This window comes from Streptomyces sp. RLA012 (genome assembly GCF_056270325.1).
Genome location: NZ_JBWDPA010000002.1, coordinates 7838091 through 8297962, shown reverse-complemented (window position 1 = coordinate 8297962; position 459872 = coordinate 7838091). Strand labels below are relative to the sequence as shown.

The window sequence follows — 459872 nt, the reverse complement described above, 5'->3', positions numbered from 1 at the left end:
GGGTACGGATACTCAGTCGTACGCGCTCATGCCCAGGACGCACCGTCGTCGACTGGTTACGATCGCGTCCGTGTCCGTACTCCCCCTGGTCTTCACCAGCGGCTGGGCCAGTGGCATCAACGCGTACGCGGTGGTGCTGCTCCTCGGCGTCTTCGGCGCGACCGGTCTGAGCGACGACGTCCCGGAGTCCCTGCAACGCCCTGAGATCCTGGTCACAGCGGGCGTTCTCTTCCTGTGCGAGGCGGTCGCCGACAAGATCCCGTACGTGGACTCGGTGTGGGACTCGGTGCACACCGTGATCCGCCCCGCGGCGGGGGCGTGGGTCGGGGCCCTGCTCGCCGGACAGAGCGGTTCGCTCTCCGATCTGGCGGCGGGCGCGATCGGCGGTTCGACGGCGCTGGCGAGCCATACGGTCAAGGCCGGGACACGGATGGCGATCAACACCTCGCCGGAGCCGTTCAGCAACTTCGTCATGAGCACCGCCGAGGATCTCGGAGTCGCCGGGATCCTGACCTTCGCGATGTTCCACCCCGAGGCCGCGGCGATCATCGCGGGTGTGCTGCTGCTCGCGGGGCTGCTCGCGCTCTTCTTCCTGATCTCGCGGATCCGCCGGTTCCTGCGCCGCAGGGCCCAGCGCCGGGAGGAGAAACGCCTGGCCACACGGGTGGGACGGCCGCCCGGCTGAGGACCGCGGGCCTGTTTGTCAGTGGTGGCCGATAAAGTCGCGGGCATGGGACGGATTGCGGTGATCGGCGCCGGGATGGGCGCGATGGCGGCCGCCGCCCGGCTGGCCGTCGCGGGCCACCGGGTGGTGGTGTACGAGCGCGCGGCGACGTACGGCGGGGCGGTGGGCCGCTTCGAGCGCGACGGCTTCGTGTTCGACACGGGCCCGGGGCTGCTCCCGCTGCCCGCGGTCTACCGCGATCTGTTCGTCAAGACGGGCAAGGAGCCCCTGGAGTCGTGTGTCGAGCTGGTCCAGGTGGACCCGTCCTCGCGCCATGTCTTCGCCGACGGCACGGAGGTCGGTCTGCCGAACGCCTCGCGCGCGGGGGTCGTCGCCGCCCTCGACAAGGCCCTCGGAGCGGGCGCGGGCGCACGGTGGGGCGATTTCCTGGTGCGGGCGCGCGAGGCCTGGGACCGCACCCGCCGCCCGCTCCTGGAGGAGCCGCTGTGGCCCAACTGGTCGGTGCTCGCCGAGCGCGAGCCCTACCCCTCGGTGCCGCACAGGAAGCTGTTGCGCACCCGCCGCGCCGGCACCCTCGCCGAGGTGGGCGCCTGGGAGCTGCGCGACGCGCGCCTCACGGCCCTGCTGGAGAGCCACGCCCTCGCGTACGGCCTCGATCCACGGGTCGCCCCGGCGAGCGCGGCCGTGCTGCCGTACATGGAGCATGCCTTCGGCACCTGGTATGTGCGCGGCGGCATAAGGGAGTTGGCGCGTGCGGTGTACGAGCGGTGTGTCGCCCGCAGGGTGGAGTTCCGCTTCGGGGCCCCGGTCGAGCGGATCGTCGAGAAGGACGGCCGGGCGGCAGGCGTGGAGCTGGCCGACGGCGAGATCACGGACGCCGACTTCGTGGTCGCCGGTGTCTCCCCCGGAGTACTGGACGCTCTGGTCCCCGGGACGGCGCTCCGGCGCGGTGACGAGGTCGCGGCGCGGCGCGCGGCGCCGAGTCGGCTGACCGTGCTGCTGGCGCTGCGCGGAGGGCGCCCCGAGGGCGTGGCGCACCGCACGGTGGTGCACGCGACGGACCGCGAGGAGGAGTTGGACCGGGTCTTCGGTGAGCGCCCGGGATTCCCGGCCGCGCCGACCGTGACGGTGTCGCGCCCGGACGACCCCGCGCTCGCACCGGACACGGAGCACGAGGCGGTCACCCTGACCGTCACGGTGCCGTCGGATCCACAGGTGTCGGAGGCGGACGTGGAGCGGGTGCTCGGTGTGGCCGGGCGCGCGATACCGGGCCTGCGCGACCGGCTCCTGTGGCACGAGGTCCGTACTCCGGCCGACATCGCGGAGGAGACGGGGGCGCCGGGCGGCGCCGTCCCCGCACCGGCGCTCGCCGCCGCGGACGGACGGCTGCTGCACGCGTCGAACACCACCCGTGTGCCGGGGCTGTTCGCGGTCGGTGGCTGGGCCCACCCGGGCGGCGGCCTGCCGCACGCGGGCATGTCGGGGGCGCTGGTGTCCGGGCTGATCGTGGAGGGACCGGAGTTCCGGGGCTCGCAGTGAGCACGCCGGTGGTCAGCACACCGGTCCGCTGAAGGCCGCCGGGGGGCGGCTCTCAGTAGCGGTACTGCTCGTCGTACCCCGCGCCGCCACCGTTGCCATTGCCGTTGCCCTGGTACGGATACGGCTGCTCCGGCGGGAGCTCGCCGCCGTACGGGTCGTCGGTGCTGCGCTGCTGCGGGACCCAGACACCGCCCGCCGGGGTCTCGCCGCCGTAGCCGCCGGTGGCGTACTGGTCCTGGGCGTAGCCCTGCTGCTGGTACTGCTGCTGGTCGCCGCCGTAGGTGGTGTCGTACGAGGCGCCGTTGTTGTAGGTCTGCGTGCCGATGTAGGGGTCGGAGTAGGCGGCGTACTGCTGCTGGCCGTTGTCGTAGCCGTACTGCTGCTGGTCGTAGCCGGAGTAGCCGTCGTACGCGTAGGCCTGCTGGTCCTGGGAGTGGGCCGCGGCGGCGTAGGACTGGTCGGTTCCGGCCGCCGTGTGGGAGGCGCCGTTGTAGACACCGTACGAACCGGTGTCGTCGGGCAGGGGCTGGGGCTCGTACACGGCGGTGGTCTCGGCGGCCGTGAAGTCGCCGGAGCCGGGCGGCATGAAGCGGTCGGACTGCGCGGGCGAGAACACGTCGTCCTCGCGGCCGTAGTCGTCGCCCTGCCGATACGTTGCGCCTCGGGCCGCGCCTTCGGCCATTCCCGCGGCTGTCTCGGCCGCTTCGAGGCCGGAGACCTCCAGCGACGGGTCCTGGAGGTCCGGCTCACCGCGACGGCGCTTGTTCCTGCCGAAGCCCCTGCCCTTGCCCTTGCCCTCGGCCTCGGCCGCTTCCTGGTCGGCGCCCTGGCGGTTGCCCACGGCCCAGCCGGCCGCGAACCCACGGCGGAACGAGAGCGTGACATACGTCTGGCCGACCGCGAAGGCGGCCGCGCCCAGCCCGATGACGATGACGGAGGGCATCAGCACACCGAGGACCACACCAAGGAAACCGACGAAGGCGAGCAGGCGCCAGCGCAGCCGCGCCTTGTACTGCAGCAGGACCTCGCCGAGCAGCCACAGCGCGACGATGCCGAAAGCGATATAGAGGACCGTCCAGCCCATGTACGCCCCTCTCCCAGTGGCCGCTACGCAGTGTGTCGTACATGGGTGCGACCGGTCTAGGCCTGCTGCGGGTGGTGCAGGCCCAGATTCTCGTAGATTTCCAGCGTCGCCGTGGAGTTGTTGAGCGTAATGAAGTGCAGTCCGGGGACTCCCTCGTCCAGCAGCTGCGCGCAGAACTCCGTTGCGAACTCGATGCCAATGGAGCGTACAGCCGCCGGATCGTCTTTGGCTGTGAGGATCCGCTCTTTCAGGACGTCCGGGAACGAAGCGTTGCTGAGCTTGGGAAGTCGTTCCAGCATCTTCACACTTGTCACCGGCATGACCTCCGGGATGACGGGTGTCGTACAGCCTGCCGCCACCACCCGGTCACGCAGACGCAGATACGACTCGGGCTGGAAGAACATCTGGGTGATCGCGTAGTCCGCGCCCGCCCGGCACTTGTCGACGAAGTGCGCGACGTCCACGTCCCAGTCCGCGGAACGGGGGTGCATCTCGGGGAAGGCGGCGACGCCGACACAGAAGTCGCCGGACTCCTTGATGAGACGGACGAGTTCGGCGGCGTAGGTCAGGCCCTGGGGATGCGGGACCCACTCGCTCATCGGGTCGCCGGGCGGGTCGCCGCGGACCGCGAGCATGTTCCTGATGCCGGCGTCGGCGTACTGGCCGATGATGTTGCGCAGTTCGGCGATGGAGTGGTTGACCGCGGTGAGATGGGCCACCGGGGTGAGCGTGGTGTCCGCGACGATCTGCTCGGTCTCCTTGACCGTGCCCGCGCGGGTGGAGCCGCCGGCTCCATAGGTCACGGAGACGAAGTCGGGGGCGACGGCCTCGACGCGGCGCAGCGCGTTCCACAGGTTCCGCTCGCCCTTGGGGGTTTTCGGCGCGGAGAACTCGAACGAGTAGGTCGCCTTGCCGGTGGCGAGCATGTCGCGCACGATCCGCGCGCGATCAGTCCTGGTGGAAGCAGATCCGAGGGCCATACCCGCAGGTTAGCCAGAGGGCGGCGGCCCCCCAACCAGACCGACCAGAATTGTCTGATTTGTCGATTTCTTGTCCACCCCTCGGACAGCTATGCGACGGCACGCACCCGCTTGGCGAACTCCCCCGCCGCCGCGCCGGGATCCGCCGCCGCGGTGATCGCCCGTACGACGACCACGCGGCGGGCGCCCGCCTCCAGCACCTCGTCGAGGTTGCCGAGGTCGATGCCGCCGATGGCGAACCACGGGCGGTCGGTGGAAAGGGCAGCCGTGGAGCGGACCAGGCCGAGGCCGGGGGCGTGGCGGCCGGCCTTGGTGGGGGTGGGCCAGCAGGGGCCGGTGCAGAAGTAGTCCACACCGTCCTGGACGGCGGCGGCCGCGGCCTCGGACTCTGCGTGTGTGGAGCGGCCGATCAGGATCTCGTCGCCGAGGATCGCGCGGGCGGCGGGGACCGGGAGGTCGCCCTGGCCCAGGTGGAGTACGTCGGCGCCGACGGCGTGGGCCACGTCCGCGCGGTCGTTGACCGCCAGGAGCTTGCCGTGGCGGGCGCAGGCGTCCGCGAAGACCTGGAGGTGCTCCAGCTCCTCGGCCGCCTCCATGCCCTTGTCACGCAGCTGCACGATGTCGACACCGCCCGCCAGGACCGCGTCCAGGAACTCGGCGAGGTCGCCCTGGCGCTTGCGGGCGTCCGTGCAGAGGTAGACGCGGGCGTCGGCGAGGCGGGCGCGGGTGGTGACGGCGTTCTCGGGCATGCGTGTGTCCCCCGTGGTGCGGCGCGTACGGAACGTGCACGCGGCGCACGGACGTGGTGCGGTGCGTACGGACCGCGGCGGCCGGGATGCCCCGGGGCCGGCCGTGGTCCGTACGCCGGACGGTGTATCGGATCAGACGGCGAGCGCCTGGGCGCGGCGCTTCACCTCCGTGCCGCGATTCTCGCTCAGAGCCTGCGCGGGGGTGCCGGGCAGGGTCGGGTCGGGGGTGAAGAGCCACTCGAGCATCTCTTCGTCGGTGAAGCCGTCGTCCCGCAGGAGCGTCAGGGTGCCGGTCAGGCCCTTGACGACCTTCTGTTCGTTCCCGTCGATGAAGGCGGCGGGGACGTGCAGTGCGCGGTTCTCACCACGGCGTACGGCGATCAGCTGGCCCTCCTTGACCAGCTGCCGGACGCGGGTCACCTCGACGCCGAGTTGTTCGGCGATGTCGGGGAGGGTGAGCCAGGCGGGGACGAGAGCATCGATCTTTGCGTCAATCTCGGTCACGGGACAAGCCTGCCATCCCGGACTGACACTCGGTACCCGGGCGCCCTGCGGACCGCCGTCCGAGTGGTCATGCCGTGGCGTCCTTCAGGGGGCGGGACGGGTCCGACAGGATCTCCGGGTTCATCGGCATGCCCGCTTCGATCAGGCGACGGCCCTGCGCCAGATCCCTGGGGCGGCCCACAGCCAGAAGGGCGACGAGACGGGTCTCGCGGAGCCAGCACACGGTCCAGGCGGCGCCCGAGGGATCGCCGCGCCAGACGGTCGTGTCGGCGGGGGCGTGGTGGCCGACGTACTGGACGAAGCGGCCGAACTGCTCGGACCAGAAGTACGGGACCGGGTCGTACGCCGCCGGGGTCTCGCCGATGATGTTCGCCGCCACCGTGCGCGGGCCCTGGAGGGCGTTGTCCCAGTGGTGCACGAGGAGACGCTCCTCGTAGCGGCCGGAGGGGAAGGAGGCGCAGTCGCCGACCGCGTAGACGTCCGGCAGGGAGGTGCGCAGGTGGCTGTCGGCGACCACCTCCCGGTGCGCGCCGAGCTCGACGCCGGAGCCGGCGAGCCATGCGGTGGCCGGGCGCGCGCCGATGCCGACGACCACGGCGTCCGCGGGCACCCGGGAGCCGTCGTCCAGCACCACCGCGCCGGGCTCGACGCGCTCCACGCGCGCGTGGGTGCGCAACGAGGCTCCGCAGTCCGCGTACCAGGCGGTCATCGGCGCGGCCACCTCGGCGGGCAGCACCCCGGCGAGCGGCCGGTCGGCGGCCTCGACGACCGTCACCGCGCACCCGGCCTCGCGGGCCGCCGTGGCGAACTCCGCGCCGATCCAGCCCGCCCCGACGACCACGATGTCGTGCTGCTGGGCGAGCACGGGGCGCAGCCGCTCGGCGTCGTCCAGGGTGCGCAGCAGATGGACACCCGGAACGCCCTGCGCGCCGGGCAGCTGGATCGGTTCCGCGCCGGTCGCGAGGACCAGGACGTCGTAGGGCACCGGTCCGGCCTCGGTGTCCAGCTCGTGGTCCACGGGGCGCAGGCCCAGCGCCTCGCAGCCGAGTCGCAGTTCGACGTCCAGCGACTCGAAGTCGATGTCGAAGGCGGAGCCCTCGGATGTACCGAGCAGCACCGCCTTGGACAGGGGCGGCCGGTCGTACGGCTGGTGCGGCTCGGCGCCGATCAGCGTGACGTTCCCGGCGAAGCCCTGTTCGCGCAGGGCGACCGCGGTCTGCACGCCGGCCATGCCCGCGCCCGCGATGACGACCCGCCGTGCCGGATGCCCCTGCGCCTGCGAATGCGACTGTGCCTGCGTCTGCTCGCTCACCTGATCACCATAGACAACTGACCATTCGTCAGTCAGCGGACGTGCTCGGTGAGCTGTTCCACAATGCTCGTCCCGCTGCCGTCCTGCGACTCCCACTCCCAGGTCTCCTCCAGGCGCACCCGCCCGTCGGGCAGCTCCACCACCACGGATGCGCAGTGCCCCGACGAGGTGCCGCCGTCGTGCTTGAGCTGCACGTACCGGAAGTCGAGCCGGTCGCCGTCCCGGGTCCCCACGAGGTGGCCGCGCACGACGTCCCCGCCCGTGTACTCGGCCCAGATCTCGCCGTCCTTCTCGTGGTACGTGAACCGGGTGCCGGTCCCCACCTGCCCCGGTGCCTGGTCGGCGACCGGCGCGAGGACGAGGCCGTCGAGCGAGCGGGCCATGGACGGAGGCTCCCTTACTGAGACATACGGCAGCGGGCTAGGCTGGCCACCGTAAAGCACTCGCGGGAGCCCGGACGCACCGGGCTGAGAGGGAGGCTGGCGGCCTCCGACCGTACGAACCTGATCCGGGTCATGCCGGCGAAGGGAGGGGCTGGACGCCCATGTCGCTCATCCGTACATCCGCGCGTACCTCGGACCCCCGTACCTCGGACCCCCGTACCTCGGACGTCCTTGTCGTCGGGGGCGGGATCATCGGGCTCGTGACCGCCTGGCGGGCCGCTCAGCGCGGGTTCACCGTCGCGGTCGTGGACCCCGAGCCGGGCGGCGGCGCGGCGCAGGTGGCCGCCGGAATGCTCGCCGCCGTCACCGAGCTGCACTACGGCGAGCAGACCCTGCTGGGCCTCAACCTCGCCTCCGCGCGTCGCTATCCCGACTTCGCCGCCGAGCTCACCGAGGCGACGGGCCAGGACCTCGGCTACCGCCGGTGCGGCACGCTGGCCGTCGCGCTGGACGCCGACGACCGCGCCCATCTGCGTGAACTGCACGCCCTGCAGCACCGGTCGGGGCTCGACTCGGAGTGGCTGAGCGGCCGTGAGTGCCGCCGTCTGGAGCCGATGCTCGCACCGGGTGTGCGGGGCGGGCTGCGGGTCGACGGCGACCACCAGATCGACCCGCGCCGGCTGGCGAAGGCCCTGGTCACGGCGTGCGAGCGGGCCGGAGTGGAGTTCCACCGGACCTGGGCGGAGCGGCTGACCGTCGTACGGGACCGGGCCGCCGGGGCCGTCACGACGGGCGGCGAACAGCTGACGGCCGGGCAGGTGGTGCTCGCCGCCGGGAGCCTCAGCGGGAAGCTCGCGGGCGTACCCGATGACGTACTGCCGCCCGTGCGCCCGGTGAAGGGACAGGTGCTGCGGCTGACCGTGCCGAAGCGGTACGCGCCGTTCCTGAGCCGGACCGTGCGGGCCGTGGTGCGCGGCAGCCAGGTCTACCTGGTGCCGCGGGAGAACGGCGAGCTCGTCGTGGGCGCCACCAGCGAGGAGCTGGGCTGGGACACGACGGTGACCGCGGGCGGGGTGTACGAGCTGCTGCGCGACGCCCACGAGCTGGTTCCCGGGATCACCGAGCTCCCGCTCACGGAGACGCGCGCCGGACTGCGGCCCGGGTCACCCGACAACGCGCCGCTGCTCGGGCCGACCCGGCTCGACGGGCTGCTGCTGGCCACCGGCCACTACCGCAACGGCGTCCTGCTCACCCCCGTCACCGGGGACGTGATGGCGCATGTCCTGACCACCGGGGACCTGCCGGACGAGGCTCGCCCCTTCACCCCCCAGCGCTTCAGCACGGCCCTCACGGAGCAGCCCGTATGAACATCTTCGTGACCGTCTTCGTCAACGGAGAGCGGCGGCTGGTCGCTTCCGGCACCGTCCTCGACGCGCTCGTCGCCACCCTCACGGTCGCGCCGTCCGGAGTCGCCGCCGCGCTCAACGAAACCGTCGTCCCGCGCGGGCAGTGGTCGTCCACGGCCCTCGCCGAGGGCGACCGCGTCGAGGTGCTCACCGCCGTCCAAGGAGGCTGAACCATGGCCGACGATCCCTTTGTCCTCGGGGGTACGTCCTTCTCGTCCCGTCTGATCATGGGTACGGGGGGTGCGCCCAGCCTGGACGTCCTGGAGCGGTCGCTCGTGGCGTCCGGCACGGAGCTGACGACGGTCGCGATGCGGCGGGTGGATCCCACGGCGCACGGCTCGGTGCTCTCCGTGCTGCACCGGCTCGGCATCCGGGTGCTGCCGAACACGGCGGGGTGTTTCACCGCGGGCGAGGCCGTGCTGACCGCGCGGCTCGCACGGGAGGCCCTCGGTACCGAGATGGTCAAGCTGGAGGTCATCGCCGACGAGCGCACCCTGCTGCCCGATCCGATCGAGTTGCTCGACGCCGCCGAGGTGCTGGTCGACGACGGGTTCACCGTGCTGCCGTACACCAACGACGATCCCGTGCTCGCACGGAAGCTGGAGGATGTCGGCTGCGCGGCGATCATGCCGCTCGGGTCGCCCATCGGGTCCGGTCTGGGCATTCGCAACCCGCACAACTTCCAGCTGATCGTGGAGCACGCGCGCGTGCCGGTGATTCTGGACGCGGGCGCCGGTACGGCGTCGGACGCCGCGTTGGCGATGGAGCTGGGGTGTGCGGGGGTGATGCTCGCGTCGGCCGTCACCCGGGCGCAGGAGCCGGTGCTGATGGCCGAGGGCATGAAGCACGCGGTGGAGGCCGGCCGGCTCGCCCGGCGTGCGGGGCGGATTCCCCGGCGGCACTTCGCCTCGGCGTCCTCTCCCGTGGAGGGGCTGGCACGGCTGGATCCGGAGCGGCCTGCTTTCTAGGCACCCGATCCAGGTACCCGATCCGGGTACCCGGCCCAGGTACCCGGCACCGATGTGTTTTTTCTCCCGCCCGCGCCTCACCCGTTTCCGGGCGGCTGGAAAGCGCGGGTCTCCCGTGAGCGGTTCTCGCCGTTGACAGGTGCGGGAAGCGGCCACCGGGACGGACACCTCGACGGCTGCGAGATGCGTCACAGGTCCGCTGCAGTCCCGCTCCGGTATGGGCCGAACGGGTGGGGGTGACAGTGGCGGCTCGTAGACTCACCTGCGTGGATACGACCCTTCAGGACCCGCTTGTCGGGCAGGTGCTCGACGGCCGCTATCGCGTCGACGCGCGGATCGCGGTCGGCGGGATGGCCACGGTCTACAGGGCCCTGGACACCCGCCTCGACCGGGTGCTCGCGCTCAAGGTGATGCACCCTGCGCTGGCCGCCGACGGCTCGTTCGTCGAGCGGTTCATCCGCGAGGCCAAGTCGGTGGCCCGGCTCGCGCACCCCAATGTGGTGCAGGTCTTCGACCAGGGCACGGACGGGTCGTACGTCTATCTGGCCATGGAGTACGTCGCCGGGTGCACCCTGCGCGACGTGCTGCGTGAACGCGGAGCGCTGCAGCCGCGGGCCGCGCTGGACGTCCTGGAGCCGGTGCTCGCCGCGCTCGGCGCCGCGCACCGCGCCGGGTTCGTGCACCGCGACATGAAGCCGGAGAACGTCCTGATAGGGGACGACGGCCGGGTCAAGGTGGCCGACTTCGGTCTCGTACGGGCCGTGGACACCGTCACGAACACGACGGGTGCGGTGCTCGGCACCGTGTCGTACCTCGCTCCCGAACAGATCGAGCACGGCACCGCCGACACCCGCGTCGACGTCTACGCCTGTGGAGTGGTCCTCTACGAAATGCTCACCGGCGGCAAGCCGTACTCCGGGGATTCCCCCGCCCAGGTGCTCTACCAGCACCTGCACGCGGATGTGCCGCCGCCGTCCGCCGCCGTGCCGGGGCTGCCCTTCGCCCTCGACGAGCTGGTCGCCGCGGCGACCGCCCGCAACCCCGAGGTGCGCCCGCACGACGCGGTGGCGCTGCTCGGCCAGGTCCTCCAGGCGCGGGCCGGGCTCAGCGTCGAACAGCTCGACGCCGTACCGCCGCAGGCCCTCGCCGTGGGACACGACAACGCGGGCGACCGTACGAGCGTGATCCCGCGCTCGCTGTCCGTGCCGCGCCTGCTGCCCGTGAACGACCCCTACGAGGACTACGAGGACGGCGACGGTGGCGGCGACCCGCTGAACCGGACCAGCCGGTTCGAGATGACCAGTCGGTTCGAGTCCGGTCCGACCGCTCCCTCACGGCGCGGATCGCGGCCCCGGCGCGGGATGTTCGCCCTCGTCGGGGCGATCGTGCTGGTGCTCGGGCTCGGCGCGGGCGTCTGGTACATCAACTCCGGCCAGTTCACCAAGGTCCCGCTGCTGCTGGCGAAGAGCGAGGCGCAGGCCAGGGCGCGGATCGAGAACGCCGGCCTCGACGTGGGGCAGGTCAAGCACGCCTACAGCGACACCGTGAAGCGCGGCACCGTCATCAGCAGCGACCCGGCGCCCGGCGCCCGCATCCGGGACAACGACTCCGTGACGCTGACCGTCTCGGACGGCCCGGAGACGGTGAAGGTGCCCGATCTGACGGGCCTCGCGCTGTTCAAGGCGCGGGATGTCCTGAAGGGCGAAGGGCTCGCCGCGGGCATGGTCACCCGGGAGTTCAGCCAGGACGTCACCAAGGGCTTCGTGATCCGTTCGGATCCGGGCGCGGGCACGGAGCGGCACGCCGGTTCGGCGATCGCCCTCACCGTCAGCAAGGGCAGTCCGGTCGAGGTCGCCGATGTCTCGGGCGCGTCCGTGGCGGATGCCACCGCGGAGCTGGAGGAGGCGGGCCTGAAGGTGAAGATCGCCTCCGGGCGGGTCAACTCGGAGTTCGATCAGGGCCAGGTCGCCGAGCAGTCGCCGGGCGCGGGCAGCCAGGCCACCGCGGGCGACACCATCACGCTGACGGTCTCCAAGGGCCCCGAGATGGTCCCGGTCCCGGACGTGGTGGGCGACAACGTGGACGACGCGAGGGCCACGCTGGAGGCCGCCGGGTTCAAGGTCGACGAGGACCGCGGTCTGCTCGGGCTCTTCGGGGACACGGTGAAGAAGCAGTCGGTGAGCGGCGGGGACCAGGCGCCCAAGGGGTCCACGATCACCATCGAGATCCGCTGACGGGGCGCCGCGGGGCCCGTGGCACCCTGAAGGACGTGACCAGCAAGCAGCTCCGCAACCCCGTCGGCGGCCATGTCCCCGTGGCCGGCGGCCTCAACTCCGTCGGCCTGGCCTATGCGCGCGAGATGGGCGCCGAGACCGTCCAGGTCTTCGTCGCCAACCCGCGAGGCTGGGCGACGCCCGCCGGGAACCCGAAGCGGGCCGAAGAGGACGCAGCGTTCCGCGCGGCCTGCGCCGCCGAGTCGATCCCCGCGTACGTCCATGCCCCGTATCTGATCAACTTCGGCTCGCACACCGGGGCGACGGTCGAGAGGTCGGTGGAGTCGCTGCGGCACTCGTTGCGCCGGGGCCGGGAGATCGGCGCGCTCGGCGTGGTCGTGCACACGGGGAGCGCCACCGGGGGCCGGGAGCGGGCTGTCGCCCTCAGGCAGGTGCATGAGCACCTGCTGCCCCTGCTGGACGAGCTGACCCACGACGACGACCCGTATCTGCTCCTGGAGTCGACCGCGGGCCAGGGCTCCTCCCTCTGCTCGCGCACCTGGGACTTCGGTCCGTACTTCGAGGCGCTGGACGCCCACCCGAAGCTGGGTGTCTGCCTGGACACCTGTCACATCTACGCGGCGGGCCACGACCTGACCGGTCCGAGCGGGATGCACCAGACCCTCGACCTGCTGGTGGACACGGTCGGCGAGGGCCGGCTCAAGCTGATCCACGCCAATGACTCCAAGGACGTGGTCGGTGCCCACAAGGACCGTCACGAGAACATCGGCTCCGGCCACATCGGCGAGGACCCGTTCCGCGCGCTGATGACCCACCCCGCCACCGAGGGCGTACCCCTGATCATCGAGACGCCGGGCGGCAAGGAGGGACACGCGGGGGATGTGGAGCGCCTGAAGAAGTTGCGTGACGGCTGAGCGAGCAGCCGTACAGGTGCTCTCGGGGACTCAGAGCTCGGGGCCGTCCCCGGGCTCCTCCTGGTAGGAGTAGCGCTGTTCGCGCCAGGGGTCGCCGACGTTGTGGTAGCCGCGCTCCTCCCAGAAGCCGCGGCGGTCGGCCGTCATGTACTCGACGCCCCGGACCCACTTGGGGCCCTTCCAGGCGTAGAGGTGGGGGACGACGAGGCGGAGCGGGAAGCCGTGTTCCGCCGTGAGGAGCTCGCCGTCCTTGTGGGTGGCGAAGATCGCGCGGTCGGAGGCGAAGTCGTCGAGGCGCAGATTCGAGCTGAAGCCGTACTCCGCCCAGACCATCACATGGGTGACGGTGGGCGCGGGCGGGGCGATCTCCAGGATCGTGCGCGCGGGGATGCCGCCCCATTCGGCGCCGATCATGCTGAACTTCGTGACACAGTGCAGATCGGCCACGACCGAGGTGTACGGCAGGGCCGTGAACTCCTCATGGGTCCAGCAGTGCTTCTCACCGTCGGCGGTGGCGCCGAAAACCCTGAACTCCCAGCGTTCGGGGCGGAACTTGGGCACCGGGCCGTAGTGTGTGACCGGCCAGCCACGCTGCAGTCGCTGCCCCGGCGGAAGCTCCGGCTGTGCCGCTTCTCCCGTTCCACGTTCCACCGGCGGCTGACCCATGACTCCATCCTGACAGACCCCGGGCGGTGCACATGACCAGCCCTGTCCCGATTCCGGCAACTCCTACTAAGCGTGTACTTACTGGACGCCCCGAGACGCCGATGCGAGGATGCGGCGCAATCTGCCCCGTCCCCCCGCTTGGAAGGAGCCTCTGCGATGCAGGGCGACCCCGAGGTCATCGAATTCCTCAACGAGCAGCTGACCGGTGAGCTGACCGCGATCAACCAGTACTTCCTGCACGCGAAGATGCAGGAGAACTTCGGCTGGACAAAGCTCGCGAAGTACACACGGCACGAGTCCTTCGACGAGATGAAGCACGCGGAAGTGCTCACCGACCGGATTCTCTTCCTGGAGGGACTGCCCAACTACCAGCGGCTCTTCCATGTCCGGGTGGGGCAGACCGTCACCGAGATGTTCCAGGCGGACCGGCAGGTGGAGGTCGAGGCGATCGACCGTCTCAAGCGCGGGATCGAGGTGATGCGCAACAAGGGCGACATCACGTCCGCGAACATCTTCGAGTCGATCCTTGAGGACGAGGAGCACCACATCGACTACCTCGACACCCAGCTGGAGCTGGTGGACAAACTCGGCGAGGCGCTCTACATCGCGCAGCTGATCGAGCAGCCGGAGAGCTGAACCGACGGCTCGCGCGTCAGGCGGCCTCGGCCGTCACCGCGGGGAGCGGCGCGTCCCCGATCTCGGAGAGGACCGGCCTGCCCTCGTCGGCGAGTTCCCGGCGCGGGCACGCGCCCCGGCCCAGCAGGGCCTGAATCCGGCGGACGCACGAACCACAGTCCGTGCCCGCCTTGCACGCCGACGCTATCTGGCGGGGGGTGCAGGCACCGTCCTCCGCGTGCTTCTTCACCTGCGCCTCGGTGACACCGAAGCAGTTGCAGACGTACACGCGGTCCACCTCCCGACGGGGTTCAAGGTCGTGCCGTACCGACTGGCTGAACGCCCTCTTGGCCGGTGAGGCTAACCTAACCTTACCCGTCACCCGGGAACCGTAAAAGTGCGGTGGGGCGCGGATCGTATGTGATCCGCGCCCCACTTCACGCTCCCGTAACAGGTGAACCGTTACTGGTCCCTGTACATCTCGGCGACCAGGAAGGCCAGGTCGAGGGACTGGCTGCGGTTCAGGCGCGGGTCGCAGGCCGTCTCGTAGCGCTGGTGCAGATCGTCGACGAAGATCTCGTCGCCGCCGCCCACGCACTCGGTGACATCGTCACCGGTGAGCTCGACATGGATGCCGCCGGGGTGCGTGCCCAGGCCCTTGTGGACCTCGAAGAAGCCCTTGACCTCGTCGAGCACGTCGTCGAAGCGGCGGGTCTTGTGACCCGAGGCCGCCTCGAAGGTGTTGCCGTGCATCGGGTCGGTCACCCAGGCCACGGTCGCACCGGAGGCGGTGACCTTCTCGACCAGCTCGGGCAGCTTGTCGCGGACCTTGTCCGCGCCCATCCGCACGATGAAGGTGAGCCGGCCCGGCTCGCGGTCCGGGTCGAGGCGGTCGATGTACTGCAGCGCGTCCTCGGCCGTCGTCGTCGGGCCCAGCTTGATCCCGATCGGGTTGCGGATCTTCGAGGCGAACTCGATGTGCGCACCGTCCAGCTGACGGGTGCGCTCGCCGATCCACACCATGTGGCCCGAGACGTCGTACAGGTGGCCCGTACGCGAGTCGACGCGGGTCAGCGCCGACTCGTAGTCGAGGAGCAGCGCCTCGTGGGAGGCGTAGAACTCGACGGTCTTGAACTCCTCCGGGTCGGTCCCGCAGGCCCGCATGAAGTTCATCGCGTTGTCGATCTCCCGCGCGAGCTGCTCGTAGCGCTGCCCGGACGGGGAGGACTTCACGAAGTCCTGGTTCCAGGCGTGCACCTGGCGCAGGTCGGCGTAGCCGCCGGTGGTGAAGGCGCGCACCAGGTTGAGCGTGGAGGCGGAGGCGTGGTACATCCGCTTCAGGCGCTCGGGGTCCGGGATACGGGCCTTTTCGGTGAAGTCGAAGCCGTTGACGGAGTCGCCCCGGTAGGTCGGCAGCGTCACCCCGTCACGGGTCTCGGTGGGCTTGGAACGCGGCTTGGAGTACTGGCCGGCGATACGGCCGACCTTCACGACCGGCACCGAGGCGGCGTACGTGAGCACGGCGCCCATCTGGAGGAGGGTCTTCAGCTTGTTGCGGATGTGCTCGGCCGACACCGCGTCGAAGGCCTCGGCACAGTCGCCGCCCTGGAGAAGGAACGCCTCTCCCTTGGCGACGGACGCCAACCGGGCGCGCAGCTGGTCGCACTCGCCGGCGAAGACGAGTGGCGGATACGACTCGAGGTCCGCGATCACATCGCGCAGAGCCTCGGCATCTGGGTACTCGGGCTGCTGCGCCGCGGGCAGGTCTCGCCAGGTGTTGCCAGCGCTCGCGCTGGGCTTAGCGTTCACGGTCACTCTCACCACATTACGGGGTCATGTACTGGGGCAATCCCCAAGCCCATCAGTTGAGACGAACCGCGCTCGATCGAAAAACGCTCGGAATGGCCGCGCGGGCGGGTCCGCGCGGCCACCCTGAGCAGGCGGGACGGTGCGGACAGTGCCTAGTCCACGTCGAGCCGGTCGCGGTCGATGGAGATCGTCACTCCGCCGTGCGTCTCGGTCGTGTTGCCGACGTACTGGTGGATACGCCGGTGGTCGGTCCACAGGGTGGCGGGGATCGTCGAGTCGGTGGTGGTCGACTTGCCGTTCCAGCGGGCGAAGTGGAGCACGTCGGGCAGGGTGACCCGGCTCTTGTTGGCCACCAGGTCGGTGACCAGCGACGAGGTGTTGCCGTACGCACCCGATCGGTAGCCCAGCGCGTGCACGCGCTCGGTGTAGGCGTCGAGGTAGGACAGCACCTGGTCGGTCACGGAGCCGCCGCGGGTGTAGTGCTCCAGGTCGTTGTAGATCACCGTGCCCTTGGGGAAGCCCAGCGCGGTCGCCTGCTTGACGGCGTCGTCGGCGGCCTCGGTGCCCTGCGGCACGGGGTTGGTGATCGCCGCGCAGCCGCCTCCGCAGCTGCCCCCGTCGGAGGTGGGCTGGCGGCCGACGTACAGCGGGAAGAACCGCCAGCCGTTGGCGTACTGCGTGCGCAGCCAGGTGGCGGTGAGCCTGCTCTGGGCGCAGGCGCGGTTGATCCCGCCGATGTAGACGCCGATGGCTCCGTAGTCGGAGTCGTCCCGCCAGGCGTCCATCGCCGACTGGCCCGGTGCGGTGCAGGCGTCGAAGCCCTCGCCACGGAAGGACGTGGCGTCGACGGGCAGGGGCGCCGCGGCGGGCGCCCCCGCGGTCGGCTCGGTCTGCGCGCCGGTGACGGGCAGACCGGCGCCGCGCAGGATGTCCTGGATCCTCGTACGGTCCTCCCCGTACGCGGCGGTCACCGCGATCCGGTCGGCGGTGACCCGGAACGTACGGGCCGTCGGGTTCTCGGTGGCGGTGCTCCCGACGGCGGCGGTGGGCTGGATCAGCAGCGCCTCGGCGCGTCCGGTGGCTCCCGCCGGGCACTTCTGCGGGTCGCCCGGCGTGCCGAGGTACAGGGCGTGCCGGTCGAAGCGGACGCATGCGTCGGGTTGTTTCTCCAGGTCCACGATCTGCCAGGAGGCGGGGACGGTGAACACGCGACCGCGGTAGGTGACGCTGACGGTGTCGTCGGACTCGGCGGCGCGCGCGGTGCCGAACGGGCCGGCGGCGAGGACCGCGGCCGCGGCGCACGCCGTGAGCGTACGGACGCCGTTGCGGCGGAGCTGGGGTGGGCGGGCTGTGTGGATGGCTCTCTCCTCGGTCGGGCTTCCTGGGCCATGCCATCCATGGCCGGTGACCGGGCGGTAGGAACGCCGCACGCGAACGGTTCACGCTGTTGCCCGCCCCCCGACGTCGGGTAGGGTGCGGCGCATGTTCGCGCATTCGACCCAGAACTGGTGGTGGACCGCTCATCCGGCGGCCCACTGACTGCGCGTACGCAAGACTTCGCGAAGGCCGCCCGAGGGGCGGCCTTCGGTGTTTGCGGACACAGGTCGTTCCTCTCCGAGCTTTGAGAGCATCCGAGAGAAGGATCAGGACCGATGAACCTGCTCGACCTGTTGGACGATCCCCGTCCGTTCGCCCTGCTGCGCCGCCGCACCCCCGGTCACGATCACGGGACGGTGGAGCTGCTGCTCGGCCCGGTCAGCACCTGCGACCGGCTCGCCGACCTCCCCGACGAGGGCCTCGCGCTCGTCCCGTACCGCCAGATCCGCGAGCGCGGCTTCGACGTCCGTGACGACGGCACGCCACTCGCGGTGCTGATCCCCGAGGAGACGTACACACTGCCGCTGGAGCAGGCCCTGGCGGAGCTCCCGACGCACGACGTGCGGGTCACGGACGGGCGCTTCGACGTCGACGACGAGGAGTACGCCGGGATCGTCGGGCGCGTGCTGGACGAGGAGATCGGGCGCGGCGAGGGCGCTAACTTCGTCATCCGGCGTACGTACGAGGGGCGGATCCAGGGGTTCGGGAAGGCCGACGCCCTGGCCCTGTTCCGGCGGCTGCTGGTCGGCGAGCGGGGCGCGTACTGGACGTTTGTGGTGCACACCGGGGTTCAAAAGGGGCCCGAAGGGCCTTCCTTGGAAGGGCGGGGGCGGGAGACGGGTGGGCGGACGCTGGTCGGGGCGAGCCCCGAGGTGCATGTACGGATGTCCGGCGGGACCGTCGTGATGAACCCGATCAGCGGGACGTACCGCTACCCCGCCGACGGGCCGTCCGCGGACGGCCTGCTCGATTTCCTCGCCGACGGCAAGGAGACCGAGGAGCTGTCGATGGTCGTCGACGAGGAGCTCAAGATGATGTGCACGGTCGGTGACATGGGCGGGGTGGTGATCGGGCCCCGGCTGAAGGAGATGGCCCATCTCGCGCACACCGAGTACGAGCTGCGGGGCCGGTCCTCGCTGGATGTGCGCGAGGTCCTGAAGGAGACCATGTTCGCGGCGACCGTCACCGGGTCGCCGGTGCAGAACGCCTGCCGGGTGATCGAGCGGCACGAGGTCGGCGGGCGGGGCTACTACGCCGGGGCACTCGCGCTGATCGGCCGGCACCCGGGTGGCGGACGGGAAGGAGCAGTCGGCGGGCGGGAAGAAGCCGTGGGCTCCCAGACCCTCGACTCCCCCATCCTCATCCGGACCGCCGACATCGACGCGGACGGGCGGCTGCGGGTGCCGGTCGGCGCCACCCTCGTACGGGGATCGGATCCGGCGGGCGAGGTCGCCGAGACGCATGCGAAGGCGGCCGGGGTGCTGGCGGCGCTGGGAGTCCTCGAAGCGAGGCCGCGCGCGGAGGGCGTACGGCCGAGGCTGGCCGACGATCCGCGGGTGCGGGCGGCGCTGGACGGCAGGCGGGCCGCGCTCGCGCCGTTCTGGCTGCGGATGCAGGAGCGGGCGCACGCTCTGGAGGGGCATGCGCTGGTGGTGGACGGCGAGGACACCTTCACGGCGATGCTCGCGCATGTGCTGCGGTCGTCGGGCCTTGAGGTGACCGTGCGGCGGTACGACGAGCCGGGGCTGCGGGAGGCGGTGCGCGCGCACGTGGGCCCGGTCGTCCTGGGGCCCGGTCCGGGTGACCCCTCGGACATGGGCGATCCCAAGATGCGGTTCCTGCGGGGACTCACCGCCGAGGTGATCCGGGGACACCGGCACGGCGTGCTGGGCGTCTGCCTCGGGCACGAGCTGATCGCGGCCGAACTGGGCCTGGAGATCGTACGGAAGGAGGTCCCGTACCAGGGCGCGCAGACGGAGATCGATCTCTTCGGGCGGCGCGAGACGGTCGGCTTCTACAACAGCTTCGTGGCGCGGTGCGACGAGGAGGCCTTCGGGGAGCTGTCCGCCCATGGCGTCGAGGTCGGCCGGAGTGGGTCGGGCGAGGTGCACGCGCTGCGCGGGCCCGGGTTCGCGGGCGTCCAGTTCCACCCGGAGTCGGTGCTGACGCTGAACGGGACGGATGTCGTACGGGAGCTGGTCGGCCGGCTGCGGGACACCGGCGCGTTGTCGGAGCGGCGGCCCTCCGCGTAGTCGAGGAGGGAGCGGCGTACGCCGGCCGCACGGGTGTCGGGAGGCCCGTGCGGCCGGCGGATCCCGGGGAGGGGAACCCCCTCGGAACGTCGGTACGTCGCCACGTCAGTACATCGACGCGTCGGTACGTCGATGCATCGGTACGTCAGCCGAAGAAGACCCCGACCTCCTCGTACAGCTTCGGGTCGACCGTCTTCAGCTTGGCCGTGGCCTCCGCGATCGGGACGCGGACGATGTCCGTGCCGCGCAGGGCGACCATCTTGCCGAAGTCGCCGTCGCGGACGGCCTCGATGGCGTGCAGCCCGAAGCGGGTGGCGAGCCAGCGGTCGAAGGCGCTGGGGGTGCCGCCACGCTGGATGTGGCCCAGGACCGTGGTGCGGGCCTCCTTGCCGGTGCGCTTCTCGATCTCCTTGGCCAGCCACTCGCCGACCCCGGAGAGGCGTACGTGGCCGAAGGAGTCGAGGGACCCGTCCTTGAGGACCATCTGGCCGTCCTTGGGCATCGCGCCCTCGGCGACGACCACGATCGGCGCGTACGAGGCCTTGAACCGCGAGGTCACATAGGCGCACACCTGGTCGACGTCGAAGCGCTGCTCGGGGATGAGGATGACGTTGGCGCCACCGGCCAGGCCCGAGTGGATGGCGATCCAGCCCGCGTGCCGGCCCATCACCTCGCAGACGAGGACGCGCATGTGCGACTCGGCGGTGGTGTGCAGGCGGTCGATCGCCTCGGTGGCGATACCGACGGCGGTGTCGAAGCCGAAGGTGTAGTCGGTGGCGGACAGGTCGTTGTCGATGGTCTTCGGTACGCCGACGACGGGCACTCCGTAGTCGTCGGTGAGGCGCGCGGCGACGCCGAGCGTGTCCTCGCCGCCGATCGCGATGAGTGCCTCGACCTCCTGCTTGGCGAGATTCTCCTTGATACGGCGGATGCCGTTCTCCTGCTTCAGCGGGTTCGTCCGCGAGGAGCCGAGGATGGTGCCACCGCGGGGCAGGATGCCGCGCACGGCGGGGATGTCCAGCCGGACGGTGTCGTTCTCTAGCGGTCCCCGCCAGCCGTCCCGGAAGCCGACGAAGTCGTAGCCGTACTCCTGCACGCCCTTACGGACGACGCCCCGGATGACGGCGTTGAGTCCGGGGCAGTCGCCGCCTCCGGTCAGTACTCCGACCCGCATGGAAAAGTCCCTTCGCCGCGGTTGCCTGATGGGACTCACGCTAATAGTGATCCAGGTCACTGCGGCATGGGCGGTAAGGGCAATTCCGGTGAATTGTGCGGCTGTTGATCACCCGCCTTCACCCGATGGTGGGTCAACCAGGGTTTACGCCGACCACGCGTCGGGGTCTACGCCCCGTCGAGGCCGCGCTCTATGGCGTAGCGCACGAGCTCCACCCGGTTGTGGAGTTGGAGCTTGCCCAGGGTGTTCTGCACATGGTTCTGGACCGTGCGGTGGGAGATGACCAGGCGCTCGGCGATCTGCTTGTAGCTCAGGCCCTTGGCGACCAGGCGCAGCACCTCGGTCTCGCGGTCGGTGAGTTGCGGGGCCTTGGGCTCGTCGGCGCCCGCGGCCGGGGCGGGCTCGGAGGCCAGCCGGCGGTACTCGCCGAGGACCAGGCCCGCGAGGCCCGGTGTGAACACCGGGTCGCCGACCGCCGTACGGCGCACCGCGTCGATCAGCTCCTCCGTGGACGCCGACTTGAGGAGATAGCCGGTCGCGCCGGACTTCACCGCCTCCAGGACGTCCGCGTGCTCCCCGCTGGCCGACAGGACGAGGACGCGCAGCGCCGGGTTGGCGCCGACCAGTTCCTTGCAGACCTGGACGCCGGGCTTGGCGGGCAGGTTCAGGTCGAGCACGAGGACGTCGGGCGCGGCGGCCCGGGCGCGGCGCACCGCCTGCTCGCCGTCGCCCGCGGTGGCGACCACGTCGAAGCCGGCCGCGTCCAGGTCACGGGCGACGGCATCACGCCACATGGGGTGGTCGTCCACCACCATGACCTTGATCGTGCTCTTGCCCACCTGCTGCTCCCCCGCCGTCCGGTCACTCATCGCTTCTCCGCCTTCCCCCGTGAAACCCCGGAAACCTTCGGTACCTTCAGCTCGACCTCCGTGCCCTGGCCCGGCACCGAGATCAGTTCGGCCGCGCCACCGAGGTCGCGCAGCCGGCCGCGGATCGACAGGGCCACTCCGAGCCGCCCCTCCCCCTCGGCCTGGGCGAGCCGCCCCTCCGGGATGCCCGGGCCGTCGTCGCGCACGGTCACGATCACCTCGTCCGGCTCGTCCTCGACCAGGATCCAGGCCCGCGCGTCCTCGCCGACGTGCTTGCGGACATTGTCCAGGGCGGCACCGACGGCGGCGGCCAACTCCCGGGCGGCGGCCGGGGCTAGCGGCACCGGGGCGCCGGGCTCGGAGAGGGTCACGCGCGCGGTGGCGTACGGGGCGAGCAGCGCGCGCAGGTCGACGGGCCCCTCGGGGTCCTCGTCGTCGTCCGGTTCCTCGACGGCTCGTACGACCGCGCCCAGGGTGGCGTCCTCGGACACCCGGGAGACCGGCACCAGGCCGCGCGAGACCAGCGTGCGCAGCGCCACCTCCTGCTCGCCGGCCATCCGGCCCAGCTCCGCGGCCTCGCCGCCGAGGGCGCTGCCGCGGCGCTGCACCATGGCGAGGATCTGCAGGACGCCGTCGTGGATGTCGCGGGCCAGGCGCTCGCGCTCCCGGGTCGCGGCCTCGATCTCCAGGGCGCGGGCGAGGGTGCGCTCGGAGGCGCGGGCGACCTCGACGACGTATCCGATGGCGATGGAGGCGACCCAGACGAGGATCACGTTGTGGACGGTGTCACGGGTGGGGGCGCCGCGCTCGACGAGGTTGGCGGCCGCGACGAGCGTCGAGGCGAAGGCCGCCCAGCGCCAGCCGCCCTTGACGGCGAACGCCAGGACGGAGCCCGCGGTCCATATCGACGGGAGTGTCGGGCCGCCGGTCACTATGCGGTGGTGGGTGTCCGCGACGGGCGTGAGCATGATGCCGGTGAGCGCGACGGTCAGGTCGGCGGCGAGGAAACGCTTGGTGCAGTTCGCCGCGTTCGCGACCCTGGGCAGGGTGGCCAGCGTCCAGACGAACAGGACCGCGTAGTACCCGACGGCCACCCAGGGGTGGGCGAACCTGCCGGACGCGGTGGCGAAGAGCCCGATCGCGTACAGCATCGTCAGCACGCGGTAGGCGGAGAGCGCACGCCACAGCGGCTGCTCGACCGACATCCTCATGACTCTCTCGCGCTTGGCCATGTCCCCCCACCCCCACCGTCCCCCGACGCAAGCGTCTAGGTGCCGGCCCGTCCCTCTTCGGTTTCGGCTTCGGCCGCCTTCGCGGCCTCCTTCTGCGCCTGTTCGGCTTCCTTGAGCGCCTGCTTCTCGGCCTTCGCCGCGTCCGCGATCTGCCGCTTGGCGGCCGTCGCGTAGATGTCGACGTACTCCTGGCCGGAGAGCTTCATGATTTCGTACATGACCTCGTCGGTCACCGCGCGCAGCACGAAGCGGTCGTGCTCCATGCCGTTGTAGCGGCTGAAGTCGAGCGGCTTGCCGATGCGGATGCCCGGGCGCATCAGCTTGGGCATCACCTTGCCCGGCGGCTGGATCTTCTCGGTGTCGATCATGGCGACCGGGATGACCGGGGCACCGGTGGCGAGCGCCACGCGCGCGAGGCCGCCCGGCTTGCCGCGGTACAGCCGTCCGTCGGGCGAGCGCGTGCCCTCCGGGTAGATGCCGAACAGCTCACCGCGCTCGATGACGTCGATGCCGCTCTTGACGGCCGCCTCGCCCGCGCCGCGCGCGCCGGAGCGGTCCACCGGGAGCTGGCCGACGCCCTTGAAGAAGGCGGCGGTCATCCGGCCCTTGATACCGGGGGTCGTGAAGTACTCGGCCTTCGCGATGAAGGTCACCTTGCGGTCGAGGACCGCGGGCAGGAAGAACGAGTCCGAGAACGACAGATGATTGCTTGCCAGGATGGCGGGGCCCTCGGCGGGAATGTGCTCGAGGCCTTCCACCCAGGGCCTGAAGGCGAGCTTCAGCGGCCCTCCGATGGAAAACTTCATGGCGCCGTAGATCAACCGAATGCCTCCTGTGTCGTCGGTCAGACCTTATCCCGGGGCACTGTCAAAGGCCCCGACGGCCCTGGTCGGTGTCAGTGGGGTCGCGTACGGTGAAGTACGCCTCGAACGCTCGGGGTCGTGACCCGCTTCCGTTCCGCCCACCTGATGAACAGGAGACCGAAGGTGCCGGTCCTCCCCGGAGCCGAGCCGTTCCGCCACGAGGGCGGAGAGGTCGGCGTCCTCCTCTGCCACGGCTTCACCGGATCCCCGCAGTCGCTGCGCCCCTGGGCGGAGTATCTCGCCGAGCGCGGTCTGACCGTTGCGCTGCCCCTGCTGCCCGGGCACGGCACGCGGTGGGAGGACATGCAGATCACGGGTTGGCAGGACTGGTACGCGGAGGTGGACCGCGAGCTGCGCGCCCTGCGGGAGCGCTGCACCCAGGTGTTCGTCCTCGGCCTCTCCATGGGCGGCACGCTGGCCCTGCGGCTCGCCGCGAAGCACGGGGACGAGGTGAGCGGCATCGTCGTCGTCAACCCGGCGAACAAGGTGCACGGAGCGGCCGCGTACGCCCTCCCGGTGCTGCGCCACCTGGTCAGGACGGTGGACGGCATCGCGAGCGACATCGCCAAGGAGGGCGTCGCGGAGCTGGGCTACGACCGGGTGCCGCTGCAGGCGGCGCACTCCATGCGGAACTTCTACCGGATGGTGGACGGCGAGCTGCCCCAGGTCACCCAGCCGTTGCTGCTGCTGCACAGCCCCCAGGACCATGTGGTGCCGCCCGCCGACTCGACCCGCATCCTCAGCCGGGTGTCATCCACGGACGTGACGGAGATCCTGCTGGAACAGAGCTACCACGTAGCGACGTTGGACCATGACGCGGACCGGATCTTCGAGGAGAGCTACGCGTTCATCGCCCGGCTCGCGCCCAGTGTCGGCAAGGGGTCCGGCGTGGGTCAGGTGGGTCAGGCGAGTCAGCAGGAAGGGACGGCCACTGGTGGCTGAGTACGACGCGGAGCGCGGCGAGCCCGACGAGAAGGGCGTACCCGTCGGAGAGCCTCACGGTGACGAGCAGGGTGTGCCGTTCGACGAGGACGCCGCGTGGCAGGCGATCGTCGCGGGGTACGGCGAGGAGCCGCCGGACCCGCCCGGCGCGAAACCGTTCAAGTCGGTCGAGGACCTCGCGCTCCTCGATCCGGTGACGAACGACGCCCCCGACCGCGACGACAGGCCCGAGAAGCGTCAGACGTCCGAAAAGGCGGAACGGCCGGAGAGTCCGGAGCAAGCACAGACGGCACAGACGGCCGAGGAATCCGAAAGGTCGGAGAAATCCGAAAGGTCGGAAAGATCGGCGAGGACTGAGGGGGCTGGGCAGCCGGACGGGGTCGCGAAGCCGAAGGAGGGTGACGAGGCCGGCGAACCGCCCGCCGCGTCGAAGCCCCTCGGCAGCTCCGTCGCCTTCGCACCCGGCGTCGGCGGCCCGCGCGACTACACGACGCCCGAACCCACCGAGGACGACTTCGACGCGGACGACGAGGGCCATTTCGTGCCGCCCGAGCCGCCCCCGCTGCCCGTCGCCGACACCACGGCCAAGTTCGCCTGGCTCGCCGTCGTCGGTGGCCCGATCGTGCTCCTGCTGGCCATCCTTCTCGGCTGGGACATGACGTGGTGGCTCGCCACCGTCGGTATCGGCGGTTTCCTCGGCGGCTTCGCGACACTCGTGGCACGCATGAAGACGGACGACGAGGACGGGGACGATCCAGGGCGCGGCGCGGTGGTCTGACCCCGCGGCGGTTACGCGGCGGGCACTCGGAGGGCGGCCAGAACGGGCAGGTGGTCCGTGGCCGCCCTCAGGTCTGTCTCCCTGACCCCCGGGTGACCGTGGGGGACCCCGCAGCCGAGCACCTCGATGCCGCGGGTGGCGAAGATCGCGTCGATGCGCTGGTGGGGGTCGGCGGCCGTCGAGGTGTACTCCGTACCCCAGGGGGCGGTGGCCCAGCCGTCCTGGAGGTCGGTGGCAAGGCGTCGGAAGGTCCGGCCGTCGGGGCGTTCGTTCAGGTCCCCGCCGGCGAGGGCGTGCGGGGTGCCGAGGCCGGCGAGCCGGTCGAGCAGCATGCCGCCCTGCTGGTGGCGCTCGTCGTTCCGCAGCGAGAGGTGGCAGCTCAGGACGCCGAGCCGGGCGCCGCCGAAGCGGACGACGGCGGTGGCGAAGCCGCGGCGGTGCAGGCCGGGGGTGAGCGGGAGCAGGACGTCCTCGGTGCGTTCGACGGTGGCCCGGAGCGAGCAGAGGAGCGCGGGGCCCGCCGCCGTCGCACCGCCGGACAGGATCATCTGCCCGGACGCGGCCGCGAGCCGGGCCAGTTTCTTGCGCCAGCGGAAGAAGCGGGGGGCTTCCTGGACCAGGACCAGGTCCGGGGCGCAGGCGCTGATGACCCGGGCGAGAGCGCCGGTGTCGTCGCGCAGGGAGCGGATGTTGTAGCTGAGCACTCGGATGACGGCGGAGCCGTCGGGCTCGGTGTGGGAGCTTGGCAGCGGGGTGGTCGCCATGTGGATCAAGATACGTGGACGCGGGGGCGGGGGAACCGGAACAACGGTTGTTTTGCCGACTGCGGGACAGTGGGGGCTGGTCGCGTCCGCGCGGCGGAGCCGCAGGGTGTCACGGCCCCGCGCTCCCAAGGGGGCGCCCGCCGTGCCCCGTGAGGGCGCGGCGGGCGCTGTCGTACGACAGAACGCAAAGCGTCACATGATCGGGTCGGGTTCCCTGGCCAGGTCCGCCGCGCCCACGAGTCCGGCCTTGTTGCCGAGCTGGGCGGCGATCACGTCGGCCACCGGGCGCCAGTTGCCTCCGACGAGCCAGCGCTTGTACGACTTGCGGATGGGGTCGAGGACCAGTTCGCCCTCGTCCGAGAGGCCGCCGCCGACGATGAACGCGGAGGGGTCGAAGAGCGAGGCCAGGTCGGCGAGGCCGGCGCCGGCCCAGCGGGCCAGTTCGCGGTAGGAGTCCACCGCGACCGGGTCGCCCTGCCGCGCGGCCATCGAGATGTGCTTGCCCTCGATGCCGTCGGGAGAGCCGTCGCCCAGCGCCAGCAGGATCTCCGCGTGCTCGGGGGTGGCGTTGGCCCGCTGCTTCGCGTACCGCACGAGGGCGCGCCCGGAGGCGTACTGCTCCCAGCAGCCCTGCGAACCGCAGCCGCACAGCAGGCCGTCCGGCACCATCCGGATGTGGCCGAACTCGGCGGCCACGCCGAAGTGCCCGCGGCGCAGCTTGTTGCCGATGATGATGCCGCCGCCGAGGCCCGTGCCCAGCGTGATGCAGATGACGTTCCGGTGGCCCTTGCCCGCGCCGAACTTGTATTCGCCCCACGCTGCCGCGTTCGCGTCGTTCTCGACGACGACGGGCAGCCCCACGCGCGCCTCGACCTCGGCCTTGAGCGGCTCCTGCCGCCAGTCGATGTTGGGCGCGAAGTACACGGTCGAACGCTGGCGGTTCACATATCCGGCGGCACCGATGCCCACGCCGACGATCTCGTGACCGGCGCGTGCGCCCTCCACCGCAGCGGCGATGGCATCCACGATGGCCTGCGGCGTGGAGGGGGTCGGCACCTTGTGGGTCGAGAGGATGTTTCCTTCCTCGTCGACCACACCGGCCGCGATCTTCGTGCCGCCGATATCGACGCCGATGGTGAGTCCCATGAATCCCTCAGTTTCGGTCGAGCCCCGCTACGGCCAACCGTACCCGAGGGGCCTTTAGTCCAAGTCAATCCGCTCCCCCGGACCGGTTCCCTCGTCGCGAGGGCCCCCTTCCCGGGTGGTCCAGCGCCGCTCCTGGGCCTCGACGGCCGAGCGGTAGGCGGCGAGCAGCTCGGAGCCCGCGGCCGCGAGATGGTCGAAAACATCGGGATTGCGCTCTATGACCGGCTCGACGGCCGCCTTGGCCTGCTGCACGACCTGGTTGACCATCTGCTGGGCGGTGCCCGAGGCGACCGCGCCGAACAGCGGCGAGTTCAGTCCGGACAGCTTGTCGGCGACGGTGTCGACGAGCTTGCGCAGTTCCTCGGCGGCCGAGCCCGGCGGCGAGCCGTACTGGGCGCGGCGGCGGGCCTTCTCCGCCGCGAGGTCCTCGGCGCAGGCCTTCGCCCAGGCGTCGGCGTCGCCGGCGCGCACTTCGTCGGCCCTCTCCTGAGCGGCGTCGGATGTGGGGCGCTCTTCGCTCATGGCGGACTCCTGCCTACGGTTCTTCCTTTCGACGGTACCCGAACGGGGGTACGCGGTTCACCGTGTACGCGGCCACAGATCCGGGTCCGGCTCGAAACGCACCCTCAGTTCGCCCTCGCGCAGGGCGGCGCCGGCCACGGTGCAGCGGCGCAGCGCGGACGGCAGCGGCACGATCCGGCGGAACTGCCCCACGGTGACGACGAGTTCGTCGCCCCGGCGGATCAGATCCAGTTCGTCCCGTATCGCGCCGGGCAGCGGAATGTGCCACACGAGGACGCCGTCCTCGGCGAGGTGGTCGACGACGGGCCACTCGACCGGGGCGGGCGCCCGGTTGACGCCGGGCACCGGGAGCGCTGCGAGGTCGTCGGTGCCGCGCGGGTCGCGGCCGAGGTGCGGGACCTCGTGGACGGCGTACGTCTCCTGCCACTCGTCCAGTGCCTTGCGCTGCTGGGCGGCGAGGGCGCCCAGCCAGGTGTCCGTGGTGGCGGCGGGCAGCACGCGGTTCGCGAGCAACGCCTCGACGCGCAGACCGCGCAGGGCGAGGGCGGTGGTGGCGTCCCGTACGGCGTCGGTGCCGGCGGGTCCGGGCTCGGCGACCAGCCGTACGGTCGTGGCGCGGTCCCCGACGACCGCCTCGGCCGCGGCCAGCTCCAGGTCCCAGCGCGCCGCCGTCTCGTACAGCCACTCGGCGGGCATCGGGACACCCGCGAGGCGGCCGAGGACGGGGCGCAGCGCGCGGGCCGCCTGGCGCTCGGGCGGGAGCAGACGGCGCAGGTAGCGGCGGAGTTCCTCGGGGAGGGCGAGGAGGGCGAGCGCCTGCGGGGGCGGCAGGTCGGCGGGAGGTCCACGACCAGCAGGTCGTACGTGTCCGAGGTCGCCGCGTCGCGCAGGGCGCGCAGCAGGGCGAGTTCCTCGGCGCCGGGGAGGGGGGTGAGTTCCTCGGCGTCCAGGCGGGCGGCGCCGAGCAGGTCCAGGGCGGTGGTCGCGCGGTCCTGGAAGGCGGTGAGGTCCTCGCGGAAGCGCTGCGTCGCGTCGGGGCGCCAGGTGGTGAGCCGCGGCTCGGCTTCGACCGGCCTGGGCTCCGTGCGGACGCCGAGTGCGGCGCCGAGGGTGTCCGTGCGGTCCGCGGTGAGCAGGAGGGTGCGGGTGCCCTGGCGGGCGGCCTTCAGCGCGGTGGCCGCCGCGAGCGTCGTACGGCCGGTGCCGCCCTGGCCTGTGATCAGGATGGTGCGCATTGGATGAACGCTACCCGCGTCAAGCACCCCCGCCGCCCCGCCAGGGGCGCGGGGACCTGCGCGACCAGCCCCCACCGCCCCGCACCCGACACACTCCAGCCGGACGGGAATCCGGGGCAAGCCCCGGCCCAGGGGCGCGAGGAACTGCGCGACCAGCCCCCACCGGCCCGCGGACGACGCATGTCAGCCGGACGGGGATCCGGAGGCAAAGCCCCGACCCAGGGGCGCGAGGAACTGCGCGACCAGCCCCCACCGGCCCGCGGACGACGCATGTCAGCCGGACGGGGATCCGGAGGCAAAGCCCCGACCCAGGGGCGCGAGGAACTGCGCGACCAGCCCCCACCGGCCCGCGGACGACGCATGTCAGCCGGACGGGGATCCGGGGGCGAAGCCCCGGTCCGGGGGCGCGGGGAACTGCGCGAACGGCCCCCACCGGCCCGCGGACGACGCACTTCGAGGGCGGGCCGCGGAGCGGACTCAGCCCGCCTCGCCCGACTCCACCCGCTTCTTCAGACCCGCCAACGCCCGGTCGATGATGACCTTCTCGGCCTTGCGCTTGATCATGCCCAGCATGGGGATCTTGACGTCGACCGTGAGCCGGTAGGTGACCTCGGTCGCGCCGGCGCCGGCGGGCTTGAGGATGTACGAGCCGTCCAGGGAGCGCAGCATCTGCGACTTGACCAGGGTCCAGGAGACCTCGTGGTCACCGGTCCAGGTGTAGCCCAGGGTCTGGTCGTCCTTGATCGCACCGGCGTCCATGACGAGGCGTACCTGCTCGGCGCGGCCCTGCTCGTCCGCGGCGAGTACCTCGGCCTCCTTCACCTCGCCGGTCCAGTCCGGGTAGCGGGCGAAGTCGGCGATGACCGCCATGACCTCAGTCGGTGCCGCCTCGATCGTGATGCTCGAGCTGGTGTGTTCCGCCATCGCCGTGGCTCCTCCAGGTGCGGTCCGGTGAGGGAGGGTGGTGCGCACGTGTGTGCAGCGTGAAGGCTACCGCGCGCCCGCCGAACCATTGCCACCCCACCTGGCGTTCACCACATCCACGGTTCGCCGTACCCGGCGTTCACCACTCCAGGACCCATGGACGGCCCGTCGCCGCGAAGTGGCCGACGTTCACGCACTCGGTCGATCCGATCCGCATCCGGCGGGCGAGCGGCTGGTGGACATGGCCGAAGAGGGAGTAGCGGGGGCGGGTGCGGCGGATCGCGTCCAGCAGGGCGCGCGAGCCGCGTTCGAAGCGGCGCGCCACCGTGTCGTACACCAGCTCGGGCACGTCCGGCGGGATGTGTGTGCACAGCACGTCGACCTCGCCGACCGCCTCGATCTTCGCCGCGTACTCCTCGTCGCTGATCTCGTAGGGCGTGCGCATGGCGGTGCGCAGCCCCCCGCCGACGAAGCCGAAGACCCGGCCGCCGATCTCCACCCGTTCGCCGTCGAGGACGGTGGTGCCGGGTCCTGCGTACTCCGCCCACAGCGGCGGCATGTCGACATTGCCGTAGGTCGCGTACGTCGGTGTCGGGAACGCGGCGAACAGCTCGGCGTACTGCTTGCGCACCGCCTTCTCTATGACCGCGGCATGGTCCGTCCCGATCTCGTCCCACAGCCGCCGCCCGAACTCCCGCGCCTCCGCGAAGCGGCGGGCGGTGCGCAGCTCGACCAGCCGGTCGGCGTTCTCGGCGCCGAAGAGATCGGGGAAGATGCCGCGCGCGTGATCGGCGTAGTCGAGGAAGAGCACGAGGTCACCGAGACAGACCAGCGCGTCCGCGCCGTCGCCGGCCAGGGCCAGGTCACGCGCGTTGCCGTGCACGTCACTGACCACATGAATGCGCTTCCCGCGGTTACCGCCTGGTGTGGGTGCCATGACGATCAAGCGTAGGCGTGTGGGGCAAACGTGAATAGAGGCGGTCGGACCTGCGGTTACTGGCAAGTCGAGAAGAGCGTGGACTACTGTGCGTGAAGGAACGCGATCCGATGCGACGCGCCCACCTGTGTGACGCAGGGAACATCTCGCCGGGACCCTCTATCGAAACAGCCGTACCGGTGGGTAACGTCCGGGCAGTCCAGTCGTACTCAGGATTTCAACAATGATGTTCCTGGGTACCTGCCCGAGCCTTGGACCGCTCCGTCGCATCACACACCGTCGTGGCGTCGGCGCCCTATGAGGAGCAGCAGTCTTGCGCGAGTTCAGCCTTCCGGCTTTGTACGAGGTCCCTGCGGACGGAAATCTGACCGACATCGTCCGCAGAAACGCCGCGCAGCATCCCGATGTCGCCGTCATCGCCCGCAAGGTGGGCGGCACCTGGACGGACGTCACCGCCACCACCTTCCTCGCCGAGGTGCGGTCCGCGGCCAAGGGTCTGATCGCCTCGGGCGTGCAGCCCGGCGACCGGGTCGCTCTGATGTCCCGTACCCGCTACGAGTGGACACTGCTCGACTTCGCGATCTGGAGCGCGGGCGCGATCACCGTGCCGGTGTACGAGACCAGCTCGGCCGAACAGGTGCAGTGGATACTCGGTGACTCGGGCGCGAGTGCCTGCATCGTCGAGCTGGACACGCACGCGGCCTCCGTGGAGTCGGTGCGCGACCGGCTGCCCGCCCTCAAGCACCTCTGGCAGATCGAGGCCGGCGGGGTGGAGGAGCTGGGCCGCCTCGGCAAGGACGTCAGCGACGCCACCGTCGAGGAGCGCAGCTCGCTCGCCAAGGCCGACGACCCGGCGACCATCGTCTACACGAGCGGTACGACCGGCCGCCCCAAGGGCTGTGTCCTCACCCACCGTGCCTTCTTCGCGGAGTGCGGCAACATCGTGGAGCGGCTGCGCCCGCTGTTCCGTACGGGCGAGTGTTCCGTCCTCCTCTTCCTCCCGCTCGCGCATGTCTTCGGGCGGCTCGTGCAGGTCGCGCCGATGATGGCGCCGATCAAGCTGGGCTGTGTCCCGGACATCAAGCACCTCACCGACGAGCTCGCCGCGTTCCGGCCGACCCTGATCCTCGGTGTGCCGCGCGTCTTCGAGAAGGTCTACAACTCGGCGCGCGCCAAGGCGCAGGCGGACGGCAAGGGCAAGATCTTCGACAAGGCGGCGGACACGGCGATCGCCTACAGCCGCGCCCTGGACACCCCCTCCGGCCCGTCCCTCGGCCTGAAGATCAAGTACAAGACGTTCGACAAGCTCGTCTACAGCAAGCTGCGCGCGGTGCTGGGCGGTCGCGGCGAGTACGCGATCTCCGGCGGCGCCCCGCTCGGCGAGCGCCTGGGCCACTTCTTCCGCGGCATCGGCTTCACGGTCCTGGAGGGCTACGGCCTCACCGAGTCCTGCGCGGCCACCGCCTTCAACCCCTGGGACCGTACGAAGATCGGTACGGTCGGCCAGCCGCTGCCCGGCTCCGTGATCCGGATCGCGGACGACGGCGAGGTGCTGCTGCACGGCGAGCACCTGTTCAAGGAGTACTGGAACAACGAGGCCGCGACCGCCGAGGCGCTCGCGGACGGCTGGTTCCACACGGGTGACATCGGCACCCTCGACGAGGACGGCTACCTCCGTATCACCGGCCGCAAGAAGGAGATCATCGTCACCGCGGGCGGCAAGAACGTCGCCCCGGCCGTGATCGAGGACCGCATCCGCGCGCACGCGCTGGTCGCGGAGTGCATGGTGGTCGGCGACGGGCGCCCGTTCATCGGCGCGCTGGTCACCGTCGACGAGGAGTTCCTGGGCCGCTGGGCCGAGGAGCACGGCAAGCCGGCGGGCTCCACCGCGGCGTCGCTGCGCGAGGACCCGGATCTGATCGCTGCGATCCAGGACGCGGTCGACGACGGCAACGCCGCGGTGTCGAAGGCGGAATCGGTGCGGAAGTTCCGCATTCTGTCCTCCCAGTTCTCGGAGGAGTCGGGCCACCTCACGCCGTCCCTGAAGCTCAAGCGCAATGTGGTGGCGAAGGACTACGCGGACGAGATCGAGGCCATCTACCGGGGCTGAACCCCCCTCCTTCGCGTGCCCCCGCGCGAAACCCTCATGGCGCGGTGTCCTCGGCGAGGATCCGCGCCATGCCGCGTTCCGCGAGCGCGGTGATCGTCAGGAACGGGTTCACCCCGATCGAACCCGGCACGAGCGAGCCGTCGGTGATGTACAGGTGCGGGTAGCCCTTCACGCGGCCGTAGCTGTCCGTGGCCCTGCCCAGCACGCAGCCGCCCAGCGGGTGGTAGCAGAAGTCGTCGGCGAAGGTCTTGTTGTTGCCGAAGAGGTCGTAGCGGTAGATCGTCGCGTTGGCCGAGTTGATCCGGTCGAAGAGCTTCTTGGCCATGCTCACGGAGACCGCGCTCTGCGCCGCGGTCCAGCCGAGCTTGGCGGAGTCCGTCGCCGCGTCGTACGTGAAGGACGCGCGCTCCGGGTTCTTGGTGATCGCGAGGTAGAGGCTGATCCAGGTCTCCAACCCGGTGGGTATCGGGGCGATTTCGGCGAAGACGGGGTTGGCGGTGTTGGCCCAGTCGTCGATGCCCATGACGGGCATGGTCGCCTGGTTGGCCCCGACGGTGTCCCAGATGTGGTTGGCGCGGCCGGTCATCACATTGCCGTTGGTGCCCCAGCCGGTGCCGACGCTCGCGTCCAGGGCGGGCAGCGTGCCCGTCTCCCGGGCCCGGACGAGGAGTTCGGTGGTGCCGAGGCTGCCGCCGCCCAGGAAGAGGTACGTACAGCTGTACTGCTTGGTCTCCACGACCGCGCCGGTGGTGTCGATCCGGTCGGCCGTCAGGGTGTACGAGCCGTCCGCGGCCCGGCTGATCCTCCGGACCTTCTCCAGGGTGTGGATGGTGACGTTGCCGGTGCCGAGCGCGGCGGCGAGATAGGTCTTGTCGAGGCTCTTCTTGCCGTAGTTGTTGCCATAGATGACCTCGCCCGCGAGCGCCGACTTGGTGGCGGTGCCGGCGGCCTCGCGCTGCATGTAGGCGAAGTCGTAGACGTTCGGGACGAAGGTGGTCTTCAGGCCGGCGGTGGTGGCGCTCTTACGGGCGGTACGGGTGAACTGGTACCACTCCGTGGACTCGAACCAGGTGGGGTCGACCGTGTTGACGCCGAGCATGGTGCGGGCGCGCGGGAAGTAGGTGTTGTACATCTCGGTGGCGTCCACGGTGGGGAACTGCTCCGAGAAGTACGACTGGAGGGGTGTGACGGCCATTCCGCCGTTGACCAGCGAGCCGCCGCCGACGCCCCGGCCGACGTACACCGACATGTTGTCGTAGTGGACCCGGTCCAGGACTCCGGGGTAGCGGCTGATGTCCTTGTTGACGACGTCCAGCCAGAGGAAGGTGGCGAGCGGGGCCTCGGTGCGGGTGCGGAACCACATCGAGCGCTCGTCGGGGTTGATGGTGGAGCAGAAGACCTTGCCGTCGGAGCCGGCGGTGTTCCAGAGCTTGCCCATCTCGATGACGAGCGTGCGGATGCCGGCCTGGCCGAGGCGGAGGGCGGCCACGGCGGCGCCGTAGCCCGATCCGATGACGATCGCGGGTGCCGTGTCGACCGCGGCGGGTTCGGCGGCGTGGGCGGACTGGAGACCGACGCGGGTGAGGCCGGCCGCGGCGGCCGTCTGGAGGGCGACCATGCCGAGGATTTGGCGTCTCGTCAGGTGACGGTTTGTCAGCTGACGGTTACTCATCTGATGATGAGTCAGTTTTTCTGTCATGAGCGCAGCATCGGCGGATTATTGGCTTCCGCCTAGGGGTTCTGCCGGAATTTCAGGGGGCGTCGCGGTGGGTGCGACGGGCGCGGGGCGGTTGTGGCTGATTGCGCAGTTCCCCGCGCCCCTTGTCGGGGTGGTGCGTCGGGTGCGGGTGCTTCGTGGCTGGGCGCGCGGTTCCCCGCGCCCCTTGAAGGGGCGCTGCAGTCCCCCCCCAGGCACATTCCCCCCTGCAACCCCTAGAGCAGCTCCTTCAGGCGGTCCGCCAGGAGGTCCCAGCGCCATTTCTCCTCCACCCACTCCCGTCCCCGTTCGCCCATGCGACGGCGGAGTTCGGAGTCGCCGAGGAGGGTGATGACGCGGTCGGCCGAGTCGTCGGGGGAGTCGCCGCGGACGACCCAGCCCGTTTCGCCGTCCAGGACCGCGTCGGGGGCGCCCCCCGAGTCGCCGGCGACGACCGGAAGGCCGGTCGCGGACGCCTCCAGGTACACGATGCCGAGGCCCTCCACGTCCAGGCCCCCGCGGCGCGTGCGGCAGGGCATCGCGAAGACGTCCCCCGCGCCGTAGTGGGCCGGCAGCTCCGACCAGGGGACCGCGCCGGTGAAGCGGACCGCGTCGGCGACCCCGGTGTCGTACGCGAGCTTGCGCAGCTCCCTCTCGTACGGCCCGCCGCCGACGATCAGCAGCACCGCCTCCGGCTCCTTGGCGAGGATGCGGGGCATGGCGAGGATCAGCGTGTCCTGGCCCTTGCGCGGGACCAGACGGGAGACACAGACCACCACCGGGCGGTCGGTGAGGCCGAGGCGGGCGCGGACCTCGCCGCCGCCCGAGCCGGGGTGGAAGGTCTTCTCGTCGACCCCCGGAGGCAGCTGGACCATGCGGGAGGCGGCCTCGGGCGTCAGCGCGGACGCGATCCGCGAGCGGGTGTACTCGCCGAGGTAGGTGATCGTGTCCGTGGACTCGCCGATACGACGCAGCAGCCGGCGTGCGGCGGGCAGCTGGGCCCAGCCGGCCTCGTGACCGTGCGTGGTGGCCACCAGCCGCTCGGCGCCCGCCCTGCGCAGCGCGGGCGCCATCAGGCCGAGCGGGGCCGCCGCCCCGAACCACACCGACGTACAGCCGTGTTCGCGCAGCAGCCCGACGGCGCGCCGGGTGGCGCCCGGTGTCGGCAGCAGCATCGTCGTGCTGTCCCGGACGACCGTGAAGGGCTGCTCGGCGTCGAAGGCGGCCGTCGCCAGGGCGCCCTCGCGGCCGCGCTTCCAGGTGGAGGCGTGGACGACGAACCGCTCGGGGTCCAGACGCAGCGCCATGTTGTGCAGGAACGCCTGGATGCCGCCGGGCCGGGGCGGGAAGTCGTTGGTCACGATCAGAGTCTTGTGCATCGCGCCCGACACTACCGAAACCGGCGCGTCCCCACGCGGGCGGTACGGACGGGATGCGGCGGTACGGACAGGAGGCGGGCGGTACGGACGGGCGAAGCCGGGTCCGGCCGGTACGCACCCTGCCGTACGGCCGTGCTTCATGGCCCTCCCACAGTCCGGCGCGTCATCATGTTTCCGCACAACCGGACAAGCACCGGACAAAGGCACCGGACGAAGCGTCCGACGAAGCACCCGACGAACGAGGGCAGGGCCAGGTGGGCATGACGGGCACACGGGGGGAGAGGTTCCCGTACGCGCTGCTGGGGATCTGGGGCCTGACCAGGCTGGTGCTGCTGCTCTTCGTCTTCAAGGTGCTGGTCTTCCCGGGCCCGGACGTCACGAGCGACGTCTCCGTGATCTACCAGGGCTGGTACGAGATCCTGCGCACCGGCACCTTCCCGCTCGACGACGTCACCTGGCAGTACCCGCCGGCCGCGTCGCTCGCGATCCTCTCCCCCGCGCTGCTGCCCTTCCTCGACTACGCGCAGGCCTTCTTCGTGCTGGCCTTCCTCGCCGACCTGGCGGTCTTCGCGCTGCTCCGGTACGCCGGCACACGCCCGGGCAAGACCCCGCGCGGCACCTGGGTGTGGGTGATCGGTGTCCCGCTGCTCGGACCGACCGTCTACGCCCGTTACGACGTGATGGTGACGGCCGTGGCGGTCGCGGCGCTCCTCGCCGGGGCCCGCCATCCGCGCGTGATGGGGGCGCTCGCGGGCTTCGGGGCGCTGGTGAAGGTCTGGCCCGTGCTGCTGCTCGTCGGGGCCGTGAAGCGCCGTGCGTGGGCCGCGGCGGCGGTCACCGCCGGCTCGATCGCGCTGCTCTTCGGGCTGGCGATGCCCGGCGCCTTCTCCTTCCTGACCTTCCAGCGCGACCGCGGTACCGAGGTGGAGTCGCTGGGCTCCCTCGTCTTCCACGTGGCCCGGCACTTCGGCTGGGACGGTCAGGTGCTGCTCAACTACGGCTCGGTGGAGTTCCTGGGCCCCCATGTCGACGTGGTGAGCGCGGCGGCTCTGACCCTCACCGGGCTCGCGTTCGCCTGGCTGCTGCTGTGGCGGCTGAGCGCCAAGCGGTTCCGGGCGCACACACTCGCCGACGCCGCGTTCGTGGCGGTGCTCATGTTCACGGCCACCAGCCGGGTCATCAGCCCGCAGTACATGGTGTGGCTGGTCGGGATCGGCGCGGTCTGTCTGTGCTTCCGGGGCAGCCGGATGACGGTGCCGGTCTGCCTGGTGCTGGCCGCGTGCGGCGCCACCGTCCTGGAGTTCCCGGTCTGGTTCTCGCACGTCGTCGCCGGCGACTGGCTGGGCGTCACCCTGCTCTTCCTGCGCAACGGCCTGCTGGTGGTCGCCGCGCTGCTCGCCGCCCTCGAACTGTGGTGGGGCACCGTGTCCCACCCGGCCCCGGCCCTGCCCGCTCAGGCCGCCCGCAGCAAGGAGACCCTGAGGTCCTCCTGACACCGGGCCCACCACCCCGGAGACGAGCACGGCTGCCGGGCGGCGGCGGCCGAGGAATCAGCCGAGCTGCGCCTTCAGGTAGGCCCGCCACTGCTCGGTGAACGTGTCCGGTGTCGTGTGCAGTACGTCCCGCAGCGCGCCCTCGACGGCCCCGGCCCGCTTCCCGTGGTCGCCGACGGCCCGGTAGAAGTCGTTCAGCCGGACCTCGCCCCAGCGGTCGGCGATCAGCCGGCAGGCCATCCAGCCGCCCTCGTACGCCCGCGCCAGCTGCGCCGCGTCCCCGGTGAACCCGAAGTCCTCGTCGTCCGGCAGGGCGGCCGGCACCCGCCCGTCCAGCACGGCCCGGTCCAGCTCCGGCGCCACCTGGGGCGCCGCCCGACCGCTGCCGCGGTAGCCGACCCAGTCCGCGTACCCCTCGGACAGCCACAGGGGCGTGGCCGCGGTGGTGTGGGCGCGGGAGGCGACGTGCGTCGCCTCGTGGGTGAGCACGACCTGCTTGCCGAAGTCGCCGAGGACGCCGTACGCCTCGGGGTTGACGATGATCCGGTCCGCGGGCGCCTTCGCGGAGCCGCCCGCCTCCCCGGTGGTGACCGCCGCGATCCCCCGGTAGCCGGACGCGGGCGCGCCGAGCAGCCCCGCCATGCCCTCCAGCGACTTCGGTACGAGCACGACGACGTGCCCCGACCAGTCCGTGCCCCAGGCCGACGACACGGCGGGCACGGCGTGGTCCGCGAGGGCGGCGTACGCGCGCAGGCTCTCGCCGGACTGCCCGACCCCCAGGACCAGGCTGTGCGTGCCCCGTACGACCGTCACCGCCCCCTGCTCCCACAACTGCTGGCCGGCCTTCTCGGCGGGCTTGTCGGAGGCGACGCGCCAGGTGCCGCCGCCGCGTACCAGGCGCAGGGTGCGGGCGGCGGTGACGGGCGCCCTGTCGTAGCCCTGGATGCGGTAGCGCAGCTCGGCCCGGGCGGTGGCCCGGTCACCGGAGCGGTGCAGGTCCGTCAGACGGTAGGACCAGGCGGCCAGCGGGACGGCACGCAGCCGCGTGAACTCCACGACCGGGCCGGACGGCTCCTCGGTGGCCCGGTACGCGGACTCGTCCCGGTCCAGGACCGCGGCGGCCCGCCGGTCGAGGACCCGCTGCACCTCGGCGGACGCGGTGCCCGACACCGGCTGCCCGCCACAGCCGGACAGCACCGCGACCAGCAGCACCAGGGAACACAGCAGCGCACTCCCCGCCCGCGACGCACGCCCTCGACCAGCCACGTTCCCGATCGTACGGGCCCCGGACCGGGCGGTCAGACCCTCGTCACGGAGGAGACCGGCATCATGCCCACCGGGTCGTAGCGCACCGGCGCGCCCGGATACGGCGCGTGGATCACCTGCCCGTTGCCCACGTACATCGCGACATGGCTGGCGTCGGACCGGTAGGTGACCAGGTCACCGGGCTGCGCCTGGGAGAGCGGCACCTGCCGCCCGGCGTACCGCTGTTCCTGCGAGGTGCGCGGCAGACCGACCCCGGCCTGCCCGTACGACCACTGCATGAGGCCCGAACAGTCGAAGCCGCCGGGCCCGTTGGCGCCCCACACATACGGGCGGCCGAGCGCGGAGCGGGCCGCGGCGAGGGCGGCGGCCGCGCGGCCCGAGGCGGGAGCGGCGCTGCCGAGCTCGGGGATCCCGGAGCGTCCCGAGCGGGAGGTCCGGTCGTAGGCGGCGCGCTCGGCGGACGGCAGCGAGTTGAGCAGATGCCGGGCCTTGGCCAGTTTTCGCTCCACGGTCCGCTTGTGCTGGGCGACGGCCCTCGTGCTCTTCTCCAGCTCGGCGAGTTTGACGGTCGCCTCCTCGCGCTCCTGGGCGAGGTCGCGCATGGCGAGCTGGAGGTCCTTGAGTTCGCCTGCCTGGTGGACGTTGATCCGGTCGAGCGCGGCGGCCTTGTCGAGGTACTCGGCGGGGTCGTCGGAGAAGAGCAGCGCCAGGGAGGGGTCGAGGCCGCCCGCCCGGTACTGCGCCCCGGCGAGCGAACCGAGCGCGTCCCGCATGGTGTTGATGCGCTCCTGCTGCCGGGCGATCCGGTCCTGCGCCGTGCTCACCTCCTTGCGCAGCACGTCGGCGTGTTCGTCGGCCTTGTTGAACGCCTCGGTGGCCTTCTCCGCCTGGGTGTACAGGCGGTCGACCTCGGCCCGGGTGTCGTCCTGCGGTGCTGCGGCGGCCGGTACGGCCCCGAGGGCGGCGGCCGCGACGGACACCAGCCCTACGACCCCGACGACCCCTACGACTCTGACGGCGATGCCCGCGATGCCGGCGGCGCTGGCGCCCCGGTCGAACCCGGACGGTGGACGGCGGCGATGGGACCCCACGAGTAGCCGCTCTCCCTTCCGCTGGCGGTCCCCCGGAGTTGGGGGAAACGCCGCAGACAGTAGCCGTGCGACTACGCACCGGCCAAAGACCCGCGCGGGTGCACAACACTGCGCCCCGCCGGAGACGCAGGTCACCGACGGGGCGTGGGGTCAGCGGGAGTTATCGCGATTCGCCCGTTCGGGCGGCGTGGCGAGGCGGACTTCGGAGGGTTCGGGGAGCCGGATCAGACCCGGACGCCGAACTGGAACGCTCCGCCGATGGTGCTCATCGACTCGTAGCGCACGACCGTCCCGGTGCGCGGGGCGTGCAGCACCTGGCCGTTGCCCGCGTAGAGACCGACGTGGTGCAGGTCGCCGAAGAAGAACACCAGGTCGCCGACCTGCAGATCGCTCTGCGAGTAGATGCGGGTGCCGGTGTTGGCCTGCGACTCCGAGGTGCGGGGGATGGAGACACCGGCCTGGGCGTACGCCCAGGAGGTGAAGCCGGAGCAGTCGAAGGAGCTGGGGCCGGAGGCGCCGTAGACGTAGGGCGTGCCGATCTTGCTCTGGCCGGCCGCGAACGCGGCGCCGGCCCGACCTGAGGCCGGCGTGCCGGAACCGTTGAGGACGGTGCGCTCGCTGGCGCGGGTGGCGCGGGACTGCGCCGCGTCGAGGTCCGCCTTCTCCTTGGCCGTCAGGGAGTTGAGGAGTTCCCGCGCCGCGGCGAGCTTGCCCTGGACTTCCTGCTTCTTCTTCTTGAGTTCCGCACGGGTGGAGGAGAGGTCCTTCAGCTTCGCCGAGGCTTCCTGGCGCTGCTGGGCGATCTCGCGCTGCTTCGCCTGGACCTTCTTCAGCGCCTCGACCTGCTGACCGCTCAGCTGGTCCATCGTGGACGCCTTGTCGAGGTAGTCGTCCGGGTCCGAGGAGAGGAAGAGCGCCACGGAGGGGTCGATGCCGCCGGTGCGGTACTGGGCGCTGGCCATCGAACCGAGGCCGTCGCGCAGGGCGTTGAGCTCGTCCTGACCGCGGGCCACGTTGTCCTGCAGGGCGCTGATCTGCTTCTCCAGCTTGTCCTGCTTCTCCTGGGCGCCGTCCAGCGCCTCGGTGGCCTGCTCGGTCTCCTCGTAGAGCTTGTCGACCTTGGACTTGACCTCGTCCTTGCTCGGCTTCTCGCTGGGTGCGGCGTTGGCGGCGTTGGCGCTGAGGACAACGGCAGCGGCTGCGGCGGTGGTGAGCACGGTCACACGGGTGCGGCTCGGCTGCTTGGGTCGACGGTGGGACGCCACGAAGGCGAGCTCCTTCTTCCTCCAGCCGCCTGCCGAAACGCCGACGGGCGGTGTCCCCCCGCCGTCACTCCCAATGAGCGATCACCCGAGCGGAGGTTCGAGCCCAGACCCTAGTGACCCTCCTGTGATCAGTTCAAATCCAAACCTGAAAATTCTTTGTCACCGAGCGCATTCTTTACACTCAACTCACATGCAGTGATGTGAAGCTGACGCTACGTTGCGTGAAGGTTTCGCCAATTAGGGCATCACGCCCGCACGTTACGCATGGGATGTGTGGGACTTTTGGGACAAATGGTGCGAGCTGCCGCGCCCTCGGCATTCGCCGGTTCAACCGCGATTTTCAGCCGCGCGAAAAGCGCTTGAGAAGCACCGCGGAGGCGACCGGGCGGGCGCCCGCCCTGGCGATCCCGTCGGCCACCTCACGGTCCGTGGAGACCACGATGACCGGCCGCCCGGGCGGCTCGGCGCGCACCAGCTGGCGGATCAACTCGTCCGCGGTGACACCCGGTTTGGAGAACAGCACCCGCACTCCGCGCGGCGGCGCGAGCAATACGGGCGCGGCCAGTTCGGCCCCGTCGAAGACACAGGTCACCTCGGCCCCGGTCTGCGCCGCGAGCTGCGACAGCTGCCCGAGCAGCCTGAGCCGCTGCTTCTCCAGCGGCATCTGCGGATAGCCGGTCTTGGTGACGTTGTAGCCGTCGACGACCAGATGCGCCTGCGGCAGCGCGAGCAGTTGGTCCAGGATCGCTGGATCATTTTCGGACAGTGCACGGGCGGCAATGTCCTTGGGTGTCATCTGTCCCGGTTCGACCGCGTCCACGGTCTCCGCCGGCCGTACGGACACCGGCGGCAGGGCGAGTTCACGCCGCAGCCCCTGTGCCGCGTCCAGCACGGTGTCGAGCAGCAGCCGTACGCGCATGTCCTCGACGCTGCGCCCCTCGCGCGCCGCCTTGCGGGTGGCCTCCAGGGCCGACTCGGCCTCCGAGAGCCGCGCCTTGAGCCGCCGGGTCTCGCTCTCGGCCGCGGACACCTGGGCCTGCCCCTCCGCCCGTACGGTGTCCATCTCGCCCTGCAGCTTGCGCAGCGCGGCCTCGCCCCGCTTGACGTCGCTGAGGGCGCCACGCAGCTTGCGATGAAGCGATTCCGCTTCCTTCTTCGCGGTCTCCAACTCCGTGCGCAACCGCTCGGTTTCGGCCTTGGTGTGCCCCCGCGCCCGGGCGAGCTCCTCGCGCAGCCGCTCCAGCTCGGCCCGGCTCTCCTCGCCGGCCCGCTCGGCGTCCGCCCGCAGGGCCTCCTCGCCCGCGGCGGTCACCAGCTTCACCCAGCCCGTGGGGCGCAGCACATAGGCCGCGGCCGCCACGTCCAGCGGGTCCGCGGCCGGGGGCGGCGCACCCGAGTCGAGGGCGCCGACCAGCTCCGGCTGCGCCTCTCTGAGCTTCTCGGCGATACGCTGCCTGAACAGCGGGTCGGTCTCCAGCGCGGCGGCCATGGCGTTACCGGCGAACTTCGCCCGCCGATTGGGTGCGAATCGGGCGTACTGCCGCAACTGTGCGGGGAGTTCGGCTACGGTCAGCCCACCGAACCCGTCGGACACGATCTGCACCACACGGCGGCGCACGGCGTCGGGCAGCGGCCGGTCGAGCACCTCAGCGGTGCCGTCGTCCGGCTCCCCGCCTGCGGTCTCCGCCATCCGTCACCCCAATGTCTGTGCGGGGCCCGCTCCCTCAGGAGCCGGCACCCGGCCTGTCCACCAGTTCCACCTGATCCACCGCATTGCACCAGCGACAGCGCACCGACTCGATGGTCTCACTGACCACCTCGCGCTCCTCCACGTTCGGCTCCCCGGCCAGGTCGAGGTGCACATACTCGACGACCTTGGACGAGCGGGTCACGTCGAATCGCGTGAGGTTGCCGCAGAGCGTGCAGCGCCAGCGGGTCTCGGCGGTCGGCAGGGGAACCGTCATATGGCAGTCGCTTTCCTTCTAGTGTCCGCCCAGCGCCCGTCTCTGGAACGTGTGGCTCGTTACCCTACGGCCTGGCGGGTACTCGACGCTCGGCCGTCCATGACGGCGAGGCACTCTGTGCGTATCGGTCCGGTTACGTCATGCTCTGTTCCATGATCAGCACGTGCGGCAGGGCGACGGGCAGGGCGGTGCGGGGGCAGTCCGCGCCGGTGACGTACGGGCTGATCGTGCTGTGCTGCCTGATTTTTCTGATCGGGCCGGCTTCTGGTCTCAATCCGACGTACGGCACCGGGGACGCGCTGCTGGTCGCCCAGCGGGCCTACTTCCGGCGCTGGGGCGTGATCCCCGCCGAGCTCTTCGACGGGAACCCGAGCGCCTGGCTCACCCCGGCGACAGGCCTGTTCATCCACGGCAGCTGGCTCCACCTCCTGGGCAACATGCTCTTCTTCTACGTCTTCGGAGCGATGACCGAGGAACGCATGGGCCACCTCGGGTTCGCCGTCTTCTACGTGGCCTGCGGATATCTGGCCCTGTTGGGCTACGCGATCGCGAACTCCGCCTCCGAGCAGAGTCTGGTCGGCGCGTCGGGGGCGATCTCCGCGGTCCTCGGAGCGTTCTTGTACCTGTTCCCCAGGGCCCGGGTGACCAGTCTCTTCCCGTTCCTCTTCTTCCTGCCGCTGCGCTTTCCCGCCTGGATCGTGCTGCCGTTCTGGGCGACCCTGCAGTGGGTGGCGGCGGGCCGCAGTCCCTCGGGGCCCGGTGTCGCCTATCTGGCCCACCTGGTGGGCTTCTCGCTGGGCTTCGTCTCCGCGTGGGTGCGGTTCGGGCGGGCGACTAGAGTGAAAACCCCAGCAGCGGCCCCCGAGGGAGAAAACCAGCCGTGATCACCGCGATCGTGCTCATCAAGACCAGCGTGGACCGGATCCCCGAGATCGCCGAGTCGATCGCCGCGCTGGACAGTGTCAGCGAGGTCTTCTCCGTCACCGGTACGTACGACCTGATCGCCATGGTCCGGGTGAAGGCCCACGACGACCTCGCGGACGTCATCCCCGGCAAGATCAGCAAGATCCCCGGCGTCGAGGCCACCGACACCCACGTCGCCTTCCGCACCTACTCCCAGCACGACCTCGAAGCCGCTTTCGCCATCGGCCTCGACAACTGACTCCCTGGTCCTCAACCGCGGGACCCGAGGCTTTCAGGGGCGCGGGGAACTGCGCGACAAGCCCCCACCGGCCGACAGCCGAAAGACTGCGGGCGGCCGGGGGAATCCGGGGCGCAGCCCCGGCCTCAGGGGCGCGGGGAACTGCGCAACCAGCCCCCACTCACCCGCAGACGAACAACCCGGGGCCGAGGGCGGAGCCCAGACCGCCTCAGGCCGTCGGCACGCAGCGGCCGTCCTGCGTGCGGTAGTTCCACTTCGCCCCGTCCCGCACCAGTTCCTTCACGGCCCGCACAAAGCGCTCCACGTGCTCGTCGGGCGTACCGGCCCCGAAGCTGACACGGATCGCGTTCAGCGACTTCTCCCCGGGCGCCGCCTCGGGCGCACCGCACTCGCCCTGCGTCTGCGGATCGCTCCCGAGCAGCGTGCGCACCAGCGGATGGGCGCAGAAGAGCCCGTCGCGCACCCCGATGCCGTACTCGGCGGAGAGCGCGGCGGCGAAGTGGGAGCTGTTCCAGCCCTCGACGACGAAGGAGATGACGCCCACGCGCGGAGCGTCGTCCCCGAAGAGGGACAGCACGCGCACCTCGGGCACCTCGGCCAGCCCCTCCCGCACCGCGCGGATCAGCTGCCGCTCACGTGCGACAAGCGTGTCGAAGCCCGCCTCCGTGAGGGCCTTGCAGGCGGAGGCGATGGAGTAGACGCCGATCACGTTCGGCGAACCGGCCTCGTGCCGGGCGGCACTCTCGTACCACTCCACGTCCACTCCCCCGTCCGTACGCCGCGTGACCTTGCGGCTGGCGCCGCCGCCCGCGAGGTACGGCTCGGCCTCGCGCAGCCAGTCGGCGCGCCCCGCGAGGACACCGGAGCCGAAGGGCGCGTACAGCTTGTGTCCGGAGAAGGCCACCCAGTCGACGTCCAGGTCGCGGACGGACACCGGGTGGTGCGGGGCGAGCTGCGCGGCGTCGAGGACGATACGGGCGCCGTGCGCGTGCGCGACGGCGGCCAGCTCGCGCACCGGCCACACCTCGCCGGTGACGTTCGAGGCGCCGGTCACACAGACGAGGGCCGGGCCGTGCGGGTCGCGCTCGGCGAGGGCGCGTTCCAGGGTGGTGACGGCCTGGTGCGGGGTGCGGGGCGCGTCGAGATAGGTGACCCGTGCGTCCTTCCACGGCAGCAGCGAGGCGTGGTGCTCGGTCTCGAAGACGAACACCTCGCAGTCGGCCGGAAGGGCGGCGGCGAGCAGGTTGAGCGAGTCGGTGGTGGAGCGGGTGAAGACGACCTGGTCGTCCTCCCGGCAGTCGAGGAACTCGGCGACGGTCCCGCGGGCGTTCTCGAAGAGGTCGGTGGACAGCTGCGAGAGGTACCCGGCGCCGCGGTGCACGCTGCCGTAGTACGGGGCGTACGCGGCGACGTCGTCCCAGACCCGCTGCAGGGCCGGGGCGCTGGCGGCGTAGTCGAGCGCGGCGTACGTGACGTCGCCGCCGGTGACGAGCGGGACGGTCACATCACGTCCCAGAACGGGCAGTGGGGCACAAACGGACTGGTCGGCGGCAGCGAGGGAGACAGACATGGCGAGCTCCTGTGAGAGGCAGGCGGAAGCACCGCGCGAGCCGGGTGCACGGGGGTACGGCGGTGGTACGGCTCAGCGCGGGAAAGAAAGGAAAAGGGTGTGCGGAAGCGGGGCTCTACGCCCTACCGCATTCGCTTGCTCACAGAAGGCTCCCTCGAACGACCAGGACCCCTGGGCTGTGTCCACTCGAAAGAGGGCGAGGGGTCCGCGCTTGCCGTAGACCTCGCTGCCTACGACCTGGTCTTCACCCGGGGCACCCCGCCACGGACGGAGGGTTGCCGGACAGCCGGCCGGGGCCTGATGGCTGTCGCTCATGACCTGATATCGCATCCTGCCACACGATCTTCCGACCGCAACCCCGCTGTCCGTATACCGGGACGACGGAGTTGCGGTCGGAGATCAGGGGCCTCGCCGGAGGCCTACGCCTGGCTGGCCGCCACCCAGCGCTCCAGCGTCCGTTCCGCCGCCCCGGAGTCGACGGCCTCCGCCGCCTTCGCCATCCCGGCCCGCAGCTGGTCCGTGAGCGGCGCGTCGGTCGGGGACAGCGCGACCAGGGCCGCCGCCGAGTTCAGGAGCACGGCGTCCCGTACGGGCCCCGTCCCGCCGCTGAGCAGCCGCCGGGCGACGTCCGCGTTGTACGAGGCGTCGGCCCCGCGCAGGGCCTGAACGGGGACGAGGTCGAGGCCGACGTCACGCGGGTCGAAGCGCTCCTCGGTGACCTTCCCGTCGCGGACGATCCAGACCTTCGACGTCGACGTGGTGGTCAGCTCGTCCAGCCCGTCGTCACCGCGGAACACGAGTGACGAATGGCCGCGCTCGGCGAAGACACCCGCCACGATCGGCGCCATCCGGGCGTCCGCGACCCCGACCGCCTGGGCCCGCACCCGCGCCGGATTCGTCAGCGGACCGAGAAAGTTGAACACCGTCCGGATCCCCAGCTGCCCCCGCGCCGCCGCCACATGGCGCAGCGCCGGATGGAACTTCACCGCGAAGCAGAAGGTGATCCCGGCCTCCTCGGCCACCTCGGCCACCCGCTTCGGCGTCAGCTGCAGATTGACGCCGAGCTGCTCCAGGACGTCCGAGGCACCGGACGCCGAGGACGCGGCCCGGTTGCCGTGCTTGACGACCTTGGCGCCGGTGCCGGCCACGACGATGGACGACATGGTGGAGATGTTCACCGTCTTCGCGCCGTCACCGCCCGTCCCGACGATGTCGACGGTCTCTCCGGGCACCTCGATCACATTGGCGTGCTCGTACATCGTGCGGACGAGGCCGGAGATCTCCTCGACGGTCTCGCCCTTGGCCCGCAGCGCCACCACAAAGCCGGCGATCTGTGCGTCCGTCGCCTCGCCGCTCATGATGCGGTCCATCGCCCAGGCCGTGTCGTCCGCGCTCTGGTCGCGGCCGTCGAGCAGGCCGTTCAGCACCTCGGGCCAGGAGCGGTCCGCCGTGGTGTCGCCTCCAGCGGGGTTCACAGCGCTCATGGTCGCTCCTGGGTTCGTAGAGGTACGCGGATGGACGTACGCAGACGGGCTCGCCCCCGCGTGCGGGGGTGGGTCCACCCTATCCAGCCGGGGGCACGGCAAAGAGCCCCCGTCCGGGCAATGGACGGAGGCTCTTGCCGTGGCGATCAGTGGCGACCGGTCAACCGGTCAAAGGATCAGTGGTGGCCGTGGCCGCTCGTGATCTCCTTGTACTCCTCGACCGTGGGCTTGGGGATCTGGTTGTCCTCCCCGTAGTAGCCCTCGCTGAGCTTGGCGCGGAGCTTCTCGGTGCCCTTGACCTTGCGCTCGACACCGTTCTCGTCGACCGTCGGGCCGATCTCGGCGGGCTGGTACTGCTCGTGCGCGGTGAGCGTGTGCAGGGCCTCGGGGCCGAGCGGCTCGTGCACCTCGATGAACTCACCGTGCGGCAGGCGCTTGATGATGCCCGACTCGCGGCCGTGCAGCACCTTGTCCCGGTCGCGGCGCTGGAGGCCAAGACAGACCCGCTTGGTGATCACGAACACGATGACCGGCAGAACGAAGAAGCCGATGCGCACGAACCAGGTGATCGAGTTGATCGACAGGTGGAAGTGCGTGGCCCAGATGTCGTTGCCGCCACCGATGAGCAGGACGAAGTACCAGCTGATCCAGGCGGCGCCGAACGCGGTCCGGGTCGGGACGTTGCGCGGGCGGTCCAGGATGTGGTGCTCGCGCTTGTCGCCGGTGACCCAGGACTCGATGAACGGGTAGACCGCGATCGCGACCAGGACCAGCGGGAAGATCACCAGCGGGATGAACACACCCAGGACGAGCGTGTGACCCCAGACGTTGATCTCCCAGCCCGGCATCACACGGATCAGGCCCTCGGAGAAGCCCATGTACCAGTCGGGCTGGGCGCCCGTGGACACCATGTCCGGGCGGTAGGGGCCCATGGTCCAGATCGGGTTGATCGAGGCGATCGCCGAGACGGCCGCGATGACACCGAAGACCAGGAAGAAGAAGCCTCCGGCCTTGGCCATGTAGACCGGCAGCAGCGGCATGCCGACGACGTTGTTGTTCGTCTTTCCGGGGCCCGCGAACTGCGTGTGCTTGTGGTAGAAGACCAGGATCAGGTGGCCGACCACCAGGCCGAGCATGATGCCCGGCAGCAGCAGGATGTGCACCGAGTAGAAGCGGGCCACGAAGTCGCCGCCCGGGAACTGCCCGCCGAAGAGGAAGAACGACAGGTACGTGCCCACGATCGGCACGGACAGGACCGCGCCCTCCATGAAGCGGACACCGGTGCCGGAGAGCAGGTCGTCCGGGAGCGAGTAACCGGTGAAGCCGGTGAACATGCCCAGGACGAACAGCAGGAAGCCGAACAGCCAGTTGACCTCACGCGGCTTGCGGAACGCACCCGTGAAGAACACGCGCATCATGTGCACGAACATGCCGGCGAGGAAGATCAGCGCCGCCCAGTGGTGGATCTGCCGGATCAGCAGACCACCGCGCACATCGAAGGAGATGTGCATGGTCGAGTTGAACGCCTCGGACATCAGCTGGCCCTGCAGCGGGACGTAGCTGCCGTGGTACTCCACCTCGTTCATCGACGGGTGGAAGAACAGGGTCAGATACACACCCGTGAGGATGATGATGATGAAGCTGTAGAGGCAGACCTCACCCAACATGAACGACCAGTGGTCGGGGAAGATCTTGCGCATGTTGGCCTTGGCCAGGGAGTAGATCCCCAGGCGGCCGTCGGCCCAGTCGGCCACCCGCTCACCGGCGGGCGCCTTCTCGCGCGAGCGCGAGTCGGAGGTGGTGGTAGTGCTCATCCGCGCTCCCAGAAGGCAGGACCGACGGGCTCTTCGAAGTCGCCGAGCGCTTCGAGGTAGCCCTGTTCGTTCACACCGATGCGCAGCTGCGGCAGGGCGTGACCGGCCGGGCCGAAGATCACTCGGGCACCGTCGGAGAGGTCGAAGGTGGACTGGTGACAGGGGCAGAGCACGTGGTGCGTCTGCTGCTCGTACAGGGAGATCGGGCAACCGACGTGGGTGCAGATCTTCGAGTACGCCACGATGCCCTCGTGCGACCAGGCGAGCTCACGCTTGTCCTTGATGTTCGCCGGCTGGAGCCGGACGATCATCAGGGCGGCCTTGGCGATCTCCATCTGGAAGTCCTCGTCGTGCTCCTCCAGGCCCTCGGGCTTGACGAAGGTGAGCGAGCCGACGGCCACGTCGGAGGCGCGCAGCGGCTCGTTCGTGTTCATGTTGACGAGGAGCTTACCCTTGGACCAGAGCGTGTGGCGCAGCTTGGTGCCGGGCAGCGGGCCGAGGTCGCGCAGCAGCATGACGCCGGAGAGCGGGAACAGGGCCAGCGCACCGAACATCGTGGTGCGGATCAGCTTGCGACGGCCGAGCGCGGACTCCTTGGCACCCTGCTTGAAGTCGGCCAGGACCTGGGCCTTGACCTCGGGCTCCGCCTCGATCGGGTGACGCTCGGCGGGAATCTCCACGTCGGACATCAGGGTGCGGGCCCAGTGGACCGCGCCCGCGCCGATCGCGAAGAGCGCCACACCGAGGGTCATGCCCAGCGCGAAGTTCAGCGCGCTGATGTGCCCGATCGGAAAGACGAAGATCGACTTGTCCTTCGGGATCGCCACGTACGAGGCGATGAAGCCGACGGTGGCCAGCATCGACAGCGTGAACAGCATGGCGACGACACGCTCGGACCGCTTGGCGGCCCGCTCGTCGATGTCCTGGATGCGGTGCTCGTGGGGCGGCAGGCCCGGGTCCGCGAACGGGTCGGTGCCGTCCTCGACGGCTACCGCACCGTGACCGTGTTCGTCGACCTGCGCAGCGGGCAGGTTCTCTTCTGGAATCTCTTGGCTACTCATGACTTCTTGGCCTTTGCGGTCCGAGCGGCGACCCAGACGGCGACGGCGACCAGGGCGCCGAGACCGAAGACCCAGCCGAACAGGCCTTCGCTGACCGGCCCGAGGCCACCCAGATCGAGACCGCCGGGGCTCTCGGTGTCGTCACCGTTGACCGCGTCGAGGTACGCGATGATGTCCTTCTTGTTCTTCTCCGACAGCGTGGTGTCGGGGAAGGACGGCATGTTCTGCGGGCCGGTCTGCATGGCCTCGTAGATGTGCTTCGGGTCGACACCCTCAAGGTCCGGCGCGAACTTGCCGTGCGTCAGCGCGCCGCCCTTGCCGGTGAAGTTGTGGCACTGCGCGCAGTTGGTGCGGAACAGCTCGCCACCCTTGGCGATGTCCGCGCCCTCCGGGCTGACCTGGCTCTTCGTCGGGATCGTGGGACCGGCTCCCAACGAGGCGATGTACGTCGCGAGCTGGTCGATCTCGGCCTGCGAGTAGATGACCTTCTTGGCCGGGATCTGAGCGCCCGGCTGCTGGGCCGGCATACGGCCGGTGCCGACCTGGAAGTCGACCGCCGCGGCGCCCACACCCACCAGGCTCGGCCCGTCGGAGGACCCCTGCCCGCCGGTTCCGTGGCAGCTGGCGCAGCCCACGGAGTAGAGCTTCTTGCCCTCGTCGATGGCAAGGGACTGGGCGGTCGTATCGGCCTGCGCCTTGCTCGCGGGTGCGAACGCGGTGTACAGCCCCCCGGTGGCCGCCAGCGCGAGGAGTAGGACGACGACCGCCGCCAGCGGATGGCGTCGTCGTGCGGAGAGCTTTTTCACGGATTACCCCGGTGTCAGGATCTTCTGCGTCGATGCTTCTGGATATGGATCGGTTCGTCGCGTGCGATCGGTTCGCAGCGGACGCCGCCCGCTTACTTGATCATGTAGATCGTGGCGAAGAGGCCGATCCAGACGACATCGACGAAGTGCCAGTAGTAGGACACGACGATGGCGGCGGTTGCCTGCTCGTGAGTGAACCTCTTGGCCGCGTAGGTGCGGCCGAGAACAAACAGGAACGCGATGAGTCCACCCGTCACGTGCATCCCGTGGAAGCCGGTGGTCAGGTAGAACACCGAGCCGTACGGGTCGGAGGAGAGCGAGAGCCCGTCCTTCTTGACCAGCTCGGTGTACTCGAAGATCTGACCGCCGATGAAGATCGCACCCATCACGAAGGTGACGATGAACCACATCCGGAGCTTCTTCACGTCCCCGCGCTCGGCGGCGAACACGCCGAGCTGGCAGGTCAGGGAGGAGAGCACCAGGATGGTGGTGTTCGTGGCCGAGAACGGGAAGTTGAGATGGCCCGCCATCTCCTTCCAGTGATCCGGTCCGGTCACCGATCGCAGGGTGAAGTACATCGCGAAGAGGGCCGCGAAGAACATCAGCTCGGAACTCAGCCAGATGATGGTTCCGACGCTGGTGAGGTTCGGTCGATTGACCGACGGGTGCGCGTGCCCGGTTTCTACTGTCGTTGCTGTCGCCACGACCGACATTATGTCGGTCGCTTATCCCGCCCTCACGCCCGGGGGTGCCGTTCGGGGTGTTGATGGGGTGTGTCCAGCCCGTATGGCCCATCGAAGCCCTGTCCGAACCGGTGTTGACGAGGTGTTCGAGGGGGTAGCATCCGCGCCATCGGTACCAGGAGTTCCCTAGCAATGCCGTGCTTCTTAGATGCGTGGAGGAACAATGCAGCCGACCGCCACGGTGCTGGTCTACAGCGACGACTCCAACACCCGGGGGCAGGTGCGGCTGGCGACCGGCCGCAGACCGGCCGCCGACGTCCCCCAGGTCGAGTTCATCGAGTGCGCCACGCCCGCCGCCGTCCTGAAGGAACTGGACAAGGGCGGGATCGACGTCTGTGTGCTGGACGGCGAGGCGGTTCCGATGGGCGGCATGGGTGTCTGCCGGCAGATCAAGGACGAGATCTTCAACTGCCCGCCCGTGCTGGTGCTCATCGGGCGCCCCCAGGACGCCTGGCTGGCCACCTGGAGCCGTGCGGACGCGGCGGTGACCCTGCCGGTGGATCCGGTCGAGTTCGCCTCCGCGTTGGCCTCGCTGCTCCGCCGCAAGGCCCTCCTGGGCGCCTGAGGACGCGGTCCGCCACGCGGTCCGGTGTCCGCGGGCGGTTCGTGGTCGCTCGCGCCCCGCGGCGCAGCCGCGGAACGTCACAGCCCCGCGCCCCCGACGGGGCGCGGGGGCGCGGAGCCGGGTCACACGGACTCGGGGCGCAGCCGGGCCTGGTCCGTCGTCCTGGGGCCCTCCGGGGTGCCGGCGATCAGGGAGCTGCCCTTGCGCCACTTCGCCCAGTCGAGGTTCCAGTCGCCGAAGCCGTTGTCGAACGGGGTCATCTCGTCGCCGTTGGAGTTCTGGACCTTCACGATGTCGCCCTGGCGCACGTTGTCGTAGAACCACTCGGCGTTACCGGTGCTCATCCCTGTGCAGCCGTGGCTGACGTTGGCGGACCCCTGCTCCCCCACCGACCAGGGCGCCGCGTGCACGTACTCGCCGCTCCAGGTGACGCGGGTCGCGTAGTACACCGGCAGGTCGTAGGAGTCCGAGGTGCCCTCGGCGATACCGACGGTGGTGCCGCGCATCCGTACGAAGTACTCCTTGCCCAGCACGACCTTGACACCGTTGCGGGTCTCGAAGCCGGGTTTGCCGGTGGTGATGGGGATCTGGTTGATCACCTGGTCGTTCCGGTAGACCGTCATGGAGTGCGTGGCGGCGTCGGTGACAGCCACGAAGCGGTCCCCGGTGGTGAGCTTCAGGGGCTTCACCTCGCCGCCCCAGAGCCGGTCGGCGACCTTGATGCCCTTGAGGTTGCTGTGCGCCTGGATGGTGGCGTGAATGGGCCAGTACTCCTTCGGACGGTAGTGCAGCGTCTTGTCGTCCACCCAGTGCCAGGCGCCCTCCGCGGCGGGCACCGAGTCGACCTTCAGGGCGCCCTCGACGACCGCGCGGGCCGCCTTGTCCTTGACGGGGGCGCTGAGTTGGGCGGTGATGGGCTGGCCGACGCCGTACTCGCCCCCCTGGGGCCCGAAGGTCACACCGAGCGCCTTCTTCGTCGTGGGCGCGGTGGTGTCGAAGTCGACCACCTGGCGGCCGGGGGCGCCGTCCTCGTCCTCCGTGCTCACGCGCACCGTGTAGTGGACGCCCGCGGCGAGCGGTGAGGTGCTGTGCCAGCGGCTGCCGTCGGCGGCGAGTTCGCCCGACACGTACCGCCCCGACGCGTCGGTGGCCGTCACATCGGTGATGCGCCCGTCGTCGCCCGTGGCGGTGATTTCCAGGGGCTTGTCCGGGTCGACCTTCCGGCTGTCGCCGACCGGGTTGCTGAAGGAGAGCTCTCCCGCTGCGTTGTACGGCTTGGCCGAGAGCGGATGGCCGTCCGAACCGCAGGCGGTGGCGGCCGCGCCGAGGGCGACCACCAGCGTGGTGCAGCTGACGACCGTGCGGATTCGCGGTGCGTGGTTCATGGCCTCACGCTATGAACCCCCGTCGGCCACGGCGCGGTGAGTGGTCCGTGCGGGGGACGCGGAGCGCTGCACACCCGGGGAGCCCGGACACTCCTGACGGAGTGTCCGGGCTCCCCGGGTGTGCAGCGCCCTGCCACGGGGCCTCGGGTGTGCTACTGGGTGCGGCTCTCACCGTGGTAGTACTCGAAGACCCAGCCCCACAGTCCGATCACGATGATCGGGGCGGAGAAGTACAGCAGCCACCAGCCGAAGATGACGCCCATGAAGGCGAGGGCGCCACCGACGCCGAGCGCGAGCGGCTGCCAGCTGTGCGGGCTGAAGAAGCCCACTTCGCCGGCCTCGTCCGCGACATCGGCCTCGTCGTTGTCCTGCGCCAGCTGGTCGACCCGCCGGGCCGTGAAGGCCAGGTAGTAGCCGATCATCACGCTCAGGCCGAACGCCAGGAAGAGCGCCGTGGTACCGGCCGGCTCCTTCGACCACACGCCATAGACGATCGCGATGACGAGGATGAAGGCAGCCAGCCAGAGGAACATCTTGCCTTGGACCTTCACTTGCCGGCCTCCTTGCCACCAGTGAGGGCTGCGCCGGCCGATCCACCGTGACCGGCGTTCTCCAGCTGGTCGAGAGCGGCGATCTCCGGGTGGTGCAGGTCGAAGGCCGGGGATTCACTGCGGATGCGCGGCAGCGTGAGGAAGTTGTGCCGCGGCGGCGGGCAGGACGTGGCCCACTCCAGCGAACGGCCGTAACCCCACGGGTCGTCGACCTCGACCTTCTTGCCGTACTTGGCGGTCTTCCACACGTTGTAGAAGAACGGCAGGATCGACAGGCCGAGCAGGAACGAGCTGATCGTCGAGATCGTGTTCAGCGCGGTGAAGCCGTCGGCGGCGAGGTAGTCCGCGTAACGACGCGGCATGCCCTCGACACCCAGCCAGTGCTGGACCAGGAACGTGCCGTGGAAGCCCACGAACAGCGTCCAGAAGGTGATCTTGCCGAGGCGCTCGTCGAGCATCTTGCCGGTGAATTTCGGCCACCAGAAGTGGAAGCCGGAGAACATCGCGAACACGACCGTACCGAAGATCACGTAGTGGAAGTGCGCCACCACGAAGTACGAGTCCGAGACGTGGAAGTCCATCGGCGGCGAGGCCAGGATGACACCGGTCAGACCACCGAAGGTGAAGGTGATCAGGAAGCCGACCGCCCAGAGCATCGGGGTCTCGAAACTCAAGGACCCCTTCCACATCGTTCCGATCCAGTTGAAGAACTTCACGCCCGTCGGCACGGCGATGAGGAACGTCATGAAGGAGAAGAACGGGAGCAGTACGCCGCCGGTGACGTACATGTGGTGCGCCCACACGGTCACGGAGAGACCGGCGATGGAGATCGTCGCGGCGATGAGGCCCATGTAGCCGAACATCGGCTTGCGGGAGAACACCGGAATGACTTCGGAAATGATGCCGAAGAATGGTAGGGCGATGATGTACACCTCTGGATGGCCGAAGAACCAGAAGAGGTGTTGCCATAGCAAGGCTCCGCCATTTGCGGCGTCAAACACATGCGCACCGAATTTTCGGTCCGCCTCCAGCGCGAACAGCGCCGCCGCCAGCACGGGGAAGGCCAGCAGCACGAGCACCGCGGTGAGCAGCACATTCCATACGAAGATCGGCATACGGAACATCGTCATACCGGGCGCGCGCATGCAGATGATGGTCGTGATGAAGTTGACCGCACCGAGGATCGTGCCGAAGCCGGAGAGGGCCAGACCCATGATCCACATGTCGGCGCCGACGCCCGGCGAGCGGACCGCGTCCGACAGCGGGCTGTACGCGAACCAGCCGAAGTCGGCCGCACCCTGCGGGGTGAGGAAGCCGCCGACCGCGATGAGCGAGCCGAACAGGTAGAGCCAGTAGGCGAACATGTTCAGCCGCGGGAACGCCACGTCGGGCGCGCCGATCTGCAGCGGCATGATCCAGTTCGTGAAACCGGCGAACAGCGGCGTCGCGAACATCAGCAGCATGATCGTGCCGTGCATCGTGAACGCCTGGTTGAACTGCTCGTTCGACATGATCTGCGTGCCGGGGCGCGCCAGTTCGGCGCGCATCAGCAGCGCCATGACGCCGCCGATGCAGAAGAACGCGAACGACGTGACCAGATACAGCGTGCCGATCGTCTTGTGGTCAGTGGTGGTGAGCCACTTGATCACGACATTGCCCGGCTGCTTGCGCCGCACCGGCAGCTCGTTGTCGTACGAGTCGTCGGCTTCCGCGGCACCCTGAGGTTCGTTGAGGATGCTCACAGGTTGTTCGTCTCCCGGTTCTTCTCGTGGCCCGTCTGCTCAATGCCGGCCGGGACGTAACCGGTCTGTCCCTCTGTCGCGAGCTGCTTGAGGTGGGCCTCGTAGCGCTCGGGGGAGACGACCTTCACGTTGAAGAGCATCCGGGAGTGGTCGACGCCGCACAGCTCGGCGCACTTGCCCAGGAAGGTGCCCTCCTTGTTGGGGGTCACCTGGAAGGAGTTGGTGTGGCCCGGGATGACGTCCATCTTCATCAGGAACGGCACCACCCAGAAGGAGTGGATGACGTCGCGCGAAGTGAGGACGAAGCGGACCGTCTTGCCCTTGGGCAGCCAGAGGGTCGGACCGGGGTTGCCCGTCTGCGGGTTCCGCTCACCCGGCGTACCGACCTCGTAGACGCCGCCGGCGTCCGCCGGGAAGTCCTTCTTGAACCGGTCCGGAATGGCGTCCAGGTTCGGGTCGATCTTGGCGTTGCCGGTGACACCGGGAACGTTCTCGATGTAGTTGAAGCCCCAGCTCCACTGATAGCCGACCACGTTGACCGTGACGTCGGGCTTCTTGTCGAGGCTGAGGAGCTTCGACTCGTCGCGGGCGGTGAAGTAGAACAGCACCGAGACGATGATGAGCGGGACCACCGTGTACAGCGCCTCGATGGGCATGTTGTACCGGGTCTGTGGGGGAACTTCGACCTTGGTGCGGCTGCGCCGGTGGAAGAACACGCTCCACAGGATCAGGCCCCACACCAGCACGCCGACGGCGAGCGCGGCCGCCCACGACCCCTGCCACAGGGAGAGGATCCGCGGACCCTCTTCCGTGGTCGGGGTGGGCATACCAAGGCGGGGGAAGTCCTTGTATGTGCAACCGGTGGCGGTCGCCAGGACCAGGCCCGCAGTCAGTGCCTGCAGCAGCTTCCGCCGCATCGGGCGCCGCGGCGTGGGGGTACCGCCCGCGCCCTTCAGGATGCGGGGGAGGTCGGAGCCGTTGGGACTCACGTAGCGCCTTCCCGAGAGTCTCGCCCGCGCGGTTGAGCTGCGGCCTTCTCGCTGGTCGGTCGCCGCCCTGCGTCGGGCAGGGGTTTGGATGTTTATGCGGACCAAACCCTACTGGACGCTATTTGGGGTCGCGCGGGGAGGGTGCCCAACGCGCCGCGGGTCACCCCGAAGGGGTGGGATGCCCCGCCCTGGGGGCTTTCTGACGGGGGGTTCGGGCGCCTCATGGCTCGGTCGGCCTGGTCCGTCGGCGGCTGCGGCTTCGTTGTGGCTTGTCGCGCCGTTCCCCGCGCCCCTTGGGGGCGCTGCCCCGACCGGGGCTTTAGCGTTGCTGTGTGGCCTACTTCGATGCTGCTTCCGCCGTTCCTCTCCATCCTGTCGCCCGGCAGGCCCTGCAGGCCTCGCTCGACGAGGGGTGGGCCGATCCCGCACGGCTCTACCGGGAGGGGCGGCGGGCCCGGCTGCTGCTCGACGCGGCGCGCGAGGCGGCGGCCGAGGCGGTGGGCTGCCGCCCGGACGAGCTGACCTTCACCTCGTCCGGCACCCGGGCGGTGCACTCCGGGATCGAGGGCGCGCTGGCGGGCCGCCGACGCGTCGGACGCCACCTGATCGTGTCAGCCGTCGAACACTCGTCGGTACTCCATTCGGCGGAGGTCCACGAGTCGGCGGGCGGCTCGGTGACCTCGGTCCCGGTCGACCGTACGGGCAGGGTCTCCCCTTCCTCCTACGTCGAGGTCCTCCGCGCCGACACCGCGCTCGCGTGCCTGCAGTCCGCCAACCACGAGGTGGGCACGGAACAGCCGGTGGCGGAGGTGGCGGAGGCGTGCCGGGCGGCCGGGGTGCCTCTGCTGGTGGACGCGGCACAGTCGCTCGGCTGGGCCCGGGTCGAGGGCGGCTGGTCCCTGCTGACGGCAAGTGCCCACAAATGGGGCGGCCCTTCGGGCGTCGGACTTCTCGTCGTGCGCAAGGGGGTGCGGTTCGCTCCCCAAGGGCCCGTGGACGAGCGGGAGTCGGGCCGGGCAACCGGCTTCGAGAACCTTCCGGCCGTCGTGGCCGCGGCGGCGTCGCTGCGCGCGGTCCGCGCGGAGGCGGCCGTGGAGGCCGCGCGCCTGAGGGAACTGACGGAGCGGATCCGGGTACGGGTGCCCGGGCTGGTCCCGGACGTGGAGGTGGTCGGCGACCCCGTTCACCGACTCCCGGGGATCGTCACCTTCTCCTGCCTGTACGTCGACGGGGAGACCCTCCTGCACGAACTGGACCGCGCGGGCTTCTCGGTCTCCTCGGGCTCCTCCTGCACGAGCAGCACGCTGATCCCCAGCCATGTCCTGAAGGCGATGGGCGTGCTGAGCGAGGGCAACGTCCGGGTGTCGCTGCCGGCGGGTACGCCGTCCGAGGACGTGGAGCGTTTCCTGTCGGTGCTGCCGGGCGCGGTCTCGGACGTACGCGAGAAGCTCGGCGCCCCGACGGCACCGGCGTCCCCGTCCCCCGTCCTCTCCGACGTCCTCGTCGTGGACGCCCTGGGCAGGCGCTGCCCCATCCCGGTCATCGAACTGGCCAAGGTCATCGCGGACGTGCCCGTGGGCGGCACGATCCGCGTCCTCTCGGACGACGAGGCGGCCCGGCTGGACATCCCGGCGTGGTGCGAGATGCGGGGGCAGGAGTTCGTCGGGGAGGAGCCGGCGGACCACGGTTCGGCCTATGTGGTCCGCCGGGTGTCCTAGCTGGGCGGTGCGTCCCGGTCAGGCCAGGTGGGTCCGGACCTCCGCGGCGGCGTCCTCGCCGTACGCCTTGGTGAAGCGGTCCATGAAGTGGGCGCGGCGCAGCTGGTACTCCTGGGTGCCGACCGTCTCGATGACCAGTGTGGCGAGCATGCAGCCGACCTGGGCGGCGCGCTCGTGCGAGACACCCCAGGCGAGGCCGGAGAGGAAGCCCGCGCGGAACGCGTCGCCGACGCCCGTCGGGTCGGCCTTGCGGTCCTCGTCCGGGCAGCCGACCTCGATCGGGTCCTCGCCGGCGCGCTCGACGCGCACGCCCCGCGAGCCGAGGGTCGTCACCCGGTGGCCGACCTTGGAGAGGATCTCCTCGTCGCTCCAGCCGGTCTTGGACTCGATGAGCCCCTTCTCGTACTCGTTCGAGAAGAGGTAGGTCGCCCCGTCCAGCAGTATCCGGATCTCGTCGCCGTTCATCCGGGCGATCTGCTGCGAGAAGTCGGCGGCGAAGGGGATCGTGCGGGAGCGGCACTCCTCCGTGTGGCGGAGCATCGCCTCCGGGTCGTCCGCGCCGATCAGAACGAGGTCCAGGCCGCCGACCCGGTCCGCGACCGCCTTGAGCTCGATCAGCCGGGCCTCGCTCATGGCGCCCGTGTAGAAGGAGCCGATCTGGTTGTGGTCGGAGTCCGTGGTGCACACGAAGCGCGCGGTGTGCAGCACCTCGGAGATGCGTACGGAGTCGGTGTCGACGCCGTGGCGGTCCAGCCACGCCCGGTACTCGTCGAAGTCGGAGCCCGCGGCCCCGACCAGGATCGGCAGGGTGCCCAGCTGCCCCATACCGAAGGCGATGTTCGCGCCGACGCCACCCCGGCGCACGTCGAGATTGTCGACCAGGAAGGACAGGGAGACCGTGTGCAACTGGTCCGCGACCAGCTGGTCGGCGAAACGGCCGGGAAACGTCATGAGGTGGTCGGTGGCGATGGAGCCGGTGACTGCGATACGCACGGCGAGAACACGCTCCTGCGAAGGGAGAGGATTGACAGTTCACGCTACCCGGTCGGCGTGTGACCTCTGAAGCGGTCAAAACTACCCGATAGTAGATCTTTCTTCGTGACACCCGGCATGCATACGGTTCCGTTATGACGAACCTCAAGGTCCACGGCTCCGCTCCGCACGACCTCGAAGGCGATCTGGCGTCGCTGCGCGGCGACGGCGCCCGGACGGCCCGGCGCTGGACGGCGCCCGCCCCGATCTCCTCCGGCACCGACCTCCCCGTGTCCCCGTCGCGCATCCACGGCGTGACCGTGCCGCCCGCCTCCGCCCGCCTGCTCGACGCGATGTCCGACTACGGCGACTGAGCGGACGCGCACAGGCCGGGTCGCCCGGCGCCCACAGGGAACCGCGCGCTCCCCCGCTGCGTCCCACCGCTGTCCCCCGTAGAGGGGATGCGGTGTACGACCTGAAGGAGCGATGCGGTGAGCACCGAGCGACCGGACGAAGAAGCGACCGAACCCCCCGAGGACGGTGCCGAGCCGGCGAAGCCGCGCCGTCGGCATTCCCCGGTGGCCGTCGCCTCGGTCGCGGCCGCGGTCCTGCTCGTCGGGGGCGGCGGCGCGTACTTCGCCACGACCGCTTCCGGCGGCTCGGGCGGCGGCTCCGCGGCCCCCGGCGGCGACGGCACTCCCCCGCCGCTCGCCCTCGACGGCTACACCGAGGGCAGCACGGGCGGTACGGGCGGCATCGCGCCCGGTGAGCCCAATCCCTACGGCGCGACCTACCACGCGGACGGCACGCTGCCCGACGGCCCGGACTCCGCGCCCGTCTACGCGGCCGAGGGCAGGGTCACCGCGGCCGAGGTGGCCCGGCTGGCGAAGGCCCTCGACATCGCGGGCACCCCGAAGCTCACCGGCGAGACCTGGAAGGTGGGCCAGGACAAGGACGGTTCCGGGCCGAGCCTGCAGGTGAACCAGCGGGCCCCCGGAACCTGGACGTTCAGCCGGTACGCGCCCGGCACCGACAACTGCAAGGGCGCCGTGTGCACGAGCGACCCCGGCTCCCCGAGCAGCCACGCGGTGAGCGAGGCGGCCGCGGAGAAGGCCGCCGCTCCCGTGCTGAAGGCGCTGGGCCAGGACGACGCGAAGCTGGACGCGAGCCAGCTCATGGGTGCCGTACGGGTGGTCAACGCGGACCCGGAGGTCGGCGGCCTGCCCACGTACGGCTGGACCACCGGCGTCCAGGTCGGCACGGACGGTCGAGTGGTGGGCGGCAGCGGCCGGCTGAAGACGCCGGTGAAGGGGGACACGTACCCCGTGATCAGCGCCCGGAGGGCCCTGGATCTGATGAACGGCCCGGCCTCCCTCACGACCTCGGGCGGCGGCCGCAAGGGACCCGGTGGCTGCGCCAGCGCCGTACCGCTGAAGGACCGTGACGAGACGCCGTGCGCGGCGTCGACCGCGCTGCCGAAGCGGGAGTCGGTGGCCGTCGAGAAGGCCGTCTTCGGGCTGGCCTCGCACTTCGTGTCCGGACACCAGACGCTGGTGCCGTCCTGGCTGTTCGAGGTACGGCCGACGGGCGCGGACTCCGCCTTCACCGTGACGCGTCCGGCGGTCGACCCGGAGTATCTGACCTCTTCGGAGCCCACACGGGCACCGGCTCCGACCGTCACCCCCAGCCCGCGGCCGACCGCGGCGCCGGCCTCCCGTGACGTCACGGTGCAGGGCTACACCGCGAGCGGCAAGGACCTGACCGTGAGCTTCACGGGCGGGGTGTGCGCGGACTACTCCGCCTCGGCGAGCGAGAGCGCGGACAAGGTGACGGTCACGGTGACCGAGACCCCGTGGCAGGGCAAGATCTGCATCATGATCGCCAAGGTCTACGAGAAGACCGTGCACCTCGACAAGCCGCTCGGCGACCGCGAGGTCGTGGGGTCGGACGGCAAGCCGATCGCGGAGGGGAAGGTGCCGGGCGCCTCCCCGAAGACACCGAGGCCCGCGGAGACACCGAAGACCGCGCACACGGTCACGTCACCCCTGGTGCGGTAGCGACAGGGGGCCGCGGACAAGCGAAGGCGGCGTCCCTGTCGGAGGGGGACGCCGCCTTCGTACGTGTTCCGGCGCGTTCAGGCGTGAGCCATGAGCCGTGAGAGCCACGGACTCGGCGCGGCTCAGCTGAAGGAGTCGCCGCAGGCGCAGGAGCCCGTCGCGTTCGGGTTGTCGATCGTGAAGCCCTGCTTCTCGATGGTGTCCACGAAGTCGATGGACGCGCCGCCCAGGTACGGGGCGCTCATGCGGTCGGTGACGACCTTGACGCCGCCGAAGTCCTTGACGACATCGCCGTCGAGGGAGCGCTCGTCGAAGAAGAGCTGGTAGCGCAGGCCGGAGCAGCCACCGGGCTGAACGGCGACGCGCAGCGCCAGATCCTCGCGGCCTTCCTGGTCGAGCAGGGCCTTGACCTTGCCCGCGGCGGCGTCGGACAGGATGATGCCGTCGCTCACGGTGGTGGTCTCGTCCGATACGGACATCTGCTTCTCTCCCGGGTTGTTCGGAGACTGCTTGCCGACGACTGCAACCGCCGGGGCCGCGGATTCATTCCGGGCCGAGAGTCTGTCTTTCCGTTGTCCTTGCGTTCTCTTCTCTCATGCTCGCACATGCGCCAGAACGCGAACAGCGGCCTGTGGACAACCTCAGGGAATCACGTCACATCGACACTATGGGCATCGTCAAAGTGACATGAAGCGGTTATGATAGATAGCGTCAATTCGACGAAAAGGTATGTCCCGCTGGATCGCCCACCTGATCCAAGCGAGCCGCAGAACAGAAAGGGTGCGTGTCGTGACCACCGCCCAGACCCAGGAGCTCGACGTACAGCCGACGCCCCTCGCCCTGCTGCTGCTCGGCCGTGAGGCCGACCCGAGGAGCGAACGAGGCGTCGAGTGTCCCGGCGACCTGCCCTCGCCGTCCGACCCGGACCTCGTGGAGCGCGCCCGCGCGGCCAAGGAGAAGCTCGGGGACAAGGTCTTCGTGCTCGGCCACCACTACCAGCGCGACGAGGTCATCCAGTTCGCGGACGTCACGGGCGACTCCTTCAAGCTGGCCCGGGACGCCGCCGCGCGCCCCGAGGCCGAGTACATCGTCTTCTGCGGTGTGCACTTCATGGCGGAGTCCGCGGACATCCTGACGTCCGACGACCAGAAGGTGGTCCTCCCCGACCTCGCCGCCGGCTGCTCGATGGCCGACATGGCGACGGCCGAGCAGGTCGCCGAGTGCTGGGACGTGCTGACCGAGGCCGGGATAGCCGAGCAGGTCGTGCCCGTCTCGTACATGAACTCGTCCGCCGACATCAAGGCGTTCACGGGCAAGCACGGCGGCACGATCTGCACCTCCTCCAACGCCCAGCGGGCCCTGGAGTGGGCGTTCGAGCAGGGGGAGAAGGTCCTCTTCCTCCCCGACCAGCACCTCGGCCGCAACACCGCCGTCCGTGACATGGGGATGAGCCTGGAGGACTGCGTCCTCTACAACCCCCACAAGCCGAACGGCGGCCTCACCACGGAGCAGCTGCGCGACGCCAAGATGATCCTGTGGCGCGGTCACTGCTCGGTCCACGGCCGCTTCAGCCTGGACTCGGTGAACGACGTCCGCGAGCGCATCCCCGGCGTGAACGTCCTCGTCCACCCCGAGTGCAAGAACGAGGTCGTGGCCGCGGCGGACTACGTCGGCTCCACGGAGTACATCATCAAGGCCCTGGAGGCCGCCCCCGCCGGCTCCAAGTGGGCCATCGGCACGGAGCTGAACCTCGTCCGCCGGCTGGCGAACCGTTTCGCTGCCGAGGACAAGGAGGTCGTCTTCCTCGACAAGACGGTCTGCTTCTGCTCCACCATGAACCGCATCGACCTCCCCCACCTGGTCTGGACCCTGGAGTCGCTCGCCGAGGGCAACCTGGTCAACCGCATCGAGGTGGACAAGGAGACGGAGGCGTTCGCGAAGCTGGCGCTGGAGCGGATGCTGGCGCTGCCGTAGGGACCTTCCGGCGCCGCCGTGGTGTGCAGGTCACTCCACCCTGGGGCGTACCAGGCCCGACTCGTACGCGATGACGACGAGTTGGGCCCGGTCCCGGGCGCCGAGCTTGGCCATGGCGCGGTTGACATGGGTCTTCACGGTGAGCGGACTGACCTCCAGCCGCTCGGCGATCTCGTCGTTGGAGTGGCCGCCCGCGACCTGGACGAGCACCTCGCGCTCGCGCCCGGTGAGCGCGTCGAGCCGCTCGGCACGGCCCGGGTCCCGTTCCTCGTCCGCACCGATGCCCTGCGCGAGGAACTTGGCGATCAGACCCTTGGTGGCCGCCGGGGAGAGCAGTGCCTCGCCGCCCGCCGCGATCCGGATGGCGTTCAGCAGTTCCTCCGGCTCCGCGCCCTTCCCGAGGAAGCCGGACGCGCCGGCCCGCAGCGACTGCACCACGTACTCGTCGACCTCGAAGGTCGTCAGCATGACCACCCGTACGTGTGCGAGCCCGGGGTCGGCGCTGATCAGCCGAGTGGCGGCGAGCCCGTCGGTCCCCGGCATCCGGATGTCCATCAGCACCACGTCGGCGCGGGCCTCCCGGGTGAGCCGCAGCGCCTCCGCGCCGTCGGACGCCTCGCCGACGACCTCCATGTCGGGCTCGGAGTCGACGAGGACGCGGAACGCGCTGCGCAGCAGCGCCTGGTCGTCGGCGAGCAGGACACGGATGGTCATGCGGAGTCTCCCAGGGCAGGCGTGCGGTTCTTGACCGGAAGGATCGCATGGACCCGGAAGCCGCCTCCGTAGCGGGGACCGGTGGTGCAGATGCCGCCGAGCGCGGTGACCCGCTCCCGCATCCCCAGCAGGCCGTGCCCGCCGCCCTCTTCCGGTCCGTCGTCCTGTCCGGGGCCGTTGTCGACGACGGTCACTTCCACGTTCGGCCCTACGCGTATGACGCTGACCTCGGCCTTCGCCTCGGAGCCCGCGTGTTTCTGCACATTGGTGAGGGCTTCCTGGATGACCCGGTACGCGGCGAGGTCCACCGCGGCGGGGAGGGTGGTGCCGTGGTCGGCGCGGGCGACTTCGACGGGGAGTCCGGCGTTGCGGAAGGTGTCGGCGAGTTCGTCGAGGCGGGCGAGGCACGGGGCGGGTTCGGTGGGGGCCTCCGGGTCGCCGGACTGGCGCAGCAGGCCGACGGTGGCGCGCAGTTCGTTCAGTGCCGAGCGGCTGGCCTCGCGGACGTGTGCGAGGGCTTCTTTCGCCTGGTCCGGGCGCTTGTCCATGACGTGGGCGGCGACCCCGGCCTGGACGTTGACCAGGGCGATGTGGTGGGCGACGACGTCGTGCAGATCGCGGGCGATGCGCAGGCGTTCCTCGGCGACACGGCGGCGGGCCTCCTCCTCGCGGGTGCGTTCGGCGCGGTCGGCGCGTTCGCGGATGGCGTGCACGAAGGCGCGGCGGCTGCGTACGGCGTCGCCGGCCGCGGCGGCCATGCCCGTCCAGGCGAAGATGGCGAGGTTCTCCTGCGCGTACCAGGGGAGGGGGCCGACGAGCATCGCGCAGGCCGTCAGGACGGTCATCGTGAGCAGGCCGACGCGCCAGGTGGTGGGGCGGTCCGTGGCCGAGGCGACGGTGTAGAGGGCGACGACGGCGGACATCACCACCGGGGCCCTGGGGTCGCTCGCCACCAGTTCCAGGGCGGAGAAGGCTCCCGTGACGGCGAGGATCGTCCTGGGGGCGCGGCGGCGGAGGACGAGGGCGGCGGCGCTGAGCACCATGAGAGTGAGGCTGAGGGCGTTCGGGGTGTGGGCGCCCCAGCTCGCTGCGTTGTCCCCGTGGGGGTCGACGAAGGAGCTGGCCATCATCGTCACGAGTACGCCGGTCGCCAGGGTGGCGTCCAGGGCCATCGGGTGCGCGCGGAGTCTGTACCTCGTGCGCTCTAGGGTGCTCACCCGGTTCACGGTACGGGGCCCTTGCAGGGGGCGGAACGGTCGCCACCGGCCCCCTGTGTTTTCGCCCCCGCCGCCCCTACCCTCCCCCAAGCTCTCGACTTCGCTCGAGCAGGGGGGACCCCCATCATCCCCAAGCTGGGGGCTCCGCCCCCAGACCCCCGTTCGGCCCGAACGGCCTCGTCCTCAATCGCCGGACGGGCTGAAGATGCCGGCCCGGGCTTTCAGGGGCGCGGGGAACTGCGCGACCAACCCCCGCCGGCCGACAGCCGAACGAGTCGAGCGGGCGGGCGATTCGGGGCGCAGCCCCGACCCTGGGGGCGCGGGGAACTGCGCGGCCAGCCCCCACCGGCCCGCGGCCAAAGCACTTCCGACAGGCCCGGGATTCGGGGCGCAGCCCCGGTCAGGTCCCCTGCTCAACCCCCGGGGGGAACCGTCAGCCGGGGATCAGGCCCTCGTCGGTCAGCATGGCGCGGACCTCTTCGAGGGTCGCGTCGGGGGACGGGAGGATGAGGTCCGAGGGTTCGAGGGCCTCGTCGGGAAGCGGAGCGCCCAGGCGGCGGACCGAGTCGAGAAGAGTGGTCAGCGTACGGCGGAACCCCGCCTCGTCACCGCTCTCCATCTCGGCGAGCAGCTCGTCGTCCAGCTTGTTCAGTTCGGTGAGGTGGCCGTCGTCCAGCCTCACCTGTCCCTCCCCCATGATCCGTACGATCATGTCGCCCTCCTCAGGCGCGCCAGGCATGGGTCACTGCTTGTCGAAACGCGGGGTGTCCTGCGGCTGGGACTGCGACTGCGACTGCCCCGTGCCGCCCTCGATCGCCTGCTGCTGCGACGAGGGGCCACCGGCCAGCTCGGCCTTCATGCGCTGCAGCTCCAGCTCTACATCCGTACCACCGGAGAGCCGGTCCAGCTCGCTCTGGATGTCGTCCTTGGCCAGACCGGACTGGTCGTCGAGGGCACCCGAGGCGAGCAGTTCGTCGATGGCGCCGGCGCGGGCCTGCAGCTGCGCGGTCTTGTCCTCGGCGCGCTGGATCGCCATGCCGACGTCGCCCATCTCCTCGGAGATGCCGGCGACGGCCTCGCCGATGCGGGTCTGCGCCTGGGCCGCCGTGTAGGTCGCCTTGATCGTTTCCTTCTTGGTGCGGAAGGCGTCGACCTTGGCCTGGAGGCGCTGCGCCGCGAGGGTGAGCTTCTCCTCCTCGCCCTGGAGGGTCTGGTGCTGCGTCTCCAGGTCCGTCACCTGCTGCTGGAGCGCGGCACGGCGGGAGAGCGCCTCGCGGGCGAGGTCCTCCCGGCCCAGCGCGAGCGCCTTGCGGCCCTGGTCCTCCAGCTTGGTGGACTGGTTCTGGAGCTGGTTCAGCTGCAGTTCGAGGCGCTTGCGGCTGGTCGCCACGTCCGCGACGCCGCGGCGCACCTTCTGCAGCAGCTCCAGCTGCTTCTGGTACGAGTAATCGAGGGTTTCGCGCGGGTCCTCGGCCCGGTCAAGGGCCTTGTTCGCCTTCGCGCGGAAGATCATCCCCATACGCTTCATGACACCGCTCATGGGCTTCGCGCGCCCCCTTCTGACGGACTCCAGCTCCAGGTACTGCAACAGAACCCACAGTACGGGCCCTGCATCCATTACCGCACTGTTCGGGGACGGATGCGCTCATCCCCAAGGACGACTGCGTACGGCAACGCTCCGGCGCAGGGAGTAGGTGGGACTCGGGGTCCGCCCGTACTCGACGTCCGCTCTGTCCCACTACAGACGCACGGTGTTGCCGGATCGTTCCCCACCCGCACGACGTCCATGCCGCCGCACCCCGTACCCTTGGGTTTTGTGTTCCGTAGCCGTGCCAAGGAAGAGAAGGCCCCCGCCGACAAGGCGCCGGTGACCGACTCCAAGCAGACCCGTGACCCGCAGGCCCCCAAGGGCCGCCCCACGCCCAAGCGCAGCGAGGCCCAGACCCAGCGTCGCAGCGTCGCCCAGACGCCGTCGACGCGCAAGGAGGCGGCCAAGCGGCAGCGCGACGATCGCCGTGCCCAGATGGAGCGACAGCGCCAGGCGCTGGCCAACGGTGACGAGCGCTATCTGCCCGCCCGTGACAAGGGGCCGGTGCGGAAGTTCGCGCGCGACTTCGTGGACTCGCGCTTCTGCGTCGCGGAGTTCTTCCTGCCCATGGCCGTGGTCATCCTGGTGCTGAGCATGGTGCGGGTGGGCTCGCTGCAGAGCATCGCGCTGCTGCTGTGGCTCGTGGTGATCGTGATGATCGTGGCCGACTCGATCGCCATCGCGATCCGGCTGAGGAAGCAGCTTGCCGCCCGCTTCCCCGACGTGCCCACGAAGGGCGCGGTCAGGTACGCGCTGATGCGCACTCTCCAGATGCGTCGCCTCAGGCTGCCGAAGCCTCAGGTCAAGCGCGGAGAGCGGCCCTGAGCGCGACGCCTTTCTCCGGGGGCGCGGCGGACGCCTGGCTGAGCAAGCTGGGCGGGCTGCGTGATGTCGTACGACAGGAGCTGGTGGCCCGGCAGCTCGACGAGCAGATAGCCGGGCGGTTCCCGGTCGGGCAGCGGCTGCGGGTGCTCGACGTGGGGATCGGCCAGGGCACCCAGGCGCTGCGGCTGGCCCGGGCCGGGCATCAGGTGACCGGTCTGGAGCAGGACGCGAGGATGCTCGCCGTGGCCCGGGAGGCGTTGGCCGCCGAGCCCGAGGGCATCCGGAGCCGGGTGCGGCTCATCGAGGGCGACGGGCGCGAGACGGGCGTCCACTTCCTGCCCGGCAGTTTCGACGTCGTGCTGTGTCACGGCGTGCTCATGTACGTGGAGGAGCCGGATCCGCTGCTCGCGGGGCTGGCGCGGATGCTGGCCCCGGGCGGGCTGCTCTCGCTGCTGGTGCGGAACGCCGACGCGCTGGCCATGCGGCCCGGGCTGTCCGGGGACTGGACCTCGACGCCGGCCGCGTTCGACACGGACGCCTATGTCAATCGGCTCGGTCTCACCGTGCGCGCCGACCGGCTCGCCACGCTGACGTCGACGCTCGCGGGGATCGGGGCGCCGCTGCACGCCTGGTACGGCGTGCGGGTCTTCACGGACACCGCGCCCGACGGGGCGGCGGTACCGGAGGACGTGGACATGCTCCTGGCGGCCGAGGACCGGGCCGGGCGGACCGATCCCTATCGTCAGGTGGCGGCACTGCTGCATCTCTGCGGAGTGCGCGGCTGAGCCGAGTGCACGACTGAGCGGAGTGCGCGGCTGAGCCGAGTGCACGACTGAGCGGAGTGCGCGGCTGAGCCGAGTGCACGACTGAGCGGAGTGCGCGGCTGAGCCGAGTGCACGACTGAGCGGAGTGCGCGGCTGAGCCGAGTGCACGACTGAGCGGAGTGCGCGGCTGAGCCGAGTGCACGACTGAGCGGAGTGCGCGGCTGAGCGGAGTGCGCGGCTGAGCCGAGTGCACGACTGAGGGCCGCGGTCCGTGGCCTCGTTCCCGGCGGTGGCTCGCACACGCCCCCTGTTCGGCCCCGCACCGCGGGCCGGGCAATGGGGTGAAAGAGACACTCGGGGCATGGATGCCTGTCGTACCCCTGCGCTCCGCCCGCTCCTTCCCCCAGCCGCCCTCGTCTGGGCCGCCGTCCTGCTCTGCGGCTGTTCCGCCTCCGGGGCGTCGGCCGGGCGGGACGGCGTGCGAGGCCGGGGGACGACACAGGCCGTCGCCCCCGCGACGGGCCACGATCTGCAGGACGACTACCTGAAGGTGATCAAGAACGTCCTGCCGTCGGTGGTGCAGATCCGGGCGAGCGACGAGCAGGGCTCGGGGGTCGTGTACGACAACAGCGGACACATCGTCACCAACGCCCATGTGGTCGGCAACGACAAGACCTTCCAGGTGACGACGGCCAACAGCGAGGACGTGCTGACGGCCCGGCTCGTGTACTCCTACCCCGAGCAGGACCTCGCCGTCATCAAGCTGGACAAGGTGCCCGGCGGGCTGAAGGCGGCCACCCTCGGGGACTCGGCGAAGGTCGAGGTCGGCCATATCGTGCTGGCGATGGGCTCGCCGCTCGGGCTGTCGTCGAGCGTGACCCAGGGCATCGTGTCGGCGACCGGCCGCACCGTCAGCGAGGACCGTACCGGCGACGGCACCGGGGCCACCATCGCCAACATGGTGCAGACCTCGGCGGCGATCAACCCGGGCAACAGCGGCGGCGCGCTGGTGAACCTGGACGGACAGGTCATCGGCATTCCCACGCTGGCCGCGACGGATCCGGAACTCGGCGGCGGCACGGCGCCCGGTATCGGATTCGCGATCCCCGCCTCGATGGTGCGCACGATCGCCGACCAGATCATCAGGACCGGCAAGGTCACCGACTCGGGGCGGGCGGCGCTCGGCATCATCGCCCGTACGGTGCTCGACGACACCTACAGACCCGTGGGTACCGCCGTGGTCGAGGTCAGGCCCGGCGGGGCCGCCGCCAAGGCGGGTATCCGGCCCGGCGACATCATCACCAAGGTCGGCGGCGCCGACATCACCACGGTCACCTCCCTCGCCGAGGCACTCGCGGCCGAGAAGCCGGGCGGCAGGACGCGGGTGACCTTCGCACGGGGCCGGATCGAGCGGACGGTCGACGTGACGCTGGGCGAACAGTAGGCACGGGTGACCGATAGGCACAGGCGAAAGTGGGCACAAGCGAAAGTGGGCACGGGCGAACAGTGGGCGCGGGTGAAGACGGTGGAAAAGGGTGAAGACGGTGGAGCGGGGTTGCCGGGAGCGGTCCCGGCAACCCCGACCGGCCTACTCCGGCTCGGCGTGCAGGCTCATCGGCCCGTAGATCCGCGTGCTGTCCTCGAAGAGGAACACCTGGTCCGCGCCGCCTGCCAGGAGGTCCTTCCACACCTCGCCGATCCAGGACTCCGCGTCCCCCTGCGTGGTGAACTCCTCGGGCTGCACCGCGGGTTGGACCTCTGTCCCGTCGGACTTCTCGAACCGCCACGTCCATGCCGCCATGTACGCCTCCCAGGTATGAGCACACTGCACAGCGAAAGCCGGACAAGATCCGGCTCCTGTCCGAAGCCTAGCCGGACGCGCAAGACCTGCGGGGACACGGAAAAATCAACCCCGTGGAACTGACTCTGCTCGGCACCGGCGCCCCCGAGGGCCTGCCCCGACCCGACTGTCCCTGCGCGGCCTGCGCGAGCGCGCTGGGTGAGAACGCGCGGGCGGCCACCGCGCTGCTCGTGGACGGCACGCTGCTGCTCGACCTCACGCCCGGCGCCGCGTTCGCGGCCGCCCGCGCCGGGCACTCGCTGGGCGGCGTACGACAGGTGCTGCTCTCGCATCCGCACGACGGGCCCGCGGTCGAGGTGCCGGCGGGGCTGCCGCAGCCCGGGCGGGTTCCGGACGGCAGTGAGCTCGCGCTGCTGACCGGGCACCGGGTGCGTGCGGTGCCGATGGACTCGCCCGGCACGGGGTACGCGGTGACCGGACCGGACGGGCGGCGGTTGCTGTATCTGCCGCCGGGCGCCGCGCCCGCCGGACTGGACGAGCACGGCGACTCGTACGACATGGTGGTCGCCGATCTGGTGGGCCGGCCGGACGCCCTGGCGAAGCTGCGCGCGGTCGGGGCGGTCGGGCCGACGACGGACGTGATCGCGGTCCACCTCGACCACGACGTGCCGCCGGGCCCCGAACTGCGGCGGCGGCTCGCGGCGGCGGGCGCCCGGGCGGTGCCGGACGGGACGACGCTGGACGTGGGCGTGTACGAGGACGTGCCCGATGTACCGCGTCGCACTCTGGTACTCGGCGGGGCGCGTTCGGGCAAGTCGGTGGAGGCGGAGAGGCGTCTGGAGTCCTTTCCCGACGTGCTGTACGTGGCGACGGGCGGATCCCGCAACGGGGACAACGAGTGGGCGTCGCGCGTGCACGCCCACCGGGAGCGGCGGCCCGGCTCCTGGCGCACGGTGGAGACCTGCGACCTGGTGCCGCTGCTGGCGGAGACCGGTCCTCCCCTCCTCATCGACTGTCTCTCCCTCTGGCTCACGGACGCGATGGACTCCGTGAACGCCTGGGACGACGCGGAGTGGGCCGGCGGCGGCGAACGCGCGCTGCGGGCCCGCGTCGAGGAGCTCACCTCCGCCGTCCGCCGCACCCGCCGCACCCTCGTCGCCGTCTCGAACGAGGTCGGCTCCGGCATCGTCCCCGCCACCGCCTCCGGCCGCCGCTACCGCGACGAACTCGGGCGGCTGAACGCGGGGTTCGCGGCGGAGTGCGAGCACGTCCTGCTGGTGGTGGCGGGACAGGCGCTGGTGCTGCGGGGCTGACCACGGCTCGACGGTGACGGGTGTCCGGCCACGGCTCACCGGTGCCGGCGCGCGATGATCCGGTAGGCGTTCGAGAAGCGGGTGCGGCGGAAGACCGGGGCCAGGGCGTGGTCCAGCGCGGAGGCCGAGGCCAGCAGCGGGACGGACGCCCGGGTCAGGGCCGTGCACAGGGTGCGCTGGACCGAGGTCGGCGGATTCGGCCGCCAGGGGGCGTCGACGTCGGGCAGGACGCGGCCGAGGGCCAGCGCGAGGGCGCCCGCGAGGTCGTACGGGATGTGGGGCTCGCGGCGGTCCGTCGCCACGACCTCGCAGCCGTGGGACTCCAGCTCGGCCAGCAGGTTGCGCAACGGCATGAGGTGCAGGTGGCGCGGCTGGCCGTACGACACCCACCACCTGCCCAGCAGCGCACCGAACACGCAGTCGGGGTCCGGGACTTCGACGAGAAGATGCCCGCCGGGCCGCAGAACGGTCAGGGCGGCGCGCAACTCCTCGCGCGGGTCGGGGGTGTGCTCCAGATGGTGGAACATGCTCACGACGTCGTAGCGGGAGCGCAGCCGCCCGGCGATCCGGGCGTCGGTCAGCCGGCCGCGGTGCGCCTCCTCGACGCGCCCGGCCGCCCGCGCCCGCTCCACCCGCCGGCTGAGGTCGAGCCCGTCGAAGGCCGTGTACGGGTGGACCTCCTTGGCGACGGCCGGGAAGTGCCCGTGTCCGGTGCCGACGTCGAGCCAGCTCTCCGGCTCGGCGTACGGCAGCAGCGCGCGGGCCGCGGCCCGGTGGCGTCCCCTGCTGCCGCGGGCGCCGAGCAGCCGGTCGGTGGCGCCGTCGAGCTCTTCGTGGAAGTCCGGGTGGTAGAAGGCCAGCCCCTCCGCCGTGAGCCGGGGGTTCTGGAAGGCGTGCGCGCAGTCCCCGCACTCGTCGACGACGAACGTACCGGGCTTGCGCTGCACCTGGTCGGGCGTCCGCAGCCGGGTGCGCAGCCGCTTCGAGCCGCACCAGGGGCAGTCCTCGCGGCGCGGCTCGTGGAACCGGTCGGTGCCCTGGGCGAGTTCGGCCGCGTAGGCGGCGCGGTGTGCGGTCGTCGGGGGTGGTGTGCGGGGTGTGAGGGGCATGGGCGCTCCAGGGAGGCGGGGCGGAGACGGCGGGGCGGGCGACCAGCCGTACGACAATCCGACGCAAACGGTACGTAGCGGATCGCGTTCCGGGGCGCAACGACGTGGCGCGGACGTGTTCGATCGCTGCCGGTACTGTTCGGCGAATGAGCTCGCTTAATCTCGATGACTTCACCGATCTGATCGAGCGCCCCGACGGAGGCGTGCGCCGCGACGCCGAGGCGCGCCGGGAGCGCCAGAGCGTGCCGCCCGGGGCACTGGGCCGCCTCGACGACCTGGGTGAGTGGCTGGCGGCGGCGCAGTCGGCGGTGCCGGTACGGCCGATCGAGCACCCGCGCGTGGTGGTGTTCGCGGGCGACCACGGCATCGCCGGACTCGGTGTGTCGGCGCGGCCCGCGGGCAGCGCCGACCAGTTGGTGCGGGGGATCCTGGAGGGCGCGAGCCCCGCGGCGGTGCTGGCGCGCAGGCTCGGCGTGCCGGTGCGGGTCGTCGACATGGCCCTGGACTGCGATCCGCAGGAGCTGCCCGCGGAGGTCGTACGGCATCGGGTGCGGCGCGGGTCGGGGCGGATCGACGTCGAGGACGCGCTGACCCTGGAGGAGGCGGAGGCCGCGTTCCGGGCGGGGGTCGCCGTCGCGGACGAGGAGGCCGACTCCGGTACGGATCTGGTGGTGCTCGGCGATGTGAGCGTCGGCGGGACCACCGCGGCGGCCGTGCTGGTCGCGGCGCTCTGCGGAACCGACGCGTCCGTCGTCACCGGGCGGGGCGGGCGGGCCATCGACGACCTCGCGTGGATGCGCAAGTGCGCGGCCGTACGGGACGCCCTGCGGCGGGCCCGGCCGGTGCTCGGGGATCAGCTGCAGCTGCTCGCGGTGGTGGGCGGCGCCGACCTCGCGGCGATGACGGGGTTCTTGTTGCAGAGTGCGGTACGGAAGATGCCGGTGATCCTCGACGGGGTCGTCTCGGCCGCGTGCGCCCTCGTCGGGCAGCGGGTCGCCTTCCGGGCGCCGGACTGGTGGCTGGCCGGCCAGAACAGCGGCGAGCCGGCCCAGGCGAAGGCCCTGGACCGGATGGCCCTCGAACCCCTCCTCGACCAAGGCGTCACGGTCGGCGAGGGCGCGGGCGCCCTCCTCGCCCTCCCCCTCGTCCAGGCCGCCGCCGCACTGTCCGCCGAACTCCCGGAGATCCCGGCCCCCGAGCCCGAGGCCGAGGCCTCCGACCAGGACGAGAGCTAACCGCCCCCGCCCCAGGCTGAGTGGTGCGGACCGGGGCCCGCCTGCCAGGGGCGCGGGGAACTGCGCACCCAGCCCCCACCGGCCGGCAGCCGAACAAGTCGGTCCGGGTGGGGATTTCGGGGCGCAGCCCCGCTCCGTGAGGGGCGCGGGGAACTGCGCGACCAGCCCCCACCCACCCGCACCCGACAGATCACCCCCGCCCGCCAAAACCCACCCCGCACAACCCCCCGCCCCACACCACCCGCACCGCCCTTCCCCCGCCCGCCCCACCCCGCCCCATATCATCGCCCTTTATGGGAGATGCCCGAATTGCCGCCGATCAGGAGCGGATCCCCGCCCGTCAGGGGGAAGGGGAGCGCCGGTCCACGGGAGCTTCACGGAGAGCCGCCGCCTTCGCGGTCTGGTACCTGCGGGCCGTGACGTTCATCAACTTCCTGAGTGCCGTGTGGGTCTCGCTCGGGCAGGACGTACGCCGGCACAACACCGAGAACTTCTTCACCCCGTACCTGCTGACGGCAGGATTCGCCTCGGGTGTGTTCACGATGTTCCTGGCCATCACCATGCGGCGCCGCAAACGCGCCGCGTGGATCCTCAACTTCGTGCTCAGCGGCCTGTTCCTGCTGCTGTTCGCCGTCGCGATGGCGTTCCCGGAGATCCGCGGGTACGCGCAGAACTGGATCTCGCTCGCACTGACCGGGGCGTTCGTCGTATCGCTCGTGATCGGCCGCCGGGAGTTCTACGCGAAGGGCGACCGGTCGAACCCGAGGCTGGCCGCGGCCGTCGGCGTCGGCGGACTGCTCGTCTGCTCACTGCTCGCCGCACTGCTGGTGACGGTCACCAACAACGCGCACGACGCCTACCGTTCGGCCTTCCTGGACCGCTGGCGCTACGGCGCCCTGCGGCTGGTCTCCGTCGCCGCCGACGACTCCCGCTTCCACGGCCTGGAGATCCCCAACTGGGTCAACGTCGCCATCAACGTGCTCAGCACCCTGCTGGTCCTCGCCGTGTTCTACGCGGCCTTCCGCTCCCGCCGCGCCGTCGACCCGATCACCGAGGACGACGAGAAACGGCTGCGCGCGCTGCTCGACAAGAACGGCGACCGCGACTCGCTGGGCTACTTCGCGCTGCGCAGGGAGAAGAGCGTGCTCTGGTCGCCGACCGGCAAGGCCGCGGTCGCGTACCGCGTCGTCGGCGGGGTCTCGCTGGCCTCCGGCGATCCGATCGGCGATCCCGAGGCGTGGCCCGGCGCCATCGAGCCCTGGCTCGCCGAGGCCCGCGCGCACGGCTGGATCCCGGCGGTGATGGGCGCGAGCGAGGAGGCGGGGACCGTCTACTCCCGGCATGGTCTGGACGCCCTCGAACTCGGTGACGAAGCCATCGTCGAGACCGCCGAGTTCACCCTTGAGGGACGCGCCATGCGCACCGTCCGGCAGGCCTACAACCGGGTGAGGCGGGCCGGGTACGAGGTGCGCATCCGGCGCCACGAGGACATCCCGGCCGACGAGATGGCGTACCTCCTGTGCCGGGCCGACGACTGGCGGGACGGGGCCACCGAGCGCGGCTTCAGCATGGCGCTCGGACGGCTCGGCGACCCGAACGACGGACGCTGCGTGATGCTGGAGTGCACGGACGCGAACGGGGAGTTGCGGGCGCTGCTGTCCTTCGTGCCCTGGGGGCCGCACGGGCTCTCCCTCGACCTCATGCGGCGTGACCGCGGCTGTGAGAACGGGCTGATGGAGTTCATGGTGATCGAGCTCCTCCGCCGCGCCCCGGACCTCGGGACCACTCAGGTCTCGCTCAACTTCGCCATGTTCCGCTCCGTCTTCGAACGTGGTGCGCGCCTCGGCGCCGGACCGGTGCTGCGGCTGTGGCGTTCCCTGCTCAGCTTCTTCTCGCGCTGGTGGCAGATCGAGTCGCTGTACCGCGCCAACGCCAAGTACCGGCCGATCTGGGAACCCCGGTTTCTGCTCTTCGAGAAGAGCGCGGACCTGCTGCGCATCGGCATCGCGTCCGGGCGCGCCGAGGGGTTCCTGGAGGCGCCGGGCCTGCCGAAGTGGCTGCACCGCAAGCACCTGGAGTCGCACAGATGAGGACGAGGACGAACGGAGAAGAGGGGGCGGGGGAGACGGGAGCGCCCGCATGAACACGCTCGCCCGCCTCGCCCGCGCCGAATGGGGACCGGTGTACGTCACCGTGCGCGAGGCACTCGTCGAACGGCGTTGGCGGGCGATGCCGGTGACGCTCGGGGCCGTCCTTCTGACGGCCCTCCTGCAGTTCGTGCAGAACCAGTCCTGGGGCTTCCGGTTCGTCCAGGACATCGGCTCGGTGCGGGCCGACGAGCCGCTGGGGCTCGCTCTGCTGCGCACTCCGCTCTCCCTCTTAGTGCCGGCTCTGGACCTGCCGGTGTGGGGCGCTCTGATCCAGGTCCTCGTCGTGTTCGGGATCGCCGAGATCTGTCTCGGCTGGTGGCGGATGCTCGTCATCGCGTACGCCGCGACGCTGGCCGGCACGCTGTACGCGCGGCTGGCGATCGCGCTGGGCCCGCACAACCCGCTGGGGCTGCCCGCGACGGACGCGCGGGTGGTGGACACCGGGCCGTCGGCGGCCGTGGTCGGGCTCGCCGTCTTCGTCGCCTGGCGCTATCGCGCGTACTGGACGGCCTGGGGGGTGATCGCGGCGATGGTGGTCGAGGTGGCGCTCAAGGAGAACCTCGCGGGCAAGGAGCACATCGCCGCCCTCGCCGCGGTCTTCGTGCTCTACGGGATCTCCGTCCTGCGCCACCGCCGCACTCACCGGCGGCCGGGCAGCGGCCGGACGGGTTCCGGGTCGGGTTTCCCGCCGATCCAGTCCTGAAGCCTGCGGCGCGGGCCCGACCAGCGGAGGTCGTGGTGGTAGGCGCGCAGGGTCGACCTGGCTCGGGCGCACGGCCGGCGGCGGTAGAAGCGCTTGGCCCACGGCGAGGCGGGGCGGGCCAGCCGGAGCGCGCCGATGAGGGCGACGAACGGGACGATCACGCCGAAGATCGCCATGCGGGCCTTGCCCTTGCTCAGGGCGAGGAGGGCGAAGAGGAAGTTCACGGCCACGCTCAGGACGACCCCGCCGCGGTCCTGAAGTTCCTGCTGGGTCATGTCGTTGACCCCGAACGGCAGGAAACCGCCGAGCACCAGACCGACGAGGGCCGCGGTGACCAGCACGACCTCGACGCTCTTGCGGCCCTCCTCGGTCCAGTACACGTCGTCGAGGTGCAGGATCAGCGCGAACTCGTCGAGCACCAGCCCCGCGCCCGTCCCGAACACCACGGCGAACAGACAGGCGCCGAAGCCGTGCCGGGAGCTGGCCACCGCGCCGAAGCCGCCGAGCACGGTCAGTACGACGCCGGGGACCACATGGTGGATGTGCAGACCGCCCGCCTTGACGTTGCCGAACGGACCCTTGCCGGCGCGGATGAGCCGCACGATGACACGGGTGATCACAAAGGTCAGCACGAAGGAGGCGAGCGCCAGCAGGAGCGGCAGCTTTCCCGGCTCGACGATGTTCCGATGCAACCAATGACCCATATCGGGCACTTTATCCGTGGCCCTCCGCTGATCCACGGCTCTCCGCCACGGCCGCCGTACCCGTCCTCCGTCGGCCCGCCGCCGCCCCGGGTACCCTGCGCCGGTGTCCAGGACCCCTCTCCCCCACGGCCTCCGCTTCGCCTTCGGCACCCTGACCGTGCTCCCCGTCACGGTCACCCGATGGGATCGCGAGGCGGCACGCGGCGGCATGCTGTGCGCCCCCGTGGCCGGGCTGGTCGTCGGGGCGGGCGCGGCCCTGGTGGGCGTGGCGCTCCTCGCGACGGGCGCGGGCCCGCTGCTCGCCGCCGTCGCCACCGCCGCCGTACCGGCCGCGCTCACCCGCGGTCTGCACCTCGACGGGCTCGCCGACACCGCGGACGGCCTCGGCAGCGGCAAGCCCGCCGAGGACGCGCTGCGCATCATGAAGCAGTCGGACATCGGCCCGTTCGGCGTGATCACGCTGCTCTTCGTGCTGCTGGCCCAGGTCGCCGCGCTCTTCCAGGCGTACGAGGCCTCGTGGGCCCGGGGTGTGCTCGCGGCCGTCGTCTCGGCGACCGCGGCCCGCCTCGCCCTCACCCTGGCCGCCCGCACCGGAGTGCCCCCCGCCCGCCCCGAGGGCCTGGGCGCGGCGGTCGCGGGCACGGTACCCGTGCGTGGCGCCCTCACGGTGGCGCTCGCCGTCGTCGCCGCGGCGGCGGGCGCGGGCGCGCTCCTCGGACCGTACGACCTGCTGCGCGCCCCACTGGCCGTCCTCGCCGCCTGCGCGAGTGCCGAACTGCTCCTGCGCCACTGCACGCGGCGCTTCGGCGGCATCACGGGCGATGTCTTCGGCGGCCTCGCCGAGACGGCCGCGACCACCGCCCTCGTGGCGCTCTCCCTCGGCTGACCCTTCAACAGGCCTCCGTTCCACAGGCCTCCGTGTGCGCACCATCGGGCAGCACGACGCCCGGGAACTCTGCCCCCGAGGCGCCGTCGACGGTGTCCCCGAGGAACGCCGCGCCCGTCGTGGGGGCGACCCGATTCGTTCGGATTTACAGTCGTGCAAGGACCAGTGGCGGGCCGCGCGTTCGGCGGACCCGATGCGTGCGGCTCACGTCACCGGGAGTGAGGGGTGGAAAGTGACCACGACGCCACCGAGTGGTGAACACCCGCAGGAATGAGCGAAACCCGGCCACGCGCGTAGGCTCGTCATCTGCACTCCTCCGGCCCGGTCCCGGCTGGGTTTCCGCCCCGATCTAGGGTCTGTCCGACGGCAGATCCCATGGGTCTGCCGCGGGCCCGGCCGACCCACCCTCTTCGGCCGCAGCAACTCAATGGAAGCGAGATTTCACCACCGTGACTGCTCTGACTCTCAGCACCGCCGCAGCGTCCGGCCTGCGGGCCGACGCGATCGTCGTCGGTGTCGCGAAGGGCGCCGGCTCCAAGTCCGGGAACCTGGTCGTCGCACCGGGCGCCGAGGCCGTGGACCAGGCGTACGACGGCGCGCTCGCCGGAATCCTGGAGACCCTCGGCGCATCCGGCGCCGAGGGCGAGGTGACGAAGCTGCCCGCGCCGTCCGGCTTCAAGGCACCCGTCGTCGTGGCCGTCGGCCTGGGAGCGGTCCCGGAGAAGGACGACACGTTCGCCGCCGAGGCGCTGCGCCGCGCGGCCGGTGCCGCGGCCCGTGCGCTCGCCGGCGCGAAGAAGGCCGTCCTCGCCCTGCCGATCTCCGACGCCGCCGACGTGGGCGCCCTCGCGGAGGGCGCGGCGCTCGGCGCGTACGCCTTCGACGCCTACAAGGAGAGCGCCAAGGACCCCAAGAACGGCAAGCCGCCGCTCGCCGAGGTCGTGCTCCTGGGTGGCAAGCCCCGTGACGCGGCGCACAAGGCGGCCCTCGCGCGCGCCACCGCCGTGACCGAGGAGCTCAACCGCGCCCGCGACCTCGTCAACACCCCGCCGAACGACCTCTATCCCGAGGCCTTCGCCGCCGTCGCCACCGCCGCCGGCAAGGAGCACGGCATCAAGGTGCAGGTGCTCGACGAGAAGGCCCTCGAAAAGGGCGGCTACGGCGGCATCCTCGGCGTCGGCGCGGGCTCGGCCGCCGCTCCCCGTCTGGTGAAGCTGTCCTACACCTCCCCGAAGGCGACCAAGCACCTCGCTTTCGTCGGCAAGGGCATCACCTACGACTCGGGCGGCATCTCCCTCAAGCCGGCCGGGCACAACGAGACGATGAAGTGCGACATGAGCGGCGCGGCCGCGGTGTTCGCCGCCGTGGTCGCGACCGCGCGCCTCGGCCTGGAGGTCAACGTCACCGGCTGGCTCGCGCTCGCCGAGAACATGCCCTCCGGTTCCGCCACCCGCCCCGGTGACGTGCTGCGCATGTACAGCGGCAAGACCGTCGAGGTGCTCAACACGGACGCCGAGGGCCGCCTCGTCCTCGCCGACGCGCTGTGGAAGGCGTCCGAGGAGAAGCCGGACGCGATCATCGACGTGGCGACGCTGACCGGTGCGATGGTGCTGGCGCTCGGCAACCGTACGTTCGGTGTGATGGCGAACGACGACACGTTCCGCACGGCGATCGTCGAGGCCGCGGAGGAGGTCGGCGAGGAGTCGTGGCCGATGCCGCTGCCGGAGCACCTGCGCAAGGGGATGGACTCCCCGACCGCCGACATCGCCAACATGGGTGAGCGGATGGGCGGCGGCCTGGTCGCCGGTCTGTTCCTGAAGGAGTTCGTGGGCGAGGGCATCACGTGGGCCCACCTGGACATCGCCGGGCCCGCGTTCAACGAGTCCGGGCCGTTCGGCTACACGCCGAAGGGCGGCACGGGCTCGGCGGTCCGTACGCTGGTCCGTCTCGCCGAACTGACCGCGGTCGGGGATCTCGGCTAGCGAAGATCGGCGACCGCGCGTCCGTCGTGGTTGCTCGCGCCCACGCGGCGGAGCCGTACATGTGGCAGCCCCGCGCCCTTTCCCGGGCGCGGGGTGCCCGCGGTATTCGGACAGTGCGACGTCTCACACACGGGCCCGGCGTCTCGAACGCTCCCGACAAGTGCGAAGATGGGTTCTCGGCAGGACAGGGCCCCCACCACAGGGCCGATGAAGAGCGGCCGGACACCAGCCGCCGACCGGTCACTGGAGACCGGCGTGGCGCACATGCATGGAGGACGTGACGTGGCGAACGACGCCAGCACCGTTTTCGACCTAGTGATCCTCGGTGGCGGTAGCGGCGGTTACGCCGCGGCGCTGCGCGGAGCGCAGCTGGGCCTGGACGTCGCCCTGATCGAGAAGGACAAGGTCGGCGGTACCTGCCTGCACCGCGGGTGCATCCCCACCAAGGCTCTGCTGCACGCGGGCGAGATCGCCGACCAGGCCCGCGAGAGCGAGCAGTTCGGTGTCAAGGCCACCTTCGAGGGCATCGACGTACCGGCCGTCCACAAGTACAAGGACGGTGTCATCTCGGGCCTGTACAAGGGCCTGCAGGGTCTTATCGCGTCCCGCAAGGTGACGTACATCGAGGGTGAGGGCCGACTGTCCTCCCCGACCTCGGTCGACGTGAACGGCCAGCGCATCCAGGGTCGCCACGTGCTGCTCGCGACCGGCTCCGTGCCGAAGTCGCTGCCGGGCCTGGAGATCGACGGCAACCGGATCATCTCCTCCGACCACGCGCTGGTCCTGGACCGCGTCCCGCAGTCCGCGATCGTGCTCGGCGGCGGCGTCATCGGCGTCGAGTTCGCCTCCGCGTGGAAGTCCTTCGGCACCGACGTGACGGTGATCGAGGGCCTCAAGCACCTCGTCCCGGTCGAGGACGAGAACTCCTCCAAGCTCCTTGAGCGCGCGTTCCGCAAGCGCGGCATCAAGTTCAACCTGGGCACCTTCTTCTCGAAGGCCGAGTACACCCGGAGCGGTGTCAAGGTCACCCTCGCCGACGGCAAGGAGTTCGAGGCCGAGGTCCTGCTCGTCGCCGTCGGCCGCGGCCCGGTCTCGGCCGGTCTCGGCTACGAGGAGCAGGGCGTCGCGATGGACCGCGGCTATGTCCTGGTCGACGAGTACATGCGGACGAACGTCCCGACCATCTCCGCCGTCGGCGACCTGGTCCCGACGCTCCAGCTCGCGCACGTCGGCTTCGCCGAGGGCATCCTGGTGGCCGAGCGTCTGGCCGGTCTGAAGGCCGTGCCGATCGACTACGACGGCGTGCCCCGGGTGACGTACTGCCACCCCGAGGTCGCCTCCGTGGGCATCTCCGAGGCCAAGGCCAAGGAGATCTACGGCGCGGACAAGGTCGTCGCGCTGAAGTACAACCTCGCGGGCAACGGCAAGAGCAAGATCCTGGGCACCGCGGGCGAGATCAAGCTCGTCCAGGTGAAGGACGGTGCCGTGGTCGGCGTCCACATGGTCGGCGACCGCATGGGCGAGCAGGTCGGCGAGGCCCAGCTGATCTACAACTGGGAGGCGCTGCCCGCCGAGGTCGCCCAGCTCATCCACGCCCACCCGACGCAGAACGAGGCGCTCGGCGAGGCCCACCTGGCCCTCGCGGGCAAGCCGCTGCACTCGCACGACTGATCGGCCGCCGGCCGAGCCTTCGGCCACCGGCCGTACCCAGTCACCGCGTCGCCCCTGGGCGCGACGACGACCACAGACTTCCGCACCATTCGTAAGGAGCAACAGAAACCATGGCGGTTTCCGTAACCCTTCCGGCGCTCGGTGAGAGCGTCACCGAGGGCACTGTCACTCGCTGGCTGAAGGCCGAGGGCGAGCGCGTCGAGGCCGACGAGCCGCTGCTGGAGGTGTCGACGGACAAGGTCGACACCGAGATCCCCTCCCCCGTCGCCGGTGTCCTGTCCTCCATCAAGGTCGCCGAGGACGAGACGGTCGAGGTCGGCGCCGAGCTGGCCGTCATCGACGACGGCACGGGCGCGCCCGCCGCCGCCCCGGCTCCGGCCGCCGAGCCCGTGGCGGCCCCGGTCGCTCCGGCCCCGGCCGCTCCGGCTCCGGTCGCCCCTGCCCCGGTCGCCCCTGCCCCGGTCGCCGCCGCCCCCGCGGCTCCGGCCGCCCCGGCCGCTCCGGCCGGCGGCGCCTCCGGTACCGACGTCGTGCTGCCCGCCCTGGGCGAGTCGGTCACCGAGGGCACCGTCACCCGCTGGCTGAAGGAGGTCGGCGAGGAGGTCGCGGAGGACGAGCCGCTGCTGGAGGTCTCCACGGACAAGGTCGACACCGAGATCCCCTCCCCGGTCGCCGGTGTCCTGCTGCAGATCCTGGTCGCCGAGGACGAGACCGCCGAGGTCGGCGCGAAGCTCGCCGTCGTCGGCGCCCCGGGCGCGGCTCCGGCCGCCGCTCCGGCTCCCGCGGCCCCGGCCCCCGCCGCTGCCGCCCCGGCCCCGGCACCCGCTCCGGCCGCCCCGGCTCCGGCCCCCGTCGCTGCCGCCCCGGTCGCGCCCCCGGCTCCGGTCCAGGCCGCCGCCCCGGTCGCGCCCGCCGTGCCCGCTCCGGCTCCGGCCCCCGCGCCGGTCGCCGCGCCCGCCCCCGTCACCCCGGCCCCGGCGCCCGCCGCCACCGCCGGTGACGACGGCGCGTACGTCACCCCGCTGGTGCGCAAGCTGGCCGCCGAGAACGGCGTCGACCTGGCCGCCGTCAAGGGCACCGGCGTCGGCGGTCGTATCCGCAAGCAGGACGTCATCGCCGTCGCCGAGGCCGCGAAGGCCGCCGCCGCCCCGGCTCCGGCCGCCGCGGCAGCAGCCCCGGCCGCCAAGAAGGCGCCGGCCCTGGAGGTCTCCCCGCTCCGCGGCCAGACCGTCAAGATGCCCCGCATCCGCAAGGTCATCGGCGACAACATGGTGAAGGCCCTGCACGAGCAGGCCCAGCTGTCCTCGGTCGTCGAGGTCGACATCACCCGTCTGATGAAGCTCCGTGCGCAGGCGAAGGACTCCTTCGCGGCCCGCGAGGGCGTCAAGCTCTCCCCGATGCCGTTCTTCGTGAAGGCGGCGGCCCAGGCGCTGAAGGCCCACCCGGTCGTCAACGCCCGGATCAACGTCGACGAGGGCACGATCACCTACTTCGACTCCGAGAACATCGGTATCGCGGTGGACTCCGAGAAGGGCCTGATGACCCCGGTCATCAAGCACGCGGGCGACCTCAACATCGCCGGCATCGCCAAGTCCACCGCCGAGCTGGCGGGCAAGGTCCGGGCCAACAAGATCACTCCGGACGAGCTGTCCGGCGCGACCTTCACGATCTCCAACACCGGCTCGCGCGGCGCGCTCTTCGACACGATCATCGTGCCGCCGAACCAGGTCGCGATCCTGGGCATCGGTGCCACGGTCAAGCGTCCGGCCGTCATCGAGACGGAGGAGGGTACGGTCATCGGCGTCCGCGACATGACCTACCTGACGCTCTCCTACGACCACCGTCTGGTGGACGGCGCCGACGCCGCCCGTTACCTGACCGCGGTCAAGGCGATCCTGGAGGCGGGCGAGTTCGAGGTCGAGCTCGGCCTGTAGCACCCCCTTCTCGCGCTTCGCACGTGAAGCCCCCGTCCGGAACCTTCCGGGCGGGGGCTTCGCGTTTTCATCGCCGCACCTGCCTACCGCGGACTGAGGGTGTGGTCCGACCACAGCACGAGCGTCTCCACCCACAGGTTCGGGATCTCCGTCTGGTACGCGGGCGTCAGATGCCGCGTCCGGTACGCCCTCAGGACGTCGTACGTGGCGTCCAGGCAGTCGCGCGAGCCGAGGTCGCCCGTCCGCGGGTCGACGCCGACGAGGAAGCCGCGCTTCTCGACCGTACGGATCATGGCGCGGGCGGCGGTCACGTCGCTCGTCGACGAGCCCGTGCAGCGGTAGCGGCTGTACGGGTGGGTGGACTTCCCCGGATAGAAGGCGTCGCGGGACATGTCACCGAGCATCCGGGCGTACGTGCCCTCGGCGTGCCAGGCACCGATGTCGCCGCCGGGCGGGGTGTAGAGGGCGTTCGACGGGTTCTCCACCGCCCCGTACACCCAGCGGTCACTGCCGGTGATCCGGAAGCCCCAGCCGACGTGCCCGAACTTCTGCGCGCCGTCCGGCTTGACGAACACACAGGCGCCGCCGGGGCCGGGACCGGGTCCGGGAAGCCGTCCGGCCGGGCCCGCGGTGGCCGAGGTGCTCGTGGTCCGCTCCTCGCCCGGCCCCGCCGCCGCTCCCGTGTCCATCGGACGGCAGCCGGCCATCGTGCCCACGACCACGACCGTTGCCGCCGCGGCTGCCGCCGCCGTGGTCGCCCGGCGGATCCCCCGTGCGCGTACCCGACCCTTCATGACTTTCCCCCGAGGTGACCGGGGGGCCGAGACGCCGGCGCCCCCTCTGCCCATCGCCACACCGTGCGGAGCCCGCGGGTTCTCGGGGTGACACGGACGTGACGCCTCCGGGTCCCAGCCGGTACGGGTCTTTACGGCCGAGGCCGCTCTGACAGCGTGTAAGTCTCGTCTCACCTGCATGAAAGCGCCCCCGTGCGCCTCTCTCCGACAGGGAAGCGGCCTTATTGTCTAAACGTCAAACGCCCTTGGGTCCCGCCCGTAGCCCGACCGCCACCCCTCGACGAGGCCCTACGGGCCGCAGCATTTGACATCGCGCCCCCAGTGAAGGAGCCCCTCATGACCGCGCCCGTCGTCCACTCGCTGCGCGAACAGATCCGCGAGCACATCGTGGAGGGGATCGTCAGCGGGCGCTGGAAGCCGGGCGAGCGGATCGTCGAGCGGCGGATCGCGACCGAGCTGGAGGTCAGCCAGACGCCGGTGCGGGAGGCGCTGCGCGAGCTGGAGTCGCTGCGGCTGATCGAGTCGGCACCCAACAAGGGTGTACGCGTACGGAACCTGACCGCCGCCGACCTGGAGGAGAGCTACCCCGTACGGGCCGGTCTGGAGGCCATCGCGGCCGAGCTGGCGGCCGAGCGGCTCGCCCTGGACTGCTCGGCCCTGGAGCCGCACGTCACGGCGCTGTACGAGGCCGACCGGCTGTCGGACGGCACCGGCCAGGTCCGGCACACCGTCGCCTTCCACCGCGAACTCGTGCGCGCCGCGGGCAACTCCGTCCTGCTGCACACCTGGGAGGGCCTGGGCATCGAGGTCTTCACGGCGCTGTCCATCCGCTGGCTGGGAACCGTCCAGCAGTCGTACGCCGAGGAGCACGAGGCACTCGTGGACGCCTTCCGGCGCCGGGATCCGCTGATCGCCGAGCTGGTGAAGGCGCACGTCCTCGGCTGCGCGCCGCGCCCGTGACACAGCCGAGCAAACCCGCGCTCACCTGGGAAAACCCTAGATTTTCAAGGCACCCGGTGCCTGCCATGAAGGCACCCCGTGCCGACTTTCTCGATCCGAAGAGGTTTTGACCTTCAACCCTTTGATCGATCATCGATCAGGGAGTTACAGTCTCCGATGGGCTTTCACCAGAGCCCGCCGCCCTGTCCTGCCAAAGACAAAGGGCACCCCGAAAACCCCTTGCCGATGAGGGAACCCCCCTCCGCATCCGGAAGGCGGCGCAATGACCGACCCCACCGCAATCCAGCCGAGCGAGCTCGACCAGCTCCCGGACCGCGACCCCGAGGAGACCGCCGAATGGCAGGCCTCCCTGGACGCCGTCACCCAGGCGGCCGGGCCGCACCGTGCCGCGTATCTGATGCGCCGCACACTGGAACGTGCCGAGGGCAACGGTCTCGCGCTGCCCAAGCTGCTGGAGACCGACTACGTCAACACCATCCCCACCGCCGCCGAGCCCGTCGTGGACGGCGACGAGGCGATGGAGGCCCGGATCACCGCCTGGAACCGCTGGAACGCGGCGGCGATGGTGACCCGGGGCGCGAAACACGGCGTCGGCGGCCACATCGCCACCTTCGCCTCCGCGGCCTGGCTCTACGAGACCGGCTTCAACCACTTCTTCAAGGGCAAGGAGTCCCCGGAGGCTCCCGGGTCCGGCGACCAGCTCTACATCCAGGGCCACGCCTCCCCCGGCATCTACGCCCGCGCCTTCCTCGACGGCCGGCTCACCGAGCAGCACCTCGACAACTTCCGCCAGGAGGCGGGCGGCAACGGCCTCCCGTCGTACCCGCACCCGCGGCGCCTGCCCTGGCTCTGGGAGTTCCCGACCGTCTCGATGGGCCTCGGCCCGCTGTCGGCGATCTACCAGGCGCGTTTCAACCGCTATCTGACCAGCCGCGGCGTCAAGGACGTCTCGCAGTCCCACGTGTGGGCGTTCCTCGGCGACGGCGAGATGGACGAGCCGGAGTCGACGGCCGCACTCACGCTCGCCTCCCGCGAGGGCCTGGACAACCTGACCTTCGTCATCAACTGCAACCTGCAGCGCCTCGACGGTCCGGTCCGCGCCAACTTCAAGATCGTGCAGGAGCTGGAGGCCCGGTTCCGCGGCTCCGGCTGGAACGTCGTGAAGTCGCTGTGGGGCTCGGCCTGGGACGAGCTGTTCCAGCTCGACACCACGGGCGCGCTCGTACGCCGGCTGCGCGAGGTACCCGACGCGCAGGTGCAGACGTACCAGACCCGCGACGCCGCCTACATCCGCCAGGACTTCTTCGGCTCCGACCCGGCCCTCGTCGAGATGGCGAAGCTGCTCAGCGACGACAAGATCCTTGAGTGCTTCCACCTCTCCCGCGGTGGTCACGAGTCCCGCAAGGTGTACGCGGCCTACCGCGCCGCCCTCGCCCACAAGGGCGCGCCGACGGTGATCCTGGCCCAGACGGTCAAGGGCTTCACCCTCGGCAAGGGCTTCGCGTCCAAGAACGCCAACCACCAGATGAAGAAGTTGTCGGTGGACGAGTTCAAGCAGATGCGTGACCTGCTCGAACTGCCCATCTCCGACAGCCGGTTCGTCGACGGCGTGGTCCCCTACGGCCACCCTGGCGCCGACGCCCCCGAGGTCCGTTACCTCCAGGAGCGCCGCGCGGCCCTCGGCGGCCCGGCCCCGGCCCGCCGTACGCACGCCCTCGCCCCGCTGCCCGCCCCCGCCGACAAGGCGTTCGCGTCCTTCGACAAGGGCTCCGGCACACAGAATCTGGCGACGACGATGGCCTTCGTCCGCCTGGTCAAGGACCTGGTCCGCGACAAGGAGACCGGCCGGCGCTGGGTGCCGATCGTCCCCGACGAGGCGCGCACGTTCGGTATGGAGAGCCTGTTCCCGTCGCTGGGTATTTATTCTCCCAAGGGCCAGACGTACGAGCCGGTCGACCGCGACCAGCTGATGTACTACAAGGAGGCCAAGGACGGCCAGATCCTCAACGAGGGGATCACCGAGGCCGGTTCGATGGCCGACTTCATCGCCGCTTCGACGTCGTACGCGACGCACGGCGAGGCGATGATCCCGTTCTACATCTTCTACTCGATGTTCGGCTGGCAGCGCACGGCCGACCAGATGTGGCAGCTCGGCGACCAGCTCGGCCGCGGCTTCCTGGTCGGTGCCACGGCCGGCCGTACGACGCTGACGGGCGAGGGCCTCCAGCACGCCGACGGCCACTCCCCGGTCATCGCGGCGACCAACCCGGCCGCGCTGTCCTACGACCCGGCGTTCGCGTACGAGATCGCGGCGATCGTCAAGGACGGTCTGCGCCGGATGTACGGCGAGGCGGCCCCGGGCGAGGACCCGAACGTCTTCTACTACCTGACGGTCTACAACGAGCCGATGCCGCAGCCCGCCAAGCCGGGCGGCCTCGGTATCGACGAGGGCATCGTCAAGGGCCTGTACCGCTTCAACACGGCCGAGTCGGCGGGCCTGTCCCCCGTCGCCAACGCCCCGCGCATCCAGCTGCTGGGCTCCGGCACGGCGATCCACTGGACCCTCCAGGCGCAGCAGCTGCTCGCGGAGGAGTGGGGTGTGGCCGCCGACGTGTGGTCCGCGACCTCCTGGACGGAGCTGCGGCGCGACGCGCTGGAGGCCGACGCGGCCCTGCTGCGCGGCGAGGAGCGGGTGCCGTTCGTCCGCCAGGCGCTGCAGGGCGCCGAGGGCCCGGTCCTCGCGGTCTCCGACTACATGCGCCAGGTCCCGGACCAGATCGCGCAGTGGGTCGAGCAGGACTACTCCTCGCTCGGTGCCGACGGCTTCGGCATCTCCGACACCCGTGAGGCTGCCCGTCGCCACTTCGGCGTCGACGCGCAGTCGATCGTCGTCGCGGCGCTGGCGCAGCTGGCCCGCCGCGGCGAGGTCAAGGCCTCGGCGGTGAAGGAGGCGCGGGAGCGCTACGGGCTCTGACGGCTCGCCGTCCGTGAAGTGCGCGTGCAGCGCGCATGAAGCGCGTCGGAGGGGCGCGGTGACTACGGCCACCGCGCCCGTTCGGCGTTCCCGCCGCGGCCTTTCGGCGTCCCCGCCGCACCCTTTCTGCGTTCCGCCTGCGCCGTTTCGGCGTTGGCGTTCCGCCTGCGCCGTTTCGGCGTTCCCGCCGTGGCCTTTCCGCTCCGCGTTCACCCGCGCCGTTTCGGCGTTTGCGCCGCGACCTTCGGCGTTCCGCCCGCGCTGCTTCAGCGTTCCCGCCGCACCCCTTCGACGTTTCCGGCGCGGCCTTTCCACGTCCGCCGCAGCCTTTCCGCGTTGCCCCGCGCCGTCTCGGCGTTCCCGCCGCACCCCTTCGACGTTTCCGCCGCGGCCTTTCCGCGTCCGCCGCAGCCTTTCCGCGTTGCCCCGCGCCGTCTCGGCGTTCCCGCCGCACCATCTCGGCGTTCCCGCCGCGCCTCCTCGGCGTTCCCACCGCGCCTCCTCGGCGTTCCCGCCGCGTTCCCGCGGCGCCCGTTCGGTGTTTCCGCCGCGGGCCCTTCTGCGTTCCCCCTCGCCGTTTCGGCGTTTGCGCCGCGGCCTTTCGGCGTTTCCGTCGCGCCTCTTCGGCGTTCTCGTGGCGTCTCTTCCTCGTTTCCGGTCCGCCGTTTCGGTGTTTCCGTCGCGTCTCCTCCGCGTTCCCGCAGCGTCCCTTCGGCGTTCCCGTCGCGCCTCTTCGCTGTCAGTGGGGTCCGGCATCATGAACGTATGCGCGCTGCCCGTCTGATCAAGTTGGTGCTGCTCCTCCAGTCACGGCCGTCGATGACCGGCGCAGAGCTGGCGCGGGAGCTGGAGGTGTCCGAGCGGACGATCACACGGGACGCGCAGGCACTGTCGGAGGCGGGAGTCCCGGTGTACGCGGACCGGGGCCGGACCGGGGGCTACCGTCTGGTCGGCGGCTACCGCACCCGGCTCACGGGCCTGGCCAGGTCGGAGGCGGAGGCGCTGTTCCTGAGCGGGGTCCCGGCGGCGCTGCGGGACATGGGTCTCGCGGACACCGCCTTCGCCGCCCGCCTGAAGGTGTCCGCGGCTCTGCTCCCCTCCCTGCGGGACGCCTCGCGGACGGCGGCGCAGCGGTTCCATCTGGACGCGCCCGCCTGGTTCCACGAGCCGGAGGCCCCCGAGCTGCTGCCCGTGGTGGCGGACGCCGTGTGGGACGACCGGCGGATCGTCGTGCGCCATCGGCGCGAGGACGCCGAGGTGGAACGGGTTCTCGAACCGTACGGGCTCGTGCTCAAGGCAGGGATCTGGTACCTGTGCGCGCGGGTGCCGCAGCAGCCCGAGCAGCCGTCCGAGGAGTCGTCCGAGCAGCCGTCCGAGCAGCCGTCCGAATCGGGGACCTTCCGGGTGTATCGGATCGACCGATTCACGTCGGTCGAAGCCCCGCACGGCGCGCAGGGCTTCACCCGGGACGAGGGGTTCGACCTGCCCGGGTTCTGGGACGAACGGGCCGAGCAGTTCGCGCGGTCCATCCTGCGGGACGAGGTCGTCGTACGGCTCTCCCCGGAGGGCGCGCGGAGGCTTCCGTACGCCGTCGACCCCGCGTCCGCGCGCGAGGCGCTGAAGGGATGCGACGCCCCCGACGGACTCGGCCGCGTGACGGTCACCCTCCCCGTCGAGTCCGAGGAGGTCGCCCACGCCCAGCTGACCGGGCTCGGGCCGGAGGTGGAGGTGCTGTCTCCTGCGACTCTGAGGAAACGTTTCTCCATGGACGCGGCGCGGCTCGCGGCGCTGTACCGGTGACCTCGTTCCGTCTCCGCCCCTCTCCATCCCTCTCCGTCCGTCTCGTTCCGGCTGTTTCCGTCGGCATGTGCACGCATAACAATCTGCGGTACTCCGCGTGCGTCACTCCCGTTCAGGCCCGATGCTGGACCCGTGATGGACGAGACGGAGTTCTGGGAGTTGGTGGACACCACCCGCGAGGCTGTCGAGGGTGACCCCGAGGACCACGCCGACCTGCTCGTCGAACGACTCGTCCAGCTGGACCCGGACGCCGTGCTCGACTTCGCCCGTCACTTCGAGGCCCGCTACAACCGCGCCTACCGCTGGGATCTGTGGGGCGCGGCGTGGGTCCTGCTCGACGGGGTGAGCGACGACGCGTTCGACTTCTTCCGGTGCTGGCTGATCGGCCAGGGCCGGGAGGTGTTCGAGGGCGCGGTGCACGACCCGGACTCGCTCGCCGACCTCCTGGACGACTTCGACGAGGACCTCGACGGTGACGGCGAGGAGCTGGGGTATGCCGCGGACGAGGCGTACGAGCAGCTCACCGGTGTCGTCGCGCCCGACCTGGGCATTCCGCCGGCGCCTCCCGAGCCCGAGGGGACGCCGCTCGACTTCGAGAACGAGTCCGTCCTCGCCGAGCGCTATCCCAAGTTGTGGGAGCGCTTCAGGGGCTGAGGCAGGGTGGCGTACGGGGTCGTGTAGGGGGGCGCGTACGGGGGGTGGGGCTCGTGGGTGGTGTGGTGCGGGGGTGCGGCGTTTGCGCGGTCCAGGGCCGATGCGGTGATGGCGGCCGGGCCTACGAGGACCGTCACCACGGCGCCGGCCACGGTCCACGAGTTGCGCAGGGCCTTGGTCCAACGGCCGGTCTCGTTCGGGTTCTTGGTGCGACTGCTGCTCATCTTCCCCACCTCCAGTCGGCTGTTACGAGGAAGAGGCTAGGCAGCGGGGATCTGTGGGTCCCTTGGCTCGGCTGTGCACTGTCTGTGGATACCGTCCTCGCCCCCGCCGCCCCTACCCTCCCCCGGGCCTCGGCCTCAGGCTCTGGGCCGGCCCCGGCCCCAGGGGCGCGGGGAACTGCGCGGCCGGCCCCCACCGGCCCGCGGACAAGCCAACTCGGCCGGCCAAGGGAATCCGGGGCGCGGCCCCGGCCCCGGGGGCGCGGGGAACTGTGCGGTCAGCGGCCCTGTAGGTGGGCTGCTCGGGCGCGGATCTGCGGGAGCCGGGCCGTCAGCGCGGCGCCGGGACAGTTGGTCATGAATCCGGCGTCATGCCCGGCCAGGGTGGGCAGCACCGCGGCCACCCCGGCCCGGAAACGGCTCAGGTCGTTGCTGGAGACAAGGCGCACCCGGCCACGGGGGTCGACGTCCGAGAGCCCCAGCTTCCACGCGGCGAGCGCGGCGATCGACTCGGTCATCGCCCGCGGCACCTCCGTCCCCGCCGCGAACGTACCAATGGCCGCGATCCCCGCGGTGCGGTGGTTGAAGCCCTGGGTGTGGGCCCCGGTGACCGCCCGGTCCACCCCACCCGCGCGCCCTTCGTAGATCGTGCCGCAGCGGTCGACGAGGAAGTTGTAGCCGATGTCGTCCCACTGCCGGGCGCCGATCTGCCCGGCGTAGAGGTACCGGATGATGCGGGGCGTCTCGGCGCACGTGTAGTTGTTCGGCGAGTCGGTGTGGTGCACGAAGACCGCGACGACCCGGTCGTCGTAGCGGGCGGGCGGCTGGGTGTGCGTGCTCTTGGTGTCCAGCCAGCGCGACCGCGGCACGATGACCGGCCGCACCGCGGGGTGCGTGACCGCGGGCCGCGCGGCGACCGGCCGGTCGCGTGGGACCACCGTACGGTTCACTCCGGCCGCGCACAGCATCAGCGCGAGCACGGCGGCCAGCCCGGGCACACACCCGAGCCCGATCAGGACGGCACGCCGCGCCCCGGCTCCCCGCACCGGCCGCATCCGTGCCCCCCGCGTCTTTCGGAAGACACGCATGCACTTACCCTGACCCGGTTCCGTTCCCCCCGCGATGTGTGCTGTGCCACCTGGTGGAACCATCGCCCTGGTCCGGGACGTTTTTACAGGTCCACGCACGCGTGGCCGTTTCCCGGCTCCACGCGCGCGTGCCTGATCACTGGGCCCGCCCCACACGTACTAAGGGGCCCAAGCGAAAGGCGGCTCCGTGGACCTGCTCGACATCCTGCTGTTGCTGGTGATCCTTGCCTACGCGGCGTCCGGCTACCGGCGCGGGCTGGTCGCCGGCTGTGTCTCGCTGGCCGGGTTCGTGGGCGGTGCCGTCATCGGCGTATGGGTGCTGCCGTGGATGATGGACCTGGTGACGGCGGGGACGTCGGCGGCGACGGTGACGGCCGTGCTGACGGTGCTGGTGCCCGCCGTGGTGGGTCATGAGCTGGCGGGCCGGCTGGCGCTGAAGCTGCGCCGCGAGCTGGACCAGGGGCCGCTGCGGGTGGCGGACGGGGTCGGCGGGGCCGCGGCGAACACGGTCGCCGTGCTGCTGGTGGCCTGGGTGGCCGCGAGTGTCCTGGGGGCGTCCTCGTCCTCGCTCATCACCCAGTCGATCCGCAACTCCGCGCTGCTGGGCGCCGTACAGAACGCGATGCCGGACACCACACCGACCTGGTTCTCGCGGGCGACCTCGGCGCTCACCGAGGCGGGCTTCCCCCAGGTCTTCAACCCGTTCGAGAACGAACCGACGGCGGGTGTCGCCAAGCCCTCCGGCGACAGCGTGACCGCGGCCGCGACGAGCGCCGCCAAGCTGAGCACGGTGAAGATCGAGGGCTCCGCGGGCACCCAGGGCCGGGAGGGCAGCGGGTTCGCGTACGCGGCGCAGCATGTGATGACCAACGCCCACGTGGTGGCGGGCATCGACAACCCGACCGTACGGGTGGGCGGCGTGGGCCGCGAGTACTCGGCGCGGGTGGTGCTCTTCGACCCGCAGAAGGACGTCGCCGTGCTGTACGTCCCGGACCTCAGGGTTCCCCTCCTGCGCTTCGACGACAGTGCCGGGCGCGGCGACTCCGCGGTCGTCGCGGGCTATCCGCAGGACGGCGGCCTCGACCTCCAGGCGGCCACGGTCGCGAACCGGATCAACGCGCGGGGCCAGAACATCTACAACACGAGCATGGTCACCCGCGAGATCTACTCGATCCGCTCCACCGTCCGCCCCGGCAACTCCGGCGGCCCGCTCCTCACCACCGAGGGCAGGGTGTACGGCGTCGTCTTCGCCCGCTCGACCTCGGACAACGAAACGGGTTACGTCCTGACGGCGGACGAGGTCACGGGCGACGCCGAGCGGGCGGCGACGGCGACGGAGCAGGTGGACACGGGCGACCTGGTCACCTCGTGACCGCCGGCCTCGCGCCGCTCCGAGAACTCAGAGGGTTCAGCGAGTACGGCCTCAGAGGGAGCGGCCCATGAACACGTCGTCCACGTACTCGCCGTCGAGCAGGAACTCCTCGGGCAGAACGCCCTCCACCACGAACCCCTCGGACTCGTACAGCTTCCGCGCCTGGGTGTTGTGCCCGAGGACGCGCAGCGAGATCCGGCGTGCGCCCTGCCGCCGGGCCTCGTTCTGCACGGCACGCAGCAGCCCCCGCCCGACGCCCGTGCCGCGCGCCTCCTCGGCGACGACGAGTCCCTGGATCTGCCGGACGTGGGAGTTGCAGGCGAGGGGTGTCGGGTGGCCGAGCTTGATGTAGCCGACCAGGGTGTCGTCGAGTTCGGCAACGAGAAAGTCCCGCGGACCGGACCGCTCGGTGAAGAAGGGGTCGTACGGAGGTTCGGGGCGCGGCATGACCGCGTGCAGCGTGGACCAGGTGGCGCGGTCGAGACGGCCGAGCTCGTCCTCGTCGTCGAGCGTGGCGACGCGTATGTGTGGTACCGGCATGCAGGTCACTGTACGGCGGCCGTACGGAGTCCCGATCCCGGTTTTCCCGGGGCGCGCGGCAGGATGGACGCATGAACGACTCACCGCTTGCGCCGGAATCCCGTAGTTTCCGTATTGCGATCGCCGGTGCGTCCGGCCTGATCGGTTCGGCGCTGACGCGCTCTCTGACCGCGGACGGGCACGAGGTGGTCCGCCTCGTCCGCCGTGCGCCGCGCGGGCGGCACGAGGTGCGCTGGGACCCGGAGGCGCAGCGGATCGACGCCGCGGGGCTCGCCGGGTGTGCCGCCGTGGTCAATCTCGCGGGGGCGGGGGTCGCTTCGCGGCGGTGGACGGAGGCGTACAGGCGGAAGATCCGCGACAGCCGGGTGCGGGGGACCGCCACGCTCGCCGAGGCGGTGGCGTCTCTCGACGAGCGGCCGCGGGTGTTCGTCAACGGGAGTGCCATCGGGTTCTACGGCGACACCGGTGACCGGGTGGTGGACGAGTCGGCGCCGCCCGGCGACGGCTTCCTGCCGTCCGTGTGCGTGGCGTGGGAGGGGGCCGCGGCGCCGGCCCGGGAGGCCGGGATCCGTACCGTGTTCGCTCGTACGGGGCTGGTGGTGGCCCGTGAGGGAGGGGCATGGGGGAGGTTGTTTCCCCTCTTCAAGGCGGGGCTCGGTGGGCGTATGGGGGACGGCCGGCAGTACTGGAGCTACATCTCCGTGCACGACGAGGTGGCGGCGATCCGGCACCTCATCGACACGGAGTCGCTGTCCGGGCCGGTGAATCTCACCGCCCCGACGCCGCTCACCAACCGGGAGATCACCGAGGCGATGGGCCGTGTCCTGCACCGCCCCACGGTCTTCGCCGTGCCGGCTCCGCTGCTCCGTCTCGCCCTCGGCGACATGTCCGGCGACATCCTGGGCAGCCAACGCGTCCACCCCGCCCGGCTCCTGGCCTCCGGCTTCACCTTCGCGTTCCCGTCGATCGACGAATCCCTGCGCGCCGCCCTGCGCTGAGCACCCGGGGCCGGACGATGCGCGCCGGCGCTCTCAAGGCGCGCAGGGAACTGCGCGACCAGCCCCCCACCCACCCGCAGCCCTCAGTCAGAACGTGGCCGTGCGCCCCGCCGGAGGCCCATGCACCCCCATGCGACCGTGCACGCCCGACGCGCGACTGTCGGCGGCCCCCCACGCACCTACCCTCGACCCGAACTCGGGTATCCCTGAAGCCGGTTGAGGGCATGCCGTCCCCGCCGGCCGCGCAACCTCAAGGAGGGGTACGTGCTTGAGCCCGTATGCAAGGCGGACGTGGACGTCGTCATCGTCGGTGCCGGAACCGCTGGACTCGCGGCCGCCCAGTACCTGACCAGGGCGGGCCTCACGACGATCGTTCTGGAGGCCGCGCCCACCGTGGGCGGCCGTATGTCGACGGAGAAGGTGGACGGCTTCCGGCTCGACCGTATCGGCCGGCTCCTGTCCACCTCGTACCCCGAACTGCACCGCACCCCGGGCCTGAACGGCCTGGTCCTGCGCCGGTTCTCGCCGGGCGTGCTGCTGCACAGCGACGGCCGCCACCACCGGGCCGCCACCCCGGCCCTCCCCCGGAGCGCAAGGGGCGCACTCACCGCCGCGCGCGCCCTCGCAAGCGCCCCCGCCTCTCCCGAAGCCAGAGCGGGAGCCCTGGAGTTCCAGGGGTTCCGGCAGTTCCAGGAATTCCAGGACTCCCCGGACTCCCCGGGCTCTCCGGGCTCCCAGGTCTCCCAGGGAATTCACGCTCTCCACGCCCCGCACGGCCGCTCCGACCCGCACGGACCCCACGACCCGGCCCACTCGGCGGCCCTCTCGACCAGGCCCGTGTGACGGCCGTCCTCGCCCGTCTCGCGGCCGCCTCCCCGGAGCGCCTGCTGACCCGCCCGGACCTCTCCGCCGCCCACGCGCTGACCACCCGCGGCCTGCCGCCCCGCGCAGCCGAGGGCTTTCTGCGCCCGCTGCTCACCGCACTCCTGTGCGACCCGGAGCTGACCACCTCCAACCGCGCCGCGGACCTGGCCCTGCACTCGTTCGCGTCGGGCCGGCTGTGTCTGCCGGAGGGCGGCGCCGACACCCTGCCGGAGCTGCTCGCGGCCTCGCTTCCCCCGGGCACCGTCCGCACGGGCGTCCAGGTCACCTCGGTCGCCACGACCACCGTGACGACCCAGGACCACGGCGTACTCACCTGCCGGGCCATCCTGCTCGCCACCGGAGTCCGCGCCGCCGCCCGGCTGCTGCCCGGTCTGCACGTCCCGGCCTTCCATCCGGTCACGGTCCTGCACCACACCACGGACGAGCCCCCGCTCACCGACCCGGCGCTGCTGCTGGACGCCGACCGCGGCGGCCCGGTGTCGCACACAGCGGTCATCAGCCAGGTCGACCCGTCCCGCGCCCCGGCCGGCCGGGCGCTCATCTCCTCGACGGTCCTCGGCACTCCCCCGGCCGCCACCCACCTGGACATGGCGGTGCGCGCCCATCTGGCCCGCGTCTACGGCACGTCGACGACCCGCTGGGAACTCCTCGCGGTCCACCACACCCGCGACGCGGTCCCCGCGATGCCCCCGCCGCACGACCTGCGCCGCCCGGTACGCCTGCTGGCGGGCCTGTACGTCTGCGGGGACCACCGGGACACCAGCACGGTCCAGGGCGCCCTGCATTCGGGCCGCCGGGCCGCCCACGCCCTGCTGTCGGACCTGGGCGCCCGTCCGGCCGCGACGGAGGAGCCGCTCGAAACGGCGGCCTGAGGAACCGTCAGCCCAGGGCCGCCACCCGGTCCCGGTAGCCGCGCACGGGTGCCGCGTCCCGGTACGGTTCGAGCCGCCGCTCGAAGTCCCGTACGTACTCGACGGCCCGGACCGACCGCATCTCCGCCGCCTGCCCCGCGGCCTCCGCGCCCAACTGGCAGGCCTGGTCGAGCTCTCCGAGCCCGAGCCGTGCCGAGGCGAGCACCACCCGGCAGAACAGCCGGCTGCGCGCGAACCCGGGCGCTCGCAACTGCAGCGAGCGCTCGGCGTGCTGCGCCGCGGCCCGGTACTGCTGCAGATCGCGGTGGCAGTGCCCGAACTCGTCGGCGAGCTGCGCCTCGTCGAAGAACCGCGCCCAGTACGGGGCCTCGTCCCCGGGCCGGGCGGATTCGAGGGCCCGCTCGGCGCGCACCAGCGACGCCGTGCAGGCCCGCACCTCCCCCAGCACCCCGTGCCCGCGCGCCTCCACGGAGTGCAGCAGCGCCTGGACCACGGGCGGCGCGGAGGAGCCGACGCCCTGCTGGGCGACCCGGGCGAGCTGCACGGCCTCGCGGCCGTGGCCCAGATAGACCGCCTGCCGGCTCATGGTGACCAGGACGTACGAGCCGTACGCCCGGTCCCCGGCCGCCTGGGACAGCCGCAGGGCCTGTACGAAGTAGCGCTGCGCGAGCCCGTGCGCGGCGATGTCGTACGAGGTCCAGCCGGCCAGCCGGGTGAGGTCGGCGGCGGCCGCGAACAGGCGGCGGCCGGTCTGTTCGCCGTACGCGCCGCGCAGCATCGGCTCGGCCTCGTGTTCCAGGTAGCGGACCAGTGCCTGGCGGGCGTGGCCGCCGCCGTAGGCGTGGTCGAGGGCGCGGAACAGTTCGCCGACCGAGCGCAGGGCGGAGATGTCCCCGCCGGTGACCTTCTGGCCGGGGCCGCGCTCGGTCTGGCTGCGCTGGCGGGGGAGCGCGGGGCGCCCCTGGGCGGGGATGCGCGGAGCGGCCGGTTCGCCGCGGCCCACCCGGTCGTCGGCCCGTCCGATCAGCCAGTCCCGGCTGGGGACGACGAGTCCCGCCGGGGTGAAGGCGATCTTCCGCAGCTCGGCGTGGCTGCCGGAGTCCTTGCGCCACAGCCCGCTGACGATGTCCACGGCCTCCTCGGGGCTCGCGGCGAATTCGAGGCCCGCGTAGACGGGCGCGCAGGCGTCGAGCCCGAGGTCCTGCGCGGTCAGGCGCCGCCCGAGGCGGCGGGTGAACACCTCGGCGATGAGGGCCGGGGTGGTGCCCCGGGGCTGCTGCCCGCGCAGCCACCGGGTGACCGATGTCTTGTCATATCTCAGATCAAGTCCGTGTTCGAGGCCGAGCTGGTCAACGCGGCGGGCGAGACCTGCGTTGGAGAACCCCGCTTCTGCGATGAGCGCGGCGAGCTGGCGGTTGGGAGTGCGCTGCGCGGGTCGTTCCGTCATCTGCGGTGCGGTCTCCTGCCTTCCGGGCATCACTGGGTGCCCGGATTGCCTGTGAGCAGCCCTTATGGCCTCGTGGACGGCGCGAATGTAGCGGAGAGTGAGCGCCCGATTGCGCACTTCGACACACATTCATCCGATCGTGTGAGGATTGACCGCCGGGCTGACGAGCGGAGCCCGGACGTACAGTGGCGTGGGCGCGTTACGTACCTGACGAAAGGTTCTTTCGCCTGCCGCACAACGGGCCCGTCGGTTGCCGTAGCAAGGTTCTGAGGCTTCTTAGGGAGGCGCTTGCCGTGAGTGAGTTGCGGTTCGTCCGGATGGGATTCGGCGCCGAGGCCGTGGAGTACCAGGAGGCCTGGGACGAGCAGCGCCGTGTGCATGCCGCCCGTTTCCTGGACGAGACGCCCGACACCTGTCTGCTCCTGGAGCACCCGCCCGTGTACACGGCGGGCCGGCGCACGGCGGACAGCGAGCGCCCCCTCGACGGCACCCCCGTCGTCGACGTGGACCGCGGGGGCAAGATCACCTGGCACGGTCCCGGGCAGCTCGTGGGCTACCCGATCCAGAAGCTGCCGCGCCCGGTGGACGTGGTGGCGCACCTCCGCCGCCTCGAGGACGCGATGATCCGGGTCTGCGCGGAGTTCGGCGTCGAGACCAGTCGGGTGGAGGGACGGGCGGGGGTCTGGGTCCTGGGTGACCCCGTCGCCTCGCGGCCCTCCCTCGGCGGCCTTTCCCTCGACTTCGACCCCCGGCTGACCGACGAGGAGTTCGACCCCCGGCTCGACGGGCCCGAGTACGCCCCCTCCAACGCCGGGCAGCGGCGCGAGGACCGCAAGATCTGTGCCGTGGGCATCCGGGTCGCCAAGGGCGTCACGATGCACGGCTTCGCCCTGAACGTGAATCCGGACACGTCCTCGTTCGACAAGATCATCCCGTGCGGGATCCGGGACGCCGGGGTGACGTCGCTGGCGTACGAGCTGGGGCGCGACGTCACCATCGCCGAGGTCCTGCCGGTTGCGGAGAAGCATCTCCGGGACGTCCTGGAGAACGCGGACCTGCGCCCCCGCGAGGTCGAACGGGCCTCGGCCTGAACCGTCTCGTCCCCGAACGCCGGACGGGCCGACGATGCGGGGCGGAGCCCCGCCTCAGGGGCGCGGGGAACCGCGCGACCGGCCCCCGTCCACCCGCGGACGACAAATCCACCCGGGAACCGGGGCGCAGCCCCCGGGAATGCACCCCCGGTCCGCAAGGTTGCCCACCGCGGGGGCCGAGAACCGTACGGGCGTACCCTGGTGTACGCCGAAGAATCGAAGCTACAGGGAGCCGATGTGTCCGCAGTCGCACCCGACGGACGCAAGATGCTGCGCCTGGAGGTCCGGAACGCCCAGACCCCCATCGAGCGCAAGCCCGAGTGGATCAAGACCCGGGCGAAAATGGGCCCCGAGTACACGAAGATGCAGAACCTCGTGAAGAGCGAGGGCCTGCACACGGTCTGCCAGGAGGCGGGCTGCCCCAACATCTACGAGTGCTGGGAAGACCGCGAGGCCACCTTCCTGATCGGTGGCGACCAGTGCACCCGGCGCTGTGACTTCTGCCAGATCGACACGGGCAAGCCGGAGGCGCTCGACCGCGACGAGCCCCGTCGCGTGGGCGAGTCCGTGGTCACCATGGACCTGAACTACGCCACCATCACCGGCGTCGCCCGCGACGACCTGGAGGACGGCGGCGCCTGGCTGTACGCGGAGACGGTCCGCCAGATCCACGCCCAGACCGCCGACCGCGCGGAGGGCCGCACCAAGGTCGAGCTCCTCGCGCCCGACTTCAACGCCGAGCCCGCCCAGCTGGCCGAGGTCTTCTCCTCGCGCCCCGAGGTCTTCGCGCACAACGTCGAGACGGTCCCCCGGATCTTCAAGCGCATCCGCCCGGGCTTCCGCTACGAGCGCTCGCTGAAGGTCATCACCGAGGCCCGTGACTACGGTCTGGTCACGAAATCGAACCTCATCCTCGGCATGGGCGAGACCCGCGAGGAGGTCGGCGAGGCCCTCAAGCAGCTGCACGAGGCGGGCTGCGAGCTGGTGACCATCACGCAGTACCTGCGCCCTTCGGTGCGCCACCACCCCGTGGAGCGCTGGGTCAAGCCGCACGAGTTCGTGGAGCTGAAGGAGGAGGCCGAGCAGATCGGTTTCTCCGGCGTCATGTCGGGCCCGCTGGTCCGCTCCTCCTACCGGGCCGGCCGGCTGTACCGGATGGCCATCGAGAAGCGTGGCGCGTACGTCGCCTCACAGGCGGTCTGAACACCCGTACGGCGCAGTGCGAGCGACACGATTGAAAACGCCGTACGACCCGAGCGGTGGCACTCAGTGCCACCGCTCGCGTGTGAATCGGCGCACAAGCAACTCCCCGCACAGAGTGGCCGATTCAGCGCGTTCCCGGCTGTCCGCGCAGATGGGGACACGCGTCAGGGCGGCGTCAGGACGGGGGCCCACCGCATCAAGGCTTCATTGGTGTTTGACCGGTCGGTCACGCCCTGGTAACACCAATCAGTGACCCTGGTCTTGCGCCACAAACCACCCCGGCCAGAGCCGCCATCCCGAGGGGGGACCTCCATCATGCAGGCCGCGCCCGTACGCGCCACCGCCATCCCGTCGTTCACCGATGCACTCCGTGCCGTCGAGTCGCTGCTCATGAGCGGTGGACAGCGCACCGCCCGCCGCAACGCCTGGACCTCCGTCCTGGAGGACCGCCGCCGCGCCAAGGACCGGGTCGAGGCACAGCGCGTGCTGGAGTCCGTCGCGACGCGTTCGTAGCCGTCGTCCCACCCCGGTGCGGGCACCACCGCCGCCCGCCCGGGCACTGCCGTCGTAGGCACTCGTCGGGCCACGTAGACTTCGTGGCATGGCGAGGAAGGAAACTGCAGCGGACGCTGCGAACCCCGGGCGACTCAAGCAGATCGCTCTGACCTACAAGATGACTCGCAAGGCCGACTCCAAGATCGGTCTTGTACTCGCGGCAGTCGGAATCGTCACCTTCGGTGTCTTCCTCGCGATCGGCCTCTTGATCGACCACCCGTACTACCTGGGCATTCTCGGCCTCCTGCTCGCCTTCCTCGCGACGGCGATCGTCTTCGGGCGCAGGGCCGAGCGGGCCGCGTTCGGGCAGATGGAGGGCCAGCCGGGCGCTGCGGCCGCCGTGCTGGACAACATCGGCCGGGGCTGGACCACGACTCCGGCGGTGGCGATGAACCGCAGCCAGGACGTGGTGCACCGCGCGGTCGGCAAGGCCGGCATCGTGCTGGTGGCCGAGGGCAACCCGAACCGGGTGAAGAGCCTGCTGGCCGCCGAGAAGAAGAAGATGACGCGGATCGTCGCGGACGTCCCGGTGCACGATGTGCTCGTGGGCACCGGTGAGGGTCAGGTGGAGCTCAAGAAGCTCCGCACGACGATGCTGAAGCTGCCGCGTGTTCTGACCGGCCCGCAGGTCACCGCGACCAACGACCGGCTGCGCGCGATGGGCGACCTGATGAGCAACATGCCGCTCCCCAAGGGTCCGATGCCGAAGGGCATGCGGATGCCGCGCGGCGGGCCGAAGGCCCGCTGACACCCCTCCCGGCTGACATCCCTCCCGGCCCCGGCCGAGTGACGACGCCGGCCGATACGACGAGACGCTCGCCGGCCGACTCGCCGGCCGATACGACGATGGGGCGCCCGGATCACTCCGGGCGCCCCATCGTCGTATCGGCTGTGGGGAGGGCGCTAGATCCGGACCTCGATCGTGCGGGCCAGACGGTCGTGCAGGCCCCGGCCGTCGCGGTCCCAGATCAGGGCGGGGACGGCGACGCACAGGAGGGCGGTGCGCAGCAGGGCGCGCAGCGGGTTGAGACGGCCGCCGCCCTCGGGGACGATCCGCAGACCGAAGAGGCGCTTGCCCGGGGTGAAGCCGACCGTGCCGACGGTCAGAACGCCCAGGACGAAGAGGACGAGGAGCGCCCAGTTGCCGGTCGCCTGGTCGTAGCCGTCGGTGAGCAGCCCGTATGCGATCAACAGGCACAGGGCCCAGTCGACGGCGAGGGCGCCGAGGCGGCGGCCCGGGCGGGCGATGGAGCCGGGTCCGTGTTCCGGCAGACCGAGTTGCTCGCCCCGGTAACCGAGGTCGGCGCCCGCGTCCTCCATGGCCGCGCGGGGTCCGGAGAGCCACGATCCGATTGCTTGCCTGTTGTCCACCCGCCCACGGTACTGCGCCCGTTTTGGTATGCGGACAGGAGGGGCCCGACCGCCCCAGGTCGGTTAACTTGGGCGAAACAAATGGGTCACGCTGGAGAAATCCCCCGTCCCTAAGGTCGGCTCCAGCGTGTGCCACCGCACTGGCCGCACGAACGAACTACCACCCCGGTCCACAGTGGGCGGGAGTAGGAGGAGCTGGATGTTCCAGAACGCCGACGAGGCCAAGAAGTTCATCGCGGACGAGGACGTCAAGTTCGTCGATGTCCGCTTCTGCGACCTGCCGGGTGTGATGCAGCACTTCACGCTGCCGGCGTCGGCCTTCGACCCGGACGAGGAACTGGCCTTCGACGGCTCCTCGATCCGCGGCTTCCAGGCCATCCACGAGTCCGACATGGCGCTCCGCGCCGACCTGTCCACCGCGCGCGTCGACCCCTTCCGCCGCGACAAGACGGTCAACATCAACTTCTTCATCCACGACCCGATCACGGGCGAGCAGTACTCCCGTGACCCGCGCAACGTGGCGAAGAAGGCCGAGGCCTACCTCGCCTCCACCGGCATCGCCGACACCGCGTACTTCGGCCCCGAGGCCGAGTTCTACGTCTTCGACAGCGTGCGCTTCGACACCAAGTCGAACGAGGCCTTCTACCACATCGACTCCGAGGCCGGCGCCTGGAACACCGGTGCCCTGGAGGACAACCGCGGTTACAAGGTCCGCTACAAGGGCGGTTACTTCCCGACCCCGCCGGTCGACCACTTCGCCGACCTGCGTGCCGAGATCTCCCTGGAGCTGGCCGCGTCCGGCCTCCAGGTCGAGCGCCAGCACCACGAGGTGGGCACCGCCGGCCAGGCCGAGATCAACTACAAGTTCAACACGCTGCTCGCCGCGGCCGACGACCTCCAGCTCTTCAAGTACATCGTGAAGAACGTCGCCTGGCGCAACGGCAAGACCGCGACCTTCATGCCGAAGCCGATCTTCGGCGACAACGGCTCGGGCATGCACGTCCACCAGTCGCTGTGGGCGAACGGCGACCCGCTGTTCTACGACGAGGCCGGTTACGCGGGCCTCTCGGACACCGCTCGCTACTACATCGGCGGCATCCTCAAGCACGCCCCGTCGCTCCTCGCCTTCACCAACCCGACGGTGAACTCGTACCACCGTCTGGTCCCCGGCTTCGAGGCCCCGGTCAACCTGGTCTACTCGCAGCGCAACCGCTCCGCCGCGATGCGTATCCCGATCACGGGCTCGAACCCGAAGGCCAAGCGCGTCGAGTTCCGCGCGCCCGACTCCTCCGGCAACCCGTACCTCGCCTTCTCCGCCCTCCTCCTCGCGGGCCTGGACGGCATCAAGAACAAGGTCGAGCCGGCCGAGCCGATCGACAAGGACCTCTACGAGCTCGCCCCCGAGGAGCACGCGGGCGTCGCCCAGGTCCCGACCTCCCTCCCGGCCGTCCTCGACCGCCTTGAGGCCGACCACGAGTTCCTGCTCGCGGGCGACGTCTTCACGTCCGACCTGATCGAGACGTGGATCGACTACAAGCGCACGAACGAGATCGCGCCGCTGCAGCTGCGTCCGCACCCGCACGAGTTCGAGCTCTACTACGACGTGTAGTCGGCACCGCTCTGCCATGGAGCCCCGCCATCGCCCTCGGGTGGTGGCGGGGCTCCGTCGTTGTCTGCCCGGCATAGATAAGTGGTGGTCGACAGGGCAGTTCTTTGCCGCCCGTGGAGCCGTTCGGGGCCTGTTCATGGGGGAACGCGGGCGCACAATGGAATCGGGACGAGTGCCTGAGCGCGTGAGTGCCTGAATGCCTGAGTGGCGGGGTGATGCAGATGCAGAGCCGTTTCCGGAGCGACCGGGGCCTGACCGTGCGAATGACGGTCACCTTGTTCCTGCTCGGACTTCTGTACGTGGCGTTCGTCGTCGCGTTGATCGTGTTGCTGAAGTCGTGGGTGTTGGTCGTCGTGCTCATGGCGGCCCTGTTCGTCGCACAGTTCTGGTTCTCGGACCGGATCGCGCTGTTCGCGATGCGCGGGCGGGTCGTGCAGCGGGAGGAGTATCCCGAGCTGCACGCCGTCGTGGACCGGTTGTGTGCCCTCTCCGACATGCCGAAGCCGGTCGTCGCCGTGTCCGATATGGACATGCCCAACGCGTTCGCCACCGGACGCAATCCGCAGAACGCGGTGGTGTGCGTGACGACGGGTCTGCTGCGCCGGCTGGAACCGGCGGAGCTGGAGGGGGTGCTCGCGCACGAGCTGTCGCACGTGGCGCACAAGGACGTCGCCGTGATCACGATCGCGTCGTTCCTCGGCGTGGTCGCCGGGCTGGTCGTACGGTTCGCCTTCTACTCGCAGCTGTTCGGCGGCGGGCGCCGGGACCAGAACACCGCCGCCGTCTTCGCCGCCGTGATGGGTGTGTCGGCTGCCGTGTACGCGATCAGCTTCCTGCTGATCAGGGCCCTGTCCCGGTACCGGGAGCTGGCCGCGGACCGGGCCGCCGCGCTGCTCACCGGGCGGCCCTCGGCGCTGGCCTCCGCCCTGACCAAGGTGTCCGGCGACATCGCCCGGATCCCCACCAAGGACCTGCGCACCGCCCAGGCATTCAACGCCTTCTACTTCACGCCGGCGACCGGCAAGGAGCCCGGCATCGAGCGGTACTTCTCCACCCACCCGAGCCTGGAGCAGCGGCTCGAACAGCTGGGGCGCATCTCGGCCGAGTTGGGCGAGGCGGCGACGCCCGACACCACCGGCTGAGCCGTAGTCCCCTCGCGGAAAGGCAGCCACCTGCATGGGGTTCCTGGACATCCTGCTCGGACGCACCAAGGCCGTCGCGCCCGATCTCGACCAGCTCTTCGGGCTGCCGTCGGCGGCGGTGACCCTGCAGGCCGCCGCCGGTTTCACCCCGACCGGGACGGGCGCGGTGTGCTTCGCGAGCGTTGAGGGAGCGGCCTTCGCGGAGGCCCACCGGGAGGTACGGGAACTGCTCGAAGCGGACGCCGAGCGCAGCGATGAGCCGGTGGAGCTCACCAAGGACGAGTACGGGTACTCGTGGCTGGTCTCGCGGCGGGAGCCGGACGACCTGCCCGCGCTGGTGAGTGATCTGCACGCGGTCAACAGCGCGCTGGAGGGCAGCGGTTTCGGGCCGCAGCTGCTCTGCTCCGTGGCGGCTTTCCGGGACGACGAGCAGCGACGGCTCGGGCTCGTCTACCTCTACAAGCGCGGGACCTTCTATCCCTTCGCGCCGCTGGCCGACACGGACCAGCGGCGCGACAACGCGCTCGAACTGCAGATCAAGGCCACGCTCGCCGACGATCTGCGGATCGAGCAGGACCTCAGCCGATGGTTCCCCCTCTGGGGCGCCCCGGGCCTGTGAGCTTCCGGGCCGGTGCCCTCCCGGGCCGGTGACCTCCCGGGCCGGTGACCTCCCGGGCCGGTGCCCTCCCGGGCCGGTGACCTCCCGGGCCGGTGACCTTCCAGGTCCGTGACCTCTAGTTCCGGCGCTCCTGGCGGCGGGACTCCAGCGGACGTTCGCGGCGGTAGCGGCGCTCCCACCTGGCCTGCTGGTCACGGCGCTGACGGTATGCGCGGTAGCTGGTGTCCGTACGGGCCGGGGAACCGGACGTGCCCGAGCCCGCGGGCGCCGCCGCGGACGGGCTTGCCTCGGTGCGGCCGTAGCGGCCGTAGCGGCCGTACACGAAGAGCAGAGCGATCGCGGCGAGCCACAGGACGTGGTTCGAGAAGCCCAGGACGACCAGGATCGCGGTCGCGGACATGATCAAGGTTCCCATGACGGGACTCCTTGTGTGCGTGGGTGACTGGGTCTTGATGGACGGACGGTGCCGACGGGGCACTGGGGGTGGGTGCCCCGTCCGTCGGTGCGTAGAGAGTAGCCCCGAGTCCGCCGCCTGATGCCCGTCCGGCGGAAAGCGGTCCCGTCGTGGCTCCGGACTGCACCCCCTCCACGATCGCCATAAAGTCCAACAAAATGGATATACGACACGAAGGGGTGCCTCACAGGAGCAATCGGTGTTCGACCTGTCCAAGCAGCACCTCCAGGCGGTCAACCACACCGCCGTGGGCGCGGCCGGGGGCGCCCTGTGGGGCGGTGTGAGGACAAGGTCACTGCGCGAGGCGGTCGCGGCCGCGCAGGCGAAGGCCGGGAGCGGTACGGCCGCATCCTGAGGGACCGGGCGCCGGACGGGCGTGCGTAAATGGGGGATGCTCTCCTCCTTCGCACACGACCACGACGGTGAACGACTGAGCTGCGTCAGCGGCGGCGGCGAGGACGGGGGCGCGGGCGATACGCCCACCGTCGTCCTTCTGCACGGCGCGGGCAACGGCAGCAAGGAGCGACTGCTCCCCCTGCTGGAGGAGTTCGTCTCGCGCGGCTGCCGCGGTCTCGCCCTCGACTTCTCCGGACACGGCGAAAGCTCGGGCGAGCTACGGGAGTTGAGCCTGCGCCGGCGCTTCGAGCAGGCCCTCGCCGTGATCGAGGCGTCGGTCCCGGCGGACGGTCCGCTGATCCTCGTCGGGTTCAGCATGAGCGGCCAGACGGTGGCCGACCTCGTGGGGCACTACGGGGAGCGGGTGGTGACGCTGGGGTTGGGCGCGCCCGCGGTGTACGCCGCCGCGGCATGGCCGGTTCCGTTCGGCGAGGGCGACGGCCGCTTCAGCCGGATCATCCGTACGCCGGACAACTGGCGGCAGGCGCCCGCGCTCGACGTGCTGCGCGCGTACGAGGGCCGCGCGGTCCTCGCCGTACCCGGTACGGACGCCGTGATCCCGCCCGCCCTCACCGAGGCCCTGACGGACGCGCTCACCGCCCGCGCCCGTTTCACCCGGCTCGAACTCCCCGACGCCGACCACATGGTGGGCCGGTGGCTGTGCGAACACCCCGCCGACCGGAAGCGGTTCGTGGACGCCGTCCTGGTGACCGACGGCGACCGCGCGGTCGGGCAGCCGGAGCTGTACCGCTGAGGGCTGCCGGAGCCGTACGGCCGCGGACCGGCCGAGCCGTACGGCCGCGGGCTCAGAGTCCGGGGGCCGCCGCGACCACGCCGGCCGCCACCGCCGCGTCCAGGGCCGCGTGGTCCTTCGTGTTCTGGTCCGCGTACCGCAGCGCGAAGTCGGCGACGGCACGTTCGAAGGTGTCGGCGGCGCCCATGTACGCGGCGATGGCGACGCGGTCGCCGGAACGGGCGTGGGCGCGGGCCAGCGCGGTGCCGCACAGCCGGGCGTAGTCCAGCAGCTCGTCCGGGCTCATGCCGGCGATGTCCGCGCAGCCCTTCATGTCGCGCAGCTGCCGCCAGTAGAAGGCCCGCCCCTGCGGCCCGGTCATCCAGCCGAGGAAGATGTCGCCGGCCGCCTGCAACAACCGCTGCCCGGCCACGACCCGGTGGCCGGGGTGGACGTAGGGCCCGCCGGGCAGGTGCTCTTCGAGTACGGACTTCGTCGCCTCCTTCATTTGCAGGAACAGCGGGTCGTCCGCGTCGCGTCCGCTGAGCAGCACGATGAAGCAGCGGGTGCCGACACTGCCGACGCCGACGACCTTGCGGGCGGCGTCCACGAAGCGGTAGCGGTCGAGGAGGAGGCGGCGCTCCTCGGCGAGCGTGGAGCGGTAGTCGCTGAAGATCTTGCGCAGGGCCGCCATGTCGGGGGCGCCGGCCGGTTCGAGCAGCGGGGGGACGTGCACGATGCGCCGCCGCCCGTCGACGGTCTCGGTGAGCTTGCCGAGCGCGTGCAGGCTGGTGCGGCGGCGGGCGCGGGTGAGGCTCGCCTCGACGTGTCGGCGACGGCGGGCGGAGCGCAGCAGCGGCAGCAGCCGGTCGGCGTCGATGGCCTCGTACCAGACGGCCAGTTCACCGAGTCCCGCGAGCCGTCGTACGCCCTTGCGGTACTCGGCCGCCGCGGCCTGCGCCGCCCGGTGCGCCCGCGGGTCGCTGTGCCCGTTCTCGCGGGCGGCCACCGCGACGCTGGCCGCGAGCCGTTTGACGTCCCACTCGAAGGGGCCGGGGCAGGTCTCGTCGAAGTCGTTGAGGTCGAAGTGCAGGGCGCGCTCCGGGGAGGCGAACAGGCCGAAGTTGAGGAGGTGGGCGTCGCCGCACAGCTGCACGGTGAGGCCGGTGTGCGGCTGGGTGGCGAGGTCGGCGGCCATGACGGCGGCGGCACCGCGCAGGAACGCGAACGGCGAGGCGGTCATCCGCCCGTACCGGATCGGCAGCAGTTCCTGAAGCCGGTCCCTGCCCTGTCGCTGCAGGACGGTGACCGGGTCGGGGCGGTCGACGGCGGGGATCCAGGTGGCGTGCGCGGAGCGGGGGGCACGTTTGCGGGCGGCCCTGCCCCGGGCGGCCCGGTCGGCGGAGGTGGCCGTGCCACGGCTCCGTTCCATGGCCGTCAACTCCGCACGGCCCGGGCGACGTCGGCGGTGACGTCGCCGGAGAGGGAGCGGGTGCTGCGGGCCGTGGCGTCCTTGGCGGCGCCCGCCGGGACGTCGTCGAGGGTGACGACGACCGTGTCGAGGAGGTTGCCGCCCCGGTCGCGGAAGTCGACCTGGACGGCGTACGTCTTCGCCGAGGACGTCGGGTTGGTGGCGGTGGCCGTGACGGTGGCCCGGCCACCGTCGTCGGTGGTCACCCGGTCGCCGAGCTTCACCTCGTCCTTGGCGTCGAGACCGTTCTTGAACTCGTCGAGCCTCCGGCCGGCCTCGGCGGTCGCGGAGGCCAGGGCGCTGCCGGCCACGGACGCGAGCGAGGAGGCGGCCGAGGCCACGTCGGAGGGGCTGGTGCCGTTCGAACAACCGGTGAGGGACACGCCGGCCAGGAGGGGCGCGACGGCCGCCGCCCCCAGGACCGTCCCTCGTACGCTGAGCCGTCGTATCCCGTGCCTCGCCATCTCGTCTCCCGACGTTCCGCTGCGGATTCTCGTCTCAGTCAAGGCTGTGAGCAGGGCGTACGCACGCCGGAGGCGCCGTTCGGGTGAGGCGCGGGAGGATGCCGGGGGGAGCGGGAACGGCAGCTACGAGGCGGAGGCGGCGTGAGCCAGGAGCGACGGCACATCGGGGTGGCGGAACGGCGGGCCCGGCTCGCGCTGCGGCACCGGCTCGCGGGTACGGCGCGCGCGACGAGCCCCGAGGAGGTCGCCGGATCGCTGGTCGCGCTGCACGGGACCGATCCGGCGACGGTGTACCTCGCGGTGGGCGCGCGGCTCGCGGACGCCGGGAAGACGGTGGCGGAGCTCGACCGGGCGCTGTACGGGGACCGGACGCTGGTGCGGATGCACGGCATGCGGCACACCGTGTTCGTGTTCCCCACCGAACTGGCCGCCGTGGTGCACGCCTCGACCGGGCTCGCGATCGCCGCGAAGGCCCGGGCCGGGCTGATCAAGGACATGGTGGGCGGCAGCGACGGGCGGCTGACCGAGGAGTGGCTCACCGAGGTCGAGGCGTCCGCGCTCGCCGCGCTGGCCCGGCGCGGACAGGCCACGGTGAACGAACTCACCCAGGACGAACCGCGGTTGAGGGAGCAGTTCACCTACGGCGCGGGCCGGAGCTACGAGAGCGCGCAGACCGTGTCGTCGCGGCTGATGCGGGTGCTCGGGGTGGAGGGGCGGGTGGTGCGCGGGCGTCCGCTGGGCTCCTGGACCTCCACCCAGTTCCGCTGGGCCGTGGCGCCGCCCCATCCCGTACTCCCCGCCGCCGAGGCCCAGCCCGAGCTACTGCGGCACTGGCTCGCGGTGTGCGGGCCCGCCACGGAGGCCGACCTCAAGTGGTGGACGGGGTGGAAGGTCACCGACGTACGGCGGGCGCTGGCCGCGATCGGGGCGGTGGCCGTGTCGCTCGACGACGGGGCGACCGGGTACGTCACGGCCGGCGACGTCGGTCCGGTGGCCGGCCCCGCCGCCCCGTGGGCCGCGCTCCTTCCCGGCCTCGATCCGACCGCCATGGGATGGCAGGAGCGGGACTGGTACCTCTCCCCCGCCCTGCGTCCCGCCCTCTTCGACGGCAGCGGGAATGTCGGGCCGACGGTGTGGTGGGACGGGCGGGTGGTCGGGGGATGGGCGCAGCGGGGTGGTGGGGAGGTGGTGTGGCGGGTGCTGGACGGGGAGGGGCTCGGGAGGGAGGCGCGGGCCGCGATCGAGGGGGAGGCGGAGCGGTTGCGGGGGTGGCTGGGGCCGACCCGGGTCACTCCACGCTTCCGGACCCCACTGGAGAAGGAGCTGACAACGGGGTGACGCCCCCGGGGCTACGCCTCCCGGACCCCCCGGTGGGTTTGTCGGGTGCGGGTGGGTGGGGGCCGGCCGCGCAGTTCCCCGCGCCCCCAAGGCCGGGACTCCGCCCCGAATCCCCCTGCGCCCGGGTTTGTTCGGCTGCAGGCCGGTGGGGGCTGAGCGCGCAGTTCCCCGCGCCCCTGAAAGCCTTGGGCGCAGGCCCGCGTCATCCAGCCCGTCCGGCGTTCGAGGACGAGGCCGTTCAGGCCGATCTCGGGGGTCTGGGGGCGGAGCCCCCAGGGAGGGACGGGTAGGGGCGGCGGGGGCGAAGGAAAGCTGTCCCGCCGCCCCGGCGCTCAGCGCGCGTACCGCATCAACGCCCGCACCATGTGACACGTGGTGTCCGACGGCGGATGGACACCGATGAGTTCCGCAGTGCTGCGGATCTTCTCGTTGCGGGCCTGGTTCGGAACATGGACACCGGAGTCGAGCAGAGCGATCGCGAGGCGCATCGCCTTGAGCCGGCGGTTGTGCGTGACATACCACTCGCGGGGCCGCCCCGGCGGCAGCGGTCGCTTCGCCACGGGCTCGTACGGCAGGTCCATCGGGACCGCCCTCTTGGACGTGGACTGGGTGGGCAGCGGCTTCAGTGCGGCAGCGGGCACAGGCATCCTCCTGTCGCGGTCAGGGCGCCGTCCGGACCCCCCGGCGACACCCTCGAACACTGCTTCTATTCTACCGCCCGGCACTGACAAAAGCCCCTGGCCACAGGGGTTTTGGGGGTGGCGTGACAGCAGCGGAAAAGGGGGGCTCGCGTAACGTGTGAGGCATGGAGATCTGGATCAATCCGGCCTGCTCGAAGTGCCGTAGCGCGATCGGCCTGCTCGACGCGGAGGGCGCCGACTACACCGTCCGCCGCTATCTGGAGGACGTACCGACCGAGGAGGAGATCCGGGACGTACTGGAGCGGCTGGGGCTCGAACCCTGGGAGATCACCCGGACCCAGGAGGCCGTCGCCAAGGAGCTCGGGATGAAGTCGTGGGCGCGCGACGGCGGTTCGCGGGGGCAGTGGGTCAAGGCACTGGCCGAGCATCCGAAACTCATCCAGCGCCCGATCATCACCGCGGACGACGGAACGGCCGTCGTGGCACGCACCGAGGAGGCGGTACGGGAGGCCTTGTCCCGGTAGGCACCACCCTCCCTCCCCCTCCCCCTCCCCGTCCACACACCGCCGCCCCGATCGACTCCCCTTGTGACCCAGGCCACTCCGCCGACTCGCGCCAACCGTTGAGTAACCCCGTTCGGCATCTCGTACCTAGCGGCATACGGATCGCATCCGGCCGCCGACCGAGGCGGCCGGGGACAGGAGGCGCGCATGTCGCGTAGGAGAACCCTCAGCACGAAGAAGAAGCTGACGCTGCTGGTCGCCGCGGCGGCCGTGGCCGGAGGCGGCGCCTTCGCCATGGCTGCCACCTCGAACGCGACGCCGAGCTCGAACGCCCGGACCCTGTCCGCCGCGGACTCGACGGTCTGCCAGGGGCTCACCACCGCCCTCGGCAACAACCAGAAGTTCATCGACGACCAACGGGCCAATCCCGACGCGCAGTCGGCGGCGCGGATCGCCAACCGCGAGGCGGTCATCGCGCAGATCAAGGTGCAGCAGAAGGCGTCCGGCTGCGCGGTTGGGGAGTCGGCTCAGGACTCCCAGACCACGCAGCCGGCGCAACCCGCACAGCCGGTCACGTCGGCGCCCGCGCAGCAGCAGAGCACCGCACCCGCACAGGGGACGGGTGGAGGTGGCGCCGCTGTCGGCCAGCAGGTCTGCACCGGCTCGACCGTCACCCTCTCGGGAGAGGCCGGCGCCCCGGCCGCGTCCAGCAACCAGTTCCCGGCCGGAACGAAGCTCAAGGTCACGAACCTGGACAACAACAAGTCCACGACCGTGCAGGTCACCTCGGTCTCCGGCAGCTGTGTGCTGCTGAACAACGCCGCGTTCGAGCAGGTCCGGGAACCCGGCAAGTTCCTGATCCGCAAGGCCCGGATCGAGAAGGTGGGGTGATCGCCCACAGCTGACGACCAGGAACTCCGCCTCAGATGCGGGCCGTGCGTCCTGCTGTTCGCGGCCACGAACAGCAGGACCGGCACGCCGAGTCGGACAGGTGAGACGCCGACCGGTATTCGCCCGGTGGCCTTCCGGTGACTTTGCCCGGAATCCGGCGCGCGTGACATTTCCTGAATCCGGTGCGCGTGACTTTTCCCGGCACCCGGTGCGCGCCCGCAAACCCATCGCATACGAGCCGTCGCGCCCGGGGCCGGGAGGATCACAGTGGGCGGACGACGGTGCCCCCGGACCGCGGGAACGGGCCGCTGATAGCGGTCGCGAATCGCTCTCGGCGAGTGAGTAGCAGCACAGAGGTACCAGGTAACACGGGGTTCACATTCGAGCAATGATCGGGAAATCGCCTGTTGACAGGCTGCCGGACATTACCGCGGCGCCCCGGTGCCGCAGCGCCGCAGCACCCGCAGTGCGCTGGAGACCCACCCCGAAGGATGTGGCCCGTGACCTTCAAGGCTGAGTACATCTGGATCGACGGCACCGAGCCGACGGCCAAGCTCCGTTCGAAGACGAAGATACTGGGCGACGACGCCAAGGGTGCCGAGCTGCCGATCTGGGGCTTCGACGGGTCCTCCACGAACCAGGCCGAGGGTCACGCCTCGGACCGCGTACTCAAGCCGGTCGCCACCTTCCCGGACCCGATCCGCGGCGGCGACGACGTCCTCGTCATGTGCGAGGTCCTGAACATCGACATGACGCCGCACGAGTCCAACACCCGTGCCGCGCTGACCGAGGTGGCGGAGAAGTTCGCCGCGCAGGAGCCGATCTTCGGCATCGAGCAGGAGTACACCTTCTTCGAGGGCAGCAGGCCCCTCGGCTTCCCCGTGGGCGGCTTCCCGGCCGCGCAGGGCGGCTACTACTGCGGTGTCGGCGCGGACGAGATCTTCGGCCGTGACATCGTCGAGGCCCACCTGGAGAACTGCCTCACGGCGGGCCTGGGCATCTCCGGCATCAACGCCGAGGTCATGCCCGGCCAGTGGGAGTTCCAGGTCGGCCCGCTGTCCCCGCTGGAGGTCGCCGACCAGCTGTGGGTGGCCCGCTGGCTGCTCTACCGCACCGCCGAGGACTTCAACGTCTCCGCGACCCTCGACCCCAAGCCGGTCAAGGGCGACTGGAACGGCGCGGGCGCGCACACCAACTTCTCCACCAAGGCGATGCGCGAGGGCTACGACGCGATCATCACCGCGTGCGAGTCGCTGGGCGAGGGCTCGAAGCCGCTCGACCACGTCAAGCACTACGGCGCCGGCATCGACGACCGCCTGACGGGCCTGCACGAGACGGCCCCGTGGAACGAGTACTCCTACGGCGTCTCCAACCGCGGCGCCTCGGTCCGCATCCCGTGGCAGGTCGAGAAGGACGGCAAGGGCTACATCGAGGACCGCCGTCCGAACGCCAACGTCGACCCGTACGTCGTGACGCGGCTGATCGTCGACACCTGCTGCAGCGCCCTGGAGAAGGCCGGCCAGGTCTGATCCGCCCCCGTACCCGAACGAGGAGGCGCTCACCACCACGGTGAGCGCCTCCTCTCGTGGTGCGACATCGATCTCCGGTGCGACGTCGATCCGGTGGTGCGACGTCAAGTTCGCGCCAAGGACGCGTCCGACCTGTGAGAGGACTCTCCTGCCCGGCTCCGGCTTCTGCTTCAATGGGGGCATGGCCGGCTTCCAGAGGTACACCGCGACGGGTCGCACCGACCTGGAGCCCTTCTGGCCTTCCCGTCAGCACCATGACTTCGACCGGGTGTGTTGCCGCGCGACGAACGCGCCGGCCCTCTAAAGCCGTACACCCCGGCCTTCGGCCAGCGCGCACGACGTACGTCCTCGACGGCCCCGACCACGAACTCGCGGTCGTCGACCTCCCCGACGAACTCCTCGCGCGAAAGAGCTGACCTCTCATGGCGAACACCCGTTCCTTCTCGTCCGTAGCGACCGCCCCCGCACCGTCGACCGGTTCCGGGCGGCACCGGCTCCGTGCCGTCGACCGCGACGAGGTCGTCGACGTGGCGGACTTCCTGCCGCCGGGCGCCACCTGGCTGCCCGCTCCCCAGCACACCCTGCCCGTGCTGCCGGGCCAGCCGCCGATGATCGGCTACCTGGTCCTCGTACCGGCCGACCAGCATCCCGTCCTGCCGGTCGCCGTCCCCGACGCCCCGGCCCCCGCCGACGCCGGCGCCGGTCGGTCCCCGCTCGTCCGCGTCGACTCCGTACAGCGCACCGCCGAGGTCGACGGGCGGCCGCTGGACCTCACCTACCTGGAGTTCGAGCTGCTCTCGCATCTCGTCGCGCATCCGCACCGGGTGCACACCCGGGACCAGCTGGTCACCACCGTGTGGGGGTACGGGCACGTGGGCGACGGCCGGACCGTCGACGTCCATGTCGCACGGCTGCGCCGCAAGCTCGGCGCGCAGCACCGGCAGGCCATCCAGACGGTACGGCGGGTCGGCTACAAGTACGCGCCGCCGACGGGGCGCTGAGCGGACCCGCCGGATCTCCTGTCAGCAGATTCCCGTTCCTCCCGGCGGACCGTCGGGGCAGAGTCGTCCGTATGAGACCCATGAAACTGCTCATGCTGGGTGGTACGGCGTTCGCGGGGCGGGCCGTGGTGGAGGCGGCGCTCGGCCGTGGCTGGGAGGTGACCGTCTTCCACCGGGGCCGGCACGAACCCCCGCCCGGGGTACGGTCGTTGCGGGGCGACCGCACCGCTCCGGACGGCCTCGCGGCGCTCGTCGAGGCCTCCGCCGAGGGCGCGTGGGATGTCGTCGTCGACACCTGGTCGGCGGCGCCGCGGGCCGTCCGTGACACAGCGCGGCTGCTGGCCGGCCGGGCCGGGCGGTATGTGTACGTGTCGAGCTGTTCGGTCTACGCCTGGGCCCCGCCCGCCGACTACGCCGAGGACGCGCCGCTCGTCGAGGGCGCGTCCGCGGACGCGGAGGGGACCGACTACGCGCGGGACAAGCTGGGCGGCGAGCTGGCCGCCGTCGCCGCCTTCGGCACGGAGCGTTCGCTGCTCGTGCGGTCCGGGCTGATTCTCGGGCCCTACGAGAACATCGGCCGGCTGCCGTGGTGGCTGACCCGGATCGCACGCGGCGGGCCCGTGCTCGCGCCCGGGCCGCGTTCCCTTCCGCTCCAGTACGTCGATGTCCGTGACCTCGCGGAGTGGATCCTCGGGGCGGTGGAAGCGGGGGTGGGCGGGGCGTACAACCTGATCAGTCCCCAGGGGCATACGACGATGGGGGAGCTGCTCGACGCGTGTGTCCGGGTCACCGGGGCGCGGGCGGAGCTTCGGTGGACCGAGCCCTCCGTGATTCTCGATGCCGGGATTCAGCCGTGGACGCAGTTGCCGGTGTGGGTGCCGGTGGGGACGGAGATGCATGACGCGCTCCACCGTGCGGATGTTTCTCGTGCGGTGGGGGCGGAGCTGCGCTGTCGGTCCGTCTCGGAGACGGTCGCGGACACCTGGACCTGGCTGCGGGGCATCGGCGGAGCCGCCCCCCAGCGCTCCGACCGCCCGACGGTCGGCCTCCCCCCGGCCCTGGAGACGAAGGTACTCGCCGTATAGCGCCCCCTGTTCTCGCCCGCGCCGCCCCCACCCGTCCCATCCTCAACCTGGGGGGCGGCAGCCCCCAGACCCCCGCATCGGCCTGAACGGCCTCGTCCTCAAACGCCGGACGGGCTGAAAGATCCGGGCCTGCGCCCAAGGCTTTCAGGGGCGCGGGGAACTGCGCGACCGGCCCCCACCCACCCGCACCCGACAATCGCACTCGGGGGTCTGGGGGCGGCAGCCCCCAGGTACGGGATGGGACGGGTAGGGGCGGCGGGGGCGAAGGAAGCTGATCGGCGCCCGGGGTGCACCTGGTGCCACCCCCGCCGGGGGGGGTCGGCCCAGTGACCGGGTGGGGCGGGTCGGCGAGACTGGCGGTATGGAGACGTCGAGCAGCGGCATCCGGGCGCGAGGGCGGGACGTCCTCGTCGCCGGGGGACGAGGACTGGTACTGGCCGTCACGGGGTTCACGGGAGCGGTCACCCTCTTCGTACTCACCGTCGTGTCGATCCTCCTGATCCCTCTCGGCCCGGGCATCGTCACCACCCCCTGGGTCCTGACCGGCGTACGCGCCTTCGCGAACCGCCGCCGCATCGCCGCCGCCCGGTGGTGCGGGGTACGGATTCCGTCCACGTACAGAAGCCTGCCCCCGGACGCGAACTCCTGGACGCGGTGCTTGCGGATGCTGGGCGACCCGGCGACCTGGCGGGACATCGGCTGGCTGCCGCTCGACATGACCGCCGGATTCGTCACCGCCCTGCTGCCCGCCGCCCTGCTCCTCTACCCCCTGGAGGGCTTCGCGCTCGCGGCCGGCCTGTGGCGGGTCCACACGGACGGCACGCACGTGGGGTGGTGGTACGGATTCGTGCCGGTGTCGGGGCAGGGCTCCGCCCTCCTCGCCGGGGCGCCGGCCGCGGTGCTGCTCCTCGCCGCCTATCACCTCACCCCCACCCTCCTGCGCGCCCATTTCCTGCTCACCCGCGCCGCCCTCTCCCCCGGCACCGGCGAACTCGCCGAGCGCGTAGGCGTCCTCACCGAGACCCGCCGCGACGCCGTGGACAGCTCCGCCGCCGAACTCCGGCGCATCGAGCGGGACCTGCACGACGGGGCGCAGGCGCGGCTGATCGCCATGGGGATGGATCTGGGGACCGTCGAGATGCTCATCGACAAGGACCCGGCCAGGGCCCGACAGCTCCTCGCCCAGGCCCGCCGCTCCTCCGCCGACGCGCTCACCGAGCTGCGCGACCTCGTTCGGGGCATCCATCCTCCGGTGCTCGCCGAGCGCGGACTCGGCGACGCCGTCCGGGCGTTGGCCCTGCGGCTGCCCCTCGCGAGCGAGGTGGACGTCGGCATGGACGGCCGCGCCGACGCGCCCGTCGAGTCCGCCGCCTACTTCGCCGTCAGCGAGGTGCTGACCAACGCGGTCAAGCACTCCGGGGCCGGCCTCCTGCGGGTCGGCCTCCGGCACCGCGACGGATTGCTCCGTATCACCGTCACCGACGACGGGCAGGGCGGCGCCCGGATCGGCGCCGGCTCGGGGCTGGCCGGGGTCGAGCGGCGGCTCGGTACATTCGACGGCGTCCTGGCCGTCAGCAGCCCCGCGGGCGGTCCCACCGTGGTGACCATGGAGATCCCTTGCGCGTTGTCCTAGCCGAAGATCTGTTCCTGCTGCGCGACGGGCTGGTCCGGATGCTTGAGGCGTACGGCTTCGAGATCGCCGCGGCCGTCGAGAGCGGGCCCGAACTCACGTGGGCGCTGGCCGAGTTGGCGCCGGACGTCGCCGTGGTGGACGTACGGCTGCCGCCCTCGCACACGGACGAGGGGCTGCAGTGCGCGCTCCGGGCGCGCCGGGAGCGGCCGGGGTTGCCGGTGCTCGTGCTGTCCCAGCACGTGGAGCAGTTGTACGCGCGGGAGTTGCTCGCGGACGGCACGGGCGGGGTCGGCTATCTGCTCAAGGACCGGGTGTTCGACGCCGAGCAGTTCATCGATGCCGTGAGACGGGTCGCGGGGGGCGGGACCGCGATGGATCCGCACGTCATCCAGCAGCTGTTGTCCCGGCGTTCCCGCACCGACCAGCCGCTCGGGCGGCTCAGCCCGCGCGAGCTGGAGGTGCTCGAACTGATGGCGCAGGGACGGTCGAACGCCGCGATCGCGGCCCAACTCGTGGTCACAGAACGGGCGATCGCCAAGCACACCTCCAACATCTTCACCAAGCTGGGACTAGAGGTCTCCGACGATGACAACCGGCGCGTACTCGCCGTACTGGCGTATTTGGATCACGGCACCGACTGAGCCGGGAAGGCCCTCAAGGGGCGTTGAATATAGTTCAAACATTTTTTCGGAGATCAACTCCCCGAAAAACATGCGCTTCTGAGCCCATTGCGCCGGAAATGACCTCACGAACTTCTAAGATTCTCCGAGGTTTCTGAACACCTCACGCGTCACCCTCGTATTGATGGACGCCGCTTCACCCCTGTCGGGCGCCTCGCTGCCCCGCAAGGAAGTCAGAGGAGTTCCATGGGACGCAACACACGGAAACGACGTTCACCGCTGGCTGTTCGCGCGGTTGCCGCATCGGCGGCACTCGCGATCGGCGGGGGTGGACTGATCTGGGCCAATTTCTACGCCTCGGCGCATGAGACGAGCTCAAGTCCGAACACGACCAAGGCCGCCGCCGCTCAGGTGGCCACCATTTCCTGCCCCGACGTCGGTCAGCAGCTGACCAGCGTGCCGGACGCGGCCAAGAACACCGTCGCCGCAGACCTGGCGACCCTCGACAAGCAGGTCACCGAGGCGTACGCCCGGCTGGCCTCGACCCGTCAGGCTCAGACCAACGACGCGGGCTTCGTCCAGAACGCGATTCTCTCGCCGCTCAAGGACAAGCGGACCGCGGTCATCGGTCGGCTCAAGATCGACTTCAAGCGGGTCGGTGCCACCGCGCCGGGCTCGCTGGACGGTCTCGCCGCCTGCACCGGCGTCACCGCGAACGCCCAGACCACCGCCGGTGGCCAGAACAACGGCGGTCAGAACAACAACGGCCAGGGCCAGAACAACAACGGCCAGAACAACGGTGGTCAGAACAACGGCGGCCAGAACAACGGTGGCGGTGCGGCCAGCCCGGCTCCGAGCGCGAGCGCACCGGCCAACATCGGCGGTCAGGCCGGAAACGGTCCCGTCGCGGCCGACTTCGTCGACATCACGAAGGTCGCACCGAACGTCCTGGCGAAGCCGCAGAAGACCGGCCAGGCCTCGCGGGGTACGTTCACCACCCAGTGCGGTGTGAACGCGAACAAGAACTTCAACACCGACAACGTGATCGTGGCGCCCGGCGTGACCAACGGCGCGCACCACCTGCACGACTACGTCGGCAACCAGAAGGTCAACGCGTTCTCCAGCAACGACACGTTCCTGCAGGGCGGGACCAGCTGCCAGAACAAGAGCGACCTGTCGTCGTACTACTGGCCCGTGGTCCGTATCCAGAACGGCACGCAGGACTTCGACCAGAACGCGGACGGCGGTGGCAAGGAAGGCAACGTCGGCAAGATCCTGACGCCCGTACAGGCGCAGATCAAGTACGTCGGCAGCCCGGCCAGCAAGGTCGTCGCGATGCCGCAGTTCCTGCGCATCATCACCGGTGACGCCAAGACCACCACCAACGGTCTGGCGAACGCCAACGCGCACTGGAGCTGCACCGGCTTCGAGAACAAGGTCCAGCTGACGGAGCAGTACCCGATCTGCCCGCAGGGCAGCAACGTGGTCCGCACGTTCGCCTTCCAGAGCTGCTGGGACGGCCAGAACATCGACAGCGCCAACCACCGCACGCACGTGGCCTTCCCCGACCCCGCGAGCGGTGTCTGCGGCAACGGCTTCAAGGCGATCCCCGAGCTGACGATGCGCCTGGTCTACAAGATCGCGGCGCCGACTCTCCAGAACGGCGTGGTGAAGAACGCTTACGCGGTGGACGGCTTCCCGGAGCAGCTCCACAAGTCGGCGACCGACCACGACGACTTCATCAGCGTCACCACCGGTGGCCTGGCGAACAAGATCGCCAACTGCCTCAACACCGGCAAGCAGTGCAAGTAGTAGTCACTTCGTCGAAGGCAGTAACCGCTTCACCGAAGAGCTAGCACGGCACTGAGAAGGCCGGCGGTGGGATCTCCCGCCGCCGGCCTTCGCTTGTCCCCGGATCCTGCGCGGTCAGCCGCTGTGACCGGAGTGCGCGGTCTCGGTTCCCCCACCACCGCTACCCCCCGAGTGGTGCGAGACCCCCTCCTCCAAGGTCCCGCCGAGCTGGCCGCGCAGCGCCGTCACCACCTTCTGGTCGGCGACGGCGACCCACTTGGCGCCGACGAGGTAGAACCCCCCGTAGTCCTTCGCGTCGTTGATCCACTCGCGCTGGCCGCGGTCGGTGGCGAAGGTCGCGAGGACGAACTTGCCGTCGGTGTTCTTGCAGATCGCCTGGCGGATCTCGTCGGCGTCCGTCTGCAGGTCCGGCTTGCACTTCACCTCGGCCGCCAGATCCTCCAGACTGCCGGTCGCGGTGGCCGGGACCTGGTCGGCCGAGTCGCTCGTGGTCCCTCCCCCGCCACCCGACCCGCCGCAGCCGGTCAGCGCCAGCAGGGCCGCGGCGGCGACGACCGCCAGGCCGTGGCCGCTCAGCTTTTCGCGTGTCAACCTCATACGTTCCTCCGGTACCTGTCGGCGCCCACGCCGTCGAGAGCCCCGGCGAGGGCCCTGGCCTTCGATACGGTTCCGGCACGCCGAGTGCTCAATCGCCCCCGTAACGGACGGAAAGGCACCGTGTGGGAATGCCGATGCCGGAACGGGCACGCGTGTGCGAAGGTGTGGCCGTGACCGAAGACTGGGAAGAGCGTACGGCGACGGCCTGGGCCGCGTTCGACGGCTCCGAAGAAGCGACCGAGGCGGACGCGGCGGATTTCCGGGCGGTGATCGACGCGCTGGTCGCCGAACTGCCCGCGGACAGCCCCGTCGGCCCCTTCGAGCGGGCCTGCGCCTGGGACTCCACCGGCCACTCGGACCAGGCCGTACCGCTGTACCGGGAGGCCCTCGCCCGCGGCCTCGGCGGCTACCGCGGCCGCCGCACCAAGATCCAACTCTCCAGCTCGCTGCGGAACATCGGGCAGGCCGAGGAGGGCGTCAAGCTCCTCACCCCCGAACTTGACGCGCCCTCCGACGAGTTGGACGATGCCGTACGCGCCTGTCTCGCGCTCTGCCTCGCCGACCTCGGCCGCGAACTCGAGGGACTCTCCCTGGTGATCACCGCCCTGGCCCCCCATCTGCCGCGCTACCAGCGGTCAATGGCTACCTACGCCCGCCTCCTCGTCGAGCCCGAGGGCTGAGTCCACCGGGTGGAGGTGACCATCCACCGATTCGCTCGTTCTGCTGAACGTGCAGTCACAGGATGTAGCCCCGCCCTCCGCAGCCTCCGCAGGACCGGTCGTCGACGTCGAGCAGGCCGAGGCCGCTCTCGTCGAGCACTACCCGCGGCTCGTCCGGCTCGCCTATCTGGTGCTGCCGCCGAGCCTCGGCCGCAACCGACGGGTACTGACCGCGCACGCCCTCACCCAGCGCGCGCTGCCCCGCGGACGCACGACCTCCACCCTGATCCCGGCCCAGGCCACCGGCCGCGACGGCGACCCCGGCTACGCCCTCGTACGTCTGCAGGTCGTGCGTACGGCGCTGGAGGCGGGCCTGCCGCTGCGGCGCGCCGCGTGGCCCAAGCGGTCCCAACTGCCGCCGCTGCTGCCCCAGGTGTGGGGCCTCAGGCTCTTCCCGCGCTCGGGCGGCGCCGACGAACTCGCCCTGGACCAGCGGCTGTCGGCCCTGTCCGCCACCGCCCGCGCGGCGTACGTACTGCGCGGCCTGGAGAAGCTGCCCGACCCCGAGGTACGCAAGGTGCTGGCGGCGGCGGGCGTCGAGGACCCGGGAGCGGCGCTCACGGAGGCGGACGGCGTCGAGGCGCGGGACGCCCTGCTCCTCTCCCCCGAGTTCGACCCCTGCTCGCTGCACGCCCGGCCCACCGACCTGATGCGGCGCAGACAGCACATGAAGGCCGCGCTCGCCGCCGGCGCCGCGGCGGTCGTCTGCGGCACGCTGCTCGCCCTGCCCAGCGGCGGCTGGGGCCCCGACGGCGCCGCGGCACCCTCGTACGCGCAGAACCCGGCCGCGGCGGCCGCCCTCGACCCCGCGAAGGTGACCCGGGTCGCCCCGACCGCCTGGCGGTCCTCCGCCCGTACCGACTTCTCCGTGTGGCCCGCGCGCGGAAACCTCGCCGGGGACACCGCGCTGCTGCGCCGCGCGCTCGCCGTCTGGGCCAGGCCCGGCGAGTCCGTGCAGGTCTCGGCGACACCCGGCACCCCGGCGGGCGCCCCGGCCGGACCACCGCAGCTGCTGTACGCCGGTGATGTGGACCAGGCGCGCGTGGTGCTCTTCCACGACGGGCTGCGCATCGTCCGGTACGCCGAGCCGCGCGACGGCACGGGTGGCGCGGCCCTCGACTTCGCCCGGGCCGACGGCGCCACCGGGGCCGAGGCGACCGCACTGGTCCTGGACCGGGCCGACGGCAACGTCCGCTATCTGACCGCCCCCTGGGTGACCGAGGCCGCCCGGCGCGACCTGATGAAGCCGGCCACCGGCCCCACGCCCCTGACCCTCTCGGCCGGCGGCGTCACCGCCCCGCTGGCCGGGCCGCCCCAGACCGGCAGCTGCACCTCGTGGAACGCGATGGAGCTGACCGACGACTCGGGCCCGCATCTGCTGACCGACCTCGGCGAGCTGATCCCGGCCCATCTCACCTCGGGGCCTCCCTCCGCTCCCCACGAGGCCACCGGCCCGGCGGGCCTGGGGAACTGGGCGCCGTTCGGCTGCTCCCTGGCCGCCGTCCGCTCCCAGGGCGTACGGTCGGTGAACGCCTGGCAGTTCGCGCAGCAGCCGCTGCCCGACGCGAGCGGGACGGCGGCCTGGGTGTGCACACGGGCCGACACCTGGCGGGGTGACGGCACCCGGGTGCTGGCGCAGTTCCACACGCCGGGCGGGACCTACGGAGCGGTCGCGGCGAAGGCCGAGAACTCGCCCGCGTGCGGTGCCCGTGACCCGCATGTGCTGGCGGGCGTGCTGTGGAAGTCGGGCACGGGCGCCTGGTACCTCCTCGCGGCGGGCAGCAAGGACACCGCCTCGATCAGCACGACGGGCGGGGTGCGCGCGTCGGCGCGGGGCGCGCTGCTCGCCGTACGGACGAAGCAGGGGGCTCAGGCCGGGCTGAAGGGGACGCTGACGGACGGGCGGGCGGTCAACGGACTGCGCTAGCCGGTCCCCGGGCCGCCATGGCCGACCTTCGCGTCGACAAATGGCCGCACGGGGGTTCTCCCGAGCGCCTACCCGTCAGTACATTGACGGTATGTCTAACAAGCATGCCGCCCGGGTGCCCCGGCCGGTCGAGTCCGAGCGGATACCGCTCAAGGCGCGGAAGGTGTCCTTCTCCTGGGAGGACACTCCGCTGCACTGGGTGCCGGGGGATCCGTTCGCCGCGCACACCATCAACGTGCTGCATCTGCTGCTGCCGGCCGGGGAGCGCTGGTTCGTGCACGGGTGCGGGACCTGCCGACAGCGGGTGCTGGAAGGGGAGATCGAGCACCGGGACGAACTGCTCACCCCTGCGGAGCGTGGTGACTCGATGCTGATCTGTGTGTCGCGGGCGCGTGGTGGGCGCATCGTGTTGGACATGTGAACGACCATGGCCGGACCAGGCCGTTCAGGGCCGGATCCGATCGGTAAGGTGTTCTTATGACAACCGGGGTACGCCGCAGGATGGGCGTCGAGGAGCGACGACAGCAGTTGATCGGCGTCGCCCTCGACCTGTTCAGCCGACGCTCGCCCGACGAGGTCTCCATCGACGAGATAGCCTTGGCCGCGGGTATCTCGCGGCCGTTGGTCTACCACTACTTCCCCGGCAAACTCAGCCTGTACGAGGCGGCGTTGCAGCGCGCCGCGGACGATCTCGCGAGCCGGTTCGTGGAGCCGCCGGAGGGCTCGCTCGGATCACGGCTGCTGCGGGTCATGCGCCGGTTCTTCGACTTCGTGGACGACCACGGGCCCGGCTTCTCGGCGCTGATGCGCGGCGGCCCCGCGGTCGGCTCGTCCAAGACCAACGCGCTCGTCGACGCGGTACGGCAGGCCGCGTACGTGCAGATCCTCTCGCACCTGAACGTGGCGGACCCGCCCGCCCGTCTGGAGCTGGTGATCCGCTCATGGATCTCGCTCGTCGAGTCGACGGCGCTGATCTGGCTGGACGGGCGGCGCATTCCGCGCGGCGAGCTGGAGGTGCAGCTCGTGCACGACTTCGCGGCGCTGGCGGCCGTGAGCGCCGCGCACGACGAGGAACTCGGCGCGCTGCTGCGCGAGGCGCTCAAGGGCGAGCCGGGCGACGGGCCGTTCACCGACCTCGCCGTCCGGCTGATCGCACTGGCGTCGCCACCCGCCTCGTAGGCCCGGCGGCCGCAACTCCCCTGCTCCCCTACCCCCTACTCTTCGTACTTCCGGTACGAAGGGTCGAGGTCGCGCACCTCGGCGGACGCGTGCACCGTCGAGACCCCGTCGGTGGGCTCGATGTACTTGCGCAGCAGCTCCAGTACGGCCTCGGTGAGCTTGGCCTTGGTCTCGTCGGTGCGGCCCGGGAGCAGGCCGAGCGTGATGTGCACGATGGCGTGTCCGTCCTCCCCCGCCCCCACCACCTCGTCATCGGTGCACCGGAACCGCGTCTTACACGCCTCGATGCGCGCGGCCGCCGTCTCGACGACCACCGGGTGCAGCGCGAGCGCGAAACCGCGCAGGTCGAAGGCGTCGTCGAGCGAGTAGGAGTAGTCGACGGTGATCTGCGGCATGGGCACTCCTGTTCTAGGGTTTCCCGGTCACCCTAGCCGCAGCGCCAACAGTGCGATGTCGTCCTCGCGGTCGTGACCGAAGCAGTCGAGGAGCGTGTCGCACAGGGCGTCCAGTCCCGGCAGGGCGCCGGCGGCGGCCGCGCGGAGGTGCTCCATCGAAGCCGCGAGGTCGGTGCCCCGGGTCTCGATCAGGCCGTCGGTGACCATGAGGAGCCGGTCGGTGGGCTCCAGGAACAGCTCGGTGGGCGGCGGGTGGGACAGGCCCACACCGAGCAGCGGGCCGGCGGCCTTGGCGTAGTCGGCGCTGCCGGTGTCGTGGATGATCAGCGGCGGGATGTGGCCCCCGTTGGCGATGCGGGTGCGTCCGGTGGCGGGGTCGGTCAGGGCCAGGCAGACGGTGGCGGTGACGCCGGGGTGGTAGCGCTGGAGCATCCGGTCGAGGCGCTCGGCGAGCACGGCCGGGTCGCTCTCGTCGACACTGTAGGCGCGCAGCGCGTGCCTGATCTCGACCATGACGGTGGCCGCCTCCAGCGAGTGCCCGACGACGTCGCCGACCGCGGTGAGCGCGCCCTCGTCGGTGCGCAGGACCGCGTAGAAGTCGCCGCCGATCTCGGTCTCCCGGGACGCGGGCACATAGCGGACGGCGACGTCGAGGCCGGGCAGTTCGGGCAGCCGGTGCGGCTGGGGCAGGAAGCTGCGCTGGAGGGTGAGGGCGACGTGCCGTTCGACCTGGTACATGAGCAGCGGCTCGGCGGCGAGCGCGGTGGCCTCGGCGAGCCGGGCCAGCAGGGCCTCGTCCTCGGGGCTGACCCGGCGCACACCGCGGGTGGGGGTGGCGAGGCACACCGCGGCCCGGCCGTCCTGGATGGGGATCAGTGCCAGGCGGGCGTCGTGCTGCACACCCGGCCGGAAGAACCCGGCGGGCCACAGCGGTGCGGGCACCGTGGTGATCCGTACCCCGGTCTGCCCACGGGTGAGCCGCTGGAGCAGACCGGCCACGGCCCGGTGGGCGTCCTCGTCCGGCATCGCGAGCGAGGTGCGGTCCCGTGAGGTGGCGCGGTACAGCTCGTCGTCGGGGCCGAGGACGAAGACGGCGGCGGGAGCGCCGGTGAGCCGGGCGGCGCCGTCGGCGGCGGCATCGGCGAGTTCCTGCGGGGAGCGCGCCGTCTGGATGGCGACGATGGTCTCCGCGAGCCGCGTCAGCCGCCGTGCCGGCGCCTGGTCGTAGGCCCTGAGGCGCGCGGCGCGCACCGCGGCCCGGACCACGGCGTCGATCTCCGCGGGCTCGGCGGGCACCGTCAGATACGCCTCGCCGCCCGCCTGCAGCCCCCGGGACCGGTCGTCGGGGGTCGGGGCGGCCGTCGAGAAGTGCACGACGGGCAGGCCCGCCATGTGCGGCCGGGCCTTGAGCCGTCGGCACAGTTCGAAGCCGCTCATGTCCGGCAGGTCCACCTCGACGAGCGCCACGTCGGGCAGGGTGCCCTTGCGCAGCCGTACGTCGAGTTCGACGAGCGCCTCGGAGCCGGTGGCGACCGGGACGACCTGGTGACCGGCGCGGCGCAGCACGGCGCTCATGGCGTACCGCTCGGCCGCCACATCGTCCACGACCAGCACGGTCATATCGGTCCGCTTGCCGTTGACGTCCATGTGTCAGCCCTTACAGACGCCGGTGGGGCAGACCGGGTTCAAGGTCTGCCCCACCAAGGTAATGCCCTTTCAGGAGGTCCGGGAGAACACCGCCACCGTGCGTCCCGGAACGGCGAACGTGCCCGTCCTCGCTGCGTACGAGGAGGACTTGACGACGGGGTCCGCGCCGCTCGCCTGCACCGGGTGCAGCGCGTACGCCGTCCCGGCCAGGGCGCCGACCGTCTGCTCCTGCGCCTCGGGGGTCGCGTTGAGGACGACGACGAGGTCGCCGAGCTCCATCGTGATCACTCCGGGGGTCTCGTCCTTGCCGGACAGCGGGAAGGAGAGTTTCGACTGCACCTGTCCGGCCGTGGACAGGGAGAAGACGCTCTCGGTCGTACGGATCCGCTGCAGGTCCTGGTACGCCGCCGAACTGCCCTCGATCTGCGGGCACCCCACCTCGACGGTGCTCAACAGGGGTGTGGCGTACGGCCACTTGGATGCGTTGTCGGCCGCCATCGGCAGCCCGCGGCAGAAGCCGTTGCCGTCCCGGCAGTCCCAGTGGATGGCGTTGAACCAGTCGCCGCTGTCGAACGAGTTGCGGTCCAGGGACTTGGAGCGCAGCAGGTCGGAGCCCGCCTGGGAGAGCGAGGGCCCCTGCGAGAGGGTGGCCGTCGCCATGGCCAGCACCTGCATCCGTGCCCGGTCGGCGGCGCCGGTGGTGGCCACGGCCACCCGGCCGCACACCACACTCACCCCGAAGATCACCTGGGAGATCCGCACCGGCCCAGCCAACCCCGTCGACTACCGCAGGCTCCTGGGGATCCTTTGCTCCCCCGACACCGAGACCGTCGCACTCAACGGCCTTCGCATCCGGGTCGCCTGACGGCCTGGTACATCGGAAGTTAAGATCGCCCAAAATGCGACGACCCCGGCAGCAGTTTCTGAGGCGGCTGCCGGGGTCGTACTGGCCGATCGTGAAGGGATCGACATGCCGCAGCTTACTGCGCCCCCGTCCTTCCAGATGTCCCGCATCGAGTCCCTGGTGAAGCGCGTAGCTCTGTACGCCCGCGTCTCCACCAAGGAGCAGATGCTCGGCTACAGCATGGAATGCCAGGAGGAAGAGGGCCTGGCGCATATCGACAACAACCCCTACCTCACCCTCTTCAAGGTCTACCGCGACCCCGGAATCTCCGGCACCAAGTCCAGCCGCCCAGACCTCAACGCCCTGCGTGAAGACATCCGCAGCGGCTTCGTTGACGTCGTCCTCGTCACGGCCATCGACCGCATCGGCCGCTCCCAGCGCGTCCTCATTCCCTGGTTCTGGATGCTGGAGGAGGCAGGCGTCGCCACCATCTCCCTGACCCAGAACATCGACACCACCACGTCGAACGGCAAGTTCGCCCTGTCCATGTTCATCGCCATGGCCCAGGCCGAGTGGAACGCCATCTGCGAGCGCACCGTCGGCGGCCTCAACGCCAAGGCCAAGGCAGGCGGCTGGGTCTGCGGCACCCCGCCCTACGGCTACACCCTCGAAGGCCGAGGCTCGCGCGGCCGCTCCCGCATCGTCCCCTGCCAGCCCGAGGTCAAGGTCCTACTCAAGGCCGTCGACTACCTCCTCATCAAGGGCTACTCCCCCAATCGTGCCGCCCAGGTGCTCAACACCGACGGCTACCTCACCCGCAGCGGCGTGCCGTGGACCGGCGCCAACCTCAAGCTACGGATCCTCGGCATCCTCGACGAGTACGTGACCTTTCGAAACGTCGAGGTCAACAAGGGCACCCCCGTCCGCATCGGCCCCGACGGCCGGCCGAAGCTCGGCCCCACCCAGAAGATCCCGCTGCCCGCGATCCTCCCCCAGACAATCCGTCACAACCTGCGCGAGTACTTCTCCACCCGCACCCGCCCCGCCGGAAACCGCGAGCACCTGTACATCCTCACGGGCCGCATCACGGGCACCTGCAAAGGCCACTACCGGGGCCGTCGCCGGTTCATCACGGGAACGTGGATGTACGAATGCGAGGGCCACGGAGAGACGAAGAGCAACAAGGGCTGCAAGGCCATCCGCGCCGAGCTGATCGAGAACTACGTCTGGGACGGTGTCGTCGGAATCCTCAGTGACCGCGCGATGCTGGAAAAGGCCGCCGATGACTGGATCGGCACGCTGCCCGTCAACGGCGACGACTACCGCTCGCGCATCACGGAGCTGGACAAGAAGCTGGCGGAGATCGAACGTATCCGCACCACGCAGCTCGTGCAGTACGCCACGATGGGAATTGACCCCCAGGTGGTGAAGGCCGCCCAGGACGAATTCGACCGCCAGACGAAGGAACTCCAGTCGCAGCGCACCGTGGCACAGACGCTGCTTTCGGAGCTGGAGGCCGCGCTGGACCGGCGCACACAGATTGTGTCGCTGGCCGAGGTTTCCCCGGACCAGCTAATGCACCTCGCCCCGCACATTCAGGCGCAGGTGATCGCAATGCTCGACCTCCAGATCCAGATCACCGCCGACCCGAAGAACGTGCGCCTGGCTCACCCGTGCAAGATCGAGGCGTTCTTCCGGGACAACGAGAAGCTGGTGCCGGACACGCTGACGAATGAGCAGTGGGCGATGCTGTCGACCACCATTTCGGAGCTGTCGCCGAAGAACCGCAAGGTGTCCCTGCGGCTGGTCATGGATGCGGGCTTCCACAAGGTCCGCGAGAACCTGCGCTGGAAGCAACTCCCAGCCTCCTACGGGCAGGAGATGTCTCTACGCGCCATCTGGCTCAAGTGGATGAAGACGGACCTCCTGGAGCGCGTCATTGCGGCCCTGGGCGAGTACGAGGGAACCCCGGTGGAAGACCGCGAACTGCCTGAGATGCGGATCACCGGGGTTCTGGAGGGGACGCTGGCCTCGATGGTGGGTCAGACGGAAGTCAACGACGTGCTTACCGGCAGCGAAACAGCCACCCCGGTGGCCGTGTTGGCGCAGCAGGTGAGGGTAGAGGTGGCGACGGACCCGTCGGCGAGCAGCCGCTGGTAGTAGCCGGGCACGACCCGGTCGAGCACGCTCGTGTCCGCCTGGCCGCTGGCCGCGGTGTGGTTGTAGACGACGTCCATGACGACCCGCAGACCGTCCCCGTTCAGCGACTTGACCATCTCCCGGAACTCGACCCGGCCGGTGCCGTCCGGGTCGGTCGCGTACGAGCCCCGCGGAACCGCGTAGTGGTAGGGGTCGTAGCCGGTGGCGAGGCGCGAACCGGTCAGCCCGCCCCGGTCGTTGGACGTGTCGCCGTTGGCGAAACGATCCGGCATCACGAAGTAGAACTGCTCGCGCGTGTCGTCGTGCCGGGCCGGCGCGGCGGCGAGCTTCGCGTCCGAGGGCGGCGCGGGCGGGGTCTCCGCTCGCGCCGCGATCGGCTGAAGGAACGCTGCCGCGAGGGCCGCGACGGCGACGGCCGCGATTCTTCGCTGGGGCGGGGTGCGGCGGCGCGCCCCGGGCGCCGGCCATCTCGGTATCAGGGCCACAGGTGTGAACTCCTAGTGAATACGGCTCAATACGGCCACGGCTCGAACAGCTCGTCTGGACCGGCTTCACGCCGAGACACGGCCTCGATGCCGGGCGACCGGCGCGACGGTATCGCCCACGCAAGGCTTACAGCAAGAGTCTTGAAACTCTGAGCAAGAACTTTCAGCGCCAGGTGTCGCTGACGCTGTAGCCCGCTCCCGAACCGGTGCTGTAGGAACGGTTGCTGCCGGACTCCCACGTCACGTTTCCGGAGGAGTCCTTCTTGACGTACTTGTACGCGAACGACGTCGACTTGGGCACGATGACCAGCCGGCCCCAGTACGGGTACGACGCCGAGGACAGCGGGATGGCGTCGGCGGTGTTCCAGGAGCCGAGGGAGGGGATGGAGCCGACGACGTACACGTTGGTGCCGTAGTCGGTGGTGGCGTTCACTCCGAAGGTCACGTCTGTGGCGTCGGCACTGGCCACGTTCCAGGAGTTGTTGACCTCGACCGTCGAAGTACCGGTGGTGAGTGTCCTGTTGGCGTTGGACTCCCAGGTGACGTTCCCGGACGAATCTCGCTTGATGAACTTGTATTCGATGCTCGTGCTCGCCGGCACCGAGACGTCGGCCTTCCAGACGGGGTAGCCCGACGACGACAGCTTCACCGCGTTCGCCGTGTTCCAGCTGCCCAGCGCGGCGACCGAACCGACCACGTACACATCGGTGCCGGTGGTGGTCGACGCGTACTCGTTGAAGGTCGCGGTGACGCTGGTGGAACCACCACCCCCGCTGTCTCCGCCGCAGTTCACCGTGCAGATGTAGTTCGGGTCGTAGAAGGCGACCGCCGACTTCGCGGGCACGGTCAGGGAGGCCCTGCCGCCCGTGACCGTGACGGTGGTCGCGCCACCGTCGATCACGTTCGGGTAGCTGCCGTCGGCCAGGCCCGTCGTGTACGTGTACGTGCTGGCGCCTGAGCTGTTGTTGATGGCGACGAAGCCCGCGCCACCCCTGCCGAAGCCGATGACGTTCGAGGACGGGGACTGCCAGTTGGCGACCGCGTAGCCGCTCGCCGCGTTGTGCCAGCCGATCATGCCGGAGACCGCGGTGTTGCGGTCGAGGCAGTACCAGCCGCTCGCGCAGTTGGTGTCGGTGACGAAACCGGCGGAGTTCGGCGGGGCCTCGTCGCTCTGGCTGAAGATCCAACCGGAGTAGACGGACGGGCGCCCGTAACCGCGCGCCAACTGGAAGACGTTGGCGAGGACCGCGGTGTCGCCGTCCTTGTAGCTGAGCGAGTACCCGTTGCGCTCGGTATCGTGGTTGGTGACGAAGGTGTTGGAGTTCACCTCGGCCGTGAGGCCCCAACTACTGCCGAAACTGGACAGGTTGGCGATGTCGCCCTGGAACTGGGACTTCGTCTGCGCGGCGAAGGTGAAGTCGAGGACGTCACCGGTGCCGTAGTACTCGTCCTGCGCGGGCGGGGTGCCGGGGTAGATCTCCTGGGTGATGTACGGCGCCGCGCCCGAGGTCGTGGTGTGCAGTCCGGCGACGACGGCGCTCAGGTCGGCGGCGTCGATGTGCTTGGCCGCGTCGACACGGAAGCCGTCGACACCCAGGTCGATCTGCTGGTTGAGGAAGCCGATGATCTTCGCGCGGACGCCGCTCTCCGCGGTGTCCAGGTCGGGCAGGCCGAGCAGTTCGCAGTGCTGGACCTCGTACCGGTCGGACCAGTTGGAGATGGTCTTCGTGCAGTCGTCGCTGTCGGCGGGGTCGTAGTCGGGGGTGTCGTACTTGTTGGTGACGACCGTGCCGTTGTAGCCGATGCCGGTCTGGGCGGCGGTGTGGTTGATCACGGCGTCCGTGTAGACCTTGATGCCGGCCGCGTGACACGTGTCGACCATGGTCTTGAACTGGGCCGCGGTGCCGAAGCGGCTGTTCAGGTTGTAGGCGTAGGGCTGGTAGACGTCCCACCAGTAGTAGTTCGCCTGCTTCAACGACTCCGCGGGCGGGGCGACCTGGACCGCCCCGTAGCCCGCCGGATCGAGGACGTCGGTGCACTCGGAGGCGACCGACTTCCAGTTCCACTCCCACAGGTTGGCGATCACGTCGCCGTTGGGGATGCCGGTGTCGGAGACGGCGGCGTGGGCGGCCGGGGCGGGCAGAACGGCGGCCCCGCCGAGGGCCAGCAATCCGGCCGCGGCCAGAGGTAACGCTCGGGATCTGATCCAGCGCATGACGGCAACTCCTTGCGGGGGACGGAGGTGCGGGGATGCGGCCAACTGGACTGCTGGGGAAGCAAGTTGACCGCGGTGCGAGAGTGGGCGCGGTCAAGGGGCCCCGTCAATACACGCGTTGGAAGTTCTTTCGACATCTTGCTGAAACCCGAACCAACGGATAACTTCCGATCCCCCCACCCGCACGACGAAGTGCAGGAGCACCCACATGGCGAGAAACATCGCAAGAAACGTGGCAGGGAAAACACTTGCCGCCTCGTTCGCCCTCGCGGCGGGCCTGGCGGTCTCGGTGACCCTCCCCCCGGGTGTCGCGGCGGCTTCCCCGCCGGGCACGAAGGACGTCACCGCCGTTCTGTTCGAGTGGAAGTTCGACTCGGTAGCCAGGGAATGCACCAACACGCTGGGCCCGGCCGGCTACGGCTACGTCCAGGTCTCGCCACCCGCCGAGCACATACAGGGCTCGCAGTGGTGGACCTCGTACCAGCCCGTGAGTTACAGGATCGCCGGGCGGCTCGGTGACGCGACCGCCTTCCAGAACATGATCAACACCTGTCACGCGGCCGGCGTGAAGGTCGTGGCGGACACGGTCGTCAACCACATGTCGGCGGGTTCCGGCACCGGTACCGGCGGCTCTTCGTACACGAAGTACGACTACCCGGGCCTGTACTCCTCGTACGACATGGACGACTGCACGGCGACGATCGGCGACTACACCAACCGCACCAACGTCCAGAACTGCGAGCTCGTCGGGCTCGCCGACCTCGACACCGGCGAGGAGTACGTCCGCGGGACCATCGCCGGCTACATGAACAGCCTGCTCGGGTACGGCGTGGACGGCTTCCGCATCGACGCGGCCAAGCACATCCCGGCGGCCGACCTCGCCAACATCAAGTCGCGGCTGACCAATCCGTCGGTGTACTGGAAACAGGAGGTCATCTACGGCGCCGGGGAGGCGGTCCAGCCGACCGAGTACACCGGCAACGGCGACGTGCAGGAGTTCCGGTACGCCTACGACCTCAAGCGGGTCTTCAACAACGAGAACCTCGCCTATCTGAAGAACTACGGCGAGGGCTGGGGCTATATGAGCAGCTCCGTCGCGGGCGTGTTCGTCGACAACCACGACACCGAGCGCAACGGGTCCACCCTGAACTACAAGGACGGGGCGAACTACACCCTCGCCAACGTCTTCATGCTCGCCCACCCGTACGGCGCCCCGGACATCAACTCCGGCTACGAGTGGTCGGACGTGGACGCCGGCCCGCCCAACGGCGGCACGGTCAACACCTGCTGGCAGGACGGCTGGAAGTGCCAGCACGCCTGGCCGGAGATCAAGTCGATGGTCGCCTTCCGCAACGCCACCCGCGGCCAGTCGGTCACCGACTGGTGGGACGACGGCAACGACGCGATCGCCTTCGGCCGCGGCAGCAAGGGGTACGTGGCCATCAACCACGAGTCGGGCTCGCTGACCCGGACCTACCAGACATCCCTCGCGGCGGGGACGTACTGCAACGTCCAGAACAACACCGGCGTGACGGTGAACAGCTCCGGACAGTTCACCGCGACCCTGGGCGCGAACACGGCGCTGGCGCTCTACGCGGGCAAGACCAGCTGCTGAGGGGCCTCCGCGAACCGTACGGAAGGCCGCGCGGAAGCCCGTACCGAAAGTGCCGTATCGGACATACCCGATACGGCGCTTTCCCCTTTGTGGCCCCTTTGCGACACCTGGCGGTAACGGGAACGTCACGCTTGAAGGATCTTGCGGAAATTTCCTTGCAACGTCTTTCGCAAGGACTTGCAGCCCTGTTAGCTTCCTCCCCAGCCCGGCGGCCGTCGATGGGACAGACGGTACCCGCGGTCCTCCCAAGGGAAGATCAGGGCAAACCCTCTTCTAGGAGTTCATATGCGACGTGGCATATCGATCGCCGCCGCGGTGACCGTCATCGCGCTCACCGCGACCGCCTGCGGTGGTTCCGACGGCAACTCGTCGAGCAAGCCCAAGGCCGTCAAGGACATTTCCGGGACGATCACGTACTGGGACACATCGGACGCGGCGACCGAAGCCCCGACGTACAAGGCGCTCATCGAGAAGTTCGAGGCCGCGTACCCGAAGATCAAGGTGAACTACCAGAGCGTCCCGTTCGGCGACGTCGAGCAGAAGTTCAAGTCGGCGGCGAAGAGCGGCAAGGGCGCCCCGGACGTCGTCCGCACCGACGTCGGCCTGATGGCCGAGTACGCCTCGCTCGGTTACATCGCCCCGCTCGACGGCACGATCGCGCTGAAGGACACCTCGGACTTCAGCTCGGGACCGCTGAACACCGCCAAGTACAACGGCAAGACGTACGGCGTCCCCTCGGTCACCGACACCCTCGGTCTGCTCTACAACAAGGACCTCCTGAAGAAGGCCGGCATCGCCCAGCCGCCGACCACCTGGGACGAGTTCATCGCCGACTCGAAGACCATCAAGAAGAAGACCGGGGCGTACGGCACCTACCTCAACCCCGACTCCTACTTCCTGCTCCCGCTGCTCTACAGCAACAACGCGGACATGGCCGACACCTCGGCCAAGAAGATCACCATCTCCGACGCCAACGCCGTCACCGCGATCACCACGGCGAAGAAGATCCAGGACGAGGCGTCGATGAAGATCGACTTCGCGAACGCATACCAGAACATGCAGACGGCCTTCAAGACCGGCAAGGTCGCCATGCTGGTCCAGGGCCCCTGGTCGGTCAGCGACGACCTGACCGGCAGCGCCTTCAAGGGCAAGGAGGCCAACCTCGGCTACGCGCCCGTCCCGGCCGGCACCGGCGGCAAGGCGCAGGCCCCGACCGGCGGTCACAACCTCGCCGTCTACCAGGGCTCCAAGAACCTGGACGCCGGGTACCTCTTCACCCAGTTCATGACCTCGACCGACAGCCAGATCGAGATCGCCAAGGGCACCGGCACGCTGCCGACCCGCACCTCCGCGTACACGTCCGAGGTCACCGCGGACGCCAAGATCGCCGGCTTCAAGCCGATCCTGGAGCAGACCGCCCGCCCGCGCGTCGCGCTGCCGCAGGTCGGCTCGCTCTTCACGCCGCTCGCGCAGAACTACGTGAAGATCCTGCAGGGCGGCGAGGACGTCAAGGCCGGTCTCGACACCACCGCCAAGGAGTTCCAGAAGCTCCTGCCCGGCTACTCCATCGGCTGATCCGGCGGCCCCGGCCGACCTGACCGGTAACCGAAGAACGCGCAGCCCCGGGGAACACTTTCCCCGCTGCCGCCCCGAACGGGGCTCCCCGGGGCTGCGGATCCTTCCGAGAACCACCAGGAGCCGTACGAAGCTCCCGTCGGGAGCCGTCCGAACTCCCCGCCAGGCGCCGCTCGACTCCGACCAGGAGCCGTGCACGCTCCCCCCAGACTTCCGCCGCGAAAGAGCCGATGAGGATGACGACCGCAGCGAGCACCGAGAAGACCGACCACCCGGCGCCCGGCAGAAACGCCGCGCGCCCCCCACGCGTTTCGGCGCTCCGGCGGTCCTGGGACAAGTACTGGTACGCCTGGGCCATGGTGACCCCGGTCGCCATCGTCCTGGCCGTCCTCGTCCTGTACCCGCTCGGGTACGGCGTCTACCAGTCGCTCACCGACGCCAACGAGTCGAACGTGGCGTCCACCATCGGCGCCTTCCACCGCCCGGCCACGTACAGGTTCGTCGGCCTCGACAACTACTGGCACGTGCTGTCGGGCGCGGACAGCGACTTCTATCCGCGGCTGGCGTGGACGGTGATCTGGACGGTGTCCTGTGTGACCTTCCAGGTCGGCATCGGCATGGGCCTCGCGGTGCTCCTCAACCGCAAGGTCCGCTTCCGCGGCTTCTACCGCGCGATGCTGATCCTCCCCTGGGCGGTCCCGTCGTTCATCGGCGTCTTCTCCTGGCGGCTGATGCTCAACTCGCAGTACGGCGTCTTCAACGAGATCATCACCGCCTTCGGCCTGCCCGCCCAGGACTGGCTGGGCACCTCGCTCGGCCAGAAGGTCGCCGTGATCATGGTGAACGTCTGGATCGGCATCCCCTTCAACATGGTCGCGGTGCTCGGCGGACTCCAGTCCATCCCCAGGGAGCTGTACGAGGCCGCCGAGATGGACGGCGCCTCCCCCTGGCAGCGCTTCGTCAACGTGACGCTGCCCGGTCTGCGCCCGGTGTCGAACACGGTGATCCTGCTCGGCTGCATCTGGACGTTCAACATGTTCAACGTCATCTATCTGCTGCTCGGCAACAACACGAGCGGCGACGCCGACATCCTTGTCACCTTCGCCTTCCGCAAGGCGTTCACCGGCATCTCGGACTACGCGGGCGCGGCGACGTACGGAATCATCATTCTCGCGCTCCTGCTGGCCTTCTCGACCTTCTACCGCCGCAACACCCTGAAGTCCGAGCAGGCGTAAGGAGCCCTCGCCATGACCGCAGCAATCCACGAGACCGCCGCGACCGCCCCCGCCGGCCGGTCCGCCGTGGCCACCCCCCGCAAGGCGCGCGGCCGCGAGCACCGCGGCATCGGCTCGTCCATCGCCCTGCACGGCACGCTGATCCTGGCCACGGTGATCGCGGCCTTCCCGGTGGTGTGGATCCTCTTCATCTCGCTCGGCCCGAAGAACGCCTGGCAGGAGCCCGGCAAGGTGTTCTCGAACCTGAGCCTGCACAACTACACCGATGTGCTGTCGCAGACGGATCTGCCGAAATGGTTCCTGAATACGGTGATCGTGGCGGGTGGCACCACCGTGCTCGGCGTGTTCCTGGCGGCAACCGCCGGTTACGCGGTGTCCCGGATGAGGTTCCCGGGCAGCAGGCAGCTGATGTGGACGTTCCTGGTCACCCAGATGTTCCCCAGTATCGTGCTGATCGTGCCGCTATATCTCCTTATGTCCGAACTGAACCTCCTGGACAACTACCTCGGTCTGATCCTGGCGTACGCGACGACGGCGGTGCCGTTCTGCGCCTGGATGATGAAGGGGTACTTCGACACGATCCCCAAGGAGATAGACGAGGCCGGCCGGGTCGACGGGCTCACCCCGTTCGGCACGTTCTGGCGGCTGATCGTGCCGCTGGCCAAGCCGGGACTCGCCGTGACCGCGTTCTACAGCTTCCTCACCGCCTGGGGCGAGGTCGCCTACGCCACGCAGTTCATGCAGTCCGACCACTACACGCTCGCCGTCGGCATCCGCACCTTCGCGCAGGAGCAGCGGCCCGACTGGGCGTGGACCTCGGCCACGGCGATCATCATCACCATTCCGGCGGCCCTCGTCTTCATGCTGGTGCAGCGCAGCCTGGTCTCCGGGCTGACGGCCGGCGGCACGAAGGCATGACAGGCGTGACAGGCATGACAGGCATGACAGCCGGCTGAGGCCCCGCCGGCATCCCCCGTACTTCGCAAGCGCTTCCGTCGTTCCCCCCGCACCCCTAAGGGAATCCATGACCCAGCACGTCACCGACGCACTCCCCACCGACGCCTCCTCCGCCGCCTCCGGGCGCCGGGAGTGGTGGCGCGACGCGGTCATCTACCAGGTCTATCCGCGCAGCTTCGCGGACGGCAACGGCGACGGCATGGGCGACCTGCCCGGCGTCCGGGCCCGGCTCCCCCACCTCAAGGACCTCGGCGTGGACGCGGTGTGGCTGTCCCCCTTCTACGCCTCCCCGCAGGCGGACGCGGGCTACGACGTGGCCGACTACCGGGCCGTCGACCCGATGTTCGGCAACCTCACGGACGCCGACGATCTCGTACGGGACGCACATGGGCTCGGTCTGCGGGTGATCGTCGACCTGGTGCCCAACCACTGCTCGGACCAGCACGAGTGGTTCAAGCAGGCGCTGCGGGAGGGGCCCGGCTCGCCGGTCCGGGAGCGCTTCCACTTCCGTCCCGGCAAGGGCGTCGGCGGCGCACTGCCGCCGAACGACTGGGAGTCCATCTTCGGCGGCCCGGCCTGGACCCGGGTCGCGGACGGCGAGTGGTACCTCCACCTGTTCGCGCCCGAGCAGCCCGACTTCAACTGGGACCACCCGGCGGTCCACGACGAGTTCCGCTCCATCCTGCGCTTCTGGCTGGACCTCGGCATCGACGGCTTCCGCATCGACGTGGCGCACGGCCTGGTCAAGGCGGCGGGCCTGCCCGACATCGGCCACGACGAGCAGGTCAGGCTGCTGGGCACCGAGGCCGTGCCGTACTTCGACCAGGACGGCGTGCACGAGATCTACCGCAGCTGGCGGCGGATCCTCGACGAGTACACGGGCGAACGCATTGCCGTCGCCGAGGCCTGGACGCCGACCGTCGAGCGCAGCGCGCTGTACCTGCGCCCGGACGAGCTGCACCAGGCCTTCAACTTCTCCTACCTGACCACCGGTTGGAACGCGGCGGACCTGCGCGAGGTCATCGACCGCTCGCTCGGCGCCATGAACGCCGTGCACGCGCCCGCGACCTGGGTGCTCTCCAACCACGACGTGGTGCGGCACTCCACGCGTCTCGCGGAAGGGGACGAGGCGCGCGGTCTGCGCCGGGCCCGGGCGGCGACCCTGCTCATGCTGGCGCTGCCCGGCTCGGCGTACCTCTACCAGGGCGAGGAGCTCGGGCTGCCCGAGGTCGTCGACCTGCCCGACGAGGTCCGCCAGGACCCGGCGTTCTTCCGCAGCGCGGGCCAGGACGGCACCCGCGACGGCTGCCGGGTGCCGCTGCCGTGGTCCGGCGAGGTCCCGCCGTTCGGCTTCGGCCCGGTCGAGGGCGGCCCGAGCTGGCTGCCGCAGCCGGCCTCCTGGAAGACCCTCACGGTCGAGGCGCAGGAGGGCGACCCCACCTCGACGCTGGAGTTCTACCGCAGCGCGCTCGCCGTGCGCCGCGACCACCCGGCACTCGGCGCGGGCCGCCAGGTGACCTGGCTGCCGACGCCCGACGGGGTCCTCGCCTTCCGCCGGGACACCGCCGAGGGCTCCTTCGTCTGCACGGTGAACCTCACCGCGACGCCGATCCCCCTCACCACTCCCGGCGCCCTGCTGCTCGCCAGCGCGGACGTCGAGCCGGGTGCCGAAACGACCGAACTGCCCGCGGATTCAACGGTCTGGTGGGCAGCCTGACATGCGACCGGTACAGTCCAATCCTGTGACCACACGGCTTGCCGACATCGCAGCCCAGGCGGGGGTCAGTGAGGCGACTGTCAGCCGCGTCCTGAACGGGAAGCCGGGCGTCGCCGCGACCACCCGCCAGTCCGTTCTGGCCGCACTCGACGTCCTGGGCTACGAGCGCCCGGTCCGGCTGCGGCAGCGCAGCGAGGGCCTGGTCGGCCTGATCACCCCGGAGCTGGAGAACCCGATATTCCCGGCCCTGGCGCAAGTCATCGGCCAGGCCCTGACCCGCCAGGGCTACACCCCGGTCCTGGCCACCCAGACACCGGGCGGCTCCACCGAGGACGAGCTGACGGAGATGCTGGTGGACCGCGGTGTCGCGGGCATCATCTTCGTCTCCGGCCTGCACGCCGACACCTCCGCGGACATGCAGCGCTACGAGCAGCTGCGTGCCCAGGGCGTCCCGTTCGTCCTGGTCGACGGATTCTCGCCGAAGGTCCAGGCGCCCTTCATCTCGCCCGACGACCGCGCGGCGATGGCGCTGGCCGTGACCCACCTCGTCTCGCTCGGGCACACGAACATCGGTCTCGCCCTGGGGCCGAAGCGTTTCGTGCCCGTGCAGCGCAAGATCGAGGGCTTCGTGCGCACGATGCAGGAGCTGTTGGGGCTGAGCCCCGCCGACATCGAGGAGCGACTGGTCCAGCACTCGCTGTACACCCTGGAGGGCGGTCAGGCCGCGGCCACCGCCCTCATCGACCGCGCGTGCACGGCGGTGGTCTGTGCGAGCGACATGATGGCGCTCGGCGCGATAAGGGCGGCACGGCAGCGCGGCCTGGAGGTCCCGACGGACATATCGGTCGTGGGTTTCGACGACTCCCCGCTGATCGCCTTCACCGATCCGCCCCTGACGACGATCCGCAAGCCGGTGCCGGCCATGGGCCAGGCGGCGGTGCGGACGTTGCTGGAGGAGATCGGTGGAACTCCGGCGCCGCACAGCGAGTTCGTGTTCATGCCGGAGCTGGTGGTGCGCGGTTCGACCGCTTCGGCCCCTGGGGACCGAAATCGTCCCTGAGGAGGAGTGACTACGTTACTCGTACGACTCCTCCCGACGTAGAACGTGCGGCCAGGACCCAACCAGGGGATGATCGGTCGCGGAACGCTTTTCTGGCAGACTTTGTGCCTATGGGTGAGACAACCGTGACGACACTGGAAGGCCAGGACAGGGCCGCTCCACGCCCCGTCGCGGAGGAGAACGCCGGGAAGGCCTTCCTGCGCCGGTTGCGGACACCACGTCGCCCCCGCCTCTGGTTCGAGGTCCTGCTCATCGCGGTGAGTTACTGGACCTACTCGCTGATCCGCAACGCGGTGCCCGAGCAGAAGCACGAGGCGCTCCGCAACGCCGACTGGCTCTGGCGTATGGAGCACCACCTCGGGATGGCCGTCGAGCAGTCGGTCAACCACGCCGTGAACTCGGTGACATGGCTGATCGTCGGCATGAACTACTACTACGCGACGCTGCACTTCATCGTGACACTCGGTGTCCTGGTGTGGCTCTACCGCAGCCATCCCGGCCGCTACGCGGCGGCGCGTCTGGCGCTCTTCGCCACAACGGTGGTGGCGCTGCTCGGCTACTACTTCTTTCCGCTCGCCCCGCCCCGTCTGATGAACGGCGGCGACTTCATCGACACGGTGGTCGTCCACCAGACCTGGGGCTCGATGGCCTCCGGCGACCTCAAGCACATGTCGAACCAGTACGCCGCGATGCCGTCGATGCACATCGGCTGGTCGCTGTGGTGCGGTCTGACCATCTTCGCCCTGGCCTCGGTGCCGTGGGTCCGTGTGCTGGGCCTGCTGTACCCGACGGCCACCCTGATCGTCATCGTCTCCACCGCCAACCACTTCTGGCTGGACGCGGTCGGCGGCATGCTCTGCCTGGCCTTCGGCTTCACGGTCGCCCGCCTCTGGTACGGCTCCCTGCCCTACCACCTGCCCCGCTGGGTGCCGGGGACGCGCGGCGCGACCCTGGTGCCCGCGGAGGCCTGAGGCCCCGAGCCCCTCCACCGTGTCGAGCACATGCCGTACGGCCGCGTCCCCGATGGCGTGCGTGGCCGTCCGGACCCCGGCGGCATGCAGATGCCGTACGGCGGCGGCGTACGCCTCGGGGTCGGGCCAGAACACCTCGGTGCCCTGCCCGTGGCAGTCCGCGTGCTCCCGCCACGCCGTGCCGCCCTCCACGGTCCCGTCCATGAAACTTCACCCCGCCGACCCTCCAGTGGAGCGCGACGAGCCCGTCCAGGGTCTCCCGGCCGGCGCCCGGCATGCACCAGGGCGCGAACCGCAGCCGCACCGGCAGCACGCCCTCCGCGGCGACGGCCCCGACCGGTTCCAGATCCCCCCGGTCCATCGCATGGGCTCCGGTCAGCCCCGTGGCCGCCATCGCGGACAGCGGTTCGCCCAGCCGGGCCCGCCGCTCCCGGTACGAGGGAACTCCCGGCCGAGACGACGACACCGCGCCTGGCCGCGGCCCTGGAAGCGGTGGGCGAGGGCCGCGCGGACCGAGCGTTCGACCTGGCCCTGGAGGGCTTCCTGACCCACGCCGGATCCCTGCAGAAAACATGAGCGCCCTGACCGGAATGTCGGCCTCCCGAGGCCGCCCACGCACGGAAGGGGCCGTGCCGGTACGTCGAAAGCCCGTCGCGTACGTCCGGATCTGGCAGCGGCTCCTTCTCCCGCCTCACGTCTGATCCGGCGGCGACGGACTCGACGTACCGGCACGGCCCCGACACCCCCACCGGCGCAAGGCGAAGCCGAAGGCACCCCGACCGCAGGCGAACCCGCATCCACCGCCGCAGGCCCTGGCTCACGCCCCGTAGAACAACTCCTCCACCACGGCCCGAGCCCGCCGCGTAGTACGCCGATAGTCCTCCAGCATGTCGCCCACATGACCGGGCCCGTACCCCAGGTACCGCCCCACCGCGGCCAGTTCACGCCCGTCGGAGGGAAACGTGTCCCCGGCCCGCCCCCGCACCAGCATCACGGCGTTGCGCACCCGCGTGGCCAGCACCCACGCCTCGTCCAGGATGGCCGCGTCCTCCCCGGAGACGAGTCCCGCCGCACACGCCGCGGCCAGCGCCTCCCGAGTCCGGGTCGTCCGCAGCCCCGGCTCCACCCACCCGTGCCGCAGCTGGAACAACTGCGCCGTCCACTCCACGTCGGACAGCCCGCCCCGTCCCAGCTTGGTGTGCAGCGTCGGATCGGCCCCGCGGGGCATCCGCTCGGTCTCCATCCGGGCCTTCAGCCGCCGGATCTCCCGTACGGCATCGTCACCCAGCCCTTCCGCGGGATACCGCAAGGGGTCGATCAGCTCAATGAATCTCCGCCCCAGGTCCTCGTCCCCCGCGACCACCTCGGCCCGCAGCAGGGCCTGCGACTCCCACACCAACGACCATCGCCGGTAGTACGCCTCGTACGAGTTCAGCGTCCGCACCAGCGGCCCCGACTTCCCCTCGGGCCGCAGATCGGCATCGATCAACAACGGCGGATCGGCACTCGGCACCTGGAGCAGCCGCCGCATCTCGGAGACGACGGCGTTCGCGGCCCGCGAGGCCTCCTGTTCGTCCACGCCCTCCCGGGGCTCGTGCACGAACAACACATCCGCGTCGGACCCGTAACCGAGCTCGTGCCCCCCGAACCGCCCCATCCCGATGACGGCGAACCGCGTGGGCAACGTGTCCCCCCACCCCGCCCGCACCACGGCCCGCAAGGTCCCCGCCAGCGTCGCCGCGGTGAGGTCGGAAATGGCCCCGCCCACCTGGTCGACCAGCGCGCCCTGGTCGGCGACGGCCGGTGTCTCCTCGGTGCCGTACGAGGCGACGATGTCCGCCGCGGCCGTACGGAACAGCTCCCGCCGGCGCACTCCACGGGCGGCGGTCACCGCCTGCTCACCGCCCGCGGCCCGCCCGACCGCGGAGAGGATCTCCTGCTCCAGAGGGACACGGCTTCGCGGTTCGAGCCCGCCCCCGTCGCCGCCGCCCAGCAGTGCCACGGCTTCCGGGGCGCGCATCAACAGGTCGGGAGCGAGCCGCCCGGCGGACAGCACGCGCGCGAGGTTCTCGGCCGCGGCTCCTTCGTCTCTCAACAGCCGTAGATACCAGGGGGTCTTGCCCAAGGCGTCGGACACCTTGCGGAAGTTCAGCAGCCCGGCGTCGGGGTCGGCGGAGTCCGCGAACCAGCCCAGCAGAACGGGCAGCAAGGTCCGTTGGATGGCCGCCTTCCGTGAAACCCCGGAGGCCAGGGCCTCCAGATGCCGCAGCGCCGCCGCCGGATCGGCGTACCCGAGCGCGACGAGCCGCTCCCGCGCCGCGTCCGGACTCAACCGGCTCTCGCCGGGCGCGAGTTGGGCCACGGCGTCCAGCAGCGGCCGGTAGAACAACTTCTCGTGCAACCGCCGTACGACCGCCGCGTGCCGCTTCCACTCACGGTTCAACTCGACGACGGGGTCGGCCCGGAGCCCGAGCGAGCGCCCGATCCGCCGCAGATCGGCCTCGCCCTCCGGCACCAGATGGGTCCGCCGCAGCCGATAGAGCTGTATCCGGTGCTCCATGGACCGCAGGAACCGATACGCGTCGTCGAGCTGCACGGCGTCGGCGCGCCCGACGTATCCGCCCGCCGCGAGCGCCTTCAACGCGTCGAGTGTGGTCCCGCTCCGCAGGGACGTGTCGGCCCGCCCGTGCACCAGCTGCAGCAGCTGGACGGCGAATTCGACGTCGCGCAGGCCCCCGGGCCCGAGCTTCAGCTCCCGCTCGATCTCGGCGACGGGAATGTTCTCGATCACGCGGCGCCGCATCTTCTGCACATCCGCGACGAAGTTCTCCCGCTCGGCGGCGTGCCACACCAGGGGCGCCAGCGTGGCCACGTACTCCTCACCGAGCGTGAGGTCCCCGGCCACGGGCCGCGCCTTCAGCAGTGCCTGGAACTCCCAGGTCTTGGCCCACCGCTGGTAGTAGGCGAGATGGCTGCTGAGCGTCCGCACCAGCGGCCCGTTGCGCCCCTCCGGCCGCAGATTGGCGTCGACGGGCCAGATGCTGCCCTCGACGGTCGTCTCGGAGCAGATCCGCATCATGTGGGAGGCGAGCCGGGTGGCGGCCTGCAGGGCTTTGCGCTCGTCGGCCCCCTCCACGGCCTCGCCCACGAAGATGACGTCGACGTCGGACACGTAATTCAGCTCGTGCCCCCCGCACTTCCCCATCGCGACGACGGCGAGCCGGCACTGCGCGGCGTCGTCGGGCGCGGCGCCGCGCGCGATGGCGAGCGCGGCGCGCAGGGTCGCCGTGGCGAGGTCGGCGAGTTCGGCGGCGGTCTGGGCGAGATCGGTGGTGCCGCACACATCGCGGGCGGCGATGGACAGCAGGCAGCGCCGGTAGGCGACGCGCAGCGAAACGGGGTCCGTCGCTTCCGCGAGACCCCGCTCGAACTCCGCCACCCCGGGGTGCAGGTCCTGTGGCTCGTAGGTCACGAGCGCCTGCCAGTCGCTCGGGTGCCGGGCGAGGTGGTCGGCGAGCGCGGCGGAGGCGCCGAGCACACCGAGCAGCCGGTCGCGCAGCGGCTTGGCCGCGATCAGCGTGTCGAGCAGTTCCCGCTCGGCGATGTGGCCGTCCTGGGCCTCGACGAGCCGGACGAGGCCGTGCAGCGCCAGGTCCGGGTCGGCGGTCGCGCCGAGCGCGTCCAGGAGCACCGGATCGGACCGTACGGGCGCGAGTTCCGCGCCGTCGAGGAGCCGCTCGGCGGCCGACGGATCGGTGAAGCCGTGCCGCAGCAGCCGCGTGAAGGTACTGCTTCTGCGCCCCGGCGTCATCATCCTGGGCCCTCCCGTCGGATCAGGTCGCACGACCGGTCCGGATCAAGGTCGTACGAGCCCGAGCCTAACCCTGGTCCCCACGATGGCGCCCCGTGCCGGAGTCGGCTTCCGCGGGAGCGGCCGGTCGGCAGACAGCGGAGAGGCGAGCAGTTCATCAGGTCTTCACCCCGCCGGTTGGGGGGCGTGAGACAGGGGAATGTTGGCGTGTGCATGCTCTGTCCGCACCGCCACCGCAGCCTTCCCCCCACCGGAGGTCGAAGTGTCCGGCAGAACCGTGTACCGCCGCAGTCGTACCGTCGTGGCGTCCGCCCTCGCCTTCACCGCTGCCGCGGTGGGCCTGTGGACGGGCCTCGGCGGCTCGTCGACCGCACATGCCGCGGCCGGGGTCCCGACCCCGGACCACGTGGTCGTCGTGGTCTTCGAGAACCACGCCTACAGTCAGGTGATCGCCTCCTCCAGCGCCCCGTACATCAACTCGCTCAGGACCGGCGGCGCCAACCTCACCCAGTCGTACGCCGAGACGCACCCGAGCCAGCCCAACTACTTCGCCCTGTTCTCCGGCTCCACCCAGGGGATCACGGACGACAGCTGCTACACGCCCGGCTTCTCCTCCGCCGCGAACCTCGCCTCCGAGCTGATCGCCGCGGGCAAGACCTGGGGAAGCTACAACGAGACGCTGCCCAGCCAGGGCTCCACGACGTGCAGCAGCGGCACCTACGCGCGCAAGCACAACCCGTGGTTCGGCTTCAGCAACGTACCGACGTCGACCGCGAAGACGTTCACCCAGTTCCCGACGGACTACACGACGCTCCCGCAGGTCTCCTTCGTGGTCCCCAACCTGTGCAGCGACATGCACGACTGCTCGGTGTCGACCGGTGACACCTGGCTGAAGAACAACCTGAGCGCGTACGCGACCTGGGCCAAGACCCACAACAGCCTGCTCGTCGTCACCTTCGACGAGGACAACCGGCTCAGCGGCAACAAGATCCCGACCGTGCTGTACGGCCAGCAGGTGACGGCCGGATCGACCAGTGCGACCACCTACAACCACTACGACCTGCTGCGCACCCTGGAGGACATGCACGGCCTGTCCTCGCACGCGGGCAACGCCGCCTCCGCCAAGGACATCACCGGCATCTGGACGTCCTGAGATGTACGTGGCGGACAGCCGCGCCTCCACGAGTGCGGCGTCCGCGGAAGGCGCCGTCCGGCCTGTTGCCGGGCGGCGCCGTGCCGCGGTCGCGCCCACGGTGCTGGCGCTCGGCACGGTCAGCCTGATCACCGACGTGTCGTCGGAGATGGTCACGGCGATCCTGCCCCTGTACCTGGTGACGGGCCTCGGCCTGTCGCCGCTGGGCTTCGGCCTCCTGGACGGCGTCTACAACGGCTTCTCGGCACTCGTACGGCTGATCGGGGGCCATCTGGCCGACCGCGGCGGCGGCCGCCACAAGTGGGTGGCGGGCTTCGGCTACGCCCTCTCGGCGGCCTGCAAACCCCTGCTCCTGCTGGCCCACTCCCTGACCCCCATCGGCCTGGTCCTGGCCGCCGACCGCACGGGCAAGGGCCTGCGCACGGCCCCGCGCGACGCGCTGATCTCCCTGTCGAGCACACCGCAGACCCGGGGCCGCGCCTTCGGCGTCCACCGCGCCATGGACACGACGGGCGCGCTGCTCGGCCCCCTGGTCGCCTTCCTGATCCTCCGGGCGACGGTGGACGGCTATGACGCCGTGTTCATGGTGAGCTTCTGCGTGGCGGTGGTGGGCGTACTCGTCCTGGTGCTGTTCGTACCGGGCGGTGCGCGCACGAAAGCGGCGGGCACCGCACGGAAGGAAACCCCCGGAAAGGCTGGCGAGGCCGGGGAGGCCGCACCGCGCCCCACCCTCCGCGCGGCGCTCGCCCTCCTCGCCCGCCCCGATCTGCGCCGCGTCACCCTCTGCGCGCTCCTCCTGGGCCTGGCCACGATCAGCGACTCCTTCGTCTTCCTCCTTCTCCAGCGACGCCTGGGCGTACCGGACCGCTGGTTCGCGCTGCTGCCTCTGGGAACGGCGGCCGCGTTCCTCCTGCTGGCCGTTCCGCTCGGCCGCCTGGCGGACCGGATCGGCCGCTGGCGGATCTTCCTGGCCGGCCACGGCGCCCTGCTCCTCGCGTACGCCCTGCTCCTCACCTCCTGGCACGGAACGGCGCTGCCGTACGCCGTCCTGCTCCTGCACGGCGGTTTCTACGCGGCGACGGACGGCGTCCTGATGGCCGTGGCCTCGGAGAGCGTGCCCGAGGAACTGCGCTCGTCCGGACTGGCCCTCGTCCAGACCGGCCAGGCGCTGGCCCGTTTCGTCTGCTCGCTCGGCTTCGGCGCGGCGTGGACGGCGTGGGGCGACCGTACGGCGCTCACGGCGTCGACGGTGGCGCTGGCGCTGTGCGCCCTGTTCGCCCTCACTCTCCGTCGCCCCACCCCTTCACCCCCTTCAGAAGGCCTCGCATGACCCTCCGTACCCGCATCCTGGTCCTGATCTCGGCGCTGGTCGTCCTGGCGGGCGTGGCCACGGCCTCCGTCCTGCACGCCTCGGCCCGCGCGGACCGCAAGAACGAGACCCAGCCGGGCGGCCCGAGGATCACTGCGGGCAAGGTCTCCCTCACGGCCGGGGGCCGCATGATCTTCCGCAACATGGCCTGGGGCCCGCACCGCGACGAACTGACGACGGTCCCGGCATCGGCCCCGTCGGGCCCGAGGACCGCCTCCAGGGTGAAGTGCCTGCGCTTCTACGCCGCGGCCGGCACCGGCGTCTGCCTCCAGTCGGTGCACGGCCCGGTCCAGGACACCTACCGCGCCGTCATCCTCGACGCCCGCCTCCACGAGACGGCCCGCTACGACGTCCCCGGCATCCCGTCGCGCGCCCGGGTCTCCCCCAGCGGCCGGTACGCCGCCTGGACGGCCTTCGTCGGCGGCGACTCGTACGCGGGTACGAACTTCTCGACGCGGGCGGCGATCGTGGACACCCGGACGGGCCGGCTGACCCCGTCCCTGGAGGCGTTCCGCGTCGTCAAGGACGGCAGGACGTACCACTCGGCGGACGTCAACTTCTGGGGCGTGACGTTCGCGGCCGACGACCGCACGTTCTACGCGACGCTGGCGACGAAGGGCAGGACCTACCTGGTCCGGGGCGACCTCCGCGCCCGCACCCTCACCACCCTCCACCCGAACGTCGAATGCCCGTCCCTCTCCCCCGACGGCACGCGCGTCGCCTACAAGAAGCGGGTCGGGGGCCTCCCGAAGGACGCCCCCTGGCACCTGTACGTCCTCGACCTCCGCACGATGCGCGAAACCCCTCTCGCCGAACCCCGCAGCGTCGACGACCAGGCGGTCTGGCGCGACGACCGTACGATCGTCTACGCCCTCCCCGGCGACTACGGAGCCGACCTCTACACCGTCCCGTCCGACGGCACGGGAAGGCCGCGCCGCATCAGCACGGCGGCGGTGTCTCCCGCGTACGTGGACTAGGTGTTGGCGTACCTGAACCAGTTCTCTCTGGTTCGTGACGGCGTCGTGCACTGTCGCATCACCCGCAGGTGGGGTGCCGTGTACGACGCTTCACGTCGCCGTGTCGTGCACGTCGTAGTTGTCGTTGAAGGCGCGTGATTCATGAGTTCTCCGGAAGTCTCCGGCCCTTTCGTGTGGTCATGCCGTCGGGTCAGCGGTACTGGACCGTGCTGGACGAGGACCGCCTGGAGCCCGTACCGGCGGCGGACGAGTTCTTGCGGCACGTACGGTTCGGTCACGATCAGGCGGAATCGACGACGCGGACGTATGCCGGGCGGTCGCGCTCTACCTGACCTGGTGCCGGTGCACCGGACGGGACTGGACGACGGCCGCGGGCCGCCTGGGCAGTTTCATGTTCTGGCTGCGGCACTCGCCCGGGGACGACAGCGAGGTGGTGGCCGGGCCGGGCAGTGAGCCGGTCCGCGGGCCGCGCCGGATCAACACCGTGCTCGCCGGGGTACGCGAATTCCTCGCGCACGGCACGACGTTGGGCACGGTGCCGATGTTCGTGCTGTCCCAGCTCTACGAGATCGCCGACGACCGTGACCTGCCGCCCGAGGCCCGCGGCGAGGGCAGCGGGCTGCGCTACTTCGCCAAGGCCAGGCATCGGGCCGCCGAGCCGGACGAGCCGGTCGGCCGCGCCACGGACGAGGAGGTCCTGGCTCTGCTGCGGGCCTGCCGCAACGCCCGGGACCGGTTCATCGTGTTGCTGCTGGCCAGGGCCGGCCTGCGGCGGAGCGAGGCCGTGGGCCTGCGCCGGGAAGACATCCACTTCGTCCTGGACGCCAGCGGGCTGGGCTGCCGGATTCCCGGTTCCCACCTGCACGAGGTACGCCGCGACAACGACAACGGCGCCTGGGCGAAGTCGAAGCGGTCGCGCGCCGTCCCTGTCGACTTCCTGCTGGTGCAGGCTTACGACCAGTACGTCGTCCAACGGGACGCCTGCCGCGAGGCACGCGACAGCGACTTCGTCCTGGTGAACCTGTTCCGGCAGCCGCTCGGGGCGCCCATGCCGCCTGCGGCCTTGAACGACCTGTTCGACCGATTGTCGCGCCGGGCGGGGCTGTCCGAGGGCGTCCATCCCCATGCCCTGCGGCACGGATTCGCCAGCAACGCCGCCGACGCCGACCTGGACGAGATCGCCGACCTGCTCGGCCATGCCAGCCCATCAAGTTCGCAGGTCTACCTGCATCCCGACCCACAGCGGCTGCGGGCCGCCGTCGATCGGGTGGGTGCGCTCGCTCCGAGGAGGAACGGATGACCTCACCCCTGCAACTGGTGCCCGCCCCGGCATCGGATCTGCTCCCTGCCCGCGCCAAGCGGCTGCGTGAGCTGATCCGCCGCGAGACGCTGGAGATGCTGAACCGGGACGAGACATCCCAGATCCTGCGGCCGTCACCGGATCACCCCTTCCTCGGCATGAACATCTGTGCCCGCCAGGGCTGTTGGGCTGCCGCCCGCAGGACGGAACTGGGTCTGTGCTCGGCCTGCCGCAGCAGCTGGAAGCGGAGCGGCAAGACGCCGGAGGAGTTCCTTCCTGGCCACCGAGCCGAAGCAGATCAGCAACACCTCGGGCGGCTGCGGCGTCCCCAAATGCCAGCGCCCTTGGACGTCGTCGAGGACGCAGATGTGCATGCGGCACCGCGAGCTGTTCGTGAAGCTGGGGCGCCCGCCGCTGGAGGAGTTCCTCGCCCATCCGCGCGTCCGGCCGTTGCCCGGGTTCGGCCTGTGCTCGGTGGACGCCTGCCACCGGCACCGGGCGAACAGCTCGAACCTGTGCTGCCCACCGCACTGGGTGAGGTGGAAGGAGGCACAGGCCCGCGGCACCGACTTCGAGCAGTGGTGCCGCACCGAGCCCGGCACTTCCGAAACCACCGCGGTGAGCCTTCGCAGACTGCCGGCCCTGGTGACCGCCGAGGTCCTCTACGCGCTCCAGGCCCGCACGGACGCCGAAATCAAGAGCCCGCCCATCCTGCTGCGGGGCATCGTCCAGCACCTGCGCGAGCAGCGCGTCGAGCAGTTCGACGATGTCCAGGTACGCCGCAACACCCACCTGAGCGGCATGGCCAACGCCATGCGCCGCACGATCGCGGCGGCTGTCTCCACTCCGGAACTGGAACAGATCAAGGACATCTGGAACATGGCCGCCTTCGGCCTGGGCCAGTGGCGAAGGATGGACTTCACCCCGCTGCACCAGGAGTGGATGCGGCGGGCCTGCAAGACGTGGGTGCTAGACGAGATTCCCCGCCGCTACGGCAAGAACATCCCCAACAGCCTCTCCGAGATGGTCCTCTGCCTCCGCTTCCTCTCGCAGAGCCTGGTCCGCTCCCGCGAGGACCGCGGGGAGAACATGGCCGTGCTCGGCCGCAGCGACATCGAGGCGTTCACCCAGTACGTCGCCCACCTGGAACACACCGGTGAGATCAGCTCCTTCCGCCGCACGACGGTATCCCGGTTCACCGGCCGGTTCCTGCGCGAGATCCGCGACATGGGCCTGACCCGCCCTGGCGAGATCCTCGCCGACCTGCCCGACGACTTCGCGCTGCGCAGGCACGACATGCCCCCGGTCATCACCGAAGAGGGACCGGGCCGGGCCCTGCCGAGGGAGATCCTCACCCAGCTCTGCGAGCGGCTGCCCACCCTGGACCAGATCCGCGACGGCAGCGAGGACATGCGCAACGCGATCGAGATCCTCGTCGACACCGGACGGCGTCCCGACGAGATCGGCTGCCTACCCTGGGACTGTCTGGAGACGGACGAGCACGGCAAGTCCGTGCTCATCTACACCGACTTCAAGAACAACCGCACCGGCTGCCGCCTGCCGATCCCGGACTCCACCGCCGAGATCGTCGTCAGGCAGAAGAAGTCCATCCGCGCCCGCTTCCCGGACACTGACCTGTCCAAGCTGGTGCTCTTTCCCCGGCCCCGGCAGAACTCCGAGGGCACCCAGCCGTTCCGCATGCAGCACATCGGCAACGTCCACCGACGCTGGGTCAACGCCATGCCGCCCCTCCCCTGCTTCTCGCCGACGGCACCGAGTTCCCCAAGCTGGAAGTCGTTCCCTACTCCCTACCGGCACTCCTACGCGCAACGGCACGCGGACGCCGGAACCCTGCCCGACGTGCTCCGCGAGCTCATGGGTCACAGATCGTTGCAAACTACACAAACCTACTATCGGGTGACCGAGAAACGGACCCGGGTCGCGGTCGACAAGCTCGTCTCACACCAGTTCGACCGGCACGGCAACCGGATCTGGACCGAGGCCCGCCAGCTCCTGGAGCATGAACACGCCCGCCTGCGGATCGGCCAGGTCTCCGTCCCCTACGGCATCTGTGTCGAGCCGAGCAACGTCAAGGCCGACGGCCACGGCTGCCCGTTCCGGTTCCGCTGCGTCGGCTGCGATCACTTCCGCACCGACCCGTCGCACTTGCCGGAGCTGCGGGCCTACCTCGACACGCTGCTGCGGGACTGCGAACGCCTCAACGCCGCAACGGAGTTGGACGACTGGGCCCGCACCGAATCGACCCCGTCCGAAGAGGAGATCAAGCGCATCCGCACCCTGATCCGCCGCGTCGAGGCCGACCTCGAAGGACTCACCGACGACGAACGCGAGCAGATCAAGGAAGCCACCCGGGCCCTGCGCAAGACCCGCACGGTCTCCCTCGGCATGCCCGGCATCCGGCACCGGAGCCGAACCTGCGGCTGGAGCGCGACGCATGACCTCACCGGACCACCTGGCCAAGGCACGGGCTGCGGACTCCGAACGCCGCAGGGCCCGAGCAGATTCGACTGGGGATCGGACAGGTTCTCGACTATGCCCATCAGCTGCAATTGGCAAGGACGTTCGGTCGAATACGCCCTGTTCTGGTGCTGGAGAAGCAGCCAGCTGACCCCAGGTGGACCTCGCTCGCTGAGGCCAGCGGGATCCTCCCCACATGGGCCCCCGCTTTCACAGGGTGCTGAAGCCTCGGAGTCATCCCGCTGGACGAGTGGCAGGACTGATGCCAGCGGCTGGCCGATGACCGTCCGGAAGCGCACCGCATGAGTTCAGAGAAGCGGTGATCTTCCACAATGCCCTGGACATCGCGGAGATCGTGCGGCAGCTGCTGGAGGAGGGGTGGGAGATTGATCCGGAGGACCTGGCGCACATCTCGCCGTACCTGACCGAGCACATCAACCGGTTCGGCGAGTACAGCACTCACGAAGTCGGCATCCAGCCCGAGGCGTACGATCCGACGCTCGACATCGACTTCACCCCGCTGCGCGACCTCACCACCGCCGGCCTCGCCCAGGCCGCCTGACTCCCCGACTTGCCGAAGGACTCGGCCGGGACCACCGAGCAGTTCGGTCTTCAGTGCCTACGGGCCCGCCGTCGCGCAAGGTCCGTCGAACGGCTCCCACTCCGGTGCCGATGGCTCCGCCCGCGACCGGCTTAGAGGGTCCTGGCACGGGCGCGCGAGAGCGCCGGCGCTATTTCGGTTCGCTGACTGTCGGTGCCGGGGCGGTCTGTGCCAGGCCGGCGAGCAGCAGGTCGATCATGCGGCGGGCCTGGTAGTCGGGGAAGGTTTCGACTCCGATGCACAGGTTGCCGATGGCGAGCATGAAGTCGTAGGCGCGGATGTCCGCGTGTGTGGAGCCGGCGGCGGCGGACGCTTTCAGCAGCTGGTCGAGCACGGGCAGCAGGCGTTCGACGAACTCGTTGTGCAGGCTCTCGAATCCGGCTTGGTCCGAGTGCAGTGCCTCGGCGAGGCCGTGCTTGGTGACCAGGAAATCGGCGAATTGGTGAACCCACAGCCGCAGGACCTCGTACGGCGTATCGGCAGCGGGCGCCGTGTGCGCGGCAGTGGAGAGCGCGTCGACCTGGTGTCTGAAGACGGCGACCACCAGGTCCGCCCGGGTGGGGAAGTGGCGGTAGATGGTGCCCATGCCGAGGCCCGATTCGGCGGCGATCTCCCGCACGGGAGCGTCGACTCCCGCACGGACGAACACGGCCGCGGCGGCGTCCAGCAGTGTCTGCTCGTTTCGGCGGACGTCGGATCGCTTGCGGCCAGCAGGAAGTGGCGGCGTGTTGGGCGTGGACATCGTGAGCACCTCCCACTTGCAAAGCGGAGCAAGGTTCCGTATCGTAATGCGGAGCGGGGCTCCGTATTGCAATCATGCCAGACGCCGCGCAGCACGGGCCACTGGGCCCCTCCGAGAAAGACATTCACCTCATGAGCGACACCACGTCCGCCGACGGCGGCAACGACTCCACCACCCCGGTCATATCTGTCAGGCCGATCGCACTGGCCGCCCCGGACCGCGGCCAGGACCTGCAGGTACGGGTCACAGCGCCGACGACCGGCCACAACCTGCCCGTCGTCGTCTTCTCGCACGGCATGACCCTGACCATGGACGAATACGCACCGCTGGTCGGCTTCTGGGCCGCCCGCGGGTTCGTCGTCATCCAGCCCACCCATCTCGACTCGCTGGGCCTGCTCCCCGACGACCCGCGCACCCCGCTCATCTGGCGTATCCGCACCGACGACCTGACCAGGATCCTCGACCAGCTCGGCACCATCGAAGCCGGCGTACCCGGGCTGGCCGGCCGCATCGACCACGACCGCATCGCGGTCGCCGGACACTCCTGGGGCGCACAGACCGCCAGCACCCTCGCGGGCGCACGGGTCGTCGACGCCGACGGCACTCCCGGTGAGGGCATGAGCGACTCGCGTGTGAAGGCGGCGGTACTGCTGTGCCTGCCCGGTACCGGCGGCGCCGACCTGAGCCCGCTCGCCGCCCAGTACTTCCCGTTCATGAGCCCTGATTTCGCCGAACTGAAGACGCCGAGCCTTATGGTCGCCGGCGAACGTGACCAGTCCCCGCTGACGGTGCGCGGTCCGGACTGGTTCACCGACGGCTATCGCCTCAGCTCGGGCGCCACCGATCTGCTGACCCTGTTCGGCGCGGAACACGGACTCGGCGGCATCCAGGGCTCCAACGACACGCGCACCACCGACGAAAGCCACGAGCGTGTCGCGGTCGTCCAGCACGCCACCCTGGCGTATCTGCGTACCGCGCTGGGCCTCGACAACGACGCGTGGCCTACCGCCCGCCGGTCCCTGGCCGCGGCCGTCGACCCGCTGGGGAGGATCGACTCGAAGTGACCAACCCCCTCGCACCGGCCCGCAGACCCAGTTTCGGAATCATGACCGCCCCAGCGCAGGTCGCCTACGACGACGTCCTGCGGGTCTGGCGTGAGGCGGACGGCATCCCGCAGATCGAGCACGCCTGGCTGTTCGACCACCTCATGCCGCTCGGCGGCGACCCGAACGGACCCACCTTCGAGGGCTGGACACTGCTGTCCGCTCTCGCAGCCCAGACCGAGCGGTTGCGGCTCGGGGTGATGGTCACCAGCAACAGGTTCCGCCCACCGGCCATGCTGGCCAAGATCGCCGCCTCTGTCGATGTCATCTCCGGCGGCCGGCTCGAGTTCGGCATCGGCGCGGGCTCTCGGCCCGACGTGCCACTGGCCCGGCGTGAGTACGCAGCTCACGGCCTTCCCTTCCACGATGCCGCCCACGCGGTCGGAAGCCTCGCCGAGGCGTGCACGATCACCCGCAGACTATGGACCGAAACCGCACCGTTCGACTTCCAGGGCGACTACCACCAGCTGACCGGCGCGTTCTGCAGTCCCAAACCCGTCCAGCGCCCCCACCCGCCGATCCTGATCGGCGGCCAGGCCACCCCGACGCTGCGCGTGGTGGCCGAGCACGCCGACCGCTGGAACATGCCCGGGGGCAGCATCGAGCAGGCGATCGCCCGCAGCGCCACGCTGGACCGGCTGTGCGCCGAGATCGGCCGCAACCCGGCCGAGATCACCCGATCGATCGTCCTGCCCGCCTCCTACGACCAGCCCCAGGACACCCGCCACGTCATCCGCGCGGCACTCGACTGCGGGTTCAGCCACATCGTCCTCGGACTCGACGCGCCCTACCCGGCCGAGGTCGCACGCCGGGTCGCCGACACCATCATCGACCCCCTCTCCGACACGAACTGAAACACCGGATCACGGTCCACAACGCGAGGGCGGCGCCCCCGGTGCCCCTGAAACCGAGGAACCACCGATGACGAGGACCCACCCACCGTTCGATCCGGAGCTCACCGCAGTGCTGGCGCTGGTGCACGAACACCTCTCGCCGAGTATCACCGCCCAGGACATCGAGGAGCTGCGGGCCGGCATGTTCGCGGCCACAGACGAGGACCTGACTCGCAACGGGACCGTCGAACTGCAGAACCTCTCCATCCCCGGTCCGGCAGGTGCACCGGAGATCCCGCTGCTCGTTCTCAGGCCCGTCGGCCTGGCAGCCGGAGCGCCGGTCTTCTCCTACATGCACGGCGGCGGCATGATCATCGGCAACAGCCGCGCCGGAGTCGCCACCGTCCTCGACTGGGCTGTCGACAACGGGGCCGTCGTGGTGTCGGTGGACTACCGCCTGGCACCGGAGCACCCCGACCCCGCTCCGATCGAGGACTGCTACACGGGCCTGTTGTGGACCCACGAACACGCCGCGCAGATCGGCGGCGACCACAACCGCATCGTCGTCACCGGAACGAGCGCCGGCGGCGGGCTCGCGGCCGGCGTGGCACTGCTCGCACGCGACCGCGGCGGACCCCGACTGCTCGGTCAGGTGCTCATGTGCCCGATGCTCGACGACCGCTTCGTCACGCCGAGCAGCCGGGAACTCGACGGTGAGGGCATCTGGGACGCCACCAGCAACATGACCTGTTCCAGCTCCACCGGCCCGCGCCGGACACCGACATCGAGGAGACCCTCTCGGCCCTCACCGACCTGGTACGCGCCGGCAAGGTCCGGGCCATCGGGTCCTCGACCTTCCCCGCCTCGGACATCGTCGAGGCACAGTGGACAGCCGAACAGCGCGGCCTGCAGCGCTTCCGGACCGAGCAGCCGTCGTACTCGATCCTCAACCGGAGCATCGAACGCGAGGTGCTGCCGGTCTGCCAACGCTATGGGATGGGCACGCTGGTCTGGAGCCCGCTGAGCGGGGGGATGCTCACCGGCAGAGCGGCCAGATGCTCGCCCGACCCCACCTTCAGCTTTGCAAGCTCGTCGGTCTGCACTCCCCGTATGAGTTCTGCGACCGCCCACGACACGGTCTTGTGCCCTATGGCGATGAGATGTGTCCCGCGCGGGTCCTTCTCCATGTCGAGGATTGTGACACCACTTCGGTCTGCGACATCTGTCGCGCACACAACAGCCACAGACACACCCCGCTGAGCTGCACGGTCATCGTGCCTTCCAAACTCCCATGGCCGTTCACCCCGAGAGAAGCGACGGTGAGGGCGTACGCACGTCAGGCGAAGGCGCCCTGGGCGGTGAAGGCCGGCTCGGCGAAGCGTTCGCCGATACGGCGGTGGGTGGCGGCGTCCGGGTGGAGCTGGTCGGGCAGCGGCAGCTCGGCGAAGTCGGCCGCGCCGTAGAGGTCCCGGCCGTCCAGGTGGTGCAGGTTCGGATCCTCGGCCGCCCGCTGCTCCACGATCCGGGCCGGCTCGTCGCGGATGACGCGCAACGTCAGCTTCCCGCTCGCGCGCTCCGCCGGGTCGCCGGGTCGCCGGGTCGCCGGCGGCCAGGAACCGCAGCCGCCTCTCGCCGAGAGCGGAGAGATCCGGAGTGCTGGGCCCGGGCGTGTCCTCATGAAGAGGACACAGCAGACATGAAGAGGACACAGCAGAGGCGAGACGACCAGCACCGGCGTGGTGGGATGCCCGTCACGGATGGTGTCGAGAAAGCCGTGGACGGCAGGGCCGAAGGCACGCAGCCGCATCACATCGGTGTTGACCAGGTTGATCCCGATCTTGACGCTGATCAGGTCGGCGGCGGTGTCCCGCATGGTCCGCGCGGTGAACGGATCGAGCAGGGCGCTCCCGCCCAGCCCCAGGTTGATCGGTTCCACCCCGGCGAGGGAGGCGGCGAGCGCGGGCCAGGTGGAGGTGGGCCCGGCGGCGCCGGAACCGTGACTGATCGAACAAATCTCGGATGTCCCGAACGGCGGGAGGACGATCAGGGCTCGTTCGCGCTCGTGGTCGCGGTAGTGGTCGTGGTCGCGGTGGTGACAGCGGACGCCGTCGCCGTCGCTGTCGCGCTCGCGGGCCAGTTCCGCAGGAGCGCGTCGAGGGCGTCCAGCATCCGTACCCAGGTCTCCTGCGTGTCGGGGGCGCTGTGGCTGAACCCTCCCCCCATCTCCAGACTGACGTAGCCGTGGAAGAAGCTGCCCAGCAGCCGAACGGCGTGTGTCTGATCCGGCTCCGTCAGCTCGTAGCCACGCAGGATCGCCCGTGTCATCTGCGCGTGCCGCCCACCGGCGCTGGCGGCGGCCGTTTCCGAGTCGAGTCTGAACTGGGCGGCGGCATAACGACCGGGGTGCTCCCGGGCGTAGTCGCGGTAGACGTTCGCGAGAGCGGCCAGGGCGTCCTTGCCGGCCCGCCCGGCCAGCGCGGCGGCGCCCCGGTCGGCGAGTTCCTCCAGGGCGAGCAGGGCGATCCTGGTCTTGAGGTCCTGGGAGTTCTTCACATGCGAGTACAGGCTCGCGACCTTCACATCGAACCGCCTGGCGAGCTCGGAGACGGTCACCTGATCGAAGCCGACCTCATCGGCCAGCTCCGCCCCCGCAAGGGCCAGACGTTCAGTGGTCAGCCCGACGCGCGCCATACCCTCTCCCTCACTCACCATCATGCTTTATGTATTTGCCTAACACCTTTAGGCAATTTAGCATATGCCTCATGAAGCCACTGACCGAACAAGAGATCCGCGCCGCGTTCGTGAACTGCACCAAGGGCGAGACGAAGCGCCTGTCCGTCCCGCGCGACCTGGCCGACCGTCCCTGGGACGACCTGGACTACCTCGGCTGGCGAGACCCTCAGTCCCCCGAACGCGCCTACCTCGTACTCGAACTGGACGACCACCCGAGGGCCCTGGCCCTCCGCAGCCCCAGCCCCACCTCCTGGCAGACGCGGCGCAGCATGTGCTCGATGTGCCTGACCGCCCACACCGGCGGCGTCTCCCTGATGGTCGCCCCGAAGGCGGGCAGGGCCGGCCAGCAGGGCAACTCGGTGGGCGCCTACATATGCAGCGACCTCTCCTGCTCCCTGTACGTACGGGGCAAGAAGGACGCGGGCGCCGGCGCGCGCCTCCACGAGTCGCTCACCCTGGAGGAGAAGATCCAACGAACGGTGACGAACCTGGCGGCGTTCCTCACGAAGGTGACGGCCTGACTCCGTACGGCCCATCACCAAGGGGGCACTCGACCTCGTTCAGCGCGACGAGTTCCCTCAGGTCGTTCGCGACCATGACCTGCGCGAGACGTCCAGCGACGGCAACGACCTCGGACCACGCGCTCGCAGCGAGGTACTCCTCGTCGGTGTCGTCGGGTGCATCGGCCATCGCCGCGTCGAGGCCGGCGCCGAGCTGCCGCATGAGCGCGACCTCTTCCTGGCTCCTCAGACTGATGCCGAGGTAGCGCTCGGGGTTGTCGGCATCGCAGAAGTCGTCGAAGAGCGTATGGAAGATGTGGTCCAGGTTCTCGAACGCCGACGGGTCCAGCCACACGTCGCGCTGCCACGGCGGGTTGGCCAAGGCCAGGACTGCCGGGACGAGGTGGACTCGGAAGTTCGCGATGCGTCGGCTGTCCTCGCTCACAAGTCCGAGGGTAGCGAGAGCAGTTGGTGGCAGCACCGGCATTACCGCCTGTCGTGACGCTCCAACGGCCCCCGCACGGGACACTGAGGACACCGGGATCGAGCCCATGGATGCGTCGATCAGCGGGTATGGAGGATGTCTTGACCACCAGAAGCGGCTACGGGACGCACCCCGAGGTGATCGCTGAGGTCCTGGCCGCGATCGGCGATGCCGCGGTCGTGCTCTCGTACGAGGAGGACCGTGCATGTGCCGGAGTCGGCTTGAGCCGACTCGGTGCGGTGGGATCGACTCGGCTGGACTGGGACGGCGTTGAAGTTCTTGAGCGATCCACCGCGTTCGACGGCGCGGAGCTGCGCAGGCTGGTGCACGACCACGGGGACAAGCGTGAGCTCGCAGTCGTGTTCTGGAGCAATCTCGCAGCGCCCTCGATCGCCTTGGATGCCAACGCGGTGGCAATCCACGCCGAGACGCTGTTGGACTGCTCTCCTGAAAGCTGGATCTACCTCGCTGGCAGTGGGGTGTTGATCGAGTTCCAGGACGGTGACGGATTTACCGTCGGCCGAGTGCCGGACTGACCGGGTATCGCCCGTTCCTGCCGGGAGCAGGCCGACTGCCTGGAGCCGGCTTGAAGCCGTCTGCACCGGTGGGCCGCTCAATGCCCCGGCGGCCGGGCAAGTGCCCGGCCTGTGGTGGGGACGGCCACGGGGTAGGGGCTACGCCGGCTTGCCTGGAGTGCCGTTCTGCGGCCAGTACTCGAAGCCGTTGCCGGTGTACCAGTCCAGCCTGGTGCTGCCGCAGACGCCACTGTGGACATCGAGGAAGTCGTAGTCGACAGCCTTGATCGACTTCTTGGGGAAGGTCACGGATATCTCGGTGGTGACGGTGCCCCGCGCGGGAATCGTGCCCAGAGACAGGGATCCGGAGTTCCAGAGCGGCAGCGAGCCGTTGGTCTTCTGGTTCCAGTGCAGACTCATCTTCTGCCAGTGCCCCTTGCCGACGCGCCACTGCACGATGGGGGCCGGCCCACGGTTCTTCGTCAGGTTGCCCAGGGCGAAGACGTAGGTGGCCCTGGGCAGTGACACGGCCTCGGTGTTGTGCACCCGGATGCCGGCATGAAGCGGCACGTTGGGACGCCGTGCCGTGGGGACCGCGGACCCGGCGGCGTCGGAAGCCGAGACCGCTCCATTCCTGCACGCGTACGCCGCGGTTGGCGCGGCCTGTGCCTGAGCGGCCTCGGCCACAACGGTGTTGGGCACAGCGCCGAGGATGCCGACTGCGGCAACGACGACTGTTCTACGGCGAACGGTGGCCTTCAACATGTCCCCCTCATCTCCACGATCGCCTTCACGATCGCCTTCACGACCGCCTTCACGACCGCCTTCACGATCATCAACCGGCATCCTAACGACAGCGGTCTCCAACTACTGGCCGGCCTGTCCCAAAGATCGGTCAACGATGGGCATGGGCAATCGCAGGGATCCCGACCGTCGCGGCTGGACAGCGCTACATGCCGCGATCCGGGCCGCTCCAGGGCTCCGGACGTTCGCCGGCGGCCATCGGGAGTCGCCGAAGTTGCACCGGCCCGGGATAGAAGGCGGAGCTGTTGGGGCCGGCCATGTCTTCGCCGATCAGATAGCGGTAGAGCCATTCGGCGAAGCTCATCTCATACCGTGACCAGCCGCCTTCCCCGTCCTCGACCAGGAGCCAGGGGACATCGGCTGCGGCGACCAGGAAGACCACCTCACCGCGGTCGGTACTTGCGATCGGCCACAGCCCGTCCCTCGTGCCGAAGCTCAACTCCTTGAGACCGAACAGCAGGCGGGGGTCCTCGTCCGCGTCGAGGTCGGGTGCGTCCCAGGGCACCCGGGACCACGCCATGACCTTGTCCCGCATCCACCCGCCCAGGTTCCACCGCTCGGTCGCGGGGTGGGAAAGGTGCAGGTGATGGTTGAGCTGAACCGGGGCGTACGCGTCGACAAGGATCCGGTAGTCGGGCGGCAGCTGCATCCCGAGTTCCGTATGGAGCCGGTCCCAGGCCGACGGGTCCGCGTAGCGGTTCTGGGCCGGTCCGATCATCGTCATGACGGCGGCCAGATATCCGGTCATGGAGCACCTCGGTCATCTCTACGGCGTCCGCACACCTACGCTCGGCGGCGGACGACCGGGGTTTCGTGTGTCCGGAGCCCGAGGAACGCCTCGCCACGACCACACGACCACACGACCGCCCAGAGCGGCTTTGACTGGTTCAGGTCGAGTGCGGCGACGGGCCCGGCAGACGTGGACACCGGTTCGGCGCCCGACCGGCACGGAGACGGCCCCGGGCCGGCAAGACGCCGGAGGGCCGACGGTTCGCGACCGTCGGCCCCACCTGCCATGCTCCTGAGAAACCCGCGCTGACCTGCTCTGACCTGCGCTGACCTGCGCCTACAGCACCGGCAGGTTCTTGCGGAGCTCGAACGCCGTCACCTCGGAGCGGTACTCCTCCCACTCCTGCTTCTTGTTGCGGAGGAAGAAGTCGAAGACGTGTTCGCCGAGGGTCTCGGCGGCCAGTTCGCTGCGCTGCATGAGGGCGAGGGCCTCGCCGAGGTTCTGGGGCAGGGGCTCGATGCCCATGGCGCGGCGCTCGGCGTCGGAGAGGGCCCAGACGTCGTCGTCGGCGCCCGGCGGGAGCTCGTAGCCCTCCTCGATGCCCTTGAGGCCGGCGGCGAGGAGAAGGGCGTAGGCCAGGTAGGGGTTCGCGCCCGAGTCGATGGAGCGGACCTCGACGCGCGCCGAGCCGGTCTTGCCGGGCTTGTACATCGGGACGCGGACGAGCGCGGAGCGGTTGTTGTGGCCCCAGCAGATGTACGAGGGTGCCTCGCCGCCGGCGCCCGCGGTGCGCTCCGAGCCGCCCCAGATGCGCTTGTAGGAGTTGACCCACTGGTTGGTGACGGCGGAGATCTCCGCCGCGTGCTTGAGCAGGCCCGCGATGAAGGAGCGGCCGACCTTGGAGAGCTGGTACTCCGAGCCGGACTCGTAGAAGGCATTGCGGTCGCCCTCGAAGAGGGAGAGGTGGGTGTGCATGCCGCTGCCCGGGTGCTCCGAGAAGGGCTTGGGCATGAACGTCGCCTGGACGCCCTGCTCCAGCGCGACCTGCTTCATGACCAGGCGGAAGGTCATGATGTTGTCGGCCGTGGAGAGCGCGTCGGCGTAGCGGAGGTCGATCTCCTGCTGGCCGGGGGCGCCCTCGTGGTGGGAGAACTCGACCGAGATGCCCATCGACTCCAGCATGGTGATCGCCTGGCGGCGGAAGTCCATGCCCACGTTCTGCGGGGTGTGGTCGAAGTAACCGGAGTTGTCGGCGGGCGTGGGGCGCGAGCCGTCCAGCGGGCGGTCCTTCAGCAGGAAGAACTCGATCTCGGGGTGGGTGTAGAAGGTGAAGCCCAGGTCGGAGGTCTTCGCGAGGGCGCGCTTGAGGACGTAGCGCGGGTCCGCGAAGGACGGGGAGCCGTCCGGCATCAGGATGTCGCAGAACATACGGGCCGTGCCGGGGGCCTCCGCACGCCACGGCAGCACCTGGAACGTCGACGGGTCCGGCTTGGCGATCATGTCGGACTCGTACACGCGGGCGAAGCCCTCGATGGCCGAGCCGTCGAAGCCGATGCCCTCGTCGAAGGCCTGCTCCAGCTCGGCCGGGGCCACGGCCACCGACTTGAGGAAGCCCAGCACGTCCGTGAACCACAGCCGAACGAACCGGATGTCCCGCTCCTCCAGTGTCCGGAGCACGAACTCCTGCTGCTTGTCCATCTTCCGCTTCCACCCATCCTTGCTGGTCAGGCCGCCTGCTCCCACGCCTCGGGGACGGTCGGGGCACCTGAGCATCCCACCACAACACCATTTCATGCGCGTTGCGGACCATGATCGCCCGGGCGACCACGGGCTGAACGCCTCGCGTACGGCAGGTGTCCTGCTCTGCTGCCCATACTGCCTGCTCACCCGCCTCTCCGTAATGGCCGACCCCGACACTCTCTCCGCATCTCTCCCTGCGAGATCTCCCCCTGCGGGCTTTAATTTGCATTTCAGATGCAAGTTTTACTACCGTGCGGGGCAGACGCCGGGATCGCAACGCCCGTTCCCGCCCTGGCATTCGAGGAGTCCTGATGCTGTCCGAGCAGTCCACCGCCACCGTGCGGGCCACCCTCCCCGCCGTCGGCGCGGCCATCGGCGAGATCGCCGAGCGCTTCTACGCGAGGCTCTTCGCCGCTCACCCCGAACTGCTGCGCAACCTGTTCAACCGCGGCAACCAGGCCTCCGGCACCCAGCGGCAGGCCCTGGCGGGATCCATCGCCGCCTTCGCCGCCCACCTCGTCGAACGGCCGGACGAGCGCCCCGACGTGCTGCTGAACCGCATCGCGCACAAGCACGCCTCCCTGGGGATCGCGCCCGAGCAGTACCGGATCGTGCACGAGCACCTCTTCGCCGCCATCGCCGAGGTCCTCGGCGACGCCGTCACCCCCGAGGTCGCGGCCGCCTGGGACGAGGTCTACTGGCTGATGGCGAACGCCCTCATCGACATCGAGCGACGGCTGACCGCGCAGCACAGCGACAACAGCGGCGACAACGGCATCAGCAGCGGCAGCGGGGGGTGGCGGGTCTGGGAGGTCACGGACCGCGTCGAGGAGACCGCCGACGTGGCCACCTTCCGGCTGCGTCCGGCCGACGGCGGACCGCTGCCGCGCTTCCGGGCCGGCCAGTACGTGTCGGTCCGCGTCGAGCTGCCGGACGGCGCCCACCAGATACGCCAGTACAGCCTCTCCAGCGCCCCCGGCTCCCCCGTACGGCAGATCAGCGTCAAGCGGGTGTACGACGACGTGAGCCCCGACGGCGAGGTCTCCAACCACCTCCACGCTCAGGTGCACGTGGGCAGCGGGCTTGAGCTCTCCGCGCCGTACGGCGATCTGGTGCTCGACGACACGGACGCCCGGGACACCCCGGTGCTGCTCGCCTCCGCCGGTATCGGCGTCACCCCGATGATCGCCATGCTGGAGCAGCTCGCGCTCACCGGACACCGCGCCCCGGTCACCGTCGTGCACGCCGACCGCTCCCCCGCCGACCACGCGCTGCGCGCCGAGCACGAAGCGTACGCGGGGAAGCTCGCCGACGCGGCGGTCCACTTCTGGTACGAGCGGGACGCCGAGGGGGCGGGCCGCCCCGGACGCACGGACCTCTCCTCCGTACCCGTCGCGTCGGGCACCCGCGCGTACCTGTGCGGTCCGCTGCCCTTCATGCGCGCGGTGCGCGGCCAGCTCATCGACAAGGGCGTGGCCCCCGCCGACATCCACTACGAGGTGTTCGGCCCCGACCTCTGGCTCGCGCGGAGCTGAGCGCCAGGAGAGAGACGCGGGGCCGAGGCCGGGCCGGATCCTGTCGGCCTAGGGCCTGCTGGCCTAGGGCCTACTGGAGATGCCGAGCAGCAGCGGGCCGGTCGGCGCGGCGACGACGTCCGCCACGGTCAGCGGGTCCAGCGAGGCGAAGAAGGCCTCCTGGGCCTGGCGCAGCGCGACCCGCAGCCGGCACCCGGAGCGCAGCGGGCAGGGCGCGGATCCCTCGCAGTCGACGACGTCGCCGTCCCCCTCGAAGGTCCGGACGACCGTGCCCACCGAGGCCGTACGGCCGGCTTCCGTGAGCGCGAGGCCGCCGCCCCGGCCCCGGCGGGCCGCGAGCAGTCCGAGGTGCTGGAGCTCGGCCACGACCTTCGCGGCATGGGTGTAGGGGACCTCCATGTCCGCCGCGACCTCCCGGGTCGTGGGGGACGACTCACCCGCGACGGCGAGCCGCATCAGAACGCGCAGAGCCAGGTCGGTGGAACGCAGCAGCCTCATACAGGCAGCGTAGATAATACGCATCTGCGATTCAAATTACCTGTGCGGGAGCCTGTCCCAGGGTGTCTCCTTTGGACATTCTGTGACCTCCCTGCGTACTGACCACCCCCGCCGCATTACGATCAGGAGACCCGACCGTCCCATCCCCCATAAGGACTCGCCATGGGTTCCGCCAAGAACGCCACCTCCGCGCAGCGCAAGGCGCGCATAGAAGAGATGCGCAAGGCCGAGCGCGCCCGTGAACGCCGTACCCGGATCCTCACGATCGCGGCCAGTACGGTCGTCGTCGCCGGTCTGGTGGTCGGCGGCGTGGTCCTGGTCAAGTCGCAGTCGGACGACAAGAGCACCACCGCGAGCGACTCGAAGGGCGGCTCGGGGCACTTCGTCGCGGGCACGGACGGTGTGCAGACGTGGTCGGGGACCCTGTCCCGCAACCACGTCAGCAAGACCGTGAAGTACCCGATGGAGCCCCCGGTCGGCGGTGACCACAACCAGGTGTGGATGAACTGCAACGGCGACGTCTACGGCAAGGCGATCAACAACATGAACGCCGTGCACTCGCTGGAGCACGGCGCGGTGTGGGTGACGTACAACAGCAAGGCCTCGGACGCCGATGTGAAGGCGCTGGAGGCGAAGGTCAAGAAGACCCCGTACACCCTGATGAGCCCCGTCGCGGACCAGAAGGGCCCGATCATGCTCAGCGCGTGGGGCAAGCAGCGCACGGTGACGAGCGCGAGCGACCCGAACGTCGACAAGTTCTTCTCGGAGTTCGTGCAGGGCAAGCAGACGCCCGAGCCGGGTGCCGCCTGCACCAACGGCCTGTCACAGTGAGCCGGACGCGGCAGATGCGACAGATGGGCTGGATCGCGGGGACCACGGCGGCGGTGCTCGTGGCGGCCGGGGCGATCACCTACGCGGTGGCCGAGAGCGACGACTCGGGGGCCTCGGGGACGAAGCCGCCGCCCGTCGCCTCCGCGGACGCGGGCTTCGCGCGCGACATGGCCGTCCATCACCAGCAGGCCGTCGAGATGTCGTACATCGTGCGCGACCGCACGGACAACGAGCAGGTACGGCGGCTCGCGTACGACATCGCGCAGACGCAGGCCAATCAGCGCGGCATGCTGCTGGGCTGGCTCGATCTGTGGGAGCTGCCCAAGGTGTCCGCGGACGCGCCCATGACGTGGATGGGCATGGGGGACATGGCCTCCGGCAAGGACGGCGCGCTGATGCCCGGCATGGCGACCAACACCGAGCTGAAGAAGCTGAACACGCTGAGCGGCAAGCAGGCGGAGATCTTCTACCTGCAGTTGATGACCGACCACCACAAGGGCGGCATCCACATGGCCGAGGGCTGTGTCGCCAAGTGCACGGTCGGCGTGGAGAAGAACCTCGCCCAGGGCATGGTCGACGCGCAGCAGTCGGAGATCAAGCTGATGGCGGACATGCTCAAGGAGCGGGGCGCGAAGGCCCGCGAGCAGTAGGTCAGCAGGGCAGTAGGACAGGGAGACAGGGGGCGGAGTCGCCGCCCCCTCCGCCCCCTCCGCCGGACGGTCAACTACGCCGTTCCGAGCCGCACTTCCGCTTCCCGCCCTCGGTATCGGTCGCTTCCCGCCCTCGGTATCGGTCGCTTCCCGCCCTCGGTACCGGCCTGCGGCCGGATGTCGCGATGCGCTCACGGAAGACGGAAAGCCCTTCACAAGCCGGTGAGGGTTATCCCTATGGTCCGGTTCGAGGGTGCCGCCAAACCACCCCAAATGCCTTCTATTCACGGCCACTTGGGGTTTCCTTGGCCTTCTCATTCCCCTCGCATGAACGGTTCATCGCAAGAGTGACCCCAGCGTGATCCATTCCCTGTGTCCTCAATTCCGGCACACGGTCTCGCACATCACGGACGACCACACATGCGACGAACCACATCGCAGGGGGTTTTATGAGATCCAATCGCGCCACGGTGCGCGCCGGAATAAGCATGGCAGCGACACTGCCGCTGCTCGCCGGCGCGCTGGCGCTCGGTATACCCACGGCCAACGCCGCGGACGGCCCGAGCCGGGACACCCTCGCGGGCACCAAGCCCACGTGGGCCACGGCGACCGCGGACAAGGGGGCCGCGTCCGACAGCTCCCAGGTCTCCGCCCGGGTCTACCTGGCCGGCCGGGACGCCGCCGGTCTGGCCGCCTACGCCAAGGCCGTGTCCGACCCGAACTCGGCCTCGTACGGCAAGTACCTCAGCGCCCAGCAGACGCAGGCCCGGTTCGGCGCCACCAAGGCGCAGGTCGCCGCGGTGACCTCGTGGCTGAAGTCGGCGGGCCTGAAGGTCACCGGCACCACGCAGCACTACGTCTCCGTCACCGGTGACGTGGCCGCCGCCGAGAAGGCGTTCGGCACCCAGCTGCACAACTACGCCAAGGGTAAGAAGACCTACCGGGCGGCGTCGAAGACGGCCTCCGCGCCGGCCGCCCTGAACGGCGCCGTCCTGACCGTCACCGGCCTGGACAACGCCCCGCACAAGGCGACGCACGACGACACCCTGCCGCCCCCGGACGCGGTGTTCAAGAACGCCGGACCGTTCTCCTCGTACTACGGCTCCAACACCGCGAGCACACTGCCGAGCGCGTACGGCAAGAAGATCCCGTACGCGGTCCAGGGGTACACGGGCAAGCAGCTGCGCGCCGCCTACAGCGCGGGCAAGCGCACCGGCAAGGGGGTGCGGGTCGCCATCACCGACGCGTACGCCTCGCCGACCATCGCGTTCGACGCGGGCACGTACGCCAAGAAGCACGGTGACGCGGCGTACAACAGCAGCCAGCTGCGTCAGGTGCTGCCCGGCACCTACACGAAGACCGAGGAGTGCGGCGCGGCCGGCTGGTACGGCGAGGAGACCCTCGACGTCGAGGCCGTGCACGCCGTCGCGCCGGGTGCGAGCATCACCTACGTGGGTGCCGCCTCCTGCTACGACGACGATCTGCTCGACTCGCTCAACAAGATCGTCGACGGGCACCTGGCCGACATCGTCTCCAACTCGTGGGGCGACATCGAGGCCAACGAGACGCCCGACGTCGCGGCCGCCTACGACCAGGTCTTCCAGTTCGGCGCGGTCGAGGGCATCGGCTTCTACTTCTCCTCCGGCGACAACGGCGACGAGGTCGCCAACACCGGTACGAAGCAGGTCGACACCCCGGCCAACTCGGCGTGGGTGACGGCGGTCGGCGGTACCTCGCTGGCGGTCGGCAAGGGTGACAAGTACCAGTTCGAGACCGGCTGGGGCACCGAGAAGGCCTCGCTCGCGGCCGACGGCAAGAGCTGGACCGGCTTCCCGGGCGCGTTCACCTCGGGCGCAGGCGGCGGCACCAGCAAGACCGTGGCGCAGCCCTTCTACCAGAAGGGTGTCGTGCCCGGCGCGCTCGCCAAGGCCAACGGCACGACGGCCATGCGCACCGTGCCGGACATCGCGGCGGTCGCCGACCCCAACACCGGTTTCAAGGTCGGCCAGACGCAGACCTTCCCGGACGGGTCCCAGCAGTACAGCGAGTACCGGATCGGCGGCACCTCGCTCGCCGCGCCGGTGATCGCGGCCGTCCAGGCCCTGGCCCAGGAGGCGCGCGGCGGCAAGGCGATCGGTTTCGCCAACCCGTCGATCTACGCGAAGTACGGTTCGAAGGCCTACCACGACGTGACGGACAACCCCACGGGCTCCGGGCTCGCCGTGGCACGCGTGGACTTCGCCAACTCCTTCGACGCGTCGGACGGTCTGCTGACCTCCGTGCGCAGCCTCGGCAAGGACAGCTCGCTGTCGGCCGTACGCGGCTACGACGACGTCACCGGAGTGGGTACGCCCGCCGCCGGCTATGTCGAGTCGTACCGCACACACCGCGGTCACTGACGGTCCCCGTCCGCATCGCCGCCGCGCCCGCCCCTCGTCGAGGGGCGGGCGTCGGTGTTTCCGGGCGGGTGCCGTACGACTGTGGCCGACGCCCGGTACGCCGTACGACTGTGGCCGGCGCCCGGTACGGGGTGTCCGCACGTGGGGCGCCCCACACCCCATTGTGTCGCTCTGACGATTACACTGGCTCCCGTGCCTCAACTACGCCTCGCCCTGAATCAGATCGACTCGACCGTCGGCGATCTCGCCGCCAACGCCGAGGCGATCGTCCGTTGGACCCGGCACTCCGCCGAGCAGGGAGCCCATCTGGTGGCGTTCCCCGAGATGGTGCTGACCGGGTATCCCGTCGAGGACCTGGCCCTGCGGTCGTCCTTCGTGGAGGCCTCCCGCGCGGCGCTGCGCGGGCTGGCCGCACGGCTGGCCGAGGAGGGCTTCGGAGAGCTGCCGGTGGTCGTCGGCTACCTCGACCGGTCCGAGACCGCCCAGCCGAAGTACGGCCAGCCGGCCGGCGCCCCGCAGAACGCCGCCGCCGTGCTGCACGGGGGCCGGGTGGCGCTGACCTTCGCCAAGCACCACCTCCCGAACTACGGCGTGTTCGACGAGTTCCGCTACTTCGTGCCCGGCGACACCATGCCGGTCGTGCGGGTGCACGGGGTCGACGTGGCCCTCGCCATCTGCGAGGACCTCTGGCAGGACGGCGGGCGCGTACCGGCGGCCCGGTCCGCCGGGGCCGGGCTGCTGCTGTCCATCAACGCCTCCCCCTATGAGCGCGACAAGGACGACACCCGCCTCGAACTGGTGCGCAAGCGGGCCCAGGAGGCCGGCTGCACCACCGCCTACCTCGCCATGATCGGCGGGCAGGACGAGCTGGTCTTCGACGGGGACTCCATCGTGGTCGACCGGGACGGCGAGGTCGTCGCGCGGGCGCCGCAGTTCGCGGAGGGGTGCGTCGTACTGGACCTGGAGCTGCCGGCGGGCGCCGCCGAGCCGGTGACGGGTGTCGTCGACGACGGGCTGCGGATCGAGCGGCTGGTGCTGTCGGAGGAACCGCTGCCCACGTACGAGGCGGAGCTCGCCGGAGGGTACGCGGAGCGGCTCGACGCCGACGAGGAGGTCTACTCGGCGCTGGTCGTCGGCCTGCGGGCGTATGTCGCGAAGAACGGCTTCCGGTCCGTGCTGATCGGACTGTCCGGCGGGATCGACTCGGCGCTGGTCGCCGCGATCGCGTGCGACGCGCTGGGCGCGCAGAACGTGTACGGCGTCTCGATGCCGTCGAAGTACTCCTCCGACCACTCCAAGGGGGACGCGGCGGAGCTGGCGCGGCGTACGGGGCTGAACTTCCGGACCGTGTCGATCGAGCCGATGTTCGACGCGTACATGTCCTCGCTGGGGCTGACGGGACTGGCCGAGGAGAACCTCCAGTCGCGCCTGCGGGGCACGATGCTGATGGCCGTCTCCAACCAGGAGGGGCACATCGTGCTGGCGCCCGGGAACAAGTCCGAGCTGGCGGTGGGGTACTCGACGCTGTACGGGGACTCGGTGGGCGCGTACGGGCCCATCAAGGACGTGTACAAGACGTCGATCTTCCGGCTGGCGGAGTGGCGCAACCGGGCGGCGGCCGAGCGGGGGCAGACCCCGCCGATCCCCGAGAGTTCGATCACCAAGCCGCCGAGCGCGGAGCTCCGTCCCGACCAGGTCGACACGGACTCCCTCCCCGACTACCCCGTGCTGGACGCGATCCTTGAGCGGTATGTGGACCGGGACGAGGGGGCGGACGGGATCGTCGCGGCGGGCTTCGACCGGGAGCTGGTCGTAAAGACCCTGCGGATGGTGGACACCGCGGAGTACAAGCGGCGGCAGTACCCGCCGGGCACCAAGATCTCCGCCAAGGGGTTCGGCAAGGACCGGCGGCTTCCGATCACCAATCGGTGGCGCGAGCACGCGTGACGCCGTGGGGGCGGGGTGAGGTTTTCGCCCCCGCCTGCGGGCCGTGGGGGCCGGTCGCTCAGGTCCCTGCGCCCCTTGGGCGCGGCTTCCTGTTGGGGGTCCAGCCAAGGTGAGCCCAAAAGCCGCCACGGGGTGATCTCGATGAATCAGCAGTGCAGCTCGGCGGAGTCGTGCTCGTCTTCCTGAATGGCCAGGGGCCGCGGCCGGTGTCCGGCGCACGGCCTCTGGGCGGTGCAGGGTGACCGGGGTCAGTCGATGTCGGTGCCCGTCTCCGGAGCCTTTCGGGCGTTGTTCCTGAGGTTAGCGAAAGGCAGAGCTCCGCCGTGGAGTTCTTTGAACTCGTCGATCAGGTCCTGCTCAGCCTCACCCGCGTCGCCCTCGGGCAACGGCCGCCAGGCGACGAGCAGTGCGTCCGAGTCGACCAGCTGCCAGATGTAGCGACCGCCCCAGTGGCCGGCCAGCAGACCGGTGCCGTGGCGGCGGTAGTCGGCAAGCCGCTGATTCAGTCCGTCCTGGCCCGCGGCCTTGCCGATGTACACGACCGTCGACCCGTCCACCCAGGCATCGCCGAGCTTGTCGGCCGTCACGGACGGGTCGCGGCCTTTGAGGTGTCCGGCAGGGCTGGCGGGGAGAAACGACGGGGGCGAGGCGTCCGGGCGGATCACCACGTAGATTCCGTGCCCGCTGGGGACGTTGCTGTCAGGCAGTTCACGGAACGGCACGAAGCCGCAGAAGCCGCGTTCCGTCAGGGTCTTCTGCGTCAGCTCTGGTGTCGGGCTCATGCCAGGCATCGTGGCAGGCACATCTGACAATCCTCGGCCAGTTTATGCAAGCTCCGAGTGACGTTCGGGGTCCAGGGCCAGTTCCGAGATCAGCCCGCCCCTGATCTTCAGGGGCGGGACCTTGCTCGCGTCCCGGAAGACAGGTACGCCGTCTTCGTCGGCGAGTCGCTCCATGATCCGCTCCCAGGTCCCGTTCTTCTCCCACCGCTTCCAGTAGGTCTTGACCGACTCGTGAGCGCCGTACTCCTCGGGGAGTTCGGGCCAGCGACACCCCGTACGGGCCTTGTGCAGCAGCCCCGACAGGATCTGTCGGGCCGTGAGCTTGCGATAGGCGCGGTCCTCGGCGATGTCCTTGGCCTTCGCCCACGCCTCGTCGGTCAGATGGGGCACGGTGCGCCCCGTATCGACGAACCACTTCGTCAGGGAGCAGGGAGACCCGGCCCGGCCGGCTGCCGGGTTGGCCTTCACCGTGACCTTGATGTCCAGTACGGCGAGAAAGGTGGCCTGCTGGGCTGCGTCCAGACCGCCCAGGCGGTCCTGGGCGGTCTCTGCCAGGGCTCGCAGGCTCTGTACTCGCTGGTCGATCACCTGAGCCTCTCTCTGCCAGGCTTCGGCCTCCGCCCGCATCCTCTCCAGGTCGGTCAGCTTCTCTTCCAGCGGGGCTACGGCCTTCCCGGCCGCCTTCTGATCCGGCGAAGCACGGCTGCTTCGCCGCCTTCGCCCTCGTCGACAACGAGGCGGGAATCACCCTTCTTGCCCTGGTTTTCGATGCGGTAGCCGTAGCGGACCTTCCCGCCGGTATATCCGCCTTCCTCGGCCTTCTCCTGGATACCGCCCTGCGTGCGGTCGCGGATATTGATCAGCTCGTCCTCTGCGCGGTCGGCCGCCTTGCGCATGCGAGACCGGCCTTCGTCAGTGGTGTTGTCATAGTCGCCCTTGACAACGGCCGTGAAGACGCCCAGGTCTTCCAGCTCCCACACCCAGGGCCAAAAGGCCCTGCCCTTGCGTCCGATGGCGCGGTCTTCCTGAACGACTACCACATCGAAGGGGCGGGGGGTCTGGCGCGCCAGCGCCATCAGCTGCCGCAGGCCGGGCCGACGGTCGGCTTCCAGGCTTCCGCTGAATCCCCCGTCCGCGAAGACGTCGACCAGGGCCCAGGCCTTCTTGGCGATGTGCTTCACCACGCGCTTGCCGGTGTAGGTAATGCCGTAGCCCTTCTTCTGGTCCTCGGTGGAAACCCGGAGATAGGCGACGGCGCGCAGTCGGCCGGGGTCGGCCGTCTTCAGTACGGCCTCGATGGCCAGTAAGAGCTTGGTCTTCTCGTCCGTGAGAACCTGGTCCATGTCAGTCCCTTCGCGACTGGCCGAACCCCGGGGCATTCGGAGTGTCGCCGGGGTCGTTCGTCCGGCGCATTATGGCCGCCTGATCGTCCGCCCATGGGGCGAAGAGGGTGTCCAACACCCATGCGAGTGCTGCCGGATTGGGCGTTTCACGCACGGGCCAGGTGATTCGACCCGCGGCGCTGGGTCGTCCTCGAAGCGCTTTCGTAGCCATTCACCGGCCTTGTCGGCCGGCACGGCGCTGCCGTCCTGCATGGTGCTCCTGGTGTCCTGCCACGGGGCGGCACTGGTGTACCTCTGCCTCTGGATCATGCAGAGGGCAATGCCGCTGGCAGGCGAGTCCGCACCAGCGGCACGTGCCAGCATCCTGGAGACCGCAGGCGCAGACCGGCCCGAAGTGCGGGGAGCGGCTCTCGGCGACGGCCTGGGCGATGCCCTCGGCGGGAGCCTGGCCCCGGAGGAAGTCCCCGGCGTCCCGGCCGGTCCGGAACGCCGGGGCCGGCATGAAGCGGCCCTTGCTGGTGCCCGTCTTGGTGTCCCAGGCCAGGTGCCGGCCGGCCTCGCGGGCGGCGGTACCGCCCTGTATGGCGGTCAGGAACTTCACCTCGGTGTCCGAGCCCCGGGCACGGAAAGGCCCCAGGACCACCGCGTGAACGGGTTCCCGGGGCCTGTACCGGATCTGTCCGACCACCGCGATGCGGTGGGTTGCGGATCTCGTGTCGTCGATCCTGTCGGCGATGCGGGCCGGGATGCCCCCGGCCTTCTCGCCCTCCACCGACTCGACCATCTGTCGGGCGATGCGGTCGACCTCATCCGCCCTTATCTGCTTGACGTAGCTGTAAGTTCAGCCATGAACAAAGTCTTGCGGGCCCAGTATTCCAGGAGGTTAAGATCCGGTTGCCGCGACCTTGACACGCGCCGCGATCGGGAGATGGTCGCTGCCGGTCCTGGGCAGGGTCCACGAAGTCACCGGCTCGATGCCCTTGACCATGATCTGGTCGATGCGGGCCATCGGGAACGAGGCCGGCCAGCTGAACCCGAAGCCGCTGCCCGCCGCGCCCTGCGTGGAGCGCATCTGCGAGGTGACGGCGTTGAGCGCGCGGTCGTTCATGGTGCCGTTGAGGTCACCGAGCAGGACGACCTTCGTCAGCGACTCGTCGGCGATGGCCTCGCCCAGCGCGTCGGCGCTCCGGTCGCGCTGGCGGGCGGTGAACCCGGCCTTCACCTTCACCCGCACCGAGGGCATGTGGGCGACGTACACCGCGACCTGGCCGTCCGAGGTCGTCACCGTCGACCGCATGGCGCGCGTCCAGCCCAGCTTGATGTCCACCGGCTTCGTGCCGCTCAGCGGGTACTTGCTCCACAGCCCGACGGTGCCCTGCACGGAGTGGTACGGATACGTCGGGGCGAGCGCCTTCTCGTAGGTCGGGACGGCGGTGGCCGTCAGCTCCTCCAGGGCCAGCACGTCCGCGCCGGACGCGGCCACCTCACGGGCGGTGCCGGACGGGTCCGGGTTCTCCGCGTTGACGTTGTGCGTGGCGACGGTCAGGTCGCCGCCGCCGCCGGTCTTGTCGGTGAGCAGTCCGCCGAAGAGGTTGAGCCAGACGATCGCGGGCAGCAGCACGGCGATCAGGGCGCTCGCGGACTTCCGTACGAAGGCGAGGACCAGCAGGACCGGGACGAGCAGGCCGATCCACGGCAGGAACGTCTCCGTGAGACTGCCGAGGTTGCCGATCTTGTTGGGGATCTGCGCGTGCAGCAGCATCACCAGGGCGAGGAGCAGCGCCAGCGCGGCGAGGATCAGGCCACGGCGCCAGATGCCGCGGTCGGCGCGCCACTCGCCCGGCAGACGCCGCAGTCTGTCCAGCAGGCGCCGAAGCCGGGGACCTCGGCGCTCGGGCCCCGAGCCGCCGCTGCCCGTCTCCGTCACATACGCCTGCGCCATACCGTCGCCTCACAACTTGCCGTGCACACCGTCAGCCCCGCGGTTACGACCCTAGGGGATGATCGGCACCATTCCTGCCGTCCCATGACGGCCGTACGGGCACGAGGACGAACAACTCGGCGTTCGGAGTTCCGATTACAGGGACGGAACGCGCCCTCTGTGACGAAACGCGCACATTCGACCCACCCGCCGACCAGGTGAACTACGTCCTGGCGGGGCGCAGTCCCGCGAGCACCGCGTCGACTATCTGCTCCGCGAGATCCTCGGGGAGTTCGGCCTCCGGCCGCAGGACGGCACGTACGAGCATGGGGCCGACGAACAGGTCGTTGAGGAGTTCGATGTCGACGTCGTCGCGGATCTCGCCGTCGCGCTGTCCGCGGCGCAGCACTTCGCAGGTGGTCAGGCGCCGCGGTTCGATGACGTTCGCGTGGTACGCGGCCCAGACCTTGGGGCTGCTCTTCATCTGGGCGTAGACGTTGTGCAGGATCGCCGACGAACGGCTGGCCAGACCCCGTTGGCGCAGCGGCTCCAGAAGGGCGATCAGGTCGGCGCGCAGGGAGGTGCCGGGGAGTTCCGGGTCCGGGGGCTCGGCGGCGCGAAGCACGTCGACGAAGAGTTCCTCCTTGCCGCTCCAGCGGCGGTAGATGGTCGCCTTGCCGACACCGGCGGTGCGGGCCAGTCGTTCGATGGAGATCTCTGCGAGCGGGACGCCGTCCTCCAGGAGCTTCATCGCGCCCTCGATGATGGAGCGTTCCACGGCCTCGCTGCGGGGGCGGCCCCGGGGGGAACCCTCTTGCCTGTCTCGGCTGTCCGCGAGGCTCACGTGTCGCTCCGTTCCTTGTCCTGCCGGGTGGGTTCCTTCTGCTCCACGGCCGTGCGCGGCCTGCGGGGCACCCGGTGCCGTGGGTGCCCACCGCCGCGTACGCCCGGTCAGTGCTCCACCGTGGTCACCAACTCCGGCTGTTCCTTGTCCGGTCCCGGGGCGGGTGGGCGGCCCGGCACGAAGACGGCCACGATCACGGCGCCGACGAGCGCGACGACCGTGCCGCACAGGGCGGTGACGTGCATGGCGTGCAGGAAGGCGTCGTTGGCCGGTCCGACGAGGGCCTCGCCCCGGGGGCCCAGCTCGGCGGCGACGCCGAGGGTGGCTTCGAGGGACTCGCCCGCGGTGTGGCGCAGGCCGGCCGGGAGGACGGTGAGCTTGTCCTCGATGCCGCTGCGGTAGGCCGAGGAGAGGACCGAGCCGAGGACCGCGATGCCGAGGGCTCCGCCGACCTGGCGGAAGACATTGCTGAGGGCGGAGGCGGAGCCCGCCTTCTCGCGCGGCAGGGCTTGCATTATGACGACGCTCGTCGGGGTCATGACGTGTGCCATGCCGGTGCCCATGAGCAGGAAGATGACTTCGAGGAGCCAGATCGGCGTGTCCGCGTCCAGGGTCGCGAAGGCGCCCAGCATCGCGGCGAGCAGCAGCAGGCCCCCGGTGCAGGTGGCCCTGTTGCCGAAGCGGTCGACGGCGAAGCGGGCACGCGGTGCGAAGAAGAGCTGGGCCGCGGCGAGCGGCAGCATCAACAGACCGGTCTTCAGCGGCGAGTAGCCGCGCACGCTCTGGGTGTAGAAGACGGAGAAGAAGGTCACGCCCATCAGCGCGAAGAAGACGAGCGCGATGGCGACGATGGCGGCCGAGAAGACCTTGTTCTTGAAGTAGGTGACGTCGATGGACGGGTGGTCGCTGCGCTTCTCGTAGACGACGAAGCCGACGAGGACGGCGAGGCCGGCTCCGACGGTGGCGAGGACCTTGGCGTCGGTGAAGGAGGCCAGCTGGCCGCCCTTGATGATGCCGTAGACGAGCAGGACGAGTCCGATGACGGAGAGGACGACACCGACCAGGTCCGCGCGGCCGGGGTTCGGGTCGCGGGAGTCCGGGACCAGCCAGAACATCAGGACGAGGGCGAGCAGCACGATCGGCACGTTGATGAGGAAGACCGAGCCCCACCAGAAGTGGTCGAGCAGCACACCGCCGGTGATCGGGCCGATGGCGATGGCGATGCCGACGCCGCCGGCCCAGATGCCGATGGCCCTGGGCTGCTCGTCACGCTCGAAGACGTTCATCAGGACGGCGAGGGTGGCGGGCATCACGAAGGCGGCGCCGAAGCCCATCACCGCGCGGAAGACGATGAGCTGGACCGGCGAACCCGCCTCCGCGGCCAGCGCCGAACCCGTGCCGAACACGGCGAGACCGGCGAGCAGGACTTTTTTGCGCCCGAGCCGGTCGCCGAGAAGGCCCGCGGTGAAGAGCAGCCCGGCGAAGACGAGCGTGTAGGCGTTGATGGCCCACTCCAACTCGCTCTGGGTGGCGCCGAGTCCGGTGGGCGCCGGGGTCGAGATCGTCTTGATGGCGACGTTGAGGATCGAGTTGTCCAGCACCACGATCAACAGGCTGAGCATGAGCACGCCGAGAATGACCCAGCGGCGCCGATGCACCGCTTCGGAGACGCGCCGTTCGGCGTGGGCAGCGGGAGTTGTCATGGAGCAGACCCTAGCGATATTCGATACGGAACCGTCTCGTATCGTAAGTCCTTTACAGAGACCTTACGAAGAAATCGGAGATCCGAGGAGAACGGAGATCCGAGGAGAACGGAGATCCGAGGAGATCGTAGGTCCGAGGAAAACGGAGATCCGGGACGCCTCGCGAACAGATCTGGGGCGAAACCTAGAAGTGGGGACGCGAGACGTACGTCGCCCGCCCCGCTCTGGCCCCCGGTGGCACGAGGTGCCACCATGTAGGGGATCCGGGGACGCCGTCAGGGCGCCTCGAGATGACAGAAGGAGCCGTTGCGATGACGCAGCTTTCGGCTGCCCCGAAGCAGCCCGGACAGGGCGTGCGGGCGACCACCGACAGCAGCAAGGCGCTGTACGGGGGCAAGAGCACCCGCCGCATCACGGTCCGCGACATCACCGCCGCCAAGGAGCGCGGCGAGAAGTGGCCGATGCTCACCGCGTACGACGCGATGACCGCGTCCGTCTTCGACGAGGCCGGCATCCCGGTCATGCTGGTCGGCGACTCGGCGGGCAACTGCCACCTGAGGTACGAGTCGACCGTCCCCGTCACCCTCGACGAGATGGCGATGCTGTCCGCCGCCGTCGTACGGGGCACCAGCCGCGCCCTGATCGTCGGCGACCTGCCCTTCGGTTCGTACCAGGAGGGCCCGGTCCAGGCCCTGCGCTCGGCCACCCGGCTGGTCAAGGAGGCCGGGGTCGGCGCGGTGAAGCTGGAGGGCGGCGAGCGCTCGCACCGCCAGATCGAGCTGCTCGTGGAGTCCGGCATCCCCGTCATGGCGCACATCGGCCTGACCCCGCAGTCCGTGAACGCCATGGGCTACCGCGTCCAGGGCCGCGGCGAGGAGGCCGCCCAGCAGCTGCTGCGCGACGCCAAGGCGGTCCAGGACGCGGGCGCGTTCGCGGTCGTCCTGGAGCTGGTCCCGGCGGAGCTGGCCGCCGAGGTCACCCGCACGCTGCACATCCCGACCGTCGGCATCGGCGCCGGCCCGGAGACCGACGCGCAGGTCCTGGTGTGGACCGACATGCTCGGCCTCACCGGCGGCAAGGTGCCGAAGTTCGTCAAGAAGTACGCCGATCTGCGCGAGGTCATGGGCAACGCGGCGCGGGCGTTCGCGGACGACGTCGTCGGCGGAACGTTCCCTCTTGAGGAACACTCCGTCCACTGAGCCGAACCGGCCGGGCGCCTGACGGCCACTGAGCCACTGCGGCAACACGACAGCCCGCCGAACATCCCCCGTCGGCGGGCTGTCGCCGTTCTCGCGCGGCTCACTCATGGCTCACTCACGACTCACTCACGACTCACGCGCGAACGTCAGTCGGCGATATATCGGCGATCGTACGGCTCTGTAGGCGACCTGTCGGTGGTTTGTCGGTGGGCGCTGACACCTTGTGGGCATGACGCACATCGACAAGAACCCCGGCAGCGGCGCCAAGAACGCCGTCACCGTGCGGGGGCTGGTCAAACACTACGGCGAGACCAAGGCACTGGACGGCGTGGACCTCGACGTCCGCGAAGGCACCGTCCGCGGAGTCCTGGGTCCCAACGGCGCAGGCAAGACCACCCTCGTACGCATCCTGTCCACCCTCATCACCCCCGACGCCGGCCGGGCCACCGTCGCCGGCTACGACGTGCTCAAGCAGCCCCGCCAGCTCCGCCGCGTGATCGGCCTGACCGGCCAGTACGCCTCGGTCGACGAGAAGCTCCCCGGCTGGGAGAACCTGTACATGATCGGGCGGCTGCTCGACCTGCCCCGCAAGGAGGCCCGCCGGCGTGCCGACGAGCTCCTGGAGCGCTTCTCGCTCACCGAGGCGGCCAAGCGCCCGGCGTCCACGTACTCCGGCGGTATGCGCCGCCGCCTCGACCTCGCCGCCTCCATGATCGGCAGCCCGTCCGTGCTGTACCTGGACGAGCCGACCACCGGCCTCGACCCGCGCACCCGCAACGAGGTGTGGAAGGAGGTCAAGCGGATGGTCGCGGACGGCGCCACCGTGCTGCTCACCACCCAGTACATGGAGGAGGCCGAGCAACTGGCCTCCGAGCTGACGGTCATCGACCGCGGCAAGGTCATCGCCAACGGCCGGATCGACGAGCTGAAGGCGAAGGTCGGCGGCCGTACGCTGCGGATCCGCCCGGTGGACCCGCTGGAACTGCGTCCGCTGGCCGCGATGTTCGACGAGCTGGGCCTCACCGGCCTCGCCATGACGAGCGTGGACACCGAGACCGGCAGTGTGCTGGTCCCGATCCTCAGCGACGAGCAGCTGACCGCCGTGGTCTGCGCGGTCAGCGCGCGCGGCATCACGATCGGCTCCATCACCACCGAACTGCCCAGCCTGGACGAGGTGTTCCTGTCCCTCACCGGCCACAAGGCCAGTGCCCCGCAGGACGAGACCCCCGCCCGCGTCCACGAGGAGGTCTCCGTATGAGCACCGCCGTCGCCGAAGCCCCGCTCGCCGCACAGGGCGATCCCCGTATCTCGCCCCGTGCGCACGCACGCCACATCGGCGCTCTCGTCCGCCGCAATCTGCTGTGGATCCGCCAGGACCCGGAGTCGATGTTCGACGCCGTCCTGATGCCGGTCGTCTTCACCCTGCTGTTCGTGTACGTCTTCGGCGGTTCCATCGGACAGTCGCTGGGCGGCGGGCAGGACGCGTACGTGCAGTACGTGGTGCCCGGTCTGATGGCGATGACGGCCATGAACATCGCGACGGCCGTCGGCACCGGATTCAACGAGGACTTCCAGAAGGGGGTGATGGACCGCTTCCGCACCCTGCCGATCGGCCAGGGCTCGGTGCTCTTCGCCAAGATCGTGGTGGAACTGCTGCGGATGCTCGTCGCGACGACGATCCTCCTGGTCGTCGGTGTGCTGGTCGGCTTCGACATCACGAACTGGCCGGGCCTGTTCGCCTCCGTGGGGCTCTCCGTGCTCTTCGGCTCCTCCCTGATGTGGATCTTCCTGGTCCTCGGGGTGACGATGAAGAACGCGCAGTCCGTGCAGGCGATGGGATTCCTGGTGCTGATGCCCCTGCAGTTCGGTTCGTCGATCTTCTCGCCGACCGGGACCATGCCCGGCTGGCTGCAGAACTTCACCGACTACAACCCGCTGTCCGCGCTCGCGGACACCACGCGCGGCCTGATGGTGGGCGGCCCGGTCACCCACAACCTGTTGGTGACCCTGGCCTGGACGGCGGGCCTCACCCTGGTGATGGCACCGATCGCCATCCACAAGTTCCGTACGAAGAGCTGACACACGAAGAGCCGACTTTCGCCCCCTGGGTCGGGAGAGCCCACGGTGCGTCAGACAAGGGCGGCGGCCTCCTCCAGGGAGAGCCCGCCGCCCTCGGCGTATGCGGCCTCGTACGTCGCGTCGTCCAGCAGGACCCGTACGCCGGCCTCCGCCTGGGCGCGCACCTCGCCCTCCATCGAGCCCACGAAGTGGCCGGGCGGCAGTAACCCGTCGGCGGCGCCGAGCAGCACGGCCGCGTCGCGGACGCGCCGACCGCCGTCCAGGCCCGTCAGGGCCATGGCCGCGGTGGTCAGATGCCCGGAGGTCAGGTGCGGCGCGATCATCTGCGCCAGGGGGTCGCCCGACCGGGCCAACGCCTGCCGTGCCTTCTCCAGCGCGGCCTCGTGCAGTCCTTCGAGCACGTCCAGCCAGGCCTCGACTCCCAGGACGAAGCCGTCGAAGACCACGAAGGTGACGGCTTCGAAGTTCGCACGCAGCAGGCGCATCTGCTCGCGCGCCTCGGCGATCCGGCCGGAGCGGCCCAGCCACATCGACAGGAACAGCCGGGAGGCGGGCATGGCCTCGTTGTAGGTGCCCTCGCCCCGGGCCAGGACCTCGCGCAGCATCCGCTCGCCGCGCTCGGTCTCGCCGGACTCGATGAGCACGCTGCCGAGCCGTGCGCTGAGTACCGCCGTCTGGGCGTGCGCGCCGAGCCGTTCGGCGTACGTCATCGCCTCCGCGAAGTCGGCCGCGGCGAGATCGAACGCGCCCCGGCTCTCCCGGGCCTCGCCACGGGCGGAGAGCGCCTCGGCGACGCCCCAGGCGTCCCCGAGCCGGGTGAAGAGCTCCAGCGCCTCGTCGGCGTCCCGGGTCGCGTCGCCCGCCCAGGAGGCGCGGTTGGCGAGGATGTTGGCGCGCACGTGGAGTACGACGGCCAGTTCCCAGGTGTAGCCGAGTTCGCGGCAGGCGCGGACGGTCTCGTCGATGACGGTGCGCAACCGGTCGATGTCGCCGGTCATGACCACGGCGTAGAACCAGAGGTTGCCGGGGCTGCGGCAGGTCTGCGGCAGCCCCGGGCGGTAGACCTCGCTGATGACGCGCAGTTTCCGTTTGGCCTCCGGGGTCTCCCAGGTCGCCATGTCCATGTCCATGCAGGCGAGATGGACGAGGTGGACACCGCGGCGGGCCTCTTCGAGGAGCTCGGGGCGCATCGGCGGCGGGGCGGCCGTGCAGCTTTCGAGCAGCGGGACGGCCGGCCGTACGGGCTCGTCGAAGGGGTCCGGGCCGAGGGCCATGACCTCGCGGGACCAGTGGCGGACCATCAGCCGCAGATCGCGCATCTGCCAGTACCAGGCCAGGGAGAGGACCAGGCAGAGCGCCTCCTGCTCGTCCCGCGCGGCGACGGCGTGCTGGAGGGCGGCACGGAGGTTCTCCGACTCCCGCTCCAGCCGTTCGATCGCGGTGCGCTGGCCCGGGCCGCGCAGTTCGGGGTCGGTGGTGCGGGCGAGTTCGCGGTAGTACGTGAGGTGGGCGCGTTCGGCGGCGGGCCGCTGCCCGGCCTCGTCGAGCCGCTCCTCCGCGTACTCGCCGACCGTCTCCAGGAGCCGGTAGCGCATCTCGCCGTCCCCCGAGGGGGCGGCGACAACGAGGGACTTGTCGACGAGCGAGCCGAGCACCTCCAGGGCTGCCGGGCCGCAGACGGCCTCGGCGGCGGCGAGGTCGCAGCCGCCCGCGAAGACGGACAGCCGGCGCAGGACGTCCCGCTCGTCCGCGTCGAGGAGGTCCCAGGACCAGTCGACGACGGCCCGCAGGGTCTGCTGGCGCGGCAGGACCGTACGGCTGCCGGAGGTCAGCAGGCGGAACCGGTCGTCGAGCCGGTCGGCGATCTGGCGCGGGGTGAGCATCCGCAGCCGGGCGGCGGCGAGTTCGATGGCGAGCGGCAGGCCGTCGAGGCGGCGGCAGATCTCGGCGGCGGCTTCGAGGTCGTCCTCGACGGTGAAACCGGGCCGGGCGGAGGCCCCCCGGTCGGCGAGCAGCCGCAGCGCGAACGGTTCCGGCAGCGGCTCCACGGGGCGCAGCAACTCCCCCGGTACGCCGAGGGGTTCGCGACTGGTGGCCAGTACGGTCAGCCCCGGGCACCGCTCCAGCAGCTTCTCCGCCAGTTGTGCGGCGGCGTCCACGACGTGCTCGCAGTTGTCGAGGACGATCAGCATGCGGCGCCTGGCGCAGTGCTCGGCGAGCCGCTGGAGGGGGTCGTCGTGCCGGTCGGCGACGGCCCGCATCTCCTCGGCACCGGCGCCGCGCAGCACGGTCTCGCGGGCTCCGACGGCGGTGAGCACGGCCTCGGGCACGGCCTTCGGGTCGTCGACGGGCGCGAGCTCGGCCAGCCATACGCCGTCCGGCGCCATGTGCGCCACGGCCTCCGCCGCCTCCTGCGACAACCGGGTCTTGCCGGCGCCGCCCGGTCCGAGCAGCGTCACGAGCCGCGCCGCCGCCAGGTCCTCCCGGATGGTGTCGATGTCGGCCTGCCGCCCGACGAAGGAGGTGAGCCGGGCGCGGAGGTTGCCCGGGCGGTGGGACGCGGAGTTCCGGGCGTACGACGCGGAGCCGGGGGTGCGCGCCGCGTCACCGCCCGGCGCGGGGGCGCCGGGTGCCGCGAGGGCCCCGCCGGCGGCCCCGCGATCGGCGCCGTGATCGACGCCGTGATCGACGCCGGCCGGGCGGAGCAGCTCTGTGTGCAGGGCGCGCAGTTCGGGGCCCGGGTCGGAGCCCAGGCGGTCGGCCAGCAGCTCCCGGATGAGCTCGTAGGCGGCGAGGGCCTCGGCGGAGCGGCCGGCGTCGCGCAGGGCGCGCAGCCGCAGGGCGTGCAGGGGCTCGTCCAGGGGGTGGAGGTCGCACAGGGCGATGAGCTCGGGCAGCGACTGTTCGGCGTGGCCGAGGGCGAGGGCCGCGGTGAGGCGGGCGCGGTGCACGTCGAGGCGGCGGGTGTCCCAGCGGACGGACTCGGCGGTGCGGTCCGGGAGGTCGGCGAGGGCCGGGCCGTGCCACAGGCCGAGGGCGTCGTCGAGGACCGCGGCCGCCTTCGCGGGGTCGCCGTCGGCGAGCGCACGGGTGCCCTCGCCCGCGAGCCGCTCGAAACGGTGCAGGTCGATGTCGTCGGCGTTCGCGGCGAGCCGGTACCCGCCGTCCGCCGAGTCCACCGCGGCCGGGCCGAGCGCCCTGCGCAGCCGCCCGACCAGGGCCTGCAGTGCCCCGCTCGCGTCGGCGGGCGGATCGCCGCCCCACACCTCGTCGACCAGCACGGCGGCGGGCACGGTCCGGCCGGGCCGCAGCGCGAGCACGGTCAGCAGGGCACGCAGTCGCGTCCCGCCGACCGCGACGGGGGTGCCGTCGGGACGGAGTGCCTGGGTGGTTCCGAGGATGCGGTAGCGCACGGGGTCCATTGTCTCCGGTGGGCGTGGTGTCGGGTGCGGGGTCCGGGGCAGGGTTCCAGGGGCGGGGCCCGGTACGGGGAAGCTCCCCCCGAAGGACCCCCACCTTCTCCGGAACCAATGGCCGATCGCGAGACGTTTTCCCCGTGCGCCCGGTACGGTCGGGCAGGCCCAGCACCATGCGTACCAGTACAGGGAGCCCCATGACCACCGCCGCTTCCCGTCGCAGCAGCGACCGGAGGATCAGCCCCGTCTTCGTCGGGATCGTGGCCGTGATGGCGGTGACCGGGTGGGCGACGTGGAGCGGGTTCGCCGAGCAGCCCGGTGTGGCCGTGTTCCTCTTCGTCACCGCCGCGTGGATCGTCTCGCTCTGTCTGCACGAGTACGCGCACGCGCGCACCGCCCTGCACAGCGGTGACATCTCGATCGGCGCGAAGGGCTATCTGACGCTCAACCCGCTGAAGTACACGCACGCGCTGCTGAGCATCGTGCTGCCGGTGATATTCGTGATCATGGGCGGGATCGGTCTGCCGGGCGGGGCGGTCTTCATCGAGCGGAACAGGATCCAGGGACGCTGGAAGCACAGTCTGATCTCGGCGGCGGGTCCTCTGACGAACGTGCTGTTCGCCGTCGTGTGCACGGCCCCGTTCTGGTTGCACGCCCTGGACGGCGTGCCGCGCGACTTCCAGTACGCGCTGGCGTTCCTCGCGCTGCTCCAGGTCACGGCCGCGCTCCTGAACTTCCTGCCGGTGCCGGGCCTGGACGGCTACGGCGTGATCGAGCCCTGGCTGTCGTACAACGTCAAGCGCCAGGTGGAGCCGTTCGCCCCGTTCGGCCTGCTGTTCGTGTTCGCGGTGCTGTGGATCCCGTCGGTGAACTCGGCGTTCTTCGATGTGATCGACTCGATCCTGAACAGCCTGGGGATCAACGAGATCCAGACGTACTGCGGTCAGGAGTTCTACCGCTTCTGGCAGGGCACCAACGAGTTCTGCGCGGTCAGCTGACGGACCTGCCGCGCCGCGCGTAGTACCAGGTCATGTTGGACGACAGCCCGGCCAGCAGCACCCACACGATCCCCAGCCAGTTGCCCTGCACGAAGGAGACGACGGCCGCGGCGACGGAGAGCAGACAGACGGCGAGGGCGTAAAGGGCGAGGCGCCGGGGCTGGGCGGGTGGGGGCAAGGGGGGCATGGGGGGCGTCTCCTGTCGGGACAGTTCGGACAAGGTCGTACGGCGTCGCACACGGTCGTACGAGGTCGCACGGCGTCGTACGGCGTCGTACGGCGTCCAGTGTCCCCCATGCCCGTACGCCCGCTATACGTCCGTCACCCGCAGGCCCGCATGGGCCTTGTAGCGCCGGTTCACGGAGATCAGGTTCGCGACCAGCGACTCCACCTGGTGGGCGTTGCGCAGCCGGCCCGCGAAGACGCCGCGCATGCCGGGGATGCGCCCGGCGAGCGCCTGCACGATCTCGACGTCCGGGCGCTGTTCGCCGAGGACCATCACATCGGTGTCGATCTCCTCGATCTCCGGGTCCTGGAGGAGGACCGCCGAGAGGTGGTGGAAGGCGGCCGCGACCCGCGAGTCCGGCAGCAGGGCGGCGGCCTGTTCGGCGGCGCTGCCCTCCTCCGGCTTCAGGGCGTAGGCGCCCTGCTTGTCGAAGCCGAGCGGGTTGACGCAGTCGACGACGAGCTTGCCGGCCAGTTCCTCGCGCAGCGACTCCAGGGTCGCGCCGTGCCCGTCCCACGGTACGGCGACGATCACGACGTCGCTGCGCCGCGCGCACTCGGCGTTGTCGGCGCCCTCGACACCGTGGCCCAGTTCCTCGGCGGCGGTCCGCGCGCGGTCCGCGGCACGCGAACCGATGATCACCTTCTGGCCGGCCCTGGCGAGCCGGTAGGCGAGGCCCTTGCCCTGCGGGCCGGTGCCGCCGAGCACGCCGACGACGAGCCCGGACACGTCGGGAAGGTCCCAGGGGTCCTTCGCGGGGGCCTTCTGTGCACTGTCAGTAGAGGTCATGAAGCCGACTTTACGTGCGCTGATCCCGTCTCGGGGGCTTCGGGGGCTCAGGCGAGCGCGGTCACCGGGATGCGGCGGAAGGTGATCGTCTCGTACGGCCCGAAGTCACCCGTCTCGTAGAGGAGCCCCACGGTCGTCGCGTCCGCACGGACGAGGTCGGAGTAGGCGGCGGGCAGTCCGTCGACCGTGTGCGCGGGCCGCCAGGTGGTGCCGCCGTCGGCGGAGGCGCGGATGGTCATCAGGGCGCGGGCGGCGGGGTCGGCCGGGCCCGAGTAGAGCAGCAGGTCGGGGTCGCGGAGCTGGAGCAGGCTGCCCTGGACGACGGGGGTGACCAGGCCCGCCTGCGGCCGGAAGGGTGTGACCAGGCTCCCGCCGCCGTCCTCGGAGTGGGCGTCGGCGCGGTTGCCGGGCGACCGGGAGTCGTTGCGGGTGTTGAGGTAGACGCGCCCGTCGGGGAGTTCGGCGGCGGTCGTCTCGTTGGCGTTGACGTATCCGTCGGTGTTCTCGTCGACGTATCCGAGGGACCAGGTCGCGCCGCGGTCGTCGCTGAGCAGGCAGTGACCGCTGTTGTACTTCGGCTCGGTGCCGGTGTCGGTGCCGGCCGGCGGCACGGTGTGGTTGCCGGGGACGAGCACCCGGCCGGTGGTGAGCTGAAGGGCGTGCCCGGGAGTGGTCGCGTACCACCGCCAGTCCGTCCTCTTCACCTGCCCGGTGATCTCCTTCGGGGCGGACCAGGTGACACCGTCGTCGTCGCTGTGCTGCACCCATACGCGGCGCCCGTCCGCGGGCCCCACCGTGCCGCGCAGGATGGCGTCCTCGGTCGCGTCGGCCGCGGCGCGGACGTGTACGAGCAGGATCCGGCCGGTGTCGAGGACGACGGGGGCGGGGTTGCCCGCGAGGTCGTTCCCGTTCCGGGCGGCGATCTGCAGCGGGCCCCAGGTGCGGCCGCCGTCCATGGACCGTTTCAGGACGATGTCGATGTGGCCGTGGTCCGCGGCGGAGTCGACTCTGCCCTCGCAGAAGGCGAGCAGAGCGGGGCCGGCGGTGGGGGTGGCGGTGCGCGTGGCGACGACGGCGGGGATGCGGAAGGAGGCATAGCCCTCCTGGCCCGCGCGGAAGGGAATGCTGGTGGTCACACCCGTGGCTGCGATGGTTCCCGTTGGCCCTGTGGGCTGCGTGGACTCCGTTGTCTCCGTTGACTCCGTCATGCGGCGGGATCTGCCCCACTTGGGCGAATTCATGCCGAACTCCACCTGACGGGTGGCGGGTTGCGGCAGGATGCGTGCGCATGGATGCCGTACGGGTCGCGTTGTTGCGGGAAGTCCTCGCCGGGACCGAGTGGCTGGGGGCCACGCGGCGGTTCGCGGGGGGCCTGAGGGGGTCCGTGGTGTCGTACGGGGGCGGGCTGCTGCTCGTGGGCACGGCGGAGTACGAACCGTGGCACCTGGCCGCGCATCTGGTGGACGAGGCGGCCTGGTCGGGGACGCCGGAGCTGTCGCCGACGCTGGTACGGCACGGGGCGCGGGCCTCGGACCCGGCCCACCTCGCGGTCGGCCTCGGCCGTATCGAGGCCGCGCGGCGCGGGGAGACCCTGCTCGTGGTGTCGCCCGCCGCGCCCGGGGCGCCGCTTCTGGAGCGGATCCACGACGCCCGGCGGGCCGGGGCGACCGTGCTCGCGCTCGACGCCGGGGACCGCGAACTGGGGGCGTTGGCGCACGAGTCGCTGACCGTGCCGCCGGATCAGGAACTCGACCTCGACACCGTGCAGCACCTGGTCAGCGCGGCGGCCGGGGAGAACTCCCTGCCCTCGCCCCGGGGGCGCCGCCGTTTCCGCGACCGGCTCTCCCGGCTCGCGGACCAGCTGACGGCTCCTCCGGCGGCGAGGTGGTAGGCACCGCCGGGGGCGGGTTCACCGTCTCGCCGGGGGCGTTCAGTTGTCGTCCGGGCTCGGGCCCGTCGCGTCGTGCCACTTGGGGTCGGTCTCCCATTCGAGGTTCCGCTCCTGCGCGATCTCCATCGCGTGTTCGGCCTCCTCACGGGAGGTGTACGGGCCGAAGCGGTCCTTGGCGGGGCACTCGGGGCCCTCCTCGACCTTCTTGTGGACGAGGCAGTAGTACCACTCGCCGGGCTTCCCGACGGTGCGCTTCTTGAAGAGGGCCATGACCGGCTCCTTTCGCCACGGACATGGTGCCCCATGCCCGCTGGTTAGACTCGCTGGCATGTCTGGCCAGTCGCTGCTCGTACCAGGAGAGCTCTCTCCCACCCGCCCCGTCCCGGGAAACATCAGGCGCCCCGAGTACGTGGGAAAGCCCGCACCCACGCCGTACACCGGCCCGGAGGTGCAGACCCCCGAGACGATCGAGGCGATGCGGATCGCCGGGCGCATCGCCGCGCAGGCGATGGCCGAGGCCGCGAAGCTGATCGCGCCCGGCGTCACCACGGACGAGCTGGACCGGGTCGCACACGCGTACATGTGCGACCACGGCGCCTACCCCTCCACGCTCGGTTACCGCGGTTTCCCCAAGTCGCTGTGCACCTCCGTCAACGAGGTCATCTGCCACGGCATCCCCGACTCCACGGTCCTGCGGGACGGCGACATCATCAACCTCGACGTGACGGCGTACATCGGCGGCGTCCACGGCGACAACAACGCCACGTACCTCGTCGGAGACGTCGACGAGGAGTCCCGGCTGCTCGTCGAACGGACCCGGGAGTCGCTCAACCGCGCGATCAAGGCGGTGAAGCCGGGCCGGCAGATCAACATCATCGGCCGCGTGATCGAGTCGTACGCCAAGCGCTTCGGGTACGGGGTGGTGCGGGACTTCACGGGGCACGGGATCAACTCCTCGTTCCACTCCGGGCTGATCATCCCGCACTACGACAGCCCGCACGCGACGACCGTCATCCAGCCCGGGATGACCTTCACGATCGAGCCGATGCTCACGCTCGGCACGCACGACTACGACATGTGGGACGACGGGTGGACCGTCGTGACGAAGGACCGCAGGCGGACGGCGCAGTTCGAGCACACGCTGGCCGTCACGGAGACCGGCGCGGAGATTCTTACGCTGCCGTAGCCGTTCCCCCGCTCGGGGGTACTCACGTTCGAAGCCCGCCCTGTCGCGTCTGTCCACAGGGCGGGCTTCTTCGTGGTCCAGCCGGGTACGTTCGGGGTAGGTTTTTACCGACAGGATGTCGGGAAACCTGTTGACTTAGGTAAGCCTAACCATAGAAGATTCTGAGTGGTTCTCGTCCTCTTCGGCACCGGAGGTCTCATGACTACGGCGTTCTCGACGCTCATCCGCACCGCCTCGCACGAGCTGCACACGGAGGCGAACACCTCGACGTTCATGAGCGACCTGCTCGGCGGCCGGCTCGGTGTCGACGCGTACGCGCGCTACATCGAGCAGCTGTGGTTCGTGTACGAGGCGCTGGAGGCGGACACCGGGCGGTTGGCGTCCGATCCGGTGGCCGGCCCGTTCATCCGGCCCGAGCTGCTGCGCCGCACCGCGCTGGAACAGGACCTCGCGCATCTGCGGGGCCCCGACTGGCGGGACACGCTCACCGCGCTGCCCGCCACCGAGGCGTACGCGGCGCGTGTCACCGAGTGCGCGCGCACCTGGCCCGGCGGCTTTGTCGCCCACCACTACACCCGCTACCTCGGCGACCTCTCCGGCGGCCAGATCATCCGGGGCAGGGCGGAGCAGACCTGGGGCTTCGCGAGGAAGGGCGACGGCGTGCGCTTCTATGTCTTCGAGGACATCGCCAACCCGGCGGCGTTCAAGCGGGAGTATCGGGAGCTTCTGGACGGGGTGCGGGCGGACGACCTGGAGAAGCAGCGGATCGTCGCCGAGTGCAAGCGGGCGTTCACCCTCAACACGGCGGTCTTCCACGCCCTGGGCGAGGAGTTCCCCCTCACGGCCTGACCCACCCCGGGGCTCAGGTTCGCAGCAGACGTACTCGGCCCCCCACCTCCACCCACCCACCCGGCTGCGGAGCCGTGAGGATCTGGGAGCCCGCCCCCTGGGTGATGTTCAGCGCGCGCCCGAGCCGATCCGTCAGCAGCAGCGCCGCCGCCCCCGTCGCCTCGTCCTCCCCGATCCCGTCGTCCCGCCCGGGAAACCCCCGCGCCCGCACCCGCCCGGCCGACTCGTCCTCCCAGGCCCAGGCGTAGACCCACTCCCCCGGCGCCGGAACGGCCAGCGCGTCGACCTCCTCGGCGGAGCCGTACTGCCGCAGCGTACGGCCCGGCGCCCACTCCGCCCGCGCCTCGATCCAGCTGAACTCCCCGTCCAGCCGCACCCCCACCACCCCGGCGGGCGTGACCAGTTCGGGGATGTCGAGCAGCCATCCCACCCCGACGCAGGGATGCCCGGCGAACGGCAACCGCAGCGTCGGCGTGTAGATGTCGACGACCCCGCGCTCGGGGTCGTCGACGAACACGGTCTCGCTGAACCCCAGCTTCGCGGCGAACATCTGCCGCTCCTCGGGATCCGGCATCACCGAACCCTCGCGCACCACACCGAGCTCGTTGCCATGTCCGCCACCGGGCCCGCAGAAGACGCGCAGTACGTCGAAATCAGTCACCCCGGCATTCAAACATCACCCGTGCCGCGGCGTCGTCCCGGACCACGGCCGCACCGGACGGGCGACACCCTCCGCCCGCCCCCGCCCGCCCCGCGCACCCGGTCCGATCAGGCGGTACGCCGCCTGCGTACCGCCACCACCACACCCGCACCCGCCGCGACCGTCACCGCCGCGGCCGCGCCGAGCGCGCCGAGGGGCACCTCCGAGCCGGTGGAGGCGAGCGCGCCGCTCACACCGCCCGTCGTGGATCCGGTCGTCCCCGCGCCACCGATGGGGCCGCCCGTGGTGCCCGACGCGCCGCCGGAGCCGTCGTCGCCGCCGCTCCCGGACCCACCGTCCCCGCCCGGCAGTTGGGCGCCCTCGCTCACCGCCACCGAGAGGTCCACCGGGTCCAGTTCGGTACCGGTGGCGTAGAAGCCGCCGAAGGCCTCCGCGCCCGTCTTCGTCAGCGTGGCCGTGATGTCGTCGAGGGTGATGACGTCGTCCTGGACCGTCAGCCCGGTGGACTTGGCCTTGAGGTCGGCGAGGACCACGTCGTCGGACTTCTCGCCGAGGCTCTCGACATCGGCGGTCAGTTCGCCGGAGCCGCCGTCGAGCTCCGCCTTGAGGTCGCTGAGGGTCAGGTCGAGGCCGTAACTGCCGTTGTCCTCGTGGCCCTTGAAGTTCACCGCACCCGCGAAGGCGGCGGAGAGGGTGCCGGCGTCGGTGTCGTACGTGCCGGTGGCGTCCGGGAAGGTGAAGACGCCGTTGCCGGTGGCCTGGGTCGCGCCGCCGGACGCGGTGATCCTCCCCTGGGCGACGCCGTCCACGACGTACGTCCGGAAGGACTCCTTCACACCCCAGCCGAGCGTGCCGTCGGCGATCTCGCCCTGCGGGGCGGCACTGTCCGAGGGCGAGGCCGAGGAAGAGGAAGAGGCGGAGACAGAGGCGGAAGCAGAGACCGACGCCGACGCCGACGCCGACGCCGACGCGGACGATGTGGACGTCGGTGTCGAAGTCGGGCTCGGGGACGCCGAGCCGGACGGGGAGCCCGAGGGGCTCGGCGACTCGCTCTGCGACGGCTGCTGCGCCACCGTCAGCGGATCCCCCGCCGCTCCCTCGTAGCTCGGGCTGCCGAAGACGGTCGCCGCCTCCTTGGTCAGCGTGGTCGCCATGGCCGTCATCTCGCGGGTCACGGTGACGTCGGCGAGCGGGACGTCGTTCTGCGTCGTTCCGTTGCTCGTCACGTCCGCGGTGATCTCCGCGGCGCCGCTGTCGAACCTGACGTCGGACAGGGTGAGTTCGAAGTGGTGCGCCGCGGAGGCGATCCGCAGGCTGCCCGCGAAGCCGAGCTGCACGGCGTGGGTGGTGGAGTCGTACGTGCCGGTGCCGCCCGTGAACGTGAACGCCCCGTTGTCGGCCGCCTGCGTCGCCCCGCCCGCGGGGGTGAAGGTACCCGCCGCCGCTCCGGTCACGTAGGTGCGGTACGACTGCTTGATGCCCCAGGTCAACTCGTAGCCCGTGAGCGGGGCTTCCTGGGCCGACGCGCCGGTGACGGCGAGGGCGGTGGCCCCCAGGGTGACCGCGACGGCGGCGGCGAGGGCGAGTGGGCGGCGGCGGTTGGCGGCCATGGTCGTGGGTCTCCTCTGAGGATGGGTACGGCCTCGCCGGCGAGGCGCAGGCCGTGTGGTGGAGGTCAGTCCTCGTCCGTGGACCGCGCGCCCGCGGACCCGGCGGCGGACGCCGACGCCGGTCGCGTACGGCGCCTGCGGACGATCGCGAAGGCGAGGCCCACCGCGAGCAGCGATCCCGCGGCGAGGCCGATGGGCAGGACGGAGCTGTCCGAGGTGCCGCTCGCGGTGTTCTCGGTGCGGGGCTCCGCGGTGGCCCCGGCCGTGGTCGGGTTCGCGGTCTCCGGCGTGGGCGAGTCGGAGCTGCCCAGGTCGGGGAGGGCGGGCAGCCGGGCGTCGTCCGTGAGGGCGACGGAGAGGGTCACGGGGTCCATCTCCGTGCCGGCCCGGTACATCCCGCCGAGGGCCTCGGCGCCCCGGGAGGTCAACTCGGCCGGAACCTCGGTCAGTTCGACCAGCCCGTCCTTCGGCGTGAAGGCCTTGGCGGCGACGGGGGCGAAGGTGACGAGCGGGACCTTCGCGCCGGTGAAGTCCGCGCTCGCGACATCGGCGTACAGCGTGCCCCTGCCGTCCTCGACGGTGGCCCGCAGGCCGCTCAGCCGGAGGTCGAGCCCGTTCTTCCCGGTGAAGCGGACCGCGCCCCGGAAGCCGGCGTCCAGCGTGTGCTTCTTCTCGTCGTACGTCCCCTTGCCGGTGGGGAAGCGGAAGAGCGCGCCGCCGTCCTGGGCGCCGCCGGTCAGCGTCCACCTGCCCTCGGCGATGTCCCCGGTGACGTACTCGCGGAAGGTGCGGCGCACACCCCAGTCGACGGCGGCGTCCTCGATCGCGCCCGAGGTGTTCTTCGACGTCGGCTTCGGGGTGGCGGACTTCGTCGCCTTCGGCGTGCTCGACGGGGTGGCCGCGGCCCGGACGTCCGCCGACAGCGTCACCGGGTCGAGTGCCGTGCCCGCCGTGTAGTACCCGGCGAAGGACCGGGCGCCCTGCGAAGTCAGCGTGGCGGGAACGCTGGCGAGGCGGACGGCGGTGCCGCCGCCCTTCATGTCGATACCGCCGAGCGAGAGGGCGGCGAAGGGCACCTGCGAGGACGTCGTGACCGTCCCGGTGCCCTTCTCCTTGCTGGTGATGTCGACGTAGAGCGTGCCGCCGCCGCCCTCGATGCGGACGGTGGGGCGGCTGAGGGTGAGGTCGAGCTCGTAGGTCCCGTCGTCCTTCCGGTGTCCGACGAAGTGGACTCCGCCGAGGAAGGCGGCCCGGAAGGCGCCCGTGTCGCCGTCGTAGGCGCCGGTCGCCGAGTGGAAGCGGAACTGGCTCCCGCCGACCGTGGCCGCGCCGCCGGTGAGGGAGTAACTCCCCTTGGCGATGGGCCCGGTGACATAGCTCTGGAAGGACGACTTGATGCCCCAGTCGAGGCGGCCGCCCTGCACGGTACGGCTCGCGGCGTGGGCGGTGCCGGTGGGGAGCAGTGCTCCCAGCAGGGCGCCCAGTACGGCGGTGCACACCACGGTGGCCAGGGCCCTCAGGCGCACGGGCATGGGGTGTCCTCCGAAATCCGACAGCCAGTAGCGAGGAAGGTAAGGCTAACCTAAGCCATCCCGCAAGTGCCGGGAGATGCCGGAAGAGGACCGAGAGGACTGACGGGACCGTGCAACGCTTGCGCACAAGACTGGTGGGGGCCCTGCTGTCCGCGCTCGCCCTCACCCTGACCGGATGCGGCGGCTCCACGGACCCCGTCCGGGCGACGGCGGCGACGGCGTCCGCCGCCGCCAACCGTGTCGAGCCGCTGAAGTCCCCCGGGAAGCCCCGGCTCCCGGTCACCGTCCGCTCCTCCGACGGCAGGAAGGTGACGGTCGCGGCGGCCGACCGGATCGTCCCCCTCTCCGGCAGCCTCAGCGAGATCGCCTTCACGCTCGGCCTCGGCGACCGGGTCGTCGCCCGTGACATCACCGCCACCTTCGCGCAGGCGGCGAAGCTCCCGGTGGTCACCCGGGGCCACGACGTCTCCGCGGAGAGCGTGCTCTCCCTCAAGCCGGACCTCGTCCTCGCCGAGACCACCACCGGGCCCGACGAGGCGATGGAGCAGATCCGCGACGCGGGCGTCCCGGTCCTCGTCGTCGACCCCGCCAAGGGCCTCGACGACGTGGGCCCGCGCATCGAGGCGGTGGCCGGCGCCCTCGGCGTACCGGCCGCCGGGAAGCAGCTGACCGAGCGCTCGGAGCAGCGGATCGCCGCCGTGCGCAAGGCGATTCCCGCCCACGCGGACCACCCGCGCGTCGCCTTCCTCTATCTGCGCGGCTCCGCGTCCGTCTATCTCATCGGCGGCAAGGACTCGGGAGCCACCTCACTGCTCGAAGCGGCCGGAGCCGTCGACGCGGGGGCCGAGTCGGGGCTGAAGAAGGACTTCACCGCCATCACCACCGAAGCGCTGGCGCAGGCCGCGCCGGACGCGATCCTCGTCATGACCAAGGGACTTGAATCGGTCGGCGGGATCGACGGGCTCGTCAGGATCCCCGGCGTCGCGCAGACCCCGGCCGGAATGGAGCGCCGGGTCGTCTCGATCGAGGACGGAGTGCTCCTCAACTACGGGCCGCGCACGGACCAGGTACTGAAGTCGCTGATGGCGCAGTTGTACGGGGATGCCGAGTGACGGTGGCCAGGGAGGCGGTCGGCGCTCCCGCGCACCAGGCCGACGCCCCCGTACGCGGGAGGGTCCGCGGCAGCGCCTGGCTCCTCACCGTCGGGCTCGTCGCCGCCCTCCTCGTCCTCGTGCCCGTCGCCGCCGGGCTCGGCGCCTACCCGATCCCCACCGGTGACGTCCTCTCCTCCGTCGCCCACCGCATCGGCCTCGGCGGCTCCGCGCTCGACCGGGTCCCCGAGTCGGTGCTGTGGAACGTCCGCTTCCCGCGGATCGTGCTCGCGCTGCTCATCGGTGCCTCGCTGGGCTGCGCGGGCGCCCTGATGCAGGGCGTGTTCGGCAATCCGCTCGCCGAACCCGGGGTCATCGGCGTCTCGTCCGGCGCGGCGGTCGGCGCGGTCGCCTCGCTCGCGCTCGGCCTGAACTTCCTCGGCAGCTGGACGGTCCCCGCCGTCGCCTTCTGCACGGGGCTCGCCACCGCGCTGCTCGTCTACGCGATGTCGCGCTCCGGCGGCCGGACCGAGGTCGTCACGCTGATCCTCACCGGGATCGCCGTGAACGCCTTCACCGGCGCGCTGATCGGACTCTTCCTCTTCTTCGCGGACACCGCCGCCGTCAGCCAGATCACCTTCTGGCAACTCGGCTCACTGGCGCAGGCGACCTGGCCGAAGGTCCTCGCCGTGCTGCCGTGCGCGGCGGCCGGTCTGGCCGTGGCGCCGCTGTACGCCCGCCGCCTCGATCTGCTGGCCCTCGGCGAACGTCCGGCCCGGCATCTGGGCGTGGACGTCGAGCGACTGCGGATCGTACTGGTCCTGGTCATCGCGCTGCTCACCGCGGCGGCCGTGAGCGTCTCCGGGATCATCGCCTTCGTGGGGCTGGTCGTCCCGCATCTGCTGCGGATGGCGGCGGGACCCGGACACCGGTTCCTGATCCCGGGCAGCGCACTGGGCGGTGCCGTCGTCCTGCTCGCGGCCGACCTCGCGGCCCGCACCGTCGCCCAGCCCGCCGAACTCCCGCTGGGCGTCCTCACCGCCCTGCTCGGCAGCCCGTTCTTCTTCTGGCTGCTGCGCAGGACCCGTCGCAGGCAAGGGGGTTGGGCGTGAGGTTCCCGCACACCGCCGTCACCATGCTGTTCCCGCGTACGGCGCGTCCCGTGCCCCCTCCCGCGGCCGCCCCCGGTGACGTACTCGCCGAAGCCGCGGGCCTGCGTGTCCGTCTCGGCGCCCGCGACGTCCTGCGCGGTGTGGACGTCACCGCACGCGCGGGCGAGATCCTCGCACTGGTCGGCCCCAACGGGGCGGGAAAATCCACCCTGCTGGGCGCCCTGGCCGCCGATCTCGGCGCCACCGAGGGAGTCGTACGGATCCACGGCCGCCCCGCCCCTCAGTGGTCGGCGCCCGAACTCGCCCTGCGCCGGGCCGTGCTCCCCCAGTCCGCGACCCTCTCCTTCCCCTTCACGGTCGAGGAGGTCGTACGGATGGGCCGGGCGCCCTGGACCGGGGCCGTGGCCGGAGCCGGTGAGGAGGACGACGACGCGGTCGTCTCCGCAGCCATGGCGGCCACGGAGGTCACCGGGTTCGCGTCCCGCCCCTTCTCGGCGCTCAGCGGAGGGGAGCGGGCCCGGGTCGCGTTCGCCCGGGTGCTCGCCCAGCGCGCGCCGCTGCTGCTGCTCGACGAACCGACCGCCGCCCTCGACCTGAGACACCAGGAGTTGGTGCTTCGGGTGTGCCGGGCAAGGGCGCACGCCGGTGACGCGGTGGTCGTGGTGTTGCACGATCTGGGGCTCGCCGCCGCGTACGCGCACCGGGTGGCGATTCTGTGCGCCGGTCGTGTCGCCGCCGAGGGACCGCCGGCCGAGGTTTTCACGGGCGAGTTGCTGAGTGAGGTCTACCGTCAGCCCGTTGAGGTGTTCCCGCACCCACGGACGGGTGCCGTCCTGGTGACTCCCGAACGGGGCGCCGTGACCGCCGAACGAGATGCTTGACCCGTACTTGACCCTCCCATGGGGTCCACTTTGAGCCACCGTGATCAAGCCGTTTCTGTGCTCCGACTGTGAGAGCTGAATCACTGTAGGCGTGGGTAGGACTGAGGTAAGCCTCAGGTAAGTTAGGCCAGCCTCACCATGCCGGCGGGGACCTTCCGCCTGGTTTGTCCGTCGTTCTCTTGGAGCCTGAATGCGAGCAGTCCGACTCTCAGTTGTCACCGCCGCCGCGACCGCGGCCGCTCTGGCCGCCGTCACGGGCTGCACCGAGAAGAGCGACGCCGGGGCCGGTGACGCGATTCAGGTGACCGCCGCCGACTCCAAGTGCGACACCTCCTCGAAGTCCGTCCCGGCCGGCCAGGTCACCCTGAACATCGAGAACAAGGGCTCCAAGGCCACCGAGGTCGAGATCCTCTTCCCGGACGACCGGATCGTCTCCGAGAAGGAGAACATCGGCCCGGGCACCAAGTACACGCTGACCGCCGAGGTCAAGGCCGGTGCGTACGAGATAGCCTGCCGCCCCGGCATGAAGGGCCACGGCGTCCGTCAGAAGCTCACGGTCACCGGCGGCAAGGTCGCCAAGCGCGACCCGCGCCTCGACAAGGCCGTCGCCGCCTACCGCGAGTACGCGCAGGAGCAGGCCGACGCGACGCTCCCGAAGGTGGAGACGTTCGCCGACGCCATCAAGGCCGGCGACATCGAGGCCGCCAAGGACGCCTACGCCCCCTCCCGCGTCGGCTGGGAGCGCACCGAGCCGATCGCCGAGTCCTTCGGGGACATCGACCCCAAGACCGACACCCGCGTCAACGACCTGGAGAAGGGCCAGAAGTGGACCGGCTGGCACGCGCTGGAGAAGGCCCTCTGGGTGGACAAGAAGGTCGGCGCCGAGCAGAAGACCCTCGCCGATGAGCTGGTCACGGATCTGAAGGACTGGCAGAAGCGGGTCGGCAAGGCCGAGATCACCCCGACCTCCATGGCCAACGGCGCCAAGGAGCTGCTCGACGAGGTCGCCACCGGCAAGGTCACCGGCGAGGAGGACCGCTACTCGCACACCGACCTCAGCGACTTCAAGGCCAACGTCGAGGGCGCGCAGAAGGCCTACGAGCTGCTGAAGCCGGTCGCCCAGGAGAACGACGCCGCGCTGACCACCGAACTCGACAAGCAGTTCGCCGCGCTGAACACGCTGCTCGACAAGTACCGCGCGGACAAGACCTCCTACGACTTCACCCCGTACGACAAGGTCGGAAAGGCCGACCGCAAGGAGCTCTCGGACGCGGTCAACGCGCTCGCCGAGCCCCTGTCCAAGCTCGCCGCAGCCGTCGTGAAGTAGAAGTGAGCGAGACGCATCATGACGAATGACACGACGGAAGCCACCGAAAACCCCCCGCCCTCCCGGCGTTCGCTGATCGGCTGGGGCGGTGCCGGACTCGCGCTCGGGGCCGCCGCGGCCGGGGGCGCGGTGGCGATGACCCGTACGGGCAACGACGTGGACCCGGCCGGCGCCGAGACCGGCGCCGCGATCGCCTTCCACGGCACCCACCAGGCGGGCGTCGCGACCCCGGTGCAGGACCGACTGCACTTCGCCTCGTTCGACGTGAAGACGGACGACCGCGCCGAGTTCGTACAGATGCTGAAGGACTGGACGGCGGCCGCGCGCCGGATGACCGACGGACACCCGGTCGGCGAGGGCGCGTACGGCGGACTGCCCGAGGCGCCGCCGGACGACACCGGCGAGGCGCTGGGCCTCAAGCCGTCCCGGCTGACGCTGACCATCGGCTTCGGACCGTCGCTGTTCGAGAAGTACGGCGAGAGGTTCGGGCTGACGGGGCAGCGGCCGGAGGCCCTCGTCGACCTGCCGCCGTTCCCCGGTGACAACCTGGAGAAGGCGCGCAGCGACGGCGACCTGTGCATCCAGGCCTGCGCGGACGACCCGCAGATCGCGGTGCACGCGATCCGCAACCTGGCCCGGATCGGCTTCGGCAAGGTCGCCATCCGCTGGTCGCAGCTCGGTTTCGGCAAGACCTCGTCCACGACCCCGGACGCCCAGACGCCCCGGAACCTCATGGGGTTCAAGGACGGCACCCGCAATATCGCGGGCACCGAGACGGACCGGCTGAAGAAGTTCGTGTGGGTGGACGAGGGCGAGGGCCCGGCCTGGATGACCGGTGGCTCGTACCTCGTGGCGCGCCGCATCCGGATGAACATCGAGACCTGGGACCGGACCTCGCTGCAGGAGCAGGAGGACGTCTTCGGCCGCGACAAGGGCGAGGGTGCCCCGGTCGGCAAGGCCAACGAACGCGACGAGCCGTTCCTGAAGGCGATGAAGCCCGACGCGCATGTCCGGCTCGCGCATCCCGACTCCAACGACGGGGTCACCCTGCTGCGCCGCGGCTACTCCTTCACGGACGGCACGGACGGCCTGGGCCGGCTGGAGGCGGGGCTGTTCTTCCTCGCCTACCAGCGTGATGTGCGCAAGGGGTTCATCCCGGTGCAGCGCAGCCTCTCGCGCTCCGACGCGCTCAACGAGTACATCCAGCATGTGAGTTCGGCGGTCTTCGCGATCCCGCCCGGCGTCCGCGACAAGGACGACTGGTGGGGGCGCGCGCTGTTCGCCAAGGAGGCGTAGCCCGTGTTCGGCAACTATCTGATCGGCCTGCGCGAGGGGCTGGAAGCCAGCCTCGTCGTCTGCATCCTCATCGCCTATCTGGTGAAGACCGACCGCAGGGACGCCCTGAAGCCGATCTGGATCGGCATCGGCGTCGCGATCACGATCGCGCTCGGCTTCGGCTGCGCACTCGAATTCGGCTCCCAGGAGCTGACGTTCAAGGCGCAGGAGGCGCTCGGCGGCTCCCTGTCGATCGTCGCGGTCGGCCTGGTGACCTGGATGGTCTTCTGGATGCGGCGCACCGCCCGGCATCTGAGGTCCGAACTGCACGGCAAGCTGGACGCGGCGCTGGCGATGGGCACGGGCGCGCTGGTCGCGACCGCGTTCCTGGCGGTCGGCCGCGAGGGCCTGGAGACCGCCCTGTTCGTCTGGGCGTCCGTGCACGCGGCGAGCGACGGCACACCGCGCCCGCTGATCGGTGTCGCCCTGGGTCTGGCCTCCGCGGTCTTCCTGGGCTGGCTGTTCTACCGGGGGGCCCTGAAGATCAACCTCGCCAAGTTCTTCACCTGGACCGGCGGCATGCTGGTGGTCGTGGCGGCCGGTGTCCTGGCGTACGGCGTCCATGACCTGCAGGAGGCCGACATCGTCCCCGGCCTGCGCAACCTGGCCTTCGACATCAGCGGCACGATCGATCCGACGAGCTGGTACGGCACCCTGCTGAAGGGCGTCTTCAACTTCCAGCCCGATCCGACCGTCCTCCAGGTCACGGTGTGGGCGCTGTACCTGGTCCCGACCCTCGCGATCTTCCTCGCCCCGGTAGGGTTCGCCTCCGGGAAGGGGAAGGTGAAGGCACCTGATGAGCAGGGATCGCACGGGTCGCAGCCCACGAAGGCTTCGTAGTACCGGACTTGTCGTACATGGAGGGTCTCGCGGCCGCAGACCCGGGGCTCTCCGCCGGTTCACTCTGGCGACGGGCGCGGTGACGGTTCTGTCCCTGACGGCGAGCGGTTGCGTGGTGGTGCACGGGGAGCGGGAGGTCGTCCCGACGGCGACGCGCACGGAGGCCGCCCGCGCGCTCAAGGACTTCACCACCGCCTACAACAAGGCGGACGAGGCGAACGACCGTTCCCTGGACGCGGACCGGGTCACGGGCCCCCTCGGTGACATCGACGGCGCGAAGCTGAAGGCCGCGCGGCAGAACAACCCGGGCGGCAACCCCGCGTACACGCCGCTGAAGCTGACCGACGCGAAGTTCGCCATACCCGAGAAGGCCGGGTGGCCGCGCTGGTTTGTGGCCGACACCGCGGCCAACAAGGGCCTGACGGACAGCCGTTGGCTGCTCGTCTTCACCCGTGGCAGCGCGAACGACGTGTGGCAGGTGTCGTACCTGACCGTCTTCGCCGCCGCCGACATACCCGAGTTCCAGCAGGACAAGGCGGGTTGGGCGCAGCCCGTCAGCGCGGACGACGCGGCCCTCGCCGTCCGGCCGGAGAAGCTGAGCCGGGCGTACACGACGTATCTGCAGGGCGGCGGCGACCTCTTCGCGCCGGGCGTCCACACCTCGCAGTGGCGGACCCAGCGCAGCGCGAACGCCAGCAAGCCCGGTCTGGCCCGGCAGTACATCGACGAGCCGCTGACCTCGGGCGACTACGCCCCGGTGGGCCTGCGCACCACGGACGGCGGTGCGCTGGTCTTCTTCACCACCCGCCGCTACGAGAAGCAGACCGCCGCGCAGGGCACCGAGATCCCCACCCCGAGCGCGGACGTCAAGGCGCTGACCACCGGTGACATCAAGCAGTCCCTCACGCTTGAGTTCGTCTCCAACCAGGCTGCCCTGGACCCCGGGGAGGGTGCGAAGGACCAGCAGGTGGCGGTGCTGGGCCGGATCGAAGGGCTGACGGGGGCGAAGGGCGAGTAGCGCCCCGACGGGGCGCTCAGCCCCGGTGGGGCCAGGCCGCCAAGTGGTCTTCCGACTCGTTCTCGCCCACGTATCGGGCGCAGGCGTCCGTCAGGGCTTCGAGGAGACTGAGCGGGTCGGGAAGCGGATGCTCCGGGCCCCGTACCCAGTCGACCGTCAGGTCACCGGGCAGTTGGGCCGGCGGGACGAGGACGTACGAACCGCGGCAGTGCCAGCGCAGACCGGGGTGCTCGTCCGTGGTCTCGGGGTGCGAGTCGAGCTCGCAGGGCCACCACTCGTCCTCGTCCTCGGGCGTACCGCGCGTGAGGGTGAAGAAGAACATGCGTCCGTCGCCGCTCTCGGCCACGGGTCCGACCTGGACTCCGGTGGCGAGCAGCCGCTCCAGTGCCTCGCGGCCCGCGTCGACGGGTACGTCGAGGACGTCGTGCACCATGCCGGTCGCGGTGATGAAGTTGGCCTGCGGCTGGTGCCGGGCCCACCGCTCGATCTGGGCGCGGTCGGTCGTGGACTGGGTCTGCCAGGCGAAGGAGACGGGGTGGCGCGCGGGAGTGGGACAGCCGACGCGGTCGCAGGAACAGCGATAGCCGGAGGGATACGCGGCCTGCGCGAGCGGCAGCCCCGCGGCGGCGGCGGCGAGCAGCAGGGCCTCACGCCCACCGTCGGCAGTGTCCACGGTCCCCTTGGGCCGACGACCACTCAGCCACTGGGAGATCCTGCCCTGCGCGCCGGAACGGCGGCCGAACTCTGCGCTCATCTATCTCCTCACCTGGCGGTCGTACCGACACGGAAGCCTTCAGCAAGCTCTTCAACTGCCCCCATGGTCCCACCATCCTGCGCCCCGAGTGGCCAGAGCCCTCATCCGGGGTGGGTGAGACGGCTGTTTTGACGGTTTCGGACAGCGTTTTTAAGGCTTTTGAAGGATTTCATCCCCGTGGAGCGAGTCCGTACAGGGCGTAGTCGACGAGGGCGTCCGTGTAGGCGTACGAGATCGGGCCGGTGCGCTGCAGCCAGCGCTGGGCGAGCGGGGAGACGAAGAGCTCCAGGGCGATGCGGGGGTCGACGTCGGGCCGCACGTCACCCTTGCCCTGGGCGGACCGCAGCCGTGTCACATACAACTGGAGCTGGGGTTCGAGGAGCTTGGCCACGAACTCGGCGCCGAGCGTCTCGTTGACGAGTCCCTCGGCGGCCAGGGCGCGTGAGGGGATCGCGAACCCGGGGTTCAGCAGCTCGTCGACGGTGGCGCGCAGCACCTGTTTGAGGTCGGCCGCCAGATCGCCGGTGTCCGGAATCACATACGGCTCCTGGCCCGCCTCCCGGGCGGCCCGCTCACCGAGGTCCATGAACGCGTCCAGCAGCACGGCGGCCTTGGAGGACCACCACCGGTAGATCGTCTGCTTGCCGACTCCGGCGCGGGCGGCGATCCCCTCGATCGTGGTCTTGGGGTAGCCGACCTCGCCGACGAGTGCCAGGGCGGCGTCGAAGATCGCGCGACGGGACTTCTCGCTGCGGCGGGTGGAGTCGGGGGCGGGTCTGGCGGGGAGCCGGGCGGACTCGGAGGGCGGGCGGGAGTTCGGGACCATGCGACGAATCTAGCAGGGCGACAAGACGGAACGTCTCGCGGCTGGTCGGGGGTGCGGCGCGGTGCCGACCGTGGCGGCGCCGGAGCGGCCGATCCGGAGTGGGCGATCTGCAGTGGGCGATCCGTGGTAGCCGACCCGAAGTGGCCGATGTCACCGTCGCGGGTCCACGTGTCCGCCGGGGAGACGGCCGGACGCGGACGCTACTTCGGGCTGAAGGTGATCACCGGGGTGTAGTCGGTTCCGGCGTGGAATTCCACCCGCTGGGTGCCGGTCGGCGAGCCGATCTCGCTCAGCCGCAGCGTCCAGGTCCAGCTGGAGCCGCTGACCGTCATCTGGACGTGGGGCGCGACCTCGGTCCAGCCCCAGTCGGTCGACCGGCTCCGGTAAAGGGCGCCGTTCTCGATCATGTAGTCGGCGCCGAGGGCGGAGGGCGACGGATAGGGGAGCCGGTAGCCGGTCGCGGTGTCGCCGTCGGTGTTGATGAAGGCGTGGTAGTAGCTCTGCGAGGTGTGGAAGGTCACCCGGAGGGTCACGGTTCCGGGGGCCGCACAGACGGAGTAGTCGGTGATGGGGCCGGAGCCCGCGGTGGAGGTGCAGAAGGCGCCCTGACCGCCGCTGCCCGACCCGGTGTGGGCACTGTCGGCGCCGGCGGCCCGGGTGACGGACGGCTGGGCATGTGCTGGTGTGTGGGTACCAGCGGCCGTGGCGGATGCCGTGGCCGGTGACTTCGGCGACGCGCTCGTGGCGCTCGCCGACGGCGAGACGGACGGCGGGGCCGAGCCGAGCCCGCTCGGCGTGCTCTCGTACGACCCGCCACCGGTGGTGGTGTCCGGTGCGGCGCCCGGCACCGACGCGGACTGCCGCGCGTCACCGTCGCCCTTGCCGACGACGAGGAAGGCGCCGCCGATCAGCGCTGCCCCGACCACGGCGGCGCAGACGGCCGGCGCCGCCCGGGGTAACAGCCGCCCGGCCGGGGGCCGATGGGCGGCTTCGGTCGTGTCGGCAGCCGCCCGGTCCGGCGGCGTGCCGGTGAGCTCCGCCGCGAACGCGGCGGCCGCCCGGGACATCGGCGGCGCCGTGGCCTCGCGCTCGGGTCCGGGCTCGGAATCGTCCTCGGACCCGGAACCCGCCCCGGCGAGGGCAGCGGCGGCGATCGCCGACGGTCCTTTTGACCGGCGTGGCAGCGGAGCCTGCACTGTCGTGGTCCTTCCGGGAGAGCCGTGCCGAAGGCATCCGGCAGCGCCGGGTCGCTGATCGTACCGGGGTTCGATATGGATCCGAGCCACATCGCGGTGACTCACCACGGTCAACTCATCTGAGGGAAAGCCCAGTTGAGTTCCCCGCCCGAGGAGGTGCCGACGGAGGAGAGAGAGGAGGTGCCGACGGAGGAGAGACCGGGGCCTAGTCCTCGACGACCGGCGGTGGCCAGGCGTCGCCCCAGTCCGCGTCGCGGGCCGCCCTGTACAGCGGCCCGTGACGCTTGGTCACCGTCCGGCGGTGCAGGGACTCGTCGGGGCCGCACAGGTCCAGGAGCACCTGGCCTTTGCGGATCTGCGGCTTGCGTACGACGCGGGAAGGGGCCGGGGCGGCCGGGAAGCGGGTGGCGGCGACGTAGCTGAACTTCTCGTCCTCGTACGGCAGGGAGCCGCCCTTGACCTGACGGTGCAGGGAGGAACGAGCGACCCGGGCGGAGAAGTGGCACCAGTCCTCGCCGGGGACGATGGGGCAGGCCGCGCTGTGCGGGCAGGGGGCGGCGACACGGAACCCGGCTCCGATCAGGCGATCCCGTGCTGCGATGACGCGTGCGTAGCCGTCGGGCGTGCCGGGCTCGATGATCACGACGGCCTGGGCTGCGGCGGCCGCGGCGGTCACGACGGAGGCGCGGTCGGCTTCGGTGAGTTCACCGAGGACGTAGGAGACCGTGACGAGATCAGTGCTCTCGATGGTGAGCGCCGATCCGATACGAGAGCGGTGCCACTCCGCGGACTTCAGTTCCGGGTTCGCCGCGGCGATCTCCCGGCCCAGCGCGAGCGCGGGCTCGGCCCAGTCGAGCACGGTCACGGGGCGGGCGCCCTCCCAGGTCGCGTTCACCGCCCAGGTCGCGGCGCCCGTTCCGCCGCCGACATCCACATGGCTCGCCGGGGACCACTGCGGCACCGCGTCCGCGAACGCCTCCAGCGCCGAGCGCACCGCCCCGAACGTCGCCGGCATCCGGTACGCGGCGTACGCGACCACGTCCGAGCGGTCCCGCAGCACGGGCGCGTCCGTCGGCGTGCGCCCCCGATAGTTCGCGATCAACCGCTCGACCGCCTGCGCGGCCACCTTCGGCGGCAGCCCGTCGAGCAGTCCGGCAAGGGCCGCACGAAGGGCGTCAGCTGGGGAAACGGGGGCGTTCACGCGGTGATTCTACGAGAACCGCGCCAACGCCCTCACCTCCAGTGGTCGCGATGTCAAGGAAGGCTGGACTGTCCGTCAACGACGGCAACGGCGCATCTGAGGATCCTGGACGCGTCGCCTCGCACCAGGGCGGCGACGAACACGCGCACCACTCACAGGTACAAGGAAAAAGGAAAGAGGAGTCTTCGTGCATCGCATCATGGCTGGGCTGGGCATGGCCGCCGCGGCCGCGCTGACCAGCATTCCGCTCCTGGCCGGGGCGGCCGCCGCCGAGTCGAACAACGGCGTGTGTGAGTCCTTGAATTCCGAGTTCTGCGTCTTCAGACAGGCCAAGGGCGACTGGGCTGCCGACTTCAAGGCTTCTGACACGCACTACGAGAACAACTACTACCCGCTCCACCCCAGTTACTCGGTGGACAACAGTGTGAGTTCGATCGCCAATTTCTATCCGTGTCCCGTGATCGTCTACGAGAACCCCGCACAGGCCGGGGACCGGCTGTACATCCCCAGCGGGTACGGCTATGAGGATCTCACCAACGTCACCGGCAGTCTGTACGGAGTTCCCATGAACAACGAGATCGGCGGCCACGCCATCGACTGCTGACCGTTCACGTCGAAGGGGGCCGGCGGCTCGCCGCCGGCCCCCGCGATTCCACGTTCTCCTCAGTTCTCTTCAATTCGGCGAGTGGGAAATGAAGCACTGGAAAAGGAAGACGGCGTTGGCGGTGACGGCGTTGCTCCTGCTGACCGGCGGCGGGTATTACGCGCTGTCCGAGGCCGGTGAATCCACCGCGGCGGAAAGGGCGGCGGCGGTCGACCTCGACCTGCCGCTGAGCGCCTACCGGCTCACCAACCGTGAACAGTCCGACGCCAGGCACGCCGACAGCCTGCTGGTGCGTGCCTGCATGGAAAAGGCGGGGTTCAGTTGGTACGCGCCGGTGACTCCGCTCCGGCCCGATCCCCTGCGCCGCCGCTACGGCGTCATCGACCCCGAGGTCGCCCAGCTCTACGGATACCACCCCCCGCCCGACGAGATCTCGGCGCGGATCGCGGGTCGCCGCCTGGAGATACTGAAGAACCCCGAGGCAGACAAGGCGTATCACGGTCCTGAGAAGAACCGGCAGCAGGGATGTGCGGCGCGCGCGGGACAGGAGCTCTCCCCCCGCGTCGAGGAGATCACGAACACGCTGGCCGACCGCCTTTCCTGGCAATCGCTGGAGGCCTCCGCGAAACGCCCCGAAGTCGTGGCCGCCCATCGGGCGTGGCAGAAGTGCATGAGCGCCCGGGGTTATCACTACGCCACCCCGGACGACGCCATCCTGGACAAGGCCTGGAATCTGGAGAGTTCCGTCATCGGTGAGAAGGAGCGAGCGGTGGCCGTCGCCGATGTCGCGTGCAAGTACGAAGTCGACCTGGTGGAGATCCGGGTGGCGGCCGAAACCGACATCCAGCGGGAAATGATCGCCAAGAACGCCTCCGGGCTGAAGACACTGGACGAGAAACTCCGGGCCTACCGGAAGAACGTACGAAGCGTGCTGGAACACCTGGACACCCGTACCGACGACTAGCCTCGCCTGTCAGTTCCAGCGGGCAAAAGGCAAAGGCAAGGAGAACTCCCTCTCCTTGCCACTCTCAACGTATAGCGGACTGGGGGGCTTGCGGCAAGACCCGGGTGGTGGCGCAAAATCGTCGGCCGAGGCCACAACCTGCGGAAATGGGGGCACGACGTGCGTGTGTTGTCGACGCATGGGGGACGCGGTGACGTCGAACCAGGTTCGACTGAGCTGGAGGCGCCGGTGATTCGATCGGCCGCCGCAGTACAACGGGGCACGGCTGCCTCGGAGGTATCGCGATGATCGAGCAGTACGTGCGGGATCTTCAAGAGGTCGACGAGACGCAGGTCGCGGTCGTCGGCGGCAAGGGCACGCACCTGGGCGGGCTGTCGCGGATCGAAGGCATCCGCGTGCCCGCCGGCTTCTGCGTGACGACGGACGCCTTCCGACGGGTCATGGCGGAGGCGCCGGCGATCGACGATCGGCTCGATCAGCTGTCGCGCCTGAACCCGGACGACCGGGAGGCGATCCGCACGCTCAGCGCGCAGATCCGCCGGACCATCGAAGGGATCGCCGTCCCGGGCGATCTCGCGACGGCCATCACCCGCGCGCTCGGCCGGCTCGGCGAGCAGGCCGCCTACGCCGTCCGGTCCAGCGCGACGGCGGAGGACCTGCCGACGGCCTCCTTCGCCGGCCAGCAGGACACGTACCTGAACGTCGTGGGGCCGGCGGCGATCCTCCAGCACGTCAGCCGGTGCTGGGCCTCGCTGTTCACCGAGCGGGCCGTGACCTACCGCCGGCGGCACGGCATCGACCACCGTACGGTCCACATGGCCGTGGTCGTGCAGCGGATGGTGTTCCCGCAGGCGGCCGGCGTCCTGTTCACGGCCGACCCCGTCACGGGCGACCGGAAGGTCGCCACCGTGGACGCCGGCTTCGGCCTCGGCGAGGCCCTGGTCTCCGGCCTGGTGGACCCGGACGTCTTCAAGGTGCGACACGGCGAAGTCGTCGCCAAGGCGATCGCCGCCAAGCAGCGTGCCGTTCACGCCCTGCCGGCCGGCGGTACGCAGGAAGTGGCGATCGACTCTCGGCGGCAGGAACAGCCGGCGCTGACGGATGCGCAGGTCCTGCGGCTCGTGCAGCTCGGGCGGCGGATCGAAGCGCACTTCGGCCGCCCGCAGGACATCGAATGGTGCCTGGTCGACGGGGACTTCCAGATCGTTCAGAGCCGGCCGATCACGACGCTGTTCCCCATCCCCGAGACCGGCGACCAGGAGAATCACGTCTACGTCTCCGTCGGCCATCAGCAGATGATGACCGACCCCATGAAGCCCCTGGGGCTCTCCATGTGGCAGCTGACGGCCATGGTGCCGATGCACGAGGCCGGCGGGAGGCTGTTCGTCGACGTCACCCGGCGCCTGGCCTCACCCGCGAGCCGCGCCGGCCTCCTGGACGTCATGGGGAAAGGCGATCCGCTGGTCAGGGACGCGCTGGAGACCGTCCTCGACCGCGACGGTTTCGTCCCGTCGCTCCCGGACGCGGGTCCCGGCGGGCCGGCTGCCGGCCGTGCGTCCGCCCCGATCGAGACCGATCCGGCCATCGTCACCGAGCTGATCGAGCGCAGCCAGGTGTCCATCGCCGCCCTGGAGCGCGACATCCGGACGAAGACCGGACCGGCGCTGTTCGACTTCCTGCTGGAGGCCTTCCAGGAGCACAAGCGGGTCCTCGGTGATCCGCTGAACATTCAGGCGATCATGGCGGGGATGGAGGCCACGTGGTGGCTCAACGACAAGCTGCAGGAGTGGCTGGGCGAGAAGAACGCGGCTGACACGCTCACGCTGTCCGCCCCCGACAACGTCACGTCGGAGATGGGAATGGCGCTGCTCGACGTCGCGGACGTGATCCGCCCGCATCCGGAGGTGGTGGCGTTCCTGCAGGGCGTCGAGTACATCGAGTACTTCGAGGACAAGGCCTTCCTGGACGAGCTGGCGAAGCTCGCGGGCGGGACCGAGGCGCGCGACGCCATCGAGGCCTACCTCGACCGGTACGGCATGCGCTGCGTCGGCGAGATCGACATCACGCGGCCGCGTTGGCGCGAGCGCCCCACCACGCTCGTGCCGGTGATCCTCGACAACGTCAGGAACTTCCCACCGGGCGCCGCCGAGCGGCGCTTCGAGCAAGGGCGGCAGAAGGCGCAGCAGAAGGAACAGGACGTGCTGTCACGCTTGCGGGCCCTGCCGGACGGGGACCGGAAAGCCGACGAGGCCAAGCGGATGATCGACCAGGTCAGAGCCTTCATCGGGTACCGGGAGTACCCGAAGTACGGGATCGTCAGCCGCTACTTCGTCTACAAGCGGGCCCTGCTGGAGGAGGCCGAGCGCCTCGTGCAGGCCGACGTGCTTCCTGAGAAGGAGGACATCTTCTACCTCACGTTCCAGGAACTCCACGACGTCGTGCGCTCGCACCAGGTGGATGGCCGGCTCGTCCAGCAGCGCAAGGACGCGTTCCGGTCGTACCACGCGCTCACGCCGCCCCGGGTCCTCACCTCGGACGGTGAGGCCGTCACCGGGGCGTACCGGCGCGACGACGTGCCGGCCGACGCCCTGATCGGCCTCCCGGTTTCCGCCGGGACCATCGAGGGACGGGCCCGCGTCATCCTTGACATGGCGGAGGCCGATCTCGAAGCGGGCGACATCCTGGTCACGACCTTCACGGACCCCAGCTGGTCGCCGCTGTTCGTCGCAGTCGCGGGCCTGGTGACGGAGGTGGGCGGCCTGATGACCCATGGCGCGGTGATCGCCCGGGAGTACGGCTTGCCGGCCGTCGTGGGCGTGGAGCAGGTCACCCGGCTGATCCGGGACGGGCAGCGGATCCGCGTGCACGGAACCGACGGGTACGTCGAGATCCTGCCGTGACCGACCGCACCGAGCAGCCCCGGCCGGTACGGACCCTGTTGGCGAATCCGCAGCGGAGCCGGCCTCCGTGGAAGTCGTGAGCACTAAATCAATTTAGTGCTCACGACTTCCGGCACACATGCTGGGCAGCCGACATGACCGACCGGATTCGCCAACAGCATCCGGTACGGTCAGGGCTCCTGGCGGCGGTGCCTGCTGGGTGGGGAGCCGTAGGCGGCACGGAAGGCGCGGCTGAAGGCGGCGTGGTGGGTGAAGCCCCAGCGGCTCGCGATGCGGTGGACGGGCATGTCACGTAACGCGGGGTCGGCCAGGTCGTGGTGGGCGCGCTCCAGACGCTGGCGGCGCAGATAGCCGGCGACGGTGTCGTCCTCGTCGCGGAAGAGGCTGTGCAGATGGCTCGGGGAGATGTGGTGGGCGACGGCGATCGCGCGCGGGGTCAGGTCCGGGTCCTGCAGATGCTGTCGGATGAACGCCCTGACGCGGAGGACCAGCGTCTGTCTTCGGGTCTCGGGGGTGAGCAGGTCCTCGGCGTCGAGGGCGTGCGCGAACAGCGCGGACACCAGGTCCACCGCGACGGTCCCGAGCCGGGGGCCGTCGGAGGTCCGGTAGCTGTCGGTGTCCGCCGTCAGCCGGGTCAGGAACTGGGCCAGCAGCGCGCCGATCCCCTCCCGTCCGGACAGCGCGGGCAGGCCGTTCCGCATGACCTCACCGACCTTGGCCCGGGGCAGCGGCACCAGGCACTGGGGGATTTCGACACCGATGGTGGTGACCGGGCCGCCCTTGGCCCGGACCTCGCACGGTCGTGAGGAGTTGTTGGGTGAGAAGTGGAGCGGGTCGAAGGTGGCCTCCCGGTCGTCCCACGTGCCCTCCAGCCTCCCGCGCACCACGAGGCAGAGGTGGTAGGTCTCGGGATCGGACTCCCTGACCCGCTTGGGGGTTCGGCTGAGGACGACCGGCTTGAACGTTGCCGGCCACACGGTCACGTCGCCCAGCCCGATGATCCGTTGGTGCCCCCAGAAGTCCGCGGCGTGGTCGCTGCTCAGATCCACGGGAGCATGGCTTTGGCTCATCCGCTCACGCCACCAGTCGAACCGGTCGCCCGGGGCCACGTCCTCGGTCCGAAACACCGCCTCAGTGACCATGCTTCCCTCTGTCGACGCGAGTGATCAGCGGGGTCATTGTCACCGATTCCCCGCGCGCCCATGGGGAGAACCGGGGAGAAGCGAGGGGCAGGTGCGGGAGCGCTCTCACGTCCCCCGCACGGCCTGTGCCAGCCGCGTGCCCGCCGCCGCCCGCGGCCCGTTCTCCGGCGTCCGGCGGCGTGGATGGACCGTGTTCGCCAGCAGCACCAGGAACGTGTCCGTCGCCGGGTCCAGCACCAGTGACGTACCCGTGAACCCCGTGTGCCCCGCGGCCCCGTGCCCGGCGAGGGCGCCCATGAACCAGGGCTGGTCGACGGCGAAGCCGAGGCCCGGCGGGGTGAGCATCAGCTCGACGAAGTCGGGGCCCAGGATGCGGGCGGGGCCGTAGGAGCCGCCCGCGAGCAGGGCCCGGCAGAAGATCGCGAGGTCGTGGGCGGTGGAGAAGAGGCCCGCGTGCCCGGCCACTCCACCGAGCGCCCACGCGTTCTCGTCGTGCACGACCCCCCGCAGCATCCCCCGGTCCGCCTTGGCCCACGGCCGCCGCTGGTCCTCGGTCGCCGCCGCGCCCGGGCACGGCCCGAAGCAGGTGGCCGACATCCCGAGCGGCCGGGTGATCCCGTCCTCGACGAGGACGTCGAGGGTGCGGCCGGTGATGCGTTCCAGGACGTACTGGAGGAGGAGCAGGTTCAGGTCGGAGTAGAGGTACTCGCCCGGTGCCGAGGAGGGCGGCTCCGCCCGGAGCAGCGCGAGGCGCGCCGCGTCGTCCGGGCAGTCGTACAGCGGGAGTTCGGGCCGCAGCCCGGAGGTGTGCGTGAGCAGCTGCCGTACGGTGATGTCGTACGCGGAGGCCGCCCGGAACTCCGGGAGATACGCCCCCACCCGCGCGTCGATGCCCAGCGTGCCGCGCTCCAGCTGCTGCACCGCGGCGACCGCCGTGAAGAGCTTGGTGAGGGAGGCCAGGTCGAAGGGGGTGTGCACGGTCACCGCCTGCCGCGCCTCGGGCCGCAGTTCGACCCCGGTGTCGGTCTTCGCGTCGTACGACGCGTAGCGCACCGCCCAGCCCGCCGCCTCCTCGACGGCGATGACCGGACCGCGCCCGGCGACCAGGACGACGCCCGCCGCCCAGGGGTGCGGACCGCTGGTGAGGGCGCGGACGTCCGCCGCGAGGTGGCGCAGTTCGGTCGGGTCGAGGCCGGCCCGTTCCGGTGTGTCCACGCGCAGTCTCGGTGCGCTCAGCTCTCCGCCGCCTTTCCGTCCGCCGGGTGTCCCGGCTGCCAGGGACGGCACAGTCCCACGAAGCAGGCGACGGCCACCAGTATCGCCGCCAGTTGGACGACGGCCATCGGGACGGCCGTGTGTTCCCCGGCGATGCCGACGAGGGGCGAGGCGATCGCGCCGATGAGGAAGGAGGAGGTGCCCAGCAGCGCGGACGCGGAGCCCGCCGCGTACCGGACGCGCATCAGGGCGAGCGCCTGCGTGTTGGGCAGGGCCAGGCCCATCGCGGACATCAGGACGAACAGGGCGGCGGCGATCGGTACCAGCCCGGCCTTGCCGAAGACGCCGGAGGAGAGCAGGAGCAGCGCGGTCGCGGCGAGGACGATCAGCGCGAGGCCGGTGGCGAGGACCTTGTCGAGGCTGACCCGGCCGACCAGGATCTTGCCGTTGATCTGGCCGACGAGCACCAGGCCGACGGAGTTGACGCCGAAGAGCACGCTGAAGGTCTGCGGGGAGGCGCCGTAGATTTCCTGGATCACGAAAGGGGAGGCGCTGATGTACGCGAACAGCGCCGCGAAGGCGAAGCCGCCCGTGAGCATGTAGCCGGTGAAGACACGGTCGGCGAGCAGTCCGCGCATGGCGCGCAGCGCCTCGCCGACCCCGCCGCCGTGCCGCTGCTCGGGCCTGAGGGTCTCGGGGAGCTTCGTCCAGACGAGCGCGGTGAGCGCGATGCCGACGACGGTCAGGACGACGAACACGCCCCGCCAGTCGGTGGCGCGCAGGATCTGGCCGCCGATGAGGGGCGCGACGACCGGGGCGACACCGGAGATCAGCATGAGGGTGGAGAAGAAACGGGCCATCGCCATGCCGTCGTACAGGTCCCGTACGACGGCTCGCGCGATCACGATGCCGGCCGCGCCCGCGAGGCCCTGCGCGAGGCGGAAGGCGACGAGGAGTTCGACGTTCGGGGCGACGGCGCACAGGGCGGTGGCCAGGACGTAGACGACGAGCCCGACGAGGAGCGGGCGCCTGCGGCCCCATCTGTCGCTCATCGGTCCGACCACGAGCTGGCCGAGCGCCATCCCCGCGAGGCATGCGGTCAGCGTGAGCTGGACGGTCGTGGCGGGGGCGTGCAGCGAGCGGGTGACCGCCGGCAGGGCCGGGAGGTACATGTCCATGGACAGCGGGGGCGTGGCGGTGAGGCCGCCGAGGATCAGCGTGACGAGGAGTCCGGTGCGGCGAAGGGCACCGGGGTCCGGCACTGGTGGCGCCGTCTTCGGTACGGCTGCGGACGCGGGCACTGTTTCCGGTACGGACAGGGATACGGATCCGGGGGCCGGCGTCGCTTTGGGTACGGCGACGGCCGTGTTCGGTATGTACCTCCCCGGGTCTTCCTGATCCCGCCTGACGCGCCCGCGCTCGGGCATGAGCCCCTCCCTCTTCGAGTGATCCGCCACCTATGCTCTCAGTTCGAACGGGGTGTTCGGAGTCACGGAGCGAGGGGCGGGGCCGGAATGGCGGGCGTGGGCGAACGGGTGCGGTGGGGGATTCTGGCGACCGGTGGGATCGCCGCGGCGTTCACGGCGGATCTGGTGGACATGCCGGACGCCGAGGTGGTGGCCGTGGCCTCGCGGACGGACGCCTCGGCGAAGGCGTTCGCGGAGCGGTTCGGGATACCCCGGGCGTACGGGGACTGGGCGTCGCTCGCCGCGGACGAGGACGTCGACGTGGTGTACGTCGCCACCCCGCACTCGGCGCATCGGGCCGCCGCCGGGATGTGTCTGGAGGCCGGGCGCCATGTGCTGTGCGAGAAGGCGTTCACGCTGAACGTGCGCGAGGCGCGGGAGTTGGTCGCGCTCGCGAAGGAGCACGACCGCTTCCTGATGGAGGCCATGTGGATGTACTGCAATCCGCTGATCCGGCGGCTCAAGGGGCTCGTCGACGACGGTGTGATCGGTGAGGTCCGCACGGTTCAGGCCGACTTCGGAATCTCCGGCCCGTTCCCGCCCTCGCACCGGCTGCGCGACCCGGCGCAGGGCGGGGGCGCGCTCCTCGATCTCGGTGTCTATCCGGTGTCGTTCGCGCAGTTGCTGCTCGGGGAGCCCTCGGGCATCACGGCGAGAGCGGTGCTCTCCGACGAGGGCGTCGATCTCCAGACCGGAGCACTGCTCACCTGGGAGAGCGGCGCTCTCGCTTCGGTGCACTGCTCCGTCAACGGCGGTACCCCCGTGGCCGCCGCCGTCACCGGCTCCCAGGGCCGCATCGACATCCCGGGCGGCTTCTTCTTCCCGGACCGCCTCGTGCTGCACCGCGACGGCCAGGACCCCGAGGAGTTCACGGCCGACCCGGCGGACGGTCCGCGCACCAGCCTCAAGCACGAGGCCGCCGAGGTGATGCGCGCGCTGCGGGCCGGCGAGAAGGAGTCACGGCTCGTCCCCCTGGACGGCAGCCTCGCCGTGATGCGGACGCTCGACGCGATACGTGACCAGATCGGCGTCCACTACCCCGGCGAGACCGACTAGCACGGCGAACGAGGCATTCACGGCCCCTCCCGTACGCTGCGGGGCCATGAATGCCATGCAGACGAAGATCGCGGTGGTGACCGGAGCGGGCTCCGGCATCGGCCGCGCCGTGGCCGCCGAACTGCTGCGCGCCGGCTGGTCGGTGGCGCTGGCCGGACGCAGGCCCGAGACGCTGGAGGAGACGGCGGCCCTCGTCCCCGAGGGGCCCTCCCTCGCCGTACGCACCGACGTCTCGCGTCCCGAGGACGTGGCCGCCCTGTTCGACGCGGTGCGTGAGCGCTTCGGCCGGCTGGACCTGCTCTTCAACAACGCGGGTACGTTCGGCCCGGGCGGCGTCCCGCTGGAGGACCTGCCGTACGAGGCCTGGCTCCACGTCGTGAACACCAACCTCAACGGCGCGTTCCTGTGCGCGCAGGCCGCCTACCGGCAGATGAAGGAGCAGGACCCTCCCCCACTCTCGGCTTCGCTCGAGCGGGGGGACCCCCATGGCGGCCGGATCATCAACAACGGCTCGGTCTCGGCGCACGCGCCCCGCCCGCGGTCCGCGCCGTACACGGCGACCAAGCACGCGCTGACGGGGCTGACCAAGTCGCTGTCCCTGGACGGGCGTCCGTACCGGATCGCCTGCGGTCAGATCGACATCGGCAACGCGGCGACCGACATGACCGAGCGCATGCGGACCGGAATCCCGCAGGCGAACGGGGAGACGGCGGTCGAGCCGGTGATGGATGTGGCGGACGTGGCGCGCACGGTGCGGCACATGGCGGAGCTGCCGCTGGAGGCGAATGTGCAGTTCGCGACGGTACTGGCGACGGCGATGCCGTACGTGGGGCGCGGCTGAGGCTGCCGCGGACCGTTCGTCAACGACTCAACCTGCACAAACGGAAGCTGAACGTCCGTACCGTTCGGGCCGATAGCGGGCTTATGCTCATTGCTCCTCCACCATAGCTTCACACTTGGAGTGGAGGACTTCGGTACGACCACGGTCCACACCGAGGGGGGTGGTGGCAGCCGTTCCGCGGCCCGGGTGGGGGCGGACCTCGCGCGGGACCGCGAGGTGAGCTCCGGGCCTCGGAACGGCTGCCCCGATAACGCCCCTGGTCAGCCCTGTTGACGGTCCTGCCGTTCCTCCGGGGCCTCGTCCCCCACCACCCGCCGCCGCCTGCGCCACGCGTACGCCCCGCCCGCGAGCAGCGCGACCGCTCCCCCGGCCCCGCCGACCAGCCCCCACGACGAGTCGCCGCCCGCGGCCGCCGCCGCGGGTGCTCCGGCCGCGGCCTTCGCCGCCTTCCGGGTCGGGGGCGCGGTGGCGCCGCCCTCGCTGAGCGGATCGACGAGGGTGCCCACGGACTGCGCCCGCGCGCCCTTGCCGAATCCCCAGTCGAGCAGCGCGGCCGTCTCCTCGTAGACGCCGCTGCCGCCGCTCTTGGGGTGCATCACGGTGACGAGGAGGGTCCGTCCGCCGCGGGTCGCGGCGCCGGTGAAGGTGTTGCCCGCGTTGCTGGTGTAGCCGTTCTTGACGCCTATGAGTCCGTCGTACGTCGGCACGCCCCACGCACCGGTCAGCAGACGGTCGGTGTTCTGGATCTGGAAGGTCTTCTTGCCGCCCGCCGGGAAGTTCGCGGTCTTCGTGTGGCAGTAGGCGCGGAAGTCGGCGTCGGCGAGGCCGTGCCGGGCGAACAGCGTCAGGTCGTAGGCGGACGACAGCTGCCCCTTGTGGTCGAAGCCGTCGGGGCTGACCACGTGGGTGTCCAGGGCCTGCAGGTCCTCGGCCTTGGCCTGCATCTGGGCGACCGTCCCGGCGAGGCCGCCGTTCATATGGCTGAGCACGTGCACCGCGTCGTTGCCGGAGCGCAGGAAGACACCGAGCCACAGCTGCTCGACGGTGTAGGTGATCCCGGGCTTGACGCCGACCAGGCTGGAGCCCGAGGGAATGTCGGCGAGGTCGGCGTCGGTCACCTTGTAGCGCTCGGTCCGCTCGAACTTCTTCAGCACGGTGTCCGCGAAGAGCATCTTCAGCGTGGAGGCGGGCGCCAGCCGCGTGTGCGCGCGGTACGAGGCGAGCACCTCGCCGCTCTCGTGGTCGGCGACGAGCCAGGAGCGGGCGGTGAGCCGTTCGGGCAGCCCCGAGGCGCCGCGTATCTGGACACCGGCGCGGGCCAGCCGCTCACCGCCGATCGTGGCGCTCTTGGCACTCGCGGAGGCGGGGCCGGCCGCGGCCAGGGGGAGGGCCGCGGCGAGGCCGAGAGCGGCACGGCGGGTGAGCGGGGCGGAACGCGGGGGGACGGGAGAGGAATCGCGCATCCCGGGACCGTACAAAAGCGGTTCGCGGCGCCGCACGGCGGGGTGTCGAAGATGCCGAGCGGCGGACGCCCGAAGACGCTCAAAGGAAAGGCACGGCGCACACAAAGGCGCGTCAAAGCCGCGCCCCGCCCCGTACGTCCGGCCCTCTCATGCCCTCAGCACCCCACTCAACAGGGGTTTCCTGGCAATAGCCCCTCCGGACCTTAGGAATCAGCTGTCTTACCGAATATTGATTCCGGCCCCCACTTTCTCAGCTCTCACACATCTCTTACTCAGCCCCGCTCAAAGGTTTCTCCATAGCTTGTGGCCGCGCCCACAGCGGGCGCCAAGAACCTTTGGGGAACGGGATGTTTGGCATCTATCTCAAGCGAGAGCTGAGCCGGCGCAAGAAGGCGGCCCTGGTGATCGCCATGGGTCTGGCGCTCGGTATCGCGCTGGTCATCACCGTCAACTCGGTGTCGGCCGGCATGCAGCAGGCGCAGGACAAGGTCCTGAAGTCGCTGTACGGGCTGGGCACCGACATGACGGTGACGAAGGCCCAGACGGCGCCTTCGGGCAACTCGTCCGGCAGACCGAAGTTCGACTTCAACGCCAAGTCGGACAGCAGCACCAAGCAGAGCTCCGACCGCGTGATGACGCAGGGCGGGCAGTCCCTGGCCTCCTCGCTGGTCACCAAGGTCTCCGCGCAGAAGGGCGTGGCGAGCGCGGTGGGCGCGCTGAGCCTGAACGTCACCAAGGTCGACGGCTCCTTCACCCAGGGCACCGCGAAGTCCTCGACGGGGTCCGGCAGCTCCTCCCAGCAGGGCGGCCCCGGCGGGGGCCAGGGCGGCGGCAGCACGGGCGCTCCCCAGGTGCAGGGCGGCGGCGCCTCCTTCGACGTGAACTCGTACTCCGTCTCGGGCGTCGACGTCACCAACCAGGACCTCGGCCCGCTGGCCACCTCGAAGATCACCACGGGCAAGACCTTCACCGCGGCGCAGACCGACGCGAAGGTCGCGGTGCTCAGCAAGTCGTACGCCAAGGAGAACAAGTACACGGTCGGCAAGACCCTCACGATCTCCGGCACCAAGTACACGATCATCGGTATCGCGACGCCGGACAGCAGTGAGTCGACGGTCGACGTCTACCTGCCGCTGAAGCAGGCGCAGACGCTGGGCGACGCCAAGAACAAGGTCACCACGATCTACGTCAAGGCGACCGACTCCCAGCAGATCGACACGGTCAAGTCGACCATCCAGAAGAACATCTCGGGTACGACGGTCACCACCTCCGCCGACCTCGCGTCCACCGTCTCCGGCTCCCTGTCGACCGCCTCGAACCTGGCGACCAGCGTCGGCAAGTGGCTGTCCATCGCGGTGCTCGTGGCCGCGTTCCTGGTGGCGGCGCTGCTGACCTCCTCCGCCGTGTCCCGCCGGGTGCGTGAGTTCGGCACCCTCAAGGCGCTCGGCTGGCCGTCCCGCAAGGTCACCCGGCAGGTCGTCGGCGAGTCCATCGTGAACGGTCTGATCGGCGGCGCGCTCGGCATCGCCATCGGCCTCGGCGCGGCGTACGCGGTGACGGCGATCAGCCCGAAGCTGACCGCGGAACTCGGCAACACCGGCGGCGGTGGCGGTGGCATGGGCGGTGGCCCCGGTGGCGGCGGTCCCGGTCAGCAGGCGGTCAAGAACACCATGGACATCGCGCTCTCGGCGCCGGTCTCGGTGACCACCATCGCGCTCGCCGCGGGCCTGGCCATCGCGGGCGGCCTGATCGCCGGCGCGATGGGCGGCTGGCGCGCCTCCCGGATGCGCCCGGCGGACGCGCTGCGCAGCGTCTCCTGATCCCTTTCGAAGGGATCCTCTTCCGCACCTTCATCTTCTTCATTCTCGGAGAACCTCATGTACAAGCTCACCGGCGTCACCAAGCGCTACACGCGGGGCAAGGAGACGGTGGAGGCGCTGCGTGGCATCGACCTCACCATCGAGGACGGCGACCAGCTCGTCATCCAGGGCCCCACCGGCGGCGGCAAGTCCACCCTGCTCCAGATGATCGGCGGCCTGGACCGCCCCTCCTCCGGCAGCGTCGAGCTGGACGGCGTCGACCTCGCCTCCGTCAGCGAGGCCAAGCTGACCCGGCTGCGCGCCGAGAAGATCGGCATCATCTTCCAGTCGTTCAACCTCATCCCGACGCTGACCGCGCAGGAGAACGTCGAGACCGCGCTCGTACCGCTCGGGGTGAAGCCCAAGGAGCGGCGCGAGCGGGCCGCCGAGGCGCTGGCCTCGGTCGCCCTCGGCGACCGCCTGACACACGCGCCGTCCGAACTGTCCGGCGGCCAGCAGCAGCGTGTCGCCATCGCGCGCGCCCTGGTCAAGAAGCCGAGGGTGCTCCTCGCGGACGAGCCGACCGGCAACCTCGACGAGGGCACCCGCGACGACATCATGGGCCTGCTGGAAGGGCTGTGGCACGAGTACGGGCTGACCTTCATCATGGTCACCCACGACTCGTCGATCGCCCGCCGGGCACCGCGCCTGGCGACCATCAAGGCGGGGCAGATCTCGCTGACCGAGCAGGGTGCGCGGAGCGCCGTGTCCCAGCAGTACGCCGCGCAGTAGTCGGCAGTAGTCGTACGGCGGCAGGGGCGTCCCTCCCCTTCCTCGCGGCTCCCGGGTGGTTCGGCTACGCCTGGCCGGTCTCGAAGCGGGTGATCCTGCCGTCGTCGACGGTGAAGCTCCACCTCGTCTTCATCTCGCCCCAAGTGTCGTTGTTGTAGCGGGCGATGAGGGCACGGCCGCCGTTCGACTCGTTGTCGACCTCCATGTGGCCGCGGGAGGAGAAGATCTCCCGATCGGTCCAGTCGGCGAGGTCGCGGTCGGCACCGTCGTCGGACATGGTCGCGCCGGGTGCGAGGACGGCCTGGAAGGCGTCACGGTCATGGGCGTTCACAGCGGTGACGAAGGCCCGGACGGCCGGGTCGCTGAGTTTCGCTACCTGAATCGTCATGGGAGTCACCCTCACACCGGTCCCGGGCGCCCGCCACCCGAACGACACCCCGAACACGTCGGTCACACGTCATCGGTGCGACGGTGGAGACACGGGAGGGACCGTTGACCGTTGCCGCCGTCCGTCTGCTCTGGGAGCCACCGTGACCTGTTACGACCGAAGCGATCTGGGCCTGCTGCTGCTCCGTCTGGGCACGGGCGGAGTGCTGGCCGCGCACGGGACGCAGAAGCTCTTCGGCTGGTTCGGCGGGGGCGGTCTCGAAGCGACCGGGACGGCCATGGAGTCCATGGGCTACACCCCCGGGAAGGCGAGCGCGACGGCGGCGGGGCTGGCCGAGGCGGGCGGGGGCACCCTGCTGGCGCTGGGCCTCGCGACCCCCGCGGCGGGCGCGGCGGCGGCCGGGGCGATGGTGGGCGCGGCCGCGGTGCACGCGCCCAACGGGTTCTTCGCCCACGCCGGCGGCTACGAGTACGCGGCGTCGCTCGCCCTGACGGCGGCGGGCCTCGCCGTGGCCGGCCCCGGCCGTCTCTCGCTGGACCACGCGCTCGGCCACGCCGTGAACCGCGGCTGGATGGTCCCCCTGGCGCTCGGCGTCACGGCGGCGGTCACACTGGCCGTGGTGGGGGCGCGGAACAAGAGGGTGCGCCGGGCGGCCGAGGGCGAGCAGGGCACGCTGTTCGACTGACCCGCTCGAAGACCTGGGCAAGGTCGATGCCCAACTCCGTGCAGCCGAAGGACGCCTGCGGGTCTTCCCGCGAGTGCGGCCCTTGTTCGCCCTGCCGCCGCGGCCACGACCGGCGCCGGCCGGCTCGACCCGCGAGAGGCTGTGGCTCCCCTGCCATCATGTGTCCGTGGTCACCATGGATTCCTCGAACGTCCCCGACCAACTGCTCCGCGCCCGGCTGATGCAGGTGCTCGGCGGCATCGAGCCCTGGGACGATCAGGAGCGGACACACCTCGCCGCAACTGCGGAGTGGATCACCGGCGGCGCTCCCCTCTGCAGGACGCTGAAGCCCGCCACCCCGGCGAAGCATCTGGTCAGCTACTTCGTCGTACTCGATGAGACCCGCGAGGAGCTCCTGCTCGTCGCCCACCGCAAGGCCGGCTTGTGGCTTCCCAGCGGCGGCCACGTCGAGCCGACGGAGGATCCGTGGGACACGGTCCGGCGTGAATGCCGCGAAGAGCTGCGCATCGAGGCCGTACCCGCCTCGATCACCGGCGACCGCCCGCTCTTCCTGACCGTCACACGGACGCGCGGCCAAGGGCAGCACACTGACGTGTCCTTGTGGTACGTCCTGCGAGCAGAGGCAGGCCGGGTCATTTCCTTCGACGAAACCGAGTTCGACGCGATCAAGTGGCTCTCCTTGGACCAGGTCCTCGCCACGCCGGAGGACACCCTCGACCCCCACATGCACCGCTTCACTCGCAAGCTGATGAGCGTGCAGGCCCTCCATGGCCCTGCCTAGGAGCGCGGGGTGATCCGCCGGCCGAGATCCGGGACGCCTACGGCCACCACCCGTACGGGGACGCCGAGTGGGGCCGTAGGTTCCGCGTTCTGCTCCTTCAGAGGCTGCGGGCGGTGATGTCGCCGCGGGAGGTGGTGGCGCGGATGTCGAGCTCCGCGGTGCCGTCGTTCTTGAGGGCGTTGCTGACGCGGCCGTAGTCGGTGCCGGCGTCCAGGGCGGCCGAGACGCCGGCGGCGGCGCCGACCGAAATGTCGCCGGACTGGGTGCGGAGCACGACCGTGCCGCGCACGGCCTCGGCGATCCGGATGTCGCCCCTCGCGGTGCTGATCTCCGCGGGGCCGCCCAGCCGGCCGACCTCGACGTCGCCGTCGATCGCGGTGAGGCGGACGCTCGCGGCCTCGTCGATCTTGATCTGGCGGTACGCGCCTTCGAAGGCGACGTCGCCGAGGCGTCCGACACCGCGGAGCTCGGCGCTGGCGGCCTTGGCCTCGACGCGGGAGCCGGCCGGCAGCTGGACGGTGATCTCCAGGGATCCGGAGGGCCCGAAGAGCTGGTTGTCGGGGGTCGGGCCCGTGATCCGCAGGACACCGTCGGCGTAGGCGACTTCTGTCTGCTCGGCGGTCTTGGTGTCGCGGCTCTTGGAGGGGTTGGCGGGCAGGACCTCGACGGTGGTGTCGGCGCGGTCCGCGGCGATGAACTGGATGCGTCCGGCGGGGATGTCCAGGACGGCGGAGATCGGGGCGGGGGTGTCGAACTTCTGCATCGTGTTCTCCGGTGCTCGCTCGTTGTTTCTGACATCGGAAACGCTACGTTGCTTTCCAGAACGCGACAACATGTTCGTTGCATGAAATCAGCATTCATGCAGGTAGAGGCCAAGAAACTGTTGCAACGGTCTTGAGCGTAACGCAACGGCAACCGCCCTGATCATTGCAATGGATGAGAAGTGAACGCTATAGTGGGGGAGATCGGGGACCGCCACGAAGGATCACCAAGGAGATCGCGATGCCGGGAGGCAGGCTCACCCAGCAGGAACGCCAGCAGATCGCGCTGGGGCTGGCCGACAGCCTCCCCTACGCCGAGATCGCCCGCCGCCTCGACCGTCCGACCTCGACGATCACGCGGGAGGTGATGCGCAACGGCGGCCCCACCGCCTACCGCGCCGACCTGGCCCACCGCGCCACCGAGCGTCGCGCCCACCGGCGCAGGCCCGCCCCCTCCCGCGGGCCGGAGTCGGTCCCCCAGCCGCACGGACGCGACGCCGAGGCCGTGGCCGCGTACGAGGAGACGCTCACCACCGTCCTCATGGCCTCGGGCCTGACCAAGATGACAGCCCGGGTGCTGACCTGCCTGTTCACCACCGACGCGGGCAGCCTCACCGCGTCCCAGCTCGCCCAGCGCCTCCAGGTCAGCCCGGCGTCCATCTCCAAGGCGATCACCTTCCTGGAGAGCCAGAGCCTCGTCCGCCGAGAACGCGACGAACGCCGCCGCGACCGCTACGTCGTCGATGACGAGCTCTTCTACCAGGCGACGATCGCCGGCGCCCGATCCAACGACCAGCTCGTCGAAACCGCGCGCCAAGGCGTCGCCGTCCTCGGCCCCCACACCCCCGCCGCCACCCGCCTGGAGAACATCGCCCGCTTCCTCGACTTCATCAGCGAAAGCATCACCCGCGCCGCCGAACAGGCCCGCGAAGTCCTCCACACCAGACCCGAAAGCAGACCCGAAACCAGACCCGAAACAACCTCGAACGACACCGCCCGACCAAGTCCGGACCACAGCTAGTCGGCCGTCCAACCACCTCTGGCGCGGGGAGATCTGCCGGACGAGCAGCCGCCATTACTATACATCGCGCGTATACATCATGTGTATAGTGCGGGGGCATGGCTACCGCAACCGTGTCCCGTCGCGACACCCCCGTCACCGTCCTCACCGCGACCGCGGCCTTCGGGCTGCTGCTCGGCTGGGCGACGTACGGCCTGCACGGGACGACACCCCTGTTGGAGCGGGCGACCAACTCGGTGTCCGCCTGGATCATCTGGACCGCCGCGGCCGGTGCGCTGATCCGTGCCCGGCAGCTCGCCGTCTGCGGCGGGGCGTTGATGATGCTCACCACCTGCGGCGGCTACTACACGGCGTCCACGCTCGGGGACACGTTCGGGGCCGGAGGGCTCGGAACCGCCGCCGTGTGGTCGGTGGCGGGGCTGGCCGGAGGACCGCTGCTGGGGTGGGCCGGGTGGACGGTACGGCGCGGGCGGGGGGACGTACGGGCCGTGGCCGGGGCGGTCATCGCGACGGTGGTGCTGGGGGAGGCGCTCTGGCTGGGCCTGGCGCTCCACTACTGGGGAGAGGCGGCCGTCTTCCTGACCGTCGGCGCGCTGCTCACCGCTCTCCTGACCGTCTACCTGGCGCGCGCCGGGGTGCACCGCTACTGGTTGTGTGCCGTGCTCGCTCCCGTGGGCGGCCTCGCCTTCCACCTCGCCGAGAAGGGCATCCTCGACGGCCTGCTCGGATCGGTATGACTCCGTGAACGGCGCCCGCACTTGTCCACCCCGTTTCACCCCGTGGACGTGTTCGGGCCGTCGGCAGTTGGTGGGAGCGGCCGAGCCTTCTCGTCGACATCGCGCCGACGAAAGGGTCCCCGTGCAGGACTACGTTTTCCCCTCGGGTCGCAGGGCGGTCGCCGTGCTGGGCGGGATGCTCACGCTCGCCGCCATGGGCATGGGAAGCCAGGCGAACGCGGCGAGTTACGGTACGCCGACGCTGTCACTGTCGGCGACGTACCTGTCCGGCGCGGTGGGCGCGAGCGGGGATCCGGTCGTGAAGGTGACGGTCGCTCAGAGCGGCGCCGACGCCGGGGCGCTCGCCGTCGCGGTCACCAAGAGCAGCAAGACCTCCGTGGCCACCACCGCCGACGTCACGGTCTCCGGGACCGGCACCACCCGCCAGGTCGCGGTCGCCGCGCGCGGCCGGGGCTACACCGACCTGACCGTGAAGGTCACCGGCGTGGACGGGCAGAGCGCCACCAAGACGCTGCACTACGCCGCGTCCGCCGCCGTCCAACAGGCCGCGGACAGCAGGTACTTCACGGGTTCCAGCGACGCCTCCGCGGCGGTCGACGTCGGGGGCGGATACCTGGTCGTGGCGGACGACGAGTCCAACACCCTGCGCCTGTACGACCGTTCGGTCTCCGGCGCGCCCGTCAGGACCTGGGACTTCAGCTCGAACATCGGTGTCTCCAAGGAGATCGACATCGAGGGCGCCACCCGCGTCGGCGACACGATCTACTGGACGGGTTCGCTGGGCAACAACAAGGACGGCGAGTACAAGTCCGCCCGCAACACGGTCTTCACCACCAAGGTCACCGGCTCGGGCGCGGCGACCGCCCTCTCGTACGGCGGCTCGTACAAGAAGCTCCGGGACGACCTCGTCGCCTGGGACGAGGCGCACGGCGACCGCTACGGCTTCGCGGCCGGCACCGACGACGGCCAGGTCCCCAAGCAGATCGACGGGTTCAACGTGGAGGGGCTGGAGTTCGCGCCGGGTTCGACGACCACCGCGTACGTCGGCTTCCGCGCCCCCCTCGCCCCGGCGGTGCCCGGCGGCAGGGCGCTCCTCGTCCCCGTCACCAACCTCGACAAGGTGGTCGGCAGTGGCGCCGCGGCCGCCTTCGGCACCCCGATCGAGCTGGACCTCGGCGGTCTGTCCGTCCGCGACCTCCGCAAGAACGCCGCGAACCAGTACCTGATCGTCGCCGGCTCCTGGGAGGCCGACGACAACAGCGACCCGTACGCCCTCTACTCCTGGGACGGCGACCCGGCCCACGCCCCGGTCAAGCGGCTCGACCTGCCCACCTCGGACCCGGGCGGCTGGGAGGCGGTCGTCGACGTCCCGGACCTCACCACCCCCGGCGCCCGCGCCCAGCTGATCACCGACGACGGCTCGGCCGACCTGTACGGCGACGGCACCGAGGCCAAGGACCTCACCCACCCGGAGTGGCAGAAGTCCCGGGCGACCTGGTTCACGGTCGGCGGCTGAGGCGACCCGGGCCTGCGGGGACGGACCCCTGGGCCTCCGTGCACGTACCGCCGTCTGAGAAGGTGACCGTATGCGCCTGATCCTCATCCGCCACGGCCAGACCCCGTCCAACGTGGCGTTCCTGCTCGACACCGCCACCCCGGGCCCGGGTCTCACCGCGCTCGGCGAGAAGCAGGCCGCCGCGCTGCCGGAGGCACTCGCGGACGAGGACATCGACGCGCTGTACGCCTCCACCCTGGTCCGCACCCAGCTGACCGCGGCCCCGCTGGCGGCGGCCCGTGGACTGGAGGTGCTCGTACGGGACGGCATCCGCGAGCTGTCCGCCGGGGACCTGGAGATGCGGGGCGACACCGAGGCGGCCCGGCTGTATCTGACGACGGCGTTCGCCTGGGTGGACGGGGAGCCCGAACGCCGTCTGCCGGGCGGGGAGAGCGGCACGGAGGCGCTGGGCCGGTTCGACGCGGTGGTGGCGGAGGCCGCGGCGACCGGCGCCGGCAGCGTCGCCATGGTCAGCCACGGTGCCGCGATCCGGGTGTGGACGGCGGCCCGGGCGCGCAATGTCGACGTGCCCTTCGCCGGCGCCCACCGGCTGGACAACACCGCCGTGGTGATCCTGGAGGGGTCCCCGCGGGAGGGCTGGCAGGCCCTGTCCTGGGCGGGCGCGGACCTCGGGGCCGCGGCACCCGGGCGGGCGAGCGGCCCCGCGGGACAGCCGTTGGGCCAGGCCGAGTAGCCCGCGGTCGCTGCCGGGGCCGCGCGCGGACGCGGCAGCGGGGCCGTCACCCCGGCGGCATGTTGTACGGCGTCACCACCTGGATCGCCGACGGCAGGAACGGGCCCTCGTCCGGCAGTGCCTGGTGGGCCCGCATGATGGTCTGGCAGGCGCGCCGCATGTCCTGCCGCAGGTCGTGGTGGAGCACCGCGGACAGCCGCAGCTCCGCCAGCAGCCGGGTGTTGTCGTGGTCCAGGTCGTGCGCGACGAAGGCCCGCACCTCGCGGCCGAGCGCGGCGAAGGCCTCGATGGTCGCGGTGTTACCGCCGCCGATGGAGTACACGGCGTTGATCTCCGGATCCCGTTCCAGGGCGGCCAGGACCAGGGCCCGCTGCGTCGAGTCGAGTCCGTCGCTGTCCGTCACCTCGACCAGCCGGCGCGCGGGGTCACCGGCGCGCATCTTGCTCCGGAAACCCATCTCGCGTTCCTCCTCGTTGCGGAAGGAGCCACGGCTGATGGTGACGAGCACATGGCCGGGGCGGTCGCCGAGCCACTGCCCTATCAGGTAGGCGGCGGTGGCTCCGGCGGCCCGGTTGTCGATGCCGACGTACGCCAGGCGCTGGCTGCTGGGCAGGTCCGTCACCAGCGTGACCACCGGGATGCCGGCCGCCACCAGCCGGCCGACCGCGGCGGTGACCTCGGGTACCTCGGGGGCCTTGAGGATCACTCCCTGCGAACCGCGCGCGGCGATCCGGTCCAGGTCCCGCACCAGCTCCGCCGCGGGGTCCGTCTCGCGGAAGTGGAACCGTGAGCGCACGACCGCCGGGTGCAGGGAGGGCAGTTCCGCCTCCAGGGCGTCACGCACCGCGGAGGAGAACCGCTCCGGTGTCTGCATCACTATGTCGATCATGAAGGTGCGGCCGCCGATACGGACCTGGGTGCGCTGGCGGTCCAGATCGCTGATGGCCTGCCGCACCTCCCGGGCGGTGCTCTCGCGGACGCCGCCGCGGCGGTTGAGGACCCGGTCGACCGTCGCCTCGCTCAGGCCGGCCTGCCGGGCGATCTCGCGGATCGTATACGGATGTCCCATGTGGTCCCTTGCTGCGTGTTCCTTGCCGTGTTCCTTGCCGCGTCCGTTGCCGTCCTGTGCCGCGTCCCGCGGTCCAGCGGTCGGATGAGGGGTTTTTGATGGTTCTCTGCGGATTGAATGATGGCCCCGTCCTCATGAGACTGGCAGAAAGGTCACCGCACCGGAAGGACCGGATCACGGATGTGGTTCACCGAGGAGGACTGTCGTCTCGACACCTTCCGCCCACTGGTCGAGGAGCGGACGGACGTACGTGACTACCCGAGGGCCGAAGAGGTCGTACAGAACGTCCTCGTGTACGACAGCGAGCGGCTGCGCGCCTCGTACGAGAGCCGCTCGGTACGGGCCGAGCTGGTGCGCGCGCTGCTGGACGGGCCGGGCGTCGTCGTGCTGCGGCGGGCGTTCACGGACCCGGACGTCCTCGACCGTGCCACCGCCGTCTTCGAGGCGCTGATCGAGGAGGAGCGGGCGACGGGCGCGGCCCGCGGTGACCACTTCGCCGCGCCGGGCGCCAACGACCGGGTGTGGAGCGCGCTGGACAAGATGGCCCTGCGCGCCCCCGAGGTCTTCGCCGACTACTACGCCAACGACATGCTGGCCCTCGCCGCCGAGGCCTGGCTCGGCCCCGGCTACCAGGTCACCTCGCAGATCAACGTGGTCAACCCGGGCGGCCCGGCGCAGCGCCCGCACCGGGACTACCACCTCGGTTTCCTCTCCGACGAACAGGCGGCCCGCTACCCGGCCCATGTCCACCGCCTCTCCCCCGTGCTGACCCTCCAGGGCGCGGTGGCGCACTGCGACATGCCCGCGGAGTCCGGCCCGACGCTGTACCTGCCGCACTCGCAGAAGTACGAGCCGGGCTATCTGGCCTGGCGGCGCCCGGAGTTCACCGCGTACTTCGACGAGCACCACGTCCAGCTCCCGCTCGCCAAGGGAGACGCGGTCTTCTTCAACCCGGCGCTCTTCCACGCCGCGGGCCACAACCGCTCGGCGGACATCCTGCGGACGGCGAACCTGCTGCAGATCTCCTCCGCCTTCGGCCGCGCGATGGAGACCGTGCACCGGGAGGCGATGGCGAACGCGCTGTTCCCGGTACTGCTGCGGCGCGGGCGCGAGGGCGCGGGCGAGGCCTGGCTGCGCCGGGTGGTGGCGGCCTGCGCGGAGGGCTATGCGTTCCCCACCGACCTCGATCTGGACCCGCCGGTCGACGGACTCGCCCCGCCCTCCCAGGCGGACACGGTGTGGCGGGCCGTCACGGAGGAGTGGAGCCCACAGCGGCTGCGCCAGGAACTGCGGGACGGCGCCAAGCGCCGCCGGAGCTGAAAAGGACGGGCATCACCTTCATGAACCAACTGCTCGGGGACAAAGTCGTTCTCGTCAACGGTGGCAGCCAGGGCGTCGGCGCCGGCATCGTACGGGCCGCGCTGCGCGAGGGCGCGACGGTCGCCTTCACCGGGCGCCGTGCCGAGGTCGGCGAGAAGTTCGCCGCGGAGACCGGCGCCACCTTCGTACGGGCCGATCTGGCCGATCCCCCGCAGGCCCGCGGCAGTGTCGAGCGGGCGGTGGCCGCTCACGGGCGGATCGACTGTCTCGTCAACGCGGCCGGACTGACGTCACGCGGCACGCTGCCGGACACCACGCCGGAGCTGTTCGACGCGCACATGGCGATCAACCTGCGCGCCCCCTTCTTCGCGATGCAGGCCGCCGTCCAGCACCTGGTGGACCGCGGGGCGCCGGGCACCGTCGTCAACATCATCACCTCCGCCGCGCACGGCGGGCAGCCCTTCCTCGCCCCGTACGTCGCCGCCAGGCCGGACTCATGGGCCTCACCCTCCCCCACGCTCGGCTTCGCTCGCGCGGGGGGACCCCCATCGCCGCCCACGCGCACCGCTGGGACCGGATCCGGATCAGCGGCATCAACATCGGCTGGACCGACACCGAGGGCGAGGAGGAGATTCAGCGCATGTTCCACGGCGCGGGCGACGACTGGCGGGAGAAGGCCGCCCGGTCACAGCCCATGGGCAAGCTCGGGCAGGTCGACGAGATCGCCGACTTCGTCGTCTTCCTGCTCTCCGACCGCAGCGGGGTGGTCACGGGCTCGGTCGTCGACTGGGACCAGATCGTCCTCGGCGGACTCGACTGATTCCCCTGTCCCCTCATCCCTAGTCCCTCACCGGACTCCCTCACCCCCCTCAACCCCCTCACCCCCTCAGCGGGCATTCCCCCACTGGTTTTAGGAGCGACTTCTCATGCGTATCGGCATCTTGGGGCTGGGTCGGATCGGCGCCTTCCACGCGGCGACCCTCGCCGGACTCGACGCGGTGGACACCCTGGTGGTCAGCGACCCGGTGGCGGCGGCCACCGCGGCGGCGGTGGAGCGCTTCGGGGCGACGGCGGTGGACTCCCCCGAGGCGGTGCTCGCCGCCGGGGTCGACGGCGTCGTCGTCGCGGCCGCCACCGACGCGCACCCCGCGCTCATCCTCGCCGCGGTCAAGGCGGGCATCCCGGTGTTCTGCGAGAAGCCGGTGGCGCGGACCGTCGAGGAGAGCCTCGACGTACTGAACGCGGTCCAGGGCAGCGGCGTCGAGGTGCAGATCGGCTACAACCGGCGCTTCGACGCGGGCTGTGTGGCCGCCCGCAAGGCGGTGGTCGGCGGCGAACTCGGCAAGCTGCACACCGTACGGTCGACCACGCTGGACCCGGCGCCGCCGCCCGCCGCGTACGTGGCCGTCTCCGGGGGCATCTTCCGGGACTGCAGCGTGCACGACTTCGACATCGTGCGCTGGGTCACGGGCCGTGAGGTGGTCGAGGTGTACGCGGTCGGCGGCAACCGGGGTGCCGAGTACATCGCCGAGGCGGGTGACGTCGACACCGCCTCCGCGCTCCTCACCCTCGACGACGGAACGATCGCCCTGGTCTCCAACTCCCGCCACAACGCCCGCGGTTACGACGTCCGCCTGGAACTGCACGGCATGCGGGACAGCATCGCCGTGGGCCTGGAGGACAAGCTGCCGCTGCGCTCCGTGGAGCCGGGCGCGACCTTCCCTGCGGGCACACCGCACGACTTCTTCATGGACCGGTTCGCCCCCGCCTACCGCGCCGAGCTCACCGCCTTCACGGAGGTCGTCGCGGGCCGCGCCACCTCTCCGTGCACGGTCGCCGACGCCATCGAGGCCGGCCTGATCGCCGAGGCCTGCACCCTCTCGCTGACAGAGCACCGGCCCGTACGGCTGGAGGAGGTACGCCGGGGCTGACCCCTCGATGTGCGCAGGCCGGACGGCCCGCCCGAGTCTTCGGGCGCGCCGTCCGGCCTTTGCGTGTCGTGTCCGGACTTTGTCTGCCGCTGGATGTCAGGGGCGCCGGAGGGTCTTGACGGCGCGGCGTTCGTCCATGGTCCGGTAGGTAGCCCTCGTCGGCGACTTCGCGCGGATCCCGGAAGAGGAACGCACCTACGCCCGGATCGCCTTCTCCCCCGCCGTGCGAAAGCTGTACGCGGACGGGGAGGCCACGGCCCGTACGGTGGTCGCCCAACTCCACAGGGAGGCGGCCCACAACGCCGGCTCGCCCCGTCTCACCGCCCTCGTGAACGACCTGTCCGAGCGGGACCCGGACTTCCGGCGCCGGTGGGCCGCCCACCACGTGGCCGCCCGCACCACCGGCACCAGGACGCTTCACCATCCGGTGGCCGGCGAGCTCGTCCTCGAACGGGACACCCTCACCGCCGGCACCGACCCCGACCAGCAACTCATCGTCTGGACCGCCGCCCCGGGCACGCCCACGCACGAGGGCCTGCGTCTTCTCGCCGCTTGGGCCGCGGACCACCGTGCGGCCTGCCGGGGCGCCCTGGAGACGGTCGGGGAGAAAAATCACCGCTCTTGACGGCTGACCGACCACGGCCGCGGGCCACCACGGCGGCGAACGGCGGAGCCTCCCGTCGTGCGCACTCCGCAGGCACACAGTCATCGCCCTGTGATCGATTCAAGAAAGCTACAAGGATTCGACCTCACCCCCAATGCCACTCTCGATCTACGGCCGCGCAGCACCATCCGCGCACGGGGGAGGCCGCGTCCCACTCACGCCGATTTCAGACGATGACGGAGGATCACCATGCCCACCGCAATTCTGCTCGACGACGCCCAGGACACCCTCAGCAACGAGCTGGACCTCGACCTGCACATAGCCGAGCTCGAGGTGTCCGGGGACAAGGCACCGTCGCTGGGTGAACTGACCCAGGGCAACTGCTGGGCCACGGCCGAGTGCTGCAGCGTCGGAGGGTCCGTCAGCACCCTCTCGCCCGTTTCCATGTGCCTCCTCTGCTAGATCGACCGAAGGCATTGCCTGGTGTGGGGAGGAACGACACCTCCCCACACTTCACGTCCGATCAAGGAGAGGGCATGGACCAGGTCTGTTTCCACGCCGGCCAGCCGATGGCACTCAGGGTGTCGACCTTGCCCAGGGGGGCGCTCAACGTCACATCACCGGACGTGGCGAGTGACGGTTCCGCCGAGCGTACGCAACTTGTCGCATATCTGCTTGAACTGGCCAAGGACCCCGTACTGCGTGAAGCGGTGCATGTTGCCAGCGAGAGCCTCTCCCGGTCTCTCGACGAGTTGGAGTCCGGCCGGGAACTCACTCTGAAGAAGCTGAACAGCCTGGCCATCTCCTTTACGCGCTACGCACTCCGGATGGAGACCCGGTCGACGCCGTTCGGTCTCTTCGCCGGCGTGACGATCCCTACGGTCGCCGCGATCGCCGCGATGGATGAAGGCGGTGCGGCCGGCAAGTCCGTCGGCCTGGACGGACAGTGGCTGGACGAGACCGTGTCCCTGTGGCTGAGCAAGCCCGAGATACGACGCCGCCTCCAGGTCACGGCGAACAACCTGGCCACCGTCCATGACGGCAGGGTTCGAGTGACGTGGCCGGTGCCCGGTGCCCCTCACGGCCCGGACGGAACGGCTGCGCAGCAGGAGACATCGATCCGAATGACTCCCTTCGTCGAGTGGGTTCTCAACGAGGCGAGCGCCCCCGTGCCCTACGCAAATCTCCTGGATCAAGCGATCACGAGGTTCGACAAGTTCTCCGAAAGCGATATCGACGGGGTACTTTCCCAGTTGACCTCGCACGGCTTCCTCCTGACATCAGTCACCCCCGGAAAAAATGACGCAGACTACTGGGGCCGGGTTACCAAATCCGTGGCACAAGAGACTGATGGATCCCGTCTCGGTCTATCGGAATGGACGGAATACGAAGAGGCAGAGCTGGGAGACGGACGGGCCGCGTGGGATCGGGCGTTGGCCCGCATGCGGAAGATCTCACCGGATGTGACACCGCAACTGCGAGTAGAAACACGGATGCCGCACCGGGTATCTCTTTCCCCATCGGTGCTGCGCGAGGTCGAGGAATACGCGTCAAGCATGTGGCGCATCGCTCCTGAAGTAGAACCGCGACCGCATCTGCGCGAATACATGGATCGCTTCAGGGACAAGTACGGGACGGGCGCAGCGGTTCCCCTGCAAGAGTTGGTGGACCCGCACCGCGGCCTCGGCTACCCGCGCGGATACCGCGGTTCGCCTTGGCGCGGTCAGGATGTGGTTCCGACGCCCACAGGAGAGCGGCGGGCCCTGCTCGGGGAACTCGTCCAGGAATCCCTGGCGACAGAGCAACGCGAGATCGTACTCACGGACGAAGTGCTTGAACAGATTTCGGAAGACACCCGCGCACATGTCCCGCTGCCGTCCATGGAACTCTGCCTGCAAATTGTCTCACACAGTACGGAGTCCATCCAGAACGGCGATTTTCGCCTACTGACATCGCCCTTTACCGGTTCCTGGCTGAGCGGCGCCAGCGTAGCCCGTTACGGCGACCTTCTGCAGTCCGCCGAGAAAATATCCTCTCTCGTCCGATCAGGCTCGGGGTCCGAACAGATCACTGCGGAGGTCGTTTTCGCGCCGCGTGTAGCGAGGGCGCTCAATGTCATGCAGACGCCCAGTGCGTTCCTGCCTTATGAGATTCCGCTGGGGGTTTACGCCGACAGCCGCAAGAGGAACGTGATCGACTGGCGTGACCTGCTGGTGACAGCCACGCCGTCGGGCCTGGAAATAACCTGGTCGAAAACTGGCAAGCGGGTGGTTCCCGTCGTGGCCCACATGCTTGACATGGAGACCGGGGCGCCAAATCTCGCACGTTTGCTCAACGAGCTGAGTCTTTCGCAGGTGAAGCCTTGGTACAGCTGGCGATGGGCAGGACTCGAAGCCTTGCCGATGCTTCCGCGGGTTACTCGCGGCAGAACTGTCGTCTCACCATTGCGCTGGAAGCCGACCCGCCACATGCGCGACGCCACGAAGAACTGGGCCGACTGGAACTCGGCACTCGAAGAATGGCGGGGCAGGTACAGGGTTCCGAACGAAGTCCGCATAGTGCACAGCGATCGAGCGTATTTCCTCGATCTCAACGACACGTGGCATCGGAAGATATTTCGGAACGAGTTGGCACGTGGCGAAATATCGGTGTTCGAGGATCTGACCGAGGGTGGAAAACTGCTCGGCTGGATCAACGGACACAGCAATGAACTGGTTGTTCCGCTGACCTCCCATGTTCCCCAGACCTCCGGTGTTGCCGCGAAAACAACCGAGAAGCGACAGACCAGAAGCATGACACCCCATGCCCGGAAAGAATTCCATCTTCCCGGCGAGGAGTGGGTTTATGCGAAGTTCTTTGCACTCCCCGACAGACAGAACACCCTGATTGCGCTCCACATTCCGCGCCTGATCAAAGAGGTCGAGCCTCATATCGACTGCTGGTTCTACATGCGATTCAACGACCCGGAGCCGCACATCAGGCTGAGGATGCGTGGCAGGGCCCACGACCTTGCCACGCACGTTCTGCCGGCCCTGGGCAGGCACGCCCGGGAACTCAGGGAGTCCGGTGCCATCTCCTCTCTGCAGCTCGACACCTACGAACCGGAGATCCAGCGGTACGGCGGCCCCTCCGCCATCAGCGTTGCCGAAGAACTGTTCAACCTGGACAGCCAGGCTGCCGTGGCACAGATCAGGTGGCGCCTGCGTAACGGCGGCGAAGCCATCCCCGACGAGGTTCTGGCTGCCATGAACTATGCGGTGTTCCTTGAATCGCTGGGGCTGTGGAACTGGCCCTCCTGGGTCGTCCGCAAGTTCCAACTGCAGCCCCAGCACAAGTTCTTCCAGCAGCATCGCCGGATCTCCACAGGGCTGGTAGTGCCAGGGCGTGCTGCCGAGCAGCTGGCCGAGGTCATTGGATTGCCAGGGCTGCAGGCCCTATGGATGGATTCTCCATCAGCAGGTGTGTATGGCGCCATCGTCGGTGTCAACGATGCCGATCCGGATCGAACACCTCTGGCCGAAGACACGATCCTTTCAGTGCTGCACATGCAGCACAACCGTCTGATCGGGATCAACAAGGAGAAGGAGAAACGCAGTTACGCCGTTCTTCGAGGCGTTGCGCTGGCCCACACCGAGAGGATGAAACGGGGAATTGTCTCACCTCGACAGTAATCCTCCGCAGGACGACCAGGGACGGGGCCAGTTGTTGACGAGCGAGTTGCGGGAAAGGGCGCTTTCCGCAGGAGAATTGGTGAGAGCCCGGCTTTCCGATCCTGACATGGTCGTGTCTCGCACCGGCATACCCGGAGTGCGGTCCGTAGCCGTCGATCGGCACAGACCGAATCCCCTCTGGGACGATCTTTCACTGGCCGGCGGATACCCAGGCGTCGCTCTGCTGTCCAGCTCATCACGATCCGCTTCTCCTCTCACGTCCAGCAGCACCCACTCTTTCCTTTCGGCCGCCTCCGCAGCTCTTTCGAAAACCGGCACAGCCACTGCCCTCCGACCTCAAGGCCTGTATCTGGGTGTCGGCGCCATGGCCTTCTCCGTTCTCATGGCTCACCGAGCCGGATTGGGCTACACCAAAGCCCTGACACGGCTCGATGAGTTCGTCAAGATACAGGTTGACCATGTGGTGCGCCGGTCCGAGCAAGCGTTCTTCGCCCGCCTGGCGGACTTTGATGTCACCCGCGGACTGAGCGGGACAGGACGATATCTGCTGGCCCGGGGGGATACCGGGAGCGAGGCGCTCAAGGTCGTCCTCCGCAGATTGGTACGCATGACCGAGCCGATCGCTCACAAGGGCTGCACGGTACCTGGTTTGTGGGCCATGGAAGGACCACGGCAGGGAACTCCGGACGACACCTACCAGGACGGCCACTTGAACTTGGGGCTGGCACACGGAATCGCCGGCCCGCTGTCTCTCCTGTCACTCGCCTATCGCGAAGGCGTCGTGGTCGGTGGGCACCAAGAAGCCATTGAACGGCTTGTGGATATTTTCCTCGATTTCGCCATGGAAGATCAAAACGGCGTCTACTGGCCTCGGCTGCTCACCCTTGACGACTGGCGACGCGGTGCGGCAGCGGAGGTGAGATCACGCCCGTCCTGGTGTTACGGCGTACCCGGCGTAACGCGGGCAATACAGTTGGCTGCCCTCGCCCTCGACAGACCTCACTGGCACACGATGGCACAAAAGTCGCTCCTCCCCTTGCTGTCCACACCCCTTGAGGAATTCGGTATCGAGGACGCCGGTCTGTGCCACGGCTGGGCGGGGCTGTTGCACCTGATACGGGCCTGCAATTCAACCATGCATGACCAGCGGTTTACGGAGTTGGAGCACCGTCTCGCTGAAAGAGTGCTCAGAAAATTCGATCCGGAATATTCATTCGCTTTCCGGACGGCGATGCTCAACACGCCTCAGGGAGCAGACATGCCTGGATTCCTTGACGGGGCCGGCGGCATCGCCCTCGCCTTGGAATCCTATGCCGAAGGCGACGCAGCATTCCGGGAAGCGGACGGCGAGCCGACCGGCTGGCAAGCAGCGTTGCTGATTTCCTGAACCGAACGGGCAAGAGAGCGAGTGACTTCGTGACAGAGTTCCGAGATCTCGTAGGCGACGAGGACATCTTCTTCAGCCAACACTTCAACGCACGTCCATTGCTCAGACGGAAGGCTCTTGCACATCCCCGGGACCGAGTTCTGCCATGGAGAGCTGTCGACGGCCTGGTGAACCTGGAGGGCGTCCGACCGCCGTACATCAGCATCGCCAAGGACGGCAAACCGGTACCTGAGCAGTGGTTCACCAGAGCAACGACGGTGCAGGGAGCACTGATCCTGGACGCAGTCGTTCCGGAAAAAGTAAGGGAACTCTTCGCCTCCGGGGCGACCATCACGTGGATGTCCCTGAATCAGATCCTTCCGGACGTGCGGGAATTCTGCCGTCTCTTCAGCGATGTCTTCGCGACCCGCAGTGACGCCGTAGCCTTTCTGACACCTCCCGGAACACAGGGATACCAAGCACATCGCGACGCGGTCGACGTCTTCGTCGTACAACTCGAAGGTCGAAAACATTGGCGCGTCTGGGAAGACCGCTCGTCCGGGACAGGCCTGTGCGACACCGACGCGCTGGGAGCGCCTTCGATCGACGTCTTTCTGGAACCGGGCGACCTTCTCTACATCCCCTATCACATGCCCCACGTGGCCGCTGCGGAGGACCAGGTGTCGCTTCATCTGTCCGTGACCGTACGTCCACGCACATGGCGCGACCTGTTGCTGCTCAGCGTCCACCGGATACTCGGCGGATCCGAGTTCGATGAATATCCACACGTGGCCTCCTCCGACGCTCAGCATGTGGAGAAGGAACTGACAGGCAAGTTCGCCGAGTTCATCCGTCAGCTGGATCAGGCGAATCCGGAAAAGGAGATTCAGGACTATGTACGGGTGGGCAGGAGCCTGGAGGGTTCCTCCGCCGTCACTCTGAACTCGGACACTGCCGAATGAAACCCCGGGGTCACGGCGACACAGCCCTTGAGGACGCCAGCGCCGAGTCCGAGAGAGAACTGTTCGGCGGTCGGCTCCGTGTCGCCCACGGCATGATCCGCCACGACGGCGCGGCGCAGCGTATGGACTTCGCCGGCATGCTACGGCGACTGCCCGGACTGCTCTCCCGGACCATGAGCCTGGGCCTGCAGGTGGACCGGCGGGCGCTCATCACCTTTCTTGCGGCAGAGGTTGGCCAAGGCATTGCCTCTGCATACATCCTGATCTCAGTGAACTCCGTGCTGGCTTCCGCGCTGCGGGTGGGCATCAGCTGGAACGGAATCGGGCACCTCACGCTTCCACTGCTTGGGATAAGTACCGCCGGCGCACTGGTAGCCGGACTGAAGGCGATGAGTTCGGGAGCCACGGGACGTCTGCAGCCCAAGGTGGAACGGCGCGCTGCGAGCGAACTCCTGCGACGGGTGAGCCAGGTTGAGCTGCAGGCTTTCGAGGATCCTGGGTTCCGGACCGTTCTCGACTCCGCTCACCCGGGTACGATCGCCGCGGGACGCATGATCCAGAGCAGTTCGGCGATCACCAACAGCATCGTCTCGCTGCTGGCCATGAGCGGTGTACTGGCCGCGCTTCACCCGGCCCTCTTCCCCCTGCTCTTTCTCATCGTCCTCCCGAAAGGGTGGGGGGCGATGCGTAATGCCCGGTGTGCCTACGAATCGATGCATTCACGAGTCGAACACGTGCGGCAGGAACAGGTACTGGCCCGCCTTTTGACCGATCACCAGGCAGCCGCGGAAGTGAGAGTGCACGGGGCCGGCCCGTTTCTTCTGAGGCACTATGAGGCCATGGCCGCGGGTGGCGAGGCCGAGTTGAGCCGACTGGCGAGGCAGGCCGCCAGGACACAGCTGCTCACCTCCGCCGTGACCGGCTGCGCCACCGTGCTCGTATATGCCGCCCTGGTCTCTCTGCAGATCTCGCAGCAGGCGGCGATCGCGGGATTCGCCACCGCCCTGCTGGCCATCCGGGTCGGAACCGCCGGGCTGCAGCGCCTGGTCACGGGCATCGACCAGCTCTACGAACAGTCACTCTTCTTCGGCGACTGGGTCGAGGCGTGTCGGGAGGCGGAGCGCATGGCCATCCCCGCGCGAGGGAAGACGTTGGCGGATGGCCCCCTGGTACTTGAATTGCGGGGTGTCGGATATGCCTACAGCGGCCAGCGGCAAGCCGCTGTCGGCGGCGTCGACCTGACGGTTCGACCGGGCGAGGTCGTTGCGCTGGTCGGGGAGAACGGAAGCGGGAAGACCACACTCGCCAAGATCATCTCTGGCTTGTACCTACCGCAGCACGGCACTGTGCGATGGGGCGGCACCGAGGTGACAGAGGCCAACCGGTTCGATGTCTTCGAACGGGTGGCCCTGCTGAGCCAGGACTTCAAACGGTGGCCCTTCACGGCACGCAGCAACATCACGGTGTCCGAGTTTTCGAGGTCGGGTGATACCGGCGCACTGGCCGAGGCAATCGCGTACGCCGATGCCGATCCCTTTCTCGCACTGCTGCCGGGGGGTTGGGACACCATCCTGGACCGATCATTCCAAGGTGGTGTGGAGATCTCGGGAGGTCAGTGGCAACGTGTCGCGTTGGCGCGAGCCAGATTCCGTAATTTTGATCTCCTGATCTGCGACGAGCCGACATCGGCGCTGGACCCGAAATCGGAAATCGAGGCGTACCAGAAAATCCGGGGACTGGCAGATTCGGGAAAGTCTGTCCTTCTCATCACGCATCGTCTGGCCTCCGTGAGATCGGCGGATCGTATTGTTGTGATGGAGCAGGGTCGTGTCATCGATTCCGGAACTCCGGATGAGCTGTTGAGCAAGCCCGGCAAATTTCGTGAACTCTATTTGATGCAAGCCTCGCAGTTCGGCTCGCATGATGCCACGATGGCGAAACAATGAATTCTGGATCCAGATCGGCGGGGGAAGGTCTTGCAACGTCAACAGTCGGCCAGCTTTTCTCTGACTTGATCCGCCTCCAAAAATCTGAACTGGACCATGTAGAGATCGTGCGCGGCCCTCCAGGTGGCAACGGCGTCTGTCGTGCGGCCGGCGTCCAGGTAAGCGCCGCCAAGACGGGTCAGCGTGTTCGCCTCCTCGTAAAGGTCGCCGCTCTCCTGGTATATCGTGCGTGCCTCGCGGTACAGATTGATCGCATCCGAGTGCTTTCCTGTCCGGGCGGCGATGTAGCCCAGGCTGTCCAGGGCCGCAGCTGATTCGACGCGCTGACCGTCTTCATGGAACATCCGTAGCGCCTGCTCACACCGGATGCGACCACGCTCGTACTTTCCGAGCTGGGCGAGGTACCAGCCGACTGCGTTGAGTCGCTGAGCCACCCAGACAGGGGAGTCGATCACTTGGAAAAGACGCAGAGATTTTCGAGCCTCTGCGAGAGCCCGTGCGATGTCTCCCTGCCGGGCAAAGGACCAACCCAGGGCATGGTGCGTGAGAGCCGTCCCCAGGGTGTCATCGAGTGTTTTCAGCGGATCCAATGCCTGGGACAGGTGAAAAATTGCTTCGTCGATATTCCCTGACATCATGTTCGCCCGACCGATGTAACGGTACGTCTGCGCAGATATATTCGTGTCCTGGAGTTGCTCAGAAGCAGTCAACGCGGTTTGCCAGGCAGTGAGGTTGTCCTGATGCACCCCCTTCTTCACGTGAAATATTTCCATTACCCAGGCCAACTGCCAGGCTCGATCGAACCAGCCCTGTTTCATGGCTGTCCCTTGTAGAGCCATGAGGGTGGGCTGTTCGTTTGAGAACCAGTTCATAGCGGCCACCGAATCCGGAATAATTGCACCGTCTTCATCGACCACTGCCAGCGGAATCTCTATGGGTTGCCTGTGCGGAGTCAGTACTCTGTCGGCGTGGTGGGCGCTCATGAGATAGGCGTCCACAAGACGTCGGAAGGCGCCGGTGACCGCCTCCTCCTGAAGAGTGCGTCGACCGCATTCGGCGGCATAGAGCCGAACCAGGTCATGCATGCGGTAACGGTCGGGCTGATACTGATGGAGCAGGTGGGCCGACTCCAACTGGTGCAGCCAGTTCCGGGTCCTCGGCTCCGGAGCATCTGCGAGACAAGCCACGGCGAACAGCGAGAAGTCGGCTTGCGGAGCCAGTCCCAACAGGCAGAAGACGTGGGCTGCTTCATCGCTCAGAGTGGCGTACGACGTGGTGAAAATGGCTCGCAGGCCGGACGACAGTTCTCCCGATTCCAGGGCGTCGAGTCTCGTTGCCGCTTCATCCAGCTCCTTGGCCACCACAGCGAGAGGCAGACCCCGATTGAAGGACGCACGTGTCCCCAGAATGCTCAGGGCCAGCGGCAGGCCGGCGCTTCGGTCGAGGAAGGTGGTGATCGCATCAGGTTCGCGTTCGAGAGCCTCGCGCCCCAGGTGATCCGCCAAGAGCTGACGAGCGTCGTCATCGGTCAGCGTCGTCAGTGCTATCGAGCGTGCTCCGTGGTTCGCGACCAGGCCGGACAACCGATGGCGACTGGTAATCAGCACAGTGCAGCTCGGGGCTCCCGGCAACAGCGGCGTCACCTGGGTGCTGTCTCGGGCATTGTCAAGAACAACGAGAATGTGCTTGTCCGCCACCAACGACCGGTACAACCCCGTCTGAGATTCCAGAGAAACCGGAATGGAGGACGGCGGGGCACCGAGTGCCTCAACCCGGATCCACCGGCTTGATTCCCGGTTGATCGTTTCGGGGTCGCGCAGGCCGTGTCGGGGCTGAGTTGCGGATTCGGGCATGGGGTGGCCGCTGGTCTACCCAGCTCTTCCACTTTTTCCACAGGTCTCGGGCCCTTTCGGGCAGGTCGGTCAGGGAGTCAGAGGACGGGTGGTGCATGCACCGTGCTGAACAGCTGGGCGAAGTCCTCGCCCCAGGGCCAGCGTTCGGGCAGGTGCAGGGTGAGGCGGCGGGCGGATCGGGCCAGACGGGCGGGCACGTTGATCAGGTGGTCACGGATGGTGGCGGTGGTCGCCCTGGCATGGAATGTTCCGGCCAGGGCGCCGGCGGCGCGGGTCAGATTGTGTGCCAGGGCCGCCAGGGCGAGCCACGCGGCATTGGCCTGGAAATGCCCGGACGGCGCGTGGGCGAAGGCGCTGTTCTTGACATCGGCGATCACCTGCTCGACGACAGCGTGCCGACGGTGATCACGCTCGGCATCCCTCAAGGCGAGCGGGGAGTCGGTGAACGCGGCGTGGTAGCGCCAGGTGTTGAACAGGGTGCCCTGCCCGACGGGGACGGCGTCAGGGTTCAGGCGCTTGACGCGGCGCACGATCAGACGGGCGGTGACCTGCTGCTTCTTCGGCTTGGAAGTGAACGCGGTGTAGGGGACCTCGGCTATCTCTGCGTCGGAGATCCAGCACTGGCCCTCCTCGTCCCAGACAGCCTTGGGGTACTTGATCGGCGTCCAGGCGGTCTCGTCGATGTGGGCGATGGCGGCCTTGACGGAGGCGTTCATCCGCACGGTGACGGAGAAGCGGGCACCCAGAGCGCGGCAGGCGTTGATGACGTCGGCGCCGTAGAACGCGGAGTCCGCCCGCAGTACCAGCAGGCCGCTCGCGCCGCAGGCACGGGCGGTGCGGATGGTCTCGGCCACGAACGCTGCCGCCCCGCGCGCTGAGTTCGAGGGCCCTTTACGCAGCCTGGTGGCGGCGATCACGGGGGCGGACAGGGGTGTGGAGACGATGCCGAGCAACGCGTTCAGGCCCTTGACCTTGCTGTATCCGTAGCCTGCACCCTGTTTGGCGTAGCCGTAGGTGCGGCGGATGGTGTCGTCGATGTCCACGTAGGCGACCTGGTCCGCGCCGGTCAGCAACGGGGTGTGACGGGCCAGTTCGGGCAGGAACCGGCGGGCCACGGCATGCAGTTGCTTCACATGCCCGTGCGTGAAGGAGCGCAGGAACGACCCCAGCGTGGACGGGGCCCGCACCCCGGAGAACAGGCGGCCCATCGCGCCATGCCGCAGCCGGTCCATGTCCTCGATGCTGTCGGCGCCCGCGGCCATGCCGCCCACCAGCGACATCAGCTTCGCGGCGGGGAAGGCGCCGGTGCCGTCCTTCGAGACCGGCAGCCTGATGTGCTCCCCGGCCAACGCCGGCAGACCGCACCGCTCGGCCAGCCGCACCACCGGCTCCAGCCCGCCGTACGCGACCAGGTTCGGATCATCGAACGTGGAAGAGACCGCCGCCGCGGCATGGGAGGATTGCATCTCGGAAGTGCCTTGCCGATCGTGCCTGATGTGGTCCTAGAGAAACCCCATCATCGCAGGTCACAAGGCACTTCTTCGTTTCCGGAGAAACTATCCACAGGCATCAAGCCGGTGGATCCGGGCTCAAGCAGACTTCGAAGGGCGACACCAGGCGACAGCGGTTCCTGGCCAGGGGTAAAGCCACGAAGATCCACATACAGTTGCCCGTCGGGAAAGAGGCTCAGTCGACGGTGTGCCCAACGGAGGGCGAGCCACGTCTTGCCGACCCCCGCCATGCCACCGATGGTCATCACGCTGAGCGCATCGCCGTTCGTCGACGAATCTTCCAGCGTCTGGTCCAGGAGAGCCAGTTCCTGAGTGCGCCCGGCGAAGAGCGCAGGACACGCGGGGAGCTGACGGGGCACAGGCCACACCTGGGGAGAGCTACGCCCGCCAGGCCGCGGTCCGACGGCAAGGTCTGCGGTGAGGATCTGCTGGTGCAGCGCCTGCAGTTCGGGGCTGGGAGCGATTCCGAGCTCCTCCGCCAGCAGGGTGCGGATGCCTTCGTAGTGTTCCAGCGCCTCCCCCTGTCGGCCCGCGTGGTAGAGCGCCGTGATCAGTTGTCCGGCGAGACGCTCGTCCAGCGGTCGGGACGCGGCCAGGTCTCGCAGCGTCGGCAGCAGTTGCTCTGCCCACCCCTGACGCAACCGAATGTCGTGGAGGTGCCGAAGTGCCACCTGGCGCTCGTCCTCCAGCCGAGTGCGCGTGACTTCGACCCAGGAACCGGACAGATCGGACAGAGCTGCGTCCTGCCACTCCTCAAGGGCGTTGCTCAGGAGTTCAGCGGCTCGCTCGTCCTCGGCCTTCCGGGCCAGGGCAACGCGACCTCTGAACTGATGGACGTCCACGCACTCGGGAGCCACTTCCACCACGTAGCCACCAGTGTGACGGAGCACCCTGAGCCGCTCCTCGGGGACTCCCGCCAACTTGAAGACGGCCCGGATGCGAGTGATGTAGCTGTACAGGGTGCTGCGTGCCGAGCGCGGTGGATCATCGCCCCAAACGCGGTCTATCAGCTGCTCGGCAGAGACCACGTGCCCCGCGTCGAGGAGCAGGGCTGCGAGTACGCATCGCTGCTTCGCAGGGCCGAGGTCAAGACGCCGGCCCTCCGAGAACGCCATTACGGGACCAAGTAACTGAAATTTCACCTAACTCCTCGATATGTCCTCAAGGGGCCTCGCCTGTGACGTGACAGTGAACACTAAGCCCTTCGTGGGTGAAGCATCTTATCGGGTCACGCGTATGCCCGCGGCGAGGTGGACCGCCGCGGGGTGTACGCGGAGGCCAAGACCGTGATGTTGCCAATGGAGATGCCACCTCGAATCCGCAGAGAAATCCAGCGCCGAGGATATTTCGATAATCCAATGAGGCGGCATCGAATAAATGCCGACAGCGTTGACATGACGGAAGTTCCAACCCTAGGCTAATGATTGCGAAAGAAGAGGGAATTCACCTCGGCGCAATCACCGAATCACGCCAATTTCGAAAATGGGAGTTTCCATGGACAAATCCAAGATCATTGCATTCGCCACCGGCATCTTCGCGGTTGGCCTGGCCGCAGCCCCCGCGACGGCCGCGACCAGCAACGAGGTATCGACGCCGACCGCTGCGCACAGCACCCCCGCTCCCGCAACCGGCACAGCGGCCGATGAGATTCTCGGAACGAACGACTTCCCCTGCTGTGTCTAGATGATGTCGGAGGGTGGCTGCTCGCTCGGCGAGCGAGCAGCCACCCTCCGTCATTCTCCATACGGTCGATTGAGGTCATCCGTGAAATCTCTCCGTAAGATTCGGCAGCTCATTTCGGTAAATGGATCCCAGCAAGCGAGGGCTCTCCTCCTCACGGAGGCCGTCGTAGGCGTCGCCGGCGTAATTTCGAGCCTTGAGGCACTGTGGATGGCAAGGAGAGAAGAAGCCGACGCGGGCATCTATCCATGGCACTTGGTCCGGCAGAGGTCTTCTTCCGAATCGTGCGCTGAAAAAGCCGTCGAAGGATCACGACTCGTGGCGGCGGTTTGCCTGTTGGCACCCCGGACGAACGACCGTACGCGGGCTGCGGCCCTGGCATGGCTCGCTGCGTCATCGGCACTCACGTATGGCCGCCGTAACTTTCGGTCCGACGGATCGGATCAGCTCCTCTTTCAGGTTCAGGCAGCCACGGCGCTGGCCCGCCTGAGCGGTCGCAGAAGCACTGTCGACTCATGCCTGTGGTACATCGCACTGCAATCCACGCTCGCCTACTCAGTTGCCGGGTACTCAAAACTGGCGGGCGCCGACTGGCGATCGGGAGCCGCGCTCCCCGGAATTCTGAGAACAGAAGTATACGGCAGTAGGTGGGCATTCGAGCTTGCGCAGAGGCATCCGAGATCGGCGTACGCAGCGAGCCTCGCGGTGATCGCCGGAGAATGTTGTTTTCCACTGCTCTACTTCATCAAGAAAGGCACATTGGCTCACCATTTCACCATGGCAGCCGGTTCATTTCATTTCGTCAATGCGTGCACCATGGGACTGGGCAGATTCTTCTGGGCTTTCACCTCTTCATACCCTGCAATAATCTATACAGCGCGAGAGTTCCCACGCATGAGACCCGTTGCGGCTGCTGAATAATCTCCGAAGACCTATCGGACTTTTCCATACAATGTGAGCAATGCAATGAGCACCGACTTCACGCTTCCGAAAATCGTGATGGGCGCCACGGCATCCGTCGCAATGCTGTCACTGGCGCGATCTGGAATGCGCCGCAGACGAGTACTGAACGGCCGCGGAAACGAACATCTGCTCACCACACGAACCGGGAACGTGCTCTCGTATCGAGTCATGAACTCAGGCGTTTCACGCGGGTCACGATGCCCGATCATCGTGTGCGAATCGGGGCTTCTGGCAACGATGGAGCACTGGACCTGGATGGTCGACGCCGTGCCGGAATCAGCGCCCCTGGTTCTCTACGATCGTGCCGGATACGGACGCAGCCGCTACCGGGCTGCCGGACCGTTCGGCGAAGAAACCCTGGTGTCCGACCTGGCGGATCTGATCTCGGCCATCCGCGGAGACCGGACGGTCCTGCTCGTGGGTCATGCCATGGGAGCGGGCATGGTGATGCGGGCCGCGGAAGCACTGCGGGAGTGCCTCGCGGGTGCCGTCCTGCTTGAGCCCGTCCTGACCAGCCATTCCGACCGCTCGTCCGAGGGGGACGCCGCAGGAGCGAACACTGTCTCTCGGATTTCTCCCCTCTTCCTCCGGTCCCTTCAGCTGGGATACGGAGACCTGCTGTCCACCCCCGACTGGACGGCGCGACTTCCGTTGGCCGCCCGGACGCTGTGTGAAGAGCAGTTCAGAGATTCCCGGATGTGGCAGGCGGCCCGTCGTGAGGCGTCCCTCCGCTCGGTGGTGGGAACCGTTCACGACGATCTCCTCGGACGTTTCCCCTCGCCCATTCATATGGTCTCCCACAGCGACGCGGACACCACAGGAGTCCCCCGGTTCAGCCACATCACCCAGCACCGCCTGGGGTCCTGTCTGCCGGGGCGCATGCTGCTGGACCGCGAAACAGCCGAACAGGCGGCCGCGATCACGACCGAGGTCTGTCGACTGGCCGGAGGCTGAACACACCTATGCATCTGAGTCGATCCTTTACCACCCGGTGCGTGGAAGCACTGCTGGGAGCGGCGTTGACCGCGACCATCGTGAGCCAGCACCCCCTGCGGTCCTTCGACCGGATGAGAAGGCTGGATCGCACCAATCTTCTTCTTCCGGATTGGCGGCTCTTCGCTCCTACTCCAGTCATGCACGACTTCCACCTCCTCTACCGATGCTTCGAGGGAGACCGCGAGGGCGAATGGGAAGTGGCTTCTCGAATAGCGGAACGTAAGCTGTCTCAACTGTTCTGGCATCCCGAACGACGCCGTGACAAGATATTCTTCGATCTCTGCCAACAGATGTCGTTCTCGGCACTCGGAAATCCGGCGACCGCCAGGGACACCTCGGTCTATCGAATTCTAAGAGATTACATAGCCATCTGTTCGATCACCGATAATCCACAACGTGATGGATTCCAGTTCATGGTCATAAGGACGGGAGGTCACGACGGGAGTGAATCCCCCCTGTCCACTTACATCTCCCCTGTCGAGGCAGCAGACCCAAGCCCTTCCGCCGCCGGCCGCGGCAGACGCGTCGGACTGTACGCCGGGGCAGGTGCGGCGTTCCCCGAGACGGCCGCTGACCAGCGCGGCTGACCAGCTGTTCGTACACCGCGTTGCCGGTCTGCCGCGTTGCCGGTCTGCCGCGTGGGTGGCTCGGCCCGGCGCGTGTGGCCCGCACCGCCGGGATTCCCCGGCCTTCGTCGCCTTCACCGACTTCGGCCGTGATGAGGCGCCGTGTCGGCAGCCCCGGGCGAGCACCGAAGGATCCGCATGACCTCGACCCCGCAGGTACAGACTGTCCGCGGCCCCGTGTCGGTAAGTGACCTCGGCGCCGTACTGATGCACGAGCATGTCTTCGTTCTCAGCGAGGAAATCCGGCAGAGCCTTCCGGAGACCTGGGACGAGCAGGAGCGCGTCAGCGACGCCAACGGTGCTCTCCTTCCGGCCGCCGACCGCCCAGGTCCGAGAGCGTGACGCAGGACACTGCGCCGACGTCGAACGTCTCATCGGATGGTCTTGTCCGGTGCGAAGGCCGCGATGTGGACGAGCGTGGCCACAGCCTCGTGCCGACCGGCCTCGGTGATCACAGCCCCTCCGTACCGCCGCGCGCTGTGGCCGTCACGAAACGCGCCACCGCCTGCGAGAAGGCCTCCGGCTCCTCGATGTGGCCGAAGTGCCCGCTGTCCTCCAGGATCAGCAGTTCCGATCCGGGGATCAGCCTGTGCAGTTCCTCGGACCACCGCACCCCGCAGATGACGTCGTGGCGGCCGACGACGACGAGGGCCGGCACGGTGAGTGAGCCGAGGTCCGCACGGTCGTCGACGACATGCGGGGAGAGGTCCTCGTCCAGCCCGGAGATGTGTGCGGCCCGCACGGAGGTACGCAAGGGAGCGAACTCCGCCTCCCGGCCCCAGTAGTCGGCGAAGTACGCGGGGAGCAGCCCCCTGGCGACGGCCGTCATCGTGGCGTCGTCGGAGATGGTGGGGATGGCCTGGAAAGCCGCCAGGACCTCGGGGAGGCCGGGGTGGTCGGCGTGGTCCGCGGCGAACGACTGCACCAGGCGCATGGCCTCGGCGACGTGTTCGGGACCGGTCACCGGCGCGCTGCGGGGGACAGCTCTTCCATGGCCTCCCAGATCCAGTCCCGCATCGCGTGGTGCTCCAGCCACCGCTCCGGACCGTCGTCCGTGGCGGGCACCTGCAGATCGTCGAGCGGTTGGAAGGGAACGGAGTCCCGCAACAGGGACCGGCTCGCGTTGCGCACGATCATCCGCAGCCATGCGCCTACGGCCGCCGGGTCGCGGACGTCGCCCACACGGCGGAGCGCGGTCACGGCCGCGTCCTGGACCACGTCGTCGACGTCGGGACCCGGTCCCAGAATGCTCAGTGCCACCGCGCGCATACCTGCCCGGTGCCGCTCCAGCAGCAGACCCAGGGCAGTGACGTCACCCGCCTGCGCGGCACGCGTGAGCACCGCGTCCTCCAGGCGTGCGGTTTCGCCCGCGTTCCGGCTCATGGGGTTCCTCTTCCGGCGTCTCCCGTCGTGCGTGTGACCGTACTGTGCGGGGCCCGTTCGCGTCACGGGGTGTCCGTCGGTCAGCGTGCCGGGCCGCGCCGCACCACCTTCCCCTTCGCGTCCGCGTCCGCGTCCGCGTCGAGCGAGGCCCCGCCGTCGGGCCCGGTCACGGTGACCCGGACGACGAGGGCGCCGGTCAGGTGGTCGGCGGTGAGCTGCCAGGTCTGCGGGGAGCGGACGCCGAGGCTGGACCTGGCCTCCTCGACCAGCGCGGGGAGGCGCTCGTACGGCAGGGAATCCAGGTCGAACCCGGGGGCCGGGGTGCCGGTGGGGGCGTACACCCGGTCGGACCTCGGGGCCCACGAGCGGGCGGCGGTCGACGCCGCACTCGCGCTCGCACTGCCCGCGGCCCTGGCACTGGAGGCGGCACGCTACGACTTCGCCACCGGCCACGCGCGCAGCCAATGGCTGCGACTGGCCCAGGAAGCGATGCGGCTGGCCTTCCGCCTCGCCGTGCGCCGCCAGGATCAGGGGCTGCTCTTCGAACTGGTGGAGTTCCGCTGCGCGGGCGCTCCACTGGCGCTGGACCGCACCCCGCCCCCGGATTCCGCCGCGGGTGCGGCGCTCTTCCCGGACGGCGCGATGAAGACGTACGGGCATACGCCGGTCGGCTTCGGCGCCTCGGACGGTCTGCGCGTCGCGCTGCCGCCCCAGGTGCTGATGTCGCCGGACCACGACCGCACGGCGTTGCGGGAGTACGTGGAGGCGGCCGAATCCCGTTATCACCGGTGGGTCGTGAGCGAGGAAAAGGTGCCGTCCTGGTGACCGACAACGACGACGGCCCGGCAACGACCCGCCCCGTCGTCCAGGTCCGGCTGGCCGACGCGGGCGACCTGTTCATGGCCTGGCGATGGACGAGCGGCGCTCAGGGCTTCGGCACCGGGCACGCGCCCGGGGACGAGATCGACGCGGCGGTCCGTGCGCTGGCCGCGGCGCTGCCGGGCGCGGGCGAGGGGATGCGGAGCGCGCTCACGTCGGGGGCGATGGCCGAGCACCGGACCGAGCACCGGCTCGCGAGACAGCTGGCCGAGGCGCTGTGGCCGGTGGGTCTGACCCAGCAGCTGCGCCATGTGTCCGCGGGCGGCGCGCGCCCGCTGGTCCGCATCCAGCCGTCGCCCCGGGTCGCCCAGGTCCCCTGGGAGCTGCTCGCCATCGACACCGACACCGACGTCCGGCTCATCGATCTCGCGGACGTCGTGACCACGGCACCGCTGTCACTGCGACAGCCGGGGCCCCGCCCGCCCGGCCCCGGCCACGGCCCCAGCCCCAGCCCCAGCCCCGGACGCCGTCGTACTCGTCCTCGACCCTCGCGTGCCCGGATTCCGGGCCGACTCCCCGCTCGGTTCGGTACTGGGGCCGGCGGGCTCGGACCCCGCGCTGCTCTCGCTGGTACGGCGCCACCTCGACACGGGCGTCGTCGTGCCGCCGCTCGCCACTCCGGCCGAGGCCTTCCGCCGCACCGACCTCGACCGGGAGTGGCTGAGCCGCGTTCTCCGGGAGGGCGCGCGCAGGCTCATGTACGTCGGCCATGTGAGCGGGGCGCCGGTGGAGCACGGGCAGAGCGAGGACGCGGCCCTCCACCTGTGCTGCGGCCCCGGGACCAGCGGCTTCACCGAAACGATCCGTACACATCGGCCGCTGTCGGCCAAGGACCTGCTTCTCGGCACCCTCACCATGGCGGCGGACGGAGTGCCCGGTTCGCGGCTCTGGCCCGCGCCGCGTCGCGTCGCGTTGATCGCCTGCGAGAGCGGCGGCGACCTCCGGTTCGCCGAATCGTTCGGCCTGGCCTCAGCGATGATCCACCACGGCGCCGAGCTGGTCACCGCCACCCGCTGGGTGCTGCCCACCAGCTTCGCGTTCCACCGGCTGGCCGGCCTGGCCGAGTCCGTACGACCGCTGTCGGAGGCGATCGTCGCCGTCGACACCGCCCACGAGTACCGCGACCCCGTACACCGGCTCGGTGTCTGGCAGCGGGAACAGCTGGACCGCTGGCGCACCGGCAACCGGATCGAGCATTCGCCCCTGCTGTGGGCGGCCGTCAGCTGCATCGTCGTATGACGACCGCCGTACGGGCGTCGGGGTCGGGGTCGGGGTCGGGGTCGGGGTCGGGGTGATCACGAGCCGCCGCTTCACGTGGGAGTGACGAGGGTCCGGGCGACGAGTTGAGCGAGCAGTCGGGTACGGGGGATCATCTGCGTGACCCGCACATGCTCGCTGTCCGCGTGGGCACCGCCGCCGACGGCACCCAGACCGTCCAGCGTCGGGCAGCCCACCGCCGCCGTGCAGTTACCGTCCGAGGCGCCGCCGACGGCGACCCCGCGCGGGGGTTCCTGGCCCAGCTCCGACGCGATGCGGGAGGCAAGGGCGAACAGTTCGGCGGAGGACTCCGGTTCCAGGGGCGGCCGTTTCTTGCCGCCCAGCACCGTCAGCCGGGCGCCGGGGGTCCGGGCGGTGAGCCCCCGCATGAGCTGGTCCGTCCGGTCCTGCGCCGCCCGGGTCGGCACGCGCACGTCCACCGATATCTTCGCCAGCGCGGGCACGGTGTTGAGCGTGCTGCCTGCCGACATCAGGGTGGGTGTGATGGTCGCGGCTCCCAGAACCGGACCGATGGCATCAGCAGTACCGGTGGCATCAGTGGCACCGGTGACACCAGCCGTACTGGGGACACCAGCCGTACCGGTGGTGGCACCAGCCGTACCGGTGGTGGCACCAGTGACATCGGTCGAGGCCCCGAGACCGGCGATGGCCAGTACCTGGTGAGCGGCCTCGACCGCGGCGTTGATCCCCTTGTGCGGTTCCAACCCCGCGTGGGCGGCCTTGCCGTGCACCACGACCTCATACCGTGAGGTGCCCATTCGGGCGGTCTTGAGTGCGCCCGCCTCGTTCGCGGACGCCTCCAGCACGAAGGTGGCCACACAACCGCGCGCAACCTCCTCGATCAGCTCCCGGGAGGTCGGGGAGCCGACCTCCTCGTCCCCGTTGACCAGTACGCACACGCCCTCCGGGGACGGCAGGGAGGCCAGCGCGTGGAACATCTGCACCAGCCCCGCCTTCATGTCCAGGACTCCGGGGCCCCGGGCGATCCCGTCGACCGCCGACCAGGGGTGGGTCTCCAGCGAGCCCATGGGCCACACCGTGTCGTGGTGTCCCAGCAGCAGCACACGCGGTGTGCCGAAGGTCCACCGCAGGTGGGTCACACCGTCGAGCACGATCGTCTCCGGCGCCGCGCCCAGCAGTCTCGCGCCGAGGGCGCCGACCACCTCGGCGCTACGGGCCAGTGCCGCGTGGTCGGCGGAGAAGGACTCGCAGACCACCAGTTCCTCAAGATCGGCCAGCATCGCGGGTAATGCGATCACGTTTCCCCCTCGGATTGGCGATGTCATGAGACGTTACGAAGGGGCAAGACATTCCACCAGCGACTGGATTGCATGGAAGCCATGTGCTGAAGGAATGCCTTCAGAAGGAACGCCTTCAGGCGATGTCAGGGGATGTCAGGGGATGCATGAGGACATACGGGGGCGATGTGTTCGAGATCGACGCGCTGCGTCTGCTGGTGACCGTGGCCGACACCGGTTCTTTCACCGGCGCCGCCCTCCGGCTCAACTACACGCAGTCCGCGGTGTCCCGGCGGATCGCCTCCCTGGAACAGCGGGCAGGCGGGCCGCTGTTCGAACGGCTCCCCCGGGGCGTACGGCTGAATCCCGCCGGTCGGGCGCTGTACCGCCACGCCGTGGACGTACTGGACCGTCTGTCACGGGCGGAGCAGGAGCTGACCGTGCTGCACGCGGGCCACGGCGGGATGCTCCGTGTGGGAGCTTTCGCGACCGCGAACATCTCGCTGGTGCCCGCCGCCCTACGGGAGTTCAGGCGGGCCAGACCGGATGTCTCGGTCGTCGCGGTCGAAGGCCGGAGCGCCACGTTGATGGAGCGCCTCGCGGAGGGGGCACTCGACCTCGCCGTGGTCAGCGACTATCCGTCCGGTCTGCCGACGGCCGACGGCATCACGACGACCGTACTGCTGGAGGACGAGTTGCTCGTCGCCCTGCACCGCGAGCATCCCCTGGCCGGAGCCGGGTCGATCGACCTGCGCGATCTGCGCGAGGAGGCCTGGCTCCAGGACGCGTACGGCGACCGCCCCACGGTACTCGCGGACGCGTGCGCCCGGGCCGGCTTCACCCCCAGGAAGATCATCAGAATCGCGGAGTGGACCGGCAAGTTCGGATACGCGGCCGCGGGGCTGGGAGTGGCGCTCGTCCCCTCACTGGCCGCCTGGGCGGTCCCGGCCGAACTCACCCTGTGCCGCCTCGACGACCCCGCTCTACGACGGACGGTCCACCTGGCGCTGCCCGCCACCCCACTGCCGGCGGCGCTGAAACTGCGGGATCTGCTGCGCGAGACCGCCGGCTGAACCTCGGATCAAGGCGCACAGCTCAGTGCCGGAGCCGGCTGCCGCCTCCGCGGCGACGGCGCACCGCGCGCTGCACGGCATCACGCGCTGGACGGCATCGCCCTCCTCCACGACTTCGGCCTTGCCGGACACGCGAGGTGGCCGCCCCGCGGCCGCTGCCATGAGCCGCCGGTGAACGAGGCGGCCTGGCCCCCCTCTTGAGGTCGGTTCGGCCGCTGACGGGTCTGCTTCACCTCGCGGTCGACGGCCCAGGCGTCGGCGACCGGCCCGATGCGGCCGAGCTTGTCGGGATTGATCACCGTGCGGATGGTCTGAATCTGCCCGTCGAGCACATCGAGGACCAGGGTGTGGAGCACCTGGCCGTCCCGGTCACGGAAGATCGCGCCCGGCCGGCCGTTGATCTCGTGCGGCTCGAACGTCACGTCTGGAGCGGCTCAGCCCGCTGGAGCGGGCGGTGTTCGTGCTGCGGGAGGTGTTTGTGCTGCGGGAGGTGTTCGGCTTCGGGTTCGACGACGTCGCCGCGGCGGTGGGGCGATGAGGCCGGTCGGAGTCGGCATGCCGGCAACTGCTGGTGCGGGCGCGGCGGCACATGGAGGCCGGGCGCCCGCGCTTTGAAACGGTCCGCAAGAAGCGGGAGGAGCGTCCCGGTTCTTCGACGCCCTCCGCGAAGGTGACGTCGCCGGGCTGCGGGAACTGCTCGCCGCCGACGTGTCGATGGCCGGTGACGGCGGCGGCAGGGCCCCGCAGTTGGCCAGGGCCGTCGGCGGTGCCGAGCACGTGGCCCGGCTGCTGGCCTCCGTCTTCCCCCGGATGGCCCGGATCGCAGCAGCGCCGCCATCGACACGGAGTCGGCGGCTCCACCGACCGCGCCGGATCCTGATACGGATCGCTCAGCAGCGGCTCGGGAACCCACGGGCCCACGTACTCCTCCCGCCGCACCCGCGCGGAACGCAGCACATCGATCGAGATCCGTGTCACCGCGGCCGACAGAAAGGCCTGGTCGACGTGGGCCGGGTCGACGAACCGTCAAAGCGCAGCCAGGTCTCCTGCACCGCGTCCTCGGCCTCGCCCACACTGCCCAGAACCCTGTAGGCGATCGAAAACAGCAGCGGCCGCAACTCCTCGAACTCCCCGACCTTGCTGACGCCGGATCCTCTCCCCCCTGACGCCCCCCTGACGCCCCCCCCTGAACGCCCCCTGAACGCCGAGTCCGGGGCCTGGAGCCCACAGCCCGACCGCCGCCGCCCTCGTCTTCACGTTCTCCTTCGACTTCGACTTCGACTTCGACTTCGACTTCGACTTCGACTTCGACTGCGCCTGCGCATCAGTTCTCGTCTGCCCTGTCCGACGGGCGGACAGGGCAGGCGGGTTCAGCCGCGCAGGGAGTGCAGCATGGCGCCGATCTTCGCCGCGACCGTCTCGGCCGAGCCCTGGGCGTACGACGAGTCCATCGCCTCGTACGTGATCCGGGCGTAGCTCTGCGCCTCGGCCATGTTCTTCGAGCCGCCTTCGAGCATCGACATGACGGCGGTGTGAGGGAACGGCGAGTGCTTCTTGATGGCCAGCGCGGTGTCGGTGGACAGCTCCGGTTCCACCCCCACGAACACGCCGTTCCCGACCTGGAGGATCCAGACCGGTACGTCGGCCGTGCCGGTCTGGGTGAAGTCGTACGTCTTCGTCGGCCCCGTCGGATGCCCCTCCGCCATCGTGCCGACCGTGACGGAGCCGGTGAGGAGTCGCACTGTCGAGCCCGACCCGCCGCCGGAGGTCCTGATGGTCTCGCTGACCCGGACGGCCTCGGTGCCCAGCCGCTCGCCCTGCACCGTGAGAAGCAGCCAGCCGACGTCCTGGGCATCGACCTGGGACCACTTCTTGTCCTTGTCGATGGTGTACCGCTTCGACCTGAACGCCGGTGCCTGGTCCCCGCAGGAGCCGACCAGGAAGAAGCCGACGACGTCGCCGTCGTACTGCTTCTCCACGTGCTGCACCGCCGCGCCCGCCAGGTCGGCCGTGATCGGCAGGTCTCCGCCCGCCATGACCGACTCCATCATGACCGAGGACTGGACGCTGTAGTTGATGAGGACGGCGATGGGGTTGCCGTCCAGGTCGTCGAGGCGGGTGACGCCCACGCTCTTGTCGGACGAGCCCTTCTCGCCGGTGCCGAGCCACCAGCCGTCGGCGGTGAGGACGTCCCGGTTGACGTTGACGTCGCAGGTGCCGGTGCCGAAGCCGACCCGCGCGGGCTTGAGCCCCGCGATCGCCGCCGCGATCGCGGTCGCGGCAGCCTTGGTGATCTGCTGCACATACTGAGCCGCCGCCGGCGAAGAAGTGGTCGGCTGCACGTGCGGGGCGGAGAACGTGTGCGTCACGGTCACGACGATGTCGGCCGTCGCCACGCCGGACGCCTCCGCGATGGTCGTCCGCACCGCGGAGATCGCCTCCGCACTGATCGACGTCAGGTCCAGCACGACGAGAGCGACGCGGCGCGAACCGTACTCCAGCAGGAGGATCCGCACGTAGAGGTCGTCGTGGACCGTGGTGAAATGATCGAGCGGCAGGAGCGAGGACGGGATGTCGATCGCGGCCCGGCCGGCCCCCGCCTTCAGTACCGGTGCGGCGCCCGCCGCCTGCGCCGCCGTGGCGCCGCCCAGGGACGTGGCGGTCACCGCCGCGACGATGGAGCCGTTCAGGAACGACCGCCGATGCAGCGGGCTGCCGAGCCGAGTGTTCTCGTTCTCATTCTCGTTCTTGGGAACCACCGATTTCTCCTTCGTATTCAAGAAGTCCCTGCCCGACAAATCGAGGACCGCCACATCGAAACCCACCACGCCGAAACCCGCCCCACCGAATCGCGCCACATCAAATCGCGCCAAATTCAGGACGTCCGTTGCGACGCACGGTGAACAGTCACAGCGAGAAAGTCAGAATTCTGTGCATTTCCGCGATCGGCAGAGCGAGAGAACGCCCGACACCAGGCAGTCGACCATCGGCCACCAGCCATCGGCCATCGGCACGGCGCCCTCGGCCCGCAAGAAGCAGTCGGAATAACCCGACGCGCCAGGATCCTCACACCGGATATCGAGGACGTCAACAATTGCGGAGCGCTACCTAAGATTGCACGCCGCGAATTCATGGACACGACCAGGAAACCTCTGCGTAACCTGTGAAAACAGGGCTGTATTCCCGGACCGCTTCACAGCAAGGGGCGCGACAGTGGCACTCGGTAGCCCTGGGAATCACTCCCGAAGGAGCTCATCTTCATGGACAGGCGTACGTTCATGGCCGGATCTGCGACTGCGACGGCCGGCGCCCTGGCGGTGTTCGGCAGCGCGACCCCCGGCTCGGCCGATGAGGCAGCCGAGACGGGCTCGGGGGGTGACCACGTGCAGAGCGTCACCGCCATCACGCAGGTCTTCGGCGACGGGCAGAAGCTGGTCGCGGTGGCGGTCGAGTACGACAGCGACATCGACGGCTCGACCCTGTCGACGTCGACGTTCGCGGTCACCGACCGCACCGTGACCAAGGTCTACGCGAACAGGACGGCCGACCTCGCGCGGCGGGGCAGGAACGGCCGCCACGTCATCGTGGAGCTGTCGCCGGACGACACGGCGGCGGCCCTGTGGGTGACGCAGCAGGGTCCCGGCACTCCTCCCGGCGACGGGTCCGGCGACGGGTCCGGCGACGGGTCCGGCGATGACGGCGGCGGGCCCGGGGCGGGGGGCCCGGTGGTCGGCGACACCACACCGGGAGGAACCATCGTCGCGGCGAAGGCCACGCTGACCCAGCCGGGCACCGTCACCACGACCCGGGGTCGCCGCTACGCCGCGGACAGCACGGCGCGGACCACCGACGCCGTGGTGAACCTGATCGTCGACGACTTCCGGCAGCTCTCGTTCAGCGACCCCGCGACCGGGCAGACCCTGCGGTACAACCTGTTCGTCCCGAAGAACTACGACCACCGCAAGAGCTACCCGATGGTGCTGTTCATGCACGACGCGAGCGTGGTCAACGTCGCGACCGAAGGCCCCCTGGTCCAGGGCCTCGGCGCCGTGTGCTGGGCGAGCCCGGAGGACCAGGCCCGGCACGAGTCCTTCGTCCTGGCCCCCGAATACGGCTCCGTGGTGATCGACGACAACTACGAGCCGTCGACGCTGTTCGAGGCCACCGCCAACCTCGTCCGGTCGGTGACGCAGCAGTACAGCATCGACCCGGACCGGCTCTACACGACCGGGCAGTCGATGGGCGCGATGATGTCGCTGGGCCTGAACATCAGGTACCCCGACCTGTTCGCGGCCGCGTTCATCGTGGCCGGCCAGTGGCCGGAGACCCAGGCCGCGCCGCTGGCCCAGAAGAAGCTGTGGATCCTCGTCTCGGCGGACGACACCAAGGCCTACCCCGGCGAGCAGGCCATCACCGAGGTGATCCAGGACCAGGGCACGCAGGTCAGCACCGCCCTGTGGGACGGCCGGTCCACGGACGCGGAGTTCGCCGCGGACGTCCGGAGCATGAAGGCACAGCGGACCCCGGTGAACTTCGCCGCCTTCGAGACCGGCACGGTCGTGCCGTCCGGCTCTACCACCAGCGCGCACATGGCCACCTGGCAGGTCGCCTACACCATCCCCGGCATCCGGGACTGGATCATGCGCCAGTCCCGGTAGACCCCGGCCCGCTCCTGGCGCCGTCGCCCCCCTCCCGCCCGCCCGTCCGGGCGGCGGCGCGAGCGAGATCACCGACTCCACGATGCCCCCGGTCGGCCTACACTCCACGCCAGGGACCGGCCACCTCGTCAGCCGGAGCTTCGTCCCCCTGGAGATCGTGCCGCGCGAGGGACCCGATTTCCACGCACAGTTGCGTATCGCCCGGGTCGGCCCGGTCCAGGTGTCGGTCGTGACCACCCCACCGCACACGGCTCGCACCCGGCGACCGGTCGGGTCGGACGCATCCGACCACGTCAAGGTCTGCAGCTGACCGGGCACTGTGTGCTCACACAAGGAGACCACCAGGCCGAGCTGAAGCCGGGAGAGCCGGCGGTCTACGACACCCGCCACCCGTACACCCTCGACACCGACCGGCCCGGCCGCAGTCTGGCCCTGATGTTCCCCCGAGCCATGCTGCGGATGCCGGAAGACGACCTGGCACGAGTGACGGCGATCTCGGTGTCGTGCCGCGACGGGCTGGGCACGGTGGTGCGGCCCTTCCTGTACGGACTGGCCCGTCAGGTGGACGAGTTGGAGTCACTCGCCGCGCCCCGGCTCGCCGACAACGTGGCCGATCTGGTGGGTACCCCCTCCTCGCGGAGCACACAGGTGCCGACCGGACGACACCGCGCTACGACGACGGCCGCCAGGTGCTCACGCAACGCATCCTCTCCTCCACGGAACAGCGGCTCTCCGACCCGAAGTTGGGCCCCGACCGGATCGCGGCCGCCCACCACGTCTCCCGCCGCTATCTGTACAAACTGCTCGCCGAGCACGGGTACACCGTCTCGGGCTGGATCCGCGAACACCGTCTCGCCCGCTGCCGACACGACCTCACCGACCCGACGCTGTCCCACCTGGCCGTTTCTTCGACAGGGCCTGGATGTCGGCTGTCGATGCCCCAGCCGGGGTCGGTCTCTCCTTGGGCGTGGTGGTGGTCAGGAGGTTGCCGCCAGGAGGAAGTCGGCACAGCGTTCGCGGTCCGGCATCCTGCGCTCCCGCGCGGCGCGTACGACGTCCGCGGTCGCCTGAGGCCCGAGGATCACCCTCAACTGGCCTGGCCCAGCCCCAGCAGCGCGTATTCGGCCAGCCAGTGGATTCCGCCCTCGAACCTCGCCCCCAGGCGCAGGGCCTTCTCCCAGTCCGCGGTGCGCAGCACCAGCTCGGCCGGGCTGCATTCGTCGGGTGACTCGGGCTCGTCGGCCTCATCAGGCTCTTCTCGCTCCGCAGCCTCGACGGCCGAGGTGGGAGGCAGGGGTTTCACGACACCGTCGTGCGTGCCCTTCCCCGTTGCCCTCTCGTTTCCCTCCACTACCGCAGCCTCCTCCTCATCGTTCCGGTGTGATGGCTCATCGACCTGAGGCAGGCCGCCGTCGGCTAGGGACGACGGCCCATCCAACGCGGGAAGGGTCTTTGCTTTGCCATGCGCACGCCGTTTCGTCGACCGGGCCTGCTTTCCGTCCTCCGCGGCCTCGTGCGCATCCCAGCCCTGGTATGCGCTGATGACCCCGGCCACCCGCAGGCGCGCCCTGAATGCCTAGAGGGCCTTGCTCTCCACCTACCGGATGCGCTCCCGGGTCACACCGAACTCTCGCCCCAGTTCGTCGAGCGTCGAGGGCTCGTCGCCATCGAGGCCCAGGCGTCGGACGAGGACGCGGGCGTCACGCTCGGAGAAGGTGTCAACGACGGCCAGGACGTCGTCCATCAGGAGTGTGTCCACCACACCCTGCTCTACCGACGGCAGGGCGTCACGTTCCCCGACGAAGTCGCCGAGAGAGTGGGACGGCCTCGCCGAGGTGAAGGCGAAGTCCACCTTCATCGAGCCGGAGGACGTCCAGGAGGTGATCGAGGAACTCTGCGACGAGCAGCGCCGCCTCCCCGTCGTCGTCGCCACCGTCCCATACGGTGCCGACGCCGACATCTACACCGAGACCACGGTGGAGACCGCCTGCAAGTACCTTCCCGGCCTCGCCGTCCTCTACGTCCTCTCGCCCGAGGCCCAGCCTGCCTTCAACAGGGCTCTCGATTTCCACCCTGTGTTCGACGGTGGCATCCGCACCGACCTCCCGGGCATAGACCCCGCCTGGAAACCGGAGGCCCAACGCCACCCGGTGATGTCACGGCGAACCCTTGAGGCGGACGTACACCGTGCCGCAAAAACTCCTACTCTCCTCCCTCAACGCCTCGCGCTGCGGCAGCCTACCCGGAGACCTTCTCCGACCTGCTCGACCGCCTCGGCGAACTCCCGCACCTCTCCTTCACCGGCAAGCAGAAGATCACCCGCGACCTGGACAGCCAGTCCGTGGACAACTGGCTTCGCGTCGCCTGGGACGCTCTCCTCTCCCTGAACCACTTCGCCAAGGCCTCGGCGGACGGCACCGCGGGCGGCGACTTCCTCAGCTGGTGCAAGGGCGAGGAGTCACACGCCTACCCGTTCCCGGCTGCCAAGGTCGCAATGCGCGAGTCGGACACCGTTGCCCGCAAGGACAAGCTCCGCCGGGAACGCATGCTCCCCGTACTCAAGTCGGTGGACCCCGCTGGCGAGGTTTTCATGCAGGCGCACCTGCGCATCGGCTCGGGCAACACCATCGCTCCGCGCCTGCACTTTTACGACGACGGCCCGCAGACGGGACTGGTGTACGTGGGGTATCTCGGCCCCCACCTGAGCAACACCCTGACCTGACGGGCGCAGTAGGGATCAGGCTTCGGACATGGACACCACGAACTCCGTCCAGTGATCCCGGCGCACGGCGAAGTGCGGGCGCGTCACGCCCTCGGAGTCCCGTACGTGGATGACCTGTTCGGTGGCGGCGACCTCAACGCAGTCTTCGCCCGAGCTGCTGCTGTAGCTGGACTTGAACAAGGCGAGTTCCGGCGTACTCATGGTCCATGCCGCCCCTCACGTGCGGTGTCTGGCCCCTCCCCGCTTCTTCCTGTGCTGCGACCTTGTGGCCTTGGGCGGAGTGACCATGAACGGGCGTGGAGTCGCCATGGCACACCGGGCCGGACACCGTAAGTCAGTCGGCGGACTCGCTGCTCGCAGGCGCGCCGGCGGGCGGCTGCTCGGCAACGAACGTACCTCGCTGGGGAAGGGTGATCACCCATCCTTCGGAGCGCAGTAGCGCAACTGCCTGGCGCGCGGTGTCCCTGGCGATGCCGTAGTCGGCGACCATCTTCGACTCAGACGGGATCGGGTCCTTCGGTCGGAGTTCGCCGGACTCGATCTTGGCGCGGATTACTCGCGCCGCCTGTTTGTAGATGGGTGTCGGATCAAAGCGATCAATTTCCATGACCAGGACGTTAGATATGTTCCATACGCTGCGCATATTGGCAACGTAGTAGACGTCCTAGACGAGGTATACAAGATGGAGTTAAGGTCCCCATAACGCAAGTACCCCCGCGACGCGGCGAACGTCCGGGGGCATGGCCACCAGCCTCTGAGGAGCTGATAACAGTGAGCATTATCCACGCGTTCGTGCGGTGGATCCTGGGCGTGCTCGCGCCCGGTACCGGCAGGCGCCGGGGGGACGCGAGCGCCGCTGTACAGACCCCCCTGCGTGTACCCGAGGCGCCCCCTGCGTCCGCGCCGTGGCCTCCGGTGCGGCGGTCGCCGTACGGCCTCGAAGAGCCGTTGCCCGGCGAGGCGACGGCCGTGGTCCGCCCGTATGTCGTTCTCACCGAGCGGGAGAGTGAGCGGGCGCGACAGCGTCGACGCCGTGTCGCCATGGTTCTCGCGGCTGACTTCGGCATCGACCTTGACCGGCATGTGGTCGGCGTCGAGGCGGTGGCCTGATGAGTGAGCCGAGTGAGCCCGTTGGGCCGAGTGGGCAGAGCGAGCGCCCCGGGACGGCCCCGGCCGGTCGCGATGGTGACCGGCGCGCGGGCGACGCGGGGCGGACGCGTGCGCCGGTGCGTATGTGTGTGCGCTGCTGCGCGATCACCGATACGCCGGTCGTCGTCTCCGAGGTGCACCAGGGCACCGGTCCCGGCTTCACGGTGTACGCGTGCCAGGACTGCGCGCCGGGCTTCCCGCGCGTGCCGGATGTGCTGTCGCTGCCGCCGGAGTCCCGCCGCGGTGGTGGCGAGCGGTGAGCGGCGGGCACACGGTGAGGGTGTCGGCCCTCGGCCACGGCCCGGTGCACGAAGCGTGCTGTCAGACGTGCGGGGTGCCGCTGTCCCTGCCCGGGTCAGCCGGTTTCCTGATGACGCGGCGCTGCCCCTGTCCGTGTCCCTGCCCCCCGTCGGAGGATGAGCGGTGAACGCCGGAACGCCTCCCGAACCGGGCAGGTCCCGCATCACCATCAGCACCCACCGCCTCGATGGCGACGGGTACCGGGTCGGCGTGGCGGAGCCGACCGCGTACGTCCCCGGCACGGGCACGCTCCCGCCGGTCTCCCTCGCGTGGCCCCCGTGCCGCTGCCCGCGCTACCGGCCACGACGATCCACGCGACCGGTAGCGGCTCCCGCAGGCGGGCCCCGCGGACGGCCCGCGGACGGCGCCCACCCACGAGGGCACGGTCCGTAGTCCCCGTCCTGCCGACGCGGGGCACGGGCCACGGCCCCCGCTACTCCAAGGCGGCCTGACCAATCGGCTGGTGGGCCGGAGCACCCGGCCCACCAGCCCGCCGAACGTGATCGTGTACTGCGCGATCATCGAGGGCGCCCTCGTGCACTTCCCCGTTCCCTTCCCTGCCGGGTTCGTCCCGCCGGACCCGGCAGCGGCGCTGGAGGGCGAGCAACGCCGCTGGGCGCCGAAGGACTGACCGGACCCTGTTGAGTCCTTAACCCTCCCGAGAAGCTCTTTGTCGTGTCGGTCGTCAATGCCGGGACGGCGAGTTCGGCCGCCGCCAAGAACGCCGCGATGGCCGATATCGCGAAGCTCACCCAGGCACTCTTCCGCGGCAAGACGTGGGAGGTCCTGAACTACGCGGTGGTCACCAAGGTCTCCCAGCAGTTCGCGAAGGCGTTCCGCTCTCGACTCACCAACAAGGGACTCGGCAAGGCCGTACCCACATTCGGGATCGCCGTGGGAGCCCCTCAACTGGACCACTCTGGAGGGGATCGTCGACACCGCCGAGATGGCGTACGCCCGTGACGAGCCGTCTGGGGCCTCTGCGCGGCCGGGGTCAGCTCAGCGCGTCGATGGCCTTCACGATCAGAGCCCGCGCATCAGCCCCGTACACGGCCAGTTCTGTGAGCCGGGCGAACGCCCGCAAGTACATGTCGAGTTCGCTCGGCGCCGTGACGGTCACCTTCGCGGCGAGCAACTCCACATGGATCCGCGAGTCGTCGAACACCGTGAACTGCTCCAGCGGCCACATGACCGCCTCCCGCGCGGCCGCGGCCGGGATGATGCCGAGCGACATGGACGGCAGAGACATCGCGGCCAGCAGGTTGCCGAGCTGGCCGGCCATCACGTCCTGATCGCCGACCCGGTGATGGAGGACGCTCTCCTCGACCAGGGTCGCGAACCGGTGGTCCCCCTCGTGGATGACGCGCGCGCGGCGCATGCGGACCTCGACCGCGTCGGCCACGTCGTCCGGGGTGCCGCGGAAGCCCGCGATCGTGCGCATCAGCGCCGTCGCGTAGCCGGGTGTCTGCAGATAGCCGGGCACGACGTGGGAGGCGTACACGCGGAACTGGCGGGTGCGCTCGTACAGCTTGGCCGAGGTCTCCGCCAACTGCTTCATGCCCGTCCGCTGGAGCCGCTTCCACTGCAGGTACATGGAGTCGGCTTGCCGGTTGGCCGCGATGAGGTCGTCCGCCTGGTCGTGCACGCCGCAGGCCGCACACCAGACGCGGATGTCGGCGTCGGCCGGCGCAGTGACAGCGTTCTCGATCCTCGACGACTTGGCGACAGACCAGCCCGCGAGACGGGCGAGTTCCTTGCCGGTGATGCCCGCGTCCAGGCGCAGCTCCCGCAGCCGGGCCGCGAGAGCCGTGCGTGCTTCCTGCACGCTGGACGTGGGGAATGTGGACATGGACGGTTACTTGACCTCGTACTGGTCGTGGGGGGTGGCCCGTTCCCAGATCCGTTCGTATGCGGTTGCGTGCTGGGAGACCGTGCTGCGCTCGTCGCAGAGTTCCTTGCTGACCCATTCGCCGTCGCCGGAGAAGTGGTGGACGCGTATCAGCCGCCTGTCGAAGATCCAAAGGTCGGTGCCCGGGACGAGCAGGTCCCACGCGCGGTGCCGGGGGAGCCAGCGCACCTCCTCGCCGGCTTCCACGTTGGCGCGAGTCTGGTAGTGCTCCCACGCGATGTAGTCGGTGACCGGCTCGGACACGAGCCTGACGCGCCGCACATACACGCCGCGGGCGACAGCGTCCGCGATGTTCTGGTGGTAGGGACGCCACCAGGAACCCCGGTCGTCCCAGTCGACCCGCCGGCCGTCCTGCCAGGCTTCGAAGCGGGGGTTGGTGAAGTAGGCGTCCCTCATCTCCAGATGGGCGGCCGACTGCCTGGTGTCGGCGAGGAGTTCAGCGAACTCCGGGATCGAGCTCATCGCACGCCTTCCTGATGATCGGGATCATACGGGCCGGGATCCTGATGACGGTCTCGCCGGGCGGGATCGGCGCCCTCGCCGGGGACAACGCGTCGCATGTCGCGGTCGTCTCGTCGTCGGCCTGGTAGCTCTGGATCAGCAGATCGTCCGTGCTGGTGTCCACCCAGACTGTGGGGCATCCGTCCTCGTCTGTCTCAGAGTCGATCCCGACGAACTGAATGTTCATGGTGGCTGGTCTCCCGCGCTGGTCGATTGCAGCGATTTACACCACCATCATGCGTAGGTGTCGCGTGGTCAAGAGCGCATGTCGCACATGACCAGCATCCTCAAACTGCCGTGTAATTCAGTGCAACTCCATGGCCTGGCCAATGGAGGGGCTCCTACGGTCGGGGCAGACGATGGCATCCGGCGGCCGCGCCAACGGCCCCGGGCACGGCCGACTGTGAAGGAGTCGACGTGCCGAACCGCACCGCCCGCCAACCCACTGCGGCAGACCTCGACGACCCGCCGGACATCGCCACCATGCGCTCCACCGCCGACCGGATCCTCGCCTTCGACGCGAAGCCCATCAGCCCCGAGGACCCGGAGACGCTCCGGATCGCCATGCGCGGCCGGCTCGAACTACTCATCCCCGCCGTCCAGGGCCTGGCCGCCGGGTTCCCGAAAGGAGACATCCCGCGCGAGTGCGCCCTGGCCGGTGCGCGTGAAGCAAGCATGCGGCTCCGGCTGGGTGTCGGCGCCAGAAGCCCCGCACGCATGTCCGTTTCGATGAAGCTGGCCCGCTCCGTGGTCGCCCTGTGCGACCACTACGAGAACCTCGGCGGGCGGTGACTCTCCCGGCCTCGTGACACCCCTGAACCTCCCGCCCCGGCTCCCCAACCCCGGACAGGTCCAGCAACCGGGGCGGATTGCACCACACAGCACGGCAACGCCATCCCAGAAGGGCAGGTCAATGACCGTCACACTCGAACAGCCCGCCAGGACGCTCACGCGGGACCCGAAGGAACTCCTCGACGCGGTCGCTCCGCACATCACCGAGTTGACCGTCAACGTGTTCGACTCCGGCATGAGCCTGTGGGACCGCGAGGTCTCCCTGCTCCTGCGCGACCACACCATGGTCCGAGACATGGCCGAACGGATCCTCGGCAACGCCGTCATGTACGTCATGGGCTCCATCGAGAACCCCGACGTCCACCTGGGCGTCGGCAAGCTCGTCGACATCGGCGTCCACCAGCTCATCCTCGACACACCCGTCTGGTGGGGCATCTGCCGCCTCTACAACGGCGGCCGGTTCAAGCACCACGCCCCGTTCGTCGAGCGCCGCCGCGACGGCCTGTGCCTGCGCACTGGCGACTTCCTCCGCTCCCAGGGCTGGGCGATCGACGAGGAGCTGTGGGCCATCGACGGCACGGACTGCTCACCGTGCGACGACAAGGTTCCGGACAGCCACTGACCCCGGCTACAGTCGCCCCCGTCCTCACGGTTCCCCAGGGCGGGGGCTCCCGCATCCCGACGACCAGAGGAACAGCTGTGCCCGTACCGCACGACATCGCCGCCGAGACCGAACTGTGGGACGCGTACGCCGAGTCCGCGTTCAAGGACGACGCCGAGCCGTCATTCTGGTGGACCCAGTACGCCGGCCACGGCCCCGGGCCCGAACTCCTCGGCAGCCCGGAGGCCGTGCTGGAGATCGGATGCGGCACCGGCCGCGCCCTCGCCCACCTCGCACAACAAGGCGTCAAGGCCACCGGGGCCGACCTGTCGCCGCGCATGGTGGCGCTCGCAGGCGAGAAGTGGGCGCCGCTCGGGGTGCGGATCGAGTCGGGGGAGATCCTCGACTGGCTCGCCGCCGACGAGGGGCGGTACGACGCCGTGTACTCCATCTTCGGCGCGGCCTGGTTCACCGACCCATCCCGCCTCTTCCCCCTCGTCCACAAGCACCTCGTCCCGGGCGGCGTCTTCGTGTTCTCCCAGCCGCCGGCCATCCCGGGCGCCTACGGGCCGCAGGGCATGTACAAGGGCGGGTTCGCGGGGAAGGCCATGTTCACGTACCGGTACAGCTACAAGCCCGCAGTGTGGGAGCGGCACCTGCTCCGGGCTGGTTTCAGGTTCGCTGAGGCGACGGTGCTGGATGCCCCGAAAGCCGGGCACATCGGCACGCTCATCGTCCGGGCCCGCGCCTGACAGTCGCGTCACGGCCCCGGCCTGCATCCTCCGTGGCCGACCGGGGCCACTGCTCCCCGAACTCCACCCGGCTCGGCCCCGCACGCTCCCGCAGCGCCTGAACGACGGCCCCGAACGTCCGCAGACTGTTGGAGGGATCGAGATCCCGCTCCACCTCACAGCCCGTCAGATACAGCTCCTGTCCGCCACCCGCCGCGGCGCCCGCCCCGCCCGCATGCTCGCCACCGAACAGCTCCGCGCCTGGCAGGTGTCACCCGCCGTGACCGAACGCGCCGAGCGGATCGTCGACGAACTCGCCGCCGACGCCGCCCTCCACGGCCGCGTTCAGGGCCGCGACTTCCGCCTCACCCTCACCCGGGACGCAGCGTGCCGGCACGGCACCCTCTGCGTCGAGGTCATCCGCGACTTCTCGCGTTCGCCCTGAGCGACAGTCACCTGGGACGCGGTCGAGGTCTTTCTGGCCGAGCGAGACATTCCCTGCCGTACGCCGCATCGCCCACAGGGTCAGCAGATCATCCTGAGCCTCTGACGAGCCGGGTCGGCATACAGACCGTTCGCGCCCGCCGTTACTGGGGTTGCGCGGGGAGTTCGCTGACGAAGGTGCCCACGCCCGGGTGCATCTGCGCGAGGCCCGCAGTCCGTAGCTCAGAACAGGGCCAGGCCCTCGCCGCTGGCGTCCACGATGACTGGCCGGGGCTGGTCAGGGAGGCCGTCCAGGCGGTCAGGACCGGCCGCGGCGGCCACGGCGGGGGCCGTCTCGGCCAACCAGATGCGAAACCGCTCGACAGCTTCGCGGTAGGGGACTCGCGCCAGGACACGGTGCTCGCCGGAGGGGCAGCCGTCGACGGCGACCGTGAGCAGGCAGGAACGGGGCGCGTTCTGACTGCCCGTCCAGGACACCCGCAGGACACCGCAGGGCGTGCGCCCGCGGGGGGCGCGGTGAGTCGGGCGCAGTGATCGGCAGGCTATGTGGGCGGTCCATGCGGCAAGGTGCGGCAAGGGCAGGGTGGTGCGTGCGCGGCAGCCGGGGCAGCGGTGCCAGTGGCGAAGCCAGTCGTCGGTGTCGGTGTGGAAGAGGCGTGTGTAGCGGTTCGCCACCCGGATGTCGTTGCTGTACAGGTGGTCGGGACGTTCCAGTGTGTTGCAGGACTGGCATACGGGGGCGCGGACGTAGCCGTGTTCGTGGCAGTGGTCGAGGACTGCGGCGGGCGCGGTGCGGCAGACGGCGCACGCCCACCCGGCCACCCTGTGGGAGGTACCGGGCTTCCTGCTGAGCACCGAGTACAGCTGGCCTTCCAGCTCTGCGTTGTACGGGCGCGGTGCGGCGGTGGGGCCCTCGGGGCTCGTCGTCCGCCGACCGCCGGCGTCCTGGGCCGGCCGGGGGTGGGAGGGCGGCTCGGCGGCGGCCGCGCTTGCCCGGCGGGTCCGCGCGGCTTGCACCCACCGTGTTTCGGTATGCTCGGCCGCGTCCAGCAGCCTGACCACAGCGCGCGGCAGCCACCACGTCCGCTGTGTCCCGTCGCGGGTCTGCTCCACGAGCATCTGCCGCCAGTCGATCCCCGCCAGATGGTACGGCCGGCCTACTTCGCGTCGCGCTGCCCGCTCGGGGCCGCCCAGCTCCCGCAGTTCCCCCGTGATGCGCCGGCGCCAACGCAGCGGCGCTTCCTCGGTGTACTCCTGCCTCGGCGCCCCACGAAACGGACCGATGCGAACCAGGTCCTGCCGATCCATCCCCACCGCGTTCAGTTCCGCGGCTGCCCGGCGCACTTCACCCTCCGAGACACTCCACTGACCGCCGCTCACCCTCACCGTCGCCACCACATGGCCGCCGAGCAGGACGTATCCCAGCCGGGCATGCGCAGGCGAGCAGGTGAATGCCCCAGAAGCCGTCGGCACAGCACTGTCGGCCGTCAGATGGACCCACAGAGCGTCCGCGGCACGCAGGGTGATCAGGCCGTCCGTGCGACCGGGCATGACACGCTCTGACATACCCACAGGCTAACGGCGCCAACACGGCAACGGGTCTTCAAGCGCCTCGGTCAGCCGGGCCGCCGCTTTGTCCGTACGCTGACGCGCCGTACGGGACGCGCTCCTGGTTCGCGCTCCGGCACCCCTCGGTACCTCTCCGTACGCGGGGTTTTCGATACATGCCACCAATCAACCCACATCTAACGGCGTTTGCCACTTGGAATGTCATGGGCATTCTGTATGGGTCTGATCACCGTGCGTGCGCGCAGCCTTGGGGGGCCGATGGCACGAGGGGACGTCTGGGCGGGAAAGGGCACCACTGAATCGGTCGCGGACCTCGTCGCCCGGTTCGGCGAGGAGGTCAGAGCCAAGCTGCAAGGCCCCGCTGGGGCGGTCAGCAGCAGGGAGGACACCCTCACCGCGCCGGTGGAGCAACTGCTGCGCGGTATGGCCTCGCGGCAACGCCTCAAGCTCATCGCCCACGGTCAGAGCCGTGTCAAGGAACTCGGTATCCGGCCCGACTTCGCCATCACCTGCGGCGGCAGGACCATAGGTCACGTCGAACTGAAGCAGCCGGGATCGGGGGCCGATCCGGAGCAGTGGTCGGTGAAGAGCCACGACCGGAAGCAGTGGGAGAAGATCAAAGCCCTCCACAACGTGCTGTACACCGACGGATACCAGTGGGCGGTCTACCGTTTCGGCGTGCAGGTCGGCCCGACCGGAATCCTGGTCGGCGATCTGGAATCCGGCAGTCGGCAACTCGCTGTCGCGGACACCGGGTTCGAACGCACCCTCACGCACTTCTTCCTGCCGGCGCCCATCGTCCACGGCGGCATCGACGAACTGGTCAGGCGTATCGCCGGGATCTGCGCCCTGCTGCGCGACGAGGTCACCGAACGCCTCACCCGCGAGGAGCACGGGGAGGCTGACGCGGCGTTCTCGATCCTGGCCGACAACTGGAAGGACCTGCTCTTCCCCGACGCTCGTCCGGAGGAGTTCGCGGACCAATACAGCCAGACGCTGACGTTCGCCATCCTGCTGGCCCGTCTTGAGCACATTGATCTGGGCAGGCTCACCCTCCCCGAGGTCGCGATCCGACTGGGCAAGCGGCATTCCTTGATGGGCAAGGCGCTGGCGGTCCTGACGGACGACGCCCTCGACGATCTGCGGGGCATCATCGACCCGTTGATCGACGTCATATCGGCCGTCGACCCCGAGATGTTCAAGGACGAGACCGGAGACGCCTACCTCCACCTGTACGAGGGCTTTCTGAGCGCCTACGACCCGGAACTGCGACGGCGGACGGGGACGTACTACACACCCGGCGAGGTCGTCCGCTTCATGGTCGGCTTCACCGACGAGGTGCTGCGTGAGCGGCTCGGCCAGGAGGACGGGTACGGAAGCGACGACGTCACTGTGGTCGACCCCGCCATGGGCACCGGGACCTTCCTCATCAACATCATCGACCACGTCGCCAAGTCCCTGTCACTGAAGTACGGCAGGACGCTCAAGTCCGGGCTTCTGCGGGAACTCTCGGGCCGACTGGTCGGCCTGGAGAAACAGACCGGGCCGTACGCGGTCGCCGAACTCCGTGTGCACCACGCCCTCCAGTCCCACGACGCCGATGCCACGCGCCGCCCACCGAGGCTTCTGGTGGCCGACACACTCGACGATCCCGCCGTCGAACACCACTTGGGCTTCATGTACGAGGCGATCGCCCGCCACCGCCGCATGGCGAACAAGATCAAGGCGGACGAGAAGGTCATGGTGGTCATCGGCAATCCGCCTAGGACACGACGGCCGGGGCGGACAACCGAGGTCTCTTCGACGACTTCGGCCGCTGGCGGGTGTGCGGCGAGTGGCTGACCACCCATCCGTCAGCCATCGCCCACATCACCACGAACGGCTTCCAGGAGCCCGCTGTCCCTTGACGGGTCAGTGCCGGAGCCCTGCGGCGGCGGCCACCAGCGCCTCGATGCTGTGCGCAGGTCTCCGCGGTCCGCGGTGGGCAGCGCGCCGGGATCGAGGGCGCCGGCGACCTGAATGCCGATGCACCACAGCTGCTCGGCGGTGCGTCGCGCCCGGATCAACCAGCCGCACACGGCGCCCTCCGGGACGCCGAGTTCAGCGACGATCTGCCAGTGTCCGTGCCCGCGAACCACGCCGCCCAGGGCCTGGCCCAGGAAGCATACGGTGTACGCGCGGCGGGGCAGCAGGTCGGCCTCGATCACCACCTGCGTGCGCCGACACGGGATACGGCGGGCCCGGTCCGGGCGCACAGTGACCAGCTCGCCACCGCTGCCCTCGATCGCGACCACCGGGCGGCATGTCCCCCTGGTGAGCTCTGCAGTCGTCACGAAACGTCTCGGCCACCTGTAGGTGACCGACGCTCGCGAACGTCGCGTTGGCTGCTTCCGTCCTCATAACGCACCCGTCCCGACCGCCGCAAGAGAGGGCCGGCAGGAAGACACGCCGGACGAATGCTTCCGAGCGAACCCGAAGCTCTTATGTCCACTTCAGACATGACGGGAGACCCCTTTAGCCACCCGAAGTGTCCGGATCTACCCCATGACTAGCGGACAAGGACGACGATATTTACAGCCCGGATTCGCCCCGGATTCGACCCCAGCAGTTTATTTAGTAAAAAACATTGCCCCTGACCTGCGGAAACGCAGAGCGGCAGACGAGTCGGGCTATACGCCGGGGAGTGCCACCGCAACGCTATGACCTGCACAAACGCACAGGGAGGACACTTGCGTGGCTACCTTGATGGCTACGTAAGACGCACCCCCGGCCGTACGGGATCACCAGGTGTGAGCCACGTCCACTACGAGATGGTTGGCCGTCTGGAAGACCCGGAACGGCAGTCGGGCGCGGACGCCCAGTCCGGCCTGGGTGTATCCCTCGGAGCCACCTGTGAACTTGAACTCCCGGAAGGTCCGGTACCCGGTGACGTTGACGGGCGGAAGCGGCGGGTAGGGCTGTCCGGTCGCCGGGTCGTAGCGCGGGGAGAACAGCGAGATCTCCAGAATGGCTCCGCCCGCGATCGGAATCACGACGTCGGACGGGTCCTGGTGCAGTACGTCGACATAGCGGACGGTGTAGCCGATCGGGTCGGCCGCCGTGCCCTGGGCGTCGAAGACCAGACGGTCGAAGCACTCGTGCTGTCCGGTCCTCACGTCGGTCAGTCGCCTGGAGGCAACAGAGTCACCGGTCTTGTCCAGGCTCCCCCACGTCACGGCACAGTCCACGGCCGTCGGCGCGGCCACCGCCGGAACCGTGCCGGCCAACAGGCCGCCGCCCGCCAGCATCATCGCGGCCAGTGCAGTACCTATCCGTCGCATGACTACCCCCCGGTAGCTCGCCTAGGTGTGTGTCTGTTCAGACCGGCGGCCTTCCGGAAGGTTGTGCGCAGTGGAGTAGCCCATTGCGGCGCAGAGGCCCGTCCAGCACCAGCTGCCCCGTGAGACCTCAGCGTTTCCGCGTGCGCAGCCGCCTGACGCTGTTCTTCCTGCCGTTCTACCTCGGCCTGGGCATCGCGTGCAGCGCGCTCGACATCGCCCACATCGGCCCGTGCCGGCAGGCGCAGCGAACGGTACGGCGGTGGCGCCGCCCCCGGAAGACCGCACCACCGCCCCCGGCAAGGCCGACCCGGTACCCGTCGGCCTGACCCCGCACCACTCCTGTCGTTACGGCTTACGCGCAAGTCCACCGTGCTCGGCGATGACCTCCGGGACGCCCGAACCGGGCTCCGGACGCCACTCCGTCACCGAGACAACACCCGGCTCGACAAGCTCCAGACCGTCGAAGAACGCGGTGATCTCATCAATGGAGCGCAGGTTGTACGGAACGGCGCCGCTGCTGTTGTAGGCGTCCTGGGCCTGCTCGAAGACCGGGTCGATGCCACGCGACCCGTCGTTGATGGAGAGGTAACTGCCCGAGGGCAGGGCGCCCATAAGCCGGGTGACGATGGAACGGGCCTGATCGTAGTCGGCGACATGGCCCAGAATGTTGCTGAGGATGAGCGCGGTAGGACGACCGAAGTCCAGCGTCTTGGCGGCGACTTCAAGAATGCGGTCCGGGTCCGTCACGTTGGCGTCGATGTAGGCGGTCGCGCCCTCCTCGGTGGAGTACAGCAGGACGCGGGCGTGGGCGAGCACCATCGGATCGTTGTCGACGTAGACGATCCGCGCCTCGGGAGCGAGCCCCTGGGCGACCTCGTGGGTGTTCTGCGCGGTCGGAAGGCCGGTGCCGACGTCCAGGAACTGCCGGATACCCGCCGCGGAGACGAGATACGCGATGTTGCGACGCAGGAAGCCACGACTGGAGCGAGCGATGGTGACGATCCCCGGAAACACCTCGGTGTACGCGTCACCGGCCGCCTCGTCGACGGCGTAGTTGTCCTTGCCGCCCAGCCAGTAGTTCCAGATACGGGCGGAGTGCGGCACCGACGTGTCGATCTTCTGCTGCTCCGCCGGCTCGGGCGTCGTCACAGGGTCGCTCATGAGTCGTGTACGTCCTTCAACCGAGGCGCGGATCATTCGCGGCACATCCTACGATCGAACTCCCTTTTCTGGCCCACTAGTTCATGTCTTCCGACTGGTGTGCTGGTCGTGGGACGGGCTGACATCCATGCATCGCTCTCGGCACTCGGACGCAACTCCTGGATGCGCGCCTGCCGGACCACTCCGGCTCAGATCCGGCCATCGCTGTACGCGAGACCGACAGGGACACTGAACCGTTCCGGGATCGGTGGGACTCCGGACTGTCCCTCCAGTCTGTTGAGCTCCGAGTCGCCAGCGGTTCGGTGACACCCTGTCGCCCGTGTATGGGCGGAGCAGGAGCCCTTTCGTGACCGTTCATGGATCACGAGCCGTCCACGTGATACGTCATCGGCAAGACATCACGAATGACCTCGGCTCCCAAATATGCCGGTCAGGAGGCACTTGGGGAAGCTCGTCCCGTGTTCTGCAACGCTCCGTGCGTCGCCGATGCGTCATGGCCGCTCGGGCTCGATAGAACCCGCGCCTCCTGGCAGCCCTTACTCCCACCATCAGCGACGAGACGCTGAACGCGTGCCCGGCGCACGCTGAGGTCCAGTTCAATGGACCTCAGCTCCCAGTGGGCGAAGGAACCTGCTGGGCTCACCGTTCCAGGAGATGGTGAGTGCATCTCTCGCTCTAGTAGCCGCAACGAACAGCAAAGAGCGGGCCCGTTGCAGTTCGCGCCTGTGGCGCAGTCGGTCAGTCCGTTCCCAGGTATCCACTGTCGAGCGGGGGACCAGGCCCTCCGAGACACCGGCGATGATCATGCGACGGTATTCGAGCCCTTTGAAGCGGTACATCGTGCCGACGTGTACGCCCTCGACTCCTCGCGCCCCGTCGCCAGTGATCTTCGTGGCCACGATTCCGCGTCGGCCGAGGCGCGCGACAACCTCGTCGACCTTTTCGTTCGTCGGCACGCAGACCGCGACGGACTCGCGCGGGACGTCGTGCCACGCCTGCACCTGCTCCGCCACGAGGTCGAGTTCCTCGTCCCAACTGTCCGCACTCCGAAGGCGCGGGCGTCCGCCGTGCAACACGGACCGGTATCCCGCGAGGTCGTCGGTGCCGCCATCGAGGTCGTCGTAGTCGGTCCCTTCGAGGATGCCGATGGCGGCGCCCAGGATCTCGCGTGTGGTGCGATAGCTGAGTGTCAGTTTCGCCGAACGGCCCCGGATGTTGATGCCCAGACTGCCGAGAGTGACTTGGTTGTCGTAGATCCTCTGGTGGGTGTCACCGACGAGGAACATGTCGTCGTCCTCGCGGGGAACCATGGCCCGCAGCATCTTCCAGTGCGCGGCACCAAGATCCTGTGCCTCGTCCACGACGACATGTCGGTAGCGGTAACGCAGCCAGGCACCTGTCCCCGACTCCACGTGGATGTTGCCCGGTCCGCCGCGCTCTTCCTCCTGACGGCGGCGCTCCTCGATCTTATGGCTGCGAGCCATCTCCAACTGGGCCGCCCGTTCCGCCACTTGTCGGTGAGTTTCCAGTCCCTTGACGTCGAGGCGTTGGGTGAAGCGTTCGGCGAGTTGCCAGATCTCCGCCCGGTCAGGGCGACTCACGCTGCGCCCCCGCCCCGCCCGCCGGGCCTTGAAGTAGTCGGAGCGCGACGCCACGGCCTGGCCGAGGATCACCTGGTTCCACTCGTCGCAGAGGAACTCGGCGTCCCAGCGGTTCTCCCCGGTCTCCACAAGCAGTTGGCGCCACTCGCGCAGAGCTTGTGTGTCATCGATTCTGCGCTTGGTGCTCCCCGGGTCGGCCTCGCTGACGACACGCGTCGCCAACTGGTCGACGTGCAAGATGTCGACGCGGGCGAGCATCTGCGGCCCGCTGAGAGAAAGGAGGCGAGAACGCAGGTCGGCGGCGAGATTCTTGTTGAAGGTGGTGAGGAGGACCGGCTTGTTGTGGCCAGGGGCCAGTTGGTCCACAAGGTGCTTCACCCGGTGCAGGGCAACGATCGTCTTCCCCGTTCCAGGGCCTCCTCCCACGCGGGCCGGCCCGGAGTACCTACGTCCCACCAGCTTCTCCTGGGTGGGGTGGAGGAACACCTTCCACCGGCCGAAGTCGCCCTCCTCAAGGATGCTCCGCAGCGACTCGTCATCAGTGATCACCACGGCCTGTGAGCGGTCGGCCGCCGCTCGCCAGTCGTCACCGCGGGTGCTGTCGATCGATTCCTCAGAGGCAACCGCGACCGGCGCAGTCACCTCCTCCATCACCTGCTCGTAAGGAACTTCGTCACGCAGTCGCAGCAGCACCTCACCCGTGTGCCGCGGGGCGTACTCGGCGAGTCCGAGCAACTCGTCGTCCGTGGTGAGCTTGAGGACGATCGGGATAAGAGGCTCGGCCACCCCCAGGTCCGCCAGTTGCCGCGCGGTGTAGGCGGCGAACAGCGGAGGGTCGGTGGCAGCACTTTCAGCGGCGGACGGTTCGGGACGCGCCTCGGCTCCTTCCGTGCCCAGAACGCCGTCCTCCACCACCTGGAGGTCCACGTACTCGATCGCGCCGGTGATCTGGTTGATGCCGTATGCAAGCCGGTCGAGGTTGCGGTGGACATGTCCGCGGTGCTTGACCGAAACCAGGAGCCAGTCGTTTCCGCCCAGCCGCACCAGCAGTGCCCGGTATTCGCGGTTGACGCGCGCCGACCACAGACGCTCGTGCCCCTTGAGAGGCTTGAGATCGAAGCCCGGCGCCTCGGGGTTCCTCCGGAACTCGTGCTGGAATTTGTAGACCGCCCCGACGATCGCCCGGTCCAGCTTGACGATCTCCTTGTCCGCCTTGTCGAGCAGTCGGAGGGTCGCGCCCGCTGTGGGCGCGCCGGTGCTGGTCATCGGTCCTGCTCCTCGTCGTTCGCGGCCGGATGGCCGGCTGTTTCGGTGTGCCGGGTGAGGGTGGCCGCGAGTTCCCGGGCGTCCCACTCGACGGCAGTCCGTACGGTCCACCCCGCTGCCACGTAGGCGCGGTCACGGTCCTGTGTTTCGGCAACGGCGGCTTCGTCCTCCTGGGCAGGGCTGAGAACGACACCGATGCGGTGTGTGGGCCAGGCCAGTTCGGCGGGCCAGGCGGCATCGCCGAGCTCGAATCCGGCCTCGGGAGCGGGCACTGCGGACCGGACAAGTACGTCGACGAGTTCCGCGAGCCCTGGCTCTTCCACCAGGTAGTCGACGACCTCGTCCCAGGCGGGATCGCGTACGGCCTCCGTCGCCGAACCCGAGGGGAGCGGTGCTTCCACGGACGCTGTCTCGGTCTCAGCGGCCTCGGTGGCAGGCCCTTCCGTAGGAGATCGCTGCGGCTGCCGACGGGACTCCAGCCAGCCCCCTCCACCTGTCACGGCCAGTTCCACCGGGTCGAAGCCCGGCAGTTGGCCGGCCGCCAGCTGGACACCGTCGCCCTCGCCCTCGTTGAGGAACTGGAGCAGATTGGTCCAGTAGAGCCAAGCCTGCCAGCGCCTGCGATGGGCGTCCTCGTCGCGGCCCAGCGCTTCCGGACTGTCGTCGAGCACGGTCAGGGCGGTCCACACCGCGCCCGCCTGCCCCTTGCGCAGGTCGAGGGCGACCGTCAGGGGGCATCCGCTGCCGTCCTGGGTGGCCATGATCTGGACGGCACCCTGTCCGCCGGAGAGCCGCTTGCCGTGCAGGGCGTCGGCGATACGGTGCCCGATCTCGGGCCCGTCCGCCAGGGCTCGGCTCGTCGCGGAGACCGCGGCGAATCCCGCCAACGCGCTCTGGGTACGCCGCCTCCACAGCTCTTGGTCCGGCGTGGTCAGGTAGCCGATCAGGGTCTTGACCGGGTTGATCCACACGAAATTGTTCAGGTCGCGCGGGTCGTCGCCGTGCAGCCGTCGGTGGATGTCGGACGCGGTCTTCTGCGCCGTGTTCTGGTAGGGCACCCATACGGGATCGGTGGGTGGCTTCGCGTCGCCGGTCCAGGCACGTACGTCGTCCCAGGTCAGCTGGAAGACCTGCCAGCCGTGCCCGGCGCGCAGCCGGGTCCGCTTGTCGGCGTCGGACGCGATGCGGTTGTGCTCGGGACTCGCGTGATAGCGATAGCCATCCAGGTACACGGCGACCCGCTTTCGGTCGTCGTCCAGACTGCGGAAGACCACGTCGGGCACGGTGAAACCGAGGTCCGTCTGGGTTTCCATGCGCCAGCCGCTGACCTTGCCGTCGGGCGCGGTGAACCGCAACGTCGTGTCGCGCTCGCCGTCGGGTGTCTGCGCGGACCGCACGCTCACCTCGTCGACGCCTTCGGCCCAGGAGAGGAGCCCCCGGCGGAACAGCGCTTCCAGCTCGCTCTCGACCTGCTTGTCGAGGCTGATGGCCCGAGTCGTCCCGGCTTCCTCGATGTGCCAGGCGTCACCGGTACGGCCGAGGAGCTCACCGAGCATGTCGAGGGCGTGTTCGCGTGAGACCAGTTCGTACTCGCTGTCAGCGACATACCGCAGCAGGCAGCGGTGACATGCGGGTCGCTTCTCGCCGACGCACGGACAGCGCTCGATCACCTGGCGGGCCCGGGTCAGCACGTCATGCAGCCCGTCGGGCCCCGCAAGCCGGTGCAGATAGCCGGTGCCGCCGGGCAGCGAGTCGTACAGCACGAGGAAGTGCCTGCGGACGTCGCCGCCGGGCTCGGGCATCGAGTCGGTGACCACGGCCAGGTGGTCGGGGTCGCCCCCATAGCTCTGGGCGATGCCCGCGAGCAGCAGCGCCTTGAACGAGGCCAGGCGCTCTTCGGTGTACGCGGTGACCGCGGGGATGAGGATGCGCAGCGCCTCGCTACGCAACTCGTGGGCGAGCAGCAGTTTCACGCCCGCCTGCGCGGCCTGTGTCTCGCCGAGCCCGTCGCGCAGCCGGGGGCACCACGGGCGATGGTACTTCGTGGCCCGGGACGCGCCGAAAGCGCTCTGCTGTCCGGCCTGCGCGGTGGTGGGTCCGCCGTCAGGGTCGGCGTATCCGCAGGACTCGCAGACCCAGAAGGGGTTGAGCCGTACCTGGCGTCCCGCGAAGGCGCTCTCCACCCCGGTGTCCACGCGAGAGGCGCCGACGTTGAGGTGCCGGATCACGGCCTGCCGGGTGAACTCCCAGCCGAAGGTGGCCTGCTTGTGCTTCCACCCGGCCTCGACGTGCTCCTGCGGAATGTCCACGGCGGGGACCACGGTGTAGATGCGCCGCTCCCGGTCGTCGGTGTCGTCGCGTACGCGGATGTCGTCCCGCTGGTCGCGGGCCGTCACCCGGTGTGGCACCAGTACCTTGTGCAGGCAGCCGACGTCGCCGATGGCCGGGGACTGGCAGCGCGGGCATGCGGTGGAGTCCTGCCGTGCCTGCTCCGTGCGGATGTGCCCGCAGTCGGGGCAGACGCGCCACCACAGCCACGTCGGGCGGTTCGGGCTGCCGATGTCGAGCCCGGTGATGCGGTGCTTGTAGCCCTGCACGTAGTAGTGGTTGCCGGGCGCGAAGTCGGCGAGGGCGAGGCGCGCCGACCGGTCGTACCTGAGTACTTTGCTGTGGTGCTCGGGTTGCCCGTCCTTGCCGTCCTCACGCCAGGTGAGGGTGGCTTCGAGTTCGGTCAGCGAGTCGACGAGGCTGTAGTTGGGCAGCAGCCCGAGATCGACGAGCGCGCCGTGCGCGGTGGTGCGGCTGATCTCGCCCGCGTGCCGGGACACCGCTCGCCGTTCGGCCCGCAGTTCCCTGCCCTGCCGTTCGTGTTCGGGATCACCGGCCACCAGTGCCTTCAGCGCCTCGTCGATCGACGTGACCCGGCGCTGCATCTCGCCGCGCCGGTCCTCCCACTGGTCGCGCGCCTCCTTCAGGGCGCCGGCGAGCCCCCCCGTCGCGTACGAGCGCAGTGCCTCGGCCGCCTGCGGGCTGACGCCCGTGCCCTTCGTCTCGTCGTACGGCGGGAACAGCAGAAGGAAGGTGTCGACGCGGCGGGGGCCCTCGGCCAGTGCGGCCTGCTGGAACTCCGCCAGCCATGCCGAAGCACCGAACAGGTCGGTGGCCTGGCGGGGCATCGGGCTGAGCGGTTCCCCTTCGCCGTCCGGTGCGGGCAGGCGTCCGGCGCCGACCAGGTCGAGGAGGTGGGCGAGGTACTGGCGGCGCAGGATCTCGCTCGCGGAGAGGAAACAGCCGGGCGGCTGGATGTCCCCGGCGATCATCTGCCGGGGGTCGTCCAGGTAGTAGCGGTCGCGGGGGCCGCGGTCGACCATGGTCAGCAGGTAGGCGTTGCCGGTGGCACGGCCGGCCCGACCCACCCTCTGCACGTAGTTGGCCGGCCCCTTGGGCAGCGAGGCGAGGACCACGGCCGACAGGTCACCGATGTCGATGCCGAGTTCGAGCGTGGGGGTGCAGGACAGGACCTGCGGGTTGGCGTAGTGGACCCGGATACCCTCGCGGAACGCCTTCTCCACGGCTTCGCGCTTGGGGCGGGTGAGGGTACCGGTGTGCTCGGCGGTGTTGATGGTGAAGACACCCGCGTCGCGGTACATCCGCCGGTAGAAGTCCTGGGTGAAGTCCCGGCGCCGTACGCCGCTCTCCAGGTCCTGGCCGGTGCGCAGGAGTCCGCCGCAGCGGTAGCGGGGGCACGGCTGTCCGTGCCACTGGTCGGCCAGAGCCGGGTGGACGGTCTGTTCCCAGGAGCAGACCGGGCAGTGCGCGGAGGCGTCGGCCACCTGATCGTCGGCCAGCTTGCGGACGTGGACATGGCCGGGCTGGAGACCGTAGACGCGGGTCACCCCGTCCTTGGCGGTGCGGGCGGACAGCACGCCCGCGTCGACGAGCGCGGGCAGCAGCCGTACGAGGAAGGCGTTGGCGGCGTCGGGACGCAGGCCGAGGCTCCGCCGTGTCCAGTCCTGGTACCAGCCGAGGCGGCCGGTGACCACATCGAAGTCGTCGCTGCCCTGTTTGGGGCTGCCGAGCAGGAACGCCGGGGCGGACACGCCGGGCGGGAACGCCGGCATCCCGGTCCTGCGCCCGCCCCAGACGAGCCAGCGGCGTACGCCCGCCTCGTCCAGCCAGCCGTCGAGCCAGGCGTGCCGGATGGCGCCGCGCGTGCGCAGCCTTTCGAGGAGGCCGCGCACGTACCCGATCCAGCGGTCCGGACCGGGCAGGGAGCCGTCCGGCAGGGCGATGTCCCCGGGGGTGGTGTGCAGGAGTTCGCGCACGATCTCGGCGACCGCGTCCGGGTCCTGGAGCGGGACGTCCGCGGCGACCGTGCGGGTCAGCTCCAGCGTGCGGCCCTGCCGGGACCTCAGCCCGAACTCCAGAACCGCCGCGAAGGCGAGGCGCTGGGCGATGAGTTCCCAAGTGGCGCGGGAGCCCTGGCTGCGCCCGGACAGCAGGGTGTCGACGCCGCGTACGACGTGCAGGTCGGGCGGGATCACCGCGGCCTGCATGGCCTTGCTGTCCACGACGTCCGCGATGAGGTCGGCGGCCAGGTCGCTCAGCGCGATGGACTCGTCCTCGTCGATGTGGCTGGCGAGCAGAGAACGCAGCGAGAACGTGTACGAGCGGTTGGCGACGAATCCGGCGCGGTGGGCGGCGTCCTGCACGGAGTCGTTGAAGAGGAGGGTCTTGTCCTCGTTCAGGTCCTTGTCCAGCTCGCCGCCCGTGAACAGCTGGGTGATGGAGGCGGCGGCGAGCGCGGCGAGCCCGGTACCGAGGTAGCGGATGGCGTTGAAGGTGCGGCAGGCCGGGCACTGGTCGCCCCGCGCCGCCCGGTCGTCGCCGAGGTCCGCCCAGACGAACGCCGCGTCGTACAGCGGCTTGGCCGTGTGCGGGCCCTCGCCGCCGCGCGGCGGGTCGAAGTCCGTTTCGCGCGACAGCGGCCGCAGTCGTCCGGCCAGCCCGTCGAGCACCATCACGGTGGGTCCGCTGCGATGCTTCTCTGCCGCGAAGGCCACGTCGTACGCCTGCCGCGGGGTCGCCGCGATCATGTTGCGGACGCGGCTCTTGTCGCGGCCGACGGACGCCCGGCGGATCTTCGTGGCTGCCATGTCGAGCTCCGCCGGGTCCGCCTCCGGGGAGAGTGCGGCCCAGCCGGAGCGGCCGCATTCACGGCAGAAGACGGCGGGCAGGAACACCTGCGCGGGCGGGGGCGCGCTGTCACCCGCGGGTGTGACCGGGGCCGTGTCGCCGTCCGGAGCGAGGGCTCCGGCCTTATGGCCACCGGCCGTACGGGCGGTGAGCCTGCCGCCCGTGCTGATCCGCTCGTCGTCCCAGCGGAACTCGGCCCTCGCCGCGCTGACGCCGCGCAGCACCCGGGAGACCGAGCGTACCCAGTGGTGCACCTCGATCGACAGGAGCGGTCGGGTGGGGTGCTCGGGGTCACGGGCCGTGGACAGCAGGGCGACGTAGCGCGCGAGTGCCTGGGCGGCGACGGCCGGGCTCTGCTGGACGGCCATGCCCCAGTGGTAGGCGTAGCGCGGCAGGACGTCCATGATCTCGGCGGTGGTGCGTGGCCGACCGTCGAGGATCTCCAGGACGGCGGCGGTCAGCCGGTGGCGGCGCAGTTGTCTGCCGAGTTGCACGGGGTCCAGGCCGCTCCGGCCCGTGAAGGCGGCGGCCAGCTGATCCAGCGCTTCGCGGTCGCGGGTGGGATCACCGAGTTCCGCTACTTCGTGCGGGGCGGGGAAGGGCAGTCCGAAGTCGCTGTTGCCCGCGAATTCCTGTGCGCTGCGCCGGTCTTCGCCCACCACGGCGTCCGGCGGGAAGGGTACTCCGAACACCTGCTCCGCCACGTCCAGCATCGACCCGCCCGCCGTGCCCGGCGTGCCCTCGCCGAGAGTGGCCGAGGTGGCGACGGGGCAGACCGGGCCCAGGGGCCGTCCCGGCTCGTTCAGGTCCGCGACGGCGCCGAGCCGGCGCAGCAGCATGGCCACGTCGGTGCCCTGGGCGCCGTCGTAGGTGTGGAACTCGTCCAGGACGACGTACGCGAGCGCGGAGCCGCCCGGCTCCTGCCACAGCCGCTGGTCCTCGGGCCGCTGGAGCATCAGGTCCAGCATCTTGTAGTTGGTGATGAGGATGTCGGGCCGGGTGCGCCGGATCTCGTCCCGGTCGACCGCGACGTGGGGGTTGGCCTGCTTGAACTCCTTGGACGCCTTGTCGCCGATGTAGAGCGCGGCCTGCACCCCGGCTTTCCTGAGCCGGGCGTCCCGGGAACTGTCGAGGTAGTCGTTGATGCGGTGGGCCTGGTCGGTGGCCAGCGCATTCATCGGGTAGAGGAGGACGGCTTTGACGCCCTCTCGGCCGGCCTCGCGCTCCCGTCGACAGTGGTCGAGGATCGGCACGAGGAACGACTCGGTCTTGCCGGATCCGGTGCCGGTGGTCACCAGGGTGGGCCGGGCGGGGCCGTGCAGGGTCGAGAGGCGTTCCCAGGCCCGTTCCTGGTGCCGGTACGGGGTGGTGAAGCCTTTGGTCCGCGGCCACCAGGTGAGATGCCGCTGCCAGTCGTCGTTCTCGGCCGAGCGGAAGGGAGTGCGGATACGCAGGTAGGGGCCGCGGAAGATGCCGTCGTCCGCGTCGCCGAGGAACTGCTCCAGGGCGGTGCGGGTGCCTTCGTCCGCCAGCGCGTACGTCGTCGACAGGTACTGGCTCAGGCTGTCGCGTACCTGCTCGGCGGCGAGGGTCGGTCGCACCCTGCTTCTCCTTCGTTCCGATGTCCCATCGGTGCCGCACCTGCGCGGCTCCGGGCCCCACGGTAATGGGCGAGGCCGGCACCCCGGCACGGCGGAGGTGGCCGGGCCTTGCTTCGTCGGTCTGCTCAGATGCCCAGCTTGCGGCCTACATGCGCGATGCGTAGGGCCTTACTCTCCGGCACGAGCCGGAAGTGCACCCGGCCGGGACCCGGGGTGAAGCGGGCATGCGTGTCGAAGATCCGCGTCTGGCCGTCGAAATCGGTGAACGCGCAGAGCTCTCGGCCGCGCTGTTCACCCTCGCCGGTCACCCAGGAGTGCCACTGGGGTCCGCCGGGCTCGGTGACCGGGTTCCACGAGGCGACCGCCTGGTCGAGTTCGGCCAGCCGCCTGGCTACCGGGCGTACCCAGACCTGGACCAGGGTCCGCAACTGCTGTTCCACCCCAGGGAGGAACTCCAGCTGGGGAAAGAGAGCTGCGCGCCGCTCCCACAGGTCGGCCCCGTGGGTCACCGCGTCGAGTCCGCCCCTGCGGGCGAGTTCGGCCTGGTGCTCGATCCACCTCAGATGCTCGTCGACATGCGTCCCGCTCGACGCGTGCCGGAGCTCGACGTCGCTGACCTGCGACGCGAACGCGCCGTCTTGCTCCTCGACCAGTTGCTCGCGTTCCAGCCACACCCGGTCCTCGCCCCAGCACGGGGCGACGGCCAACGACACACCGAGCCCGTCCATGAGGTGGGCCGCGCCGAGTCCTTCGACCGTCGCGCCCTGGTGCCGGTATTCGACGTCGTAGAAGCCCTCTCCCTCGGGGAAGACGACGCGGTGCGGCCACTTGCTCTGCATCTGGAGGAGCCGCCGCCAGGCGTCTCGGTTCTTCGGGTCGCCGTGCCACTTGCCGATCGGATGCCCGTCCGCGATCTGCAGTCCGGTGATCGGATCCTTGCTGACCAGTACGGTGCCCGGCCGGTCGGCCCGGAGGACGGCGAGCACCGCCCGCGCCAGTTCCGTCATGGCCCGTTCGGCCCGCGCGGGATCGACTCCGGTCCCACAGGATCTTTCGTTCAGGAACAGCAGCGGCACGTTTCCCCCTCCGTGATGTCGTCCGCGCCCGTCGGCCCCCCGGCCGGTCCTCAGGCGAGCAGCTCGTCCAGGGTGTTCTCCACCTCGTCGAAGAACCCCTCGGGCCACTGGTCGATCAGCCCGTCGCGGTCGATGCGGGGGCTGGTCACCTCGCTGCCCGTGGAGCCGCCCCGGAAGTAGTGCAGAACGGCCTCGTCCGGTGCCAGCACCCCACGCTTGACGGCAAGACGTACACCGTTGAGCACGTGATCACTGTGCGTCTCCACGACCAGCTGTGCCCCTTGTGCCGCAGCCGCGGAGACGAGGGCGGCCATCCGGGTCTGACCGCGCGGGTGCAGATGCGCCTCGGGGTTCTCCAGGAGGACCAGCGATCCGCGCCGGGCCGTCAGGCAGGCCACGACGATCGGCAGGGCGTACGTGAGACCGAAGCCGACGTTCGTGGGGCGCCGCCGGGTGCCGCGCGGGCCGTCGAAGCCGTAGGAGAGGCGCACCGAGTCGGTGCCTTCGATGGTCTCCGCCTGAAGGTCCACCCCCGGGCACAGCTCTCCCATCCACGCGGCGGCCTGGTCGAGCAGTCGCGCCGACTCCGCGCGCGGGTGGCGCAGCGGCCCTTCGGGGACCTCGTCCCTGGCGTGGTGACGCAGGAAGTTGACGGTGTGTTCGCCGCGCACGCCGAGAAAGCCGCGCCCGATGGCCACGTGGTGATCGCGCGGGTAGAACTCGGCGGGCGAGATGCGATCGGCGTGCAGGTACTGGAACCCGGCGGTGAAGTATCCGGGGACGACGGCGGCGGGGCCGACCGGGGACGACGCCCCTTCACTGGTCAGCGGGATGTCGACACCGGTCAGCGGAAGCAGGTTCTGTTCGGCCGCGTAGGCCACGGTCCAGGAGTAGCGGTACGCGCCTTCGCTCACGGCGATGGTGGTCTCCGGCTGGTCGCCGGTGAAGTCCTCGTGCAGGACGTCATGGCCGGTGCCGAGGGAGACGAGTTCGCCGTTGAGGAGGAAGCCGTTGTCCATGGCGGTGATCCCGTCGAAGCCCACTTCTTCCACCAGGCCCCGCACGTCGTCGAAGTCGCCCGCCTCGTACGACTGCTGGAGGAGGCCGAGCGCCTGGAGGACGCTGCTCTTGCCGGAGGAGTTGAGGCCGGTCAGCAGGGTGAGGGGCCCGAGCGGCAGGTCCACGTGCTGGAACGCCTTGAAGTTCGTCAGCGTCAGCTGGTCAATCACTGCCCACTACCCCCCGGAAGAGCTCCGCCATCGCGGTGAACCTCTTGCGCACCTTCTTGGTGTCGCCGGTGGCGACGGAGATGGCCCGGTCGAAGTCCCAGTCCTTCATCAGCTCGAAGAACCCTTCGAGCACCTTGTCACGCGACGTTACCAACAAATCACGCTCGTGATCGTCCAGGATGGCCAGATTGACCGCGACCGTCTCGAACAGGGCTTTGTTGATGGGGGACTTGCTCCCCATTCCACCCCGCCATTTCCGGAACGCGTGGTCTCCGAAGATGTCCGAAGCACACCGCATCGCCTTGCGGAACTCCCACGCCAGCCGCTCCCGTCGTTCCGCGCCGAGCCGGTTGACGTAGTGCATGGAGGTGACAAGGAACTGGTCGAAGTCCCGCTGTGTGTGCTCGGAGGGGTCACTCAGCCGGAACGCAAGGAAACGCAGCACCATCTCCCGGTCGGCCATCCGCTCGTTCGACACGCTGTGCCCGGTGGCGTCCCCGAACGCCGGGTCCTCGGCGAGGTCGGCGAGGTAACCGCGCACCGGCCCGTCGACCAGGGCGTGCCGGATCTCCTGCGCAGTGAGCGGCAGCCCCCCGGTGTTGATCCGCGAGAACACGTTGAACTTCACCGCCTCCGGCGTGCCCTGCTGGATGATGTGCACCACCAGCTGGGTCTCGCGCAGCCTGATCTTCAGCCGCCCGGTCAGTGCCTCGTAGCCCTTCCCGTGGTAGTCGCGCAGGTAATCGAGGCCGCGCAGGGTCAGCGGCGGCATACCCACAGCCGCGGGCTCCATGAACCGGGCAATGGCCGTGAGCCGCTGGATGCCGTCGACCACGGCCCAGTCGTCGTTCTCGTCCTGAGCCATATGGAAGGACGAGATGGGGATGCGCAGCAGCAGCGACTCGATGAGCCGGCTCTGCTGCACGTCGGTCCAGATGCCGGCCCGGCGCTGGAAGTCGGGCGCGAGGTCGATCATCCCCTCCCGCAGCCGCGAGAGCAGCAGGTCGACGGTGGTCGCCTGGGTCTCGATCTTGATGCTCTCGGGCCGGAAGGGCGCGGAGATCTCATCGGGATCACCCGTGCTCCCGCCTTCCTCGTCGGCGGGCTGCTCCAGTTCCACCCCGGTGGGCAGCCCGTCGCCGCCGACCTCCACAGGGCCGAACAAGGAGGGGAAAAGTCCGGGCTGGAGCAGTTCGCTGTCCTCCAGCGGGAACTGGTAACGCCGGAATCCGACATCCCGCCCGCGCCCGGTCGCCCGTCCACTGCCGCTGTCCTCAAGCCCTGGCATGACTCCCCGTCGCCTCCGCCGGCCCACCGCTGATGACCTTGGTCCGTGGTCACCTGCCAGTCTATGGACGGCGAGCGGGCCCGTCAGTGCGGAAGGTCCAGTTCGGCGCGGATCGTCTTGCCAACGGGCAGGCGGTCGAGCACGGCCCACCGGTCGGCCAGCGCCTCCACGAGCAGCAGCCCTCGGCCGCCGTCCACCCCGACCGACGGGGAAGTGACGGCGCCCGGCCCGGCGGGGCGGCGCTCTCCGCGCGGGTCCGACACGTCGATCCGGAGGGTGTACGCGTCGAGGCTGAGCCGTACCTCGAAGTCCCGGCCGGGAACGCGGCCGTGGGTGACGGCGTTCGCGGCCAGCTCCGCGACGAGCAGCGCGGCGGTGTCGGAGGCGTCGGAGCCGTACAGGATGCCCCAGGCGTCCAGCCGGTGTACGGCGAGGTGGCGGGCGAGGCGGGCACCGCGCGGGGTGGCACTGAAGCGCTGCGCGAACACACGTACGGTAACCGGCGCTTGGCGGGCTGGACTTGGCGTCATACCCCCAAACTGGCCGCCCGCGCGCCCTGCACACCAGGTCAGCCACTCGTACTCTGCGTGAGAGTACGAGTACGGAGGGTGGACAGGGCTGGCAACTGACCGTAACCATGGCCGGGTTGGAAGTGGTTTGCGGGGCAGGCGTATGGGAGGTGTCCTCGCATGACGGACGGTACGGGCGGGTCGCAGGGCGGCGGTGAGCCGGAGGTGTCGGACAGTCTCCGGACATTCGGCGAGGTCTTCAAGGCCTTCCGCAAACGCGCGGGCCTGACCCAGGAGGAGTTCGCCGAACTGGTCCCGTACTCGGTCCAGACGGTCGCCAAGATCGAGCAGGGCCGCCGTTTTCCGCAACCGGACTTCGTGGAGCGGGCGGAGGAGGCCTTGGACGCGTTCGGGGCGCTGCGGGGTGCGGCGCGGCATCTTTCACGGCAGCCGGGGCTGGCCAGTTGGTTCCGCCAGTGGGCGAAGTTCGAGGCGGAGGCGGTGAGTCTGTACACCTATGAGTGCCGGGTGGTGCCGGGGCTGTTACAGACGCAGGCATACGCGCGGGCGGTGTCGTTCAGCGTGCCGCCGCTGCCGGACGAGCAGCAGCTGAGCGAGCGCATCGCGGCCCGCATCGCCCGCCAGGACCTGCTGGCCACCAGCCGGAAGCCACCCACGGCGTTCAGCTTCATCGTGGAGCAGGCGGTGCTTGAACGGCACACGGGCGGGGAGACGGTGACGCGGGAACTGTACGACCACCTGGTGGACGTGGCCGAACGGCACTGGAACGTGGAGTTCCAGCTGATGCCACTGCGGCAGCCGGTGCATGCGGGGTTGGACGGTCCGCTTCAGCTGGCGGAGACGCCGGAGAACCGGTGGTTCGGGTACTCGGAGGGGCAGAAGAACGGGCGGCTCATCACCGACCCGAAAGAGATCAGCGTGCTCCAGCAGCGCTATGCCAAGATGCGCTCACAGGCCCTGACCCCTGAGGACTCCCTGGGCCTGTTGAAGCGATTGCGAGGAGCGCTATGAGCATGTCCGAACTGGCCTGGTTCAAGAGCAGCTACAGCGGCTCCGAGGGAGACAGCTGTGTCGAGGTGGCGATGTCCGGAGCGGAAGCGGAGCTGGCCGAGGCAGTCCACGTGCGGGACTCCAAGCTGCGCCGGAGCCCGCAGCTTGCGGTCACCCCTGGGACGTGGCAGCGCTTCGTCTCGTACGCGCGTCAGGGCTGACGCCGCTACGCCCATGAGCGCCCCGCCGGAACCCGAGTCTCGTGCGGGGCGCCCTCGTTACGCCTGCTTCTCCTGCGACTTCCGCAGCCGCTCCGAGAAGACAGCGTGGGCGGCCCGCATTTCCTGCTCACGGTCGGCCTTGTAGAAGGGGGCGGTGTAGCCCGCCGGGGGCTCGGAGCGCTCACTCTTGTCGTAGGCGAGGAACTGCTCGTAGTCCTGCTTGGTCTGGCCGAAACCGTAGGTATGACGGACCCCGGCGATCTTCCGTTCATGCCCGTCAAACCAGGTGGCTTCGTCGAAGTCCTGCATGATCGGAAAGCGGGACTTATACATAGCCACCAACGCATCGGCACTGACTCCCAGCCATACCGCTACGAGGGCGTCGATCTCTACGAGCGCGGCTCGGCGAGCCTGTTCGGTACGCAGCGGAGTCCCGCGATTCCACTGCGAAGTGACAGCATGCAGATGCGGCAGCCCAACCCAGTCATGGGCCCACGACTCATAACCACGCCAAGTCGGGTCGTACAACTCTTCCCAGAGTTCCGCGTAAGCGCTTGTCAGACAATTGAGGCGCAAGGTACGCAGGAGCAATGCTGATGCAAGTGGATGCTTGGCCGTCTCCGGAACCGGCAGGCGTTTGGCGGGCGTCACGTCCAAGTGGCGAATGCGCGTGGTACGCAACAGGTAGTCGAGAGGGATGCCGGACCAGAACCCGGCGACCAGCGCTGTGGTTCGATTGTCGACGACATGCGCACTGCGGACGGCGTGAATGTGTGCGGCACCTGTCGGCACGAGTGCCGCGTAGAAGCTGCGCTCGGTATCGGGGGCAATGAACTCCCGCCACGCCACTCGATAGAACTCCGTATACGGTCGCCTCAACCGCCCAGCCAACTGCCCATCCACCTCCTCCGCAGTGACCGCCTCCGGCGCAACCTCCCGGGCCTCGGCCACAGCTGCCCGCGCCCTCGCCACCTCGTGCTCGGACGCCCGTAGCTCCTCCAGCGTCCGGTGATCGCTCCACACGTCCTGGGCAGCACGATAGACAGCGGGCTCCGCCACGTACACGTACTCGGACTCGGGCACTGCATCGTCCGCGAGCGTCAACGGGTTGAGCCCCAGCAGTTCGCCAGCACCCTGGCTGGGCTGCTTGAACATCGGGTTTGCCAGGCCGATTTGCGGACCCTTGAGGATCACCTCGGACCAGTTGGCCGGCTGGTGCACGGCACCGGTCCCATCGGGCACGTTGTAGTCGATGAGGTCCGCCGCCTTGGCGCCACTTTCGTGGTAGCCGCTGCTGATCTGCGGCTCATAGTCCGCGAGCCGCAGCGAGTAGTCGGCCAGCGCCTCGATCGCCTGTGCCTCGGCCGTACTCACCGGAGAGAGCAACCGCCCCTGCCGCACGGGCTGACCTTCGTCTCCCGTCAAACGCTGCCAGCGCTCCAGCGTCTCCTCGTCCACCCGGACGATCCGCTTCAAGTGCGGGCGCTCGTCCCAACTACCGGCGTACCGAATGCCTGGGTCAGGCGCAGTGCCGTCATCGCTTGCCGACAGCCGCAGCGCATCCACGGAAACCAGCCACGAAAGATGGTCGAAGCCGATCTCACCTTCTTGGCCGTAGATGTGCACCCCGAAGTGACTGGCATGCCCCACAGGCGGCGGGAAAAAGCGATTGCCCTGGTTCACGAAGTCACCATGGATGCGAAGGCGGGTGTACGCGGCTTCACGCAGTCGGCCTTCCCTGTCACCGCTGAAATGCGAGCCAGGGTGAACGAGCCCGACCGACCCCTCCCCCGCCATGTGCTCCCATGTCCGGCACATGAACGCCCGGTACAGGTCCGGCTGGGTGCCTCGCAGCAGCGGGTACAGCAGGCCGGAGCCGAGCATGGCTCCCGTACCGCTGTGTGCGGCCAGTTCGTTCAGCAGATAGCGGCGCACGGGCTCCGCCGTCATCAGTTCGTCGAGGCGCCGGGTCCGCTCGGCCTTTGTCGGCTTCTCCGTGAGCATGAACCACGGCTCGTACTCGGCGAGCAGCGGATTCTCCTCCCACCTGGGCCGGACCCACGGCGGATTCCCCACCTGCAGATCGAACCCACCCCGCTCCCCACGGAAAACATGCGCGAAGTGCAGCTCCCAGTGGAAGAACCCGCGCCCGTCCGCCGCCTTTATGTCGCGCTCCGTCGTGCCCGCGATGTCCTCGACCACGTCCAGCCACGGGAAGCGCTCGGCCAGCTTGAACGGGCTGTCCATGCCCAGGACGCCGTCCAGGCTGCGCTCGTACGTCTCCAGAAGCGGCAGCGCCTCGTCCACGGGGAGGTCGTCCAAGCCGTCCAGGAACGAACCGGCGTCCGCGTCCTTCGTACCGAGCGTCAGCTCAAGGAAGTCCAGCCAGTCGGCGAACGTCTTCAGCGGGATGAACGGTCGCCGCAGGTCCTCGGCGATCTCGGCCTTCCGACCGGTCGCCGACCGCCCCTTGATCTTCAGACCCTTGATCTCCAGGCCCTTGCCGCTGTCCGCTGGGGCGCCCAGCTCCTCCTGTTCGCCGTCGGGGTCGTCGAAGAGCCCGGCAGCCCGCCAGGCGACGTCACCCGGCGCGGGCCCGCTCGGGACGGCGGCCTCCGGTTCCGCTGCCACCGGGGTCGGTACCGCCCCGAACGCCCCCTCACCCACCGTGTACACCGCGTCCGTACCATCCAGCAGCCCCACCTGATCCAGCGGCCAGAACCACAGCGCGCACCACGCGTCCATGACCGTCTTCAGCCGCCAGTACGGGGTGCCAGCCGTCGTCAGGTCGTCCAGGACGCGCTGCTTGTCGGCGGCCTCCGCAGCGGGCTCCAGCCAGTCCGCGCCCCACACGTCGATCCGGCGCGACACCTTCCGTTCGGAGAGTTCGAGGCGCTTGGCGACCAGGCTCCACAGGAACTCAGCCCGGCGGGCCACCGCCTGGAGCCGACCCAGCTCGGTCTTGGCCGCCGCCTTGGCCCACCGGGCGTGACGTACCTGCCGCTTCTCGGGCGACTCGCCGTCAAGTTCCTCGAACAGCTTGCCCTTCGGGGCCTTCTGCACCCCCTTACGCCACTGCCCGAGCGCCTTCGCCTGCTCCTCCGCCAGCTTCTTCGCCTCGGGCTCCCCGGCCACCGCACCCCAGCCGAGCGCGGGGAGGAGGAAGTGGTGCACGGCGCCGTCGGGCAGGTCGCCGTCCCGGAAGGGGAGTTCGGTGGGCGGCAACGGGAGCTTCTTCGACAGCCACTGACCATGCGGCAGCGCGCCCGCCCCGTACACCTTGCGGCCCGCGCCGATGAGGGAGTTGCCGCGCCTGAGGTGCAGACCGAACCAGGGGGCGCGCATCCCGGGGTGCATGGAGTTGAGCCAGAGGGAGACCTCGGCCAGTTCCACGGCGGTGGCGTTGAGGTCCACGCCGTACGCGTTGTGCAGGGCGATGTACGCCTTGGCCTTCTGAAGTTCGACGGGCCGCGCCTCCGGATCGACGCGTCGGTCCAACTCCCTTTCCCTGCGCCGCAGATACTCCGCCGCCACCTGGTCGATGGCCTCGTTGAGGAACGCGCCCGAGCCGAGCGCGGGCTCGCAGATCTTCCAGCCGAGCAGCTCCTCGGCCGACGTCACGGTGCCGTCCTGGTCGAGACGGTGCTTCAGCGCCAGCTCGACGGTGACCTCGGTCAGGGACTTCGGCGTGTAGTAGGAGGCGGACGTCTGACGGTCACGGCCCGCGAGGCGGTACACGAACGAGCCCCTGGGGTGGACGACACGCAGCGGACGGCCGGTCTCCTCGTGGGGGCGCTCGACGAACACCTCGTCCGGGTAGTCCTGGACCCGTCCTGCGGGAATCATCCAGCTGCCGCCGGACGCGTCGCCGCCCTTGGCCACCTCGTACAGGTCCTCGTCGGCGATGAAGCCGGTGTAGGACATCAACCCCTCGTAGACCGCGCCGAGTTGGTTGATGCCGAGCTGCGCGTAGGAGATGAAGCCGCCGCGTTCGCGCCCCTTGCCCTTGGTGAGCATCAGGCGGCGCAGCACCTTGTGCAGGGTCTCGTTGCGCAGCCGGGTGTCGAGGAACTCGGGGAGGTCCGAGCCCTCCTCGTATGCCGGGTTCTCGATCTGGTCGGCGGAGATGAGGCGTACCGCGTCGCTCTTGAACAGGTCGGAACGCAGCGGCTCGAAGCGCAGGCCGACATCGGCACTGCGGGCGGCGGCCTTGCGCGCACGGTCGGCTTCGCGGACCCGCTCCGTGTACTCGTCCCGGGGGATGGCCCCGGCGGAGAGGAGTTCGGCTGCCTCCCGCTCGGCCTCGGTGGCAGCCCGGTCCGCGGCCTGGGCCTCCAGGTCCTCTGGCTCGCTGCCGAACTCCCGGTGGCCCTTCTGGACCTGCTGGAAGAGCAGGTCCAGGGACTCGTACAGATGGAACCCGCGCCGCGACCGCTCGCCCACCAAGTCGCGGACGACCAGGTCGCCGAGGCGCTGGAGGCCGTAGCCCCGGGCGTACTCGGGATCGTCGGCCGGCAGGATGCCCAGCGAGGGCTGGGCCTCGGCGTAGAGCAGGAACAGGATGCGGTAGAGGTAGCGCAGCGACTCACGGCCGAGTTCCTTGGCGAGGCGGGCCGGTTCGTCTATCCGCTCCGGGGTGACGCCCTGGTCCCGCAGCCGTGCCAGGACCTCGTTGGCGATCCACTCGACGGACAGCCGCAGCCCCTCCCGCAGTTCGGTGGAGACACCGACCGCGTGCTTGCCGGACTTGTCGACGAAACCGGCGAGCGGCGCGGTGCCACCTTCCTCGGGGGTCCGCAGCGAGTCCGCGCCGAACAGCGCGGCGACCGTGTCGAGTTCACCGCCGTTGCGGATGTCGCGCCGGTTGAGCGCGGCGTCCAGGCCGACGGCGAGATAGCGGCCCTCGTGCCAGGCGAGACGGTCCGCGAGGACGACGACACCGCCGACCAGCATGAGGATGTAGCGCGGCGGCTCGTCGCACTCGAAGAGGAAGTCCGCCAGGGCCTTCGCGTCGGTGAGACGGGCCGACGCCTCCAGGGCGACGGGGCGCAGCAGGCGGCCCGCGCCGTCCGGGTCGAGGGCCGCGTCCGGCTCGTCCGTCCAGCCGCAGGGGACGGCGATCAGGCCGGGCTCGGTGAGCAGGACCTGGACCGGGTGGTCGTGGCCCGAGCGGTGCACCGTGACGGTCTGCTCATGGGCGTCGTCGAAGCCGAGCGCGCGCAGGGTGTCCAGGTGCAGTTCGGTGAGACGCTTGGTCCAGTCGGCGGGGACCGGCGCGTCCGGTACGGCGAGGGCCTCCGCGTCCCGGGCGAAGTCGGCGCGGGAGGCGAAGTAGGGGCCGTGCAAGGCTCGCAGACCCTCGCGCGGGGTGCGGGCACGCGGCGGGACGGACGCGGGGTCGCGGCCTTCCGACTTGGCCCCGGCGACGGCGGCGGCGTGGGCGCGACGCTCCCGCTCCTCGGTCTCGGCCCACCGGGCGAGAAGCCCCTCCTTGGCCTTGAGGTCCTTGGGAAGGACTTCGGCGAGATAGTGCGCCGAGAGGTAGTCGCCGTGATTGACCAGCGAGTCGTACGTCACGTCAGTTCTCCGCCGGGTCGAAGGCGTGGTCCGGGGTTCCGTGATCGGGGGTCTCGTGATCAGGGGTCCCGTTTTCGGGGGATTCATCTGCGGTCTCGTACGGCGCGCCTTCCAGTGCGGGCCGGTCCAGGACCGCGAGGACGCGCAGCAGCGGAAGTCCGGTGGTGTGCAGCTGGTCGAGGAGATCTGCCTGGTCGCCCGCGGTCTTCTCGACCTGCCGCTTGCGCCGGGTGCTCTCACCGGGCAGTGCGTCCAGGGACTCTTGGCGCCAGTCGGTCAGGCGCTTGCGGTAGTCGGCGAGCGGGACGCTGATCTGCCGCGCCCACTCCTCCTTGTACTGCTCCAGGTGCTCGCGAGCCCGCGCCACCGCGGCGGGCACCAGCGACTGCAAGTGCGCGAGGTCGCGCGGCCCGCCGGTGCGGGCGAGATCGGGGCGGACCTTCGCCGCGCGCAGGGCATCGGTCATCTCGCCCACCGGGACCTCGGGGTCGGCGCTGACGGCCATCCACCGCACGACAGTGGGGCGGCCGAGCGCGTTGGAGTAGATGCCCTGGATGAGGAAGGTGGGGTGCTCCACGTGCGGCGAGGTGATCACCGGCGCCTCCTGCCGCCCGAACTGCACCAGCACCTTGTCCGTGAGCCACTCCACCACCGGATGGATGTCGCTCAGATACGAGACCGTGGGCCAGATGGTGTCCGTCGCCTCACGGGCCTCGGTCAGCTTGTCCTGGGCGAGGCCGCGGTCGAAGGAGAGGATCATCCGTTCGGCCACGCCCTGCTCCTTCAGATAGGAGGGCGGCAGAGCCTTCAGGCGGCGCAGCAGGTCGGGGGCCATGTCCGGGGAGAGGGAGAAGTACGGGCGCTGCTTGGCGTCCTTGCTGCGCGACAGGCCGATGACGTCCTCGGCGTGGTCCTCGTACAGCTCCTCGAACGCCGTGGCGACGAAGGCCGCCGTGTCACCGTCGAACAACGAGGGGACTTCGGCGCGGTCCGGCAGCTCCTCCTCGGTGATGGTGTCCACCTGGCCGAACAGCCCGGCCAGGTCGGTGTCGTCGGCGGCGGGCGCGGAGTCGAGGAACTCCTCGACCGTGCCGCCCGCCATCAACTCCTTGATGAGACGGCGTTCTTCCTCGTCGGCGCGGTAGTAGCCGGTCTCCGCCTCCGCCGTGCCGCTCAGTTTGTGGGCCTCCTCCTCGCGGACGAGGAGCTTCTCGGCGACGGTCCTGTCGTCCTTGGCGCCCGGCTGTCCAGAGGTCAGGATCAGCGCCCGGAACTCCGGCTCGTGGCGCTGCCCGTACCGGTCGATGCGTCCGTTTCTCTGCTCGATGCGGATCAGCGACCACGGGATGTCGTAGTGGATCAGATGGTGGCACTGGCGGTGCAGGTTGACGCCCTCGGAGGCGACGTCACCGGCGAACAGCAGCCGCACCGGCGAGCCGGCGAGGCTGAACTCCTCCCGGATCACGCGCTGTTGTTCCTCGACAACGCCACTGTGCATGACGCGCACGGCCGCGTGGCCACCGTCCTTGCCGGGGGTGAAGCCGAGGCGCTCGGGGACCTTCGCGGCCAGCCAGGTGAGTGTCTCGACACGCTCGGAGAAGATCACCGCTCGCGTGTCGCTGCCCGGCTTCACGCCGATCTGTTCCAGCTGCTCGACGAGGGCGTCCAGTTTTGTCGAGTCCCCCGGAGCGCTGCCGTCACCCATCGAGCCGACGAGGGTACGCAGCCGGGCCAGGGCGGCCTGCTCACCATCGATCGCGGGGTCCGGTCGCTTGCCTTCGGCCACCGCGTCCGCCACCCGCTTGACCAGCGCCTTGACACGTCGATCGACCAGCTCTGCCAGCGCCTTGTGGGAGGAGAGGAACGTCTTGAGGACGTTGTACGCAAAGAGCGGATCGGTGCTCACCGAGGTCCGTTCCTGGTCCGCCGTACCGAACTCGGTGCTGGTGGACGGCGTGGGCAGCCAGTGCTCGGCGAGCTCCGCGAAGATCCGCTCCTCGGTCTCGTTGGCCGCGCAGCGCAGCGAGCGGGTGGGGCCCCGGTCCGCCCACTCCTTGCCGATGCCGTTGCGGACCTCGGGGCTGATCTTCGTGCGCCGGATGAAGAGGTGTCCGAGGTCCTCCGCCGGGTCGTAGTGATCGCGGTCCACGATGGCGGCGGGGTCCAGCAGGGACACCAGGTCGGCGAAGGAGCGCTTGTCACCGTTGTGCGGGGTGGCGCTGGCCAGGAGCAGGGCGTCGGTGCGCGGGGTGAGCGTCTCGGCCAGGGCTCGACGCTGACTGCCCTGGTTGATGAGGTTGTGGGACTCGTCGATGACGACCGCGTCCCACTGGATACGCTCCAGGTGGTGCCGGTACTGGCCGATGTTCTTGAGCGTGTCGACGGAGATGATGACGCGCTTGTAGTGGGTGAACGGATTGCGGCCCGCGGGAATCTCGCGCTGGATGCGCTGGATGCCCAGCGAGTCGAGCCGCACCAGGGGGATCGAGAACCGCGTCCACAGTTCGTGCTGGAACTGTTCCAGGACACTCTGCGGGGTCACGACGAGAATGCGCTCGCCGCGGCCCCGGCGGATCAGCTCGGCGAGGGTGAGCCCTATTTCGAGGGTCTTGCCGAGGCCGACGACGTCGGCGATCAGGATGCGGGGGCGGAGGTTGCGCATCGACAGGGCGAGCTCCGCGGGACGCTGCTGGTAGGGCAGCGGGTCGAGGAGGAAACGGTCGGCCAGGGCGAGCCCACGCTCGGTCTGCGGCAGCGGTGTCTTGCGCAGAACCGCTTCGAGGAAGAGCCGTCCGCGGCGGAAGTAGGAGGACGTGTCGGGGACCAGACGCGTCTTCTCCGGTTCCAGCAGCTCGACCGTGTCGATGCCGGTGAAGAACACGGCCTCCTCGTCCCGGACGAACTCCGAGACGCCGATGGCCTCGATGCGGTCACCGTCATGATCATGATCGGTCCGGCGCGCGATCCTGACCAGCCATTCCTCGTCCCGGACGAGGATCTGGGCCCCGGGTGGAAACCGATTCTGCCCCTGCTCTGTCACCCGTGGTCACTCCGTTGTCCGTGCCGGGAAATACGGTCCGCTCCGTACGCCCCGAGTCTTTCACGAGGCGTACGCGGGCCATGCGGGAATCCCGGCGGAATGGGGCTTTCGCCGGGAGGCGAGCGCGAGCGCCCCTCAGAAGCGGGCGTCGCTCGCGTAGGCGGCCCGCAGCTCCTCGGCGATCCGCAGCGGCGCGGAGAGCCGGACACCCCGCCGGGCGGGACGGTTCCCTTCGGGCCTCTGCGGGGTGGACCCGGCGGACGGGCCGCCATCGTCGGCAGGCGTTTCGCCGTCCGAAGCCGCGTCCTCGTCCACACCCTCGCCGTCTGAAACGTTCTCCCCGGGCGGCGGGACCTCGTCGTCCTCCCGTACGGCGACGTCGACCACGGTCGGGGTGTAAGCGGCCCGGCTCTCCGGAACCTCGGGAGGCTCGGGTGGCAGTGGCAGCTCGGGCAGGGCGGCCTCGGGGGTCAGCGCTGTGAGCCGATGCTTGGCCCGCACGGCGGTCAGCCCCTGCCCCGCGATGACCTGCACGAGCTGCTCGGTGACCTGGGGCAGCGTCGGCCGCTCGGCGGGGTCGAGGGCGAGCATCGAGGAGATCAGCGGTTCCAGCTCGAAAGGCAGCCCGCTAAGGTCCGGCGGGACAGCCGGGTCCTCGATCCGGCGTGCGATCGCCTGCCAGCTGGTGCCGGTGTAGGGGTAGTGGCCGGTGGCCGCGTACAGCAGGACCGCGCCCAGGGCGTAGACATCCGCGGACCGGTCGAGGTGCTGCCCGCCCTGCGTCTGCTCCGGCGGCATGCAGAGTACGGAGCCCACCACCACACCGGTCGCGGTGAGCGTCGAGCGCCGCTCGGCCAGCACCGCGAGGCCGAAGTCGATCACCTTGGGGCCGGTCGGAGCGAGCAGGATGTTCTGCGGCTTGAGGTCACGGTGCAGCAGTCCCGCCTCGTGCACGGTCCCGAGCCCTTCCGCGAGCAGTGCCCCGAGGCTGGCCGTCTCCACGAGCGCCAGCGGTCCCTGCTCGGCGACATACGCCAGGAGGTCGGGCCCGGGGACGAACTCGACGGCCAGCCAGGGGCGTTCCGCTTGGGCGTCGGCGGCGACGAAGGATGCGATGAACGGGCCGTACACCGTCTTGAGACTGTCCACTTCGAGCAAGAACCGAGCCCTGCTGTCCTCGTCGAGCACCGACGGCTTGATCACCTTCACCGCGACCAACTGGCCGGCCGGTGATTCGCCGAGGTAGACCTGCCCCATGCCTCCGGCGCCGAGCCGGCAGACGAGCGTGTACACGCCGATGATCCGCGGGTCGTCATCCCTCAATGGCTCCACTGTTTGCGGACCTTCCCTGTTCGGTGGTGATGTTGTCGGTCACCTGCGCATCCGACCCTGGTGTCCTGAGGGATTCCTGGCCGACCGGGGCGCGCATCCGGAGTGTATCGACGGCCCCTCGTGTCAGGCCGCTCCGCTCTCCTCCCAGCGGTCCTTGAACCAGCCCAGCGTCTTCAGGAGGAGCTCCCGGTTCTGCTCGTCCTCCAGCACGGAGAGCCGGAAACCGGGGCGCAGCTCCAGCTTTCCCTGCGGCAGGCAGACACCTTCCAGCTGATTCAGCCTGTCCAGCAGTTCGGCACGGAGCCGGCGCTCCGTGAAAGGCTCGCGCTTCGCCAGATGCTGGAAGACGATCTCAGCGGTGCCCCCTCGCCCACTGCCCGGGTAAAGGACCATGGGCCAGATGCCCCGGCCCGGGCCACCCGCACTCCCGAGCATCAGGAACGCGCTGGTCATGGCCGCGCCGGCACCATGACCTGTCCAGCCCCCGAGCCCCTCCCAACCGGCGATCAGCTCGCGCACGGCTGCCACGGTCGTGGGGGTGTCGTCCACCGCGAGCTGACGGAGGAACCTCGCGGCGCGCGTCTCCACGCCCGGCTGCTCCGCGCTCTCCCGTGCGGCCTCACCCACGCCGGCACCCTCGTCCGCTTCTTCGGCGCCTTCGGCGTCGACGACGAGTAGAGCAAGGTCGCCGCTGGTGAGGCGCTGGACCGGATCGGCGGCGCCCAGGGCCGTGAAGTGGACGCCGTCGGCGCGCAGCCGGGCGCGTACGTCACCGCCACCCTGCCCGGTCCACTGGAATCCGTCGGCCACCTTGCCGTCCGCGTTGAGCACACGGTACGCGTTGACCACTCCGTCGGTCTTGGCGAGGTAGTTGCCCACGGCTTGGGCCCCGGAGCCGACGTACGCTGCCAGATCTCCGTACGACGTCCAGGTGCCGTGCGGAAGCGCGGCGAGCACCTGGTGGGCCAGGCTCCAGTCGTGGCTGCGCTCAGCCCGCCCCACGCCGCGCAGCGGGGCGGGCCACAGCCGAATCGCCCGGTCGGCTAGGTCGTCGGCACGGGCCAGGATCTCCGCGGAACCCCAGCGCTCGGTGGCGGCGATATATCGGTTCATCTCCAGGTGGCTGCCGTGCAGCAAGCCCTGCTTGCGCTCGAAGGGATGGTTCGAGAGGGGGAACGTCGCCTCGTTCTGCGGGGACGGGGCGAGCACGACGGAGCCGAGGAAGTGTGTGCTCGCCGACGCACCGGAATCCAGGAGTTCGGTCTGTTCGAGGACGTCGTTCCACAGTTGAGCCAGCTGCTTCTCCGACCAGGAGTACGTGCGCTGGTAGAGCGGTACCTGGAACTGCTGAGTCCGGCCCTGCATCAAGTCGGCGAAGACAGTCTCTTTGGCCTGCACGGAAGTTCTCCTGGGACGAGGGCGGTAGGGCGGTCCGGGACAGACCCGATACGACTGGTGACAGCAGGACGACCTGTTTCTGGCCAATGGCCGATCCTCGTCCGAAGTCGGACAGCAGTCACCCATGACCGCTTCCTCCTCCACCCGCCGCACCGGAGTTCCCCAACGCGCCCGCCGGGTCGCGGTCCCATCGGTCGTCGGCCGGCATCCCCGGTGAGGAGCGGGCCGATAAGCAGCCCGCACAAAGCAGTTCGGCGGTCGGCGGCGGTGTAGTGCCAAGGGCTGCGGATATGGCTGAAGGCGCCGCCCCAGATGCTTGCGGTCTAACCGACTGGATTCGTTACCGTGTACGAGTCCACCCGCCTATCCCTCTCGGCGAAACCACCCGAAAGATTGCTAACCGGATTGAAATGCGCTAAAGGCACCATAGCCGCGAGCCGCGAGCCGCGAGCCGCGAGCCGCGAGCCGCGAGCCGCGAGCCGCGAGCCGCGAGCCGCGAGCCGCGAGCCGCGAGCCGCGAGCCGCGAGCCGCGAGCCGCGAGCCGCGAGCCGCGAGCCGCGAGCCGCGAGCCGCGAGCCGCGAGCCGCGAGCCACGAGCCGCGAGCCGCTGACCGAGTGGAGGACTGGGTTTGTTAGAGGCGGCGGCCTTGTTCGGTAGCCGACCGCTTCGCGTGCCCGTGGGGCATGACGCCCACCGCTGGAGCACCTTCCACAGCGAACGCATCCTGGTCGTAGCCGCCCGTACGGTCACCTCGACCGTACGCGTCCTCGAAACACTGCCGGCGCTCCTGCGCGGCGACAGTCGCGTGACCGTCGTCTTCGCCTACGACCCCACCTCCGCGTTCAACGCCGGTGTACTCGACCTCCTCCACGCCGCCGGGTGCCGGGTCGCTCCCTGGGAGCAGCTGGCGCACCTCGCCCCGGACCTCATCCTGTCCGCCAGCGAGAACATCGACGTGCCGGAGGGCGACTGCCCGGTGCTGGTCCTCCCGCACGGCGTCGGCTTTCAGAAGCTCGTGCCCGATTCACGGAGTACGCGCGAGAGGCTTTCCGGGGTCGTGCCGGATTCCCTGCTGGAGAGCGGGCGGGCCTGGCTCGCGGTCTCGCATCCGGCGCAGGAGGAGCAGTTGCTCGCCACCCATCCGAAGGCGGCCGGGCGCACGCTGCTTATAGGCGACCCGTGCTTCGACGAGTTGGTGGGCAGCCGGACGCGCAGGAAGGCCTACCGGGAGGCGCTGGGCGTCGCGGATCATCAGCGTCTGGTCATGGTCAGTTCCACCTGGGGGCCCACCTCCCTCCTCGGGAGCCATCCGGACCTGCTCCCGCGTCTCCTCGCGCACTTCCCCTGCGACGAGGCCCGGATCGGCGCGATCGTCCACCCCAATGTGTGGTCGGCCCACGGGGCCTGGCAGATCCGCACCCTGCAGGCCGCCGCGCTGGAGGCGGGGCTGCTGCTGATGCCGGCCGTCCATGCCTGGCGGCCCGCGCTCGTCGCCGCGGACGTCCTCGTGGGCGATCACGGCTCGGTGACGCTGTACGGGGCGGCGGCCGGTACGCCGCTGCTGCTGGCCGCGTTCGGCGGCGACGCGGTGCCGGGGACGGCTGTCCACAGCCTGGCGGCTGTCGCACCTCGGCTCGATCCGGGCGGGGATCTGCGCCAGCAGGTGGAGGATGTCGTACACGAGCACACGCCCCAGCGGTATGCGGCGGTCGCGGCAGAGGCCTTCGCCGAGCCGGGACATGCCCTCGCCCGGCTACGTGCCGCTCTCTACCAGCTGCTGAAACTCCCAGAACCGTCTTCCCCGCCGCCTACTTCCCTGGTACTGCCGGTGCCGGATCCGCCCGCCGCGCCGGTCAGCTCGTGGCAGGTGACCACCGTCGTCACCCGGGCCGGCACGATGCCGACCGTCACGGTGCACCGCATTCCGGCGACCGTCACCGCGTACGGCGAAGCCCGTCCGGACTCCCCCACCCGCTTCACCCATCTGGCCTGCGCGGACAACGAGCGCGACCTCCGGCTGACGGAGAGCGCCTCGGTACTCGTCCGGCCGGACCCCGCACCTACGCCAGTCGGTGCGCTGCGCTGGATCGAGGACGCCCTCACCCGACTACCCGGAAGCCTTCTCGCCGCCTCGGCGGTGCGCGGGAGCAGCTGTCTGGTCGGCCTCAGGGACGGCCGGGTCGTGGAGGCGGCGGTCACGGGCCCGGCGATGGACCCGGGCCTTCCGGCAGCGGTCGTCTACTCCTGTCTGCGCGCGGGCCTTGCGCTGGGCGATGCCGACGTGACGCTGCGGATCGGTGATGTGCGCGAGGAGGACGTCGTTCTGCGGCTTCGTCCCGCCCTGCCGCTCGGATAGCCGCCCATGCCCGCCTGCGAAGAACCGGCCTCAATCACCGAGGTCCGCCAACCGCCGCCGCAGCTCCTGCGCTCGGGAGTGATTGCCGAGCGCCTCGTGGATGTCGGCGGCCCGGCTCAGGCTCTCGCGCACCAGTTCCGCCCGGCCGCCCGCCCGCTGCGCGACGCCGGCGAGCTTTTCCAGGGCCTTCGCCTCGTACTCCATTCCCTTCGCCACGCTGCCCAGAACCCGGATCGCTTCTTGCAGATCACGGATGGCTTCCTCGGTGTCGCCGAGGTGACCGTGTACGACACCGATGGCAGCCCTCACCCGGGCGGCCATCCGTCGGTCGGGCTCCGCACGGCTCTCCAGCTCCTGCTGTGCCCGACGCAGCAGAGCCATGGCCTCCGTGTGATCGCCTCGGGCATCCAGTGCGCATCCGAGGAAGAAGGTGACGAGCGCGGCTCCACGGGTTTCCCCGGCCTGCTCGTTGAGTTCAAGGGAACGTCGATACGCCTCGACGGCGTCGGACGGCTCGACGGCATCCAGGTACCGGCCGAGGAATTCCTGCACCGAAGCACGCAGAGCGAGGCGATCGGTCGCGTCGGCGAGAGCAACGGCCCTCTCCAGTTGCTCTTTCGCGCAGTCGTTCTCACCGAGGTCCAGCAGCGGGCGCGACAGCAGGCTGCGCAGCCGGGCCTCGCCCGCCCTGGCCTCCTCCACGTCCTCCTCCGGCGTGTCATCGGAGGCCGCCGCTGCCGCAGCCGCCTCGATGCCCAGCTCCAGGGTTTCCCGCCATGCCCTGAGGTAGCGGTGGTACAGGAACAGCACCGAGAGCGCCTCGGCCAGTTGCCAGCCCAGGGTGTACAGCTCGCACCGGACGACCGCACGCAGGATCGCCAGGATGGCGGGGTGCTCGGCGTCCAGCCACTCCAACGGCGGCGGCCCGTCGGCGGCGGCGAACGGATCGTCGGCATCCCGCAGCAGGTCCGCAAGGCCTGCGATCCGCAACCGCTCCTTTCTGAGCGCCCGGTCGGCGAACGCGGTCAGGACGAGATAGTGCGTGCCCACCCGCTCCGTCAGCGCCGCCTGCTCGGGTTCCGGCTCCTCCTCGACCGCACGCTCCCTGGCATGCAGACGCACGAGATCGTGCATGCGGTACCAGCCGTCACGCATCGACTCCACCAGGCTCGCCTTCACGAGGGCGCGCAGCAGCCGCTTCGCGCTCCTCGTGTCGACGTCGGCGGCAACGGCGGCGACGCCGACGTCGAAGACGCCGAACGGCAGCCATCCGAGCAGCCGGTAGAGCCGGGCGGCGTCGGGCGGCAGCAGCCGATAGGAGGGACCCAGAACCGCGGACACCGAGGACTCCTCTCCGTCCAGTGCGAGCCCGGCCAGCCGACCGGCCTCGTCGTCGAGTTCGGTGGCCAGTTCCGCCATGCTCACGCTGTCACCGGTGACCAGACGCGCCGCCACGACCTGCAGGGCCACCGGCAGACCGCCGCACAGCTCCACCAGACGCTCCGCAGCCTCCCGCTCGGCCTCGACCGCCTCCTCACCACACTGGTCCTTCAGCAGCTCCAACCCGCCGTGTGGGTCCAGCGGGTCGACGTGGATCAGCCGGGCGACGTTTTTCATGGCCAGTTCACCGAGCCTGAGCTGACTCGTGGCCAGGACAGCGCTGCCTGGCCCCTTGGGGATCAGCGCGCGGACCTGCGCGGGGTGGTTCACATCGTCAAGGACGAGCAGGATCCGCAGGTTGGCCGTGCGCGACCGGAACTGGTTGGTGCGCTCCAAGAGCGAACTCGGCGTGCCGATGTCACCTCCCGGAAGCGACCGCAGACACATGGCCAGAGCCTCGGAGACATCCGCACCGGAACCGGTCATCGGTGTGACCTGGTCACGCAGGGCGGCGAAATCCACGTACAACTGGCCGTCCGGAAAAAGATCCTGGGCCGTTTCCGCCCACCGCCAGGCCATGGCCGTCTTGCCGACTCCTGGAGCTCCGTCCAGTACGTCGACAGCGACGGACCCGGGCCCCTCCACTTGAGCGCCGAGTCTCGCGTCCAGAGCGGCGAGTTCGGCCCTCCGATTGCTGTACTTCACGGTCATGAGAGGAACTTGGTCGGGTCTCACGGCAAGGTCCGAAGCGGGCGTTGGTGCCGACTGGACCTGGAAGGTCATGGCGCCGTAGATGTGCGAACCCTGGAAGGCCGGACCGTAGTTAGCACCTCCGCTGACCAGGTTGACGAAGGTACGTGACGCGTCCGGCGCCAGCGTGGACAACAGCTGCGCCAATTCTTCCGCCGCGCCGGGATCCCCCTGGAAGATCTCTTCCAGTCGCTGCCGCAGGCGCTCTTGGACCCGTTCCTGTGCAACGGCATCCCCTGCCGCCCGCGCCCTGTCCAACTCCGTGTGCTCCGCCTGAAGTTCCTCCTCGACGGCCTCACCCGGAGCGCGCCGCCCGAAGAACCGGACCAAGCCGCTCTTCGCCCGCTCCCAGGAATCCGACACGATCAGCCCGACGAGCGTCGTCGCGCCCGACGCGGCAAGAGCCGCCAACTCGGCTTCCACGCAGCCCCCTTCGACCACCCAGCCCCACAGAGCATTCGGACACCAACCGTAGAGAGATCTTGGACGCTTGGACAGTCAGGCTCGCTGCGCGCCCCGTGTCCTCCTCCCGCTCCAGACCACTAACCCGCTTCCCGCGAAGATCGTCAGCGGACGGAAAGCCGCATCTCGCTCGGGTGACCACCCTGACTTCGTGACGAGACACCGTCGTCCGAGCAGGCCGCAAAAGGCGCGCAGTCTAACGCCGAAGAACAACCCTGGGGACCGGTGTCACTGGATCGGAGAACGGGTGTCCGGGCTGAGCGAGGCTGAGCAACGAGGAGCCGGCGACAAGGGACATGAAGCTGGCGGTCACGCCCGCGCGTCCTGGCCCAGGCATCCGAACCCGATCCACCAACGACAAGGAATGAACGTGAGCATCGCCGTATCGACGACCACGGACAGCGGCAGCACCCAAGGCCTCCCTGCCCTTGCTTCCCATGTCGCTGGCGCCTCCTCGACGCCCTCGAACAGCGCCGACCTCGAGCACGAGGGCAGTCAGCTGTGCACCGTCCACCCGGCCTGGTGCACCGAGACCGGCGTCCACGACGCACACCTCGGAGCCAGGCACGTCGTCATGGGCAACGACGACAAGGAACTCGTGGACGCGCGCCTGCTGGACTTCTCCGGTTCGGATCCGGTCATCGGTCTGGGCGAGACGGACACGGACGCGGCTGAGGCCCGCGCAAAGGCGAAAGAGCTCCGCAAGTTCGCCGACGACCTTGAGACCCTCGCGGACACGATGGACGCCTCAACCAATGGCGATCGGCCAAGTAGTCCGGACATAGCCTGCCCCGACGGCGTCTCCTTCTGCACGGGAGACCCGACGGACCACGGGAACCCGGACGAGCGCTTTCACCGCGGCCGGCTCACCGCCATGGGCGCCCACCGCCCCTACGCCGGTCGGCACGGGGACGGCATCATGGCCTTCCACCTGTCCCAGATCAACGATGAGACCCCGGGCTCGACTTCGTCGCCGGCGGCGACTGGCCGACGCTCCCCCTCGAAGAGGTCGACGAACTGATCAGCGACATGAGCGCCCACCTGGCGAGACTCCGGACTGCACGTACGCAGATCGCTGACCTGATAGTCGGGCGGACCTGCGAGACGGCCGCGACTCCCGGCCGCGCTTGGACGTACGACGACAGGTACGGCACCTGGCATACCGTCACCTGCCCGTCCTGGTGCACGACGGACCACACCGACGACATGGACGGCACGCGCCACCCAGCCGACGTCCACCACGCGCTGTACGGCGCTGTGGCCTACGCCGAATACACCGAGGGTTACGAGGACTACAGGTCCTGGCAGTTGCTCAGCGCGCACCTCGCCGTGAGTCCGGACTCAACAGCCAGCCCGGCGTACCGAGTCCCGCACGTTCTGGTCGAAGTGGCCGCCGATATGTACACGCGCCCCATGGATCCGGACCAGCTGGCCGAGTTCATCGAAACGGTGGCCGGGCAGCTCGAAGAGCTTCGCACGATGCATCCCCGGCTCACTGCAGCTCGCGCCGAATGGGCCGCACGGACCGACACGACGGCCAACGCCGAGGCTGCGTGATCCCGCCGAGCCACGACCAACTCCGATGCCAGCGACTCCAGCGCCATGGTTCGGCGGCTGTCACGAACGACCAGTTCAAAGGCCCTACAGCTCCTCTGCTCCAGGGACTTTTCAGGGACTTTCAGTGTTGTCCGAGGGACTCCCGAGGGATTTTTCTCCGCCTAACCGAGCAAGCCCCTGAAAGCTCGGAAAGGGCCTCCGACGCAGGTCAGAGGCCCTTTACCAGGCAAAGCCGCAGGTGGCGGCAGACGAGTCGGGCTATACGCCGGGTTCTGTCGCCCGGGCGCCTCGCGGCGGCCGGGGAGACGGCCATCCATCTAGGACCGGCGTTGCCGCCGGTCTCGTGCGGTCTACCCGCGGACTCGGGCGGGCAGCCCTCGAACGTCCGCGCAGAGCACTTTTTACGGCGCTCCTTTTGACCTTGCTCCGGGTGGGGTTTACCTAGCCGCCTGAGTCACCTCAGGCGCTGGTGGTCTCTTACACCACCGTTTCACCCTTACCGAGGACCGAGGTCCCCGGCGGTCTGCTTTCTGTGGCACTGTCCCGCGGGTCACCCCGGGTGGCCGTTAGCCACCACCCTGCCCTGTGGAGCCCGGACGTTCCTCGGAGAGGTCCACAAGAACCTCCACGCGGCCGTCCGCCCGGCTCGTCTGCCGTGTGGACCATGGTACCGGGCGGGTGACCCTCTTCGGTCCGGACTTCGGTCCGGAGGCCGCCGTGGCAAGGAACGAGCCCGCCAGGATCAGGGCGAAGGACACCGCGACGGCCGCCGTCAGGGACTCGATCAGGTAGGGGATGCCCCAGAGGACTCCCATCAGGGAGAAGAGGGTGAGCGAGGGGCTCAGAGGAAGTCCGTCGTGTCCAGCTCGAAGGCGAACGGTTCCGGGAGGGCGAGCGGCTTGCCGAAGGGGAGCGTGCAGTGTTGCCGGTAGTCGTCCCGTTGCGGGTCGCTGAACAGCGTCACCGAGGAGTCGTCCCGGTCGACGAGCAGGTAGAGCGGGATGCCGCCGCGGGCATAGCAGCGGCGTTTGGCCTCGCGGTCGGCCCCCGGCTTCGTGGACGTGACCTCAAGGACCATGGCGACACCCTCGCAGGGCATCCAGGGTTCGGCGCCCCGGTAGAGACGCATCTCCTGGGGCGCGAAGGTGCCGTCCGGGATCGCGTGGTTCTTCGGGCAGGCGCCGCCGCTCTTCAGTTTCAGGCCCTTGTTCCCGGAGAACTGCATGTCGGTCTTGGACCGCCTGATCACCTGGATCACGATCAGGCTGATGTAGTCCTCGTGGTCCCCGTCCGGCGGCGGCGTCACGACAATCTCCCCGTCGATCAGTTCCGCCCGGAAACCCTCCGGGGTGTCCAGGGCCAGAAAGCCCTCCAGCAGGACCTCCGCCTGCGTGAGCGGCTCATGTGCCATGGCAGTCATGTCACGCCCCTCCTTCGGTCGCTCGCCAGACTGGGACATCGAGTGATCACCTGTCCATGAGATCGGGAACCCTTCCCTCGATCGTGGCACAAGGCCACGGACGCCGTCAGGCTTCGCCCGCCCGGCGCGCGCCGTCGCTTGACCCTGTCGCAGCGTCAACGTTTCTACTGGGGTCATGCGGATCGGAGAACTCGCCACGGCCGTCGGTGTCACGACGCGGACCGTGCGGCACTACCACCACCTCGGGCTGCTGCCCGAGCCCGAGCGGCGCTCCAACGGCTACCGCGACTACGGGCTGCGGCACGCCGTCGTCCTCGCCCGGATCCGGCGGCTGACCGAGCTGGGACTCGGGCTCGCCGAGGTGCGGGACGTGCTCGCGGACGACGCCGGCCGTGAGCTCGCCGAGGTGCTCGCGGAGCTGGACGAGGACCTGGCGCGGCAGGAGGAGGCGATCCGGGAGCGGCGGGAGCGGCTGCGCGCGCTGATGCGCCAGGGGGTGTCCGCCGAAGGGCCCGTCTCGCCCGAACTGGCCGCGCTGTTCGGCGAGATGGCCCACAGCGCCGAGTCCGCCATGGCCGCGAAGGACCGTGAGATGCTGGCCCTCATCGAGATGACGGCGCCCCCGGAGGAGCGGGAACGGATGCTGGCGGTGCTGCGCGACGCCTTCGAGGCACCGGGCGCGGCGGCGCGGGCGCACCAAGCCTACGCGCTGCTCGACGACATCGCGGACGCGGATCCCGGCGACCCGCGCGTGGACGAGGCCGCCCGGGCGCTCGCCGACTGCCTGCCGGACGCCCTGTTGCCCGGGGGCACGGTGGACGACGACAACAGCTTCCTGCGCGCCTTCTTCGCCGACTTCCCGCCGGCCCAGGCGGAGGCGATCCGCCGCACGATGCGGATGATCGCGGAGCGACAGCGTACGGACAGGAGCGCGCCATGAGGACCCCGTACGGACTTCTACGACTACTACGACCCCTGCGACCGCTACCACTACTACGACCGCTACGACCGCTGCGGCGGCTCCTCGCGCACGAGATGCGGCTGATCGCGAGCCTCGGGCGGTGGGTGGCCCGGCGGCCCGACGGGGTCGGTGAGGGGCGCGGGTTCGGGTATGCGCGCGGGCAGGCCGCGATGTTGTTCGGGTTCGCGTTCGTCTGTGTCGTGGAGACCGTCGGCATGTCCGTGCTGCTGCGTGACTGGCCCCTCACGCATCGGGTCGTCCTCGTCCTCGATGTCTACACGGTGGTCTTCCTGATCGGCCTGTACGCGGCCTGCGTGACCCGGCCGCACGTGCTGGACTCCACCGCTCTGCGGGTGCGCAACGGCGCCCATGTCGACCTGCGGATACCGCTGGAGAACGTCACCTCCGTACGCCGCGAACTGCGCGCCACCCACGAGTCGGCGGAGGGCGAACTGAACCTCCCCGTGGGCGCGCAGACCGAGGTGACTCTCGAACTGGCCTTCCCGGTGCGGCACTTCACCTTCCTGGGCCGGGAACAGGCCGTACATCTCGTACGTCTCCACGCGGACGACCCCGACGAACTGGTCCGGAGCCTCACGCGGGCGCGAACCGTACCTTCGCCGCTCCCGGGTCGGCCTGCGTGAGCCGTACCCGCAGCCGCTCCCCCAGCGGCAGCCTGGCCGTGCCGCCCGCGAGGCGGGCCACCACCGCCGGAGACTCCAACTGGACGGTACCCACGGTGGGTTGACGCTCCTCCACGTCCACCACGCAGCCGTCGAAGATGTCCCCGACCCGGTCCTTGAGGAGCGCGGCCTCGACGATGTCGACGCACTCGCGTTCCACGGTGCCCGCGCGCCGGGAGCCCTCGGCCATCTCCTTGGGGAGGGTGTCGAGGGCGGCGAGGACCCAGTCGGGGGACGGTTCGTTCGCGGCGGCGGCCAGGCAGAGTTCCGAGGCGTAGCGGTCGACGAGGCGGCGCAGGGGGGCCGTGCAGTGGGCGTAGGGCGCGGCGACGGCGGCGTGCGAGGTGACCTCGGGGAGCAGTCCGTCGCGGAAGACCGTGTAGCCCGCGCCGCGCAGCAGTGTCGTGCACTCCTGGAGGAAGGCCGCGTGGTGCGGCCGGTGCGGGTCGAGGGAGCGGATGAGCTGCGCGTACGAGACGTGGTGCGGCCAGTCGATGCGCAGGGCCCTGGCCGTACGGCGCAGGCGGCCGACCGCGCCGTCGGGGGCGGCGGGCAGGGTGCGCAGGACGCCCGTGCCGTGCGCGAGCATCAGGTCGGCCGCCGCCATCCCGGTGAGCAGCGAGATCTGCGCGTTCCAGGCGTCGGCGGGGAGCGGGGCGCGGTAGACGAGTTCGTACGTCCCGTCCTTCTCGACGATCTCCTGCTCGGGGACGTTGAGGGAGATCCCGCCGCGCTCCACCTCCAGGCGCTCGCGCAGCCTCCCGATGTCCTTGAGGAGGGCGAGCGGCTCCTCCGCCGTCCCGTTGTCGATCCACTTCTGTGCGTGCTCGTAGTCGAGTTTGGCGCGGCTGCGGACGAGGGCCCGGCGTACGTCGGCCCTCTCCGTGCGGCCGTCGGTGTCCAGGTCGATCGTCCAGAGCACGGCCGGGCAGGTCTGGTCGGGGAGGAGGCTGGCGGTGCCCTCGGAGAGCAGGATCGGGTGGAGGGGGACCTTCTCGTCCGGGAAGTAGAGGGTCGTCACGCGGCGGTGCGCCTCGGCGTCCAGGGCACCCCCGGGCGCGACGAAGGCGGCGATGTCGGCGATCGCGTACCGGACGCGGTAGCCGCCGCCGTTCTCGCGGCGGGACAGGTGCATCGCCTGGTCGAGGTCGGTGGACGTCGGCGGGTCGATGGTGAAGAAGGGGATGTCCGTGGCGTCGTAGGAGGGCAGGCGGGGCGGCCGGGCGGTCTCCTCCAGTACGCCGGGCGGGAAGCTCTCGGGCACACCGAGCTCGGTGCGCAGGGCGCACAGGGCGGCCTGCAGAGGAGCCTGCGGTGCACCGGTGGCACGGATGTGGCGGCACGGCATGGGTCGAGCGTAGGTCGCGCGCAGGCGGGCGGCACCCCGAGCGCCTTCCGGGGCCGGGAGCACCCTTTAGGCTGGCGCCGGGCCATACCCACCGTTAGGAGAACACCACCGTGCTCGTGCTGCTGCCGCCCTCCGAGGGCAAGGCACCCTCCGGCCGGGGAACCGCGCTGAAGCTGGAGTCGCTGTCCCTGCCCGGACTCACCGAGGCGCGTCAGGCCGTCCTCGACGAGCTGGTGGAGCTGTGCGCCGGCGACGAGGAGAAGGCCCGTGAGGTGCTCGGGCTGAGCGAGGGGCTGCGCGGCGAGGTCGCCAAGAACACGGGGCTGCGCACCGCGGGGGCGCGCCCGGCCGGGGAGATCTACACGGGGGTCCTGTACGACGCCCTGGACCTGGCCTCGCTGGACACGGCCGCCAAGCGGCGCGCGGGCCGCTCGCTGCTGGTGTTCTCGGGGCTGTGGGGGGCGGTCCGGGTGACGGACCGGATCCCGTCGTACCGCTGCTCGATGGGGGTGAAGCTGCCGGGACTCGGGGCGCTGGGCACCCACTGGCGTACGCCGATGGCCACGGCGCTGCCCGAGGCGGCCGGCGACGGGCTGGTGCTCGACCTGCGGTCCTCGGCGTACACGGGCGCGTGGAAGCCGAAGGGCGAGGTGGCCGGGCGGACGGCGACGGTACGGGTGCTGCACGCGCCCACCCGGAAGGTGGTCAGCCACTTCAACAAGGCGACGAAGGGGCGGATCGTACGGAGTCTGCTGGCGACGGGCGCGGCGCCCGCGGATCCGGCGGAGCTGGTGGAGATGTTGCGGGACCTCGGGTACGAGGTGGAGGCGCAGGCGCCCGCGCGGGCGGGGACGGCCTGGGCGCTGGATGTGCTGGTGAACGAGGTGCACTAGAGGTGCGCCAGAGGTGCGCCAGAGGTGCGCCAGAAGCGCGCTGCGGGCGCGCTGGAGGCGCACCGGAAGTGCCGTTGCAGCATGTGCAACGCCCTTTGCGCATGGTGCTTGACGAGGGCACGATGAGGCCCATGACCTCACCGCTGCCCTCGGTTCCCGCCGTCTCCGTACTGGATCTCGCCCCGGTGCTCCCCGTCGTCGTGGTGCACCGGGTCGAGGACGCCGTACCCCTGGCAACGGCACTGGTCGCGGGCGGCCTGCCCGCGATAGAGGTGACCCTGCGGACGCCGGTCGCGCTCGACGCCATCCGGGCGATCGCGGACGGGGTGCCGGGCGCGGTGGTCGGCGCGGGCACCGTCATCTCGCCCGCGCAGGTGACGGAGTGCGTGACCGCGGGTGCCCGCTTCCTGGTCAGCCCGGGCTGGACGGACGTCCTGCTCGATGCCATGAAGGCCTCCGGGGTGCCGTTCCTGCCGGGGGTGTCCACGGCCTCGGAGGTGGTGGCGCTGCTGGAGCGCGGGGTGCGGGAGATGAAGTTCTTCCCGGCGCAGGCCGCGGGCGGGACGGCGTTCCTCAAGTCGCTGGCCGGACCGTTGCCGCAGGCGCGGTTCTGCCCGACGGGCGGCATCGGCCCCACCTACGCGCCGGACTACCTCGCACTCCCCAACGTCGGGTGCGTGGGCGGGACATGGATGCTTCCCGAGGAGGCGATCGCGGCGCGGGACTGGGGGCACGTGGAGAGCCTGGCGCGTGCGGCGGCCGCGCTCGGGCCACGCGGCTGACGACCGGGCGGGTGCCGGTGGTGAACCGGACGCGTGGGGGCAGCACATCGTGGAGAACCTGCGGGCCCGCGCCGTGCGCAGCCCCGATCCCCGACTCGACTCCCTGGCCGAGGAGTTGGCCGAGGAATTGGCCGAGGAATTGGCCGAGGAATTGGCGGAGCACGTACCGGCGAGCGAGCCCGGCACCGACCACCTCGGCTTCGCCGTACCGCTGCGACTGCGGTGCGCGGAGGGCGAGTTGAGACTGCTCACCACCCTGACGTCGTTCGCGACGGCGGTGGACGCCACGCCGGCCGAACTGCACCTGGAGGCGTTCCTGCCGACGGACCGGGAGACCGCGGAGATCCTCCGGGCCCGTGCCGCTCGGCGCGGGTGATCTCCGGGCCCGGGGCGCTCAGCGCAGGTGCGAGGTGTCGTTGAAGAGACGCAGGCTGGCGTTGCCGTCCGCGTAGTACGCCACCGCCGAGAGGGCGGCCGCGGAGAGTTCCATGCGGTACAGGGACTCCGGCGGGGCACCGATCGCGAGCCGTACGAGGGTCTTGATCGGGGTGACGTGGGTGACGAGGAGGACGGTACGGCCCGCGTAGGAGGCGATGAGCCGGTCGCGGGTGGTGGCGATACGGCGGGCGGTCGCCGCGAAGCTCTCGCCGCCGCCGGTCGGTTCGGCCTTCGGGGAGGCGAGCCAGGTCTTCAGGTCGTCGGGGTGGCGTTCCTGCACCTCGGCGAAGGTGAGGCCCTCCCAGGCGCCGAAGTCCGTCTCGCGCAGGCCGTCTTCGATGGCGACGTCCAGTCCCAGGCGGGCGGCGACGGCGGCGGCGGTCTGGCGGGTGCGGGTGAGTGGCGACGCCACGATCGCCTGGACGGTGCCGCGAGCGGCCAGCGCGGTGGCGGCGCGCTCGGCCTGTTCCCGGCCCACGTCCGAGAGCGACGGGTCGGTGCCGCCGCTGCCGGAGAAGCGCTTCTGTGGGGTGAGGGGGGTCTCGCCGTGGCGCAGGAGTACGAAGGTGGTGGGGGCGCCCATGTCGGGGGCCGCGCCCCAGCCGGTCGACGGTGCCGGCGTGGCCACGTTGTGCGCGGCCCGCGCGTCGTCCTCGGCCTTCACGGCCCCGCGCCCCTTACCGGGCGCTGCGGAACCCGGCGTCAGCAGTTCCGCCGTCGATGCCGACGGGGACCACTGCTCGCCCCGCCTGCCCGCGTCCATCGCCTCGTTGGCGAGGCGGTCCGCGTGCTTGTTGCGCTCGCGCGGCATCCACTCGTAGGTGACCTGGGCAGGCGGCAGGACCCGGGACGCCTCCGCGGCCAGGGGCTTCATGTCGGGGTGCTTGATCTTCCAGCGGCCCGACATCTGCTCGACGACGAGCTTGGAGTCCATACGGACCCGGACCGAGGCCGCCGGGTCCAGTTCGTGGGCCGCGCGAAGGCCCGCGACCAGGCCCCGGTACTCGGCGACATTGTTGGTGGCGATGCCGATGTACTCGGCACGCTCCGCCAGGGTCTCCCCCGTGGCCGCGTCGACGACCACGGCGCCGTACCCCGCGGGCCCCGGGTTGCCCCGGGAACCCCCGTCGGCCTCGACGATGAACTCCCGCACTCCCCAGGCCCCTTACAGGCCGGACTCGGACGTACGCACCAGGATGCGGCGGCAGTTCTCGCAGCGCAGCACGGTGTCCGGGGAGGCCGCCTTCACGTCGTTGACCTCGGTGATGTTGAGCTCCAGGCGGCAGCCCTCGCAACGGCGCTGGTAGAGGCGTGCGGCGCCGACACCGCCCTGCTGCTGGCGCAGCTTGTCGTAGAGCTTCAGCAGGTCGGCGGGGACGGAGGCCGCGATGACCTCGCGCTCCTTGGTCGCCGTGGCCGCCTCGCCGTCGAGGGACTCGAAGGCCGCGTCCCGGCGGGCGGTCGCGTCGTCGATCTTCGACTGCACGGAGGAGGTCCGCTCGGTGAGCTCGGCGACCCGCTCCTGCGCGGACTCGCGGCGCTCCATGACCTCCAGGACGATGTCCTCCAGGTCGCCCTGCCGCTTGGCGAGGGAGGCGATCTCGCGCTGGAGGTTCTCCAGGTCCTTGGGGGAGGTGACCGCGCCCGAGTCCAGGCGCTGCTGGTCGCGGGAGGCACGCTGGCGCACCTGGTCCACGTCCTGCTCGGCCTTGGTCTGCTCGCGGGCGCAGTCGCTCTCCTCGGTCTGCGCGGCGACGAGCAGGTCGCGCAGCTGGGTGAGGTCCTTGTTCAGCGACTCGATCTCGGCGTGCTCGGGAAGCGACCTCCGCTTGTGCGCGAGCTGCTGCAGGCGTGCGTCGAGGGCCTGGACGTCGAGAAGTCGGATCTGGTCGGCAGGCGCGGCGTTCAGTTGGGGGCTCCCATTGCGTTAGAGGTTTCGGTGGACGCCGCGTGGGCGGTCCAGGGGTCGGTGACCGTCTGGGAGACGTGGACCCTGAGGCCCCATCCGTTCCGGTCGGAGATCTCGTCGAGCTGGGCGGCGGCCAGCTCGCACCAGGGCCACTCGGTGGCCCAGTGCGCCGCGTCGAGCAGCGCGAGAGGACTGTGGGCGCGATCCGCCATGAACTCCGAGGCCGGGTGGTGGCGCAGGTCCGCGGTGAGGAAGGCGTCGACGCCCGCGGCGCGCACGTCGTCGAAGAGGCTGTCGCCGGAGCCGCCGCTGACCGCGACGGTCCGTACGACCGCCTCGGGATCACCGGCGACGCGGATGCCCTGCGCGGTGGCGGGCAGTCGCTCGGCGGCGCGCGCGGCGAGTTCCCGGACGGTCAGCGGGTGGTCCAGCTCACAGACCCGGCCGAGGCCACGGCGGCCGTCGGGGTCGGTGGGGTCCGGCACGAGCGGCCGTACGACGCGCAGGTCGAGCGCCCCGGCCAGGGCGTCGCTGACCCCGGGGTCGGCCCGGTCGGCGTTCGTGTGGGCGACGTGCAGCGCGATGTCGTTCTTGATGAGGGTGTGCACGACCCGGCCCTTGAAGGTGTCGGCCGCGACCGTCGTCGTCCCGCGCAGATAGAGCGGATGGTGGGTGACCAGCAGGTTCGCGCCCAGCTTCAGCGCCTCGTCGACGATGTCCCGGACGGGGTCGACGGCGAACAGGACACGGGTGACCTCCTGCTCGGGGTCGCCGCAGACGGTGCCGACCGCGTCCCATCCCTCGGCCCGCTCGGGGGGCCAGAGAGCGTCGAGCGCGGCGATGACTTCAGACAGACGGGGCACGGGGAAAGGCTACCTGTCTTACGTCGGTGTCCCACCGGTCGCGGGCTGGTCACGGGGGCTCAGGGGCCGTACCCCGGTCGTCCCCGCGGGCCCCATCCCCGTCTCCCCTCCCCGCCCAGCACACGCGTCCCCGTTCCCACAGGCGAATCGCGGCACGGCCACCCTTATGTGTGAAGCGGCAGCCCGGCGGTGCCCCGTCTGTGCGTGCGAAAACTAGCTTCGTCGCCGGAGGTGACCGAACTATGACGGTCTGTGCCACCGAGCCCACGGCGGAACCCGGGAACGAGCGGGCCACTCACCCCGCATGTGTGATCGCCGCGGACGGAACCTACGCGGCGCGCCTCGCCCTCGACGGCGCGTGCTGGTTCCCGGAGCGCTGGACGCTGGACGGCCCCGAGCCGTACGCCGTACCGCTGCCGGCGCACCAGCCGGAGGAACCCGGCACCGAGGTGCTGCCGATGACCGACGGGCGGGTGCTGATCCACCGCGTGGTGGACGGCCGGCACGCGTTCTCGCTGCTGTACCCGACCGGGCCCGGCACCGGGGAGCTGCTCCTCGGCGCGGTGGAGTGCCCGGACGAGGGCACCCGGCTGTGGCTGCTGCCGCCCGCGCCGGACGGGGAGCACGCGTACGCCCTCACCGTCGGAGGGGAGTCCACGGCGGTGTGGCTGGTGGCGGGCGGCGCCTTCGGCCCCGAACACCTGGCCGAGCTGCCCGGCCGTTGTTCGGGCGGCGTCTGGCTGGACGGTACGGGGCGGCTGCTGGCCCTGGACCGTTTCCAGGACGGCCGGACCAAGACGGTGGTCGTCGACCTGGAGCGCGGCGGAGAGGTCTCGCCCCTGCTGCAGATCGCCGAGGACAGCAACGACCGGCTGCTGCTCGCGGACGTCGACAGCGGGCTGCTGCTGATCCGCTCGGACGCGCCGTCCCCGGGCCACGACCGCCTCGGCTGGGGCGTCCTCGGCAGCACCCTGCCGGTCCGCTTCCCGGACTGCCTGCGCGCCACCGACTGCGCGGTGACGCCGTTCGCGATCCAGCCCGGTCAGATGCTGGCACCGGAGCGCTGTGCGGTGGCCCTGCGCATCGACGGCCCGGCCGGCAGCTGGGTGGGGGTGTGGCGGCCCGTCGAGCGCCAGGTGCACCATCTCGCGGCGCCCGAGGGGTGGTTGGCGGGCACCGGCCTGTGGACCGGCGAGGGCGTGCTGCATCTGCCGTACGCGACGGAGGAGGTGCCGTGCGGGGTGACACGGCTGACGGCACCCGCGGCTCCGGTGACCACGGAGGCGCCACGTCCACCGGAACGCGCCGCGGCCCGCCCGGTCCCGCTCCAACAGGCACCGCTGAGCGGGCAGTCACCTCTGGGCGGGCAGTCGCCTTCGAGGCGGCGGCCGCTTGCGGCCCGTCCGGCGTTCGAGGACTTCGAGGACTCCGAGGACTCCGAGGACTCCGAGGACGAAGCCGCTGCGGCCGAAGGAGGGTCAGGGGGCGCGGCCGACAGGTCACCCGCCATCGTCCCCGCGGGAGCGACCGGTTAGAATCCCCCGGCTACAAAGAAGGATCTTGTTGACGGGGTGAACACTTCCACATGAGCGAAACCAGCACCATGGAACCGCCGGTCACGGACGGCCGGCAGGCGGCCCAGGCCGCATCCGAAGGCCACGGCAAGCACCGTGGCCCGGTCGGTCCGAACTCCGGCCAGGACGACGGAGCGGCCCCGCACGGCCGCCACCGCAAACCGTCCGACCAGCAGAACACATCGGCCTGACAGCACGTCCGACCGAACGTCCCACCGCATGTCCGACCAACGACTCGGCCCCGCTCGCGCCAGCCGCGAGCGGGGCCGAGCGCTTGGCCCTAGGCGTGCTTGAGCCCCAGTACCTCCGCTGCCGCGAACGTCTCCCCCCGCGGCCGCTGCGCGTAGTACGGGCCGAGCAGCGCGTCGAGTTCGTCATAGGTGAAGACGTCCTGCTTGGTGTCGAACTTGGCGGCCACCCGCGGCCGTTCGACGACCGCGACCATGCCGCCGTGCACGACGAGCAGCTGCCCGTTGACGTGTGCGGCGGCGGGCGAGGCCAAGTAGCCGACGAGGGGGGCGACATGCTCCGGGGCCAGCGGGTCGAGCCCCTGCTCGGGCACCTCGAACCCGTGGAACACGTCCTCGGTCATACGGGTGCGGGCACGCGGGCAGATGACGTTCACCGTCACGCCGTACTTCGTGAGCGCCAGCGCGGTGGAGGTGGTGAGCCCGACGATCCCGCCTTTCGCGGCGGCGTAGTTGGGCTGTCCCGCCGAGCCCGCGAGGAACGCCTCCGAGGAGGTGTTCACGATCCGCCCGTACACCGGCTCGTCCGCCGCCTTGGACCGCGCCCGCCAGTGCACGGACGCGAAGTGGGTCGTGTTGAAGTGCCCCTTCAGATGCACCCGGACGACCGAGTCCCACTCGTCCTCGGACATCGAGAAGACCATCCGGTCGCGCAGGATGCCCGCGTTGTTGACCAGGATGTCCAGCTTCCCGAACTCCGTGATCGCCAGGTCGACCAGCGCGCGGGCCTGTTCGCGGTCGGCGACGTCCCCGGTGTGGGCGAGGGCGCGGCCGCCCGCGGCGCGGATCTCCGCCGCGACCTCCTCGGCGGGTGTGGCCGAGGCCGCGCCGGAGCCGTCCCGGCCGGGCTGCCCGTAGTCGTTGACGACGACGGCGGCACCCAGGCGGGCCAGTTCCAGCGCCTCGGCCCGGCCGAGCCCGCGCCCCGCGCCGGTGACGATCGCGGTCAGCCCTTCAAGTGGCAGTGACATCAAGGTCCTCCGCAATGGTCGTGACGGTCGGGTGGCCCACATGTGTCCGTACGTCAGATGTGATGGAACGTCAGATATGACCAGACGTCAGATCTCGATGCAGGTACGCAGCGCGGCGCCCGTCCGCATCTGGTCCAGCGCCTCGTTGATCCCGGACAGCGGCACCCGGTGGGTGATCAGGCTCTCCAGGTCGATACGGCCCGCGCGCCACAGGGCGATCGTCCGCTCGTACGACCGCAGGACGTCTCCGCCGCCGTACATGGACGGCAGGATCCGCTTCTCGTCGAAGAACAGCTCGAACATGTTGAGCTGCAGGAAGTCGTCCAGGGCGCCCGCGCCGACGATGACGAGGGTGCCGCCGCGGCGGGTGTTCTCGTAGGCGGTGCGGGCGGTGGTGGAGCGGCCGACGACCTCGAAGACGTAGTCGAAGCCCTCGCCGACGGTCACCGACTGCTTCACGCCCGGGAGTTCGTCCGGCGCGACCGCCTTCGTCGCGCCGAACCGCAGCGCGGCCTCCCGGCGCGAGGCGACCGGGTCGACGGCGACGATCTCGGCGGCGCCCCGCAGCCGCGCGCCCTGGATCGCGGAGATGCCGACGCCGCCGCAGCCGATGACGGCTACCGAGGAACCGGCTTCCATGTCGGCGGTGTTGAGCGCGGCGCCCAGCCCGGTCGTCACCCCGCAGCCGATGAGGGCCGCGATGTCGAAGGGCACGTCGTCGGGGATGGGCACGGCGGAGCGCGCGTCGACCACGATCTCCTCGGCGAAGGTGCCGGTGCCGGCCATGCCGAAGACGTCACCGCCGGGGCGCCGGAAGTTGGGCGTGCCCGCGTTCATGAACCCGGCCAGGCACAGCTGGGTCTGGCCGCGCTTGCAGGCGGGACAGACCCCGCAGGCCGGCAGCCAGCAGACGACGACCCGGTCGCCGGGCTTGAGGTGGGTGACGCCCTCGCCGACCTCGACGATCTCCCCGGCGCCCTCGTGACCGGGTACGAACGGCGCGGGCTGCGGCAGTACGCCGCTCATCGCGGACAGGTCCGAGTGGCACAGGCCGGTGGCCCGCACCCGGATCCGCACCCTGCCCGGTCCGAAGCCCACCGCCTCGACGTCGTCGAGGACTTCGAGCTTGTCCTGGCCTATCTCGTGCTGTACGGCTGCGCGCATGGTGCGGCTCCCCTCGACTGTGTTCTGGGTTCAGGAGTGGGTGACGACGGTGTCGGCGAGGACGGGCGCGTCGTCGCGCTCGACGGCGCTCACCGCCACCCGCACGGTCCCCTCCTGCCGCCACATACGGATGCGCAGGGTCTCCCCCGGGTACACGACCCCGGTGAAGCGTGTGGTGTACGAGCGGACGCGCCCCACGTCCCCGCCGAGCAGCGTGTCGACGACCGCCTTGAGCGTCATCCCGTAGGTGCACAGCCCGTGCAGGATCGGCCGGTCGAACCCCGCCAGCTTGGCGAACTCGGGGTCGGCATGCAGCGGGTTCCAGTCGCCGGACAGCCGGTAGAGCAGGGCCTGGTCCTCGCGGATCGGGCGCTCGACGGTCCGGTCGGGCGGGCCGGTCGGCGCTTCGAGCCGGGTCGAGGGGCCTCGGTCGCCGCCCCAGCCACCCTCTCCCCGTACGAAGATCTGGGCGTCGTTCGTCCACAACGGGCCCTCGGCGTCGGCGACTTCGGTGCGCATGACGAGGACGGCCGCCTTGCCCTTGTCGTAGACGGCGGCGATCCGCCCGGTGGCCACCGCGCTGCCCTCGACCGGGATCGGGCGGTGCAGTTCGACGGTCTGGCCGCCGTGCAGGACGCGGGCGAGGTCGACATCGACTCCGGGCATGGACAGGCCGCTGATCACTCCGGGTGAGCCGGCGCCCGCGACGGTCGCGAAGCTCGGCAGGACGTGCAGCTTGGATTCCAGGGTGTAGCGCAGTTCGTCGGGATCCGTCGCCGGGACGCCCGCTCCGAGGCCGAGGTGGTAGAGCTGGACGTCCTTGCGGTCCCAGGTGAGGGCACCGCTGCGGGGTTCGGCGGCGAGGGCCTTGGCGGCGTCGATGGGCATGGGGCTCCTGAATCAGTCGCGCGAAAGACCTCGGTGCGGCCGTCCGCACCGTCGGCCGCACCGAGGTCGACACTGGGCCGTGGAACCCGCCTGTTCTAGAACGCGTTCCAGTACGGCGACCCCCTGTATAGCCCAGCACCCATTAGTTGTGAAGACTACTGACGCCACGTCAGATCCGTGATGCTCCGGGCGTCCGCCATGACATTTGTCCCGGCCGACCGCCCACAAGTGAATCTGCCGGGCGCGGCCCGCGGCTCGTAGCGTCGTAGGCATGACACGGACGACGGGGACAACGCGACCGACGCGACCGACCAGGACGACGGGGACGACGGGGACGACGGGAACGACGCGGACGACGGGGACAAGGCGGATGGCGGGAGCAACGGGCACGGAACCTGCCGTGTCCTTCACGGCGGCGGTCAAGACGTTCGGCGCCGTGCGTGCCGTGGACGGTGTGGACCTGGAGATCGGGCGCGGCGAGACGGTCGCGCTGCTGGGCCGCAACGGCGCGGGGAAGTCGACCACGGTCTCCCTGCTGCTCGGTCTGAACGAGCCGGACGAGGGCTCGGTCGCGCTCTTCGGCGGGCTCCCGGAGGCGGCGGTGCGGGCCGGGCGGGTCGGCGCCATGCTGCAGGAGGCCCGGCCGGTGCCGCGCGTGACCGTCCGCGAGCTGGTCTCCTTCGTCGCGGGCCGCTACCCCGCGCCGCTGCCGGTGGCCGACGCGCTGGAGTTCGCGGGGATCGCGGATCTGGCCGGGCGCCGCGTCGACCGGCTCTCCGGCGGGCAGGCCGTGGGGGTCCCCCCGCTCGAGCGAAGCCGAGAGTGGGGGAGGGTGCGGTTCGCGGTGGCGCTGGCCGGGAACCCCGATCTGATCGTGCTCGACGAGCCGACCGCCGCGCTGGACGTGGAGGCGCGCCGCGCGTTCTGGGACTCGATGCGGGCCTACGCGCGCCGCGGCCACACCGTGCTGTTCTCCACCCACTACCTGGAGGAGGCCGACGCGCACGCCGACCGGATCCTCGTCATCGACCATGGGCGGATCGTCGCCGACGGCACCGGAGCGCAGCTCAAGCGGTCGGTGGGCGGCAATCTGGTCTCCTTCGACCTGGCGGGCCGGGGCACCGAGGGGCTGACCCTGCTGCCCGGAGTGGTGTCGGTGGAGGTGCGCGGGGACCGGGCCCGGCTGCGCACCGACGACTCGGACGCGACGGTGGTCGCGCTGGCCGGGCTGGGCGCGATCCGCGGCCTGGAGGTCGCCCCCGCGTCGCTGGACGACGCGTTCATGGCGCTCACCTCGCATGTTCTGGAGACGGTGTGATGCTGGACTATCTGCGGCTGGAAGTGCGCCGGACGCTGCGCGACACCGGTTTCGTGATCGGCGGCATCGCGATGCCCGTGATGATGTACCTCCTGCTCACCAACCTCGGCGACGACGGTGACGGCGGCTGGAAGACCGGCTCGATGATCGGCATGGCCGCGTACGGCGCGGTGGGCTCGGCCCTGAACACCGGTGGCGGGGTCGCCGAGGACAAGATGGTCGGCTGGCTGCGGCAGCTGCGGGTGACGCCGATGACACCGCGCGAGGTGGTGCTCGGGCGGGCGCTGACCGGCTCGGTGACCGTACTGCCCGCGATCGCCGCGGTGCTGGTGGCGGGCGGCCTGGTCAACGGCGTACGGCTGGACGTCTGGCAGTGGGCGGCGATCGCGGCGTTGCTGTGGCTCGGCTCGGTCCCCTTCACCCTGCTCGGCCTCGGCAACGGCTACCGGCTCACCGCGCAGACGACCGGGGTCGCGAACATGGTGTGCAACCTGGGGCTCTCGGTGGTCGGCGGCCTGTGGTTCCCGCTCACGCTCTTCCCGGGCTGGCTCCAGTCCGTGTCCTCCTACACACCGACGAACCGTTTCGCGCAACTGGGGGTGTCGGTCGCGGACGGCCACGCCCCGGCGCTCGGCGCGGTGCTGGTACTGACGGCCTGGCTACTGGCCTTCGGTTCGTACGCTGTGGTCTCGTACCGCAGGTCCGCACGAACCGCCTGAACGGGAGCCGGTATGTCCTGGATACGAGAGGTCACCTGCCAGGTGAAGACGTGGCGGGCGACGCGGGCGCGCTGGAAGGCCGACATGGAACGCTACAAGGCCGAACAGCGGGCCGCCCGCAGGAGCGGCGGGAAGATGCCCGAGAATCCCGGCCCGCCGCCCAGCGGCTTCGCGCTGCTGCCGTGGCTGCTGATGGGCATGGGCGCCTTCTCCAACCTCCTCCAGGGCAAGACTCCGCAGCCCTGGGTCGGCGCCCTGGGGCTGTTCGCCTTCAACTCCCTCTACATCTTCGTGACGTTCCACGCCTTCGTGAAGGAGAAGCGCGAGGCCCGCTCCACCCGGCTGGCGCTCCTCCTGATGGGCTTGATCACCTGCGGGCTGGCCCTCGGGTACGGCGGCAGCTGGCTGTACTTCTTCCCGCTGCTCGGGCTGGCCACCGGGGCCGTCCTGCGGGGCCCGTGGCTCGGCCAGATCAGTCTCGGCGTGACCGCGCTCGCGGCGGCGGTCTCCTTCTTCCGGGCGGGCTGGGACGCGGTGAACGTCGCGTACGGAACCTTTCTGTCCACCATGGTGACGGCGGCGATCCTCTCCCTCTCCGAGGCGGTACGGGAACTGCGCGCCGCCCGTGAGGAGTTGGCCCGCCGCGCCGTCGAGAAGGAGCGGCTGCGCTTCTCCCGCGATCTGCACGACCTGCTCGGTCACACGCTCTCCGTCATCGTGGTGAAGTCGGAGGCCGCCCGCCGGCTGGCCCACCGTGACCTGGACGCGGCCCTCGTCCAGGTCACGGACATCGAGTCGGTCGGCCGGCAGGCCCTCACGGAGATCCGCGAGGCGGTCACCGGCTATCGCGAGGGCAGCCTCGCCACGGAGCTGGACGGCGCCCGCTCCGCGCTGTCCGCGGTGGGGGTCGACCCGGTGGTACGGCAGTCCGGGCCTCCCCTCGGCCCGCAGACCGAGGCCCTCCTGGGCTGGGTCCTGCGCGAGGCCGTCACCAACGTCGTCCGGCACAGCGGCGCCACCCGCTGCGAGGTCACCGTCGACGGAAGCCGCGAACGGGTCCGGCTGACCGTCGCCGACGACGGCGCCGGCGCCGGCGTCTCCGTCCGGCACCCCGTCCACGGCACGGATGCCGTGGACGGAACGGGCCCCCTCGGCGGCATCGGTGGCACGGGGCTGAAGGGCCTCACGGAGCGCCTCGCGGCGGCCGGCGGTTCCCTGCAGGCGGGACCGCGGCCGGGCGGCGGCTTCACCGTCACCGCCGAACTCCCCCTGGAGCCCGAACTCCCGGGGGAGTCGGCGGAGTTGTCGCCCTCCGAGACGTCCACGCCCTCCGCGACCGTTACGGCGCCCAGGGCTGACTGACGACCCAGCTCACGTCGTCCGTCCAGGACGTGGCGCTGTCCCAGGTGTTCGAGCCGCCGTCACCGGCGATGCAGACGGTGTCCAGAGCGCTCTGACGAGGCTGTGCGCGGCGACGCAGGGGGTGCCCGCGGCGGCGTAGATGTCACAGGGGAGCGAACCCACGGCGGTGGCCTGCGGCGCGCCCACGGTGAGCGCGATGACGGCCGCCAGCACCGACAGCACGGCCAGCACCGCGTTTCTCCGGACATCGTTCGATCGACATACCGCGCCCATTCCCGGTCGAAATGTCGAACGATTACGAAACCCGGCCCGCCCCAGGAACGGACGCAGGGACCGGACTCAGGAAACCCGCTCAGGAAACCGGCTCAGAAATGACAAAGGCGATCGCTGAAGGCCGAGGCGATTGTTTGCCCGCAGCCGGAGGCCGTCGAGACTCGCGGACTCGCACAAGGGCGAGTCTTTGATGGCCGCCGAAGCACACACCGCGACCGGCCGAGGGCCCTGCCCCCCTTACGCTTGGCCCCGTGAACGAGATGCCCCAGGACCACCGGCCCGCCAAGTCCATCAGAGTGCTGCTCGCCGAGGACCAGGGAATGATGCGGGGCGCGCTCGCCCTGCTGCTCGGGCTGGAGGCGGACATCGAGGTCGTCGCCCAGGTCGCGGCGGGCGACGCCATCGTGGACGCGGCACTGACACACCGCCCGGACGTGGCCCTGCTGGACATCGAACTGCCCGGGATGAGCGGCCTGGACGCCGCCGCCGAACTGCGCCGACAGGCCCCCGACTGCCGGGTGTTGATCCTCACCACCTTCGGTAGGCCCGGCTATCTGCGGCGCGCCATGGAGGCGGGCGCCGCCGGGTTCCTTGTCAAGGACGGCCCCGTGGAGGATCTGGCCGAGGCGATCCGGCGGGTGCTGACCGGCGAGACCGTGATCGATCCGGCGCTCGCCGCGGCCGCGCTGAGCGCCGGGCCCAATCCGCTCACCGCCCGCGAGTGCGACGTGCTGAAGGCCTCGGTGGACGGCGCCACGGTCGCCGACATCGCCGCGAAGCTCCATCTCTCCGAGTCGACCGTCCGCAACTACCTCTCCTCCGCGATCGGCAAGACAGGCACCCGCAACCGTATGGAGGCGATGCGGGAGGCCCGCCGGCAGGGCTGGCTCTGACCAGCGGCCGTCCGCCTCGCCGCCCCGGGGCTCATCGGGAGGAGATCTTCAGCAGGAGAAGATCCTCGGTGGCAGGAGACCCTCAGTGGAGGAGATCTTCCGCGGCAGCCACAGCAGCATCAGCACCGTCCCGCCGAGCAGTACGCACCCTCCCGTGCGGAAGGCCGGCGCGTACCCCGCCGTCAGCGCCTCGGCCGACGAGCCGCTGCCCGTACGCGATGCCGCGATGGTCGACATGACGGCGAGTCCGAGTGAACCACCCATCGTGCGGGAGGTGTTGACCAGGCCGGACACCAGACCGGCGTCCTCCGGCGCCGCACCCGAGGTGGCGAGCGCGGCGAGCGGGGTGGCGGCCAGCCCCGCGCCCGCCATCATCAGGATCCCCGGGAACAGGATCGCCGTCGGATACGAGCCGTCGGCCGTCATCGTCGACTGCCACCCGAAGCCCGCCGCGGCGACCAGCGACCCGAGGGCGGCGACGTTGCGCGCCCCGGCCACCGGCATGAGCCGCGGCGCGAGCTTCGAGCCGAGGACCACCGCGAGCGCGCTCGGCACCAGCGCGAGCCCGGCGCCCAGCGGCGAGTGGCCGAGCACGTTCTGCGCGTACAACGTCATGAAGAACCACATGCAGAACATCGCCGAGCCGCTGACGAACATGGCCGCGTTCGCCGACGCCACCGCCCGCAGGCCGAGCAGCCGCAGCGGCATCAACGGGACCCGGGTCCGCGCCTCGACCAGGAGGAAGAGGCCGACCAGCGCGAGCCCGGCGCACAGCGGTACGAGGGTCGCGGCCGCCGTCCACCCCTCGGCCTCCGTCTGCACGATCCCGTACGCGAGGGTCGCGAGCCCCGCCGTCACCAGCAGCGCACCCGGCAGATCGAGCCGCCGCCCGTCCCCGGCCCTGCTCTCCGGCAGTCTCCCCCAAGCTCTCGACTTCGCTCGAGCAGGGGGACCCCCACAGCCCGGGAGCACTCAGCCCGAGGTCGCTGCGCATGGACGGCAGCGCCACGTTCACCACGGACACGTCGAGCACCACGAGCCGAGACCGGGACCCGGCGCGCGGCGGTACGGCGGATCACCCCGGTCGACGACTGGTGCGCACAGGCGGGCGGCACCCGGGAACTGATGCGCGTCCCACCCCCGGGCAAGGCCGACTCCTTACCCCCGAACGGCTACGCCTGCCTGAACAACGCCTCGCGGACCGTGACACAGCAGGCAACGGAACTCCTCGCCACGGCCCCCCTCGACTTCCCGTGACGGAACAGGACCGGACGGACCGGACGGACCGGGGCCGGACGGGCCGGGGCCGGACGGGCCGGGGCCGGAGCGCGGGCCGCAGCCAACAGGCCCCGCGGGTCGCGCAGGCCCGTCGGCGGCTCAGGCCCCCGCCCGCACCAGCGTCACCACCGCCGCCCCGCCCAGCCCGATGTTGTGGGCGAGCCCGACCCGTGCGCCCGTCACCTGGCGTGGCCCGGCCTCTCCCCTCAACTGCCATACCAGCTCGGCCACTTGGGCGATCCCGGTCGCCCCCAGCGGATGCCCCTTGGAGATCAGCCCGCCGGAGGGGTTCACGACCCAGCGCCCGCCGTACGTCGTGGCTCCCGACTCGACGAGCTTGCCGGACTCCCCCTTCTCGCACATCCCGAGCGCCTCGTACGTCAGCAGCTCGTTGATGGAGAAGCAGTCGTGCAGTTCCACGACGTCCACGTCCTCGATGCCGAGTCCCGACCGCTCGTACACCTGGCGCGCGGCCTCCCGTGACATCGGCTGTCCGACGACGTCGACGCACGAGCCGGACGCGAAGGACTCCTCCGTGTCCGTGGTCATGGCCTGCGCGACGATCTCGACCGCCCGGTCCGCCAGCCCGCGCCGCTCGACGAACCGTTCGGACACGACGACCGCGGCGGCGGCCCCGTCCGAGGTGGGCGAGCACTGGAGTTTCGTCAGCGGCCGGTGCACGACCCGGGCGGCGAGGATCTCGTCGACCGTGTACACGTCCTGGAACTGGGCGTACGGATTGTGTGCCGAATGCCGGTGGTTCTTGGCACCGACGGCGGCCAACTGCGCCTCGGTGGTCCCGTACTTCTCCATGTGCTCGCGCGCCGCGTCGCCGAAGATCTGCGCGGTGGGCGGGGACATCTCGAAGCCGTGCCGGGCGGCCATGATCCCGTAGTGCCGGGCCACCGGGGACGTCGCGAAGTCTCCCCCGTCGGCTCCGCCGCCCAGCGCCCCGCGCTTCATCTTCTCGAAGCCCAGCGCCAGTACGCAGTCGCAGACCCCGCCCTCCACGAACTGCCGTGCCAGCATCAGCGCGCTCGATCCGGTGGCGCAGTTGTTGTTGACGTTGTAGACGGGGACGCCGGTCAGGCCCAGCTCGTAGGCGGCGCGCTGGCCCGCGGTGGAGGGCTGGAAGCAGTAGCCGACCGGTACCTGCTCCACGTCGGCATACGAGATCCCCGCGTCCCGCAGGGCATGGGCACCCGCCTCCTTCACCATGTCCCAGTACTGCCAGTCCCTGGTCTCGGGCTTCTCGAACCGGGTCATTCCGACCCCGACGACGTACGCCTTCATCGCACCCACCCCCAGCCTCGCGGATCGCGGATCGCGTCAGACTAGAACACGTTCTATTGAGATGCCAGATCGAACGCTGGATCCGACGCTGGATCCGACGCCGGATCCGACGCCGAATCCGACGCCGAATCCGACGCCGAATCTGACGCCGAATCTGATGGCAGGTCAGATCCTCACAGGAAGGTCAAGTTTTCGTTAGTACGCCGAAGCATCGGAATAGTTGCCCCGGCACACCGGGTTCCCCGTGCACGTATCCCGCACGGAGCGCCCTTCCTTTTGCCTTCTTTCCCCCCTTCCGTCCCCCTCTCCTCCCTCCCTTTCTTCCTCCCTCTTCTTTCGGCCTGGAGGCCTCACGTAATGACGCACACGACGACCGACCAGCCCGCCCGGAGGCCCAGCGGCGCGATCGTGCCGGTACTGGCCTTCGCGGGCATCGTTGTCGCGGTGATGCAGACCCTGCTCGTCCCGGTCATCAAGGACCTGCCGGAGCTGCTGGGCACCTCCCCCAGCAACGCCACCTGGGTGCTGACCTCGACGCTGCTCGCGGGAGCCGTGGCCACACCGATCATGGGCCGGCTCGGTGATCTCTACGGCAAACGGCGGATGCTGCTCGCGAGCCTGTCCGTGATGGTCGTCGGCTCACTGATCGCCGGTTTCACCAGTGCGCTGCTGGTGATGATCGTCGGCCGCGCCCTGCAGGGCTTCGCCATGGGCGCGATCCCGCTCGGCATCGGCCTGATGCGCGACATGCTGCCCCGCGAGAAGCTCGGCGAGGCGATGGCCCTGATGAGCTCCTCGATCGGCGTCGGCGGCGGACTCGCGCTGCCGGTCGCGGCACTGGTCGCGCAGCACGCCGACTGGCACGCCCTCTTCTTCCTCTCCGCCGGCCTCGGCGTCCTCTCCATCGTCCTGACCCTCTTCGCCGTACCGGAGTCCCCGATGCGCGCCGAGGGCACCTTCGACGTCCTGGGCGCGATAGGCCTCTCCGCGGGACTCGTCCTCTTCCTGCTGCCGATCACCAAGGGCAGCGACTGGGGCTGGAGCTCGACCACCACGCTCGGCCTGTTCGCCGCGTCGGCCGTCGTCCTCGTCCTGTGGGGCGTGATGGAGCTGCGCGTACAGGCGCCGCTGGTCGACCTGCGCACCACCGCCCGCCGCTCGGTGCTGTTCACCAACCTCGCCTCGATCATGGTCGGCGTCTCCTTCTACGTCGTCTCGCTCGTCCTGCCGCAGCTGCTCCAGCTGCCGAAGGCCACCGGCTACGGCCTCGGCCAGTCGATGGTCGTCGCGGGCCTGTGCGTGGCGCCGCTCGGCCTGACGATGATGTTCACCGCCCCGGTCTACGCCCGGATCTCCGCCAAGTACGGCCCCAAGGTCACCCTGATCCTCGGCATGCTGATCATCGGGATCGGCTACGGCGCCGGCCTCGGCCTGATGAGCGCCGCCTGGCAGACCATCGTGATCTCGGTGGTCCTGGGCGCGGGCATCGGCCTCGCCTACTCCTCGCTGCCCGCGCTGATCGTCGGCTCCGTGCCGGCCTCCGAGACGGGCGCGGCCAACGGCCTCAACACCCTGATGCGCTCGATCGGTACATCGGTCTCCAGCGCCGTCATCGGCATGGTGCTCGCCAACACCGCGAACAACGTCGGCGGCGCCGCGATCCCGACCATGCACGGCTTCCGGGTCTCCTTCCTGATCGCGACCGGCGCGGTGGCCCTCGGCCTGGTCATGGCCCTCTTCCTGCCCGGCCGGCGCCGGGCGGCCAAGCCGCAGCTGCGCGCCAGCAGCGCCGAGGACGCCGCGCTGGAGCGCGCCACCGAGATGCTCGGAGGCTTCCGCGGCCGGGTCCTGAACGCCGACGGCGTCCCCGTCGCCCGCGCCAAGATCACCCTGATCGACCGGCGCGGCCGCCAGGCGGGGGCCACGCTCTCCGCGGCGGACGGCAGCTACGCGCTCGCCGTACCCGCCGAGGGCCCGTACGTCCTCGCCGCCAGGGCCACGGGGCACGGCCCGCTCGCCTCCTCGGCGACCCACGCCGGGGACGACCGACCGGTCGACGTGGACCTGTCCCTGCCGGGCGAGACCGTCCCGGCGTAGCAGCAGCACGCGCGAACACTCCCCGCACCCCCCGTCGCCCCCGCGGCGGGGGGTGCGGCAGCATGGGGCGCCGACAGACACGTACACACGTGTCCCGGACACCTACCCCACCTACCCCACCTACCCCCAGGTCCGTACCCCGGTCCGTACCCCGCCCGGTCCGTACCCCGGTCCGTACCCGATGGAGGACACCATGCCCGCGGCACCCAAGCCGGAGATCCTGGCCGCCTTCGAGGCCGCGAAGGGGTTCATGCCGCTCCGTGAGGGGCTCGCGCTGTACGGGGCCGCCGTCGAGGCGGGCCGGCTCGGGCTGCCCCTCCTGGAGGTCGGCACGTACTGCGGGCGCTCCACCCTGCTGCTCGCGGACGCGGCGCGCGCGGCCGGGGTCACGGCGATCACCGTCGACCACCACCGCGGCAGCGAGGAACAGCAGCCCGGGTGGGAGTACCACGACCCGTCCACGGTCGACCCCGAGCTCGGCCGGATGGACACCCTGCCCACCTTCCGCCGCACCCTCTACCAGGCGGGCCTGGAGGACCAGGTGGTCGCGATGGTCGGCCGCTCGCCGCAGATCGCCGCGTTCTGGCGCACCCCCCTCGGTCTGGTCTTCATCGACGGCGGCCACACGGACGAGCACGCGGGCGGCGACTACGAGGGCTGGGCGCCGCACGTCGCCGAGGGCGGCCTGCTGCTGATCCACGACGTCTTCCCGGACCCGGCCGACGAGTTCACCGGCCAGGCCCCGTACCGCGTCTACCTCCGCGCCCTGGAGTCCGGCGCGTTCACCGAGGTCTCGGCGACGGACTCACTGCGCGTACTGCGCCGAACGGGAGCAGGGATCGGGGAGCGCGGTTAGAGTCGCTGACGTGTCGTACGTAGGTCCTGACTTCGATCCTCCCCGGCCGCGCCGCTCCCGGCGCGGGCCGATGACCGTGGCGGTCGCCGCGCTGGTGCCGGGTGCGCTGGCGGGATGGCTGGTGTGGCAGGCGGTGGCGGACCCGGGCGGTGGAGGCGACAGGTCCGACAAGGCCGCCTCGGCGTCCAACGCGCCGATGTCCTCCTCCGCCGCGGCGCGGACACCGACGGGATCCGGGGCGGACGACGCGAAGCCGCCGAGTTCGACTCCCTCGGCCCCTTCCTCCCCTTCCTCCCCGTCCTCCTCTTCCTCCCCGTCCTCCTCTTCCTCCGGTCCTGGCGCTCCCGCCGCGTCGGACCTGCCCGCCGCCGGCGGCCCCCTCAGGGGCAAGGTCGTCGTCGTCGACCCGGGACACAACCCCGGCAACTTCCAGCACACCGCCGACATCAACCGCAAGGTGGACATCGGCACGAACTGGAAGGAGTGCGACACGACCGGTACATCGACCAACGCGGGTTACACGGAAGCCCGGTTCACGCTCGACGTCGCCCGCCGGCTGCGTACGCTGCTCCAACAGGAGGGCGCCACGGTGAAGTTCACCCAGGACGGCGACCGCTCCTGGGGCCCGTGCGTCGACGAGCGGGCCCGGATCGGCAACGACGCGCACGCCGACGCGGTCGTCTCCATCCACGCGGACGGCTCCGCGGCCGGCAACCGCGGCTTCCATGTGATCCTTCCCGCCTCCGTGCACGCGGGCGGCGCCGACACCCGGCCGATCGTGGCCCCCCCTCGCGCGATCTGGGCGAGCGCATCGCGGGCAACTTCGTCCGCGACACCGGCAGCGCGCCGTCCAACTACATCGGCGGCGGCACCGGACTGGACGTCCGCAGCGATCTCGGCGGTCTCAATCTGTCAACGGTTCCCAAGGTGTTCATCGAGTGCGGCAACATGCGCGACAGCAAGGACGCGGCACTGCTGACCAGCGGCGCCTGGCGGCAGAAGGCGGCGCGTGGGATCTCTGAGGGAATCGTGAGTTTCCTGGGCGGGTAGGTATCGGCGGGCCGAACCCGACGGACACGCCGATCGAACGGGCGATAGTGTCGCCTCTACGATGGGGCCGCTCCTGTGCTTCACACCAGGGCCCGATGGCGCCATGGTGTCAGCGACGCCTCCACCGATGACGAGACGACTGACGAAGGACCTGAAGTGAATATCCGCTCCCTCACTCGAGGCGACGGCGTGGTGATCGGAGCAGCGGTACTGCTGTTCATCGCGTCGTTCCTCGCCCTCTTTTCGATCGACGACGTCAGCATCGGCACGCAAAAGGTCCACTACGACAGCCCCAGCGCCTGGGCGAGCGGCCCCTTCGTACTGAGCGTGATCCTGGCCGGCATCCTCGGAGCCGGACTGGTCGTCGCCTCACGCGCACTGCCGCACGTGCCCAAGGTCGCCGGACTCGACCTCGGCCCGTTCGGTGTCGCCCTCACCGTCTTCGCCGCGTGGAGCGCGCTCGGGAACGTCTTCGACGCGACCGGCGGGGTCGACAACATCGGCGGCGGGGACAGCGGTGTGGGCGTCGGCACCGGCCTCATCCTCTCCCTCATCGCGACGGTGGTCATGGCGGCCGCCGCGATCGCGACCCCTCTCGTCCCCGCCCTCCAGGCCGTTCTCATCCCCGCCCCCAAGCCCCCCACCCCCCAGCCCTACGGCGCCCAGCCCCCCGGTGGCTACGGCTACCCCGGTGCGCAGCAGCCGGGTCAGTCCTTCGGGGGCCAGCCGCAGCAGGGGCAGCCGTTCCCCGGTCAGCCCAGCCAGCCGCAGCAGGCGCCGGCCCCGCAACTGCCGCCGCCCGCCGCGGACTTCTCGCCGTTCTGGTTCGCCGTGCCGGTGCCGCGTCCGCTGTTCTCGGAGGACGGTTCCCAGACGCCGATCGCCGAACTCGCGCCGGGTACCTGGTACCTGGCCGTCGAGCAGCGCGGCCCGAGCCTGGTGGCGCAGACCCAGGACGGCCGCCGCGGTGTGCTGCAGGACACCTCGGGGATCCAGCGCGGCTGACGGCCGGCACCCTTTCCCGTACGACCTGCTACGGCCCCTCGTCCTTCCGGGCGGGGGGCCGTTGCCGTACAGTCGGCTGGCGCGCAGGTGACTGACGTACCGTCAGAAGCATTTGTCTGGAGGGTTCATGCGGCTCGGGCTCGCACTCGGCTACTGGGGGCGCGGCCCCTCCGCGGACCATCTGGCGCTGGCCCAGGAGGCGGAGCGGCTCGGCTATCACTCCGTGTGGACCGCCGAGTCCTGGGGCTCGGACGCCTTCACCCCCCTCACCTGGATCGCCGCGCGGACCACCCGTATCCAACTGGGCACCGCCGTCGCGCAGATGGCCGCCCGCTCCCCCACCACCACCGCGATGCACGCGCTCACCCTCGACCATCTCTCGGGCGGGCGCATGATGCTCGGCCTCGGGCTGTCGGGGCCACAGGTCGTGGAGGGCTGGTACGGGCGTCCGTTCCCGAAGTCACCGCTGACCGCGACCCGGGAGTACGTCGATGTCATACGCCAGGTCCTTCGACGCGAGGGCCCCGTCGAGCTCGACGGACGCTTCCACTCCCACCCCTACCGCGGCGACGACGGCACCGGCCTCGGCAAGGCCCTGAAGCCGATCACGCATCCGCTCCGCGCCGATCTGCCGATCCTGCTCGGCGCCGAGGGGCCGAGGAACATCGCGCAGACGACCCGGATCGCGGACGGCTGGCTGCCGCTGTACTGGTCGCCGACCCGCCCGCAGGCGTACGAGGCGGCACTGACCGATCTCCGTGACAGCTTTCTGATCGCGCCCATGGCCCATGTCCGCGTCTGCGACGACGTCGCCGAGGGGCTGCTGCCCGTCAAGGCGATGCTGGGCTTCTACATCGGCGGGATGGGGCACGCGGCGCGCAACTTCCACGCCGATCTGATGGCGCGGATGGGCTTCGAGGAGGAGGCGCGCAGGATTCAGGAGCTGTTCCTCGCCGGGCGTCGGCAGGAAGCCGTACTCGCCGTCCCCGACGTCTTCGCCGACGAGATCTCGCTCGTCGGACCGCGCGAACGCATCGCCGAGCGGCTGGAGTCGTGGCGCAAGGGCCCGGTGACCGACCTGCTGGCGCTGTCCCCGGACCCGCACACCCTGCGGGTGCTCGCCGAACTCAACTCCTAGGGCCTGTCCGGTCGGTCACGGCGGAGAACGGCGTCAGCGGAAGATGGCGATCGGGTCCAGGGTCAGTTCCCCCGTCTCACTGATCCAGGTGACAACGGCGTCAGTCCGCGCTTCCGCACCGCCCACCTATTCGCGGAATGCTCCAGCCCGTCAGCGCACCGCGCCTTGAGATCCCGCGAAGCGAGCGCGCCCAGGTGCGCCCCGACCAGACGCAGCACCCTCTCGTCCTCGGCCGTCAGGTGCCGGAGCCGGTCACGCACCGCCACCCCGGACGGCCCCGCCGCGACGAACGGCGCGGCAGGCACCCGCAGACCCGAAACCGACCGCTCCCCCCTCCCGCCCACCACACCCACCCCCGCTCCACCCATTGATCCGCTTGTCACAGCGGTCAACGACCCCCACCAGGAAAGGTCACCCGTTCCCACCTCGAACATCCAAACACTCCATCTGCACAACCGGGCAGGGCGGTGACATAGAAGCACTTATATACGGTTGCATGCGGTAATGCACCGAAAAGCAGCAGCAGTTGAATACCCCCCGCCCCCGAAACCCAGCTTGCCCAGCAGCCCGAAACCGGTGGTGGAATGGGTCCGGTCGGCGACCTCCTGCTCCAGGGCGACCGCGAAGCCGCCGCTCAGGATGAGGTCCCTGACGCGCTCCTCGTGCAGGTAGAAGCACATGCCGAGGACGGTGCGGCCGCCGCGCCTGCGCTGTCCGCGCAGCCGTCCGAGCCGTACCAGCGCGTACCGGAGCAGAACACCGCAGCAGGCCGCGGTGAGCAGCCAGACGACCACCCACTCCCACCAAAGACCCCACCACTCGCTGTCAGTGACACCCACGGATCTCCTTGAACGCGTCGGAGAGTGAGGAGAGGTTGGCGTCGACCATGCGGCCGCCGGTCGCGGCGGCGGCCCGCTTCAGGGCGGCCGCGTCGGCCTCTCCGAACTGGACGGGGAAGGTGGGCACCGCACGTGCGTCGGCGCCCAGTCGGCCGTGCCGGCGCAGGAACTCCGCGTAGCCGATGCCCGCGTTGCTCTCGCCGTCCGTCATCAGCACGATGGACACCGGCCGCCGGGGCTCGTCGGCCACCGCGTCGGCGGCTATGCGGTAGCCGCGGTCGAGGGCCGACCAGACGGCGGTGGAGTCGTCGAACGCGCCGTCCGCGAGGATCCTGTCGAGGGTACGCAGATCGCCGTCGCCGCGTACCGTCACGGTCCGTTCCTCCAGGACACCGCCGCCGAAGCGGACGACCGTGAGGCGCTCCCCGCGGTAGAACCGGGCGAACTTGCCGGTGGAGGTGGGCTCGGCCCCGCTGAGGCCGGCGAACGCGGCGCGCAGTTCCGCGATCCGCTCGCCCCGCATGGAGCCGGAGAAGTCCGGCGGGAACACCACCTGGTCGGCGGCCTTGCGGGCCGGATCACCGTAGTCGGCGACGAGTCGCTTTCCCGGACGCCGGACCCCCGGACGCGGGCAGGGTGTCCGACGTCGGCCGGTGACGGCGGAGTCGGACACCCGGGTCCCACGGGACGGACTGGGGGGTCAGCCGCCCGCCAGCTGTCCGGCCGACGGCACCTGGTTCTTGACCTCGGCGCCCGCGCTCTTGCCGGCGTCCTTCACCTTGTTGATGATGTCGTCGAAGGAGCCCGCGGTCGCGTCCGTCGAGTCACCCTTGCGGAGCTTGGACGGCAGGTTCTTGAGGGCGTCGATGCCCGCGCTGAGCGGGGCGATGGCCTTGGAGAGTGTGGGGTCGCCCTCGGCGTTCTTCTTCGCGGCCTTGAGCCGGTTGTACGCGAACGCGCCCGCGACACCCGCCTTGACCAGGGCCAGCTTGCGGCCCTTCGCGCCCTTCTTGAACTTTCCGGCCTTCCAGGGCTTCACGATCCACTGGTAGGTGGCACCGGCCGCGAGACCCGCGTTGGCCACGAAGCGGGTCTTGGCGAGTTTCTGCTTCTCCGCGGTGCTGCTGCCGGACGGGGTGGCGGCCGCCGCGACGGCGGTGTTCTGGGCGGCGTTGCTCTTGGTCGCGCTGTCACTGCCGCAGGCGGTGGCACCGGCGAGCAGGGCGCAGGAGAGGGTCAGCGCCACGATGAGGCGCCGTATCGGTACGGGCACGGGGTCCTCCGGGGAAGGGAACGGTTCTCCCGTTTTCGGGGAGTCACGGCTCTTCCCGCAGCCTCACCCGGGGGCGGTCACTGCGCCACTTGAGCGATCCATTCGGGTTTCGTCCACGGTTACGGGGCACCCGGAGGGCATGTCCCCTAGATATCGCAACGGTTCCAACCAGGCGGGCACGATCATCGCGATCGTCGCCGACGTGATGGCCCTCGTCCTGGGCCTGTGGATCCTCCTGTACCTGTTGGACGCGAACCCGGCCAACGACCTGGTCCAGTTCATCCATGACACGGCCGCCTGGCTGGCCGGCTGGTCCCGTGATCTGTTCACCTTCGACAAGGCGTGGGCACGGGTCGTCGCGGGCTACGGCCTCGCCGCGATCGTGTACCTCTTCATCGGCCACGCCATCGCCAACCGCATGCAGCGGCACTGAGCCGGCTCCCCCTGCCCGGCCCCGCTCGGCCCCTAGCAGCACTCCGCGTCGAGCCCCAGCGGCAGGCGCTCCCCGCCGAAGACCGAGCAGGTCGGCTCGTCGCCACCGAGCGCCGCGACGGCGAGGAGCAGCGAACCGGCCGTCCAGCTGGTGAGTTCCTCCGGCCAGATCCTCCGGGCGTCGAAGACATAGCCCGTCCAGTACAGGCCCGTCTTCGGATCGCGCAGATGCTGGATGGACTGGAGGATCTCCAGGGCACGGTCGGACTCGCCCACGGCCCACAGCGCCAGGGCGAGTTCGGCCGACTCACCGCCGGTCACCCACGGGTTGGGCACCACGCAGCGCACGCCGAGCCCCGGAACCACGAAACGGTCCCAGCCCTCCGCGATCCGTACCCTGGCCTCCTCGCCCGTCAGCGCGCCGCCGAGCACCGGGTAGTACCAGTCCATCGAGTAGCGGTCCTTGTCGAGGAACCGCTCGGGGTGCCGGCGGATCGCGTGCCGCAGTGCGCCGACCGCCAACTCCCAGTCGGGCTGCGGCTCTTCGCGCTGTTCGGCGATGGCGAGCGCACAGCGCAGCGCGTGGTGGATGGACGAACTCCCGGTCAGGAGGCCGTCCTTGACCTCCGCGCCGTCGTCCTCGCGCTTCCAGCCGATCTGCCCGCCCGGCTGCTGGAGTTGCAGCACGAACTCCACGGCCGCGAAGACCGCGGGCCACATCCGGTCCAGGAAGGTGTCGTCGCCGGTGGCGAGGTAGTGGTGCCAGACGCCGACCGCGATGTAGGCGCAGAAGTTGGTCTCCCGCCCGCGGTCGGTGACGTCGTCCGCGTCCCCGTCGGCGTACGCCGCGTACCAGGAGCCGTCCTGGTTCTGGTGCCGGGCCAGCCACTCGTACGCCCGCTCGGCCGCCTCGTGCTCGCCCGCCGCGTCCAGCGCCATGGCCGCCTCGGTGTGGTCCCACGGGTCGAGGTGGTGCCCGCGGAACCAGGGTATGGCGCCGTCCGGCCGCTGTATCCGGAGGATGGCCCGCACCGTGCCGGCGGCCTCCTCGGCGGTGAGGACCCCGGGCAGGACGAGGTGTTCCGTCCGCGGCGTGCGTGGAGTCGTCACGAAGCGTCCACCGCGGCGGTGTCGAGGGGCAGGTGGGGCTTGGTCGCGTACGCCACGAAGCTCTTGCCGATCAGCGGGTTCAGCGCGTTCTCCGCGACCCGGGTGGCCAGGGGCTTCTTCATGATGTCCCAGACCAGGAGCTTGTGGTACGCCCGCACGGGCAGCACCTTGTCGTTGTCGACGCCGAACGCGCACTTGAGCCACCAGTAGGGGCTGTGCAGGGCGTGGGCGTGATGGGTGCCGTACGGCTTGAGCCCGGCCTCCTTCATCCTGCCCAGCAGTTCGTCCGCCTTGTAGATGCGGATGTGGCCGCCCTCGACCTCGTGGTACGCGTCGGACAGCGTCCAGCACACCTTCTCCGGGCCGTAGCGCGGCACGGTGATGGCGATACGCCCGCCCGGCTTCAGCACACGCACCATCTCGGCGAGGACGCCCTTGTCGTCCGGTATGTGCTCCATGACCTCGGAGATGATCACGACGTCGAAGGACGCGTCCGGGAAGGGCAGCGCGAGGGCGTCGCCCTCCACCGCGGTCGCGGTGGCGCCGGCCGGGGCCTCGCCCGCCTCCTTCATCGCCGCGAACCACTTGGCGACCTCGCGGATCTCCTCGCCGTTCCGGTCCAGCGCGACGACCTGGGCACCGCGCCGGTAGCACTCGAACGCGTGCCGGCCGGCACCGCATCCGAGGTCCAGTACGCGGTCGCCCGGGGCGAGCGGGAACCGGGAGAAGTCGACGGTCAGCACGTGGTCCTGCTTTCGCGGTCGGAGGTGGGGGTGGCGCCCGTCACCGGGGCGAAATCCTGGGAACCGGAGGCGGGGTCCGGCGTGCCGCCGGCGGCTGGTGTGGCCGCGGCGGGGCCGGGCGGCGTGGGGAGGGTCATGGCCTCGCGGTAGTGGGCCACCGTGCCCTCGGCGGCGCGGGCCCAGGTGAAGCGGTCCAAGACCCGCGCACGTCCGGCGGAGCCGAGCCGTACCCGGAGGTCCGGGTCGCCCAGGACCCGGCTCAGCGCGGCGGCCAGGGCCCCCGAGTCTCCGGGCGGTACGGCCAGGCACGTCTCGCCGTCGGGTCCGGCGACCTCCGGGATCGCCCCGCCGGTGGTGGCCACCAGCGGCGTACCCGTGGCCATCGCCTCGGCGGCGGGGAGGGAGAACCCTTCGTACAGGGAGGGCACACAGGCGACCTCGGCGGACCGTACGAGGTCGACGAGCTCGGCGTCCGAGATGCCCTTGACGAACTCGACGGCGCGCTCCAGGCCGTAGCGCTCGATGGCCTGGGCGACCGGCCCGTCCTCGGCGCGCCTGCCGACGACGACGAGGTGCGCGCCGGGGTGCTCGGTGCGCACCTTGGCGAGCGCCTCGACGAGGTGGATGAGCCCCTTGAGCGGCACGTCCGCGCTGGAGGTGGTGACGATCCGGCCCGGCACCTGCGGCACGGACGGGTCGGGCGAGAAGAGGTCGGTGTCCGCGCCGATGTGCACGACGTGGATACGGCTCCGGGCGACGCCCAGGTGGTCGACGATCTCCTGCTGCGAGGTCCCGGAGACGGTGAGCACGGACGGCAGCCGGCGCGCGACCCGCTTCTGCATACGGGTGAAGGCGTACCAGCGGCGTACCGACGCGCGACGGCGGCGCCCCTCGGCGGCGTCCAGCTCCAACTGCCGGTCGACGGTGATGGGGTGGTGGATGGTGGTGACCAGCGGCGCGCCGACGTCGCCCAGCAGCCCGTAGCCGAGGGTCTGGTTGTCGTGCACGACGTCGAAGTCGCCGCGCCGGGCGCGCAGATGGCGGCCGGCGCGCAGCGAGAAGGTCAGGGGCTCGGGAAAGCCGCCGGTCCACATCGTGCCGACCTCGACCGCGTCGATCCAGTCGCGGAACTCCTCGCGCTTCGGGGTGCGGAAGGGGTCCGGCTGCCGGTACAGGTCGAGGCTGGGCAGTTCCGTGAGGGTGAGGTTGTGGCCGAACTCGGGGAGGTCCTCGTCCAGCACGGGGTACGGCTGGGAGCCGATGACCTCGACCCGGTGGCCGAGGCGGGCGAGCTCGCGCGAGAGATGCCGTACGTACACGCCCTGGCCGCCGCAGAACGGGTTCCCCTTGTACGTGAGGAGCGCGATGCGCAACGGTCCGTCACCGTTGGTGGCCGCGCCCGCCCCGGGGCCCGCCTCCATGGCCTCAGCGGTCACTTACGGCCCCCTTCTCCCTGCACTTTCCCGCGAGATTACGCCGGGACGCTAATCTAGAACAAGTTTCAGACTTGATCGTTCGAGGAGCACTGAATCTACCGGCAGGTAGCGCCTCTGGGAGCAGTGGATCAGGTGATCCGCGCCACGACGGAAGCGTCGCGACGGAGGTGTTCCGACCGACGGATGCGCTCCGGACCACGGATGTGTTCTGACCCAGGGAAGTGTTCTGACATGCTGTCTGGTCGCTCCTCCTGCTGAACCACGGAACGGGACCCATGCCTGCGGAAGTCAAGGTGGAAGCCAAGCCCGCGCGACCCGCCGCACAGCCGGCCTCTCCCCCGCTCACCGAGCGGCAGGAGGCCCGCCGCCGCCGGATCCTGCACGCGAGCGCGCAGTTGGCCAGCCGGGGCGGTTTCGACGCGGTACAGATGCGCGAGGTCGCGGAGTCCTCCCAGGTCGCCCTCGGCACGCTCTACCGCTACTTCCCCTCGAAGGTCCATCTGCTGGTCGCCACCATGCAGGACCAGTTGGAGCACATGCACGGGACCCTGCGCAAGAAACCGCCGGCCGGTGACACGGCGGCGGAGCGGGTGGCGGAGACCCTGATGCGGGCCTTCCGCGCGCTGCAGCGCGAGCCGCACCTCGCCGACGCCATGGTCCGCGCGCTGACCTTCGCGGACCGCAGCGTGAGCCCCGAGGTCGACCAGGTGTCCCGGCAGACCACGGTGATCATCCTGGACGCGATGGGCCTGGACGACCCGAGCCCCGCCCAGCTCTCCGCGGTCCGCGTGATCGAGCACACCTGGCACTCGGCCCTGATCACCTGGCTCTCGGGCCGCGCCTCCATCGCCCAGGTCAAGATCGACATCGAGACGGTGTGCCGGCTGATCGACCTGACGGACCCGGGCGAGCGGCGATAGACCCGGGCGAGCGGCGATGGACGATGCCTGCGCACGGGAAAACCTATGAGACGGGTTCCCTTCGCCGGTATGGTCCGGATCAGGTTGCTAGGGGTCGCCGTCCGGTCCGACTGCTACCTTCCGGCCTCTCAGCCCCACCGTCGACGTCGGCCCCGGCGGAAACGAAACTGCTGCTTCTCGCCAAAGTCGGCTACTCCGGTCGGACTCCCTCACTCGCCTCATAGGCCAATAACAGAATAGAACGCCCACCGCCGGATGGAACCCCCAAAGGGGAACTTTTTTTCGGATTTCCGGAATTTCCCGGCGGAGGGCCACCCCGGGCCACGCCCGGCGTCAGTCCTCCGGCGGGAACACCGGCTCCCCGCTCCCCAGCAGCGTGATCATGATGGCCTCCACCGGGCAGCTCTCCGCCGCCTCCAGGATCTTCTCGTTGGCGTCGGTCTCCGGTTCGACGGGGTGGGACTGCATGGCGGTGTCGAGGCGGAAGGCGTCCGCGGCACGGTGGACGCACTGGGCGGAGCCGATGCAGACGGAGCGGTCGACCTCGACCCCCCAGCGGTCGCCCATGCTCACGCCTCCCAGCCGGCCGGCAGGTGGATCATCTTGTGCTCCAGGAACTCGCCGTACCCCTCGGGTCCGAACTCCCGCCCCAGCCCCGAGTTCTTGTAGCCGCCGAAGGGCCCGAGCATGTCGAGGCTGAAGGTGTTCACGGAGTAGGTGCCGGTACGCACCTGCCGCGCGACATCGATGCCGTGCGCGACGTCCGCCGTCCAGACGCTGCCGCTCAGCCCGTAGTCGGAGTCGTTGGCGATCTTCACGGCCTCGTCCTCGTCGCCGTACGGGAGGAGGCAGATCACCGGGCCGAAGATCTCCTCGCGCGCGATCCGCATGGAGTTGTCGACGTCTCCGAAGAGGGTCGGCTCGACGTACCAGCCGCGGTCGAGGCCGGCCGGACGGCCGCCGCCGGTCAGGATCTTGGCGCCTTCCTCCTGGCCGATGCGGATGTAGTCGAGGTTGCGCTGCTGCTGCCGCCTGGCGACCAGCGGGCCCACCTGGGTCGCCGGGTCCAGCGGGTCACCGACCACCAGGGCGCTCGCGGCGGCGGCGAAGGCGTCCGCGAACTCGTCGTAGCGCGAACGCGGCAGCAGGATGCGGGTCTGTGCGACACACGCCTGCCCGTTGTTCATCCAGGCCGCCGAGACGATCCCGGGGACGGCGGTGGCGAGGTCGGCGTCCGGCAGGACGACCGCCGCCGACTTCCCGCCCAGCTCCAGCGTCACCCGGGTGAGGTTGCGCGAGGCCACCTCCATGACCCGCTTGCCGGCCGCGACCGACCCGGTGAAGGAGACCTTGTCGATGCCGGGGTGCCCGACGAGGTACTCGCTGACCTCGCGGTCGGCGGGAAGGATCGACAGGACGCCCTCCGGCAGCCCGGCCTCCTTGGCGATCTCGCCCAGCAGGTAGGCGTCCAGGGGGGATTCGGGCGACGGCTTCAGTACGACCGTGCAGCCGGTCAGCAGCGCGGGCGCCAGCTTGGCGGCCGCCACGAACTGCGGCACGTTCCACGGTACGACGGCCGCGACCACCCCCACCGGCTCGCGCCGGACGAGGATCCGCCCGAGGACTCCGTCGCGCGTCTCCTCGTAGGTGAAACCGCGCGCGACCGTGAGTGCCGCGTCCCACACCATCATCGCGCCGAGGGCCTGCGCGAGGACGCTCCAGGAGTACGGGGAGCCGTTCTCGGAGGAGATCACGCGGGCGATCTCCTCGTGCCGGACGGCGATCCCGTCCTTGATCCGGGTGATCACCTCGATCCGCTCGTCGAGGCTCATCCGCGGCCAGGGCCCCTCGTCGAACGCCGTGCGTGCGGCGGCGACCGCCCGGTCGACGTCACCGGTGGAGGCGTGCGGGACGCGTCCGATGACCTCTTCGGTGTGCGGCGAGATCACCTCGATGACGTCCTTGCCCAGGGGGTCCGTCAACTCCCCGCCTATGAACAGTTGTCCGTGTTCCACGAGCTCGGTCATGACCGACCGCCTCCCCGAGGGGCTTCCCCGACACCGGAGCACATCATCTGACGCTTCATCAGATACGAGAACTGATACCAGCTCCGGTCGACGGAGTCCACGGCCGGGGAGGAGTCGGAGCCCCCCGGACACCGACCGGCGGCGCCAAGTGGCGTATCCGACAGTTGGCTTGAGCACCCAATGGAATCTGTTCTAGTTATAGTGGCGGGAACACGGCGATTGGTGGGAACCCATGACGCAGGTGACCGATCACGGCGGGGGCGTACGGTCCCTCAGGGTCCCCATCCCGAACAACCCCCTGGGAACCACGCTGGTCCACGTCGTCGACACCGACCGGGGTCCCGTACTCATCGACACCGGCTGGGACGACCCCGCCTCCTGGGACACTCTCACCGCCGGGCTCATCGCCTGCGGCCTCTCCGCCGCCGAGGTGCACGGCGTGGTCATCACCCACCACCACCCCGACCACCACGGTCTGTCGGGCAAGGTGCGGGAGGCGTCCGGGGCGTGGATCGCGATGCACGCGCTGGACACCGCGATCGTACGGCGGACGCGGGAGAACCGGCCCGATCGCTGGTTCTCCTTCATGGCGGACAAGCTGGCGTCCTCGGGCGCGCCCGAGGAGCATGTGGCGCTCCTGCGCGAGGCGCGCACGGCCCGGCTCTCCACCGGCCTGCCCACCTTCACCCCCGCGCTCCCCGACCGTGAGATCGTCCCCGGCGAACTCCTCGACCTCGCGGGCCGCCGGCTGCGCGCGATCTGGACCCCCGGCCACACGCCCGGCCACGTCTGCCTCCACCTGGAGGAGACCCACCCGGCCGGGCTCCCCGGCCACGGCCGGCTGTTCTCCGGCGACCACCTGCTCCCCCGGATCACTCCGCACATCGGTCTGTACGAGGATCCGGACGACGCCACCGTCACCGACCCCCTCGGCGACTACCTCGACTCCCTGGAGCGCGTCGGCCGTCTGAACCCGGCCGAGGTGCTCCCGGCCCACCAGCACGCCTTCACCGACGCGCCGGGCCGCGTACGGGAGTTGCTCGCACACCACGAGGAGCGCCTCACCGGCCTCCTCTCCCTCCTCGCGACCCCGCTCACCGCCTGGCAGCTCGCCGAACGCATGGAGTGGAACCGCCCCTGGGACCAGATCCCCTTCAGCTCGCGCAACATCGCGGTGTCGGAGGCCGAGGCCCATGTACGCCGCCTGGTGAAGGCGGGGCGCGCGGAGCCGGTGGCGGGCAGCGATCCGGTGACGTACGTGGCGCTGTAACCCAGGGGGGACCCCCGTCGAGGACACCTTCCGCAAGGTCGACGGAGCCCGGCTCCTCGTCACCGACCCCCGTCACCGACCCCCGTCACCGGTCCCCGCCGCGTAGTCCAGCCCCTCCTCGTACGCCATCGCCCGCCGGACCCGCCGCCGGTCGGCCGCGCCGGTTCCGTCAGCCGCGCCGGTTCCGTCGGTCCCGTCGACTCCGTCCGTCCCGTCGACTCCGTCCGTCCCGTCGGCTCGGTCGTCTTGTCGGACACGCCGACCAGTCCGTACGGATCACACCCGCGTACGGCGGCTGTCCGGGAACTCGGACAAAAGGGCGGCATCGGGATGCCACTTCCGGACGCCTTTCGACGGGATGCGACGCGATGCGATCAGCTCCCCGGCGGTGCGGGACTTCCGGCGCCGTACCGCACCGCACCGCACCGCTCACTGCGAGTGAAGCAGCGTCCGGATCATTTCCTCGGCGTCCCCCAGGAGGCCGACCTCGCGCTCGCTCATCGTCGGATTGGCCGCCCGTCGCCGCCTCGCCTCGACGAGCCCCGCCTCCGTCACCCGGTCCGCGTTCCCGTCGAGCATCCCGGCCAGCGTCTCGCGGGCCACCGTCGCGTAGTCCTCGTCGCCGACGGCGACCTGCGCGAGGATCACGGCGGACATGCCCCAGTCCAGGCCGGGCGGGCCCTCCTCGGCGTTGGCCCAGTCGATGACCTTCGGGCCGTCCGGGGTGAGCAGCACGTTGTCGGGGTGCAGATCCAGGTGCAGTACGCGCACGGCGGGATCGGCGGAGGCCCGGGCGGGCACGGCGTGCAGCGCGCTCAGCAGCCCGCCGAGGAGGGTGCCGCCCTCCCGTGCGCCGATCTCGCCCGCGCCGAACGCCTCCAGCATGGTCGGCCCGGACAGCCGCTCCATCACCAGATCGGTCCGGGTCGCCGTCCGCACGGCCGGCACGGGACAGCCGTACCGGCGTACGTGCTCCATCACCGCGGCCTCGGCCGTCGCGTCGCCCCATCCCTCCCGGTCCCGCCGCAGCACCCAGGCCTTGTCCTCGTCGAGCTCGTAGACGTCCGCCGAACGTCCCGAGCCGAGCAGTCTCCCCGTTCGCATGGCACCGAAACCTATCCACTCGCGAAGCGGCGGCTTTCGAGACCCCGGTCACGTTCGAAAGCCGGTGATCTGCGACCCAGGTCACACCACTCGGACGCGTACGGCGAGGCCGCGCGCACGCCCTGTCATTCGCGGAGTGAAGCAGCTCACAGGACCTCGGTCACACACTAAGCGCGATAGTAGCCACCGCGGGTGTCATGCACGCGCCTTTGCGCCCTCTGACCTGGGGTTTGAGAGCCAGATCACATAAGGAACTTTGGCCTCGGATGCGACCACCACTAGTAAAAGGGGTGATTGCGGACGACCCCCTGGCCTGTTTCTCTGGAGCAGTCGCCAGGCGCCACGAGCCCACCCGGGCCGCGGCGCCGACGTACGCCCCCCACCACACATCGTGTGGCTCCGGCATGCGGCGATCACCTTGCCCCCGAAGAAAAGGGTTCTCCGTGTCCGTCTCCTTCATCCGTCGCATCGCTTCCCCGAAGAAGGCCCTCTCCACCGCCGCCGTGGCCGCCGCCGCCACCGGCATGATCCTGGCCGCGGCCCCCGCTCAGGCGGCCACCGCCTCGGCCTCCTCCGCTCAGTCGATCGCGCACAAGATGATCCCGGACGCCGCGCAGTTCAGGGCCTTCAGCAAGATCGTCGAGCACGAGAGCGGCTGGAACCCCAGCGCCAAGAACTCCTCCTCCGGCGCCTACGGCCTGGTCCAGGCGCTGCCCGGCTCCAAGATGTCGGCCGCCGGTTCCGACTGGAAGACGAACCCGGCCACCCAGATCAAGTGGGGCCTGGACTACATGAACTCGCGCTACGGCAGCCCGGCCGCCGCCTGGAACTTCTGGCAGGCCCACAACTGGTACTGAGCGGCAGCCCGGTGACCACCGGCGCCCCACGGCACCCGCATACGCGAAGGCGGCGGCCCCCCGATCCCCGGGGCCGCCGCCTTCGCCCTGCCCGCGTCACTCGTTGTCGTCGGCCCCTGTTTCCCTCTGCCCGTGGAAGTGCCGCCGTCGGCCGACGAGATCCTCGTACACCTTCCGTCGCTCGGCGGAGCCGTCCTCGGTCCGCTCCAGTTCCTCGATCCAGTTCCGCCTGATGTCGTCCAGGAACGCGCGCCAGTCCCCGCGTCCCTGCGCGGCCCCCAGCTCCCTCAGGTCCACCAGGCGCTCGTTCCGCCGGAGACCGCCGGAGCCGATCTTGTCCCCCTTGTGGCCGTGCAGGACGGACTCGGGGTTGGCCGTGGCCTCGGTGGACCGGACGTCGTGCCGGTAGCCGACCGGGCTCCGGGCACCGGGGGCGATCGTCTCGATGCCGACCAGCAGGGAGCCGTCCCTGTCCCTGGTCGGCGCGGTGAAGACCAGCAGCATGTGACCGTACGAACCGTTCGGCAGGACCACGTCGCCGTTCCAGTCCTTCGATCCGAAGCCGCCGCCGGAGATGTCCAGCCCCAGGAGCTGGGGACGCTGTGGCCCCAGACGGGGCGTGGCCGGCGCGAGGATGTTCGTGACGGACGCGAGCATCCCGCCCTTCTCCTCGAAGCCGCCCCGCTCGTCCTCCCCGTCCCCCGTCCCGTCCCCCTTGTTCTTCTCGATGGCGGTGCGATGCGTGGCGAAACCGCGCTTCTCGACGAACCCCGCACGCGCGCCCTCCTCGGTGACACCCAGGAAGTCCGTCAGGGCCGTGCTCGACTCCCCCTCCCGCAGGGCCGGGACGCGGATGTTGACCCGACCGCCGTGGGCGAGGGCCCGGACGACGTCACCCTCGCGATAGTCGACGTGCGTGTTCCGCTCCGGTTGGTAGATCTTCAGCCCGTGCTGCAGGACCAGAAGGACCGAGGTGAAGACCTCACGGACCTTCCGGTCCTTCGCCGCGTACGCTCCGGCCTCGGGCTTGTCCGCGTCGGCGTGCAGTCGGGCGGGATCGAGCCCGGCCGGGTGCAGGGTGTCCACGGCGGTCTGCCGTATCTGCTCGTCGCGGTCGTCACGGAGCGGCTGCTTCCCCTCCTCCGGACCGGCAGCCTGCGTGGTCATGAACCGGCCGAGCGTGTAGTCCGGACCAATCGGGGCGCGCTCGCCCGGCGGGCGCTTTCCCGGCCCGTGCCGGTCGAAGACCAGGGTCGCGACGAGGAGGCGCTTGCCCGGCGGGACCGTCAGCCAGTCCTTGTAGTTCCCCTCGGCGTACTCCTCGGCTTCCGCACAGGTGCCGATACCCACCTTGGCCAGCCACTGGGGGTTCACCTCCGAGAGGATCCGGATGTCCTCCAGCTCCTGCGCGCGCAACGCCTCGCCCCGGACCACCCGACGCTCCAGGGTGCGTTTCAGACGCGCGGGCCCCTCGGTCATCCAGTGCTCCGGCCACCAGGTGCCCGGCGCCCAGACGTTCGGCTTCATCTTCGCCAGGACGACATGGGCTTCGAGCGACCGGCTCAGCCGCTCGACCACCGCCGCGCCCCGGTCACCGGGACCGGACCGTTCTGGAGCGGGGGCGGGAGCAGGGACGGGGGGCGCGCTCGCGCCTGCCTCCCCCGCCCGCTGAACGGTCACGGACGCCGCCCGGTTGCCCGCCGCGCGCTGGATCGCCGCCATCTCGGCGGGGGTCCTCGGCGTGGCGTCCAGCGCGGTCCGGGCCTGGTGGGGGCCCGGGGAGGCGGGGCGTCGCAGGGGCGCGGTACGTGCCGGTGAGCCGGCGCGCGATCGCCCGCCCTCGCCGTGCTGCCGCTTGTCCATACGTCTCCCACCCGCCCCTTCGTCCGTCTCTTGACCCGTCTCTTGATCCGTCTCTTGATCCGTCTCTTGATCCGTCTCTTGATCCGTCTCTTCATCCGCCGGGCCTCTGCCGTATACCTGTGTGCCCGTTTTCGTTCACCCGCGGCGCAAGCGGCCATGGTGACGCCCGGACGCGCTCCGGGGGAAGGGCGCCGGGGGCACCGCGGAGGACCTCACGGGCACCCGATCTCGACCTTGACGAAACGGAACACCGCTCCGTATCGTAATCGGAACAACGCTCCGCTTAGCGCCTCGGTGCGGCGGAGACCGTCGAAGGGAAATCCCCATCATGAGTGCATCGACCCACCCGGCCGACACCTTCCACTCGCCCACCCCCGTCTTCTCGGTCAGCCCGGTAACGCTGCCGACCCCCGACCGGGCCGTGGACCTGGAGATGCGCGTCTCCGCACCCGTGACCGGGAGCGACCTGCCGGTCATCCTGCTCTCGCACGGCCAGGGCCCCTCGAACAACCTCTCCTCGCTGAACGGCTACGCCCCGCTCGCCAACTTCTGGGCCGCGCACGGCTTCGTCGTGATCCAGCCCACCCATCTGAGCTCCAGGACGCTGAGCCTGGACCCCGGCACCCCCGGGGCGCCCCTGTACTGGCGATCACGGGCCGAGGACATGAAGCGCATCCTCGACCGGCTCGACGCGGTCGAGGCCGCCGTCCCGCAGCTCCCCGGGCGCCTGGACCGGAGCAGGATCGCCGTGGCCGGGCACTCCATGGGCGGGCACACCGCGAGCCTGCTGCTGGGCGCCGGGCTCACCGATCCGCACGACGGAACGGAAGTGAGCCTGGCCGAACCCCGGATCAAGGCGGGTGTACTGCTTGCCGCGCCCGGCAGGGGCGGGGATGCCCTCAGCGAGTTCGCGACCGAGAACCTTTCCTTCTTCCTGACCACGGACTTCTCCGAGATGACGACGCCCGCGCTCGTCGTCGCCGGCGACAAGGACGCCTCCGCCCACCTGACGGTTCGGGGCCCGGACTGGCACACCGATCCGTACGTCCTCGCCCCGGGCCCCAAGTCGCTGCTCACCCTGTTCGACGCGGAGCACGGGCTCGGCGGGGTCTCCGGATACGACGTCGCCGAGACCACGGACGAGAACCCCGCGCGAGTGTCCGCCGTCCAGCGGCTGACCTGGGCCTACCTCCGCACCGAGCTCTACCCCGGGGATCCCGCCTGGCAGACGGCCCGCGACGCGCTGACGACCGCCCCCGACCCGCTCGGACGAGTCGAGTCCAAGTAACCGAAATGGACACGCGCTTCGCCCGGGTCTCCGACGGTCCTCCGCGTTCGTGGTGCACTTGCGTACACCGCGCCCGTCCTGCTGACCGGAGGCTCGATGAGCACACAGAGCACGTCCGACCCCGAGCCCCGTGAGCTGCGCGGACTGCGTCTGGTGGCGGTGCTGTTGCTGCTGACCGTGGTCAGCGGGCTGATCGACGCGGTGAGCTATCTCGGGCTCGGGCACGTCTTCACGGCGAACATGACCGGCAACGTGGTGGTCCTCGGCTTCGCCGCCGCCGGGGCGCCCGGCTTCTCGGTGCGGCACTCGCTGACCTCGCTGTGCTGCTTCCTGGTGGGCGCCGTGGCCGGGGGGCGTATCGCCGTGCGGTTCGGGGGCGGTTCGCGCCGGACCTGGGCGCGGGTCACGCTCGCGGCGGAGGCGGTGTTCGTGGGCGCGTCGGCTGCGGTCGCCTTCGCGGCGCCGGGCACCACCGCGACCACCTACACCCTGATCGCCCTCACCGCCTTCGCCATGGGCCTGCGCAACGCTACGGTACGCAAGCTGGGCGTGCCCGACCTGACGACGACGGTCCTGACGATGACCCTGACCGGCCTCGCCGCCGACTCCCGGGTCGCCGGCGGCCCGGGCGAACGCTCCCCCCGCCGCAGGGCCGCCGTGATCGCCATGCTCGCGGGCGCCCTGCTCGGCGCGTGGCTGGTGATCCACCACGGCCTGGGCATCCCCCTGCTGATCGCGGCGGTACTGGCGGGGGCGCTGGCGCTCACCGCGTCGGGGCGGGAGTAACGGTGTCCACGGGGACCCAGTGGTCCGTGGCCCGAGGATGTCCCGTTCCCGCGAAGGTGATCCAGCAGGTGTCTCGGCGTGCACGGCGGCCGAGGGGAACCGGCCGTGATCCGCAGGGCGTACTGGGCGGGGCGGGGGCTCACCCGGCGGGGCCGATCATCACCTTCGGCCCCGCCGCGTTCCCCGCGTTCCCCACATTCCCAGCGTTCACCGCGTTCACCGCGTTCACCGCATTCACCGCATTCACCGCATGGAGTGCTACAACCGCTGAATGATCGTGCCGGTGGCCAGTCCCCCACCCGCGCACATCGTGATCAGCGCGAACTCCTTGTCCCGCCGTTCCAGTTCATGCAGGGCCGTGGTGATCAGCCGCGCCCCCGTCGCACCCACCGGATGCCCGAGGGCGATCGCACCGCCGTTCACGTTGACCTTCTCCAGGTCCTGCCCGAAGACCTGGGCCCAGCTCAACACCACCGACGCGAACGCCTCGTTGATCTCGACGAGGTCGATGTCCTTCAAGGACATGCCCGCCTTGCCCAGCACGGCCCGCGTCGCGTCGATCGGTCCGTCCAGATGGAAGTGCGGGTCCGAGCCGACCAGCGCCTGGGCCACGATCCGTGCCCTCGGGCGCAGCTTCAGCGCCCGGGCCATCCGTTTCGAGGCCCAGAGGATGGCGGCCGCGCCGTCCGAGATCTGGGACGAGTTGCCCGCCGTGTGCACGGCCTTCGGCATGACCGGCTTCAGGCCGGCGAGCGCCTCCGGGGACGTGTCGCGAAGCCCCTCATCGCGGTCGACGAGCCGCCACATGCCCTGTCCGGCCCGCTGTTCGTCCTCGGTCGTCGGCACCTGGACGGCGAACGTCTCGCGCTTGAAGCGTTCCTCGGACCAGGCGTTGGCGGCCCGTTCCTGGGAGGCGAGCCCTAATGCGTCGACGTTCTCGCGCGTCAGCCCGCGATGCCGCGCGATGCGCTCCGCCGCCTCGAACTGGTTGGGAAGGTCCACGTTCCACTCGTCGGGGAACGGTTTCCCGGGGCCGTGCTTGGAGCCGGAGCCCAGCGGCACGCGGGACATCGCCTCGACCCCGCAGGAGATGCCGACGTCGATCACGCCCCCCGCGACCATGTTGGCCACCATGTGCGAGGCCTGCTGCGAGGAGCCGCACTGGCAGTCGACCGTCGTCGCCGCCGTCTCGTAGGGCAGGCCCATGGCGAGCCAGGCCGTACGCGCGGGGTTCATGGACTGCTCGCCGGCGTGGGTCACCGTGCCGCCGACGATCTGCTCGACGCAGTCGGCGGGGATGCCGGTGCGGCCGAGGAGTTCACGATAGGTCTCGCCCAGGAGATAGGCGGGGTGGAGGTTGGCGAGCGCGCCACCGCGCTTGCCGATGGGGGTACGTACGGCTTCCACGATCACGGGTTCCGCAGCCATGGGGCTAGGTCCTCTCCTCAAGGCCTGTCCGGCAGATCAGGCCTGGGCCGCGGGGTCCGGCACGCACATCTGCGGCGTTGTCGTCGGTCGCCGACTCCCCCAGGTTCTCGGCTTCGCCCGAACAGGGGGACCCCCATCGCGTCGACTCTCTCCTCCGCCTTGCAGCTGCACGCACCGGACCCCGCTCACCCATGCTTTTTGGGTGCCGTCGGCCGAGTCCAGCCCGATCCGCCGGACATGCCTCGCTCACCCGCGCAGCGCGGGGCGTCCCGGCCCACCCACCACGCCGAACTAGAACGTGTACTAGTTCTGAGTGCAGTCTGCGGAGCAGAACCCCCACGCCGCAAGAGTCGTGCACCCCCCGGAAGTGACAACTGGGCCGAGCCCTGTGCGGACTTGACGCGGAGGCGCGGCGAGCGCGGCACGGGCCCCGCAGGTAATTCGACTCGCCACACCCCTTGCGAGTTGTAGAACCCGTTACTACCTTCACGGCAATTCACATTTCCTGATGGACCGTCAGAATGGTGGGTGGTCGCCGATGCCCTGTCCCGCGCTGCCCGACGGGTTCGACTTCACCGACCCGGATGTGCTGCAACACCGCGTGCCCCTACCGGAGTTCGCCGAACTTCGCCGGGCCGAACCGGTCCGCTGGATCCCCCAGTCGGCCGGCCTGGCCGGATTCCAGGACTCGGGCTACTGGGCGGTCACCCGGCACGCGGACGTCAAGTACGTCTCCACGCACCCGGAGATCTTCTCCTCCTACCTCAACACCGCGATCATCCGCTTCCACGAGCACATGCAGCGCGACGCGATCGACGCCCAACGGCTGATCCTGCTCAACATGGACCCGCCGGAGCACACCCGCGTCCGCCAGATCGTGCAGCGCGGTTTCACGCCCCGGGCGATCCGTGCGCTGGAGGAGCGGCTGCGGTCCCGCGCCCACGCGATCGTCGAGGGCGCGCGTGCCCACTCGGGGCCCTTCGACTTCGTCACCGAGGTCGCCTGCGAACTGCCTCTCCAGGCGATAGCCGAGCTGATCGGCATCCCCCAGGACGACCGCATCAAGATCTTCGAGTGGTCCAACAAGATGATCGCGTACGACGACCCGGAGTACGCCATCACCGAGGAGATCGGCGCCGAGTCGGCCGCCGAACTCATCTCGTACGCCATGAACATGGCCGCCGACCGCAAGCAGTGCCCGGCGAAGGACATCGTCAGCACGCTGGTGGCGGCGGAGGACGAGGGCAACCTCGCTTCCGACGAGTTCGGCTTCTTCGTGCTGATGCTGTCCGTCGCGGGCAACGAGACCACCCGCAACGCCATCACACACGGCATGCACGCCTTCCTCACCCACCCCGAGCAGTGGGAGCTGTACAAGCGCGACCGTCCGGCGACCACCGCCGAGGAGATCGTGCGGTGGGCGACCCCCGTCGTCTCCTTCCAGCGCACCGCCACCCAGGACACCGAACTCGGCGGCAGGCAGATCAAGAAGGGCGACCGGGTCGGTCTCTTCTACGCCTCCGCCAACCACGACCCCGACGTCTTCGAGAACCCGGACACCTTCGACATCACCCGCGACCCCAACCCCCACCTCGGCTTCGGCGGCGGAGGCCCGCACTACTGCCTCGGCAAGTCGCTCGCCGTCCTCGAAATCGACCTGATCTTCAACGCGATCGCCGACGCGATGCCGAACCTCACCCTGGTCGGCGACCCGCGCCGGCTGCGCTCCGCGTGGATCAACGGCGTCAAGGAACTCCAGGTCGACGCCGGCTGACCGCGCCGCACGCTCGGGCCGACGGCCTCCCGGTGCCCGTCGGCCCGTCCCGCGGGAGGCAGGGGCTCCTCCCTACGCCCTGCCCCTGCCTCCCCCGCGACCGAACCCGAGACCCCGGCCGAGACCGGCAGGACTGCCTTCCCTCGCCGGCACCGGCACCTTCGTACCGACCTCCACGGGCTTCATCAGCGCCCTCGGCCGCGGACCCTGGAGAAGGTGGGTCAGGCCGAAGCCCGCGCCGACGACGACCGCGCCGCCCACCGCGTCCAGAACCCAGTGGTTGCCGGTCGCCACGATCGCGGAGACCGTGAACAGCGGGTGCAGCAGCCCGAGCGCCTTCATCCACCACCTGGGCGCCAGGACCGCGATCACCAGACCGCACCACAGGGACCAGCCGAAGTGCAGCGAGGGCATCGCCGCGTACTGGTTGGTCAGCGCGGTCAGCGTGCCGTAGTCCGGCTTGGAGAAGTCCTGTACGCCGTGCACGGTGTCGATGACGCCGAGGCCCGGCATCAGCCGCGGCGGGGCGAGCGGGTAGAGCCAGAAGCCGACGAGCGCGAAGAGGGTGGCGAAGCCGAGCGCCGAGCGTGCCCAGCGGTAGTCGCCGGGGCGGCGGGCGTAGAGGACGCCGAGGAGCGTGAGCGGGACGACGAAGTGGAACGACTCGTAGTAGAAGTCGAAGAAGTCCCGCAGCCACTCGACCTTGAAGACGGCGTGGTTGGCCCAGTGCTCGATGTCGATGTGCAGGAACTTCTCGATGGAGAGGATCTGGTCGCCGTGGTGTTCGGCGGTGCTCCGGCCGCCCGCGTTGGTGCCGCCCGTCGCGGCGAGTCTGACCTGCTGGTAGGCGGAGTAGCCGACGCGGATCAGAAGCAGTTCGAGCAGCAGGTTGGGGCGGGTGAACACACGGCCCAGGAAGGGCAGCAGCGGCACCCGCTTCCTGGGGGTACCTCCCAGGCCTTCAGGGCTCTGGGGGAGCGTGGGCACCGGCTCCGCGTACTCGGTGGGGATCGGCGCCCGGTAGTACTCCGAGGTGCGGGACAGGAACGGTACGAGGGTGGCGGCGGCGAGCGCGGCGAGCAGCACCACGTTGTCCCGCAGCGGGTAGAGCGCCGGCATGTTCGGCAGCATCATCTTCGCGGGCAGGCTCATGACGAGGATGACGGCGACGGGCCACATGGCGCGGTCCGAGGTCTTCTTGCCGACCTGGCCGACCACGGCGAACAGCACCCACAGCAGCTGGTGCTGCCAGGTGGTGGGCGAGACGGCGACGGCGACACAGCCGGTGATGGCCACGGCGAGCAGCAGTTGCCCGTCCCGCGCGTACCGGACGGCGCGGCGCAGGCCGAGGACCGCGACGCCCGCGCCGAGCAGCAGGAACAGGCCGATCTCCAGCGGGCCGTTGAGGCCGAGCCGCAGCAGCGCGCCGTGCAGCGACTGGTTGGCGAGGTCGTCGGCGTCCCCGCCGAGGCCGACGCCCGCCAGGTGGTGCACCCAGTACGTGTGGGAGTCGTGCGGCATCGCGGCCCAGGCCAGCGCGGTGAGACCGGCGAAGGTGAGGCCGGTGGACTCGGCGGCGCGGCGGCGCCCGGTGAACCAGAGCAGCGGCGCGAAGAGCAGCACGGTGGGCTGCAGGGCGGCGGCGACGCCGATGAGCACGCCCGAGGCGCGTTCGCCGCGGACGGCGAAGCAGCCGAGCAGGACGAGCAGCACCGGGATGATGCTGGTCTGGCCGAGATACAGGGCGTTGCGCACCGGCAGCGACAGCATCAGCAGGCTGATCGCGACGGGCGCGGCGAGCAGGGACGTCCGCCGGCTCACCGGCTGGGGCAGGGCGCGTGCCGCGACCAGGCCGAGCGCGACGACCAGTGACAGGCTGCCGAAGGTCCAGCCCCAGCCGAGCGCCTGCTCGGCGGCGCGGGTGAGGGGTTTGAGGACCAGCCCCCCGAAGGGGGTGCCGGTGAACTGCGTCGAGTCGTACAGCGACCCCTTCACATGCAGGACGCCGTTCGTCCCGACCCAGGTCTCCAGGTCGGTCAGCCGTTCCCCTTTCGGGGTGCTCAGGACGACGGTGACCTGCCGTACCGCGAGGACGGCGGCGATCAGCCACAGCCCGATGCGGATCGTGCGCAGCCGTGCTCTGGCCGTCTCCGCCGCCCCCGCCCCGAAGGCATTACCCGCTGTCCTGCCGTGCTCAACGTTCGCCACGCCCCGTCGGCCCTCCCGCCCCGTTCGTCCCGTTCATCCCGCGTCTCCCCTGCGGTCGGGCCCTGTCCAGCCCCCATGAGGCTCGCACGCCCCCGCTGAGAGACGCAGGCAACCCCCTCTTCACCTGACGGCCTCCCGCCTTTTGTCCGGATGACGATAGTGCGAGAACGGTTCGGTTCCCCCCGCCGTTCGCGACATAGATCACAGACAGGCCGTCGAAAGACCACTCACGGCCCGGCCGTCACTCCTGCACACAGCACATTTACGTGCACTGTGCACCTGACCGCGCTTCACCGCCTCGATGCCCGCCGCGATGCCCGCCGCGCTGCCCGCGCTCTTCCCGACGAAGGTCCGCTACGGCTCGCTCTTCATCGGCTTCAACGCCTCCGTCTCGCTCCGCGACGCGCTGAACCGCAACCCTGTGGAACGGCGGGCCCGGGTGGACTAAATTTGCCGCGGGACTAGTTAGCGCATCTAACTAGGCATACGAAAGGCATGGTTCATGAGCGAGTCGCAGCTCTGGAACGACGTCGACGACTACTTCGCCGCCCTCCTCTCCCCCGCCGACGAGCCCCTGACAGCAGCTCTGCGCGACAGCGACGCGGCCGGACTGCCGCCCATCGCCGTCGCCCCGAACCAGGGCAAGCTGCTCCAGCTCCTCGCGCAGATCCAGGGCGCCCGTCGCATCCTGGAGATCGGCACGCTCGGCGGCTACAGCACGATCTGGCTGGGCCGCGCGCTCCCGGCCGACGGCCGGCTGATCACCTTCGAGTACGACGCCACGCACGCCGAGGTCGCCCGCCGCAACCTCGCCCGCGCGGGCCTCGACGGGATCTCCGAGGTACGGGTGGGCCCCGCGCTGGAGTCGCTGCCCAAGCTGGCCGAGGAGAACCCCGAGCCGTTCGACCTCGTGTTCATCGACGCGGACAAGGTGAACAACCCGCGTTATGTCGAGTGGGCCCTCAAGCTCACCCGCCCCGGCAGCCTGATCGTCGTCGACAACGTGGTGCGCGGCGGCCGGGTCACCGACGCGGACAGCACCGACCGGAGTGTGCGAGGCACCCGGGAGGCACTCGAACTGATCGCCGCCCACCCGAAGTTGAGCGGCACGGCGATCCAGACGGTGGGCAGCAAGGGGTACGACGGGTTCGCGCTGGCACGCGTGCTGGCCTGACCCGGACGGGCTTTCCCGGGATCTCTGGCCTCGGGGATCTCAGGGCTCGGGGATCTCAGGGCTCGTGATAGAAGCCCACGTTGACACTGTGCGGGCCGGTGCGGTCGAGGATGACGATCTCCCCCGAACCGCCCGCCGGGAGCGTCACCGTCCCGCCGTACGGGATGGGCCGGGTCGGCAGCCCGGCCAGCGTCAGCCGTACCTCCGAGGAGGGGTCCGGGCGTGATCCGCGCAGCCACGTGACCTGCCAGGTCTCCTCCGGGCCGCACAGAAACTCCAGGTGCACCCGGGAGACGAACAGCCAGTCGTCGGGGGTCGCGAGCCGGCACACGGCCCGGTCCCGGCCCACCCGCAGCATCGCGCCGGGCTCGCTGGGTGCGTCGGCCATCAGCATTCCGGCCGTCGCGCCCGCGTCCGTCCCGGTGACCGAGGCCATGGTGAGTTCGAGCACGTGCGCTCCTTCGAGTTCCGGCGGTTCGAGCGTTTCATCGGTTCCATCGAGTCGCGGCGGTTCAACCGTCCTGGTGCCGAACATGATTGACGCGCCGCCGCCGCATGATAAATCGCCCGATCGTCCGACCGGGCCTCCTCCGGCACAATGGACGTATGACCGAGCGCAAGCCACCCGGCGTCAGCTTCGAGTCCTGGGTCGACCGCCAGATCCGCGAGGCGGAGGCCCGCGGCGAGTTCGCGGACCTGCCCGGCGCGGGCAAGCCGATGCCCGACGTGACCGACACGTCGTACGACGAACTGTGGTGGATCAAGCGGAAGATGGCCCGCGAGGGACTGTCGGTGCTGCCGCCGACACTGGCCCTGCGCAAGGAGGCCGAGGACGCCCTCGCGGCGGCGTCCGTGGCCCCCTCGGAGCCGGTGGTCCGACGGATCGTCGAGGACATCAACACCAAGATCCGCGAGATGATGTTCAAACCGCCGCCGGGGCCGCCCCTCGGCCTGAAGCCGTACGACGTCGACGAGATCGTCCGGCAGTGGCGCGAGCGCCGGACCGGGTGATCCCGTCGACACGTGAGGCCGCGCCCCGGGGACATGGTCCGGGACGCGGCCTCACGGTCGTACGCGGTGGTTCGAGTTCTTCGGGGCTCTTCAAGTTCTTCGGGCTCTTCGGGCTCCTAGAGGTGCAGCAGTCGCTCCGCGACCTCGCGGTAGTCGCGCAGGGCGAGGCGCAGCTTCTCGGTGTCGGCCGAATCACCCGCGTCGGCCGCCTCCAAGGTCGTGCGCAGCGTGCGGCGGCGCCGGGCCATGGCGTCCGTGAACTCGGCGGTGAGCTCTTCGAGGACATGGTCGGCCTCCTCGACGGACGCCCGCGGCCCGTCTACGAAGCCACCGACCGCGTGCTGCAGACGCAGCGCGTACTTGTCGCACTCGTCGTGCGTCAGTAGCGCGGCGTCGCCGTTGCCGCTTCCCCTGCCACTGCCGTTGCCGTTCCCACTGGCGCGCGGGGCGGTGTCGCGCTGTCCGGTGCGCGCGGGCTCCGCCGTCTCACGGAGGGACGCCTCACGGGGGGACGCCTCGCGGGACGCCGTGCTGTCTGCCGGACGCCGGGGTCCCTCTCCCCGGTCGTACGAAGCCGAGTCGGCGGGCGTGCCCGGCGGCGCGGCGCGCTCGCCGGTCTCAGCGGCGGGGCCCCTCGCCTCCCGGCGCGGGTCCGTCGTCTCCCGGCGCGGGTCCGTCGCCTCGCGACTCGTGTTCGTCGCCTCGCGGCGCGGGCTGTCCTCGTAGCTGTTGCCGCTGTCCGATGTCATCCTCTTCACCTTCCTCAACTCCCCTTCGCATGGCGCCTGGTGGGGGCCCACGGCATGTGGGACCGGTGGGGACGGTCGTCCGGAACGGGTTCCGCGGAGCGCTCGGTGTCCCGGCGCCCCGGGGCCATCAGTTCCTCGAAGAGGCCGCGGGCCTCGACCATGGCCGCACGGAGTTCCTCCGTGCCGCCGGGGCCGTTCGGGGTACGGGTGTGTGTGGCCTGGTGGACGCGCCGGTAGCCGTGCACCTGGTCGGCGTGGTGGACGGAGAGCGCGGCGAACTGCTCCTCGTAGCGCCCGCCGTCGGGGAAGCCGCGGGCACCGGCCAGCTCGGCGAGCAGCCGGTCCGCCTCGGCCACCGCCTCCTGGGGCGAGTCGACGAAGCGTTCCTGAACGACCGCCCAGCGGGCCGCGTACTCCTCGCGCGCCGCCGGCTCCAGCGGCCGCTCCCGCAGCGAGCCATGCTGCTTCACCCGCTCGGCGAGGTCGTTCTCGGCTGCCTTGGTGTCACCGTCGTGCTGGGCGACGGCCCGGTCGTACTCGGGCCCGAAGCGCCGCCGCAGTGTGCGCCCGCCCTGCGGCCTGCGGGCCAGGAGGCTCAGAGCGGCCGCGACGACGGCGACCGCCACAATCACGATCACAATCAGAGCGATGATGAGGCCTGTGGACATGGGTGCCTTCCGGGGTTCTCGACCCGACGGGCCGGTTCTCGAACCGGGTTGCCCGGAAGTCCACGCTCAAACGGCCCCGTCCCGTAACCGTCCCGAACCCGTCCCGAACCCGTCCCGGACCCGCCCGCACCGGCGGCCCACCGAAATCCGCTTGCGGACCGGGGCCGACACCTCCCGACAATGGCCGCCATGACCTGGACCGTGACCCCCGAGCCCTTCGACTCCCCCGTCGCCGCCGCGCTGTGGCGGGCGTACTACACGGAGGTCAGCGACCGCTGGTACCTGCTGCACGAGGGACACGCGACCGACCCCGAGGAACTGGAGCGGGAGATCGCGGCGACCCCGGGTGCCGAGTTCCGGACGCCCGGCGGGGTACTGCTGGTCGCGCGGTACGGCGGGGAGGCAGGGGGCATGGCCGGGGTGCGGATGCTCGACGCGACGACGGGCGAGCTGAAGCGCGTGTTCGTGCGCGGGGAGCTGCGGGGCAGGGGCTGCGCGGCGCTGCTGCTCGCGGCGGCCGAGGAGGCGGCGCGCGGCCTCGGCGCCGAGCGGCTGATCCTCGACACCCGCGGCGACCTGGTGGAGGCGCGCGCCCTGTACGCGCGGCACGGTTACGAGGAGACCGAGCCGCACAACGACGATGTCTACGCCGACCACTGGTTCACGAAGAAACTGACGCCCTGAAGGCCGCCGGCAGGATCACACCGGTGACCGCCGCGTACGCGGCACCGTGCCGTCGTGCGGGCGCTCCCCGTCGGAGCCGCACAGCTCTCCGTTCAGCTCCTCGACCAGTCTCATGAGATCGGTCGGCCGGTCGGGACCCCACCAGTCGCCGAGCAACTCGGAGAGGGAGTCCTCCCGGGCCTTGGCCAGCCTTTCGGCGACCTCGCGCCCCTCGTCGGTGAGGACGAGGTCGAGCCCCTCCCGGTCGGCGAGCCGGCGCTCCTCCAGCTGCCGGGCCGAGGCGAGCACCACGGGCAGCGGTACGGTGCTGCGCTCGGCGAGCCCGGCCGGCTCGGCCCAGCCGTACTTCTTGATCCGCAGCAGCAGCCAGCTCGCGGCGGGCAGCAGGTCGTAGCCGGCCCGCACGGTGATCTTCTCGTAGATCTCGCGCCGCCCCTCCCGGGTGCCGAGCACGGACAGCGCCCGGCACACCTCGTCGTACGACGACCGCTCCACGGGGTTGGTGGCGAGCGTCTCGGTGACGTCGGGCGCCGTGACCGACCCGCGCAGCTTGTCCTCGCGCAGGAACCAGGCCAGTACGAAGCCGAGGAGGGCGACCGGGGCGGCGTAGAGGAAGACGTCGGTGATGGACGAGGCGTACGCGTGCAGGACGGGCTGCTGGAGCGCGGACGGCAGCCCGGCGATGCCCTTCGGGTCGGCCTTGAGGGAGTCCGGGGTGATGCCCGCGGGAAGCCGCTGTCCGCTCAGCGCCTCCGTGAGGTTGCCGCCCAGGCGCCTCGTGAAGACCGTGCCGAAGATCGCCACGCCGAACGAGGCCCCGATGGACCGGAAGAAGGTGGCGCCGGAGGTGGCGACGCCCAGATCCTCGTACGAGACCGCGTTCTGCACGATCAGGACCAGGACCTGCATGACCAGGCCGAGCCCCAGGCCGAAGACGAGGAAGTACGCGCTCATCTCGCCGGTGCTGCTGCGCTCGTCGAGCTGGTGGAGCAGCAGCAGACCGATGGCCGTGACGCCGGTGCCGACGATGGGGAAGGCCTTCCAGCGGCCGGTACGGCTGACGATCTGCCCGGAGACGGTCGAGGAGAGCAGCAGCCCGAACACCATGGGCAGCATGTGCACTCCGGACAGGGTGGGGCTCACGCCGTGGACGACCTGGAGGAAGGTCGGCAGGTAGGTCATCGCGCCGAACATCGCGAATCCGACGATGAAGCTGATGACGGCGGAGAGGGTGAAGGTGCGGATACGGAAGAGCCTGAGCGGAAGGACGGGTTCGGCCGCCCGCCGCTCCACGGCCACGAAGGCCACGGCGAACAGAACCCCGAGCACCGCGAGGCCGATGATCTGCGGCGAACTCCATTCCCAGGTGGTGCCACCGAGCGAGGCGACGAGAACGAGACAGGTGGCGACCGCGGCGATGAGGAAGGTGCCGAGGTAGTCGATGACATGTTCGGCGGACTTCCTGGGGGTGCGCAGGACCGTCGCGATCACGACGAGCGCGACGACGCCGACGGGCAGGTTGACATAGAAGACCCAGCGCCAGCTGAGGTGCTCGGTGAAGAGTCCGCCGAGCAGCGGCCCCAGCACGCTGGTCGCGCCGAAGACGGCGCCGAACAGCCCCTGGTACTTTCCCCGTTCGCGCGGCGCGACGATGTCACCGACGATCGCCATCGACAGCACGATGAGCCCACCGCCGCCGAGCCCCTGCAAGGCCCGGAAGCCGATCAGCTCGCCCATGTTCTGTGCCAGGCCGCACAGCGCCGAGCCGATCAGGAAGATCACGATCGCGGCCTGGAACAGCTTCTTTCGGCCGTATTGGTCGCCGAGTTTGCCCCACAGCGGGGTCGCCGCGGTCGACGCGAGCAGATACGCGGTGACCACCCACGACAGATGATCCAGACCGCCGAGTTCACTGACGATGGTGGGCAGTGCGGTCGACACGATCGTCTGGTCGAGGGAGGCCAGCAGCAGGCCGAGCAGCAGCGCGCCGATCGAGAGGACGACGCTGCCGTGCACCGGCGCCTCCTGGGCGTCGACGGCGGCCGCCGAGCGCCTCCGCTCGGCGGACTCGTTCACACCGTGCGGCGGCGTGTCCGGGTCGTGCACCTCACCAGGTATGTCGTCCGCCATACGGACCTCCCACGAACCCTTCGAACCCTCTACACCCTTTACACCCTTTACGCCCTTCGAACCTTTCGAGCCCTCGAGCCTCGGTCACCGTTCGGCCACGCTCCGGTCACCTCCATGGTGGCGTCTGCGAACACTTATGGCCTGTTGAATCCCATAACATCCCATAAAATCCTGTGGCTCCGGCGAAGGGCGCGGAGGGAGTGATTCCGGGGGCTCCTGGGAGATTGACCGGGGAGTCTGGTTTAGCCTCGGGAGTTCTCAGGGGGAGTCGCAGGGGGAGGGACCCAACGCGTGACTGAACCGAACGGGCATGTCTGCCCCGAGTGCGCCGCGCCTCGGACGCCGGACGGCACCCCGTCCTGCGGCTGCACGGAGCGCGCCTCGGACGCCCTGCGCGAGGCCCGCACGGCGGAGGCGGCCGCGGCGGAGGACTTCGACCCACTGCGGATACGCCCCTACGTGGAGCTGGCGGAGCTGGGGACCAAGGACGCCTCCGACGCCACGATGCGGCTGGACACGGTGCCGTCCGACGCCACGATGCGGCTCGACACCGTGCCGTCCGACGCCACGATGCGGCTCGACACCGTGCCGTCCGCGGCCGCCGCACGGCACGGCCGCCCCGAGGAACCGATCCCGTACCCACCCCTGGCACCACCCTCCGGTGCCGTCCCGGATGCCCTGCCGGATGCCCTGCCGGACGACCGGTCGGAGGAACCGCCCCGGCGTCGGCGGCGTACGGCCGCCCTGCTGGCCGTCGCCGGGGCCGCCGTGGCGGTCGTGGCCGCGGCGGGGTTCGCGAGCGGGCTGTTCTCGTACGACGCCCCCGCGCGGGACGAGGCGCTGCCGGACGAGATCCGGGCGAGCGTGCCGGAGTCGTCCTCGACGTCCACGTCTCCCGCGCCGTCGTCGTCGGAGCGCGGGTCGTCGCCCGCGGGGTCGGCACCGGCCGCGGGCGGCGACCCGGGGTCGCAGCCGAGCGCGCGTCCGACGTCCTCCGCGTCGCCCTCGACCACATCGGCGCGGCCGTCCCCGTCGGTCACCCCGTCACCGACGCCGCCCTCGGCCACCACTACGACCACGGGCTCGCTGGCGCCCGGCCAGGACGCCTCGGACACACAGCCGGTCCAGACCCTGCAACGCGGCGACAAGGGCCCCGAGGTCACCGAACTCCAGCTGCGCCTGGCCCAGTTGTCCCTCTACACCGGCGACACCGACGGCGTGTACTCCCGCCAGGTCGAGGACGCCGTACGCCGCTACCAGAAGGCCCGGGGCATCACGGGCGACGAGCAGGGCGTGTACGGGGCGGCCACGCGGGCGAGCCTGGAGAAGGAAACGACGGAGCCATAGCCCGCCGGGACAGACCCCGGGCCACCGCCGCGGGGTTCCGTCCTGCTCTTCCACTGCGGCGCGACGGGGGTTCCATTCCACTGCGGGCTGATGGGAGGACCTTCCACTGCGGACCGGCGGGGGCTGATCGCGCAGTTCCCCGCGCCCCTGAGACCGGGGCTACGCCCCAGAACCTCCACCCGCCCGAGATCGCTCGACCGCGGGCCAGTGGCGGCCGGGCACGCAGTTCCCTGCGCCCCTGGAACCGGGGCTACGCCCCAGAACCTCCACCCGCCCGAGATCGCTCGACCGCGGGCCAGTGGCGGCCGGGCACGCAGTTCCCTGCGCCCCTGGAACCGGGGCTACGCCCCAGAACCTCCACCCGCCCGAGATCGCTCGACCGCGGGCCAGCGTGGGCCGGGCACGCAGTTCCCCGCGCCCCTCAAAGACTCCGGCCCGCCCGGCGCTTCGAGGGCGAGGCCGGGGCCGTGCTCCACCGACCTCGCTCCGCGCCACCCGGCGCGTGAGGACGAGGCCGAAGGCCGGCCCCAGCCAGCCCACCCACCCCAGTCCCCACCGTCCCACCCCCCTCCGCCCCACCCAGCCCGTCCGGCGTTTGAGGACGAGGCCGTTCAGGCCGATGCGGGGGTCCGGGGGCGGCAGCCCCCGGCGGGGTCGAAGGGGCGGAGCCCCTGGGGATGGGACGGGTAGGGGCGGCGGGGGCGAGAATCGCATCGGACGGTCAGCCGACGTGCAGCCGTATCGTCCCGTCCCCCAAACCCTCCACCCGCACCCGCGTCAGATCACGAACAAGCACATCCGGCCGATGGAACCCCGCCCGAGGCCCCACCCCGACCACCCGCATCCCCGCCCCCCGCCCCGCCGAGATCCCCGCACCGGAGTCCTCGAAGACAACACACTCCTCAGGCGCGACCCCCAACTCGGCGGCACCCTTCAAGAACCCCTCCGGATCCGGCTTGCTCGCGCCCACGGACTCCGCGGTGATCCGGACATCGGGCAGCCCGAGCCCGGCGGCAGCCATCCGCGCACCGGACAGCGCCACATCCGCGGAGGTCACCAGCGCATGCGGCAACCCGGCAAGCGAGGCCAGAAACTCCGCGGCGCCCGGAATCGCGACGACACCGTCCATGTCGGCGGTCTCCTCGGCGAGCATCCGCGCGTTGTCGGCGTGGTTCTGCTCCATGGGCCGGTGCGGCAGCAGCACCGCCATGGAGGCGTATCCCTGCCGGCCGTGGACGACCTTCATGACCTCGTCCCCGTCGAGCCCGTGCCGGTCGGCCCAGCGGCGCCAGCAGCGCTCGACCACGGCGTCCGAGTTCACGAGGGTGCCGTCCATGTCGAGCAGGAGGGCGCGGGCGGTCAGAACGGTGGTGGCCGACATCGGCAGGCTCCAGAGCGCGGGGGAAAGGGCCGGGGTGTCCAGTGGATCACCACCGGGTCCCCCGGGAACAAGGCGGCCCCGCCCGCCGGTCAGGGAGTGCGGACGGGAGCCACTTTGTTTCTCTACCATACAAAACAAGGAGCCCCGCCGCCACCACTACCGACCGACACCTTCCTCAGCCCGCCACTACTACCGACCGACGCCCCCCTCAGCCCGCCACCGCCTCGTACAGACACCTACCTCAGCCCGCCACCGCCTCGTACAGACTCCAGACCCCCAGCGCCAGCATCAGGACCGCCGCGACCTTGGTGATGAGCTCCAGCGGCACCCGCTTCATCAGCGCCTTCCCGCCGACGATGCCGAGCCCGGCCACCGCCCAGAGCGCGAGCACCGCGCCGAGGCCGACGGAGAGCGGGTCGTCGTATCGGGCCGCGAGGTTCGCCGTCATGATCTGCGTGAGGTCGCCGAACTCGGCGACCAGGATGAGCATGAAGCCCGCCCCGGACACCTTCCAGAAGCTCTGGTTCTCGGGCTTGCGGATCTCCTCGTCGTCCTCGCCCTTCTTCAGGAGCAGCACGGCGGCACCCGCGAGGAACAGCACACCCGTGAGCGCGTGCACGATCTGCTGGGGCAGCAGGGTCAGCACGCTGCCCGCCGCGACGGCGAGCGCGACATGCACGGCGAAGGCGGCGGCGACGCCCGCGAAGACATATGAGGCGCGGTAGCGGGTGCCCAGGACGAGCCCGGCGAGCGCGGTCTTGTCCGGCAGCTCCGCAAGGAAGACGACGCCGAAGACGAGCGCCATCACGCTGATGCTGATCAAAATTCCTCAATCGGTCGGGGCTGCCCCACCGAGAGTGCTGTGACTGCGACGCGACACCTCGGCACGGCAGCACACATAGGCGCCCGCACGAGGACATACGTACGGACGGTGCACTGCTCTGCCGAAGGTCTCGCTGGCCGACCCCGGGGCCATGGGCCCTGGTCGTGGTCTGCCTCCGGGCGCCGGCTCAGACGAGCTGAGCAGTATGTCGACGGTCCGGCGAAGAGCTACTCCCCTTCTGCGCCATCCATCGTACGGGATGACGAAATGAGCCGCGAAGGGCCATAGGTCCCGAACCCGTCACACCGGGCCCCGGAAAGCCCCGGAGGCCGCCCCGCCCGATCCGGAAAGCCGTTGCCCTGATTCACAGAAACCGGTTGCCCCATACCCCTTGGCATGTCATGTCCCCGTCACTAGCTTCTTACCTGCCCCACACCTTCCGGAAATGCGCCACCGGAAGCATGAGCGCGCTCGCTCCAACGTCCCCCCACCTCAAGGGAGTTCGCATGCCAAAGGTCTACGCGCGTCGACGGCTGAGCATACTCGCAGCCTTCACCGGTCTGATAGCCATGGCCGGGATATTCAACGGCCCGACCGCCTCCGCCGCGCTGCCCACCCCGGTCAGCGCCGCCACCGCCCGCACCTACCTCGCCTCGCTCACCGTGGCGACGGAGAACCGCACCGGGTACGACCGTGATCTGTTCCCCACCTGGATCACCATCAGCGGCACCTGCAACACCCGTGAGTACATCCTCAAGCGCGACGGTTCGAACGTCACCACCGACTCCGCCTGCGTCGCCACCAGCGGCAGCTGGTACTCCGTCTACGACGGCGCCACCTGGACCGCCGCCTCCGACGTCGACATCGACCACCTCGTCCCGCTCGCCGAGGCCTGGGACTCCGGCGCGAGCGCCTGGACCACCGCCCAGCGGCAGGCCTTCGCCAACGACGTGACGCGCCCGCAGCTGATCGCCGTCACGGACAACGTGAACCAGTCCAAGGGCGACAAGGACCCGGCCGAGTGGATGCCGTCCATCACCTCCTACGCCTGCACGTACGTCCGTGCCTGGGTCCAGGTGAAGTACTACTACAACCTCAAGGTCGACACCGCGGAGAAGACCAAGCTCAGCTCGGTCCTCAGCGGCTGCTGACCCCCGGGCCGGTCCCACCGGTCCTCGCCGGTCCCCACCCCCCACAGAAACCGGCGCAGTTCCCGGAACCTCCCCGCTCTCCTCCGTCGTTCCGTACCGTACGGGGCGACGGAGGAGGGTGATCACCATGGCGGAGCTGCGCCTGGGACCGCTGCTGAGGTACGTCGACGGCTCGTCCGCGACCTTCTGGGTCGAGGCGAGCCGTCCGTGCACCGCCGAGGTGCGCTGCGCCGACGGCGCGCGCGGCTCGGCCCGTACCTTCCAAGTCGCCGGGCACCACTACGCGTTGGTGCCGGTGAGCGGTCTGACACCGGGCACCACCGTCGCGTACGAGGTGCTGCTGGACGACGTCGGCGTCTGGCCGCCGCCCGACTCGCCCTTCCCGCCCTCGGTCGTCCGCACCCCGGCCGAACAGGACGCCGTCCGTGTCACCTTCGGCTCGTGCCGCTGGGCCGCGCCGCCCGCGGACGAGAAGGACCCGGTCGGGCCCGACGCCCTGGACACGCTCGCGGCCCGGATCGCGGCCGAACCCGAGGGCGAACGACCGGACGTCCTGCTCCTGTTGGGCGACCAGGTGTACGCCGACGAGACGTCCAAGGCGACCCAGCGCTGGCTCACCGCCCGCCGCGATCTCGCGGATCCCCCGGGCGACGAGGTCGCGGACTACGAGGAGTACACCCGCCTCTACTACGAATCCTGGCTCGACCCGGAAGTCCGCTGGCTGCTGTCCACCGTGCCCAGCTGCATGATCTTCGACGACCCAAAGACTCGTGACTTCCAGTTCTAGCACATCTGCCCAGGTCAGCGCAGGTATTCAACGTCAGAGAGGGAGCGCCGACGACGCCAACTCGCGCGCCCCAGGGGCCACTTATCCGCGTAGCCTGATGGGGCCAGAAAATCAGTGCCCCGGCGGGAAGGCTTCCGCACAGGGACCGCCTGAAATGGAGTCGGCCATGCCTGAGCCTATCCGCGCTGAACGAATGCGCCGCCTACCGTGGACCGGCCCCGAAGGCACGGCGGAGTACGGAGCCCCCAGGGAAGTGGATCAGATAGCCGATCGCGCCGAAGCGCACATCATCAACATGGCGCGCAATGACGCTGCCTACGCGCTGACGATGGCGGAGCGCCCGGAAGTCTCGCGCGCTGAACTCTGCCGATTGATCGCAAAGTTGGCCGGTGCTGTGCAGGACGTTGCCAGCGTGGCCGAACTGCGCGGCGAACGGCTGAACGCGCCGGTTGCAAGGGCGCTGGAAGACGCTTTGCGCGCCGCTCTGAGTCAGCGCTGAGAAAAGCAATGGGCTCCGTCCACGCACCACGGGGGAACAGCGCATGGACGGAGCCTCTCAACCTCGCTGCCGGAGTGCTGGCCGACAGCGAGGGACCTAGGCGGCAAATCCTCATGCGGATTGCTCGACAGACGGTGGTTCCTTCACCCAGTTCTGATGTCCGAACTCCCGGTGAATCCGCATCGCTGACAGCGTGGCCAGCGCCAAAAGCGGGTCATCCATGCGGGTACTCGCGCTGACACTGCCTTTCAGCGCTGTACACACAACACAGGATTCCGGGTTCACCGGGCCGGGGCGCGGTTCCCTCAGCCAACGGTCAACGTCTCTCACGCGCTTTACCGGGGCCGCCGCTTGAGTTCCCTCGGGTCCTCGCAATCCACGTGCCGGTAAACGACGACCGGCGAACCCGATTGGCGTTCCAACTCACCTCGTCGGCAACGCTCAAGCGACTTGATTGACTTCATGCACGCCGGGCACGTCTCCCCCGACGGAGCAAACGTCGTGTACTCCCACTGTCGCGCGTCCGTTTCCGCTGTGCTCTGACTCGCCATGGCCGGTGTCCCCTCACGTCGACTATTCGCCGTCCACCTTCCGGCCGGAATGGATCTCCGACTAGCGGCCCCCTGTAGGCCAACTGTCGGCCAGAATGGACACATGGGCAGCAGCATCGGGGCCAACATCCGGCAACTCCGCGAAGAGCGGGGGTGGAGTCAGGCACGGCTAGCACGTGAGGTCTGCCAGGCAGCGCGAGTAACGGGCGAACCAGTCGGGCGGCAAGAGATCAGCCGTTGGGAGACAGGCAAGCGCACGCCCCGTGAATGGCTGCCGATCCTCGCTGCCGCGCTAGGCGTGTCCGTGGACGCGCTGAAAACGCCACAGGCGCCCGCTGAGCCGCCCTTGCCGACGCTCGCCGACTTCCTGCCCGAAGGTGACCCGCTGAGCCCGCTAGAGGGCCGCCCAGGGCGCCGGGTTGGCATGGCCCAAGTGGACGACTTGCAGCAACGCGTGCACGGCCTACGGCTGGCCGATGACGTCCTAGCCGGTGGGGATCTCATCCGCCCCGCGCTGCGTGAATTGCGTTCCGCCGTGAAGCTCTACCGGGAAGGCAGCCACACCGGCGAAGTCGGGCGCCAACTACTCAGGCAGATTGGGGAGTTGGCCCAGATCGCCGGATGGATTGCCAGCGATGCCGGGCAACACAGCGAGGCGGAGCGCATTTACCGGCTAGGAGTCAGCGCAGCGACTCAGGCCGAGGACCGCACCCTCGCCGGGAACATCGCCGGATCACTGGCCTACCAACTCAGCAACACGGGGCGGGAATCCGAGGGGCTGACGCTGGCCCATGCAGCGCTCAATGATGCAGGGACCGACGCTCCCCCAAAGGCACGCGCGCTGTATCTCGACCGGGTCGCATGGGCGCACACGAAATCCGGGGGAACAGAGAACGGGCAACAGGCCATGCGCGCCCTAGGGGAAGCCGGGCAAGCACTCAGCGAGGACAGCGCGGGAACCGAGTCACCGGCTTACCTGTATTGGGTCGACGCTGGCGAACTACGGGTCATGGAAAGTCGGGTCTACACAGAGATTCACCGGCCATTGCGCGCCGTCCCGTTGCTCCGGGAAGTACTCAGCGGATACGACGCCACGCACACGCGCGAATTGGCGCTGTACCTGTCATGGCTTGTCATTGCTCTCGCGGATGCCAACGAACCGGAAGAGGCGGCAGCCGTGGCCGACCGGGTAATCACGCTGGCCGCTGACATCCCGTCAGAACGGACAGCGGAGAGGGTGCGCGTGATCCTGCGCCGGTTGCAGGACTTCGCCGACGTGCCGGAAGTGGCCGCGCTACTCGCCGAACACCGGGCAGCCTAGAAACGCAGAAACGCCCCCTAGAGCCTCCGGAATGCAACCGGGGACCCTGGGGGGCGTTCTCAGACGCTCTCTGCGCCGTAGGACTCATCATCGGAGTACGGGTTAGTCAGTGTCGTCACACGGGCCAGCGACAGCGGCTCTATCCACTCGCTGTTCCCTTCGGCGAGACTCCGCATGTGCGCCCGGTAGGCACGGCTGGTACGGACAGCCACAGCCGCATTCTGCTGGTCTGCGGTGGCCATGGTCCAGAGAGGTTCTGAGGCTGCGTCAGGATTGGCGACGAAGAATGCTCGCCATTCGGCGTAGCTCATATCGCACCGGCCATGGCCAGATATCGGCGGCCGGTCCGTTCGGACACTCCGAAATGCCGGGCCAGCGCTGAGCCGGTCACGCGGGTACCGGAAGCGGTCAGCGCGGACACGGCGGAACGGATGGTGTCCGGGGTCGGCCGGTCGTTGTCGGCAACGCCCTCGGTCACCTCCGGCGCGCTGCTTTCGAAGTCTTGCCAGAGGTCATCTGGGATTACCGACTCAGGGAGGCTCTCAGCGGCCACCTGACGGCCGTTCACTCCCTCGCTGCGGTTCCCGTCCGCCGGAATGACCGTACGGCCCTCAGAGACGCGTACACGCGGCCGGACATGCATTGCCCAAACGACCAGTGGAGCGGCCACGCTGGCAGCAACCGTCACGGCAGTAAGCCATCGGCCGGACAGCGGAAGATGCGCGGCCACGTTGAAGCACACAACGGCCATGACCGAAGCGGCCACATTCCGGCGCTGACGTACAGACCAAATCATGAACAAATCGAGAGCCAGCGGAAAGGCCGGGGCCGTGTATTTCGTAAATCCGCAATGCAATGCAAGGTCGTATTCCGCGCTGAAACTCAGGTACATGGCGGCGAGCAGTGCGGACCATTTAAGGAAGACGTCAGTTTTCATTTTCGATTGCTTTCGGTATGCGTCTGGGTTAATTACGTTCTGTTTGCTGACGATCCGTCAGATAGAGCCCCGCCGGCCTGGAAATTGGATAAATATGCAGGTCTAGCGGCTTTTCGGGCTAGACCCCCGGGGGTGCAATTTCGCAGCGATGTCCCCAGCCATGGGAGCTGGGTCCCTGGGATGATCTTCGCTGGACTTCGACCCACCCCCCGCCTTGCATACATATGCAGGAATGGGAGGCTCGGCTATGCATTCCCATGCATTCACGGCGAGTGATTATCAGGTTCGGAATGATCGCGCTTCCCGCTGGCGGTTCCGTTCCGCCGCAGCAGAGAAACAGCCCACAGAGTTCAGAGAGTGGGAGTAATTTCCCTGAACTCTGTGGGCTGTATTCACCGGTTAGCCATCAGGCTTAGGCGAGAACCTGGTTCAGTCCGGTACCCGAGATGACCGAGATACTCGACGGGTAACGCGCAGCCTGGAATGACGCGTAGTTGTAGACGCGCAGGAACAGCGAAAGCTGATTCGCGTACGTCTGAGAGAAGGCTTCCGCCTTGAAGTTGCCTTCAAAGGCGTAAACGTCGTCCGCCTTCAGAACGATGATTCGGTCCTGGTCGGTACCCGCTCCCAGATTGGTGGGAATGTTCGCGTCTAGGTAAACCGGAAGACCAGCGAACACACCCACAGGACCCTCAGCATTCAGCGACGGGCCGAGCAGACCAGGGGCGTTAAAGGCTCCGCCCTGCGCCGGAACAATGATCGGCCGGTTGCTGCTGTCGACCTGAGCGAGCATCCACGCGAATCGGCGCGGGTGCATGACGATGGCCGTAGGCGCAGCAAATCGCGTAGACCAAATCTTCGAAATGGCGGACGCCACAGCGGTATATAGCGAGGTGGCGCCAGTAAGCGCGGTACCGGTCCAGGCAACCGAGTTGGTACCGGCCAGGTTGAGAATGCCCGTGGGCTTCCCGCTGGTGCCATCACCGGACAAGTAAAGGGAATCAAGCTGCCTCGCATAATCCGCAGCAAGGTCGCTCAGGATCACCTCATCCGTGCGAATGGGCGACTGCTCTAGCATCTGAAGGGAAATCGTCTGACCACCGGCAACCGTGAAGACGCTCGACGCAATGGACGTCGTCTGCATGTCGGTGTTCTGAATGGCAGTATTCTGCGCACCCTGAACGGCCGTTGCAGTACCGCCGGAAACCTTCGGAATCGATATCAAGTCCGTGCCCGGCGGAAGCGGATTGGTGTTCACCAGGTCGGCAAAGGTCCGGTGCGGCCGGGCGTAGCGGACGTACTCCTCAGTGAGCCACAGAGGCGGGACGAATTCGCCACCGGCCCCGTTCGTGGTGCTCAGCGCGCGCTGTTCAGCGTCGTTGCGCTCCAGTCGCTGGCGCGCGTCACGGTCGCCGGTCTGGGCTACGCGAGCCAGGTCTAGGAAGTAACTGTTGCGACCCTCACGGGTGTACGTGGACGGCTCGGTAACGCGGGCGGAAGCGGTGGGCATGCTGGAAGTCCTCTGAGAGTTGGTGGAGTTGGCGGAAGCGCCCGGGGCATAACGCAAGGCCATAGGGGCGGCAGCCTCATCGGCGTCGACCTGCGATTCGAGTTCCTCGATCCGGTCGTTCAGCGCGCGAATCTCGGCCTCATGGGCATCGAATCGGGTTTCCTCGCCGGTGGTCAGCCCGCGCTTACTGCGCTTGGCATGCTCTATGAGATTGCCAACGGCATTTCGTTCGTCATCCCGACGAGCGCGAAGATCAGCGATAAGAGATCGCTTGTCCATGCTTGCTCTTTTCTTCGAAGAGATGCCGGTACGCCTCGCGGCCAGCGGCAGGGGAAATAGGGCTATGCCCTGCGCTTACGTAGCGCTCTCTCGTATTCAGCGCGGCACGGTTTGCAGGAGTAGTGGTGCTGTCTGTGCCGGTGGGGTCGGCGCGCTGGCGTGAATTGGCTTGCGTGCTTCCAGTGTTCGCAGTGGGAACATCGCAGCAACGGCCAACCAGGTTCATGCGGCGCCGAGTTGTGAAGCGCGACCACTCTCAGACCGATCGCCGTGCGCGGTATTCGAGGACGGCCCCGCCCAATCGGCGCTCCATTGCCAACCGGCGAAGTTCCGTGCCGGAATCCACAGCGGCTAGGGCCAGATCGAGCAGTGGGTGAGCCGTGCCATCGGGCTGTACGGCGCCCCCGTCAGCGTCAATGCGGTTGAACATGGCGTTTACGTAGCCGGTCAGTCGCGTCCGCAGCGATGCGCTGAAATCCAGCGTTTCAGCGTCCGGCGCACCGGCATGGCGATACGTCGGCGGAGTAGGTCTAGGAAAGTGCCGTGACTCAATTTCGTGGCTCATTGGCTTTGGTTCTCTGTGAGTTGGTGACCTACGGATTTCCGTAGGTGGTCAGCGCATCCGGTGGCGCCGGTACGAAGAAATTCCACTTTTCAGCCGGCTCGGGGGTGGGCCTGCGCTTTTGCGTGGTGCAGAAAATGAAAATGGCCCCCATGCCGAGCACCTCCCCAGCGGGCAACCTGGGAAGTACTCGGCATGGGGGCCGGGAATTTGGGCGGGTCACCTACGGATTTCCGTACGTGCCTCGCGACGCAGCGGGTTGCCATCGCTGCTGTGGGGATGCCGTAACGCACCCCTCAATAAGGTTCTAGCGAGTGGGTTACCAGCCCTGAATACCGCCGAGTTTCTGGAATGGCTGTACGGCCGCGTGGCGACCGCATAGAGATGCCCCGGTGGAAAGCCCCGGGGCATGGCTGTTAGGTGCTCAGGCGCCCGTCTGTGCCTTCCTGGCAGCGCGATAGTGGGCCGTCTTACAGCGAGGTGAGCAGAAACGACGCGGGCGGCCAATGCCATCCCAACCGGTGTTGTCCTCGCAGCCCTCGCGCGCGCACTCGGCGTCATAGCGCTCGCCCTGCGCTTCCCGGGCCAGTTCGCTTAGCTCACTCTGCATTGCAGCGCATGTCTCGTTCGCGTCGTTGGCGTAGTCACAGAACGTCTGTTTGCCTCGCAGCGGCCGGAAGGTTGCTCCGCACAGACGGCAGACCTTTTCAGCGGGCCGAGGACCCTTCTCTCTGCGGTGGGCACGCATCTTGCACTTGTCCGAACAGAAGCGGAGCTGACGACCGGTTAGCCACTCGCTGCACTCTTCGCAGGCTGAGGTGCCGCTGAAACCAAGCATCTGGGGGTGTCTCCAATCGCGATTAATGGTTACGGGTCTCTGCTTTTGCTTAGAGACCTCTATAGGAATCTGATTTTTAGTAACCGTAGATATTGATAAGAAACAGCTACAGAGAGTTGTTGTTTGCCCAACCCTTCGCGCTGTCCTCAACTGTTCTTCCGGGCCCTCTGCGCACGCTTCTTGCACGCCCCGCCGCAGTACGTACGAGGGCGCCCCGTGCAAGGCTGCGTAATGGCCTCTCCGCAGACAGGGCAAACGCCATCAGGCGTAGAGACAGCCTCAGCGCGTAGGGCAAGGGCTATCCGCTGGTGCGTTTCCTCTGCACCGCTGACCTTGCGGCCTACGGCGTCCCATAGCACCGTTTCGGCGTCCCGGAGTAGGGCGAGCAGTTCACTCTTAGTCATCGAGTTTCATTCCTTTCGGGGACACGCGGTGTGTCCCTAAAGTGGTTACGGGGACATCTGGCCTGTCCCTAAAGTCGTTTCGGGGCGGTTGGGGTGTCACTAAACGCGTTTCGGGGACATGCGTTGTCCGCGAAAGTCCCTAAACTTGGGCAGAAAAAAACCACCCGATCACGAAACCGGGTGGCTTTTCGATTCCTGCGGAAGCTCAGACCAGCGCAAGACCGGCCTTACGCATTGCCTGTCGCTTGGCATGAACACCCAGAAGTGCAAGCCGTTCAGCTTGGAGCCGCACGTCATTTCCCATATTGCTCTGGAATGCGCGTACCAGTCGGCCACGGTGGGAATCCTCACCGGCCCACGACATGATGATTTGCCACATCTCGTCTGCTGCCATTGCGTGCTGCCTCTCCACCGTCGCGCTTGCCTCTCGTAACAGGACTAGCGGGTCGGTTACCTCGGAGCATGCATAACTGACGGTGCGTCAGTTGATCTAGTGACGTTTCCCTTCGCGCTGACTCGCTGACGCCAGCGACCGGCCCGGAACGGCCCCTGAGGGCAGCAGAAAGCCCCGCCGGACCACGGGGGCCAGACGGGGCTGTAAGGGCGCTACGCGGCCACTCAGGCGCCTGGGGCTGCCACCCCTCCGCGCGGACCTCGCTGCACTTCCAGATGCGCGCCAGCGTCGGCCAGCACGCGGCGCCTGCGACACGCAAAGAGCACCGCCCGGCAGATCCACCAGGGACCGGCCGAGCGGTGCTCAGAGGGGCTGTCTAGTCGTTTGCAGCCAACTCGGCCGCCATGGCCGTGAATTCGCTTGCTGCCTCGCTGTAGAACGGGTCTCTGACGTCGAATTCGACGCGCCGCTCATCCAGCTTTCGCCAGCCGCCCGGAGTTCCCGCCTTAATCGACAGGTGCGCGCCTGCATCCGCCAGCATCTTCCGCCGTCCGGCCGTTTCCGCCTTGACCCACTTTTCCGCATACGTCTTGCGGGTTCGGATTTCCTCGGTGCGCGGCTCTACCTTTTCCCGGCTTTCAAGCTCAGCAAGTCGAGTATCAAGCGCGTCGCGGTGCTGTTCCCATGAGTTCATCGCAGCCTTGGACTTGATGTTCTGTCGCTCCGCGCGATGCGCTTCGTACTCAACAAGAGTGGCGTCAATTTCCGGCTGAGGATCGTACCCGGGAATGTTGCGCGTAGTGACGATCTCCAGACCCCCAAGGATGCGCAAGAATTCATGCGTCGCATACTCGTCAACCCAGTCAGCGCGAATGTTCACCGGGTGCTCACAAACTTCGCCCCGAGGAGAAGCCCCGCACCGATACGTGGGGCGCTGACCAGGCTTCGATTCTTGCGCGTTGAGGTACATCCGGCCATTACAGGAAGAACAGTGGATGATTCCGAACAGAAGTGCGTTGGTATCCCGCCGGACAGAGTTTTCGACGCTGCGAGTGTCCAACAGAGCTTGAACGGCATCGAACTCAGCACGCGTCAGAATCGGTTCACGCGTCGCCATGATGGGCCGCCCTTTGCTGTCACGCACGGGCTTATCGTCGCTGACTTTCCATCCGATCAGGGTTTCCGTGCGCAGAATTCGTGCGACCGTTACTGAGCTCCATCGCGCGGGCTTCTCCACTTTGCGACTCTTGTATTTCGACCAATGGTCGGCAGGAGAAAGCACGTCGTCAGCGTTCAAGGCAAGGGCAATGCTGTTAGCGGTCTCCCCCTCCACAAGCGCCTTGATGATGCGCTCAATGACTTTCACGGCTTCCGGGTCTTTAACGAGCGTCCAGCCGCCACCTTCGAGCGGCGCAGGCACGTACCCGTAAGGCGCACGGGAACCACGCCAGCGGAGTTGCATGACCCTCATTGCAGCCTGAGCGCTGGTTACGCGTTCCCGGATTGACTGAGCCTCCATCTGTGCTGCGAAAGCGAAGAGCGTGACCATGAGCTGAGCCATGGGATTGAGAGGGTTACGAAAGTCCAGCTCCAGCCGTCCGCCCGGACCTTCGGCGAACACAATCAGTTTCTTGTGTTCGCGCGCCCACTTCGCCAATTCGTGCATGTCTTCCATGGACCGGACCGCGCGATCAAAGCGCCAAAAGACCAGCGCGTCGAAGTCGTCCGGCCTACGAAGCCAAGCGCCCAATTCCGGGCGCTCAAAAGGCGTCGTCTTGCTGGCACTTACGCCGAGGTCAACGGCTTCCCGGTCGGCAAGGTCGATAGACAGGGCGTCGGCGGCACTGTGGTTGGCCGTGCGCTGGCGCTCGGGTGAGGTGGTCTCGTCCGTCATGACGGACAGACGGAGGACAGACACGCCCCTGAGTTGGTTGGTCACGGCGTTGCGGTAGCGAGTCGGATACTGCGTGCCTCTGACCTGCGCAGATGCTGTCATGGTGTGTGGCTCCCAGACCTACCAGTCGGGAGTCTTTGGAGACCACGACGTCATAGACGACTGGAACACCAGCGCCGCCTGGCTCGCCGACATGCGGGCCACGGTCTGGTGGCGCGAGCGGCTGCTGAGCGGCCTGATGTCGTACTGGGTCCACCAGCACCTCGGCAACCTCTCCCCCCGCGAACTGGCCGACGACCCCCTCTACGCCGCCGTCCGCGAGACCCCCGACGGCACCGATGTGCTGCGCGCCTTCGCCGCACAGTCCGACGCCGACCCGGCCTCCGTCCGCTGGAGTTACCGCCGCGACTTCGGCCGCGTACGGCTGCTGATGGTGGACACCCGGGCGGCCCGTGTCCTGGCCGAGGACGCCCGGGCGATGCTGGACCCGGGCGAGGCGCGGTGGCTGCGCGAGCAGGCGCTGGACGCGCCGGGCTCCTGCGACCATCTCCTGATCGGCACCTCCCTGCCCTGGCTGCTCCCCCACCTCGTGCACGACGCCGAGACGTGGAACGCGGCGCTGTGCCGGGGTGAACGCGGCGCGCGCTGGGCCCGGTTCGGGGAGAAGCTGCGCCGCCGGGCCGACCTGGAGCACTGGGCGGCCTTCCCCGCGTCCTTCACCGCACTCACGGAGCTGATCGCCGAGGCCGGTTCGGGGCCGGGCGCGCCGGCCACGGTGTCCGTCCTGTCCGGAGACGTCCACCACGCCTACATCGCCGAGCCGGAGTGGCCCTCGGACTCCTCCGGTTCTCCCGGTTCTCCCGGTTCTCCCGGCTCCCCGGGCTCCCCCGACGCCCGCGTCCTGCAGCTGACCTGCTCCCCCGTCCACAACTCCATCCCCCTCTACATCCGGCTGGGCTTCCGCTTCGGGTGGAGCGCGGTGGGCCGGGCGATCGGGCGGCGGTTCGCCCGGCACGGCGGGTGCGACCGGCCACCCGTCAACTGGCGCAGGACGGGCGGCCCCTGGTTCGGCAACCAGCTCATGACCCTGACCCTGCACGGCCGTTCGGCGCGGCTGCGGCTGGAGCAGGCCCGGGTGGAGCGGGGCGCGGGCGCCGCCCGGTTGCGTACGGTCGCGGAGTCCGAGATCAGCTCCTGAAGCCCGGGGCGTCCGGGGCACCCGGGGCGTCCATGGCGTCCATGGCCGACTGAACGTCCGTGACCGACTGAACGCGCGTGAAGTACCCGTGAGGGCTGTGCGGGGACCGCATGGGGACCGCATGGGGACCGCATGGGGACCGCATGGGGACCGCATGGGGACCGTGCGAGGGTGGCGCGAACGTGGTGTGAGCATGGCGTGAGCGTGGTGAGAGATACGCGTGAGGCATCCCACAGCGGGCGGGGAACCTCGCGCCCGGGGCTCGGTTCGCGTTCCCCGCGACGGCATGATGAGGCGGACCGTCCGCTTCCAGGGGTCGCCCCATGGTCCTCGCCATGGGCCTCACCATGGGCCTTCCAGCAGGCGGTTCGCCGTCATGCGCCCCCCATGCCCGGGAGTCACACCTTTGTCCGCAGTGAGCGCCGTGCCGTCCAGGACCGTCCATGCCACCGCCCATGTCTCCGTCGCCGTCGTCGGCGCGGGACCGCGTGGCACCAGCGTCCTTGAACGCCTGTGCGCCTCCGCACCGGAACTGCTCCCGCCCGGGGCACGGCTGACGGTCCACATGGTCGACCCGTCGCCGCCCGGCCCCGGCCGTGTCTGGCGCACCGCGCAGTCGCCGCATCTGCTGATGAACACCGTGGCCTCGCAGGTGACCCTCTTCACCGACGACAGCGTGGACTGCTCGGGCCCGATCCGCCCGGGGCCGAGCCTGCACACCTGGGCGGGCGGCGAGCTGGGCCCCGACGACTACCCGACCCGCGCCCACTACGGCCGCTACCTGGAGTGGGTGTTCGCCGAGGTGGTGCGCGGGGCGCCGCCCGGGGTGCGCGTCGAGGCGCACCGGGCGCGCGCGACACGGCTCGACGACGCTCCCGACGGCCGCCAGATCCTCACGCTCGACGACGGGCGCGCCCTGCCGGAGCTGTCCGCGGTCGTGCTCGCCCAGGGCCATCTGCCGGTGGCCGCGGACCGCGCCCGGCGCGACCTCACGGCCTACGCCGAACGGCACGGCCTGCGTCACATCCCGCCCGCCAACCCGGCGGACGTCGACCTCTGCGCCCTGCGCCCCGGTGAACCGGTGCTGCTGCGCGGCCTCGGCCTGAACTTCTTCGACCACATGGCCCTGCTGACCACGGGCCGCGGCGGCCGCTTCGTCCGCACCGCCGAGGGCCTGCGCTATCGGCCCTCCGGCCACGAGCCGCGCCTGTACGCCGGTTCCCGCCGCGGCATCCCCCACCAGGCCCGCGGCGACAACGCGAAGGGCCCGTACGGCCGTCACATCCCCCGCGTTCTCACGGACGAGGTGATCGCCGGTTTCCGCAAGCGCGCCGACTCCGGCGAGGCGCCGGACTTCCTGGCGGAGATATGGCCTCTGATCGCGAAGGAGGTGGAAACGGTCTACTACGAGGGCGTGCGCGCCGGGCACCTGAAGCGTTCGAGCCCACCAGAGCATGCGAACCCGCCGGAGCGTTCGAACCCGTCAGAGCGTTCGAACCCGTCAGAGCGTTCACGCATGCCGGAGCGTTCGCCCATGCCGGACTTCAGGGACCGTTTCCTCGCCACCCCTCACCGCAGCCCTCAAGAGGCCCGGGTGCTGGACGAGTTCGGCATCCCGCGGGCCGAGCGCTGGTGCTGGGACCGCGTGTCGCGGCCGTACGGCGGGCGCGCCTTCGCCACGCCCGGCGCATGGCGCGGCTGGCTGCTGGCGCATCTGCGCGAGGACGCCGAGCAGGCCGCGCTCGGGAACGTCGAGGGACCCCGGAAGGCCGCCCTGGACGTACTGCGCGATCTGCGCAACGAGGTGCGGCTGATCGTCGACCACGGCGGCCTGTCGGGCGCCTCGCGCCGGGAGCACCTGGACCGCTGGTACACACCGCTCAACGCCCACCTCTCCATCGGCCCGCCCCGCCGCCGGGTCGAGGAGATGACCGCGCTGATCGAGGCGGGTGTCCTGGACGTCCTGGGCCCCCGGCTGGAGGTGCGGGCCGAGGACGGGGCGTGGGTCGCGCACTCCGCCGACGTACCGGGCTCGACCGTACGCGCGACGACGCTGATAGAGGCGCGGCTGCCGGAACCGGACCTCAGGCGGACCGCCGACGAGCTCCTCGCCCGGTTGCTGGAGACGGGTCAGTGCCGCCCGCACACGAGCGACGGTCACGAAACCGGCGGGCTGGACGTAACACCCCGCCCCTACCGCCTGGTGAACCGTCAAGGCCGCCCGCACACACGGAGGTTCGCCTTCGGCGTCCCCACGGAGGGCGTGCACTGGGTGACGGCGGCCGGGGCCCGACCCGGTGTGGACTCGGTCACGCTTTCGGACGCCGACGCGATCGCGCGGGCCGCGCTGCGTGCGGCAACGGCCGAGGCGCAAGGGCGAACGGAACCCGGCCCATGGCCGACAGCGCGCGGCCGTACGCCATCGGCCTCCTCCACCTCGTCTTAGGCCTGCCCTTCGCCGTGCAGGACGCCGCCTCGGCACCCACGGCACGGCGGATGTCAGGCCGACCCGGCGACCCATCCGAACGGAACCGTGAAGCAGGCCACCCGCGCACCCCGCGCGCCCGGCCCCTCGTACAGCACGACCGAACCGGCCCCGCCCTGCCGGAAGCCCCAGTCGTGCCGGGTCCTCGCCCCACCCGTCCCGTTCTCGTCGGCGGTGAAGTCCAGCCACACCTCGTTGTCGGGGTCGGGGTCGGGGACGGGAGCGGGAGCGGGGCCAAGGCCGGTGCCTGGGCCGGTGCCTGGGCCGGTGCCTGGGCCGGTGCCTGGGCCGGTGCCTGGGCCGGTGCCTGGGCCGGTGCCTGGGCCGGTGCCTGGGTCGGTGCGGGCCGGGTTCTCGCGGTGCCGGTAGACCCCGCCGGCCGCGGTCGGATCGGCCGCGCAGGACTTCTGGTGCACGCGCACGCCGTAGGCATGACCCGCCTTCACCCCGGTCACCCGCAGCTGTACGGTCGTGGCGCCCCGCTCGTCCATCCGCTGCTCCACCTCGATGCCGCCCGCCGCCGGGACGAGTTGCATGTCGTACGTCAGTGCCGCGGACGGGACGAAGGCGCCGGGCGGCGCGAACCGCGCGTCCGTCGTCATCCAGTAACCGTCCACTCCCGCGCCGCCGCCCACGGCCAGCACGGCCGACGCCAGGGCGCCGGCGATCATCCCTGCCACCATCGCTGTCCCACTCCTCCAAAACTCGTCCCCTCCCTGACTAGCCCCTCCCCTACTCGCTCCCGCCAGGAAGAGCACATGAACCCCCCGTGACCCTCCTGTCACACCAGCCGCGTACGCTGTATGGCTGTCACAGGCCGACTGCCGCTCCCCCGCGCGGAGCGGCGAGGTCGTGCCCACGGGGGAGTACAGGGGAGTTTTCGGTGCTGGAGAGTATGGGGTCGCTGACGGGCAGCCCATGGATCTACGCGGCGGTGGCCGTCTCGGTCCTGCTGGACGTCTTCCTGCCGGTGCTGCCGAGCGGCGTCCTCGTCATCACGGCGGCCACGGCGGCGGCGGCCGGTTCCGCGGGGGCCGTCCCGCACGCGGTGCCCGACATCCTGGCGCTCACCCTCTCCGCGGCCACCGCCTCGGTCCTGGGCGACCTGGTGGCGTACCGGCTGGCCTGGCGCGGCGGCGAACGTCTGGACCGGGCCATAGCCCGCTCGCGCCGGCTGTCCAGCGCGCAGGAACGTCTTGGCGCGGTCCTCGCCCGGGGCGGCGGCGCCGGCGGCGCCCTGGTCGTCCTCGCCCGCTTCGCGCCCGCCGGACGCTCGGTCGTCTCGCTCGGCGCGGGCGCCGCGCACCGGCGGGTCCGCGAGTTCCTGCCGTGGTCCATCGTGGCGGGCCTGGCCTGGGCCCTGTACAGCGTCGCCCTCGGCTACTTCGGCGGCCAGTGGCTGGGCGCGACCTGGCTCGCCACCGGGGTGTCACTGCTGGCGCTGTTCGGTGCGGGCGCGGGCGCGGCGTACATGATGCGCCGTCCCGTACGCCCCCTGCCCCACGAGTCGGGCACCGGCGCCTGACGTACGGGCGCGCCAACACACAGACGTACACATGTACGTACGTACGGACGCGCGGGGGCTATCCGGCGCGCTGGGGCTGAGCGGTCCCGCGTACCTCCAGGCCGCCCAGCAGCTCGGCCGTGGCGGCCGCGACCGCCTCGACGGCCCGGTCGAACACCTCGCGGTTGTGGGCGGCCGGGGCGCGGAAGCCGGACACCTTGCGGACGTACTGGAGGGCGGCTGCGCGGATCTCCTCCTCGGTGGCCTCTTCGGGGAGCGCGGGCGGGCGGAGCGTCTTGATGCTGCGGCACATGGGTCCAGTCTCGCGCGTATCTCGCGCGTACGAGAGGGTCCTGGGTTCGGGAATACCCCCTCCGCACCGCCGATTGTGCAGAACATGCCCTCTGTGCAGATCACGTACATCGGCGGCCCCACCGCCGTCGTCGAGCTCGGCGGCGTCCGGCTGCTCACCGACCCGACCTTCGACGCTCCCGGCGAGTACCCGATCGGCACGCGGAAGCTGGTGAAGACGGCCGGACCGGCGCTGACGGCCGCGGAGGCCGGCGCGGTGGACGCCGTACTGCTCTCGCACGACCAGCATCCGGACAACCTCGACACCGCCGGGCGGACGTATCTGGCCGGTGCGCCCCTGGCCCTGTCGACGGCATCGGCGTACGACCGTGTCGGCGCCCCCGTACGGGCCCTGCCCGCCTGGGAGCACGTCGACCTGCCACGCCACGACGGCGGCGGCGCGCTCCGGGTGACCGCCGTCCCCGCGCTGCACGGACCCGTCGGCTCGGAACCGGTCGTGGGCGAGGTGACCGGCTTCGTGCTCTCCGGCGAGGGACTGCCGAAGGTGTACGTCAGTGGGGACAACGCCTCGCTGGACGTGGTCCGTGAGATCGCCGGGCGTACGGGCCCGTTCGACGTGGCCGTGCTGTTCGCGGGCGCGGCCCGCACCCCGCTCGTGCCGGACGCCCCACTGACCCTGCCGAGCGAGGCGGCCGCGCGGGCCGCCGAGATCCTCGGTGCCCGGCATGTCGTACCCCTGCACTTCGAGCACTGGGGCCACTTCACCCAGGACGGCGCCACGCTGACGAAGGCCTTCGCGGAGGCCGGACTCACCGACCGTCTGCACCTGTTGGAGCCCGGGGCGTCGGTCCGGCTGTCGTAGCGGGGATGATCCGGGGCGAGGCGCCCCGGACCGCTCCCCGTCACCGACCCGAGGTGTGGGTCACCCGTGGCTCTTGCCCAGCAGCTCCACGATCTCCTCCGTCGTACCGGTCTCGCCGAGGCGGGGGAAGATCCGCTCGACACTGTTGCGGTGGGTCTCGGCGTCGATGTCGGACATGGCGTCGGTGGCCAGGGTGACGTGGTAGCCGTGTTCGTGGGCGGCGCGAGCGCTGGACTCGACACCGATGCTGGTGGCGATGCCGGCCAGCACGATCTGGGTGATCCCGCGACGGCGCAGGTGCAGGTCGAGGTCGGTGCCGTAGAAGGCGCCCCAGTTCCGCTTGGTGACGACGATGTCCTCCGGGTGACCGGCGAGCGCGTCGACGAGGATGTCCCAGCCCTCCGGCCAGACACGGGGGGCGCGGGCGGGGCCGTCGATACGGCCCTGCGTGCCGTCCGCTCCGTCGGCGGCGGCGGTGACCCGTACGAGGACGACCGGCAGGTCCTGCTCACGGAACGCGTCGGCGAGCCGGACCGCCCGCTCCACCACCTCGGCGGCGGGGTGCGGGGCGAGGCCCGGGTTCCCGACGATGCCGTTCTGCAGGTCGATGACGACGAGCGCGATGTTCGGGTCGAGCGTGGTGACAGCCATGGTCAGGCCTTTCGGGGTGCTGGGGGGGCGCGAGTGCGCGGAGATCGGTCGTGCCGGTGTCGGTCGTGCAGGTATCGGTCATACAGATACCGGTCATACAGATACCGGTCATACAGATACCGGTCATACAGATACCGGTCATGCAGATACCGGTCATGCAGGGTCACCGCCGGGAGCGGTACGGCTCCGGCGCGGTTCGGGGCGAGGGCGCCGACGAGTCCGGCGATCCCCACGAGTGCCGTCGCCCAGGGCCATCGGGGCGATCAGCCGCCGGTCGAAGGAGTTCGCGGGATTCGCGGGAGCGGGGCGCGCCGGACGGACCGTGCGGGCGGGTTCGGGTATCACCGCCGGGTGAGCCGTTCCAGTACCGCCATCGCCTCGATGACGGTCTGCCGCTCGGCCTCGGTGCAGCGGTCCTGGAAGGCCCGGGCCAGCCACTCCACGCGGGCCTGCCGGGTGCCCTCGACCCGCTCGCGTCCGGCGTCGGTGAGCGTGACGAGCTGCCGCCGGCCGTCGCCGGGGTCGGGGTTGCGCTCGATCAGCCCGTACTGGTCGAGGGCGGCGAGCGTGGCGGCCATCGACTGCGGGCGAACCCCCTCGGAGGCCGCGAGCCCGCTGGCCGTGGCGGCGCCGCTCTTGCTGACCAGGGTGAGCGCGGACACCTGGGAGGGCGTGAGGTCCTGCGCCTCGCCCTCCGTCTCCGCGACCTCCCGGATCCGCCGCCGCAGCCGGTTGAACGCGACCCGCAGATCCCGCGCGGCGCGGGCGGCGGAGCCGGAGATGCCGTCGTTGTCGCCGACCACCCCACTGCCTCCGGTCCCCTCGGTGACCTCGCTGCTGTCGTCGCTGTCGTCCACGCCCTCACGCTAAAACCTTCAGGCCGGACTGTCCAGTCCGAACTGCACAGCCTCGCCTGAGCAATCCGGCTCGCACGAGGGTGGGGTCGAGGCCCCGGCGACGCCCCTGATCCACAGGCACTTCGGTCCGGCTCCGGGCAGGATGTGCCCCCGTGAACCCTGTGCATCACGTCCTGTGCGGTCTCGCAGCCAACCCTGCCCTCCCCTCCGAGCTGATCGACCGGCTGGTCGCGGTCGCGGACACCGAGCTCGCCACACACCTGGCCGCCCGCCCGGACCTCGACCACGCACAGGCGCTCGCACTGGCCGCACGGGCGGAGGGTGTCGCCGTACAACTCGCGTACGAGGGACGGCTGACGGCTGCCGACGTGGATCCCGTGGCCCGGCCGCGGGCCGCGCTGGCGTTGCTCGACGAGCGGGCCGCCCCACCGGAGTGGGCACACCGCTTCGCGGCGGATCCGGACACCGACCACCGGGAGAGGCTGGCGGCCTGCCCGGACCTGCCCCCCGAGGTGACGGAGGCGCTCGCCACCGACCCCGAGACATCGGTCGTGGCCGAACTGGCGCTGTGGACCACATCGGCCATGGCGGCCCGACTCGCGAGCCATCCGCACGCCGAGGTCCGCCGCGCGGTGGCGGCCAACGAGGCGACGCCACCGGCCGTACTGGAAACGCTGCTCACGGGCGAGGGGCTGCCTCCGGCACGGCGCTGCCTGGTCTGCGACCACGAACGGCCCCCGGCCGACGGCCTGCGGCCGGATGCGCGGCCGGGCGCCCGGTGCACCGGCTCCCACGAGTCCACCGTGTACGAGACACAGCTGCGGGCACTGGGGAATCCGGCCACGCCCGCCGGGGCCGCCGCCCGCTTCGCCGACCACCCGAGCATGCTGCTGCGCCGGCAACTCGCCGCCCGCCCCGACCTGCCCCGGGAGGCATGGGGCCCGCTGGCCGAAGACCCCGTACCGGGCGTCCGGTCCACCCTCGCCGCCAACCCCGCGATCGACGCCGCCCTGATGCGCGCCCTGGCCGGCGACCTGGGCCATGACATCCGGCGCGGCCTCGCGCACAACCCCCGGGTGCCGCTGGACGTACTCGTCTCCTTGGCGGGCACCGTCCGGATCGGCCCCACCCTGCTGCCCCGGATCGCCGCCGCGTCCCCCGCCGAGGTCGAGGAACTGGCCGAGTCGCCGAACCCGGCGGTACGCATGCTGCTCGCCGAACGGCGCGATCTGCCGCCCCGGATCCGCGACGCGCTGGCCGCCGACCCCGACGCGAAGGTGCTCAAGTCCATCGCCCCGCACCCCGGCCTCACCGAGACCCTCCTGCGCGCCATGATCGACGCTCACGGAGTCCGGGTCCTGGCCAAGGTGGCGACGAACCCCGAAGCCTCGCCGTCGCTACTGGAGTTCGTGGCAAGACACGACCCACCGGCCCGGAAGGCGTTCCGCGAGGTGGCCCGCCACCGCAACGCGACGGCCCCGTCGCTGCTCATCTGCCTGACGGACAGCGACGCGAGACCAGTAGCCGCAGGCCACCCGTCCCTGCCCCCACCCACGACCGTCGAACTGCTCACCGACGACGACTGGCGCGTGGCGGAAGCGGCGGCGTCCAACCCGTCGCTGCCACCGACCGAGATGACCGTACTGACGTCCGTACTGACGCCTTGACCGGCGTACTGACGCCTCGACCGGCCAGAAACCGGCCGGGCGGCGCGGGACACGCCCGCACGACTCCTGCAGCGCCATGAACCGGATCCGGGCCGGACCCGACAGCGGCAAGACCCATCAACTGGTCGTCAGACGCATGCGCGGCCGCCGGGGCGATCCGCACCGACATCAGCCCGGCCGACATGGGTGCCGCCCTCGCAGGCATCGCCCTCACCTCGGCGAAGCCTGAACAACGAAAGCAGGCCGAACTCCTGCTCGACCCCACCCTGGACGGCCTCAAGACCCGTTCGCACACATCACAGAACGTCATAGAACGTCACAGATCGGAACCCTCATGGCTTGACTTCCCCTTCGGGAAGCTCCACCCGTCAGGCGTCGAAGCGGCGGCGGGCGGCCTCGATGTGACCGAGGTACTGGTGGGTCCAGCCGCACATTCCGTCGACCGTCGCCCGAAGGCCCTGGCCCGGCCCGGTGAGGGTGTATTCGACCCGCGGCGGCACGGTGGGGTGCACGCGGCGCTCGACCAGACCGTTGCGCTCCAGCATGCGCAGATTCTGGGTGAGCATCTTGTGGCTGATGCCCTCGATCTCGTTCCGCAGCTCGCTGAAGCGCAGGGTGCCTCCACCGAGGGCCTCGATGATCAGGAACGCCCACTTGTTGGCGACATCCAGGCAGTATGGCCATCACCCTGGTGAACCCCAGCGGATTGCCCAAGATCGATGTCTACCGGCAGGTGTCGATCACATCCGGATCGAAGCTGGTCTTCATCGCCGGGCAGGTCGCCTGGGACGCCGAGGGGGTCACGGTCGGCGAAGGCGACCTCGCCGCGCAGGTCGAGCAGTGCTACCTCAACATCGGCACCGCTCTGGCCGAGGCCGGTGGCTCCTTCGACGACGTGGCGAAACTGACCTTCTACGTCGTCGACTGGACCCCCGACAAGATGCCCCCGCTCCTGGAGGGAATCTCCCGGGCGGCCGCGAAGCTGGGGGTCGCCCCGGTCCCGCCGGCCACACTGCTGGGCGTCGCGGCACTGGACGTCCCCGACCATCTGGTCGAGATCGAAGCCACCGCGATCCTCGACTGAACAGACGCTCTTCACCCACTGAGCGCCGAAGTGGCCAACTACGGCGCCCAGTGGCCGAGTAGCGAGTAGCGCGCTCCGTCACGTCGTTCGCGTGAAGTCCCCGAAGGAGCTCGCACCTCAAATTCGAACAGGCGTACCATTGCCGCGTGCCTGCGACCCATGACTTCCCGAGTGACCTCCTGGCCGGCCAGGAGGAGCTGCATCAGGTCCGGGCGGAGCTCCTGGCCCTGCTCAAACGGCTCCCGTGGTCCGTGGAGCCCCTGGACGGCTTCAGTGACGACAAGGGCTGGCGCAAGATCGAGCGCCCCGCCTCCCCCGGCTGGACGCCCGACGAACAGGCCGAGGTCGAGAAACTCCGCCAACGCGAACGCGAACTCGCCGTCTTCGTGACCTGCCACCGCTTCTGGTCGGAGGTCGCCCCACCGGACACGGTCGAGGCCCGCGCGAAGCTGAAGCACGCCCACGAGGACGCGGGCTGAGTCCTGCGGCCAGGCGGAGCGCCGACGACCGGCCCGACCCCGGCCCCGGCCCAAAAAGGGCGTGCGCACAACCGACCGACGGCTTACGGTCCCGATGGTGAAGAACGACCGCCGTCTCCGCCACCTCGTCGCAGGTGACACCACCTGGCACTGGACCGTCCGGCAGCAGCTGAGGCCCGACTACGCCGAGTGCCGCCTCACGCTCTCCCTCTATCCCGAGGGCACACGGCGCCGGCTGACCCTGACCTTCCGCCCGAGCCAACACCGGATCATCTCGAACTGCTATTTCGAATCCGGAACCTTGGTACGCCTCCCCGACCACACCCACCTCAACCTCTACGAGCCCAGAACGGTCCGCCGCCTCCTCGACACCACCCAACCCGTCCTGAACCTCCGCGCGTCCGAGCCGGTGATCGAACTGGACGGATGGCCGTATTTCGACACGGTCGTGGATACGGACACGACCGCCAGAAATCCGTGAGCCATCCCTTAAATCCGCTAAATCCGCAAGCTGTCCTTTGACAAGGCGCGACCGCGGCCATGGCGTTGTCGACCGCCCGCCGGCGGAACCTGTCCTCTCCCGCGGACTCCGGGACACCCCAGCCCGCTTGAGCTGTTTGATCTCCCGCCGGAGCACTACGCCCCCCCATGGGCACCCCGACGCCAACGAGCAGGATGAAGACCGACGTAGAGCAGCGGCGGTCCCGCAGACACGCATTCACCATTGCCATACCACGCAGAGCAATCCGGACATCACACCACGCGTGCCCTCTAGGTGGCGAAATCGCCCTGCTATGCCTCAAACCGCCGAGAAAGACCAAGGCCCTTCTCACTGTCCTGACGTGTTGGGCACGGACGGTTTCGAACCGCTGACATCCGCCTCGTAAGTTCGATCCATCAGCCGCCCTGGAGCTTTTAGGCCCTCGCTCGTCGGGCGCGTGCGGTTGCTCAAGGCTGCCTGTGTACGCCGACGTTGATGTCAACTGGTGGTGTCAGGTTAGATGGTGCGATGGAGCGCGTTGAGGCAGAACTGTTCACGGACGGTGGGAACAACGCTGTGGTGCGCCTGCCACCTCGACGGTTCCCCGGCGTCTTGATCCAGGGTGACTCTCTCTCCATCATCCGTAGCGAAGTTGCCGAAGTCATTGAAGCCTGCGACCAGGGCGACCTCGCCGGGGCACGGGAAACCGCCGGCCTTCTGCTGGCTGACCTCGATGAGTTGTTGGCGCGGTACACCGCCGCGCTGGATGCCCACAAGGTCCCGCGGCCGTACTGATTGCAAGGCTCTGGCCTTTGAAAGCTGGATCGCTGCTTTGTAAGGGCGGACGTGGTCTTCGGCATGTCCGCCCAGGTCACTACGGCTGTAGCGGCAGCCCAGGTAAACGGTGCTTCTCGACTGCTACGAGCCGTCGTTGACCATGGCTGACCGCACGATGTGGCACGGCAGTGGCACGGGGACTGCTTCGTCCCGAAGCAAATTGGGCGCGGCTGCTGCCTTGGACTGGCGTGTCTTTCACCTGTACTAATGGTTCGCAGGCGTCCGCGCTTGTCCGCCGCCGTTCGTCGGCGTTGTCACGCAGTTGGACACTCAGTACGTGCACTGACATCAGGTCTTCTGTTGGCCGGGCAGGGCTTTGTTGAGAGCCCCTTCAATAGTGGCTCTGGCAGAGGTTGAACCCGGGATTAGGGTCAATGCTGCAGTAGCTAGGAGCAAGACACGAACGGAACCTGCCGCGTCTCCGGCACCAGGAAGTAGTGGGATTATTCCGGCAAAGAGCGCCATGGCTGCCGCAGGGGCAATATGGCGAGCAAACCGGGATAATCTGGAGAGTCTAGTTATCTGAGGCGCAGTCTCCAGGAGTGCTTCCATATCTCCTTCCAGGGCAGCCAGAAATCCACCGAGCATTGAGTCGCATATTTTTTTATAGTCTTCTTTGGTGTGCGCTTTAGCGAGGGCTTCTGCATGATCACGAATCCGTGCAGCAATCCGAGCGTGAGTCATTTTTATGCTACGGCGTAGCTCTTTCTCACTCACCCACGTGTACCTCAGCGGGGTGCCGTTAAACTCTACATCCAGGGCGGAGAAGTACGCCTGTTTCCGAACGGCCAACCGGGCAGACCTATTTAGATATTCATTGGTGTGCAAGTTCAGGAAAAGGAGAGTAGTCGCATAGAAGAGAGCCTTGGTTACGGTGTCAAGAATCTCTTCAGTCTCGACTGTCCCGCGCCTGTACAGGTAATCCAAGAAGGCCTCAGAAGCCTTTCCGGCGCCGTACCCGGAGGTGAGGGTGAGTGCTCCAAGAATCATCCACCCTGCAGGCCCGTTCGTGAAAACTCTGTACAGAATCAACCCCGCATAGATTGCCATTTGGGTGGATGCGATCGGTAGGAGCAGAGTGAATGTGTGCCTGGTCAGGTTCCTTTTCTGCACCTCATCAGTTCGGCTCGGTCTGATGTCTCCTCTAAGGGTGCGCCAGATCGCTCGTCTGAGTTGAACCGTTAAACCGACAAGTGCAAAACCCAGAGCGGCCACCATCTGTTCGGGAATGGGTGTTCTCAGATTGGCTGAACTCGCCTTGATCGCGCCAACAGACTCTAGAAATTGCCTGGAGTTGACCAGATAGACTGCGGTTGAAGACCCCAATATTAAGATTGCAATGCAGAACGCTATCTGCATTCGCCCCCATCTTTCCTCCAGGCGAGGGTGGATAGTGGACCGTTCCATGACAGAAATCACGGATTGAGCGACCTGGCGAAGTTGTTCGGCTGGTAGTTCTCCGCCGATCCAACTGACTCGTAGCCAGACTTCTCGCCTCCGCTCTCGCAACACTTCGTTGAGAGCGTCTTCTCTATCTGGACTGGTGTGCCGAGTGCTGATGGTTCCCCCCTGTGCCCGTGATGTCCTAGCCCGTATTGTGTTGGACTACCGGTACGGGGACGTCGAGGTCGGCGGAGCGGCTCTGGGCGGGAGCTGCTTTGGGGCGAGTGATCATGGCCCCGTAAGCTTCCGGCGAGTCGGGCAGTCTGTGGACCTGCCCGTTAAAGCACGACGTTGGGGCCATGATCTTAGAGGCTCGCCCCAAAGTGGCTGCCTAAAGCCGTGGAGCCGACCGCCCCAGCCACAGAGGGTGTCTCCACTTCTTGCCCGCTGCCGCCGAGCGCGCCGCCGGGCGCGGCCAGCCGGGGCGGAGACAGGAGGCAGGCCGCGCCGCAGAGGCGGCCCGCGCCCGCGCCGTGCGCGGGCCTTGATGAAGTAGGGAAAGTTCTACCGCGCCCACTGATCGTCAGTTTGTCCTGTCTCGGTTGATGCTTGACGTTGTCGCTTCACCTGATGCTTGATCGCGACGGAGGCCGGGCCCACGTCGCACAGCACATATGCCTGTTCCGCCGTGGCGTGCGCAAGGGCGCCGGGGCTCGGGGAGTACGGCGAAGATGAGCGCGTCCTCCAGTTTCGCCAGGTGCCCCGTCACCGGGTCGACATGGCTCGCGGCCCCCATCTGCCTGCGTGACCGCGGCGCCCGCAGGCGCCTACGGTGCGAGCACCGGACTGCTCGCAGGCCTCGAAGCGGTCCAGGAGCACGCCGAACTGGTCGGCAGGATGCCGTCCACGCGTACGCCGTTCGTGCTGACCCTCGTGCCGCGGCGATCGCGTTCGTGTCCGGCCGGAAGACCAGCCACACCCCGAGAGGGTCGGTCGAGTGACGAGCCCGGATCCCGGCGTGTTCATCAGCTCCGCCCAGATGTACCAGGAGGTAACAGACCTGGCCCAGACGGTCAGCCGCATCGAGTCCAAGGTGGACCACTTCCTCGACGAGGCAAAGGACATCCGCGGGGATGCCCAGGACCACGAGCTCTGGATCCGCACTCTCGAACGGGCTCGGTGGCCCATGCTGACGATCGGTGTTCTCGCCGGTGTGGCCGGCACGGCCACCGGCGCCGCCGCTCTGTTCGCCAGATGACCGCGCACCGCTCTCCTACGGGAAGACGGGGCCGCTTCGTTGCGCCCGGATACTCTGCCGCCATGATTCGTGCGGTGGTGTTCGACGTCGGTGAGTGCTTGGTGGACGAGACCCGGGAGTACGGCACGTGGGCCGACTGGCTCGGCGTACCCCGCCACACGTTCCACGCGATGTTCGGCGCGGTCATCGCCCAGGGCCGCGACTACCGAGAGACGTTCCAGGAGTTCCGCCCCGGCTTCGATCTGTACAAGGAACGCGAGGCGCGCGCCGCGGCCGGCCGGCCCGAGATATTCGGTGAGGACGATCTGTACAACGACGTCCGCCCGGCGCTGGCGCAGCTGCGGGCAGACGGTCTCTGGCTCGGTATCGCCGGGAACCAGACCGTCCGTGCGGGCCGCATCCTGCGGGAGTTGTTCACGGACGACGTCGACCTGATCGGTACCTCCGACGACTGGGGTGCCTCGAAGCCGGACATTGCGTTCTTCGACCGGGTCGCCGAGGTCGTCCCCTTCACCGGCGAGGAAATCCTCTACGTCGGTGACCGCGTCGACAACGACCTGCGCCCGGCCGTCGCTGCGGGCATGGCGACAGCGCTGGTACACCGTGGTCCCTGGGCCACCATCCAGTGGCAGACGGAGGAAGCCGAGACGCTCCCCACTTTCCGGGTGGAGAGCCTCCTCGAACTGTCCGGTCTGATCCGGAGCTTCAACGCGCGAGCGCACTGACCGTCGTCGACCACCCATAGAGTCGGTCGTCGAGGTCACGCACGCACTTCTCGTGCTGGTGCGGCGTCAACGCGCGCCGCACCTCCCGTACGCGGTCCATGCCCATCGCGTACCAAGTCCGTTCAAGCTGCTCAAGCGCACGTACCGCGTACGAACACGCGGCCTCCGGGTCACCGGCCGCGGCCTCGACCGCGGCGAGATCGCCGAGCACCACGGTCTCCTGTTTCCCGGCCCCGGGCCCGAGCGCCTCAAGGACGCCGAGGAGTGTTGTTCGGGCCTGCGGCAAGTGACCCGCGCGCAGCTGAGTGTTCCCCTTGAAAGCGGCCAGGCGGACGGAGCTGAACCAGTCGAACCACTCCGGGCGCTCCTGCTCGGTGTCCGTGCCGAGGATGACCTCGGCGTGCCCGATCAGATGCAGAGCCGTCCGGGTGTTGCCGCAGCGGGTCTCACATTCCGCCTCGACCGCATCCAGCCACGCCAGAAGGCCCGCGCATACGGGCCCGCGGCGCGCATAGGTACGGGCGGCAACCATCCGCTCCACCGCTGCATCTCGCTCGCCTGCCCATCCCGGGATGAAAGCGGTATGCGCCAGGACTGCGGCGCCGAGCAGCGGATCGTCCGCCTCACCCGCGGCCTGGAGTGCACGGAGCAGGGTCTGCTGAGCACGGTCGGCCTCCCGCAGGTCGAAGAACTCGATCCTCCCGGCGAGGAGGTACGTCTCGGCGAGTGCGGCCGCGACCGAAACTCGGGTCTGGCCTGCGGTCTCGGGGAGAAGTGCGCAGCCGAGGGTCGCGTGCGCGATCGCCGACGGGTGCAAGATGGCTGGGGCCACGGACCAGTACAGGCGCCGGTGTGAGCGTGTCACGGCCTGGAAATCCTCCGCGACGGACGCGGGTTGTATGCCGGCGACGTTCCGCGTGGGGACGGCGGACAGGCCGACCGCGGCCGCGCCGCCGGTGAGCATGGTGCGGCGGCTGCGGTCGGGGACGACGCCGTCAGGCGGCGTGAATCCGAGGTGTTCCAGCTCCTGGCCGAGTGTGCGTGTGAGAGCGTGCGCCACGTCGCCTTGCGGCCACGGCGGAGTGTTGGACTCCCAGCGGCGGACTTGGCGCACGCCGACGCCGAGGGCGTTGGCAAGGTCCTGCTGTGACCGGTAGCCAGCCGCGATGCGGGCCGACTTGAGACGGGTGTTACCCATGGCGCACCTCTCTGATTGAGCGTGCCCCAAGTGTCCCGACAGGCCCTCCTCTTGGCCAGCAGTCACCCTTTCGGAGCACAAAAAGTCCTCTTTGACGCGAGGGAAAGACCTCTTGAAGTCCTCGAACCCTGCGTTGTCGCGGGCCACTCTTGTACGCACCAGACCACCGGTGCCGCAGGGAGCCATGATGTCGACGACGAACTTGCGAACGTCCGCGGGCTGCACGCCGAGCGAGGCGGGCGACGAATGGGACGCGATCCGCGTGACCCGCAGCACCGGCCTGACGGTCATGGACGTCCTCGGCGCCCGCTGCGGCGCTGTCGTCGACGACCCGCTGACCACCTGCTTGTACTTCTTCGTCAGCCCGGGCACGGCCGCTGTATGGGACGTCGACACGACGAGTCCGCTCGGCGCGGGGAGCACCGTGCCGATCCCCCCAGCCCGCCGGACGCAGGGACCGGGTCCGCATTGGCGGATGCGCCCGGGTGAGGACACGTGGCTCACGGATGCTGACGCGCTGAAGGCGGCGCTTGAGGACGGCCTGAGCCCGCGGCTCGGAGCGGAGCATTTCGGATGAGCAGGGCAGCCGTCGCCGAGCGGGTCACTGTGACGTACCGCAGGTGGACAAGGCATCTCCACTCGTGCCGGCAGTGCGGGGCGGACGGTTCGTGCCGAAGCGGGGAGCCGCTGAAGGCGGCGTGGAAGCAGGCCCAAAAGAGAGGCCAGTCATGAATGACGTCGTTCCGATCTGCTGCCGCTGCGACCGCAGCATCCGCGCTGCCGAGCTGTACGACCGGCACGACCACGATCGCCCGACCGGGGCTCCGATGGTGAACTACAGCCACCGAGGCGGATGTCCGGACCCGCAGGCCCTCGTTGCCGACGCGCCCGCCACTGCGCCGGCAACAGGATGAAGACGGTCACCCATCCGAGGAGTGGCCGTCGTGCACGTACTAGATACCCTCGGCGGCACTCCAGCCCTGCGGCCCTCTGACGTGTGCCGTAAGGCTTGAGATACGGTCAATTATCGAACGTTTGTTCGCACAAATGAGTGACAGACCAGGCAGCGAGCGTCCTGATACACATGGACGCACCGACCACCCAGGTCACCCCCTGACCTGCACAGTCACCGTGATCGTTTAGGGGAAATCCAGGGGACGGGCCCCGGTAATAGGGGTGCAGTGAGGGCGTAGTCAGGGCGCAGGCAGACCGCATGGGGAACCCACGAGAAAGGCCCCGGACTCTCCCTGAGCTGGGAGTTCCGGGGCCTATCCACTGGTCATCCTGGTGGGCGCGGACGGTTTCGAACCGCCGACATCCGCCTTGTAAGGGCGGCGCTCTACCACTGAGCTACGCGCCCAGGACGAGTCGACAGCCTACATTGCCCGGGGGGATGCCCCGCAAACCCGTATCCGGGGAACGGAGCGGGGGTTATCCCCACCAAGGATCCGGGAGGCGCCCGGATCCCCCGTCGGCCTCCGGGTCCGTACGGTCGGTCGAAGAGCGTCGGAAGAGCGGGCCCCCGGGGGGCCGGGGCCGGCGCGCGTCGCCGTTCTTCTCGGCCGTTCCGTCCAGGGGGAGATCTTCATGGCTCGGGTACAGACACATCGGGTACAGACACAAACGCAGAAAGAAACAACGCAGACAGAAACGCAGACAGCAGCGCAAGGACAGACACGGACACCGGCCCGTGCCCGGGGCCGGGCCCGTGCTCGGGGCCCTGTCCGGGCCGTGGCCGTCGCCGGCGCCGTTGTCGCTCTCGTCGCGACCGCCGCCGCCTGCGGTGCGAGTGCCGGGGACGACAGGCACCCGGAGCACCGGGCCTTCGCGCTGCACGGGCGGACGCTCACCGTGGATTCCGACGACTCCGCACTGGAGCTCGCGGTCGCCGGATCCGCGAACGCGGACAAGGTCGAGGTCACCCGGTGGTTCCAGGGGCATGTCGCCGTCGGTGACGATCCCCGGGTGACCTGGGCCATGAAGGACGACCGGCTCACCCTGCGGACGAAGTGCTCGGGCCTGGTCGCCGACTGCAGTGCCAGGCACCGGATCGTGGTGCCGCGCGACGTCGCCGTCAAGGTCGTCGAAGGGGACGGGAGCGTGCGCGCGAGTGGTTTCAAGGAGGCGCTCGGCATTCGTACGGCCGACGGGAGCATCCGTGTGACGGACTCCTCCGGGGCGCTGGACCTGCGTACCGCCGACGGCTCGATCAGCGCGCTCGGCGTCGACTCGCGCAGCGTGCGCGCCCACACCGCGGACGGGTCGGTACGGCTCGAACTCGGCGTCGTGCCCGACCTGGTCGAGGTCCGCAGCCAGGACGGTTCCCTCACCATCGGGCTGCCCCACGGCACCTACCGGGTGACGGCCGAGGCCGGTGACGGCTCGGTGCGGGTGTCCGTGCCGCGGGACCCGGCCAGTTCCCACGTGGTGTCCGCCCGCGCAAACGACGGAAGCGTCACAGTACGAACCGCGAACTAACCGGCCCGTGTGTTCGTCCTTAACCGGTGGGAGAATGACACCGGGCAAGGCGGACGCAAGCACGGGAGAGGGATGTGACGGCGACACCTTCAGAGCCGCACACACCGTTTGTGCCGTGCGCGCAGTCGGTACGCCGTCAGACTCAGCCTCGTGATGGCCGGCCTCAGCCTCGCCTTGGGCAGCCTCAGCCTCGCCTTGGGCAGCCTCAGCCTCGTCCTGGTCGTTCGCATCCTCATCCGTACCTTGACGTGCTGACCCTCGTCGCCCTCCCCCTCCTCGCCGCCCTCGCGCTCCCCGCCGCCTTCGCCGGTGGTGGCACCCGGCGGTGGTTCGGCGGGCGGGCCGAGAGCCAGCGGGCCGAGGCGCAGGCCGCGAAGGACGCCGCCGCGGCCGCCTTCTACGAGCTGGACACCGCCCAGCGCGATCTGCGGATCTCGATCGAGACCATCACCGCCGTCGACGACTCCCCCGCCGCCCGCCGCGCCGTCTCCGACTTCGCGGCGCTGGGGCGGCGCATCGACGAGGCCAGCCAGAAGTACATCGAAGCCGTCGACGCCCACGATCTCGACCGGGACGAACTGGAGGCGTCGGTCGCCACCCACGCCCGCACCGAACTCACCGCCGCCAAGGACGAGCTGGGCCGGGTCAAACAAGAACTGGACCGGTTCACCCAAGGGCTTGAGCCGCTGCTCGGGAAGGCCGAGACGCAGCTCGCCCGGCTCGCGCCGGCCGTCGAGCGCGCCCGCCAGGCCCTGCTCGCCGCCTCGAACGCCCTCGACGGCGTACGGGAGACAGGGCTCAGAGCCGATGATCTCGCCGCCCGGCTCGCCGCGCTCGGGCCCGAGCTGACCAAGCTCAACCAGGGGGCCGGACAGCACGGCGTACCGGAGACGCTGGAGCGCGCCGAGCGGGTCTCCCGGGAGGCCGCGGCGGTGCGTGCGGAGGCCGAGCGGCTACCCGAGCGGGCCGCCGAGATCGACCACCGGCTGGTCTCGCTGCGCACCCGCGCCGAGGCGCTGACCACCCGTTCCGGACAGGTCGAGCCGGTGCTCAGCGAGCTGCGGCGGCGGTTCTCGGCCGCCTGCTGGCAGGACCTGCAGCACGTACCGGAGCAGGCCGCGGAGAACGTACGGCAGGCCGAGCTCAAGCTGAAGGAGGCGCAGGCCGCGCGCGAGGCCCAGCGCTGGCCGGACGCGACCTCGCTGCTGTCCACCGTACGGGCGCTGCTGAACGGCACCGACGAGGCCGTGTCGGCGGCCGGCGACCGGCTGCGGCGGCTGAACGCCGTCGCCAAGGACCCCCAGCAGGAGATCGACCGGACCCGGTTCGCCATCCGTGACGCCCAGCGGCTCGCCATGGCGGGCCGCAACACGCCCGACCCCCGGCACGCCCGTCCGCTCGACGACTCCGTCGCCCGTCTCGACCGCGCCATCGCCACGCTGGAGGGGCGCCACCCCGACTACTGGCACTTCCTGACCGAGACGGAGGCGGTGCGGGCGACGGCGGCCCGGGTGGTCTCGCAGATCCGCGAGGAGCGCGGCGGCCCGGCCTGACCCCGGGGCCTGTCCGGCGGATCATGCCGGGGCCGCGCCGCGGGGTCCGGCGTTGGCGCTCCGGAGCTCCCTGTCGGATGCTGGGAAGTACGTACGGCCTCCGCTAGCTGCAGAGGGAGTCGGACATGGCCACGCACGTAATTCATCCCGGATCCAGGCGGCGCATCGACTTCGACAAGCATCTGCCCGTCGATCACCGGCTGAACACGTTCTACCGGTTCGGCGCGGGCCTGATGGGCCTGGCGCTGCTCGCCTTCGGCATCCTGGGCATCATCAACAAGGTCGGCTTCTTCAGCACCCTCGGGGACACGGTCGTGGGGCTGAACACCAACGGCGCGCTGAGCGTGCTGTCGATCTGCGTCGGGCTGCTCCTGTTCGTGGGCATGGTGATCGGCGGGAACTTCGCCTCGACGCTCAACATGGTCCTCGGCGTCCTGTTCATCCTCAGCGGCTTCCTGAACCTGGCGCTGCTGGACACCGGCTTCAACTTCCTCGCCTTCCACATCCAGAACGTGCTGTTCAGCTTTGTGGTGGGCATCCTGCTGATGTTCTTCGGGATGTACGGGAGGGTCGGCTCGGCCCTGCCGCACGACAACCCGTACTGGAAGGCCCGTCATCCCGAACAGGTGGAGCGGGAGGACCGGATCCGGGCGCTGCAGGCGTCGGCCACGGCAGCGGCCCTGCAACAAAGTCACAGGGCCGCGCCGACGCCTGGGGCCATAAGCCCCGGGACCACAGGCCCCGGAGCCATGGACCCCGGGGCCAAGGACCCCAAGGCCATGGACCCCAAGGCCATGGACCCCTGACGCCGCTGGGGCCGCTAAGGCCGTGATCAGGTGCGGTACGCGTAGTACGCCGAGTTCGGGTACGACGCGAGGATGCTCGACAGCGACCGGCGGTAGGTGTCGGCATCGTGGTACGTCAGGTACGGCATGCCGGTGGAGCTGCGGTAGGACGTGATCATGGTGTGATCCTTGGCCCCGTCCTTGTCGAAGTCGACCTGCATGACGTCACCGACGTCCATCTGGTAGACGTTCGCCAGCGGCGTGGTGCGCTTGGCGGTCTGGGTGAACCAGGACCACTCGTTCACGCCCGCCCAGGAGTCGGACTGGCCGTTGGCGACGTAGTACCAGGTGTCGTACTCCTCCGGAGTCACGGTGCTGATCGGCTGCCAGCCGCCCGCCAGCAGGCTCTGGCTCACGAAGTTGGTGCAGTCACCGCCGACCCCGTTGAACTTCCGGTAGGCCGTGTTGTAGTTCTTCCAGTACTTCTCGGCGTAGGTCGCCATCGCCGCGTAGTCGTACGCGCCTCCGGTGAGCTTCTTGGGGTTGGCGGGCGCGGGATACGTGGTTGCTGCCGGGGGGGCGTCGACAACAGCCATCGGGGTCATGCGCGCCGCTGTGGCGAGGACGGGCTGGTTGATCTGCCGGGAGCCCTGGTCGGTGTCGCGTATGCCCGCGAGGTTCCAGGTGCCGTCCGACTGGGCGACGAAGGTCAGGACGTGATGCGCATCGAAACCCGTGGTGCCGGGCTCGTCGCCGTGGATCTTCTTGTAGGTGAGGGTGGTGGTCTCGGTGACCCAGGCGGTGGCCTTCTTCCCCCACACCAGCGTCCGGTCGACGGTGACCTTGGTGTCGGCGGCGGTGTAGGCCTCACCCAGCGCCGCGAGGCGGGACCGGGTGCCGTGCAGGGAGGTGATCGCGACGCCCTCCGTCTTCGTCAGCGCGGAGGACAGCTTGATGCCTCCTGTCGACTTCGCCGAGAGTGCCGTGCGGGGTGCCGCCCGGTTCTTGTCGAGGAGGGCCGCCGTACGGTCGGTGAGCACCGCGTCCGCCGTCCGGCCGAAGGCGTCGGTCGTGGCCGGGGTCACGACGGCGATCGACGTGTTCGCCGCGTGGGCGGTGGACAGGGGGAGCAGAACGGCGGAGAGCGCGACCGCCGTCAGGGTCGAGCATCGGCTCAACGTCTTCGATCTCACTGATGATTCTCCTTATCCCCGGTCAGGCACCGGGGAGGAAATCTTTACATGTCCCACCCAACTGTGGTGAATCCGGGGGGATCTTGTGCGCGCACGGGTCAACTCCCTTGAGAAAAAGGTAAGTTGACGCACCGACAGGCGCCTTGGTCACCATCGACTACTTCACCACCGTCGACCAGTCGGGGGACTGTGCGGGGTCCAGGCTGCGCAGCCGCTCCAGGGTCCCGGGCTTCTGCACGTCGAGCCAGTCGGCCAGTTCACGGAAGGACACACAGCGAACGCCCTTCTTCGTGCACACGTTCTTGACGACCTGGTCGACGGACTTCATGTAGATGCCACCGTTCCAGTCCTCGAAGTGGTTGCCGATGAACAGCGGTGCGCGGCTGCCGTAGTACACCCGGTTGAAACCGTTCATGTACGACGCGACGGTCTCTTGCTCCCACTCGGGGTACCGGGCCGGATCGCCCTGGGTCGAGTCGCCGGACTGGTTGGCGAGGAAGTTGAAGTCCATGGACAGGCCTTGGAACTTGCCGCCCTCGTAGGGGAGCTGCTGGAGCGGGAAGTCCCAGACGCCCTCCTTCTTGGTGGGCCATATCTGGAGGCCGCCCGGGGAGCTCGCGTCGTAGCTCCAGTCGTAGTCCTTGGCGGTCGCCTTCATGGCCTTGAGCAGGTTCTCCTGGCCCTCCAGACAGGGCGCGCGCCCGCCGCTGACCTCGCGTACGGGGTCGAACGGCAGGGCCGGCAGGTCGCTGTCGCCGGTGTTGGTCTTCCACTTCTCGACGAACGAGAAGAACTGCTTGATCTCGCTCTCCCACTCCGCCACGCTCCAGTCCCCGCCGCCCTTGTCACCGCAGAAGTGGCCGTTGAAGTGGGTGCCGATCTCGTTGCCGTCCTTCCACGCCTTGCCGAGCTCCTCCACCGTGTCCCGGATGTGCTCGTTGGTGGCGTAGTCGATCGCCGCGGAGCCGGGCGAGTGCATCGGCGGTTCGTAGAGCGTCTTCTTGTCCTTGGGCAGCAGATAGATGCCGGTCAGGAAGAACGTCATATGCGCGTTGTACTGCTTGGCCAGCTCCTGGTAGTGCGAGAAGAGGTTGTCGTCACCCTGGAGGGCGCCGTCCCAGGAGAAGACGACGAACTGGGGCGGCTTCTCACCGGGTTTGAGCGGGACGGGCTTCAACTGGCCCTTCTGCGGCCCGGTGTAGGACGTGGAGCCGTCCCCGAGCACCTTCGTCTTGCCGTCCCACGGGGGTTCTTTGGTCGTCTTGGTGGTGCTGGTCCCGGAGCGGGGCCCACCGGCCGAGGCCGCCGGTGTGGTGTTGTCCGAGTGGTTCAGCGCCAGGAAGGTGGCGGTCGTCGACGTCACGACAAGGAAGGCCGCCATGGCCACGAAACCCTGGCGGGCGGAACCAGGAGCGGGTGCGGGGTCGCGGCGGCGGCGACCGCTGTGCTTCGAGTTCATACGGGGCACATTCTGCGAGGGGGGTGGAAGGAGCGGGCGGGGGCCTCTCGGCCGTCGGGGTGCGCGGTGGCCTCTCGGCCGTCGGGGTGGGCGGCCTCGTGGCCGTCGCGGTCAGCCGAGCAGACTCATGGCGCCGGCCCAGATGCCGTACGGGACGTCGTCGGCGGACGCGCCGGCGAGCCCCTTGAGCGGCAGTGGTTCGAGGCTCTTGGTCAGGTCGATGCGGTAGAGGACGACCGCGGTCGACACGGAGTCGTTCGTGCCGACGTACCAGGCGGCGGTGTCGTCCGCCGTGGTGCCGGCCTTCCCTGCCGTGTCCGGTGCGCTCTTGGCCGCGGTGGGATGCGCTCCACCGAAGGCGTCCGTGAGCGCCTCGGTGACCTCACGGGCCACCTCGGCGCTCACCGCGCGCTCGGGGCGGGGCGTGGCCAGGGCGACCTGGGAGCCGTTGCGGGTGAGGCGTCGCACGGAGTACGGCTCGATGTGCGACCCGCCCGCGGCGAAGGTGCCATAGGCGTTGGCCATCCGGATCGCGCTGGGCGTGGAGTTGCCCAGGGACAGCGCGGGCACCTGGGGTCCCATGCTCGACGAGAGCAGCCCGGCCGCTTCGGCGGTCTGCCGCACCTTGTCCAGGCCCGTGTCCATGCCGAGCTGCATGAACGGCACGTTCACGGACTCGGCGAGCGCCCGGCGCAGGCTGATCCGCCCCCAGGACTTGTTGCCGTCGTTGTGGGCGGCGACCTTCTTGTTGGCGCGGTCCCAGTAGGGCCCTTCGGGTGTGGTGACAGGGACGTTGTCGTTACCGTCGTAGAGCGTCTCCGGCGTGACCGGTGTCGCCGTGCTGTCGCGGGTCTTGTGGATGCCGTGTTCCAGCCCTGCCGCGTAGACGAAGGGCAGGAACGCCGAACCGGCCGGGACGGTGGTCGCGTTGGACTCGTTGTAGCCCTGCGTACGGTGGTCGGGGCCGCCGTAGACGGCGAGGATTTCGCCGTCGGCGGCCACCGAGGAGGCGCCGTAGTGGGCGGTCTTCGCCGTCGCGGGGTCGTCCTTCAGCGCCTTGTTGCGGGCCTTGGTGACGGCGTTGGTGAGCGACGTCTCCCGCTTCCGGTCGAAGGTCGTGTAGATCTGGTAGCCGCCCAGGTCGAACTGCTGGTCCGAGATGTGCCCGGCCTTCTTGGCGTACTGGGTCGCGAGCTCCACCAGATAGTCGCTCTGCTTGCCGGTGTCGAAGGTCTGGGACTGCGTGGTCGGCTCGGGGAACTTCGTGTACTTGGCCCGCTCGGCCGGCGACAGCTTGCCGATCTTGACCATGCGGTCGAGGATCCACGACCAGCGGTCCACGGCACGCTTGTGGTTCGCCTGGCTCAGCGTGGGGTCGTACAAGCCCGCGCCCTTCAGCAGGGACGCGAGCATCGCGGCCTCGCCGACGTTGAGTTGGCCGACGTCCTTGCCGTAGTACGCCTGGGCGGCCCGCTGGATGCCGTACGTGCCACGGCCGAACCAGCTGGTGTTCAGGTACCCCTCAAGGATCTTGTCCTTGCTCATCTTCTGGTCCAGTTTGAGCGAGATCATCGCCTCGGTGAACTTGCGGCCCACCGACCGGTTCTGGTTCAGATAGACGTTCTTGACGTACTGCTGGGTGATCGTGGAGCCGCCCTCGGTGTTCCCCTCGCCGACCGTGCGCACCAGGGCACGGGTGATGCCCTTGAAGGAGATGCCCGGGTCGGAGTAGAAGCTCTCGTTCTCCGCCGCCAGCACCGCCCAGCGCACGCCCTCGGGGATGTCCTTCAGCGGCATCGCCTGCCGCCGCACCCACCCGGTACGGGCCATCGGCGTCCCGTCGGACCAGAAGTAGACGTTGTCCTGCTGGGTGGCGTAGGTGTTCAGGTTCTGGGGTATGTCTGTGGCGGCATAGGCGATGGCCAGGAACGTGGCGCTCAGCCCGATGCCCAGGCCCCAGGCGCCGAGCCACTGGCGCCAGGAGGGCATCCAGCGCCGCCAGCCGGTGCGGCCGGGCCGGGGGTACTGCGGTCTGAGACGGCGGACGAAGGGGGCGAACCGCCCGGCGAGCGCGGAGGACGATGCCGGTTTACGGCGGGTGCCACGATGGCCGGAAATCGCCCCCCCGTCGGCTCGTTGTGCGGTTTCCTCCACGCTTGAGCGCGCCTCGGAGAGATCATCGGTGGGCACGTCGGTGCGCGGCGGGATACGCAGCTGAGTGGTCTCGTCGGCGGGACCGTCGACACGCGGCGGGATGCGGAGCTGAGTGGTCTCCTCGGCGGGACCGTCGGTGCGGAACGGAACACGGAACTGGGTGGTCTTTTCGGCGGGAGTCTCGTTCTCCGGACGACGGCTCGCGGGCCGTCCCGGCTCGGCCGCGGGGCGGTCCGGGCGGTCCTCGCCCTCCCCGCTAGCCACGGCGGGCTCCGGCGCGTGGACGACCCAAGGGATTCTGGGCATCTGTTCGATGCCATGCCTCGGTCACGACTGCGTCTCCCTCCGCACTTGGTCAATGCGCGCGCGGGTAGTGCAGCGGCCGCACATGCGGCTGCGAGCCCCCCTCCCCGACCTTGCGGCTCGTCGCGGCTCTCCTAAATTATCAGCGACTAATACGATCTCTTCGCTCAGGAACCAGACAGAAATGTTCGGCAGGTCAAGGGGGGCCCGCCGAACACGCCGAACACATCGAGCGGATCCGGACGCGGGAGCGCCGCGCCGCCGCGTACCGGGCGGGACGGCCGAACCCTTCGGTCGTCGCCGGACGCCCGCTAACCTGTGGGCATGCCTCGCTACGAGTACCGCTGCCGGACCTGCGGCGACACGTTCGAACTGAGCCGCCCGATGGCGGAATCCGCCGCTCCGGCGGCCTGCCCCGCCGGACACGACGACACCGTGAAACTCCTGTCGACGGTCGCGGTGGCCACCGGCGGCTCGGCCTCCGCGGCCGCCCCGCGCCCCACCGAGGGCGGCGGAGGCGGGTGTTGCGGCGGGGGTTGCTGCGGCTGATCGTTCGAGATTTTCAGCAACTCTTCAGCTTCTCGTCGCCCACACCCTCCGCACAGACCGCCCACAGTCTTCACTCGGTCGCCCCACACAAGCCCCGACGACTCCGTCCGACCGCCGACACGACTCCCACCCGACCGCCGGGCCCGACTCCCGCTCGGGCGCCGGGCCCGGCCTCGTTCAGGCCGGGCCCGGGCGGCCGCAGGCGTGGGTGAACTCCCGCAGGATCCGCTCCCCCGCCGCCACCCCGCGCTCCGGGAGGGCGGTGATCGCGGGAGCCGTCCAGTCGGCCTCGGCCAGTTCCCCGTGGCCGGGCCGCCAGCCGCGGTCTGCGGCCAGCAACAGGTCCGCGTCGAGCAGGGAGTCCCCGGCGGCGAGGGTCAGGATCGCGCCGGTGCGCCGGGCGACCTCGCGCACGGCCGCGCTCTTGGTGAGCGGCTTCGGCACGGCGTAGATCTTGCGGCCCTGCAACGACACCGTCCAGCCGCGCTCCTCGGCCCAGACCGCGAGTTCCTTCACCCACTCCTCGGGCAGCAGCTCGCGCTCCACCACCAGATAGACGAACAGGTCCTCGGCGACCCGGTGCTTGCGGACCCAGAGCGGATCGGCGGTGGCCGCCAGATGCTCCCGGACCTCGTCCAGCGGAGCGCACTCGTCGGCCAGCCGCGCGGTCACGGCCGCGTGCCAGTCGAGGTCGGAGACACCGTCGACGAGCAGATGCCCGCCGTTGGCGCAGATCGCGTACGTCGGGGCGGGACCCGGCAGGTTGATGCGCTGGTACTGCTTGCGGGTACGGGTCGTGGTGGGCACGAAGTGGGCACTGTCGCCGAGCTCGGTGAGCAGCGCGGCGGCCGTCTCGGTCATGTACGACAGCGGCTTCGCCTCGTGCACCTCGACACAGAGCAGCCGGGGCGCCCGCGCGTCGGGCATGGTCAGCGCGAGGGCGGCGGAGGAGTAGATCAGCGTACGGTCGAGATCGCTGGCGACGAGTACCTTGGGCGCGGACATCAGACCGCCACCGCCCTGCCGTCGGCGCCGGTCGCCCCGCGGGTGTACTTCGGGTGGATCAACCCCACGCAGGTGTAGGGGAGTTCGTCGACCTCCTCGACGGGCACCCCGCGCTGCTCCGCCAGCAGGCGTACGTGGTCGAGGTCCGCCCCCGCTCCGGCGCGCGCGAGGATCTTCCAGGGGACGCGGCGCAGCAGCACGCGGGTGGTCTCGCCGACGCCCGGCTTGACGAGGTTCACGTCGTGGATCTCGTACTCCTCGCTGATCCGCTCGACGGCCGCCCAGCCCTCCCAGGTGGGGGTGCGGTCGGCGGCGAGGAGCTCCTTGGCCTGGGCGCAGGCCGCGTCGGCGACGTCGGGGAAGTGGGCGGCGACGGTGTCCAGGAAGTCGACGGAGACGTCGGAGCCGGCGAGTTCCCGGTAGAACTTCGCGCCGTGGAAGTCGTACTCGCCGACCAGGTCCGAGCGCAGCACGGTACGCGAAATCAGGCCGGACACCGTCGAGTTGAGGCAGGCGGAGGGGATGAGGAAGTCCTCGCGGGTGCCGTACGTCCGTACGCACGAGCCCGGGTCGGCGAGCACCGCGATCTCCGGGTCGAAGCCGGTGATGCCCTCGGCGGACTCGAACTCCCTGATGGCCTCGGTGAGTTCGCGGGTGATGGCGCCCTTGCCGGTCCAGCCGTCGACGAACACGATGTCGGCCGGGTCGTGGTGGGCGGCCAGCCAGCGCAGCGCGTTGGTGTCGATGCCGCGGCCGCGGACGATGGAGACGGCGTAGTGCGGCAGGTCGAGGCCGTGCCGGTGCTGGGCCCAGCGGCGCATCAGGACGCCGACGGGGGTGCCCGCGCGGGCCAGCGAGACGAGTACGGGGTGCGGAGAGCGTTCGGCGAGCACCAGCTCGGTGACGGCGCCGACGGCCTGGGCGATCCGGGCGGCCGAGGTGCCGAGGGCCGTGTGGAACAGCTCCTGGTACTGGGGGCTGGGCTGGTACTCGACCGGCAGCGACTCGGCGTAGTGGGCGCCGCCGCTCTGGATCGCCTCCTCGCGCTCCTCGGTCGGCGCCTCCAGCCTCACGTCCGAGAGGTCCTGCAGCAGCCAGCCGACCTCGTCGGGCGCGTACGAGGAGAAGGCGGGGCCGCGGAGGGGCTCGGGGAGCATGGAGGGCCTTTCGGGGGACGGCCGTGCGGGGACGTACGACGGGACGACGGCGAGCAGGACGCTCGGGGTGTGTTCCGCGAGCCGGGCCAGCAGGCCGTCCGGGGCGTGCAGTTCGGGGGTGTCGGCGGTGGAGTCGACGACGGCGACCACGGCGTCGAAACCGGCGCCCGCGACGTTGTAGGCGTAGCGCTCGCCCGGGCCGTCGTCGGGGTCGTCGTGGGCCGGGAAGACGAGACGGGTCCGTATGGCGTAACCGGGGTCGTCGACGGCCAGCACCGGGGACCGGGTGGTCGTGGAGTACCGCACCTCGGCGGCCACCACCTGTTCCAGTTCCCGCGCCAGCCTGAGCGGGGCGTACATCAGCTCCTCGCACCCGAGTACCAGCACCCGGCGGGCCCCGTCCGGCAACGCGTCGGCGACCCGGGCGGCCATGGCGGGCAGCGCCCCGTCCAGGCGTATTCGGTGCCCGGGCGTGAACCCGTGCCGGCCCCCGTCGGGAACCCCGCGCGGCCAGCCGAGCTCGACCCGGACGGCACCGGGGTGTTCCCCGCGGGGCCGGGCGCTCTCGGACGGCCGCGGCTGCTCTCCGGACACTGCCGTACCCGCACCGGGAACCCCGGGGCGGGCGGCGGTCTCGTACTGCGCCACCAGGGCCTGGCCCTTCTCCAGCACCCCCTCGGGGAGCTTGACGGTGCCGGTCGCCGCGGCGACCAGGTCCACCCTCGCGCCGATCTCCGCCGCGAACTCCTCCAGGCGGCCCAGGTCCGCGGCCGAGCGCATGTCGACCAGGGCCACGATCACATAGCGGTCGCGCGGGTAGCGGGCGTGGAGGTCGCGGACGGTGTTGAGGACGGTGTTGCCGGTGGAGAACTCGTCGTCGACGAGGACCAGGGGTCCCGGGCCCGCGAGCAGGTGGGGGTCCTCCGGAAGGAGGAGGTGGGAGGTGGCGTGGGAGTGCGACTCCTCGAAGCCGCCCGCCGTGTCGACGCCGGGGACGGGGCGACGGGTCGAGTGGAGGTAGGGCGCGCGGCCCACGCCGTCGGCGACGGAGTGGCCGAGGCCGGTGGCCGTCTCGGCGTACCCGAGGACCACGGCTGCGCGGGCCTCCTCGGTGCCGAGCAGCTCCCGTACCCGGCGGCCGAGCGCGAACCCGTGTCCGTACACCACGGACGGCGACTGCGGGACGTGCTTGCCGAGCACGTTCGAGACGAGCAGATGCGCCCGCCGGGGGTTGCGCCGCAGCGCGAGCCCCAGCAGGTCGCTCAGCTTCTCGTCACCGACGAGCTCGACACCCAGCCGCTCGGCGACCCAGGTCCCCGTCCACACCACGTTCTTCATCGATTCCTTGTTGGTCGGTCGGTAGAGGTCGGTCGACAGAGGTCGGTCGACAGGAGTTGGCCGGTGGGAGTCGGCCCGCAGGGAGCGGTCAGTCCGTCGGGCCGGCGCGGTTCAGGTCGGCAGACCGGCCGCGAGCAGCTCCACGAAACCGATGTCCTCGTTCGCGACACCGAACACCTCGGCACGCTGCAGGGTGCGCTCGGCCCAGGCGCGGTGCGGCTTCACCTCGTTCATCTTGTTCGTGTACGAGGATCTCAGAACACCCCCGCCGCAGCGCTCGGGCCTGAGGATGTCCTGCGCGTCGCTGTACTCCTCGTGGCTGACCACGGACAGCGCGTGCACGGCCGGTACGTGCGAGGGGTGGATGCAGGTCTTGCCGAGCAGACCGTTGGCCCGGTCGAGGGCGATCTCGCGCAGCAGCCCGTCCATGTCGTGCTCGATCAGCGACTGGCGCAGTTCCTCGACCTCACCCTCCTGGAAGGGGCTGCGGCGCAGCTGCGGCTTGAACATGCGTTCCTGGACCCGGAAGTACTCCCACACCGGCCCGGTCACCGTGAAACCGGTGCCGTCCGAGCGGCCCAGCATGTTCACCACGTCGGCGATCACGGAGGCGACGATCTGGACGTCGTACGCGGTCATGTCGGGCGCTCTGCGCAGCCCGTACGCCGAGCAGAAGTCGGTGACGCCCAGGCGCAGCGCGAGGACGCGGTCGCGGTACTTGTCGACGACGCGGAAGATGCCCTCCAGGGTCTCCCGGCGGCTCTCCAGGTACAGCAGCCCGGGCGACTCCAGGACCGGCATGGCGAACAGCCGCCGCCCGCTCGCGGACTCCGCCGCGGTGAGCGCCTCCATGAAGAGGACGCCCCGCTCCTCGGTGAACTTCGGCAGTACGAATCCGGACAGCAGCCGTACGGAGGGGCCGAGGCGCTGGACGAGGTCCGGGATCTGCTCGGGTTCGCGGACCCGTACGAACAGCAGCGGGAGCTCGGTGTTCGGCGGCCGTGCGGCCAGGTCGGCGAACTGCCGGACCAGGTTCTCCTCGGCGCCCACGACCTCGGAGTCGTCGATCGAGTCCTCCAGGCACAGCACCATGGAGACCACACCACGCCCGGCCTGCTTGATGACGTCGTCGGCGAGACGGGGCCTGGTCGCGGGGCTGTACAGGGTGGCTCCGAGGGCCGCCGCGAGCACACGGGCGGGGGAGTCGGCGGTGAACACGCACGGTTCCCGGTAGAAGAGACGCTGCCGCTGTTCAGGGGCGATGTGCCCGAAATGACGCATGAAACTCCCCCGTGTCGGCTAGGCGGCCCTACGTGATGTGGCCGGTAATAGTACGTACAAATCCATGTCAGTCGTTCCCACCGGGCGTGAAGTTCAGGTAACCCGGCCGTGTCGGTTACCCGCACATCCGGACTGGGAATCCTCACCCCCCGCGTTGTCGTGACCAGGACCGAGAGGGCAGGATGACCGCATGACGCACGCGATGTTGAAGGGGTCGAACGTCCCGCTGGACGCCACAGCGGTACGCGCGGTGCTGCGCTGGACCCCCGGACAGGGTGTCCCCGATGTCGATGTCTCGGCGCTGCTCCTCGGTCCCGACGGTCGTGTGCGATCCGACGAGGACTTCGTCTTCTACAACCAGCCACGCCATCCCTCGGGCAAGGTCTGGCGACTCGGCAAGAAACGTGTCGCCGAGGGCCTCACCGACACGATCCAGACGGATCTGGCGGGTGTCGAGTCCGGCGTCGGGCAGATTCTGCTGGTCGCATCGGCGGACGGTGTCACCTTCGACCGCGTACGCGCGCTGCGCATCCTGCTGTACGACGCGTCCGGCACGGACGGCGAACCGCTGGCGCACTTCGACGTCAAGCCGGAGACGGGTACGGAGACGGCGCTGATCTGCGGCGAGCTGTACCGGCGCGGGCAGGGCTGGAAGTTCCGGGCGCTCGGCGAGGGCTATCCGAACGGTCTGGAGGGGCTCGCCTCCGACTTCGGGATCACGGTGGACGAGTCGGAGCCGGAGACCGCCGCGCCGGTGACCGGGTCCGTGCCCGACGCCGCCGCCTGGGCCGCCCCTGTCGGCTCCCCGGAGACCTCGGTGCCGCTGCCGCCCGAGCATGCCGCCCCGGTGCCCCAGCAGCCCGCGTACGGCTATCCGCAGCCGGCCCAGACGGCGCCCGCGCAGCCCGCCTACGGCTACCCCCAGCCCCAGACGGCCCCGGCCGTCCAGCCGGCCTACGGCTTCCCGCAGGCCGTCGGCGCGCTCCCGGACCCGGACTTCCGCCTGCCGCCGCAGGGCCCGCAGTTCATCGCCCGGTAGGGGGCAGCGCCCCGCAAGGGGCGCGGGGAACTGCGCGCTCAGCCACAGCGAACCCGCAGCCGCCACCCCACCGGACGAACCCGAGCTCTTGGGCGCCCCCGGCCCGGCCCGGCGGCAGCGACCCGTCAGCGGTCGACCTTCGACTTGTAGCCCCGCCCCCACTGGAGCCCCCACCCGTACAGCCGGTCCAGCTCCGCCTGGAACCCGTACACGAACTTCACCTCGCGCCGCACGATCATCTCGCCCTTGGTGTTCTCGATCATGACGACCGCGCAGGAGCGGGCCTGCGGATGCCGTTCGTCGAGGCCGATCTCGATCCGCGGGCCGTTGCTCGGGTAGAGCGTGATGATCGCGTGCGTACGGTCGAAGGCGGGCGTCTGGTCGTAGATGTAGACGAAGACCAGCAGGCGTTTGATGTCGTCGCGGTGGTCCAGGTTGACGTAGGCCGTCTCGCCGGAGGCCGAGCCGAACCGGTCGTCACCGCTCAGTTTCACGTACGGCGGGTCGTTGATGTCGCCGAGGAAGTTGCCCAGGGGCTGCACCACGCCCTTGGAGCCGTCCGTGAGCTCGTACATGACGCCCAGGTCGAGGTCGACGTTCACCATGCTCTGGGTGTGCCCCTGGACCATGTCCGGCTTGAAGGTCTTGAAGGGGTGGCGCAGCAGGCTGCCGCGCTGCCGGTCGCCGCCGATGTCGGAGGTGCGCATCCGCCAGGACAGGTTGATGCGCAGGTTGCCGGTGGCCGCGCCCTGCTTGGTGAGCGAGACCGTGTGGTTCCGCTTGGTCAGTTCTATCGCGTTGGTGGCCGCGCTGCCGGAGTCGAAATCCGTCGAGCGTCCGCGCCACAGGTCGTCCCAGAAGCCCATTCCCGTATCCCGCCCCCACCCTTGCCTCGATATGCGGCGGGGCGGCCGTGAGGACTCGTCCTCGACGGCCGCCCCGCTCAGAGCGTTCCTCAACCGGAGGGGTGTCAACCCCGTGCGGCGAGGGGGTGTCACTTCCTCGGACCGGTGGGTTCGTCACACCCCGGACGAGACCTCAGCCTTCTCGTCCGAGGCCGCCCCTTTTCCCTCGGCCGCTGCGAGCGCCCGGTTGCGGCGCACCGAGGACCAGAAGGACCAGGCGATCAGGATGACGCCGACGAGGCCGGTGATGACCTCGCTGATCTGGTACCGGATGGTGACCAGCAGGATCACGGACAGGGCGCCGATGGCGTAGTGCGCGCCGTGCTCCAGATAGACGTAGTCGTCGAGGGTGCCCTGGCGGACCAGATAGACGGTGAGCGAGCGGACGTACATGGCGCCGACGCCGAGGCCGAGTGCCATCAGCACGATGTCGTTGGTGATGGCGAAGGCGCCGATGACACCGTCGAAGGAGAAGGAGGCGTCCAGCACTTCCAGGTAGAGGAACATGAAGAACGCGGCCTGCCCGGCGAGGACGACGGCCGGCTTCTTCTTGCCGGTCCGCTCGGCCTCCTCCTCTTCCTCGTGCTCCCGCTCCTCCTCTTCCTCGAGCCTGTCCTCGAAGTAGCCGGAGAGTCCGCCGACGACCATGTAGGTGATCAGACCCGCGATGCCGGAGATCAGCACCGTCTGCGCCTTGTCGACGTGCGCGCCGCCGTGCTGGTGGGCGTGGACCGCGAAGGTCATCGAGGTGATCAGCAGGGCGATCAGGGCGATGCAGACCGACAGCATGTCGACCTTGCCCAGCTTGGCGAGCGGGCGCTCGATCCAGCGCAGCCACTGGACGTCACGCTCCTCGAAGATGAAGTCGAGGAAGATCATCAACAGGAACATGCCGCCGAAGGCGGCGATCGCCGGGTGAGCGTCGGTCACCAGCTGCTGGTACTGGTCCTTGTCGGTCAGCGCGAGGTTGACCGCGTCCCAGGGGCTCTTCTTGGCGGTGACGGCCACGATCACGACGGGGAACACCAGTCGCATGCCGAAGACGGCGATCAGCACACCGACCGTGAGGAAGATCTTCTGCCAGAAGGCGCTCATCTTCTTCAGGATTCCGGCGTTGACCACCGCGTTGTCGAAGGACAGCGAGATCTCCAGGATGGTCAGGATCGCCACAATCCCGAGGGCTTCCCACCCCCCGTAGATCACCGCTGCGACCAGGCCGAGCGCGGTGACCGCAAACGACCAGCCGAAGGTTTTCAGAAGCACTGGCTACCCAATCATCGTGTGTGTACGGGTCTCCCCCGCGCCGCACTCGGCTTTACCTACTGTTGACCACGAAGTCTAGAGGGCCGCTCCTTCGGCTGACGCGGGCGGTCCTAGGAAACATTGACTCCGAAGTCGAGTGCGATGCCTCGCAGGCCGGACGCGTACCCCTGTCCGACCGCTCGGAACTTCCACTCCTGGTTGTAGCGGTAGACCTCGCCGAAGATCATCGCCGTTTCCGTGGAGGCGTCCTCGGAGAGGTCGTAGCGCGCCAGCTCCTGGCCGTCGGCCTGGTTGACCACACGGATGAAGGCATTGCTGACCTGGCCGAAGGTCTGGCCACGGTTGTCCGCGTCGTGGATGGAGACCGGGAACACGATCTTGTCGACGTTGGCCGGCACTTTGGCGAGGTCGATCAGGATCGACTCGTCGTCGCCCTCGCCCTCACCGGTGAGGTTGTCACCGGTGTGCTCGACCGAGCCGTCGGGGCTCTTGAGCTGGTTGTAGAAGATGAACCACTCGTCGCCGAGCACCCGGCCGGAATTGCACAGCAGGGCGCTGGCGTCGAGGTCGAAGTCGGCTCCGGTGGTGGAGCGCGCGTCCCAGCCGAGCCCGATCAACACGTGTGTGAGATTCGGCGCGGCCTTGGAGAGGGAGACATTGCCTCCCTTGGCGAGCGTGACGCCCATGATGCTGGTCCTCCCCGATGTCGAACTTTCAGTTGTACTGCGGGCCCGGCACTGCACCGGGAGGGTGCGGTACCGGGCCTGGGAACCGAAGGCCGTACGGCTCAGACGTTCACGTCCGACGCACCCGTCAAACACTCACGCCGAACGTTCATGTCGGGCGTTCATGCATGCAGCGAGGTCATGTCGGACGGTCGCGTCGGGCGTGGACGCCGGACGTCCGCGCCCGACGTTCACGCCCGATGTTCACGTCAGACGTTCACGCCGAAGTCCTGCGCGATGCCGCGCAGGCCCGAGGCGTAGCCCTGACCGATGGCGCGGAACTTCCACTCCGCACCATTGCGGTACAGCTCGCCGAAGACCATCGCGGTCTCCGTCGAGGCGTCCTCGGAGAGGTCGTAGCGCGCGATCTCCGCCTCGCCGGCCTGGTTCACCACGCGGATGAACGCGTTGCGGACCTGACCGAAGGACTGCTGGCGGTTCTCGGCGTCGTAGATCGAGACCGGGAACACGATCTTCTGGACGTCGGCAGGGACGCCGGCGAGATTGACCTTGATCTGCTCGTCGTCGCCCTCGCCCTCACCGGTGATGTTGTCGCCGGTGTGCTCCACCGAGCCGTCCGGGCTCTTCAGATTGTTGAAGAACACGAAGTTCTGGTCGGAGCTGACCTTGCCGTCCGCATTCGTGAGGATGGCGCTGGCGTCGAGGTCGAAGTCGACGCCGGTGGTGGTTCGGGCGTCCCATCCCAGACCGACGATGACCGCGGTCAGTCCCGGGGCCTCCTTGGTCAGCGATACGTTGCCGCCCTTGCTGAGGCTGACTCCCACGAGTCCTCCCAATGGTGTCCAGGGGCGGGGCGCCCCGTCGTGCGTTGGTATCGGATCAACGTGTCGATCCTAGTGACGGGTTCCCGCACCCTGCAGGCCCTGCGACCGAACAATCACAGGGTGTCGAGTTCACAGCGTGTCGAGCGCCTTCAGGTACTCGTTCAGGTCACGCGCGTCCGGCAGGCCGTTGACCACGGTCCAGCGGACGACGCCCTCCTTGTCGATGATGAAAGTGCCGCGCACGGCACAACCCTTGTCCTCGTCGAAGACGCCGTACGCGCGCGAAGTGTTGCCATGCGGCCAGAAATCGGAGAGCAGCGGGTATTCCAGGCCCTCCTGCTCGCCGAAGACACGCAGGGTGTGCATGGAGTCGTTGGAGACGGCCAGCAGCTGGACGTCGTCGTTGACGAACTTCGGCAGTTCGTCACGCAGGGCGCACAGCTCACCGGTGCACACGCCGGTGAAAGCGAACGGGTAGAAGAGCAGCACCACGTTCTTCTCGCCGCGGAAGTCGGACAGCTTCACGGTGGCACCGTGGTTGTCCTTGAGCTCGAAGTCCGGTGCCTCGGTGCCGACCTCGATCGCCATAGTCACACGCTTCCCTTCCAGGGGGCTGTTCGGGTGGCGACCAGCCTACGCAGCGCTCCCGACCCGCTCCGGGCGGGGGAGAGCGCGAGGCACGCTCGGGGCGCACGCCCGGCCCAGGGACGCGGATAGGTGAGGCCCCCGCCGGCGGAACCGCCGACGGGGGCCTCACGCACAGTGCTCTGCGGCAGACGGCGCCGGAGCTCAGCGCTTCGACTTGGGCGTGATCAGGCGCGAGCCCGACCACTCCTTCCCCACGGAGATGCTCTTCGTCTGGGAGAGGCCTGCGGTCTGGGCGGCGTCACTGATGTCGCTGGGCTCGACGTAGCCGTCCCGGCCGGTCTTCGGGGTCAGCAGCCAGATCATGCCGCCGTCCTCAAGGAGACCGATGACGTCCACCAGAGCGTCCGTAAGGTCACCGTCCTCGTCGCGGAACCACAGCAGCACGACGTCTGCGACGTCGTCGTAGTCCTCATCGACCAGATCCTGGCCGATCAACGATTCGATGCCTTCACGGAGGTCGTGGTCAACGTCGTCGTCGAAGCCGATCTCCTGGACCACCTGTCCGGGCTCGAACCCCAGCCTGCCGGCCGGGTTGGTCCGCTCCTCCGCGTGGTCCGCGGTCGCGCTCACGGCTTGCCTCCTGATCATGTTTCGGTAGATGTCTCAGCCACGCGCGTGCGCGCAGCATTGGCCGTAGTCCACACGGGCGGGACGGATCGCGCAAGTACCCGGCCGTCGAGACCGCCGAAACGGTGACGATCCTGGCGGTGTCGCCGCAACTCCCGGCATGGATTCACAGCCATACGTGACGCACACCACACCTTTCTGCCCCATTTATGCATTTCGGAACCCTTGGAGCGTACGAGAGCCGAACGACTTTGCGGAACGCGTCACGGACTGAGCGTATCGTTGCGTTTTGGCCGGGCCCGTCCCAACGAACTGCGGGAATGTATCGGTTACCTCTCGGTAGAGATGACGATTCCGCTCCCGAGGTACACGATGGGGAACGGAACCGACAGACCCAAAAACCGCCCCATACAGCCCCTCGGGTACCCCTCGGACGCCCTTCGGGCAGCCTTCAGACGCCCCTCTGACAGCGAAGGAACAGCGTGGCTTCCGGATCCGATCGCAATCCGATCATCATTGGCGGCCTTCCCAGCCAGGTCCCGGACTTCGACCCCGAAGAGACGCAGGAGTGGCTCGACTCCCTCGACGCCGCCGTCGACGAGCGGGGCCGTGAGCGCGCCCGCTACCTGATGCTGCGGCTGATCGAGAGGGCCCGCGAGAAGCGCGTGGCCGTGCCCGAGATGCGCAGCACGGACTACGTCAACACGATCGCCACCAAGGACGAGCCCTTCTTCCCCGGCAACGAGGAGATCGAGCGCAAGGTCCTCAACGCCACCCGCTGGAACGCCGCCGTGATGGTCTCGCGCGCCCAGCGGCCGGGCATCGGCGTCGGCGGTCACATCGCCACCTTCGCCTCCTCCGCCTCGCTCTACGACGTCGGCTTCAACCACTTCTTCCGCGGCAAGGACAAGGGCGACGGCGGCGACCAGATCTTCTTCCAGGGGCACGCCTCCCCCGGTATCTACGCCCGCGCCTTCCTCCTCGACCGGCTCTCCGAGCAGCAGCTCGACGCGTTCCGGCAGGAGAAGTCGAAGGCGCCGTACGGGCTGTCCTCCTACCCGCACCCGCGCCTGATGCCGGACTTCTGGGAGTTCCCGACCGTCTCCATGGGCCTCGGCCCGCTCGGCGCGATCTTCCAGGCGCGGATGAACCGCTACATGGAGGCGCGCGGCATCGCGGACACCTCCGCGTCCCACGTATGGGCGTTCCTCGGCGACGGCGAGATGGACGAGCCGGAGTCGCTCGGCCAGCTGTCGATCGCGGCCCGTGAGGGCCTGGACAACCTGACCTTCGTCGTCAACTGCAACCTCCAGCGCCTCGACGGCCCGGTGCGCGGCAACGGCAAGATCATCCAGGAGCTGGAGTCGCAGTTCCGCGGCGCCGGATGGAACGTCATCAAGCTGGTCTGGGACCGCACCTGGGACCCGCTGCTCGCGCAGGACCGCGACGGTGTGCTGGTCAACAAGCTGAACACCACCCCGGACGGCCAGTTCCAGACGTACGCCACCGAGACCGGCGACTACATCCGCCGGCACTTCTTCGGGGACGACCACCGGCTGCGGGCGATGGTCGAGAGCATGAGCGACGACCAGATCCTGCACCTGGGCCGCGGCGGGCACGACCACAAGAAGATCTTCGCGGCCTTCTCGGCGGCCAAGGCGCACGCCGGACAGCCGACGGTGATCCTGGCGCAGACGGTCAAGGGCTGGACGCTCGGCCCGAACTTCGAGGGCCGCAACGCCACGCACCAGATGAAGAAGCTGACGGTCGCCGACCTCAAGGGCTTCCGCGACCGGCTGCATCTGCCGATCTCCGACAAGGAGCTGGAGGACGGCGCGCCGCCGTACTACCACCCGGGCCGGAACTCGGAGGAGATCCAGTACATGCACGACCGCCGCAAGGGGCTCGGCGGGTATGTCCCGACCCGCCTCGTGCGGTCCAAGCCCCTGGCCCTGCCGGACGACAAGGCGTACGCGGGTGTGAAGAAGGGCTCCGGTCAGCAGTCGATCGCCACCACCATGGCCTTTGTGCGGCTGCTCAAGGACCTCATGCGGGACAAGGAGATCGGCAAGCGTTTCGTGCTGATCGCGCCCGACGAGTACCGCACCTTCGGCATGGACTCGTTCTTCCCGAGCGCGAAGATCTACAACCCGCTCGGCCAGCAGTACGAGTCCGTGGACCGCGATCTGCTCCTCGCGTACAAGGAGTCGCCGACCGGCCAGATGCTGCACGACGGCATCTCGGAGGCGGGCTGCACGGCCTCGCTGATCGCGGCGGGTTCGGCGTACGCCACGCACGGCGAGCCGCTCATCCCGGTCTATGTCTTCTACTCGATGTTCGGTTTCCAGCGCACCGGCGACCAGTTCTGGCAGATGGCCGACCAGTTGGCGCGCGGTTTCGTACTCGGCGCGACCGCCGGGCGTACGACTCTGACCGGTGAGGGCCTCCAGCACGCCGACGGCCACTCCCAGCTGCTCGCCTCGACCAACCCGGGCTGTGTCGCGTACGACCCGGCGTACGGGTTCGAGATCGCGCACATCGTCAAGGACGGTCTGCGCCGGATGTACGGCTCGTCCGAGGAACACCCGCACGGCGAGGACGTCTTCTACTACCTCACCGTCTACAACGAGCCGATCCGGCACCCGGCCGAGCCCGCCGACGTCGACGTGGACGGCATCCTCAAGGGCATCCACCGCTTCTCGGAGGGGACTTCGGGCTCCGTCCCGGCGCAGATCCTCGCGTCCGGTGTCGCGGTGCCGTGGGCGGTGGAGGCACAGCGGATCCTCGCCGAGGAGTGGAACGTACGCGCCGACGTCTGGTCGGCGACCTCCTGGAACGAGCTGCGGCGTGAGGCCGTCGAGGTGGAGCGGCACAATCTGCTGCACCCCGAGGAGGAGCAGCGCGTCCCGTATGTGACGCAGAAGCTGAGCGCCGCCGAAGGTCCGTTCGTGGCCGTGTCCGACTGGATGCGATCGGTTCCGGACCAGATCTCGCGGTGGGTGCCGGGGACGTACCAGTCGCTGGGCGCGGACGGGTTCGGCTTCGCGGACACGCGCGGGGCGGCCCGGCGCTTCTTCCACATCGACGCGCAGTCGATCGTGGTCACGGTGCTGACCGAGCTGGCGCGCGAGGGCAAGGTCGACCGGTCGGTGCTGAAGCAGGCGATCGACCGCTATCAGCTGCTCGACGTGGCGGCGGCCCACCCCGGCGCCGCGGGCGGCGACGCGTAGGCACCGCCCGCGAGGGCCGGTGGACGTCCGTGGGGCGCGAGGGGCTGGTCACCCAGTTCCGCGCGCCCCTTACGGGGTCCTTCTGTGCACCTACGATGCGGACATGAACGAGCATTCGGCGCAGGTCCGTTGGGAGCGGCGCACACAGCGGCCCCTGCTGGGGCTCGCGGTGGCCTTCGCGGTCGCCTATGCCGTGCCGATCGTGGACAGCGACGCGAGCCGCGGCCTGACGGGCGTGTGCACGGCGGTGGAGTGGACGGTGTGGGGGGCCTTCGCCGGCGACTATCTCGTGCGTCTCATACTCGTCCGGGACCGCAAGGGCTTCGTCCGTACGCACTGGCTGGACCTGTGCGCGGTGATCCTGCCGATCCTCCAGCCGTTGCGGCTGCTGCGGCTGGTCGCGACGCTGACGCTGGTCGGGCGGCGGGCCCGGATGGACCAGCAGATCCGGCTGACGACCTACGTCGGGGGCGCGGTGATCGGCCTGCTGATGTTCGGCTCGCTCGCGGTGCTCTCGGTGGAGCGGGAGTCGCCGAACGGGAACATCAGGACGCTGGGCGACGCGGTGTGGTGGTCGTTCACGACGATGACGACGGTGGGGTACGGGGACCACGCGCCGACCACCGGGCTCGGCCGCGTGATCGCGGTCGGGCTGATGCTGTCCGGGATCGCGCTGCTCGGTGTCGTGACCGCGAACATCGCCGCGTGGTTCATCTCGCGGTTCGAGAAGGACGACGTGGAGGAGCGGCGGCAGACCGCGGCGATCGAGTCGCTCACGGAGGAGGTGCGGGCGCTCCGGGCGGAGGTGGCTGCGCTGGCCGGTGGGGTTCGGCACCCCGTGCCGGAGGGTGCGGAGGAGCGGTCGCGCTGACGCGCGGGGGTTCGTTGTCGGGCGCGGGTATGTGGGGGCTGGGCGCGCAGTTCCCCGCGCCCCTGACGGGGCGCCCCCCGGACCGCGGCGCGCTGTCCCCCTCCGGCAGCGCGCCGCAGTTCCGGTGGTCCTCCCAGGTCGTGCGGAGGACTTGACCCACTGTGACGTGCGGCGGGTGCCGAAGGGGAGGGATCTTTAGCGTTGTCACTCTGATAGGTGAAGCCTGTACAAAAACGGGCCGGTCGGGCGGATGCCTCAGATGTGGCCGGCGCCCGCTCCCGCCGCCTCCGCGTTCTCACCCCGCTTGGTGAGCAGCGCGACGAAGACCGCCACGACGGCGACCCCGGCGGCGACCAGGCAGGCCAGGCTCATGCCGGAGATGAAGGTGTCGTGGGCGACGGTCGTGATCTGCTCGGCGACCGCGGCCGGGGTGCCCTTGGCGACCGGTGCGGCGCCGACCTGGACGGCTTCCGAGGCCTGGTCGAGCTGGGCCGGGGTGAGCGGCGGCAGCTTGGCGTCGGCCCAGTTGCCCGCGAGGTCGCCGTCGACCTTGGAGGCCATCACGGCGCCCAGCACGGCCGTACCGAGGCTGCCGCCGATCTGCATCGCGGCCTGCTGGAGACCGCCGGCGACACCGGAGAGCTCCATCGGCGCGTTGCCCACGATGACCTCGGTGGCGCCGACCATGACCGGCGCGAGGCCGAGACCGAGACCGGCGAACCAGAGCGACATGACGGCGCCGCTGGTGCCCGTGTCCAGTGTGGACATGCCGTACATGGAGATCGCGGTGAGGGCCATGCCGCCCGCCAGCGGGAGACGCGGGCCCGTCTTGGTGATCAGGGCGCCGGCCAGGGGCGAGCCCACGATCATCATTCCGGTGAGCGGGAGCAGGTGCAGACCGGCGTCCACGGGGCTCATACCGTGCACGTTCTGCAGATAGAAGGTGACGAAGAACAGACCGCCGAGGAAGGCGATGGCCATCAGCACCATGAGGACCACGCCCGCCGACAGCGGTACGGAACGGAACAGCGCCAGCGGGATCAGCGGCTCCTTGACCCGCCTCTCCCAGAGCGCGAAGAGCACGAAGCCGAGCACCGAGGCGCCCAGGAAGCCCCAGGTCAGACCGGAGCCCCAGCCCCAGCTCGGGGCCTTGATGAGCGCCCAGACCAGGCAGAACATGGCGCTGGAGAGCAGCGCGATGCCCAGGATGTCGAAGGAGCGCGGGGCGTTCTCCGCGCGGTGGTCGGTGAGGATCAGCAGGCCGAGGACGAGCGCGATGACGCCGACCGGGACGTTGATGAAGAACACCGACTGCCAGCTGACGTGCTGGACGAGCAGGCCGCCGAGGATCGGGCCGGCCGCGGTCGAGGCGCCGATGACCATGCCCCAGATGCCGATCGCCATGTTCAGCTTCTCGGCCGGGAAGGTGGCGCGCAGCAGGCCGAGCGCGGCCGGCATCAGCAGCGCGCCGAACAGGCCCTGCAGGACGCGGAAGGTGACGACCAGCGCGATGCTGCTGGAGAAGCCGATCGCGCCGGAGGCAGCGGCGAAACCGACCACGCCTATGAGGAAGGTCTGGCGGTGGCCGAAGCGGTCACCGAGTTTGCCCGCGGTGATCAGGGTGACCGCGAGTGCGAGGAAGTACCCGTTGGTGATCCACTGGACGTCGGCGAAGCTCGCGCCCAGGTCCTTCTGGATGGCCGGGTTGGCGATGGCCACGATGGTGCCGTCCAGGGCGACCATCATGACGCCGACGGCGACGGTGAACAGGGTGAACCACGGATGGCCGCGCAGCCCGTCGGACGGCGTCCGCTCCGCCGGGGCGACCGGAGTCTTGTCCCCCGACCCCGTCGTGTCGATGGTGGTCTGACTAGTCATGTTTTCGAGGTTAGTGACAGCCGCTGACAGTTGACAAACCAATTCACAAGTCGGTAACTGTCACGTCACCCCTCGGTACGCTGAGTCGGGCGGAAAGAACAGAATGAGGACCTCATGGAGACGACAGCCCCGCAGACGTCGCCCCGTCCGGGCCTGCGCGAGCGCAAGAAGCAGCGCACCCGGGACGCGCTGCTGCGGGCCGCCCTCGAACTGTTCACCACCCAGGGCTACGACCGGACGACCGTCGACGAGATCGCGGAGGCCGTCGACGTCTCGCAGCGCACCTTCTTCCGCTACTTCGCGGGCAAGGAGGAGGTCGCCCTGTTCACCCAGGGTGTCGCGGAGGCGCGCTACCTCGCCGCGGTACGCGAACGGCCGCCCCACGAAGCCCCGTTGGAGGCGCTGCGACGCGCGGTCCTGGAGGGCTGGGACACCATCGGCGAGTCGGTCGAGTCCCTCGTCCCGCTCGAACTGCACATGCGCACCTACCGGTTGATCGAGTCGACCCCCGCCCTGTTCGCCGCCTATCTGCGCCGCTCCGCGGACCTGGAGGAGGAGATCGCGCGGGTGATCGCCGAGCGCGAGGGCCTCGACGTGGACGCGGATCCGAGACCGCGCGTCGCGGTGGCGGTGTTCGGCGGGGTGATGAGGATCACGGGCCGCCTGTGGAGCGAGGGCGAGGACCACAGCATCTCCGCGATCCGCGAGTTGACCACCTCGTATCTCGATCAGGTGGGGCCCGCGTTGGCGGAGAAGTGGCGCACCGAGTGACGTACGGAGCCACGTCCGGAGTCACAGACAGAGTGACGTACGGAGTGACGTACGGAGTGGCGTGCGGAGTGGCGTGCGGAGTGGCGTGCGGAGTGACGTACGAGCCAAGGCACGGAACGATCAGTTCCGCACACGCAGCGTCACTATTTATCTGAAACTGAACCCGGATTGCCCCAATTACCCCCTGAGAAACGTGATCCCAGTCACTGGTTTAACGGGAGGAACCAACCTTCTCCTAGGGTGTCCTCTCAGTGACTTCCTTCGACACCTCTCCCCAACTGAACGTCTGGCGCGCAGTGCTCGCGCTGGCCGTGGTCTTCGTGATGCTGGCCACCAGTGGCTGGACCGCGGTCCACAGTCATCGGGGGGCAACCCCCCTCCAGGCGTCCCGCTCCGCGTGGCAGCACGGCATCGTCGCCGGACAGCGGCTCCCGGACCCCGACTCCGCGCCGAGCCGGCTGGCCCGCTTCTTCGCCTCCCTCGACACCCACCAGCGCACCCGTCTCGCCCACCGCTATCCCCTCGCGGTCGGCAACATGAACGGCGCGCCCGTGACCCTGCGCTACGAGGCCAACCGCGTCGCCATCGACCAGCAGCGCAAGGTCGAGAAACGCCGCACGCACGACAACCGGCTCTCGACCGTGGGACAACAGCAGGCCGGCCGCCGTATGCACCGCTACGAGGCGATGCTGCAGAAGGGGCGCGATTTCCTCGCCTTCGATCCCATGGGCTCGGGCCGGGTCGCCGAGGTCCTCGGAGACCTCGACCGGGCCGAGCGGATCTCCATAGTCGTGCCCGGCGTCGACACCGACCTGCTCACCTTCCAGCGCACCAACAAGAAGTACTCGGCGCCGGTCGGCATGGCGCAGTCCTTGTACGGGGCCGAGCACGCCGCCGACCCGCTGGCACGCACCGCCGTGATCGCCTGGGCCGACTACACCACGCCCAGCGGACTCGGCATGGACGCGGCCACCGGATCCCGCGCCGAGGACGGCGCGGTCCGGCTGAACGCGCTGCTGCGCGCCCTGCCCGGCCGGGCGCCCGTCGCGCTGTACTGCCACAGCTACGGCTCCGTGCTGTGCGGTGTCGCCGCCCACGCGCTGCCCTCCCGCGTCTCCGACATAGCGGTCGCCGGCAGCCCCGGCATGCGGGCGCAGAAGGCGTCCTCGCTGCACACCTCGGCCCGGGTCTGGGCGATGCGCGACTCCGGCGACTGGATCCAGGACGTGCCCTACCTCGAATTCGGCGGGCTCGGACACGGCGCCGACCCGGTGTCGAAGGGCTTCGGGGCACGGGTGCTGTCCGCCCGGGGCGCGAACGGCCACGGTGGCTATTTCGAGCCGGGCACGGAGAGCCTGCGCAACTTCGCGGAGATCGGCATCGGCGCGTACCGCGCGGTGCAGTGCGCCCACGAGGATGACGCGTGCCGGAAGGATCTGCCGGACGCCTCAGCGGCAGGACGCGCGTAGAGAGCGAAAAACTGCGGTCCCCCCGGAGTGGCGACGCGGACGGGCGCGCCGCTTACGATGGCCCGCATGGGTGACGTACTGGCCGGATTTCATGCCGCCTGGGAGTTCGAGTCCGACTCCGTGCTCATCCGCTTCGAACGGGGGATCCGGACGCCGAAACTGCTGCAGGCGCTCGGCGAGCGCCGTATCCCCCTGGAGGCGGTCTCGGCGGTCACACTGACCCCCGGGAAGCGCGGAACGGTCGTCCTGCACGCCGTGCCACGAGCGGGCGCCGACCCGCTGGTGGAGGCGGCCGCGGGTCAGCTGAAGGAAGGGTGCGATCCCTACCGGCTGGTGCTGCCGGCCGACCGGGCGACCCTCGCCGAGTACTACGCGGACGAACTGCGCGCCGCGCTCACCGAGGACGCCGAGCCGCCCGACCGCTACCTCGTGAGCGCGCCCGAGGCTCCCCTCCACTTCAAGGCGTACGACGGGAAGGCGTCCTTCGACGGCAGGGCGGTGTCCTTCCGCTGGTTCTGGACGGGCGCGTCGTCGGCGAAGTGGAAGGCAGGCGACCAGAGCTTCCCGGTCGGCGGGCTGAGCGGGGTCGAGTGGCGCTCCCCCGAGGTCTTCGAGGGTCATCTGCGACTGCTGCGCCGCGAGCCCGCCGCCACCCAGCCCGCCCAGGCGGACCAGGACCCGGCCGCGGTCGTCTTCGGGCTCGGTTACGGTCCCGTCCACGAGTCCCTCCCCTTCGCCGCCGCGGTGCTGGCCGCCGTACGGGCCTCGGGCCCCGCTCCGGTGACCGCGACCGCGGCTCCCCGCCGCGACCCGGCCGACATCGCCGACCGCATCCGCCACCTGAGCGAGCTGCACAAGGCGGGCCTGGTCACGGACGAGGAGTTCACGACGAAGAAGGCGGAACTGCTGGCCGAGCTGTAGGGCCCGCGGTCGACGAACGACCTTCTCCTACTCCCGCCCCGCCGACGAGAACGACATGTCCGCGTACCGGTCCCCCGCCACCTTCGAGGCGATCGGCTCCAGCAGCCCCAGCTCGTCCTCCGTCAGGACGATCCGCGTGGCCGCCGTGTTCTCCTCGACCCGGCCGCGGCTGCGCGTGCCCGGAATCGGCACCACCGGCAACTCGAGCAGCGCCGCCTGCTGCTGCACCCAGGCCAGCGCGATCTGCCCGAGCGACGCCCCGTGCGCCTCGGCCACCGCACGCACCGGCTCCAGCAGCGCGGCGTTGGCGGCCGCGTTGTCGCCGGTGAAGCGCGGCATCGTACGGCGGAAGTCGTCCGAGGTCAGATCCTGGTCGGCGTGGACGAACGAACCGGTGAGGAAGCCGCGCCCGAGCGGCGAGTACGGCACCAGCCCGACGCCCAGCTCACGCACCGCCGGCACCACGCCCGCCTCGATGTCCCGGCTGAAGAGCGACCACTCCGACTGCACGGCCGCGATCGGGTGCACGGCGTGCGCGGCGCGCAGCTCCGCGCCGGTGACCTCGCTCAGCCCGAGGTGCTTGACCTTGCCCTCGCGCACCAGCTCGGCCATCACGGCGACGGTCTCCTCGATGGGGATGTCCACGTCACGGCGGTGCATGTAGTAGAGGTCGATCACCTCGACGTCCAGCCGCTTCAGGCTCCCCTCCACGGCCTGGCGGATGTACGGCGTGTCGTTGCGGATGACCCGCTTCGTCGGCTCGGCGGGATCACGGAAGATGCCGAACTTCGTGGCGAGGACCACCTCGTCGCGGTGCGCCTTGACGAAGGGCGAGATGAACTTCTCGTTCTCCCCGGCCCCGTACACGTCGGCCGTGTCGAAGAGCGTGACGCCGAGTTCCAGCGCCCGCTCCAGGGTGGCCCGGGCCTCGGCGGTGTCCGTGGGCCCGTACGCGAAGCTCATGCCCATGCAGCCGAGGCCCTGTACGCCGACCTCGGGGCCGCCGGTGCCCAGTTCCACCTTCGCGATCCTGCTGTCCGTCATCGAGACCTCTCCGACGCCAGGGCACGCCCGGCGTCCGCATAGAAACTGATCTTGTGGTCGAGCACCGCCAGGGTGTCCTGGAGCTCGGCGATCCGCGCCCGCACGTCCCTGCGGGTCGCCTCCAGGAGCTCGAAGCGCTCGACGTAGGTGTCGTCGCCCGCGCGCACCAGCTCCGCGTACCGCACCATGTCGGCGACCGGCATACCGGTGAGCCGGAGCTTGCCGACGAGGCTGAGCCAGTCCAGGTCGCGGTTGCTGTAGCGGCGCTGGCCGGTGTGCGAGCGGTCGACGTGCGGCATCAGCCCGATCCGCTCGTACCAGCGCAGGGTGTGCGCGGTGAGGCCGGTGAAGGCGACGACCTCGCTGATCGTGTAGCTGTCCTGGCCGTCGGGGCGCCGGTGCCGCTCGGGCGGCGCCGCACAGACGTCGGTCCTGGTGCCGGTCTCGGTGGCCTCGGCCGTGGTCTCCATCACCGTCATGGCCTCCACGCTAAAACCTTGGAGTGCACTCGAAGCAAGCGGATTCGGGTGAGAACCCGTCCGGCACCGTCCGACGGACGCCCGCCGAAAATACGGAGACGTGCGCGGGGCACCCTGACTACCGTGCGGATCATGAGTCTTGTACGCCGCGCCGTGCCCGAGGACGCCGAGGAAGTACTGCGCCTGCGCCAGGTGATGATCGACTCGCTCTTCACCTCCGCCGGCCCCTCGTCCACCGAGTGGCACGCCCAGTCCCTCCCCACCGTACGCGGCAGGCTCGCCGACCCAGGCGGGGACTTCGTGGCCTTCGTCGTGGACCACCCTGACCGCCCCGACCGGCCCGGCGCTCTCGCGGCGCTCGTCGCGGGGACGATCGAGTACCGGATCGGGCGCGCGGGCAATCCGCACGGCGCGGTCGGGCACGTCTTCAGCGTCGCGACCGATCCGGACGCGCGGCGGCGGGGGTACGCGCGGGCGTGCATGGAGACGCTCCTCGACTGGTTCCGCGAACGGAACGTCCTCCAGGTCGACCTCAACGCGTCCGCCGTGGCCGAGCCGCTCTACGCCTCGCTCGGATTCGTCCGCAAGCCCGACCCGTCGATGCGGCTGCAGCTGTGAGCCGCTTAGGCTCGTAGGCATGTCTTTGCAGAGCAGCCTGGCGTCGATCGAGAACTGGCCCGTTCCCACGGCGGCCGCGGCCGTCGTCCGCGCGGACGGGTCGGTGCTCGGGTCGCACGGTCCCGTCGATCACCGTTTCGCCCTCGCCTCGGTCACCAAGCCGCTGGCCGCGTACGCCGCGCTCGTCGCGTACGAGGAGGGGGCGATCGAGCTCGACGAGCCGGCCGGGCCGGCCGGGTCGACGGTTCGTCATCTCCTCGCGCACACCTCCGGGCTCGCCTTCGACGAGCACCGGGTGACGGCCCCGCCCGGGCAGCGGCGGTTGTACTCCAACGCCGGGTTCGAGGTGCTCGGGGACCACATCGCCAAGGCGGCCGACATCCCCTTCGGGGAGTATCTGCGGCAGGCGGTGCTGGAGCCGCTGGGGATGACGGGCACGTCACTGGAGGGCTCGCCCGCGAAGGACGGGGTGTCGACGGTGGCCGATCTCGCGCGCTTCGCCGCGGAGGTGCAGGCGCCCCGGCTCCTCGACGTCCGTACGGTCGCCGAGGCCATGACCGTCCAGTACCCGGGTACGAAGGGGGTGTTGCCGGGCTACGGCCACCAGAACCCCAACGACTGGGGGCTCGGCTTCGAGATCCGCGACTCCAAGTCCCCCCACTGGACGGGGACTTCGTCCTCCCCGCGGACCTTCGGCCACTTCGGACAGTCGGGTACGTTCCTGTGGATCGACCCGGTGGCGGGCGCGGCGTGCGTGGCTCTCACGGACCGGGCGTTCGGGCCCTGGGCGGCCGAGGCGTGGACCCCGTTCACGGATGCGGTGCTGAGGGCCCTACGGGGCTGATCCCGGCGTCGACATCTCCCACAGCAGCAGTTCCGCCGGAGCGTCCGCCACCGCCACCGCCTCCAGGTCCTTGGCCCCGGTGACACGGGCCGCGTCTCCGGGGCCCAGTTCCTCGCCGTTCAGGCGGACTTCGCCCCGTACGACGTGGACGTACACGAGCCCGGCGTCCGGCACCGCCGTGCGTTCGCCCGCCGCCAGGCGGCGTACGTGGAGCATGGCGCCCGCCTCGGGGACCGCGTAGGGCGTGGAGTCCGCGATGCCGTGGACGACCTCGTAGAACGGATCCCCGCCGGGCGCCGCCGGGGCCAGCCACATCTGGACGAACACGAGCGGCGCCGTACCGTCGTTGCGTTCCACGTGCCGGACGCCCCCCGCCGAGCTGAGACGCTGGACGTCCCCGGGGCGGACCACCGACTCGTGCCCGGTCGAATCGCGGTGGGTCAGCTCGCCCTCCACCACCCACGTGACGATCTCGGTGTGGCTGTGCGGGTGCTCGTCGAAACCGGCGCCGGGCACGAGCCGCTCCTCGTTGCAGGCGATCACCGCGCCGAAGCGGAGGTTGCCGGGGTCGTAGTGCGGGCCGAAGGAGAAGGCGTGGAAGGAGACGATCCCGGCTGGCGGGTCCCCACCGGAGTAGCGCTCGTCGGCGCGCCGTACGTCCATCACAAACCCCACCGTAGCCCCGCCCCACGCCCTCTCCGCCCCTACTTGAGACCCTCCGCCGCACACCTCCGTCCTGATAAGGCAGTCTTGTCCCGTGCCCGAACCCGAAGCCAGCAACACCGAGCGCCCAGCGCACACGATCCACACGCACTCCGCGACCCTGAAGCGGCTGGAGAAGTCCTCCGGAAGCCTTGCCGCACAGGCCATCGCGCGGATGGACGAGACGCTGCCGTGGTACCGGGCGATGCCACCGGAGAACCGTTCCTGGATCGGGCTGGTCGCCCAGGCGGGTATCGCGGCGTTCACCGAGTGGTTCCGGCACCCCGACGCCCCGCAGGCCATCTCCACCGATGTGTTCGGGACCGCGCCACGCGAGCTGACCAGGGCCATCACGCTCCGCCAGACCGTCGAGATGGTGCGGACGACCATCGAGGTCATGGAGAGCGCCATCGACGAGGTGGCCGCTCCCGGCGACGAGTCCGTGCTGCGCGAGGCACTCCTCGTCTACGCCCGCGAGATCGCCTTCGCCACCGCCCAGGTCTATGCCCAGGCGGCGGAGGCGCGCGGCGCCTGGGACGCCCGGCTGGAGTCCCTGGTCGTGAACGCCGTACTGTCCGGCGAGGCGGACGAGGGCGCCGTCAGCCGGGCCGCGGCCCTTGGCTGGAATTCGCCCGAACATGTCTGCGTGGTGCTGGGGACGGCGCCCGACGGTGACAGCGAGCTGACCGTCGAGGCGATCCGGCGGGCGGCCCGGCACGCCAAGCTGCAGGTGCTCACCGGTGTGCTGGGCGACCGGCTGGTCGTCATCGCAGGCGGGAGCGACAATCCGCTCGCCGTGGCCAAGTCGCTGATCGGGCCCTATGCCGCCGGAGCCGTCGTCGCCGGGCCGATCGTGCCCGATCTGCTCGCCGCGACCCGCTCCGCACAGGCCGCCGCCGCCGGGCTCAAGGCGTGTTTCGCCTGGCAGGACGCCCCGCGCCCGGTACTCGCGGACGATCTGCTGCCGGAGCGCGCGATCGCCGGGGATCCCTCGGCCCGTGAGCAACTGGTGGAGGAGATCTACAGACCACTGGAGGAAGCCGGTTCCGCCCTGCTCGAAACGCTCAGTGTCTATCTGGAACAGGCGAGCAGTCTCGAAGGCGCGGCCCGCATGCTCTTCGTTCACCCCAACACCGTGCGCTACCGGCTACGACGTGTGACTGACGTCACCGGTTGGTCGCCTTCGGATGTACGATCCGCGTTCACACTACGGATCGCGCTGATCCTGGGGCGTCTGGCCGACGGGGATCCCCAAACCTAGCCTTTTGTCGGGGCTCTACAATTCCCCTTCGTGTTCTTCGTCCCTGTCCCCACGGGCGGCCGTGGCCGTCCACAAGAGAGAGTGTGAGAGTGCTCGTACTCGTCGCTCCCGGCCAGGGCGCCCAGACGCCCGGCTTCCTGACTCCTTGGCTCGATCTACCCGGTGCCGCCGACCGCCTCGCCGCGTGGTCGGACGCCATCGGGCTCGACCTTGCCCACTACGGCACGCGCGCCGACGCGGACGAGATCCGGGACACGGCTGTCGCCCAGCCGCTCCTGGTCGCCGCCGGAATCCTCTCCGCCGCCGCGCTCGGTGACATCGCCGACCTCGGCCCCGGCGCCGTCGCGGGGCACAGTGTCGGCGAGTTCACCGCCGCCGTGTTCGCGGGAGTCCTCGACGACACGGCCGCGCTGGGGCTCGTCCGCAAGCGGGGTCTGGCGATGGCCGAGGCCGCCGCGATCACCGAGACCGGTATGTCGGCGCTGCTCGGCGGGGACCCCGTGACGACGGTCCCGCACCTGGAGAAGCTCGGCCTGACCCCGGCGAACGTGAACGGCGCGGGCCAGATCGTGGCCGCCGGCACGCTGGAGCAGCTGGCCACCCTGGAAGTGGACAAGCCCGAGGGTGTCCGCAAGGTCATCACCCTGAAGGTCGCCGGCGCGTTCCACACGCACCACATGGCGCCCGCGGTCGAGGCGCTGGCGCGGGCCGCCGAGGAGCTGAGCCCCACGGACCCGAAGGTCACCTATGTGTCGAACAGGGACGGCCAGGCCGTCGCGAGCGGCGCCGACGTCCTGCAGCGGCTGGTCGGCCAGGTCGCCAACCCGGTCCGCTGGGACCGGTGCATGGAGACCTTCCAGGAACTCGGCGCGACCGCGCTGATCGAGGTCTGCCCGGGCGGCACTCTGACCGGGCTCGCCAAGCGCGCGATGCCGGGTGTGAAGACCCTGGCGCTGAAGACCCCCGACGACCTCGACGCGGCTCGCGAGCTCATCGCAGAGCACGCTTCTGCCTAAGGAGCCGACAGAGCATGTCGAAGATCAGGCCCAGCAAGGGCGCCCCGTACGCACGGATCCTGGGCGTGGGCGGCTACCGTCCCGTCCGGGTCGTGCCGAACGAGGTGATCCTCGAGACGATCGACTCCTCCGACGAGTGGATCCGCTCGCGGTCCGGCATCGAGACCCGGCACTGGGCCTCCGACGAGGAGACCGTGGCCGCGATGTCGATCGAGGCGTCCGGCAAGGCCATCGCCGACGCCGGGATCAACGCCGAGCAGATCGGCGCCGTGGTCGTCTCCACCGTCTCGCACTTCAGCCAGACCCCGGCCGTCGCGACCGAGATCGCCGACAAGCTCGGCACGCAGAAGGCCGCCGCCTTCGACATCTCGGCCGGCTGCGCGGGCTTCGGCTACGGCCTCACGCTCGCCAAGGGCATGATCGTCGAGGGTTCCGCGGAGTACGTCCTCGTCATCGGCGTGGAGCGGCTGTCCGACCTGACCGACCTGGAGGACCGGGCCACGGCCTTCCTGTTCGGCGACGGCGCGGGCGCGGTCGTCGTGGGCCCCTCCGCGGAGCCGCACATCGGCCCGACCGTGTGGGGCAGCGAGGGCGACAAGTCCGGCACGATCAAGCAGACCGTGCCGTGGGACCGTTTCCTCCCCCACTCTCGACTTCGCTCGAGCGGGGGGACCCCCATCGGCGACATGTCGGAGCTTCCGCTCAACTCCAAGGGCGAGATCAAGTTCCCTGCGATCACGCAGGAGGGCCAGGCGGTGTTCCGCTGGGCCGTGTTCGAGATGGCGAAGGTCGCACAGCAGGCGCTGGACGCGGCCGGAATCACCGCGGACGACCTGGACGTCTTCATTCCCCACCAGGCCAACGAGCGGATCATCGACTCGATGGTGAAGACGTTGAAACTGCCGCAGCACGTCACGGTCGCGCGTGACGTACGCACCACCGGCAACACCTCGGCCGCCTCGATCCCGCTCGCGATGGAGCGGCTTCTGGCGACCGGCGAGGCGAAGAGCGGCGACACCGCGCTCGTCATCGGCTTCGGGGCGGGTCTCGTGTACGCCGCGACGGTCGTTACCCTCCCCTAGGCACTCCGTGCCGGATCACCCGGTCCGTACGGAATACCGCCAACCCTCTGGATACACACCGAAGGAGCGCCTGACATGGCCGCCACTCAGGAAGAGATCGTCGAAGGTCTCGCCGAGATCGTGAACGAGATCGCCGGGATCCCCACCGAGGACGTCCAGCTGGACAAGTCCTTCACCGACGACCTGGACGTCGACTCGCTGTCCATGGTCGAGGTCGTCGTCGCCGCCGAAGAGCGCTTCGACGTCAAGATCCCGGACGACGACGTCAAGAACCTCAAGACCGTCGGTGACGCGACCGACTACATCCTCAAGCACCAGGCCTGATCCAGGGATCGGGCCCGGCCCGATCCCGTGATCAGTCCGTTGCCCCGCCACCCGGCGGTGGCGCCGCTGAATCCTCGTATTTGGAGAAAGAATTCCCGTGAGCTCGACCAATCGCACCGTGGTCGTCACCGGTATCGGCGCAACCACACCGCTGGGTGGCGACGCAGCCTCTACCTGGGAGGGCCTGATCGCCGGCAAGTCCGGTGTCCGCCCCCTTGAACAGGAGTGGGCCGCCGACCAGGCGGTCCGTATCGCGGCGCAGATCGCCGTGGAGCCGGGCGAGGTCATTCCCCGCCCGCAGGCCCGTCGTCTCGACCGCTCGGCGCAGTTCGCGCTGATCGCGGCCAAGGAGGCCTGGGCCGACGCCGGCTTCGTCGGCAAGGCAGGCGAGACCGATTCATCAGCCGCTGGCGCGGCGGGGGCTGTCGACCCGGACCGGCTCGGCACCGTCATCGCCTCCGGCATCGGCGGCGTGACGACCCTGCTCGACCAGTACGACGTGCTGAAGGAGAAGGGCGTCCGCCGCGTCTCCCCGCACACCGTCCCCATGCTGATGCCGAACGGCCCGTCCGCCAACGTGGGTCTGCTCGTGGGCGCCCGCGCCGGCGTGCACACCCCGGTCTCCGCCTGCGCCTCGGGCGCCGAGGCCATCGGCTACGCCATCGAGATGATCCGCACCGGGCGCGCCGACGTCGTCGTCGCCGGTGGTACGGAGGCGGCCATCCACCCGCTGCCCATCGCCGCCTTCGGCAACATGATGGCGATGTCCAAGAACAACGACGACCCGCAGGGCGCCTCGCGTCCCTACGACGTGGCCCGTGACGGCTTCGTCCTCGGCGAGGGCGCGGGCGTCCTCGTCCTGGAGTCCGCCGAGCACGCCGCCAAGCGCGGGGCCCGGGTGTACGCGGAGGCGGTCGGCCAGGGCATCTCCGCCGACGGTCACGACATCGTGCAGCCGGAGCCGGAGGGGCGTGGCATCTCCCGCGCCCTGCAGAACCTGCTCGACAACACCGGTCTGGACCCGGCCGAGATCGTGCACGTGAACGCGCACGCGACCTCGACCCCGGCCGGTGACGTGGCCGAGCTGAAGGCGCTGCGCAAGGTCTTCGGTGACGACGCGGACCACATGGCGGTCTCCGCGACCAAGTCGATGACCGGTCATCTGCTCGGCGGCGCCGGGGGTGTGGAGTCGGTGGCGTCGGTGCTGGCTCTGTACAACCGGATCGCTCCGCCGACCATCAACGTCGACAACCTCGACCCCGAGGCCGAGGCGAACGCCGACATCGTGCGCGGGGAGGCTCGCAAGCTGCCGGTCGAGGGCCGCATCGCCGCGCTGAACGACTCGTTCGGGTTCGGTGGGCACAACGTGGTGCTGGCGTTCCGTACGGTCTGATTTCGGCCGTTGTTGTAGTGAACGGGGTGTGGCCCCGGACTCCTCCTGGGGTCCGGGGCCACGTCTGTTGTTCGTCGGGTGCCGGGCTGTGGGGGCTGGGCGCGCCCACGCGGCGGAGCCGCACAGGTCACAGCCCCGCGCCCCCAAAAGATTCCCCGCGGGCCCGTTACCGGTCAAACCACCTGGTGGAGCCAGCGGACCGGGGCTCCCTCGCCCGCGTAGCGGAAGGGCTCCAACTCGTCGTCCCAGGGCTTGCCGAGGAGTTTGGCGAGGTCGGACTCCAGGTCGCTCTCGCCGCGCTGGGAGCGCAGCAGGGCGGCGCGCAGGCGGTCCTCGGGGATCAGGATGTCGCCGTGGATTCCGGTGACCGCGTGGAAGATGCCCAGCTCGGGGGTGCAGCTGTAGCGCTCGCCCTCGGCCGTGGGGCAGGGCTCGGCGGTGACCTCGAAGCGCAGCATCTGCCAGCCGCGCAGCGCGGAGGCCAGCTTGGAGGCGGTGCCCACCTCGCCCTTCCAGGAGAACTCGGATCTCCAGGTGCCCGGCGCGGCGGGCTGCCTGATCCAGTCGAGGTTGACACGCGTGCCGAGCACACCCGCGACCGCCCACTCGACGTGCGGGCACAGCGCGCGGGGCGCGGAGTGCACGTAGAGAACTCCACGTGTCGTCACTGGGGCCTCCGGACAGAGCGAGACATCTTGTAACTTAGCGGAACGGCAGTGGCAGGGCGGCCACGTGGCGAGGCTACCGTGCGGCGGCGCAAGGAGTGTGACGTACCGTCGGTCCCAGCACCCAGAAACATTGAGGTTTCACCCAAGGGGACGCGGTGCGACCGACCGTGTACTGCGGGGTGTCGGCCGGCCGGGTCGGAGAGCTGCCGACCGAGCGTGCCGGAGGGGTGCCGACCGAGCGTGCTCGACGAACGAGGGGACCAGGGGATGCGCAACCGTAGTCACCGTGCGCGGGCTTTCCTCGCCGTCGCGGCAGCGGCTCTGCTGGGTGTCGCCGGGTGCGACGCCTCCGGTGACAACTCCCCGGCTCCGCAGGGCACGACGGCCAAGGCGGCGCCGTCCCCGAAACCGACCCCCACCTGGAACCGCAGTCCGAAGTCGATCGCCGCCGTCGGGGACTCCATCACCCGCGGCTTCGACGCCTGCACCGTGCTGTCCGACTGCCCGGAGGTCTCCTGGGCGACCGGCAGCGACACCAAGGTCCGGAGTCTCGCCGTACGGCTGCTCGGACGGGCCGGGGCCGCCGAGCGCAGCTGGAACTACGCGGAGACCGGCGCCCGGATGGCGGATCTCCCCGGGCAGATGGCGGAGGCCGCCATGGAGAAGCCGGAACTGGTGACGGTGATGGCGGGTGCCAACGACGCCTGCCGCTCGTCGGCCTCGGCGATGACCTCCGTCGCCGACTTCCGCTCCGCGTTCGAGGACGCCATGGACACCCTGCGCGGGGTGCTGCCCAAGACCCAGGTGTATGTGTCGAGCGTGCCGGACCTGAAGCGGCTGTGGTCCGAGGGGCGGACCAACCCGCTGGGCAAGCAGATCTGGAAGCTGGGCATCTGCCCCTCGATGCTCGGCGACGCGGACTCCCTGGACTCGGCGGCGACGCTGCGGCGCGCGAAGGTGCAGGACCGTGTGGAGGCGTACAACGAGGTCCTCAAGGACGTGTGCGCCAAGGACCGGCGCTGCCGCTTCGACGGGGGCGCGGTCTTCGACTACCGGTTCGGCACGGACCAGCTGAGTCACTGGGACTGGTTCCACCCGAGCAAGAACGGGCAGGCGCGGCTGGCGGAGATGGCCTATCGGGTGGTGACGGCGCCGAGGCCGGTGGCCTAGGCCCTGGCTCTGCGGATCCTTGGCCTACGCTTTCGATCATGCACAGCGAACTCTTCGGCACCCTTCCCGACGGCACCGCGGTCCACCGCTGGACGCTGGAGCGCGCCGGGGTGCGGGTGCGGATCCTGACGTACGGCGGGATCGTGCAGTCGGTCGAGGTCCCCGGCCGGGACGGGCCACGCGCGGACGTGGTGCTGGGGTTCCCGGACCTCGACGGCTATCTGGCGCATCCGGAGCCGTACCTCGGGGCGCTGGTCGGGCGGTACGCGAACCGGATCGCCGGCGGCCGCTTCCACCTCGACGGCCTGACCTGCCATCTGGCGCAGAACAACGCCCCGAACTCCCTGCACGGCGGCGAGCGCGGCTTCGACAAGCGGGTGTGGGACGCGCAGCCGGTCGAGCACGGGCTGCGCCTCACCCGGGTCTCCCCGCACGGCGAGGAGGGCTTCCCGGGCCGTCTGGAGGTCACGGCGACGTACACGCTGGACGGGGCGGGCGCGCTGGGCATCGCGTACGAGGCGGTCACGGACGCGCCGACCGTGGTGAACCTGACGAACCACACATACTGGAACCTGGCCGGTTCGGGGAACGCGGGCGGGCACGAACTCCGTCTCGCCGCCTCGCGGTTGACGCCGGTGGACGCGGATCTGATCCCCACCGGCGCGCCGGCCCCCGTGGACGGTACGCGCTTCGACTTCCGCGCCGCGCGGAAGGTCGGCGCCGGATACGACCACAACTTCGTGCTCGACAAGGGGCTCACGGAGACCGCCGTCGAGGTCGCGGAGCTGTACGACCCGTCCTCGGGGCGGGTGGTGACGGTCGCGACCACCGAGCCCGGGCTCCAGCTCTACACGGCGGACCATCTGAGCGATCCCTTCGCACCCGGTGACGGCGTCGCGCTGGAGACCCAGCACTTCCCCGACTCCCCGAACCGGCCGGAGTTCCCGAGCACGGAACTGAGGCCGGGCGGGGTGTACCGGTCGAAGACCGTGTACGGGTTCGGCGTACGGGGTTAGCGCGGGGCCCGGGAACCGATGAGCCCCGGTCCGGATGTCAGGTTCCGGACCGGGGCTGCTCGGGGGGGGCTTGTCCCGGCTCAGACGTTAATCCTCGCCGCGACCCGACGGTCGATGATCGAGCGCCCTGCCGCAACCTCGTACGAACCTTTCACAAACGCCCAGGTGCCGGCCGCCTCGTCCCAGGTCTCGAAGACGCGGCGCGGGAGATCGAGGACAACGTCGACGCTCTCGCCCGGGGTCGGTCCCGACCGGCGCCAGGTAGACCTGGACGACCTCGCGTCCGGCGCGTTCACCGGTGTTGCGGACGCGGACCGTGACCGTCGTACGGCCGTCGCCGTCGCCGTCACCACCGTCGCCGTCGCCGTCGCCGTCGCCGAGTTCGATCGACTCGTACGTCCAGTCGGTGTAGCCGAGGCCGTGTCCGAAGGCGTACGAGGGGGTCCTGCCCTCCTTCTCCCAGGCGCGGTAGCCGATGAACACGCCTTCCGTGTACGGGAGTTCACCGGCCTCCGGGACCACCTGGGTGACCGGGGCGGCCGCGAGGGAACCCCAGGTGGTGGGCAGGCGGCCGCCGGGCTCATGGGCGCCCGTGAGGACGTCGGCGAGGGCCGCGCCGCCCTCCTGGCCCGGGAACCAGCTGAGCAGCACGGCCGCGACCTCCTCGCGCCACGGCAGCTCCACCGGGGAGCCGGAGTTCACGACCACGACGGTGTTCGGGTTGGCGGCGGCGACGGCGTGCACCAGCTCGTCCTGGCGGCCGGGCAGGCGGAGGTCGCGCCGGTCGAAGCCCTCGGACTCCACGCGGTCGGTGGTGGCGACCACGACCACGGCGGTGTCGGCGGCGCGGGCGGCCCGGGCGGCCTCGGCGATCAGTTCGTCGGGGTCGCGCTGCGGGTCCTGGTGGGCGAGCGCGAAGCCGACCGTCTTCAGCGGCGCGCCCTCGGGGGCGACGATGACGTGGCGCAGGGACACCTCGTACGCCTCACCGGCGCTGAGGTCCACCCGGGCGCGCTCGACGGGGGCTCCGAAGAACGCCTCGAAGGGGTCGTCCTTCGTACTGCGCTGCGTCCCGTCGAAGTGGACCGTGCCGTCGACGGTGAGCGTGAACACGCCCAGGCCCTTGACGCCGAAGGTGTGCGTGCCGCTCTCGCGCGGGGTGAAGGTGCCGGTCAGCTCGACGCTGTGGAGGGTGGCGTGGGTGACGCCCTCGGGGAGGTCGTTGCCCATCCACTGGATCTGGCCGTTGGGGGCCGAGCGGGTGCCGATGACCGTGCCGGCCCGGTCGCGGCAGACCGCCCGCAGCGCGAACCCCTTGTCGGCGACGGCAAGTTCCTCGCTCGGGTCGGCCCCGACGGCATACGTCAGGCTGCCCTCGGGGAGGGCCGCGGTGAGGCCGTCGAGGGGCGAGACGACATGGGCGGGGAAGACGGTGGCGGAGCCGCCGCCGAGGACGCGGGCGTCGCGGCCGGCGGCGCCGATCAGAGCGACCTTGTGCCCTTCCACGAGCGGGAGGGCCCCTTCGTTGCGTACGAGGACGAAGGAGCGGCGGGCGATCTCGCGGGCCAGGGCGTCGCCGTCCACGGTGGCGGGCAGCTCGGTGACGACCGGCTGGGCGCCCTCCAGGATGCCGACCCGGGCGGCGAGCCGCAGCACGTTGCGGACGGCGGCGTCGACCGTCGCCTCCTCGACCTCGCCGGCGCGTACCGCGGCGGCGAGCGCCTCGCCGTACACCGTCCGGGGGCCGGGCATCGCGACGTCGAGGCCGCCCTCCATGGCGCCGACCGTCGAGCGGGCGGCCGTCCAGTCGGAGACGTTGAAGCCGTCGAAGCCCCATTCGCCGCGCAGGATCTCGTTCACGAGGTGGCGGTGCTCGGTCATCGTGGTGCCGTTGACCGTGTTGTAGGCGGTCATGATGCCCCAGGGGCGGGCGTTTTCGACGATGGCCTCGAAGGGGGCCAGGTAGAGCTCGCGCAGGGCGCGTTCGGAGACCAGGTTGTTCACCGTGAAGCGGTCGGTCTCGGCGTCGTTGGCGACGAAGTGCTTGACGGTGGTGCCGACGCCGCCGGACTGGACGCCCCGGACGTACCCGCTACCGATCTCACCGGTCAGATACGGGTCCTCGCTGTACGCCTCGAAATGGCGGCCGCCGAGCGGGGAGCGGTGCAGGTTGACGGTGGGTGCGAGGAGGACGTGGACGTGCTTGCGGCGGGCCTCCTGGGCGAGCAGGGTGCCGGCGCGGCGGGCGAGGGCCGGGTCCCAGGTGGCGGCGAGGGCGGTCGGGGAGGGGAGCGCGATCGACGGGTCGTCGGCGGTCCAGTGGACACCGCGTACGCCGATCGGGCCGTCGGACATCACGAGGGACGCGAGGCCGATCTCGGGCAGCGCGGGCAGCGACCACGCGTCCTGCCCGGCGAGCAGCCGCGCCTTCGCGTCCAGGTCCAGCTTGCCGAGAGCCGCCTCGACGATCGCCTCGCGGGCCTCGTCGGCCGGTGTGCGCGTTCCCGCCATCGCGGTGCCTCCTCGCTGAAGTCCGTGGACGCCTCAATCCTGCCTTGGCCGCCGGCAAAGGAATCGGAACCGCAACCATCAATTGAGCAACCCCCGCGGCGAGCAACCACGTCCGCGAGAGCGGCGGCGGTTTAGCCGCAAAGGAAGGAACGGCGCGCCGAGATCGTGCGCGCGGCCCTGGAGGTGATCGCCGAGCGCGGCTACCGGGGCGCGAGCATGGCGGCGGTCGCGGAGCGCGTGGGGCTGACCCAGCAGGGGCTGCCGCACTACTTCCCGACGAAGGACGCGCTGCTCGTCGCGGTGCTCAAGGAGCGGGACCAGTGGGACGCCGTGCCGGACACCCGGTGGCGGGTCGATCTGCTCGTCCCTCTGGTCGAGTACAACGCCATGCGGCCCGGGATCATCCAGACCTTCTCGGCGCTGCTCGGCGAGAGCGTCACCGAGGGGCATCCGGCGCGCGGGTACTTCACCGAGCGGTACGTGCGGGTGCGCGCCAGCATGACGGCGGTGCTGCGCGCCGAGTACGGGGAGCGGCTGCCGAACGGGCTCACGCCGGAGCGCGCGGCTCCCCTGCTGGTGGCGGTGATGGACGGCCTGCAGTACCAGTGGCTCCTCGACCCGGAGTCGGTGGACATGCCGGGGGCGTTCCGGGACTTCCTCGCACTGCTCGGCGAGGGCTGAGCCCCTCACTACCGGTGCCGGACCACGGCCGGCACCGGTAGCGCCCGGAAGGGATCACTCCGGGCCGCGTGCGCCAGGTACGACCGCGTCGGGCACGGCCACGGCGGACAGGGCGGCCACGACCTCGATCTCGATCAGCGCCTCCGGCTTGAAGAGACGGGAGACCTCGAAGGTCATGCTGGTGGGCGGGGTACCGGTGAGGTACTGGGCCCGTACGGCACCGTACGCGGGGAGCTGGGTGATGTCCGTCAGATACGTACGGATGTTGATGATGTCGGCGAGGCCCGCGCCGTGTGCCCCCAGCAGGGCGTCGATGGTCTCGAAGACGCCACGGCTCTGTTCGGTGAGGTCGGCGCCGTCGGCCACCTGGCCGGACAGGTACAACAGGGCTCCGCCGCCCGGGAGTTCGACCCGTGCCACCTGGGAGTAGTAGGCGTTCGCGGGCTGGGGCGCGGAAGGTGGGTTGTCGAGCCTGATCTGCACGGGAGGCCCTCCTCAGACAGAGCGGCGGATGTGGTCGACGGCCTTCACGATGTCCGCCTCGGCGATGGCGGGATCGGCGGCGGCGCGCTTGAAGTGCTCCAACACCGCCTCCATGACGGGCAGTTCGGCGACCGCCGTGGCGAGGGCGACGTCCTTCGCGGCGAGCTCGGTGGCGAAGTGCACGTCCTCGGCGAAGGCGCGGCCGACGGCGCCGCCGAGCGGGCCGCTCGCCAGGGCGGTGCGTGCGATGTTCTCGTCGATGCCGAGCTTCTCCGCGAGGGCCATGGTCTCGGCGACGAGGGCGACCCCGCCGAGCAGGGCCGTGTTGACGATGAGCTTGAGCGCGGCGCCGGAGCCGAGCGGGCCGGTGCGGGTGACCGTGCCGAGAGGGGCCAGTACCTGCTCGACGCCCGCCACGTCACCGCCCGCGAGGATGCCCAGCTGTCCGGCGGCCGCCTTGTCGGTGCTGCCCGCCACGGGCGCGTCGACGAGCGTCACACCCTGTCCCAGCCGGGCGGCCAGCTCCTTGACCACGTCGGGGCCGACGGTCGACATCTCCACCCAGGTGGTGCCCGGGCGCAGCTCCGGCACGATGGCGTCCGCGACCGCGTCGAGGGCGGCCGGACTGGCGAGCATGGTGATCACCACGTCCGCGTCCCGCGCGGCCTCGGCCGGGGAGGCGGCGAGGGTGGCGCCCTCGGCGACCAGCGGCTGCGCCTTCGCCGCGGTGCGGTTCCAGACAGTCAGCCGGAATCCCGCGCCGAGGAGCCGGCCCGCCATCCCGGTGCCCATGTGCCCGAGCCCGAGGAATGCGATCTTTTCCTTGTGGATCTTTTCCATGCCGCCGACGCTAGGCGCGCACCGGTGATGCGACAAGCGAATGTCTAGCATGGCTCTCATGCCCAACCCGCATGCCGCACCCGATGCCGTGGCCGACCTCTCCACCACCTGGCTGCGGGTCTTCCTGGAGGTCGCCCGGCACGGTTCGTTCACGGTGGCCGCGCGGACCCTCGGCTGGACGCAGTCCGCGGTGTCGCGGCAGATCTCCTCACTGGAGTCGGCGCTCGGCGGGGCCCCGCTCTTCGACCGGCTGCCCCGGGGCGTACGGCTGACGGAGGCCGGGCAGGTCCTCGTGCCGCACGCCGAGGCGGTGGTCGAACGGCTGCACGGCGCGGGCCGCGAACTGGCCGCGCTGCGGCGGGCCGCGGGCGGCCGGCTGCGTTTCGGCGCCTTCGCCACGGCCGACGCGGCGCTCGTACCGCGCGCCATCGCCGCGTTCCGCACCCGTCATCCGGGCGTGCGGCTCACCCGGGAGGAGGGCCTGACGCCCGCGCTCCTGGACCGGCTGTCCACGGGCGGCCTCGACCTGGCGATCGTCTCCACGACGGGCCGCGCCCCGCTGGACGCGTACACGCTGCACCACCTTCTCGACGAGTCCCTGTACGTCGCCGTCCCGGCCGGTCACCCGCTCGCCGCCGAGCCCTCCGTCCGCCTCTCCCAACTCTCCGACGCCGACTGGATATCCGGCGCCGCCCGCCCCGAGGGCACCCTCCTGGACGCGGCCCTGCGGCACGGTTTCCGCCCGCGCGTCGCCCACGTCGTGGCCGAGTGGACGGCCAAGCAGGGGTACGTGGCCGCCGGTCTCGGGGTGACCCTGGTCCCGGCGCTCGCCGCGGAGTCCGTACGCCCGGACATCGCGCTGCTTCCGGTGCGCGACGAGGAGGCGCCGGCGCGGGCGGTGTACGCGGCGACGGCGCGGGGCCGGTCACCGGGACCGGCGGCGCAGGCGTTCCTGGCGGTGCTGCGGGAGGCGGCGGCGCGGATCTCCACCCGACCCGTCTGAGCCGCCCGACCCACCCGACCTGCCTGAGCGCCTGGGCCGCCCGAGCACTCGGGTCGCCGGTGCCCCACCTCATGGCGCACGTCCCCTCCGTCACGCGATACTGCGGCCGTCCGGCAGCTCCCCCCATCACGGCGACGGAAGGCTGAACTCCCTTGACCCACATACGTGTTCGGATCGGAATCGGTGTGCTCGGACTGGCCCTGGTGGGGGGCCTGGCGACGGCGCCCACCGCGTCGGCGGCCGCCGCGAGCCCCGCCACCGTCGAGGAACAGCGCCTCGACCAGGCCGCGCCCCAGGAGATCCTGCGGCGCTCCGGATTCGACACGGTGGCCCCCGCGTTCGCGCGGGCGCTGGAGCGGGCGGGCTCGTACGCGCGGGCCGAGCGCGTCGTCGTACGGCAGGGGGCGCGGCTGTGGCAGCGGGCCGTCGACCGGGCACAGGGCCGGGGCCCGGCGGGCGGCGACCTGAGCCGGGACGACGACCGGCCGCTGTACTGGGCACGGTTGGGTATGACGCGGGAAGTGCGGGGATGGGAACCGCGGTTCGGTCTCACCGAAGCCCAACGTGCCAAGCTGCTGGCCGCGTTGGAGGAGGACTCGCGTGGCCAGAACGCCATCCACTACCCGCCCGCCAAGGGCGTGAAGCGGATCCTCGTCACCGGCTTCGACCCGTTCACCCTGGACCGCGACATCCGGATCTCCAACCCGTCCGGGGCCACCGCGCTCGCTCTCGACGGCACCACGATCCGGACCGCGGACGGCCCGGCACGCATCGAGACCGCCGTGTTCCCGGTCCGCTGGCAGGACTTCGCCGACAGTACGGTGGAACGGACGCTGCGGCGACAGCTGCCGCGCGTGGACCTGTTCACGACGGTGAGCCAGGGCCGGGTCGGCCGCTTCGACGTGGAGCGGACCAACGGGGCCTGGCGAGGCGGCTTCCCGGACAACGACAACGTTTCCCGCACCGAGACGGTCCCCGTCACCGACCCCGCCACGCAGCCGCAGTGGACGTCGACGACGCTCCCCTACGCCCGGATCGTGGCCGCGGCCACGGGCCGCTTCCCCGTGTACGACCACACCTCGGTGACCGAGATCCCCGCGGGAGGAACCGTTCCGGTCGTACGCCCCGACGGACCGACCCCGGGCTCGACGGCCCGCGCCGGGGGCGGCGGGGACTACCTCTCCAACGAGATCGCCTACCGCGCGACGCTGCTGCGCGACCGCCTCGGTCTGCACGACCGGCTGCCCGGCGGGCATGTCCACACGCCCGTGCTGCAGTTCGGCACGGGCAACACGGACCCGGCGACGGGAACGGTCACGGACCCCGAGTTCGTCCGGAACCGGCTGGACATCATCGCCCAGGTGCGGGCGATCGTGACGGTGGCCGCGGACGCGAGTACGTCGGCCGTCGGTGAGTGACGGCTGACGGCCACGGCGAGGGTCACGGTCATGCGGTGGCCGCCTGCTCCTGATCGTCCTCGCGGTCGCCGGCCGGCGCTCCCGTCTCCTCGCCCAGCAGGTCGCGGGCCATCAGCGTGGCGCCCGCGACCGCGCCCGGCATCAGGAAGACGGCGACGAACGGGACCAGGAAGGCGAGGCCCAGGGGGGTACCGAAGCCCCAGACCAGCGTCTTGCGGGAACGGAGCAGGGTGAGACGGTCGCGGAGTTCGACGCCGCGGCGTTGGAGGGCCACCGCGGTCAGTTCCTCGGTGAGGAAGAAGCCGGTGACGAAGAAGCCGATCACGGGGACGACGGTCTGGCCGATGAACGGGAGGAAGCCGAGGGCGAAGAGGAGGACGCCCCAGACGACGGCCCGGGCGAGGACACGGAGGCTGTCGCGTGCGGAGATCCACAGCTCGCGCCAGAGGGGAAGGCCGGACTCCGGGGCCGTGCCGTCCGGGGAGACGTCCTTGTCGACCTTCTCCGAGAGGGACTCGTAGAAGGGCTGGCCGACGAGGAGGGTGACCGCGGTGAAGGTGAGGACGGCGAGGAGGAGGGCGAGGGCGAACAGGACGGCGGTGAGGAAGCCGCGGAAGAGGCCCAGCCAGGGGCTGGACCAGTGGTCGGCGAAGGGGGTGGACCAGGTGACGAAGTCCTCGCCGTACAGGGCCAGGGTGATGAGTGCGGCCGCGTACAGCACGAGGGTGATCAGGCCTGGCAGCAGTCCGAATCCGTACTGCTTTCCGTGCCGTGCCGCCCATCGCTGGCCCTGTATCAGATAGCCGAACCCTGCCCCGAGATCACGCATACGCCGAACCTTACCGGGGCTGCCACCCCACCCCCGGGGGCTCCGCCCCCAGACCCCCGAGGGTCCCTTTTCGGCCGCGGGTGAGTGGGGGCTGGTCGCGCAGTTCCCCGCGCCCCTAAAAGCCCGGCGCGAGCGCCCGTTCCACCAGCCACACGAGAAACTGCGCGCTCGCCCCCACCGACCCACAGCCGACAAAGAACCCCGGGATCTCAAGGGGCGCGGGGAACCGCGCGACCGGCCCCCACCGACCCGCAGCCGACAAAGAACCCCAGGATTTTAAGGGGCGCGAGGAACCGCGCGACCAGCCCCCACCAGCCCACAGCCGACAAAGAACCCCAGGATTTTAAGGGGCGCGAGGAACCGCGCGACCAGCCCCCACCGACCCGCAGCCGAACACAGCCCGCCGGGGGCCTACGTCGGAGTCACCGCCACCACAACCCCCCGGTCCGCCGCAGGCGACACCGCCGCGGCGACCCGCACCGCCGCCTCCCGAGCAACCCACCCCGCCCGCGACGCCGAGGCCAACAGCAACGGCTGCATACGCTCCAGCCCGGAGACGAGGAACTCCTCGCCCGCGATCAGCACCGGCCGGACCGCGTTCGTCGTGGCCGCGGCCGCCTCCGTCAGGTCGGCGAGCGGCGGCAGCGCGGCCCGGACCACCCCCACCCCCGCCACGGCCGCCCGCTCGGCGAGGGCCACCTGGAGCGGCAGCAACGGAGCCAGCGCCGACGTCAACGCGTCGGCGATACGGCGGAGTTCGGGGGACGAGTCGCGCAATACGTCCGCCGCCGCCCGGATCACCGGCGTCAGCGCGAGCATCGCCCCCGCGACCACCCCCGCCACCGCGGGCAGCAGCGGAGACCCCGCCTCCATCAACTCCCCGAGCACATCCGCCAGTTCCTCCACCGCGGGCTCCACCGCGTCCAGGATCGGCAACAGGCTGTCGCCCAGCGTGGCCAGCAGCGCCTGGGCCGGCCCGCTCACGGGATGCACCGCCAGCGGCGCCCCGGTGGTCCCGAGCCGGGTCAGCGTGTCGACGATCCGGTAGAACGTCTCCTGCGCCTGTGGAGAGGCACTGGCCTCGGCGAGCCCGGCCGTCGTCTCGCGCAGCACGCGCAGCGCCTCCGCCCCCGATCCGTCCCGGGGGTCGAGGGTGTTGACGGCGATTCTGGTGATGTTCCCGGCCGTGTCGAGGAGTTGGCCGGTGATGTCGGTCGTGCTGCGCGCCATGCGCAGCACGTCATCCCTGCTGGGGAGCGACGGAATCGGGGACATGAGCCCTCCTCGCCACGCACGGCACGTTGTCTTGTGGCCTCAGCATGCCCTCTTCACCCCATCGCCGATGCGCCATCCGTGGCATCCATGGAATCCAGGACACCCGCCGTGGCACCGAGGCCCTCTTGTTGCGGAAGAGTCGAACAGGTACACCTCGCCGTACCGACCTGTACCGAACCCCTACCAACCTGTACCCAACCCGTACGAGACCTGTACCGCCCCCGAACGACCTGTACCGATCTCAGGCCCCCCACCGGAGGTACAACGCGTGCGCCTACCGAGACCCGTCCTGCTCGCCACCGTGACCGCGACCGCGACCGGATCGCTTCTCCTCACCCCGCACAGCGCCACCGCTGACCGCAAACCCCCCGTCCGCGAAGGATCCACCCAGCCGCAATCGGCCGCGACGACCCCGGCGACCGCCATCCGCAACGCCCTCACCTCGCCGGTGACCGACCTCTCCGGCCTCTCCTCGCCCACCCGCGGCTACCCCCGCGAGCAGGTCCTCGCCCCCGACCCGGAGAACCCGGCGGACAAGTCCGTCAAGCTGGGCCTCATCCCGTACCACGCCATCGCCCCGAAGCTGAACGCCCTGCAGCGGCTCGGCGACCGCGTCAGCGTGGAGGTCGCGGGCCGCTCGGCCGGCGGTCACCGGCTCTTTCTGGTCACCGTCACCGCCCCGGAGTCCGCCGCGGCGGCCCGCGCCCAGGAGCGGATGCGCGAGCTCATCGAGAACGCGCCGGGGGCCGCGGCCAAGGACCCGGCCGTCAAGGCGACGTACAAGACGCCGGTCTTCTTCAACAACAACATCCACGGCAACGAGTGGGAGGGCACGGACGCCTCTCTCAAGCTCATCGAGCAGCTCGCCACGGCAAAGGACGCGAAGACCGGCGACCTCCTCGCCCACAACCGCCTCTACTTCAACATCACGGCGAACCCGGACGGCCGTATCGCGGGCACCCGGGCCAACGCCGCCGGGTTCGACCTGAACCGGGACTTCATCACCGCCTCGCAGCCCGAGGCCCGCGCGATCCGGCAGATCGCCATCGACAAGCAGCCGGCCGTGATGCTCGACCTGCACGGGTACGTCAACGGCACCCTGATCGAGCCGACGACCCCGCCGCACGGCGAGAACTACGAGTACGACCTCTTCCTCAAGAACACCTACGCCAACGCCCTCGGCATGGAGGCCGCCGTCAACGGCCTCGGTTACACCCCCGCGAAGGACGGTGTCGAGCCCGCCCAGATCCCCTTCCGCGACCAGCAGGAGGGCTGGGACGACTGGCCGCCGATCTTCACACCGCAGTACCAGGCGTTCCACGGCACGGTCGCCGCGCACACCGTCGAGATCCCGCTGACGGTGAACAACTCGGCGTACGGCACCCTGCCCGTGGCGGAGCTGCGGCGCCGCTCCGCGATCAACGTGGACGTGGCCGGCGCGGCCCTGCGCGCGACCCTCGACTACGCCCGGGCCCACCGCGCTTCGATCGTCGCCGACCAGATCGAGGTCTTCCGGCGCGGCGCGACGGGCGCGGCGCAGGTGCCGGTCTCCGCCGAGACGGTCCCGGGGGTGCCGGGCATCGGCCCCGAGGACGTCTACACGACCGACTTCCCGCGCGCGTACGTGATCCCGGCGGGCAGCGGGCAGCGCTCGGCCACCGCCGCCGCCCGCCTCGTCGACCACCTCCTCGCAAACGACGTCCGCGTCACCCGCGCGACCCGCGACTTCCGGCTCGCCGGACGGCCGTACCCGAAGGGCTCGTACGTCGTCGATCTGCACCAGCCCAAACGCGGTCTGGCCCATGTGATGCTGGCCGATGGACGGGACATCAGTGACAAGGTGTCGGTGATGTACGACATCTCGGGCTGGAGCCTGGGGCGGTTGTGGGGCGCGACGGTCGTACGCGTGGAGGGTGGCGGGTTGTCGGCCGCGGCCGCCCGTCCGGTGGAGGCCGCCGCCCCTGTCGGGTATGTCGCCCCGCGCGGCGATCTGCGGCTGCGCCTCGACACCCCGCAGGAGATCGCGGCCGTCAACTCCCTCCTGCAGCAAGGGGTTTCGGTATGGCAGCAGGCGGACGGCAGTGCGATCGTGCCGGCCTCGGCCCGTGCGCGGGCCGACGCCCTCGCCCGCACGTACGACGTCGCCTTCGACGCGACCGGAAACAGGGCCACGGCCACGGGCGCCCCGGGAACCCCGTTGCACCGGGTGCGGGTCGCCGCGGCCGTCACCCCGGGCGAGCTCTTCGCGCTGCGCGAGATGAACTTCGACGTCGTGCCGGTGTCGACGGCGATCCTCGACGCGGGCTTCGACTGGTCCACGGCGGATGCGCTGTTCGTGTCGTCGGGGCTGGACCACGCCCGTCTGAACACGGCGGCGCGGACGGCCCTGGACGGCTTCCTCCACACCCACGGTCTCGTCGGCCGCGGGACCGTGGGAGCCGCGCTCAACACGGCGGCCGGTCTGCTCGCCGTGCGGCCGGTGGAGGGCAACGGAGATGCCAACGGTGTGGTGCGGGTGGTGAATTCGGGTGGCCCGGTCACGGCGAACGCCCCCGACCACAGCTTCGTCTACGCGCCCGTCTGGTTCACCGATCTCGGCCCCGGGGTCCGCGTCGAGCAGTCGTACGCGCCGGGTAATCCGCTCGTCTCCGGCCACTGGCGTCCGCTGGCGGACGGGACGGGAGGACCCACGGCGGCGGGCGGCCGGGCCGCCGTCGTCAGCGGCCCGCACGCCGTGCTCTTCGGCACGGAACCGCTCTTCCGTGACCATCCGAAGGGTGAATTCCCGCAGCTGGCAAGGGCGTTGCTGACGGTTTCGCAGGCACAGAAAACAGGCGAACGGGCCATTCGGGCGAACAGGTGAACAGGTGAACACGTGAACAGGTGAACGAGCGGAGGCCGCACCCCACGTGCAGGGGTGCGGCCTCCGCCGGACAGCCCCTAGAACTTGACGATCATCTTGCCGATGTTGTCGCCGCGCAGGACGCCGAAGAACGCCTCCAGGTTGTTCTCGATGCCCTCGACGACCGTCTCGCTGTACTTGAGCTCGCCGGAGCGGACCCAGGCGCCGACCTCCTGCACGAACTGCGGCTGCAGGTCGTAGTGGTCGCCGACCAGGAAGCCCTCGATGCGGCCGCGGGTCTGGATGAGGCGGGCGAGGTTCTTCGGGCCGGGGACGGGCTCGGTGCTGTTGTAGACGGAGATCGCGCCGCAGATGGCGATGCGGCCGTCCCGGTTGAGCTGGCCGATAGCCGCCTCCAGGTGGTCGCCGCCCACGTTGTCGAAGTAGACGTCGACGCCGTCGGGGGCGGCGGCACGCAGCTGCTCGCCGACCGGGCCGTTCTTGTAGTTGAAGGCGGCGTCGAAGCCGTACTCCTCGACGAGCAGCTTGACCTTCTCGTCGGACCCGGCGGAGCCGATGACCCGCGAGGCGCCCTTGAGCTTGGCGATCTGGCCCACCTGGCTGCCCACCGCACCGGCCGCGCCCGACACGAAGACGGAGTCGCCCTCCTTGAAGGAGGCGGTACGCAGAAGCCCCGCGTAGGCGGTCAGCCCGGTCATCCCGAGGGCGCCGAGGTACGTCGACAGCGGCGCGGCCTGCGGGTCCACCTTGACGGCCTGCTTGGCGTCCACGACGGCGAATTCGCGCCAGCCGAAGAAGTGCAGGACGTGGTCGCCGACCTCGATGCCCTCCGCGTTCGAGGCGATGACCTCGCCGACCGCGCCGCCCTGCATGACCTTGCCCAGCTCGAAGGGGGCGACGTAGGACTTGGCGGCGCTCATGCGGCCGCGCATGTACGGGTCGACGGACACGTACGCGTTCCGTACGAGGACCTGGCCCTCCCCCGGCTGCGGGACCTCGGCCTCGACCAGGGCGAAGTCCTCGGGCTTCGGCCATCCGACCGGGCGGCTGACCAGGTGCCATTCGCGGTTGACGGTGGGGAGCGGGGTCTCGGTCATGAGGGTGTGCCTTTCCTGTCCTGCGTGTGTGCGTGCACTACGGCCCTGACACTTCAGTGCAATACTTCAGGCAATACTTCAGTGCCTGAAACAACCATGCTCCTGAATATTTCATGATGTCAAGTAAGAGGGTAGCCTGGAGTGCATGGCCACACAGGAGACACCCCGAGTCGACCCGCTGACCCTTGAGGTCGTCGAACTCATCGGCACGGTGGTGGCCCGCTACCACGAGGAGTACGAGGGCGCTGCCGCTGGGCATGCGTTGACCGGGGCGCAGGCGCGGCTGCTGAGTCTGCTCTCCCTGGAGCCGCTGCCGATGCGGCGGCTTGCCCAGAAGCTGAAGTGTGAGCCGTCGAATGTCACGGGGATCGTGGACCGTCTGGAGGTCCGGGGGCTGGTGGAGCGGCGTCCCAACCCGTCCGACCGGCGGGTGAAGCTCGCGGCGACGACGGATGAGGGGCGACGGGTGGCGCGGTCCCTCCGGGACTCGCTGGACTTCGCGCGGGAGCCGTTGGCCGGGCTCTCCCGCGAGGAGCGACTGTCCCTCCGGGACCTGCTCCAGAGAATGCTCACGCCGTAAGCGTTCGTCGGCTGCGGGCCGGTGGGGGCCGATCGCGCAGTTCCCCGCGCCCCCAGGGTCGGGGCTGCGCCCCGGATCCCCCGCCCGCTCCGGAGTTTTTGACTGCGGGCCGGTGGGGGCTGGGCACGCAGTTCCCCGCGCCCCTTGAGGGCGCCGGCGCGCATCACTCAGCCCGTCCGGCAATTGAGGACGAGGCCGTTCAGGCCGAACGGGGGTCTGGGGGCGGAGCCCCCAGGTACGGGAGGGGACGGGTAGGGGCGGCGGGGGCGAGGAAAACGGTTACGTGCACCACCACAGGAAACGGTTGCACGTCTGCGAAGGCGAAGGGTTGGGGGGCGGGGTGGCCGGGGTCGAGGTCGGCGAGGTCGGGGTGCCGGACGCCTCCGTCGGCGTCGAGGACACCGGATCCGTCGACGCCGAAGGCCCGGCCCCCGCACTCACCGTGGCCGACTGCTCCTGAGTGTCCTTCTTCCCCTCGTCCTTGGACTTGTCATCCTCGGCGGACCGGGACGCCGACGGCGAGGCGGAAGCGTCCGGAGAGGCCGTGGAGGCCGACGCACCCCCGGAAGAACCCCCCGTGTCGCTGAGCGACCGCGCCGTCTCCCCGGCCCGCGAGGACGCCGAACCGTCCGCCGATTCACCCCCGGCGGACGCCGGCCGCGGCAACAGCCCGGGCCCGTCGACACCGAGTTCCGCGAGGCTCAGCCCACCCGCCGCCAGCACGAAGCCCGCCGCGACGAGGAGCGTCCGACGCCGCCGCCGGCGGTGCGCCGCGGCCTTGCGGTCACGCCGGCTCGCACCACCGGGACCGCCCGGACCGCCCGGGCCGGCCGGCCCGCCCGGCCCTTCGTCGGCCCGCCCCCGGCCCCGCCGCCGGGCGGCCCGCCCGAGCCGCTCCCCCGCGCCGTCACCTTCGTCGCCCTCGGAGTCCTCTGAGCCCTCGTCGCGCTCATCACCCTCGTACAACGATTCGGTGTCGGAACCGGCCGCGCGTCCACCCGTTTCCGGACGCGCGCCGGTCGCCTCCGCACGTATGCGGAGCTCTTCGGCTGATGTGCCGCACCCCGGGCAGGCAAGGGCGCCATTGAGGTGCCTTCGGCACGGGTCGCAGTAGTCCATGACGCCGGAAGACTAAGTTCCTCATCGGTAACGTTCATAGTCACAGCTGTGAAAGTTATGTAGTGAACACCCCGTTCCGGTGCTCCGCACGGTCCGTTCACAGCACCGCGTGCGCGACGACCTGACGCATACCGGCAAAATCCGTCGCCGACCGTTCCGTTCGACCCATTGACACCCCCGGGGCCACTTCCTTACTGTCACGCCAGCATTTCGAACGTGTGACGAAATTTCGAACAGAGCAGCAAGAGCACAGGGGGCAACTGCCGTGCGCATCACGGGAATCAGCACACACGTGGTCGGGACGCCCTGGCGCAACCTGACGTACGTCCAGGTGCACACCGACGAGGGCCTGACCGGAGTCGGCGAGACCCGCATGCTGGGCCATACCGACGCGCTGATCGGCTATCTGCGGGAGGCGGAGGCGAATCACATTCTCGGCTCCGACCCGTTCGCTGTCGAGGACCTCGTCCGACGGATGAAGTACGGCGACTACGGGCGCGCCGGCGAGATCGTGATGTCCGGCATCGCGGTCATCGAGATGGCCTGCTGGGACATCAAGGGCAAGGCGCTCGGCGTCCCCGTGTGGCAGCTGCTCGGCGGCAAGGTCACCGACAAGGTCAAGGCCTACGCCAATGGGTGGTACACGACCGAGCGAACTCCGGAGGCCTATCACAAGGCCGCCCAGGAGGTCGTGGCGCGCGGGTACCGGGCGCTGAAGATCGACCCCTTCGGGACCGGGCACTTCGAGCTCGACCACGAGGCGACTCTCTACTCCGTCTCGCTCATCGAGGCCGTGCGCGACGCGATCGGTCCCGAGGCCGAGCTGATGCTGGAGATGCACGGCCGGTTCTCCCCCTCGACCGCCGTACGGCTCGCCCGTGAGCTCGCGCCCTTCAAACCCGCGTGGCTGGAGGAGCCGGTCCCGCCGGAGAACCTGAAGGCACTGGAGAAGGTCGCCGCCAAGGTGGACATCCCGGTCGCCACCGGTGAGCGCATCCACGACCGCATCGAGTTCCGCGAGCTCTTCGAGAGCCAGGCCGTGGACATCATCCAGCCCGACGTCGGCCATGTCGGGGGGATCTGGGAGACCCGGAAGCTGGCCGCCACCGCCGAGGCGCACTACGTGCTCGTCGCGCCGCACAACGTCGGCGGGCCCGTCCTCACCGCCGCCTCCCTCCAAGTCGGTTTCACCTCCCCCAACTTCAAGATCCTCGAACACTTCAACGACTTCGCGGACGCGGAGATCAAGAAGGTCGTGAAGGGCGCCCCGCAGGTCGTCGACGGCTATTTCGAGCTGTCCCACGAGCCCGGTCTCGGCGTCGAGCTGGACGTCGACGCGGCGGCCGAGTTCCCGCAGCAGCAGGCCCGCTTCGACCTCTGGGCCGACGGCTGGGAGCAGCGCAAGCCCAAGGGGAGCCAGTGAGCACCGCGGTCGTCATCGAGGCGCCGGGCGAGCACCGGCTGGTCGAGCACGAGCCGGTGCGGCCGGGCGCCGGTGAGGCTCTGGTGCGTGTGCACGCCGTCGGTATTTGCGGCAGCGACCGTGAGGTCTATCAGGGCAACCGGCCGGACGGGTACGTCCGCTATCCGCTCACGCCCGGCCACGAGTGGTCGGGGACCGTCGAGGCGGTCGGGGCCGGGGTGCCGGAGTCGGTCGTCGGACGCAAGGTCGTCGGCGAGGGCTTCCGCAACTGCCAGGTCTGCGACCGCTGCCACGCGGGCGAGACAACGTTGTGCACGGCGGGGTACGAGGAGACCGGGTTCACCCAGCCGGGTGCGATGGCGACCACGCTCACCCTTCCGGCCCGGCTGCTGCACGTACTGCCGGACGACGCCGACCTGACGGCCGCGGCGCTCCTGGAGCCCGCCGCCTGCATCGCGGCCGCCGCGCTGAAGGCGAACGCCCTGCCCGGTGAGCGGGTCGCCGTCGTCGGGACCGGCACGCTCGGAATGTTCGCGATCCAGTTCCTGAAGGCGGGTTCCCCGGCGGAGCTGCTCGTGGTCGGCACCCGGCCGGACCGGGCGGCGCTGTCCGAGGAGTTCGGCGCCACCGACTTCCGTACGAAGGACCAGGAACTCCCCGACGACTTCGACGTCGTCATCGAGACCGCCGGGTCCGCGTCGGCCGCGCGCACCGCCGCCTCCCTGTTGAGGCGCGGCGGACGGCTGGTCCTCACGGGGATCCCGGCGCCGGGTGCGGAGGGGCTCGACCCCACCGATCTCGTCGTACGGCAGTTGGAGGTGCACACCGTGTTCGGGGCGCCGCCGGCGGCCTGGGCGCACACCGTGCGGGTGTTCGGGGCCGGGCTGCTCCGTCCGTTGCCGCTGGTCACGCACGAGCTGCCGCTCGCCGAGTTCCCGCAGGCGATCGAGTTGGTAGGGTCCGGCGATCCCAAGGTCGGAAAGGTCTTGCTGAAGCCGTAGTTCCCCGCCCCCCGAGCCGTACGCCGGTACGGAGTTACCTGACGGCTCCGTACCGGCGTACCACCCAGGCCCCGTGCGCCCGAAGCCGCGAACCTCGTCCGACATACCGAACAGATCTGTACGCGCACCTCCCGCGCGACCTCGAACGCGAAGGACAGCCAGTGACCGACGCCGCCCCTACGGCAGCCCGTCGACCCGGTGAGCAGGCACTCGCCGCGCTCGGCCTGGGCGCGCCCGCCCTCTCCCCCGCCGACGCCTCGCCACACGCCTTCCCGGGCGGCGGCCGCTGGCGCACCGAGGTTCCCTCCGTGGAGGGGCCCGAGGCCCTGGCCGTGGTCCTGAAGGAGTCCTCGCGGCTCGACGTACCGATCCACCGGATCAGCCAGGGCAGCGGTGTCTGGATGCTGACCGACGCCGAGATCACCGAGATGGTCGAGGCCACCGCTGAACGCGACATCGAGCTGTGCCTGTTCACCGGTCCGCGCGGCACCTGGGACATCGGCGGTTCGGTGCGCTCGGACTCGCGCGGCGGCGGCCTGCGGGCCCGTGGGCACGACGCGGTGGCCGGATGCGTCGAAGACGCCGTCCGGGCAACGGAGTTGGGCGTCAAGTGTCTTCTCGTCGCCGACGAGGGGGTGTTGTGGACCCTGCACCGGGCCCGTACGGCGGGCATCATCCCGGCCGACACCACTCTCAAGGTCTCGGCGCTGATCGGACCGGTCAACCCGGCCTCGTACGCGGTGTACGAGAACCTCGGCGCCGACTCGGTCAACGTACCGAGCGATCTGACGCTCGATCACCTCACGGAGATCCGACGGGTTTCGGCCGCCCCCATGGACATGTACATCGAGGCGCCCGACGATCTCGGCGGCTATGTACGGATGTACGAGGTCGCCGAGTTGATCCGCCGCGGCGCACCGATCTACCTGAAGTTCGGCCTGTCCAAGGCCCCCGGAATCTACCCGTACGGGCACCACGTACGGGACTTGACGCTGAACACCGCCAAGGAGCGGGTGCGGCGCGGCCGGCTCGCCCTGGACCTGCTCGCGCGGCACGGAGCCGATGGCGAGATGGCGCCGCTGGGCACCCGGCTACCCGGTACGCTCACACGCTTCGACACTCCCTCATAACGTTCGCACAAACCCCCTTCACACAAGCCGACACAGCCGCGCACAATCCCACACACCTCCTCTCGGTCTTTCCCTCGCATCGCGCTCGGAGCAACCCCCGTACTGCGAGACCGAGTCCGGTCCAAAACATCAAGGATGATGAACATGCGTAACCGCAGAGCCGCCCTCACCGCCATCGCCGGAGCAGCTTCTCTCGCCCTCACCCTGACCGCCTGCGGTCAGAGCAGCGACGGCGGCAGCAAGGACAGCGACAGCAAGGACACCAAGGGCGGCACGATCGGCATCTCCATGCCGACCAAGTCCTCCGAGCGCTGGATCGCCGATGGCAAGAACGTGGTCAAGAACCTTGAGGCGAAGGGGTACAAGACCAAGCTGGCCTACGGCGAGGACGACCCGGACACGCAGGTCTCGCAGATCGAGAACATGATCACGCAGGGCGTGAAGGCCCTGATCATCGCGGCCATCGACAACAAGTCGATGAACAACGTGCTCCAGCAGGCCGCCGACGCCAAGATCCCGGTGATCTCCTACGACCGCCTGATCCTCGGCACCAAGAACGTCGACTACTACGCGTCCTTCGACAACTCGAAGGTCGGTGAGCTGCAGGGCAACTACATCCTGCAGAAGCTGGGTCTCGCGGACGGCTCCAAGAAGGGCCCGTTCAACATCGAGCTCTTCGCCGGCTCGAACGACGACAACAACACGAAGTACTTCTTCAGCGGCGCGATGAAGGTCCTGCAGCCGTACATCGACAAGAAGCAGCTCGTCGTCAAGTCCGGTCAGACGGCGCTGAACCAGGTCACCACCCTGCGCTGGGACGGCGGCAAGGCCCAGAACCGCATGGACGAAATCCTGACCTCGGCGTACAAGAGCGCCCGGGTCGACGCGGTGCTCTCGCCCTACGACGGCATATCCATCGGCATCCTCTCCTCGCTGAAGTCGGACGACTACGGCTCCAAGAGCAAGCCGCTGCCGGTCGTCACCGGCCAGGACGCCGAGCTGGCCTCGGTGAAGTCGATCATCGCGGGCGAGCAGACCCAGACCGTCTACAAGGACACCCGCAAGCTGGCGACGGTGGCCACGGACATGGTCGACGCGGCCCTCAACAACAAGAAGCCCGAGATCAACGACGACAAGACGTACGACAACGGCACCAAGGTCGTCCCCGCCTACCTGCTGCAGCCGGTCAGCGTCGACAAGGCCAACTACGAGCAGGAACTCGTCGCCGGCGGCTACTACAAGGACAGCGACCTCAAGTAACCGCCACCCCCTAGTGATTGGAAGGCACGACCATGGCGGGACCCGTCCTGGAAATGCGCTCGATCGTCAAGACCTTTCCCGGCGTCAAGGCGCTGTCGGACGTCACTCTGACCGTCCAGCAGGGCGAGGTCCATGCCATCTGCGGGGAGAACGGCGCCGGCAAGTCGACCTTGATGAAGGTCCTCTCCGGCGTCCACCCGCACGGGAGTTACGAGGGGGACATCCTCTTCGAGGGCGAGGTCTGCTCGTTCAAGGACATCAGGGCCAGTGAGCACCGCGGCATCGTGATCATCCACCAGGAACTGGCCCTGGTTCCCTACCTCTCCATCGCCGAGAACATCTTCCTCGGCAACGAGCACGCCACCCGCGGGCTCATCAGCTGGACCGAGACGCTGCGGCACGCCTCCGAGCTGCTGCGGCGGGTCGGGCTCGACGAGAACCCGCAGACCCGCGTCGCCGACATCGGCGTGGGCAAGCAGCAGCTCGTGGAGATCGCGAAGGCGCTGTCGAAGCAGGTGAAGCTGCTCATCCTGGATGAGCCGACGGCCGCCCTGAACGACGAGGACAGCGGCAAACTCCTCGATCTCATCCTGGAGTTGAAGAACCAGGGCATCACCTCGATCATCATCTCCCACAAGCTGAACGAGATCGAGCGGGTCGCGGACTCGGTGACCATCCTGCGCGACGGCCGGACCATCGAGACGCTCGACGTGAAGGCCCCCGAGACCACCGAGGACCGGATCATCAGCGGCATGGTGGGCCGCGACCTCGAACACCGCTTCCCGGAGCGGACGCCGCACCAGCAGGAGGCGGGCGCCGCACCAGCCCTGGAAGTCCGCGACTGGACCGTGTTCCACCCGATCGACCAGCAGCGCAAGGTGGTTGACGATGTGTCGATCTCCGTGCGGCGCGGCGAGATCGTCGGCATCGCGGGTCTCATGGGCGCCGGACGCACCGAACTGGCGATGAACGTCTTCGGACGCTCCTACGGCCGGTACGCGGGCGGCACGGTACTCAAGGACGGCAAGGAGATCCGTACGAAGACCGTGTCCGAAGCGGTCGGACACGGGATCGCGTACGTCACCGAGGACCGCAAGCACTACGGCCTCAACCTCATCGACACCATCAACCGCAACATCACGCTCAGTGCCCTGGGCAAGGTGTCGAAGCGCGGGATCGTCGACGAGCACGAGGAGCGGCAGGTCTCCGAGGGCTACCGCACGTCCATGAACATCAAGGCGCCGACCGTCTTCGAGCCGGTGGGCAAGCTGTCGGGCGGCAACCAGCAGAAGGTCGTCCTCAGCAAGTGGATCTTCGCGGGCCCCGAGGTGCTGATCCTCGACGAGCCGACCCGCGGGATCGACGTGGGCGCCAAGTTCGAGATCTACACGGTCATCGACAAGCTGGCGGCCGAGGGCAAGGCGGTCGTCTTCATCTCCTCCGAGCTCCCGGAGCTGCTCGGAATGTGCGACCGCATCTACACGATGGCCGCAGGCCGGCTGACGGGTGAGTTCTCGCGGGCGGAGGCCTCGCAGGAAACGCTGATGCGCCAGATGACGAAGGACAAAGAGGTAACCCGATGAGCACGGATGTGACCGCCAAGACGCCGGCCCCGGCGCCGCCCGGCAAGAGCGGCTCGGCCACGGGCGAGAGCCTGCTTCAGCTGATGCTGGACGGCATGCGCCGCAACATGCGGCAGTACGGCATGCTGTTCGCCCTCGGTCTGATCGTGGTGCTGTTCGCCGTGTGGACCAACGGCGACCTGCTGCTGCCGCGCAACGTCTCCAACCTGGTGCTGCAGAACAGCTACATCCTGATCCTCGCGATCGGCATGATGCTCGTCATCATCGCGGGCCACATCGACCTGTCGGTCGGCTCACTGACGGCGTTCGTGGGCGCGGTGGGCGCCGTGCTGATGGTCAACCACGACATCTCCTGGCCCATCGCCCTGGTGCTGTGTCTGGCCATGGGCGCCGCCGCGGGTGCCGCGCAGGGGTTCCTCATCGCCTATCTCGGCATACCGTCGTTCATCGTGACCCTGGCGGGCATGCTGACCTTCCGCGGTCTGACCGAGATCTTCCTCAAGGGCCAGACGATCGGCCCGTTCCCCGAGGGTCTGCAGAAGGTCGCCAACAGCTTCCTGCCCGAGGTCGGCCCCGACACGAACTACCACAACCTCACCCTGCTGCTGGGCATCGGGCTGATCGCGTTCGTGGTGGTCAAGGAGGTCCGCGACCGCAAGCGGCAGCAGGAGTTCTCGCTCGACATCCTGCCGCGCAACCTCTTCCTCCTCAAGCTGGTCGCGCTGGTCGCCGCCGTACTCACCGTCACCATGCTGCTCGCCAGCTACAAGGGTGCCCCGGTGGTCCTGCTGATCCTCGGCGTCCTGGTCGCCGGCTTCGGCTACCTGATGCGCAACGCGGTCATCGGCCGGCACATCTACGCGATCGGCGGCAACCTCCCGGCGGCCAAGCTGTCGGGTGTGAAGGACAAGAAGGTCACCTTCCTGGTCTTCCTGAACATGGGCATGCTCGCGGCCCTGGCGGGTCTGGTCTTCGCCGCCCGCTTCAACGCGGCCTCGCCCAAGGCCGGTCTGAACTTCGAACTCGAAGCGATCGCGGCCTCGTTCATCGGCGGCGCGTCGATGAGCGGCGGCGTGGGCACGGTCCTCGGCGCGATCATCGGTGGTCTCGTCCTGGGCGTGCTGAACAACGGTATGAACCTCGTCGGCATCGGCTCCGACTGGCAGCAGGTCATCAAGGGACTGGTACTGCTGGCCGCGGTCGGGTTCGACGTGTGGAACAAACGCAAGGTCGGTTCGTAAGTCGAATGTACGGGGGTCCGGGCCGGGCCCCCGTACCTATTTCTGGAGCCGCATTCATGGAATCGAGCAGACGTACGGTCATCACCGCGGCAGCGGTCGCGGGCATCACCGCCGCCACGGTCGGCACCGCCGACGCCGGCACGGGAGGCAGGAAGCCTGTGAAGGAGCTCTTCGGCAAGCTCGCGGACGGCACCAAGGTCTACCGCTGGTCGCTGGAGAACGGCGGCACGCGCCTGAAGGTCATCTCCTACGGCGGAATCGTCCAGTCCCTGGAAATACCCGACCGGCACGGCCGCTACGCCAACGTCTCACTCGGATACGACAACCTCGCGTCCTACGTCGCCGGGACGACGTTCTTCGGCGCCACGATCGGCCGCTACGGCAACCGCATCGCCAAGGGACGGTTCACGCTCGACGGCACGGCCTACCAGCTCTCCGTCAACGACGGCGTGAACAGCCTGCACGGCGGCGCCAAGGGCTTCAACACCAAGGTCTGGGACATCGAGGGCTTCACCTCCGGCTCCGACGTGGGCCTGCGTCTGTACTACACCAGCGTCAACGGCGAGATGGGCTACCCGGGCACGCTCAAGGTGAAGGTGACGTACACCCTCACCAAGCACGGCGACTGGCGCATCGACTACGAGGCCACCACCGACAAGGCCACGGTCGTCAACCTCACCAACCACACGTACTACAACCTCGCCGGTGAGGGCAGCGGCGGCATCTACGACCACGAACTCCACCTGGCGGCCGGCCGCTTCACCCCCACCGACTCGGGACTGATCCCCACCGGTGAGCTGGCCAAGGTCGCGGGCACCCCCTTCGACTTCCGCAAGGCCAAGCCGATCGGCCGGGACATCCGCGTCGGTCACCCGCAGCTGGTCACCGCCAAGGGCTTCGACCACAACTGGGTCCTCGACAAGGGCGTCACCGCCCGGCCCGAGCACATCGCGACCCTGCGCGACCCGAAGTCCGGCCGCACCCTGAAGATCGCGACCGACCAGCCCGGCGTGCAGTTCTACTCCGGCAACTTCCTGGACGGCACCCTGGTGGGCCCCTCCGGTCACACCTACCGGCAGGGCGACGGCATGTGCCTGGAGACCCAGCACTTCCCGGACTCGCCGAACCGCCCGTCGTTCCCCTCGACCGTGCTGCGACCTGGGCAGACGTACCGCACGACGACGGTCCACTCGTTCAGCGCATGACCTCCGCGTGACATCGGGGCCTCGGTGGGTGACGCCACCGGGGCCCTTTGGGTTGCTTCGCAAAGTGAACCCTTACCGAATCCACACGAGTTGAACAGCGCCCCCTCCGTCTCCGTATGAAAGGGCGGCCCGTGCTCCCCCGCACGGGCCACCCACAGACCGGAGGTCCAATGGCCGACAACGTCGCCTCGCTGTTCCGCGGTACTGCGGCGCACAGCCCCTCGATGGCTGCGCTGGCCCGCGAGAGCGATGGAGTCGGTCCGATCGACTTCTGCATCCCGTGCAACCCGTACTTCCCCACCCCCGGCATGTTCGACGAACTGGCCGGGCGGTTGCGCGAGATCATCACGTACTACCCGAGCAGCGCCGACACGATCACGGCCGAGCTGTGCGCACTGCTCCAACTCCCGCCGAGCTGCGTCGCGATGGGCAACGGATCCACGGAACTGATCACCTGGATCGACCACCTGCTCGTGCGCGAGTCCCTCGCCATCCCCGTCCCCACCTTCGGCCGCTGGACCGACCAGCCCATGGAGACCGGCAAGCGGGTCGACATGTTCCCGCTCATGGAGTCCAACGGCTTCGCTCTGGACCCGGCCCAGTACATCCAGTTCATCCGCGCCCGCGGCACCCGTGTCGCGGTCATCTGCAACCCGAACAACCCCGACGGCGGCTTCCTCAGCCGCCGCACGGTCGTCAACTTCATGGACCAGCTCCAGGACCTGGACCTGGTCGTCATCGACGAGTCGTTCCTGGAGTTCGCCGACGCCGAGAGCGACCCGAGCGTCGTGGAAGAGGCCGTCCTGCGGCCCAACGTCATCGTCCTGCGCAGCCTCGGCAAGAACTTCGGCCTGCACGGCATCCGCTTCGGCTACCTCGTGGCC

Annotated in this window: 405 protein-coding genes, 1 tRNA gene, 1 other RNA gene, 22 pseudogenes and 2 riboswitches (1 of these 431 only partly in view); of the genes and pseudogenes, 230 read left to right on the top strand and 199 right to left on the bottom strand. The window is 70.0% G+C overall.

Going from position 1 to position 459872, the window contains the following annotated elements:
• Positions 1-70 precede the first annotated feature (70 nt).
• Positions 71-685, top strand: a complete 615-nt coding sequence (locus RV986_RS38085; RefSeq protein ID WP_475921724.1) for a DUF4126 domain-containing protein — start codon at positions 71-73, stop codon at positions 683-685.
• 45 nt (positions 686-730) lie between these two features.
• Positions 731-2224 (top strand): phytoene desaturase family protein, encoded by a 1494-nt coding sequence (locus tag RV986_RS38080; protein ID WP_475921723.1) that lies wholly within the window; start codon positions 731-733, stop codon positions 2222-2224.
• Between the two features lie 52 nt (positions 2225-2276).
• Here RV986_RS38080 and RV986_RS38075 read toward each other — a convergent pair whose 3' ends face one another.
• The 6 genes from RV986_RS38075 to RV986_RS38050 form a co-directional block, all read right to left on the bottom strand.
• Positions 2277-3308 (bottom strand): SCO2102 family sporulation regulator, encoded by a 1032-nt coding sequence (locus RV986_RS38075; RefSeq protein WP_475921722.1) that lies wholly within the window; start codon positions 3306-3308, stop codon positions 2277-2279.
• Between the two features lie 56 nt (positions 3309-3364).
• Positions 3365-4288, bottom strand: a complete 924-nt coding sequence (metF, locus tag RV986_RS38070; protein ID WP_475921721.1) for a methylenetetrahydrofolate reductase [NAD(P)H] — start codon at positions 4286-4288, stop codon at positions 3365-3367.
• An 89-nt stretch (positions 4289-4377) separates the two neighbouring features.
• Positions 4378-5037, bottom strand: coding sequence for a thiamine phosphate synthase (gene thiE / locus RV986_RS38065; protein ID WP_475921720.1), 660 nt, complete (start codon positions 5035-5037; stop codon positions 4378-4380).
• Between the two features lie 132 nt (positions 5038-5169).
• Complete coding sequence (locus RV986_RS38060; protein WP_475921719.1) at positions 5170-5541, bottom strand: Rv2175c family DNA-binding protein; 372 nt, start codon at positions 5539-5541, stop codon at positions 5170-5172.
• A 67-nt stretch (positions 5542-5608) separates the two neighbouring features.
• Positions 5609-6853, bottom strand: a complete 1245-nt coding sequence (locus RV986_RS38055; protein ID WP_475921718.1) for an NAD(P)/FAD-dependent oxidoreductase — start codon at positions 6851-6853, stop codon at positions 5609-5611.
• 32 nt (positions 6854-6885) lie between these two features.
• Entirely contained in the window at positions 6886-7236 is a 351-nt protein-coding gene (locus RV986_RS38050) for an avidin-fold protein (RefSeq protein WP_475921717.1), read from the bottom strand.
• A 52-nt stretch (positions 7237-7288) separates the two neighbouring features.
• A riboswitch (TPP riboswitch) is annotated at positions 7289-7400 on the top strand.
• On the opposite strand from RV986_RS38050, the gene thiO reads away from it, so the two are divergent.
• The 5 genes from thiO to RV986_RS38025 all read left to right on the top strand — a co-directional run bounded on the left by thiO (position 7398) and on the right by RV986_RS38025 (position 12758).
• Positions 7398-8603 carry a glycine oxidase ThiO gene (gene thiO, locus RV986_RS38045; protein WP_475921716.1) on the top strand — a complete coding sequence of 402 codons (1206 nt, stop codon included), beginning with the start codon at positions 7398-7400 and terminating at the stop codon, positions 8601-8603. It overlaps the preceding riboswitch by 3 nt.
• The gene (gene thiS / locus RV986_RS38040) at positions 8600-8812 is read left to right on the top strand and encodes a sulfur carrier protein ThiS (protein ID WP_475921715.1); all 213 of its coding nucleotides are present in this window, start codon (positions 8600-8602) and stop codon (positions 8810-8812) included. Before thiO ends, thiS begins: the two co-directional genes overlap by 4 nt.
• A 3-nt stretch (positions 8813-8815) precedes the next feature.
• Positions 8816-9610: a thiazole synthase gene (locus tag RV986_RS38035; protein WP_475921714.1), complete on the top strand. Its 795-nt coding sequence runs from the start codon at positions 8816-8818 to the stop codon at positions 9608-9610.
• Between the two features lie 266 nt (positions 9611-9876).
• Positions 9877-11844 (top strand): Stk1 family PASTA domain-containing Ser/Thr kinase, encoded by a 1968-nt coding sequence (gene pknB, locus RV986_RS38030; RefSeq protein WP_475921713.1) that lies wholly within the window; start codon positions 9877-9879, stop codon positions 11842-11844.
• Between the two features lie 26 nt (positions 11845-11870).
• Positions 11871-12758 carry a deoxyribonuclease IV gene (locus RV986_RS38025; protein ID WP_475924582.1) on the top strand — a complete coding sequence of 296 codons (888 nt, stop codon included), beginning with the start codon at positions 11871-11873 and terminating at the stop codon, positions 12756-12758.
• 30 nt (positions 12759-12788) lie between these two features.
• Here RV986_RS38025 and RV986_RS38020 read toward each other — a convergent pair whose 3' ends face one another.
• On the bottom strand, positions 12789-13424 hold the full coding sequence (locus RV986_RS38020; protein ID WP_475921712.1) for a sulfite oxidase-like oxidoreductase: 636 nt from the start codon (positions 13422-13424) through the stop codon (positions 12789-12791).
• A gap of 156 nt (positions 13425-13580) precedes the next feature.
• Between RV986_RS38020 and bfr the strand changes: the two genes are divergently transcribed.
• Entirely contained in the window at positions 13581-14060 is a 480-nt protein-coding gene (gene bfr / locus RV986_RS38015) for a bacterioferritin (protein ID WP_475921711.1), read from the top strand.
• Positions 14061-14076: 16 nt separating this feature from the next.
• Here the strand turns inward: bfr and RV986_RS38010 are convergent, their stop codons facing one another.
• From RV986_RS38010 to RV986_RS38000, 3 genes are all read right to left on the bottom strand, one after another.
• Positions 14077-14337, bottom strand: a complete 261-nt coding sequence (locus tag RV986_RS38010; protein ID WP_475921710.1) for a (2Fe-2S)-binding protein — start codon at positions 14335-14337, stop codon at positions 14077-14079.
• 164 nt (positions 14338-14501) lie between these two features.
• The gene (locus RV986_RS38005) at positions 14502-15854 is read right to left on the bottom strand and encodes a class II 3-deoxy-7-phosphoheptulonate synthase (RefSeq protein ID WP_475921709.1); all 1353 of its coding nucleotides are present in this window, start codon (positions 15852-15854) and stop codon (positions 14502-14504) included.
• A gap of 146 nt (positions 15855-16000) precedes the next feature.
• Positions 16001-17278: a glycoside hydrolase domain-containing protein gene (locus tag RV986_RS38000; RefSeq protein WP_475921708.1), complete on the bottom strand. Its 1278-nt coding sequence runs from the start codon at positions 17276-17278 to the stop codon at positions 16001-16003.
• Positions 17279-17330: 52 nt separating this feature from the next.
• Here RV986_RS38000 and RV986_RS37995 point away from each other — a divergent pair, with 52 nt between their 5' ends.
• Positions 17331-17387 (top strand): trp operon leader peptide, encoded by a 57-nt coding sequence (locus RV986_RS37995; RefSeq protein ID WP_071528813.1) that lies wholly within the window; start codon positions 17331-17333, stop codon positions 17385-17387.
• A 113-nt stretch (positions 17388-17500) separates the two neighbouring features.
• The gene (locus tag RV986_RS37990; RefSeq protein WP_475921707.1) at positions 17501-19477 is read left to right on the top strand and encodes an anthranilate synthase family protein; all 1977 of its coding nucleotides are present in this window, start codon (positions 17501-17503) and stop codon (positions 19475-19477) included.
• Positions 19478-19622: 145 nt separating this feature from the next.
• Here the strand turns inward: RV986_RS37990 and RV986_RS37985 are convergent, their stop codons facing one another.
• The 4 genes from RV986_RS37985 to RV986_RS37970 all read right to left on the bottom strand — a co-directional run bounded on the left by RV986_RS37985 (position 19623) and on the right by RV986_RS37970 (position 23558).
• The gene (locus tag RV986_RS37985; RefSeq protein ID WP_475921706.1) at positions 19623-20651 is read right to left on the bottom strand and encodes a 6-phosphofructokinase; all 1029 of its coding nucleotides are present in this window, start codon (positions 20649-20651) and stop codon (positions 19623-19625) included.
• Positions 20652-20818: 167 nt separating this feature from the next.
• Positions 20819-21466, bottom strand: a complete 648-nt coding sequence (locus RV986_RS37980) for a response regulator (protein WP_475924581.1) — start codon at positions 21464-21466, stop codon at positions 20819-20821.
• Positions 21467-21516: 50 nt separating this feature from the next.
• A complete protein-coding gene (gene macS, locus RV986_RS37975; RefSeq protein ID WP_475921705.1) occupies positions 21517-22752 on the bottom strand; it encodes a MacS family sensor histidine kinase in 1236 nt (411 codons plus the stop codon).
• Positions 22753-22787: 35 nt separating this feature from the next.
• The gene (locus RV986_RS37970; protein WP_475921704.1) at positions 22788-23558 is read right to left on the bottom strand and encodes a lysophospholipid acyltransferase family protein; all 771 of its coding nucleotides are present in this window, start codon (positions 23556-23558) and stop codon (positions 22788-22790) included.
• 180 nt (positions 23559-23738) lie between these two features.
• Between RV986_RS37970 and RV986_RS37965 the strand changes: the two genes are divergently transcribed.
• Both RV986_RS37965 and RV986_RS37960 read left to right on the top strand, forming a co-directional pair.
• Positions 23739-24557, top strand: a complete 819-nt coding sequence (locus RV986_RS37965; RefSeq protein WP_475924580.1) for an alpha/beta hydrolase — start codon at positions 23739-23741, stop codon at positions 24555-24557.
• On the top strand, positions 24550-25335 hold the full coding sequence (locus RV986_RS37960; RefSeq protein ID WP_475921703.1) for a hypothetical protein: 786 nt from the start codon (positions 24550-24552) through the stop codon (positions 25333-25335). Before RV986_RS37965 ends, RV986_RS37960 begins: the two co-directional genes overlap by 8 nt.
• Positions 25336-25346: 11 nt before the next feature.
• Here RV986_RS37960 and RV986_RS37955 read toward each other — a convergent pair whose 3' ends face one another.
• From RV986_RS37955 to RV986_RS37930, 6 genes and pseudogenes are all read right to left on the bottom strand, one after another.
• Complete coding sequence (locus RV986_RS37955) at positions 25347-26099, bottom strand: endonuclease/exonuclease/phosphatase family protein (RefSeq protein WP_475921702.1); 753 nt, start codon at positions 26097-26099, stop codon at positions 25347-25349.
• 192 nt (positions 26100-26291) lie between these two features.
• Positions 26292-27245 (bottom strand): ROK family glucokinase, encoded by a 954-nt coding sequence (locus RV986_RS37950; RefSeq protein ID WP_475921701.1) that lies wholly within the window; start codon positions 27243-27245, stop codon positions 26292-26294.
• Between the two features lie 54 nt (positions 27246-27299).
• Positions 27300-27767 (bottom strand): DUF5304 domain-containing protein, encoded by a 468-nt coding sequence (locus RV986_RS37945; protein WP_475921700.1) that lies wholly within the window; start codon positions 27765-27767, stop codon positions 27300-27302.
• Between the two features lie 57 nt (positions 27768-27824).
• Positions 27825-29002, bottom strand: a pseudogene (locus RV986_RS37940) (ArsA family ATPase).
• Positions 29003-29479: 477 nt separating this feature from the next.
• Positions 29480-29926, bottom strand: coding sequence for an SRPBCC family protein (locus RV986_RS37935; protein ID WP_475921699.1), 447 nt, complete (start codon positions 29924-29926; stop codon positions 29480-29482).
• A 139-nt stretch (positions 29927-30065) separates the two neighbouring features.
• Positions 30066-30863 (bottom strand): metallophosphoesterase family protein, encoded by a 798-nt coding sequence (locus tag RV986_RS37930; protein WP_475921698.1) that lies wholly within the window; start codon positions 30861-30863, stop codon positions 30066-30068.
• Positions 30864-31176: 313 nt separating this feature from the next.
• Here RV986_RS37930 and RV986_RS37925 point away from each other — a divergent pair, with 313 nt between their 5' ends.
• Positions 31177-32973, top strand: coding sequence for an AMP-dependent synthetase/ligase (locus RV986_RS37925; protein WP_475921697.1), 1797 nt, complete (start codon positions 31177-31179; stop codon positions 32971-32973).
• Between the two features lie 34 nt (positions 32974-33007).
• Here the strand turns inward: RV986_RS37925 and RV986_RS37920 are convergent, their stop codons facing one another.
• Together RV986_RS37920 and RV986_RS37915 are read right to left on the bottom strand one after the other, a co-directional pair.
• Positions 33008-34672: a GMC oxidoreductase gene (locus RV986_RS37920; RefSeq protein WP_475921696.1), complete on the bottom strand. Its 1665-nt coding sequence runs from the start codon at positions 34670-34672 to the stop codon at positions 33008-33010.
• Between the two features lie 233 nt (positions 34673-34905).
• Positions 34906-36048 (bottom strand): glycosyltransferase family 4 protein, encoded by a 1143-nt coding sequence (locus RV986_RS37915; RefSeq protein WP_475921695.1) that lies wholly within the window; start codon positions 36046-36048, stop codon positions 34906-34908.
• A 260-nt stretch (positions 36049-36308) separates the two neighbouring features.
• Here RV986_RS37915 and RV986_RS37910 point away from each other — a divergent pair, with 260 nt between their 5' ends.
• On the top strand, positions 36309-37541 hold the full coding sequence (locus RV986_RS37910) for a glycosyltransferase 87 family protein (RefSeq protein ID WP_475921694.1): 1233 nt from the start codon (positions 36309-36311) through the stop codon (positions 37539-37541).
• A 57-nt stretch (positions 37542-37598) separates the two neighbouring features.
• Here the strand turns inward: RV986_RS37910 and RV986_RS37905 are convergent, their stop codons facing one another.
• From RV986_RS37905 to RV986_RS37885, 5 genes are all read right to left on the bottom strand, one after another.
• Complete coding sequence (locus tag RV986_RS37905; protein WP_475921693.1) at positions 37599-38807, bottom strand: hypothetical protein; 1209 nt, start codon at positions 38805-38807, stop codon at positions 37599-37601.
• A gap of 32 nt (positions 38808-38839) precedes the next feature.
• Positions 38840-39898, bottom strand: a complete 1059-nt coding sequence (locus RV986_RS37900; protein WP_475921692.1) for a C40 family peptidase — start codon at positions 39896-39898, stop codon at positions 38840-38842.
• Positions 39899-40122: 224 nt separating this feature from the next.
• Entirely contained in the window at positions 40123-41163 is a 1041-nt protein-coding gene (locus tag RV986_RS37895) for a C40 family peptidase (RefSeq protein WP_475921691.1), read from the bottom strand.
• A 340-nt stretch (positions 41164-41503) separates the two neighbouring features.
• Complete coding sequence (locus tag RV986_RS37890; RefSeq protein WP_475921690.1) at positions 41504-42853, bottom strand: NYN domain-containing protein; 1350 nt, start codon at positions 42851-42853, stop codon at positions 41504-41506.
• Positions 42854-42887: 34 nt separating this feature from the next.
• On the bottom strand, positions 42888-43127 hold the full coding sequence (locus tag RV986_RS37885) for a hypothetical protein (RefSeq protein ID WP_119102962.1): 240 nt from the start codon (positions 43125-43127) through the stop codon (positions 42888-42890).
• A 152-nt stretch (positions 43128-43279) separates the two neighbouring features.
• On the opposite strand from RV986_RS37885, the gene RV986_RS37880 reads away from it, so the two are divergent.
• Both RV986_RS37880 and RV986_RS37875 read left to right on the top strand, forming a co-directional pair.
• Positions 43280-44011, top strand: coding sequence for a rhomboid family intramembrane serine protease (locus tag RV986_RS37880; RefSeq protein ID WP_475921689.1), 732 nt, complete (start codon positions 43280-43282; stop codon positions 44009-44011).
• Positions 44008-44289 (top strand): Lrp/AsnC family transcriptional regulator, encoded by a 282-nt coding sequence (locus RV986_RS37875; protein WP_475921688.1) that lies wholly within the window; start codon positions 44008-44010, stop codon positions 44287-44289. The genes RV986_RS37880 and RV986_RS37875 overlap by 4 nt, the downstream gene beginning before the upstream one ends.
• A gap of 208 nt (positions 44290-44497) precedes the next feature.
• Here the strand turns inward: RV986_RS37875 and RV986_RS37870 are convergent, their stop codons facing one another.
• The 6 genes from RV986_RS37870 to ctaE all read right to left on the bottom strand — a co-directional run bounded on the left by RV986_RS37870 (position 44498) and on the right by ctaE (position 51737).
• Positions 44498-45859 (bottom strand): aminotransferase class V-fold PLP-dependent enzyme, encoded by a 1362-nt coding sequence (locus RV986_RS37870; RefSeq protein WP_475921687.1) that lies wholly within the window; start codon positions 45857-45859, stop codon positions 44498-44500.
• Between the two features lie 202 nt (positions 45860-46061).
• Positions 46062-46178: riboswitch (SAM riboswitch) on the bottom strand.
• Positions 46179-46278: 100 nt separating this feature from the next.
• A complete protein-coding gene (trpD, locus tag RV986_RS37865) occupies positions 46279-47343 on the bottom strand; it encodes an anthranilate phosphoribosyltransferase (RefSeq protein WP_475921686.1) in 1065 nt (354 codons plus the stop codon).
• Between the two features lie 176 nt (positions 47344-47519).
• Positions 47520-49157: a cytochrome bc1 complex cytochrome b subunit gene (qcrB, locus tag RV986_RS37860; RefSeq protein ID WP_475921685.1), complete on the bottom strand. Its 1638-nt coding sequence runs from the start codon at positions 49155-49157 to the stop codon at positions 47520-47522.
• A complete protein-coding gene (qcrA, locus tag RV986_RS37855; protein ID WP_475921684.1) occupies positions 49154-50218 on the bottom strand; it encodes a cytochrome bc1 complex Rieske iron-sulfur subunit in 1065 nt (354 codons plus the stop codon). Before qcrA ends, qcrB begins: the two co-directional genes overlap by 4 nt.
• Positions 50215-51024 (bottom strand): cytochrome bc1 complex diheme cytochrome c subunit, encoded by an 810-nt coding sequence (gene qcrC, locus RV986_RS37850; RefSeq protein WP_475921683.1) that lies wholly within the window; start codon positions 51022-51024, stop codon positions 50215-50217. The genes qcrA and qcrC overlap by 4 nt, the downstream gene beginning before the upstream one ends.
• 92 nt (positions 51025-51116) lie before the next feature.
• Entirely contained in the window at positions 51117-51737 is a 621-nt protein-coding gene (gene ctaE, locus RV986_RS37845; RefSeq protein ID WP_475921682.1) for an aa3-type cytochrome oxidase subunit III, read from the bottom strand.
• Between the two features lie 193 nt (positions 51738-51930).
• Between ctaE and RV986_RS37840 the strand changes: the two genes are divergently transcribed.
• A complete protein-coding gene (locus tag RV986_RS37840; RefSeq protein ID WP_475921681.1) occupies positions 51931-52332 on the top strand; it encodes a response regulator in 402 nt (133 codons plus the stop codon).
• Between the two features lie 122 nt (positions 52333-52454).
• On the opposite strand, the gene RV986_RS37835 is transcribed toward RV986_RS37840, so the two are convergent.
• The 4 genes from RV986_RS37835 to ctaC all read right to left on the bottom strand — a co-directional run bounded on the left by RV986_RS37835 (position 52455) and on the right by ctaC (position 56999).
• The gene (locus RV986_RS37835) at positions 52455-53717 is read right to left on the bottom strand and encodes a L,D-transpeptidase (protein ID WP_475921680.1); all 1263 of its coding nucleotides are present in this window, start codon (positions 53715-53717) and stop codon (positions 52455-52457) included.
• Between the two features lie 152 nt (positions 53718-53869).
• Positions 53870-54268, bottom strand: coding sequence for a cytochrome c oxidase subunit 4 (locus RV986_RS37830; protein WP_475921679.1), 399 nt, complete (start codon positions 54266-54268; stop codon positions 53870-53872).
• Entirely contained in the window at positions 54265-56010 is a 1746-nt protein-coding gene (ctaD, locus tag RV986_RS37825) for an aa3-type cytochrome oxidase subunit I (protein WP_475921678.1), read from the bottom strand. Before ctaD ends, RV986_RS37830 begins: the two co-directional genes overlap by 4 nt.
• Complete coding sequence (ctaC, locus tag RV986_RS37820) at positions 56007-56999, bottom strand: aa3-type cytochrome oxidase subunit II (RefSeq protein WP_475921677.1); 993 nt, start codon at positions 56997-56999, stop codon at positions 56007-56009. The genes ctaD and ctaC overlap by 4 nt, the downstream gene beginning before the upstream one ends.
• A gap of 332 nt (positions 57000-57331) precedes the next feature.
• Here ctaC and RV986_RS37815 point away from each other — a divergent pair, with 332 nt between their 5' ends.
• Positions 57332-58717 (top strand): aminotransferase class V-fold PLP-dependent enzyme, encoded by a 1386-nt coding sequence (locus RV986_RS37815; RefSeq protein ID WP_475921676.1) that lies wholly within the window; start codon positions 57332-57334, stop codon positions 58715-58717.
• A gap of 18 nt (positions 58718-58735) precedes the next feature.
• Here RV986_RS37815 and RV986_RS37810 read toward each other — a convergent pair whose 3' ends face one another.
• Complete coding sequence (locus tag RV986_RS37810; RefSeq protein WP_475921675.1) at positions 58736-59710, bottom strand: carbohydrate kinase family protein; 975 nt, start codon at positions 59708-59710, stop codon at positions 58736-58738.
• A gap of 134 nt (positions 59711-59844) precedes the next feature.
• Between RV986_RS37810 and RV986_RS37805 the strand changes: the two genes are divergently transcribed.
• Both RV986_RS37805 and RV986_RS37800 read left to right on the top strand, forming a co-directional pair.
• A complete protein-coding gene (locus RV986_RS37805) occupies positions 59845-60063 on the top strand; it encodes a hypothetical protein (RefSeq protein ID WP_475921674.1) in 219 nt (72 codons plus the stop codon).
• A gap of 117 nt (positions 60064-60180) precedes the next feature.
• A complete protein-coding gene (locus RV986_RS37800; protein WP_475921673.1) occupies positions 60181-61746 on the top strand; it encodes a hypothetical protein in 1566 nt (521 codons plus the stop codon).
• A 122-nt stretch (positions 61747-61868) separates the two neighbouring features.
• Here RV986_RS37800 and RV986_RS37795 read toward each other — a convergent pair whose 3' ends face one another.
• Entirely contained in the window at positions 61869-62225 is a 357-nt protein-coding gene (locus tag RV986_RS37795; protein WP_081216804.1) for a HesB/IscA family protein, read from the bottom strand.
• A 310-nt stretch (positions 62226-62535) separates the two neighbouring features.
• Here RV986_RS37795 and nadA point away from each other — a divergent pair, with 310 nt between their 5' ends.
• Complete coding sequence (nadA, locus tag RV986_RS37790) at positions 62536-63720, top strand: quinolinate synthase NadA (protein ID WP_475921672.1); 1185 nt, start codon at positions 62536-62538, stop codon at positions 63718-63720.
• 30 nt (positions 63721-63750) lie between these two features.
• Here nadA and RV986_RS37785 read toward each other — a convergent pair whose 3' ends face one another.
• From RV986_RS37785 to RV986_RS37770, 4 genes are all read right to left on the bottom strand, one after another.
• Positions 63751-64434 (bottom strand): response regulator, encoded by a 684-nt coding sequence (locus tag RV986_RS37785; RefSeq protein WP_475921671.1) that lies wholly within the window; start codon positions 64432-64434, stop codon positions 63751-63753.
• Positions 64431-65651: a sensor histidine kinase gene (locus RV986_RS37780; protein ID WP_475921670.1), complete on the bottom strand. Its 1221-nt coding sequence runs from the start codon at positions 65649-65651 to the stop codon at positions 64431-64433. Before RV986_RS37780 ends, RV986_RS37785 begins: the two co-directional genes overlap by 4 nt.
• Positions 65652-66084: 433 nt before the next feature.
• On the bottom strand, positions 66085-66363 hold the full coding sequence (gene pspAA / locus RV986_RS37775; protein ID WP_475921669.1) for a PspA-associated protein PspAA: 279 nt from the start codon (positions 66361-66363) through the stop codon (positions 66085-66087).
• Between the two features lie 30 nt (positions 66364-66393).
• Entirely contained in the window at positions 66394-67191 is a 798-nt protein-coding gene (locus RV986_RS37770; protein ID WP_475924579.1) for a PspA/IM30 family protein, read from the bottom strand.
• A gap of 246 nt (positions 67192-67437) precedes the next feature.
• On the opposite strand from RV986_RS37770, the gene RV986_RS37765 reads away from it, so the two are divergent.
• From RV986_RS37765 to RV986_RS37755, 3 genes are all read left to right on the top strand, one after another.
• Positions 67438-68064, top strand: coding sequence for a DUF3043 domain-containing protein (locus RV986_RS37765; RefSeq protein WP_475921668.1), 627 nt, complete (start codon positions 67438-67440; stop codon positions 68062-68064).
• Between the two features lie 83 nt (positions 68065-68147).
• Positions 68148-68849: a class I SAM-dependent methyltransferase gene (locus tag RV986_RS37760; protein ID WP_475921667.1), complete on the top strand. Its 702-nt coding sequence runs from the start codon at positions 68148-68150 to the stop codon at positions 68847-68849.
• 340 nt (positions 68850-69189) lie between these two features.
• On the top strand, positions 69190-70272 hold the full coding sequence (locus tag RV986_RS37755; protein WP_475921666.1) for a S1C family serine protease: 1083 nt from the start codon (positions 69190-69192) through the stop codon (positions 70270-70272).
• 144 nt (positions 70273-70416) lie between these two features.
• Here the strand turns inward: RV986_RS37755 and RV986_RS37750 are convergent, their stop codons facing one another.
• Positions 70417-70629 carry a hypothetical protein gene (locus RV986_RS37750; protein ID WP_365881757.1) on the bottom strand — a complete coding sequence of 71 codons (213 nt, stop codon included), beginning with the start codon at positions 70627-70629 and terminating at the stop codon, positions 70417-70419.
• Positions 70630-70742: 113 nt separating this feature from the next.
• Between RV986_RS37750 and RV986_RS37745 the strand changes: the two genes are divergently transcribed.
• Positions 70743-71942 carry a bifunctional adenosylcobinamide kinase/adenosylcobinamide-phosphate guanylyltransferase gene (locus RV986_RS37745; RefSeq protein ID WP_475921665.1) on the top strand — a complete coding sequence of 400 codons (1200 nt, stop codon included), beginning with the start codon at positions 70743-70745 and terminating at the stop codon, positions 71940-71942.
• A 35-nt stretch (positions 71943-71977) separates the two neighbouring features.
• Here RV986_RS37745 and RV986_RS37740 read toward each other — a convergent pair whose 3' ends face one another.
• Positions 71978-73051 (bottom strand): class I SAM-dependent methyltransferase, encoded by a 1074-nt coding sequence (locus RV986_RS37740; protein WP_475921664.1) that lies wholly within the window; start codon positions 73049-73051, stop codon positions 71978-71980.
• A gap of 146 nt (positions 73052-73197) precedes the next feature.
• On the opposite strand from RV986_RS37740, the gene cobT reads away from it, so the two are divergent.
• The 3 genes from cobT to RV986_RS37725 all read left to right on the top strand — a co-directional run bounded on the left by cobT (position 73198) and on the right by RV986_RS37725 (position 77139).
• A complete protein-coding gene (cobT, locus tag RV986_RS37735) occupies positions 73198-74286 on the top strand; it encodes a nicotinate-nucleotide--dimethylbenzimidazole phosphoribosyltransferase (protein WP_475921663.1) in 1089 nt (362 codons plus the stop codon).
• Between the two features lie 293 nt (positions 74287-74579).
• Positions 74580-76376, top strand: a complete 1797-nt coding sequence (locus RV986_RS37730) for a phosphatidylglycerol lysyltransferase domain-containing protein (protein WP_475921662.1) — start codon at positions 74580-74582, stop codon at positions 76374-76376.
• Positions 76377-76425: 49 nt separating this feature from the next.
• Entirely contained in the window at positions 76426-77139 is a 714-nt protein-coding gene (locus RV986_RS37725; protein ID WP_475921661.1) for a hypothetical protein, read from the top strand.
• On the opposite strand, the gene RV986_RS37720 is transcribed toward RV986_RS37725, so the two are convergent.
• Positions 77076-77843, bottom strand: a complete 768-nt coding sequence (locus RV986_RS37720; RefSeq protein ID WP_475921660.1) for a G protein-coupled receptor family protein — start codon at positions 77841-77843, stop codon at positions 77076-77078. The two genes, RV986_RS37725 and RV986_RS37720, sit on opposite strands and share 64 nt — an antisense overlap.
• A gap of 103 nt (positions 77844-77946) precedes the next feature.
• Here RV986_RS37720 and RV986_RS37715 point away from each other — a divergent pair, with 103 nt between their 5' ends.
• The 4 genes from RV986_RS37715 to sucB all read left to right on the top strand — a co-directional run bounded on the left by RV986_RS37715 (position 77947) and on the right by sucB (position 84316).
• A complete protein-coding gene (locus RV986_RS37715) occupies positions 77947-78729 on the top strand; it encodes an adenosylcobinamide-GDP ribazoletransferase (protein WP_475921659.1) in 783 nt (260 codons plus the stop codon).
• A 449-nt stretch (positions 78730-79178) separates the two neighbouring features.
• Positions 79179-80711 carry a leucyl aminopeptidase gene (locus tag RV986_RS37710; protein ID WP_475921658.1) on the top strand — a complete coding sequence of 511 codons (1533 nt, stop codon included), beginning with the start codon at positions 79179-79181 and terminating at the stop codon, positions 80709-80711.
• Between the two features lie 282 nt (positions 80712-80993).
• The gene (gene lpdA, locus RV986_RS37705; RefSeq protein ID WP_475921657.1) at positions 80994-82382 is read left to right on the top strand and encodes a dihydrolipoyl dehydrogenase; all 1389 of its coding nucleotides are present in this window, start codon (positions 80994-80996) and stop codon (positions 82380-82382) included.
• 110 nt (positions 82383-82492) lie between these two features.
• The gene (gene sucB / locus RV986_RS37700; protein ID WP_475921656.1) at positions 82493-84316 is read left to right on the top strand and encodes a 2-oxoglutarate dehydrogenase, E2 component, dihydrolipoamide succinyltransferase; all 1824 of its coding nucleotides are present in this window, start codon (positions 82493-82495) and stop codon (positions 84314-84316) included.
• An 83-nt stretch (positions 84317-84399) separates the two neighbouring features.
• On the opposite strand, the gene RV986_RS37695 is transcribed toward sucB, so the two are convergent.
• Entirely contained in the window at positions 84400-85110 is a 711-nt protein-coding gene (locus tag RV986_RS37695) for a hypothetical protein (RefSeq protein ID WP_475921655.1), read from the bottom strand.
• Between the two features lie 336 nt (positions 85111-85446).
• Between RV986_RS37695 and RV986_RS37690 the strand changes: the two genes are divergently transcribed.
• The 4 genes from RV986_RS37690 (at position 85447) to RV986_RS37675 (ending at position 91498) form a co-directional block, all read left to right on the top strand.
• On the top strand, positions 85447-86070 hold the full coding sequence (locus tag RV986_RS37690; protein ID WP_475921654.1) for a GntR family transcriptional regulator: 624 nt from the start codon (positions 85447-85449) through the stop codon (positions 86068-86070).
• 262 nt (positions 86071-86332) lie between these two features.
• Positions 86333-89044 carry a pyruvate dehydrogenase (acetyl-transferring), homodimeric type gene (gene aceE / locus RV986_RS37685; RefSeq protein ID WP_475921653.1) on the top strand — a complete coding sequence of 904 codons (2712 nt, stop codon included), beginning with the start codon at positions 86333-86335 and terminating at the stop codon, positions 89042-89044.
• Between the two features lie 765 nt (positions 89045-89809).
• Complete coding sequence (locus RV986_RS37680; protein WP_475921652.1) at positions 89810-90844, top strand: helix-turn-helix transcriptional regulator; 1035 nt, start codon at positions 89810-89812, stop codon at positions 90842-90844.
• A gap of 135 nt (positions 90845-90979) precedes the next feature.
• Positions 90980-91498: a DUF4240 domain-containing protein gene (locus tag RV986_RS37675; protein WP_475924578.1), complete on the top strand. Its 519-nt coding sequence runs from the start codon at positions 90980-90982 to the stop codon at positions 91496-91498.
• On the opposite strand, the gene RV986_RS37670 is transcribed toward RV986_RS37675, so the two are convergent.
• Together RV986_RS37670 and RV986_RS37665 are read right to left on the bottom strand one after the other, a co-directional pair.
• Entirely contained in the window at positions 91465-91722 is a 258-nt protein-coding gene (locus tag RV986_RS37670; protein WP_475921651.1) for a hypothetical protein, read from the bottom strand. The genes RV986_RS37675 and RV986_RS37670 overlap by 34 nt on opposite strands.
• 275 nt (positions 91723-91997) lie before the next feature.
• Positions 91998-92774: a peptidoglycan recognition protein family protein gene (locus RV986_RS37665; RefSeq protein ID WP_475924577.1), complete on the bottom strand. Its 777-nt coding sequence runs from the start codon at positions 92772-92774 to the stop codon at positions 91998-92000.
• A 220-nt stretch (positions 92775-92994) separates the two neighbouring features.
• Between RV986_RS37665 and RV986_RS37660 the strand changes: the two genes are divergently transcribed.
• Positions 92995-94179, top strand: coding sequence for a MarP family serine protease (locus RV986_RS37660; RefSeq protein ID WP_475921650.1), 1185 nt, complete (start codon positions 92995-92997; stop codon positions 94177-94179).
• 51 nt (positions 94180-94230) lie between these two features.
• Here the strand turns inward: RV986_RS37660 and RV986_RS37655 are convergent, their stop codons facing one another.
• Positions 94231-94719, bottom strand: a complete 489-nt coding sequence (locus RV986_RS37655) for an N-acetyltransferase family protein (protein ID WP_475921649.1) — start codon at positions 94717-94719, stop codon at positions 94231-94233.
• Positions 94720-94790: 71 nt separating this feature from the next.
• Here RV986_RS37655 and RV986_RS37650 point away from each other — a divergent pair, with 71 nt between their 5' ends.
• Together RV986_RS37650 and RV986_RS37645 are read left to right on the top strand one after the other, a co-directional pair.
• The gene (locus tag RV986_RS37650; protein ID WP_475921648.1) at positions 94791-95717 is read left to right on the top strand and encodes a TIGR01777 family oxidoreductase; all 927 of its coding nucleotides are present in this window, start codon (positions 94791-94793) and stop codon (positions 95715-95717) included.
• Positions 95718-95981: 264 nt separating this feature from the next.
• A pseudogene (locus tag RV986_RS37645) lies at positions 95982-97474 on the top strand (FAD-dependent oxidoreductase).
• 7 nt (positions 97475-97481) lie between these two features.
• Here RV986_RS37645 and RV986_RS37640 read toward each other — a convergent pair.
• A complete protein-coding gene (locus tag RV986_RS37640) occupies positions 97482-98921 on the bottom strand; it encodes a regulator (RefSeq protein WP_475921647.1) in 1440 nt (479 codons plus the stop codon).
• Positions 98922-99214: 293 nt separating this feature from the next.
• On the opposite strand from RV986_RS37640, the gene lipB reads away from it, so the two are divergent.
• The 4 genes from lipB to RV986_RS37620 all read left to right on the top strand — a co-directional run bounded on the left by lipB (position 99215) and on the right by RV986_RS37620 (position 102518).
• Positions 99215-100012 carry a lipoyl(octanoyl) transferase LipB gene (gene lipB / locus RV986_RS37635; protein ID WP_475921646.1) on the top strand — a complete coding sequence of 266 codons (798 nt, stop codon included), beginning with the start codon at positions 99215-99217 and terminating at the stop codon, positions 100010-100012.
• Positions 100013-100249: 237 nt separating this feature from the next.
• Positions 100250-101215, top strand: coding sequence for a lipoyl synthase (gene lipA, locus RV986_RS37630; RefSeq protein WP_475921645.1), 966 nt, complete (start codon positions 100250-100252; stop codon positions 101213-101215).
• 315 nt (positions 101216-101530) lie between these two features.
• Entirely contained in the window at positions 101531-101728 is a 198-nt protein-coding gene (locus RV986_RS37625) for an SCO2195 family GlnR-regulated protein (protein ID WP_475921644.1), read from the top strand.
• Between the two features lie 88 nt (positions 101729-101816).
• Complete coding sequence (locus tag RV986_RS37620; RefSeq protein WP_475921643.1) at positions 101817-102518, top strand: DUF4191 domain-containing protein; 702 nt, start codon at positions 101817-101819, stop codon at positions 102516-102518.
• A 155-nt stretch (positions 102519-102673) separates the two neighbouring features.
• On the opposite strand, the gene RV986_RS37615 is transcribed toward RV986_RS37620, so the two are convergent.
• A complete protein-coding gene (locus RV986_RS37615; RefSeq protein WP_475921642.1) occupies positions 102674-103141 on the bottom strand; it encodes an RDD family protein in 468 nt (155 codons plus the stop codon).
• Positions 103142-103340: 199 nt separating this feature from the next.
• Here RV986_RS37615 and glnA (RV986_RS37610) point away from each other — a divergent pair, with 199 nt between their 5' ends.
• The 3 genes from glnA (RV986_RS37610) (at position 103341) to pspAB (ending at position 106511) form a co-directional block, all read left to right on the top strand.
• Positions 103341-104750, top strand: a complete 1410-nt coding sequence (glnA, locus tag RV986_RS37610; RefSeq protein ID WP_475921641.1) for a type I glutamate--ammonia ligase — start codon at positions 103341-103343, stop codon at positions 104748-104750.
• 221 nt (positions 104751-104971) lie between these two features.
• Complete coding sequence (htpX, locus tag RV986_RS37605) at positions 104972-105892, top strand: zinc metalloprotease HtpX (protein WP_475921640.1); 921 nt, start codon at positions 104972-104974, stop codon at positions 105890-105892.
• 34 nt (positions 105893-105926) lie between these two features.
• Positions 105927-106511 (top strand): PspA-associated protein PspAB, encoded by a 585-nt coding sequence (gene pspAB / locus RV986_RS37600; protein ID WP_475921639.1) that lies wholly within the window; start codon positions 105927-105929, stop codon positions 106509-106511.
• A gap of 115 nt (positions 106512-106626) precedes the next feature.
• Here pspAB and RV986_RS37595 read toward each other — a convergent pair whose 3' ends face one another.
• Positions 106627-106926: a hypothetical protein gene (locus tag RV986_RS37595; RefSeq protein WP_475921638.1), complete on the bottom strand. Its 300-nt coding sequence runs from the start codon at positions 106924-106926 to the stop codon at positions 106627-106629.
• Between the two features lie 238 nt (positions 106927-107164).
• Here RV986_RS37595 and RV986_RS37590 point away from each other — a divergent pair, with 238 nt between their 5' ends.
• Both RV986_RS37590 and RV986_RS37585 read left to right on the top strand, forming a co-directional pair.
• Positions 107165-107320, top strand: a complete 156-nt coding sequence (locus tag RV986_RS37590; protein ID WP_475921637.1) for a hypothetical protein — start codon at positions 107165-107167, stop codon at positions 107318-107320.
• A gap of 36 nt (positions 107321-107356) precedes the next feature.
• Complete coding sequence (locus RV986_RS37585; RefSeq protein WP_475921636.1) at positions 107357-108115, top strand: alpha/beta fold hydrolase; 759 nt, start codon at positions 107357-107359, stop codon at positions 108113-108115.
• Positions 108116-108167: 52 nt separating this feature from the next.
• Here RV986_RS37585 and RV986_RS37580 read toward each other — a convergent pair whose 3' ends face one another.
• Both RV986_RS37580 and RV986_RS37575 read right to left on the bottom strand, forming a co-directional pair.
• Positions 108168-109526: a DUF2252 domain-containing protein gene (locus RV986_RS37580; protein ID WP_475921635.1), complete on the bottom strand. Its 1359-nt coding sequence runs from the start codon at positions 109524-109526 to the stop codon at positions 108168-108170.
• A gap of 5 nt (positions 109527-109531) precedes the next feature.
• Positions 109532-110029, bottom strand: coding sequence for an FxLYD domain-containing protein (locus RV986_RS37575; RefSeq protein WP_475921634.1), 498 nt, complete (start codon positions 110027-110029; stop codon positions 109532-109534).
• Positions 110030-110170: 141 nt separating this feature from the next.
• Here RV986_RS37575 and RV986_RS37570 point away from each other — a divergent pair, with 141 nt between their 5' ends.
• Entirely contained in the window at positions 110171-111367 is a 1197-nt protein-coding gene (locus RV986_RS37570) for a winged helix DNA-binding domain-containing protein (RefSeq protein WP_475921633.1), read from the top strand.
• Positions 111368-111699: 332 nt separating this feature from the next.
• Here RV986_RS37570 and RV986_RS37565 read toward each other — a convergent pair whose 3' ends face one another.
• Positions 111700-112008, bottom strand: a complete 309-nt coding sequence (locus RV986_RS37565) for a hypothetical protein (protein ID WP_475921632.1) — start codon at positions 112006-112008, stop codon at positions 111700-111702.
• A 164-nt stretch (positions 112009-112172) separates the two neighbouring features.
• Here RV986_RS37565 and RV986_RS37560 point away from each other — a divergent pair, with 164 nt between their 5' ends.
• The 9 genes from RV986_RS37560 (at position 112173) to RV986_RS37520 (ending at position 121082) form a co-directional block, all read left to right on the top strand.
• The gene (locus tag RV986_RS37560) at positions 112173-112532 is read left to right on the top strand and encodes an arsenate reductase family protein (protein ID WP_475921631.1); all 360 of its coding nucleotides are present in this window, start codon (positions 112173-112175) and stop codon (positions 112530-112532) included.
• A 186-nt stretch (positions 112533-112718) separates the two neighbouring features.
• Positions 112719-113402, top strand: a complete 684-nt coding sequence (locus tag RV986_RS37555; RefSeq protein ID WP_475921630.1) for an RlpA-like double-psi beta-barrel domain-containing protein — start codon at positions 112719-112721, stop codon at positions 113400-113402.
• Positions 113403-113902: 500 nt separating this feature from the next.
• Positions 113903-114931: a glutamine synthetase gene (glnII, locus tag RV986_RS37550; RefSeq protein ID WP_475921629.1), complete on the top strand. Its 1029-nt coding sequence runs from the start codon at positions 113903-113905 to the stop codon at positions 114929-114931.
• 88 nt (positions 114932-115019) lie between these two features.
• A complete protein-coding gene (locus RV986_RS37545; protein WP_475924576.1) occupies positions 115020-115235 on the top strand; it encodes a hypothetical protein in 216 nt (71 codons plus the stop codon).
• 118 nt (positions 115236-115353) lie between these two features.
• Positions 115354-115932, top strand: a complete 579-nt coding sequence (locus RV986_RS37540; RefSeq protein ID WP_475921628.1) for a winged helix-turn-helix domain-containing protein — start codon at positions 115354-115356, stop codon at positions 115930-115932.
• 80 nt (positions 115933-116012) lie between these two features.
• On the top strand, positions 116013-117017 hold the full coding sequence (locus RV986_RS37535; RefSeq protein WP_475924575.1) for an SDR family oxidoreductase: 1005 nt from the start codon (positions 116013-116015) through the stop codon (positions 117015-117017).
• Between the two features lie 361 nt (positions 117018-117378).
• Complete coding sequence (locus tag RV986_RS37530) at positions 117379-118650, top strand: sensor histidine kinase (RefSeq protein ID WP_475921627.1); 1272 nt, start codon at positions 117379-117381, stop codon at positions 118648-118650.
• Complete coding sequence (locus RV986_RS37525; protein ID WP_475921626.1) at positions 118635-119291, top strand: response regulator transcription factor; 657 nt, start codon at positions 118635-118637, stop codon at positions 119289-119291. The genes RV986_RS37530 and RV986_RS37525 overlap by 16 nt, the downstream gene beginning before the upstream one ends.
• Before the next feature lie 225 nt (positions 119292-119516).
• Positions 119517-121082: a DUF1996 domain-containing protein gene (locus RV986_RS37520; RefSeq protein ID WP_475921625.1), complete on the top strand. Its 1566-nt coding sequence runs from the start codon at positions 119517-119519 to the stop codon at positions 121080-121082.
• 114 nt (positions 121083-121196) lie between these two features.
• On the opposite strand, the gene RV986_RS37515 is transcribed toward RV986_RS37520, so the two are convergent.
• A complete protein-coding gene (locus RV986_RS37515) occupies positions 121197-121679 on the bottom strand; it encodes a hypothetical protein (RefSeq protein WP_475921624.1) in 483 nt (160 codons plus the stop codon).
• 134 nt (positions 121680-121813) lie between these two features.
• Between RV986_RS37515 and RV986_RS37510 the strand changes: the two genes are divergently transcribed.
• The 4 genes from RV986_RS37510 (at position 121814) to RV986_RS37495 (ending at position 125504) form a co-directional block, all read left to right on the top strand.
• Positions 121814-122359: a tetratricopeptide repeat protein gene (locus RV986_RS37510; RefSeq protein WP_475924574.1), complete on the top strand. Its 546-nt coding sequence runs from the start codon at positions 121814-121816 to the stop codon at positions 122357-122359.
• A 49-nt stretch (positions 122360-122408) separates the two neighbouring features.
• Positions 122409-124325, top strand: a complete 1917-nt coding sequence (locus RV986_RS37505) for a hypothetical protein (RefSeq protein WP_475921623.1) — start codon at positions 122409-122411, stop codon at positions 124323-124325.
• A 91-nt stretch (positions 124326-124416) separates the two neighbouring features.
• Complete coding sequence (locus tag RV986_RS37500) at positions 124417-124746, top strand: 2Fe-2S iron-sulfur cluster-binding protein (RefSeq protein WP_475921622.1); 330 nt, start codon at positions 124417-124419, stop codon at positions 124744-124746.
• A 56-nt stretch (positions 124747-124802) separates the two neighbouring features.
• On the top strand, positions 124803-125504 hold the full coding sequence (locus RV986_RS37495) for a TetR/AcrR family transcriptional regulator (protein WP_475921621.1): 702 nt from the start codon (positions 124803-124805) through the stop codon (positions 125502-125504).
• Positions 125505-125539: 35 nt separating this feature from the next.
• Here RV986_RS37495 and RV986_RS37490 read toward each other — a convergent pair whose 3' ends face one another.
• The 3 genes and pseudogenes from RV986_RS37490 to RV986_RS37480 form a co-directional block, all read right to left on the bottom strand.
• Entirely contained in the window at positions 125540-125899 is a 360-nt protein-coding gene (locus tag RV986_RS37490; protein WP_475921620.1) for a 5-carboxymethyl-2-hydroxymuconate Delta-isomerase, read from the bottom strand.
• Between the two features lie 27 nt (positions 125900-125926).
• Positions 125927-127546 (bottom strand): SpoIIE family protein phosphatase, encoded by a 1620-nt coding sequence (locus tag RV986_RS37485; RefSeq protein ID WP_475921619.1) that lies wholly within the window; start codon positions 127544-127546, stop codon positions 125927-125929.
• 69 nt (positions 127547-127615) lie between these two features.
• A pseudogene (locus tag RV986_RS37480) lies at positions 127616-128248 on the bottom strand (alpha-1,6-glucosidase domain-containing protein); the annotation flags it as partial.
• Here RV986_RS37480 and RV986_RS37475 point away from each other — a divergent pair.
• Both RV986_RS37475 and RV986_RS37470 read left to right on the top strand, forming a co-directional pair.
• The gene (locus RV986_RS37475; RefSeq protein WP_475924747.1) at positions 128205-128411 is read left to right on the top strand and encodes a hypothetical protein; all 207 of its coding nucleotides are present in this window, start codon (positions 128205-128207) and stop codon (positions 128409-128411) included. The pseudogene RV986_RS37480 and the gene RV986_RS37475 overlap by 44 nt on opposite strands.
• Before the next feature lie 105 nt (positions 128412-128516).
• Complete coding sequence (locus RV986_RS37470) at positions 128517-130550, top strand: recombinase family protein (RefSeq protein WP_475921618.1); 2034 nt, start codon at positions 128517-128519, stop codon at positions 130548-130550.
• On the opposite strand, the pseudogene RV986_RS37465 reads toward RV986_RS37470, so the two are convergent.
• Positions 130481-131029: pseudogene (locus RV986_RS37465) on the bottom strand (hypothetical protein); the annotation flags it as partial. The gene RV986_RS37470 and the pseudogene RV986_RS37465 overlap by 70 nt on opposite strands.
• 169 nt (positions 131030-131198) lie before the next feature.
• Positions 131199-133250: a carbohydrate-binding module family 20 domain-containing protein gene (locus tag RV986_RS37460; protein ID WP_475921617.1), complete on the bottom strand. Its 2052-nt coding sequence runs from the start codon at positions 133248-133250 to the stop codon at positions 131199-131201.
• 232 nt (positions 133251-133482) lie between these two features.
• On the opposite strand from RV986_RS37460, the gene RV986_RS37455 reads away from it, so the two are divergent.
• The 7 genes from RV986_RS37455 (at position 133483) to RV986_RS37425 (ending at position 142380) form a co-directional block, all read left to right on the top strand.
• Complete coding sequence (locus tag RV986_RS37455; protein WP_475921616.1) at positions 133483-134865, top strand: alpha-amylase; 1383 nt, start codon at positions 133483-133485, stop codon at positions 134863-134865.
• A gap of 285 nt (positions 134866-135150) precedes the next feature.
• Positions 135151-136440 carry an extracellular solute-binding protein gene (locus RV986_RS37450; RefSeq protein WP_475921615.1) on the top strand — a complete coding sequence of 430 codons (1290 nt, stop codon included), beginning with the start codon at positions 135151-135153 and terminating at the stop codon, positions 136438-136440.
• Between the two features lie 230 nt (positions 136441-136670).
• Positions 136671-137675 (top strand): carbohydrate ABC transporter permease, encoded by a 1005-nt coding sequence (locus RV986_RS37445; RefSeq protein WP_475921614.1) that lies wholly within the window; start codon positions 136671-136673, stop codon positions 137673-137675.
• 12 nt (positions 137676-137687) lie between these two features.
• The gene (locus RV986_RS37440) at positions 137688-138593 is read left to right on the top strand and encodes a sugar ABC transporter permease (RefSeq protein WP_475921613.1); all 906 of its coding nucleotides are present in this window, start codon (positions 137688-137690) and stop codon (positions 138591-138593) included.
• A gap of 106 nt (positions 138594-138699) precedes the next feature.
• Positions 138700-140349, top strand: a complete 1650-nt coding sequence (locus RV986_RS37435) for a glycoside hydrolase family 13 protein (RefSeq protein WP_475921612.1) — start codon at positions 138700-138702, stop codon at positions 140347-140349.
• Positions 140350-140374: 25 nt separating this feature from the next.
• Positions 140375-141409: a LacI family DNA-binding transcriptional regulator gene (locus tag RV986_RS37430; RefSeq protein ID WP_475921611.1), complete on the top strand. Its 1035-nt coding sequence runs from the start codon at positions 140375-140377 to the stop codon at positions 141407-141409.
• 110 nt (positions 141410-141519) lie between these two features.
• The gene (locus tag RV986_RS37425; RefSeq protein WP_475921610.1) at positions 141520-142380 is read left to right on the top strand and encodes a phosphatase PAP2 family protein; all 861 of its coding nucleotides are present in this window, start codon (positions 141520-141522) and stop codon (positions 142378-142380) included.
• Here the strand turns inward: RV986_RS37425 and RV986_RS37420 are convergent.
• A pseudogene (locus tag RV986_RS37420) lies at positions 142360-142822 on the bottom strand (amidohydrolase family protein); the annotation flags it as partial. The gene RV986_RS37425 and the pseudogene RV986_RS37420 overlap by 21 nt on opposite strands.
• A gap of 375 nt (positions 142823-143197) precedes the next feature.
• On the bottom strand, positions 143198-146194 hold the full coding sequence (locus RV986_RS37415) for a bifunctional [glutamine synthetase] adenylyltransferase/[glutamine synthetase]-adenylyl-L-tyrosine phosphorylase (RefSeq protein WP_475921609.1): 2997 nt from the start codon (positions 146192-146194) through the stop codon (positions 143198-143200).
• Positions 146195-146453: 259 nt separating this feature from the next.
• Here RV986_RS37415 and RV986_RS37410 point away from each other — a divergent pair, with 259 nt between their 5' ends.
• The 7 genes from RV986_RS37410 (at position 146454) to RV986_RS37380 (ending at position 154030) form a co-directional block, all read left to right on the top strand.
• Positions 146454-147344, top strand: coding sequence for an alkaline phosphatase family protein (locus tag RV986_RS37410; RefSeq protein WP_475921608.1), 891 nt, complete (start codon positions 146454-146456; stop codon positions 147342-147344).
• A 1-nt stretch (position 147345) separates the two neighbouring features.
• Positions 147346-148674 (top strand): MFS transporter, encoded by a 1329-nt coding sequence (locus RV986_RS37405; RefSeq protein ID WP_475921607.1) that lies wholly within the window; start codon positions 147346-147348, stop codon positions 148672-148674.
• A complete protein-coding gene (locus RV986_RS37400) occupies positions 148671-149690 on the top strand; it encodes a TolB family protein (protein WP_475921606.1) in 1020 nt (339 codons plus the stop codon). Before RV986_RS37405 ends, RV986_RS37400 begins: the two co-directional genes overlap by 4 nt.
• Positions 149691-149869: 179 nt before the next feature.
• Positions 149870-150022 (top strand): hypothetical protein, encoded by a 153-nt coding sequence (locus RV986_RS37395; RefSeq protein ID WP_475921605.1) that lies wholly within the window; start codon positions 149870-149872, stop codon positions 150020-150022.
• A 59-nt stretch (positions 150023-150081) separates the two neighbouring features.
• Positions 150082-150990, top strand: coding sequence for a tyrosine-type recombinase/integrase (locus tag RV986_RS37390; protein ID WP_475921604.1), 909 nt, complete (start codon positions 150082-150084; stop codon positions 150988-150990).
• Positions 150991-151362: 372 nt separating this feature from the next.
• Positions 151363-153774 (top strand): tyrosine-type recombinase/integrase, encoded by a 2412-nt coding sequence (locus RV986_RS37385; protein WP_475921603.1) that lies wholly within the window; start codon positions 151363-151365, stop codon positions 153772-153774.
• 13 nt (positions 153775-153787) lie between these two features.
• Positions 153788-154030: a Tn3 family transposase gene (locus RV986_RS37380; RefSeq protein ID WP_475921602.1), complete on the top strand. Its 243-nt coding sequence runs from the start codon at positions 153788-153790 to the stop codon at positions 154028-154030.
• A gap of 169 nt (positions 154031-154199) precedes the next feature.
• Here the strand turns inward: RV986_RS37380 and RV986_RS37375 are convergent, their stop codons facing one another.
• A complete protein-coding gene (locus RV986_RS37375) occupies positions 154200-154811 on the bottom strand; it encodes a TetR/AcrR family transcriptional regulator (RefSeq protein ID WP_475921601.1) in 612 nt (203 codons plus the stop codon).
• Between the two features lie 131 nt (positions 154812-154942).
• On the opposite strand from RV986_RS37375, the gene RV986_RS37370 reads away from it, so the two are divergent.
• The 4 genes and pseudogenes from RV986_RS37370 to RV986_RS37355 form a co-directional block, all read left to right on the top strand.
• The gene (locus RV986_RS37370) at positions 154943-155875 is read left to right on the top strand and encodes an alpha/beta hydrolase family protein (protein WP_475921600.1); all 933 of its coding nucleotides are present in this window, start codon (positions 154943-154945) and stop codon (positions 155873-155875) included.
• A 41-nt stretch (positions 155876-155916) separates the two neighbouring features.
• Positions 155917-156768, top strand: coding sequence for an LLM class flavin-dependent oxidoreductase (locus tag RV986_RS37365; RefSeq protein ID WP_475921599.1), 852 nt, complete (start codon positions 155917-155919; stop codon positions 156766-156768).
• A 67-nt stretch (positions 156769-156835) separates the two neighbouring features.
• Positions 156836-157471 (top strand): annotated as a pseudogene (locus RV986_RS37360) (alpha/beta hydrolase); the annotation flags it as partial.
• A 20-nt stretch (positions 157472-157491) separates the two neighbouring features.
• Positions 157492-157794, top strand: a pseudogene (locus RV986_RS37355) (aldo/keto reductase); the annotation flags it as partial.
• A 289-nt stretch (positions 157795-158083) separates the two neighbouring features.
• On the opposite strand, the gene RV986_RS37350 reads toward RV986_RS37355, so the two are convergent.
• Together RV986_RS37350 and RV986_RS37345 are read right to left on the bottom strand one after the other, a co-directional pair.
• On the bottom strand, positions 158084-158752 hold the full coding sequence (locus tag RV986_RS37350; protein ID WP_475924573.1) for an SGNH/GDSL hydrolase family protein: 669 nt from the start codon (positions 158750-158752) through the stop codon (positions 158084-158086).
• Positions 158753-158790: 38 nt separating this feature from the next.
• Positions 158791-159438 carry a TetR/AcrR family transcriptional regulator gene (locus RV986_RS37345; RefSeq protein WP_475921598.1) on the bottom strand — a complete coding sequence of 216 codons (648 nt, stop codon included), beginning with the start codon at positions 159436-159438 and terminating at the stop codon, positions 158791-158793.
• A 71-nt stretch (positions 159439-159509) separates the two neighbouring features.
• Here RV986_RS37345 and RV986_RS37340 point away from each other — a divergent pair, with 71 nt between their 5' ends.
• The gene (locus RV986_RS37340; protein ID WP_475921597.1) at positions 159510-160001 is read left to right on the top strand and encodes an FBP domain-containing protein; all 492 of its coding nucleotides are present in this window, start codon (positions 159510-159512) and stop codon (positions 159999-160001) included.
• Here the strand turns inward: RV986_RS37340 and RV986_RS37335 are convergent.
• Positions 159982-160425, bottom strand: coding sequence for an SCO4402 family protein (locus RV986_RS37335; protein ID WP_475921596.1), 444 nt, complete (start codon positions 160423-160425; stop codon positions 159982-159984). The two genes, RV986_RS37340 and RV986_RS37335, sit on opposite strands and share 20 nt — an antisense overlap.
• Before the next feature lie 140 nt (positions 160426-160565).
• Here RV986_RS37335 and RV986_RS37330 point away from each other — a divergent pair, with 140 nt between their 5' ends.
• Positions 160566-161000 carry a hypothetical protein gene (locus RV986_RS37330; protein WP_475921595.1) on the top strand — a complete coding sequence of 145 codons (435 nt, stop codon included), beginning with the start codon at positions 160566-160568 and terminating at the stop codon, positions 160998-161000.
• A 138-nt stretch (positions 161001-161138) separates the two neighbouring features.
• Here RV986_RS37330 and RV986_RS37325 read toward each other — a convergent pair whose 3' ends face one another.
• The 3 genes from RV986_RS37325 to glnA (RV986_RS37315) form a co-directional block, all read right to left on the bottom strand.
• Positions 161139-161681: a hypothetical protein gene (locus RV986_RS37325; RefSeq protein ID WP_475921594.1), complete on the bottom strand. Its 543-nt coding sequence runs from the start codon at positions 161679-161681 to the stop codon at positions 161139-161141.
• A 247-nt stretch (positions 161682-161928) separates the two neighbouring features.
• Positions 161929-162531, bottom strand: a complete 603-nt coding sequence (locus tag RV986_RS37320) for an SMI1/KNR4 family protein (RefSeq protein ID WP_475921593.1) — start codon at positions 162529-162531, stop codon at positions 161929-161931.
• Between the two features lie 318 nt (positions 162532-162849).
• Entirely contained in the window at positions 162850-164211 is a 1362-nt protein-coding gene (glnA, locus tag RV986_RS37315; RefSeq protein WP_475921592.1) for a type I glutamate--ammonia ligase, read from the bottom strand.
• A gap of 353 nt (positions 164212-164564) precedes the next feature.
• Between glnA (RV986_RS37315) and RV986_RS37310 the strand changes: the two genes are divergently transcribed.
• Positions 164565-165788, top strand: coding sequence for a globin domain-containing protein (locus RV986_RS37310; RefSeq protein WP_475921591.1), 1224 nt, complete (start codon positions 164565-164567; stop codon positions 165786-165788).
• Between the two features lie 63 nt (positions 165789-165851).
• On the opposite strand, the gene RV986_RS37305 is transcribed toward RV986_RS37310, so the two are convergent.
• Positions 165852-166286 carry an RrF2 family transcriptional regulator gene (locus tag RV986_RS37305; RefSeq protein ID WP_475921590.1) on the bottom strand — a complete coding sequence of 145 codons (435 nt, stop codon included), beginning with the start codon at positions 166284-166286 and terminating at the stop codon, positions 165852-165854.
• Between the two features lie 162 nt (positions 166287-166448).
• Between RV986_RS37305 and RV986_RS37300 the strand changes: the two genes are divergently transcribed.
• The 4 genes from RV986_RS37300 (at position 166449) to RV986_RS37285 (ending at position 172113) form a co-directional block, all read left to right on the top strand.
• On the top strand, positions 166449-167117 hold the full coding sequence (locus RV986_RS37300; RefSeq protein WP_475921589.1) for a DUF3105 domain-containing protein: 669 nt from the start codon (positions 166449-166451) through the stop codon (positions 167115-167117).
• A gap of 14 nt (positions 167118-167131) precedes the next feature.
• Positions 167132-167767, top strand: a complete 636-nt coding sequence (locus RV986_RS37295; RefSeq protein WP_475921588.1) for a DUF305 domain-containing protein — start codon at positions 167132-167134, stop codon at positions 167765-167767.
• A 488-nt stretch (positions 167768-168255) separates the two neighbouring features.
• Positions 168256-170166, top strand: coding sequence for a S53 family peptidase (locus RV986_RS37290; RefSeq protein WP_475921587.1), 1911 nt, complete (start codon positions 168256-168258; stop codon positions 170164-170166).
• Between the two features lie 192 nt (positions 170167-170358).
• Positions 170359-172113: an NAD+ synthase gene (locus RV986_RS37285; protein ID WP_475921586.1), complete on the top strand. Its 1755-nt coding sequence runs from the start codon at positions 170359-170361 to the stop codon at positions 172111-172113.
• Between the two features lie 248 nt (positions 172114-172361).
• Here RV986_RS37285 and RV986_RS37280 read toward each other — a convergent pair whose 3' ends face one another.
• The 7 genes from RV986_RS37280 to RV986_RS37250 form a co-directional block, all read right to left on the bottom strand.
• Positions 172362-172895, bottom strand: a complete 534-nt coding sequence (locus RV986_RS37280) for a hypothetical protein (RefSeq protein WP_475921585.1) — start codon at positions 172893-172895, stop codon at positions 172362-172364.
• A 42-nt stretch (positions 172896-172937) separates the two neighbouring features.
• On the bottom strand, positions 172938-173483 hold the full coding sequence (locus RV986_RS37275) for a transposase (RefSeq protein WP_475921584.1): 546 nt from the start codon (positions 173481-173483) through the stop codon (positions 172938-172940).
• Between the two features lie 74 nt (positions 173484-173557).
• On the bottom strand, positions 173558-174238 hold the full coding sequence (locus tag RV986_RS37270; protein ID WP_475921583.1) for a recombinase family protein: 681 nt from the start codon (positions 174236-174238) through the stop codon (positions 173558-173560).
• Positions 174239-174449: 211 nt separating this feature from the next.
• Positions 174450-175022 (bottom strand): hypothetical protein, encoded by a 573-nt coding sequence (locus RV986_RS37265; RefSeq protein WP_475921582.1) that lies wholly within the window; start codon positions 175020-175022, stop codon positions 174450-174452.
• Positions 175023-175121: 99 nt separating this feature from the next.
• Positions 175122-176180, bottom strand: coding sequence for an endonuclease/exonuclease/phosphatase family protein (locus RV986_RS37260; protein WP_475921581.1), 1059 nt, complete (start codon positions 176178-176180; stop codon positions 175122-175124).
• Positions 176181-176382: 202 nt separating this feature from the next.
• On the bottom strand, positions 176383-177003 hold the full coding sequence (locus RV986_RS37255) for a TetR/AcrR family transcriptional regulator (protein WP_475921580.1): 621 nt from the start codon (positions 177001-177003) through the stop codon (positions 176383-176385).
• Positions 177004-177110: 107 nt separating this feature from the next.
• Positions 177111-178706, bottom strand: coding sequence for an MFS transporter (locus tag RV986_RS37250; protein ID WP_475921579.1), 1596 nt, complete (start codon positions 178704-178706; stop codon positions 177111-177113).
• Between the two features lie 311 nt (positions 178707-179017).
• On the opposite strand from RV986_RS37250, the gene panB reads away from it, so the two are divergent.
• The 3 genes from panB to RV986_RS37235 all read left to right on the top strand — a co-directional run bounded on the left by panB (position 179018) and on the right by RV986_RS37235 (position 181984).
• Positions 179018-179905, top strand: coding sequence for a 3-methyl-2-oxobutanoate hydroxymethyltransferase (panB, locus tag RV986_RS37245; protein WP_475921578.1), 888 nt, complete (start codon positions 179018-179020; stop codon positions 179903-179905).
• 229 nt (positions 179906-180134) lie between these two features.
• Entirely contained in the window at positions 180135-181163 is a 1029-nt protein-coding gene (locus RV986_RS37240) for an ATP-binding cassette domain-containing protein (RefSeq protein ID WP_475921577.1), read from the top strand.
• Positions 181160-181984 carry an ABC transporter permease gene (locus RV986_RS37235; protein ID WP_475921576.1) on the top strand — a complete coding sequence of 275 codons (825 nt, stop codon included), beginning with the start codon at positions 181160-181162 and terminating at the stop codon, positions 181982-181984. Before RV986_RS37240 ends, RV986_RS37235 begins: the two co-directional genes overlap by 4 nt.
• A 50-nt stretch (positions 181985-182034) precedes the next feature.
• Here RV986_RS37235 and RV986_RS37230 read toward each other — a convergent pair whose 3' ends face one another.
• Positions 182035-185406, bottom strand: a complete 3372-nt coding sequence (locus RV986_RS37230; protein WP_475921575.1) for an AfsR/SARP family transcriptional regulator — start codon at positions 185404-185406, stop codon at positions 182035-182037.
• Positions 185407-185597: 191 nt separating this feature from the next.
• Between RV986_RS37230 and RV986_RS37225 the strand changes: the two genes are divergently transcribed.
• Positions 185598-186398, top strand: a complete 801-nt coding sequence (locus RV986_RS37225) for a site-2 protease family protein (protein WP_475921574.1) — start codon at positions 185598-185600, stop codon at positions 186396-186398.
• Here the strand turns inward: RV986_RS37225 and RV986_RS37220 are convergent.
• From RV986_RS37220 to RV986_RS37210, 3 genes are all read right to left on the bottom strand, one after another.
• Positions 186391-186585, bottom strand: a complete 195-nt coding sequence (locus RV986_RS37220; protein WP_475921573.1) for a hypothetical protein — start codon at positions 186583-186585, stop codon at positions 186391-186393. The two genes, RV986_RS37225 and RV986_RS37220, sit on opposite strands and share 8 nt — an antisense overlap.
• 123 nt (positions 186586-186708) lie before the next feature.
• Positions 186709-187413 carry an NADPH-dependent F420 reductase gene (gene npdG / locus RV986_RS37215; protein ID WP_475921572.1) on the bottom strand — a complete coding sequence of 235 codons (705 nt, stop codon included), beginning with the start codon at positions 187411-187413 and terminating at the stop codon, positions 186709-186711.
• A 47-nt stretch (positions 187414-187460) separates the two neighbouring features.
• A complete protein-coding gene (locus RV986_RS37210) occupies positions 187461-188549 on the bottom strand; it encodes a sialidase family protein (protein ID WP_475921571.1) in 1089 nt (362 codons plus the stop codon).
• Between the two features lie 152 nt (positions 188550-188701).
• Here RV986_RS37210 and RV986_RS37205 point away from each other — a divergent pair, with 152 nt between their 5' ends.
• The gene (locus RV986_RS37205; RefSeq protein ID WP_475921570.1) at positions 188702-189304 is read left to right on the top strand and encodes a hypothetical protein; all 603 of its coding nucleotides are present in this window, start codon (positions 188702-188704) and stop codon (positions 189302-189304) included.
• A gap of 39 nt (positions 189305-189343) precedes the next feature.
• Here RV986_RS37205 and RV986_RS37200 read toward each other — a convergent pair whose 3' ends face one another.
• Positions 189344-189574, bottom strand: a complete 231-nt coding sequence (locus RV986_RS37200) for a hypothetical protein (RefSeq protein WP_475921569.1) — start codon at positions 189572-189574, stop codon at positions 189344-189346.
• A gap of 58 nt (positions 189575-189632) precedes the next feature.
• Between RV986_RS37200 and map the strand changes: the two genes are divergently transcribed.
• Together map and RV986_RS37190 are read left to right on the top strand one after the other, a co-directional pair.
• Positions 189633-190490: a type I methionyl aminopeptidase gene (gene map / locus RV986_RS37195; RefSeq protein WP_475921568.1), complete on the top strand. Its 858-nt coding sequence runs from the start codon at positions 189633-189635 to the stop codon at positions 190488-190490.
• Positions 190491-190688: 198 nt separating this feature from the next.
• Positions 190689-191339, top strand: coding sequence for a biliverdin-producing heme oxygenase (locus RV986_RS37190; protein ID WP_475921567.1), 651 nt, complete (start codon positions 190689-190691; stop codon positions 191337-191339).
• Between the two features lie 13 nt (positions 191340-191352).
• Here RV986_RS37190 and RV986_RS37185 read toward each other — a convergent pair whose 3' ends face one another.
• From RV986_RS37185 to RV986_RS37175, 3 genes are all read right to left on the bottom strand, one after another.
• A complete protein-coding gene (locus RV986_RS37185; RefSeq protein WP_475921566.1) occupies positions 191353-192000 on the bottom strand; it encodes a PhzF family phenazine biosynthesis protein in 648 nt (215 codons plus the stop codon).
• Positions 192001-192107: 107 nt separating this feature from the next.
• Positions 192108-193610: an HtaA domain-containing protein gene (locus RV986_RS37180; RefSeq protein WP_475921565.1), complete on the bottom strand. Its 1503-nt coding sequence runs from the start codon at positions 193608-193610 to the stop codon at positions 192108-192110.
• 65 nt (positions 193611-193675) lie between these two features.
• Complete coding sequence (locus RV986_RS37175) at positions 193676-195142, bottom strand: HtaA domain-containing protein (protein WP_475921564.1); 1467 nt, start codon at positions 195140-195142, stop codon at positions 193676-193678.
• Between the two features lie 110 nt (positions 195143-195252).
• On the opposite strand from RV986_RS37175, the gene RV986_RS37170 reads away from it, so the two are divergent.
• The 7 genes from RV986_RS37170 (at position 195253) to RV986_RS37140 (ending at position 202746) form a co-directional block, all read left to right on the top strand.
• Positions 195253-196254: a heme/hemin ABC transporter substrate-binding protein gene (locus RV986_RS37170; protein ID WP_475921563.1), complete on the top strand. Its 1002-nt coding sequence runs from the start codon at positions 195253-195255 to the stop codon at positions 196252-196254.
• Between the two features lie 2 nt (positions 196255-196256).
• Entirely contained in the window at positions 196257-197345 is a 1089-nt protein-coding gene (locus tag RV986_RS37165) for a FecCD family ABC transporter permease (protein WP_475924572.1), read from the top strand.
• Positions 197346-197368: 23 nt separating this feature from the next.
• Positions 197369-198226, top strand: a complete 858-nt coding sequence (locus RV986_RS37160) for a heme ABC transporter ATP-binding protein (RefSeq protein ID WP_475924571.1) — start codon at positions 197369-197371, stop codon at positions 198224-198226.
• A gap of 190 nt (positions 198227-198416) precedes the next feature.
• Entirely contained in the window at positions 198417-199553 is a 1137-nt protein-coding gene (gene efeO / locus RV986_RS37155; protein ID WP_475921562.1) for an iron uptake system protein EfeO, read from the top strand.
• A gap of 18 nt (positions 199554-199571) precedes the next feature.
• On the top strand, positions 199572-200849 hold the full coding sequence (gene efeB / locus RV986_RS37150) for an iron uptake transporter deferrochelatase/peroxidase subunit (protein WP_475921561.1): 1278 nt from the start codon (positions 199572-199574) through the stop codon (positions 200847-200849).
• A gap of 3 nt (positions 200850-200852) precedes the next feature.
• Entirely contained in the window at positions 200853-201728 is an 876-nt protein-coding gene (gene efeU / locus RV986_RS37145) for an iron uptake transporter permease EfeU (protein ID WP_475921560.1), read from the top strand.
• Positions 201685-202746 carry an SCO2278 family lipoprotein gene (locus RV986_RS37140; RefSeq protein WP_475921559.1) on the top strand — a complete coding sequence of 354 codons (1062 nt, stop codon included), beginning with the start codon at positions 201685-201687 and terminating at the stop codon, positions 202744-202746. Before efeU ends, RV986_RS37140 begins: the two co-directional genes overlap by 44 nt.
• A 16-nt stretch (positions 202747-202762) precedes the next feature.
• On the opposite strand, the gene RV986_RS37135 is transcribed toward RV986_RS37140, so the two are convergent.
• The 4 genes from RV986_RS37135 to RV986_RS37120 all read right to left on the bottom strand — a co-directional run bounded on the left by RV986_RS37135 (position 202763) and on the right by RV986_RS37120 (position 206723).
• The gene (locus RV986_RS37135; protein ID WP_475921558.1) at positions 202763-203500 is read right to left on the bottom strand and encodes a bifunctional DNA primase/polymerase; all 738 of its coding nucleotides are present in this window, start codon (positions 203498-203500) and stop codon (positions 202763-202765) included.
• Between the two features lie 169 nt (positions 203501-203669).
• A complete protein-coding gene (locus RV986_RS37130) occupies positions 203670-204326 on the bottom strand; it encodes a TetR/AcrR family transcriptional regulator (protein ID WP_475921557.1) in 657 nt (218 codons plus the stop codon).
• A gap of 200 nt (positions 204327-204526) precedes the next feature.
• Positions 204527-205522 (bottom strand): hypothetical protein, encoded by a 996-nt coding sequence (locus RV986_RS37125; protein ID WP_475921556.1) that lies wholly within the window; start codon positions 205520-205522, stop codon positions 204527-204529.
• Positions 205523-205727: 205 nt separating this feature from the next.
• A complete protein-coding gene (locus tag RV986_RS37120) occupies positions 205728-206723 on the bottom strand; it encodes a small ribosomal subunit Rsm22 family protein (protein WP_475921555.1) in 996 nt (331 codons plus the stop codon).
• 187 nt (positions 206724-206910) lie between these two features.
• Between RV986_RS37120 and RV986_RS37115 the strand changes: the two genes are divergently transcribed.
• The 3 genes from RV986_RS37115 (at position 206911) to rph (ending at position 211191) form a co-directional block, all read left to right on the top strand.
• Positions 206911-207327, top strand: a complete 417-nt coding sequence (locus tag RV986_RS37115) for a hypothetical protein (protein ID WP_475921554.1) — start codon at positions 206911-206913, stop codon at positions 207325-207327.
• 121 nt (positions 207328-207448) lie between these two features.
• Complete coding sequence (locus tag RV986_RS37110) at positions 207449-208291, top strand: hypothetical protein (protein WP_475921553.1); 843 nt, start codon at positions 207449-207451, stop codon at positions 208289-208291.
• Between the two features lie 284 nt (positions 208292-208575).
• Positions 208576-211191 carry a rifamycin-inactivating phosphotransferase gene (gene rph / locus RV986_RS37105; protein WP_475921552.1) on the top strand — a complete coding sequence of 872 codons (2616 nt, stop codon included), beginning with the start codon at positions 208576-208578 and terminating at the stop codon, positions 211189-211191.
• A 170-nt stretch (positions 211192-211361) separates the two neighbouring features.
• Here rph and RV986_RS37100 read toward each other — a convergent pair whose 3' ends face one another.
• From RV986_RS37100 to RV986_RS37090, 3 genes are all read right to left on the bottom strand, one after another.
• Entirely contained in the window at positions 211362-212333 is a 972-nt protein-coding gene (locus RV986_RS37100) for a helix-turn-helix domain-containing protein (protein WP_475921551.1), read from the bottom strand.
• A 105-nt stretch (positions 212334-212438) separates the two neighbouring features.
• Positions 212439-213548, bottom strand: coding sequence for a serine hydrolase domain-containing protein (locus tag RV986_RS37095; RefSeq protein ID WP_475921550.1), 1110 nt, complete (start codon positions 213546-213548; stop codon positions 212439-212441).
• A gap of 17 nt (positions 213549-213565) precedes the next feature.
• Complete coding sequence (locus tag RV986_RS37090; RefSeq protein WP_475921549.1) at positions 213566-214975, bottom strand: multidrug effflux MFS transporter; 1410 nt, start codon at positions 214973-214975, stop codon at positions 213566-213568.
• 87 nt (positions 214976-215062) lie between these two features.
• On the opposite strand from RV986_RS37090, the gene RV986_RS37085 reads away from it, so the two are divergent.
• Together RV986_RS37085 and RV986_RS37080 are read left to right on the top strand one after the other, a co-directional pair.
• Positions 215063-216070, top strand: a complete 1008-nt coding sequence (locus tag RV986_RS37085) for a Gfo/Idh/MocA family protein (RefSeq protein ID WP_475921548.1) — start codon at positions 215063-215065, stop codon at positions 216068-216070.
• Positions 216071-216116: 46 nt separating this feature from the next.
• Complete coding sequence (locus tag RV986_RS37080) at positions 216117-216911, top strand: SDR family oxidoreductase (protein WP_475921547.1); 795 nt, start codon at positions 216117-216119, stop codon at positions 216909-216911.
• A 260-nt stretch (positions 216912-217171) separates the two neighbouring features.
• On the opposite strand, the gene RV986_RS37075 is transcribed toward RV986_RS37080, so the two are convergent.
• Entirely contained in the window at positions 217172-218374 is a 1203-nt protein-coding gene (locus RV986_RS37075) for a D-alanyl-D-alanine carboxypeptidase family protein (protein ID WP_475921546.1), read from the bottom strand.
• 347 nt (positions 218375-218721) lie between these two features.
• Here RV986_RS37075 and RV986_RS37070 point away from each other — a divergent pair, with 347 nt between their 5' ends.
• Complete coding sequence (locus tag RV986_RS37070) at positions 218722-220194, top strand: ABC transporter permease (RefSeq protein ID WP_475921545.1); 1473 nt, start codon at positions 218722-218724, stop codon at positions 220192-220194.
• Positions 220195-220251: 57 nt separating this feature from the next.
• Positions 220252-220965 carry an ABC transporter ATP-binding protein gene (locus RV986_RS37065; protein WP_475921544.1) on the top strand — a complete coding sequence of 238 codons (714 nt, stop codon included), beginning with the start codon at positions 220252-220254 and terminating at the stop codon, positions 220963-220965.
• A gap of 64 nt (positions 220966-221029) precedes the next feature.
• Here the strand turns inward: RV986_RS37065 and RV986_RS37060 are convergent, their stop codons facing one another.
• Complete coding sequence (locus RV986_RS37060) at positions 221030-221353, bottom strand: nuclear transport factor 2 family protein (protein WP_475921543.1); 324 nt, start codon at positions 221351-221353, stop codon at positions 221030-221032.
• Between the two features lie 142 nt (positions 221354-221495).
• Between RV986_RS37060 and RV986_RS37055 the strand changes: the two genes are divergently transcribed.
• Both RV986_RS37055 and RV986_RS37050 read left to right on the top strand, forming a co-directional pair.
• Positions 221496-222038 (top strand): DoxX family protein, encoded by a 543-nt coding sequence (locus tag RV986_RS37055; protein ID WP_475921542.1) that lies wholly within the window; start codon positions 221496-221498, stop codon positions 222036-222038.
• Between the two features lie 175 nt (positions 222039-222213).
• Positions 222214-222819 carry an NUDIX hydrolase gene (locus RV986_RS37050; RefSeq protein WP_475924570.1) on the top strand — a complete coding sequence of 202 codons (606 nt, stop codon included), beginning with the start codon at positions 222214-222216 and terminating at the stop codon, positions 222817-222819.
• 97 nt (positions 222820-222916) lie between these two features.
• On the opposite strand, the gene RV986_RS37045 is transcribed toward RV986_RS37050, so the two are convergent.
• Complete coding sequence (locus RV986_RS37045) at positions 222917-223582, bottom strand: DUF4097 family beta strand repeat-containing protein (RefSeq protein ID WP_475921541.1); 666 nt, start codon at positions 223580-223582, stop codon at positions 222917-222919.
• A gap of 239 nt (positions 223583-223821) precedes the next feature.
• On the opposite strand from RV986_RS37045, the gene RV986_RS37040 reads away from it, so the two are divergent.
• The 4 genes from RV986_RS37040 (at position 223822) to RV986_RS37025 (ending at position 227587) form a co-directional block, all read left to right on the top strand.
• The gene (locus RV986_RS37040) at positions 223822-224601 is read left to right on the top strand and encodes a helix-turn-helix domain-containing protein (RefSeq protein WP_475921540.1); all 780 of its coding nucleotides are present in this window, start codon (positions 223822-223824) and stop codon (positions 224599-224601) included.
• A 98-nt stretch (positions 224602-224699) separates the two neighbouring features.
• The gene (locus RV986_RS37035; protein WP_475921539.1) at positions 224700-225338 is read left to right on the top strand and encodes a DUF6518 family protein; all 639 of its coding nucleotides are present in this window, start codon (positions 224700-224702) and stop codon (positions 225336-225338) included.
• Positions 225339-225513: 175 nt separating this feature from the next.
• Positions 225514-226854: a hypothetical protein gene (locus RV986_RS37030; RefSeq protein ID WP_475924569.1), complete on the top strand. Its 1341-nt coding sequence runs from the start codon at positions 225514-225516 to the stop codon at positions 226852-226854.
• 70 nt (positions 226855-226924) lie between these two features.
• Positions 226925-227587: a histidine phosphatase family protein gene (locus RV986_RS37025; protein ID WP_475921538.1), complete on the top strand. Its 663-nt coding sequence runs from the start codon at positions 226925-226927 to the stop codon at positions 227585-227587.
• Between the two features lie 46 nt (positions 227588-227633).
• Here the strand turns inward: RV986_RS37025 and RV986_RS37020 are convergent, their stop codons facing one another.
• Positions 227634-228656, bottom strand: coding sequence for a LacI family DNA-binding transcriptional regulator (locus tag RV986_RS37020; protein ID WP_475921537.1), 1023 nt, complete (start codon positions 228654-228656; stop codon positions 227634-227636).
• A 180-nt stretch (positions 228657-228836) separates the two neighbouring features.
• Here RV986_RS37020 and RV986_RS37015 point away from each other — a divergent pair, with 180 nt between their 5' ends.
• The 9 genes and pseudogenes from RV986_RS37015 to RV986_RS36975 all read left to right on the top strand — a co-directional run bounded on the left by RV986_RS37015 (position 228837) and on the right by RV986_RS36975 (position 240456).
• Entirely contained in the window at positions 228837-229976 is a 1140-nt protein-coding gene (locus tag RV986_RS37015) for a phytanoyl-CoA dioxygenase family protein (protein ID WP_475921536.1), read from the top strand.
• 20 nt (positions 229977-229996) lie between these two features.
• Positions 229997-230796 (top strand): annotated as a pseudogene (locus RV986_RS37010) (SDR family oxidoreductase).
• A 106-nt stretch (positions 230797-230902) separates the two neighbouring features.
• On the top strand, positions 230903-231907 hold the full coding sequence (locus tag RV986_RS37005) for a Gfo/Idh/MocA family protein (RefSeq protein WP_475921535.1): 1005 nt from the start codon (positions 230903-230905) through the stop codon (positions 231905-231907).
• Between the two features lie 163 nt (positions 231908-232070).
• A pseudogene (locus tag RV986_RS37000) lies at positions 232071-232532 on the top strand (MmyB family transcriptional regulator); the annotation flags it as partial.
• A 228-nt stretch (positions 232533-232760) separates the two neighbouring features.
• Positions 232761-232973: a hypothetical protein gene (locus tag RV986_RS36995; RefSeq protein WP_475921534.1), complete on the top strand. Its 213-nt coding sequence runs from the start codon at positions 232761-232763 to the stop codon at positions 232971-232973.
• A 74-nt stretch (positions 232974-233047) separates the two neighbouring features.
• Positions 233048-236182 (top strand): lantibiotic dehydratase, encoded by a 3135-nt coding sequence (locus RV986_RS36990; protein ID WP_475921533.1) that lies wholly within the window; start codon positions 233048-233050, stop codon positions 236180-236182.
• Positions 236183-236288: 106 nt separating this feature from the next.
• Positions 236289-237569 (top strand): lanthionine synthetase C family protein, encoded by a 1281-nt coding sequence (locus RV986_RS36985; RefSeq protein WP_475924568.1) that lies wholly within the window; start codon positions 236289-236291, stop codon positions 237567-237569.
• 167 nt (positions 237570-237736) lie between these two features.
• Positions 237737-238510: a cupin domain-containing protein gene (locus RV986_RS36980; RefSeq protein ID WP_475921532.1), complete on the top strand. Its 774-nt coding sequence runs from the start codon at positions 237737-237739 to the stop codon at positions 238508-238510.
• 92 nt (positions 238511-238602) lie between these two features.
• Positions 238603-240456: an ABC transporter ATP-binding protein gene (locus RV986_RS36975; protein ID WP_475921531.1), complete on the top strand. Its 1854-nt coding sequence runs from the start codon at positions 238603-238605 to the stop codon at positions 240454-240456.
• Between the two features lie 38 nt (positions 240457-240494).
• Here the strand turns inward: RV986_RS36975 and RV986_RS36970 are convergent, their stop codons facing one another.
• From RV986_RS36970 to RV986_RS36960, 3 genes are all read right to left on the bottom strand, one after another.
• The gene (locus RV986_RS36970; RefSeq protein ID WP_475921530.1) at positions 240495-242153 is read right to left on the bottom strand and encodes a tetratricopeptide repeat protein; all 1659 of its coding nucleotides are present in this window, start codon (positions 242151-242153) and stop codon (positions 240495-240497) included.
• Between the two features lie 233 nt (positions 242154-242386).
• Entirely contained in the window at positions 242387-243775 is a 1389-nt protein-coding gene (locus tag RV986_RS36965) for an IS1380 family transposase (RefSeq protein WP_475916098.1), read from the bottom strand.
• Positions 243776-243825: 50 nt separating this feature from the next.
• The gene (locus tag RV986_RS36960; protein ID WP_475921529.1) at positions 243826-244935 is read right to left on the bottom strand and encodes an AfsR/SARP family transcriptional regulator; all 1110 of its coding nucleotides are present in this window, start codon (positions 244933-244935) and stop codon (positions 243826-243828) included.
• 379 nt (positions 244936-245314) lie between these two features.
• On the opposite strand from RV986_RS36960, the gene RV986_RS36955 reads away from it, so the two are divergent.
• From RV986_RS36955 to RV986_RS36940, 4 genes are all read left to right on the top strand, one after another.
• Positions 245315-245503 carry a hypothetical protein gene (locus RV986_RS36955; RefSeq protein WP_475921528.1) on the top strand — a complete coding sequence of 63 codons (189 nt, stop codon included), beginning with the start codon at positions 245315-245317 and terminating at the stop codon, positions 245501-245503.
• A 963-nt stretch (positions 245504-246466) separates the two neighbouring features.
• A complete protein-coding gene (locus RV986_RS36950; RefSeq protein ID WP_475921527.1) occupies positions 246467-247417 on the top strand; it encodes an alpha/beta fold hydrolase in 951 nt (316 codons plus the stop codon).
• Positions 247418-247458: 41 nt separating this feature from the next.
• Positions 247459-248046 (top strand): hypothetical protein, encoded by a 588-nt coding sequence (locus RV986_RS36945; protein ID WP_475921526.1) that lies wholly within the window; start codon positions 247459-247461, stop codon positions 248044-248046.
• A gap of 177 nt (positions 248047-248223) precedes the next feature.
• On the top strand, positions 248224-248427 hold the full coding sequence (locus tag RV986_RS36940) for a phosphotriesterase family protein (RefSeq protein ID WP_475921525.1): 204 nt from the start codon (positions 248224-248226) through the stop codon (positions 248425-248427).
• 109 nt (positions 248428-248536) lie between these two features.
• On the opposite strand, the gene RV986_RS36935 is transcribed toward RV986_RS36940, so the two are convergent.
• From RV986_RS36935 to RV986_RS36925, 3 genes and pseudogenes are all read right to left on the bottom strand, one after another.
• Positions 248537-249049, bottom strand: coding sequence for an alpha/beta fold hydrolase (locus RV986_RS36935; RefSeq protein ID WP_475921524.1), 513 nt, complete (start codon positions 249047-249049; stop codon positions 248537-248539).
• Positions 249050-249051: 2 nt separating this feature from the next.
• Positions 249052-249468: pseudogene (locus tag RV986_RS36930) on the bottom strand (RNA polymerase sigma factor); the annotation flags it as partial.
• Between the two features lie 80 nt (positions 249469-249548).
• Entirely contained in the window at positions 249549-249809 is a 261-nt protein-coding gene (locus RV986_RS36925; protein WP_475921523.1) for a hypothetical protein, read from the bottom strand.
• On the opposite strand from RV986_RS36925, the gene RV986_RS36920 reads away from it, so the two are divergent.
• Positions 249796-250293 (top strand): hypothetical protein, encoded by a 498-nt coding sequence (locus RV986_RS36920; protein ID WP_475921522.1) that lies wholly within the window; start codon positions 249796-249798, stop codon positions 250291-250293. The two genes, RV986_RS36925 and RV986_RS36920, sit on opposite strands and share 14 nt — an antisense overlap.
• Here the strand turns inward: RV986_RS36920 and RV986_RS36915 are convergent.
• A complete protein-coding gene (locus tag RV986_RS36915) occupies positions 250251-250598 on the bottom strand; it encodes a hypothetical protein (RefSeq protein WP_475921521.1) in 348 nt (115 codons plus the stop codon). The two genes, RV986_RS36920 and RV986_RS36915, sit on opposite strands and share 43 nt — an antisense overlap.
• 241 nt (positions 250599-250839) lie before the next feature.
• On the opposite strand from RV986_RS36915, the gene RV986_RS36910 reads away from it, so the two are divergent.
• Positions 250840-251586, top strand: coding sequence for a hypothetical protein (locus RV986_RS36910; RefSeq protein ID WP_475921520.1), 747 nt, complete (start codon positions 250840-250842; stop codon positions 251584-251586).
• 71 nt (positions 251587-251657) lie between these two features.
• Here RV986_RS36910 and RV986_RS36905 read toward each other — a convergent pair whose 3' ends face one another.
• The gene (locus tag RV986_RS36905; protein WP_475924567.1) at positions 251658-252866 is read right to left on the bottom strand and encodes a M20/M25/M40 family metallo-hydrolase; all 1209 of its coding nucleotides are present in this window, start codon (positions 252864-252866) and stop codon (positions 251658-251660) included.
• Between the two features lie 164 nt (positions 252867-253030).
• Between RV986_RS36905 and RV986_RS36900 the strand changes: the two genes are divergently transcribed.
• Complete coding sequence (locus tag RV986_RS36900) at positions 253031-253936, top strand: LysR family transcriptional regulator (RefSeq protein WP_475921519.1); 906 nt, start codon at positions 253031-253033, stop codon at positions 253934-253936.
• Between the two features lie 215 nt (positions 253937-254151).
• Here RV986_RS36900 and RV986_RS36895 read toward each other — a convergent pair.
• Both RV986_RS36895 and RV986_RS36890 read right to left on the bottom strand, forming a co-directional pair.
• A pseudogene (locus RV986_RS36895) lies at positions 254152-255054 on the bottom strand (sigma factor); the annotation flags it as partial.
• A 252-nt stretch (positions 255055-255306) separates the two neighbouring features.
• Entirely contained in the window at positions 255307-256695 is a 1389-nt protein-coding gene (locus tag RV986_RS36890) for a hypothetical protein (protein ID WP_475921518.1), read from the bottom strand.
• A 501-nt stretch (positions 256696-257196) separates the two neighbouring features.
• On the opposite strand from RV986_RS36890, the gene RV986_RS36885 reads away from it, so the two are divergent.
• The 3 genes from RV986_RS36885 to RV986_RS36875 all read left to right on the top strand — a co-directional run bounded on the left by RV986_RS36885 (position 257197) and on the right by RV986_RS36875 (position 259665).
• Positions 257197-258594, top strand: coding sequence for an alpha/beta hydrolase-fold protein (locus RV986_RS36885; protein ID WP_475921517.1), 1398 nt, complete (start codon positions 257197-257199; stop codon positions 258592-258594).
• Between the two features lie 82 nt (positions 258595-258676).
• Positions 258677-258904, top strand: a complete 228-nt coding sequence (locus RV986_RS36880; RefSeq protein WP_475921516.1) for an AraC-like ligand-binding domain-containing protein — start codon at positions 258677-258679, stop codon at positions 258902-258904.
• Positions 258877-259665, top strand: a complete 789-nt coding sequence (locus tag RV986_RS36875) for an AraC-like ligand-binding domain-containing protein (RefSeq protein WP_475924566.1) — start codon at positions 258877-258879, stop codon at positions 259663-259665. Before RV986_RS36880 ends, RV986_RS36875 begins: the two co-directional genes overlap by 28 nt.
• Before the next feature lie 16 nt (positions 259666-259681).
• Here the strand turns inward: RV986_RS36875 and RV986_RS36870 are convergent, their stop codons facing one another.
• The 3 genes from RV986_RS36870 to RV986_RS36860 form a co-directional block, all read right to left on the bottom strand.
• Positions 259682-259897 (bottom strand): hypothetical protein, encoded by a 216-nt coding sequence (locus tag RV986_RS36870; protein ID WP_475921515.1) that lies wholly within the window; start codon positions 259895-259897, stop codon positions 259682-259684.
• Between the two features lie 294 nt (positions 259898-260191).
• A complete protein-coding gene (locus tag RV986_RS36865; protein ID WP_475921514.1) occupies positions 260192-260356 on the bottom strand; it encodes a sigma factor-like helix-turn-helix DNA-binding protein in 165 nt (54 codons plus the stop codon).
• A gap of 25 nt (positions 260357-260381) precedes the next feature.
• A complete protein-coding gene (locus tag RV986_RS36860; protein ID WP_475921513.1) occupies positions 260382-260741 on the bottom strand; it encodes a hypothetical protein in 360 nt (119 codons plus the stop codon).
• A 194-nt stretch (positions 260742-260935) separates the two neighbouring features.
• Here RV986_RS36860 and RV986_RS36855 point away from each other — a divergent pair, with 194 nt between their 5' ends.
• Complete coding sequence (locus tag RV986_RS36855; protein WP_475921512.1) at positions 260936-261316, top strand: hypothetical protein; 381 nt, start codon at positions 260936-260938, stop codon at positions 261314-261316.
• 15 nt (positions 261317-261331) lie between these two features.
• On the opposite strand, the gene RV986_RS36850 is transcribed toward RV986_RS36855, so the two are convergent.
• Complete coding sequence (locus RV986_RS36850; protein WP_475921511.1) at positions 261332-261517, bottom strand: DUF397 domain-containing protein; 186 nt, start codon at positions 261515-261517, stop codon at positions 261332-261334.
• A gap of 133 nt (positions 261518-261650) precedes the next feature.
• The gene (locus RV986_RS36845) at positions 261651-261959 is read right to left on the bottom strand and encodes a GntR family transcriptional regulator (protein WP_475921510.1); all 309 of its coding nucleotides are present in this window, start codon (positions 261957-261959) and stop codon (positions 261651-261653) included.
• A gap of 128 nt (positions 261960-262087) precedes the next feature.
• Between RV986_RS36845 and RV986_RS36840 the strand changes: the two genes are divergently transcribed.
• The 4 genes from RV986_RS36840 to RV986_RS36825 all read left to right on the top strand — a co-directional run bounded on the left by RV986_RS36840 (position 262088) and on the right by RV986_RS36825 (position 263728).
• Positions 262088-262426 carry a hypothetical protein gene (locus RV986_RS36840; protein WP_475921509.1) on the top strand — a complete coding sequence of 113 codons (339 nt, stop codon included), beginning with the start codon at positions 262088-262090 and terminating at the stop codon, positions 262424-262426.
• On the top strand, positions 262426-262725 hold the full coding sequence (locus tag RV986_RS36835; protein WP_475921508.1) for a hypothetical protein: 300 nt from the start codon (positions 262426-262428) through the stop codon (positions 262723-262725). Before RV986_RS36840 ends, RV986_RS36835 begins: the two co-directional genes overlap by 1 nt.
• 503 nt (positions 262726-263228) lie before the next feature.
• The gene (locus tag RV986_RS36830; protein WP_475921507.1) at positions 263229-263396 is read left to right on the top strand and encodes a hypothetical protein; all 168 of its coding nucleotides are present in this window, start codon (positions 263229-263231) and stop codon (positions 263394-263396) included.
• 44 nt (positions 263397-263440) lie between these two features.
• The gene (locus RV986_RS36825) at positions 263441-263728 is read left to right on the top strand and encodes a hypothetical protein (RefSeq protein WP_475921506.1); all 288 of its coding nucleotides are present in this window, start codon (positions 263441-263443) and stop codon (positions 263726-263728) included.
• Positions 263729-263759: 31 nt separating this feature from the next.
• On the opposite strand, the gene RV986_RS36820 is transcribed toward RV986_RS36825, so the two are convergent.
• The 3 genes from RV986_RS36820 to RV986_RS36810 are packed head-to-tail and all read right to left on the bottom strand — an operon-like array spanning position 263760 to position 265362.
• Entirely contained in the window at positions 263760-264614 is an 855-nt protein-coding gene (locus RV986_RS36820) for a helix-turn-helix domain-containing protein (protein WP_475921505.1), read from the bottom strand.
• A 6-nt stretch (positions 264615-264620) separates the two neighbouring features.
• Positions 264621-265136 carry a DUF6879 family protein gene (locus tag RV986_RS36815; RefSeq protein WP_475921504.1) on the bottom strand — a complete coding sequence of 172 codons (516 nt, stop codon included), beginning with the start codon at positions 265134-265136 and terminating at the stop codon, positions 264621-264623.
• On the bottom strand, positions 265111-265362 hold the full coding sequence (locus RV986_RS36810) for a hypothetical protein (protein ID WP_475921503.1): 252 nt from the start codon (positions 265360-265362) through the stop codon (positions 265111-265113). The genes RV986_RS36815 and RV986_RS36810 overlap by 26 nt, the downstream gene beginning before the upstream one ends.
• A gap of 230 nt (positions 265363-265592) precedes the next feature.
• On the opposite strand from RV986_RS36810, the gene RV986_RS36805 reads away from it, so the two are divergent.
• From RV986_RS36805 to RV986_RS36790, 4 genes and pseudogenes are all read left to right on the top strand, one after another.
• Positions 265593-265967 (top strand): DUF6415 family natural product biosynthesis protein, encoded by a 375-nt coding sequence (locus RV986_RS36805; RefSeq protein WP_475921502.1) that lies wholly within the window; start codon positions 265593-265595, stop codon positions 265965-265967.
• A gap of 121 nt (positions 265968-266088) precedes the next feature.
• Positions 266089-266589 carry a glycine-rich domain-containing protein gene (locus RV986_RS36800; RefSeq protein WP_475921501.1) on the top strand — a complete coding sequence of 167 codons (501 nt, stop codon included), beginning with the start codon at positions 266089-266091 and terminating at the stop codon, positions 266587-266589.
• A gap of 77 nt (positions 266590-266666) precedes the next feature.
• Positions 266667-267320: a class I SAM-dependent methyltransferase gene (locus tag RV986_RS36795; protein WP_475921500.1), complete on the top strand. Its 654-nt coding sequence runs from the start codon at positions 266667-266669 to the stop codon at positions 267318-267320.
• Positions 267321-267534: 214 nt separating this feature from the next.
• Positions 267535-267717, top strand: a pseudogene (locus RV986_RS36790) (ATP-binding protein); the annotation flags it as partial.
• Positions 267718-267965: 248 nt separating this feature from the next.
• Here the strand turns inward: RV986_RS36790 and RV986_RS36785 are convergent.
• The gene (locus RV986_RS36785) at positions 267966-269309 is read right to left on the bottom strand and encodes an endonuclease domain-containing protein (protein ID WP_475921499.1); all 1344 of its coding nucleotides are present in this window, start codon (positions 269307-269309) and stop codon (positions 267966-267968) included.
• 261 nt (positions 269310-269570) lie between these two features.
• Here RV986_RS36785 and RV986_RS36780 point away from each other — a divergent pair, with 261 nt between their 5' ends.
• Positions 269571-271154, top strand: coding sequence for an N-6 DNA methylase (locus RV986_RS36780; RefSeq protein ID WP_475921498.1), 1584 nt, complete (start codon positions 269571-269573; stop codon positions 271152-271154).
• Between the two features lie 11 nt (positions 271155-271165).
• Here the strand turns inward: RV986_RS36780 and RV986_RS36775 are convergent, their stop codons facing one another.
• Together RV986_RS36775 and RV986_RS36770 are read right to left on the bottom strand one after the other, a co-directional pair.
• Positions 271166-271606 (bottom strand): hypothetical protein, encoded by a 441-nt coding sequence (locus RV986_RS36775; RefSeq protein ID WP_475921497.1) that lies wholly within the window; start codon positions 271604-271606, stop codon positions 271166-271168.
• Between the two features lie 486 nt (positions 271607-272092).
• Positions 272093-272632, bottom strand: a complete 540-nt coding sequence (locus RV986_RS36770; RefSeq protein ID WP_475921496.1) for an AMIN-like domain-containing (lipo)protein — start codon at positions 272630-272632, stop codon at positions 272093-272095.
• A gap of 140 nt (positions 272633-272772) precedes the next feature.
• Here RV986_RS36770 and RV986_RS36765 point away from each other — a divergent pair, with 140 nt between their 5' ends.
• Positions 272773-272958, top strand: coding sequence for a hypothetical protein (locus RV986_RS36765; RefSeq protein ID WP_475921495.1), 186 nt, complete (start codon positions 272773-272775; stop codon positions 272956-272958).
• A gap of 19 nt (positions 272959-272977) precedes the next feature.
• Here RV986_RS36765 and RV986_RS36760 read toward each other — a convergent pair whose 3' ends face one another.
• The 7 genes from RV986_RS36760 to RV986_RS36730 all read right to left on the bottom strand — a co-directional run bounded on the left by RV986_RS36760 (position 272978) and on the right by RV986_RS36730 (position 287580).
• Complete coding sequence (locus RV986_RS36760) at positions 272978-273793, bottom strand: SAM-dependent methyltransferase (RefSeq protein ID WP_475921494.1); 816 nt, start codon at positions 273791-273793, stop codon at positions 272978-272980.
• Between the two features lie 596 nt (positions 273794-274389).
• Positions 274390-276660, bottom strand: a complete 2271-nt coding sequence (locus tag RV986_RS36755; protein WP_475921493.1) for a UvrD-helicase domain-containing protein — start codon at positions 276658-276660, stop codon at positions 274390-274392.
• Positions 276657-283457: a DEAD/DEAH box helicase gene (locus RV986_RS36750; RefSeq protein ID WP_475921492.1), complete on the bottom strand. Its 6801-nt coding sequence runs from the start codon at positions 283455-283457 to the stop codon at positions 276657-276659. Before RV986_RS36750 ends, RV986_RS36755 begins: the two co-directional genes overlap by 4 nt.
• A gap of 125 nt (positions 283458-283582) precedes the next feature.
• Positions 283583-284533: a hypothetical protein gene (locus tag RV986_RS36745; protein ID WP_475921491.1), complete on the bottom strand. Its 951-nt coding sequence runs from the start codon at positions 284531-284533 to the stop codon at positions 283583-283585.
• Positions 284534-284583: 50 nt separating this feature from the next.
• Positions 284584-285762: an AAA family ATPase gene (locus RV986_RS36740; RefSeq protein WP_475921490.1), complete on the bottom strand. Its 1179-nt coding sequence runs from the start codon at positions 285760-285762 to the stop codon at positions 284584-284586.
• The gene (locus RV986_RS36735) at positions 285755-287050 is read right to left on the bottom strand and encodes a GmrSD restriction endonuclease domain-containing protein (protein ID WP_475921489.1); all 1296 of its coding nucleotides are present in this window, start codon (positions 287048-287050) and stop codon (positions 285755-285757) included. The genes RV986_RS36740 and RV986_RS36735 overlap by 8 nt, the downstream gene beginning before the upstream one ends.
• A gap of 83 nt (positions 287051-287133) precedes the next feature.
• Complete coding sequence (locus RV986_RS36730) at positions 287134-287580, bottom strand: ATP-binding protein (RefSeq protein WP_475921488.1); 447 nt, start codon at positions 287578-287580, stop codon at positions 287134-287136.
• A gap of 159 nt (positions 287581-287739) precedes the next feature.
• On the opposite strand from RV986_RS36730, the gene RV986_RS36725 reads away from it, so the two are divergent.
• Both RV986_RS36725 and RV986_RS36720 read left to right on the top strand, forming a co-directional pair.
• A complete protein-coding gene (locus RV986_RS36725) occupies positions 287740-288591 on the top strand; it encodes a helix-turn-helix domain-containing protein (protein ID WP_475921487.1) in 852 nt (283 codons plus the stop codon).
• On the top strand, positions 288588-288791 hold the full coding sequence (locus tag RV986_RS36720; RefSeq protein WP_475921486.1) for a DUF397 domain-containing protein: 204 nt from the start codon (positions 288588-288590) through the stop codon (positions 288789-288791). Before RV986_RS36725 ends, RV986_RS36720 begins: the two co-directional genes overlap by 4 nt.
• A gap of 57 nt (positions 288792-288848) precedes the next feature.
• Here RV986_RS36720 and RV986_RS36715 read toward each other — a convergent pair whose 3' ends face one another.
• The 4 genes from RV986_RS36715 to RV986_RS36700 all read right to left on the bottom strand — a co-directional run bounded on the left by RV986_RS36715 (position 288849) and on the right by RV986_RS36700 (position 300138).
• A complete protein-coding gene (locus tag RV986_RS36715; RefSeq protein ID WP_475921485.1) occupies positions 288849-294368 on the bottom strand; it encodes a DNA methyltransferase family protein in 5520 nt (1839 codons plus the stop codon).
• Position 294369: 1 nt separating this feature from the next.
• The gene (locus tag RV986_RS36710) at positions 294370-297408 is read right to left on the bottom strand and encodes an SNF2-related protein (RefSeq protein WP_475921484.1); all 3039 of its coding nucleotides are present in this window, start codon (positions 297406-297408) and stop codon (positions 294370-294372) included.
• Between the two features lie 135 nt (positions 297409-297543).
• Positions 297544-298740, bottom strand: coding sequence for a serine/threonine-protein kinase (locus RV986_RS36705; RefSeq protein ID WP_475921483.1), 1197 nt, complete (start codon positions 298738-298740; stop codon positions 297544-297546).
• Between the two features lie 123 nt (positions 298741-298863).
• Positions 298864-300138 (bottom strand): GmrSD restriction endonuclease domain-containing protein, encoded by a 1275-nt coding sequence (locus RV986_RS36700; protein WP_475921482.1) that lies wholly within the window; start codon positions 300136-300138, stop codon positions 298864-298866.
• 672 nt (positions 300139-300810) lie between these two features.
• Between RV986_RS36700 and RV986_RS36695 the strand changes: the two genes are divergently transcribed.
• Positions 300811-302496: a hypothetical protein gene (locus RV986_RS36695; protein WP_475921481.1), complete on the top strand. Its 1686-nt coding sequence runs from the start codon at positions 300811-300813 to the stop codon at positions 302494-302496.
• 30 nt (positions 302497-302526) lie between these two features.
• On the opposite strand, the gene RV986_RS36690 is transcribed toward RV986_RS36695, so the two are convergent.
• On the bottom strand, positions 302527-305049 hold the full coding sequence (locus RV986_RS36690) for an NB-ARC domain-containing protein (RefSeq protein ID WP_475921480.1): 2523 nt from the start codon (positions 305047-305049) through the stop codon (positions 302527-302529).
• A 409-nt stretch (positions 305050-305458) separates the two neighbouring features.
• Here RV986_RS36690 and RV986_RS36685 point away from each other — a divergent pair, with 409 nt between their 5' ends.
• Both RV986_RS36685 and RV986_RS36680 read left to right on the top strand, forming a co-directional pair.
• Positions 305459-306109 (top strand): hypothetical protein, encoded by a 651-nt coding sequence (locus RV986_RS36685; RefSeq protein ID WP_475921479.1) that lies wholly within the window; start codon positions 305459-305461, stop codon positions 306107-306109.
• Positions 306110-306117: 8 nt separating this feature from the next.
• On the top strand, positions 306118-306645 hold the full coding sequence (locus tag RV986_RS36680) for a DUF6907 domain-containing protein (protein WP_475921478.1): 528 nt from the start codon (positions 306118-306120) through the stop codon (positions 306643-306645).
• A gap of 245 nt (positions 306646-306890) precedes the next feature.
• On the opposite strand, the gene rnpB is transcribed toward RV986_RS36680, so the two are convergent.
• Both rnpB and RV986_RS36670 read right to left on the bottom strand, forming a co-directional pair.
• Positions 306891-307294, bottom strand: an RNA gene (gene rnpB / locus RV986_RS36675) — RNase P RNA component class A.
• A gap of 192 nt (positions 307295-307486) precedes the next feature.
• The gene (locus RV986_RS36670) at positions 307487-308056 is read right to left on the bottom strand and encodes a Uma2 family endonuclease (protein ID WP_475924565.1); all 570 of its coding nucleotides are present in this window, start codon (positions 308054-308056) and stop codon (positions 307487-307489) included.
• Between the two features lie 184 nt (positions 308057-308240).
• On the opposite strand from RV986_RS36670, the gene RV986_RS36665 reads away from it, so the two are divergent.
• Both RV986_RS36665 and RV986_RS36660 read left to right on the top strand, forming a co-directional pair.
• On the top strand, positions 308241-309005 hold the full coding sequence (locus RV986_RS36665) for a MerR family transcriptional regulator (protein WP_475921477.1): 765 nt from the start codon (positions 308241-308243) through the stop codon (positions 309003-309005).
• On the top strand, positions 309002-309670 hold the full coding sequence (locus tag RV986_RS36660; protein ID WP_475921476.1) for a hypothetical protein: 669 nt from the start codon (positions 309002-309004) through the stop codon (positions 309668-309670). Before RV986_RS36665 ends, RV986_RS36660 begins: the two co-directional genes overlap by 4 nt.
• Here the strand turns inward: RV986_RS36660 and RV986_RS36655 are convergent.
• Positions 309621-311057, bottom strand: coding sequence for an RNB domain-containing ribonuclease (locus tag RV986_RS36655; RefSeq protein WP_475921475.1), 1437 nt, complete (start codon positions 311055-311057; stop codon positions 309621-309623). The genes RV986_RS36660 and RV986_RS36655 overlap by 50 nt on opposite strands.
• 110 nt (positions 311058-311167) lie before the next feature.
• Here RV986_RS36655 and yaaA point away from each other — a divergent pair, with 110 nt between their 5' ends.
• From yaaA to RV986_RS36640, 3 genes are all read left to right on the top strand, one after another.
• Entirely contained in the window at positions 311168-311950 is a 783-nt protein-coding gene (gene yaaA / locus RV986_RS36650; protein WP_475921474.1) for a peroxide stress protein YaaA, read from the top strand.
• 131 nt (positions 311951-312081) lie between these two features.
• Positions 312082-312732: a bifunctional 4-hydroxy-2-oxoglutarate aldolase/2-dehydro-3-deoxy-phosphogluconate aldolase gene (gene eda / locus RV986_RS36645; RefSeq protein WP_475921473.1), complete on the top strand. Its 651-nt coding sequence runs from the start codon at positions 312082-312084 to the stop codon at positions 312730-312732.
• Positions 312701-313108 carry a hypothetical protein gene (locus RV986_RS36640; RefSeq protein ID WP_475921472.1) on the top strand — a complete coding sequence of 136 codons (408 nt, stop codon included), beginning with the start codon at positions 312701-312703 and terminating at the stop codon, positions 313106-313108. Before eda ends, RV986_RS36640 begins: the two co-directional genes overlap by 32 nt.
• An 18-nt stretch (positions 313109-313126) precedes the next feature.
• Here RV986_RS36640 and RV986_RS36635 read toward each other — a convergent pair whose 3' ends face one another.
• From RV986_RS36635 to RV986_RS36625, 3 genes are read right to left on the bottom strand one after another with little or no spacing between them, the layout of a single operon-like run.
• Positions 313127-314323 (bottom strand): bifunctional RNase H/acid phosphatase, encoded by a 1197-nt coding sequence (locus RV986_RS36635; protein WP_475921471.1) that lies wholly within the window; start codon positions 314321-314323, stop codon positions 313127-313129.
• Between the two features lie 12 nt (positions 314324-314335).
• Positions 314336-315079: a zinc ribbon domain-containing protein gene (locus RV986_RS36630; RefSeq protein WP_475924564.1), complete on the bottom strand. Its 744-nt coding sequence runs from the start codon at positions 315077-315079 to the stop codon at positions 314336-314338.
• The gene (locus RV986_RS36625) at positions 315076-315942 is read right to left on the bottom strand and encodes a Nif3-like dinuclear metal center hexameric protein (RefSeq protein WP_475921470.1); all 867 of its coding nucleotides are present in this window, start codon (positions 315940-315942) and stop codon (positions 315076-315078) included. The genes RV986_RS36630 and RV986_RS36625 overlap by 4 nt, the downstream gene beginning before the upstream one ends.
• Before the next feature lie 242 nt (positions 315943-316184).
• Between RV986_RS36625 and RV986_RS36620 the strand changes: the two genes are divergently transcribed.
• Positions 316185-317477 (top strand): hypothetical protein, encoded by a 1293-nt coding sequence (locus RV986_RS36620; protein WP_475921469.1) that lies wholly within the window; start codon positions 316185-316187, stop codon positions 317475-317477.
• 50 nt (positions 317478-317527) lie between these two features.
• The gene (locus RV986_RS36615) at positions 317528-317707 is read left to right on the top strand and encodes a hypothetical protein (protein ID WP_475921468.1); all 180 of its coding nucleotides are present in this window, start codon (positions 317528-317530) and stop codon (positions 317705-317707) included.
• 89 nt (positions 317708-317796) lie between these two features.
• Here RV986_RS36615 and RV986_RS36610 read toward each other — a convergent pair whose 3' ends face one another.
• The 3 genes from RV986_RS36610 to RV986_RS36600 all read right to left on the bottom strand — a co-directional run bounded on the left by RV986_RS36610 (position 317797) and on the right by RV986_RS36600 (position 320787).
• On the bottom strand, positions 317797-318735 hold the full coding sequence (locus tag RV986_RS36610) for a 3-oxoacyl-ACP reductase (protein WP_475921467.1): 939 nt from the start codon (positions 318733-318735) through the stop codon (positions 317797-317799).
• An 87-nt stretch (positions 318736-318822) separates the two neighbouring features.
• On the bottom strand, positions 318823-319899 hold the full coding sequence (locus RV986_RS36605; protein WP_475921466.1) for a Zn-dependent alcohol dehydrogenase: 1077 nt from the start codon (positions 319897-319899) through the stop codon (positions 318823-318825).
• A 30-nt stretch (positions 319900-319929) separates the two neighbouring features.
• The gene (locus tag RV986_RS36600; protein WP_475921465.1) at positions 319930-320787 is read right to left on the bottom strand and encodes a MaoC/PaaZ C-terminal domain-containing protein; all 858 of its coding nucleotides are present in this window, start codon (positions 320785-320787) and stop codon (positions 319930-319932) included.
• Between the two features lie 400 nt (positions 320788-321187).
• Here RV986_RS36600 and RV986_RS36595 point away from each other — a divergent pair, with 400 nt between their 5' ends.
• Genes RV986_RS36595 through RV986_RS36585 form a run of 3 tightly spaced genes read left to right on the top strand, consistent with a single transcriptional unit; the run spans position 321188 to position 324186 of the window.
• Positions 321188-322105: an ABC transporter ATP-binding protein gene (locus tag RV986_RS36595; protein ID WP_475921464.1), complete on the top strand. Its 918-nt coding sequence runs from the start codon at positions 321188-321190 to the stop codon at positions 322103-322105.
• Entirely contained in the window at positions 322105-322824 is a 720-nt protein-coding gene (locus tag RV986_RS36590; protein WP_475921463.1) for an ABC transporter permease, read from the top strand. The genes RV986_RS36595 and RV986_RS36590 overlap by 1 nt, the downstream gene beginning before the upstream one ends.
• Positions 322825-322836: 12 nt before the next feature.
• Entirely contained in the window at positions 322837-324186 is a 1350-nt protein-coding gene (locus RV986_RS36585; RefSeq protein ID WP_475921462.1) for a sensor histidine kinase, read from the top strand.
• A gap of 9 nt (positions 324187-324195) precedes the next feature.
• On the opposite strand, the gene RV986_RS36580 is transcribed toward RV986_RS36585, so the two are convergent.
• Positions 324196-324459 carry an arabinofuranosidase catalytic domain-containing protein gene (locus tag RV986_RS36580; protein ID WP_475921461.1) on the bottom strand — a complete coding sequence of 88 codons (264 nt, stop codon included), beginning with the start codon at positions 324457-324459 and terminating at the stop codon, positions 324196-324198.
• A 260-nt stretch (positions 324460-324719) separates the two neighbouring features.
• Here RV986_RS36580 and RV986_RS36575 point away from each other — a divergent pair, with 260 nt between their 5' ends.
• On the top strand, positions 324720-325352 hold the full coding sequence (locus tag RV986_RS36575) for a response regulator (protein ID WP_475924563.1): 633 nt from the start codon (positions 324720-324722) through the stop codon (positions 325350-325352).
• A 48-nt stretch (positions 325353-325400) separates the two neighbouring features.
• Here the strand turns inward: RV986_RS36575 and RV986_RS36570 are convergent.
• Positions 325401-326267: pseudogene (locus RV986_RS36570) on the bottom strand (MFS transporter); the annotation flags it as partial.
• 210 nt (positions 326268-326477) lie between these two features.
• Here RV986_RS36570 and RV986_RS36565 point away from each other — a divergent pair.
• Positions 326478-326609, top strand: a complete 132-nt coding sequence (locus tag RV986_RS36565; RefSeq protein ID WP_475921460.1) for a hypothetical protein — start codon at positions 326478-326480, stop codon at positions 326607-326609.
• A gap of 120 nt (positions 326610-326729) precedes the next feature.
• Here the strand turns inward: RV986_RS36565 and RV986_RS36560 are convergent, their stop codons facing one another.
• A complete protein-coding gene (locus RV986_RS36560) occupies positions 326730-327923 on the bottom strand; it encodes a lipid-transfer protein (RefSeq protein ID WP_475921459.1) in 1194 nt (397 codons plus the stop codon).
• Between the two features lie 357 nt (positions 327924-328280).
• On the opposite strand from RV986_RS36560, the gene RV986_RS36555 reads away from it, so the two are divergent.
• The 5 genes and pseudogenes from RV986_RS36555 to RV986_RS36535 all read left to right on the top strand — a co-directional run bounded on the left by RV986_RS36555 (position 328281) and on the right by RV986_RS36535 (position 334069).
• Positions 328281-330020 carry an MFS transporter gene (locus tag RV986_RS36555; protein WP_475921458.1) on the top strand — a complete coding sequence of 580 codons (1740 nt, stop codon included), beginning with the start codon at positions 328281-328283 and terminating at the stop codon, positions 330018-330020.
• 193 nt (positions 330021-330213) lie between these two features.
• Positions 330214-330876, top strand: coding sequence for a class I SAM-dependent methyltransferase (locus RV986_RS36550; protein WP_475921457.1), 663 nt, complete (start codon positions 330214-330216; stop codon positions 330874-330876).
• 10 nt (positions 330877-330886) lie between these two features.
• Positions 330887-331926, top strand: a pseudogene (locus tag RV986_RS36545) (N-acetylmuramoyl-L-alanine amidase).
• A 156-nt stretch (positions 331927-332082) separates the two neighbouring features.
• The gene (locus tag RV986_RS36540) at positions 332083-332931 is read left to right on the top strand and encodes a DUF5336 domain-containing protein (protein ID WP_475921456.1); all 849 of its coding nucleotides are present in this window, start codon (positions 332083-332085) and stop codon (positions 332929-332931) included.
• Between the two features lie 127 nt (positions 332932-333058).
• Positions 333059-334069 (top strand): LLM class F420-dependent oxidoreductase, encoded by a 1011-nt coding sequence (locus RV986_RS36535; protein WP_475921455.1) that lies wholly within the window; start codon positions 333059-333061, stop codon positions 334067-334069.
• An 89-nt stretch (positions 334070-334158) separates the two neighbouring features.
• Here the strand turns inward: RV986_RS36535 and RV986_RS36530 are convergent.
• The 4 genes and pseudogenes from RV986_RS36530 to RV986_RS36515 form a co-directional block, all read right to left on the bottom strand.
• A pseudogene (locus RV986_RS36530) lies at positions 334159-334437 on the bottom strand (IS200/IS605 family accessory protein TnpB-related protein); the annotation flags it as partial.
• Between the two features lie 114 nt (positions 334438-334551).
• Positions 334552-334908 (bottom strand): hypothetical protein, encoded by a 357-nt coding sequence (locus tag RV986_RS36525; protein WP_475921454.1) that lies wholly within the window; start codon positions 334906-334908, stop codon positions 334552-334554.
• Positions 334895-335581, bottom strand: a complete 687-nt coding sequence (locus RV986_RS36520; RefSeq protein WP_475921453.1) for a vWA domain-containing protein — start codon at positions 335579-335581, stop codon at positions 334895-334897. Before RV986_RS36520 ends, RV986_RS36525 begins: the two co-directional genes overlap by 14 nt.
• A gap of 27 nt (positions 335582-335608) precedes the next feature.
• Complete coding sequence (locus RV986_RS36515) at positions 335609-336181, bottom strand: hypothetical protein (RefSeq protein WP_475921452.1); 573 nt, start codon at positions 336179-336181, stop codon at positions 335609-335611.
• Positions 336182-336320: 139 nt separating this feature from the next.
• Here RV986_RS36515 and RV986_RS36510 point away from each other — a divergent pair, with 139 nt between their 5' ends.
• A complete protein-coding gene (locus tag RV986_RS36510; RefSeq protein WP_475921451.1) occupies positions 336321-336614 on the top strand; it encodes a hypothetical protein in 294 nt (97 codons plus the stop codon).
• A 32-nt stretch (positions 336615-336646) separates the two neighbouring features.
• On the opposite strand, the gene RV986_RS36505 is transcribed toward RV986_RS36510, so the two are convergent.
• The 3 genes from RV986_RS36505 to RV986_RS36495 are packed head-to-tail and all read right to left on the bottom strand — an operon-like array spanning position 336647 to position 339902.
• Positions 336647-337723 (bottom strand): prenyltransferase, encoded by a 1077-nt coding sequence (locus RV986_RS36505; RefSeq protein WP_475921450.1) that lies wholly within the window; start codon positions 337721-337723, stop codon positions 336647-336649.
• Entirely contained in the window at positions 337720-338466 is a 747-nt protein-coding gene (locus RV986_RS36500) for a class I SAM-dependent methyltransferase (protein WP_475921449.1), read from the bottom strand. Before RV986_RS36500 ends, RV986_RS36505 begins: the two co-directional genes overlap by 4 nt.
• Positions 338460-339902 (bottom strand): glycosyltransferase family 4 protein, encoded by a 1443-nt coding sequence (locus RV986_RS36495; protein ID WP_475921448.1) that lies wholly within the window; start codon positions 339900-339902, stop codon positions 338460-338462. The genes RV986_RS36500 and RV986_RS36495 overlap by 7 nt, the downstream gene beginning before the upstream one ends.
• A 275-nt stretch (positions 339903-340177) precedes the next feature.
• Here RV986_RS36495 and RV986_RS36490 point away from each other — a divergent pair, with 275 nt between their 5' ends.
• The gene (locus RV986_RS36490) at positions 340178-340822 is read left to right on the top strand and encodes a TetR family transcriptional regulator (RefSeq protein ID WP_475921447.1); all 645 of its coding nucleotides are present in this window, start codon (positions 340178-340180) and stop codon (positions 340820-340822) included.
• Positions 340823-341155: 333 nt separating this feature from the next.
• Here the strand turns inward: RV986_RS36490 and RV986_RS36485 are convergent, their stop codons facing one another.
• The gene (locus RV986_RS36485; protein ID WP_475921446.1) at positions 341156-341389 is read right to left on the bottom strand and encodes a ferredoxin; all 234 of its coding nucleotides are present in this window, start codon (positions 341387-341389) and stop codon (positions 341156-341158) included.
• Between the two features lie 2 nt (positions 341390-341391).
• Positions 341392-342849, bottom strand: coding sequence for an aldehyde dehydrogenase (locus RV986_RS36480; RefSeq protein WP_475921445.1), 1458 nt, complete (start codon positions 342847-342849; stop codon positions 341392-341394).
• Between the two features lie 232 nt (positions 342850-343081).
• Here RV986_RS36480 and RV986_RS36475 point away from each other — a divergent pair, with 232 nt between their 5' ends.
• Complete coding sequence (locus RV986_RS36475; protein ID WP_475921444.1) at positions 343082-344119, top strand: MBL fold metallo-hydrolase; 1038 nt, start codon at positions 343082-343084, stop codon at positions 344117-344119.
• Between the two features lie 429 nt (positions 344120-344548).
• Here RV986_RS36475 and RV986_RS36470 read toward each other — a convergent pair whose 3' ends face one another.
• Complete coding sequence (locus RV986_RS36470) at positions 344549-345223, bottom strand: phosphotransferase (RefSeq protein ID WP_475921443.1); 675 nt, start codon at positions 345221-345223, stop codon at positions 344549-344551.
• Between the two features lie 443 nt (positions 345224-345666).
• Between RV986_RS36470 and RV986_RS36465 the strand changes: the two genes are divergently transcribed.
• Positions 345667-346080: an aggregation-promoting factor C-terminal-like domain-containing protein gene (locus RV986_RS36465; RefSeq protein ID WP_475921442.1), complete on the top strand. Its 414-nt coding sequence runs from the start codon at positions 345667-345669 to the stop codon at positions 346078-346080.
• 96 nt (positions 346081-346176) lie between these two features.
• Here RV986_RS36465 and RV986_RS36460 read toward each other — a convergent pair whose 3' ends face one another.
• A complete protein-coding gene (locus tag RV986_RS36460; RefSeq protein WP_475921441.1) occupies positions 346177-347943 on the bottom strand; it encodes a PE-PGRS family protein in 1767 nt (588 codons plus the stop codon).
• A 328-nt stretch (positions 347944-348271) separates the two neighbouring features.
• Here RV986_RS36460 and RV986_RS36455 point away from each other — a divergent pair, with 328 nt between their 5' ends.
• Both RV986_RS36455 and RV986_RS36450 read left to right on the top strand, forming a co-directional pair.
• Entirely contained in the window at positions 348272-349231 is a 960-nt protein-coding gene (locus tag RV986_RS36455) for an alpha/beta hydrolase family protein (RefSeq protein ID WP_475921440.1), read from the top strand.
• A 96-nt stretch (positions 349232-349327) separates the two neighbouring features.
• Positions 349328-350017: a YoaK family protein gene (locus tag RV986_RS36450; protein ID WP_475921439.1), complete on the top strand. Its 690-nt coding sequence runs from the start codon at positions 349328-349330 to the stop codon at positions 350015-350017.
• A gap of 258 nt (positions 350018-350275) precedes the next feature.
• On the opposite strand, the gene RV986_RS36445 is transcribed toward RV986_RS36450, so the two are convergent.
• Positions 350276-351445: a steroid 3-ketoacyl-CoA thiolase gene (locus RV986_RS36445; RefSeq protein WP_475921438.1), complete on the bottom strand. Its 1170-nt coding sequence runs from the start codon at positions 351443-351445 to the stop codon at positions 350276-350278.
• A 538-nt stretch (positions 351446-351983) separates the two neighbouring features.
• Between RV986_RS36445 and RV986_RS36440 the strand changes: the two genes are divergently transcribed.
• Positions 351984-353219 (top strand): cytochrome P450, encoded by a 1236-nt coding sequence (locus RV986_RS36440; RefSeq protein ID WP_475921437.1) that lies wholly within the window; start codon positions 351984-351986, stop codon positions 353217-353219.
• A gap of 72 nt (positions 353220-353291) precedes the next feature.
• Here RV986_RS36440 and RV986_RS36435 read toward each other — a convergent pair whose 3' ends face one another.
• Positions 353292-355427, bottom strand: coding sequence for a bifunctional glycosyltransferase 87/phosphatase PAP2 family protein (locus tag RV986_RS36435; RefSeq protein WP_475921436.1), 2136 nt, complete (start codon positions 355425-355427; stop codon positions 353292-353294).
• A 301-nt stretch (positions 355428-355728) separates the two neighbouring features.
• On the opposite strand from RV986_RS36435, the gene RV986_RS36430 reads away from it, so the two are divergent.
• Together RV986_RS36430 and RV986_RS36425 are read left to right on the top strand one after the other, a co-directional pair.
• Positions 355729-355875: a hypothetical protein gene (locus RV986_RS36430; protein WP_475924746.1), complete on the top strand. Its 147-nt coding sequence runs from the start codon at positions 355729-355731 to the stop codon at positions 355873-355875.
• 54 nt (positions 355876-355929) lie between these two features.
• Entirely contained in the window at positions 355930-356601 is a 672-nt protein-coding gene (locus tag RV986_RS36425; protein ID WP_475921435.1) for an O-methyltransferase, read from the top strand.
• A gap of 55 nt (positions 356602-356656) precedes the next feature.
• Here RV986_RS36425 and RV986_RS36420 read toward each other — a convergent pair whose 3' ends face one another.
• Positions 356657-357052, bottom strand: coding sequence for a hypothetical protein (locus tag RV986_RS36420; RefSeq protein ID WP_475921434.1), 396 nt, complete (start codon positions 357050-357052; stop codon positions 356657-356659).
• Between the two features lie 155 nt (positions 357053-357207).
• Between RV986_RS36420 and RV986_RS36415 the strand changes: the two genes are divergently transcribed.
• Positions 357208-357612: a DnaJ family domain-containing protein gene (locus tag RV986_RS36415; RefSeq protein ID WP_475921433.1), complete on the top strand. Its 405-nt coding sequence runs from the start codon at positions 357208-357210 to the stop codon at positions 357610-357612.
• Positions 357613-357728: 116 nt separating this feature from the next.
• Here the strand turns inward: RV986_RS36415 and RV986_RS36410 are convergent, their stop codons facing one another.
• Both RV986_RS36410 and RV986_RS36405 read right to left on the bottom strand, forming a co-directional pair.
• Positions 357729-358361, bottom strand: a complete 633-nt coding sequence (locus RV986_RS36410; RefSeq protein WP_475921432.1) for a hypothetical protein — start codon at positions 358359-358361, stop codon at positions 357729-357731.
• A 14-nt stretch (positions 358362-358375) separates the two neighbouring features.
• Positions 358376-359029 carry a hypothetical protein gene (locus RV986_RS36405; protein ID WP_475921431.1) on the bottom strand — a complete coding sequence of 218 codons (654 nt, stop codon included), beginning with the start codon at positions 359027-359029 and terminating at the stop codon, positions 358376-358378.
• Positions 359030-359209: 180 nt separating this feature from the next.
• Here RV986_RS36405 and RV986_RS36400 point away from each other — a divergent pair, with 180 nt between their 5' ends.
• Positions 359210-359713 carry a GNAT family N-acetyltransferase gene (locus RV986_RS36400; RefSeq protein ID WP_475921430.1) on the top strand — a complete coding sequence of 168 codons (504 nt, stop codon included), beginning with the start codon at positions 359210-359212 and terminating at the stop codon, positions 359711-359713.
• 15 nt (positions 359714-359728) lie between these two features.
• Here RV986_RS36400 and RV986_RS36395 read toward each other — a convergent pair whose 3' ends face one another.
• A complete protein-coding gene (locus tag RV986_RS36395; protein WP_475921429.1) occupies positions 359729-361843 on the bottom strand; it encodes an MDR family MFS transporter in 2115 nt (704 codons plus the stop codon).
• A gap of 291 nt (positions 361844-362134) precedes the next feature.
• On the opposite strand from RV986_RS36395, the gene RV986_RS36390 reads away from it, so the two are divergent.
• Positions 362135-363190, top strand: a complete 1056-nt coding sequence (locus RV986_RS36390) for a peptidoglycan-binding domain-containing protein (protein ID WP_475921428.1) — start codon at positions 362135-362137, stop codon at positions 363188-363190.
• A gap of 721 nt (positions 363191-363911) precedes the next feature.
• On the opposite strand, the gene RV986_RS36385 is transcribed toward RV986_RS36390, so the two are convergent.
• Positions 363912-364571, bottom strand: a complete 660-nt coding sequence (locus RV986_RS36385; protein ID WP_475921427.1) for an HAD family hydrolase — start codon at positions 364569-364571, stop codon at positions 363912-363914.
• Between the two features lie 241 nt (positions 364572-364812).
• Positions 364813-365394 carry a TMEM165/GDT1 family protein gene (locus tag RV986_RS36380; RefSeq protein WP_475921426.1) on the bottom strand — a complete coding sequence of 194 codons (582 nt, stop codon included), beginning with the start codon at positions 365392-365394 and terminating at the stop codon, positions 364813-364815.
• 506 nt (positions 365395-365900) lie between these two features.
• On the opposite strand from RV986_RS36380, the gene RV986_RS36375 reads away from it, so the two are divergent.
• From RV986_RS36375 to RV986_RS36360, 4 genes and pseudogenes are all read left to right on the top strand, one after another.
• Positions 365901-366545, top strand: coding sequence for an HNH endonuclease family protein (locus RV986_RS36375; RefSeq protein WP_475921425.1), 645 nt, complete (start codon positions 365901-365903; stop codon positions 366543-366545).
• Between the two features lie 127 nt (positions 366546-366672).
• Positions 366673-367305 (top strand): annotated as a pseudogene (locus tag RV986_RS36370) (DUF7800 domain-containing protein); the annotation flags it as partial.
• Between the two features lie 193 nt (positions 367306-367498).
• A complete protein-coding gene (locus RV986_RS36365; RefSeq protein WP_475921424.1) occupies positions 367499-367831 on the top strand; it encodes a hypothetical protein in 333 nt (110 codons plus the stop codon).
• 654 nt (positions 367832-368485) lie between these two features.
• Entirely contained in the window at positions 368486-369703 is a 1218-nt protein-coding gene (locus RV986_RS36360; RefSeq protein ID WP_475921423.1) for a helix-turn-helix transcriptional regulator, read from the top strand.
• 307 nt (positions 369704-370010) lie between these two features.
• Here the strand turns inward: RV986_RS36360 and RV986_RS36355 are convergent, their stop codons facing one another.
• From RV986_RS36355 to RV986_RS36340, 4 genes are all read right to left on the bottom strand, one after another.
• The gene (locus tag RV986_RS36355; protein ID WP_475921422.1) at positions 370011-370640 is read right to left on the bottom strand and encodes a transfer protein spdA; all 630 of its coding nucleotides are present in this window, start codon (positions 370638-370640) and stop codon (positions 370011-370013) included.
• Positions 370641-371052: 412 nt separating this feature from the next.
• Positions 371053-372429: a phage major capsid protein gene (locus RV986_RS36350; protein WP_475921421.1), complete on the bottom strand. Its 1377-nt coding sequence runs from the start codon at positions 372427-372429 to the stop codon at positions 371053-371055.
• 2009 nt (positions 372430-374438) lie between these two features.
• On the bottom strand, positions 374439-374627 hold the full coding sequence (locus RV986_RS36345) for a hypothetical protein (RefSeq protein ID WP_475921420.1): 189 nt from the start codon (positions 374625-374627) through the stop codon (positions 374439-374441).
• Between the two features lie 376 nt (positions 374628-375003).
• On the bottom strand, positions 375004-376566 hold the full coding sequence (locus tag RV986_RS36340; protein ID WP_475921419.1) for a recombinase family protein: 1563 nt from the start codon (positions 376564-376566) through the stop codon (positions 375004-375006).
• Positions 376567-376654: 88 nt separating this feature from the next.
• On the opposite strand from RV986_RS36340, the pseudogene RV986_RS36335 reads away from it, so the two are divergent.
• Together RV986_RS36335 and RV986_RS36330 are read left to right on the top strand one after the other, a co-directional pair.
• A pseudogene (locus tag RV986_RS36335) lies at positions 376655-377719 on the top strand (metallophosphoesterase family protein); the annotation flags it as partial.
• A 406-nt stretch (positions 377720-378125) separates the two neighbouring features.
• Positions 378126-380165 (top strand): FAD/NAD(P)-binding protein, encoded by a 2040-nt coding sequence (locus RV986_RS36330; RefSeq protein ID WP_475921418.1) that lies wholly within the window; start codon positions 378126-378128, stop codon positions 380163-380165.
• Between the two features lie 53 nt (positions 380166-380218).
• Here the strand turns inward: RV986_RS36330 and RV986_RS36325 are convergent, their stop codons facing one another.
• On the bottom strand, positions 380219-380887 hold the full coding sequence (locus RV986_RS36325; protein WP_475921417.1) for a superoxide dismutase family protein: 669 nt from the start codon (positions 380885-380887) through the stop codon (positions 380219-380221).
• A gap of 200 nt (positions 380888-381087) precedes the next feature.
• On the opposite strand from RV986_RS36325, the gene RV986_RS36320 reads away from it, so the two are divergent.
• Positions 381088-381729, top strand: a complete 642-nt coding sequence (locus tag RV986_RS36320; RefSeq protein ID WP_475921416.1) for a DedA family protein — start codon at positions 381088-381090, stop codon at positions 381727-381729.
• Positions 381730-381787: 58 nt separating this feature from the next.
• On the opposite strand, the gene RV986_RS36315 is transcribed toward RV986_RS36320, so the two are convergent.
• On the bottom strand, positions 381788-382021 hold the full coding sequence (locus RV986_RS36315) for a DUF2277 domain-containing protein (protein ID WP_475921415.1): 234 nt from the start codon (positions 382019-382021) through the stop codon (positions 381788-381790).
• Between the two features lie 84 nt (positions 382022-382105).
• Here RV986_RS36315 and RV986_RS36310 point away from each other — a divergent pair, with 84 nt between their 5' ends.
• Positions 382106-382882 carry an MBL fold metallo-hydrolase gene (locus RV986_RS36310; RefSeq protein WP_475921414.1) on the top strand — a complete coding sequence of 259 codons (777 nt, stop codon included), beginning with the start codon at positions 382106-382108 and terminating at the stop codon, positions 382880-382882.
• A gap of 60 nt (positions 382883-382942) precedes the next feature.
• On the opposite strand, the gene RV986_RS36305 is transcribed toward RV986_RS36310, so the two are convergent.
• Complete coding sequence (locus tag RV986_RS36305; protein ID WP_475921413.1) at positions 382943-383533, bottom strand: hydrolase; 591 nt, start codon at positions 383531-383533, stop codon at positions 382943-382945.
• 341 nt (positions 383534-383874) lie between these two features.
• The gene (locus RV986_RS36300; RefSeq protein WP_475924562.1) at positions 383875-384336 is read right to left on the bottom strand and encodes a MarR family winged helix-turn-helix transcriptional regulator; all 462 of its coding nucleotides are present in this window, start codon (positions 384334-384336) and stop codon (positions 383875-383877) included.
• Positions 384337-384551: 215 nt separating this feature from the next.
• Between RV986_RS36300 and RV986_RS36295 the strand changes: the two genes are divergently transcribed.
• Complete coding sequence (locus RV986_RS36295; protein ID WP_475924561.1) at positions 384552-386057, top strand: hypothetical protein; 1506 nt, start codon at positions 384552-384554, stop codon at positions 386055-386057.
• 131 nt (positions 386058-386188) lie between these two features.
• Positions 386189-386344 (top strand): annotated as a pseudogene (locus tag RV986_RS36290) (SbtR family transcriptional regulator); the annotation flags it as partial.
• A gap of 81 nt (positions 386345-386425) precedes the next feature.
• Here RV986_RS36290 and RV986_RS36285 read toward each other — a convergent pair.
• Positions 386426-386725: pseudogene (locus RV986_RS36285) on the bottom strand (winged helix-turn-helix transcriptional regulator); the annotation flags it as partial.
• A gap of 8 nt (positions 386726-386733) precedes the next feature.
• Between RV986_RS36285 and RV986_RS36280 the strand changes: the two are divergent.
• The 4 genes from RV986_RS36280 (at position 386734) to RV986_RS36265 (ending at position 388896) form a co-directional block, all read left to right on the top strand.
• Entirely contained in the window at positions 386734-387141 is a 408-nt protein-coding gene (locus RV986_RS36280) for a RidA family protein (protein ID WP_475921412.1), read from the top strand.
• A 146-nt stretch (positions 387142-387287) separates the two neighbouring features.
• Complete coding sequence (locus RV986_RS36275) at positions 387288-387620, top strand: hypothetical protein (protein ID WP_475921411.1); 333 nt, start codon at positions 387288-387290, stop codon at positions 387618-387620.
• A 94-nt stretch (positions 387621-387714) separates the two neighbouring features.
• Positions 387715-388101, top strand: a complete 387-nt coding sequence (locus RV986_RS36270; protein ID WP_475921410.1) for a hypothetical protein — start codon at positions 387715-387717, stop codon at positions 388099-388101.
• A gap of 528 nt (positions 388102-388629) precedes the next feature.
• Positions 388630-388896: a DUF6959 family protein gene (locus RV986_RS36265; RefSeq protein WP_475921409.1), complete on the top strand. Its 267-nt coding sequence runs from the start codon at positions 388630-388632 to the stop codon at positions 388894-388896.
• 330 nt (positions 388897-389226) lie between these two features.
• Here the strand turns inward: RV986_RS36265 and RV986_RS36260 are convergent, their stop codons facing one another.
• On the bottom strand, positions 389227-390297 hold the full coding sequence (locus RV986_RS36260) for a hypothetical protein (RefSeq protein WP_475921408.1): 1071 nt from the start codon (positions 390295-390297) through the stop codon (positions 389227-389229).
• A gap of 718 nt (positions 390298-391015) precedes the next feature.
• Positions 391016-391123 (bottom strand): annotated as a pseudogene (locus RV986_RS36255) (XRE family transcriptional regulator); the annotation flags it as partial.
• Between the two features lie 195 nt (positions 391124-391318).
• Between RV986_RS36255 and RV986_RS36250 the strand changes: the two are divergent.
• Positions 391319-391579: a hypothetical protein gene (locus tag RV986_RS36250; RefSeq protein ID WP_475921407.1), complete on the top strand. Its 261-nt coding sequence runs from the start codon at positions 391319-391321 to the stop codon at positions 391577-391579.
• Positions 391580-391641: 62 nt separating this feature from the next.
• Positions 391642-392304, top strand: a complete 663-nt coding sequence (locus RV986_RS36245; protein ID WP_475921406.1) for an HAD family hydrolase — start codon at positions 391642-391644, stop codon at positions 392302-392304.
• On the opposite strand, the gene RV986_RS36240 is transcribed toward RV986_RS36245, so the two are convergent.
• On the bottom strand, positions 392285-393502 hold the full coding sequence (locus RV986_RS36240) for a helix-turn-helix transcriptional regulator (protein WP_475921405.1): 1218 nt from the start codon (positions 393500-393502) through the stop codon (positions 392285-392287). The two genes, RV986_RS36245 and RV986_RS36240, sit on opposite strands and share 20 nt — an antisense overlap.
• A 187-nt stretch (positions 393503-393689) precedes the next feature.
• Here RV986_RS36240 and RV986_RS36235 point away from each other — a divergent pair, with 187 nt between their 5' ends.
• On the top strand, positions 393690-394079 hold the full coding sequence (locus tag RV986_RS36235; protein ID WP_475921404.1) for a hypothetical protein: 390 nt from the start codon (positions 393690-393692) through the stop codon (positions 394077-394079).
• Between the two features lie 708 nt (positions 394080-394787).
• Here RV986_RS36235 and RV986_RS36230 read toward each other — a convergent pair.
• Positions 394788-394862: transfer RNA gene (locus tag RV986_RS36230), tRNA-Val, on the bottom strand.
• 371 nt (positions 394863-395233) lie between these two features.
• Between RV986_RS36230 and RV986_RS36225 the strand changes: the two genes are divergently transcribed.
• The 3 genes from RV986_RS36225 to RV986_RS36215 all read left to right on the top strand — a co-directional run bounded on the left by RV986_RS36225 (position 395234) and on the right by RV986_RS36215 (position 398339).
• The gene (locus RV986_RS36225; protein WP_475921403.1) at positions 395234-395980 is read left to right on the top strand and encodes a DUF4097 family beta strand repeat-containing protein; all 747 of its coding nucleotides are present in this window, start codon (positions 395234-395236) and stop codon (positions 395978-395980) included.
• A 248-nt stretch (positions 395981-396228) separates the two neighbouring features.
• Positions 396229-397533 carry a hypothetical protein gene (locus tag RV986_RS36220; RefSeq protein WP_475921402.1) on the top strand — a complete coding sequence of 435 codons (1305 nt, stop codon included), beginning with the start codon at positions 396229-396231 and terminating at the stop codon, positions 397531-397533.
• A gap of 125 nt (positions 397534-397658) precedes the next feature.
• Positions 397659-398339, top strand: a complete 681-nt coding sequence (locus RV986_RS36215) for a DUF4383 domain-containing protein (protein WP_475921401.1) — start codon at positions 397659-397661, stop codon at positions 398337-398339.
• A gap of 26 nt (positions 398340-398365) precedes the next feature.
• Here RV986_RS36215 and RV986_RS36210 read toward each other — a convergent pair whose 3' ends face one another.
• The 3 genes from RV986_RS36210 to RV986_RS36200 form a co-directional block, all read right to left on the bottom strand.
• Complete coding sequence (locus RV986_RS36210; RefSeq protein ID WP_475921400.1) at positions 398366-399511, bottom strand: amidase domain-containing protein; 1146 nt, start codon at positions 399509-399511, stop codon at positions 398366-398368.
• 157 nt (positions 399512-399668) lie between these two features.
• Positions 399669-400970: a polysaccharide deacetylase family protein gene (locus RV986_RS36205; RefSeq protein ID WP_475921399.1), complete on the bottom strand. Its 1302-nt coding sequence runs from the start codon at positions 400968-400970 to the stop codon at positions 399669-399671.
• A gap of 111 nt (positions 400971-401081) precedes the next feature.
• A complete protein-coding gene (locus RV986_RS36200) occupies positions 401082-403388 on the bottom strand; it encodes a transglycosylase domain-containing protein (RefSeq protein WP_475921398.1) in 2307 nt (768 codons plus the stop codon).
• A gap of 363 nt (positions 403389-403751) precedes the next feature.
• On the opposite strand from RV986_RS36200, the gene RV986_RS36195 reads away from it, so the two are divergent.
• Positions 403752-403976, top strand: a complete 225-nt coding sequence (locus RV986_RS36195) for an FmdB family zinc ribbon protein (RefSeq protein WP_475921397.1) — start codon at positions 403752-403754, stop codon at positions 403974-403976.
• Positions 403977-404153: 177 nt separating this feature from the next.
• On the opposite strand, the gene RV986_RS36190 is transcribed toward RV986_RS36195, so the two are convergent.
• From RV986_RS36190 to RV986_RS36180, 3 genes are all read right to left on the bottom strand, one after another.
• On the bottom strand, positions 404154-404981 hold the full coding sequence (locus RV986_RS36190) for an HAD family hydrolase (protein WP_475921396.1): 828 nt from the start codon (positions 404979-404981) through the stop codon (positions 404154-404156).
• Entirely contained in the window at positions 404981-407476 is a 2496-nt protein-coding gene (locus RV986_RS36185; protein ID WP_475921395.1) for a phosphoribosyltransferase, read from the bottom strand. The genes RV986_RS36190 and RV986_RS36185 overlap by 1 nt, the downstream gene beginning before the upstream one ends.
• 111 nt (positions 407477-407587) lie before the next feature.
• The gene (locus RV986_RS36180) at positions 407588-408757 is read right to left on the bottom strand and encodes an HpcH/HpaI aldolase/citrate lyase family protein (protein WP_475921394.1); all 1170 of its coding nucleotides are present in this window, start codon (positions 408755-408757) and stop codon (positions 407588-407590) included.
• Positions 408758-408947: 190 nt separating this feature from the next.
• On the opposite strand from RV986_RS36180, the gene RV986_RS36175 reads away from it, so the two are divergent.
• Positions 408948-409796 carry a TerD family protein gene (locus RV986_RS36175; protein ID WP_475921393.1) on the top strand — a complete coding sequence of 283 codons (849 nt, stop codon included), beginning with the start codon at positions 408948-408950 and terminating at the stop codon, positions 409794-409796.
• 125 nt (positions 409797-409921) lie between these two features.
• Here the strand turns inward: RV986_RS36175 and RV986_RS36170 are convergent, their stop codons facing one another.
• The 6 genes from RV986_RS36170 to RV986_RS36145 form a co-directional block, all read right to left on the bottom strand.
• Positions 409922-410662, bottom strand: a complete 741-nt coding sequence (locus RV986_RS36170) for a TerD family protein (protein WP_475921392.1) — start codon at positions 410660-410662, stop codon at positions 409922-409924.
• 153 nt (positions 410663-410815) lie between these two features.
• Positions 410816-411964: a DUF475 domain-containing protein gene (locus RV986_RS36165; protein WP_475921391.1), complete on the bottom strand. Its 1149-nt coding sequence runs from the start codon at positions 411962-411964 to the stop codon at positions 410816-410818.
• Between the two features lie 110 nt (positions 411965-412074).
• Positions 412075-412650: a TerD family protein gene (locus RV986_RS36160; RefSeq protein WP_475921390.1), complete on the bottom strand. Its 576-nt coding sequence runs from the start codon at positions 412648-412650 to the stop codon at positions 412075-412077.
• A gap of 248 nt (positions 412651-412898) precedes the next feature.
• Positions 412899-413474, bottom strand: a complete 576-nt coding sequence (locus RV986_RS36155) for a TerD family protein (protein WP_475921389.1) — start codon at positions 413472-413474, stop codon at positions 412899-412901.
• Positions 413475-413603: 129 nt separating this feature from the next.
• Entirely contained in the window at positions 413604-414062 is a 459-nt protein-coding gene (locus tag RV986_RS36150) for a peroxiredoxin (protein ID WP_475924560.1), read from the bottom strand.
• 201 nt (positions 414063-414263) lie between these two features.
• Positions 414264-414692, bottom strand: a complete 429-nt coding sequence (locus RV986_RS36145; RefSeq protein WP_475921388.1) for a DUF3052 domain-containing protein — start codon at positions 414690-414692, stop codon at positions 414264-414266.
• A gap of 479 nt (positions 414693-415171) precedes the next feature.
• On the opposite strand from RV986_RS36145, the gene aceE (RV986_RS36140) reads away from it, so the two are divergent.
• Both aceE (RV986_RS36140) and RV986_RS36135 read left to right on the top strand, forming a co-directional pair.
• Entirely contained in the window at positions 415172-417919 is a 2748-nt protein-coding gene (gene aceE, locus RV986_RS36140) for a pyruvate dehydrogenase (acetyl-transferring), homodimeric type (RefSeq protein ID WP_475921387.1), read from the top strand.
• Between the two features lie 103 nt (positions 417920-418022).
• Positions 418023-418790 (top strand): potassium channel family protein, encoded by a 768-nt coding sequence (locus tag RV986_RS36135; RefSeq protein ID WP_475921386.1) that lies wholly within the window; start codon positions 418023-418025, stop codon positions 418788-418790.
• Between the two features lie 255 nt (positions 418791-419045).
• Here RV986_RS36135 and RV986_RS36130 read toward each other — a convergent pair whose 3' ends face one another.
• A complete protein-coding gene (locus RV986_RS36130; protein WP_475921385.1) occupies positions 419046-420668 on the bottom strand; it encodes an MFS transporter in 1623 nt (540 codons plus the stop codon).
• 114 nt (positions 420669-420782) lie between these two features.
• Here RV986_RS36130 and RV986_RS36125 point away from each other — a divergent pair, with 114 nt between their 5' ends.
• From RV986_RS36125 to RV986_RS36115, 3 genes are all read left to right on the top strand, one after another.
• A complete protein-coding gene (locus tag RV986_RS36125; RefSeq protein ID WP_475921384.1) occupies positions 420783-421439 on the top strand; it encodes a TetR family transcriptional regulator in 657 nt (218 codons plus the stop codon).
• 251 nt (positions 421440-421690) lie between these two features.
• Positions 421691-422908 (top strand): alpha/beta hydrolase, encoded by a 1218-nt coding sequence (locus tag RV986_RS36120; protein ID WP_475921383.1) that lies wholly within the window; start codon positions 421691-421693, stop codon positions 422906-422908.
• Positions 422909-422974: 66 nt separating this feature from the next.
• On the top strand, positions 422975-423829 hold the full coding sequence (locus RV986_RS36115; RefSeq protein ID WP_475921382.1) for a DUF4429 domain-containing protein: 855 nt from the start codon (positions 422975-422977) through the stop codon (positions 423827-423829).
• A gap of 27 nt (positions 423830-423856) precedes the next feature.
• Here the strand turns inward: RV986_RS36115 and RV986_RS36110 are convergent, their stop codons facing one another.
• Entirely contained in the window at positions 423857-424873 is a 1017-nt protein-coding gene (locus RV986_RS36110; RefSeq protein ID WP_475921381.1) for an aldo/keto reductase, read from the bottom strand.
• Positions 424870-425352: a MerR family transcriptional regulator gene (locus RV986_RS36105; RefSeq protein ID WP_475921380.1), complete on the bottom strand. Its 483-nt coding sequence runs from the start codon at positions 425350-425352 to the stop codon at positions 424870-424872. The genes RV986_RS36110 and RV986_RS36105 overlap by 4 nt, the downstream gene beginning before the upstream one ends.
• A 132-nt stretch (positions 425353-425484) precedes the next feature.
• Here RV986_RS36105 and RV986_RS36100 point away from each other — a divergent pair, with 132 nt between their 5' ends.
• Together RV986_RS36100 and RV986_RS36095 are read left to right on the top strand one after the other, a co-directional pair.
• Positions 425485-425970, top strand: coding sequence for a GNAT family N-acetyltransferase (locus RV986_RS36100; protein WP_475921379.1), 486 nt, complete (start codon positions 425485-425487; stop codon positions 425968-425970).
• 19 nt (positions 425971-425989) lie between these two features.
• A complete protein-coding gene (locus RV986_RS36095; RefSeq protein WP_475921378.1) occupies positions 425990-426814 on the top strand; it encodes a serine hydrolase domain-containing protein in 825 nt (274 codons plus the stop codon).
• Here RV986_RS36095 and RV986_RS36090 read toward each other — a convergent pair.
• On the bottom strand, positions 426803-427477 hold the full coding sequence (locus tag RV986_RS36090) for a pirin family protein (RefSeq protein ID WP_475924559.1): 675 nt from the start codon (positions 427475-427477) through the stop codon (positions 426803-426805). The genes RV986_RS36095 and RV986_RS36090 overlap by 12 nt on opposite strands.
• Before the next feature lie 94 nt (positions 427478-427571).
• Between RV986_RS36090 and fasR the strand changes: the two genes are divergently transcribed.
• The 5 genes from fasR to RV986_RS36065 all read left to right on the top strand — a co-directional run bounded on the left by fasR (position 427572) and on the right by RV986_RS36065 (position 432592).
• Complete coding sequence (fasR, locus tag RV986_RS36085; protein WP_475921377.1) at positions 427572-428777, top strand: fatty acid biosynthesis transcriptional regulator FasR; 1206 nt, start codon at positions 427572-427574, stop codon at positions 428775-428777.
• 89 nt (positions 428778-428866) lie between these two features.
• Entirely contained in the window at positions 428867-429793 is a 927-nt protein-coding gene (locus RV986_RS36080; protein WP_475921376.1) for an ACP S-malonyltransferase, read from the top strand.
• Between the two features lie 14 nt (positions 429794-429807).
• Positions 429808-430875, top strand: coding sequence for a beta-ketoacyl-ACP synthase 3 (locus tag RV986_RS36075; protein WP_475921375.1), 1068 nt, complete (start codon positions 429808-429810; stop codon positions 430873-430875).
• A gap of 75 nt (positions 430876-430950) precedes the next feature.
• The gene (locus RV986_RS36070; protein ID WP_028800941.1) at positions 430951-431199 is read left to right on the top strand and encodes an acyl carrier protein; all 249 of its coding nucleotides are present in this window, start codon (positions 430951-430953) and stop codon (positions 431197-431199) included.
• A 97-nt stretch (positions 431200-431296) separates the two neighbouring features.
• Complete coding sequence (locus RV986_RS36065; protein ID WP_475921374.1) at positions 431297-432592, top strand: beta-ketoacyl-[acyl-carrier-protein] synthase family protein; 1296 nt, start codon at positions 431297-431299, stop codon at positions 432590-432592.
• A 173-nt stretch (positions 432593-432765) separates the two neighbouring features.
• On the opposite strand, the gene RV986_RS36060 is transcribed toward RV986_RS36065, so the two are convergent.
• On the bottom strand, positions 432766-433260 hold the full coding sequence (locus RV986_RS36060; protein ID WP_067369479.1) for a DUF3145 domain-containing protein: 495 nt from the start codon (positions 433258-433260) through the stop codon (positions 432766-432768).
• 267 nt (positions 433261-433527) lie between these two features.
• Between RV986_RS36060 and RV986_RS36055 the strand changes: the two genes are divergently transcribed.
• Complete coding sequence (locus RV986_RS36055) at positions 433528-434430, top strand: SGNH/GDSL hydrolase family protein (protein WP_475921373.1); 903 nt, start codon at positions 433528-433530, stop codon at positions 434428-434430.
• Between the two features lie 38 nt (positions 434431-434468).
• Positions 434469-435446, top strand: coding sequence for an aldose epimerase family protein (locus RV986_RS36050; protein WP_475921372.1), 978 nt, complete (start codon positions 434469-434471; stop codon positions 435444-435446).
• A gap of 80 nt (positions 435447-435526) precedes the next feature.
• Here RV986_RS36050 and RV986_RS36045 read toward each other — a convergent pair.
• Positions 435527-437957 (bottom strand): annotated as a pseudogene (locus RV986_RS36045) (glycoside hydrolase family 3 protein).
• A gap of 165 nt (positions 437958-438122) precedes the next feature.
• Here RV986_RS36045 and RV986_RS36040 point away from each other — a divergent pair.
• Complete coding sequence (locus RV986_RS36040; RefSeq protein WP_475921371.1) at positions 438123-438638, top strand: TetR/AcrR family transcriptional regulator; 516 nt, start codon at positions 438123-438125, stop codon at positions 438636-438638.
• A 54-nt stretch (positions 438639-438692) separates the two neighbouring features.
• Here RV986_RS36040 and RV986_RS36035 read toward each other — a convergent pair whose 3' ends face one another.
• Together RV986_RS36035 and RV986_RS36030 are read right to left on the bottom strand one after the other, a co-directional pair.
• The gene (locus tag RV986_RS36035; RefSeq protein WP_475921370.1) at positions 438693-439121 is read right to left on the bottom strand and encodes a RidA family protein; all 429 of its coding nucleotides are present in this window, start codon (positions 439119-439121) and stop codon (positions 438693-438695) included.
• A 12-nt stretch (positions 439122-439133) separates the two neighbouring features.
• Entirely contained in the window at positions 439134-439961 is an 828-nt protein-coding gene (locus RV986_RS36030) for an NAD(P)-dependent oxidoreductase (protein ID WP_475921369.1), read from the bottom strand.
• A 49-nt stretch (positions 439962-440010) separates the two neighbouring features.
• Between RV986_RS36030 and RV986_RS36025 the strand changes: the two genes are divergently transcribed.
• Both RV986_RS36025 and RV986_RS36020 read left to right on the top strand, forming a co-directional pair.
• Complete coding sequence (locus tag RV986_RS36025; protein ID WP_475921368.1) at positions 440011-440964, top strand: LysR family transcriptional regulator; 954 nt, start codon at positions 440011-440013, stop codon at positions 440962-440964.
• 152 nt (positions 440965-441116) lie between these two features.
• The gene (locus RV986_RS36020) at positions 441117-442382 is read left to right on the top strand and encodes a pyroglutamyl-peptidase I (protein ID WP_475921367.1); all 1266 of its coding nucleotides are present in this window, start codon (positions 441117-441119) and stop codon (positions 442380-442382) included.
• 28 nt (positions 442383-442410) lie between these two features.
• Here RV986_RS36020 and RV986_RS36015 read toward each other — a convergent pair whose 3' ends face one another.
• Positions 442411-443211 (bottom strand): EI24 domain-containing protein, encoded by an 801-nt coding sequence (locus RV986_RS36015; protein WP_475921366.1) that lies wholly within the window; start codon positions 443209-443211, stop codon positions 442411-442413.
• 411 nt (positions 443212-443622) lie between these two features.
• Positions 443623-444486: a hypothetical protein gene (locus RV986_RS36010; protein ID WP_475921365.1), complete on the bottom strand. Its 864-nt coding sequence runs from the start codon at positions 444484-444486 to the stop codon at positions 443623-443625.
• 268 nt (positions 444487-444754) lie between these two features.
• Here RV986_RS36010 and RV986_RS36005 point away from each other — a divergent pair, with 268 nt between their 5' ends.
• Positions 444755-447349 (top strand): M14 family zinc carboxypeptidase, encoded by a 2595-nt coding sequence (locus RV986_RS36005; protein WP_475921364.1) that lies wholly within the window; start codon positions 444755-444757, stop codon positions 447347-447349.
• A gap of 77 nt (positions 447350-447426) precedes the next feature.
• Here the strand turns inward: RV986_RS36005 and RV986_RS36000 are convergent, their stop codons facing one another.
• The gene (locus RV986_RS36000; protein WP_475921363.1) at positions 447427-448446 is read right to left on the bottom strand and encodes an NADP-dependent oxidoreductase; all 1020 of its coding nucleotides are present in this window, start codon (positions 448444-448446) and stop codon (positions 447427-447429) included.
• Positions 448447-448591: 145 nt separating this feature from the next.
• Between RV986_RS36000 and RV986_RS35995 the strand changes: the two genes are divergently transcribed.
• Together RV986_RS35995 and RV986_RS35990 are read left to right on the top strand one after the other, a co-directional pair.
• A complete protein-coding gene (locus RV986_RS35995) occupies positions 448592-449026 on the top strand; it encodes a MarR family winged helix-turn-helix transcriptional regulator (protein ID WP_475921362.1) in 435 nt (144 codons plus the stop codon).
• Positions 449027-449309: 283 nt separating this feature from the next.
• Positions 449310-449486 (top strand): hypothetical protein, encoded by a 177-nt coding sequence (locus RV986_RS35990; RefSeq protein WP_475924745.1) that lies wholly within the window; start codon positions 449310-449312, stop codon positions 449484-449486.
• 272 nt (positions 449487-449758) lie between these two features.
• On the opposite strand, the pseudogene RV986_RS35985 reads toward RV986_RS35990, so the two are convergent.
• Positions 449759-450145: pseudogene (locus tag RV986_RS35985) on the bottom strand (SCO2400 family protein); the annotation flags it as partial.
• Between the two features lie 265 nt (positions 450146-450410).
• On the opposite strand from RV986_RS35985, the gene RV986_RS35980 reads away from it, so the two are divergent.
• From RV986_RS35980 to RV986_RS35945, 8 genes are all read left to right on the top strand, one after another.
• Positions 450411-451568, top strand: coding sequence for a mandelate racemase/muconate lactonizing enzyme family protein (locus RV986_RS35980; protein ID WP_475921361.1), 1158 nt, complete (start codon positions 450411-450413; stop codon positions 451566-451568).
• On the top strand, positions 451565-452569 hold the full coding sequence (locus tag RV986_RS35975) for a zinc-dependent alcohol dehydrogenase (RefSeq protein WP_475921360.1): 1005 nt from the start codon (positions 451565-451567) through the stop codon (positions 452567-452569). Before RV986_RS35980 ends, RV986_RS35975 begins: the two co-directional genes overlap by 4 nt.
• Positions 452570-452730: 161 nt before the next feature.
• Positions 452731-453699: a hypothetical protein gene (locus RV986_RS35970; protein WP_475921359.1), complete on the top strand. Its 969-nt coding sequence runs from the start codon at positions 452731-452733 to the stop codon at positions 453697-453699.
• 144 nt (positions 453700-453843) lie between these two features.
• Complete coding sequence (gene chvE / locus RV986_RS35965) at positions 453844-454959, top strand: multiple monosaccharide ABC transporter substrate-binding protein (RefSeq protein WP_475921358.1); 1116 nt, start codon at positions 453844-453846, stop codon at positions 454957-454959.
• Between the two features lie 32 nt (positions 454960-454991).
• Positions 454992-456542, top strand: a complete 1551-nt coding sequence (gene mmsA, locus RV986_RS35960) for a multiple monosaccharide ABC transporter ATP-binding protein (RefSeq protein ID WP_475921357.1) — start codon at positions 454992-454994, stop codon at positions 456540-456542.
• Positions 456539-457783: a multiple monosaccharide ABC transporter permease gene (mmsB, locus tag RV986_RS35955; RefSeq protein WP_475921356.1), complete on the top strand. Its 1245-nt coding sequence runs from the start codon at positions 456539-456541 to the stop codon at positions 457781-457783. Before mmsA ends, mmsB begins: the two co-directional genes overlap by 4 nt.
• Before the next feature lie 56 nt (positions 457784-457839).
• On the top strand, positions 457840-458988 hold the full coding sequence (locus tag RV986_RS35950; RefSeq protein WP_475921355.1) for an aldose epimerase family protein: 1149 nt from the start codon (positions 457840-457842) through the stop codon (positions 458986-458988).
• Between the two features lie 170 nt (positions 458989-459158).
• Positions 459159-459872: the 5' portion of a pyridoxal phosphate-dependent aminotransferase gene (locus RV986_RS35945; RefSeq protein ID WP_475921354.1), read on the top strand. 1029 nt of this gene lie beyond the right edge of the window; only the first 714 of its 1743 coding nucleotides appear in the window; its start codon is at positions 459159-459161; its stop codon lies off the right edge, out of view.

Coding starts and splice junctions, on each gene's coding strand:
- RV986_RS38080 (WP_475921723.1), top strand. CDS start 731: ATGGGACGGATTGCGGTGATCGGCGCCGGGATGGGCGCGATGGCGGCC.
- RV986_RS38075 (WP_475921722.1), bottom strand. CDS start 3,308: ATGGGCTGGACGGTCCTCTATATCGCTTTCGGCATCGTCGCGCTGTGG.
- metF (WP_475921721.1), bottom strand. CDS start 4,288: ATGGCCCTCGGATCTGCTTCCACCAGGACTGATCGCGCGCGGATCGTG.
- thiE (WP_475921720.1), bottom strand. CDS start 5,037: ATGCCCGAGAACGCCGTCACCACCCGCGCCCGCCTCGCCGACGCCCGC.
- RV986_RS38050 (WP_475921717.1), bottom strand. CDS start 7,236: ATGGCCCGCTCGCTCGACGGCCTCGTCCTCGCGCCGGTCGCCGACCAG.
- thiO (WP_475921716.1), top strand. CDS start 7,398: ATGTCGCTCATCCGTACATCCGCGCGTACCTCGGACCCCCGTACCTCG.
- thiS (WP_475921715.1), top strand. CDS start 8,600: ATGAACATCTTCGTGACCGTCTTCGTCAACGGAGAGCGGCGGCTGGTC.
- RV986_RS38035 (WP_475921714.1), top strand. CDS start 8,816: ATGGCCGACGATCCCTTTGTCCTCGGGGGTACGTCCTTCTCGTCCCGT.
- RV986_RS38020 (WP_475921712.1), bottom strand. CDS start 13,424: ATGGGTCAGCCGCCGGTGGAACGTGGAACGGGAGAAGCGGCACAGCCG.
- bfr (WP_475921711.1), top strand. CDS start 13,581: ATGCAGGGCGACCCCGAGGTCATCGAATTCCTCAACGAGCAGCTGACC.
- RV986_RS37990 (WP_475921707.1), top strand. CDS start 17,501: ATGAACCTGCTCGACCTGTTGGACGATCCCCGTCCGTTCGCCCTGCTG.
- RV986_RS37985 (WP_475921706.1), bottom strand. CDS start 20,651: ATGCGGGTCGGAGTACTGACCGGAGGCGGCGACTGCCCCGGACTCAAC.
- RV986_RS37980 (WP_475924581.1), bottom strand. CDS start 21,466: ATGGTGGTGGACGACCACCCCATGTGGCGTGATGCCGTCGCCCGTGAC.
- macS (WP_475921705.1), bottom strand. CDS start 22,752: ATGGCCAAGCGCGAGAGAGTCATGAGGATGTCGGTCGAGCAGCCGCTG.
- RV986_RS37970 (WP_475921704.1), bottom strand. CDS start 23,558: ATGAAGTTTTCCATCGGAGGGCCGCTGAAGCTCGCCTTCAGGCCCTGG.
- RV986_RS37955 (WP_475921702.1), bottom strand. CDS start 26,099: ATGGCGACCACCCCGCTGCCAAGCTCCCACACCGAGCCCGACGGCTCC.
- RV986_RS37950 (WP_475921701.1), bottom strand. CDS start 27,245: ATGGGACTCACCATCGGCGTCGATATCGGCGGCACGAAGATCGCGGCC.
- RV986_RS37945 (WP_475921700.1), bottom strand. CDS start 27,767: ATGAGCGAAGAGCGCCCCACATCCGACGCCGCTCAGGAGAGGGCCGAC.
- RV986_RS37935 (WP_475921699.1), bottom strand. CDS start 29,926: ATGGCGGAACACACCAGCTCGAGCATCACGATCGAGGCGGCACCGACT.
- RV986_RS37930 (WP_475921698.1), bottom strand. CDS start 30,863: ATGGCACCCACACCAGGCGGTAACCGCGGGAAGCGCATTCATGTGGTC.
- RV986_RS37920 (WP_475921696.1), bottom strand. CDS start 34,672: ATGACAGAAAAACTGACTCATCATCAGATGAGTAACCGTCAGCTGACA.
- RV986_RS37915 (WP_475921695.1), bottom strand. CDS start 36,048: ATGCACAAGACTCTGATCGTGACCAACGACTTCCCGCCCCGGCCCGGC.
- RV986_RS37910 (WP_475921694.1), top strand. CDS start 36,309: ATGACGGGCACACGGGGGGAGAGGTTCCCGTACGCGCTGCTGGGGATC.
- RV986_RS37890 (WP_475921690.1), bottom strand. CDS start 42,853: ATGGCGGAGACCGCAGGCGGGGAGCCGGACGACGGCACCGCTGAGGTG.
- RV986_RS37885 (WP_119102962.1), bottom strand. CDS start 43,127: ATGACGGTTCCCCTGCCGACCGCCGAGACCCGCTGGCGCTGCACGCTC.
- RV986_RS37880 (WP_475921689.1), top strand. CDS start 43,280: ATGATCAGCACGTGCGGCAGGGCGACGGGCAGGGCGGTGCGGGGGCAG.
- RV986_RS37870 (WP_475921687.1), bottom strand. CDS start 45,859: ATGTCTGTCTCCCTCGCTGCCGCCGACCAGTCCGTTTGTGCCCCACTG.
- trpD (WP_475921686.1), bottom strand. CDS start 47,343: ATGAGCGCTGTGAACCCCGCTGGAGGCGACACCACGGCGGACCGCTCC.
- qcrB (WP_475921685.1), bottom strand. CDS start 49,157: ATGAGCACTACCACCACCTCCGACTCGCGCTCGCGCGAGAAGGCGCCC.
- qcrA (WP_475921684.1), bottom strand. CDS start 50,218: ATGAGTAGCCAAGAGATTCCAGAAGAGAACCTGCCCGCTGCGCAGGTC.
- ctaE (WP_475921682.1), bottom strand. CDS start 51,737: ATGTCGGTCGTGGCGACAGCAACGACAGTAGAAACCGGGCACGCGCAC.
- RV986_RS37840 (WP_475921681.1), top strand. CDS start 51,931: ATGCAGCCGACCGCCACGGTGCTGGTCTACAGCGACGACTCCAACACC.
- RV986_RS37835 (WP_475921680.1), bottom strand. CDS start 53,717: ATGAACCACGCACCGCGAATCCGCACGGTCGTCAGCTGCACCACGCTG.
- RV986_RS37805 (WP_475921674.1), top strand. CDS start 59,845: ATGACGAACCTCAAGGTCCACGGCTCCGCTCCGCACGACCTCGAAGGC.
- RV986_RS37795 (WP_081216804.1), bottom strand. CDS start 62,225: ATGTCCGTATCGGACGAGACCACCACCGTGAGCGACGGCATCATCCTG.
- RV986_RS37785 (WP_475921671.1), bottom strand. CDS start 64,434: ATGACCATCCGTGTCCTGCTCGCCGACGACCAGGCGCTGCTGCGCAGC.
- pspAA (WP_475921669.1), bottom strand. CDS start 66,363: ATGATCGTACGGATCATGGGGGAGGGACAGGTGAGGCTGGACGACGGC.
- RV986_RS37770 (WP_475924579.1), bottom strand. CDS start 67,191: ATGAGCGGTGTCATGAAGCGTATGGGGATGATCTTCCGCGCGAAGGCG.
- RV986_RS37765 (WP_475921668.1), top strand. CDS start 67,438: ATGCCGCCGCACCCCGTACCCTTGGGTTTTGTGTTCCGTAGCCGTGCC.
- RV986_RS37755 (WP_475921666.1), top strand. CDS start 69,190: ATGGATGCCTGTCGTACCCCTGCGCTCCGCCCGCTCCTTCCCCCAGCC.
- RV986_RS37750 (WP_365881757.1), bottom strand. CDS start 70,629: ATGGCGGCATGGACGTGGCGGTTCGAGAAGTCCGACGGGACAGAGGTC.
- RV986_RS37740 (WP_475921664.1), bottom strand. CDS start 73,051: ATGCCCCTCACACCCCGCACACCACCCCCGACGACCGCACACCGCGCC.
- cobT (WP_475921663.1), top strand. CDS start 73,198: ATGAGCTCGCTTAATCTCGATGACTTCACCGATCTGATCGAGCGCCCC.
- RV986_RS37730 (WP_475921662.1), top strand. CDS start 74,580: ATGGGAGATGCCCGAATTGCCGCCGATCAGGAGCGGATCCCCGCCCGT.
- RV986_RS37725 (WP_475921661.1), top strand. CDS start 76,426: ATGAACACGCTCGCCCGCCTCGCCCGCGCCGAATGGGGACCGGTGTAC.
- RV986_RS37720 (WP_475921660.1), bottom strand. CDS start 77,843: ATGGGTCATTGGTTGCATCGGAACATCGTCGAGCCGGGAAAGCTGCCG.
- sucB (WP_475921656.1), top strand. CDS start 82,493: ATGGCGGTTTCCGTAACCCTTCCGGCGCTCGGTGAGAGCGTCACCGAG.
- RV986_RS37695 (WP_475921655.1), bottom strand. CDS start 85,110: ATGAAGGGTCGGGTACGCGCACGGGGGATCCGCCGGGCGACCACGGCG.
- RV986_RS37690 (WP_475921654.1), top strand. CDS start 85,447: ATGACCGCGCCCGTCGTCCACTCGCTGCGCGAACAGATCCGCGAGCAC.
- aceE (WP_475921653.1), top strand. CDS start 86,333: ATGACCGACCCCACCGCAATCCAGCCGAGCGAGCTCGACCAGCTCCCG.
- RV986_RS37680 (WP_475921652.1), top strand. CDS start 89,810: ATGCGCGCTGCCCGTCTGATCAAGTTGGTGCTGCTCCTCCAGTCACGG.
- RV986_RS37675 (WP_475924578.1), top strand. CDS start 90,980: ATGGACGAGACGGAGTTCTGGGAGTTGGTGGACACCACCCGCGAGGCT.
- RV986_RS37670 (WP_475921651.1), bottom strand. CDS start 91,722: ATGAGCAGCAGTCGCACCAAGAACCCGAACGAGACCGGCCGTTGGACC.
- RV986_RS37665 (WP_475924577.1), bottom strand. CDS start 92,774: ATGCGGCCGGTGCGGGGAGCCGGGGCGCGGCGTGCCGTCCTGATCGGG.
- RV986_RS37655 (WP_475921649.1), bottom strand. CDS start 94,719: ATGCCGGTACCACACATACGCGTCGCCACGCTCGACGACGAGGACGAG.
- RV986_RS37650 (WP_475921648.1), top strand. CDS start 94,791: ATGAACGACTCACCGCTTGCGCCGGAATCCCGTAGTTTCCGTATTGCG.
- RV986_RS37640 (WP_475921647.1), bottom strand. CDS start 98,921: ATGACGGAACGACCCGCGCAGCGCACTCCCAACCGCCAGCTCGCCGCG.
- RV986_RS37625 (WP_475921644.1), top strand. CDS start 101,531: ATGCAGGCCGCGCCCGTACGCGCCACCGCCATCCCGTCGTTCACCGAT.
- RV986_RS37620 (WP_475921643.1), top strand. CDS start 101,817: ATGGCGAGGAAGGAAACTGCAGCGGACGCTGCGAACCCCGGGCGACTC.
- glnA (WP_475921641.1), top strand. CDS start 103,341: ATGTTCCAGAACGCCGACGAGGCCAAGAAGTTCATCGCGGACGAGGAC.
- htpX (WP_475921640.1), top strand. CDS start 104,972: ATGCAGAGCCGTTTCCGGAGCGACCGGGGCCTGACCGTGCGAATGACG.
- pspAB (WP_475921639.1), top strand. CDS start 105,927: ATGGGGTTCCTGGACATCCTGCTCGGACGCACCAAGGCCGTCGCGCCC.
- RV986_RS37595 (WP_475921638.1), bottom strand. CDS start 106,926: ATGGGAACCTTGATCATGTCCGCGACCGCGATCCTGGTCGTCCTGGGC.
- RV986_RS37585 (WP_475921636.1), top strand. CDS start 107,357: ATGCTCTCCTCCTTCGCACACGACCACGACGGTGAACGACTGAGCTGC.
- RV986_RS37580 (WP_475921635.1), bottom strand. CDS start 109,526: ATGGAACGGAGCCGTGGCACGGCCACCTCCGCCGACCGGGCCGCCCGG.
- RV986_RS37575 (WP_475921634.1), bottom strand. CDS start 110,029: ATGGCGAGGCACGGGATACGACGGCTCAGCGTACGAGGGACGGTCCTG.
- RV986_RS37560 (WP_475921631.1), top strand. CDS start 112,173: ATGGAGATCTGGATCAATCCGGCCTGCTCGAAGTGCCGTAGCGCGATC.
- RV986_RS37555 (WP_475921630.1), top strand. CDS start 112,719: ATGTCGCGTAGGAGAACCCTCAGCACGAAGAAGAAGCTGACGCTGCTG.
- RV986_RS37540 (WP_475921628.1), top strand. CDS start 115,354: ATGGCGAACACCCGTTCCTTCTCGTCCGTAGCGACCGCCCCCGCACCG.
- RV986_RS37535 (WP_475924575.1), top strand. CDS start 116,013: ATGAAACTGCTCATGCTGGGTGGTACGGCGTTCGCGGGGCGGGCCGTG.
- RV986_RS37530 (WP_475921627.1), top strand. CDS start 117,379: ATGGAGACGTCGAGCAGCGGCATCCGGGCGCGAGGGCGGGACGTCCTC.
- RV986_RS37520 (WP_475921625.1), top strand. CDS start 119,517: ATGGGACGCAACACACGGAAACGACGTTCACCGCTGGCTGTTCGCGCG.
- RV986_RS37515 (WP_475921624.1), bottom strand. CDS start 121,679: ATGAGGTTGACACGCGAAAAGCTGAGCGGCCACGGCCTGGCGGTCGTC.
- RV986_RS37510 (WP_475924574.1), top strand. CDS start 121,814: ATGCCGGAACGGGCACGCGTGTGCGAAGGTGTGGCCGTGACCGAAGAC.
- RV986_RS37500 (WP_475921622.1), top strand. CDS start 124,417: ATGTCTAACAAGCATGCCGCCCGGGTGCCCCGGCCGGTCGAGTCCGAG.
- RV986_RS37495 (WP_475921621.1), top strand. CDS start 124,803: ATGACAACCGGGGTACGCCGCAGGATGGGCGTCGAGGAGCGACGACAG.
- RV986_RS37490 (WP_475921620.1), bottom strand. CDS start 125,899: ATGCCGCAGATCACCGTCGACTACTCCTACTCGCTCGACGACGCCTTC.
- RV986_RS37485 (WP_475921619.1), bottom strand. CDS start 127,546: ATGGACGTCAACGGCAAGCGGACCGATATGACCGTGCTGGTCGTGGAC.
- RV986_RS37475 (WP_475924747.1), top strand. CDS start 128,205: ATGGCCAGCACCTGCATCCGTGCCCGGTCGGCGGCGCCGGTGGTGGCC.
- RV986_RS37470 (WP_475921618.1), top strand. CDS start 128,517: ATGCCGCAGCTTACTGCGCCCCCGTCCTTCCAGATGTCCCGCATCGAG.
- RV986_RS37460 (WP_475921617.1), bottom strand. CDS start 133,250: ATGCGCTGGATCAGATCCCGAGCGTTACCTCTGGCCGCGGCCGGATTG.
- RV986_RS37450 (WP_475921615.1), top strand. CDS start 135,151: ATGCGACGTGGCATATCGATCGCCGCCGCGGTGACCGTCATCGCGCTC.
- RV986_RS37445 (WP_475921614.1), top strand. CDS start 136,671: ATGAGGATGACGACCGCAGCGAGCACCGAGAAGACCGACCACCCGGCG.
- RV986_RS37440 (WP_475921613.1), top strand. CDS start 137,688: ATGACCGCAGCAATCCACGAGACCGCCGCGACCGCCCCCGCCGGCCGG.
- RV986_RS37435 (WP_475921612.1), top strand. CDS start 138,700: ATGACCCAGCACGTCACCGACGCACTCCCCACCGACGCCTCCTCCGCC.
- RV986_RS37425 (WP_475921610.1), top strand. CDS start 141,520: ATGGGTGAGACAACCGTGACGACACTGGAAGGCCAGGACAGGGCCGCT.
- RV986_RS37415 (WP_475921609.1), bottom strand. CDS start 146,194: ATGATGACGCCGGGGCGCAGAAGCAGTACCTTCACGCGGCTGCTGCGG.
- RV986_RS37405 (WP_475921607.1), top strand. CDS start 147,346: ATGTACGTGGCGGACAGCCGCGCCTCCACGAGTGCGGCGTCCGCGGAA.
- RV986_RS37400 (WP_475921606.1), top strand. CDS start 148,671: ATGACCCTCCGTACCCGCATCCTGGTCCTGATCTCGGCGCTGGTCGTC.
- RV986_RS37395 (WP_475921605.1), top strand. CDS start 149,870: ATGCCGTCGGGTCAGCGGTACTGGACCGTGCTGGACGAGGACCGCCTG.
- RV986_RS37390 (WP_475921604.1), top strand. CDS start 150,082: ATGTTCTGGCTGCGGCACTCGCCCGGGGACGACAGCGAGGTGGTGGCC.
- RV986_RS37385 (WP_475921603.1), top strand. CDS start 151,363: ATGCGGCACCGCGAGCTGTTCGTGAAGCTGGGGCGCCCGCCGCTGGAG.
- RV986_RS37375 (WP_475921601.1), bottom strand. CDS start 154,811: ATGTCCACGCCCAACACGCCGCCACTTCCTGCTGGCCGCAAGCGATCC.
- RV986_RS37370 (WP_475921600.1), top strand. CDS start 154,943: ATGAGCGACACCACGTCCGCCGACGGCGGCAACGACTCCACCACCCCG.
- RV986_RS37365 (WP_475921599.1), top strand. CDS start 155,917: ATGACCGCCCCAGCGCAGGTCGCCTACGACGACGTCCTGCGGGTCTGG.
- RV986_RS37345 (WP_475921598.1), bottom strand. CDS start 159,438: ATGGCGCGCGTCGGGCTGACCACTGAACGTCTGGCCCTTGCGGGGGCG.
- RV986_RS37340 (WP_475921597.1), top strand. CDS start 159,510: ATGAAGCCACTGACCGAACAAGAGATCCGCGCCGCGTTCGTGAACTGC.
- RV986_RS37320 (WP_475921593.1), bottom strand. CDS start 162,531: ATGACCGGATATCTGGCCGCCGTCATGACGATGATCGGACCGGCCCAG.
- glnA (WP_475921592.1), bottom strand. CDS start 164,211: ATGGACAAGCAGCAGGAGTTCGTGCTCCGGACACTGGAGGAGCGGGAC.
- RV986_RS37310 (WP_475921591.1), top strand. CDS start 164,565: ATGCTGTCCGAGCAGTCCACCGCCACCGTGCGGGCCACCCTCCCCGCC.
- RV986_RS37305 (WP_475921590.1), bottom strand. CDS start 166,286: ATGAGGCTGCTGCGTTCCACCGACCTGGCTCTGCGCGTTCTGATGCGG.
- RV986_RS37300 (WP_475921589.1), top strand. CDS start 166,449: ATGGGTTCCGCCAAGAACGCCACCTCCGCGCAGCGCAAGGCGCGCATA.
- RV986_RS37295 (WP_475921588.1), top strand. CDS start 167,132: ATGCGACAGATGGGCTGGATCGCGGGGACCACGGCGGCGGTGCTCGTG.
- RV986_RS37290 (WP_475921587.1), top strand. CDS start 168,256: ATGGCAGCGACACTGCCGCTGCTCGCCGGCGCGCTGGCGCTCGGTATA.
- RV986_RS37280 (WP_475921585.1), bottom strand. CDS start 172,895: ATGAGCCCGACACCAGAGCTGACGCAGAAGACCCTGACGGAACGCGGC.
- RV986_RS37270 (WP_475921583.1), bottom strand. CDS start 174,238: ATGGACCAGGTTCTCACGGACGAGAAGACCAAGCTCTTACTGGCCATC.
- RV986_RS37265 (WP_475921582.1), bottom strand. CDS start 175,022: ATGGTCGAGTCGGTGGAGGGCGAGAAGGCCGGGGGCATCCCGGCCCGC.
- RV986_RS37260 (WP_475921581.1), bottom strand. CDS start 176,180: ATGGCGCAGGCGTATGTGACGGAGACGGGCAGCGGCGGCTCGGGGCCC.
- RV986_RS37250 (WP_475921579.1), bottom strand. CDS start 178,706: ATGACAACTCCCGCTGCCCACGCCGAACGGCGCGTCTCCGAAGCGGTG.
- panB (WP_475921578.1), top strand. CDS start 179,018: ATGACGCAGCTTTCGGCTGCCCCGAAGCAGCCCGGACAGGGCGTGCGG.
- RV986_RS37240 (WP_475921577.1), top strand. CDS start 180,135: ATGACGCACATCGACAAGAACCCCGGCAGCGGCGCCAAGAACGCCGTC.
- RV986_RS37235 (WP_475921576.1), top strand. CDS start 181,160: ATGAGCACCGCCGTCGCCGAAGCCCCGCTCGCCGCACAGGGCGATCCC.
- RV986_RS37230 (WP_475921575.1), bottom strand. CDS start 185,406: ATGGACCCCGTGCGCTACCGCATCCTCGGAACCACCCAGGCACTCCGT.
- RV986_RS37225 (WP_475921574.1), top strand. CDS start 185,598: ATGACCACCGCCGCTTCCCGTCGCAGCAGCGACCGGAGGATCAGCCCC.
- RV986_RS37220 (WP_475921573.1), bottom strand. CDS start 186,585: ATGCCCCCCTTGCCCCCACCCGCCCAGCCCCGGCGCCTCGCCCTTTAC.
- npdG (WP_475921572.1), bottom strand. CDS start 187,413: ATGACCTCTACTGACAGTGCACAGAAGGCCCCCGCGAAGGACCCCTGG.
- RV986_RS37205 (WP_475921570.1), top strand. CDS start 188,702: ATGGATGCCGTACGGGTCGCGTTGTTGCGGGAAGTCCTCGCCGGGACC.
- RV986_RS37200 (WP_475921569.1), bottom strand. CDS start 189,574: ATGGCCCTCTTCAAGAAGCGCACCGTCGGGAAGCCCGGCGAGTGGTAC.
- map (WP_475921568.1), top strand. CDS start 189,633: ATGTCTGGCCAGTCGCTGCTCGTACCAGGAGAGCTCTCTCCCACCCGC.
- RV986_RS37190 (WP_475921567.1), top strand. CDS start 190,689: ATGACTACGGCGTTCTCGACGCTCATCCGCACCGCCTCGCACGAGCTG.
- RV986_RS37180 (WP_475921565.1), bottom strand. CDS start 193,610: ATGGCCGCCAACCGCCGCCGCCCACTCGCCCTCGCCGCCGCCGTCGCG.
- RV986_RS37175 (WP_475921564.1), bottom strand. CDS start 195,142: ATGCCCGTGCGCCTGAGGGCCCTGGCCACCGTGGTGTGCACCGCCGTA.
- RV986_RS37160 (WP_475924571.1), top strand. CDS start 197,369: ATGCTGTTCCCGCGTACGGCGCGTCCCGTGCCCCCTCCCGCGGCCGCC.
- efeO (WP_475921562.1), top strand. CDS start 198,417: ATGCGAGCAGTCCGACTCTCAGTTGTCACCGCCGCCGCGACCGCGGCC.
- efeB (WP_475921561.1), top strand. CDS start 199,572: ATGACGAATGACACGACGGAAGCCACCGAAAACCCCCCGCCCTCCCGG.
- RV986_RS37140 (WP_475921559.1), top strand. CDS start 201,685: ATGAGCAGGGATCGCACGGGTCGCAGCCCACGAAGGCTTCGTAGTACC.
- RV986_RS37135 (WP_475921558.1), bottom strand. CDS start 203,500: ATGAGCGCAGAGTTCGGCCGCCGTTCCGGCGCGCAGGGCAGGATCTCC.
- RV986_RS37130 (WP_475921557.1), bottom strand. CDS start 204,326: ATGGTCCCGAACTCCCGCCCGCCCTCCGAGTCCGCCCGGCTCCCCGCC.
- rph (WP_475921552.1), top strand. CDS start 208,576: ATGATCGAGCAGTACGTGCGGGATCTTCAAGAGGTCGACGAGACGCAG.
- RV986_RS37100 (WP_475921551.1), bottom strand. CDS start 212,333: ATGGTCACTGAGGCGGTGTTTCGGACCGAGGACGTGGCCCCGGGCGAC.
- RV986_RS37090 (WP_475921549.1), bottom strand. CDS start 214,975: ATGCCCGAGCGCGGGCGCGTCAGGCGGGATCAGGAAGACCCGGGGAGG.
- RV986_RS37085 (WP_475921548.1), top strand. CDS start 215,063: ATGGCGGGCGTGGGCGAACGGGTGCGGTGGGGGATTCTGGCGACCGGT.
- RV986_RS37080 (WP_475921547.1), top strand. CDS start 216,117: ATGAATGCCATGCAGACGAAGATCGCGGTGGTGACCGGAGCGGGCTCC.
- RV986_RS37075 (WP_475921546.1), bottom strand. CDS start 218,374: ATGCGCGATTCCTCTCCCGTCCCCCCGCGTTCCGCCCCGCTCACCCGC.
- RV986_RS37070 (WP_475921545.1), top strand. CDS start 218,722: ATGTTTGGCATCTATCTCAAGCGAGAGCTGAGCCGGCGCAAGAAGGCG.
- RV986_RS37065 (WP_475921544.1), top strand. CDS start 220,252: ATGTACAAGCTCACCGGCGTCACCAAGCGCTACACGCGGGGCAAGGAG.
- RV986_RS37060 (WP_475921543.1), bottom strand. CDS start 221,353: ATGACGATTCAGGTAGCGAAACTCAGCGACCCGGCCGTCCGGGCCTTC.
- RV986_RS37050 (WP_475924570.1), top strand. CDS start 222,214: ATGGATTCCTCGAACGTCCCCGACCAACTGCTCCGCGCCCGGCTGATG.
- RV986_RS37045 (WP_475921541.1), bottom strand. CDS start 223,582: ATGCAGAAGTTCGACACCCCCGCCCCGATCTCCGCCGTCCTGGACATC.
- RV986_RS37040 (WP_475921540.1), top strand. CDS start 223,822: ATGCCGGGAGGCAGGCTCACCCAGCAGGAACGCCAGCAGATCGCGCTG.
- RV986_RS37035 (WP_475921539.1), top strand. CDS start 224,700: ATGGCTACCGCAACCGTGTCCCGTCGCGACACCCCCGTCACCGTCCTC.
- RV986_RS37030 (WP_475924569.1), top strand. CDS start 225,514: ATGCTCACGCTCGCCGCCATGGGCATGGGAAGCCAGGCGAACGCGGCG.
- RV986_RS37025 (WP_475921538.1), top strand. CDS start 226,925: ATGCGCCTGATCCTCATCCGCCACGGCCAGACCCCGTCCAACGTGGCG.
- RV986_RS37020 (WP_475921537.1), bottom strand. CDS start 228,656: ATGGGACATCCGTATACGATCCGCGAGATCGCCCGGCAGGCCGGCCTG.
- RV986_RS37015 (WP_475921536.1), top strand. CDS start 228,837: ATGTGGTTCACCGAGGAGGACTGTCGTCTCGACACCTTCCGCCCACTG.
- RV986_RS37005 (WP_475921535.1), top strand. CDS start 230,903: ATGCGTATCGGCATCTTGGGGCTGGGTCGGATCGGCGCCTTCCACGCG.
- RV986_RS36995 (WP_475921534.1), top strand. CDS start 232,761: ATGCCCACCGCAATTCTGCTCGACGACGCCCAGGACACCCTCAGCAAC.
- RV986_RS36990 (WP_475921533.1), top strand. CDS start 233,048: ATGGACCAGGTCTGTTTCCACGCCGGCCAGCCGATGGCACTCAGGGTG.
- RV986_RS36985 (WP_475924568.1), top strand. CDS start 236,289: ATGGTCGTGTCTCGCACCGGCATACCCGGAGTGCGGTCCGTAGCCGTC.
- RV986_RS36975 (WP_475921531.1), top strand. CDS start 238,603: ATGATCCGCCACGACGGCGCGGCGCAGCGTATGGACTTCGCCGGCATG.
- RV986_RS36965 (WP_475916098.1), bottom strand. CDS start 243,775: ATGCAATCCTCCCATGCCGCGGCGGCGGTCTCTTCCACGTTCGATGAT.
- RV986_RS36960 (WP_475921529.1), bottom strand. CDS start 244,935: ATGGCGTTCTCGGAGGGCCGGCGTCTTGACCTCGGCCCTGCGAAGCAG.
- RV986_RS36955 (WP_475921528.1), top strand. CDS start 245,315: ATGGACAAATCCAAGATCATTGCATTCGCCACCGGCATCTTCGCGGTT.
- RV986_RS36950 (WP_475921527.1), top strand. CDS start 246,467: ATGAGCACCGACTTCACGCTTCCGAAAATCGTGATGGGCGCCACGGCA.
- RV986_RS36940 (WP_475921525.1), top strand. CDS start 248,224: ATGACCTCGACCCCGCAGGTACAGACTGTCCGCGGCCCCGTGTCGGTA.
- RV986_RS36915 (WP_475921521.1), bottom strand. CDS start 250,598: ATGGCGCAGCTGCTGGGTCAGACCCACCGGCCACAGCGCCTCGGCCAG.
- RV986_RS36905 (WP_475924567.1), bottom strand. CDS start 252,866: ATGCTGGCCGATCTTGAGGAACTGGTGGTCTGCGAGTCCTTCTCCGCC.
- RV986_RS36900 (WP_475921519.1), top strand. CDS start 253,031: ATGAGGACATACGGGGGCGATGTGTTCGAGATCGACGCGCTGCGTCTG.
- RV986_RS36885 (WP_475921517.1), top strand. CDS start 257,197: ATGGACAGGCGTACGTTCATGGCCGGATCTGCGACTGCGACGGCCGGC.
- RV986_RS36880 (WP_475921516.1), top strand. CDS start 258,677: ATGCCCCCGGTCGGCCTACACTCCACGCCAGGGACCGGCCACCTCGTC.
- RV986_RS36850 (WP_475921511.1), bottom strand. CDS start 261,517: ATGAGTACGCCGGAACTCGCCTTGTTCAAGTCCAGCTACAGCAGCAGC.
- RV986_RS36845 (WP_475921510.1), bottom strand. CDS start 261,959: ATGCGCAGCGTATGGAACATATCTAACGTCCTGGTCATGGAAATTGAT.
- RV986_RS36835 (WP_475921508.1), top strand. CDS start 262,426: ATGAGTGAGCCGAGTGAGCCCGTTGGGCCGAGTGGGCAGAGCGAGCGC.
- RV986_RS36820 (WP_475921505.1), bottom strand. CDS start 264,614: ATGTCCACATTCCCCACGTCCAGCGTGCAGGAAGCACGCACGGCTCTC.
- RV986_RS36815 (WP_475921504.1), bottom strand. CDS start 265,136: ATGAGCTCGATCCCGGAGTTCGCTGAACTCCTCGCCGACACCAGGCAG.
- RV986_RS36810 (WP_475921503.1), bottom strand. CDS start 265,362: ATGAACATTCAGTTCGTCGGGATCGACTCTGAGACAGACGAGGACGGA.
- RV986_RS36800 (WP_475921501.1), top strand. CDS start 266,089: ATGACCGTCACACTCGAACAGCCCGCCAGGACGCTCACGCGGGACCCG.
- RV986_RS36785 (WP_475921499.1), bottom strand. CDS start 269,309: ATGTCAGAGCGTGTCATGCCCGGTCGCACGGACGGCCTGATCACCCTG.
- RV986_RS36780 (WP_475921498.1), top strand. CDS start 269,571: ATGGCACGAGGGGACGTCTGGGCGGGAAAGGGCACCACTGAATCGGTC.
- RV986_RS36770 (WP_475921496.1), bottom strand. CDS start 272,632: ATGCGACGGATAGGTACTGCACTGGCCGCGATGATGCTGGCGGGCGGC.
- RV986_RS36760 (WP_475921494.1), bottom strand. CDS start 273,793: ATGAGCGACCCTGTGACGACGCCCGAGCCGGCGGAGCAGCAGAAGATC.
- RV986_RS36755 (WP_475921493.1), bottom strand. CDS start 276,660: ATGACCAGCACCGGCGCGCCCACAGCGGGCGCGACCCTCCGACTGCTC.
- RV986_RS36735 (WP_475921489.1), bottom strand. CDS start 287,050: ATGCCAGGGCTTGAGGACAGCGGCAGTGGACGGGCGACCGGGCGCGGG.
- RV986_RS36730 (WP_475921488.1), bottom strand. CDS start 287,580: ATGACGCCAAGTCCAGCCCGCCAAGCGCCGGTTACCGTACGTGTGTTC.
- RV986_RS36725 (WP_475921487.1), top strand. CDS start 287,740: ATGACGGACGGTACGGGCGGGTCGCAGGGCGGCGGTGAGCCGGAGGTG.
- RV986_RS36720 (WP_475921486.1), top strand. CDS start 288,588: ATGAGCATGTCCGAACTGGCCTGGTTCAAGAGCAGCTACAGCGGCTCC.
- RV986_RS36680 (WP_475921478.1), top strand. CDS start 306,118: ATGAGCGCCCACCTGGCGAGACTCCGGACTGCACGTACGCAGATCGCT.
- RV986_RS36670 (WP_475924565.1), bottom strand. CDS start 308,056: ATGGCACATGAGCCGCTCACGCAGGCGGAGGTCCTGCTGGAGGGCTTT.
- RV986_RS36665 (WP_475921477.1), top strand. CDS start 308,241: ATGCGGATCGGAGAACTCGCCACGGCCGTCGGTGTCACGACGCGGACC.
- RV986_RS36660 (WP_475921476.1), top strand. CDS start 309,002: ATGAGGACCCCGTACGGACTTCTACGACTACTACGACCCCTGCGACCG.
- RV986_RS36655 (WP_475921475.1), bottom strand. CDS start 311,057: ATGCCGTGCCGCCACATCCGTGCCACCGGTGCACCGCAGGCTCCTCTG.
- eda (WP_475921473.1), top strand. CDS start 312,082: ATGACCTCACCGCTGCCCTCGGTTCCCGCCGTCTCCGTACTGGATCTC.
- RV986_RS36620 (WP_475921469.1), top strand. CDS start 316,185: ATGACGGTCTGTGCCACCGAGCCCACGGCGGAACCCGGGAACGAGCGG.
- RV986_RS36615 (WP_475921468.1), top strand. CDS start 317,528: ATGAGCGAAACCAGCACCATGGAACCGCCGGTCACGGACGGCCGGCAG.
- RV986_RS36610 (WP_475921467.1), bottom strand. CDS start 318,735: ATGTCACTGCCACTTGAAGGGCTGACCGCGATCGTCACCGGCGCGGGG.
- RV986_RS36605 (WP_475921466.1), bottom strand. CDS start 319,899: ATGCGCGCAGCCGTACAGCACGAGATAGGCCAGGACAAGCTCGAAGTC.
- RV986_RS36600 (WP_475921465.1), bottom strand. CDS start 320,787: ATGCCCATCGACGCCGCCAAGGCCCTCGCCGCCGAACCCCGCAGCGGT.
- RV986_RS36590 (WP_475921463.1), top strand. CDS start 322,105: ATGCTGGACTATCTGCGGCTGGAAGTGCGCCGGACGCTGCGCGACACC.
- RV986_RS36585 (WP_475921462.1), top strand. CDS start 322,837: ATGTCCTGGATACGAGAGGTCACCTGCCAGGTGAAGACGTGGCGGGCG.
- RV986_RS36580 (WP_475921461.1), bottom strand. CDS start 324,459: ATGGGCGCGGTATGTCGATCGAACGATGTCCGGAGAAACGCGGTGCTG.
- RV986_RS36575 (WP_475924563.1), top strand. CDS start 324,720: ATGCCCCAGGACCACCGGCCCGCCAAGTCCATCAGAGTGCTGCTCGCC.
- RV986_RS36565 (WP_475921460.1), top strand. CDS start 326,478: ATGCGCGTCCCACCCCCGGGCAAGGCCGACTCCTTACCCCCGAACGGC.
- RV986_RS36560 (WP_475921459.1), bottom strand. CDS start 327,923: ATGAAGGCGTACGTCGTCGGGGTCGGAATGACCCGGTTCGAGAAGCCC.
- RV986_RS36555 (WP_475921458.1), top strand. CDS start 328,281: ATGACGCACACGACGACCGACCAGCCCGCCCGGAGGCCCAGCGGCGCG.
- RV986_RS36550 (WP_475921457.1), top strand. CDS start 330,214: ATGCCCGCGGCACCCAAGCCGGAGATCCTGGCCGCCTTCGAGGCCGCG.
- RV986_RS36535 (WP_475921455.1), top strand. CDS start 333,059: ATGCGGCTCGGGCTCGCACTCGGCTACTGGGGGCGCGGCCCCTCCGCG.
- RV986_RS36510 (WP_475921451.1), top strand. CDS start 336,321: ATGTCCCCTAGATATCGCAACGGTTCCAACCAGGCGGGCACGATCATC.
- RV986_RS36490 (WP_475921447.1), top strand. CDS start 340,178: ATGCCTGCGGAAGTCAAGGTGGAAGCCAAGCCCGCGCGACCCGCCGCA.
- RV986_RS36485 (WP_475921446.1), bottom strand. CDS start 341,389: ATGGGCGACCGCTGGGGGGTCGAGGTCGACCGCTCCGTCTGCATCGGC.
- RV986_RS36480 (WP_475921445.1), bottom strand. CDS start 342,849: ATGACCGAGCTCGTGGAACACGGACAACTGTTCATAGGCGGGGAGTTG.
- RV986_RS36475 (WP_475921444.1), top strand. CDS start 343,082: ATGACGCAGGTGACCGATCACGGCGGGGGCGTACGGTCCCTCAGGGTC.
- RV986_RS36470 (WP_475921443.1), bottom strand. CDS start 345,223: ATGCGAACGGGGAGACTGCTCGGCTCGGGACGTTCGGCGGACGTCTAC.
- RV986_RS36460 (WP_475921441.1), bottom strand. CDS start 347,943: ATGGACAAGCGGCAGCACGGCGAGGGCGGGCGATCGCGCGCCGGCTCA.
- RV986_RS36455 (WP_475921440.1), top strand. CDS start 348,272: ATGAGTGCATCGACCCACCCGGCCGACACCTTCCACTCGCCCACCCCC.
- RV986_RS36450 (WP_475921439.1), top strand. CDS start 349,328: ATGAGCACACAGAGCACGTCCGACCCCGAGCCCCGTGAGCTGCGCGGA.
- RV986_RS36445 (WP_475921438.1), bottom strand. CDS start 351,445: ATGGCTGCGGAACCCGTGATCGTGGAAGCCGTACGTACCCCCATCGGC.
- RV986_RS36440 (WP_475921437.1), top strand. CDS start 351,984: ATGCCCTGTCCCGCGCTGCCCGACGGGTTCGACTTCACCGACCCGGAT.
- RV986_RS36430 (WP_475924746.1), top strand. CDS start 355,729: ATGCCCGCCGCGATGCCCGCCGCGCTGCCCGCGCTCTTCCCGACGAAG.
- RV986_RS36425 (WP_475921435.1), top strand. CDS start 355,930: ATGAGCGAGTCGCAGCTCTGGAACGACGTCGACGACTACTTCGCCGCC.
- RV986_RS36415 (WP_475921433.1), top strand. CDS start 357,208: ATGACCGAGCGCAAGCCACCCGGCGTCAGCTTCGAGTCCTGGGTCGAC.
- RV986_RS36410 (WP_475921432.1), bottom strand. CDS start 358,361: ATGACATCGGACAGCGGCAACAGCTACGAGGACAGCCCGCGCCGCGAG.
- RV986_RS36405 (WP_475921431.1), bottom strand. CDS start 359,029: ATGTCCACAGGCCTCATCATCGCTCTGATTGTGATCGTGATTGTGGCG.
- RV986_RS36400 (WP_475921430.1), top strand. CDS start 359,210: ATGGCCGCCATGACCTGGACCGTGACCCCCGAGCCCTTCGACTCCCCC.
- RV986_RS36395 (WP_475921429.1), bottom strand. CDS start 361,843: ATGGCGGACGACATACCTGGTGAGGTGCACGACCCGGACACGCCGCCG.
- RV986_RS36385 (WP_475921427.1), bottom strand. CDS start 364,571: ATGTCGGCCACCACCGTTCTGACCGCCCGCGCCCTCCTGCTCGACATG.
- RV986_RS36375 (WP_475921425.1), top strand. CDS start 365,901: ATGCCAAAGGTCTACGCGCGTCGACGGCTGAGCATACTCGCAGCCTTC.
- RV986_RS36365 (WP_475921424.1), top strand. CDS start 367,499: ATGCCTGAGCCTATCCGCGCTGAACGAATGCGCCGCCTACCGTGGACC.
- RV986_RS36360 (WP_475921423.1), top strand. CDS start 368,486: ATGGGCAGCAGCATCGGGGCCAACATCCGGCAACTCCGCGAAGAGCGG.
- RV986_RS36355 (WP_475921422.1), bottom strand. CDS start 370,640: ATGAAAACTGACGTCTTCCTTAAATGGTCCGCACTGCTCGCCGCCATG.
- RV986_RS36350 (WP_475921421.1), bottom strand. CDS start 372,429: ATGGACAAGCGATCTCTTATCGCTGATCTTCGCGCTCGTCGGGATGAC.
- RV986_RS36345 (WP_475921420.1), bottom strand. CDS start 374,627: ATGGCAGCAGACGAGATGTGGCAAATCATCATGTCGTGGGCCGGTGAG.
- RV986_RS36325 (WP_475921417.1), bottom strand. CDS start 380,887: ATGGTGGCAGGGATGATCGCCGGCGCCCTGGCGTCGGCCGTGCTGGCC.
- RV986_RS36315 (WP_475921415.1), bottom strand. CDS start 382,021: ATGTGCCGCAGCATCAAGACGCTCCGCCCGCCCGCGCTCCCCGAAGAG.
- RV986_RS36310 (WP_475921414.1), top strand. CDS start 382,106: ATGCCCTCTGTGCAGATCACGTACATCGGCGGCCCCACCGCCGTCGTC.
- RV986_RS36305 (WP_475921413.1), bottom strand. CDS start 383,533: ATGGCTGTCACCACGCTCGACCCGAACATCGCGCTCGTCGTCATCGAC.
- RV986_RS36280 (WP_475921412.1), top strand. CDS start 386,734: ATGGCCATCACCCTGGTGAACCCCAGCGGATTGCCCAAGATCGATGTC.
- RV986_RS36270 (WP_475921410.1), top strand. CDS start 387,715: ATGGTGAAGAACGACCGCCGTCTCCGCCACCTCGTCGCAGGTGACACC.
- RV986_RS36265 (WP_475921409.1), top strand. CDS start 388,630: ATGGAGCGCGTTGAGGCAGAACTGTTCACGGACGGTGGGAACAACGCT.
- RV986_RS36260 (WP_475921408.1), bottom strand. CDS start 390,297: ATGCAGATAGCGTTCTGCATTGCAATCTTAATATTGGGGTCTTCAACC.
- RV986_RS36245 (WP_475921406.1), top strand. CDS start 391,642: ATGATTCGTGCGGTGGTGTTCGACGTCGGTGAGTGCTTGGTGGACGAG.
- RV986_RS36240 (WP_475921405.1), bottom strand. CDS start 393,502: ATGGGTAACACCCGTCTCAAGTCGGCCCGCATCGCGGCTGGCTACCGG.
- RV986_RS36235 (WP_475921404.1), top strand. CDS start 393,690: ATGTCGACGACGAACTTGCGAACGTCCGCGGGCTGCACGCCGAGCGAG.
- RV986_RS36215 (WP_475921401.1), top strand. CDS start 397,659: ATGGCCACGCACGTAATTCATCCCGGATCCAGGCGGCGCATCGACTTC.
- RV986_RS36205 (WP_475921399.1), bottom strand. CDS start 400,970: ATGAACTCGAAGCACAGCGGTCGCCGCCGCCGCGACCCCGCACCCGCT.
- RV986_RS36195 (WP_475921397.1), top strand. CDS start 403,752: ATGCCTCGCTACGAGTACCGCTGCCGGACCTGCGGCGACACGTTCGAA.
- RV986_RS36190 (WP_475921396.1), bottom strand. CDS start 404,981: ATGTCCGCGCCCAAGGTACTCGTCGCCAGCGATCTCGACCGTACGCTG.
- RV986_RS36185 (WP_475921395.1), bottom strand. CDS start 407,476: ATGAAGAACGTGGTGTGGACGGGGACCTGGGTCGCCGAGCGGCTGGGT.
- RV986_RS36180 (WP_475921394.1), bottom strand. CDS start 408,757: ATGCGTCATTTCGGGCACATCGCCCCTGAACAGCGGCAGCGTCTCTTC.
- RV986_RS36175 (WP_475921393.1), top strand. CDS start 408,948: ATGACGCACGCGATGTTGAAGGGGTCGAACGTCCCGCTGGACGCCACA.
- RV986_RS36170 (WP_475921392.1), bottom strand. CDS start 410,662: ATGGGCTTCTGGGACGACCTGTGGCGCGGACGCTCGACGGATTTCGAC.
- RV986_RS36160 (WP_475921390.1), bottom strand. CDS start 412,650: ATGGGCGTCACGCTCGCCAAGGGAGGCAATGTCTCCCTCTCCAAGGCC.
- RV986_RS36150 (WP_475924560.1), bottom strand. CDS start 414,062: ATGGCGATCGAGGTCGGCACCGAGGCACCGGACTTCGAGCTCAAGGAC.
- RV986_RS36135 (WP_475921386.1), top strand. CDS start 418,023: ATGAACGAGCATTCGGCGCAGGTCCGTTGGGAGCGGCGCACACAGCGG.
- RV986_RS36130 (WP_475921385.1), bottom strand. CDS start 420,668: ATGACTAGTCAGACCACCATCGACACGACGGGGTCGGGGGACAAGACT.
- RV986_RS36125 (WP_475921384.1), top strand. CDS start 420,783: ATGGAGACGACAGCCCCGCAGACGTCGCCCCGTCCGGGCCTGCGCGAG.
- RV986_RS36115 (WP_475921382.1), top strand. CDS start 422,975: ATGGGTGACGTACTGGCCGGATTTCATGCCGCCTGGGAGTTCGAGTCC.
- RV986_RS36110 (WP_475921381.1), bottom strand. CDS start 424,873: ATGACGGACAGCAGGATCGCGAAGGTGGAACTGGGCACCGGCGGCCCC.
- RV986_RS36105 (WP_475921380.1), bottom strand. CDS start 425,352: ATGACGGTGATGGAGACCACGGCCGAGGCCACCGAGACCGGCACCAGG.
- RV986_RS36100 (WP_475921379.1), top strand. CDS start 425,485: ATGAGTCTTGTACGCCGCGCCGTGCCCGAGGACGCCGAGGAAGTACTG.
- RV986_RS36095 (WP_475921378.1), top strand. CDS start 425,990: ATGTCTTTGCAGAGCAGCCTGGCGTCGATCGAGAACTGGCCCGTTCCC.
- RV986_RS36090 (WP_475924559.1), bottom strand. CDS start 427,477: ATGGACGTACGGCGCGCCGACGAGCGCTACTCCGGTGGGGACCCGCCA.
- RV986_RS36075 (WP_475921375.1), top strand. CDS start 429,808: ATGTCGAAGATCAGGCCCAGCAAGGGCGCCCCGTACGCACGGATCCTG.
- RV986_RS36070 (WP_028800941.1), top strand. CDS start 430,951: ATGGCCGCCACTCAGGAAGAGATCGTCGAAGGTCTCGCCGAGATCGTG.
- RV986_RS36055 (WP_475921373.1), top strand. CDS start 433,528: ATGCGCAACCGTAGTCACCGTGCGCGGGCTTTCCTCGCCGTCGCGGCA.
- RV986_RS36050 (WP_475921372.1), top strand. CDS start 434,469: ATGCACAGCGAACTCTTCGGCACCCTTCCCGACGGCACCGCGGTCCAC.
- RV986_RS36030 (WP_475921369.1), bottom strand. CDS start 439,961: ATGGAAAAGATCCACAAGGAAAAGATCGCATTCCTCGGGCTCGGGCAC.
- RV986_RS36025 (WP_475921368.1), top strand. CDS start 440,011: ATGGCTCTCATGCCCAACCCGCATGCCGCACCCGATGCCGTGGCCGAC.
- RV986_RS36015 (WP_475921366.1), bottom strand. CDS start 443,211: ATGCGTGATCTCGGGGCAGGGTTCGGCTATCTGATACAGGGCCAGCGA.
- RV986_RS36010 (WP_475921365.1), bottom strand. CDS start 444,486: ATGTCCCCGATTCCGTCGCTCCCCAGCAGGGATGACGTGCTGCGCATG.
- RV986_RS36000 (WP_475921363.1), bottom strand. CDS start 448,446: ATGACCGAGACCCCGCTCCCCACCGTCAACCGCGAATGGCACCTGGTC.
- RV986_RS35995 (WP_475921362.1), top strand. CDS start 448,592: ATGGCCACACAGGAGACACCCCGAGTCGACCCGCTGACCCTTGAGGTC.
- chvE (WP_475921358.1), top strand. CDS start 453,844: ATGCGTAACCGCAGAGCCGCCCTCACCGCCATCGCCGGAGCAGCTTCT.
- mmsA (WP_475921357.1), top strand. CDS start 454,992: ATGGCGGGACCCGTCCTGGAAATGCGCTCGATCGTCAAGACCTTTCCC.
- mmsB (WP_475921356.1), top strand. CDS start 456,539: ATGAGCACGGATGTGACCGCCAAGACGCCGGCCCCGGCGCCGCCCGGC.
- RV986_RS35950 (WP_475921355.1), top strand. CDS start 457,840: ATGGAATCGAGCAGACGTACGGTCATCACCGCGGCAGCGGTCGCGGGC.